Raw genomic sequence first — 459,756 nt, 5'->3', positions numbered from 1 at the left:
GAATCCACCCTGGTGCTGCTCAAGGCTCACATCGCCCGCCAACTGGCGTCCGACGAAGAGTTCGAGCTGCCATGCGACCTCGACCTGGGCGATGACCCGGACGATTCCGACCTGCGCGGCTGGTGCATCGGTTTCATGGAAGGCGTGTTCCTGCGCGAAGCGGCCTGGTTCGAAACCGCCGAAGACGAAGTCAGCGAAATGCTGCTGCCGATCATGGTCGGTTCGGGTCTGTTCGACGAACAGCCTGAGTTCTCCGACATCGCGGCCGACGCCAACCTGATGGACGACATGATCGTGCAGATCCCGGAAGCCCTGACCGCGCTGTACTTGCTGTGCAACGCGCCAGACGAAAAACCGGCGATCCTCAAGCCACGTCACCACTAAGGCTTTGCCTATGGACAACCCCATAGGCCACCGCCCCCTGATGTTGCGCTACGTGCTGCTGGCCATCGGCTGGCTGAGCGTAGTGCTGGGGGTGATCGGGATTTTCCTGCCGGTGCTGCCCACTACACCGTTCCTGCTGTTGGCGGCAGCCTGCTTTGCCCGCAGCTCGCCGCGTTTCTATCACTGGCTGGTTGAACATCCACGGCTTGGCCCGTGGATTCGCGACTATCTGGACGGCAACGGTATTCCGCTCAAGGGCAAGGTCTACACCATCGGGTTGATGTGGACGAGCATTCTCCTCTCCTGCTACCTGGTGCCCCTGCCGTGGGCGCGCGGGTTCATGCTGACCAGCGCGGTGCTGGTGACGATCTACATCCTCAAACAGAAAACCCTGCATAAACCCTGATCCCCGTAGCAGCTGTCGAGCCCCGGCGAGGCTGCGTTCGGCTGCGAAGCAGTCGCCAATCCGATCAATGCGGTGTGTCAGGAGAAGGTGGGTTGCAGGTTTTGGGGCTGCTTCGCAACCCAACGGGGGCAAGCCCCCTCGCCACAGGAAACAACCCGCCGACATCCTTTCGTCCGACGACCTGCCCTCCCTCGCCGTAAACACCACCTAGACTTCAGGCATCTGCACCCGAGCAGCCAGACATGCCCCGCAGTCCGCGTAGTCCAGGATGGTCAACGCTCCGACTTCGGTTCGGCGGATGGCTGCTGCTGGCGAGTTTTCTGCTGGCCGGGTTGGGCAGTGTCTGGGCCGACTGGGATTTTGCGCAGATTCTGCAAACGGCCGAAAAACGCTACGGTCCCCTTGGTCCGGCCCGGGGGCGGATCGAGGCCTGGAGCCAAATGCTGCAAAGCGAACGCAACCAGCCTGAGCGCGAACAGCTGAACGCGGTCAATCACTTCTTCAATCAGCAACTGAGTTTTCAGGATGACACGCGCATCTGGCATCAGACCGATTACTGGGCCACGCCCGTGGAATCCTTGATCAAAGCCGCGGGCGACTGCGAAGACTACGCCCTGGCGAAATATTTCAGCCTGCGTCACCTCGGGATTCCCAGCGAGAAACTGCGTATCACCTACGTCAAGGCCCTGGCCCGGAATCAGGCACACATGGTGTTGACCTTCTACAGCAGCCCCACGGCCGATCCGCTGGTGCTGGACAACCTGATCGACGAGATCCGCCCCGCCTCCCAACGCAAAGACTTGCTGCCGGTGTACGCCTTCAACGCCGAAGGCCTGTACCTGCCGGGGGCCAATGGCGGTAAACGCAGCAGCGACTCGAAAAAACTGTCGCGCTGGCAAGACGTATTGAAAAAGATGCAAATCGAAGGGTTCGCCGTGGGCGAAGGCTAGCCGCCACAGCAAGGAGCGTTTTATGTCACTGCGCAAACAGTTGTTTCTGGCCATTTGCCTGTTCTTGCTGGTGGCCTTCAGCGGCAGTTTTTTTGTCAGCCTGGAAAGCTCTCGGGAACAGATGCTCAGCCAGTTGCGCTCCCACGCCCAGGATGCCGCCACGGCGCTGGGCCTGTCGTTGACCGCACAGATCGACGACCCGGCAATGATCGAATTGATGGTCAGTTCTATTTTCGACAGCGGCTATTTCAGCAGCATCCGGGTCATCAACATCGAGACCGAACAAGTGCTGGTGGAGCGCAGCGTACCAGCGCAAATCGAGGGTGTTCCCGGCTGGTTCGTCAGCCTGGTGAACCTGCGCCCACAAGGCGGCGATGCGCTGGTCACCCGTGGCTGGGACCAGACGGCACGGGTCGAAGTGCTGAGCAACCCGCAGTTCGCCCTGGCCAAACTCTGGGACAGCTCCCTCGGCAGCCTGATCTGGCTGCTGATTTGCGGATTGCTCAGCGCCGTGTTCGGTGGCTGGCTGTTGCGCCGGCAGCTGCGGCCGCTCGACAACATGGTCAAACAGGCGGAAGCCATCAGCAAACGCGAGTTCCGCAGTTTACCGAAACTGCCGCGCACGCCGGAGCTCAAACGCGTGGTGCTGGCCATGAACCAGATGGTCGAAAAACTCAAAGCGCTGTTCGCCGAAGAGGCCGCGCGCAGCGAAAAACTGCGCTCCGAATCCTATCAGGACACCCTCACGGGCCTGGCCAACCGGCGCTTGCTGGATGAACAACTGGCCGACCAATTACTGGATTCCGAGCAAAGCCGCGACGGTCATTTGCTGATGCTGCGGATCAACGACCTGATCGGTCTCAATCAACGCCTGGGTGGCCAGCGCACCGATGCCCTGATCAGCGCCGTCGGCGAGTTGCTCAAGCGCCTGACGCAACTGCCGGAGCGGCGTACCTGGCTGGCGGCACGCAATCGTGGCGGCGAATTCAGCCTGCTGACACCGGGCCTGGACAGTACCGGCGCGGCCCGCCTCGCCTCGGAAATCAGCGCCACCCTGGAAAACCTGCGCCTGACCGGCGCCAGCGACTGCATGCCCGTGGCGCATCTGGGCGTGGTCGCCTATCACCCGGGCGAACCGGCCAGCGAAGTCCTGCTGCGCCTCGATCAAGCGCTGGCCCAGGCGCAGCAACACCCCGAGCGGCCGTGGACATATCTGGCCCACACCGATACTGCGCCGAACCACTCCCAACATGACTGGCGCAACTGGATCGACAACGCGCTGAGCGAAGGCAAGATGCAGTTGTATTTCCAACCGGTGGTGCAATGCGCCGACACCAGCCAGGTGCTGCACCACAAAGTCCTCGCGCGCCTGCTCGATCCGCAAGGCGAGGCCATTGCCGCCGGGCATTTCCTGCCGTGGATCGAACGCCTCGGCTGGTCGGCGCGGTTCGATCTGGCGATGCTCGAAGCCTCCCTCGAATACCTCGCCGCCAACCGCTGGCCGCTCGCGCTGAGCCTGTCCGGCAGCACCCTGCGCGATCAGACCCAGCTGAAACTGATCTGCGACATACTCGAATCACTGCCGGAACTGGCGCCGCTGCTGACCCTGGAAATCGACGAACGCCAACTGCCGCCCCCCGAAGAACTGCAACGCCTGAGCCATAGCCTGCTCAACACCGGTTACCGCATCGGTTTACAGCATTTCGGCGGCAGCTTCAGCCAGATCGGCAACCTGACGCAGCTGGGGTTGGCGTACTTGAAAATCGATGGGGCGTACATTCGGGGTATCGATGAGCAGAGTGACAAGCGGTTGTTTATCGATGCGATATACCGGGCGACCAACAGCATTGATCTGCCGTTGATTGCGGAAATGGTCGAGACCAAAGGGGAACTGGAGGTGATTCGGGAGTTGGGGTTGTTTGGGGTGATGGGGCGGTTGATCGGGCCGCCGGAGCCTATGTGAGGGGTATGACCACTCGTCTAAAATCCGTGTACACCTGTCAGATCTGACAGTAGGCAAACACTCACGCCGATTATCTAATCCTTCCGTATCGGTGCCGCCCAATCGGGAAGCCGGGCGCCTCTAAGGAAGGTACGTATTCATGAACAGCCCCCTGACAAACGCTGACCTCGCCTCCAATGGACAAGTCGTTGTATTCCCGCCCGATCGCGGCATCGGCTTGCTGGCCGTAGAGCCGCCCTTCCCGCCAGGCTACAAGCCACAGAAAGACGGTGCCCTGGGGATCAACATCAACATGGTGCACGGCGACCGAGACGGTTTGCTGGTTTACATCCTGGCCTATCTGAACATGGCCATCGGCGACTACATCACGGTTTACATCGAAACAAAAAACGCTCCCGTCGCTGAATTTTCCGTCACCGAAGCCCACTTCGATGCCGAAGGCAACGCGAAAAACATTCCTTTCTATATTTCCGCCAAAGACATGGAAGCCAGGTTTGCGCCGCTGCTATCGGAGAACAAGCAATTCTGGTTCGACGTTAAGCGCGTGAGTGGAAACGGCACCGAACAATCGACACCTGTGCCGCTGTTTTATAAACACCCGGCACCGGGTGAACCGGACACAGACGGCGGTAAACCCTTCAACCAGGGCCTCAAGCTGCCCGTTGCTTCGGAATCCGTCATTGATAAAACCGTGGTCGATGAAGGCATGTTCGTGACCGTGCTGGCGTATTACAACCAGAGAATCGGTGATGTGGTCGTACTTGCCTTTGGATCGCTGCTCCTTGAGTCCACCGTCACTGCGTTGGGTGACGTGATCTTTGAATTGACACCTGAAATGCTCGCCAAGCTGCCGCTCACCTCTACGGTGATCGTACGCTGGGAGGTGTTCGATGTCGTGGAGAATTCGAGCGGCTGGTCGGATTCGCTGATCCTGGTTTTCAAGCCCGGGATAGTGCTGCTGACCGCACCGATTTTCGAACAGGCCGATCCCGACAATGTGGTAGATCACGATCTGCTCATGGGCGATCCCATGGTGATACTGGTCACCGGTGTATTTGCACAAGATGATGAGATCGCACTGACCCTGGAAGCGCTCACCAGTGGTGGCGATCCCGCCAGCCACACGTTCCGTGTGACGCTGACTGCCGCGACCAGATCTGTGAAAATCCCTGTTCTAAACGAGTGGGTACGTAATCTCATCAGGGGATCGGCACGGGCGTCCTACACATTGACCAAAGGGGGCAACACCCAGCTTTCGAAACCCGCCGACGCCACTTTCAGGGGCAAGTCCTTGCCTCTGGGTCTGGCTATAGTTGAGCCGCTGGTAGACGACAAACTACCGGTCGACACTGGCAGGGCCAGGGTAAAAGTTGCTGACTATTGGCCGTTGAAAAAGGGCGCCAACGTTACCCTTCACTGGCAAACTACCGATAAAGACGGGATCAAGGCCCTGTTCATTTTCAAACTCATTATCGAGGATCCGACACAGCCAATCATATTTGAGGTGTCAGACAAGTACATCGCCCCTTATGCCGATACGCCTTTGACGGTGCAATGCACAATAAAAAATCCGGGGGAGATGGAGGTCTTTTCGGAACTACTTCAGTTAATGTTTGGAGAGGAAGCGATTGAAGAATTGCGGCCGCCATTCCCCGTACCGCCGGCTACCATGGTCATCGATTTACTGGAAGTACCGAACGGAATTACCGTTCGAATCGAATATCCGACTGCCAAGACAAATGATAAAGCGCAATTTATAGACGCGAGTCCCCTGCCGGGTGACGAACCCTTTTCTGAGCAGCGAATCAATGACAACAAACGGGCCAATTTAAAACTCAGCTCCGAATTTCTTTTGGCCCGCATGAATAGCGAAATAAAATTGTATTGGACGTTGATTCGCGACGGAAAATCAGTTGGGGAATCGTTACCCCTGGCGCTGAAAATTAAGCCGATTGTCGACGGTGATGTTCGATTGGGAGCTCCCATCATCGATCAGGCTGATAGTGCGCGGACCTTGGATATCAATGAATTCGACGGTGATACCACCATCACTAAAACTTCATGGCCGCTTCGGGGTGGAAATTATCTTATCGACATAAAGGTCATAGGAACCGGAAACAATGGAAGCCCCCTTGTTATTCCCGTAGTGACAGAAGGTTCCTTGACACTTGAGGAAGAGATAAATGGATTCACCAGAACACTGTCACGTGCGCAACTGTTACTGCTGCAGGATGGTTCAACCCTCCATGTAGAAGTCAAAGCCAACGTCAAGGGGCAAAAGCCCATAACGATCACATTCCCAACGTCCATAAAATATGTCATCAGGAATAAACAGCCGATATTGTCGGAAAACTTCGATCACCGCCCTACACAAGTCATAGCACCCGGCGGAAGTATCTCACTAGACAGCATGACCATTACTTTTCCGGCGGGGAACGGGTATTTGGGAATAACACCGTTAGCAAATGTCGTGACTGGCCCTTACCCTCAATTGCCGGGTCAATGTTATGGGCAGATTCTGGAGATGCATTGGCAGGCTAGCGGCACGGCGCAACATATGCGTATCAGATTCAACTGGGGCTATTCCTATGTCAGTTTCTGGTGCCGATTCGCCCAACACAACAACATCTCGGTTTACTTCCTAGATAAAGCAGGCAACACGCTCAATCACATGTATCTTTCCAACAACTTCAACGCGCAGTTCGTTACATACTCCACCCCCTACAACAATTACATCTGGGGCATAGAAATCACGACACCCATAATGGATTTAATAGCTTTCGATTACTTCAACATGCGTCGTAAATAAATTTTAACTGGCGGTGAATCTTGCGCTAAGAAGCAAGGGGTTCCCGCCCCCCGCCTTTCCAAACCTGAGTGAGAAATAAACAGTGATGTTTAAAAGACATCTCCAGACACTCACTCAGGCTACACATCCTTGCGCCGTTGCCTACGACTGCGCCAGAATCCGCCGGCTTGTGTGCTTTTGGGGGCGGGCTCTATTGTTTCCGGGTCGCTGACGAATCAGCGATCGGGTTTCGCAGCCCGGGTCAATCAAGGCGCATTGCGCCACCGTTCCCTTTCAGTTGGCGCTTTTTTCGTCTACTGGATGGCGTTATGGCGGCTGTGCGCGGGAGATCTTAGGGTCTGCCGGGTTCCTTGATTCCCGGTCTGCGAACCTGCGTACAGCTGCCACCTCCCTTCGTTTCGCAGCGAACCGTGGCGGCTCCACTAATCAAGGAGCATCACAATGTTCAAAGCCACACCCAATCCCCCTGAAACCGACGACGTTTCCCCCTACGAAACCCCGGACTCCAAAAAACTCAACGAAGCCGCCGAGCGCGCCCTCGATTACTACCTCAAACCGTCCGACCCCAAGCCCCCGCGCAAACCGAGCACGATTTACACCGTCGCCCCGGACATCAACATCGAAGAACTGCTGGCCAACGCCTGCGAATCCTTTGCCTCGGCCAAGGTGATCGCCAGTGACTGCGCCGGGTTTCTGGAGGGGCCGCAGCGCAATACGATACTGGGCGTCGCGCAGCTCATCATGTTCGGGGAGCTGGCGGTGAGTCGGGCGCTGGATAGCCTGGAGCTGAAGGCCGACCCGGCCCTATGACCTGATCCCCTGTGGCGAGGGGGCTTGCCCCCGTTCGGCTGCGCAGCAGTCGTAGAACCTGTGCATGCGGTTTGCCAGACAGACGGTGACTGCAGGTTTTGGGTCTGCTTCGCAGCCCAACAGGGGCAAGCCCCCTCGCCACATGAGGTGTATCCGGGCACAGGACCGGTAGATAAATCCTCAAACAACAAAAAAACCCGCCATCCCTTTTCACCGGGAATGGCGGGTTTTGTCGTTTCAGATCACACCGTATCCACCTTCAACGAATGGTCATTCAACATGCCATTGATGATGGTCGCAGTGTCCGCTCCGCCGGCAATCACCCCACCCGCCCCCGGCGTGACGCCGTAGTGACTGGCCAAATTCACCCCCGCCAGGTCGATGGTCTGGTTCGGCGTGGCGCCGGCCATGGCGCTGACGTCGATGCTGGTGACCAGGGTCGCGCCGCTGCCGGTGACTTTGAAGTGCAGGTAGTCATCCAGCGATGCCGCGGTGCCGTTCTCGCCTTGCAGCAGTTGCGACAGGTCGAGTTTGTCGGTGCCCGGGGTGAAGTCGGTGATGACGTCGTGGCCGCTGTTGCCTTTGAGCCACTGGAAGGTGTCGGCACCGCTGCCGCCAGTGAGGGTGTTGTCGCCCAGGCCGCCGATCAGGAAGTCGTCGCCGCCCCCGCCGTTGAGCACATCGTTACCCAGACCGCCGTTGATGATGTTGCCGTTGTTGTCGCCCGTGAGGCTGTCGTTGAAGTTCGAGCCCGTGAGGTTTTCGATGCCGGTCAGGGTGTCGGTGCCTGCGCCAACAGTGTTTTGCGCGGTGAGCAGGCTGAGGTCGACAGTGACGCCGGCGGTGGCATGGGCGTAGCTGGTGGTGTCGTTGCCGGTGCCGCCGTCGAGCCAATCGTTGCCCGGCCCGCTGAACAGCAGATCGTTGCCGGCGCCGCCATGCATCTCGTTATTGCCTGAGCCTGCGGTGAGCACGTCGTTGCCGTCGCCAGCGTTGATGACGTTGTTGCCGGTGCCTGCGATCAACACGTCATCGCCCGAGGTGCCGGTCAGGGTGTGGCCGTCCTGGTAGGTGATGTTGACTGCCGCGCTGTCGCTGCCGCCGTGGTTGTCGCTGGCGGTGTAGGTGCCGTGGAAGTCCGGCGTGGAGTCTTGGGCTCCGGCGTAGTTGACGGTCATGGTCAGTTGATAGTTTTCCGCCCCCTTCCCGCTGTTGCCAGGTCCCCCGTCGTCTATGTTGGTGATGTGGATCTGGTACGTGCCGTCCGCCGTGGCGGTGATGGTCTGGCCATCGGCGAGAGCCATGTAAGCGCCGCCATTGACCGAGTACTCCATGGTGATGTGGCCGGCCGCCAGGTTGTGGTCCAGGTTGAGGGTTTCGCCCTGTTTGAGGTTGACGGTGATGCGGTCCTCATCGTTGGTATTGTTGGTGCTGACCGACCCCAATGCCCCGCTGACCACCAGCATGGCGGTCATGGCGGCAGCGTTGGCGACGAATGCACTGCGGGCGATGGTCACGGCCTGGACGTTATTGCCGGTAAAACTGAAGCTCGTATTGGTGCCGGTAAAGTCCGCCCCCTTGGCCGTCCAACCCGTGTTGAAGGTAGTCGGCGATGCCGTGAGCGCATCACCGTTGGGATCGGTGTCGTTGGCCAATAGCAGCTCGCCCGGCACCACAATGCTGCCCGACAGCACGTTGGTGATGATGTGATCATCGACCGCCACCGGTGGCGAATTCGGAATCACGTTGACTGTCAGGGTCGAACTGGTGAGATCGCCGTCGTTGTCGCTGGCGGTGAAGCCGATGTTTTCGGTGATCTGCACGGCCGTGGTTTTCTGCGAGGTGTAGGTGTACTCGCCGGTGTCGAGGTTCACCAGCAGCGTGCCGCTGTTGTTGGTGGCGATGCTCAGGGTGTTGTCGACGGTGTTGAAGGTGCCGTGGTTGGCGCCACCGCTGAAGTTCAGCGAACCCTGATTGCTGTTGGCTTTCGGGTCGTAGGTATAGGTGGTGCCGTCGACCGTGAGGGTTTTGATGAACCCGCCATCAGCGCCGAACGTACCGCCCTCGCCCAGCAGCGAACCGGTGACCGGCGCACCTTGCACGGTGCCCGAAAGTACTGAGTTGAGTTGGTTGAGGTCGGTCACCACCACGGCGTTGGTGTCGGTGTGCGTGCTGCCGTCATAGGCCACCGGATCGAGGCTGGCGTTATTGACGCCGCTGCCCAGGCCGATGGCGTAGTTCTTGATGCCATTGGCGTCGAGGAAGGCTTTGAGCGCGATCTCGTCCGCGGTGCCGATGTCGCCTTCATTGGGTTTGCCATCGGAGAAGAAGTAGCCGACGTTCTGCGCCCCGGTGAGTTTGCCCGAGGTATCGAACGCGCTCTCCATGGTCGCCACGGCCGCGTCGTAGTTGGTGCCGCCACCTGCCGTCAGCGTAGCGATGATCGACTTGGCGGTCGCCACATCGACCCAGATCGACGTCTGGTCGGTGGCGCTGCTGCTGAAGGTGACGATCTGCACCTTCACATCACCCAGATTGTCGTACTTGTCGAGCAGCGCGCTGATCGCCTGCTTGGCCAGGTCCAGCCGCGACAGGCCCGATACGCCGGAGGGGTCGTCCATGCTGCCGGATACATCGATCACCAGCATCAGGTTGGAGTCGATCTGCACGGCCGGCACCGAACGGTCCGAGGCGACGGCGTGAGGCACGTCATCGACGATGCTGACCACAAGGGTGCCGGTGGTGCTGTTGCCCAGCGCATCGGTGGCTTTGTAGGTGAAGCTTTCATTCAAGGTGTTCGCGCCATCGTTGGCGTTCGGCGAAGTTTTCGGCGCCGAGGTCAGGGTGTACGTGTAGGAACCATCGGCATTGAGCAGGATCTGCCCGTAGGTGCCGGTGGCGCTGCCGACCAGGGTGTAGGTGATCGCGCCAGTGGCGCCAGTGACCGAGCCTGCCAACGTGCCGGAGCCGGTTTCACCGGTGTTGCCGGGCTCGCTGCCGGTGACGCTGCCCGCCGCCAGGTCCTGCCCATCCTGGGTCAGATCCAACGCCTTTTCATAGACGGTTACATCGGTATCGGTGGCCGCTACGAGGCAGTTGTTGGACACGTCAACGGTGATCGTGGTGGTGCTTTCATCGCCGTCGGCATCGCGCACGGTGTAGGTGAACACATCCGTGGCGCCCGCTTCGCCGACTGAATTCGGGTTGCTGTGGTACACGGCGTTGCCATTGGCATCCAGGGTCAGGTAGCCGTAGGTGCCATTGATTTGCGTATTCAAGCCACCGATGGCCGAGGTCGAGGTGTCGCTGCCAGCACGCACGCCGACCACTGCCCCACCCAAGGCAGGGCCGTCAGCGCCGAGCACATCGTTGTGCAGCACATTGCCGCTGACCGTGGCGCCCTCCACCACCGAAACCGAATCGCAATGGGCCGTCGGCACATCATCGACAATGTTGATCACGATGGTGCTGGTGACGCTGTTGCCCACAGAGTCGGTGGCCTGGTAGGTGAAACTCTCGCTCAGGGTGTTCGGTCCGTCGTTGGCGTGCGGCGTGGTGGTGGGTGCCGAGGTCAGGGTGTAGGTGTAGGAACCGTCCGGGTTGAGCAGGATTTGCCCGTAAGTGCCGGTGGCGCTGCCGACCAGAGCGTAAGTGATTGCACCGGTGGCGCCAGTGATTGAACCGACCAACGTGCCCGAGGCAGTTTCACCGGTGTTATCAGGCTCGCTGCCGATGACAGTCCCCGCCGCCAGGTCCTGTCCGTCCTTGGTCAGATCCAACGCTTTTTCGTAAACGGTCACGTCGTTATCGGGGGCCACCACGAGCGAACAGTTGGAGATGTCGATGGTGATGGTCGTGGTGCTTTCATCGCCGTCGCCATCGCGCACGGTGTAAGTGAACACATCCGTGGCCCCCGGTTCGCTGACCGAATTCGGGTTGCTGTGGTACAAGGCGTTGCCGTTGGCATCCAGGGTGAGATAGCCGTAAGCACCGTTGATTTGCGTGTTCAAGCCGCCAATGGCCGAAGTCGAGGTGTCGCTGCCGGCGCGCACGCCAACCACCGCGCCACCCAAGGCCGGGCCGTCAGCACCGAGCACATCATTGCCCAAGACATTCCCGCTGACCGTGCCGCCCTCCGCCACCGAGACGGCATCGGCGTGGGCGGTTGGCACGTCGTCGACGATGTTGATCACAATGGTGCTGGTGACGCTGTTGCCCAGGGAGTCGGTGGCCTGATAGGTGAAACTTTCGCTGAGGGTGTTCGCGCCATCGTTGGCGTGAGGTGTAGTCGTCGGAGGCGAGGTCAGGGTGTAGGTGTAGCTGCCGTCGGGGTTGAGCAGGATTTGCCCATAAGTCCCGGTGGCGCTGCCGACCAGGCTGTACGTGATGGTGTCGCTGGTACCGGTGACCGCCCCCACCAGCGTGCCGGAGGCGGTTTCACCGGTGTTGCCAGGCTCGCTGCCGATGACGGTACCTGCCGCCAGATCCTGCCCGTCCTTGGTCAGATCCAGCGCTTTTTCATTAACCGTCACATCCGTATCGATGGTCGCTACGAGGGTGCAGTTGGCTACGTCGATGGTAATGGTGGTGGTGCTTTCATCGCCGTCGGCATCACGCACGGTGTAGGTGAACACGTCGGTCGCGCCAGGGCCGTTCACGGCATTTGGATTGCTGTGATAGACCGCATCGCCGTTGGCATCCAGGGTCAGGTAGCCATAGGTGCCGTTGATTTGCGTGTTCAAGCCACCGATGGCCGAAGTCGAGGTGTCGCTGCCGGCGCGCACGCCGACCACCGCGCCGCCGAGGGCTGGTCCGTCGGCGCCGCCGATGTCGTTGCCCAGCACGTTGCCCGAGACCGTCGCGCCCTCGGCCACTGAGGCGTGGTCCGGGTTGGCGGTGGGCAAGTCATCGACGATGTTGACGTTGATCTGGCCCAACGCCGTGCTGCCGTCGACGTCAGTGGCGATGACGTTGAGGTTCTCAGTGATGCTGTTGGTGCCGTTGGCGTTCGGGTGGGTTTCGTTATCCACCAGGGTGTAGCTGTAGCTGACCACGCCGGTCGCGCTGTCGTAGCCGGTGATGGTCAGCGTACTGCCCAGCGGTGTGACGATCGATTGCGGGAAGCCTGCGGCCACGCCATCGGTGACCACCGCAATGCCACCCACGGTCAGGGTTTGCAAACCATCGAGCGCGGTGACGGTGAAGGTGCCGCTCTGGGTCAGGGCCGCGGTGTTGGGGCTGGTGCCGTCGCTGAGGTTTTTTTCATAAACGGTGAGTTCGCCGCCGTTGACGTTCAGGCCATCGAGGGTCACCGGGTCATCGTTGTTATGGATGTTCAGCACCAGCGTTGCGGTACTGGTATCGCCATCGGCATCGGTGAGGGTGTAGACGAAGTTCTCGGTGCCGTTGCCACCACCGTGCAAGGCGTTGAAATCGGCATCGCTGGTGTTCAGGGTGTAGGTGTAGGTGCCGTTGGCGTTCAACACCAAAGTGCCGTAAGTCCCGGTGAAAGTACCGCCGATGATCGGCCCGCTGTCGGGGCCGGTGGCAATGCGGTCGGCGCCCTGGATATCGTTAGGCAGCACGCTGCCGGTCAGGGTCAGCAAAGTTTCCGATGCGGTATGGGCGTTGCTGTCATCTACGGCCTGAGGCAAGTCATCGACGATGTTCACATCGAGGCTGCCATTGGCGGTGGTGCCGTTGTCGTCCACCACGGTGACCGCAAACTGTTCGGAGAGACTGTTGGCGCCGTTGGCATTCGGATGGGTTTCGTTATCCACCAGGGTGTAGCTGTAGCTGACCACGCCGGTCGTGCTGTCGTAGCCGGTAATGGTCAGCGTACTGCCCAGCGGCGTGACGATTGATTGCGGGAAACCCGCCGATACACCGCCAACCACCACATTGATTCCGCCGACGCTGAGGGTTTGCACGCCATCCAGCGCAGTAATGGTGAACGTGCCGCTTTGGGTCAGGGCCGATGCATCAGGGTTGCTGCCGTCGCTAAGGTTTTTCTCGTTGACGGTCAGCTCGCCGCCCTCGGTGTTCAGGCCATCGAGAGTCACCGTGTCGTCGTTGTTATGGATGTTCAGCACCAGCGTCGCGGTGCTGGTATCGCCATCGGCATCGGTGAGGGTGTAGACGAAATTTTCGGTGCCGTTGCCGCCACCGTGCAAGGCTTTGAAATCGGCGTCGCTGGTATTCAGGGTGTAGGTGTAGGTGCCGTTGGCGTTCAACACCAAGGTGCCGAACGTCCCGGTGAAGGTGCCGCCGATGATCGGCCCGCTGTCGGGGCCGGTGGCAATGCGGTCGGCGCCCTGGATGTCGTTGGGCAGCACGCTGCCGGTCAGGGTTGGCAGGGTTTCCGATGCGGTATGGGCGTTGCTGTCGTCGATGGCCCTGGGCACATCGTCGGTGATATTGACGTCCAGCGAACCGGTGGCGGTATCGCCGTTGCGGTCGCTTGCGACTACGGTGAACTGTTCGCTGAGGTTGTTGGTGCCGTCACCGGCGGAGTGGGTTTCATTGCCGACCAGGGTGTAGCTGTAACTGACCACGCCAGTGGCCGGGTTGTAGCCGGTGATCGTCAGGGTGTTGCCCAGTTGAGTGGTGATCGACTGCGGAAAACCGATGGGCACCCCGCCACTGATCACGCTGATCCCGCCGATGCTCAGGCTGGTCAACCCGTCGGGCGCAGACACTGTGAACGTGCTGTGCTGAGTCAGCGCCCCCGGGTTGCTGGCCGACCCGTCCGCCAGGTTGGCTTCATTGAGGGTCAGTTCACCTCCCGCCACCGACAGGCCGGTGAGGGTAACCGGGTTGTTCGGCACGTTCGCGGCAAACGGCGTAACGATGCCGTTATTGCCGTTGTCCGGCGCAGCATCCCGGCGCTCCAGGGGGAATTCGGGAATGCCGTTGAAGCCCGCGGTGGGGAAACCAATTGTGGGGTCGACCCGCCCGCCCACTTCCTCCAACAGCACAAAACTGTGGCCACCCCCCAAGGCGCCACCGGGCGCGCCCGTTGTGCCCGGCCCGGCGGCGGTGGCCTCAGCGGTCTGGGTCGGGTCGGCACCGGCGGCAATGGCTTTTTGCAGTTGTTCGACATCGGTCAGTTGCGCCTGACTCGGCGTCACCGCATCGGTGGTTTCCACATGCGGCACTTGATGCGCCAGTAATTGGGCGGTCATTTGCAGGCTGCTGTCACGCCCCAGGGTCAGCTCCTGACCGCTTTGCAAATGAACCGCCACCGCGCCTTCGGCCCCGGTAACCAGTTGCTCACCGGCAAACAGCCGATCGCCCTCGACCAGATTGCGGCGGGTGCCATCACCCGCCACTGCGTACACCTGACCGATGACCTTACTGACGATACCGATGAGCGTTGCCATGTGCATTCCTCCGCTGCCAACTGCTGTCGGCATCCTGTTTGCGCGAAGAATGTGCTCATGGTTCAGGCAGGTTGCCTGGCGGCCCGCCTGCCGGAAAGCGTTTACCTGAGGTAAACCGCTGCTTCCCGACACCCTTGCCAAGCGTGTCGTTTGCGAGGGGCTGTTCGGGGATCGGGATAAAACCCTCTGCAATCAATGGCATCGGGATCCACTTCCAAAACAGCCCGCCTGCAAACGATGCGTAACGGTTCTGAATCACTGGAGTGACAAAAAAATGTCGCCTCTAAACCGTCTCGCCTTCCTCCCCTCCAGCACTTCTTCGCCCTGTGTCGAAAAGTGAATGGAACTTTCCTAAACCCTGTTAATGCTTCCGAAAGCTCATAAAACAAAGGCTTTCGCATTGAACAATGTGCTGGATTTTGCAGGGCGCATAAGTTTTTTTTGGCATAACCCTTATGAAAAATTTTTCTTAGCTACGCTTCAGGATGTTCTTAGCTCTGTTGTTACAAGCATGAAACGGTTTTACCTAAAAATAACGTCAAATATTTGGCGACCGCTACACACCATCAGGAATCAGGGAGATGCACCCATGCGCGTTTTAACCCCCCTCTGCAGCGCGATTCTGCTGGCCATGGCCTGCACATCTCAGGCGCAGGCGATGTCATTGACCGAGGCGATCCAGAGCACCATTGCGACCCACCCGGAACTGGCGTCGCGGGTTGATGCCCGGCTCTCGGCCGACGAGCAGGTTAAAGTCGCCAAAGGGGGCTTTTATCCATCGGTGGATTTGAACGCCGCCTACGGGCGCGGCTACAGCGATAACACCACCACCCGCTCGCGCGGCAATCACAATACCGAAATCCTCACCTACACCCAGTCAGAGCTGCGTCTGCGGCAAATGCTGTTCGACGGTTTCAACACCTCCAACGAGGTGGCGCGCACCAAAGGCGTGGTCAACTCCCGGGCGTATTACGCACAGGGCACCGCCCAGGACCTGGCCCTGCGTACCATCGAGGTGTACCTCGAAGTGCTCAAGCGCCGCGAGCTGGTGACCCTGGCCAGGAACAACCTGCAAGCGCACATGCGGGTCAATGATCAGATCAGCCTGCGGACCCAGCGTGGGGTCGGCAGCAACGCCGACTCAGACCAGTCCACCGCTCGCCGGGCACTGGCGCAAAACAACCTCGACACTGCTGAAGTCGATCTGGCGGATGCCGAGGCGAATTTCTACAGCGTCGTGGGGCGCATGCCCGATGAACTTGAAGTGCCGCCGTCAACCCGCGGCGAATTGCCCGCCACCCTGCCGGAAGCCCAGCAGAGCATGATGGAAAACAACCCGTACCTGAAATCCGCCCAGGCCGACGTGCAATCGGCCGAGAGCCAGTACGAAGTCGCCAAGTCGCCGTTCTACCCACGCTTCGACGCCGAAGCGGCAGTGGGCGCCAACAACAATGTGCAGGGCGATCAAGGCCACGACAACGAATGGCGAGTGGGCGTGGTGATGAACTACAACCTGTTCCGTGGCGGCAGCGACAAGGCCCGGCTGGCCTCCGATGCGCACCAGATCAACCAGGCGATGGACATCCGCAACAACGCTCTGCGCCAGCTCAACGAGAACATCCACCTGGCCTGGAACGCCATGCAAAACGCCAAGAAGCAAACCCCGACCGCCCGCGAGTACGCCGAAACCACCACCCGTGTGCGGGCGGCGTATCAGGATCAGTTCGGTCTCGGCCAACGGACTCTGCTCGACTTGCTCGACAGTGAAAACGAGCTCTACAACGCCAACCGCCGCTATACCGAAGTGCGCTACACCGAGGAGTTCTCGATGTACCGCGTACTGGCGAACATGGGCCAGTTGCTGAGCAAACAACGGGTGGTGCTGCCCGCCGATGCGATTGCCGCCACCGAAGTGAAAAACGAAGCGCGCTTGCCTGAACTTAAATGAAGTAACGCCGTGTAGGAGCGATCAATGTGACCAGCATGGAAACCGGCAACACGGGTGTCGATCCGCGTCTGAGCTTCGATGATCCGCTTCTGGACGGCCTGTTGATTCTCTGCAAGCTCCACGGCGCGACGGTCAGTCGCGCCAGCCTGAGTGCCGGGCTGCCAATGGCACACCAACGCTTGAGCCTGGACCTGCTGCCGCGCGCAGCGGCCCGGGCCAGTTTGCAGGCGCGGGTACTGCGCCGTGAGCTGGCGGATATTTCCGCGCTCAACCTGCCAGTGATGCTGATCCTCAACCATGGCCGCTGCGCGGTCTTGCGCCGTTGGGGCGACGATGGTCAGGCGCTGATTCTGCCCAGCGAAGCCGACGGCGGAGAACAATGGGTGAGCACGGACGAGCTGGCCGCCAACTACAGCGGCCAGGCCTTGTTCGCCCGGCCACGGCATGAACTTGAAGACTTGCGCGCACCGCTGGTGCCGCGGGTCGAGGCGTGGTTTCGCGACACGCTGAAGCTGTCGAAATGGCTGTACAGCGATGCGATTCTGGCGAGTTTCCTGATCAACCTGCTGGGCCTGATGGTGCCGTTGTTCGTGATGCAGACCTACGACCGGGTGGTGCCGAACCAGGCCACTTCAACCTTGTGGGTGCTGTCGATCGGCTTGCTGATCGGCACCGGTTTCGAACTGGTGCTGCGGGTGGTTCGTGCGCACTTGCTGGACACCGCCGGGAAGAAAACCGACGTGATTCTTTCGGCGACCCTGTTCGAACGCATCACCGGCATGGCGATGAAAGCGCGACCCGCAACCATCGGTGGTTTCGCCCAGAGCATTCATGATTTCCAGGGCCTGCGGGAGTTTCTCACCGCCGTCACGCTGACCAGCCTGATCGACATGCCCTTCGCCGTGCTGATGCTGGTAGTCATCGGCCTGCTCGGCGGCTGGCTGGTGGTGATTCCGCTGCTGGCCTTCCCCATCACGATCCTTTTCGCCATGGTGATCCAGGCACGCCTGCGCGACACCGTGCAGAAAAGTCTGAGCCTCGGCGCCGAACGCCAGGCCCTGCTGATCGAAACCCTCGGTGGTCTGGAAACCCTCAAGGCGTGCAGCGCTGAAAGCGAGCGCCAGCACAAATGGGAAAGCACCCACGGCGCCCTCACCCGCCTCGACAGCCACGCGCGCAACCTCTCGGCGCTGGCCACCAACGGCACGCTGTTCATTCAGCAATTCTCCGGCATGGCGACCATCGTCGCCGGGGTCTACAGCATCATCGCCGGCAATCTCAGCGTCGGTGCGCTGGTGGCGAGCTACATGCTCGGCAGTCGCGTGCTCGCGCCGCTGGGGCAGATCGCCGGGCTGATCACCCGCTACCAGCAAGCGCAACTGACCATGAAAAGCACCGATTCGCTGATGTCGCTGCCGCAAGAGCGCGATGCCAAGCAGCGGCCGCTGGAGCGCACGCAACTGCAAGGCGCCCTGGACGTCAGCGGCGTGACGTTCCACTACAACGGCCAGAACGCGCCGGCCCTGGCCAACGTCAGCTTCAGCATGAAGCCCGGCGAGCGGATCGGCATCATCGGTCGCAGCGGTTCGGGCAAAAGCACGCTGGCGCGGCTGGTGATGGGTTTCTACGCACCGGAAGAAGGCCAGTTGCTGCTCGATGGCCTGGACCTGCGGCAACTGGACGTCGCCGACCTGCGTCAACAGATCGGCTACGTGGCCCACGACCTGCCGTTGCTGGCCGGCAGCCTGCGCGACAACCTGACCCTCGGCGCACGCTACATCAGCGACGCCCGGATGCTTGAAGTCGCTGAGCTGACCGGTGTCACCGAACTCGCGCGCCAGCATCCACAAGGTTTTGATCGGCCAGTGGGCGAGCGCGGACAGTTGCTGTCGGGCGGTCAGCGCCAGGCGGTGTTGCTGGCGCGTGCGTTGCTGCTCGATCCGCCGATCATGTTGCTCGACGAACCCACCAGCGCCATGGACAACAGCAGCGAAGACATCCTGCGGCAGAAACTCCACGGCTGGGTCCAGGGCAAAACCGTGCTGCTGGTTACCCACCGCACCTCGATGCTCAGCCTGGTGGATCGGCTGGTGGTGCTGGACAACGGGCGGATCGTCGCCGACGGCCCGAAAGAAGCGGTCATCGATGCATTGCGCAAGGGCCGTGTCGGCTCTGCGACGGTTTAGGAGCGACCCATGGCCCGTTCATCATCCGACACACCGCAAGACCGAAGCTACTTCGGCAGTTTCAGCAAAAGTGCCGAAAGCGAATTCATGCCGGAAACCGCCGGCGCCTCGTTGCAGGATTCGCCGCGCTGGTCGCGGATCACCGTGTGGCTGGCGGCGGCGCTGCTGATCACCGCGCTGGTCTGGGCCAAATTCGCCGTGTTGCAGGAAGTCACCATGGGCGAAGGCAAGGCGATTCCATCGAGCAAGATACAGGTGATCCAGAACCTGGAAGGCGGCATCGTCACCGAGATTTTCGTGCGCGAAGGGCAAATGGTGAACAAGGGCGACACCTTGCTGCGCCTGGATGACACGCGATTCCTGTCGAACAAGGGCGAAAGCGAAGCGGATCGCTATGCCTTGATCGCGCAGGTCGAACGATTGTCCGCCGAAGCGGAAGGCCGACCGTTCAAGCTGTCCCCGGAAGTCATCGCCAAGGCGCCGCAAGTGGCCGAGGACGAACGCTCGCTGTATGAACAACGCCAGCGCCGACTGGCCAGCGAACAACGCACGCTGACTGAACAACTTCGGCAAAAAACCCAGGAGCTGGCGGAATTCCGTTCCAAACAGGGGCAGTTCAGTTCCAGCCTGGCGCTGCTGCAACAAGAGATGAACATGTCGGCGCCGCTGGTGGGCACCGGGGCGGTGTCACCGGTGGAGATCCTGCGGCTCAAACGCAGCGCGGTGGAAATCCGCGGCTCGCTGAATGCCACGACCCTGGCGATTCCCCGGGCGGAATCGGCGATCAATGAGATCAAAAGCAAGATCGACGAGTCCGAACAATCCTTCCGCTCGGACGCGGCGAAAGAGCTGAACGAGAAACGCACCGACCTGTCGAAAATCACCGCCACGAGCATTGCCATCGACGACCGGGTGACGCGCACCACCGTGGTGTCACCGGTTCACGGCATCATCAAAGTGCTGAAGGTCAATACCATCGGTGGCGTGGTCCAGCCGGGCAGCGACATGGTGGAAATCGTTCCCCTGGAAGACAACCTGCTGATCGAAGCCAAGGTGCGGCCTCAAGACGTGGCGTTCCTGCATCCGGGCCAGAAAGCCATGGTCAAGTTCAGCGCTTATGACTACACGATTTATGGCGGGTTGAGTGCCAGGCTTGAGTTGATCGGGGCGGACACCATTACCGATGACAAGGGCAACAGCTTCTATCTGATTCAGGTCAGGACCGACAAGAATCACTTGGGTGGGGATGTGAAACCGCTGCTGATCATTCCGGGGATGGTGGCGACGGTGGACATTATTACCGGGGAGAAAAGTGTGCTGGATTATCTGCTTAAACCGGTGTTGAAGGCACGGACCGAGGCGATGCGCGAGCGGTAGTCTTTGTTGGGATTATCTGTGATTGATCTACCGCTTTCGCGAGCAAGCCCGCTCCCACATTTGATCGCTTTTCTCCTGAGGAAACTCGGTCTAATGTGGGAGCGGGCTTGCTCGCGAAGAGGCCGGCACAAACAACGACTATTTCGGCCCATGATTACGCTGAAAAACCTCCTCCCCCATCGCTGCAATCTGCCCCTCGATCAACGCCTCGAACGGTTTCAATAACGGTTCGAAAGTGGTCGGCGCTTCAAGAGTCTGCAACGCCTGCACAATCGCCTCCACCGTCGACAACGCCCCCGGCCCCGGCGCTTTGCGCAAGCGATAACGCGACACCCCGCCCTCGGCCAGGGTCACTCTGGGCAACGCCGCCAGCAATGGATTGAGGTGCAACATCTTGCGCGCCTTGCGCCAGGTACCGTCCGGAACCACCAGCAGCAGCGGCTTATCACTCGCGGTGTAGGCCTGCAACGGTTGCGCCTCCTCGCCGGGAAACAACAGCCGCGCCTGATAGCCCGGCCGATTCAACAACGCCGGCAAATCCTCGAACACCTCGCCCACGATCAACTCGGCATTCTTGAGCCCCAACGCCGCCAGCCGCGCGGTGTTCAGTGCATGGTTCACTTCACTCGGATGCTGCAACAGCAACACCCGCGTGCGGCTGTCGAGGCTCGGGATCAGCGGGCATAGGCAATGAGTTTGCGGACGCATGCAGCGCGGGCACTGGATTCTGGACATTTTCTTAAGCCTGATTGAGCTGTGCTTTGAGCAAATCGCGGAAGGTCTGGATCAGCGGTTCGCGGCTGCGGCCACGGCGCACGATCATCGAAAACGGCGCCTGATAACCGAACGTCGCCGGCAGCAGCACGCGCAAATCCCCCTTGTCGACCCAGGCCTGGGCGTAGTGCTCCGGCAGGTACCCGATATAGGCACCGGACAGCACCAGAATCAGTTGGGCCTCCATACTTTCCACGGTCGCCGCGCTGTGCTTGAAACCGTGACGCGCCAGTTCGGCCTGGCTCCAGTAGCCGCGACCGACCATGCGTTGCTGGGTGATGACTTGCTCGGGGATGCGCCGCTCGGTGAACAGCGGATGACGGCTGCTGCAATACAGCCAGTGCTGTTCGCGGTAGAGCGGCATGTAGACCAGACCGCTCATACGCGTGGAAAAGGCACCGATGGCCAGGTCGAGGCGGTTGTCCTGCACGCCGAGTTGCAGTTCGTAGGGGCTCATGACCGACAGGTGCAAATGCACCGCCGGGTGTTCCTGGCTGTAGGCACCGATGGCTTCGGCGAACGGCAAGGCCTTGTCGCTGACGGTGGAGTCGATCACCCCCAGGTTCAAAGTACCGCGCAATTCGCCTTTGAGGGCGGCGGCGTATTGTTCGAAACCTTCGAGTTCGGCCAACAGACGCAGGGTTTCCTGATGGAACAGCTCACCCTTGCTGGTCAGGCTGAAACCACCGCGACCGCGATGGCACAGCACCAGGCCGAGGGCCGCTTCGAGCTGGCTCATATAAGTGCTGATGGCCGACGTCGAGAGATTGAGCTCGTGCTGGGCGTTGGCGAACCCCTGATGGCGGACCACGCTGACGAAGATGCGCAATAGTTTCAGGTCGGGTAAAGCGTTGGCCATGGGGCACTCCTGTTACAAGGATACGCACGGTGCTTCTGTTGAAACACAATCCTTGTGGGAGCGGGCTTGCTCGCGAAAGCTGTGTGTCAGGCAACATTGATTCCGACTGACACGACGCCTTCGCGAGCAAGCCCGCTCCCACATGGGTTGTGGTGTTCAGCCTCTGAATGACAGGCATCAGCGATTCTGTACATGGCGGAAGTCTATCGCCGTCATCGCCATTAGTTTAGAAAAATCTGAACTAAGTATTTGCCCGTAGCGATTCTTCCTGGCCACTGCATTTCGCAGAATCGGCCCACAGCGGTGCCCGTCTCTCCCCGAGCGGCTTACCGGCATAAATAAAACAACGACGATGAGGCCTTACCCGTGGACAAGATTCTTCACCAACCACTGGGCGGCAATGAAATGCCGCGCTTCGGCGGCATCGCCACCATGCTGCGACTCCCCCATTTGCCCTCCGCTGCCGGCCTCGACGCTGCCTTTATCGGCATCCCGCTGGACATCGGCACGTCCCTGCGCCCCGGCACCCGTTTCGGGCCGCGTGAAATCCGCGCTGAATCCGTGATGATCCGCCCGTACAACATGGCCACCGGCGCCGCGCCGTTCGACTCGCTGTCGGTTGCCGACATCGGTGACGTGGCGATCAACACCTTCAACCTGCTGGACGCCGTGCGGATCATCGAAGAGGCCTACGACAACATCCTCGAACACGATGTGATCCCCCTGACGCTGGGCGGCGACCACACCATCACCCTGCCGATCCTGCGTGCCATCCATAAAAAGCACGGCAAGGTCGGCCTGGTGCACATCGACGCTCACGCGGATGTGAACGATCACATGTTCGGCGAGAAAATCGCCCACGGCACCACCTTCCGTCGCGCTGTGGAAGAAGGTCTTCTGGATTGCGACCGCGTAGTGCAAATTGGCCTGCGGGCTCAGGGTTACACCGCTGATGACTTCAACTGGAGCCGCAATCAGGGCTTCCGCGTGGTTCAGGCCGAAGAATGCTGGCACAAATCCCTGGCGCCACTGATGGCCGAAGTGCGCGAGAAAGTCGGCGACGGTCCGGTGTACTTGAGTTTCGATATCGACGGTATCGACCCGGCCTGGGCACCTGGCACCGGTACCCCGGAAATCGGCGGTCTGACGACCATTCAGGCGATTGAAATCGTGCGCGGCTGCCAAGGCCTCGACCTGGTCGGCTGCGATTTGGTAGAAGTCTCGCCAGCGTACGACACCACCGGCAACACCTCGCTGTTGGGCGCCAACCTGCTGTACGAAATGCTCTGCGTACTGCCAGGCGTGGTCCATCGCTGAGGATCGGTCATGAACGAACGTGATCAGGTACTCAACGCCGCCGCCGAGCTGGTGTCGGCCTTTGCCCGTAACGATCGCGAAGCTTACTTCGGCGCATTCAGTGCCGATGCCAGCTTCGTGTTCTACACCCTCGAGCAACCCCTGCTGTCGCGCGATGCCTACCAGGCGTTGTGGGACAACTGGCGTGCCGAGGACGGCTTCGAGGTGCTGTCGTGCACCTCGAGCAACGCCTTCGTCAGCCTGCAGGGTGACGTGGCGATTTTCATCCATGACGTGGCCACCGAGCTGCGCATGCAAGGGGAGCAACACTTCAGCCAGGAGCGCGAGACGATTGTTTTCAAGAAACAGGCGTCTGGCCAAGAACAACAAGGCCTATGGCTGGCCTGCCACGAACATTTGTCCGCTATGCCGGAAGGGCTGCCACCCCCTTAGCCAAACAGGTGACGCTCACGCACGATGAGCGCGCCTTTATGATCGGAGCAGATCATGAATAACAACAACAAAGACCAAAGCCTTACGCAAATTGAAACCTACGGGGTCGAGCAGATCCCGGACAACGAACGCACCGCAGGCCCGACGGACTTGTTCCGGATGATCTTCGGCGGTTCCAACACCTTCGCCACCGCCGTGCTCGGCAGTTTCCCGGTACTGTTCGGCCTGTCTTTTCAGGCGGGCGTCTGGGCGATTGTGCTGGGCGTGTTGCTGGGCTCGCTGATCCTCGCGCCGATGGGCCTGTTCGGGCCGCTCAATGGCACCAACAACGCCGTGTCGTCCGGTGCGCACTTCGGCGTGCACGGGCGGATCGTCGGTTCGTTTTTGTCGCTGCTGACCGCCATCGCCTTCTTCTCGCTCTCGGTATGGAGCTCGGGTGATGCGTTGATCGGTGGCGCCAAACGCCTGATCGGCCTGCCGGAAACCGACCTGACCCTGGGCCTGGCCTACGGCCTGTTCGCGATCCTGGTGCTGACGGTGTGCATCTACGGCTTCCGCTTCCTGCTGTGGGTCAACAAGATCGCCGTGTGGAGCGCCAGCCTGTTGTTCCTGCTGGGCGTCTTCGCCTTCGCCGGTCCTTTCGATGTGAACTACGCCGGCAGTGTCAGCCTCGGTCAACCGGGTTTCTGGGCGGCCTTCATCGGCGCTGCGCTGGTGGCGATGAGTAACCCGATTTCCTTTGGGGCGTTCCTCGGCGACTGGTCGCGCTACATCCCGCGTGACACCTCCAAGCGCCGGATCATGGCTGCCGTGGTGATCTCGCAGATCGCCACCTTCATCCCGTTCCTGTTCGGCCTGGCCACCGCCACCATCGTGGCGATCAAGGCACCGGACTACATCGCGGCCAACAACTACGTCGGCGGCCTGCTGGCGGTGTCGCCGAGCTGGTTCTTCCTGCCGGTGTGCCTGATTGCGGTGATCGGCGGCATGTCCACCGGCACCACCTCGCTGTACGGCACCGGGCTGGACATGTCCAGCGTGTTCCCACGAGTGCTGTCGCGGGTCAAGGCCACGCTGCTGATCGGTGTGATGTCGATCGCCTTCATCTTCATCGGGCGCTTTGCGGCGAACCTGGTGCAGAGCGTGTCGACCTTTGCCGTGCTGATCATCACCTGCACCACGCCATGGATGGTGATCATGATCATCGGCCTGCTGGTGCGTCGCGGCTTCTACTGCCCGGATGACCTGCAAGTGTTCACCCGTGGCGAAAAAGGTGGCCGCTACTGGTTCACCCACGGCTGGAACTGGCGCGGCCTGGGGGCCTGGATCCCGAGTGCGGCGGTGGGTTTGTGCTTCGTGAACCTGCCGGGGCAGTTTGTCGGGCCGCTGGGCAATCTGGCCGGCGGGATCGACATCAGCCTGCCGGTGACCCTCGGCCTGGCGTCGCTGGTGTATCTGTCGCTGCTGAGCCTGTTCCCGGAGCCGGCCACGGTGTTCGGCCCCAACGATGCACGCAGCAAGGGCACGGATGCGCTCGGTAAACCGGCGATGCGACAAGCCGCCTGATTCAACCTGTGGTCAACGCATTACCTGTGGGAGCGTGGCTTGCCCGCGAAGAACGATGACGCGGTCTGCCTGACAGACCGTGGCACCCCCCATCGCGGGCAAGCCACGCTCCCACAGGAATTGATGCTCTCACAGGGATTGATTTTCGCCTCACCATAAAAAAGACAATCGGAGACGCCATCATGGCTTTGGATTTATTCGTCGTTCTCATATACGCCGCCGCGATGCTGGTGCTCGGCTACTTCGGCATGCGCAAGGCCAAGACCAACGAAGACTACCTGGTCGCCGGTCGTAACCTCGGCCCGACCCTGTACATGGGCACCATGGCCGCGACCGTGCTGGGCGGCGCGTCCACCGTCGGCACCGTACGCCTGGGCTACGTCCACGGCATTTCCGGTTTCTGGCTGTGCGCCGCACTGGGTTGCGGGATCGTCGCGCTGAACCTGTTCCTGGCCAAACCGCTGCTGAAGCTGAAAATCTTCACCGTCACCCAGGTGCTGGAAAAACGCTACAACCCGATGGCCCGCTCCGCGAGCGCGGCGATCATGCTGGCGTACGCGCTGATGATCGGCGTGACCTCGATCCTGGCGATCGGCACCGTGCTGCAAGTGCTGTTCGGCCTGCCGTTCTGGATTTCGGTACTGCTCGGCGGTGGCGTGGTGGTGGTCTACTCGGCCATCGGCGGCATGTGGTCGCTGACCCTGACCGACATCGTCCAGTTCGTGATCAAGACCGTCGGCCTGATGTTCATCCTGCTGCCGATCTGCCTGTACCGCGTCGGCGGCTGGGATGAGTTGGTGATGAAACTGCCGGCAGCCGCCTTCAGCTTCACCACCATCGGTTGGGACACCATCATCACCTACTTCATGATCTACTTCTTCGGCATCCTGATCGGTCAGGACATCTGGCAACGGGTGTTCACCGTCAAGACCGCCAAAGTCGCGCAATACGCCGGGACCTTCGCGGGTATCTACTGCATCCTCTACGGCCTGGCCTGCGCCCTGATCGGCATGGCGGCTCACGTGCTGATCCCGAATCTGGACAACGTCAACAACGCCTTCGCCGCCATCGTCAAACTGTCGCTGCCGGACGGTATTCGTGGTCTGGTGATCGCTGCGGCCCTGGCCGCCATGATGTCCACCGCCAGCGCCGGCCTGCTCGCCGCGTCCACCACCCTGACCGAAGACCTGCTGCCGAAACTGCGCGGCGGTAAGCAGTCGAGCCTGGGGATCAACCGTCTGTTCACCTTGCTGACTGGTTTCTTGGTGCTGGGTATCGCGCTGGTGGTCAACGACGTGATCAGCGCCCTGACCCTGGCTTACAACCTGTTGGTAGGCGGCATGCTGATTCCGCTGATCGGTGCAATCTTCTGGAAACGCGCAACCACCGCCGGCGCCATCGCCAGCATGGGCCTGGGCTTTGCCACCGCGCTGTTGTTCATGATCAAGGACGGTATGGACGCCAACACCCCGATCTACTACAGCCTCGGCGTGGGCCTGGTGAGTTTCGTGGTGGTCAGCCTGCTGTCCCGTCGTCCGGCGGTGGTGGCGAGCGCTGTCTAAGATATCTATAAAGACTTGATGCTTTCTTCGACGGGTGTGGCGTCGGTTGCCACACCCGTTTTTTTCGCCTTCAGGAATCTGCCCATGAAGATTGTCACCCGCGATCAGTGGTTCGAGGTCAAACAGCTCAGCGACGGCATCCGCCTGATTCACGAGCCATACATTCGGCCCTTTTACCGCTGCAACCTCTGGCATATCCAGGGCCGCGACAAGGACTTGCTGCTGGACAGCGGTTCCGGGCTGGTCAGCCTGCGCGAACAATTGCCGTGGCTCACCGAACGACCGCTGGTGGCGGTGGCCAGTCATTGTCATTTCGACCACATCGCCGGCCATCACGAATTCCCGGAACGGCTGGTGCATCCGGCCGAAGCACAGATCCTCGCCGAGCCCGACGGCGACAACACCCTGAGCAAGGCTTTCGTCGGTGACGACATGTTCGAGGCGCACCCTGACTGCCCGTTGTGCTATGCCGAATACCGGGTCAAAGCCGCACCGGCCACCGGTTTTGTCGAAGACGGCGACGTGCTCGACCTCGGCAACAGGGTCCTGCAGGTGCTGCACACGCCGGGTCATTCACCCGGTGGCATCAGCCTGTACGAAGCAGCGACCGAAACCCTGTTCAGCGGTGACATCATCTACGACGGGCCGCTGATCGAAGATGCCTACCACTCCAACCTCGACGACTACGCACGCAGCCTGCAACGCTTGCGCGCGATGCCGATCCGCACGGTACACGGCGGGCATTTCGGGAGTTTTTCCGGGGAATATCTGCGCACGATGATTGACGAGTGGCAGCGCCGACACGCCTGAAGCCTGCTGTACTCAGCCTCAAGGACATAACACTGTCGAAGAAGGATCTCATGAAAAGAGCTGCCGTTCGTGCCGCCGTGCATCGCCTCATCAGCCGTTTGCTGGAAAATCAGAATGATTTCGACGACAACACCAGCCTGACGCAATTGGGATTGGATAAAGAGGATATCGAAGAGCTGATCTTCCGTCTGGAGGATCAACTGGGATTAACGGCGTTTACCGCCGAAGAAGACCGGATGCTCAAGACCGCCAGGACGGCGAATGACTTGATCCGGTTTTTGATTGAAATCGGGCGGTATTGAGTTCACACGAACCCCTGTAGCAGCTGCCGCGGGCTGCTGCTACAAAGGCTGCGTTGCGTTTACCGGCGGCGCTGCTGGCGGCGACGTTGTTCGTCGTCAGTGCGAATAGGCACGGGTTGCAGAGGCGGTTCAATCAAACCGAGTGCGACACCCAGGTCATGCAGCCAGTTTTGGATTTTCTCTTTCATGATGCCCCCCTTCAGGGTCGTGCCGAGCGGCCGAAGTTCTGTAGCCCCTTCGCACTGATAATAGTCCGAAGTCCTACGTAATGCTCGTCCAAGATCGCAATGATCTGTTACTGAATTGATCCAAATCCTTGGACGATGGTTCAAGCAATTGCCTGGGCCTGGACCGCTGTCGACGGATACACCGCCTGCTGTTGCTCGATCCACGCATTCAGATTGGCGCCGACCATGCCTTTGCGCCACATCAGCCAGGTGGTTGCGCTGGCGAACGGCTCGGCCAACGGATGCACCGCCACGCTTTCGCGTCCCGGGAGGCTGGCGAGCATCGACTCCGACATCAGCGCCACGCCGGAGCCGGCAATCACGCAAGCGAGCATCCCGGGATAAGACTCGATCTCCATGGCCCGGCCCATGGCCGCGTGATCATGGGCGAACCAGGCTTCCAGGCGCATCCGGTAGGAACAACCCTGGCGGAACGTGAACACCGCACGCCCTTCGACATCCAGCGCGCTGTGTACCGGCGGATGATCGGCCTCGCTGATCAGCACCAGTCGTTCGTCGCACAACGGCACGCCGTCGAGCCCGGCCAGTTCCAGCGGACCGTCCACCAGCGCCGCATCGAGGCGCCCGGTGAGCAGGCCTTCGAGCAATTCGCCGCTGGGCCCCGACTGCACTTGCAGGTTCACCGCCGGGTAGCGGCGGTGATAACGCGCCAACAGCTCTGGCAGGTGAATCGCAGCGGTGCTGTACATCGTGCCCAGTACGAAATCCCCGGCCGGTTGCCCGCCCTGCACTGCCGCGTGGGCTTCGTCGTGCAAGGCGAACAGCTTGGCCGTGTAGTCCAACAGGACTTTTCCCGCAGGCGACAACTGCAAACGCTGACGCTCACGCACGAACAGTTCGACACCGAGTTGCTCTTCGAGCTGTTTGAGCCGGGTCGACAGGTTGGAGGGCACGCGATGCAGGCGTTCAGCGGCTCGGGTGATGGAGCCCTCCTCCGCCACTGCCTGGAAAATCCGCAATTGGCTGAATTCCACGCCATTCTCCAAATCAGAACAAGTTTCTCACTATTATTCATTTTTAAAGAAAGTCAATCAGTCTTAGCCTGACGGTCATTGATCCTCGCAACGGAACTCAGACCATGTCCCCGCTGATTCGCTTAACCGCCAGCTTTGTCGCCCTGATGATGGCCATGGGCATCGGGCGTTTCGCCCTCACCCCACAACTGCCGCACTTGCTCAGCGAGGGTCAGATCGACCTGACCGCCGCCGGTCTGATTGCCGCCGCCAACTACCTTGGTTACTTCGTCGGCGCGGTGGATGCGATGTTCGCCCGTCGCCCCGATCAGGTTCGCGGGCGGTTGCTCGGCGGTTTGTGGTTGTGTGTGCTGCTGACCCTGGCCTCGTTCTGGGCCACCGGGTTCTGGTCGCATCTGGCGCTGCGCTTCGGCACGGGCGTGGCCAGCGCCTGGGTGCTGGTGATGATTACCGCATTGAGCCAACCACTGGCAGCGGCGGCCGGTCGTCCACGGCTCGGCGCGCTGGTATTTGCCGGACCGGGTCTGGGGATTTTTCTGACAGGGTTGTTGGCCTTAGGCTCGAACCTGCTGGGGCAGACGTCCGCAACCTTGTGGCTGGTGTATGCCGCTGTCGGGCTGGTGATGCTGCTGGGGATTCTGCCGTTCCTGCCGCAGCCGGCCGCCCCTTCAACGCTGACATCGCCTGTCGCCACGCCGGGTACCCAAGGCGTCGGACGTTTACCGGTGATCTACGGTTTGTACGGTTTGGGCTACATCATCCCGGCCACTTTCCTCTCGCAAATGGCCAGCGCGCAGTTCCACGGGCAATGGCAAGCCGATCTGTTCTGGCCGTGCTTTGGCCTGGCGGCGGCAACCGGGGTTGTGTTGGTAAGCCTGCGTCGGCACAACCCGAACGCAACTCGTCATTGGCTGATGGCGACGCTATGGCTACAGGCCGCCGGCGTATTTGCTTGCCTATTGGGCAGCGGTGCCGGGCTGGCGCTGGGGGTGATTTTGTGCGGTGGGCCGTTCCTGGCCTGCATGCAACTGGTGATGCAGCGCTCCCGGGAACTGGCGCCCCACGCCACCCAGCGTAACGCCGGGCTGCTGACCGCGTGCTTCGCCGTGGGTCAGCTCAGCGGGCCATTGCTAGCCGCGTTGAGCAGCCATTTCAGCGGTGGCTTGCAACCCGCGCTGGTGATCGCCGGCGGCGGTTTTATCATTGCCGCAGGTTTGCTGCTGCGCCCGGTCAGGGTTGCCCAAGTGCTTTGCGCAAACGACGGCGCACCCACTGCTCTGCGCTCACAAAAGTGATCCCGAGCAAAACCAGTACCGCGCCGATCACAAAGTTCAGGCTCAGCTCTTCCCCCAGCAGCACCACGCCGAACGTGACGCCGAACAACGGCGTCATGAACGAAAACACCGCCAGGTTCGCCGCCAGATAACGGCGCAGCAGCCAGAACCAGGTCAGGTAACTGAAGAATGACACCACCAGCCCCTGAAACAGCACGCTGGCCACCGCCACCGTGGTCAGGCTGACATGGGTGACCTGACCGCTGAGGATCGCGATCAGCAGCAGACCGACGAAGCCGACGATCAGTTGATAAAACAGCGTCAGGGTCACCGGCGCTTCCGACAGACGCGAGGCGCGTACCACCACAGTGGTCGCGCCCCACGACGCGCCGGCCAGCACGCCCAAGGCATCGCCCAGCAACATGCGGTGGTCAAGGTTGTCCCAGGACACACCACCGGCAAACGCAATGGCGATGCCAATGAACGCCAGAAAAATCCCCAGCCACTGCACCGGTCTTAAACGCTCACTCGGCAGCAGCCAGTGCACACCCAACGCGGTAAAGATCGGCGCGGTGTAGAGAAACACCGACATGTGCGCCGCCGTGGTCAGTTGCAGGCCTTCGGCAATGAAGAAGAACTCCAGGCCAAACAACGCGCCGGCCAGCAAGCCACCGCGCCAGGTAGCGCCGACCTGATCCCAACCGCCCTTCCAGCAAATCAACAATCCTACGAGCAACGCGGAAATACCTGAGCGCCCCGCCGCCTGCATGACCGGTGCGATGTCGGGCGCGGCCCATTTGATCATCACCTGCTGCACACCCCAGATCAGGCACAGCCCGACCATCACTTGCAGGGCAAACCCATCGGCACTACGCCGGGTGGCGCTCACCGGAACACCTCGATAACACAATTCATGGCAGTGACTCGACAGTAAAAGCAAAGCCCCGGCCCTCCTGCTGAACAGAGGGCGCCGGGGCGAAAAATTATGCTGTCGATTATTAACCGGATGGACAGAAAAAGGTGCCTGCAAAAGACCTTTAAATCGCCGCTTGCGTCATCCCGCGATAACCAGCGCCGCCGATTGCTGTGCCTGCTCGCGCCTGGCCAGTGCGAAGTACAGGACACCGCCGAGGAAGCAACCGGTGAACCAGGCGAAGTTGGCCATCGGCTGTAACACTGGGATGAAAGTGATCGCAACGCCCATCAGGGTGGCAGGAATCAACGCCTTGACCGCCGTCCAGTTGATCCCGCCGCTGTAGTAATAACGCCCGCTCGGGTTGTCGTTGAACAGCGCAGCGACATCGATCTGCTGCTTTTTGATCAGGTAGTAATCCACCAGCAGAATCCCGAACAGCGGGCCAATGAACGCCGCCAGCACGTCGAGGGTGTAGTGAATCACTTCGGGGTTGTTGAAGAGGTTCCACGGGGTGATGAAGATCGACGCCATGGCGGCGATCATGCCACCCGCACGCCAACTGATTTTGCTTGGGGCGACGTTGGCGAAGTCGAATGCCGGGGAAACGAAATTGGCGACGATGTTGATGCCGACGGTCGCGGTAACGAAGGCAAAGGCGCCGAGCAGTACCGCCACACTGTTGTCGATGCGCGCCACGGTGGCGATCGGGTCGTGAAGCATTTCACCAAACACCGGCAAGGTGCCGGAAACGATCACCACGGTCACCAGCGAGAACGCCAGAAAGTTTACCGGCAGCCCCCAGAAATTGCCGCGACGCACGTCGTTCATGCTGCGGCAGTAGCGACTGAAATCGCCGAAGTTCAGGGTCGGACCGGAAAAGTACGACACCACCAACGCCGTTGCCACGATCACCTGGCCGAAGGCTTCCCAGCCAGACAGTGACTTTTCCGCGAGAGTGAAGCTGATGTTGCTCCAGCCGGCCTGCCAGACGATCCAGCCGGCGAGCAGGAACATCACGCCATACACCACGGGGCCGGCCCAGTCGATGAAGCGGCGGATCGATTCCATGCCAGTCCAGAACACCAGCGCCTGGACGAACCACAGGCTGAGGAAACCGAACCAACCGAGGTAGGACAAACCGGCAAAGTGCGGTTCGGCGTAGGCCGCCATCGCAGGAAAAAACCGCAGCACCACGATGATGAGTGCACTGGACGCCAGGTACGTCTGAATCCCGTACCAGGCCACCGCGATCAAACCGCGGATAACCGCAGGAATATTCGCCCCGAACACCCCGAACGCCAGTCGGCAGATCACCGGGTAAGGCACCGCGGCTTGCTGACTCGGCTTGGCCACCAGGTTGGCGATCAACTGCACGATGCAAATCCCGCCGAGCAAGGCAATCAACACCTGCCAACTCGCCAACCCCAGCGCAAACAGGCTGGCGGCGAACACATAGCCGCCAACGCTGTGCACGTCGCTCATCCAGAAGGCGAAGATGTTGTACCAATTCCATTTCTGCGGCAGTGGCCCCAGGTCCTGGTTATACAGGCGCGGGCTGTAGCCATTGGGCAATTGTTCGGGCATCGCGGGGCTCCTCGAAAGTACAGGCGCGGCCCCCGGGATTGATGCGGCGACCACACTGCGTACGGGAGCCTGCATGGTTTGTATACGAGTTGCCACGCAGAATGCGTGCCATACGATCAAAAGGTGTGACAAACCTGGCTTTAAGCCCTGTTCAGAGCAAAGCTTCCAAGACGTGTAGGGGGTGATAACGCCCACGAACAGGGCGTCCGCGCCTACAAACGGTGCAGAGTGTTATGTATACAAAGAGATGGGTGAATGCTGCGCAGAAGGCTACCGTAGGCTGGATCCTTTTTTGATCACAACCTGCGGTAGCGCCTACCGGGGCCGGTGCAGGTCAGCTGAGTTCGATACGATCAGCGTGAATGACGATCTGGCCGTTCTTGTACAAGGCGCCGATGGCCTTTTTGAAGTTGCCCTTGCTGACGCCGAACATACTGCTGATCAGCGTCGGATCGCTCTTGTCGCTGACCGGCAGGGTGCCGTTGTTGTCGCGCAACTTGGCGAGAATCTTCGAGTTCAAACTGGTGGCGGCTTCTTCGCCTACCGGTTGCAGGCTCAGGCTGATCTTGCCGTCGGCGCGGACTTCTTTGATAAAGCCCTTCTCTTCTTTACCGGCGCGCATGAACTTGAAGATTTCGTTCTTGTGGATCAGACCCCAGTGCTTGTTGTTGATGATTGCCTTGAAGCCCATATCGGTCGCTTCGGCCACCAGCAAATCAACTTCCTGGCCAGGGGTGTAGTTGGCCGGGGTCTTGTCCAGGTAACGGTCCAGACGCGCCGTCGCGGTGATGCGCCGGGTGTGTTTGTCGAGGTAGACGTGCACCACGACATACTCGCCGGCCGTCATCTGGCGTTTCTCTTCGGAATACGGCAGTAGCAGGTCCTTCGGCAAACCCCAATCCAGGAACACGCCGATGCTGTTGACTTCAACGACTTTCAAACTGGCGAATTCACCGACCTGAACTTTCGGCTTTTCGGTTGTAGCGATAAGTTTGTCATCGCTGTCCAGATAAATAAAAACGTTGAGCCAGTCTTCATCTTCGCTGGGAATATCTTTGGGAATATAACGATTAGGCAGAAGGATTTCGCCGTCCGCGCCACCGTCCAGATATAAACCGAAGTTAGTATGTTTAACCACTTGCAAACTGTTGTAGCGCCCGACTAAAGCCATGTCCAATACCCTCATTGCGTGGGCGGCATTCTACCCGGTTTTGCGGGCGGCGTTCGGCGGTCGGCCCGGTGGCGCGAGAAAATCCGTGGGAGACCTTAATTTTCCTGGGGTTTGCCGGATGCGGCTGGCCGCTCGTCAGACCGTTCGAGTGGTTCACACCTTGGTCAGCCCATCCCAAAAACGCTATTTCTTGAGTGAGGTTTTTAGTTAAAACAGCAGCTTAGGGGACTATTCCAAATAATAACTTGCGATTATTCGCATGCCTGCCGTGTGTATTTCGGGAGGATATTTACCAAGCAATTGTCAAGTATTTCCTGTACGATGCCTGGCCAAGTTAATTTCTACAGGTTAATGGCCGCCATGCGTGTAAAAGCATCCAACAGCAAAGCAAAGCCAGCTCCAGCCGTTGAAACCAGCGAATCGATCAACAATCAGATCGCTGCGTTCCTCAAGTCCGGCGGCGAGATCCAGCAAATTGCCAAAGGCGTCAGCGGCCAGACGTTCGGCCCGTCCAAGCAAATCACGCTCGGCAAAAAGTAATACCCCGCGTTAACTGGTCCCTAAGCGCTTTGAGCTTCGAAGCGCTTGGACTGGAACCCTTCAGCAATACCCCATCAAACAAATCAATATTTCAAAAATCGACGAACGGCCCTCGATGCCGAACATTCGCCGGTATGCTTGCACGTGTCTGGATCAAGCGTTTCAGCAGGTTTTCAGGACCTGCTCCTCGCTGTTCATGGAGTGACGCATGCTCAAGCCCTCTCTTTTCCTGCTCGCCAGCCTGTTGTGGTGCTCGGGTACCGATGCGCAAGTCTTCCAGCGCGAATTAGGCGATTTCGATCTCAAACTCGCCACCACCCCCAGCCGGAGCATGGCCCAAGGGTTGGTCAAACCCTCGACGACCGGCTCGTTCCACGGTGGCCTCGACCTGAGCCACGACAGCGGCTTCTATGTGGGCCAATGGTCCCCCAGCATGGGACTGAGCCCTTCGAGCAACCTTGAGATCGATTCCTACATGGGCTTTAAACAGCCCTTCGATCAATCCCTCGGCTACGAAGTGGGCATGATCCATTACAGCTACCCCAAAGTGGATACCCTCGACAGCCAGGAGCTTTTCGGTGGCCTGACCCTGCTGGATAGCCGTTTCGGCGCAGCCTTCAGCAACGACCCGGACAAACAGAACAGCACCCTGTTCGCCGACCTCAGTGGCAATCAGCCGTTCGGCATCGGGATCAGCCTGAAATACACCACCCATCAACTCAATACGCCGGTGTCCGTCGACGGTGGATATGTAGGCAGTTTTACCGACTGGTCGGTGAAATTGTCCCGGCCGTTCATGGGTATCGACCTGGACTTGATCTACAGTGACTCAAGCCTGAGCGGCAGCGATTGCTCCGCCTATTCCGGCCACAATAGCGAGTGTGACGGCCTGGTCACCCTCAAGGCCGCACGCGCCTTCTATTAATCGGCTGAACTGCCGGGCTCGTCCTGCGTTCACATTAAAGAACCCAATAAAAAACCAGGTCTTCGCAAGGGCTTGCCATGTCGCATTGGTTGAAACAGATCACCGTCATCCTCACGCTCAGCCTCACCGTCGCCGCATGCACCCGCGTGGGCCTGGCTTACCGCAACCTCGATGTGATCATTCCCTGGACGCTCAGCGACTACCTGGACATGAACCACCAGCAAAAAGACTGGTTGAACGAGCGGCTCAAAGAACACCTGCGCTGGCACTGCACCACGCAACTACCCGGCTACCTCGACTGGCTGAATCGTTTACAGACCATGATCGAGACCAACCAGATCACCGACGCCGCGCTGCAAGCCCGCACCCAGGAAGCCAAACAAGCCATCGCCGAAACCGCCCGGGAAATCACCCCATCGGCCATCGAACTGTTGCAAGGGCTGGATGACAAGCAAGTCGCGGAAATGAACGACGCTTTCGCCAAGGACCAACGCAAACGCCAGGAGGACTACCTCAAGCCACCGCTCGAGCAACAGATCAAAGAGCGAAGCAAGCGCATGGAAAAACGCCTGAATGCCTGGCTCGGACCGCTCAGCCCAACCCAACAGCAACGGGTGATGGCCTGGTCGAACGCCCTGGGGGATCAGAACACACAATGGATTGCCAACCGCGTTCATTGGCAACAGCAATTCAGCGCAGCGGTTGCACAACGTCAGAGTCCGCAATTCCCACAGCAAATCGAAACGCTTCTGGTTGATCGCGAGAGTTTATGGACCCCCGCTTACCGTGAAGCCTACGCCAACACCGAAGCCCAGGCTCGGGCGTTGCTGGTGGACTTGATGGCCGAGAGCACGCCGTTTCAGCGTCAACGGTTGCTGCAAAAGATTGAAGACATGCGCAAGGATTTCACTGATTTGAAATGCCTGAAAGCGGCGCGGCAGGATTAAACAGACCACCACCATCCAATGTGGGAGCGGGCTTGCTCGCGAATGCGGTGTGACCGTCGACATAGATTTTGAATGTTAAACCGCATTCGCGAGCAAGCTCGCTCCCACAGGGGGTAAACGCGATCTTCAGGCAATCTGCGCCTTCGACGCCACCTCATCAAACGTCAGCTCCTCCAGCGCATCTTCCTGCTCATCCAGCACCTGCCGTGGATGTTCATTCCCCGGAATGCAGCTATCGATCAAGCTCAACAAACTCGAGCCCCGAGGCGTCAAAATGTAGTTCGCGCCATTGCCGCTCTGGTCCTCCGGGCGGGGCTCGATATAACCCCGTAGCAACAGCAACTTTTCATACTCACCCGCGACCGTTTTCAGGTGATCCAGGTTCTCAATCGCCTCACCGGCAGCGGCTTTCTCGGCCGCATACTGCTCGGCATAGGGCCGTGGGGTGAAACTGTGGCCAGCGCCGTTCTGCGCTTCATGCAGCAAGCGTTCGATCAAATCCCAGTTATAAGTCGTCATCCTGATACAACCTCCAAGCCCGAGAGTGAAATGGCCTTCATAGGTTGTGACCGACAGGGAGTGCAGCCGTTCAGCCGAGGTCTTTCCCCCAACCGACCGGCGGCCTGTCGATTTGAACCCAGGCCAAACGACTAGGCTGTGTAAGACGGTTTACCCCTCTGCGCGGATCGACTTTCGCCACAGCAAGCAGGAGAAATCACCATGAACATTCAGACTCATCCGGTCGTGTCCCGAGAAGAATGGCTGGCCGCCCGCAAACAACACCTGGCCCACGAAAAAGCCTTCACCCGGGAGCGAGACAAACTCAGCGCCGAACGCCGCGCCCTGCCCTGGGTGAAAATCGACAAACCCTACCGCTTCCAGGGCCCCAACGGCGAACTGAGCCTGGCCGACCTGTTCGGCGGCCGCAGCCAGTTGATCGTCTACCACTTCATGTTCGCCGCCGGCTGGGACGAAGGCTGCCCAGGCTGCTCGTTCCTCTCCGACCACATTGACGGCGCCAACCAACACCTGGCCCACCACGACGTCGCCGTGGTCGCGGTCTCCCACGCACCGTTCGCCGAATTCCAACCGTTCAAACAGCGCATGGGCTGGAAATTCGATTGGGTCTCGTCCGAAGGCTGCGACTTCAACTACGACTTTGGTGTCTGCGCCCGGGCCGAAGACGTCGCCGCCGGGAAAGCGACTTACAACTACGAAAAAACTGACGGTGTTGAGGAAGAACTCCCAGGGCTCAGCGTGTTTTATCGCAACGAAGCGGGGGAGATTTTTCATACCTATTCAACGTATGCCCGCGGCCTGGATTTGCTGGTCGGCGCCTACAACTACCTCGACCTCACGCCCAAGGGCCGTAATGAAGAGGAGATCATGGATTGGGTAAGGCATCACGATCGGTATGAGGACAAGGCAGCGGCCAGTTGCTGCCATGGGGGGTAGACCGCAGCCATCGCGGGCATTGGCTCGGGTTGAACACAACATCCGTGAACACAACAAATCCCCTGTGGGAGCGAGCCTGCTCGCGATGACTGACTAACATTCAACATTGATGACGACTGATACACCGCTTTCGCGAGCAGGCTCGCTCCCACAAGGTTGCGTGGTGTTCTGTAGGCCGCGTCCGGTTGCCCAACTGCCGCCAGGCAAACGCCCTACAACAACCTCGGAATCAGGCACCTTGCACCGCTGGAACGATGAAGCTTATAGTCCGCCGGTCTCCCAAAAGGCGACCGGATTTGGCAACCCGACCACAGAGAGTCCTCATCAATGACAAGAGGCTCCACCCATGGACAGATACATGCCCCTCACCGGAATCGACCTGATCCCGGCCACCCTGCTCATCGACACCCAAGCCCCACTCGACGTCCTGCAAGCCATGGCCGACTACCGCATCCGCACCGTCACTCAGGTGCTGGAAAACATCGCCTTTCGCGCCGAGATCGGTTGCGACACGGTGGTGCTTTCCGACTTTTCAAAACTGCTGGCCATACCGTTGCGTGATGGTTGTGATTTGATGGATGTGATTGGTAGACGGTTGCGGGCGCAGGCTGCGGAGTGAATGAAAAACGGGCGACCTATGGGTTGCCCGATTTACATAGTGAATACAAATAAATGAGCCTTACGCTGAAGGCATGCTCGTCACGAGAATGCCTTCCTGAGGCTGAGTTATATCGTAGATATGCTGCTCACAGCGGCTACCAACAAACTGGAACTCCACCAAATAGACCTTGCTTCTTTCCGGTGTGAAAGTGGTTTTGAGCGGACCGCAGCTATAAGTATTCCCGACTCCCCCACCCTTTGAGTATCCCGACACGTGGAACGGCTGATCGGCATCGGCCTGTACTTCCAGCTGTGGGAAACGTTTAACAGTCGCGCTGTTAGCCACTTCGTTAAGTTTGGCGATCCAGCCGAATACCTTCCCCTGACCTGAATCCACCACGGTTCCAAGCACCTCCATACGCTGGTCAGGATCCGCTGCGCGTCTGACCGCGAACTCTACCGGAGAAGTGTTACCTGATGCTTTCATGATGACTTTGGCGTGTTGCGCATCGACTGTCACCGTGTTCTGACGCAACTGGACACCGTCCTTCAGCAGGCTGGGTGAAGAGTCTCTGACGTTGGAATGGCAGCCTGGTAATGCCAGAATCAGGGTCAGTGTTAGCAAAGTGGTTCTCTTCACGTATGAATGTCTTTTTTAGCGCATGTACGAACTGACAAAAATATGGACGAAAAGCGGTGAATCATAGCTACTTAATTAATCTTCAAAAAAATGGATACTCTCAGGGCCAGACTTATTATATGATTTAATATACCGACCATAATTATGCCCCTTCCCTTCACCAAGTTTCTCGCTTTGACTCATAATCCTTAACCACATCAAAAATTATCTCAGAGGCCTCTTTTTTATCAATTATCACTTCAGAGACCTTAACCAATTCCAAACCAGTTACTGCATCCCCCTCACTAGAGAGACAGTTAAGATTAGCCCCCAGTATTCTTATCTTATTTTTGAACCCTACTGCAAAAACAAAGCACCCGAACTCTTCTAGATTATTTGAGGATGCGTGGAACCTATAATCCTCAACAAAACCTTCATGAGCCTCAACGCCCAGCTTCGCAGGCAACATACCCTCAAGCATGTACAGAAATGCGCTCTTGGCATCCATATGAAATAATTTCGAGTCATCAACTGGATTGACTAGAGCATTATCTGACTTAACGCAGTGAACATCACCTCCTAACGTGGCAACACCTGCCACATCAGGAAAGATTGCAGAGTCAATAATAAAATGGAACATCCCATTCTTATAACTACCTTCTTGACTCCACTGCGGGATGTACTTCATCAGGATGGCAAACTTTATTGGATCACCAAAAATCACTTCATTATCTCCACTTACCTTTTATCCCTAATACATCCTTCACACTTTGCGGAATATCGGCCTTATTAAGAGGCGCTCTTTCGTCACCAGTGCTTCCTGCCCAATGCCAAGTACCATCATTCGGAAAACGGGGACAGACCCTGAGGGATCCCCACAAATCTACCCCAGCGCCTGCGCCTGCGCCTGTTGATGTACCTCGGCTCGCAATGCGTGCTCAAGTCTCTCCAAGGTTTTTCGAGAGTTCGAGCCGCGTCCGCTACGCCAGTATTCCAAACCCAGCCGCCACAGCGACAACACCCGTCGGCGTTTAAGGCTATTGCTTTGAAAGCGATGTTCATGACCCGCTTCACGGGCCTGCAACCCCGTTAAACAAATGATGTAGTTAGCCAAAGCTGAGATCAGTAAAGCACTTCGATTCGGTGCGGGCAGTGACTCCGATGGCGAGCCACGCCAACTCCAAAGTGCTCGTTTTTTACATCCCTGAAGCCTTCTTCTATCTGCATACGCTGCTTGTAAATGGCCACGATTCTCGATGGATTCCATTGATCCTCCGGCAGGTTGCTGGCCAATAACCAAGGCTCTCGTTCACGATTAGCCGATTGTCTGCTGAGTTTTTTTTAGCGATTGAACCGGTGACACGCTGGTGTTTACGACCCTTTGCCGAATGCCTGACGCAGTACAAATGGATGAAGTGCGGAGCGCTTTGGGTCATCTCGATCTGACCCAGTGATTTCGGTGAGGACGACGCCAGAGCGTAGAGGTTTTTAACCGGCAGCCAAGTGTGTGCGTCGTTGCGGTAAAGGTCCCGGTTACGCACTCGCCCCACGTAATACCAACCTTTCGCCTCGACGGCTTTGATCCATGGCCGGCGAAAACCCGCATCAGCGACAAGGATCGGAACGCAGTCTTTGGGGAGCATTTCGGCCAAGGTTTGCAACAACCGTTTTTGATATTTCGGACAACCCTCGCGTTCATGAACACTCTCGTAAATGGGGAACGAACGTCCTGCCAAAGGAATGACAGCGCGCAACAAAAAGAACTCTCCAGCCGCATCGATCGGCGACCAATCGACCAGGATCAACGGATGTCTCAGCGACCCCAGCAAGGCTCGCAACATGACCCAGTAAAACAGCGAGCGCTCGGTTTGCAGATGCCGATTACCCAGCAACCGATCTACTCGTTTGATGGCGTGTTTGGGGTAAGCCTTGCCTGACATGAATCGACCAAGCCCCGTCAGAGTGAGCCGACGTCCTTGGAGTAATGCGCTGACACAACACATCAATGTTTTCAGACGACGAGAATGGACAGTGGGAAGTGCTTGAGCGAGCGCGCTGTGTAAGAATCGGATGGCCTGCATGGGTTCGGGATCTTGTTTTTGTGTGGTGCAATACAAGCTGCCGCCCCATGCAGGTCTCTACAATTCCCAACTTCTTGATTTCTCGTAGGAAAAAGCGGGGATTTCTCAGGGGCAGACCACATTTGAATCGAAAGAACACCGCCTCTACTCTCAAGAAAACGTGATATGTACTTATTTATCTATACCAGCAACAAATAAATCCGCCGCCTATTTCCTCCGATTTTCGCTCTAGCTAGCTTCCATGCTAGACTTTCCGCTTCCTTTTAACCTCTTCAATTTTTGAAAAAATCCAAACACCCGCGCCCCCCCATACACCGTAAACAAGAGCAAACCTCAACGAAACCAGAAAATCATTCCCACCAAAGATCCAAACACCATGCTTTAAATAATTAATCGTCGCCCCTATAAGCCCTCCACACAACCCCACCACATAAAATAACGCTACAGCATATATAACCAGTATAAAAAACAGATACACCCCAACCTTCTTCGGCTTCATTTTTTATCACCCAACGACTTAACCTTATCCCCTATTACTTCTGACATGCCTGACCCTGCCATATTTCCAAAAACATCAGCAGCAGTTTTACCCACAAGCGGCTTTAGCTGTTCAGATATAATCGGCCCGCCTTTAAACCCTACAGTAGTTCCCACAGCAGTCCCCAGTAATGAATAAGTAGGATCCTCTCCTTTTACCACACTTCCTGCATATGAGCCGCTCAAGCCTACACCTTGTGTCACAACAAACCCTTTACCCTGTGTCAACCCACCTACAACCGCAGCAATGAAAGCATCGGTGTAGCTGAAAGGTTCCCCTGTTGTCAGTTGGTAGCTAGCGTTCGCCCCTCCCGAAATAGCCGCGCCCAAAGCCATTGCTGCAACGCCCGCCGAAAGTTCTGTTGCGCTCAGGGGGCCTGCAATCATTACTACCCAAGCCTGAATAAGTGCGTTGGCTGGTCTTGGTCCCTCAAATCCTACCCCTTCCCTTTGAGCCTTCAGCGCATCGGCAATCTCTTGCTCTGAATACCCATGAGTAACCCCATATTCAGCAAGTGACGTTGCGGCTTGGCTAAAGGCCACTGTTCCAGGAGGAAAGGAAAACATGTCATTGTTTTCGGCGGCATTTTTCCCGACCTGAGCAGCAGCTATAGCGGACGCGCTATTGCCACCAATGACGCCCCCGGTAATACCGCTGGCCAATGTCACTAACGCGGAAATGGTCTGCTTTTGACTTTCACTCAGTTCCTTCACATCTGTAGTGCCGTACAACGCCAGCATAATGGCTTCGGTACTGCCCGCAGCAAGAGCTGCACCCGCTGCACCAGCCGCCGCATTGCCTCCCTGCACACTCGCGGTTAGCGCGCCCAATACAGCGTGAGCCATAATTCGCGCTTCCTCGTTGCCCTTGGTCATTTGTTTGATGGTTTCAGCCAGATAGGGCGCGGAAGCCCCGACCAATGCCTGGGCGATATTGCCGCCCGCCAACCCTTGAACGGCGGCAGTTACGGCTTGCGCCGCCTGCTGCAAACTACCACCCGTCCCATAGATGGTCATCGTCGTTTGGTAAGCTTTGGTAGCCTGCAACACTGCTATGTATTTCTGGCGATCTTCGTACGAAGCATTGGGGTCGGCACCTGGCATATTTCTCTGATCAGGCGTCAGCTCTGCCACAGCAGCTTTGCTCGCCTCAATCATCCCTTGAGTCCGGACGATATCCATCGTCTGGTTGCCAATCTCACCGATCAGTTGGGCTTGTTGCAGGCGTTGCTGCTCTTTCTCCTTATTGAAAATTGGGCTCAATGCGTTATTGGCATTTTCAACATCCCGACTGAGTGTCGAAACATCTTGCTGCTGATTATTCTTATCGCGAATAACCAGCGCTCCCCCAGAAATTGCCGAATGGGTAGTGCTGCTATCGTGACCGCTGTTGTTCGCCCCTACGAGCAACATGCTACCCATGTTGCCTATGAACTGTTCGCCCATACTGCCGTTGCTACTGGCACTGACACTTTGATGCTGGCTACTGAAGTCAGCCTTGTTACCGATATCGGTCCATCCCAGAGTCCCAGTGCTCAATGTGTTCTTGTCGGTGGTGGCGGTACTGGCGATCACACTGCCATTGAGTTGAGTGTGCTCGCCGACGTTAATTTGATAGCCCCCCTTCCCGGCGAATAAGCCGCTCTGTTCCTGAACGCTGTCAAAGTTTGATTTTATTTTGTCCTGGCTAACGCTTAAGGAACCGCTTGCGGTCATGGAGCCGAACGTAAAGCTAGCTCCACCGCTGACATTGGTTTGCTTGGAGTCATAGCGGTCCGTATCCTGCAAACTGGTCACGGTCAGATTGCGGCCCACATCGGCTACCACCTGCAGGGCATTGGCCTGCGCCCCGATCAGGTTTGTATCGCGTCCGCTGCCGATCTTGAGGTTGTTGCCCGCATCAAGGGTGGTTTCAGTCCAGGTCGTACCGTTACCGGTTTCCTTGCCTGCACCTTTGTTACCGCTGGCGAAAATACTCAAACCTGCACCGCTTGACCCCACTCCGAGACTAATACCTACTGCACCTCCGCCACTCTTGTTTGACCCATCGACTTTTTGCGTATTAGCGGCAGCAAGCAAATTGATGTCTCGGTTGGCCGCAATCACCATGTCATTGCCTGCCTGCAATTTGCTGCCTTGAATGGTGATATCACCATCCTCGAAACCGGCTTTACCGCTACCCGTTGCCACGATGCGAAGATTGTTGCCTGCTGTAAGCCCACTGCCTTGGCTGACGCTTTGTTCCTGAGTCTGTGTTGAACTGGACTTTTGAGTGCCGAGAGACAGGCTAATTCCCACAAAGCTGCCTGCCTCTGCCCCTGAGTTAAGCGCTTGTGCGGCCTGATAGGCTTGATACCCCGAGAGCCCAGCTTTGACCCCCTGAAGCGCTGCCAAGCGTGTGTCATCTTCATGTCTGGCCGTTTGTGCAGTTTGGTACGCTGTATTGACGGCTTCGCCCACAACGCCCGACAACGCCAGTGTCAAACCACTTTTCTTGCTCTCTTGAGTCTGCTGGGTGGAACTCTGATTCTGTGCGGCAAGGATGCTGACGTTTTGTCCCGCCAGGTTGATGTCGCCACCGGCAATGGCGTCGGATGCCTGTATCGTCAGGTTTTTACCCGCGATGATATTTACATCCCCCAGCACACTCCCCACCGTACTGCCTTTCTGAGTCTCGCTATGTGTGGATTGCGTGAACGCATTCTTGGAGGAACCGAGGGTGACACCGATGCCGCCCGAACTCATCAGGCCAGATTTTTTGGTCGATTGGCTATGGTCTGCGTTGAAGCTTTCCGTGTCACTTTCAATACGTACGTCGTTGCGAGCCTGCAGGGTGGTTTGATTGGTCGATACCACGTTGCTGGCGGAGATGAGCAGGTCATGTCCAGCCTGAATTAATGTGGTATCACCACCGAGCGTCGAACCTGTCAGCCATGTGCTGCTCGACGAGTCACTGCTCGCTTTGCTGGTGCTGGAGAAACCGAAACCACCGGTTTTCGATTTAGCCGAGGAGCTGAACTCACTGTTCTGGGCCGCAGTAAGATTAACGTCATTACCTGCCATAACCCTCAATTCGGCGTCATCGCTGTTAACCTTCGATCCTTCGATATTGATGTCATGCAACGCCACTAATGTCGCTTTGCCTTTGGACTGTATGGCCGAGGAAACCGCTTCTTCACCTCCGTTCGCGGTCATCGTCGAACTCTTCTTGCCCATAGAACCTTTCTTGGTCTTGGAGTAATAGGAGTAATCCGTGTTTGCAGCCGTCTCCAGGTTCAAGTCATTACCAGCGTAGACATAGGCCTCATCCCCCGCACTCACCCGGCTGGCAATCAGGTCCAGATCCTTGCCCGCACTGAGGGTAATGTTGCCCCCCGCATTGACTGTGGTAGACACCTGCCTGACATGGTCTTCCCGGCTGGTGATTTTTTTGTTTTGACTAAAGGAATGCTGTTCATCCGCAGCCGAGGCCAGTGTCAGATCTCCGACGGCGCTCATGTTTATGTCGCGTTTGGCGTCGATTTGGCTGGCGATAGCGGTGATGTCACGACCTGCATTGATCTTCAGGCTCTGCCCCACATCAACGCTTGAGCCATATTGGGTGATGGTCTGCTCGCGGTTCACGCCACGTTCATGGCTGACGACCTGCTCGGCGGAGGTAATGTTGACGTCACGACCGGCGTTGATCGTGGTGTCATTAGCACTTTTCAGGACCCCGCCGACGTTATTGAAATCGCGCCCGGCGTTGATCGTCAGCGTGTTGGCTGCCTCGATCCGGGCGGCGCTGTCGACGACATCGGTGTGGGATCGGCTGTTACCGTTACGGCTGTCGCCGCCGGTGACGGTACGTTCGTTGATCACGTCGCCCCGAGTGGCGGTGAGCGTAACGTCACGACCAGCGATGATGCCGCCGGCCTTGTTAACTATGTTGTTGCCGGCTTTCAGGTCGAGGCGATTGCCAGCCTCCACCAGACCACTGTTAACCAGATCGTTGCCGGCATTGGCGGACAGGTTATTGCTCGCACGCAATGTGCCGGAGTTATTCAGGTCCTTGCCGGCGATCAGTGTGACGTCCGAGCCCTGAATTAACGCGCCGTTGGGTGCCAGACGGTTGTTGGCATTGGCCAGATACAGCACCGGTACCAGTACTTGCTCACCGTTCACCACGACATTTTCCATCCAGACGATGTCATGGGTCAGGGCGGCGACTTGTTCGGAGGTCAGGCTGACGCCCAACGACAGGTTGAGCTCTGTTTTGCTGGCGACGGCATTGTTCATCAGGTATTTGAACAAGCCTTCGTCGCTGGTCTGACCATCGATAAATCGCTGACCGGTACGCGCCACTACCGCTTGCTGGATCAGGCGTTGTTCATAAAGGCCATCGCCCAGACGCTTGGCACTTTGGTCGGGGTCGTAACCCAGGTTCGACAACAGGTAATCCGAGCTCATGAATTGCTTGAGGTCGGTGAGTACCGGGTTGGTTTCGATCAGGTATTTCTGCGGTTTGGACTGGCCGCTGCTGGCCGGCAACCCTTGGACACGATTGACGGTAAAGGCTGTGGAACGACCGGGCAGTGTCGAGCCGGTTGAATTGGCAGCCGGCGTGCTGACGTTGATCGCGCTGGCGCCGACGCCCACGTTCGACGCCACATAATCAACGGGCTTCAGGTCAACGCTGCTGGCGGAGGCCTGAGTGTTGCTGACCGGTAGAATGTTCCGTGGCTGGACGTTGGACACCGCTTGCTCACGCTGGGTGGTGCTGACGCTGCCGCCGCCCATGGTCCAGCTCTGCGGACCGCTGGCCACTGGCGTGCTGCTGTCTTGGCCGCTAAGGCGGAACAGGCCGTTCTGGTCGGTCGGCAGGCTGAAGCCTGGCAGCGACACCGGGTTCACTTGCTGCTGCGCAAGGTCGGGGGGCAGTTGCTGATTGATGTTAATGACAGTCGGTGTATTGCCATTGGTCTGAGTCGAACCCAGACGCGAACCATTGGGGTTCAGCGCCACGCCTTCACGCACCACGCTGTTAGTCAGGTCCTGCGTAGCATTGATGGTCACTTGTCCGCCGGCCTGAACCACGGCATTCGCGTACGTTGACGGGCTCTGGTAGGTAATCACCTCATCGAAAAATTGAGCGTTTTTGACCGCGTCTGGAGCGGCGGTGCGAACCCCATCGCTGTAGTGTGCTGGGGCAAGATTGTTAGGAGCTTCATCAACATGAACTATGCCAAAGGAGGTGTAGGGATTATCCCCGCGACCTCCGGACTTCGACAGTATCGTGAACATGGACTCGACATTGGAAGCGCTCCAAGCATGCAAGCTGGGACGCTGGTATTGATTGTAGTAAGCGGGATCATTGGCGGCGTCGTAGTTCATCACCGCCTCCCAGAAAGCCATATTCTGATTCGCGTTGTGGGGTAAGTTGAATGAACGCCGCACGCTGTAATCGCCTACAGACGCGCCTCGGTTGGTGAACGACTGCAGGTTCAGGGTCAAGTCGCCACCGGCGCTAACCGTCGACGCCTGATTGAGAAACTCTCCTCCGTTGGCCAGAAAGTTTCTCCCGGCCGTCATACTGGCCGATGCAGAATCCTGAACGATCTGAGACGAATAGTTTTCCACCCAGACCATGTAACCGTCTTCCCGATAACCAATGTATGGAGCGAACGCTGCACAGCTGTAACACTGCACCCCGATGTAACCCGAAACCAATCCCCCAGTAGCCTGGAACACATCCTTGCGGTTCTCGATATGGTCAACGTTCAGGGTTATGTCCTGAGCACTTTCCAGTGTTGCCGAGATGTTGGAAAACGACTGGCTGCGACCGCCATTGTCATCCCTGGCGAGATTGATGCTGCCCAGGCTGTACACATCGGCATAGCGGTTGGTGAACGTGTTGGCCCTCAGCGCCATGTCTTTGCCACTGAAGATCAGGCCATTCTGGTTCAACAGAGTGGCAGCCTTAAGTCGCACATTTTCGCTGCCACCGAGAGTCCCGAAGTTGTTCAGGTTTGTTGCCGTAACGTCCAGATCGCCCACGGAGCTCACACGTCCGTAGTTGTTCAGGGTGCCCGCGGACAGGGTGGTTTTGGCCCCCCCGGTGATTTTACTGTTGGTCACCAGGTCGATCTGGCTGGCGCTCAGATTCATGTTTCCCTGGCTGCTCAGTCGGCCATTGCCACCGTAGTTGCCGCCCAAGGTCAGCTTCATGCTGCCATCACTGGCAATCAGGCCATCGTTGTACCAATTGCCACCGGTACCGACGAGGCTGTCCGAGGCCAGCAGTTGGCCGCTCGCCGTCTGGCTGAAATTGTTTACGTTGACGTTCAGGCGCCCGGCCTGGATGACGTTGCTGTTGGTCCAGCTGTCGGCGTTGAGGGTCAGGCCGCCGCGGGTGACGATGCTGCCGCCGGCACCGGTGACGTTGGCGGTGGAAATGTCGAAAGTACCGTTGCCCACGTGCAGCAGACTGCCACCACCGTTGAGGAAGCCGCCCACCGCCATGGTCAGGTCGGTGTTGGCGCTTTCCAGGGTGCCGTTGCGGTTGTCGAACAAGCCACCGATCTGGAAGTTGGTTTTGCCTTTGTCGCCGAGGGCGCGCAGTTGGCCGGTCTGGTTGTCGAGGCTGGCGGCCTTGATCGACAGGGTGCTGTCGCTCTCGATGATGCCCAGTCGGTTGTTCAGGGCGCCGCTGAGATTGAGATCAATCTGTTCACCGGCGATCTGGCCGTCATTGTCGCCGCTGTTGTCAAAGTTGTTGCCGGTGACGCTGACCTTACCTTTGGCATAGAGGCCGCCATTGCGGTTGTCGAAGTTGCCGGTGACGACAGTCGCGTCGCCGCCTTGCGCAGCGATACGCCCGCCGTAGTTATCGATGCCGGCCAGGGCCGTCAGGTTCAGGCGTTGGGCCTGGGTGACGCCGCTGCGGCGGTTGTTGTTCAGGTCATAGCCGTTTTTCAGCACACCGGTCAGGTTGGCCGTGAACGCGGCTTGCAGACTGGCGAGCACGCCGCCGCGGTTATCGAGGTTGCCGGCCTTGATCGACAGGTCGCCGTCCTTGGCCACAATGCGGCCGCTCTGGTTGTCGATATCGCCGCCGATGGTGAGGTTCAAAGCCCCTTGGCTTTGCAGAGTGCCCTTGGCGTTGACGAGGCTGGCGGCCTGGACTTGCAGGTCGCCATTCTGGCTGTAGATCTGGCCATCGGCGCTGTTCTGCAGCGTACCGCCCGTGGTGATGGTCAGTTGATCATTGGCCGCGATGGTGCCGAGATTGCGGTTGTCCAGGCCACCAGTGAGCAGCGTCATCAAGTCTTGACTGGCGATTTGACCGCCCTGGTTATTGATTTGCGTGGCGCGTTGCACCAGCAGTGGGCCGGCGCTGGCCAGTTTGCCGTTGGTGTTGGTCAGGGCGCCGAGCAGGTCGAGGGTCACGGCACCGTTGCCGATCAGATTGCCGCCGGTGTTATCCAGTGCGGTGCCGGTGAAACTGAGGTCCTGTTTTGCGTTAACGGTGCCGCCGGCATTCCCTAGGGTCATCGCCTGCATGGTCAGGGTCGCGCCGCTGTCGATCAAGCCGCCCTGGGCGTTGTTCAGCAGACCGCTGAGGGTCAGGGTCTGATTGCCGCCGCTGGACAGAATGCCACCGTTGCTGTTGTCCAGGCTCGACGCGTTGACGCTCAGGGTTTTCTGGCTGACCAGCGCACCTTCGCCGCTGTTGAGAATGGCACCGCTGACGGTGACGGCCACATCACTGTCATGGCTCGACAGCGTGCCTTTGTTGCGGTTGTCCAGGCTGTTGCTGGTGAGGCTCAGGCCCTGCCAGCCGGAGATCAGACCGCCCTGGTTGAGTACCGTGTCGGCGTTGACCGTCAGCAGGTTATTGCTGATCAATTTGCCGTTGTTGTTATTATCCAGTGCGCGGGCCGTCAGATCGAGGCTCTGGCTGCTGGAGATTTCGCCGCTCCGATTGTTCAGGTCACGCAGGTGCTTGAGGCTCAGCAAACCCGTGGTGGTGATCAGGCCGGCACCGTTGTTCAGGTCGCCGGTGGCCGCCCCGAAGTCGATCGCGATGGCGCTGCCCAGCAAAGAACCGTTCTGATTGTTGAGGCCGCTGCTGTTGACTGTCAGACCGGTGGTGGCGTTGATCAGCCCCTGGTTCTGGTTCGTCAGCAGCCCGTCGAGGTTCAGGTCGAGGTTGGCGCGGCTGGTCAGCGTGCCGCCGCTGTTGTCCAGGCTGGCGGCTTTGACGTCGAGTGCTGCGGCGGCGATCAGGCCTTTGAGGTTGGTCAGCGCCTGATCGATGCGCAGGGTCAGGGGCTGATTGCTCAGCAGTTTGCCGTTGCTGTTGTCCAGGCTGCGAGCAGCGATGGTGAAAGCCTCGGCGCTGGAGATTTCGCCGCCGTTGTTATGAACGTCGGTGAGGTTTTTGAGCATCAACAACGGCGCGCTGATCAGGCCATTCTGGTTGTTCAGCTGACCCTGATTCAGATCCAGCGTCAGGGATGTGTTGCTGAACAGTTGCCCGCCTTGCTGATCCAGGCCGGTGACGCTGGCCGTCAGGGCACCGACACTGGCGATGCGGCCGCCATCCTGGTTGGTCAGTTGAGCGGTGGTCAGGTCCAAGCCGGCACCGCTGTTCAAGCGACCGGTGTGGCTGTTATCCAGCGCACCGGTATTGACGATCACCGCGTCTTTGCCACTGATGCTGCCGTTATTGCGGTTGTCGAGGCTGGCACTTTTGAGTGTGATGCCAGCATCCGTGACGATCTCGCCACCCTGGTTGAGCACAGCGCCGGTGGTGGTCAACGTCAGCGGCCCTGCCGCGGAAACGCTGCCCAAGGTGTTGGTCAAGCTCGCGGCCGTGACCCCGAGTGTGCCTTCAGCGCTGAGCAAGCCTTGGCTGTTATTGAGATCACCCTTGAGATCGAGCTTCAGGTTTTTCTGACTCAACAGCGAGCCGCCACTGTTGTCGAGATTGCGTCCGGTCAATGTCAGGTCGGCCTTGCCCGAGAGCAGACCTTTGGCGCGGTTGATGATGTTTTCGACTGTCAGGGACAGTGCGCCTTCAGCGAATACCTGGCCGCCATCGCTGTTGTCCAGACGGTTGCCGATCAGGGTGACATCTGACTTGCTCGACAACTCACCACCGCGGTTATCGACCGATTCGACGTTCAGTTGCAGCCCGTTGGTTGCGCCGATAAGGCCGCCAAACCGGTTATCGAGGTTGATCCCCGTCAGGGTGAGCCCACCGGTTGCGATCAACTGACCGCCCTGATTGTTCAGGGTCGCAACGTTGGCCGTGACATCGGTTTTACCGGCGATCTGGCCACGGGTGTTGTCCAGGCTGTCGGCGCTAAGGTGCACATCACCGTCAGCGATGAACGTGCCATCCTGATTGACGATCTGACCGTCCACCGTCACGCCGAGGGTGCCATGACTGCTGATCAAGCCGCCGGTGTTGTCCAGGCGCGCGCTGTGCACCTCCAGGGTCTGTGCGGAAATCAGGCCCTTGATGCTGGCAAGCAGTTGATCGATGTGCAGCGTCAAACCCTGATTACTGATCAGCTTGCCGTTACTGTTATCCAGATTCTGGGCGGCCAGTGTGAAGGCCTGGGCGCTGGAGATTTCACCGTTCCGGTTGTTGACGTCCTTGAGATTTTTCAACATCAGCAACGGTGCATTGATCAGCCCGTTCTGGTTGTTCAGTTGGCCGTGATTCAAGTCCAGGCTCAGGACGGTTTTGCTGAACAGCTGACCGCCCTGCTGATCGAAACCGGTGACACTGGCGGTCAGGGCCTTATCGCTGGCGATTCGGCTGGCAACGCCATTACTGACCTGGGTCGCGGTCAGGTCGAGCGTATCGCCGCTGATCAATTGACCGCCCTGAGTGTTGTCGAACGTACCCGTGGTGACGGCGGTCGCGCTCTTGCCACTGATCAGGCCGTTCTGGCTGTTATTCAGGCTTTGGCTGTTGAGGGTCAAGCCGCTGTCGGTGGTGATCGACCCGCCCTGATTGTTCAGCACTCCTGTCGTCGTCAGCGCCAACGCGCCGGCGCTCGACACGCTGCCACGGGTGCTGTCGAGGCTCGCCGCATTGACCGTCAGGGTGCCTTCACTGCTGATCAGGCCTTCGATGTTGCTTAGCGCGTTGTCGAGGCGGATATCCAGCCCAAGCTGAGTGACCAGGCTGCCACCGCTGTTGTCCAGGCTCTGCCCCGTCACCGTCGTGGCGCCCTTGCCGAACAACAGCCCCTTGGTCTGGTTGATGATCTGCGCCACTTTCAGGCCCAGCTCGGTGCCAGCCAGAATCTTGCCGTTGTCACTGTTGTTCAGGCTTTGGCCTTCAATGGCCACATCAACGGTGCTAGAGATTTCGCCGCCGCGGTTGTCCACCTCATCGACATTGAGTTTCAGCGCTTTTGTCGCGCCTACCAGTCCGCCGTTGCGGTTATCGAGTCCGTTGCCATTGAGGCTCAACGTTCCTTGAGCGACAAGCTCGCCGCCCTGGTTGGTGAATTGCGCAACCTTGGCCGTCAGATCGGTTGTGCCGGAGATACGACCGCCGCTGTTGTCGACGCTGGCCGCCTCCAGTTGCACCGCCCCCGCCGCGCTGAGCAAGCCGCCGCGGTTATCCAGATGAGTGCCATTGAAGTTGATGGCGGCCTGGCTGTTGAGCAGACCTTGCTGGCGGTTATCGAGTTGTCCGACGGTCAGTTGCAGGTCTTTGCCAGCGCGTACTTTGCCGGTGCGGTTATCCAGCGAATCGCTGCGCAGGGTCAGGCGATCCTTGCCGGTCAGGCTGCCATTGCGGTTGTCGAAGCTGCCGGTTTGCAGGTCGACCACGCCTTTGGCACTCAGGTCGCCGTTCTGGTTGTCGAACAGGCCATTGATGCGTGCGGTGAAACTGCCATCGCTCACCAAGCTGCCGTCATGACTGTTATCCAGGCTGGCGGCGCTGATGCTCACACTCTGGCCGGAACCCAACACGCCGTTCTGGTTATTCAGGGCTCCGATCAAGCCGATGTTCAGGGCAACGTCACCCGTTACCTGGCCGTCACTGTTGTCCAGCGTTGTGGCGGTGAGGGTGGTGTTGCCAGCGCTGGAAACTTCACCATCGTGGTTGTTCAGGTGGCCGAGAGTGGCCGTGAGGTTGCCATTGCTGGTAATGACACCCTGGGTGTTGAGGACCTGCGTGGCTTTCAGCTCCAGAGCGCCGCTGCCCAATACTCGGCCCTTGTTCTGGTTATCCAGCGTAGTAGCAGTGATGCTGGTTTTTTTCTGCCCGCTTAAAGTGCCGCCCTGGTTATTCAACGTCTGCGCGGTATTGACCGTCAGGTTACGGCTGGCCACCACGCTCTTGCCGGTGTTGGTGAAGTTCTGCGCATTCAGGTTCACATCGCCATTGGCATTACGACTGGTATCGGCGTTGACCCCGGCTTCGATGATGCCGTTGTTGGTCAATACACCACTGGCCGTCAGCGCGATGCTGTCCCGGGCGGCGAGGGTTTGCTGGTTGGTCAGGTTGCCTTGGGTTTGCACGTTGACGGCGGTGCCGGCGTAGACCGGGCCACGCGCATCGAGGCTGGCGGCTTTGACATTGACGGCGCCTGCGGCCGAGGTTTGCGCCAGGCTGAGATGGCCGTTGGCGTCGAGCTGGATATCACCACCGCTGGCGGCCAGGTTGCCATCGAGTTTCACCCCGACCCCGGCCTCGGTGCCCACCAGTTTGATCGCTCCGGCGTACATGCCGCCCAAGGCCGAGGAGTCGATCGCCAGTTGCGGTTTGGCACTGCCGTCATCGGCACGGGCAGTGGCGTTGAGGCTGTCGGCGTTGACGTCGTTGCGACCGGCAACGATGGTCAGGTTCTTCGCCTGAATCTCGGCGTTGATCTTCGCGCTGCGGGTGATGATTTCGAAGCGGTCGACGTTGTTGGCGTTCAGCCCGGCGCCGTCGATGGTGACGCTGCCCTGATCGACCTGGAAGCGATCGAGGCGTCCGTTGTCCAGCACCGGTTTGCCGGTGGTCAACGTCACGCGCGGGGTGTTGATGAAGCCGCAGCCGTTGCAGCTGATGCCGTAGGGGTTGGCCACGATGACCCGCGCCGACTGCCCCGCCACTTCGGTGTAGCCGCGCAACTGGCTGGGGCTGCCGCCGACCACTTCGTTGAGGATGGTTTGCGCCGCGACCCCGCTGGTCAGGTTCGGGTTGCCGACAATGATCCCGCCCAACTGCGTGGCGCCGGTCTGATTGGCGACGTTGTTGAGGATGACGCCCTGGGTGCCGACGTTGTAATCGTGGAACTGGTTATGCGACAGACCCGTGCCGTTGGGGGTGGCGATCTGGATGATCGGCACGCCATTGCCGGCCTGCCCGAGACTGGTGCCGGGCGTGGCCACCACAATCCCGTCCGCCTGGGCCCACATCGGCTGCCAGAACATGACGTTGGCCAGCAGGAACGCCAGCCCGCGCTTGGGCATGCCCCAGAAGTGCTCGCGGTTTTTTACCGCAGCAGAGGGCTGGCCAGCGAGGAAGGCGTAGTGGCGAACGTCCATGTCAAAAGATCTCGTTGCGAACGGTAAGAATGGAATGTGCAAATCACAGACAAAGCCGTCCCGACTCGGCAGACATGGGGCGCTTGCAGAGCGAATACGTCATAAAGGGGGAGGTGCGCGCCTGGGTCAGAAGGTCCAGAGCGTGGCGTAAACGACCATTGCATCAGCGTGCGGATGGTCTGTTCGATCCCTCGAAACGGCAAAGTGATATCAAAGTAATGGCGCGATGTTAAGTTGCCATCATTCTGGCGTCAATAAGCCGTTCAGGATGTTTTTTGCGAAGGCTCTGGCTCGCGGGTTTTGATTCATTGCCTGAACTTTCTGGAGCGAGGAACCCTCAACTCAATAACGCCGTGACATCGATAAAAGAGGCCCTGCTCATGAAAACCATCCTGCTGAAACTGACCCTCGCCGCCACCCTCGCCTGCGCCCTCCCCGTTTGGGCCTGCCCTCCCGAGGAAGCCACCGCCAAGCGTGAACAACTGGCCAAGGAAGTCGCCAAAATCACTGAGCAGAATCCGGCCAAGGCCAAGGAGATCAATGACGAGTTGCAGAAGATGGACCTGGAGACGGCCAGCAAGGATTTGCCGGACAAGTGCCAGTTGATCGATCAGCGTTTGAAGGAGTTGGAATCGGCGAAGAACAAAGCCGGGGGTTAGACGGCAAGATCTTTTGACGAAAAAAAACCCGGACACTGTCCGGGTTTTTATTGGATCGCTACGGCGCTTTATTCAGCCGCCGGCGCTTCCGGCTTGCGGCGTTTCAAAGGCGCCATGCCGTCCTTGCTGACCAGCGACAGGGCGTCGGTCTTCGGGCGGTTGGCGATCTTGCGCTTGGTTGGGGCCTTGGCGCCGGTTTTCTTCTTGTCGCCCTTGGCGTCGACCTTTTTCTTCTTCACGCCAACGGCTTTGCCCGAGGCCTTGACCTTTTTCGGTCCGCCGTAGGTGCCTTTGACTTCCTTGATGGTGCGGCGCTCGAAGCTCTGCTTGAGGTAGCGTTCGATGCTCGACATCAGGTTCCAGTCGCCGTGGCAGATCAGCGAGATGGCCAGGCCATCGTTGCCGGCGCGGCCGGTGCGACCGATGCGGTGAACGTATTCGTCGCCGCTGCGCGGCATGTCGAAGTTGATCACCAGGTCCAGGCCGTCCACGTCCAGGCCACGGGCAGCGACGTCGGTGGCGACGAGGATTTTCACCCCGCCCTGCTTCAGGCGGTCGATGGCCAGTTTGCGGTCTTTCTGGTCCTTCTCGCCGTGCAGCACGAACGCTTTGTATTCCTGCGCCACCAGGCGGCCGTAGATACGGTCGGCCATGGCCCGGGTGTTGGTGAACACGATGGCCTTCTGGTAGGTCTCGTTGGCCAGCAGCCAGTTCACGATCTGTTCTTTGTGCTGGTTGTGGTCAGCGGTGATGATCTGCTGACGGGTGGTTTCGTTCAACTGGCTGACCGCGTTGAGCTGCAAGTGCTCGGGGTTGTTCAGGACCTTGGCGATCATCTCGCGCAGGCCCGAACCGCCGGTGGTGGCGGAGAACAGCATGGTCTGCTGACGGTTGGTGCACTCGTCCACCAGACGCTGCACATCTTCGGCAAAGCCCATGTCGAGCATGCGGTCGGCTTCGTCGAGCACCAGCACTTCGACTTCCTTGAGGTCGAGGTTGCCGGCGTTCAGTTGCTCGATCATCCGGCCCGGCGTACCGATCAGGATGTCCGGCACCTTGCGCAGCATGGCGGCCTGGACCTTGAAGTCTTCACCACCGGTGATCAAACCGGACTTGATGAAGGTGAACTGCGCGAAGCGCTCGACTTCCTTGATGGTCTGCTGGGCCAGCTCGCGGGTCGGCAGCAGGATCAGGGTCTTGATGCTGACGCGGACTTTGGCCGGGCCGATCAGGCGGTTGAGGATCGGCAAAACGAAGGCCGCGGTTTTACCGCTGCCGGTTTGCGCTGTCACCCGCAGGTCACGCCCCTGGAGCGCCAGCGGAATAGCCGCTGCTTGCACAGGCGTTGGCTCGACAAATTTAAGCTCGGCCACGGCTTTGAGCAGACGTTCGTGCAGGGCGAATTGGGAAAACACGGGTGCTACCTCGAAGAAATACAAAAAAACAGCTGCATAGGGTAACGGTTTCGAGCGCGAAGGCCGAGTTTCTTTATACAAACGGCTGCAAACAGTGGCTTTTTTGTTGCCTGATTTGTCTCAAAACGTCATCCGCAACCTCTTAAATGCTCTAATCGCCCTGTCGCGTCCAACAGAAGAACCGTTTTCACCCATGGATATCAAACAGCTCTGGCTCAACGCCCAAGACCTCTGGGGTGCCCTCGATCAGCACCCGCTCCTGCATTCCACGCTCGCGCTGATGCTGCTGCTGGTGGTGGCGCTGGTGCTCGGACGAGTGGCGCGCTACCTCATTCTTCACGCGACCAAAATACTCGGCCGCCAGCCGGCGCTGCACTGGATCAACGATTTTCGCCACAACAAGGTGTTTCATCGCCTGGCGCAAATGACGCCATCGTTGGTGATCCAGTTCGGCCTGCACCTGGTGCCGGAGTTGAGCAAGACCAGCCTGAACTTCCTCGGCAACGTGGCGCTGGCGTTCACCATTCTGTTTCTGGTGCTGGCCATCAGCGCGCTGCTCAATGCCCTGCTCGACATCTACGCCCGTACCGAACACGCCCGCACCCGCTCGATCAAGGGTTATGTGCAACTGGCGAAAATGGTGTTGTTCGTGTTTGGCGCGATCATCATCGTCGCCACGTTGATCGACCGTTCGCCGCTGTTGCTGCTGTCGGGTCTGGGCGCCATGTCGGCGGTGATTCTGTTGGTCTACAAGGACACCCTGCTGTCGTTCGTCGCCAGCGTGCAACTGACCAGCAACGACATGCTGCGGGTCGGCGACTGGATCGAGATGCCGCAAGTCGGTGCCGACGGTGACGTGGTGGACATCACCTTGCACACGGTCAAGGTGCAGAATTTCGACAAGACCATTGTGTCGATCCCGACCTGGCGCCTGATGTCCGAGTCGTTCAAGAACTGGCGTGGCATGCAACAGTCCGGCGGGCGACGGATCAAGCGCAGCCTGTTCATCGATGCCAGCGGCGTGCGGTTTATTCGCGATGATGAAGAGCAGAAACTGTCCCAGGTGCATTTGCTGACCGACTACATGAGCCGCAAGACAGCCGAGCTCAAGGCCTGGAACGAAGCCCAGGGCAACGTCGCGGCGATGGCGGCCAACCGTCGGCGGATGACCAACATCGGCACCTTCCGCGCCTATGCGCTGGCGTATCTGAAGAGTCACCCGGAGGTTCAGCAGAACATGACCTGCATGGTTCGTCAGATGCAGACGACGGCGCAGGGGATTCCGCTGGAAATCTATTGTTTCACCCGCACCACGGCGTGGGCGGATTACGAGCGGATTCAGGGGGATATTTTCGATTATCTGCTGGCGGTACTGCCAGAGTTCGGATTGAGTCTTTATCAGCAGCCGAGTGGCGGGGATTTAAGGGCCGGATTGCTTCCGGCCATGTTAGGCGCGAGCCACATTCCGGAGCCGGAAAAACACATCATGTAAACACCGCCCCCAAGGAGCGAGGCTTGCCCGCGAAGGCGGAGTGTCAGTCAACATAGTTATCGACTGATACTCCGCCTTCGCGGGCAAGCCATGCTCCTACAAGGGTAACGGTGTTATTTGACCTGACGCTGCGGCGCCTTGTGCACCATGGTGTAGGCGTAATCCACGCCCATGCCATACGCGCCGCTGTGCTCCAGCACCAGTTCCATCACCGCCTCGTAAGTGTCTTTGTGTGCCCAGTCACGCTGGTATTCCAGCAGCACTTGTTGCCAGGTGACCGGCACCGCGCCTGCCTGAATCATCCGCTGCACCGACATGTCGTGAGCTTCTTTGGTGGTGCCGCCAGACGCGTCGGTCACGATGTACACCTCGTAGCCTTCAGCCAGGGCTTCCAGCGCCGGGAAGGTCAGGCAGACTTCAGTCCAGAGCGCGGCAATGATCAGCTTCTTGCGGCCGGTGGCTTTCACCGCGTCAACCAGCGCCTTGTCTTCCCAGGAGTTCATCGAGGTGCGCTCGATCGGCTTCTGCTCTGGGTGAACAGCCAGCAACTCCGGCCAGATGAAGCCGCTGAAGCTTTCGGTTTCAACTGAGGTGTAGATCGTCGGCACGTTGAAAATCTTCGCGGCCTTCGCCAGACCCACGGTGTTGTTCTTCAGGGTCTGACGGTCGATCGACTGCACGCCGAACGCCATTTGCGGCTGGTGGTCGATCAGGATCAGGGCGGAGTTGGTTGGGTTGAGCAATTCACGGTTAGACATGGCGCGTTCCTTTTGATGTCGATTTGTTTAATGAGTATTGGGTGAGTCACTTGCCTCAAGCTGTTTGCTTGCTGGCTTGGAAGTAACTTTACGGGCTAGATAAAAAAGGGACAATTCCCTAAAATAGAGAATAATTGATTCTAAAAAAGGGACAATCGTGGATCGGATCGAATGCATGCGCGCCTTTGTCGTGACGGTTGGCGAGAACGGCTTCGCAGCTGCCGCTCGCGCGATGGACGTGCCGCGATCAAAGGTGAGTAAACAGATTCAGGCGTTGGAGGAAGCAATCGGCGTGCAATTGCTGCAGCGCACCACGCGCAGCCTGCACTTGACCGAGGCTGGCGCCGAGTATTTCGAGGCGGCGCGGGAGGTGTTGTCCGCGCTGGACGAGGCCGAGCAGCGCGCTCGAGACGGCATCGGCGAGCTACGTGGGGTGTTGCGGGTGAATGCGCCGATGTCGTTCGGCCTGCATCGCCTTGGACGGTTGATTCCGCTGTTCCATGAGCAGCATCCGAACATCGAGCTTCAACTGGTGCTCAGCGATCAACAGGTCGATCCAGTGCGTGGCGGCTTCGATGTGACGATTCGCATCGCCAGCATGCCAGACTCGACCATGATCGCCCGGCAACTGGCACCGGCACCGCGGATCATGGTGGCCTCCCCCGCCTATCTGGCGCGTGCAGGCATACCGCGGACCCCGCAAGACTTGCGCGCGCATCAATGCCTGAATTACGGGTATCTGCAAAGCGGCGTGAGCCTGCAGTTGTGCAATGGCAAGGAGACGCAACGGGTCAACGTTTCCGGCCCGTTGCACGCCAACAACGGCGACTTGCTCGCTCAGGCCGCCGAAGCCGGGATGGGCATCGCCCTGCTGCCTGATTTCATTGTGGAAGACGCGTTGGCGGCAGGCCGGCTGGTGCCGGTGCTGTGCGAGTGGCAGGCACCAGCGATTACCATCAACGCGGTTTACCCTTCCTCGCGTCGCGTACCGCAAAAGACCCGAGCGTTTATTGAGTTTCTGGTGGCGCAGTTGGCGCCGAATTAACCCGGTTTAGTGTGCAATGACGGGTTGGCGTACACCCAACCGGCTGATCCACACCGCCGCCAGAATGACCGATCCACCCAGCAACAACCGCCCCAACTCTTCATGCTGATTCCAGATCAGCAAATTGATCAGCAACCCCACCGGCACATGCAGATTATTCATCACCGCCAGCGTCCCGCCATTCACCAGGCACGCGCCCTTGTTCCACCAGTACAACCCCAATGCGGTCGAGACTAGGCCGAGGAAGAACAGCACGCCCCATTGCAGCGGCGCTTCGGGCAGGAAGTTCTGTTTGCCGAACAGCAGAAACGCCGGCAACGCCACCGCCAACGCACCGAGGTAGAAGTAACCGAAACGCCGGTAATGCGGCAGATCGCTCGGATGGCGAGCCACCAGATGTTTGTAGAGCACCTGCCCGGCGGCGTAGGTGAAGTTGGCCAGTTGCAACAACAAAAAGCCCATGAAGAAATCCGGGTTGATCCGGTCATAGCGAATCACTGCCGCGCCCGCCACCGCCACCAATGCCGCGATCAAGGCCCACGGATTGAAACGCCGGTTCAGCGCGTCTTCGATCAGGGTCACGTGCAGCGGCGTGAGAATGGTGAACAGCAACACCTCCGGTACCGTCAGCACGCGGAAGCTCAAATACAAACAGACGTAGGTCACGCCGAACTGCAAGGCGCCGATCAATAACATGCCGCGCATGAAGGCCGGTTCGACCTGACGCCAGCGCGTCAGCGGAATGAACACCAGCCCCGCCAGCAGCACCCGCACCAGCACCGCGAAGTAACTGTCGACATGTCCAGCCAGGTATTCGCCAATCAAGCTGAAGGAAAACGCCTGGATCAGTGTGACAAAAAGTAGATAGCCCATGGTCGCCTCGTTTTGAATGGCGGCGACGATAGCGGTTTTTGCCCGTTATCGCGACAGTCAGCCAACACACAAAACCCTGTGGGAGCGGGCTTGCTCGCGAATGCGGAGTGTCAGTCGACATCGATGCTGAATGTCCAACCGCCTTCGCGAGCAAGCCCGCTCCCACAGTTCCATCAGCGCCCATTAAATCCCGGACAAAAAAAAGCCCGATCTCGCTAAAGCGTTCAATCGGGCTAGAGCACTCAGGAGCAACAAGTGCAAAGGGAGGTTCGATGCGCGTGCAGCCTTGAAGGTTGCGCCAGGTCACTAGACCATCGAGCGATTATCTGGCGATTAACGGATCAGGCGACCTGGGCCAGTTTGGCGTTGGCCTGGTTCAAGCCTTTCTCCTGGAAGTCACCGCCCAGGTTCATGCCTTCGGCGTGAATGAACGTGACGTCGTGGATGCCGATGAAGCCCATGACCTGACGCAGATACGGTTCCTGGTGATCCGCAGTGCTGCCGGCGTAGATCCCGCCGCGAGCGGTCAGCACGTAGGCGCGCTTGCCGCTGAGCAAACCTTGCGGGCCGGTTTCGGTGTACTTGAACGTCACGCCGGCACGCAGCACATGGTCGAGCCAGGCTTTGAGGGTGCTCGGAATGGCGAAGTTGTACATGGGCGCTGCCATCACCAGTACGTCGGCGGCCAGCAGTTCGTCGGTCAACTGGTTGGAGCGCTCCAGGGAGGCCTGTTCGATCTCGTTGCGTTGCTCGGCAGGCTTCATCCAGCCGCCCAACAGGTTGATGTCCAGGTGCGGCACCGGGCTGACGGCCAGGTCACGGACGGTGATCTGGTCAGCCGGGTGTGCGGATTTCCATTGGCTGATGAAGGTCTGGGTCAGCTGGCGGGAAACCGAGTCTTGCTGACGGGCGCTGCTTTCGATGATCAGAACGCGGGACATGGGATGTAGCCTCCATCTGAGAATGCTGTAGGTCGATGGAGTGAAGATTAAGCGGAACTATATCGATGAAAAAGCGCAAATAACTGCTATAAAGCATCGATAAATTCGTTTATAAGCGAAGCATGCCCTGTGGGAGCGGGCTTGCTCGCGAAGAGGGCGTGTCAGTCGACAACGATGTTGCCTGATCCACCGCTTTCGCGAGCAAGCCCGCTCCCACAGGGTTGTAACGTTATTTCGGGGTGCAGGTCAGGTCGATACGCAGCTTGATGATGGTACGGGTGAACTTGGCCGTGGCATTTTTGTGCTTGCCGGCGGGTACGTCAATCTTGCGGGTGCGTGGCGCTTCCGGGCCGTTATTGAAAACCACTTTGCAGGTGACGTCGGTGTCGCCGTAGTTGTTGACCTGAATAGAGCCGATGTCCGCGTCCGTGTCGTAGGCGTTGTAGTCAATCTTCAAACCGTTGAGCTGTTTATTGACATCGATCGGGTAGGCAAACGCAGTCAGCGGCAACATCGCCAACGCTGCACAACCCGCTATCACACAACACAGTTTTTTCATTCGGCAGCCTCCAGTAAGAACTGCCAGCTTAGGACAAGAGGAGCTCAACATGAAAGCGCCCCGCGTGACCCTTGATCAATGGCGAACATTGCAGGCCGTGGTCGATCACGGCGGTTTCGCCCAGGCCGCCGAAGTGCTGCACCGTTCGCAATCGTCGGTCAGCTACACCGTAGCGCGCATGCAGGATCAGCTCGGTGTGCCACTGCTGCGCATCGACGGCCGCAAAGCGGTGCTCACCGAGGCCGGGGGCGTGCTGCTGCGCCGTTCCCGGCAACTGGTGAAACAGGCCAGCCAACTGGAAGACCTGGCCCACCACATGGAGCAAGGCTGGGAAGCGGAAGTGCGGCTGGTGGTCGACGCCGCGTACCCGAGCGCCCGCCTCGTCCGCGCCTTGACCGCGTTCATGCCGCAAAGTCGCGGCTGCCGGGTGCGGCTGCGCGAAGAAGTGTTATCGGGGGTGGAAGAAGTATTGCTCGAAGGCGTGGCCGATCTGGCCATTACCAGTTTCAGTATTCCCGGGTACCTGGGCGCGGAGCTGAGCGATGTCGAATTCATCGCGGTCGCCCACCCCGAACATGCCCTGCATCGTCTGAACCGCGAGCTGAGCTTCCAGGACCTGGAAAGCCAGATGCAAGTGGTGATCCGCGACTCCGGCCGTCAGCAACCGCGAGATGTCGGCTGGCTCGGCGCCGAACAGCGCTGGACCGTCGGCAGCCTGGCTACCGCTGCGACCTTCGTCAGCAGCGGTCTGGGCTTCGCCTGGCTGCCCCGGCACATGATCGAGCGTGAACTCAAGGAAGGCACGCTCAAAGTGCTACCGTTGGATCAGGGCGGAAGCCGCAACCCGAGCTTCTATCTGTATTCGAACAAGGACAAACCCTTGGGCCCGGCTACGCAGATTCTCATCGAACTGCTGCGCACCTTTGATACGGCGCCGCTGGATGCGCCCTTCGCCGCGCCCGAACAAGCCTGACACGGAGTGTACCCATGGCCTATTTCGAACATGAAGGTTGCAACCTGCACTATGAGGAATATGGCCATGGCACCCCGTTGCTGCTGGTTCACGGGTTGGGCTCCAGCACCCTGGACTGGGAAATGCAGATCCCGGCGCTCGCCGCCCACCATCGGGTGATCGTGCCGGATGTGCGCGGCCACGGGCGTTCCGACAAACCCCGTGAGCGTTACACCATCGCCGGGTTCAGCGCCGACCTGATCGCGCTGATCGAACATCTGAACCTGGGCCCAGTCCATCTTGTGGGACTGTCGATGGGCGGTATGATCGCCTTTCAACTGGCAGTGGACCAGCCGCAACTGCTCAAGAGCCTGTGCATCGTCAACAGCGCGCCCGAAGTCAAACGGCGCAGCCGCAACGATGACTGGCAGTGGTTCAAACGCTGGAGCCTGATGCGCGTGCTGAGCATGGGCACCATCGGCAAGGCCCTGGGCGCCAAACTGTTTCCCAAACCCGAACAGGCGTCACTACGACAAAAAATTGCGGCGCGCTGGGCAAAAAACGACAAACATGCTTATCTCGCCAGCTTCGATGCCATTGTTGGCTGGGGGGTTCAGGAACGACTTTCCAGGGTTTCGTGTCCAACCCTCGTCGTCAGCGCCGACCGTGACTACACCCCGGTCGCGCTGAAAGAAACCTATGTAAAACTGCTGCCCGATGCGCGGCTGGTGGTGATCGCCGATTCGCGCCACGCCACCCCGCTGGATCAACCCGAACGCTTCAACCAAACGCTGCTCGAGTTTCTCACCGCAGTCGACACCACCACTCAGGATCACTGACCCATGCTGAAAAAAATCGCCCTCGTCGCCGGCTCCGTTCTGTTTGCCGCCAACCTGATGGCCGCCACCCCGGCCAAGGCACCCCACGTGCTGCTGGAGACCACCAACGGCCAGATCGAAATCGAACTGGACCCGGTCAAGGCGCCGATCAGTACCAAGAACTTCCTTGAGTACGTTGACAGTGGCTTCTACAACAACACGATTTTTCACCGTGTGATTCCCGGGTTCATGGTCCAGGGCGGCGGTTTCACTCAACAAATGCAACAAAAGGAAACCAAGGCGCCGATCAAGAACGAATCGAAAAACGGTTTGCATAACGTGCGTGGCACCCTGTCCATGGCCCGTACTTCCGTGCCGGATTCGGCTACCAGCCAGTTCTTCATCAACGTCAAAGACAACGACTTCCTGGACCAGGGCGACGGCTATGCCGTGTTCGGTAAAGTCGTAAAAGGCATGGACGTCGTCGATGTCATCGTCAACTCGCAGACCACCACCAAAAACGGCATGAAAGACGTGCCGGCCGATCCTGTGTTCATCAAGTCGGCCAAGCGCATCGACTGAGAGTAAGCTGGACAGGGAGTTTTGAGCGGCCGTCGGTTCTTCCGGCGCCGCTCATATTGTTTAAAGGAGAGCCCGTGCGCGGGCGGAGAACTGATGCTTTATCGCCGTTTTGAAAAACTGATCGACATTTTCCGCGATGCACCGACGGCGGCTCCGCCGGATCGGGTTCTCCCCTTCTATACCTATTACCTGAAGCAGGTCTGGCCGAGTTTCGCCGTCCTGCTGATCGTCGGCTTGTTCGGCGCGCTGATCGAAGTGGCGTTGTTCAGCTACCTGAGCCGCATCATCGACCTCGCCCAAGGCACGCCCAACGTCAATTTTTTCAAGGAACACGGCATCGAACTGGCCTGGATGGCGGTGGTTGCGCTGGTCCTGCGCCCGATATTCGTCGGCCTGCATGACTTGCTGGTACACCAGACCTTGAGCCCCAGCCTGACCAGCCTGATTCGCTGGCAAAACCACAGTTACGTGCTCAAACAGAGCCTCAATTTCTTCCAGAACGACTTCGCCGGGCGCATCGCCCAACGCATCATGCAGACCGGCAACTCCCTGCGCGACTCTGCCGTGCAAGCGGTGGACGCGCTATGGCACGTGCTGATCTATGCGATCAGTTCATTGGTGCTGTTCGCCGAAGCCGACTGGCGCCTGATGATCCCGTTGCTGACCTGGATCGCCGCCTTCATTGGCGCCCTCTACTATTTCGTACCACGGGTCAAGGAGCGCTCGGTGGTGTCGTCCGATGCGCGCTCCAAACTCATGGGGCGGATCGTCGATGGCTATACCAACATCACCACCCTGAAGCTGTTCGCTCACACCAACTTCGAGCAGCAATACGCCCGCGAAGCGATCAAGGAACAAACCGAAAAAGCCCAACTGGCCGGCCGCGTGGTCACCAGTATGGACGTGGCCATCACCAGCATGAACGGCCTGCTGATCGTCAGCACCACTGGCCTCGCGCTGTGGCTGTGGACGCAGTCGCTGATCTCAGTGGGCGCCATAGCTCTCGCCACTGGCCTGGTGATTCGCATCGTCAACATGTCTGGCTGGATCATGTGGGTAGTCACTGGCATTTTCGAAAACATCGGCATGGTTCAGGACGGCTTGCAGACCATTTCCCAGCCGGTCAGCATCACCGACCGCGAGCAGGCCAAGCCTTTGAACGTGGCCCGTGGCGAGGTGCGTTTCGAGCACGTCGATTTCCACTATGGCAAGAAAAGCGGAGTCATCGGCGACCTCAACTTGATCATCAAGCCCGGCGAGAAAATCGGCCTGATCGGCCCCTCCGGTGCCGGCAAATCGACGTTGGTCAATCTGCTGCTGCGCCTGTATGACGTGCAGGGCGGGCGGATCCTCATCGACGGCCAGAACATTGCCGAAGTCGGCCAGGAAAGCCTGCGTGAACGCATCGGCATGATCACCCAGGACACCTCGCTGCTGCACCGTTCGATCCGCGACAATTTGCTGTATGGCAAACCCGACGCCACCGACGCCGAACTCTGGGAAGCGGTGCACAAGGCCCGCGCCGACGAGTTCATTCCGCTGCTGTCGGACTCCGAAGGACGCACCGGTTTTGATGCGCATGTCGGTGAGCGCGGGGTGAAACTCTCCGGTGGCCAGCGTCAGCGGATCGCTATCGCCCGGGTGCTGCTCAAGGACGCGCCGATCCTGATCATGGACGAAGCGACCTCGGCACTGGACTCGGAAGTCGAAGCCGCGATCCAGGAAAGCCTCGAAACCCTGATGCAAGGCAAAACCGTGATCGCCATCGCCCACCGTCTCTCGACCATCGCCCGGATGGACCGGTTGGTGGTGCTGGAAAACGGCAAGATCGCCGAAACCGGCAGCCACGCCGAACTGCTGGCCCATGGCGGTTTGTATGCACGGTTGTGGCAACACCAGACCGGCGGGTTTGTCGGGATCGATTGAGCCGCGATCTTGGCGCCATCAGCCATGCAGAAGAACACCAGAAACCGCCAGAACCCGCAAACCATGGGCTCTGGCGGTTTTTATGGTCACTGGAATTCCGTAAAAACCCTGCTGTACTCAGCCAGAGTACTGGAGATGGTTCTGTAGTCCATCTACCGGATGCACAACGACAGTGTTATCTCGATAGGGAAACTCGCTATGTCTTTGTTCAAACGTTCGGCTACAGAATTGGTAGGTACGTTCTGGCTGGTATTGGGGGGTTGCGGCAGTGCGGTTCTGGCGGCAGCGTTTCCAAACGTGGGGATCGGTTTACTGGGGGTGTCCCTGGCATTCGGTTTGACGGTACTGACGATGGCCTTCGCCATCGGCCACATCTCGGGTTGTCATCTCAACCCTGCGGTTTCGGTCGGACTGGTCGTCGGGGGACGCTTCCCTGCCAAAGAACTACCCGCCTACATCATCGCCCAGGTGATTGGCGGGATCATCGCAGCGGCCCTGCTGTACTTCATCGCCAGTGGCAAACCCGGCTTCGAACTGGCCAGCGGCCTGGCGTCCAATGGCTACGGCGAACACTCGCCAGGCGGCTACTCGATGGCGGCGGGGTTTGTCAGTGAACTGGTGATGACCGCCATGTTCATCCTGATCATTCTCGGCGCCACCGATAAACGCGCCCCGGCCGGGCTGGCGCCCATCGCCATCGGCCTGGCGCTGACCCTGATCCATCTGATCTCGATTCCGGTCACCAACACCTCGGTCAACCCGGCCCGCAGTACGGGTCCGGCGCTGATTGTCGGTGGTTGGGCGATTCAACAACTGTGGCTGTTCTGGCTGGCGCCGATTCTGGGGGCGGTCATCGGTGGTGTGATGTATCGCTGGCTGGGCAAAGAAGACAGTTAATCTGCGCGACTGAGCCTGCAATCAACGGCGAAGATCAACCTTGTCGGTAAGGCAAGGCGGTCTTCGCCTCTTCTGCATACCCCAGCACCCCGACGCGTTCGCGCTCGAGGAAGTCTTTCACCGCCGACTTCAAACCCGGATGGCGCAGGTAATGCCAGGAATGGGTGATCACCGGTTCAAAGCCGCGAATCAGTTTGTGCTCGCCCTGAGCACCGGCATCGAAACGCTGAAAGCCGTTGGCAATCGCGTAATCCATACCCTGATAGAAACAGGTCTCGAAGTGCAGGCGATCGAACTCCGTCAGGCAGCCCCAGTAACGACCATAAAAGCTGTCGCCCCCGACCAGGCTGAAGGCCATGGCCACCGGCCGTGAACCTTGTTTGGCCAGCACCACCCGAATCGACTCCGGCATGCGCTCGGCCAACAGACTGAAAAACTCTCGCGTCATATACGGCGTTTGCCGACGCACCGCGTAGGTATTGGCGTAGCAGGCATATACAAAATCCCACTGAGCCTGATCCAGCTGCCGCCCTTCCAGCCATTCGAAGTCGATGCCCTGCCCCGCCACTTGCTCACGCTCCTTGCGCATTTGCTTGCGCTTGCGCGAACTGAGGGCATCGAGGAAATCCTGAAAATCCCGGTAACCACGATTCTGCCAGTGGTACTGACAGCCAATGCGCTGCAACCAGCCTGGCTGTTCGGCCAATGCAGCGTCGGTGAACGGATCGGTGAAATTGATGTGGACGCTGGAAAGTTTTTCTATCTCCAGATAACCCGGCAGGCTCTGCAAGAGCTCGAAACCGTCCTCGATCGTCGCCGCCAGTATTCGCGGCCCGCTGACCGGGCTGAACGGCACCGCCGTCAACAGCTTGGGGTAGTAGTCGATGCCGGCACGCTCACAGGCATCGGCCCAGGCATGGTCGAACACGTATTCGCCGTAGGAATGCCATTTGCGATAACTGGGCAATGCAGCGATCAGGCGATCGCCTTCAACATGCAGCAAATGCTCGGGCTGCCAGCCGGAATGCGGGCCGAGGCTGCCACTGTCTTCCAGTGAAGCGAGGAACGCATGGCGCAGAAACGGCTGATTCTCCGGCACCAGGGCATCCCAGGTACGGGCTGCGATTTGCGACAGTGTATGCAGACGTTGCAGCGGCATTTTCCTCTCCACATCTTGGCGTGACAGCTCCGCGAGTATCGCCGATCGCAGGGCAATCCACACGCGTCAATCCGATGCAAGGCTCTGAATCGGGCATTTCAGAAGCTTTTTATAACGTCATCGACATGCCATCACTTTGCCACCGACTTGTCATAAACCATCGCGATACTGGCGCCTGTTTTTAGAGCGCCGGGTTCTACCCGGCCACTGTTTTCCGACCTTCAACCGTCGGTTGTGTCCAGGATGGTTCAGCCATCCCTCTCATCTTCGGAGATTGCTATGCGTCTTGCTTCCACGAAAACTGCGGCGGCCTTGTGCGGTGGCCTGTTGCTGGCCATGAGTGTTCCGGCCAGTGCCGCAGTCGACGCCAAACTGCTCGATATGCTCAAGGCTAACGGTTCTATTTCCCAGGCGCAGTACGTTGAACTGCAAACAGAATTGGCCAAGGATCAGAAGGCTCAGCAAATCGCGCAGCAGGCGCAGCAAGAGACCAATGAACAAATAGCGGTCGCCGCGAAGAAAGCCAACGAGCTGAGCGCCTTCGACCAGAAACTGGCCTGGGCCGCCAAGACCCAGTTCAAGGGCGACGTTCGCGTGCGCCAGGAAACGGTCAAGATCGACGGCGAACCCAACAACGGTGGCCGCGACAAGGATCGTCAACGCATCCGCGCCCGCCTGGGTGCCTACAGCGAAATCAACCCGCAAGTGGACACCGGCATTCGCATTGCCACCGGCGGCGGTGACGATGCGCGCTCGACCAACCAGGACATGGACAACTACTTCGACAAGAAGCAGATCTGGCTGGATCTGGGCTACATCGACTACCACCCGGACGCCATCAAAAACCTGCATGTGATCGGCGGCAAGATGCTGCAGCCATGGGTCAGCATGGGTGATGTGATCTGGGACAGCGACATCAACCCGGAAGGTCTGGCCGTTACCTACAAATACCCGCTGGGCAGCAGCGCCGAGCTGTTCGGTAGCCTGGGCAACTACAACCTCAAGGACAACGTCGACGGCGAAGGCGTGCAATTTCGTCACGATCTGCGTCTGACCGCCGGCCAGTTGGGCAGCCGTTTCGCCATCACCGACAACCTGAAACTGACCGTCGGCGGCAGCGTCTATGCCTACCAGAACGACCAAGACAGCCGTTGCACCGGCACGTCCACACCGTGCGCCCTGGCCGTCAACGGCAATTCGGCCAACAACGAGTTCCGCCTGTACGAAGGTTTCAGCCAGATCGATATCGGCGGCCTGCCGATGCCACTGTCGTTCTACGGCCAATATGTGAAGAACAACGATGCCGTGACCGATCAGGACACTGCCTGGCTGGTGGGTGCCAAGTCGAAAGTCTTCGGCCTCAACCTCGACTACAACTACCGCGACGTGCAGCGTAACGCCGTGGTCGGCGCCTTCACCGACTCGGACTTCGCCAACGGCACCACCGGTTCTCGCGGCCACAAGTTCAAAGTCGGTTATGACATCGACAAGAACTTCGCCCTCGGCGCCACTTACTTCCTGACCAAAGCCGACTTCTCCAGCCGTACCCAGCGCGATGCCAACACCAACACGCTGCAACTGGACGCGGAAGCGAAGTTCTAAGCAATCATGCAACACACTTCAAACGATGCGGTTTACATCCGGTCGTGTCGTTTGAAGAGGTTCAACAGTCTGGCGCGGGGCGACGATCCCCATCATCCGTTCGTTTCACCCGCGCCGGCCTGTGCTTTCCTTCAGGAACGATCTTTACGCCGCTGCGCCGCCAGCCGCTCGGCCAGCGCCTCCACATCCTCGACCGGCTTCTGCGGCATCACCCGCAAGGTCGCCTGCATCAACCGCATCTGCCGAATGAATCGCCGACAATTGGGGCAAAACATCAAGTGATGCCGCATCATCAGACGCTCGCGAAAACTCAACTGGCCATCGAGATAATCACTGGAGCGCGCCACTTGTTCCTTACAGGTCAACATTCGCCGGTTTCCTCAAAATGCTCCAAGGTCGCAAAAACCTTCAACCGTGCCCGATGCAGCAGCACTCGCACATTGGAGAGCGAGATTTCCAGAAGATTACAGATTTCCTCCAGCTCCAGCCCCTGGCGCTCGCGCAACAGCAGAACGCTGCTTTGCAGTTCCGACAAACTGAGCAATGTGTGCTCCAGGCATTCGCGCAGTTCGTTTTCGGTCAACAACGCCTCTGGCGTGTCCTGATGCCAGGCAAACGGTGCCACCAGCCAATGACCATCGCTCGATGAAAAACGATCGTCATCGATCGTGCCGTGAGGCGATGGCAGGTCATCGAGCAACACTTCCCGGCGGTTTTGTTTGTAGCGACTCTTGGCCGAGTTGGCGGTGATGGTCAGCAGCCAGGTCTTGAGGCTCGAACGGCCCTCGAATCCGCTCAGGTTACGCACAACCGATAGCCAGGCATCCTGAACGATTTCGTCGGCATGCCGGTTGCCCACAATAGCGTAGGCCACCGCACGCATGGCGCTCTGATAGGTGCTGACCAACTCTTTGAAAGCCTTTTGTTCACCTGCCAGCAAGCGCTCAAGCAGTTGCGCGTCGTCAGCCGCCATTAACAAACCCCTTGTTCTGACCTCGAAAATGAAAACAGCAGGACTTCGCCTGTAGGCATCGTCCTGCTGGCATTTCCGAAAATTACAGCCTTCCGACTATTTCCAATGTAGGAAAAGTCATCACAAGCCAGAGGAAAGAACAACAACCCCTTCGATCAACGTTTGCGCAGAATCACGCTGCCAATCGAGTAACCGGCGCCGAACGAGCTGAGCACGGCCAGCGAACCGCTGACCAGATCGTCCTGATTCTTGTGGAACGAAATCACCGAACCGGCGGAGCTGGTATTGGCGTAGGTGTCGAGAATCACCGGGGCTTCCGCTTCGGTGGCATCACGGCCCAGCAGCTTCTTGACGATCAGGTGGTTCATGCTGAGGTTGGCCTGGTGCAGCCAGAAGCGCTTCACGTCGCTGATGTTGAGCTGGTTTTCTTCCAGGTGTTTGGCAATCAGTTCGGCGACCATCGGGCAGACATCGCGGAACACCTTGCGGCCTTCCTGGACGAACAGTTTGTCGGGGGCGCCGATGCCCTCTTCCGCAGCGCGGTTGAGGAAGCCGAAGTTGTTGCGGATGTTGTTGGAGAACTTGGTCAGCAGTTTGGTACTGACCACGTCGAACTGGTACTTGGACGTCGCCAGATCCGCACGTTCGATGATCACCGCCGTGGCGGCATCGCCGAAGATGAAGTGGCTGTCGCGATCGCGGAAATTCAGGTGACCGGTGCAGACTTCCGGGTTGACCATCAGGATCGCCCGGGCCTGGCCCAGTTGCACGCTGTTGGCCGCGGCCTGGATGCCGAAGGTCGCCGAGGAGCACGCCACGTTCATGTCGAAACCGAACCCCTGGATGCCCAGCGCTTCCTGAACTTCGATAGCGATGGCCGGGTAGGCGCGTTGCAGGTTGGAGCAGGCGACGATCACACCATCGATGTCAGCGGCGGTCTTGCCGGCGCGCTGCAAGGCTTGCTCGGCCGCGCCGATGGCCATCTGGCACAGCACCGACCACTCGTCATTGGAGCGCTCGGGCAAGCGTGGCGCCATGCGTTGCGGGTCGAGGATGCCTTCCTTGTCCATGACAAAGCGGCTTTTGATGCCGGAGGCTTTTTCGATGAATGCTGCGCTGGACTCGGTCAATGCCTGAATTTCGCCGCGCGCAATGGCTTCGGCGTTGTCGGCGTTGAACTGCGCGACGTAAGCGTTGAAAGACTGCACCAGCTCTTCGTTGGAGATGCTGTTGGCCGGGGTGTACAGGCCGGTGCCGCTGATGACGACATTATGCATGGTCGTTTCTCTAATCCGTTCAGGCAGAAAGCGCTGGCACCGTCGTACCAACACACAAAGGGTCTATTCCAGGTTCCGGACACAAACCCGGCATCGCTTTATTCCGATCCGCCCGGGCCCGTGGAGGCTCAAAACCGCGGGGCCGGCGTTTATAGGCGCGAAGTTTGCCATAAACGCTGGCTTTTGGCCCCTTTTGCTGGATCGAATACTTGCTGACGCTGTGGGAGCGGGCTTGCCCGCTCCCACAGGGGTTAAGGTTCGACCTGGCTCCATTGCTTGTTCAAGCGCTTGTCGGAGATCGGCACCTTGGTTCCCAATTGCTGCGCGAACAGCGAAACCCGGTATTCCTCCAGCCACCAGCGATAAAGCTCCAGTTGCGGATCGCGCTTGCCTTCCTGGGCATGCTTGTTGGCGCGGGTCTGGTATTGGCTCCAGAGCCCGGACAATTCGCCGCTCCAGACTCGGTCCCTTTGCACCTGAGCGCCGATTTTCTCGAAACGCTGCTCGACGGCCTTGAGGTAACGCGGCAGCTCCTTGAGCCACGGCATCGGCGTTTCCCGCACGAACCCCGGGTACACCAGATGGCTGAGCTGCTGCTTGATGTCGTTCAAGGCCACGGCTTGCGCCAGGTCGATCTTGCCCTTGAAGCGTTTTTGCAGGCCGTGCCAATGCTTGAGAATCTCCAGGGTCAACCTGGCCAGACGCTCGGCGTGCTCGGTCCAGGCGCCGCGCTTACGCTCGGCCAGGGACGCCAGTGCGGCGCCATCGCGCGGCAGCGGGTCTTCGCCATCGAGGATGCAGCTGTCGAGACTGGCCAGCAGGATGTCTTCCACCAGGCTGTCGATGCGCCCCAGCTCGCGGTACATCAGGCCCAACTCGGTCAGCCCCGGCAACTTGCCGCGCAGGAACTTCGCCGGTTCCGCCAATTGCTGCATCAGCAAGCGCTGCAAGGCCCGGCGATGCTGGAACTCGGCTTCGGCCGGGGTCGAGAAGCGCCCCTCCTTCACCGTACCGGCCTCTTCCACCAGCGCCGGATACACCGTCATCGACAGCCCGGCGATCTTCTGTTGGGTTTTCTCGGCGACGGCGGCAAAGACTTTCGCCTCCACCGGCTGCTGGCTTTTCGCGGTTTGCGGCACGGCCAAGGCGGCCTGGCTGGCCTCGGCAAAGCGTGCGGTCAACTCGGCCAGGTCACGCCCTTCGCCGAGGAACTTGCCCTGGCCGTCGACGATTTCCAGGTTCATCCGCAAATGGCTTTCGACCTGCTGCGACGCTTCGGCCCACGCCTCGTCGCTGACCCGTGCTCCGGTCATGCGCAGCAACTCACGGCCCAGGGCCAGAGGCAATGAGCCCTCGGCAAACGTGATGCGCTGCAACGCGGCTTTGACGAAATCCGGCACCGGCACGAAATTCTTGCGCAGGGCCTTGGGCAGGTTGCGCACCAGCGCAATGCACTTGGCCTCGATCACGCCCGGCACCAGCCATTCCAGGCGCTCCGGCGGCAGCATCGGCAACAGCGGTGCGGGCACGCGCAAGGTCACGCCGTCACGCGGATGGTTGGGTTCGAAGTGATAACTCAGCGCCAGTTCCAAGTCGCCGATGTGCAGGGTGTCCGGGTAATGCGCGGCGGTGACTTCACTGGCTTCGCGGGCCAGCACGTCTTCTTCGCGCATGATCAGCAGCTGCGGGTCTTTCTGGCTGTTGATCCGGTACCAACTGTCGAAGGTCGCGGTCTGGTGGATCTCCGCCGGCAGGCGCGCATCGTAGAAGGCGAACAGGGTTTCTTCGTCGGCCAGAATGTCCCGGCGACGGGCCTTGGCTTCCAGTTCGTCGAGCTGTTCCAGCAGTTGCTTGTTGGCCGTCAGGCACTTGGCTTTGGATTGAATCTCACCACGCACCAAGGCTTCGCGGATAAACAACTCGCGGGACACCACCGGGTCGACCGGCCCGTAATGCACCGGCCGGCGTCCGACCACGATCAGCCCGAACAGGGTGATCTGTTCGAAAGCCACGACCTGTCCACGCTTCTTCTCCCAATGGGGTTCGAAGTGGTTTTTCTTGATCAAGTGCCCGGCCAGCGGCTCGATCCAGTCGGCGTCGATCTTGGCGACCATCCGCGCGTACAGCTTGGTGGTTTCCACCAGTTCGGCGGTCATCAGCCATTGCGGGCGTTTCTTGCCCAGGCCCGACGACGGGTGAATCCAGAAGCGTCGCTGACGGGCGCCGAGGTAATCGCCGTCTTCGGTTTTCTGACCGATCTGGCTGAGCAAACCCGACAGCACGGCTTTGTGCAGCTTAGGGTAATCCGCCGGCTCTTTGTTGAGGCTCAGCTGCATGTCGCGGCAGATCAGGCTCAACTGGCGATGGGAATCGCGCCACTCGCGCAGGCGCAGGTAATTGAGGAAATTCTTGCGGCACCAGTTGCGCAGCGGACTGGCCGTCAGGGCCTGGCGCTGTTCTTCGAAGCCTCGCCACAGATTGACCAGCCCGGCGAAGTCCGAGTCCACGTCTTTCCACTGGGCGTGGGCCTGATCGGCGGCTTGCTGACGCTCCGGCGGACGCTCGCGCGGGTCCTGGATCGACATGGCGCTGGCGACAATCAGCACTTCCTGCAAGCTGCCGAGCTTGGCCGCTTCCAGCAGCATGCGACCCATGCGCGGGTCCACCGGCAGCCGCGCCAGTTGCCGGCCGAGCGGGGTCAGCTGACTGTTGCGATCCACCGCCGAGAGCTCTTGCAGCAGGTTGAAACCGTCGCTGATGGCCTTGCCATCCGGCGGCTCGATAAACGGAAAATCAGTGATCTCGCCGAGGCGCAGGTGCAGCATCTGCAGAATCACCGCCGCGAGGTTGGTCCGCAGGATCTCCGGATCGGTGAATTCCGGGCGACCGATGAAATCTTCTTCGCTGTACAAGCGCACGCAAATCCCTGGTTCGACCCGCCCACAGCGACCTTTACGCTGGTTGGCACTGGCCTGGGAAATCGCTTCGATGGGTAGGCGCTGAACCTTGGCGCGGTAGCTGTAGCGGCTGATGCGCGCGGTGCCGCTGTCGATCACGTAACGAATGCCCGGCACCGTCAGCGAGGTTTCCGCAACGTTGGTCGCCAGAACCACTCGACGCCCCGGATGCGACTGGAAAATCCGCTGCTGCTCGGCCGGCGACAGCCGTGCGTACAACGGCAGAATCTCGGTGTGTTTGAGCTGGGCCTTGCGCAGCATGTCCGCCGCGTCACGAATCTCGCGCTCGCCGGGCAGGAACACCAACACGTCGCCGGGGCTCTTGCGCTCGCTGCGTTCGAACGCGGCGATTTCGTCGAGGGTGGCGAGGATCGCCTGATCCACGGTCAGGTCATCCTCGACGCGGTTGCCCTCCTCGTCCTGCTCCAGGGTCAGCGGGCGATACCAGGTTTCCACCGGGAAGGTGCGACCGGAGACCTCGACAATCGGCGCGTCATCGAAGTGTTTGGAGAAACGCTCCAGGTCGATGGTGGCCGAGGTGATGATGACCTTAAGGTCCGGGCGACGGGGCAGCAGGGTTTTCAGGTAACCGAGCAAAAAGTCGATGTTCAGGCTGCGTTCGTGGGCTTCGTCAACGATGATCGTGTCGTAGCGTTCGAGGTAGCGGTCGTTCTGGGTTTCCGCCAGCAGGATGCCGTCGGTCATCAGTTTGATCAGGGTGTTGGCATCGCTCTGGTCCTCGAACCGCACCTGATAGCCGACCAGCGCGCCCAACGGCGTCGCCAACTCCTCGGCAACGCGGCTCGCCACGCTGCGGGCAGCGATTCGACGGGGCTGGGTGTGGCCGATCAGGCCGTGCTGGCCGCGGCCGATTTCCAGGCAGATCTTCGGCAACTGGGTGGTTTTACCCGACCCGGTTTCGCCGGCAATGATCAGCACCTGATGTTTGAGCAACGCCGCTTTGATTTCGTCGCGCTTGGCGGCGATCGGCAGGCTGTCGTCATAACGAATCACCGGCAGGCTGGCGCGCCGGGCCAACACCTGATCACAGGACGCCTGTGTGCGCGTCACCCACTGGGCCAGCTTGGCCTCGTCAGGTTTCTTGCGCAGCTCAAGCAACTGCCGCCGCAGCCGGTGGCGGTCGGCGAGCATGGCGTGATCGAGGTTTTTCAGCAGTTTGTCGATGGAAGGCGATTCGTCAGTCATCAGGTACGCAAAAGTCGTCTAGTGGCGCAGGAGGCGGATTGTCGCAGATTTAAGGGACAAGCGAGATCCCCCGTAGCAGCTGTCGAGCCCCAGCGAGGCTGCGAAGCAGTCGTAAAATCATCCAGTGCGGTGTTTCAGGTGAACCGAGGTGATCGGATTGGCGACTGCTTCGCAGCCTCGCTGGGGCTCGACAGCTGCTACGGGGTCGTGAGAGTCCGACTACTCGTTATCCAGGCCCTTACGCCGATACGGAAACACATCAATCACCTTCCCCGCCCGAATCGCTTCCTGCAGCCCCTTCCAGTAATCGGCGTTGTACAGCTCGCCGTGCAACTGATCGAACAGTTTTCGCTGCCCGGAATCGGCAAACAGGAACGGTGGAAACTCCTCGGGGAACACGTCCAGTGGCCCGATCGAGTACCACGGCTCGGAGGCCATTTCGTCTTCCGGCGTGCGCGGTTGCGGGATGTGGCGGAAGTTGGCTTCGGTCAGGAAACAAATCTCGTCGTAGTCATAAAACACCACGCGACCGTGACGGGTGACGCCAAAGTTTTTCAGCAGCATGTCGCCGGGGAAAATGTTCGCCGCCGCCAGTTGCTTGATCGCCAGGCCATAATCTTCCAGCGCCTCGCGCACCTGCGCTTCGTTGGCGTGTTCCAGATAAAGGTTCAACGGCGTCATCCGGCGTTCGGTCCAGCAGTGACGAATCAGCACCGTATCGCCTTCCACCGACACCGTGGACGGCGCCACTTCAAGCAGTTCTTCCAGGCATGCCGGCTCGAACTTGCTCAACGGGAAACGGAAGTCGGCGAACTCCTGGGTGTCGGCCATGCGCCCGACCCGGTCGACGCTTTTCACCAGGCGATACTTTTCAATCACCGTGGCCCGATCGACGTTTTTCGACGGCGAGAAGCGGTCCTTGATGATTTTGAATACGGTATTGAAGCCCGGCAGCGTAAACACGCTCATGACCATCCCGCGCACGCCGGGTGCCATGATGAACTGGTCGTCGGTGTTGGCCAGATGATTGATCAGCGCCCGGTAGAACTCGGACTTGCCATGCTTGTAGAAGCCGATCGAGGTGTACAGCTCGGCGATGTGTTTGCCTGGCAGGATGCGTTTGAGAAAGCCGATGAACTCCGCCGGTACCGGCACATCGACCATGAAATACGAACGGGTGAAGGAGAAGATGATCGACACCTCCGCCTCGTCGGTGATCAGTGCATCGATCTGGATGCCCCGGCCTTCGCGGTGCAGCAGCGGAATCACCAGTGGCCATTGATCGTCCTGGGTGTAAATGCGCCCCACCAGATAGGCGCCCTTGTTGCGGTAAAGCACCGAGGAAAACAGCTCGACACTCAGTTCCGGGTCCTTGCAGACCCAGTCCGGAAGGTTCTCGCGCAACTGCGCTTCGAGGCGCCGCAGGTCGCCGGACAAATCGGCGTAATCCTCGCTGAAGCGATAGTCGGAAAAAATGCTCGCGAGCATGCCGGACAACTGGCCATGGGGCTTGTAGGTGCGGGTTTGCGCCGCCCGGGCGCGGCGCAGGCTTGGCCGCGTGGTGTGGATGAACATGCAGCCGTCGCTGATCAGGTCGTGGCTGAACAGCCCGCAGAAAATCGAGTTGTACCAGGTCTCGGACAGCTCATCGTCGAAGCGCAGGTCGATCAGGCTGATGTAGGCGCTTTTGACCAGCGGCCAATTGCTGACGTCCATCAGCACATCGGTGGCGAACGACGCATGCAGGCGGGCTACCGTTTCGCCGACCTTTTCTTCATAGAGATTGATCCGCGCCGCCGACGCGACTTGCGTCGCCTGCCACTGGGCCTGCTCGAAACGCGCTCGAGCGCCGTCGGTGATCTGACGGAAATGCTCGCGGTAATCGTCAAAGCCATCGAGGATCATTCGGGCGATGTCGGCGGCTGGCCATTGCTGCGGCATGGTGGAACCTCTGCGGCTGTTCTTATCGTTGGAGCCTGAGCTTAGTGGCCCCGTGTGACGCAACGCAACCATTGCCTTGTACCCCGACTGGCGCGACACTTGCGCGCCAATCAAGGAAGGAAAGTGCTGTGAACCCCGTCGATATCCTGCGTTTGTTGTCACTTGCCGCCATTTGGGGAGCGAGCTTTCTGTTCATGCGCATTATCGCCCCAGTGATTGGCACAATCCCCACTGCCTTTTTCCGTGTATCGATTGCCGCTGTCGGGCTGCTGGTGATCGTCGGGCTGCTGCGTATCAGCTGGGATTTCAAAGGCAAACTCAAGACGGTGATGCTGCTCGGAGTAATCAACTCCGGGGTTCCGGCGACGCTCTATTCCGTGGCCGCGCAAGTGCTGCCGGCCGGCTATTCGGCGATTTTCAACGCCACCACGCCCTTGATGGGCGTGTTGATCGGCGGGTTGTTCTTCAGTGAAAAACTCACCGGGGCGAAGGTCTGCGGGGTGTTTCTCGGACTGTTTGGCGTCGGCATCCTCACCCGTGCAGGTCCGGTGGCGTTCGATATGCAACTGCTGATGGGCGCACTGGCGTGCCTGATGGCTACCACCTGTTATGGCTTTGCCGGCTTCCTCGCCCGCCGCTGGCTCGACCAGGCCGGCGGCCTCGACAGTCGCCTGTCGGCCCTGGGCAGCATGCTCGGCGCCACCTTGTTTTTGCTGCCGCTGTTCGGCTACAGCGTGATCAGCCAGCCACCGGCGAGCTGGGGCGGCTGGAGTGTCTGGTTGTCGTTGCTGGGATTGGGCTTGGGCTGCACCGCGTTTGCCTACATCGTTTACTTCCGTTTGCTCAGCTCGATCGGCCCGGTGAAGTCGATGACCGTGACCTTCATGATCCCGCCGTTCGGGGTATTGTGGGGGGCGCTGTTGCTGGATGAGCCGCTGTCGATGGCGCACCTTTATGGCGGGGTGTTGATTGCGGTGGCGTTGTGGCTGGTGTTGAAGCCGGCGGTGGTGAAGCCGGTTGAGGTGGTTGCCCGATAAAACCGCCTTCGCAAGCAAGTCGGATCACCTGCAAAGGCCCGGAGCTCATGCCCCGGGCCTTGTTTATTTCAAGCAGTCTTACGGAACACAAACACCAGGCCGACAATGATCAGCGCCATGCCCAACAGGCTCAACGCCGCCAGCCGGTTACCGAAAATCAGGTAATCCATCACCGCCGTCACCGCTGGCACCAGGTAAAACAGACTGGTGACATTCACCAGATTGCCCCGGGCGATCAGCCGATAGAGCAACAGCGTTGCCAGTACCGATACCACCAACCCCATCCATAACACCGGTACGATGAAGCCTGTGCTGTATTCGACGTGAAACGGCTGGAACGGCACAAACACCCCGCACAACAACAGCCCGGCCAGGTACTGCACCGGCAGTGTGCCGAGGGGATTGTCGGTGATGCGTTTCTGCATGATCGAACCGAACGTCATGCTCGCCAGCGCCAACAGACCGCAGAGCATTCCGGCCATCGACATCCCGGCCAGCCCAATGCCCTGATAAACCACCATGATCAATCCGGCCAAGCCCAACGCCAGACCGAACATCCGGCTTATTGATCGGTGCCGCTCCATGATCACTACGGTGAGAATCGGTTGAACGCCCATGATGGTTGCCATCACGCCCGGTGTAACTTTGAGGTCGAGGGCCAGCAGATAGAAAATCTGATAAGCCCCCAGCAACACCACGCCCGTGGCCATCGCATACAACATCGGCTTGCCGCCCTTGGGCAGTTTCAGCTTGAGCAGCGGCACCAGCAGCACCAACCCGCACAGAGCGATGGCGAAGCGAATCAGCAGAAAGGCAAAGGGCGAGGCGTGGGCCAGCCCCCATTTGGAGAAAATCGCCCCGCTGCTCCACAGCAGAACGAACAGGCACGTGGACGTCGCCGCAAGCGCGGACTTTTTCGAAAGGACAAACATGAATACCACCTGTAGTCAGGCAAAAAGCCAACTCAGCCGAAGCTGAAATTCAGTAGTTTTTTCAGACGGGCACAGGAGAGCAGCGGAAAAAGCTGATCAGCCCGAAAAGCCAACGCCCGGCGGTGATACGACTGCGCACACCGGCGTGCTACTGACAGGTGGAGGGTAATGACTGATCTGCGCAGGCTGCTGATCCCCGCACGGCACGACGCCAGCGTTGACCGCTGAATCGACTACCGCGTTGATGAGGAAAGCTGGCATGGGCTGATCTTTTTTGATGGGTGGAACGGTGGCTCAGGAAACCACCGAGCGCCGACTATAACCAGCGCGTGACATGGATTGCAATGACTTGACCAAATGGCCAGTAACGACAGCCGGGGAAGCGCTGCTTACTCTGGGCGAAACGGAATCGCCCGCTATGGGGGACATGGAATGCAAGAGATCAAATGCCAAGGGAACGGACTCATCTTCGGTATCAGTTGTATCGATCAAGAGCTAGAAAGCTGGCCGGTATTAATACTGCCCACCTGCAACATGAACTGGAGAGGGCCGGCCCCACAGTCCTCGATCTATCCAGAGTACGCTTTGAAGCAATCAGCGCGCAGGCATTGAATGCTTTTGAACGCTGGGACGATCCACACTTTTCATGGGGTGAGGTCGTTGGGTGGAAAGCGAGGGAGCCCTTGGCTCTGGACCTCGCCATTTGGTTCGATGAAGAACTGTGCGGGCTATGCTTCGCAAATCCAAACAACAGTCGGCAACGAATCCGCATCGTGCGATTGGAGGGATGTCCGAGTGAAGTCCATCCTTTGAAAAATCGTATTGCTCCTTTGGCCCTATTGGTCATCGAACAGTATGCCCAAATCATCGGCAGCAGGTTCATTGAAGTTCAGGAGCCGCTGGAGGGTGCAATTTCCATTTACCAACAACTCGGTTTTTACTTTGATGCTGAAGGCCGACTTGTCAAAGCACTGGAGAGCCTAGTATCGTGAAAACTGTTCAATTAATAACCAACGGCGGAGGGAAGATGCGCAAAGTAATTAAAAAGTCCCCCACAAAGAAAAGCTCGCCCACAACAGAAAACAAGCCCATTGCTGTAGAGCTGACAGCCAGTCAACGGCACATTCTGCAGGTTATTGCGACGGGTACCGAAACCGAAGAGCCTAGCCTGCTCGCCGGGCGCCCCTAAAACTCACAGGCAAAAAAAACCGCTCCCAAAGAGCGGTTTTTTCATTCAATGATTGGCCTCAACCAAACAACCAATACCCCAACAACGTCAATACCACCACCGCCAGCACCGGTCGCAGCACGCGATAGGCTTTAGGGTTGCGGCGCTTCCACTGCTTGACCGCGCCGCTGAATTTGTCGCTGAAGCTCTTGCTCCAGGCATAGGCCTGGTTGATCCCGCCAACGCGTTCATCGTCAAGGTTCTGCGGCGCAGTAGCACGCCCCAGCCAGCCGCTGATCCAGCGGTTGATGCGGGTCATCAGGCGGTTGCTCAAGGGGCGTTCGATGTCGCAGAACAGGATGACGCGGGTTTGCTCGGTTTCGTTCTTGACCCAGTGCACGTAGGTTTCATCGAACATCACGTCTTCGCCATCACGCCAGGCGTAGACCTGACCGTCGACGAAGATGCGGCAATCATCGGAGTTCGGCGTCGATAGCCCCAGGTGATAACGCAGGGAGCCGGCGAACGGGTCGCGGTGCGGGTTGAGGTGACTGCCACCGGGCAATAGCGCAAACATGGCGCCTTTGACATTCGGGATGCCGCTGACCAAGGCCACGGTTTTCGGGCACAAGGTTTCGGCCGACGGCAGCGGTTTGTCGTACCACTTGAGGTAAAAACGCTTCCAGCCCTTCTTGAAAAACGAACCGAAACCGGCGTCGTTGTTCTTTTCGGCGGCGCGAATGTAGCCCTCGTCGAACAGGTGCATGGCTTCGTCGCGGATAACTTCCCAGTTGTCCCTGAGCACGTCGAGTTCCGGGAACTTGCTGCGGTCCAGATAGGGCTTGGATGGCACACCGGAGAACAGGTACATCAAGGCGTTATAGGGCGCGAACAGGGCCGAGTGATTGACGAACTGACGCAGGACCGGCAAACGCGCCTTGCCACGCAAATGCACATAGAGCGTGCTGCCGAGGAACAGCAGCAACACCGACGCCTTCGCGACAAAGGAAAAGCTCATCTACGACTCCTTGAGAATAGGAAACTCCGCACAACGCCATTTACCCGACGTGGCAGTCGGCCATGATAAACACTACCGGCCTCGGGAAAAACCCGTATTACTCAACATTCAGTGTTAAGGATTGTGCAATAAAGCACTTCTTAACATAGGGTTCCTGAACGGGGGCTGACCTGAATCAACCCCGATTCGGTTTCAAAACAGCCATAAAATGCTATTGCTGGTTTTCCTGTTCGGTAAACAAATCGCTGAACAGCATGCTCGACAAATAGCGTTCACCGGAGTCGGGCAGGATGACCACAATGGTCTTGCCCTGCATTTCCGGGGTTTCGGCCAGGCGTACGGCCACGGCCATGGCGGCACCGCAAGAAATGCCGCTCAAAATCCCTTCTTCATGCATCAGGCGCAGGGCCATCGCCTTGGATTCGTCATCGCTGACCAGTTCCACCCGATCGACCATCGACAAATCCAGGTTCTTCGGCACAAAACCAGCGCCGATGCCCTGAATCTTGTGCGGGCTCGGCTTGATCTCTTCCCCGGCGATCGCCTGGGTAATCACCGGAGACACCATTGGCTCCACCGCCACCGAGAGAATCGGTTTGCCTTGGGTATTCTTGATATACCGCGAAACCCCGGTAATGGTTCCACCCGTTCCGACGCCCGCCACCAGCACGTCGACCGCACCGTCGGTGTCGTTCCAGATTTCCGGGCCGGTGGTTTTTTCGTGGATGGCCGGGTTTGCCGGGTTTTCGAACTGCCCCGGCATGAAGTAAGTGGACGGATCACTGGCGAGGATTTCGGCGGCTTTCTCGATCGCGCCTTTCATGCCCTTGGCCGGCTCCGTCAACACCAGTTCGGCGCCAAGGGCCTTGAGCACCTTGCGTCGTTCGATGCTCATGGACGCGGGCATGGTCAACATCAACCGATAACCACGGGCGGCGGCAACGAATGCCAGGCCGATGCCGGTATTGCCTGAGGTCGGTTCGATGATGGTCATGCCGGGCTTGAGTTTACCGCTGCTTTCAGCATCCCAGATCATGTTCGCGCCGATGCGGCACTTGACCGAATAACCGGGGTTGCGCCCTTCGATCTTGGCCAGAATGGTGACACCGCGCGGGGCGATACGATTGATCTGCACCAGCGGCGTATTGCCGATGGAGTGGGCGTTGTCAGCATAGATACGGCTCATGGCTGGGTCCTTATACCGCGTTGAATTAGCCCTCCAAGGTATGCCTGTTACTCGAGGTCGTCCAGTCAATCGAACGTCCGCTTAGCACAGCAGTCAATCGCTTTATACCGCCTGAGATTTGCTGCCATGAAGCGTCGATACAGTTGGCCTCTGTGGACCCTCGCCGGCCTCTTTATATTGCTGGTTGCCCTGCACATCGCCCTGCCCTATCTGGTGCGTGACTACCTGAATGAGCGATTGGCCAACATGGGCGACTACCGCGGGCAGATTGCCGACGTGGATTTGGCCCTGTGGCGTGGCGCGTACAAAATCAACGGACTGAAAATCGTCAAGGTCGAGGGCAAGGTCCCGGTGCCGTTCGTCAACGCGCCATTGATCGATCTCTCCGTCAGTTGGCACTCGCTCTGGTACGACCACGCCGTGGTGGCCAAGGCGCAGTTCGACAAACCCGAGGTGAACTTCGTCGATGGCGGCGCCAACAAGAAAAACTCCCAGACCGGTCAGGGCACCGACTGGCGGGCACAGTTGGAAAAATTGCTGCCGATTACCCTGAACGAAGTGCGGATCAACGATGGCCGGGTCACCTTTCACAACTTCAATTCAAAACCACCCGTGAACCTGAGCGCTACTCAGGTCAATGCCAGCATTTACAACCTGACCAACGTAGTCGACACCAAAGGCAAACGCGATGCCCGTTTCGATGGCAAGGCGCTGTTACCGGGGAATGCACCGCTGGAAACAACGGCAACCTTCGATCCGCTGAGCAATTTCGAAGACTTCGAGTTCCGCCTGCGCGCCAGGGACCTTGAACTCAAACGCCTGAACGACTTCGCTTCGGCCTACGGCAAATTCGACTTCAATGCCGGCCATGGCGACGTGGTCATCGAGGCCAAAGCCAACAAGAGTCAACTCACCGGCTATATCAAGCCACTGTTGCGGGACGTCGAAGTGTTCAGCTGGCAACAGGACGTGGAGAACAAGGACAAAGGGATTTTCCGCTCCATCTGGGAAGCGCTTGTCGGCGGCACCGAGAACGTGCTGAAGAACCAGGCGAAAAACCAGTTCGCCACTCGCGTCGAACTCAGGGGCAACGTGCATCAGCGAAATATCAGCGCGTTCGAGGCGTTTTTACAGATTTTACGCAACGGTTTCATCCAGGCGTTCAATGCCCAGTACGAACGACCCAAACCGGATGCGGGATGAGTCACGAAGTGACGCCCCATTCAGAGACTGAATAACCCGTCTGCGTTCACAGTCGACCGGGCAGCGCGTTATAGTCGGGCACTACAACTATTGCGCCCCGCCCTGTTCCGTTCAGGTCGGCGTTACCGTTCGAGGATTAGCAGATGAAGTTCGAAGGCACCCAGGCCTACGTCGCCACCGATGACCTGAAGCTGGCGGTCAACGCCGCCATCACCCTGGAGCGGCCACTGCTGGTCAAGGGCGAGCCAGGCACCGGCAAGACCATGCTCGCCGAGCAACTGGCCGAGTCCTTCGGCGCCAAGTTGATTACCTGGCACATCAAGTCCACCACCAAGGCACATCAAGGCCTGTACGAGTACGACGCGGTCAGCCGCCTGCGGGATTCGCAACTGGGCGTGGACAAGGTTCACGACGTCCGTAACTACTTGAAAAAGGGCAAGCTCTGGGAGGCTTTCGAGTCCGAAGAGCGGGTGATTCTGCTGATCGACGAAATCGACAAGGCCGACATCGAGTTCCCCAACGACTTGCTGCAAGAACTCGACAGGATGGAGTTCTACGTTTACGAGATCGACGAGACCATCAAGGCCAAGAAGCGCCCGATCATCATCATTACCTCCAACAACGAGAAAGAGCTGCCGGACGCCTTCCTGCGCCGCTGCTTCTTCCACTACATCGCTTTCCCTGATCGCGTCACGCTGCAGAAGATCGTCGACGTGCACTACCCGGACATCAAGAAAGACCTGGTCAGCGAAGCGCTGGACGTGTTCTTCGACGTGCGCAAGGTGCCGGGCCTGAAGAAGAAACCCTCGACCTCCGAACTGGTGGACTGGCTGAAACTGTTGATGGCCGACAACATCGGTGAAGCGGTGCTGCGCGAGCGCGATCCGACCAAGGCTATTCCGCCGCTGGCCGGCGCCCTGGTGAAGAACGAACAGGACGTGCAATTGCTTGAGCGTCTGGCGTTCATGAGCCGTCGCGGCTCTCGCTAAGTATCGATAAGGGCGATCGCCATGCTGCTCAACCTGTTCAATGAAATGCGCGCGGCCAAGGTGCCGGTCTCGGTGCGCGAGCTGCTGGACCTGATCAACGCGCTGAAACAGCGCGTGACCTTCGCCGACATGGACGAGTTTTATTACCTGTCCCGGGCGATTCTGGTGAAGGACGAACGGCATTTCGACAAGTTCGACCGAGCCTTCAGTGCCTACTTCAATGGCCTGGAAAAACTCGACGATCACCTTCAGGCGTTGATCCCCGAAGACTGGCTGCGCAAGGAATTCGAGCGTTCCCTGACCGATGAAGAGCGGGCCGCGATCCAATCTCTCGGCGGCCTGGACAAGCTGATCGAAGAGTTCAAGAAGCGCCTGGAAGAACAGAAGGAACGCCATGCCGGCGGCAACAAATGGATCGGCACCGGCGGCACCAGCCCGTTCGGCTCCGGCGGTTTCAATCCGGAAGGCATTCGGGTCGGCGATGCCGGTAAGCGCCAGGGCAAAGCGGTGAAAGTCTGGGATCAGCGCGAGTACAAGAACCTCGACGACTCGGTGGAACTGGGCACGCGCAACATCAAGGTCGCCCTGCGTCGCTTGCGTAAATTCGCCCGTCAGGGCGCGGCGGAAGAACTGGACATCGACGGCACCATCGACCACACCGCGCGCGATGCCGGGTTGTTGAACATCCAGATGCGTCCGGAGCGGCGCAACACCGTCAAGCTGTTGCTGCTGTTCGACATCGGCGGCTCGATGGACGCCCACGTGAAGATCTGCGAAGAGTTGTTCTCGGCCTGCAAGACCGAGTTCAAGCATCTGGAGTACTTCTACTTCCACAACTTCATTTATGAATCGGTGTGGAAGAACAACCTGCGCCGCACCTCCGAGCGCACCGCCACTCAGGACCTGCTGCACAAGTACGGCGCCGACTACAAAGTGATCTTCATCGGCGACGCCGCCATGGCGCCCTATGAAATTACCCAGGCCGGCGGCAGCGTCGAGCACTGGAACGAAGAAGCCGGTTACGTGTGGATGCAGCGCTTCAAGGAAAAGTACAAGAAGCTCATCTGGATCAACCCGTACCCGAAAGACACCTGGGGCTATACCTCATCGACCAACATCGTGCGGGATTTGATCGATGATCAGATGTATCCGCTGACGTTGCGGGGGTTGGAGGAAGGGATGCGGTTTCTTTCCAAATAAAGATTGTTGTTGTCCGTGATGCCGCCTTCGCGAGCAAGCCCGCTCCCACAGGGGATTTGTGTACGCCGCAGATCCCATGTGGGAGCGGGCTTGCTCGCGAAGCTTTTAGCGGTTCACAAACCGCCGCAAATACTCGACTTGTTCGCGATGCGCCACGTCCTGCACCACCGGCTTCAACCGCACCCTGGCCCCCGGCAAACACTGCGCCAGCCGCGCCAACGCCAACGGTGTCAACGCCCCCAACCGCGGATACCCGCCAATGGTCTGCCGGTCATTGAGCAACACAATCGGCTGCCCATCCGGCGGCACCTGGACCGCGCCCAGCGGGATGCCTTCGGAAATCATCGGCTGGCCCTGATACTGCAACGCCGGTCCCAACAGACGAATGCCCATGCGATCGGCGCGGCTGTCGAGGGTCCAGACACTGTTGAACGCATCAAACAGGCTCTGCCCGCTGAACTCACCGATTTGCGCACCGAGCACCAGGTCCAGAGGCGCATCGAGTTTGAAGTCCGGAACGTGCTCGCGCGGCAGCTCCCGTACCAGCAGTGGCGCCTCGGTGGAGTACTTCAACGAGGCACCTTTGGCCAACGCCCGACCCATACCGTCGAGGCCGCCGAGTTCCTCACGCACCACCGTTGCAGTGCTGCCCAGCACCTTCGGCGCATCAAACCCGCCCGGCGCGGCCAGGTACGCTCGGGCGCCGAGCAGCGGTTGCGTGAACTGCAATCGCTGACCTTTGCTCAGCTTGAAACTGCGCCACGGCGCCAGGCTCTGGCCGTCAATCTGCGCCCCAAGATCGGCGCCGGCCAATGCCAGCAAACAATCGTCCTCGGCCAGCACACTGAACCCGCCGAGGGTGATTTCGATCACCGACGCATCCAGCCCGTTGCCCAGCAGCCAATTGGCCCACGACATCGATCGCCAATCCAGCCCGCCGCCCTGGGTCACGCCCAGATGCCGCACGCCAAATCGCCCGGCGTCCTGCAACAGGCACAGCGGTGTACTTGCTTCAATCGTCAGTCGGCTCATGCCTGCGCCTCCAACGGCGTGTCATCACCGCCCAGGTTGATGAATTCAGCATGGCTGACCGCTTCGAAGCGCACCGTGTCGCCCGGTTGCATCAGGCTGTAGCCGTCACGTTCGCGGTCAAACAATTTGGCCGGGGTGCGACCGATCAAGTTCCAGCCGCCGGGGGACACCACCGGATAAGCCGCCGTCTGGCGCTCGGCGATGCCGACACTGCCGGCAGCGACTTTTTTACGCGGAGTACTCAGACGCGGTGCGGCCAACACTTCTTCCACCAACCCCATGAACGCGAACCCCGGCGCGAAGCCCAGCGCGAACACCTGATACTCGTGTTCGCTATGGCGGCGGATCACTTCATTCACCGCCAACCCGCTGCGTTGCGACAACAGGTTCAATTCCGGACCAACGCTCAAGTCATACCAGACCGGCAGCACATGACATTTGCCACGGGTGCGGGCGTTGGGCGACAAATCAATCAAGGCTTGGGCGATCAACTCCCGGGCTTGAGCAGGATTCAACGCCGTCAGATCGTAATGCACCATCAACGTTGTGTAGGACGGCACCAGATCGATCAAATACTCGCCGAACGCAGCTCGCAGGCTTTCGCTGGCAGCCAGCATCCACGGCATGTTGGCCTCGGCAATTTCATCGAACAGACGCACCATCAGGCAATCGAGCGCCACCACTTCTACCCGTGGCTTCATGATGCGCTCTGCTGATTCAAGGCCTCGCGAATACGCCGCACGGCGGCCACCGAACTGGCGTTGTCGCCGTGTACGCACAAGGTATTGGCCCGCAAGTGCAAGGCGCTGCCATCGTTGGCCGTGAGGTTGTCACCGCGGGCAATGATCAGCGCCTGTTCAATGATTTTTTCGGGATCGTGATGCACCGCTCCCGGCAATTGCCGCGACACCAGCCTGCCGGCGCTGTCGTAGGCGCGATCGGCGAACGCTTCAAACCACAGGGTCACGCCGTATTCGTCGCCCAATTGCTGGGCGGCGCTGTTGTCGCGAGTGGCCATCAGCATCAGCGGCAGTGTCCGGTCATAAGCCGCCACGGCCTGGATCACCGTACGCAATTGCGCCGGGTTGGCCATCATGTCGTTGTACATCGCGCCATGGGGTTTGACGTAACTCACCCGCCCACCCTGGGCCCGGCAAATGCCGTCAAGGGCACCGATCTGGTAGTGCAACAGGTCTTGCAGTTCCTGGGCGGTATACGCCATGGAACGGCGGCCGAAACCGACCAGGTCCTGATAGGCCGGATGCGCGCCGATCTGCACGCCGTTGCTCAGGGCCAGGCTGACGGTCTTGCGCATGATGCTCGGGTCGCCGGCGTGGAAGCCGCAAGCGATGTTGGCGCAATCGATGAAGGGCATGACCTCGGCGTCCAGACCCATGGTCCAGTTGCCGAAACTCTCGCCGATGTCGCAATTCAATAGCAGGCGGCTCACGGTGAACACTCCTGTAGGCTTTTGTCTTTTTAGCTGAAGGGCATATGCCCCTCAGATTATCAGTTACCGGACATTCGGTTATTCGGCGTCGAGTTGTTTGCCACGGGTTTCCGGCAAGCTGAGTGCCGCCAGGATCACCACCCCGTAGGACACTGCCGCGAAAGCCCCGATTCCCACGCTCAATGGCACCTTCTGGCTGAGCAAACCGATCAGCAGCGGGAACAATGCCGCCAGCGCCCGACCGATGTTGTAGCAAAAGCCCTGCCCCGAGCCGCGAATTCGCGTGGGAAACAACTCGGTCAGAAACGACCCCATGCCGCTGAAGATCCCTGAAGCGAAGAAGCCCAAGGGGAAGCCCAGCCAGAGCATCACGCCATTACTGACGGGCAATTGGGTGTAGAGCAGCACAATGGTGAACGAGCCGACGGCGAACAGAATGAAGTTCTTTTTACGACCAAGGATGTCCGTCAAATACGCGCTGATCACATATCCGATGTAGGACCCGATGATGACCATCGCCAGATAGCCGCCGGTGCCGAGTACGCTCAAACCGCGCTCGTTTTTCAGAAACGTCGGCAGCCAGGAGGTGATCGCGTAGTAGCCGCCGAGTGCGCCGGTGGTCAGGATCGAAGCGCGAATCGTGGTGAAGAGGATGCCGGGGGCGAAAATCTCGTAGAACTTCGCCGGGTTGCTTGGCTCTTGCCTGGCTTTGGCTTCGCGGTAGATTTCCGGGTCCTTGACCAGACGACGAACGAAGATCACGAAAATCGCCGGCACGATGCCCAGGATGAACAGCGCCCGCCAGGCGTCTTCGGGTGGCAACAGCGAGAACAGCAGCGCATACAGAATCGCTGTCAGCCCCCAACCCAACGCCCAACCCGATTGCACCATGCCGACGGCTTTGCCACGGTCCTTGGCGCGAATCACTTCGCCCATCAGCACCGCGCCAGCGGTCCATTCACCACCGAAACCGAAGCCCATCAACGTGCGGCTGATCAACAGTTGCTCGTAGTTCTGGGCGAAACCGCAAAGGAAAGTGAAGAAGGCGAACCACAACACCGTCAGTTGCAGGGTGCGCACCCGACCAATGCGGTCGGAGAGAATCCCCGCCACCCAACCACCGATGGCCGACGCGATCAGCGTGCTGGTGTGAATCAGCCCGGCCTGGCCGGTGGTGATGCCCCACATGGCAATCAGGGGCGGCACCACGAAGCTGAGCATCTGGGTGTCCATGCCGTCCAGGCCATAGCCGATCTTGCAACTCCAGAACGTGCGACGCTCCTGTTTGTTGATGTTGCGGTACCAGTCGAAAGGTCCCGGGCGAGCCGTGGCCTTGGGGATGTCGAGGGTGTCGGGCGCACTCATGGCAAAATCTCCGTGCAAATTTTATTGGTATTGTTCTGAGCCCCGACGACGCCTATCGTGGGAACCGGATGGCCCGATTTTTGGGCGTTTGGCCCTGCTGCGTCCAACTAATAAAAACCCGCCCTAGGCATAAGAAAACCTTATCCCCCAAGCTGAGTCCCACGAGCTGATCCCATGAACCTGAAGTTTCTCGAGACCTTTGTCTGGGTTGCCCGACTCAAGAGTTTTCGCCTGACGGCAGACAAGCTCTTCACCACCCAGGCGTCGATTTCCAGCCGCATTGCCGTGCTCGAAAGTGAGCTTGGGGTGAAGCTGTTTCTGCGCGACTCCCGCGGCGTGAGCCTGACCCCCGAAGGCCTGAAAGTGCTCGAATATGCCGAGCAGATGATGGACACGATGCATGCACTCAAGCAGGCGATCGAGACACGCTCGAGCAAGGCCGGACGGGTGCGGATCGGCGTCATGGACACCGTGATCCACACCTGGCTCAGCCCGTTGGTGGCACAGATGATGGATCACTACCCGCTGGTGGAAATCGAGCTGGTGGCCGATACCGCGCTCAACCTCTGCGATCAGCTGCAAAAAGGCTTTCTCGATCTGATCCTGCAAACCGACCTGCTGCGCCAGGAAAGCGTGCGCAGCCTGGAGCTGGCCAGTCATCCGATGGGCTGGATCGTGGCCAGCAACTCCATCTACAACCGTGAGTATTCAGGTGTCGCCGACCTGGCGCGGGAGCGGATCATCACCTATTCGAAAAACTCCCGTCCGCATCAGGACATCTTGAGCCTGATGCAGGCCAACGGAGTCATGGCGCCACGGCTGAACTGCGTGAATTCGGTGTCGGCGATTACCCGATTGCTGCGGGACGGTTTCGGCATAGGCGCACTGTCGCCGGTGCTGGTGGCCGAGGAACTGGCCCGGGGAGAGTTGACCCTGCTGGCCATCGATCAGCGGCCAGCGAATTTGCCGGTGGTGGTGTCGTGGCGGGTGGGCGTGGAGTGGGTCGAAGAAATCGTGGCGCTGTGTCAGCAAGTCGTGGAGTGCTATGCGCAGAAAGTGGGCGAGCACTACATCGTCTTGAGCAAACCGCAGGCCAGAGTCTGAAAGTCACTTTTCGAAGTGTAAATATGAACCACTATCATTTGCATTAATTTTTCAAAACGGTATTCTTTGCGCGCTTTCAGCTAATCCATTGTCCAGAAGGAGTCGGACCTGATGCGCGATTACACGCAACAACAGCAGCAATTGCTCGCTCACTGGAGCGAAGCTCTCGGCACTCAGGCTTTCCAGTCCCACCGCATCACGCTCGATCATTTGAGCAATGCACTGGAGCCCGCCGCCCAGCGCTGTTTCCAACGCCTGGTCCAGGCACTGTTCCGTGAAGAGCTGATCAACCCCGATACCTGCGAATATGACGACACCAGCCGCTGCTGGCTGCCGCTTGGCGATGGCGCGCATCTTTGCTTCGAGCATTTGTCCAGCAGCAGAATGAACAGCTGGGACGTACGCGGCAGCATCATCCTGCACACTCCCGACAAGCTGCCGCAAAAAATCCAGTTGCCCAGTGAACTGCTCGCTCACCTCAGCACTCAGCTCAACCCGCCAGCCTCCCCGCAGGTGCTGGAACGCCTGGCCCGGGAGCTGGATGACAGCTTCAGCAACGACACCCTGTGCCTGGCGTTCCACCATGGATGGACCGAGCGCCTGAGAGAGCAGATCGACACCGGGTACGACGACAATCTGCTCGCCTGGCTCAAAGCCAGGCCCGGCCACCAGAACCCGACTTCACTGCTCGAGCAGTGGGGCACCCTCGGCCATCCGTGGCACCCGAACTACAAGACCAAACTGGGTTTGAGCGCCGCTCAGGTCATCGCGTTCTCGCCAGAATTCGAAGCGAGTTTTCCGATCGTGCTGTGCGCCCTGCACCGCCAGTACGCGCACGTCGAAGCGCTGGCCGGCACCACCGATTACTGGGACTGGTGGCAAGGTCACTTCCCACAGGCCGCCGAGCAATTGCAACGCCATTTGCAGCAGCTGGGCCTGGATGCAAAGGACTACCTCCCGCTTCCGTCGCACCCATGGCAAGCCCATGAAGAGCTGCCCCATTCGTTCGCCAACGAGATCGCCGACAACCTGCTGATCGTCACTGACATCGTGGCGTTTACCGGCCACCCGACCATGTCCTTCCGCACGGTCCTGCCACAGGCCAGTCGCACGGCACCGATGGTCAAACTGCCGGTGGCCTTGCGCCTGACCAGCGTGCAGCGCACCGTGTCGCCGCGCTCGGCCCGGATGGGGCCGCGCATCAGCCAACTGATATTGGATATCCTCGATCAGGAGCCGCAGATTCAGCGTCTGCTGAACATCGTTCCAGAACGCATCGGCGTGCATTACGCACCACTGCCGGCCGATGACGAGCGCTCCCGGCATGCTGCCGTGCTGTATCGCGACAACCCGCTGACCCTGCTGCAAGAGGGCGAGTTGGCGGTGCCGGTCGGCAGCCTGTTCGCCGTCAACGAATTCGAACAACCGTTGCTGCGGGATTGGGTAAGACTGGCTCGGGGCAGTGACGACAGCGAGGCCATGCTGACGTTCTTCGATGATTACCTGTCGATTGCCGTACCGAGCCTGCTGGGCATTTACCTGCTGTATGGCGTGGCGTTCGAAGCGCATCAGCAAAACAGTTTCATGGTGATGGGCGCTGACGGGCAGTTGAATCGGCTGCTGTTGCGTGATTTCGGTGACGTTCGTATCGATCGCAAAACCCTGCACGCCAAGGGTCTGGATATCCAGTTGCACGATCCGAAAATGACCCTGTATGACGACTCAGGCTTTGTCCGCGACAAACTCCTGCACACCACCTTCATGTGCCACCTCGGCGAGCTGACGTTGCTTTGTGCCCGCCACTGGAATGTGCCGGAAAATATCCTTTGGGAGCGATTGGCCGCGCACGTTGCACAGTGCTTCGAGACCTTGCGCGAGCGCGTTGAACCGGCGCGCTGGGAAAGCGAGCGCCAGGCCTTGCTGGAACAGGATTGGCCCGCCAAATCGTTCATGCGCATGCGTTTGCTCGACAGTCATGCCGACATCGTCGGACGCCTGAGTAACCCGCTGCGACCCAACAGCCATGCTCGCTGACAGTCGCGCCTTGCGACTGCTGATTGTCATCCAGTTTGTCTCCATGGGCGCCATGGAGATGAGCGGCCCGTTCTGGCCCTTGCAGATCCAGCATCTGCTCGGGCCAGAGGGCGCCGGTTACACCGCGCTGTTATCGGCGATGGTCTATGCCGGCCCGATGCTGGCGGCCATGCTCCTGACCCCCCTGTGGGGTCGGTTGGGTGATCGCACCGGACACAAACCGATGATTGTTCGGGCGTTACTGGCCCTCGCGCTGTGCCAAGGGTTGGCGGCCATCACCCTCGACCCGTGGCTGCTGGTGGGTATTCGCGTGATGCAAGGCGCGTTGGCCGGTTTTCTCGCGGCCGCGCAAGCCTATGCCTTGGCCTGCTGCGACGGTGCCAAACGGGGTCACACCCTGGCCCGCCTGCAATCGGCAACCGCCGTCGGCTCGTTGATCGGCCCGGTGCTGGGTGGCTGGCTGATGGACGTCTCGGGGTTTGCCTTGCTGTGTTATGGCGCGACGGCGATTTGCCTGCTGTGCGCACTGGGGAGTTTTTTCCTGCCGGCCGACAAGGCGCGAACCGCGAAGAAAAAACCGGTTGAGCCGGTAGCCCTGCCCAAAGGCTGGCTCAGTGGAATCCTGTTGGTGATCGTGTTGATCCAGGCGGCGAAGATGATGCCGCAGTCGTTCTACGCGCTGTACGTCGCGAACATTCTGCAGGCCCCAAGCTGGCTGATCGGTGCCACCTACGCGGCAAGCGCCGCGACCCTGGCCATTTCCGCCCCGCTGTGGGGACGCCTGTTCGACCGCTGGCAGTCGGCCTACACCTTGCGCGTCATCGAAGGCGTGGCCTGGCTATGTGCCCTGACGCTGGCGGCCACGGCATTGGCCAACGAATGGCTGGGGTTTCTCGTCAGTCGACTCGTCTGGGGCATCTGGCAAGGCGCCCTGCTGCCCGTCGCCTATGCCCTGATCGCCAACACCATTTCCACAACCCAGCAGGGCTTCGCGCTTGGCCTGGGCAACAGCGCGGCAAAGGCTGGAGCCCTGCTCGGTGTCGTCCTTGGCGGGATCGGCATGGGCCTGGTGGGCCTGGCCCACAGTTTCTGGCTGGTGGCGCTGACCTATGCCATAGCCGCCATCGGCATCCGCTGGGTGCGGTCGTTCAACACCACGCCCGGCCGCTCGACCTTATCGCCCCACACTTATCAAAACTAAAAAAAGACCACGTCATGACCCGAACCAAGCTCTCCCTGTTGATCCCGCTACTCGGTACCTTCAGCGCCCAGACCTGGGCCGAGGATACCGAGCAGCAGCCCGGTACATTGAACATGCAAGCCACCGTCGTCTCCGCGACTCGCAGCGAGGCGAGCATCGCCTCGATTCCGGGCTCGGTCCAGGTCATCGACGAACAGCAGGTCCGTGAGCAGAGCGGCGCGGGTCGCCGGGTCTCCGACATCCTCGGGCAATTGGTTCCCGGTATTGCGCCATCCAGCGGCGGGATGAGTAACTTCGGCCAGACCCTGCGCGGGCGCAACATGCTGGTGTTGATCGACGGCGTATCGCAGAACGCCACGCGTGACAACTTCCGCCAGCTCAACAGCATCGCCCCGGCCAGCATCGAACGCATCGAAGTGATCTCCGGCGCCAGCAGCATCTACGGTGCCGGTGCTTCAGGCGGCATCATCAACATCATCACCAAGCGCAACCAGGGCCAGGACATTGCCTACAGCAGCAAACTGGGCCTGACCAGCGGCAACAACCTCAACAGAAAAGGCTTCGCCTACGAAGCTTTCCAGAGTGCCACCGGGCGCAAGGATGCGTTGGACTGGTATGTGTCCGCCGACCTGACCCAGCGCAACGATCAGTTCGACGGCAACGGCAACCGCATCCCCCAGGACACCTCCCAGGGCAGCAACATGGACACCGAAACCTATGACCTGCAAGGTCGTTTCGGTTACGAACTGGATGCCGACAAAAAACTCAGCCTGTCGCTGCAGGACTACAAGGACCAGCAGGACACCGGCTACACCAAAGACCCGAAAAACTCGCAGCAAGCGGTGGCAGTCAAAGGGCTGAAACTCGACGACCAACCCTACACCCATAACCAGGCGGTCAACCTCAACTACACCGACAAAGACTTCTACGGTCAGGGCCTGCAACTGGAAAGCTACTGGCGCCGCGCCGATGCACTGTTCTTTCCGGACCTGTCGCGGGGCAAGGCCGGGATCTCCGACAACAACAGTGTGCAGGATGTCTATGGCCTGCGGGCGGCCATCGACACGCCGCTGCCGGCGATCGGAAGCGCCACGGGCAATCTGGTCTGGGGCGCCGACTATGACAATGAGCGCTCGCGCCAACGAGGTGATCAATACACGCTCAATGGCCTGAACTACACCAAGACCGGCACCACCTACGAGCTGGGCCCGGACATCGAAACCACCACCAAATCGCTGTTCGGGCAGATGTCCTGGGACATCGGTGACTGGACCTTGCGTGGCGGTGTGCGCCGTGAATGGATCGAAAGCGAGGTCTCCGACAGCATCGCCTACGGTCAGATCGTCCAGACCGGCGTACGCGCAACGCTGCCCGGTGACACCCTCAAATACGACGCCACGCTGTACAACCTGGGAGCGGTCTACCACCTGAGTGAAAACCAGGACGTCTTCGCCAATTACAGCCAGGGGTTTTCGCTACCGGATATCCAGCGCTTCATGCGTGACGTCAGCAGCACCTTCGACATCCAGAGTCTTAACGCCCAGGCAATCAAGGTCGACAGTTATGAGCTGGGCTGGCGTGGCAACTGGGACCAGTGGCAGGCCGACGTCACCGTGTACGAAAACACCTCGGACGTGACCCAGTTCTACGATGCCAATGATCGCGTATTGCGCCTGATCAATCAGAAAGAGCGGGTTCGCGGCATCGAAAACAGCCTGACCTACCGCGCGACCGATCGCTGGTCGGTGGGTGGCACTTATGCCTGGGCCAAAGGCGAGACCGAGCAGAACGGCAAATGGATCGATCTGCCGGCCACGCGCATTTCACCCGCCAAGACCACACTGTTCGTCGGCTACACCGAAGACGACTACACGCTTCGCCTGCAAGGCATGCGTTTGGCCAATTACGATGCCGCCGCCAAGGACAACAATGGACGCGACATCGAAGGCTATACGCTGGTGGACCTGCTCGGCTCCGTGCAACTGCCGGTCGGTCGTCTTGAAGGCGGCGTGTACAACCTGACCAACCGCACGTACCAGAACCTGTTCACCCAGGCCAACGCCAGAGCACCGTACGCCAATGCCGAAGGCCGCACGCTGAGCATGAGCTACTCGGTCGATTGGTAAAAACCGGAGCCGGCTTGCCAGCGATGCGATCTCGCGGCAATCGCCGGCAAGTCGGCTCCAGTGTTACAACCCGCGCAAATCCCGCTCTTCGATCGGCCGGCTCTGGCGCAGGCGCTTGCCGCCCAGCACCACCCAGTCGATCAACCGGAACAGGCATTCAATGCCGAACGACAGCAGCAACGCGCCGCTCATGCCCCAGATCATCGCTTCCGGTGTCAGCAGGATCTGGTAGCTGTAGCCGTTCCAGGTTTCCTTGCGAATATCCGGGTCGGCCGCCAGCACCACTTGCAGGAAGCGGATGTACCACGGACCCTGCATGGCCTGGAATTGCTTGTCCAAGGCCAGCTGTCGGGTGAGCAAGGTACTCAGGCTGTCGGCGTCGCTGCGAAAGATCGGGTCTTCGCTGGCACGGTAATGGGCCACCAGCGCCTGCATGTCGCCCTTGAAAAACTGATTGGCAGTGCCCTGAAAACCGCTCAAACCGGTCTGCGCCTCGATCAGATGCGCCTCGACCCGCTTGGCATAGTCACTGATGAACCCAGGCACCTGGACACCGATCAACAGGCCTGCCGCAAACAACACCAGCCGTAGATAACTGAGCAACATGGGAGAAGAGATCCTTATTCGGTCTTGCCCTGGCTGACGCATTCGCCGCGTCGCCAAAGGCTCCATTGGCCCGGTTCGTAGCGGGTCCAGGTTTCGTTTTCGGTCAAGGGTTCGGTGGCGATCACCGTGACCACGTCGTTGGGCGTGGTCTCGGCCTGGAAGTCGACGATCACATCGACATCCTTCAAACGTGCCGGGCCGAACGGGGCACGGCGAGTGATTTGCGCCAGTTTGGTCGAGCAGTAGCAGAACAGCCAGTCGCCGTCGCTGAGCAAGCAGTTGAACACGCCTTTGCTGCGGTACTCGGCGCAGGCGGCCACCAGGTCCGGCAGCAGTTCTTCGATCTCTACCGGCTCAGGGAACGCAGCGCGTACCCGGTTGAGCAAGTCGCAGAACGCCGCTTCGCTGTCGGTATCGCCGACGGGGCGGTAGAAACTGGTGCTCGGGTTGAAGTCGGCCAACTGGCCGTTGTGGGCGAAACACCAGTTGCGCCCCCACAACTCGCGCACGAACGGATGGGTGTTGGACAGGCAGACCTTGCCGACGTTGGCCTGGCGAATGTGGCCGATCACCACTTCACTCTTGATCGGGTAGCGCTGCACCAGGTTCGCCACTTCCGACTCGCTGCTCGCCGCCGGGTCTTGAAACAACCGCAGGCCACGGCCTTCATAGAAAGCGATGCCCCAACCGTCACGGTGCGGCCCGGTACGGCCGCCGCGCTGCATCAGCCCGGTGAAGCTGAACACGATATCGGTCGGGACATTGGCGCTCATGCCCAATAACTCACACATGCTCGGACTCTCGATGAAAGGCAGGGGCACTGTTACAGACGTGGTTCAACCCGCAAACGCTGAGGGTTGCTCGGCACCGGTGGCCGGCCGTAACGATCGTCGCCGGCACCACCGAACGGTTGCTCCCCTTCGGCGTCGTCGGCCCGCGCCGCAGCCTTGGCGGCCTCCGCCCGCTCTTTGCGAGCCTTGGAGGCCCGTTCGATGGGGAAACGGATCGCCACGAAAACCAGATAAATGCCGAAGGCAATCATGCCGTACATGAACAGGTCGGAAATCGCCCGCCAGGCGTTGTTGCCAACCTTGAACAGCAAATCGAGCGCAGTAATGGCAATGGCCGGGGCGACCTTTTCCTTCACCGGGTCGATGATGGTCGGGCTGAACAGCAACACCGCCACCAGTAGCCGCAGCGGCTCACGCAGCCAGCGCCACATCCAGCGGGTGATGCGCATCCACACCAACAGGCAGCCCAAAGCGGCAAAGGCGTAGAGGCCCCAAGCGATCAGATAGTCGTTCTCGGTCATGGTGTCCATGGCAAGGCAGGCAAAGAGACGCTTATAGTAACGACTTTTCGCACGTCAGGCTTGTCCCAATACCAGTGAGTTAAGCGCATTCCATGTGGGAGCGGGCTTGCTCGCGAAGAGGGAGTATCACTCGACATTGATGTTGCCTGACACACCGCCTTCGCGAGCAAGCCCGCTCCCACAGGTAGCAAAACCCTATTCCGTACATTGTCCGAGAGCCCTTCATGCCCCTATCCGCCAACGTTTCCGACGCGCCCATTGCCCACAAGGCCGACGGCGATGACCCGTATGCCTGGCTGCAGGAGCGCGACACCGACGCAGTGCTCGATTACCTGAAAGCTGAAAACCGCTATCAAGAGGCGCAAACCGCCGATCAGGCCGGGCTGCGCGAAACCCTGTTCGAAGAGATCAAGAGCCGGATTCTCGAAACCGATCTGTCGCTGCCCTCGCCCTGGGGCCCGTACCTGTATTACACCCGCACCACCGCCGGCGACGAATACGCCCGCCATTACCGCTGCCCGCGCCCGACCGATGGCAGCCTGCTCATCGACGAAAGCCAGGAACTGCTGCTGCTCGATCCGAATGTGCTGGCCAAGGGCGGCTTCTTTTCCCTGGGCGCGTTCAGCATCAGCCCGGACCACCAGCGCCTGGCCTACAGCATCGATTCCTCGGGCGAAGAGATCTACACGCTGTACGTGAAGGAATTGTCCAGCGGCCGGGTCAGCGAGCTGGAATTCCAGGACTGCGACGGCAGCATGACGTGGGCCAACGATAGCCTGACGCTGTTCTTCGGCGAACTCGACGACACCCATCGCCCGCATAAACTGTTCCGCTATCGGCTGGACGGCACCGCCGCCGAAGAAGTGTTCCATGAGCCGGACGGCCGATTCTTCCTGCATTGCTACCGCTCCAGTTCCGAACGGCAATTGCTGTTGTCGCTGGGCAGCAAAACCACCAGCGAAGTCTGGGTGCTCGACGCATCATTGCCGCATCAGGCCTTTACCTGCCTGGCGCCGCGGGTCGAAGACCATGAATACGATGTCGACCACGGCAAACTCGACGGCGAGTGGACGTGGTTGATCCGCACCAACCGCGACGGCATCAACTTCGCCTTGTACCAGGCGGTCGACACCGGCGTGGCGCCGACCGAAGCCGACTGGCAGATCCTGATTCCCCACAGCGACACGGTGATGATCGATGGCATGAGCCTGAACGCCGAGGCCATGACCCTGAGCCTGCGTGAAGGTGGCCTGCCGATCATCGAAGTCCGCCCACAGGGCCTGGCGCCGTATCGCGTGCAATTGCCGGACGCGGCCTACAGCCTGCATGTGCAGAACAGCCTGGAATTTGTCAGCGACAGAATCCGTCTGCGCTACGAGGCCTTGAATCGTCCGGCGCAAATCCGCCAACTGGTTCTGGCCACCGGCGAGCAGAAAGTCCTCAAGGAAACTCCGGTGCTCGGCCCGTTCGACGCCGACGCATACGTCAGCCAGCGGCTTTGGGCCACAGCCCCGGACGGTACGCAAGTGCCGATCAGCCTGGTGGTCAAACGCGAATTCCTCGGTAAACCGACGCCGCTTTATCTATACGGCTATGGCGCTTACGGCGAAAGCCTCGACCCGTGGTTCTCCCACGCCCGCCTGAGCCTGCTGGATCGCGGCATGGCGTTCGCCATCGCGCATGTACGCGGCGGCGGTGAACTGGGCGAAGCCTGGTATCGCGCCGGCAAGCAGGAACACAAACACAACACCTTCAGCGACTTCATCGCCTGCGCCGAACACCTGATCGCCAACGGTTTCACCACTTCATCGCAGCTGGCAATCAGTGGCGGCAGCGCCGGTGGCCTGTTGATCGGCGCAGTACTCAATCGGCGCCCGGACCTGTTCGGCGCGGCGATCGCCGAAGTGCCGTTCGTCGACGTGCTCAACACCATGCTCGACCCGGAATTACCGCTGACCGTCACCGAATACGACGAATGGGGCAACCCGCAAGAGCCGGACGTCTATGATCGGATCAAGGCCTACGCGCCGTACGAAAATGTCAGCGCGCAAGCCTATCCGGCGACGCTGGTGATCGCCGGCTACAACGACAGTCGCGTGCAGTACTGGGAAGCGGCCAAGTGGGTGGCAAAATTGCGCGCGACCAAAACCGACACCAACCCGCTGCTGCTCAAGACTGAATTGGGCGCCGGGCATGGCGGGATGAGCGGTCGTTACCAGGGATTACGTGACGTAGCCCTCGAATACGCATTTGTTTTGAAGGTTTTGGGCATTGCCTGAGGAACTTGGCCCGGCGTCCCGGTCTTAACACCAGACGCCGGCCCCGATTCAGCGCAAAACCAATGTGGGAGCGGGCTTGCTCGCGAAGGGGCCGTCACATTCAACATCAATGTTGACTGATACTGCGCTTTCGCGAGCAAGCCCGCTCCCACAGGGGACCAAGTGCTACCCATGATCCGGAACAGCAACAAACACAAGAAAAAGACAGTGACGACATGTCAGAACCGACCTTACTGAACAAAGAAATTCGTGACTGGCTGATGGACTGCGGCCTGTTCGATCAATTGCTCCCGGCGGACTTCGTGGCGGCTTCGGGTTACTTCAGCATCAGCACCATCGCCGAAGGCGAAGAGATTTTCCACGAGGGCGATGCCGGCAGTTTCATGTGCATCATCCACACCGGCCAGGTCGCGGTGCAGAAGACCAACAGCGAAGGGCAACGGGTGACCATGGCCACCTTGCGCAGCGGTCGGGCGTTCGGCGAAATGGCCGTGCTCGACGGCGAACGGCGTTCAGCCAGTTGCGTGGCCGCGAGTAACTGCCAGTTGCTCAACCTGGGCAAGGACTCCCTGGAAAAGATGCTCAACGACGCGCCGAAAATCGCCGCCAAGATCATCCGCGCCCTCGCCGTCTCCCTCTCCAAACGCTTGCGCATGGCCGACGGGCAATTGCTCTCGCAGCAGATCTAACCGCCGGGCGTTTTGATTTTGGTCGCGTTCGGCTCAAGGCCTGGCAAGGTCTGATCCTTGGGCGGGTTAGGCATTTCGATCGGCGGCAACAGCGGTGGTCCGCCATTTCCCCCGGCCTTGGGCACACTGGTCGGAGTGATCTGCGGGTACGGTGTCGGCGTGGCGGTGCCGGGCGAACCGGGTATCGGCGCGGGGCTGGTGGGGATGGTTTGCTGCTCCTGGGCCTGCACTGCAGTTATCGAGAGCGCGGCCAGGGCAATGGCCGTTAGAATGGTGCGCTTCATCAATGGCTCCGTTGGCCTTGTGGTCTGTTGCAGGCTACTCCCAACTGCGTTCGTTTGCCTTCCTCCGTGCATCAATTTCTCCTCAAGAGAGCCCCATGAAACGTTTCGTTCTGCTCGACACCACCCCCATTCCTGAAAACGGCGGTGCCTTGTGCCTGTTCGAATACGGCGAGGATTTCGTCATCAAGATCCAGGGCGGCGATGGCGGGCAGTTGATGAACACCCGCATGCACGGCTCCGAAGATGCCCTGGCCGAAATCCCCTGCCGCAAGGTCGCCGGCCGACCGAATTCGCGAGTGTTGATTGGCGGCCTGGGCATGGGCTTCACCCTCGCCTCGGCGCTCAAGCATTTGGGCAAGACCGCTGAAGTGGTGGTGGCCGAACTGGTGCCCGGCGTGGTGGAGTGGAACCGTGGGCCGTTGGGCGAAAAAGCCGGCAACCCGCTGCTCGACCCGCGCACGGTGATCCGCCTGGAAGACGTGGCCAAGGTGCTGCAAGCCGAGCCGCAGGGTTTCGATGCGATCATGCTCGACGTCGACAACGGCCCCGAAGGCCTGACACAGAAAGCCAACAGCTGGCTCTACTCCGCCGGTGGCCTCAGCGCTTGCGCCAAGGCCCTGCGCCCCAAAGGCGTGCTGGCGGTGTGGTCGGCCAGCGCCGACCGGCAGTTTTCCGACAAGCTGAAGAAGGCCGGTTTCAAGGCCGAAGAAGTGCAAGTCTTCGCCCACGGCAACAAAGGCACCCGCCATACCATCTGGATTGCCGAGAAGCTCAAGGGCTGAGCTAAACTCTGTTCATAACCGTCATTAGTCTTTTACAAAGGTGAACCCATGAGTTCGTCAACGCCTCCAACCAACACTTCAAAGTTGGACCGCATCCTTGCCGACAATCAGCGCGACAAGGAAATGGGTTACCGCGACAAGGCCCTGAAGATGTACCCGCACGTGTGCGGCCGCTGCGCCCGCGAGTTTTCCGGCAAACGCCTGAGCGAACTGACCGTGCACCACCGCGACCACAACCACGACAACAACCCGCAGGACGGTTCGAACTGGGAGCTGTTGTGCCTGTATTGCCATGACAACGAGCATTCGCGTTACACCGATCAGCAGTATTTCGACGAAGGCTCGCTGAGCACGCCGAAAATCGCCAAGGCCACGCATAACCCGTTTGCGGCGTTGGCCGGGTTGATGAAGAAGGATGAGTAATATCTTCAGCGTCTGAACTGACCCCTTCGCGAGCGAGCCCGCTCCCACATTGGATTTCGGCTGAACACACCATTTGTGTACGCCGCAGATTAAATGTGGGAGCGGGCTCGCTCGCGAAGGCGATCGAACAAACACCACCAATCTACAACCTGACCACCCTCCCCCAATCCCCGTATAATCGGCGTTTTTTCCCGAAGGCACCCCGCTCGTGGCAGACAAACGGTACAGCTGCATTGGTTTGTATAACCCCAAATCACCGGAGAACGTCGGTTCGGTGATGCGCGCCGCCGGCTGCTATGGCGTGGCGTCGGTGTTCTACACCGGCAAGCGCTATGAACGCGCCGCCGACTTCGTCACCGACACCAAGAAAGTCCACTACGACATTCCGCTGATCGGCATCGACGACCTGAAGAAAATCCTGCCGCTGGGCTGTGTACCGGTCGCCGTGGAACTGGTCGATGGCGCCCGCTCGTTGCCGGAATACACTCACCCGGATCGCGCCCTCTACATCTTCGGCCCCGAAGACGGCTCGCTGGATAAAGAAATCCGCGACTGGTGCGAAGACGTGGTCTACATCCCGACCACCGGCTGCATGAACCTGGCGGCCACGGTCAACGTGGTGTTGTACGACCGCATGGCCAAGGGCAATAACACCCGCTCGGGCCCGAAATTCCGCTGAATCAGCGCACATCCGATGGAACGAGCCACCCGCCTCGGCAGTCAGCTTAATTATCCATTCTTGAAGCCTGGAGACAGATCATGAACGACCTCAAACCCGTAGAGCGTATCGAATCCACCCCGTTCCAGACTCAGCCCGAACAGAACGTGCAGGGTTGGGAGCGCGTCGGTTCTCTGGCCGGTGGCGTGGTGATGGTCGGCAAGGGCCTGCGGCGCGGTGGCGTGTTCGGGTTGATTCAGGTGGCGATCGGCGGCGTAGCCCTGGCCCGCGGCATCACCGGGCACAGTTCGGCGAAAAGCTTTCTGGAAAAAAGCCGTCAGGACATGAATAACGTACGGGCAAAAATCGAGCGGACCGGGGAAGAGTTGAGTCGGTTGAAGGCCAATGCCGAGGCGGCGACCAAAACTGCGACCGTGACCGGCAATGATTCTTTGAAATCGCCTAAGACCGGGGTTTGATCCGGAGTTTGCGGTGAGGCTTAGGGCCTCTTCGCGGGCAAGCCCACACACACAGTTGATCTTGTGTACGGCGCAGATCCAATGTGGGAGCGGGCTTGCTCGCGAATGGCGGTATTACTGAAGCAGCCCGCTGTCGAGCACCTTGGAAGACTCGCCAATAACGCTCTGCGCCAATTGCACGAATTCCTTGGTATCGACACTTTCCAAACGCATCGCCCCACGCAGCACATCATCCAGCGAGCGCTTGTTGCGGGTCTTCAGGCGAATCTCGCGATCCAGTTCCTGTAGCAACACCACCGCTTTGGCCACCTGCGCCGGGTTGATCTGCTCCCCGCGCACGGTCGTGACCTTCTGGCTGTCCTTGGCCAACTTGCTCTGCAGGCTCTCATACCGCTCATCACTCATGCCGCCAGCGCGACGCACCAGTTCGATGGCGTAATACTCGGCAAACCCTTCGCTGATCCAGTCGCTGCGCTGGCTGTCGTTGATTCGGCCGAAGGCCTGAGCCAATTCACGCACCAAGGCACTGGTGCCGCTTTCGCTGACCAGCGGCAGGCGGCTATTGAGATAGATCGATTCCCGCGCGGCCAGGCTGCCACGCCACATCGGGTCATTGGCGCCAACGATCAGCAGTTTGCTGGGGTGACGCGGAAAAACTTCCTGCACTTGCGGCCACACGAACGTCAGCAGCGTCAGCACATCCATGCGGCGCATGCCCTGGCCCCGGGGCGAGGCCACGGTGACTTCGGTTTCTCCCAGCCGCGTACGACGACTGCCGAGTTGGCCGGCGAGCATCCAACCGGTAGGCCGGTCGAACAGGCGCGAGACGTTATCGATGCGGAACTTGTTTTTGCCGATCCGCGGCCAGGTGGTTTCGACGCTTTTCCAACCGCTGGGCAATTCGAATTCCAGGCGTGATACCAGCTCGATGCCGTCCTGCTGATCGAGTCTGGCCGCAGGCACCAGGTCATCGCCACGCATCAGCGCCCAGGTAGGTGTCATGCGCGTATCGAAGCTGCCGCTCTTGCGCCCATGGCTGATGCGCACGCGATAAGTGAGGCTGGCCTTGTCGGCCGCCGGGTGCCAGACACCACGGGCCTGTTTGCCCGGTGTGAGCTGCCATTGGCCATCGGCCTTGAAGTCGCTGTAGTGACTGCCATCGCCCAAGTCAAAATCCAGGCTGCGCACCGCCGAGCCTTGGGCCAAGGTCAGGCGCACTTCGGCCTGATCGCTTTGCGGCAACAGGCGTACGTGATAATCCAGATCGACTTTCTTCGCCGCCCAAACGGGCGAGCTCAGGGCCAGCAGCCCGACAGCCAACGCCCGCAGCACTCCCACCGTCATACACACTCCTATTGTGGCGAGCGAGCTTGCTCGCGCAGGGCTGCGTCGCGCCCCCAAATTCCTGTAACCACTGCCGATCTTGTATGTGCTACGCACTAACCCGCGCGAAAAATCAGGTGATCTTCCCAATCGTCTTCGGCCACGCTGCCTTCGGCGAGCATGCGCCCGGACTGGGAAATACGCTCGTGATGCACCGCCTCGCGATCACCACACACCAGGTGATGCCAGAGCGGCAGGTCCTTGCCTTCGCTGACCAGTCGATAACCGCAGGTCGGTGGCAACCATTTGAACTCATCGGCCTTGCCCGGCGTGAGCTGGATGCAATCGGGTACAAAGTCGCGACGGTTGGGGTAATCGGTGCACTGACAGGTTTTGAGGTCCAGCAGTTTGCAGGCGATACGCGTGTAGTAGACGGCGTTGTCGTCTTCGTCCTCGAGCTTTTGCAGGCAGCACAGGCCACAGCCATCGCACAGCGATTCCCATTCCTCTGGATCGAGTTGATCGAGGGTTTTGCGTATCCAGAACGGTTCGACTTTGGCGGCCATGGCTCAAGCTTCAACATCAGGTGGTGAAAAGGCCGCCAGTCTAGTGCCAAGGCACCGGCGGGCCAAGCATTGGCGACTGCCGGTACGACGGCACTTGTCAGTTTTTGCGCCACCCAGTAGCTTTGCCAGTCGCAAGGAGCCCTCCCCAAGTGCCATTAACGCTCAACCGCGTTGCATTCAGGTGAACTGCCGGCTCAAAAAAACCTGGCGCTCAGTTCAACTGTTCCCGCCGGTTTTTCGACGACCCCCACTTTCAGACGTAAAGGAATCTCTTGATGAGTGCTAATCCACGCGTTGCCGACTACGCCATTCACCCTCAGTTCACCGATCGCTGGTCGCCCCGCGCATTCACTGGTGAAAACATCCCTGAAGAAACCCTGCTGAGCTTCTTCGAAGCCGCGCGCTGGGCGCCATCGGCATACAACTCGCAACCTTGGCGGTTTCTCTATGCGCGTCGCGACACGCCGAACTGGGAGCGTTACCTGGGCCTGTTGAACGAGTTCAACCGCAGCTGGGCGCAACACGCCTCGGCGCTGGTGATCGTGATCTCGAAAACCACCTTTGCGGTTCCTGGCGCCAGCGAAGAAACCCCGGCCCTGTGGCACACCTTCGACACCGGTTCCGCTTGGGGCCACCTGGCGCTGCAAGCGAGCATCAGCGGCTGGCACACCCACGGCATGGCCGGTTTCGATCAGGAATTGACCCGCAAGGAGCTGAACATTCCTGAGGGTTATGCGCTGCACGCCGCCGTGGCGATCGGCAAGCTGGGCGACAAGGCGACGCTGGCCGAGTACCTGCAAGCACGCGAAGAGCCAAGCCCGCGTCGTCCGCTGAGCGAGTTGGCGGCCGAGGGTGATTTCACCCTCTAAGCAACAACATATAACCAATGTGGGAGCGGGCTTGCTCGCGAAAGCGGTTTGTCAGTCACCTTGTGTATTGACTGACACTGCGCCTTCGCGAGCAAGCCCGCTCCCACATTTTGATTAGGGGGTGGACTCAATACCCGCGCGCGAAATCCACTTCCCCGCGCAGCGCTTCGCCCGCCTGATACGCCCTCAGGTTCTCGATAAACAGCTTCGCCATCATCGGCGGCGAAGTCGGTGCCGAGCTGTGACCGGTCAGCAGCAAACCCCATGCGGTCCAGAACGGATGACGTTGCGGCAGCGGCTCCTGACGGCAGACATCGATCACGGCTCCGGCCAGATGCCCTTCCTTCAAGGCTTCCACCAAATCCGCATCGACCACCGCCACGCCGCGTCCGACGTTGATGAACAACCCGCTCGGCTTGAACTGCTTGAACAGCGCTGCGTCGTACAGGTCATGGGTATTGGGGGTGTTCGGCAGCAGATTGATCACGTAATCCACCTCACCAACCAGGCGCGGCAGGTCGCTCAATGCCCCGACTTCGACAAAGGGCGCCTGCTCCCGGGCGGTGCTGGCGATGCCGTATAACTCGACGCCGAACGGCAGCAGAAACTGCGCCACCGTCTGACCGATATCACCGGTGCCGACGATCAACGCCTTGCGTCCAGCCAGGCTTTGACCCTGGCGGTTGTCCCACTTGCGCTCGACCTGGCTGACCAGCCGCGCCAGCACTTCGCGTTCGTGGCCAAGCATGTAAGTCAGTACGTACTCGGCCATGAGCTGACCGAAAATCCCTACCGCGCGAGTCAGGCGATAGTTTCGTGGCAAACCGTCGGCCAGCAATGGCGTGATGCCTGCCCAGGTCGACTGCAGCCATGCCGGTGTGTGCCCCTGACGCAACAGGGTTGCCAGCAGGTCCGGCTGGCCGAGCCAGACCTGACAGTCGGCGGCCTTACGGGCCAGCTCGGCAGAATCGCCGCTGGTCAGTACTTCCAGATCAGGCGCAGCCTGACGCAACAGCTGGGCATATACAGGGTGGTCGTGTTCAGCAATCAGAACGCGCATGTTTCAAACCTTTCAAAAACAGTGCAGACGACCGCCGACGGAGTGTTGCTCCATCGTCACGGCCATCGCCAAAATCATTCCAGTGGTTCATAAAGGCTCTGAACAGAGCCTGTCTGCCGATCACATCGGATCGTTGCGGCGCAGTAACTCTTCCGGCAAGTGTTCGATGTATTCGTCTTCGGCCGGGGGCATTTGCAGGTGGTAGCCCTGCTTGTCGAGGTTCTCCAGTACGACGTTGATATCTTCGCGCGACAGCTTGCGCTCGGGGCTCAGCACCAGATCGAAAGCGTGTATGGCTTTGCCGAAAGCCGCCATCAGGGATTCCGGCACGCGCTCCAGTGCATCGCTCTTGAGCACATAGAGGTACATCTCGTTTTTCTTCGAGCTTCGATAAATGGAGCAAATACGTTTCAAGGCTGTTCTCCGGCGGTGGCCAGGCTGTCGAGCAGCGCCTGGCCCATCAATTCGCGGCGCCAGCCACGCAGCGAATCAGGCAATTGGTAAGGACCATTGGGGAAACCGCTCTTGAGCAGCGCTTCCAGGGTTTTCTTGCGCAGCATCAGCTCCGGCGCGATGTTCAGACGCTCGGCTTCGGCCTGGCCGATGGCGCGCAGCCGTTTGACCAGCGCGGCGGCTTCCACCGGCAACGGCTCCGGCACCGCTGGCGGCCATTGATCAGGCGACACACTGCCAGAGCGCTTGATCAGATCAAGCAGAAACTCACCGTCCTGACGCACGGTCCGCGGGTGCATGTCTTCGATTTTCGCCAGTGCGCCGAGGTTGTCCGGTTGGGTGCGCGCCAGCGGCCACAGTGAATGTTCACGGATGATGCGGTTGCGCGGCAGATCGCGGGCGCGGGCTTCACGCTCACGCCAGGCGCAGAGTTCACGCAGCACGGCGAGTTGGGCCCGGGACAGTTTCCAGGCCAGTTTGGCGTCGCGATAGACCTCGTACGGGTCGATCTCGCGACGCAGGTTGGCCACCAGCTCGGCGCCGTCTTCCAGGACCCAGGCGTATTTTTCGTCAGAAAGCTTCGGACGCAACCGTACGAAAACTTCCGCCAGATGCAGGGCATCTTCGGCGGCGTAGCTGATCTGAGTGTCGGACAGCGGACGTTGCAGCCAGTCGGAACGGGTCTCGCCCTTGGGCAGGTCGATGCCGAGCACGTCCTGCACCAGCCGCGAATAGCCCATGGAAAAACCCAGGTTCAGATAAGCGGCGGCCAGTTGGGTGTCAAACAGCGGTGCCGGCAGGCTGCCGGTCAGGCGCAACAGGACTTCGAGGTCTTCGCTGCACGCATGCACGACTTTGACCACCGCCGGGTTTTCCAGCAATGCGGCCAGAGGCTGCCAGTTGTCGATGGTCAGTGGGTCAATCAGGTAAGCGCGTACGCCATCGCCGATCTGCAGCAGGCCCGCGATCGGGTAAAAGGTGTCGACCCGCATGAATTCGGTGTCGAGGGCAACGAATGGCAGCTGCTGCCACTCGGAGCAAAACTGACCGAGGCTATCGTTGTCGCGAATCCAGTGAATATCGATGGCCACACGGCTCTCCCTTGAAGAATGGCACGCAGTATATATCGCCCCCGGCGATTTCCGCGCCTCCACTGAACAAGAGCATTAGCGAAAATGCCTGCCTGACAGCAAGAATTGTCTGACAGGTGGAGACCAGGGGCGTTCTCAATGAGTTTCCCCGGCGCGGCGGGGAAACTCATTGAGAACGCCCCCTAGCTGTCCTTACGCAACACGTAGACCCGCATCCGCGCGCAACCCGGCACCAGGTCCTGATGGCTGAGCAAGCAGAAACCCGCTTGCCTGAACTCGGCCTCAAGCTCGGCCTTGCCGGCCTGTGGCTGGACCTGCGCGCCCTCTTCGTCCGCACGCCCGAGCTTGAAATAACCATCAACCCGCACTGCCACAATCACCGTATCGCGACTGACCCGGTGGAACTCGCCCAGCATGGCCAATCGATGCTCGGGACAGGCGACGCGTTGAAACAGTTGCAGGCAAAAAATGCAGTCAACCGCATTCGCCGACAAGCCGATGGTGAAGGCTGAACTCTGAAAGGTCTTGATCCGTTGCAGCAGGTTTTGCGGATGGTGGGTGCGAGCGTGATCGAGCATGTCCTGAGACGGGTCGGCCGCGAGGATCACCCGGTTCGCATGCTCGGCCAGAACCGGCCAGAAACGCCCGGCACCGCAGGCCACATCAAGGATCAACCCCGGTTCACCAGCGACCTGAAGCGCATTACGCACCAATTGCTCTTCGCGCCAGAACGTCAAACGCCCCGCCAGGCCACGCGGCTGCGGCTGTTTACAGACGCGGGCGTGTTCCTGATCGTAGCGCCGGGCGAACTCAAGTTCGAAGGCGGATGGGGGCTGCGCGGACATGTTTAATGGCTCTTGTTGGATGTTCCAGGCGCCGCAGGTTAGCGGTCACTGCGTGAAAAAAAGATCGACCCACTCATTTCCTGGCCAGCACGCCATCAATCACAGAGCCACGGCAACCGGCGAACATATCCAGTTCGGGGTTGTAGACCTTGCTGTTGACTTCCAGCAGACCGAGCATCGAATGGAACAGGTTGTCCTGACTCAAGGGCTTTTCGCGACTCAATTGCAGGCAATGGGTGTCCACCGAAAACGACTTTTGATAGCTGTCGGAGAACCATGCCAGCATCGCAACATGCTTCTGTTGCTCCGGAGCCAGCATGTAAGGCGTGCCATGCAGGAACAGGTTGTATTCGCCCAGCGATTCGCCGTGGTCCGACAGATAAAGCATCGCGGTATCGACTTTGCCCTGATTGCTGCGCAACAGATCGATCAGGGTCGACAGCACATGGTCGGTATACACCAGCGTGTTGTCGTAGCCATTGACGATGCTTTCGCGGCTGCAATTGTTCAGCGCATTGCTTTCACACACGGGCGTGAAGTGCTCGTACTCTTTCGGGTAGCGTTTGAAGTATTCCGGACCGTGACTGCCCATTTGGTGCAGTACCAGCACCGTGTCTTTATCCAGCGTGTCGATGAAGTGCTGCAAACCTTGCAGGAGAATTTCATCGCGGCATTCACTGTCGGCACACAGCACCGGGTCTTTCAGATTACTCACATCATCAACAGTGACCCGATCGCAGGTACCTTTGCAGCCCGACTGGTTATCGCGCCAGATCACCTGGAGACCGGCGTGCTTGAGCACGTCCAGCAATCCTTCCTGATTCTTCGCCTTACTGGCGTTGTAATCCTTGCGGCCCATATCGGAGAACATGCAGGGCACCGACACCGCTGTTTCCGTGCCGCACGAATGCACATCAGTGAAGGCAATCAGGCCGGCTTCCTTATCCAGTTTCGGCGTGGTGTCGCGGTTATAACCCAGGATGCCAAAGTTCTCGGCCCGGGCGCTTTCGCCCACCACCAGAACTGTCAGGGATTTACGCTCGTGGGCCTGCCAGGCTGGAGTTTTGCGGGCATCTTCACCCAGCTTGGCGAAAGGTTGCCGTGCCGACACCACTTGCTCACGCAAATAACCGAACGAGGCACCGATGTAGTTGCTCGGTACCACCATCAGGCGCAATTCATGGTGATTGCGAAACAACGACGACAGGCCTTGATAATTGACCAGGGCGACACCGCCGATCACTGCAGCCGAGGCGACACTCACCAGCACTTTACTTAATAACTCACGGTGCCAACGACGATAATTAACCGGGATTTTCCACAACAACCACGACGGCAAGACGCCAAGCAGTGCGATATAGACAAACAGCTTCAGCGACAGTAAGTCGCGTACTTCCGTGGCATTGGTTTCTGCGAAGTTACGCAACATTCCGGCGTCGATCAGCACACCGTATTGGCTCATGAAATACGCCACACCGGCACTGATCAAAAAAATCAGCGTCAACACGGGTTTCATCACAGGGCGGAAGGCCAGCAAGGTCAGCACAATATTGAAGGCCGCCAGGATCATCACGCCGAATGCGACACGCATGACGATGCCTTGACCGTCTGCAGCGGTGATATCGAAGAGGTGTTGCCAGAGAACTAAATTGAACCCTGCCAATAGAAAAGCACTGGAAACCAACGTCACCCATTCGGGGCGCACGGCTTTGAACTTCAACATGTGATCGGCTGTTCCTGAAAAGAAGTGCCCGTGGCAAATGTGAAAATTTCATTTACCACGAGGGCACGAAGCTTAAGGAGTTAACCATCAATTTTTCGTGAAAAAGAAGCCAACGAATAGTTGGGGCTCATGGCGTTTGGCCAAAACCTTCAACACTGGAGGCCTGTTTCAGGCCTGATGCAGATACCAGCGCCAATCCTGCTCACCGACCTCGCCCATGAACTGCCGGTATTCGGCACGTTTCACCGCCAAATACACGCCAAGAAACTCACTGCCGAATGCTTCCCGTGCCCAACTCGACCCTTCCAGCGCTCGCAATGTGGTCAACCAGTCGGTCGGCAACAACTGCGTGGCCTGGGCGTAACCGTTGCCTTCCACCGGCGCTCCGGGGTCAAGCTGCTCGCGTATACCGCGATGAATACCGGCCAGAATCGCCGCAGCCGCCAGATACGGGTTGGCATCGGCACCACATATGCGGTGTTCGATATGCCGCGAGAACGCCGGCCCACCGGGTATTCGTAAACTCACGGTACGATTGTCCACGCCCCAGGTGGCCGCCAGTGGTGCGTAGCTGTTGGTCTGGAAACGGCGGTACGAGTTAGCGTTCGGACAAAACAGCAGCAATGAATCGAGCAATGTCGCGAGCATCCCGCCGACCGCGTGCTTGAGCAGCGGCGTGCCGTCCGGGGCTTCGCTGGCGAACAGGTTGTTGCCGTCCTTGTCCGCCAGGCTGACATGCATATGCATGCCGGTGCCGGCCAGGTCATCGAAAGGTTTGGCCATGAAACAAGCTGTCATCCCGTGTTTGTGGGCCACGCCCTTGACCAGCCGTTTGTAGCGCACGGCTTCGTCCATCGCCAGCAAAGCGTCGGAGCGGTGTTCGAGGGTGATCTCCACTTGCCCCGGCGCGTATTCGGAAATCGCCGTGCGCGCCGGAATGCCCTGGAGCTTGCAGGCGCTGTAGAGATCAGCCAGAAACGGCTCGATCTGTTCCAGTTCACGCAAGCCATACACCTGAGTCCCACGGGGCCGTCCGCCATCGATATCCCGCGCCGGCTGCGGCCGACCGTTGCCGTCGCGCTGCTGATCCAGCAGATAGAACTCCAGCTCCGCTGCCATCACCGGGTAATAACCGTCGGCCTGCAAGCCTTCGATAACCTTGGCCAGCAGGTGCCGTGGGTCGGCGATGGTCGCGGGCATGCCCTCTCGCGGATGCATGCTGACCTGCACCGCCGCCGTGGGAATCAATCGCCACGGCATGCGCTGCAAACTGCCGCTGACAGGGTAAGCACGGCAATCGATATCACCGACGTCCCACACCAGCCCGGAGTTTTCCACATCATCGCCGTTGATGGTCAGCCCCAGGATGGTACTCGGCAGTGGCCGACCGCTTTCATACACCGCCAGCAGCTCATCGCGATGCAGCAATTTGCCCCGTGGTACACCGTTGTTGTCGAGGATGAACAGCTCGAACATCTCGATGTCCGGATTGTGTTCAAGGAAAGTCAGGGCTTGTTCTTTCGTAGCGAAGGATGTCGTGGCACAGCTCATGGGAGTTCTCGTCTATCCGCGTCAGGCAAACGCGCAGGCGCTGCCGATTTGATCCCGGCGCATGGCGCGGGACCTGTCAGAACAATCAACGGGAGATGCAAGAATCCGGCGGGCGCGCGTGACGGCAGTGCCACAAGGCCCAGAAGGCGAGTTCGGAAGGGAGTGCGACTGGACAACCGTCCATAGAGAAGACCGCGGTAAACAGATGCGCAGCAGCGTCACACGGGCGGTTAAGTCGTTAAATCGGGATTTGAAGAACCTTGGGTGTGGATTGGCTAAACATTCACCGAAACCCTCAAGCGAACAAAATCGACCAAACACTACATCCCCCTGTGGGAGCGGGCTTGCTCGCGAAAGCGGCGCGTCAGTCGACATCAATGTTGCCTGTCAGACCGCTTTCGCGAGCAAGCCCGCTCCCACAATGGATTTGCGTTGCACCATCGTTATTTAATTTCTAAATACTGCTCCAGATTTTCTGATTTGCCGCCCTTGGATCTCGCGCGCCTAATCGGCTCCTTGTTTCTGAAGGTCCGATTATGGAAAACATTCGCGCAACCTCCCGCCCTGCCCTCTGGCTGATGTTCAGCATCATTCTTGTCGCCCTGAATCTGCGTCCATCCATGGCCGCCGTCGGCCCTTTGCTGTCAGCGATTCGCGGTGACATCCCTCTGAATTTCAGCCTGGCCTCGCTGTTGACCATGCTGCCCGTCATGGCCATGGGGCTGGCGATGTTCTTCGGCATCGGGGTCAGTCAGCGCCTGGGCGAACAGCGCACCGTGGTGCTGTCGCTGCTGATCATCGGCCTGGCCACGGTGGCGCGGCTGTTTCTCGATTCGGCGGCGGAACTGATCCTGAGCGCGGTGATGGCCGGCGTCGGCATTGCGCTGATTCAGGCGTTGATGCCCGCCCTGATCAAGTCCCGTTTCAGCAACAACGTTGCCGTGTGCATGGGCCTCTACGTGACGTCAATCATGGGCGGCGCGGCGATAGCGGCGTCATTCGCGCCGTTGGTGATGACCCGTACCGGCAGTTGGCGAGTGGGATTGGCAATCTGGGCGGCACTGGCGCTGGCGGCATTGCTGTTCTGGTGCGCGCAACGCTCGGGAATGCCAGCACTGAGTACGAAATCGTCACGCAAAGAATCCTTTTTCAGCACCCCCCGCGCCTGGTTACTCGCCATCTTCTTTGGCCTGGGCACGGCGTCCTACACCTGTGTGCTGGCGTGGTTGGCGCCGTATTACGTGGAAAAAGGCTGGAGCGAACAACAGGCTGGTTTGTTGCTAGGCTTTTTGACCGCCATGGAAGTGTTGTCGGGGCTACTGACACCCGCCATCGCCAATCGCAGCCGCGACCGGCGCCTGGTGTTGGTGGTGTTGCTGATGCTGATCATGGCCGGTTTCGGTGGGCTGATTCTGAGCCCGCAACACCCGAGCCTGCTGTGGCCGTGCCTGCTGGGGCTGGGCATCGGCGGACTGTTCCCGATGAGCCTGATCGTGTCGCTGGATCATCTGGACAATCCTCAACGCGCGGGCGGGCTGACCGCCTTCGTGCAAGGCATCGGTTACCTGATCGCCGGCCTCTCGCCGCTGATGGCCGGGATGATTCGCGATCATCTGGGCAGTTTCGAATGGGCCTGGTGGTCACTGACGGGCGTCATGGCGCTGATGATCCTGATGGTTCTGCATTTCGATCCGCGGCATTACGCCAAACACATCCACTAAGCCGGAAACTCCTTCATGAAATCTACAGGTTTTGCTGGCGCTCACTTCGGCATGCTGTTCTGGGCTCTGTTGATTGCTGCCTCGTTTTCCGCGGCAGCCCAAGTCAACCCGACCATCGACCCGATTCTGCTGACAGGGCTGCGCCTGCTGTTTTGCGCCTTGGTGTTTTTACCCCTGGTGCTGTTCAAGGGCGACACCGTCATGACCGTCCAAGGCCTGTTCGGTCATGCCGCACTGGGCATGCTGCTGGCACTGTACTTCGGCTCGTTGTTCGAAGCGCTGCGCTACACCTCGGCGGTGAATACCGGCACGATGTTCACCCTGGTGCCATTACTGACGCTGCTGTTCGAAGCCTTCCTGATACCCGACAGCAGCCTGAAACAACGCGTTTTGCCCATGCTGGTTGCCGCCGCCGGTGCCGTGATGCTGGTGTTGAAAGGCACAGGCCCCGGCGAACTGCCGTCGCTGTATGCGATATCGGTGTATGGGGTCGGTTGCCTGGCAATGGCGCTCTACTCGCCCTTGAGTCAAAGGCTCAAGGCCAGCAGCCTGAAGGGGCGCGGCACGGTGGGCATGACCTTCTGGAACATGCTGTTCGGTGCGCTGTTTCTGTTGGCGTTCTGCGGGTTCAGCGGCGGCTGGCGTTCTGCGTCATTACTGAGTGCGAGCGATCTCTGGTGGTTGATCTACCTGGCACTGTTCGCCACCCTGGCGACCTTCTGGCTGCTGCATCGAGCCATTGGCGTCATCGCCCCTTCCTCGGTCATTTCCTACATTTACCTGAGTACCCTGTTCATCACACTGTTCCACTGGTTCTGGCTACGCCAGTCGCCACGAGCGCTGGAAATCATCGGTGCGTTACTGGTGGGCGTCGGCATGTTGGCGCTGTTAATATCCAGCCGCTCTGCGATGCCTGCGCAGCAATCAGCGCTGAAGGCCTCTGGCCATGTTTCGGGGGATTGAATTCATAAGTCGTGTTCACAACATTTTTTGTCCCACAACCGACCACGAAACTTCCTACAAGGCATTCTCTTGGCACTATCGTTCCGTTAGGATCGTTCGCACACGTTTGCGCACAACCAGCGCAAGGAGCACAGCGAGACAGAACGGATGCTGAACAGTAACTTGCTTAGAAAGCTCGATATGCAGGACCTCATGGTGTTTGTCGCCGTGTATGAGCAAAGCAGCGTCACCGGTGTGTCGGAGGCGCTCTGCGTCAGCCAGTCCACCGTGAGTTACTGCCTGAAGAAACTGCGCACCAGTTTCGAAGACGAGTTATTCCTCAATACCCGCACGGGCATGCGCCCCACCTACAAAGCCAGCACCATGTATACCCATGTGCTGAAGATTCTCGAAAGCATCAACCTGTGTCATGCCGGGACACCGACGTTCGATCCGACCTTGCAGCCGGTGACCTTCAACATCTGTGCGCCGGAATACTTCGAACAGTTGATCCTGCCACGCCTGTTGAAGAGCTTCGACTTCGCTGACCTGCCGGTAATGGTCAACATGCACAAGTTCGAAACCGACATCCCGGCCGAAGAACTGCGCGACGGCAGCCTCGACCTGGTGATCTGTTTCGGCCCGAACTTCCATCGAACCCACACCGACTTCAACTCCAGACGACTACTGGAGGACGATCTGGTCTGCGTCTTCGACAAACGCGCCACGCCGCTGGAGCCGCGCTTGAGCCTGCAAGCGTTCACTGAACGTCGGCATGTGTTCCCGACGCCCTGGACGTCCACCACCAACATGGTTGACGGCTGGCTGGCTCAACAGGCCCACAAACGCCAGATTGTCGCACGCTCCAACAGCTACAGCGCGGCGCTGAAGATGATCACCGGCACCGACTTCATCCTGACCCTGCCCCGGCGCATCCAGCAATTGCTGGCCAACGAGGCGATCTTCAATCACTGCGAAGCGCCCAATGGCTTGCCGGGCTTCACCCTGGACATGCAGTGGAGTCAAAGCGTCGATCAGGACAGCGCCAACACCTGGCTGCGCGAGCAAGTAATCAAGGCCTGCGCCGAGCAGGAAATGGCCTGAAACTCAGAGGCCGATGGCAGTCTTGGTGTAGGACTCTCGGTCGATGTCGAGAATTTCAACACACAGTTGAACCTCAACCCCGACCGGCCATTCACAGACATCCTGCACCACCGCCAGCAGGCTATCGGATAGCTGTTTCTTGATCTGCGGCGAGCGACCGCTCAACAGTGCCAGCTTTACATGCACGAACGCCCGCTCGCCCGGTGCGGTGCCTACCCTGAAAGTCTCAACCTTCACCGCACGGGCCTTGATATCGAACTCGGCGCCAAACTGCCCGGAAGCGACCAGCGCGTTGTTGAGTCGCATCAACGCCACATCGGCATTCAGTTCGGGCAGGTTGGCGGTGTATTCCATGTGCAGGTGGGGCATGAAGGGGCTCCTGAAAATCGGTAGAAAGGTCGTACATATAACACAGCGCTGTCCCACTCACTGGGACAGTGGAAGAGTCGGACGCTCACTCATGAACGCTTCCAGACGCGAGCGCAGCCAGCGCTCGGCTGGATCGCTGTCGACGTGGCTGAGCCAGACCATGGACAGGTCCAGGGTCGGTGTCTTGAACGGAAATGGCTCCTTGAACAGTTGGCCTGAAGCAGCCATCGCCTCCGCCGTGTAGTCCGGCAGGCTGGCGATCAGATCGGTGCCGGCGAGCAACGCCGGCAATGAGCTGTATTGCGGGACGGAGAGCACTACGTGGCGCGTACGGCCGATCTCCGCCAGCCATTCATCGGCGTAGCCACTGACGTTGGCGGTGTGGGACACCAATACGTGCGGCCTCGCGCAATATTCATCGAGGGTCAACGGCGTGTCCGATGCGTCTGCACGCAAAATGCTGGGCTGGATGTGTCGCAACAACTTGCGCTTGGCATTGGCCGGCAAGCCCCGGGTCTGGCTGATCCCCACCGTGATATCGCCGGACGCCAGCAGGTCGGGAATGCGCCAGTAGTCGACATGCTGGACCACGAACACCACCTTCGGCGCTTCCTGGCGCAAAGCCCGCAGCAGCGGCGGCAACAGGCCGAACTCGACATCGTCCGACAGACCGATGCGAAACGTCATGGTACTGCTGAGCGGATCGAAATCGTGGGTCAGGCTCAAGGCCACCGACAGCGAATCCAGCGCCGGCGACAGATGCTGAATGATCTCCTCGGCCCGCGCCGTCGGCTCCATGCGATGGCCGACCCGAATGAACAGCGGATCGTTGAACATCGTCCGCAAACGGTTCAGCGCCGCACTGATAGTCGGCTGACCGAGGAACAGCTTCTCCGCCACCCGCGTGACGTTGCGCTCGAGCATCAATGTCTCGAACACCACCATCAGGTTGATGTCGGCCTTGCGTAGTTCATTGCGATTCATCCGTTGCACCCCGGTCCCCAAGACTGGCTGACAGTTTAGGGAGGTGTCGCGATCGGCGTCTATGCAGGTTGGCAAACGACCCGCCCCATAAAAACCAGGGGCACTCACAACTCAAGACCACCCGGTCAAAACGAAGCTGCTCCCATTGAGCAGCTTCACCGCCTGAAACCTATATTTCCTTGACCGGAGTCTGATCATGAGTCCCCTTGATCAAACTGATGGCATGCACGCAATCAGACTTATTGACGTAAGCCTCCCCACTGGCAATCGTTTCATGATTCCCCGCCCGCAAACGCCAGCGCCATTGACCCTTGCCAGTCTGTGCGGTGCCACGGGTTTGCCTGTAAATCTCAAAGTACATTGATCGCTCCTTGCGATGACTGATTACGACAGGTCATTGACCTGCGAAACCAGAGTAGATGAGGAATTTTTGAGGCAAAGTCTTTCAATGTCAGAGGATATTTCGAAGGAAAAACCTTGATTGACGAAACGCTCAATGAATACGGGGGGCGGTAATTAGAACGACTTGGGTGGAGTTACTTTTCTCGTGAATAGACATATCTTTCTTACGTTGTTGTGCTGATTTTTCCGACACCAAAAACTCGGGGGAAAAGCAGGACGAATGCGAAAGTGGCTCGATGAGAAAAGCTGCGCAAACGAAAAAGCCCCGTAGATTTTCATCTACGGGGCTTTTCTATGTATGGCGGAGAGATAGGGAAGCGATCCCAAGCAAGCAAAACCCCTATAAACCCCGCACCTAATAGACGAAACTCTTCAAAAGTAGTACAAGAAAGTAGTACAAATATCATACGGTGCGGTAGGCGATGGCTGACCACTTGATCAAGAAGAAGAACGAAGAGAATTGGTATGTAAGACTGAAGGTACCGAGCGATGTGGTATCGAAAATCGGACGCAGCGTTTTCATCAAGTCATTGAAAACCACATCCCACCGTGAAGCTCTGCACGCTAGCCATGCGTACTTGGCTACGTGGAGGGCTCAGATCGCGGCCGCACGTGGACAAAGGATGCTCCCCTACGATTGGCAAGAAAAAGCTATACGGGTCACTTCGACCCTAGAAGAAATGATGAAACAGAGAAAGCGTGCCGCCATCGGTGAACCGTATACGGGGCCGAAGCAGGACGTAGAAAGGCTGGAGGCTTTCATGTCGGCCAATCCAGATTTTGTGAAGGGTATACAGGGGATCCTTCCGCCTCCCTCAGGCAATGAACTGCAAGACAAGTTGAATGCTTACGAGGTGGTGACGGAGTTCTTGAAGGATGTGCTCCATGATGTCTACACCGAGGGCTATAAGGTCAATGATGAACAATCCCGCGAACTGGCCGAGATCATTGCAAGCCCGACCACACATCGACACGAACCTGCAATCACTGACGCTCGCCTTGAGGCCTTTCAGACGCATCGAAAAGCCCAACATATTGATCAAAAAACGATTGATCAGCAGGAGTCCAAGCTACGAAAGTTGGCTGCCTTCCTGAAACAATCTCAGAACCATCTCACGTCGGAAAGCGTTGGGGTATGGTTGAATGGCCTAGGGCTTGCGTCGAAGACCCTGACGCAGTATCTGCTAGCAGGAAGCATGTTTTGGAAGTGGGCAATACGATTCGACGGCCCATGGCGCTCGGAATTCAAAGATCGGGCGAACCCATTCGAGAACCATGACCTTCCCAAGGTTCGAGGCAAAGCAAGAGCGGATGCGCGTAGGAAAGACTACACCGTTGCCGAGCTGGCAAAATTGCTAGACGCAGCGAAGTATCGCAACCTTAACCCGCTAGCCGATCTTATTATTCTGGCCTCGCTGACAGGGGCGCGTATAGAGGAACTGTGCGAGCTTCGTGTCGAAAACCTGCTGACGGCTGAAGACGTAGAGTTTTTCGACATCACTGACAGTAAAACTGCCGCAGGAATTCGACGGGTACCTATCCACCCGAGCCTCAAAGCGACAGTCAAACGACTGGCTACGGATTCCAAGGATGGTTATCTGATCCCATCTTCGAGCCAGAATAAATACGGGATTCGTTCTGCCGCCCTATCGAAGGCGTTTGGCCGCCTGAAGACCCGCCTTGGTTTTGGGGCAAGTCACGTATTCCACAGCATTCGGATAACTGTCATCACCCAGTTGCTAAGGCAAGATGTGCCAGGACCGATCATTGCACAATTGGTAGGGCACGAAACAGGCCTTGTAACCTTTGACGTATACAGCAAAGGAGCAAGCCCTGTTCAGATGCTTGAAGCCATATCAAAGCTCCCTTCAATCCTGACGACCAAACAATGATCGACCAAACATAAGAGTACAGGTACCTGCTAGCAGGTACATGGTACTTGGTACCTGGATGGGACCCACAACATCTACCTCCCCCTGCCCCACCCTTCTTGACATGGTGGGGGTCGTTGGTTCGAGTCCAATCGCGCCTACCAAACAAAATCCGCTCTGCTGGGCGGTCTGGAAGGGCTCACCGAAAGGTGGGCCCTTTTTTGTCGTCTTGAATTCACGCAGAACGTTCACAAAATATCGGGTTCGTTCACACAGGGCAATGTGAACGCCGATTGCGGTCTGTTCTGAGCTGGGATTCTTCTCCGGCGGAGCAGGGCGAGAAACCCTGAGCCAAGGGGGGTGTGTGACGTGATGGCAGCAGGCTACGGTAGTCGGTAAGCTCACCCCCTTACGGTTGAATGCAAGGACAGCCACCTATGAAAATACCCTCAGACCGCAAGATACTGAACACCATCTACAAACTGTACTACAAAGAATTCGAGACCTTCACCACCGGTGCGGAGAACGGGAGAGCCACCAAAGTCTACCTGCCAATCGACTGCAAGAAGATCGCCAAGAAGCTGAACGTAGATGATGACATTGTATTCGGCAGACTTTACTACCATCTGGAGGAGAAATACGGCTACAGAAGAGACGACGGCAGCAGGGTGGCCTTCTTCTCGCTGAAGGTGGGGCCTGACGATAAGTGCGTCAACTTTCCCCTGCTTGTGTCTGTACTGGCGGGACTTCAAGAAGAAAGCAGCAAATCCCAGCGGGCAACGCTGCTATCAACTTTGGCCATCGCGATATCAATCGTCGTACCGGTGGTCAAGTGGCTCTCCAAATAACCACAACCAAGAGAATCAACATGAAGGCATGGACGGTAGCGGCAGGGATTGCACTGATCGGCACACTGGCAAGTGGTAGTGCCATGGCCTTGGATGGAAACGGCTTACTCAGTGCCTGTCAAATGACAATCAGGTTTTCCGACGGTGACAAGAACGTGTCTGCTGCCGATGTAGGCCAATGCAGCGGGATCGTTGAGGGCGTAGAAGGGGCAATATTCGTGTTGAATGATTCGGTAGGCCCCAATATGAAAACCTGCTACCCACCCAACGGAACTACCAACATCCAGAAGGTACGGATCGTTGTGAAATACATGCTGGAGCATCCGGACCAGCTCCATTTACCGGCAGCAGCCCTAACCCTGATTTCCTACATGGGTGCATTCCCCTGCAAGAAGTGACCACGATCGTTCTCCACAGGTCTTTGGGGCGTTTCCAAGCAAGCTACACTAGCCAAGATGGGAATCATTCTTAATATTTAAATAAGGTCAGCACCCTTTCGCAGACGCTCTACAATGTCGTCTACAGGCGATCAATCAGGCATATCACCAAAACCTTCAAAGACGACAAAGCCCGCTCTGTGGTGGGCCTATAGGGCGTTCCAGAAGGCGAATCAGCTAGCCTTCGTCTCACGCTTGATCCTGTAGACAGTGGCAACGCCACACTCAGCGAGCTTAGCCACGTCATCGGCTGACATGGCTGGATGCTTGGCAATGAGAGCTTGTACCTTGCCCCACAACTCTTTGTCCTTGGCCTTCCCTGTTGGCTTCCACTCAGGGTCAACCAGCTTCTTGTTCTTCAAGCCTTCTTGAATACGCTCAACGCGCTTTTCTTGGTCCAGCCTCGCCATCGTCGCCATCAGGTCGAGCAGCATGTTGTTGATCACCTCCATGATTTGCCCGGTGATGCCCTTGTCCTCAATCAGCATGTGACTGGTGGGCAGGTCAGCAATCACCAGACGCAAGCCCTTGTCCTTGATCGTGGCCTTGAGGGTTTCCCAGTCAGCCTGTGACAGACGACTCAGGCGGTCTACAGATTCGACCAGCAACACTTCACCCTTCTCGGCAGTGTTCAGCAGACGAATCAACTCAGGGCGGTTGAGCTTGGTGCCGCTAATGTTCTCGCTATAGATGCCAGCTAGGGCCAGGTTCTTGTCAGCCGCGAATGCCTCAAGCGACGCCTTGGCACGTAGCGCGTCTTGATCCTTGGTGCTGGCTCGCAAGTAGAGGTGGGTGTTCATGGCTGACTATCCTTTAATCTATGCCTTGATAGATCAATGGTAATGCAATCAATAAGCTATCTGCAATAGGTATCTGATAGCTGATTGTTAGCCGGTATCGAACTACCAGACAAGTAGACTTCTTTGATAGCGGTTATTGCCTCAACTTGAGAATACCAGCGGTGATGGCCGAGGCATTTATGTCGAGGGCATTCAGCGCCGTGATGTCGTTGTCATGTGCTTCGGGCGAGCCAGTTGACCTTGCCCACAAGGCGACTTCTTCAATTGCTGCGGCTAGTGCGTGCTGGTTGTGCAGTAACAAGGTCAGTACGTCCGCTGTGGCGATGTTGGCCTCTGCATTGTTCGGCATATTGGTCATCCTTCAGTAGGTGGTGATGGAATGTTGTCTGCCGGAATTATCGAACAAGCAGAGTTTTGATAGTCCAAGCCCCTGCGGAAAGACGCTGGGGCTCGTCAGTGGTTATTTGGCTATTGGTGACTCCCACCATCAAGGAAGACGCATGGGCGACCAATCGTCGACGCACCCTACGCGCATGCCGGGTGCCATTGATCACAAGGTTAGATCTTCAGGTGTGAATGTCAGTTTGAATGAACGGTATGGTTGGAAATCACTCGGCTTGAGTTCCTGCATTTCCGATAAGCGACCGATACTTTTGACTGCCGCTACCACAGAGTTATCGTAAGGAACATCTCCACTGGACTTGGCGACATTGACTGACCTCATCGTGCCATCCTGCACCATCTCAACTTGTAGCACGACCACCATGCCATTTCGCGCCGACGGTGGGCGAGCCCAGCTTTCAACTACTCGCCCTATGATCAAATCATCAATGCTATTCACTATCTCAGCGTAATTTGAAGTTACAGGACTAGCTAGACTTCGCTGTTGTGTTGGTTTCTCCTGCGTGTTTGGACGTGATTTTTGCGAGGGTTTATCGTTTGTGGTTAATCTGCTGACCACAATATTTCCGAGTCGGTCCGTGCCAATAACACGAACAAATTGCCCCTGCAGTTGTCGACCGTTGAAGTCTTGGTTTTCTTGGGTTATCCCAAGGGGCGAGAGTCCATTAAATGCAAAAATGTAGCATATGCCTGGATCACATGCGGTGATAGCAGAGGCCTTGTCCAGCTTGAAAATTTTGTTTTTGAACCAGTCCAACCCCTTATCTTTGTTATTTTGGAGCGCTTCTGATAACCCACCCGAATACTTCGCATCGTTGGCAATTTCTATTGCCTTTGACTGCGCCTTAGCCGCAGCGGCGCTTTCGGCCGCCTTGGCCTTGGCATCTTTTACCATCTTAGCCTTAGCGTCTTCTGCGGCCTTTACCTTGGCGTTATGTTCGGCCAACAGCCTCGCTTCAGCTTCTGATGTATCTAGCTGCGCTTGGGCGAGGTAGAGTCGGCTAGGGGGTTGATCGAATTCGGCAGACTTATTGGCAATGTCAGCAAATGAATTTGTCGCCAGAGTCATTCCAATGATGCACCCAGAAAATATCTTTTTAGCTTTCATGTCGCTACCGCAGCATTGATGGGTTGATGATGCGGCTAGCATATGATGATGGCATAATGCCCGTAAAGATAGTTTTTCAGTGCTGACGATGAATGTCTTGTCAATCCACCCAAATACATTCCAGTGATATTTGTTACCGGTCAGTGGTTATCGCCGCATGACATCTTAGAAGTAGCACAGATATAAGTTGTGTTAATTCAAGATGCACCTGGAAGAACCTATAAGAGCCTTTGGGAGGCCGCAGCACAACACCAGTACAATCCCACAGGGCAACCGCTCAAATCACCCCATAAAGCGCACTAGAGGTCGCACGTGGCACCATAACTATGGGTGACACATCAACCAATTGCATGAGGTCAAAAATATCAACAGTAGCGATACTATCTTTCGGGCGCTGGTCGAATAGTTGTTTTCGTAAATCAGATTTACCAGCGAGTTTCCATTCCTTCAACGCGCAACTGACAGCGCGGCACGAACTCCAAACCTGGCCAATCTCAGCCTTGGTTGCGACCTTCGCAAGATATGTCATCCATTCAAAGTAACTGTCTTTTTCTTCTAGGGTCCGAAGGTGGTGCCCATAAGCGTCAATATCAGGGCAGACAACTTTGTAGTCCGCTAGAAAACCGCCAGCCAAGAGCTGTGCCATAAAGCGTTGTAAGCTTGATCTCCGATCTAGCCTATCGTTCAATATTATAGCGAAGTGATGATGTAAGCCTTCTTCGTCTTCATCGCATTCCACAACCGTTAAGCGCAGTGGTATGTAGTCGGATTTTCTCTTGTAAAACGTAGTAAGGCGGGCGCTGAATTTGCGGCTATCCATTTTATCTGTAAACCTAAGCCTAACGTGATAACCGCGCTGCCGAGTGTAGGCTTTAGTGCATCCATATACCATCACATACAGTGCTTCTATGATCTTGATTAATGAGGGGTATGCAAGATCGCACTTGACTGAGACTCCCATGAAGCGATTCAGGAAGTGGTGATTTTCTTTTTTTGACATGACTATTTTCGATTAAACCTGTTTCCTAGTTGGACGAATGAAAGAACACCTTTAACATTAGTAACCGCCAAGCCGAGCAGCATCGAATTCAACTGCATCGTACTAGATACCATAGAGAAATAAATATCCCGCCACAGAATATAGCCAACGCCCGATAATACGCGGGTTTGGAGAATATCTTAGTGTTTGCAAGTCAAGCTTGTTTAGGCCGAAGACCAGCCACGGAAAATAGCACTTTTAAATTTTATACAATTATTTTCCGGGGGCGCGACCACCTCCAGCGAAAAGCTACACATTATGCATTTTGGCTTGGTACGTAGTTGAGTATAACGCCTACGTGATCAATTCTAAACAAAACACAAAAATATTTTAAAAAGGACGGTGATGCATATACCAATACGTCGGCCACCTATGGTGGCAAAGCATCCTGAGAGCTAATTCGGTACGTCCCCCCACTGATGCCAGCCCAGACACACGGCAGCGGAATGAAGGGCTGCTGCGGCAAATGGCATTTTTCGATTCGAGCCTACAAGACAAACTGGGGCGAGCTAGCGTATCCGGCGTCGGTGAATACGGCTAGCTAATCAGTCGACAACAGTTACCGTTGTCAACCAACCTACCCCTACAAGGTGGCAATCTATGCCGAATGCTACCCGGCAAACTCACTGTGACCGTGCAGGTATAAAATTTTTACAGGTTTTCTTCAGCAACTGACAAGTTTGTGCTAGACCAAAGCCATTACAACTGACACCAACAGAAGGATCACCGACATGCTTTCAGAGAAAGCTATCCAACAGGAAGTTGAAAGACTTATTGCGAATGATGCCTTTGTAGACCGCATCAACCCCGCCCACATCAAAGACATAGAAAATTTTACCAGCATTGACGAACTGATTTTACCCACATTTTCCATTGACGAATACATTCGACTTAAATGCATAACATCCGCACACAACACATTACAGTCATTAACCAAACTAACGCTATTATCTAACGACCTAAACATTTCTACGACAACAGCAGAAACATTAAGACCCGACATAGTAGGCTTTAACCATCACGACAAAACGATAACAATATTCGAGCTAAAAAAATCCAAACAGACGGGAAGGCAGGCTCTTACTGAACTACTTGCATACGAACACGAAATAAAAAACACACTACCTTTTCTATCGAACTACGAAGTTACTTTCGTTCTTATATCAACAGAGTGGTCCGTACTTCTACAGCACGCAGCGGGAAGTGCAATCGCCTGGTCAAACAAGAAGCTACTGTGCTTAGAACTAGAAGTTATCGAGAATAAGTATCACTTCAACATTATTCGACCCGAAGCCTGGCAGCTAACAGGCACAACATCTTTCCCGCTCGACGGACTTACTAGCGTAACAATATCGCTCACCGACTGCATTGACAACATAAGCAATGAACAGATTACAAAACGATTAATGCTCGCCTTGACCACACTCACAAGAGAAGCTGACCGTGCCGGACTTCATGGCTTCGCAGTCTTGTGGAAGGACGAAGATGAGTACAACGCCCCTCCTTATTCAATAACATTTTGCAGTACTAGCCCCTTGGCTTTTTTCAAATACATGCTTGAAAACAAACTTATCACAAAGAACGACGGCCATTTGGCTGCAAAAATTTCTGATGTAATTGATTTCTCCGGAACAGAATCAGGAATTGCTTCGCTAATTAAAGTCATCACAAAAAGCTTCAACCCTATAATACGGACATTTTGCACTCCCTCATTTGAAGATCACATCGACTGGGAATCAGCAAAACACTCGCTACAGAATCGGGCAACACCCCAGGCAACTGAATTCTGGGGACTAATCGGAGATTATGCACGAAATTACATTTCCCACCCCGCTGTATTAAATGGAAGAAGTACTTTATTCAAACCTGGTACTAGCGATTGGCGCGACCCATATACCGGCATATGGCTGATCCAAAATCTGTTTCAACGACAGTTTTTAAAAGAGGGATTTATACAACTTTCCGACGCATTCAAATTCGGATTAGCTGTGGGACTTGATGCATATCTCCGATACGTAGCCCGAAATAGTAGCAAACGACCAAAAAACTTAGATGCCGCGATGTTCTGGAACTTCACATCCCTTGAATCATATCTAGATGAATTGATGATGCTGGCGGATTCCGCGACTGAAATTGAACGACCCGACATAAACATAACAATATCCGCATCAGTAGACAAAGATACGGACTTCCAGCCTATTATAGATTGGTTTGAAAATGACATATTGAAGAAAAATAAATTCTACGTAAGTACTTTTAGGCTTGGAAGGTCCCTGTACCCAGTAATAACCGCAAACTCATTTCAGAAATCCAACCTTATATCTCTATTCAACAACCCCACAGCTAAGTCAGCCCTTTCGCAGCTAATATTCACAGTGATATCACACGCAAAAGAACACACTTCACCCAATGAACCACTGAAAAAAGAATTGATCATGCATTGCTTGTCCCAAATACAAGCTGGCAACACAATTCAAAACTTGGCAGAACAATTGGATAACGCACACATATCCGTGCTGTCTGAAATTATTCGACCATGTATGGATTTAGCGAATCTGACAATTGACGGGATCTATCATAGACTTATGCCAATCTCAGTGAAAACAGTTGACTGGTCGGCTTTAAGAAAGGGAATAGCCGCACTGTATCAGAGAGGTTTCAAATTTCCGGCAATTTCTATTAGTGCAGACGGGACTTTCGGAACGGCGATTTATGACAAATCACCGGAAGCTTGCACGTTACGTCCCATCGACAACATCGAAGTTGAAGTGTATGTGGCAGACGCCTCACGTGGGTTTCTAATGATCAGAATTGAAAAGTGGGACAATCTGACGCTGTAGCCAAAGGATGGTGGATTCACGCTAGGCCAGAGCCCTTCATAAGCCACTGGCAAGCCGTTTACGGGCCAGGCCTAGGGCAACCCCTACATTCGCGAGATAACACCCCTCAGAGCCTTCCGACGGCCTTGTACAGTAGTACAAACCAGTAGTACAACCAAAAACAAAAAAGCCCCGTAACTCATTGAATTACGGGGCTTTCATTTGTATGGCGGAGAGATAGGGATTCGAACCCTAGGTACCGGTGAAGGTACAACGGATTTCGAATCCGTCCCATTCGGCCACTCTGGCATCTCTCCAACGGCGCGCATCATAACAGCACAATCGCCGGAAGCGAACCCCCTTTAGCGATTTTTTTCCGTGCTATCAGATGCTTGCGTCGGTTACAGCGGTACGCCCAGACGGTTGGCGACTTCTTCATAAGCTTCGATGACGTCACCGAGGCCCTGACGGAAGCGGTCCTTGTCCATTTTCTTGCCGGTGGCCTTGTCCCACAGACGGCAGCCGTCCGGGCTGAATTCGTCGCCCAGAACGATGGAGCCGTCGGAGAACACGCCGAATTCGAGTTTGAAGTCGACCAGCAGCAGGCCGGCGTCGTCGAACAGTTTGCTCAGCACTTCGTTGACCTTGAGCGACAGTTCTTTCATGCGAACCAGTTGCTCGGCGGTGCCCCAGCCGAATGCCACGACGTGGGATTCGTTGATGAACGGGTCGCCTTTGGCGTCGTCTTTCAGGAACAGTTCGAAGGTGTAAGGGTTGAGCTTCATGCCCTCTTCCACGCCCAAACGCTTGACCAGGCTGCCGGCGGCGTAGTTACGCACGACGCACTCGACCGGGATCATGTCGAGCTTTTTCACCAGGCATTCGTTGTCGCCCAGCAGTTTGTCGAATTGAGTCGGCACGCCGGCTGCTTCGAGTTTCTGCATGATGAAGGCGTTGAACTTGTTGTTCACCATGCCTTTGCGGTCGAGCTGCTCGATGCGCTTGCCGTCGAACGCCGAGGTGTCGTTGCGAAACAGCAGGATCAAGCGGTCAGCGTCGTCGGTCTTGTAAACCGATTTGGCTTTGCCGCGGTAGAGTTCTTCACGTTTTTCCATGATGGGCTCCGCTTGCTAAGTAGGTGGGCTAGGCGATGTATCGCCAGTCGAGCCCTGAATCTTGATCGGCCAGTTGCAGCCAGTCCGGGTCGCACCCGAGGGTGTCGACAAAACATTGCCGGGCCAGCTGCGGCAGGTTGTTCTTGCTGCTCAGATGGGCCAGGACCAGGTGTTGCAGGCCTTGCCAGCCCAACTCGGCCACCAGGAATGCCGCCTGATGGTTGTTCAAATGCCCCAATTCACCGCCCACCCGTTGCTTGAGAAAGTACGGGTAGTGACCGCGAGCCAGCATGTCACGGCAATGGTTGGCCTCGATCATCAATGCATCGAGGTCCCGATAGCCGTCCAGCACCTTGTTGCAGTACGACCCCAGGTCGGTCAACAGGCCGAAACGCCGCTGACCGTCGCTGAAGACATACTGCGTCGGCTCCTGCGCATCATGGGCCACGGCAATGACGCCGATGCTCAGAGGGCCGATTTGCAGTTGCTCGCCGCCAGCCAGAAGGCCTGCGGGTTCAATCGGTTTGCGCATCCCGCGCAGGGTCCCGCGACTGAGGTAGACAGGCAGATTGTAACGCCGAGACAGCAAACCCACGCCATGCACGTGATCGGCATGTTCGTGGGTTACAAGTATCGCGCTCAACTGCGCAGGGCTCACCCCAAGGCGCAGCAGGCGTTTTTCGGTTTCCCGCAGGGAGAAACCACAATCCACCAGTACATACGTGTCATCGCTGGCTACCAGCGTGCCGTTCCCTTGGCTACCGCTGCCGAGAACGGCAAAACGCATGTGATCAGCCCAAATTGTCCTGAATAACGGTCAACACTTTACGCGCCACGTCTGCTGGCGCCACGGTGTTGATGTTCTTCTCGACGGTGACTTGTACGTTCTCGCCGACCTTGCTCAGGCGAACCTGATAACGCTCGGCGCGGGCCTCAACTTCTTCCTTGTTCGGCTTGCTGCCGAACAGGCTGCCGAAGAAACCTGGCTGCTCGTCCTTCTTCTCGGCTTTTTCAGCGAGGTTGATGTAGTACAGGCCCAGGCTGCGGTTGATGTCTTCAACACGCCATTCGCCCTGTTCCAGCGCACGACCGACGCTCGACCAGGCACGATCCAGGTCGGTACCGACGTTGAGTACCGGGTTGCCGCTGCCGTCTTCGGTCAGGCTGACACGGCTTGGCGTGTCGAAATCACGAGAGGCCAGCATGGAAACCGAACCGCCCTTCTCCGAAGTGCGGCTCATGCTCGCGAGCATGTCGTCGACCAATGCTGCGTCCAGGCCAGTGTTGACCGAACGATTGGTGAAATCGACGTTGGCGGTGCTGCCGGCAGGACGCTCGGCGCTGACCACATAGACTTCACTGGTGTTGCGCTGCACGCCCGGTTCGATACGCACCCGCACGCGGGTTTCGCTGTCGGCACCGACACCGGCCGCGCTCAGGCGCTTGGCCATGGCTGCGGACAGCTCATCGGAATGCTGCCAGGTGGTAGTGAATTCACCGGTTTGCGGACGCTGTTCGTCCAGGCGGAAACCGTTGTCCTGGAAGAACTGCACGGCCACAGGCCAGACTTCGGCCGGTGAGTTCTGGGCCATGATCCAACGCGAATCGCCGCTCTTCTGCAGTGAGTAGGCGCTGACATCAGCCGCTGCCGACAATGGCTGCGGACGAGGCACGATGTACTCGCCCTTGACGGTGTCGTCGGCCACGTTACGCGGAATCGGCAACAGCGGATCCAGACGCTTGGAGGTGCTGACGTTCGGTGGCAGTTGCATCGGTGCAGTCTGTTGCGCTTCCAGGTAATCGCTACCACGGTCGCGGAAGTAACCTTCCGGGCCCCAGATCCATCCGCAGCCACTGGTGCTGGAGATAATCAAGGCAAGTGCGGAAAGTCCGGCCATTCGCTTCATGCGTAGTACTTCCTCAATTAAACCAGGACGCCGGACTGGCGCATGGCCTGCCGCAGCGGTTCGTGACAGGCAGCGCTGAGCCAGGTGAGCGGCAGACGGATACCGTCCGGCATCAAGCCCATTTCATGCAGCGCCCATTTCACGGGGATAGGGTTGGATTCGATAAACAGGGTCTTATTGAGCGGCATCAGTTTTTCGTGAATCGCCCGGGCCTTGACGGCATCGCCAGCCATCGCAGCGGCGCACAGCTCGCTCATGGCGCGGGGTGCAACGTTGGCGGTCACCGAAATGTTGCCCTTGCCACCGAGCAGCATCAGCTCGACTGCAGTCGCATCGTCACCGGAATAGACCAGGAAGTCGCTGCTCACGCCGGCCAGGATATCCTTGGCGCGCTGCAGGTCGCCCGTGGCTTCCTTGATACCGATGATGTTCTTCACGGTCGACAGGCGGATCACCGTCTCGGCCTGCATGTCGCACGCGGTACGGCCCGGCACATTGTAAAGAATCTGCGGGATATCGACCGCTTCGGCGATGGCGCGGAAGTGCAGGTACAGGCCTTCCTGCGTCGGCTTGTTGTAATAAGGGGTTACCAGCAGGCACGCGTCGGCGCCAGCGTTCTTCGCGTTGGTCGTCAGTTCGATCGCTTCGCGCGTCGAATTGGCGCCCGTACCGGCGATCACCGGAATACGCCCTGCAACCTGGGCAACCACGCGACGAATCACTTCGATGTGCTCGTTCACGTCAAGCGTGGCCGACTCACCCGTAGTGCCGACCGCCACGATGGCGTTGGTGCCCTCTTGCAGGTGGAAGTCCACCAGTTTGCTCAGGCTGTCCCAGTCGAGACGACCCTGTGCATCCATGGGTGTGACCAGTGCCACCATACTGCCCGCAATCATGCAACCGCTCCTGCCGGAAAAAGAGAGCGGTAATGGTACTGGCGCCAAGATGCTTGTACAAGCGAAGTACTGCGCTGCCGCCATTCCCCTTGGCGCTGCTTTTCGCTACCCTTCAGACTTTGATCGGTACTGATAAGCTCGTACGCCGGGTTCCAGCCTCAATTTTCGGCATCACAAGCCCCGATCCAGCGTTGCCACCCCTCGCTCTCGCCATACTGGAGCACGTTGCAACCTTCGGCTGGGGTTTGTGAATTCTGATCTGCAGGCTCGTTCCCGATAAAAAAGCCCATAACAGTATCGACCGCTCATCGCTTTAGGAATGCTGCATGTCCACCCCCACAGTTCGCGAACAATTCCTTGTCATCAGTGCCCTCGGCGCCAACCCCATGGAGCTGACTAACGTCCTGTGCCGCGCCAGCCATGAAAACCGCTGTGCCGTGGTCACCTCTCGCCTGACGCGTCATGGCGAATGCAGTGCGCTGATCCTCGAAGTCTCCGGCAGCTGGGATGCTCTGGCGCGCCTCGAAGGCAGCCTGCCAGTGCTGGCCAAACGACACGTCTTCACGGTCAACGTGGTGCGCAGTGCAGCCCTGGAGAACCGCCCCCAGGCACTGCCGTACGTCGCCTACGTCAGCTCGGCCTACCGCCCGGATATCATCAATGAGCTGTGCCAGTTCTTCATGGATCACAATGTCGAACTGGAGAACCTGACCTGCGACACCTATCAGGCCCCGCAGACCGGCGGCACCATGCTCAACGCCACGTTCACCGTGACTTTGCCGGCCGGTACCCAGATCAGCTGGCTGCGTGACCAGTTCCTGGATTTCGCCGATGCCATGAACCTGGACGCACTGATTGAACCGTGGCGCCCCCAAAACCCAATGTAAGGAAGCTTTCATGGCCGTAGCCATCGACCAACCGGTTGCCGACTTCGAAGCACCCGCCACCAGCGGGCAGACCGTCAGCCTCGCGGGTCTCAAAGGCAAGCAAGTGGTGATTTACTTCTACCCGAAGGACAGCACACCGGGCTGCACCACCGAAGGCCAGGGTTTTCGCGACCAGTACGCGGCGTTCAAAGCGGCCAACACCGAGGTGTTCGGTCTATCTCGCGACAGCCTGAAGTCTCACGAGAACTTCAAGTGCAAGCAGGAATTCCCCTTCGAGCTGATCAGCGACAAGGACGAAGCCATCTGTCAGTTGTTCGACGTGATCAAGCTGAAAAAGCTCTACGGCAAGGAATATATGGGTGTTGATCGCAGCACGTTCCTGATCGACAAGGATGGCGTGCTGCGTCAGGAATGGCGCGGCGTGAAGGTGCCGGGGCATGTGGATGCGGTTTTGTCGGCTGCTCAAGCCCTGAACAAGGCCTGATTTTTTGGGCGTCTATTCGGACGCCTTCGCGGGCAAGCCCGCTCCCACATTAGACCGTGCTTGCCTGGACAGCTCGGTCAACTGTGGGAGCGGGCTTGCTCGCGAAGAGGCCATCAGCCTCACCGCACAACCAACGCTGACCGTTAAAGCAGCGGCGACACCTCAGGTTCCTTGCGCGGCCAGGCATCCAGCACGGCTTTGAACAGCGTCGCCAAGGGAATCGCAAAGAACACGCCCCAGAAGCCCCACAACCCGCCAAACAGCAGCACCGCGCAGATGATTGCCACCGGGTGCAGGTTGACCGCTTCCGAGAACAGCAGTGGTACCAGCACGTTACCGTCCAGCGTCTGAATGATTCCGTAGACTGCCATCAAATAGATGAACTGATCGCTCCAGCCCCATTGGAACAGCGCAATCAGCAGTACCGGCACAGTCACTACCACCGCCCCCACGTAGGGCACCACCACCGACACCCCCACCAGCAACGCCAGCAGCGCCGCGTAGTTGAGTCCCAGCGCCACGAAAGCGATGTAAGTCACGCCACCGCAAATGAAAATCTCGATGACCTTGCCGCGAATGTAATTGGCGATCTGCCGGTTCATTTCCTGCGCGACCCGGGTGATCAGCGCCCGCTCTCGCGGCAGGTAACCGCGAACCCACTGGCCGATCATCTCCCGATCCTTGAGAAAGAAAAACACCAGGATCGGCACCAGCACCAGGTAGATCATGATGTTCACCAACAGCGGCAGGCTCGACAATGAGAATGTCAGGGCCCACTGGCCGAACTTGCCGATCTCGCCCCGCGCCACTTCGATCGCCTGCAGCACTTGCTCGTCCGACACCAGATGCGGGTAACGCTCGGGCAGCAGCAACAGCAGCGACTGCCATTTGGCGAGCATGCCGGGCAATTCGTTGAACAGCGTAATCAGTTGATGCCAGAGCAGGGGCACCACGACGAGGATGAATACCAGCAGCCCGCCCATGAACAACGCGAATACCAGCCCCACCGCCACGGCGCCCGGCAGGCGCAGACGCTCGAGGATTACCACCAACCCCTGCATCAGATACGCCAGCACCATCCCGGCCAGCACCGGCGCAAGCATTCCGCCCAGGGTGAGTACGGCGGTAAATGCCAGAAACAGCAGCACCGCCAGCACCACGGCCTCTTCATCCGAGAAGTAACGCTGAATCCAGTCGCGTAACACTTTGAACATCAATAATCCTTAGGAACGAACGCAGCAGGTTTCAGGCTTTTTTCAACCAATAGCGGTAAACGCCCGCCTCATCTTCTTCACGAAGCAGCGTATGACCGGCCAATCGGGCAAAGGTGCGAAAGTCGCGCTGAGAGCCTGCATCGGTGGCAATCACCTTGAGCACCGCACCGCTGGCCAGTCGGTTGAGTTCCATCTTGGCCTTGAGCAACGGCAGCGGACAATTCAGACCACTGGCGTCCAGCTCTGCGTCGTGGGTTACAGCGTCAGTCATCGAATCACTCCGGGGCTGGGGGGTTGAGCCGCTTAGAATATCTGGTCCCAAGCGTAGTGTCCGGCTACAGTAACGTCTTTGTCGACTAAGGCTTTGTGCATGACTTTTTTGCGCCCTACCCTGCTGACGCTCGCTTGCCTGCTCGCCTCACCAGGCTTCGCCGACGACTTGCCGTCACTCGGTGACGCCAGCTCTGCCATTGTCTCGCCGCAACAGGAATACCAACTGGGCCGTGCGTGGCTGGCGATGCTGCGCAGCCAGGTGTCGCAACTCAACGACCCGCAACTCAAGGATTACGTCGAGTCCAGCGTCTATCGACTGGTGGAAACCAGCCAGGTCAATGACCGGCGCCTGGAGTTCATCCTGATCAACAGCCCGCAGCTCAACGCTTTTGCCGCGCCGGGCGGGATCGTCGGCGTCAACGGCGGCTTGTTCCTCAACGCCCAGACCGAAGGCGAATATGCCTCGGTTCTGGCCCACGAACTGGCCCACTTGTCGCAGCGTCACTTCGCCCGTGGTGTCGAAGCGTCGCAACGCATGCAAGTGCCGATGATGGCTGCGTTGCTGGCCGGGATCGTGATTGCCGCCGCCGGTGCAGGCGATGCAGGGATCGCGACCATTGCCGGCACTCAGGCGGCGGCGATGCAGGAACAACGACGCTTCTCGCGCCAGAATGAGCAGGAAGCCGACCGTATCGGCATCATGAATCTGGAAAAGGCCGGTTACGACCCGCGCTCGATGCCGACCATGTTTGAACGGCTGATGCGCCAGTACCGCTACGATGCCAAGCCGCCGGAATTCCTGCTGACTCACCCGGTGACCGAATCGCGTATCGCCGACACCCGCAACCGTGCCGAACAGGCCAAACCAGGCGGTATCGAAGACAGCATGCGTTATCAGTTAATTCGCGCGCGCGTGCAGCTGATTTATGAAGAAACCCCAGGCCTGGGCGCCAAGCGTTTCCGGGCTCAACTCGATGAAAACCCGAAAAACGATGTCGCGCGCTATGGCCTGGCTATCGCCCAGATCAAGGGTGGCCAGCTGAATGAAGCGCGCGAGAACCTCAAGCTGCTGCTGGCCAAATCGCCGAACGAGATCATTTACAACCTGGCGCAGATCGACCTGGACATCACCAATAACCGTCTGCCCGACGCTCAATCACGGGTCGATCAGATGCTCACCCAGTATCCGGGCAACTACCCACTGAATCAGGTGCGGGTCGACCTGCTGCTCAAGCAGAATCGAGCGGCCGATGCGGAAAAAGCGTTGGAGAGCCTGCTCAAGACCCGTCCCGACGATCCGGACGTCTGGTACCTGGTGGCCGAGACTCGCGGCCTGTCGGGCAACATCATCGGCCTGCATCAGGCTCGCGCGGAGTATTTTGCACTGGTCGGCGATTATCGCCAAGCGATCCAGCAACTGGACTTCGCCAAGCGCAAGGCGGGCAGCAACTTCCCATTGTCATCGCGGATCGACGCACGGCAACGTGAGTTGATGGAGCAGGAGCGCATGGTAAAGGACATGATGGGCTGACGTCTTCAGGAACAAAAAAACCGGACACAAAAAAACCGCCTCTTTCGAGGCGGTTTTTTATTCAGCCGACAACCGGATTATTCAGCCAGTTTGAAGGTGATGAAGCTGGCGCGCCCCTGGCGCAGAACCCGCATCGACACCGAGCGGTTCTTCGGCAGCGCCTTGGCAATCTCGGTGAACTCCTTGGTGGAGCCGATAGCCTGGTTGTTCAGGTGAGTGATCACATCACCCGGCTGCAAGCCGATCAGGGCTGCAGGACCGTCCTGAACTTCCTTGATAACCACACCACCTTTGAGGTCGTAGGTTTTCTTCTGCTCATCGGTCAACTCGGCCACGGAAACGCCCAGGCGATTGCTGCTGCGCTCAACGCCGGACTTAGGCAACGCTTCCAGCTCTTTGCCTTCTTCCGGGATAGCCCCGACAGTCAGCTCGACGTTCTTGCGTTTGCCTTCGCGGATCACTTCGAGATCAGCTTTCGAGCCAGCCTTCAACGCGCCCACCAAATGCGGCAGATCTGCGGACATGATGATCGGTTGACCGTTCATGCTCAGGATCACGTCACCCACTTGCAGGCCCCCCTTGGCCGCAGGACCGTCATCCTGGATCTGAGCCACCAGCGCACCGGCCGGTTTCTCAAGACCGAACGACTCGGCCAGATCCTTGTTCACTTCCTGGATCACTACGCCCAACCAGCCACGGCTGACTTTGCCACCGCTTTTCAGCTGATTGGATACGTCCATCGCCACATCGATCGGGATGGCGAATGAAACCCCCATGAAGCCGCCGGAACGGGTGTAGATCTGCGAGTTGATACCGACAACTTCACCGGCCAGGTTGAACAGCGGACCACCGGAGTTGCCCGGGTTGATCGGCACGTCGGTCTGGATGAAGGGCACATAGTTTTCGTTTGGCAGGCTGCGACCGATGGCACTGACGATGCCTTGAGTCACGGTGTGATCAAAGCCGAACGGCGAACCGATGGCCACGACCCACTGACCGGCTTTCAGGTCCTGCGATTTGCCAAGTTTCAGAACTGGCAGGTTTTTGCCTTCGATTTTCAGCAAGGCAACATCGGAGCGCGGATCGGTGCCGATCAGCTTGGCCTTCAACTCACTGCGATCGGCGAGGCGCACGAGAATCTCGTCGGCATCGGCAATGACATGGTTGTTGGTCAGGATGTAGCCATCAGACGAAATGATGAAACCCGAACCTAGGGACTGCGCTTCACGCTGGCGATCCTCACGAGGCGAGCGTTGCTGCGGCATGCCACGCTCGAAGAATTCACGCAGCATTGGCGGCAAACCTTCAAGGTCAGGCATTTGCTCGGTGGAGACCTTGCGGTCCGGCAACTTCTGGGTGGTACTGATGTTCACTACCGCGGGCGAGGCCTGCTCGACCAGTTGTGTGAAGTCAGGCAACTCGACCGCTTGCGCAGCGACCGCCTGACCGAGCACCAGCACGGTGGCAAAAATGGAGAGATAAGACTTCAAGCGTGGTATCGACATACGGCTCCCGTTACGACGAGCATGGTTAAGCGATATGGAGCAAGGAACACCGGAAACGATACGCCGGTATTTTTGTTCCGGGAACAACAAACAAGGCCAGAGCCGAGAGGCTCTGACCTATAAAAAAATTTCGGGATATTTGCAAATGAAAATGCTCGGCAAAACATTTCCAGACATCAACGCCGGGACAGCCATTGCCAACCTCCCGAACCATCCAGACCCGATTGAGCAGCATGGCTGATCAGCTCATTGCTTGCTGGTAGCTGCTGCTTCGTTGCGCATGGACAGCGCGATCCGTTCGGCGGTGCCAATCGGTATTTCACCGACCACGGTCACCATTATTTCACCTTGCGGAGTGGTCAAGCGACGGGACACAGCCACTGTCGGCCCCAGTTGGGTACGTGTGTCGGTGACTGTTGCCCCATTCAATGGCTCAAGAAACACCGAGAATCGGGCCAGACCGTCGTCAAACATCAGACTGTTGACCTGGACTTTGGTATCCGGATCCTTGTGAGAGGTACTGCTGGTCAGCTCAAAACCTGGGGGTAACCAGTCCGAATGCCAGACCTGCGCAGTTTTGACGGCGGAAGCCTTGTCACTGTCGAGGTTGATGGGCTTGCAATCAGAACCTGCCTGCAAATCGCTGTCGGAAGGCACCTCGGCAGTATCCAGCCGGGTGAACTGGAACCGCTCCAGCAGTTGCCCTTTGTCATTGAGCAACAATGACTTCAACGGCAAGCCGGTTTCCTTGTCCAGATGCAGCTCAAAACCGTAGCGGTGCTGATCGCGGGGCGTCAACGAGACGATCACCGCGGCACGCCCGGCCACACGCGACTTGCCGATGACGGCAAGGTCATACCAATTCTTCAGCTTTTGTGGATCGAGTGCGCGAGCGGCGGAGTTGGGTGAGTCCCCCAGCCCTGCTATCAGGGTGCCGCTGACGCATTGAGTATGCCCATCAATGCGCACGACTTCCTGTGCCGAGCCGTCGAGCTGGAGTAAACGCTCGCGGACCTTGCCATCCTGGACGCGATGCCAGATGTTATGGGTAGAAAAACTACCGTTACGCTCGTAGACGAAAGTACCGCGAAAGCTCTGCGTTTGCTCGGCCTGTCCCAGACGCTTCAGCCAGTCCTGGGCTTCATCGGCGTGGGCTGGAACAATAAACCAGCCACTGAGCAGAAGCGTAAGTAGAGGTATGGCGCGCATGATCCTCCTTAACGGTTTTCCAGGCTTGCTGCACGAGCGTAAGGCAGAGCGCTCTCAGTACCTTTCAGTGCAGCCTGTTGAGCATGTTGGCGCAAGTAACCTGGCAGACGCTGATCGTGCCAGCCTGGCTGCCCTTGCAATACGCCGTTGGCCATAGGGCCAGTGGCGTCCGAACTCTCATTGTAGCCTGCCAATACAGCGGGACCCTTGATCTGAGGAGTGGTCAGACCCGGCTGATTCGAATGCTGAGCCAGTTCGACACCAGCGATCTCGTCCTGGTTGTACAGACGTACACCTGCCAGCACGGCAATGGTCACCGAAGCAGCGACTGCCAGACGACCCAGGCTGCGCCATGGACCGCGAGAGGCTTTTGCCGGTACGGCTTCGTCAGCCAGCGCAGCAGAAACTGCCGCAGCGATGTCCAGACGAGGGAGCAGCAGGTCCTTGTGCATGACTGCCCGAGCGATCTGGTAACGAGCCCAGGTTTCGCGGGTTTCAACATCGTCGAAGGCATTCAACACCCGACGCAATTCCAGTTCGTCCGCTTCGTTATCCATCACTGCGGACAGCGATTCCTGCAGGGCTTCACGACTCATGGCGTTCCTCTCTTGGCTGTCGCCGCTGTCTCAGTTTTCCTGCAACAACGGCTGCAGGGCTTTATCGATGGCCTCCCGGGCGCGGAAAATCCGGGAGCGCACGGTACCCACCGGACACTGCATGACGCTGGCAATGTCCTCGTAACTCAGACCATCGAATTCACGTAAAGTTAAAGCCGTACGCAAATCTTCTGGCAGTTGCTGAATGGTTCGATGGACGGTGCCTTCGATCTCATCCCGCAGCAATGCACGTTCTGGCGACTCGAGATCCTTGAGGCCATGATCGCCATCGTAGAACTCTGCATCCTCGGAACTGACATCGCTATCCGGCGGCCGACGGCCGCGTGAAACCAGATAGTTTTTCGCCGTGTTGATGGCGATACGGTAAAGCCACGTATAAAACGCGCTGTCTCCGCGAAAATTACCAAGTGCACGGTACGCCTTGATAAAGGCTTCCTGTGCGACATCCTGGGCTTCATGGGTGTCGTGCACGAAACGCACGATCAACCCGAGAATTTTGTGCTGGTATTTCAGCACTAGCAGATCGAAAGCTCGCTTGTCGCCGCGTTGAACGCGTTCGACCAGCTGCTGATCCTCTTCCTGGGTTAGCATGAACACTCCTCGATAAGCTCGAAGGAGGCTTGCATTACTGAACGACCAGACTTGCAAACATAGACTCGGGCTTTTCGCAAAAGTTCTCCCCTCCAAGCAAGTTTCCTGCGGGCTCTGATTTGGCACGCACGAAAAGCGCAGCGCGGGAAACCCCGGCTGCGCGAATAATCTTGTCATCGGATTCGGTAGCAAGGACCTAACCGCAAGTCCCGCACCGAAGCCGACACTGTCCCTTGTTTCAGGCAACCGTCTATTGATCTTGAGCCTTTGGCAAAAGTTCCATATTTATAGCCACCCGAAACCGACATTGTGCAACCGTGAAGAGAAAAAGACTGTTAAATCCACGATACAGTCGTCTTGTCGTCGAAGCGCTGAAAAAAACTTCCGACGAAGCGTCCAGTCTTTTCCGTCACTGTAGTTTCACAATGCCATGTGGGCCCGGCTATTGTGCCGCTCCCCCCCTCTATATACTAGTGGGCTGTGTGGTTGTCTTGACTTGCCGATCCAGATGTCCAGCGCCACCCCCGACCCGGGTCGCTTTGAGCGGAATCCTGAAATGAGCCAACAGTTTCAACACGATGTTCTGGTAATTGGCAGCGGTGCTGCCGGCTTGAGCCTTGCACTGACCTTGCCCGATCATTTGCGCATCGCCGTATTGAGCAAAGGCGACCTCGCCAATGGCTCGACCTTCTGGGCCCAGGGCGGTGTCGCCGCCGTTCTGGATGACACCGATACCGTCGAATCCCACGTCGATGACACCCTCAACGCCGGCGGTGGCCTGTGCCATGAAGACGCCGTGCGCTTTACTGTCGAGCACAGCAGAGAAGCCATTCAATGGCTGATCGACCAAGGCGTACCCTTTACCCGCGATGAACAGTCCGGCACCGAAGACGGTGGTTTCGAATTTCACCTGACCCGCGAAGGCGGTCACAGCCATCGGCGCATCATCCACGCCGCCGACGCCACGGGCGCGGCGATCTTCAGAACCCTGCTCGACCAGGCCAAACAGCGCCCCAACATCGAACTGCTGGAACAGCGGGTCGCGATCGATCTGATCACCGAAAAGCGCCTGGGTCTTGAAGGCGACCGCTGCCTCGGCGCCTATGTGCTCAACCGTGGCACCGGCGAAGTCGATACCTACGGCGCGCGCTTTGTCATCCTTGCATCGGGCGGAGCGGCGAAAGTCTACCTCTATACCAGCAACCCCGACGGCGCCTGCGGAGACGGCATCGCCATGGCCTGGCGTTCGGGCTGCCGGGTGGCGAACCTGGAGTTCAACCAATTCCACCCGACCTGCCTCTATCACCCGCAAGCCAAGAGTTTCCTGATCACCGAAGCCCTGCGCGGTGAAGGCGGGCACCTGAAGCTGCCCAACGGCGAACGCTTCATGCAGCGCTTCGATCCACGGGCCGAGCTGGCACCACGGGACATCGTCGCCCGCGCCATCGACCATGAGATGAAGCGCCTGGGTATCGACTGCGTTTACCTGGACATCAGCCACAAACCCGAAGCCTTCATCAAGACGCACTTCCCGACGGTCTATGAACGCTGCCTGGAATTCTCCATCGACATCACCAAACAACCGATTCCGGTGGTGCCGGCGGCGCACTACACCTGCGGCGGCGTGATGGTCGATCAGCGGGGCCGCACCGATGTGCCGGGCCTGTATGCGATAGGTGAAACCAGCTTCACCGGCCTGCATGGCGCCAACCGCATGGCCAGCAACTCGCTGCTGGAATGCTTCGTTTATGCCCGTTCGGCGGCGGCGGACATTCTCGAGCAATTGCCGGAGGTGCCGATTCCGACCGCCCTGCCCGTCTGGGATGCCAGCCAGGTCACCGATTCGGACGAAGATGTGATCATCGCGCACAACTGGGACGAACTGCGGCGCTTCATGTGGGACTACGTGGGCATCGTGCGCACCAACAAGCGCCTGCAACGAGCCCAGCACCGAGTGCAGTTGTTGCTGGACGAAATCGACGAGTTCTATAGCAACTATAAAGTGAGCCGAGACCTGATCGAGCTGAGGAACCTGGCTCAGGTAGCCGACCTGATGATCCGGTCAGCCATGGAGCGCAAGGAAAGTCGCGGCCTGCATTACACCCTCGACTACCCGAACCTGCTGCCGGTCGCGCTGGACACTATTCTGGTGCCGCCCACCTACGCCGACTGAACTTGAGCCGGACCCGCAGGCGTCGGTGCACATCCGCCGCCTGCGAATCCCGTGGCACGCATATCGCCCTGACCCGCCGCTCGCCCTGCAGACGAAAGCGCAGCACCACGATCAGCGGCAGCGCCAGGCTATCCGGCCGTAGCTGCACGGGTTGCCAGCCCTGCGCCTGATTCCACAACTGCCAGCCATCGGCATCGCGACGCAAGCCGCGAAAGGCCTGTGGGTGCGTGAGCAGAATCTGTCGCGGCAATGCCCAGATGCTGTGAGCCACGCACAATGCAACGCCGAGCAGATTGGCCCAGAGCGGCATCGAGAGAAGAAACAGCGAACCCAGCGCGAACAGCTGGGCAAGAACATAGACCGCCAGCAACTGCCGTGAGGCATGCCAGCGGCATTCGAACGCGTTACTTGGGCTGGACACGATCCAGGATCATGCGAACCATGCGCTGAAGCTCCGGATCTTCCGATTCGGCGCGTTCCATGAACCAGCCGAACATGTCCTGATCTTCGCATTCGAGCAGCCTGACATAGCAAGCGCGATCAACCTCGTTGAGGTGCGGGTAAACCTCTTTCACAAAGGGCACCAACAACACGTCAAGCTCGAGCATGCCGCGGCGGCTGTGCCAGTAGAGGCGATTGAGTTCAACATCTTCGACCATGGAGCGCTCCTCAAATAGGCCGCAAGTATACAGCCCCGAGGCGAGCCGAACAGTCGGCTTTGGTCGGGCATCGACGATCCTTTGTGAACTACCCATTTCAAGGGCGCCCCCTTATGATGTCCCTCGGACTCTTTACCCTGCGATGACCCATGGCCGATTCTGCTTTTTTCTGCACCCTGTCTCACGAAGGCGTTCTCGCGGTACGCGGCGCGGATGCCAGCAAATTCCTGCAAGGCCAATTGACTTGCAACCTTAATTACCTGAGCGACACCCAGGCCAGCCTGGGCGCACGCTGCACGCAGAAAGGCCGGATGCAGTCGAGTTTCCGCATTCTGCTGGAAGGCGACGGTGTGCTCATGGCGATGGCCAGCGAACTGCTGGAGCCGCAACTGGCGGACCTGAAAAAGTACGCGGTGTTCTCCAAGTCGAAACTCACCGATGAAAGTGCCGGCTGGGTTCGTTTTGGCCTTGAGCATGGCGATGCGGCACTGGCCAGCCTGGGCCTGGCGCTACCGCCAGACACCGACAGCGTGGTGCGCAATGACGGTTTGATCGCGATTCGCGTATCGCCTGAGCGCGCTGAACTCTGGGTGAGCACCGAGCAGGCCGCCACCATCAAGGGCAAGCTGTCCGCCCTGCTGGCCGAAGGCGATCTGAATCAATGGCTGCTGGGCCAGATCCGCGCCGGCATCGGTCAAGTCATGCCAGGCACCCGCGAGCTGTTCATCCCGCAGATGCTCAACCTGCAAGCCGTCGGCGGCGTGAGCTTCAAGAAAGGTTGCTACACCGGCCAGGAAATCGTCGCGCGCATGCAATACCTGGGCAAACTCAAGCGCCGTCTATACCGCTTGCAACTGGAAGGCAGTGAACTGCCCGAACCCGGCACCCAACTGTTCTCCCCCACTCACGGCAGTTCGATCGGTGAAGTGGTGATCGCTGCTCGCGCCGAACAAAACATTGAACTCCTGGCCGTGCTGCAAGCCGAAGCTGCAGAGGATGGCAACCTGCACCTTGGCGCACTCGAAGGCCCGGGCCTGCATATGCTCGACCTGCCTTACCAACTGGATCGTGATCGCGAAATCCAGCGTTAACAGCAGCATTTGTCGCAATACCCTAGAGAAAAGAAATGAGCGAGCTGGCGGATAAGGTCCAACAGGATTTGGTTGAGGCCATCGATAATGATGACCTGGTTCTGCCAACACTACCGGAAGTGGCCCTGCAGATTCGCAAGGCCGCCGAAGACCCGGAAATCAGTGTCAGCACCCTGAGCAAAGTGATTGGCCGCGATACCGCGCTGTCGGCGCGGCTGATCAAAGTGGTCAATAGCCCGCTGCTGCGCGCGACCCAGGAAGTAACTGACCTGCACACGGCCATCACCCGGCTGGGGGTCAATTACAGCAGCAACCTGGCCATCGGCCTGGTGATGGAACAGATCTTCAACGCCCGTTCCGAAGTGGTGGAGCAGAAAATGCGTGAAGTCTGGCGCAAAAGCCTGGAAATCGCCGGCGTCAGCTATGCGCTGTGCCGCAGTTACACTCAACTCAAGCCTGATCAGGCAGCGCTCGGCGGGCTGGTACACCAGATTGGCGTGCTGCCGATCCTGACCTACGCCGAGGATCACTATGAATTGCTCTCGGACCCGGTCAGCCTCAACCATGTGATCGACCGCATTCATCCGCTGCTCGGCGATAAATTGCTCAGGGTCTGGGAGTTCCCGGAAATGCTGGTGCAACTGCCGGGGCGGTATCTGGATTTCAAGCGGCAATCGGAGCGGGTCGACTATGTCGATCTGGTGCAAGTGGCCAGCCTGTACTGCCACAAGGACAGCGATCATCCACTGGCCCGTATCGACCCATTCAGCGTCCCGGCCTTCAAGAAGCTGGGGATCGATCCGGACAACGAGGCGATGTACAAGGATCTGGAAGAGTCGCGGTCGATGTTTTACTGATTTCTGTGGCGAGGGGGCTTGCTCCCGTTGGGCTGCGAAGCGTCCCCAAGAAGGGACTGCTGCGCAGTCCAACGGGGGCAAGCCCCCTCGCCACAACAAGCCTCTCTCCACAGGTGTGAGTGTGCTCACTCCCCCGCAATAAAACTCACCCGCACCTTCAGCCCCGCCAACTCGCCATCGTGCAGGCTGATCTGCGCCAGGTGGGCGCGGCAGATCTCGCCGACAATCGCCAGCCCCAATCCCGATCCAGCCACCTGCTGATTGCGCCGGTAAAACCGTTCGAACACCAACTCCCGCTCTTCGAGAGGAATTCCCGGCCCATCGTCCTCGACCTCCAGCACCGCCGGCGCCGTGACCCGCAGGATCACATTGCCCCCCGGCGGCGTATGCGCCAGCGCGTTGTCCACCAGATTGCTCAACAGCTCGTTCAGCAGCGTCGGCTCACCACGCATCCACACCGGTTCGTCGGCCTCCAGCGCCAGTGCCACGCCACGTGCATGGGCCAGTGGTGCCATGGCCATGCCCAGTTCACGGGCCAACTGACTGAGGTCGAGCAGCTGCGCACCGCCCTCGGCGATGGCCCGGGCGCCATTCTCGACCCGTGCCAGCGAGAGCAATTGATTGGCCAGATGGGTCAGGCGATCCGTGCCCTGGGCGACGGTTTCCAGGGTGCTACGCCAGACTTGCGGTTCGTTCGAGCGCAAGCCCAGCTCGAGTCGTGCCTTGAGCGCCGCCAACGGCGTGCGCAGTTCATGGGCGGCATCGGCGATGAACTGCGCCTGACGCTCGAACTGCCCGCGCAAGCGCTCGGTAAAGTGATTGAGCGCACGCACCAGCGGCCCCAACTCGTGCTGCACTTCCACCAGCGGCAAGGGCCGCAAGTCATCGGGCTGCCGCTCTTCCACTGCCGTGCGCAAGCGTTCCAGCGGACGCAGCGCGGCACTGACCGCAAACCACACCAGCAGCAGCGCACCGATCGCCAGCATGCCCAGACGCAATAAGGTGTCGGCCATCAGGCTGCGCGCCATGCGGACCCGCGCCTCATCGGTTTCCGCCACGCGGATTTCCGCCATGCCGTTCATGTTCGGCTCACTGACCGCTTTGAGCAGGCTGACCACCCGCACGTTCTGTCCTTGATATGTGGCGTTATAGAAACGCGCCAGCGCCGGATAATCATCGGTACGTGGCGTTCCCGGCGGCGGTGCCGGCAGGTTTTCGTAGCCCGAGATCAGCTTCTGATTGATGTCGTTGACCAGGTAAAAAATCCGCCCGGCGCTGTCGTAGGCGAACGTATCGAGGGCCACATAAGGCACGTTGGCGCTGAGGCTGCCGTCGCGCTGGGACAGGCCTGCGGCGATGGTCCGGGCCGAGGCCAGCAAGGTCCGGTCATAAGCGGTGTCGGCGGCTTCGCGACCATTCCAGTACGCGCTCAAACCACTGGCGAGCATCAACACCACCAGCAATAGCGCGAGGTTCCACAGCAACCGCCAACGCAGGCTGCTGAGCTTATGCATCGCGGCTTTCCAGCAAATAGCCAAGGCCACGGAAAGTCACGATCGCCACCGGTTGACCGTCGAGTTTCTTGCGCAAGCGGTGGATGTAGATTTCGATGGCATCGGGACTGGCTTCCTCGTCCAGGCCGAAGACCTGAGCGGCCAGTTGCTCCTTGCTCATCACCCGACCGGGACGGGCGATCAGGGCTTCGAGCACGGCTTGCTCGCGGGAAGTCAGGGTCAGCAGTTCTTCGCCAAGGGTAAAACGCCGGGTGTCCAGATCGTAAGCCAGTACGCCACAGGTCTGCTGACGTTCGCCGCCGAGCACACTACGGCGCAGCAAGGCTTTGACCCGGGCTTCGAGTTCGGTCAGTTCGAAAGGTTTGGCCAGGTAATCGTCGGCGCCGAGGTTCAGGCCATGGACCCGGTCCTTGACGTCACTGCGGGCGGTCAACATCAGTACCGGCAGGTTCTTGCCCCGGGCCCGCAAGCGCGCCAGCACTTCGAAACCATCCATGCGCGGCAGGCCCACATCGAGGATCGCCACGGCGTATTCCTCGCTGCTCAAGGCCAGGTCGGCCGCCACGCCGTCGTGCAGCACATCCACGGTCAGGCCAGTGCTCTTGAGCGCCTGGGCGACACTTTCGGCAAGCTGCAGATGGTCTTCGACGAGCAGAACACGCATGGATCTTTACCTCATTCAGGGATGGTCGACGCCATTCTTTGGCGCGGAGTTTACAGCCGCATCCGCCGCTGTGAAGCCCGAAAACCGTGAAAGTCAGCTGAAAGGTTAGCGAAAGGTTGGCCGGTTAGAGTCCAGCCACGGACAGTTTCGACTGCCGTCGCTGCCGCACACAGCGATACGAAAAACGCCTTGAAGCGTTTTCGCCAATAAGAACAATAAACGGAGTATGTCACCATGCTGTCCATGCAGCTTCAGGCTTGCCCGCCTGCTCGTTTTTCCCGCCTCAGCCACACCGCCCTTGTCAGCGCCGCCGCCCTCGCCGGTTTTTCGCCGTTGAGCCAGGCTGCCTTCTTCGAAGACAGTAAGGCAACCTTCGAAACCCGCAATATGTATTTCAACCGCGACTTTCGCGACGGCACCAGCGCCCAGCAATCCAAGCGGGACGAATGGGCCCAGGGGTTCATGCTCAATCTGCAATCGGGTTACACCGACGGCACCGTGGGGTTCGGTGTCGATGCACTGGGCATGCTGGGGGTAAAACTCGATTCGAGTCCGGATCGCACCGGCACCGGTCTGCTGCCGACCCATGACGACGGGCGCGCGGCGAACGAGTATTCCAAGCTCGGCCTGACCGGCAAAGTGAAGATCTCCGCCACGGAACTGAAAATCGGCAGCCTGATTCCGGAACTGCCGATCCTCAAGCCCAACGACGGCCGCATTCTGCCGCAGACCTTTGAAGGCGGCATGCTGACCTCCAAAGAGATCAAGAACCTGACCTTCACCGGCGGGCGTCTGGAGAAAGCCAAGGACCGCGACAGCACCGACTTCGAGGACATCGCCCTCAACAACAAAAACAGCCGCTTCGCCGGCACCGTGGCCGGCAAGCATTTTGATTTTGGCGGCGTGGACTACAAGTTCACCGACAAGATCACCGGCAGCTACCACTTCGCTCAACTCGATGAAGTCTACAACCAGCACTTCCTCGGTGTTGTCGCTTCGCAACCGTTCGGCCCCGGCACTTTCGGTACCGACCTGCGATTTGCCATCAGTGACGACGAAGGCGCGGCCCGTGGCGGCAAGATCGACAACAAATCCCTGAACGGGATGGTGAGCTACGCCTTGAGCGGGCATAAACTCAGCGCCGGCTATCAGCGCATGTCCGGTGACAGCGCCTTCCCCTACGTCGATGGCAGCGATCCGTACCTGGTCAACTTCGTGCAGATCAATGACTTTGCCGGCGCCGAAGAACACTCCTGGCAGGCACGTTACGACTATGATTTTGCCAAACTCGGCATTCCCGGCCTGAGCTTCATGAGCCGTTACGTGAGCGGCGACAACATCAAGCTCAAGAACGGTGACGAAGGCAAAGAGTGGGAACGCAACACCGAGATCAAATACGTCGTACAAAGCGGTGCCCTCAAGGACGTTGCCGTACGCCTGCGTAATGCCACCTACCGCTCCAACTACTCCGCTCGCGATGCCGATGAAGTGCGTCTGCTGGTGAGCTATAGCGTTGCCCTTTGGTAATTCAGTACGTCCATAACAAAAACTCTTAAGGAGACTTGAATGAACCTATCACTGCGTAAAGTTGCTCTGGCCACCGGCATCATGCTGTTCGCCGGCCAATTGCTGGCCGAACCCAAACGCCCGGAATGCATCGCCCCGGCCTCGCCGGGCGGTGGTTTCGACCTCACCTGCAAACTGGCGCAAAGCGCGCTGGTCAACGAAAAGCTGCTGACCAAACCAATGCGCGTGACCTACATGCCCGGCGGTGTCGGCGCGGTGGCGTACAACGCGGTGGTCGCTCAGCGCCCGGCCGATGCCGGTACGCTGGTGGCCTGGTCCAGCGGTTCGCTGTTGAACCTGGCCCAAGGCAAATTCGGGCGTTTCGATGAAAGCGCGGTACGCTGGCTGGCCGCCGTTGGCACCAGTTATGGCGCCATCGCGGTGAAAAGCGACTCGCCCTACAAGACCCTGGACGATCTGGTCAAAGCCCTGAAGAAAGACCCAAGCTCAGTGGTGATCGGCTCCGGCGGTACCGTCGGCAGCCAGGACTGGATGCAAACCGCCCTGATCGCCAAGGCCGCAGGGATCAACCCGCGCGACCTGCGTTACGTCGCCCTCGAAGGCGGCGGTGAAATCGCCACCGCCCTGCTCGGCGGCCACATCCAGGTTGGCAGCACCGACATCTCCGACTCCATGCCACACATCCTGAGCGGGGATATGCGTCTGCTGGCGGTGTTCTCCGAAAAACGCCTGGACGAGCCGGAAATGAAAGACATTCCGACGGCTAAAGAGCAAGGCTACAACATCGTCTGGCCGGTGGTTCGCGGTTTCTACCTCGGGCCAAAAGTCAGCGACGAAGACTACGCCTGGTGGAAAAACGCCTTCGACAAGCTGCTGGCCTCCGAGGATTTCGCCAAGCTGCGCGATCAGCGTGAACTGTTCCCGTTCGCCATGACCGGCCCGGAGCTGGACACCTACGTGAAGAAGCAAGTTGCGGATTACAAAGTGCTGGCCAAAGAGTTCGGCCTGATCCAGTGATCGCCTCTGTCTAGCGGCTGCGGCCCCGGTTCTCGGGGTCGTGGCCCAGGAGTTCCCCATGCTTATACAACGCATTTTCGCTTCGGTGCTGTTGCTGGCCTGTGTCGGCCTGGCGCTGATGGCGTGGCCGTATCAAGCGGCTTTTTCCTACGAACCGGTCGGGCCTCGCGCCTTCCCCCTGCTGATGCTCGGCCTGATGGGCCTGGCCTTGCTGTACATGGTGTTTCGGCCGGCGCCGATCGTGCACAGCGATGACGACCCGAAACTGGACCGCGAAACCCTGATCAAGATCGGCATCTGCGTGGCGCTGTTGCTGGTGTTCGCCGGGGCCTTCGAACCCCTTGGTTTCATCGTCGCCAGCATTCTGATCGGGGTCCCGATGGCACGCCTGTATGGCGGCCGCTGGCTGCCCAGCGCGGTGATCATCAGCCTGATGGCCATCGGTCTTTATCTGCTGTTCGACAAGGTGATGGACGTGCCACTGCCACTGGGCGTGCTCGACGTTCTGGAGAACTGATATGGATACTCTTGGCTATTTGGGTCAGGGCTTCGGCGTCGCGCTGAGCCCGTACAACCTGGTGACCGCACTGTGCGGCACCCTCATCGGCACGGTGGTTGGCCTGCTGCCGGGCCTGGGCCCGATCAACGGCGTGGCGTTGCTGATTCCCATCGCGTTCGCCCTCGGCCTGCCGCCGGAGTCGGCATTGATCCTGCTGGCGGCGGTGTACCTGGGTTGCGAATACGGCGGCCGGATCAGCTCGATCCTGTTGAACATTCCGGGTGAAGCCTCCACCGTCATGACCACCCTCGATGGTTACCCGATGGCTCGCAAGGGCCTGGCCGGTGTAGCGCTGTCGCTGTCGGCGTGGAGTTCGTTCATCGGTGCCTTCATCGCGACTTGCGGCATGGTGCTGTTCGCCCCGCTGCTGGCGAAATGGGCGATTGCCTTCGGGCCGGCGGAGTATTTCGTGCTGATGGTGTTTGCGATTGTCTGTCTCGGCGGCATGGCTGGCGACCGACCGCTCAAGACCTTCATTGCAGCGCTGATCGGTCTGTTTCTGTCGAGCGTCGGCATCGATGCCAACAGCGGCGTATACCGTTTCACCGGGGATAACATTCATCTGACGGACGGCATTCAGTTCGTCGTGCTGGTATTGGGCCTGTTCTCCATCAGCGAAATCCTCTTGCTGCTGGAAAAAACCCACCGTGGCCAGGAAGCGGTGAAAGCCACCGGGCGCATGATGTTCAACTTCAAAGAGGCTTCGGCGGTGTTCGTGGTGAACATCCGTTGCGGTTTGCTGGGCTTCATCATGGGCGTGTTGCCGGGTGCCGGCGCGACGCTGGCCAGCGCGGTGGCCTACATGACCGAGAAACGTATCGCCGGCGCCAAGGGCACGTTCGGCCAAGGCGATATGCGTGGCCTCGCGGCTCCGGAAACCGCCATCGGCGGCGCAGCCTGTGGTGCTTTGGTGCCGATGCTGACCCTTGGTGTTCCGGGCTCGGGTACCACGGCAGTGATGATCGGCGCACTGTCGCTGTACAACATCACCCCGGGCCCGCTGCTGTTCCAGCAACAACCGGACATCGTCTGGGGCCTGATCGCGTCGTTGTTCGTCGCCAACGTGATGCTGGTGATCCTCAACATCCCGATGATCCGCATCTTCACCCGCATCCTCGCCGTGCCGAACTGGGCACTGGTGCCGGTGATCGCGATCATCACCGGGATCGGCGTCTACGCCGTACACGCCACCACCTTCGACCTGTTCCTGATGATCGGCATCGGCATCTTCGGCTACATCCTGCGCAAGCTGGACTTCCCGTTGTCGCCAGTGCTGCTGGGCTTCATTCTCGGTGGTTTGATGGAACAGAACCTGCGTCGCGCCCTGTCGATTTCCAACGGTGCACTGGAAATCCTCTGGTCGAGCCCGATCACGTTCGGTTGCTGGGTGTTGACGGCAATCATGTTGCTGATGCCACTGCTGCGCATCTGGCGCAAACGTTCGGTCGCCCGGCGCGCTATCGCCGATGTCTGATCGTCCCCCCTTCAAAAGCTGGTGGGGAACACCGCTGGTCGGTCTGCTGGGCGGTTACCTCGCCAGCCAGATCGGCTGGCCTCTGCCATGGATGGTCGGCTCGTTACTGGCGATCATCCTGGTGCGTTGCCTGACTCCCTGGCAATTGGCGGAAATCCCTGGCGGGCGCAAGTGCGGCCAGTGGATCGTCGGTATCGGCATTGGTCTGCACTTCACCCCGGTGGTGATGGAGCAGGTGCTGAGCCACTTCGGTCTGATCTTCTTCGGTGCGTTGGTTACCAGCCTGTCCGCGGTGGTCGGGGTCTGGTTGATGCGGCGTACCGGCGAAGATCGTGCCACGGCGTTCTTTTCCAGCATGCCCGGTGGCTCCGGGGAGATGGTCAACCTCGGTGCCCGTAACGGTGCGGTGCTCAGCCGTGTCGCGGCGGGGCAAAGTTTGCGGGTGCTGGTGGTGGTGCTGTGTGTGCCGGCGGCGTTCAAATATCTGTTGGGCGACGGAGCGCCGGTCTTGCATCCAACGACCGTCAACTGGTGGTGGCTGGCCCTTCTGTTCCCGGCCGGCGCCCTTGCCGCCTGGATCTGGCAGCGCCTGCGGCAACCCAACCCCTGGCTGTTCGGGCCGTTGCTGGTGAGTGCGACGGTGAGCATTGCCTGGGACCTGCACATCGGTCTGCCCAACGGCGGCAGTCAGATTGGCCAGTGGTTGATTGGCAGCGGGTTGGGGTGTCACTTCAATCGGCAGTTCTTCCGGCGGGCACCGTCGTTCATGGGCCGAACCCTGCTCGGCACGGTCTTGACCATGTTGATCGCAACTTTGGCGGCGTTGGGTTTGAGTGCGCTGACCCATCTGGATCTGCGCTCGCTGACCTTGGGCATGATGCCCGGAGGGATCGCCGAGATGAGCCTGACGGCAGAGACTTTGCAACTGTCGGTGCCATTGGTGACGGCGATGCAGGTGATGCGGTTGCTGTTTGTACTGTTTCTGGCGGAACCGTTGTTTCGGTATTGGAACCGGGAGCCGGATTCAGTCTGATAGACCGAGTCGCCCTCTTCGCGAGCAAGCCCGCTCCCACATTAGACCGAGCTGTCCAGGCATACACGGTCTAATGTGGGAGCGGGCTTGCTCGCGAAAGGACCCTCCCGGTCAACACATCAGACCGGCGGCAATCTCCACTCGATCGGCGTCTCGCCATTCTGCTCAAGAAACTTGTTCGCCCGGCTGAAATGCCCGCAGCCAAGGAACCCCCGATAGGCAGACAGCGGCGACGGGTGAACCGAAGTCAGCACCAGATGCTTGGTAGCGTCGATGAGTTTCTGCTTGCTCTGGGCATGCGCGCCCCACAGCAGGAACACCAGATGTGGCCGGTGTTCGCTGACCACTTCGATAATCCGATCGGTAAAGTGCTGCCAGCCCTTGCCCGCATGGGCGTTGGCATTCGCCCGCTCCACGGTCATGGTGGTATTGAGCATCAACACGCCCTGCTCCGCCCAACTCTGCAGGTAGCCATGATTGGGGATGTCGATGTTCAGGTCGCGTTTCAACTCTTTATAGATGTTCACCAGCGACGGCGGCGCCGGTACGCCCGGTTGCACCGAAAAGCACAGCCCATGGGCCTGGCCGGGGCCGTGGTAAGGGTCCTGCCCGAGGATGACCACCTTGACCTTGTCCAGCGGCGTGGAATTGAGCGCGTTGAAAATCAATGGTCCTGGCGGATAGATCTCCTTGCCCGCCGCGCGTTCCTGTTGCAGGAAAGTGCGCAACTCTGCCATGTAGGGCTTGTCGAATTCGGCACGAAGCGCCTCCTTCCAGCCCGGTTCGAGTTTGATACGGTCGTCAGCAGTCATGGTTACATCCGGCAAAAACAATGGGGCGAACCCTAGGAAAGCCCATCACGCTTGTCAATTGATCTGACGCAGATCCGGCACTTTCCTATAGAGCGATCATACTGAACGCTCAAATTCCCGATCGAGGTCACGATGAATCTGCACTTCGAAGAACTCACCGGCACCGACGGCGCACGCATCGGCATCGCCAGCCTGGATGCCGAAAAGTCTCTCAACGCCCTCTCCTTGCCGATGATCAACGCCTTGCGCGATCAACTGGACGCCTGGGCCAAGGAACCACAGATCGTTTGCGTGCTGCTGCGCGGCAATGGCGACAAGGCCTTTTGCGCCGGCGGTGAAGTTCGCAGCCTGGTGGAAGCGTGTCGCGCCCATCCCGGGGAAGTACCCCCCCTGGCTGCGCACTTCTTTGCGGCAGAATATCGCCTCGACTTCAAACTGCACACCTACCCGAAACCGTTGATCTGCTGGGGTCATGGTTATGTTCTGGGCGGCGGCATGGGGCTGCTGCAAGGGGCAAGCACTCGGATCGTCACGCCGAGCAGCCGGTTGGCGATGCCGGAGATCAGTATCGGTTTGTACCCGGACGTCGGCGCCAGTTGGTTTCTGTCGCGGTTGCCCGGCAAGCTCGGATTGTTTCTCGGCCTGACCGGCGCCCGGATGAACGGTCGTGATGCAATCGATCTGGACCTGGCCGATCGCTTTTTGCTCGATAAGCAACAGCAAGAGCTGATCGAAGGTTTGCTGCAATTGAACTGGCAGGAACAGACCGCCATGCAGCTCAACAGCCTGCTCAAGGCCTTGCAACAGGAGGCAGTGGGGCAAATGCCCGAAGCCCAATGGCTGCCGCGACGCCAGCAGATCGACGAACTGCTGGATGTCAGCGACGTCCGTTGTGCCTGGAAGGCCATCAGTGCGCTGCGCGTTCATAAAGACCCGCTGCTCAGTCGTGCCGCCTGCACCATGACGGAAGGCTCGCCCCTGACCGCTCATCTGGTGTGGGAACAGATCGCCCGCGCCCGGCACCTGTCGCTGGCTCAAGTCTTCCAGATGGAATACACCATGAGCCTCAATTGCTGCCGTCATCCTGAGTTCAGCGAGGGCGTTCGCGCGCGGTTGATCGACAAGGACCAGAAACCTCACTGGCACTGGCCGGATATCAACACGGTGCCGGAGGCGGCGGTGGAAGCGCATTTTCACAAGGTCTGGGAAGGTCGGCATCCGTTGGCGGATCTGTCGGAATACTGAAATCCGGGCACAAAAAAAGCGGCGCTTCATGCGCCGCTTTTTATTGAGGAATTAGCGACGACCGCCTCGGCCATCGTTGTCGCCATGATCGCCTCTTCCGCCACGGTGATCCCGCCCACTGTGACCCCGAGAGTCATCGTTCCAGTTGCCGCGACTATGACCATCCCAACCGTCGCGACGACCATCCCAACCACCGCGGTCATGACGGTCCCATCCGCGATTCTGGTTGGCGCGGTAGTCGTAATAGCGCGGCGCCGGTTGATAAACCCGCGGCTGGTAGTAATACCGTGGCGATGGCTGGTAATACCGTGCAGGTGGCGAGTAATACCTGCGCGGCGCTGTGTAGTAACCACCATCGGAGTAATACGGCGCTGGGGACGTGTAGACATCCGAGCGGTAGTAGCTGTCGCCATCGGAATAGGGTACGCATGCACCAAGAGACAATCCCGATAGAACGATCAGCAGAATTTGTTGGATCTGTTTTCGACAGAGCATGGCGGCCTCCTGGACCGCGAGTGAGCCGTACCAGCGACGCTGGCAGGCGACAGTCAATTGTTCGGCGACTGTCGAAAGATCAGACAGTGAAATCGGGATCTGGTGCGTTTCTGTAACACGCCGAAACAAGTAGCCGATGAAAGGTTTTTCATCCTGCCCAAAAGAAAACGGCGCCTCCGTCAGCCGGACGCGCCGTTGTACTCATGAGCCGGTTAACGATGCCCGCGACCGTGATCGCCGTGGTAATGGCGAGGCCCACTGAAATAATAGTAGCGATACCCCCCGTAAAAGCGTGGGCCGCCGTAGTAGTAAGGTGAGTAGTAATAGCCGGGGTAGTAATAAGGTGCCGGATAAACATCGGCGCCACCTACGTAGTAGTAACAGCCGGACAGACCCAAACCAAAAAACACACTGAGCAGTATTTGGCGGAGCTTCTTCTGACAGAACATGGAGGCCTCCTGAAAGACCTGCAACAGCACTCGAGTCACACCTGTTTTGACTTTAAAACCGGAACCGAGTGCCAGTGCGCGGCGACCGTCAGATCAGCGGCTAGCCGTCCTTCTACGGTGCATATCCATACGCAGCGCACCATGACAAGGCAAAGCACCCTGTCCCGTTGATCTCTCCTTCCCCTCCATGCCCCAGCCAGAGCGCTCCAGCCAACTTGGCACGGCTCTCGCTTAAGCAAAAGCGTGCAGGAGTCATCACAGGTTCGCGGCACCAAAATTTGCAATGGCTGACTAGGGTTCCGGCTCGCTTAGGCGAGTGACTGGTCCGAGAGTTGGCGACCTCCAGTTGAGGTTACACGGCGGGACAAAAGCCCGGGAGACAAGCCACCGTTCGCGGTGCTGCTGCCTTCCTGTCCGCCCTTGATCAACTGGAGAACCATCCCATGTCCCGACTTCGTTTACCCGTCCTGTTCGCCGCTGCTTTTGCAGCCCTCGTGAGCGTCTCGTCCCAGGCCGCACAGAAAGACCATTTCAGCGTTTGCTGGACGATCTATGCCGGCTGGATGCCCTGGGAATATGCCGGCAGCCAGGGCATCGTCGACAAATGGGCGAAAAAGTACGGCATCAAAATCGATGTGGTGCAGCTCAACGACTACGTCGAATCGATCAACCAATACACCGCCGGCCAGTTCGACGGCTGCACCATGACCAACATGGATGCGCTGACCATTCCGGCGGCCGGTGGCGTCGACAGCACGGCGCTGATCGTCAGCGATTTCTCCAACGGCAACGACGGCATCGTGCTCAAAGGCGAAGGCAAGCAAGTCGCTGACCTCAAGGGCATGGACGTCAATCTGGTGGAACTCTCGGTGTCCCACTACCTGTTGGCCCGTGCTCTGGATTCGGTGGATCTCACCGAGAAAGACCTGAAAGTGGTCAACACCTCCGACGCCGACATCTCGGCCGCGTTCAACACCGAACAAGTCAATGCCGTCACCACCTGGAACCCGATGCTGTCGGACATCAAGGCCAGGCCCGGCGTGACCGAAGTGTTCAACTCCAGCCAGATCCCCGGCGAAATCATGGACATGATGGTGGTCAACAGCGCCACCCTCAAAGACAACCCGGCCCTGGGTAAAGCCCTGACCGGCGCCTGGTTCGAAGTGGTCGAGTTGATGAATGCGAAAAACGCCGCCAGCCAAGCCGCGCTCGAACACATGGCCAAAGCCTCGGGCACCAACCTGGCCGGTTTCCAGGCGCAACTGGACACCACCAAACTGTTCGCCACGCCCAAAGAAGCCCTGGCGTTCTCCACCAGCAAGCAGCTACCGGAAACGATGCGCAAGGTGGCCGAGTTTTCCTTCCAGCACGGCTTGCTGGGTGAAGGCGCCAAAGACACCAGCGCGGTCGGCATGGCGTTCGCCAATGGTGTGACCAGCGGCGACAAGGCCAACCTCAAGCTGCGCTTCGATCCGAGCTTCGTACAGATGGCAGCCGACTCCACGTTGTAACAACGGAGGACTAGGCCATGCGCCTGATCAATCGCCACCCGGATCGCCCCAGTCGCCTGCTGTTGGTGATCCTGCCATTCGCCCTGGTGCTGTTCGCCTACTTCATGGGCTCGGCCGAACGGCTGATGGATAACCCCAACGACAAACTGCTGCCCAGTGCCGTGCAGATGACCGACGCGGTGAAACGCCTGGCATTCACCGCCGACACCCGCACCGGTGATTACCTGCTCTGGCAAGACAGTGCCGCCAGCCTGCGACGGTTGGCCATCGGCCTCGGCATCAGTGCCTTGGCCGGGTTGTGCCTGGGCATCGCCGCCGGGATCCTGCCGCTGTTCGGCACACCGTTGTCGCCGGTGCTCACGGTGCTGTCGATGGTGCCGCCGCTGGCGATCCTGCCGATTCTGTTCATCGTGTTCGGGTTGGGGGAGTTGTCGAAAGTGATGCTGATCGTGATCGGCATCACCCCGTGCCTGGCCCGTGATCTGGAACAGCGCGCCCGGGAAATTCCGGTCGAACTGCTGATCAAGGCGCAGACGCTTGGCGCCTCGACCTGGACCTTGATGCTGCGTGTGGTGCTGCCGCAATTGCTGCCACGCCTGCTGATCTCGTTACGGTTGATGCTCGGCTCGGCGTGGTTGTTTTTGATCGCCGCCGAAGCCATCGCCTCCACCGACGGTTTGGGTTACCGGATCTTCCTGGTGCGCCGCTACCTGGCGATGGACGTGATTCTGCCCTACGTGGTGTGGATCACCCTGCTCGCCTGGCTGATGGACTGGGGCCTCAAGCGCCTGACCCAACGGGCCTTTCCCTGGCACCAAGGTGCCTCCAAATGAGTTATGAAGGGGCGCGGGCATGAGCTTCATCACAGTGAAAAACGTCTGGCAGCAATACGCCGACCAAGTGGTGCTCGAAGGGCTGAACCTGAACGTCAACGAGGGCGAATTCTGCACTCTGGTCGGCGCCTCGGGTTGCGGCAAATCGACCTTCCTACGGCTATTGCTCGGCCAGGAACGCGCCAGTCGCGGCGAGATTCTGTTGGACGGTCAGGCACTGGCTGGCGAACCGGATTCGAGCCGTGGCGTGGTGTTCCAGCGCTACTCGGTGTTCCCGCACCTGAGCGTGCTGGACAACGTCGCCCTCGGCCTCGAACTGCCGCGTTCGCCCCTGCTCGGGCGGTTGTTTGGCCATGCAAAAAAAGACGCTCGGGAACAGGCGTCGGTGTTGCTGCACAAAGTCGGTCTCGGCCATTCGCTGGACAAGTACCCGGCGCAGCTCTCAGGTGGCATGCAGCAACGATTGGCAATTGCCCAGGCGCTGATCATGAAACCCCGGGTGTTGCTGCTCGACGAACCCTTCGGCGCCCTCGATCCGGGCATCCGCAAGGACATGCACGGCCTGCTGCTGGAGCTGTGGCGCGAGACGCAACTGACAGTGTTCATGGTCACCCATGATTTGTCCGAAGGTTTCAGCCTCGGCACCCGATTGCTGGTGTTCGACAAGGTCCGCGTCGATCCGCACGCCCCCGGCGCCTATGGCGCACGCATCACCTACGACATCCCTTTGAACAGCGACCGCCGCGCCAACCGTGCCGCCGTCGACACCCTGCCGACTCAGTTGGCAGGGTCGCTACGTATCGCTTAGAGGCATTTACACATGATTGATTCGACCCAACTGTTTCCGCCCTTCGCCGAAGAACTGCTCCCCGGCGGCGGCCATCGTTCATTCGTCCTGAAACGCAGCCAACTGCTGCGCCTGACCGACCTGCGCGGCGGGGCCAACGTCAGCCTGACGCTGCTCAACGCCGATGAAAAAACCGAGCGCCTGAACCTGCCCGACAGCCTCAAATGCCAACACACCGCCAAGCTCACCAGCGGCCATTGCCTGTACTCGGACATGGGCCGGGTGCTGGCGGCGATTACTGCCGATACCTGCGGCTGGAGCGACAGCCTCGGTGGCGTGCTGTGCGCTGAAGAAGTCGCACAAAAATATGGCCAGGGCCGCTATCAGGAACTGCGCAACGGCTTCTTCCGCAACGGCACCGACAATTTGCTGGTGGAACTGGGCAAGTGGGGGCTGGGCCTGTCCGATCTGCTGATGACGCTCAATCTGTTCAGCCGTGTGAACGTCGATGAGGCTGGTCGTTTCCACTTCGTCGAAGGCAACTCCAAGGCCGGTGACTACATCGAGTTGTACGCACCAATGAACACTCTGGTGGTGCTCACCGCGCTGCAACACCCGATGGATCCGTCGCCGGAATACGCACCGAAACCGCTGAAGCTCAGCTGGATGAACGCCAACGCCGGTGTCACCAAACACTGCCGCACCTCGCGCCCGGAAAACGAGCGCGGCTTCATCAACACCGACCGTCTGTTCGCCTGAGGATCGCTGCCATGTCACTCGCTATCGCTACTGTTCACAAGCAACCAGAAGCCGCGGTCTACCGCGCCACCATCCCCGCCGGTGAACCCTGGCTGATGGAGGTCAAGGCCGGCCAGACCTTGCGCATCCTCGACCTGGAAGGCAATCAGGCGGTCGACACGCTGTTCTACAGCCTGGCCAATCCCAAGGAGCGCTATGACGTGCAGCGCACGTTGCGTCGGCAGAACAGCGTCTACCTGAGCACCGGCAGCGTGCTCTATTCCAACCTTGGCAAGCCAATGCTGACCATCGTCGAAGACACCTGCGGGCGTCACGACACCCTCGGCGGTGCCTGCGCGCAAGAGAGCAACACCGTGCGTTACGCGCTGGAGAAACGCTACATGCACAGCTGTCGCGACAACTACCTGCGCGCTTGTGCCCACGACGGTCGACTGGGCAAGGGTGACATCGGGCCGAACATCAATTTCTTCATGAATGTGCCGGTGACGGCCGACGGCGGGCTGACGTTCGAAGACGGGATTTCAGCACCGGGCAAATACGTCGACCTGCGGGCCGAGATGGACGTGATCGTGCTGATCTCCAACTGCCCGCAACTGAACAATCCGTGCAACGCCTACAACCCCACGCCAGCGGAGCTTTTGGTATGGAACTGAAACTTGCGCGGTTGCGACGGTGGTTGTTTGCCTTGTGCCAGGCCCGCTCCGGCCAGTGCCTCAAAAAGTAAAAACACCACAAATACCCATGTGAGAGCGGGCTTGCTCGCGAAGGGGCCGTCACATCCAGCATTGATGTCGACTGACACTCCGCTTTCGCGAGCAAGCCCGCTCCCACAGGGGGTCTGTGGTGTTTTGAAGTGAACTGATTCTGCCGTCGGGGACGACCCCGGCGCTCATCGAAAAACTGCGGGACGGCCCGCATCCCAGGTCGAGGCTGATGCGCTATCGCCTCCAGGGGTTATGCCATGTTCGAAAAAGTCCTCATCGCCAACCGTGGCGCCATTGCCTGCCGCATCCTGCGTACCCTGCGAGAGTTGCAGGTCAAGGGCGTCGCGGTTTACTCCGAAGCCGACGCCGCCAGCCTGCATATCCTCCACGCCGATGAAGCCCACAGCCTGGGCGAAGGCGCGGCAGCCGGTACTTACCTGGCCGTGGACAAAATCCTCGCCATCGCCAAAGCCACCGGTGCCACGGCGATCCATCCCGGCTACGGATTCCTCTCGGAAAACGCCGCGTTCGCCGAAGCCTGCGAAGCGGCCGACATCGCCTTCATCGGCCCGACACCCGAGCAACTGCGCGTGTTTGGCCTCAAACACACCGCCCGCGCCCTGGCCAAACAACACGGTGTGCCTATGCTCGAAGGCACCGAGCTGCTCGACAGCCTCGACGCAGCATTGACCGCCGGCGAACAGGTCGGCTACCCGGTGATGCTCAAAAGCACCGCCGGCGGTGGAGGCATCGGCATGCGCGTATGCCGCAGCGCCGCCGAATTGAGCGAATCCTTTGAAGCGGTGAAGCGCCTCGGCCAGAACAATTTCAGCGACGCCGGTGTGTTCATCGAGAAATACATCCAGCGCGCCCGGCACCTGGAAGTCCAGGTGTTCGGCGACGGCCAGGGCGAGGTGATTGCCCTTGGCGTGCGCGACTGCTCGGTGCAGCGGCGCAACCAGAAAGTCCTCGAAGAAACTCCGGCCCCCAACCTGCCCGACGGCATGGCCGAAGCGCTCTGCCTTGCTGCGATCAAACTCGCCAAGGCAGTGAATTACCGCAGTGCCGGCACCGTGGAATTCGTCTTCGACAGTGACGCCCAGCGTTTCTATTTTCTGGAAGTGAACACCCGCTTGCAGGTAGAACACGGCGTCACCGAGCAAGTGTGGGGCGTGGACCTGGTGCGCTGGATGGTGGAACTGGCGGCCGGAGATTTACCGCCATTGAACGCATTGAGCCAAGGCTTGAAAGCCGACGGCCATGCAATTCAGGCAAGGCTCTATGCCGAAGATCCGGGGCGGGATTTTCAACCGAGTCCCGGTCTGCTGACGGCGGTAAATTTCCCCGTCGCCGATGGCAAACACCTGCGTATCGACACTTGGGTCGAGGCCGGTTGCGAGATCCCTCCGTACTTCGACCCGATGATCGCCAAGCTCATTCGCTGGGCGCCGACTCGCGAAGAAGCCCGCGTCGATCTGCATCAGGCTCTAGGCGACAGCCTGCTGTACGGGGTGGAAACCAACCGCGATTACCTGCGGCAGATTCTGCTCGATACGCCCTTTGCCAGCGGCCAGCCGTGGACCCGTTGCCTGGAAGGCCTGGTCTATCAAGCCAACACCTTTGAAGTGCTCAGCGCCGGTACCCAGACCAGCGTTCAGGATTATCCGGGGCGTCTCGGGTACTGGGCGGTCGGCGTGCCGCCGTCGGGGCCGATGGACAGTCGCGCATTGCGCTTGGGTAATCTTTTACTGAGTAACGACGAAGGTGCAGCGGCGCTGGAAATCACCATGACCGGGCCGATGTTGCGCTTCAATTGTGATGCGGTGGTGGCGGTGACCGGTGCGCAGATTCCATTGACGCTGAACGGTGAAGCGGCGCCGATGAACACCGCGTTGTTGGTTCCGGCCGGTGCCACATTGCATCTCGGCACGATCGCCGGTGCAGGCGCTCGCAGCTATCTGTGCCTGCGCGGCGGCCTGCAAGTGCCGGATTATCTGGACAGCAAAAGTACCTTCACACTGGGGCAGTTCGGTGGGCACGGCGGCCGTGCATTGCGTGCCGGTGACGTGTTGCATGTGCCAGCCTTGATCGACCGTAGCGCGGGTGTTCAATTGCCTGAAGAACAGGTCACCGAATTACCGGCCGTGCGGCAAATCCGGGTGATCTACGGCCCCCACGGCGCACCGGAATACTTCACCGAACACTACATCGGCACGTTCTTCGCGACCCAGTGGGAAGTGCATTTCAACTCCAGCCGCACCGGTGTGCGGCTGATCGGGCCGAAGCCGGAATGGGTACGGGCCGACGGTGGCGAAGCCGGGTTGCATCCGTCGAATATTCACGACAATCCGTACGCCATTGGCGCGGTGGATTTCACCGGTGATATGCCGGTAATCCTCGGCCCCGATGGCCCGAGCCTCGGTGGGTTTGTCTGCCCGGTGACGGTGATCGAAGCGGATCTTTGGCAGCTCGGGCAACTGAAGGCTGGCGACAAGGTGCAGTTTTTGCCGGTCGATCTGAAAACCGCTCGCTCTCTGGCAATGCAGAACCATTGTGGCGAGGGGGCTTGTCGGAACGCCGCATCGCCCCGTTCGACTGCGAAGCAGTCGCCAATCAGTCAACTCGATACATCTGATGCTGCGCGATTGCAGGTATTGGGGGCGCTTCGCGACCCAACGGGGGCAAGCCCCCTCGCCACAGGTAATGTGTTCCCACAGGGGGTTGTGTCGCCTGTGGTGCTGGATATCGGGCAGGACGATACGCGGCTGGTTGCGCGCCTTTCGGGCGACACACATTTGCTGCTGGAAATCGGCGCACCGGAACTGGACCTGGTCCTGCGCTTCCGCGCCCACGCGCTGATGCAGGCATTGGAAAGCAAACACCTGCAAGGTGTGATCGACCTGACGCCGGGCATCCGCTCGCTGCAAGTGCATTACCAACCGGAACAACTGCCGCTCGCCGATCTGCTGGGCATCGTCGCCGGTGAGTGGGACGCCGTGTGCGCCGCCCAAGACTTGCAGGTCCCCTCGCGTATCGTCCACCTGCCGCTGTCCTGGGATGACCCGGCCTGCCAGTTGGCCATCGAGAAATACATGACCACCGTGCGCAAGGACGCCCCATGGTGCCCGAGCAATCTGGAGTTCATCCGCCGCATCAACGACCTGCCGAACCTCGACGAAGTGCAGCGCACGGTGTTCGACGCCAGCTATCTGGTGATGGGGCTGGGCGATGTCTACCTCGGCGCTCCGGTCGCCACCCCGCTCGACCCACGGCATCGCCTGGTGACGACCAAGTACAACCCGGCCCGCACCTGGACCGCCGAAAACTCGGTGGGCATCGGTGGCGCCTATATGTGCGTATACGGCATGGAAGGCCCCGGTGGTTATCAATTCGTTGGCCGGACCTTGCAGATGTGGAATCGCTACCGCGAGGTCGCCGCGTTCGATGGCAAACCGTGGCTGCTGCGGTTCTTCGATCAAATCCGCTTCTACCCGGTAAGCGCCGATGAACTGCTGCGCATTCGACGGGACTTCCCGCTCGGGCGCTTCGCCCTGAACATCGAGCACAGTCAGTTGAACCTGGCGGATTACCAGGCGTTTCTGGCGAAGGAAGCCAACAGCATTGCGGCGTTTCGCGATCAGCAAAAAGGCGCGTTCAACGCCGAACGTGAACGCTGGATCGCCAGCGGCCAGGCGCATTTCGACAGTGAAGAACCGGCGCCGCAAGTGGCCGAAGAGGCGCTGCTGGCCGACGGTCAGCAGAGCATCGACAGCCACATCGCCGGCAACCTCTGGCAGGTTCAGGTGGAGGTCGGCAGCCAAGTGGTCGCGGGTGATGTGCTGGTGATTCTGGAGTCGATGAAGATGGAAATCCCCCTGCTCGCGCCCATGGCCGGTGTGGTACGGGAGATTCGCGTGCAACCGGGCTCGGCAGTGCGCGCCGGACAGCGCGTCGTGGTGCTGGAGCTCGACTGAAGCCATTTCAACAAGGATCTGAACCATGAACATCAATCTGCAACTCGACGCCCTGCGCAACGCTTACCGTGATGGCCACATCACGCCTCGGCAACTGCTGCCGAGCCTGCGGGAAAAAGCCGCGGCGCTGAACCCGGACTATCACCTGTTCATTCATTTGCTCAGCGTCGAGGAACTGGAACCGTACCTCGCCGCCCTCGATGGTCGTGACCCAGGCAGCCTGCCGCTGTACGGCGTGCCGTTCGCGATCAAGGACAATATCGATCTGGCGGGCATTCCGACCACTGCGGCGTGCCCGGCGTTTACCTACGTGCCGGAGCGTTCGGCGACCATCGTCGAGCAACTGCTGGCGCTGGGCGCGATCCCGCTGGGCAAGACCAATCTCGACCAGTTCGCCACCGGCCTCAACGGCAGCCGCTCGCCGTATGGCGCTTGCCCGAACAGCGTGTTGCCGGAGTATCCGTCAGGCGGTTCCAGTGCCGGGTCTTCACTGGCGGTGGCGCTCGGCGTGGCGAGTTTTGCCCTGGGCACGGACACCGCAGGCTCCGGGCGCGTACCGGCGGCGCTGAACAATCTGGTCGGTTTGAAAGCCACCAAAGGGCTGATCTCCACGGCCGGGGTGGTTCCGGCCTGTCGCACGCTCGATTGCGTCACGACCTTTACGGCCACGGCCCGGGAAGCCAGTCAGTTGTTGGCACTGACCGCTCATCTCGACCCACGGGACGAATACAGCCGCAGCAATCCGCTGTGGAATGACGGCTCGGCCTTCGGCACGCCGCGCGCGTTTCGCTTCGGTGTACCCCGTGCACAGGACCTGGCGTTCTTCGGCTGCCCGGAAGGCCCGTTGTTGTTCGGTGACGCCATCGACCAGCTCAAAGCCCTGGGCGGTGAAGCGGTGGACCTGGATTTGTCGCCCTTCCTTGAAGCGGCGCGGTTGCTCTACGAAGGGCCGTGGGTGGCCGAGCGTTACAGCGTGGCCGGCGAGTTGATGGAGCAACATCCTCAAGCGGTGCTGCCGGTGATTCGTGCCGTGTTGGCCAAGGCCCCGGCGGTGACTGGCGTGCAAACTTTCCGCGCCCACTACCGGCTGCAAGCCTTGAAGGCGCTGTGCGACAGAGCATTGGTGGGCCTCGACTGCGTGCTGACGCCAACCATTGGCCGTCCGGTGACGTTGGCGGAACTTGCCGCCGAACCGGTACTGCGCAACTCGGAACTGGGCTACTACACCAACTTCATGAACCTGCTCGATTACGCTGCCGTCGCCGTGCCCAGCGGATTGATGGGCAATGGTTTGCCATGGGGCGTGACCTTGTTTGGTCGCGCGTTTACCGATCAGTATCTGTTGAGCGTGGCGGATGCCCTGCAACGTCAGCAGGGCCTGGCTTCCCCTGTACCGGCGACCATCGCGCGCAATGACCGGGCACGACTGGTGGTCTGCGGCGCGCACCTGGAGGGGCTGGCGCTGAACTGGCAACTCAAACAGCGTGGAGCGCGGCTGGTAGAAACAACTCAGAGTTCTCCCGACTATCAGCTGTATGCCTTGGCCGGCGGCCCACCGTATCGCCCCGGCATGGTTCGCGTTAAAGAGGGCGGCGTGGCCATCGCGCTGGAAGTATGGGAGTTGCCGAGCAGTGAATTGGGTTCATTCCTGACCGGGATTCCTGCGCCGCTGGGGTTGGGCAAGGTGCAACTGGCGGATGGGCGTTGGGAGAGCGGGTTTATCTGCGAACCGTATGGGTTGGAAGGCGCGCTGGATATCAGTCATTTGGGTGGCTGGCGGGCGTATCTGAAAAGCCTGGGTTGATCGCCTGATCGCCAGCAAGACACCTCTCAGGAATGTGCGGGCGTTAGCTTGCACATGGCGGCCTGCGGGACGATCATGCGCAGCTCGGGCCAAGCAAACCGGCCATTACCGAATGACCCTTCATGAATAAACCTGACCTCTGCCCCGCCTGCGGCGCTTCCAACAACTGCAGCCTGGCCGACCCACGAACCGTCGATCGTGCCTGCTGGTGCTACGGCGTCAGCATCGACCCGGCGGTGTTCGAAACGCTGCCGGCCGAGCTGCGCGACAAGTCCTGCCTGTGCCCGGCCTGCGCCCGGGTCGAGGCGCAGTTGCAGGCAGCCGCCTGGCCGATCACGTAACATACGCAGCCCTTTTCCCACCGATCCCTGGCCATGCGCGTTGACCGTTTCCTCAGCAACCTGCCCCGCTTCAACCGTAAGCAGGTACGCCTGTTGCTGGTGGAAAAGCGCGTCAGGGTCGACGGAACTATCGTCAGCGACCCTCACACCGAGGTGCTTGAGTTCAGCCGCGTGGAGGTCGACGACGAAGTGCTGCAAGCCGGCAAGCCGGCCCGCTACTTCATGCTGCACAAACCGCCCGGCTGCGTCAGCGCCACCCGTGACCCGCAACACCCGACGGTGCTCGACCTGATCCATGAACCGGAGAAGGATGACCTGCACATTGCCGGTCGCCTGGACTTCAACACCACCGGCCTGATGCTGATCACCAACGATGGCAGCTGGTCGCGACGGCTGACCCAGCCACAGACCAAGCTGCCGAAGGTCTACTACGTCGAAACGGAGCAGCAGATCACTGCCGAGTACGCGATCACATTCGCCAAAGGCCTGTACTTCGCCTTCGAAGACCTCACAACCCAACCTGCCGAACTGGTGGTGCTCGGGGCAAAATCGGCGCGCCTGAGCATCGTCGAGGGCCGCTATCATCAGGTAAAACGGATGTTCGGCCATTTCGACAACAAGGTGTTGCGCCTGCACCGCGAACGCATGGGGCCGCTGCTGCTGGACGACGCGTTGAAGCCTGGCGAATACCGGCCGTTGAGCGACGAAGAGATCCGATTGATCTAAGCCGACGACCGCTCAGCAGAAGTTGTCGAACATTTTTCGAAAGATACTTGCGCGATGACGTGACCCCTGCTTGAATCAGGACGTCGGCGCGAAATGTGACCGGCGAGTCACCAAAACTACTCTAAGAAACTTTTTGCCGGCAGAGAACCCTCAGGTTCCGCCTTCCCCCGGCAAACTGCCCGCTTATAACAATACCCGTCGACCGGCCTGCAATGGATCGACATGGGCCTTCAAAAATTCCAGGCGTATGCCTACCTGTCACAAAGCTCGTGCAATCTGATTTGCGCGCATACCCGCTTGCCAGGAGTCTTATGTCATGAGGCCAGAAATCGCTGTGCTGGATATACAGGGTCAGTATCGGGTTTACACGGAGTTCTATCGCGCAGACGCCGCAGAAAAGACCATCATTCTGGTCAACGGCTCGATGTCCACGACTGCGTCGTTTGCACAGACCGTGAAAAACCTTTACCCGCAGTTCAATGTGGTCTGCTACGACCAGCCCTACGCGGGCAAGTCAAAAGCCCATAACCTGCATGAGAAAATGCTGACCAAGGAAATCGAAGGGCAGATCCTCCTGGAGCTGATCGACCACTTCGCCGCCGAACACGTGCTGTCGTTTTCCTTTGGTGGCGCCGCCACGCTCGTCGCCCTCGCCCAACGGCCACGGCGCATCGAAAAGGCTGTGATCAGCTCGTTCTCGCCGGTGGTCAACGAGCACATGCTCGACTACCTTCAGCGCGGTGTCGATTACCTCGGCAACCGGGACGGTGACCGCGTCGGCCATCTGGTGAACAGCACCATCGGCAAACACCTGCCTTCGCTGTTCAAGCGCTTCAACCACCGTCACGTCAGCTCGCTGGCCGAACACGAATACGGGCAGATGCACTTCCACATCAACGACGTGCTCAACAGCGACCGCAACTGCTACCTGAACGCGGCAAAGAAAATCAATGTGCCAGTGCTGTTCATGAACGGCGAGTGGGACGAGTACACCGCCCCCGACGATGCCAGGCTGTTCGCCGGCCATGTGCAACACAGCACCTTCAGCACCCTTCAGGCCACCGGCCACTTTCTCGACATGGAACATAAAACTGCCTGCCAAGACAGCCGTAACGCACTGCTGGGCTTCCTGAAACCGGCGCAACACGAAAGCCGACCGCGTTACCACTACGTCCAGGACCACCATGCGTTGGCATTCTGAAACAGAGTCATCGCGAGCAAGCCCCCCCGCCCTACTGTGCCGAACGCACTCCCGTAGGCGCGAGGCTTGCCCGCGAATGACCGCCAAGCGGTCCCTGTTCGTGTTTCACCCGGCGCTAAAGCCATCGCGCATAAAGAAAAACTTCAAATCCGCGCTCACATCTGGTACAAAGTCAGCCGCTCTGAGCGGGTGTCGTATAATGGCATTACTCCAGCTTCCCAAGCTGATAACGAGGGTTCGATTCCCTTCACCCGCTCCAATCAGATTTCAGTCTCACGTCGTTTCTTGACGGGGGATGCAGGTAAAGAAAAAACCGGCCTTGATGACCGGTTTTTTTGTGCCTGGGGTTTGGTGGAATCGGGCTCTGAGGCATCTCCCCATTAGCGACTACCCTGAAGTCCGTTAGCGTTTTTTTCGAAAAACACGGATTTATTATCGAATTTCATCAAACGTTAATATTTTCATAGCGTTTGGATTCCTCTACGAATGATTGACTGGGGAGCGTCTGGATGTGGCGCTGCAATGCAGAATTCGTCAGCCCCTCAACCGCCCCAGTCCTTGACGCCTCCGACCCCGCATACCAGCGAATGCTATACTTCCAACGGATTGCATGAAGTGTGCAACGTTCCCCACGGGCGTAGATACCGACTGCAAATCTCAGTTTACGGCTGCGGGACAGAGGAGGCCTACGGCCAACACGAGATGGGAGGTGTGGCATGAACCGACACTATTACATCAGTGACAATCTCGACGATCTCGAAGCCCTTGAAACCGAACTGGAAGCCAACGGCATCAATACCGAACAAATTCATGTGCTCAGCGAACAAGTGGCTGATGTTGAAGAACATCATCTCCACGAGGTCAACTCGTTGATGAAACAGGATGTTGTTCACTCTGGCGAGATTGGTGCAGTGGTCGGTGTGCCACTCGCAGCGCTGATCCTTGGCGGTGCCTATTGGCTGGGCTGGACCGAAACCGCCGCAGGCTGGGTGCCTTTTATCTTCCTTGCCATTGTTATATTTGGCTTCTGCATCTGGGAAGGCGGCTTTTTTGGTATTCAGGTACCTAACGCGCACTTCCGCAACTTTAAACAGATGGTGGAAGACGGCAAACATATCTTCTTTGTGGATGTTGAACCGAATCAGGAGCCGGTATTGGATCGGGTCATTGAACATCATCCAAAACTGAAGATCGCCGGCACGGGTACGGCATCCCCTCACTGGACAGTCGCCTGGCTGCACAAATGGCATCAGTTCAAGCGAACGATATAACGCCATTTATTGCGGGTTGACCCCGGAGGCTCAAAGCCGTCCGTTGGCTGCTTATTGACCGAAGAAAACGACCCGGCTGAGGAAAACATAATCCGCCTCGGTGGCCATCAGCCCGACGAGCACCAGCAAACACAACGGTGGCACCAATATGGCGTAGACCATGGCCAACCGCTCCCAGGCCATGTGCATGAAGATGGAGACAATTAAACCTGCCTTCAACAACATGAAAGTGATAATCAGGGCCCACCGAAGGTAGCCATGGAAGTGAAAGTAATCGACCAGATACGACATCGTACTGAGGACGAATAACAGCCCCCAGATTTTCAGGTACAAACTGATTGGATGTTGCTGACCCTGAGCATGCGCCATCACCCGTGCTCCTCTACCATAAATAGAAGAAAGCAAAAATAAACACCCACACCAAATCCACGAAGTGCCAGTAAAGCCCGGCTATTTCGACGTTCTGATAGTTTCCGGAGCGCTCATAATCTCCTCGCATGACTTTCATCGCCACAATGCTGAGATAGATGGCGCCGATTGACACATGCAGCCCGTGGAAACCGGTAATCATGAAGAAGCTGGCCCCAAATTGCGCCGCGCCCATGGGGTTCCCCCAAGGACGCACGCCTTCGGCGATGAGCTTGCTCCATTCAAATGCCTGCATGCTGACAAAGGTCACGCCCAAGGCAGCAGTCGCCAGCATCAGGGCTGTGGTTTTCGCCCGATCACGGCGATAGGCGAAGTTAACGGCCATGGCCATGGTGCCACTGCTGCTGATCAGCACAAAGGTCATGATGGCGATCAGGATAAGCGGGATTTCTCTGCCGCCGATCGTCAATGCGAACACTTCACTGGGGTTCGGCCAAGGGGTGGTGATGGTCATGCGGACCGACATGTAGCCGGTTAAAAAACAGGTGAATATAAACGTGTCGCTGAGCAGGAATATCCACATCATCGCCTTGCCCCAGGGGACCTGCCTGAAAGCCTCCCTGTCCGAGGCCCAGTCGCTGGCGATGCCCTGCCATCCGGGTGCAGGTGGCGAGCCTGGTGGATTGGATGAACTTGACTCAGCTGGGGTTAGTGGTTGCGATGCCATGGCTTTTCACCTCAGGCCGCAGAATCTGGCGATGGCTTCATAGGTTTGCGGCGTGCTGGTCAGCAGCGCGAAGAGCACGAACCAAAGACCCAATAAGTAGTGCCAATAGGTGGTACAGAGCTCTACGCTGACGCGCAGTTGCGGCAACGGCACGTGACGCAGGAATTTAGCGACGGTTATGCCCCAGGCAATCAACCCGCCCAGCAGGTGAAGGCCATGCACACCGGTCAACAGGTAGAAGAAACTGTTGGCCGGATTGCTGGCGACAAAGTAGCCCCAGGCGACAAACTGCTGCCAGACCCAGACTTGTCCCGTCAGAAAGGCAATTGCAAATACCCCCCCCACTACAAAACCCATGACCGTTGCGTCCAGTCGAGCCTGTCGGGCGGCCATGCGCGACCACTGCAGTGCGATGCAACTCAGTACCAGAAAAGCCGAATTCACCCACAACGGCCATGGATTGGCTAACGGCGCCAAGGGGTCTGTCAGGGGTAGCCAGTCAGCCATTTGTGAGCGGGCAATGAAGGCGAGCAGGAAGAGAAAGAATAACGAACTCACCACAGCCAGAAACAAGCGCAGGCCTACCTTTGCGGTTTGGCTTCTATCGGCGTCGGCCTGAACACCTTCAGGATCGCGATTCCAACTGCCGCCGGGGTCAGCGTCGTCGGCGTTTCTCAACAGCAGCCTGTTCATGTTTTAACGTCCGCTATCTTGGTTCCGGCACTGAGTTGCCGCATTTGCTCCAGCTCCTCGGCAGAGACCGTTTGCGGCACGAAATCCTGCTCTATCCCCGGCACGCTGTAGTCATAGGCCCAGCGATGCACCACCGGCAGCTTCGCGCCCCAGTTACCGTGTACCGGTGGGGTGTTCGGCGTTTGCCATTCCAGACTGGCCGCGCCCCAAGGGTTACTGCCCGCGGGTTTACCTTTGAATACACTCCAGGCCAGGTTAAACACGAACAGCAACTGGGAAACGCCGACGGTCAATGCGACCACCGTAATGAAGGCATTCAACTCTTGCGCCGACTGCGGAATGAACGCGTAGTTTTCATAGGCGTAGTAACGGCGCGGCATGCCCTGGAATCCCAGGTAGTGCATGGGGAAGAAGATGGCGTAGGTGCCCAGAAAGGTAATCCAGAAATGCAGCTTGCCCAGGGTGTCGTTAAACATGCGCCCGGTGACTTTCGGGAACCAATGATAGATGCCGCCGAACACCACCAGTACCGGTGCGACCCCCATGACCATATGGAAATGGGCGACGACGAAATAGGTGTCCGAGAGCGGGATGTCCACGATCACATTGCCGAGAAACAACCCGGTCAGACCGCCCACCAGGAAGGTGACGATGAAGGCCAGGGCAAATAGCATCGGCACGGTCAGATGAATGTCGCCCCGCCACAGGGTCAGCACCCAGTTATAGACTTTCAGTGCAGTCGGCACCGCGATGATCAAGGTGGTGACGGCGAAGAAAAAACCGAAGTACGGGTTCATTCCGCTGACATACATATGGTGCGCCCAGACCACAAAGCTGAGCACGCCAATCGCAATAATGGCCCACACCATCATTCGGTAGCCGAAGATATTTTTACGCGCATGGGTGCTGATCAAGTCGGAGACCAGGCCAAACGCAGGGAGAGCCACGATGTAGACTTCCGGATGGCCGAAGAACCAGAACAGGTGCTGGAATAATATCGGGCTGCCGCCCTGGTGATTGAGCTGCTGCCCCAGCGAGATGATCGCCGGCATAAAGAAGCTGGTGCCCAACAGCTTGTCGAACAGCATCATGACCGCGCTGACAAACAACGCCGGAAAGGCCAGCAAGGCCATGATCGAGGCCATGAAGATGCCCCATACGGAGAGCGGCATGCGAAACAATGTCATGCCGTGCGTGCGCGCTTGCAACACCGTGGTGACGTAGTTCAACCCACCCATGGTGGCGGCGACAATAAAAATCGCCAGTGAGACGAGCATCAGAACGATGCCCCACTCAACCCCGGGTGTCCCCTTGGTGATGGACTGCGGCGGATAGAGCGTCCAGCCCGAACCGGTGGGACCGCCCGGCACAAAGAAACCGGCGAGCAATACCAGTACCGCCACCAGGTAGAACCAGTAGCTCAGCATGTTGACGTAAGGGAAGACCATGTCGCGGGCGCCCACCATCAGTGGGATCAGATAGTTACCGAAGCCCCCCAGAAACAGGGCCGTCAGCAAATAAATGACCATGATCATGCCGTGCATGGTCATCGCCTGATAGTAAGCATTGGCATCCATGAACGCCAAACTGCCGGGGAAGCCTATCTGTATGCGCATCAAGCCGGACAACACCACGGCGATAAGCCCCACGAACAGAGCCGTCAAGGAATATTGAATGGCGATGACCTTGTGGTCCTGACTCCAGATGTATTTGGTCAGGAAACTTTTAGGCTCGTGCAGTGCTTCTGTTTCGGCTTGGTCCGCATAGGCCATCACGTCATCCTCTTGTCGAAGTTTCGGTGCATTGCTGGCTGCTTACGGCTATTTCCCTGGCTGCGCCTTGCTCGTATCAGCGTCGGCATTCGCTTTGGATTTGATAAAAGCGATCAGTGCATTCAACTCCTTATCGCTGGGAGTAAAGACCGGCATCACAGCTGCGTAACCCTTGACGATTTTGGCTGCGGGATTAAGAACCGAGTCTTTTATATAGCCCTCATCGACCTTTATGCTCGTACCATCGGCAAGGGTCTCTGTCTTGCCGTACAGGCCCTGCCAGCTGGGCCCGATGCCCTTGCTGCCATCGACACTGTGGCAGGCCAGGCAGCCGAGCGATTCGGCCAGTTGCTGGCCCTGCGCCGCCAGGTCTTCACCTGGGCCCGGCGCTTGGCCGGCAGAAGACTCATCGCCTTGTCGCGCAGCACCCAGTGATTTGATCAGGGCGACGAGTGCACCCAGTTCATCGTCATTGAGAGTATAGGTCACCATGACCGGCGGGTAGCCTTGTACCAGGCGGGCCTTCGGATTGAGGATCGACTCTTTCACGTAAGCCTCATCGACCTGCACACTGCTGCCATCGGCAAGCTGTTCAGTGCGGCCGTACAAACCCTTCCATCCCGGGCCGAGACTGGCACTGCCATCCTGGCTATGGCAGGCCCCGCAACCGTATTTTTCGACCAGCTGGCGGCCTTTTTCCAGCACGCTGTCCTGACTGGGCTTGGCAGCTGTCGCTAATGTCTGTGCAAACGTCGGTTGGCTGTTCAGCCATTGATCGAAGACGTCCTGTTCTTCCACGATCATATGGCCGCGCATATTGTAATGACCTACGCCACAATATTCAGCGCACAGGATTTCATAGTTCCCGGATTTAGTCGGCGTAAACCAAAAGTACGACACCATCCCCGGCACCATGTCCATCTTGCTGCGAATTTGCGGTACATAGAAATCGTGCAGTACATCTTTGGATCGCAGTAAAACTTTCACTGGCTTATCGAGCGGAAGACGAACTTCATTGCTTTTTATCAGTACATCGTCCTGCCCGTCAGGATCATTGGGGTCAAGGCCGAGGGGGTTAGTGGAATCAACAAACCTGATATCCGACTTACCCAACTTCCCGTCTTTACCAGGGAAGCGAAAGGCCCACTGCCACTGCTGGGCGATCACTTCAAGCTCATAGGCATTTTTCGGTACCCGGATAAAATCATTGTAAACAACCAGGCCTGGCGCCAGCATGGCGATAATACCTACCGAGGTAACGATGATTAACCACAACTCCAGCTTTTTACTTTCTGGCTGGTAATGCGCCCTGGCCCCCTCCTTGTGACGATAACGCATCACCGCTACCGCCATGAATACGGTGATGGCGATGAAGAATATTCCGCTAATGATCAGGGTGATGAACAGGGTGGTGTCTATGGATCCCCAGTTGGAAGCTGCCGGTGTTGCATGCCAAGGCGCGAGTATATGGAAGAGTACCGATGCAATAACGATTAGTATCAAGATAATTGCTATTGCCATGTTCTCTTCATCCTGTTCCTGTTGCTCATTGGTTATGCCAAAGCATCGCCGCTGACGTCCAAGCAGGGCAGACAACTACCACCCATCCCGGTGGCAAAGTCAGTAAGAAGTATAGAGCCATCGGGCTGGACCGTGAGGTGGGCAAGCGAGGTCCGGTTGCCAGCTATACTCAATTTCAGATTACGGACGGCAGGGATCGGCCAGCAGCGGCCGAAAAGACGAACCCTGCCTGTGCGTAGCGGTCAGATAAGTGATGGCATTGAGAAGGGACAAGAGCCACCGAGTCCAGTAGCCCAGTAGTCCACGACGGAGGTTTCGTCATGAGTGCCTTGACGATCGAAGGCTGGTGCAAGCCCAGCCCCGACCAGAAGTCCATCCCGGTCGGTGAGATCCATTTTTACGTCGACGGCCCCCTCCACCTGCGTCTGGAGGAAGCTGAAGAACGCCTGCAGAAGACCCATGAGTCCGAAGCCATGGTTGATGTCGACATGAGTACCATGGAGTTGGTCTTGCCTGAGGGATATGCCCCCTTGTCCGATTGCCAGATGCGCGTCTACTTGCAGCACGGGCGCGGTCAGTTCCATTTGGTCGGGCATCGAGCGAGCGATGGAAGCATGATCTACACCAACGCGGTTTTGATTGATCAGTTGCTTTAGCAGCTACTGCGTGATTCTCGAGAACATAAGAACCGGTCCGAAATGGCCGGTTTTTTTGTACGTGAAATTTTAGCGCCCCTCCCCCTTCAGCCTCGCGGTAAAACCCTGCAATACAGAAAACGGGTTCTCCCCAAACCACCGCGACATGCCCTCCTAGACTCGTTTCATGCTGCTCATCCATCCATATCCAGGGTGCGTTGGTGGTTATAGTGTTGATTAGTGACTTTCAGTAGGTATAGTAACCACAAGCACACCACAGGGAGGTGATGTGAATAGCCGGTTTTTGATAAGCCAAATCGTTGCGGACGGCTGGTATCTGGTACGAATCAGGGGGAGTCATCACCACTTCAAGCATCCGACCAAGCCTGGACTGGTGACGGTTCCTCACCCGAAAAAGGACCTGCTCAAGAAAACGGCCATTAGTATTTTGCAACAGGCGCTGCTCTGACGAACCGATGGACTGCGCCCTCGGAGGATAACGAACATGCTTTACCCCATCGCGATTTCCATGGGTGATGACGAACACGCCTGGGGCGTAGAAGTTCCGGATATTCCGGGTTGCTTCTCTGCCGGGGAAGATCTGGATGACGCCATGGCCATGGCTCGCGAAGCCATCGAAGGTCATTTCGAGATTCTGGCCGAAGACGGATCACCGATTCCGCCCGCCAACAAAGTGACCCTGCATGCGGCCAATCCGCAGTACGCAGGGTGTACGTGGGCCGTGGTGGATATCGATGTCACCAAATACCTGGGCAAGGCCCAGAAACTCAACATCACCCTGCCCGGCTATCTGCTCAACCGCATCGATGAGTACGTCTTGCACCATCCGGAAGAGAAAAGTCGCTCCGGGTTTCTGGCCTCGGCGGCGCTCAAGGTCTTGCAGCAAGGTTGACGGTCTGAAAATCGGGTAAATCAAGGGGACAAATGTGTCCCCTTTGATTCGTCAACGTGTCGCCACCATGAACAACCGCGGGAACGGCAGCAGCACCGCCCCATCGCTCAGCGGCGGATAGGCTTGCTCGATTGCCGCCTGATACAGCTTGAGATAGTGCGCCCGCTCCCCGTCATCCAGTGGTTCGAGAAAAGGCCGCAAACCGCTGCCCTTGAACCATTCGACGACGCCCGACGCACCTTCCGCGAGCGGATGAAAGTAAGTGGTGCGCCATACATCGACACGGGTGCAGTGGCCACGCAGCATTGAGTAGTAACCGCTTGCACCCTCCATTTCCGTTCGCTGGCCGGCAGCCCTTGCCAGCTTGTCAGCCCAAGGGCCGTTCGCTGCGACCTCGCGCATCAACCGGTGCGACGGTTCGTTGAGGTTATCGGGCATCTGGATCGCCAGGCTGCCGCCGGGCGTGAGCCTGTTCACCAGCGACGGCAGCAACCTGGCGTGATCCGGCACCCACTGCAGCACCGCATTGGCGAAAATCACATCGAACGGGCCGGCCTCGTTCCAGGTATCAATGTCAGCGGTGTCGAAACGTACCTGAGGCAAACGCTTTCGGGCGGCCTCGATCATATCGGTCGAACTGTCCAACCCACGCACCGCGGCATCGGGAAAGCGCTGCATCAGCAACTCGGTCGAATTACCGGGCCCACAACCGATGTCGATGGCCGAACGGACATCCACTGCGGGGATGGCGGCCAGCAAGTCACGCGCCGGGCGCGTGCGCTCATCTTCAAAAGCCACGTATTGTTTGGCGGACCAACTCATATCGCTCTCCTGTCGGGTGCGTTATTGCTGCCAGAGGCAGGCAACCGGATCGCTACGATACATCCTCCGCGTCAGTTAACCCACGCCCCCACCCGCCAATGCCAGCCATCGCTACGTTGCTCCCAGTGCGGATGCACATAACGATAACCCGGTCGTTCCGGGACCCAATGACCATGAACCGCGACATAACGTCCGCCTTCCCATCGCCAGTACCCCCGGGACCAGAGGTAACCCGGCCGCCCCGCAGGCTCTACCTCGATAACACGTTCCGGTGGCGGCTGCGGTGCGATGACCTCAACATATTCGCGCTGTACCGGACGCCGGTCATGAACGACCCGTTCCTGTACACACCCCGCAGCGGCGACCACCGCTGCCAGCAACACCATGTAACGTAACAACATGCCGCCTCCTCTGGCTCGAAAGCCAAATCGAGTGAATCAGCAAAAAAACAGCCCCCTTTTCCAACCAGGCTCCTGCCAGGTTCACTGCTTTTTTAACAGCTCTTATCTGTCTATTGCCTGAACCCGGATCATTTGACGATTGAAAAACGCAGAGGATCTGAATGAGTCTTTTTTTATCGCCAAAACATTGGAAACCATAACCAACAAGACCGTTCGTCGAACATCGAGTAAAGCGATTTTGACAGTATAAAAATGACATCTATAGTCCTATCGCGGCCCGTTGGAAGGAACCCAACCCGTCATTTCAAGGCAAGGAGCAAGGCCAGCTCGTACCCCGTGATCGAGTGGGTTCCAAAGTCGTGTGTTCGCAACGGCCGCAAGGCAAGCAAGCGTTGTCGTGCCTGGTGAGTAGCCAGACAATCACTATGATCAAAGGAGCTTTACTATGTCTCGAGTCACGGATGTACTTGTTTCCATCGACACTGAAACCATTCTGAAAAACTACCCGAACATCAGCAAAAATCCTGCTTCCCCGACGCTGATCGACTGGAAGCACGTCTACATGGTCACCAATCAGGATAACGTGGTCACCGGCCAGGCCGGTGGCGAGCTGGACCTCAAGGCGCAGGTTGGCGATCTGATTCGCTGGCGTGAAACCAGCTTGTCCCAGAGTTTCGAAACCGCGGTGATCTTCTACAAATTCATTGGCAACTCAGGTAACGAGCTGATCTCCCCACCCTCGCCGCGCCGCGCTACCGCGTGCGTTGCGGTACCCAACACCAGCAATCCGTCAGTGCCTAGCTGCCAGAAAGTCGACAACCATTACTGGTCCTCGGAAACCCTAGCGTGTGGTCGCGTGACCTACCACTTCAACTTCCTGATCGTCGACCGCAACTGCCAGATCATCGGCTGCTGCTCGTGGGACCCGTTCATTTCCATCCATAACTGATGATGGAATCGACCCCTTGGCAACGAGGGGTCACCCCAGTTCGTTGCCGCCTCGGCTGGAACAGGATGTCTTGCTTGAAACCGAAGCGGCTACCGTTTTGCGTCAACATCATGAAAGGAATCCATGATGACTTCCGAACCGATTACCCCCTCTTCGGCGAGTACCGTGACAGCCAATAGCGTGCTGCTGATCGTCGATGCCGAATCGCTGCTATCCCGCTATCCGCAACCCAGCCTTGACCCGCAAAAGCCGACGGTAATTGAAGATGGTTTCATCTTCGCCATCAGTGCTACAACGCCAGCAAAAAGTGTTAAATATGACAATAAAATCACGCTAACCACCAATAACGGAAAAGTCTTTCATATTCGTGGCAGGACCGTCAGTTTGCTGGCCGAACACACCGTGGTATTCCACAACATGACGGTGGACGATGCCGGAATCCTTTCACCTCCCAAACTGATCGTCCACGGCGACCAGACCGTCCCCGCGCCCGACCCCGCCAACCCGAACCAGCCGGGCAGCCACAAGGCCGATGATCATTATTGGGAGTGCTCACAACTGAGCACGGGCGTTGCAACCTGTGAACTGAGCTTCATGCTGATCAACCAGCGCTGTGAAGCATCGGGGTACTTCAGCTGGAAGACTGAGGTAACGCTGACGGCTTGAAGGGATTTGCACAAAAAACCGGCCTCAAGGGCCGGTTTTTTTCATGGTTCGTGTTCAACAGGGCTAGTCGTAATATCCAACAGTCTTCTTCAAGTGATCCGAATAATCGTAAATCTCATCAACCGATCCAATCGGATGCCGCGTCTCATTTTTTTCTTCGTCAAAAATCCCAATGTACTTTTGTGAACGATTGAAATGAAGGCGACAAATCGGTTTTCGATTGTTGTCGTCTAGCAAAATGCCAAAGTAGCTTTGCGTGTCACGTTGCACTATCCGTTTAGCGTCCACAACCGATCGAACCACTGCACGGACAATGTGATACCCCTCCAACTCTTCCAGAGTCGTCAGCACTTTATCCTCTGACTCATCACGCTGACCTGCCAATCCACTACCACTGGTAGGAACCGGTGTCGATGCCAGCACAGGAATGGCGCCACTCATAGCCGATTTGAGTCTGTCATTGATCTGATCATTGAGAAACTGGACGACTGCTTTTCTCGTCAGCTCATGGAACTGCTCACGGACTTTCTGGGTTATAACCCCGTCGTACACTCTAGAAGCAAAGACTTTTACAAAGTCGTCATCAGGTTTGATGACCTGCGAAGCAATGACCTTTTTGATCTGACTGACGTATTTCAACTCACCTGCGGCGTTGATGATCGAATCTACGTCGAATGCAGACTTGGTGAGCTTGATCAATTCAGGGACGGAGTACTCGTCGATATCTAAAAGGTCGAGCTCAAGAAACGGCTTCTCATCCATCTTGTTGGGCGCATCTAGGTCGGTGAAAAATTTATAGACCTGGCCATTGGTGAGGATGGAGATTCGAGCACTGGTGACATGGAAATAGCGAAACAGTTGGGAGGCATGATTGATGTGCAGCGACTCGCCTATTTTTTTGCACTCAATGAGGATCTGTACCTCTCCTTCCTTCATGATCGCGTAGTCAATTTTTTCTCCTTTTTTCGTTCCTATATCGCAAACGAATTCCGGAGTCACCTCACTCGGATCAAAGACATCATAGCCCAGCACCGTGCTGATAAAGGGCATGACGAAAGCATTCTTGGTGGCCTCCTCTGTTTGAATTGCAGCGCTTTGCAAACGAACCTTGGCGGCTAGACTTGCTAACTTCTCAAAGAATTCCATGAGTGACCTCTTACTTGGTGTCGATCCGTGTGTTTGCGTGCTGGCAAATTGACTCCCATTGATACTAGACACAAACCGGCACAAAGAAAGATTCCAATCAAAGATTCCAAACGCAATAAGCCATAGGTTCAGACTTCTACGAAGAGCGCGAGCACGTAGCAGGAAAGACAAAGTGTGCGGGCGAGGTTCATGCTCTCCTCCAGTTTCAGGAGCGTGAAGCAGTGACCTACCCAGGCGGGAAATGGTTGCGATTTTTTCAGCCCACAGCGATGAGCGTTAATGGAAGGGTCAGGACACTGAGCGTTTTATTCAGCAGGCATTATTCAGCAGAATTTTCGCCATGCCCGCGGTGTCTGAAAATCAGGCGCATCCCTATAAGGAACACGGCAATGAAATTCGCGAAAGTCGCACAGAAACTCGCCCTGTGGGCCGGCAATCCCCGGACTTTTCTGGGGGCAATCATCCTGATATTCCTTTGGGCGCTGAGCGGGCCTCTGTTTCATTTCAACGATACCTGGCAACTGGTCATCAACACCTCGACCACCATCATCACCTTCTTGATGGTGTTTCTGATCCAGAACACCCAGAACCGCGACACGGACATCCTGCACTTGAAAATCGATGAGCTATTGCGGGTGACCACGCAAGCGCAGAACGCGATGCTGGGGCTCGAATCGCTGGACCTCAATCAACTGGAAGCGTTGAGAAAGAAATATCGCAACCTCGGTGAGGGCGAGACGATTTCCCTGGACGGCACCGTCGTTGAAGAAACAAAGAAGCAGGATTTGAATCAATGCTGACCCATTCCCCGCGAGTGACCGACGTCACCCGCGGGGCAGGCAGTTAGCGACTGGCTTGCAGTGCCCTGGCCATTTGCAGATGGTTTTGCAGCTTGGGCAGGGTTTCTTCGGCGAAGGCTTTGATTTGCGGCACATCCGTGGTCTGCGCTACTTGTTGAAGCTGTGCGATGGCTTCCTGGGTGGTTTTCACTTGGCTGGCGACATAGGCCTGATCAAAAGAGGCGTCGTCCTTCATTTGCGGTAGCAAGGCTTTGGCCTTGTCGACCACCTCCTCGCGTGGCGCGACCGGTAAATCGAGTTGTTTGGCAATTTTCGCCAGATGCTGGTTGGCGGTGGTGCGATCGTTGATCACCACGATGGTGTAATCCTTGACCTCTTTGGATTCGGTTTTCTGGTGCGCCAGTCGGCTGGCTTCGATATCGGCGATGCCTTTGGCCGACGCGTCGTTGACGAATTCGGCAGGAGACTGGGCAAAGGCGCTGCTGGCGCACAGGCCCAGCAACGTGGCAAAACTGGCATTGCGTATACGGGTGGCCATCCGGCTCATGGTCGCGCCCTCCTTCTTGAAATTAAAACGGGAGCTCGCGCCCCCGTCTATTAAACAAAAAACACCTTCACCTATTACCGGGACTTCTGACCGCCTTTACGGCCCATGCCGCCTTTGGCAGGGTCTTTATCAACAGTCGTGGTGGTAGTTTTCCCACCTTTGCGACCGGCTTCAGACGTCTTCGTTCGATCGATGGCGCTACCCGGGCTCGGATTTTTTGAAGTAGGCATGGTTCTCATCCTCTTGGTGATGATCACAGCGAGCAGACGCCCGCATAGGATATGAATTTCCATGCCTGAAAAGGTTTAGAAAACCTGGCAGCGTCGCGACGAACGGTGATGGAATGTTCAGACCCCGAGACGCGAATGGTGCTGGCGCTTGGCGGTGTACATCGCCTCATCGGCATGCCTGAACAGCTGCTTTTCTTCGATGCCATGTTCGGGGTATCGCGCGACACCGATGCTCGGCTGGATCGTCAGGTTGTGTCCGTCCAGGCGCAGGGGTTGAGCCAGCACCTGGCGGATTTTTCCCGCCACATTCTCGGCGTCTTCCGCGGCATGAATGCTATGCAACAGCACGACAAATTCATCACCGCCAATGCGCGCCACCGTGTCGGTTTCACGCACGCAGCCCTTGAGCCGATTGGCGACCGCTTGCAGCAGCATGTCGCCAACCGCATGACCGAGGGTGTCGTTGACTTGCTTGAAGCGATCGAGGTCGACGTAAAGCAACGCCATTCGCCCGGAGTCTGCCCGGGCCAGTGCCAGCGAGGCTTTCAGGCGTTCGCGCAACAACTCGCGATTGGGCAACTGAGTCAGTTGATCGTACTGGGCCATGCGCTGGAGCCGGGCATGCAATTGCTTGCGCTCGATCGCGGTTGCGACCTGGGCGCAAACATACTGCAGCAACTCCTTGTCTTGCTCGGTATAGCGCTCGCCGCCCGGTACGCTTTTGACGATCAGAGCGCCAATGGTGCCGTTCTGCGAATTCAACGGCACGCCCAGCCAGCAGGGTGAGTCCTGGCCCTTGACCAATGCCGCAAACCCTTCCGGCAGATTGTCCTGATCCGGGGTCAGCAGGATCGGCAAGCCACTGCGAATCACTTCGGCGCACAAGCGCCCGGTAACAGTCCCGGGATCCTCGGGCTGCAGCTCATGGTCGTCGACGTGATAGGGGAAATTCAGCTGCGCGCAGTGTTCATCATACAGTGCCACGGAGAAATTCAACGCCGGCAGCCATTCGCCGATGATCGAATGGATGCGTTTGAACAGCGCCAGTAAGTCTTCCGCCGCGTGGGCCGCTTCGGAGATCGCATACAGCGCCGCTTGTCGGGACTCGGCCTGTTTGCGCTCGGTGATGTCGCGAGCCACGGCGATACGCAACTGATCGACCTCCGACCAGCGTGCCGACCAGAGAATGTGCACCACCCGGCCGTCCTTGCGCACGTAACGATTTTCAAAGTTGAGCTTGGGCTCGCCGCCCATGATCTCCCGCGCGGCGTCGAGGGTGCGCTGTCGGTCGGAGGGATGAACCAGGTCGATCATCGACTGGCCGATCAGCTCGTCGGGGGTGTAGCCGAAAATGCGCTCGCAGGCCGCGCTGACGAATACGAAGCGACCTTGTTTGTCCACCGCACAGACGGCGTCCAGCAAGAGGTCGATGTAGCTCGCCAGTGGCGCGGAATTTCTGGTTTCCATGATGCCGAGAGCGTGTCCGGACAATGCAACATTGAACAACCCTCCCTGACCGGTCATACGCCCAAGCGATGACTGTGCAGCCGACGCGTCCCTGCGTTCAGCCTCAAGCCTTGTTCGTCACCAGCCCCGGCAGCGCATGCACCAGGGCATTGATGGCGAAACCGATGAACATGATCCCGCATAAGCGGGTGATCGCCAGTTCATGACGCTGATACAACGTGCGCACCTGACGCGCACCGACGATGCCAATGAGAATAGCGTAGGCCAAAAGGCCACCAATGAAGCTCAAGATGATCAACCAGGGCAACATGGACCAATGCAGCAACTCCGCACGGCTGGACAACAGCGCAGTAAAGGTCGCCACCGCCACCGGGTATGCCTTGGGGTTGGTCAGGCCGAACAGGATGCCATGCCAGAACGGCTGCCGCGCAGGGCCCTGAGGCGCCTCGGCACTGGCGCGACGAGCGCGAACCGCGCGCAGGCCCAGCCAGAACAAATACAGCCCGCTGAGCACACCCAGCACATCGAACGCAGTGCTGCCGATTTCCCGCGCACCGACAATCGCGATCAGCGCCGTACTGCACCAGACCACGTCGCCCAGCAAATGCCCGCACAGAAACCCCGCCCCGGCCCGCCGTCCGCGTGCCGCGCCGATGCCGAACACCGCCAACACACCGGGCCCCGGCGTAATGCCATAAATGAAGCCCGAGGCGAGAACGGCCATTAGCAGCGATGGAGTCATGGGAATTCCTCTGGACGCCGGGTGAAGGGGCGCAATTCTATCTCAGGACCCCGGATCTCGACTCACTGATCGTCGAAGAACTTCATCCCCGCATAGGGCCGCTGCCGACAAGCCGCCAGCCGCGACGCCAAAGACCCGACATGCGCCTCGAGCTTGTGCCCGTCCGGGTCGAGAAAATAGAACGACGCCCCTTCGCTGCGGTTGTCCCGCCATTCCCGCACCTTGGCGGATCGCAGGCGTTCGACGAACAACGGGAAATCCGCAGCATCGAGGCTGAAGGCGTAATGGGTATAGTCGGCGGCGGGCGCGGATTCGCGCAATGGATCGAGAGAAAGGCACAGCCACAGACCGGGAAGCGAGAGATAGGCGCCGGTATCCCAAGTGGCTTCAAGCTGAAGTTGCAGCAGATCGCGATAGAACGCCACGCTGCGATTCAGGTTGGTAACGGCTAGGGTCAGGTGGTTGAGGCCGGTCAGCATGAGTTTAGTAACCTTGGGGCTGGTTCCGAGCGGAGCGTACAACTTAAACTCCTTGAGCGTATAGCCGCTGGGGTTGTGTTGACTGTGAGTCAGTCTTCGCGAGCAAGCCCGCTCCCACATTTAACCGTGTCCAACTTTGGAATTCGGTCAAGTGTGGGAGCGGGCTTGCTCGCGAAAGCGGTTTTCCTGACGCAGAAAATTTCAGAACTTATCGAGCGTGCGCAACTTCTGCGGTAACCCCCACAGCAACAATGCAGCGGCGATCAACGCAGCGACGCCAATGACGTACAGCGCTGGAGTGGTGCTGCCGGTCAGGTCCTTGATCCGCCCGACCATGACCGGGCTGACGATGCCACCGAACTGGCCAAGGGTGTTGATCACCGCGATCCCGCCGGCAGCACCCGCTCCGGCGCCGGCCAGCAGTTTCGGCGGCAGGGTCCAGAAGCTCGGGATGGACGCGATGATCCCGGCACCGAGCAAGCCCAGGGCAACAATCAGGAAAGTCGTGTGGTTGGCGAAAATTCCTGCACAGAAGAATCCCACCGCGCCTGCCGCCACCAGACCCGCGACGAACTTGCGCCGCTCGCCGGTGGCATCGGACAGCCGCCCGATCACCACCATGCTGATGGCGCCGCAAATGTAGGGAATGGCGGTCAGCAAGCCGATTATCACCGGGCTCTCGGTGCCGGCACTGCGGATCAGTTGCGGCGCCCAGAAATTCAAGCCGTAGGACGCCACCTGAATCAGAAAGTAGATCAGCCCCAGCATCAGGAAACCCGGAATCCGCAGTGCGGCCAGCAAGGAGCCGCCGCCCTTGTGGGGTTCGTGGTGCGCGATACGACTGGCGAGCAGTGTCTTCTCCGACGGGCTCAACCAATGGGCGTCTTCGATGCGGTCCTTGAGCACGGTCAGCACCAGCAAACCGAGGCCGATGCAAGGCACGCCACCGAGCAGAAACAGCCAATGCCAGCCGCGCATATCGAGGAAGCCATCAAGGTGTTGCAACACCAGCCCGGAGAACGGTGCGCCAACCAGCCCGGCAAACGCCGACGCGAGAAACAGCATCGAGGTGATGCGCCCGCGATAGTGCTGCGGGAACCACAGCGTCAGGTAATACAGCACGCCCGGTGCAAAACCCGCCTCCATCGCGCCGATCACGAAGCGCAGGACGTAGAACTGCCATTCGCTGTTGACGAAGACCATGGCCGCCGTCGCGATCCCCCAGGACATCATGATCCGGGCGATCCAGCGTCGGGCACCGACCTTGTAGAGCATCATGTTGCTGGGTACTTCGAAGATCACGTAACCGACTACAAACAGCCCGGCACCGAGACCGTAAGCGGTGTCGCTCAGGCTCAGGTCGGTCTGTAGCTGGAACTTGGCGAAGCTGATGTTGATGCGGTCGAAAAACGCAAACAGGTAGCAGACCATGATCAGCGGCATCAGTCGCCAGGCGACTTTGCGGACCAGGGCTTTTTCGGCATCGAGGCTAACGGACGGGCTCACGCCCGCCTCCATTACATTAAGGCTCATCGTGGTTTCTCCAGGCGGACTACCCGTGGGCGTCCGATTGTTTTTGTTGTCTGGTTCAAGTGATCTGTGTGGGTGCTTTGATGTGGGAGCGGGCTTGCTCGCGAAAGCAGTCTGACATTCAGCATTGATGGCGACTGACACTCCGCCTTCGCGAGCAAGCCCGCTCCCACAGGGTTCGTGGTGGGTCAGGAAGGCGTCGGGTGCAGGTCGCAATTGCGCCCGGCCTTGGCGAGCTGCCCCGGCACTTCATGGCCCAGCAACGCGGGCAAGCCTCGGGACAATGTCAGCAACAACGGCAGATCGATGCCGGTGTGAATACCGATTTCATCGCACAGGTTGACCAGGTCTTCGGTGCAGATATTGCCCGAGGCACCCGGTGCAAACGGGCAACCGCCAAGGCCGCCGAGGGCTGCGTCGAAACGCCGGGCACCGGCCTCGTAGGCAGCCAGCACGTTGCACAGACCGAGGCCGCGGGTGTTGTGGAAATGCAGGGTCAGATCCGCCGGCGAAACCCGCTGCAACACCCGCCGCACCAGGCGATCGACCTGACGAGGATTGGCCATGCCGGTGGTGTCGGCCAGGGTAATGCCCTGGATGCCGAGCTCCTGATAAGCCTCGACGATCTGCAGCGCGCGATCCTCATCGATCTTGCCTTCGAACGGGCAACCGAAGGTGGTGGCGATGCTGCCATTGAGCCGTACCGGCGTGCCGCGAACGAACTCGACGATCTCGCCGAACGCCGCCAATGACGCCTCGCAGTGCATCCGCATGTTCGCCAGGTTATGGGTCTGGCTGGCGGACATCACCAGGTTCAGCTCATCGGCACCCGAGTCCAGTGCTCGTTGCGCGCCTTTGAGGTTGGGGATCAACGCGACATAGATCACGCCCGGCTGTCGGACGATGCCCTTGAACACCTGCTCACCATCGCGCAGCGCCGGAATCGCCTTGGGCGACACGAACGAACCCGCTTCGATACGGCTGAACCCCGCCAGCGACAACTGATCGATCAGCGCAATCTTGTCGTCGGTTTCGACCCAGGTCGGCTCGATCTGCAAGCCGTCACGCGGGGAGACTTCCTGAACGATCAGGGTCTGGGAATAATCAGTGATCATTGCACCACCCCTTCAGTTTTCAGCCGCTCAATGTCCAGTGCAGTCAGGCCCAAACCCGCAAGGATGCCGTCGGTGTGTTGCCCCAGACTCGGCCCCGACCAGTTCACGCCGCCAGGGGTCTCGGACATTTTCGGTACGATGCCCGGCATCTTCACCGTGGCGCCACCGGGCAGTTCGGCGTTGAGCAGCATGCCCCGCGCCTGATAGTGAGGATCGGCGACGATATCGGCCACCGAATAGATTCGCCCGGCCGGGACTTCGGCGGCTTCCAGGGCCGACAGCACTTCGTCGATCGGCAAGCTGCTGGTCCAGTGGGTGATCGCTGCGTCGAGCACATTACTTTTGGCGGCGCGGCCATCGTTGTGCGCAAATTCCGGCGCCTCGGCCAAGTCGATGCGGCCGATCACCGCCATCAAGCGCTTGTAGATCGGGTCGCTGTTGCCGGCGATCACCACGTAGGCACCGTCGGCCGTCAGGTAGGTGTTGGACGGCGCGATGCCCGGCAACGCTCCGCCGCTGCGCTCACGCACATGACCCTGCATGTCATATTCCGGCACCAGGCTTTCCATCACGTTGAACACGCTTTCGGCCAACGACACATCGACCACCTGCCCGCCGCCCTGCCCGGTCTTGACCCGCAGCAGCGACATCAAGGCGCCGATGACAGCGTGCAGCGAAGCCAGGGAATCACCGAGGCTCACCCCTACTCGGGCCGGCGGTGAACCGGGGGTGCCGGTGGTGTAGCGAATCCCGCCCATGGCCTCGCCGATCGCACCGAACCCCGGGCGATCACGGTACGGGCCGGTCTGGCCGTAACCGGAAATGCGCACCAATGTCAGGTTGGGATTGAGGGCATGCAACACGTCCCAGCCCAGGCCGAGTTTCTCCAGGGCGCCGGGGCGCAGGTTTTCGATCAGCACATCGGCGTCGCTCGCCAGTTGCTTGACCAGTTCGATGCCTTCAGGGGATTTCAGATTCAGCGCCAGGGACTTCTTGTTTCGCGATTGCAGGTACCACCACAGCGAAGTGCCTTCGTGCAGCTTGCGCCATTTGCGTAGAGGATCGCCCTGGCCCATGGCTTCGATCTTGATCACTTCGGCGCCGAACTCGGCCAGCATGCGCGCGGCAAACGGCGCGGCGATCAGTGTGCCGATCTCGATCACTTTGATTGCACTCAAGGGGGCAGTCATTGCGGGGTACCTCTTGTTCTTGGAATATGCGCCAAGGCTAGAGGACCGGATGGCCAGGAATCCAACCTTCAGTTGGCAACGAGCGTTCGCGAAACGCGAATGCCTGGTTGGCTGGTTGGGGGATTACCGCGGCTTCAAGTCAGTCTTCGCGAGCAAGCCCGCTCCCACATTTGATTTGTGGGGAGTCGAATATCGCGTCCGACACAAATCCCTTGTGGGGGCGGGCTTGCTCGCGAAGAGGCCCGCCAATCCGACAAATAACTATCAGACCACCCCGCCCAACTGCTCGAACAACATCCGGCTCACCGGCGACAGCGCCGCTTGATCGCGCACCACCAGAATCAACGCACGATCCGACCAGTCATCCGTCAGCGGCACCGCGTGTAACCCCAGCGCCCGGCCAAACAGTTCGTAGGCCTTTAGCGGCAGGATGCCGATGCCCATGTTGGCCTGGACCATCCGGCACATGGCGTCGAACCCCGGCACATGAATCCGCAGCCTCAGCACTTTGCCGGCCTTGCGCGCCGCCGCATGGGTGCGCATGTTGATGGAACTGGCCGAATGCAGACCGACGTAATCGCTGTCCAGCGTGTCGGCAAAGGCCAGGGCCGAACGGCTCGCCAACGGATGATCGGCCGGCATCAGCACCACCAGTTTGTCCTGGCGATAAACAACGCTGTGCAGCCCCTTGACGTCGCTGTCGCTGGAACAGATCCCGAGGTCCGCCACGCCATCGAGCACGCCTTGAATCACCCCACTGCTGGGGCGTTCTTCGAGGTCGGTCTTGACTTGCGGATGACGCGCGGAAAAGTCCCGCAGGTCTTCGGGCAGGAATTGAATGATCGCCGACAGGTTGGCGAGCATCCGCACATATCCCCGCACACCGTGGCTGTGTTCGCCCAGTTCCAGGCCCATTTTCTCGACATTGAACAGCATCTGCCGGGCATGGTGCAGCAGGGTTTCACCGGCCGGCGTCAGCGTCATGCCCTTGGCCTGGCGCACGAACAGGCTGATGCCAAACGCCTCCTCCAACTCCATCAAACGCTTGCTGGCCGCCGACACTGCGATCGCTTCGCGGGCGGCGGCACGGGTCAGCGTGCCCTCTTCGTGGACGGCCACAAACAGCTGGAGAGTGATCAGGTCGAGGCGGCGGATCAGGCTTTTTTGCAGCATGGCAGGGCTCGATGATTTCGGTTCGACTGAGTCGGCAGGATAGCCCGGATTCGATTCGTGCCCGCCATCCAATTACCCACAGCCCCCCGGGGCATCGCCCTACAACTAATTCTCTTACAACTCTCAGTACTACCGGAAACAGCCGATTCAAAGCCCATCGGGACTCTCTGTAAAGTCTGGCAACACACACAAACTGCAACAAACCCACGGATAGATTCACTCAAGGAATGTCACTCACACATGAACCAGATACCGTACAGGGCGCACACCTTCACCAACTACCGCAAACTCGTTTCCTTGGCCGATCATGATTGGGAGACCGCCGAAACCGGAAAAATCGCGGGGCTCAACGTTGAGATAAAAAGTGCCAACCGCATGCTCGATCAGTACGGGCGAGCGTTTCATCATTTCTGTACGACGTCATACCTGGGTCTGGATCACCATCCCGATATTCTCGACGGTGCCATGACCACGCTGTGGGAAACCGGCACACTTCGCATCGCCAATTCAAAGAACCGCTGCAAGCTGGCAATTCTGGACCAATACGAAACCGAACTGTCCGAGTTGTTCGGTGCCAGTTGCCTGAGCACTCTGTCGTGCAGTGCAGCGAGTGCCGGGATCCTGCCGCTGCTGGCCAGCGGCGTATTCACGGAAAATCGCCCTCCAGTGATGGCTTTCGACCGGTTGGCGCATTACTCGATGAATCACCTCAAAGCTGCCTGTGCCGATGAAACCAAGGTCGTGACGTGCCCGCATAACGACATGGACTTCCTCGAATCGCTGTGTCAACAGCACACCAGGGTCGCGTATGTCGCCGACGGCGCCTACAGCATGGGCGGGGTTGCGGACATGGACAGCCTTTTATATCTGAAGGACCGCTACGGGCTGTTTCTGTATCTGGACGATTCCCACGCGCTTTCCGCTGTAGGAACATTCGGCGCCGGTCTTGTGCGTCCCAGGCTGCATACCCTGGATGATGACTGCCTCATTGTCGCCTCGCTGGCCAAGTCGTTCGGCGCCAGTGGCGGTCTGGTGATGCTGGGCAGTGAACGGCAAAAGAAACTCATTGCGCGTTACGGCGGCCCCAGCAACTGGTCGCAAAGCCTGAACAGTGCAGCCATTGGCGCGGGCCGGGCATCCATCCAGTTACACCACACCCTGGAATTCGCTGCGCTGCAGGAAAAGCTTCAGGTTAATATCCGCCTCTTTGACAGCCTCATACGAACCGAACAACACAACAGCAACATGGCGATTCGACTGGTCAATTGCGGTGAGGCATCGCTGGCCAACAACATCGCCATTGAACTGGCCGATCACGGATTCTTCACCTCGGCAGTCTTTTTCCCGGTGGTTGCCCAAGGCAAGGCAGCCATCAGAATCACCCTGCGCGCCGACATGGAGACGACGCTGATCCGCCATTTCTGTGAACTCATCACCGAGCTTTTACGCACGCACGGCCGGGACATCGGCGGCTGAAAAAAACAGGGAAGATCAAATGAAGAGCAGCACCACCCTCCTCATCACCTGCTGCACGGTATTTCTCGCTCAATTGGGCATGAGCATTTACCTGTCGGCGCTGCCGGAAATTGCCGGTGATCTGTCCGCCGATGCCTCGCAGATTTCATGGGGATTGGCGGTGTATCTGATCGGCATGGCGCTGCCGATGCTGTTCTGGGGCAGCCTGGGCCAGCGCATTGGCCGCAAACCGGTGTTGCTCGCGGCGCTCGGCCTCTATGGGCTGGGCAACCTGGCCCTGCCCCTGGGCCAGACGCTTGAGTCGTTCCTGGTTTTTCGCCTGATTCAGGGGATTGGCGCCAGCGGGATTTCAGTCATGGCCCGGGTGCTGATCCGCGACAGTTTTCGCGGCGATCTGCTGGCCAAGGCGTTGTCCTGGATATCGATTTCCTTTGTGGTGGCGCTGGGCATCGGCCAATACCTGGGGTCGATCATCCAGGTGACACTAGGCTGGTCAGCGATTTTCTACTTATTGGGTGGTGTGAGCCTGTTGATGGCGCTGGTGGTGGCGCGGGTCACGTTCCCGATGCTGGCAGAAGAGAACACACCATCATCCGCCTGGACGAGCTACGGGCACATTCTGCAGCATAGGGCCTTCCTGTTACCGGCCCTCGCCGGTGGCTTGGGGTATGGGGTGATTGTCGCGTTCAACACCGCTGCTCCGCTGATTCTGCAAGGCGCCTTCAAGTGGTCGGCAGTGGAATACGGCTTGTTGGGCTGGCCCATCAGCGCGGCGTACTTTCTCGGGGCCGTGGCGGTCAATCGCTTCGTACTGCATACCGGTCAGCAATGGCTGATGACGGTGGGCGTCGGGCTGATACTGGCCGGCAGCGCAGTCATGTTGCTGGGTAGCCTCGCAGGCACGTCTATCGCGCTGCTGTTCTGGTTGCCCTATTGTTTTGCAGTATTCGGCCAATCGCTGATTTACCCGATCAGCTTGTCCCTGGCCAACCACGGTTCGCCGGTCGGCGGTGCTTATGCGATGGCGTTGAGCGGTTTCACTCATCAACTGATGGCCGCCGTTATCGGCGGTATCGCCAGCCTGGCAGCCAGCCAGCAGGCATGGCCTTTGTCGCTGTTATGCACCTTGCTGGCCTTGGGCGCGCTACTTTGCGTAGTGCTCGCGCCCGGCCGTCGAAACGCTTAGAACGCGCTGCGGAAAATCTCCTCGATCTGCCGCTGATCCGCCGCCCGTGGGTTGGTCAGCCCGCAGGCGTCTTTCAGGGCATTGCTGGCCAGGACCGGGATGTCATTGAGCCTGGCACCGAGCTCACGCAAACCGGCGGGGATGTCGACGTCCCTGGCCAGGCTGCGGATCGCCGTGATCGCCGCCTGCGCGCCCTCTTCCGGGCTGAGCCCGCGGATGTCGGCCCCCATCGCGTGGGCAACGTCGGTCAGGCGAGGGGCGCAAACCAGCGCGTTGAAGCTTTGCACGTGAGGCAGCAACACCGCGTTGCACACGCCATGGGGCAAGTCGTAGAACCCGCCTAACTGGTGGGCCATTGCGTGAACGTAACCAAGGGACGCATTGTTGAACGCCATGCCCGCCAGGAATTGCGCGTAAGCCATGTTTTCCCGCGCGGTCATGTCGCTGCCGTTCTGTACCGCCAGGCGCAGGTTGTTGCTGATCAACGTGACGGCTTTCAGCGCACAGGCATCGGTAATCGGGTTGGCCGCCGTGGAGACGTAGGCTTCGATGGCATGGGTCAATGCGTCCATGCCGGTGGCGGCGGTCAGGCCCTTGGGCATGGCGACCATCAGCGCCGGGTCGTTGACTGACAGCAGCGGCGTAACGTTGCGGTCGACGATGGCCATTTTTACGTGGCGCGATTCATCGGTGATGATGCAGAAACGGGTCATCTCGCTGGCAGTGCCGGCGGTGGTGTTGATCGCGATCAGCGGCAGTTGGGGTTTGGCCGACCGATCGACCCCTTCGTAGTCACGAATCGTCCCCCCGTTGGTGGCGCACAAGGCGATGCCCTTGGCGCAGTCGTGGGGCGAACCGCCCCCCAGAGACACTACGAAATCACAGCGACTTTCCTTGAGCAGGCCCAGGCCAAGTTCGACGTTGGCAATGCTCGGATTCGGCTTGGCGCCATCGAAGATCACCGAGTCGATGTCCTGGATCGCCAGTTTCTCGGCAATCATCGTCGCCACGCCAGCCTTGGCCAGCCCGGTGTCGGTGACGATCAGTGCCTTGCGAAAACCATACTTGCCGATGGCGTCCATGGCTTCGTCGAGGCAACCGTTACCCATGATGTTCACGGCGGGGATGAAAAACGTACTGCTCATGCGCAAGTCTCCTGGCTGAAACCGAATCGGCAATGTCGATTCGGCGGGTGCGCACAGGGTCGACCGATCAGTCACGTCGTTCCTTGATCTGGCTCAACGTCGGGGCGTGATAAAGTCGCCGTCCATCAGACCTTTTGCTTCGAGACGACTAACGCAATGACCGATTTCCAGGATGTCGATGCCCACCTTGAAGACTGGAACGCCTTGCGCGCCACCGCCTCGTTCGGCGGCCTGCTGGTGGGTAACGGCGCCAGCCGCGCCGTGTGGGACGACTTCGGCTACGATTCGCTGTTCGAAAACGCCCGCACCGTCGAAGAAAAACCGCTGAGCCAGTCCGAGCTGAGCGTGTTCGACGCGATGCAGACGCGCAGTTTCGAGCAGGTTCTCAGTGCGCTGAAAACCACCAGCCGGGTCAACAAGGCCCTGGCCGTCAGCTCTGCGGCACCACGCAATCGCTACTACGCAATCAAGGAAGCGCTGATCAACACCGTGCACGCGGTACACATCCCGTGGCGGCTGGTGAAGCCTTCGACGCTGGCGACCATCAATCAGGAACTGGGCAGCTATCGGACGGTGTTTACCACCAACTACGACTTGCTCAGCTATTGGGCGATCCAGCATCGGCCGGACGTCGTTACCGATCTGTTCCAGGGTGCCGAGCCGAGCTTCGATTTGAGCGCCAGCGCCACTGACAAGCCACGTTTGTTGTACCTGCACGGCGGCCTGCATCTGGTGCGCAATCAGGACGGCACGGCGCGCAAACTGATGTCGACCGAAGGGACGTTGCTGGGCAATTTCGCCATCAACAATACGATCAAGACCCTCGACGACGTGCCGCTGTTCGTCAACGAAGGCCCGGCGCAGGACAAGCTCAAGACGATTCGCAGTTCGGATTACCTGTCGTTCTGCTACGACCAGTTACTGGGCCATGGCGACGGGTTGTGCATCTTCGGGCAGGCCCTTGGCGAGCAGGACAGTCACATCGTTCATGCGTTGCGCCAGGCGAAGCCGAAAGTCGTAGCGATCTCGATTTACCCGCGCAGCAAGGCGTTCATCCAGCATCAGAAACGGCATTACACGAAGGTGTTCGAAGGGACGGGTGTGGAGTTGCGGTTTTTTGATTCGAAGACCCATGCGCTGGGTAGTCCAAAGTTATCGGTTCCGGTCGAAGCTTAGAGGCGACCGGGCTGATGCCTTCGCGAGCAAGCCCGCTCCCACATTGGGTCTGCGGTGTACACAAATCCCCTGTGGGAGCGGGCTTGCTCGCGAAGCTTTTGAAGCCAACTCATTCCTCGGCGCTGTGCACCACCACCAGCAACTGCGCCTGCACCTCGCCCACTGACCTGATGCGATGGGGTTTCTGCGCATTGAAGTGCAGTGCATCCCCACGATTGAGCAGCACCCGCTCGTTCATGAAGTCCACTTCCACCTGCCCTTCGTGGACGAACAGAAACTCTTCCCCCAAGTGTTCCTTAAAGGTTTTGTCGGTGAACTCGGTCGGCGGGTAAATGATGAACGGCAGCAGGCTGCGCTCACTGACCTGACGGGCCAGCACTGCATAACCCGGGCTCTGGTCGTTGGCGGCCAGGGACTGGCGTTCGTCGCTGCGTACCAGGCTGTAGCTGTCGAGGCTGACGCTGTCTTCGGAAAACAACTCCTCGACTTTCACATTCAACGCCCTGGCCAGTTTCAGCGCGGCCGCGATCGACGGGGTATTCAGCCCACGCTCGACTTTCGACAGATAGCTCTTGGTCATGCCGGATTTTTCGGCCAGGGCCTCCAGCGTCACGCCAAGTTTTTTTCTCAATAATTTCAAACGGATAGACATGCGGAGCGATTAATCCATCAAGGAGGCAACGATTTGTCCTTGCCAATGACACAATGTGTCATATAGCATTTTTTGTGTCATTTGCATGATCCACCGAAGGACACCGATATGGCCAAGACATTAGCACTGCCCAAAGAGCAACTGGTCAAGCAAGCGCTGAACCAGATGCAAAACACCCTGGCGGATAATACGTGGACCGACCGGCAAAAGCTGGCCCTGACCTGCCGCATTCTGTTCGAAAACGGTCACGACTCCGGCCTTGCCGGGCAAATCACCGCCCGCGGCCCGCAACCAGGCACCTATTACACCCAGCAACTGGGGCTGGGTTTCGACGAGATCACGGCAGGCAATCTGTTGCTGGTCAACGAAGACCTGGAAGTGCTTGAAGGCCACGGCATGCCCAACCCGGCCAACCGCTTCCATAGCTGGGTGTACCGCGCCCGGCCGGACGTGAACTGCATCATTCACACGCACCCGACTCACGTCGCGGCGCTGTCGATGCTGGAAGTACCGCTGCAGATTTCCCACATGGACTTCTGCCCACTCTACGACGACTGCGCATTTCTCGAAGGCTGGCCGGGAGTGCCCGTGGGCAATGAAGAAGGCGAACTGATTGCCGGGGCCTTGGGCGACAAGCGGGCGATCCTGCTTTCCCACCATGGGCAGTTGTCCACCGGCGCGACCATTGAAGAAGCCTGCGTCATTGCGCAATTGATCGAACGCGCAGCGAAGTTGCAATTGCTGGCCATGGCCGCGGGTTCGATCAAACCGATTCTTCCCGAGCTGGGCCGTGAAGCCCATGACTGGATATCCAAGCCCAAGCGCCACGCCGCCGCGTTCAACTATTACGCCCGGCAGAACCTGCGCCAACACGCCGATTGCCTGAACTGACCCCACTCATTCTTGAAAGGAGAGACGCCATGTCGACCGCAAACATTCACGGCATCATCGGCTACACCATCACCCCGTTCACCGCCCAGGGCGAAGGCGTCGATCTCGACGCGCTCGGGCGTTCCATCGACCGCCTGATCGACAGCGGCGTCCACGCCATCGCCCCATTGGGCAGCACCGGCGAAGGCGCTTATTTGAGCGATGGGGAATGGGATCAGGTCAGCGAATTCAGCATCCGGCACGTCGCCAAACGTGTCCCGACCATCGTCAGCGTGTCCGACCTGACCACGGCCAAAGCCGTGCGCCGCGCGCGTTTCGCCGAGGCCCACGGCGCCGACGTGGTGATGGTGCTGCCGGCGTCGTACTGGAAACTCAGCGAAGCGGAAATCCTCGCCCACTACCGCGCCATCGGCGAGAGCATCGGCGTGCCAATCATGCTCTACAACAATCCGGCCACCAGCGGTACCGATATGTCGGTGGAGCTGATCCTGCGGATTTTCAACGCCGTCGACAACGTCACCATGGTCAAGGAAAGCACCGGCGACATTCAGCGCATGCACAAACTGCAACTGTTGGGCGAAGGCCGGGTGCCGTTCTATAACGGCTGCAATCCATTGGCACTGGAAGCGTTCGCGGCCGGCGCCAAAGGCTGGTGCACAGCGGCGCCGAACCTGATCCCGCAGCTCAATCTCGACTTGTACGAAGCGGTATTGGCCAATGATCTGAGCAAGGCTCGCGAACTGTTCTATCGCCAGTTGCCGTTGTTGGACTTCATCCTCAAGGGCGGCCTGCCGGCGACCATCAAGGCCGGTTTGCGCCTGACCGGGCTGGAAGCGGGTGACCCGCGGCTGCCGGTGTTTGCGTTGGGTGAGGCAGGCAGCGGTCAGTTGCAGGGTTTGTTAAACGCATTGCGCTGATCTTCAGCCACACACAAAACCACTGTGGGAGCGGGCTTGCTCGCGAAAGCGGTCTGACATTCAACATCTTCGTTGATTGTTAAGCCCCCTTCGCGAGCAAGCCCGCTCCCACAGTTGATCAGCGGTGTGTTTAGAACACCGGCAAGGTCTTGTCCTTGATCACCGTGGTCGGGCCGTTGGCCTTGACGCTGGCGATGCCTTTATCCCGCGCGGCATCGGACGAGTAGGACTCGCTGCTGCCAATGATCTCGTGGTTACCGGCCTTCAGATTGAAGTAAGGATGGCCGTCCTTGGTGTTTTTTTTCTCGTAGCGTTCGTCCAGCGGGCTATTGGCCTGGACCGAGGCGATACCGCTGTCGGCCGCTTTGCGCGTGGTGTAGAGCTCGCTGGTCAGAATAGTTTCGGCGTTGGCCGCTTTCAACACAAACTTGAACTGACCATTGCTGGTTTTGCTCACTTCGTACCATCCAGACATGTTCTTGCTCCTTGGCGATTGAGAGGTTTCGCGCTTCAGAGTAAAGACCAAGCCAGGATTTCTGTCGCCTGTACCGGCTCCTTCACGGGCAAGCCCGCTCCCCCATCAGACCGCATCCTGCTGAACAACCCGGTCAACTGTGGGAGCGGGCTTGCCCGCGAAGAGGCCGGTAAGGCCTGAACAAAACCGCCCTACTTCACCACCGCCCGCACCACCGACAACTCAGGCGCCTGCACTCGGCGCTGACTCAAATAGCGCATGCAACTGACCCGCAAGAACGAGGCGAAATTCACCACTTCGCCGCGGTAGTCCATCACCTCTTCATACAATTTGGCGATCAACTGATTGGTGGTCATGCCATCGACCTCGGCGATTTCGCTGAGGATGTCCCAGAACTGGTTCTCCAGCCGCAGGGTGGTGACCACCCCGCAGATGCGCAGCGAGCGGGAGCGCGATTCGTAGAGAATCGGGTCGGCCTTGACGTAGAGCTCGCACATGGACAGGTCCCTCGTTACAGCGTGATTTTGGTGCCCAGCAACCCGAGGAAACCGGCCAGCCAGCTCGGATGCGCCGGCCAGGCCGGAGCAGTGGCCAGATTGCCTTGAACATGACCTTCCGTCACCGGGATATCGATGTACGTGCCGCCGGCCAGGCGCACTTCCGGGGCACAGGCCGGGTAGGCGCTGCATTCGCGACCTTCAAGAATCCCGGCGGCGGCCAGCAATTGCGCGCCATGACACACGGCGGCGATTGGTTTGCCGGCCTTGTCGAACGCTTGCACCAGCGCCAGGACTTTTTCGTTCAGCCGCAGGTACTCCGGCGCACGACCGCCCGGGATCAGCAGCGCGTCGTAGTCCGCCGCATCGACCTTGGCGAAATCGAAATTCAGGGCAAACAGGTGACCGGGTTTTTCGCTGTAGGTCTGGTCGCCTTCGAAGTCATGGATCGCGGTGCGCACGGTCTGGCCGGCGGATTTGTCCGGGCAAACGGCATGCACCGTGTGACCGACCATCAGCAGCGCCTGGAACGGCACCATCACTTCATAGTCTTCGACGTAATCACCGACCAGCATCAGGATTTTTTTAGCAGCCATGGGGAGGACTCCTCTGGGAAATGCGTGGGCCTGCAGGAGTATTCAAGGTAGTCCTTATCCGGCGGGTCGGGTAATAACCAGTTACTACGGCGTCATCGTTCTTCGCGAGCAAGCCCGCTTCCACATTAGGTCTTCAGTGTCAGTGAATGATGTGTTCGCCGCAGATTAAATGTGGGAGCGGGCTTGCTCGCGAAGGTGTCCTCAAACTGTACGGATTACTCAGCACCTAGCTGTAATAGTGCGAAACCAATGGTTTATGGCTAGATAAAGGCTGTTCCCGCCACCTTCGATTCTGGTTGCCATCATGTCTTCACGCGAAAACACCGGCATGGCCCTCGGCCTGCTCGGCGTCGTTATCTTCAGCCTGACCCTGCCCTTCACACGAATCGTCGTGCAAGAACTCCATCCGCTGCTCAACGGCCTCGGTCGTGCGCTGTTCGCGGCGATTCCGGCAGCGCTGCTGTTGCTGTGGCACCGGGAAAAATGGCCCACGTGGAAACAGATCAAAGGCCTGACGCTGGTGATCGCCGGTGTCATTCTCGGTTTCCCGGTGCTGTCGGCCTGGGCCATGCAGACGTTGCCCGCCTCCCACGGCGCACTGGTCAACGGCTTGCAACCGCTGTGCGTGGCGCTATATGCCGCGTGGCTGTCCCATGAGCGTCCGTCGAAAGCCTTCTGGGCCTGCGCCGCGCTGGGCAGTGCACTGGTGCTCGGTTATGCGCTGATCAGCGGCGCCGGCAGCATTCAGGCCGGTGATTTGCTGATGCTCGGGGCGATTGCCGTGGGTGGGCTGGGTTATGCCGAAGGCGGCCGGTTAGCCAGGGAGATGGGCGGTTGGCAGGTGATCTGCTGGGCGCTGGTGCTGTCGACGCCGTTGCTGATCGGGCCGGTGTTGTACCTGGCGCTGCAACATCAGGGCGAGATTTCGGCCAAGACCTGGTGGGCCTTCGGTTATGTCTCGCTGTTTTCGCAGTTCATCGGGTTCTTTGCCTGGTACGCCGGGCTGGCCATGGGCGGCATTGCCCGGGTCAGTCAGATCCAGTTGCTGCAGATCTTCTTCACCATCGCGTTTTCGGCGTTGTTCTTTGGTGAGCAGGTCGAACCGATTACCTGGCTGTTTGCAGCCGGGGTGATCGTGACGGTGATGCTCGGGCGCAAGACCGCAGTCAAACCCCATGTGGGAGCGGGCTTGCTCGCGAAAGCGGAGTGCCAGTCGACATCAATGTTGAATGATAATCCGTCTTCGCGAGCAAGCCCGCTCCCACAGGATCAGAGGTAGCCTCAGAGGTAGCCATCAGCCCGCAGCAATGTTTCCAGGCAATGCTCGCTGATGTGGTAGAAATCCTTCAGTTCCTGGATCTTCACCAACAACTGAGCCGGGTCCACCGGCTCGGCGCGTTTGACCGCCAGAATCATCTTGTTCTTGTTGGTGTGGTCCAGTGAGATGAACTCGAACACCTTGGTCTCGTAGCCGCAGGCTTCCAGAAACAACGCACGCAAACTGTCGGTGACCATTTCCGCCTGCTGGCCCAGGTGCAGGCCGTATTGCAGCATCGGCTTGAGTAATGCCGGGCTCTGGATCTGCAGGCGGATCTGTTTGTGGCAGCACGGCGAGCACATGATGATCGAAGCGCCGGAACGAATGCCGGTATGAATCGCATAGTCGGTGGCGATGTCGCAGGCATGCAACGCGATCATCACATCCAGCTCGCTCGGCGCCACGCTGCGCACATCACCGCATTTGAACACCAGCCCCGGATGCTCCAGCTTCGCCGCCGCGCTGTTGCACAGCTTGACCATGTCTTCGCGCAGTTCGACGCCAGTCACTTCGCCCTCGGCTTTCAGGGTGTTGCGCAGGTAGTCATGGATCGCGAACGTCAGGTAACCCTTGCCCGAGCCGAAATCCGCCACCCGTACCGGCTTGTCCAGCGCCAGCGGCGAAGAGGTCAGCGCGTGACTGAAGACTTCGATGAACTTGTTGATCTGCTTCCACTTGCGCGACATCGCCGGGATCAGTTCGTGCTGCGCGTTGGTCACGCCGAGGTCCTTGAGGAACGGCCGGCTCAGGTCGAGGAAACGGTTCTTCTCACGGTTGTGCTCGGCGGACGGTACCTCGCGCAATTGCTGGGGTTTGCTCTTGAACAGCGAAGACTTGCCCTTTTTGCTGTATTCGAGCTGGGCTTCGTCGGTCAATGACAGTAAATGCGCATTCTTGAACGACGCCGGTAACAGCGCGGCAATGCTCGCCACGCCTTCGGCAATCGGCAGGTTCTTGGTGATGTCGCGGGTCTTGTAGCGGTAGACGAAGGACAGGCACGGCTGATCCTTGACCGTCAGCTGCTTGATGATCAACCGCTGTAAATCCGCTTCGCCGCCGACGTATTTGGCCAGCACCAGTTTGATGAAGGCGTTCTGATCGAGACTGGTTTGCAGCAGGTCGATGAACTGGGCGTGGTGATCCGGCGCGAGGCTGGCGGGGGTGGCGGTGACAGACATGAAAAAACGGCCTCGGGCGGTGCGAATCGGAGAATGGCGGGTATTTTAGGGGGGATGGCCGTTCGGGACACGCAGTTATTTACCAAACGGTGCGATCCGTAGCAGCTGGCGCAGCCTGCGTTCGGCTGCGCAGCAGTCGTAAAGTCAAAATACGCGGTGTATCAGATAGACCGTATCCAGGCGAATTAGCGACTGCTTCGCAGCCGAACGCAGGCTGCGCCAGCTGCTACAAGAACGCGTCATTGCCGGGATCTGGTTTTTAGCTCAACACCACCAACCGATTCGGCAATTCATTGCGCACTTGGGTCACCGGCACATGCACCTTGAGCAACTCGCCGCACGCCTCGATGCACGTCACAAAGCCCTGCAACGTCTGCCCCTGTTTCACCTGTTGCGTAAACGCCGCCACGATCGCGTCCCAGTTCTTGTTATCCAGCCGTTTGGAAATCCCTTCATCCACCAGGATCTCCACATAGCGCTCGGCCTCGGAGACAAAAATCAGCATGCCGGTGCCGCCCACGGTGTGGTGCAGGTTCTGCTCCAGGAACTGCCGGCGCGCCAGGTTCGAGGCACGCCAGTGACGGACCGAGCGCGGGATCAGGCGAGTGGTGACTTTCGGAATCCGGAACACCAGGCACAACACGATGAAACTGACCCATTGCACCAGCAACAGGCTGTGCATGGTCAGCCAGCCAGTCAGGTAATGCACGATACCCGGCACCACCAGCGCCAGCAGACTGGCCCACAGCAACGGGATGTACGCGTAATCGTCGGCGCGGGCCGCGAGCACCGTCACCAGTTCGGCGTCGGTATCGCGCTCGACCCGGGCAATCGCCTCGGCGACTTTGCGTTGTTCGTGTTCAGTCAGTAATGCCATGTCTATGAGTGCCTGCTCGCTATTGTTGTTATGTTTCCTGCCGTGTCATCACCAGCCGCCCGACGAACCGCCGCCACCGAAACTGCCCCCACCGCCACTGAAGCCACCACCACCGCCCCCAAAACCTCCGCCACCGAAACCGCCCCGGCCTCTACCCCCTCCACTTGGCAGAATACCGAACATCTGGCCGACGAAGACCGTCAGGATAAACAGCAACACCAGGAACACGAATATCCCCGGATGCCGCGCAACGAAATCGCTCTCCTGATTGCCACGCGACTCATACACCGTCGACGGCTCGTTCAACGGGTTGCCCCCCAGCACCACCAGCATTGCCGAGACGCCATCGCTGATGCCCTTGCTGAAGTTGCCAGCCTTGAACGCAGGCGTGATCACCTGATTGATGATCACCGAACTCTGCGCATCGGTCAGGCGATCTTCCAGGCCATAACCGACTTCGATCCGCAATTTTCGCTCGGCACGCGCAACGATCAGCAGTGCGCCGTTGTTCTTGTCCTTCTGACCAATGCCCCAGTAGCGCCCCAGCTGATAACCGAAATCCGCGATATCGGCGCCCTGCAGGTCCGGCAATGTGACCACCACCAACTGCTCGCCGGTAGTTTTCTCGTGGGCATTAAGCTGCTGAACAAGCTGCTCGCGCACCGCTGGCTCGATCATTTGGGCGTTATCCACCACCCGCCCGGTCAATTCCGGGAACTTCAACTCGGCCCGGGCCGTCAGGGCAAACACCCAGAGCAACAGCACCAGGCCCACTTTCAACACACGCATTGGCAACCTCATCCTTGGTGGCACTTCAAACCCGGCCCAGCGCCTACTGGAACTTCACTTCAGGCGCTTTCTCGGCACCGGGGCTGGTGGCCTCGAAGGTTTCGCGGATCGGCAAATCGCTGTACATCACGGTGTGCCACAGGCGACCGGGAAAAGTACGAAGTTCGGTGTTGTATTTCTGCACCGCGAGGATGAAATCGCGACGCGCCACGGCGATACGGTTCTCGGTGCCTTCAAGTTGCGATTGCAGCGCCAGGAAGTTCTGGTTGGCCTTGAGGTCCGGATAACGCTCGGACACCACCATCAACCGACTCAGCGCGCCGGTCAGCTGATCCTGCGCCTGCTGGAACTGTTTGAGCTTTTCCGGATTATCCAGCGTGCTGGCATCCACCTGAATCGACGTCGCCTTGGCCCGGGCTTCGACCACCGCGGTCAGGGTTTCTTCCTCGTGTTTGGCATAGCCCTTGACGGTTTCCACCAGATTGGGGATCAGGTCGGCGCGGCGCTGGTACTGGTTCTGCACCTGGCCCCAGGCGGCCTTGGCCTGTTCATCGAGGGTCGGGATCGTGTTGATACCGCAACCCGCCAGCACAGTGGTCAGCAACATCAAGGCTGCAACCTGCAGGCCCGAGCGATAGTGGTGTCGTACATTCATCTGGTTGATGCTCCCTTGCACATTCCGTTGATGAAACAACCGGCGAACTTCGAACCCGGCTCTTGGGGCATAATCTGCGCCGCTACTGGATTGCATCGAGCCAATGGGCTAAAAGATGCCCAGCAAAAAAACAGTTTAGAAGTGTGCTGCATTTTTCAGAACAATGCTCAAACAACAATAGTCGCTCCCGAAATTTTGGCTGACCGGCGCGTATTCACGGCCGCTTGGGCCTTTTGAGAAAAACATTCATGAAGAAGCTGTGTTTGCTGGGCCTGTTCGTCAGCCTGGCCAGTCATACCGTATTGGCCGCCACGACGCCCGCACCGATAGAAAACAAGGATGCCTTCATCAGCCACCTGATGAAGCAAATGACCCTCGATGAAAAGATCGGCCAGTTACGCCTGATCAGCATCGGCCCGGAAATGCCTCGGGAGCTGATCCGCAAGGAAATCGCCGCCGGCAATATCGGCGGCACCTTCAACTCGATCACCCGCGCGGAAAACCGTCCAATGCAGGACGCGGCCATGCGCAGCCGGTTGAAGATCCCGATGTTCTTCGCCTATGACGTGATCCATGGCCACCGCACGATTTTCCCTATTCCCCTGGCCCTGGCCTCGAGCTGGGACATGGATGCCATCGGCCTGTCGGGACGCATCGCCGCCAAGGAAGCCGCGGCGGACAGCCTCGACATCACCTTCGCGCCAATGGTCGATATCTCCCGCGACCCACGCTGGGGCCGCACGTCCGAAGGTTTCGGCGAAGACACCTATCTGGTTTCGCGGATTGCCGGGGTGATGGTCAAGGCCTTCCAGGGCAGTGGTGCGAACGCGGCCGACAGCATCATGGCCAGCGTCAAGCACTTTGCCTTGTACGGCGCGGTCGAGGGCGGTCGCGACTACAACGTCGTCGACATGAGCCCGGTCAAGATGTACCAGGATTACCTGCCACCGTACCGCGCCGCGATCGACGCCGGTGCCGGCGGGGTGATGGTTGCACTGAACTCGATCAACGGCGTGCCGGCCACCGCCAACACTTGGTTGATGAATGACCTGCTGCGCAAGGAATGGGGCTTCAAGGGCCTGGCGGTCAGTGACCACGGGGCGATTTTCGAGCTGATCAAGCACGGCGTCGCCGCGGACGGTCGCGAAGCGGCGAAGCTGGCGATCAAGGCCGGCATCGACATGAGCATGAACGACACCCTCTATGGCAAGGAATTGCCAGGACTGTTGAAAGCCGGTGAGATCGAACAGAAAGACATCGACAACGCCGTGCGTGAAGTGCTCGCAGCCAAGTACGACATGGGCCTGTTCAAAGACCCGTACCTGCGCATCGGCAAGGCCGAGGATGACCCGGCCGACACCTACGCCGAAAGCCGCCTGCACCGCGCCGAGGCCCGTGATGTCGCGCGCCGCAGCCAGGTATTGCTGAAGAACCAGGGTGACACCCTGCCATTGAAGAAAACCGCGAAAATCGCGCTGGTCGGCCCATTGGCCAAAGCACCGATCGACATGATGGGCAGTTGGGCCGCCGCCGGCAGACCGGCGCAATCGGTCACGCTGTTCGACGGCATGACCAATGCCCTCGGCGCGCAGTCGACGCTGATCTACGCCCGTGGCGCGAACATCACCGACGACAAGAAGATCCTCGACTACCTCAATTTCCTCAACTTCGATGCGTCAGAAGTGGTGGACGATCCGCGCCCGGCCAACGTGTTGATCGACGAAGCGGTAAAAGCCGCCAAGGATGCTGATGTGGTAGTGGCTGCGGTGGGCGAATCCCGTGGCATGTCCCACGAATCGTCGAGCCGCACCGACCTGAACATCCCGAGCAACCAGCGCGAGCTGATCCGGGCGTTGAAAGCCACCGGCAAACCGCTGGTGCTGGTGTTGATGAACGGCCGTCCGCTGTCGATTCTCGAAGAGAAAGAGCAGGCAGATGCGATTCTGGAAACCTGGTTCAGCGGCACCGAAGGCGGCAACGCTATCGCTGACGTGCTGTTCGGCGACTACAACCCGTCGGGCAAATTGCCAATCACCATTCCCCGCTCGGTGGGTCAGATTCCAACCTACTACAACCACCTGAGCATTGGCCGGCCGTTCACGCCGGGCAAACCGGGCAACTACACCTCGCAGTATTTCGAAGACACTACGGGGCCACTGTTCCCGTTCGGCTTCGGCCTGAGCTACACCAACTTCAGCCTGACCGACATGGCGCTGTCGTCGACCACACTGAATAAGACCGGCAAGCTCGACGCCAGCGTGGTGGTGAAAAACACCGGCAAGCGTGACGGCGAAACCGTGGTGCAGTTGTACATCCAGGACGTGACCGGTTCGATGATCCGCCCGGTCAAGGAACTGAAGAACTTCCAGAAAGTAATGCTCAAGGCCGGCGAACAGAAAGTCGTGCACTTCACCATCACCGAGGATGACCTGAAGTTCTACAACGCCCAACTCAAGTACGCCGCGGAACCGGGCAAGTTCAACGTGCAGATCGGCCTGGACTCTCAGGACGTGACGCAGCAGAGCTTTGAGTTGCTGTAATCCCTGACACACTGCAATAAAACTGTGGGAGCGGGCTTGCTCGCGAAGGCGGCTTAACATTCAACAGAGATGTTGATTGTCAGACCGCCTTCGCGAGCAAGCCCGCTCCCACATTGGTTTTTGGGTGTTTTGAAGATTGGGTTCAGCCCCGCCGATCCAGCAGATTCACCACCAGCCGATCCACCCATCCCCACACCCGCTGCTTGACCCGCCGCCACAACGGTCGGCGCTTCCAGGCTTCGAGGCTGACTTCCTGGCTCAAGGCAAAGTCATTCTCGAAACTCGCCGCCACCGCCCGGGTCAGTCCGGGGTCCAGGGCTTCGAGGTTAGCCTCCAGGTTGAAGCGCAGATTCCAGTGATCGAAGTTGCACGAGCCGATGCTCACCCAGTCATCGATCAACACCATTTTCAGGTGCAGGAAACACGGTTGGTACTCGAAGATCTTCACCCCGGCCCTGAGCAGTCTCGGGTAATAGCGATGCCCGGCGTAGCGCACCGATGGGTGATCGGTTCGCGGGCCGGTCAGCAACAGACGCACGTCGATGCCACGATTCGCCGCCCGGCGCAGCGAGCGGCGGACTTTCCAGGTCGGCAGGAAATACGGCGTGGCCAGCCAGATTCGCTGCTTGCCGCTGTTCAGCGCGCGAACCAGCGATTGCAGAATGTCCCGATGCTGGCGGGCGTCGGCATAGGCCACCCGGCCCATGCCCTCGCCCATGACCGGCACCCGCGGCAGGCGCGGTAAACCGAAATGCGAAACGGGTCTCCAGGCACGCCGATAGCGGTTGGCGATCCATTGGCGATCGAACAGCAATTGCCAGTCGATGACCAGGGGACCGGTGATTTCCACCATCACTTCGTGCCATTCGCAGGTGTCTTCGCCCGGTGACCAGAACTCATCGGTGACCCCGGTGCCACCAACGACCGCCAGGGATTGATCCACCAGCAGCAACTTGCGGTGATCGCGATAGAAGTTGCCCACCCAGCGTCGCCAGCTCAGGCGATTGTAGAAGCGCAACTCGACACCGGCGGCCATCAGGCGCTGACGCAAAGTCAGGGTGAAGGCCAGGCTGCCATAGTCATCGAACAGACAGCGTACCCGCACGCCGCGTTCGGCCGCCTGGACCAGCGCCTGAACCATGGCCTCGGCGCACGCACCCGCCTCTACCAGGTACAGTTCCAGTTCAACTTGTTCTTCGGCGCGAGCAATCGCCACCAGCATGCGCGGGAAAAACTGCGGGCCGTCGATCAGCAATTCAAAGCTATTGCCTTCGCGCCACGGAAAAATTGCACCACGCATGTCAGCGCGCCGTGAAAATCAGCACCGCACTCACCGGCACCGACAGACTGATGGCCGACAAACCGGCGACCTTGCGCAAGCTTTCCAGGCCCGGGGCCAGGTCGAAATCTTCGGCGCTGATCACCAACGGTTCGAGGGTCACCACTTGAAAGCGCCGGTCATCGAGACGGGTCGCCAGCAGTTCGGCGTTGTATTGGTGTTGCTTGCCATGCAGGTTGACGGTTACCGGCAAGCGCAATTCCAGTTGCGCACCCGGCGCCAGGTCGTTGATTGGCCGCAGGTCGATCTGCGTGGTAATCAGCGCTTCGGGAAACGTCTGGATCTCGAACAGCGCCTTGCGCATGCGCTCGTCACGCAGCGGAATGCCGCTGTTGACCGACTCCAGCTCGACTTCTACCTCGGCCAGCCCCTTGGGGTCGACCTTGCCATGCAGCACCAGAAAGCGCTGCACTTCGGAGATGTTGGCGTTTTTGGTGCTGACAAACGACAGCCGCGAGGACTCGCCGTCCAGATACCAATTGGCCTGGGCCGACACGGTGACACCGGCCAGCAGCAGGAAAGCGAGGGTTTTGCAGACAAAGCGGTTGAACATAGAGACTCATGGGCAGATAAACCTGAGCGAACCTTAACTGTCCGCGAGTCAGTTGCAAACCTGCGGCACAGGAAAGTTCAGGGTTGCAGACGGCAACCCTGGCGCTCGCCGATCCACTGTGCGCTGTTGCTGCGCCCCATGCCGCCGACCGTCACCCGCTTGCTCGCGGCATCATCGACGAAACCGCTGGCGGGCAAATACTGCTTCACATAGCCCAGGCAATACGCCGCCGGATTGTTCATCACGTAGCGGCACGAGCAATATTCCTTGGCGGTGTAAGCGCTGATGATGTCCGGGAACGCCCACAGCGCGACACGCTCCTGCCAGACCCAGCCGAGCATGGCGATCAGCAGCACCAGCAACAGCGTGCTGAACGGTCGACGGCGGACAAAACTGCGGCTCATGGCTGCACCTGCATGGCAAACGCCTTGAGCGCGAGTTTGAGCAATTCGTTGTGCCGATAACTTCCGTCGCGATCATCACCGTAGCGCACGATCACCAGTTTTTCGCTGGGAATCACGTACATGGCCTGGCCCCAATGGCCCAACGCGGCGAAGGTGTCGACGGGCGCATCGGGCCAGGGTTGTGCCGCGCCGTCCACTGCCCGATTGAGCCACCAATGACCGCCAGGCACCGCTTCATCCTGGTTGGCTCGGTAGTGGACGAACGGCTCACGACTGAAGTCGACCCACTCCTTGGGCAGCAGCTGCCGCTCGCGCCAACGACCGTCGCGCGCCATCAACAGGCCGACGCGGGCCAGGTCCCGGGCGGTGAGGTAGGCATAGGATGACGCGACAAATGTCCCCGTGGCGTCCGCTTCCCAAACCGCGCCGCGAATCCCCAAGGGTTCGAACAACGCGGTCCACGGATAATCCGGATAGCGGGCTGGGCCGACGATGTTTTTCAACGCGGCGGAAAGCAGGTTGCTGTCGCCGCTGGAGTAACGGAATGCCTGGCCGGGCCGGGCGTACGTTTCGTGGTCGGCGGTAAACGCGGCCATGTCGCGGTGACCACGGGTGTAGAGCATGGCCACCACCGAGGACTTCAACGGTGCGTATTCATAGTCTTCCTGCCAATCCAGGCCCGAGGCCCAGTGCAGCAGATCGGCCATGGTCACGGCGGGGTGTTTTTCCAGCGCTGGATAAAACTGCACCGCCGGGTCCTGCAGTTTGAACAGGCCTTCGCCATAAGCCACACCGAGCACCACGGCCATCAGGCTTTTGCTGATCGACCAGGTCAGGTGCGGGGTGTCGGCGCGGGTCGGGCCAGCGTAGCGTTCATAGACGAGCTGGCCGTCGCGGATCACCAGCAGGGCGTCGGTGCGGATGCCTTGGTGAGTGGCCTCGTCGCGGGGTGGAAAGGCGTAGTTTTCCAGGGCCTGAACGTCTGGGCCTGTGACTGTCGGGCCGGGAATCCATTGCTCGGCCGGCCAGTTTTCGGCCTGGGCCGTGAGGCTGAGCAGCAGAGTGATAGTCAGGGACAGGCCTTTGAACATGGTGGGAGGCTCGGAGAATGAACCTGCAGAGCCTAGTCGAGCTGGATGACAGTTTTGGAATTTGCGTCATCCAAGAGATCGCCTTCGCGAGCAAGCCCGCTCCCACAAGGGATTGTGGTGAGCACAAAATGTGTGAACACCGCAGATCAACTGCGGGAGCGGGCTTGCTCGCGAAGAGGCCCGTCAACCCAACGAAGATTCCGCCAACGCCTTGGCCAACCGCTTGCCCCGCGCCCCTGCCGCCAGATCCATCACGGCCTGATCGCGCTGCCACATCGCCGCCCACTGCGGCGGGCCGTCGGTCATGGCCTGATTCACTTCAGCCTTGAGCCCGTCGAATTGCGCAAACAACCCCCCCAGCAACACATGCCCGGCCGGATTGCTCGGCGCCTGGCGGCTGACTTCCGCGCACCCGGCCAGCAGCGCCAGTAAACGCAGTTGCAAGGTGGGCGGCCAGTCATTGTCCTGGCCAATGCCGAACAGCCACGCGGTCATGGCGCTCAGCACATAAATGTCTTCCAGGGTGCGGAACGGTTTGACGTAAGCATCCCAGCCATCCCCCGCCAGCAATTCGCACAGCGCGTTGTCGAGAAACAGCCGACCGTGGCTGATCTCGGGCATCAACGGCATCGGTGCGAGTTTTTCCAGTCGCACGCCTGGCTCGCCGGGGTAAACCACCGCCAGACTCAAGCGGGGAGCTTCACCGGGCTCTTCGCTGCGAGCGGCCACCAGCAGCCAGTCGGCGGCATCGCCGGCGGTGACGAAATCCTTGCGCCCGCTCAAGCGCAGATCGCGCAGCCGGGTCTGCATGTCCGCCACCCGCAAGCTGCGCTGCTCGGTCGCACACAACGCACCGAGGCTCAGCGGCGCGCTCGGCCAGAGCATGCGCAGCGCCGCCTGATACCCCACCAGAAACGCCAGCCCCGGTGTCGCCATCAGCCGACCGCCGTTCACCGCCAGTTCGAACGGCGTGACCGTACCCAACCGGTGCAGCAAGGTCGCGAAGCCTTCACCAAGGTCTGGGTCGGCGGGCAGGCGATCGCTGCGGTTCAACAGGGTTTGCCAGGGCATAAGAGGCTCCTTGTGGGCTGTCATATAAGCATCACCAAAGCTTCATGGCGATGACACCGGGGCTACATAGCCTGACTTTGCACAACACGGCTGCATAAAGAAAGTCGATCGGCTGCAACCCAAGAAGGGTGGACAGCCCGTACGGAGACTCACAATGACTCAGATCGCCCGCATCAGCGACACCGGCAATGAACGCCGCCTGCAAGCCGAACGCCTGGTGGGCGCCGAGGCGCTGCAGGAAGCCCAGGCCTTGCGCTTCAACGTGTTCAGTGGCGAATTCAACGCCAGACTGAAAGGCGCGGAGCTGGGTCTGGACATGGATGACTATGATGTTCACTGCGCCCACATCGGCGTACGTGACTTGAATACCGGGCGTCTGGTGGCAACCACTCGTTTGCTCGACCACACCGCCGCCAGCAGCCTGGGCAAGTTCTACAGCGAAGAAGAATTCAGCTTGCATGGCCTGGTCCATCTCAAAGGCCCGATCCTGGAAATCGGTCGCACCTGCGTCGACCCGGCCTACCGCAACGGCGGCACCATCGCCGTGCTCTGGGGTGAACTGGCCGAAGTGCTGAACCAGGGCGGCTACAGCTATCTGATGGGATGCGCGAGCATTCCGATGCAGGACGGCGGCATCCAGGCCCATGCGATCATGCAGCGCCTGCGCGAACGCTACCTGTGCACCGAACACCTGCGGGCCGAGCCGAAGAAGCCGTTGCCGACGCTGGATATTCCGTCCAACGTCATCGCCGAAATGCCGCCGCTGCTCAAGGCCTACATGCGCCTGGGCGCAAAAATCTGCGGCGAGCCGTGCTGGGACGAAGACTTCCAGGTGGCCGACGTGTTCATCCTGCTCAAGCGCGACGAGCTCTGCCCGCGTTACGCCAAGCACTTCAAGGCGGCCGTGTAATGAGCCGTTTACGGGTGTACGCGCGAATTGCGCGAGTGCTGATGGTGGTGACGCTGGGCTTGAGCATGGCCAGTGTGTTCGGCGTGTTCGAGCGACTGGGGATTGCCCATTCGATGGTCCGTCGCCAGCGCTGGTCGCGGTTTTTCATGGCGCGGCTGAGCAATGCCCTGCCCTTTCGCGTGACCGTCCATGGTCAATTGCCGACGACGCCGATGCTTTGGGTGAGCAATCACGTGTCCTGGACCGACATTCCGCTGCTGGGCATGCTCACGCCGCTGTCGTTTCTGTCCAAGGCCGAAGTGCGCACCTGGCCGGTGGCGGGCTGGTTGGCGGCCAAGGCAGGCAGCCTGTTCATTCGCCGTGGTTCGGGCGACAGCCAGTTGATCCGCAAACAGATGACTCGCCATCTGGAACAGGAACATCCGCTGCTGATGTTCCCGGAAGGCACCACCACCGATGGCCGCTCGCTGCGCACCTTCCACGGTCGTTTGCTGTCCGCGGCGATCGATTCCGAAGTGGCGCTGCAACCAGTGGCGATTCGTTATCTGCGCAATGGCGAGCTCGATACCCTGGCACCGTTCATTGGCGATGATGATTTGCTGTCGCACCTGATGCGCTTGTTCGCCAATGACCGGGGTGAAGTGGAGATTCATCTGCTCAAGCCGATCGAGTGCCAGGGCCGGGAGCGTGCTGCGCTGGCGTTCGAGGCGCAGCAGGCGGTGCAGAAGGCGTTGTTCGGGGCGATTCCACAGGCGCAACCGGAGCCGCTACGTCCTGCCATCGCGGCCTGACACAAATCCCCTGAAGGAACGCCAATCCCTGTGGGAGCGGGCTTGCTCGCGAAAGCGGTTTTTCATTCAACATTGATGTCGACTGACACACCGCTTCCGCGAGCAAGCCCGCTCCCACAGGTTTTTTATGCCGCTGGCTGACGCTGCACAAAATCCTGAAGCTGCGGGTAGAACAACCTGAAGTCTTCGCTCAACGGCTCATACAAAACCCGCAACTCCTGCATCGCCGCGGCCAGTTCCTCGGGCCGGGTCAACCTGCGCGAAATCCCCCGCAGCACCTGCTCAAGCACATCGAACTCCTGGTAAGCCCCCAACCAGTCATTGGCCACCATGTGCGGCGCAATCTTCGCCAGGCGCTCCGGCAACTGTGGCTCGGCCAACAGCACTCGGTAAACGTCGGAGGTGAACTGCGCCAGCGGCTGTTCCGCGTAATGCGTCCAGTCCCGGGCCAGGCAATGGTCGAAAAACACATCGAGCACGATCCCCGCATAACGTCGGCGCGTCATGGAAAACCGTGACAACGAGACATCCACCAGCGGATGACGGTCGGTGAAGACATCGATGCTGCGGTGCAGCTGGATGGCCGCCTCGATCTCCGGATCGAACTGCCCTTGCAGCTGCCCTTTGACGAAATCGCCATACAGACTGCCGAGCATTTGACCGGGGCGCTGACCACCAAGGTGTAGATGTGCGAGATAGTTCATGGGCGCAGCTTAGCACTGCGCCATCCATATCGTTATAACTCGATATACCGATTTATGCAGTTATCAGATCAAAACCATATTGGTATATCGCGAAATACCGATTTAAAGTTCGCCCCATCGCGATATAGCGTTTTACTCATCACGAGCCCCAAATCATGAACCTCGACCTCGACGAAATAATAAAAGCCCTGGCACACCCGGTACGGCGAGAAATCCTGCACTGGCTCAAAGACCCGACCGTCGAATTCCCCGACCAGACCCATAGCAACGAGCACGGCGTCTGCGCCGGGCAAATCGATCAACGTTGCGGTTTGTCGCAGTCCACGGTGTCCGCACACCTGGCGACCCTGCAACGCGCCGGCCTGATCAGCAGCCGCAAAGTCGGCCAGTGGCATTTTTTCAAACGCAACGAGGAAACCATCCAGGAATTCCTCCGCACCTTCAGCAAAGAGCTCTGACCCTTTACGTCAGTACGCCGATAAGGAATCAACCATGCCTCTCTCGCTACTCATTCTGGCCTTGAGCGCCTTCGCCATCGGCACCACCGAGTTCGTCATCATGGGCTTGCTGCCCGATGTGGCGGCGGACCTCGGCGTATCGATTCCCGGCGCCGGCTGGCTGGTGACCGGTTACGCCCTGGGCGTGGCCATCGGCGCGCCGTTCATGGCACTGGCCACCGCCAGGCTGCCGCGCAAGGCCGCGCTGGTAGCGTTGATGGGGATTTTCATCATCGGCAATCTGCTCTGCGCCCTGGCCAGTGACTACAACGTCCTGATGTTTGCCCGTGTGGTCACCGCCTTGTGCCATGGCGCGTTCTTCGGCATCGGTTCGGTGGTGGCGGCAGGCCTGGTGCCGGCCAATAAACGCGCGTCGGCCGTGGCTCTGATGTTTACCGGCCTGACCCTGGCCAACGTCCTCGGCGTACCGCTGGGCACCGCGCTCGGCCAGGAAGCCGGTTGGCGCTCGACCTTCTGGGCGGTGACCGTGATCGGTGTGATTGCGTTGATCGGCCTGATCCGCTTCCTGCCGGCCAAGCGTGATGAAGAGAAACTCGACATGCGCGCCGAACTGCGCGCCCTCAAGGGGGCCGGCATCTGGTTGTCGCTGAGCATGACCGCCTTGTTCGCCGCGTCGGTCTTCACCTTATTCACCTATGTAGCCCCCCTGTTGGGCGAGGTCACCGGTGTCTCGCCACGCGGCGTGACCTGGACCCTGGTGCTCATCGGCCTGGGCCTGACGGTCGGCAACATCATCGGCGGCAAGCTGGCTGACAAAGGCATGGCGGCGACGCTGATCGGCGTGTTCATCACCATGGCGGTGGTCTCCACCGTGCTGACCTGGACCAGCGTGGCCCTGATCCCGACCGAAATCACCCTGTTCCTCTGGGCCACCGCGTGCTTTGCCGCCGTGCCGGCACTGCAAGTCAATGTGGTGACCTTCGGCAAGGCTGCACCGAACCTGGTGTCGACCCTGAACATCGGCGCCTTCAACGTCGGCAACGCACTCGGTGCCTGGGTCGGCGGCAGCGTCATCGCCCATGGCTTCGGCCTGACCCGCGTGCCACTGGCCGCCGCCGCACTGGCAGTGCTCGCCCTGCTGGTAACCCTGATTACTTTCCGTCAGAGCGGCGATGCCGAACTGGCCCCTGCTACTAACTGATCGCTAAAAGAGAGCTTTTTCATGACGACTATTTTCGATCCGATCAAACTGGGCGACCTCGAGTTGGCCAACCGCATCATCATGGCTCCGCTGACCCGCTGCCGCGCCGACGAAGGCCGTGTGCCGAACGCGCTGATGGCCGAGTACTACGTGCAGCGCGCCTCTGCCGGCCTGATCCTCAGCGAGGCCACGTCGGTCACGCCGATGGGCGTCGGTTACCCGGACACGCCCGGTATCTGGTCCAACGACCAGGTGCGCGGCTGGAGCAACGTGACCAAAGCGATCCACGGCGCGGGCGGCAAAATCTTCCTGCAACTGTGGCACGTGGGTCGGATTTCCCACCCTTCGTACCTGAACGGCGAAGCGCCGGTCGCACCGAGTGCCATCCAGCCTAAAGGCCATGTCAGCCTGGTTCGTCCATTGGCCGACTACCCAACCCCGCGCGCCCTGGAAACCGCTGAAATCGCCGACATCGTCGACGCTTACCGCGTGGGTGCCGAGAATGCCAAGGCCGCCGGTTTCGACGGTGTGGAAATCCACGGCGCCAACGGTTACCTGCTCGACCAGTTCCTGCAAAGCAGCACCAACCAGCGCACCGACAACTATGGCGGCTCCCTGGAAAACCGCGCGCGCCTGATGCTGGAAGTGACTGACGCCGTGATCGAAGTCTGGGGCGCTGGCCGCGTCGGCATGCACCTGGCACCGCGCGCCGATTCCCATGACATGGGCGACGACAACCTGTCCGAGACCTTCACCTACGTCGCTCGCGAACTGGGCAAACGCGGTATCGCGTTCATCTGCTCGCGCGAAAAAGAAGGCGCCGACAGCCTCGGCCCACAACTGAAAGAAGCCTTCGGCGGCCCATATATCGCCAACGAACGCTTCACCAAGGACAGCGCCAACGAGTGGCTGGCCAGCGGCAAGGCTGACGCGGTGGCGTTCGGCGTACCCTTTATCGCCAACCCCGATCTGCCGGCACGCTTGAAAGCCGATGCGCCGTTGAACGAGCCTCGTCCGGAACTGTTCTACGGCAAGGGCCCGGTTGGCTATATCGACTACCCGGCGCTATAAGCATCAGCCGTTGAAACGCAAAAGCCCCGACTCGAAAGAGCCGGGGCTTTTGCGTATGGAAGATCAAAGGCCACTGAGGTAAATGCGATGCCTTTGGTCGGCTACTCGGCGCCCTTGTAGCCGGGGCGTTCACACTCATTCACATACTCGACACAAAATCCCTACAAAATACGTAGCTCGCTACCTATCAACCTGGCGAACGTACGTATATAAAAGCACCCCAATGCAAAAAGGCGCGCGAAGCAGGGATATTCCCCGCGTCATGCCTTGACACAAACGGATCCAATTACGCATTTTGTTTCATTTGCGCAGGCTGGGACTCAAGCGCAGCATATCCAACCCTGCATCGACCCAACGCTCGGCGTCGGCGTGCAGTTGAAAACTCTCGGGCGCCAACAGCCACTGATACAGGATGCCATCGACATAGGCATGCAGGCTGATGGCCGCGCGGGCAGCGTCGAGGTTTTCCGGCAACTGCCCCCGATTCACTGCATTACTCAAGGCCAGCGCGATTCGCACATTGCAATCGAGATTGACCGTTCGGCGCTGCTGGCGCAGGTCGCACATTTCATCGGTGAATTCGCACTTATGAAACAGAATCTCGTTGATGCGTCGGGTTTTCGGGTCCATGGCAACTTGTTGAAACAAATGAATCAGCAGCTTGCGCATGCAGCCCAGCGGATCGAGTTCATCTTCGCTTTCACTGGCCTTGGCCATTTCATCCAGTGGTTCATGCAGGGTATCGAGCATCGCCTGCAGCAGATCTGCCTTGTTACTGAAATGCCAGTAGATAGCCCCACGAGTCACCCCGGCCAGAGTAGCGATATCCGCCAGCGTCGTGCGCGCCACACCCCGCTCGAAAAAGGCTTTCTCTGCCGCTTCGAGTATCTGGCTTCGGGTTTCTTGAGCTTCCTCTTTGGTACGACGAACCATGGCAGTACAACCTCAATCAGGGTGCCTCAGCGATGTCTGAATATCCGCTGAATAAAAGTGGGACGAGCGCTCTCGGGCTTCGTCTCAGGCCTACAATTCAAACCTTTGAACGGATTTTGTAACCGTGTGGATACGCCGCCAAGGCCTTTACAAACAACCATGAACGTAAGTATATTCCTTAGCAAGCTACTTATCCACCCGGTAAAATTTTTTAACCTTCCACCTTTCTTGTGCGCAACATGCGCGCCTGACCCGAGGATCTTCATGCAATTCAAGCCAGCTGTTACCGCTCTGGTTACTGCCCTCGCCCTGGCATCGCTGCTCAGCGGATGTAAAAAGGAAGAGGCGGCACCTGCCGCACCCACCCCTCAGGTCGGCGTCGTAACCCTGCAACCACAAGCCTTCACCCTGACGTCCGAACTTCCGGGGCGCACCAGTGCGTTCCGCATCGCCGAAGTTCGCCCACAGGTCAACGGCATCATTCTTAAACGACTGTTCAAGGAAGGCGGCGACGTCAAGGCCGGTCAGCAGCTGTATCAGATCGACCCGTCGGTCTATGACGCGACCCTGAAAAGCGCTGAAGCCAACCTGCGTTCGACCAAGTCGATCTCGGATCGCTACAAGCAACTGGTCGACGAGCAGGCCGTCAGCCGTCAGGAATACGACACGGCACTGGCCAACCGCCTGCAATCGGAAGCGTCTCTGCAGAGCGCCCAGATCAACGTGCGCTACACCAAGGTCTACGCACCGATCTCCGGTCGCATCGGCCGTTCGTCGGTGACGGAAGGCGCGCTGGTCAGCAGCGGCCAGAGCGACGCCATGGCGGTCATCCAGCAACTGGACCCGATCTACGTCGACGTGACCCAGTCCTCGGTGGAGCTGCTTGAGCTGCGCCGTGAACTGGAAAGCGGTCGTCTGCAAAAAGCGGGCGACAACGCCGCCGCGGTCAAGCTGACCCTAGAAGACGGCAGCCAGTACAAACTGGACGGCAAGCTCGAGTTCTCTGAAGTCTCGGTAGACCAGACCACCGGCTCCGTGACCCTGCGCGCCGTGTTCCCGAACCCTGATCACACCCTGCTACCGGGCATGTTCGTTCACGCGCAGTTGCAATCCGGCGTGAACAGCGCGGCGATTCTGGCTCCGCAACAAGGCGTGACCCGCGACCTCAAAGGCACCCCGACCGCACTGGTCGTGGGTCCGGACAACAAGGTCGAACTGCGTCAGCTCAAAGCCAGCCGTACTGTCGGCAACCAATGGTTGATTGAAGATGGCCTGAAGGCTGGCGATCGCCTGATCACCGAAGGGCTGCAATTCGTCAGACCTGGCGTTGAAGTCAAGGCCACTGAAGCCACCAACGTTGGCGCCAAGAGCCCGGCCCCCGCACAGACAGCCAAAATCGCTGTCGGCGGCAAAGGGGAGTAAACCATGTCGAAATTTTTTATCGACCGTCCGATTTTCGCCTGGGTAATTGCCCTGGTGATCATGCTGGTCGGGGCTTTATCGATTCTCAAGCTGCCGATCAACCAATACCCGAGCATTGCGCCTCCGGCCATTGCGATCTCCGTGACTTACCCTGGCGCGTCTGCACAAACCGTGCAGGACACCGTGGTGCAGGTGATCGAGCAACAGCTCAACGGTATCGACAACCTGCGTTATGTGTCGTCGGAAAGTAACTCCGACGGCAGCATGACCATTACCGCGACCTTCGAGCAGGGCACCAGCTCCGATACCGCGCAGGTTCAGGTCCAGAACAAACTGAACCTGGCCACCCCGCTGCTGCCGCAAGAAGTGCAGCAGCAGGGTATCCGCGTGACCAAGTCGGTGAAAAACTTCCTGATGGTCATCGGCGTGGTATCGCGCGACGGCAGCATGACCAAGGACGACCTGTCCAACTACATCGTGTCGAACATGCAGGACCCGATCTCGCGGACCGCCGGTGTCGGTGACTTCCAGGTCTTCGGTGCCCAGTACGCGATGCGAATCTGGCTCGACCCGGCCAAGTTGAACAACTTCAACCTGACCCCGGTGGACGTGAAAACCGCCATCGCGGCGCAGAACGTCCAGATCTCGTCCGGTCAACTCGGCGGCCTGCCTGCCCTGCCCGGCCAGCAACTGAACGCTACGATTATCGGCAAGACCCGTCTGCAGACCGCCGAGCAGTTCAAGGAAATCCTGCTCAAGGTCAACAAGGACGGCTCGCAGGTTCGTCTCAAAGACGTCGCCGAAGTCGGCCTGGGCGGCGAGAACTACAGCGTCAGCGCCCAGTTCAACGGCAGCCCGGCCTCCGGTCTGGCGGTGAAACTGGCCAACGGTGCCAACGCCCTCGATACCGCCAAGGCCCTGCGTAAAACCATCGATGACCTGAAGCCGTTCTTCCCGCAAGGGATGGAAGTGGTGTTCCCGTACGACACCACCCCGGTGGTGACCGAATCGATCAAGGGTGTGGTTGAAACCCTGGTCGAAGCGATCGTGCTGGTGTTCCTGGTGATGTTCCTGTTCCTGCAGAACTTCCGCGCCACCGTCATCACCACGATGACCGTGCCGGTGGTATTGCTGGGTACATTCGGGATCCTCGCGGCATTCGGCTTCAGCATCAACACCCTGACCATGTTCGGCATGGTGCTGGCCATCGGTTTGCTGGTGGACGATGCCATCGTCGTGGTGGAAAACGTCGAACGGGTCATGAGCGAAGAAGGCCTGTCACCCAAGGAGGCCACCAAGAAATCCATGGGGCAGATCCAGGGTGCCCTGGTCGGCATCGCCCTGGTGTTGTCGGCGGTACTGTTGCCGATGGCGTTCTTCAGTGGCTCCACCGGTGTGATCTACAAGCAGTTCTCGATCACCATCGTTTCGGCCATGGCCTTGTCGGTGATGGTTGCATTGATCTTCACCCCGGCGCTCTGCGCCACCATGCTCAAGGCGATTCCGAAAGGCGAGCACGGCACGCCGAAACGCGGCTTCTTCGGCTGGTTCAACCGCAACTTCGACCGTGGCGTCAAAAGCTACGAGCGTGGCGTGGGCAACATGCTCGCCCACAAGGCGCCGTACCTGCTGGCGTACCTGATCATCGTGGTCGGCATGATCTGGCTGTTCACCCGCATTCCAACGGCGTTCCTGCCCGAAGAAGACCAGGGCGTACTGTTCGCTCAGGTGCAAACCCCGGCCGGTTCCAGCTCCCAGCGCACACAAGTGGTCGTGGACGAGATGCGCGAGTTCCTGCTGCGTCCGAGCAAGGATGGCGGCGAAGGCGATGCGGTGGCCTCGGTGTTTACCGTGACCGGCTTCAACTTCGCCGGCCGTGGTCAGAGTTCGGGCATGGCGTTCATCATGCTCAAACCGTGGGATGAACGTAACGCCGACAACAGCGTGTTCAAACTGGCGGCCCGTGCCCAACAGCACTTCTTTACCTTCCGCGATGCCATGGTGTTTGCCTTCGCGCCACCGGCGGTACTGGAACTGGGTAACGCCACCGGTTTCGACGTGTTCCTTCAGGACCGCGCCGGGCTCGGTCACAACAAACTGATGGAAGCCCGTAACCAGTTCCTCGGCATGGCGGCGCAAAGCAAGGTCTTGTCGCAAGTCCGTCCGAACGGCCTGAATGACGAACCGCAGTACCAACTGGAAATCGATGATGAGAAGGCCAGCGCCCTGGGTGTGACCCTCACCGACATCAACAACACTCTGTCGATTGCCCTGGGCAGTAGCTATGTGAACGACTTCATCGACCGCGGTCGAGTGAAGAAGGTTTACGTGCAAGGCCTGCCCGGCGCTCGGATGAGCCCTGAAGACCTGAAGAAGTGGTACGTGCGCAACAGCGCCGGCACCATGGTTCCGTTCTCGGCGTTCGCCAGGGGTGAATGGATCTACGGTTCGCCGAAACTGGCCCGTTACAACGGCGTCGAAGCGATGGAAGTCCTCGGTGCCCCGGCGCCCGGCTATTCCACCGGTGAAGCCATGGCCGAAGTCGAAGCACTGGCCAAGAAACTGCCGGCCGGTGTCGGTATTTCCTGGACCGGTCTGTCGTATGAGGAGCGTCTGTCCGGCTCGCAAGCACCCGCGTTGTACGCCTTGTCACTGCTGATGGTGTTCCTGTGCCTGGCGGCGTTGTATGAAAGCTGGTCGATTCCGATCGCGGTCATGCTGGTCGTGCCGCTGGGGATTATCGGTGCGCTGATGGCGACCAGCCTGCGCGGCCTGTCCAACGACGTGTATTTCCAGGTGGGGCTGTTGACCACCATCGGTCTGGCGGCGAAAAACGCCATTCTGATCGTCGAGTTCGCCAAGGAACTGCATGAGCAAGGACGTAGCCTGCGCGATGCAGCGATCGAAGCCTGCCGGATGCGTCTGCGACCGATCATCATGACCTCGCTCGCGTTCGTGCTCGGCGTGGTACCGCTGGCCATTTCCACGGGTGCAGGTTCGGGTAGCCAACATGCGATCGGTACCGGGGTGATTGGCGGTATGCTCACGGCCACGATCCTGGCGATCTTCTGGGTCCCGTTGTTCTTCGTTACCGTGTCGTCCATGGGCCAGCGCAAAGTCGCCGACCAGGATGACGCCATTAAAACTCCTCAAGAGGCTGGCTAATGAGCAAGTCGCTACTCTCCCTGGCAGTCACCGCCTTCGTGCTAAGTGGCTGCTCGCTGATACCCGATTATCAGCGGCCTGAAGCACCGGTGGCGGGCCAATACCCGCAAGGCCCGGCGTACTCGTCGGCCCAGGCGCCCAACCAGGCCGCCGCCGAACAGGGCTGGAAGCAGTTTTTCCACGACCCGGCGCTGCAACAGGTGATTCAGACCGCGCTGGAAAACAACCGTGACCTGCGTGTCGCGGCGCTGAACATCGACGCTTATGCGGCTCAATACCGCATCCAGCGCGCTGATCTGTTCCCGGCGGTTTCGGCCACCGGCAGCGGCAGCCGTCAGCGGGTTCCGGCACGGGCCTCGCAAACCGGTGAAGCGGCCATCAGCAGCTCCTACTCGGCTACCGTCGGCATCAGCGCCTATGAACTCGACCTGTTCGGTCGGGTGCGCAGCCTGAGCGAAGAAGCCCTGCAGAAGTACTTCGCCACTGAAGAAGCACGGCGCAGCACGCAGATCAGTCTGGTGGCCAGCGTGGCCAATGCCTACCTGACCTGGCAGGCCGACAAGGAACTGCTGAAACTGACCCAGGAAACCCTCGGAGCCTACGAGGAGAGCTTCAAGCTCACCTCGCGCAGCAACGAAGTGGGTGTAGCCTCGGCGCTGGATCTGGCCCAGTCGCGTACCTCGGTGGAAAACGCCCGTGCGCAACAGGCCAAGTACACCCGTCAGGTCGCCCAGGATGAAAACAGTCTGGTGTTGCTGCTCGGCACCGGTATCCCGGCCAATCTGCAAGCGGCCAAGCCACTGTCGGATGACCTGCTGAGCGACGTGCCGGCAGGCCTGCCCTCGGACTTGCTGCAACGTCGCCCGGACATCCTCCAGGCCGAATACAACCTCAAGGCCGCCAACGCCAACATCGGCGCGGCGCGGGCTGCGTTCTTCCCGAGCATCAGCCTGACCGCCAATGCCGGTTCCCTGAGCCCGGACCTGTCCGGTCTGTTCAAGGGTGGTTCGGGCACCTGGTTGTTCCAGCCGCAAATCAACCTGCCGATCTTCAACGCCGGCAGCCTGCGCGCCAGCCTGGATTACTCCAAGATCCAGAAAGACATCAGCGTGGCGAACTACGAGAAGTCCATTCAAACGGCCTTCCAGGAAGTCGCCGATGGCCTGGCTGCCCGCCAGACCTACACCGAGCAGTTGCAGGCTCAGCGTGATTTCGTCAGCGCCAACCAGGACTACTACCGTCTGGCCGAGCGTCGTTATCGCATCGGGGTCGACAGCAACCTGACCTTCCTCGATGCCCAGCGCCAGCTGTTCAGTGCCCAACAGGCACTGATCACCGACCGTCTGGCGCAGCTGACCAGCGCGGTCAACCTGTACAAGGCGTTGGGCGGTGGCTGGAATGAACAGACGGCGAAGAACGAGCCGTTGAAAGAAGAAGCGCCGAAGATGAGGTTGTTCTGATAGCGCCGTAAACACGAAGCCCACCGTTTGGTGGGCTTTTTGTTGGCCGTGAATAAACCAGCCTGTTCACTTCACCCCCCGACTCCGTTGACCAGAAACACCGGCTCCTCCAGATAATCGAGCCCCAAGCGATTTTCGAACATCTCGTCGCGTAACGCCGCAGTGGTGAAGCTGCCCAGGCCCAGGGCGGTGGCCAGCAGTGAAAAGGTCTGACTCAGATGCCCCGCATCCATCAGCGCCACCCGCAGTGCGCGGCTGAACTCGTATTTCCAGGCCATTCGCTCGACCCGCGCCGTGGAAACGAACACCGCTGCCGCATCCTTGATCCACGCCTGTCCACCACAGGCCTCGCTGATCCAGGTTCGCGGATCTTCCAGGGAAATCAGCTCAAGCCCATGACGGCGTACTGAATAGTGGTAAAGCCCCCGCTCGAAACCCTGCACGTTCATCAGCACCGCATACACCTCGGTGCCCTGCAGCGATCCGCCGGCCGGCGAGGTCTTCTTCAGGAAGTAGTCGCCCATGCGGTTCTGCTCCATGACGGTCGCGCCCCAGGTGTAATAGAGCAACAAAGACAGTTGCGCCGAACTCAACGGCTGGTCGCTGAAGGTTCGTGACGTGCGGCGATTGCACAGCGAGTCCAGCAGCGTCGGCTGAGTGATCGCACAGGGCGTCAGCAGCGGATTTTCCAGGGCGATGAACGGATGGGACCAATAGTCCTTGAACGCCGAGGGCTGGCGTTGCGTCGAGGCCTTTTGCTCCAGCTCCGTATCCAGCTCGGCAACGCTGATGTAGGGCGTGTGCGAGCCGGTCCGGGTACTCAGGTAAAACTCCAGCGCGGCGTCCCAGCGGGTCCAAAGGTTGAGCGGATGCTTACCTTCGTTACAGGTGACCGAATCCGATTGATTCGCCACGGGCAGCAAAACACCCTGGCTGACCAGTGTCCTCAGAAACGCCAGGTTGTCGTCCTGTGCAGGACTTTGCAAAACACCCGGCAGCAACAAGGCACTTTCCAGCGTTTGCGGGCTCAGGAAATGGCGCAGTAACGGCAGCAACGTCGCGCCAAACTCCAGGCTCAGGTCTCGTTGCCGATCCCGAATAAAAAACGACTCCGTCCCGATGCTGAGCCAGGTGCTCTCCCTGAGTCGCAAAGGAGTCTGCGCATCCTCCGCCAGGGCCTCTTGCGCGCCCTGTTGATTACGGCCCCGCCAGAACAGGGCCTTGGGCTTCAAGGACTTGATGGCCTTGATCAACGTCAGCAGTTCCGCGTCATCGGTTCTGCGGGAAATATCCCACTCCAGGGTGATCGCTTTCACCGGGGATGAGGCGAACAGTTGGCGCAAGATCTCCCAATCCCGCTGCGGATGGCCGGTGTGAACCTCAATCAATCGGTCCAGCGGCAACGAACGCAAATAGTCGTTCAGGTCATACCCCTGGGTTCTGGCGGTCGCCATCGCGCTGTCCAGATCCAGGAGGAAACCCGCCCCGCTGCGCTCCACCACACTGGAGATGAATTCACCTTCGGGCAGTTCTTCTCCACCCGAGAATGAAAACAAGCGCGGCGCGTTTTCCAGCACCAGCAGTGTGGCCGTGAGCTCGCGCAATTCGATGGCATTGGCCACCACCGTGTCAGCCACCTCTTGGGCCAGGGTCGGCAAAATGAAATGCTGCGTGTCGCCACCGTGGAAACGCGACCAGGAAATATGCTCGGCCAGCCACGGCGAGCGGGTTTTGTCGCACAGTCGCCGCGTCATGTTCAGAAATTCGCGATCCATCGCGATCCCCACGCTGCCCAGGGACAAACTGGACGAATGCAGCAGGCTCGGTGTCTGCACGCCGACCTCGAGCAAGCGCGGCTCGAGGATGCAATGGGTCGGCTGAAATTCGACATAGTCAAAGTGCGGCAGGCCCTCGGCGAGAATCCGTTCGACGGTTGGATCAAGCCCTTCCTGCGAACTGTCATGCCGAGGACCGCGTCGCGGCAAGTGGTATTCCAGCCCTACCCCTGCCTCGGGAAATTGCGCAGCATCAAACATCGCCATGATCGCCTCCCGGGCTCAAGCGGTCGCACCCAGCGCACGCTCAGGCACTGTCGCCGGCGCCGTCTTGGCCATTAACCCGGCGTGCTTGCTCTCCAGTGCCCTGACTTCTTTGGCCAGGTTTTCCAGAAGCTGGCGTCCCTGGGGCGTGAAATCGCCACTGGCTTGCAGATCCGGCAAGGCCCGGATCAATCCTCGCATGATGAACGCCAGTCGGTTTTGCGCTCGCTGCAACTCATCGGACGAGCGCGAGCGGACCCGCTCCAGGTATTTGACCAATGCGATATACACGTAAAACGCATGAAAATAGCCGTACAAATCACGCTTCTGCCCTGACCACGGCAGGGTGAACGACGCCTCCCGCGAGGCGACTTCTTCGATCACCGGGCACATTTCGACAATGTAATAGAGCAGTTGATGAGTGGCCTCATGCACCAGTGACTCTTCCAGATCGAGTATCGAATTGTCCCGGCTCGACAACAGGATGACCCCGGTGTAACGGGACGCCGAACAACTTCGAAATGAGCCATCGGGCAAATAACAAATGGCCTTGACCAGCTTCTTGAACCGCTCATGGCAGGCGGGCCAGGTGTGCTCTATTCGCAACAAGGCAATACTCACGATATCGCTAAAGAAACGCACTGGGTGACCATCACGTTCCAATTGCTTGCGGGTCGCTTCATCTTCCGGAAACTTATAACTGGGTGGTGCCGCCATCGCGATGAGCGGATCGACATCGAATCGATACACCGGCGGGCAATCATGAATCAAACGGGATGTATCTTTTGCCTTTACCCGCGCCAGCATATCGGGAAATCCGATCAGCAGTTTTTCCAACTCGCCTGTCTCTTCAGATTTTTCGGTCAACACCAGATTGGTATGACGAAACGTCAGCCCCTGCCATATCTGAAATACCGGATCATTAATAATCGGATGCTGCTCCTGAGACTCAAGCAATATAAGATTCACCGCTTGTTCAAAAAAGACGGCCAAGCGTGGTGAATCGGGAAACAGTCTGAAAAGTTCGGCATACAGCACAGTAAAAGTCGTATAACGATTTCGGCTGACACGCTCCAGTAATACGTCAAATCGAGAGGACTCCGTATCAGGGAGAAATGTCGTGCCTTGAAATAAATCGTCGACGGATAACTCACGTTGTCCACTGTTCCCGATATCCATTTTTCAAACCTTCCCTTAGGCAGACGGCAACGGCTTCGCCATCGTCAGACTGGCGATGCCATAACCCAGTTGTTCATAAAGACCACGAGCCGCCTCGTTGCGGCCAAATACATGCAAGCGTATTTCCTCACACCCCGCCTGGCGCGCCCACGACTCGGCGGCCAACATTGATTGCCTGGCATAACCCCGACGGCGTTCGCCGGGCTCAATGTAGATATCCAGAATAAAAGCGCTCAGCCGGGTACCGGCATGTCGCAGGGCGATCCACAGTTCACCGATGCGCCGGTCTTCGTCCTTGATTACCCAGAGTTGATTGTTTTCAGTCAGTCGCCCTTGCGGCAACAATTGCTCGAAGACGTTCCTGGACTTTTGCGATGCCTCTTCCCGCCCCCACTCACCTGAGGCGACCATGCCCTGGCCATACTCGGCAACGGCTCTTTCGGCGAACGTCACGAAATCCGCGTTATCCATTGGAGCCAGGGTGACAGACATGGGGCATTCACTCCCTGTTCGACCACGTTGTTGTACTGGTATTGAATCGAGCCATTTGGCGTACCGCACAAATCGACCGGCTTTACGTGGCACGCCAAACGGCATCACCGATCGTTAATCCATTTGTGCCTGTACATTCTGTTGTTGGTCGAATATCGCGGCATTACCCAACTTGTCGCGAATACCCGCGCCGGCACTTCCCAGCTTTGCAGTATCAATGTTCTTTACGGCTGCGAGTTCAGTAGCAGTTAAGTGCACACCTATTCCTTTTACAGCGGCCTCGGTGTCTTTATGCAGTTGCTCAGCAAACTCCTTATCGAGAAGGGCGCGACCTAAAACCGTAGCAAGACGCTCCTGATTAACAGCTCTTGTGGGCATGGTGTTTCTCCTTGTTATTTCAGCCTGATAAAAAAGTACTCCTGACGAGGCATAAATTTCCTTTGCCTGCCCTGAGGATTTTGAATATAGCAAGACCTCCTTTGTTTTCCAGCAATGTCAGCAACTGTCTTTAAATCTTTTCACGATAACCGATAATGCCAATCCTTAAGTTTAACTGGCGATTACCCATATATCTTTAATTACAGAAATAACTGTAAGAAGCTTCTTACAACCAAAGCATTAAGCACTTCCATCTAACATAAAAAGCGCCATTCATAAAACACGCACCCGGATACCTGTTATCAACCCGAATAACGATAGGATTTGATTAAGAATGCCTCATACCGTCCGTGTCCCGGCTGGCGTCGATTAGCGTTCGATAATCGCCCAAAACCCCATCCACCCAATTGAATCCCCCTGTCCATCCCTCGCACCATTGCCCGCACCTGCAAAATCAATAACAACAAGGTCCGACACCATGACTACGCGCCCTCCCCGCTCCGGCTGACCCGATCCTTTATCCGAATTCGATTCTTGTGTCTGCGACCTCTTGGTTGCGGCTGTGTACTGCTTTATCCCTGACAATTAGAGAGACCCGAGCCCATGACTTCCTCCACCCCGCAGTATTTGTTTCCCAGCCTGATCGCCATCGCACTGGCCGGTGCGGCCCTGCCCGCCATGGCCGAGGAAGCGGGCTTTGTCGAAGGCGCCAAGGTCAACCTGAACCTGCGCAACTTCTACATCAACCGTAACTTCACCAATCCGACCAAGGCTCAGGGCAAGGCTGAAGAGTGGACACAAAGCTTCATCCTCGACGCAAAATCCGGGTTCACCCAGGGCACCGTCGGGTTCGGCATGGACGTGCTGGGGTTGTATTCGGTCAAGCTCGACGGCGGTAAAGGCACTGGCGGTACGCAGTTGCTGCCGCTGGATCACGATGGTCGCCCGGCGGACAACTTTGGCCGCACCAATGTGGCGTTCAAGGCGAAGCTGTCCCAGACCGAAGTGAAAGTCGGCGAATGGATGCCGGTGCTGCCGATCCTGCGTTCGGACGACGGTCGCTCGCTCCCTCAAACTTTCCGTGGTGGCCAGATCACCTCGAAGGAAATCAATGGCCTGACGCTCTACGGCGGCCAGTTCCGCGCCAACAGCCCGCGCGACGACAGCAGCATGAATGACATGTCGATGACCGGCAAAGCGGCGTTCACCTCAGACCGCTTCAACTTCCAGGGCGGCGAATACGTCTTCAACGACAAGCGCACTCAGATCGGCCTGTGGAATGCTGAACTCAAGGACATCTACAGCCAGCAATATATCAACCTGATCCACACCCAGCCGCTGGGCGACTGGACCCTGGGCGCCAATCTCGGGTTCTTCTACGGCAAGGATGACGGCAGCGCCCGGGCGGGCGAGCTGGACAACAAGACCTGGTCGGGCCTGTTCTCGGCCAAATACGGTGGCAACACCTTTTACGTCGGCCTGCAAAAACTCACCGGCGACAACGCCTGGATGCGGGTCAACGGCACCAGCGGCGGCACCCTGGCCAACGACAGCTACAACTCCAGCTATGACAACGCCAGGGAACGCTCCTGGCAAGTGCGCCACGACTACAACTTCGCCGCTCTGGGCGTGCCGGGCCTGACCCTGATGAACCGCTACATCAGCGGCGACAACGTACACACCGCCACCACCAGCGACGGCAAGGAATGGGGCCGTGAAAGCGAACTGGGCTACACCGTGCAGAGCGGCGCACTCAAGGACCTCAACGTCAAATGGCGTAACTCCACCATCCGCCGCGACTTCAGCAACAACGAATTCGACGAGAACCGGTTGATCGTCAGCTACCCGATCAGCCTGCTGTAAACCCCCAAACCAAATGTGGGAGCGGGCTTGCTCGCGAAGGCGGTGTGACATTCAACAATGATGTCGACTGATCCACCGCTTTCGCGAGCAAGCCCGCTCCCACAGGAATTGTGGAGGACAGTTACTCCCGCGATTCAACCCCCAACTCATCCCACACCGACTCGGCCAGGTGGAACGTCGCGTTGGCCGCCGGAATTCCGCAATAGATCGCGCTCTGCATGATCACTTCCTTGATCTCGCCACGGGTTACGCCATTGTTGGCGGCGGCGCGCAGGTGCAGTTTGAGTTCTTCGTTGCGGTTCATGCCGATCAGCATGGCGATGGTGATCAGGCTGCGGGTATGGCGCGGCAGGCCCGGGCGGGTCCAGATGTCGCCCCAGGCGTGGCGGGTGATCATTTCCTGGAACTCCGAGTTGAACTCGGTCAGCGCATTCAGGCTGCGGTCGACGTGAGCGTCGCCCAGTACTGCGCGGCGGACTTTCATGCCCTCGTCGTAACGTTGTTTCTCGTCCACAAAAAATCCCTCAATGACCTGAAAGAAACGCCAGCACCCGGTCGCTGAACGCAGCACCGGCCTGGACGTTGGACAGGTGCGCGGCGTAGAACTCGGCGTACTCGGCGCCCTGCACGTGTTGCTGAATGAAATGCCCGCCAGACGGCGGCGTTACTGCGTCTTCAGTGCCGGCGATCACCAGCAGCGGAGCCTTGATCGAGGACAGTTGGTCGCGGAAATCGGCATCGCGCACCGCCGCGCAGTTGGCCGCGTAGCCTTCAGGGGAAGTGGCCGCGAGCATGTCGGTAATCTGTTTGGCTACACCTGGATGCGCCGCAGAAAAGTCCGGAGTGAACCAGCGCGCAATCGACGCATCGCGCAATGCGACCATCGCCGCCGCGCCATCGCGCAGCACGGTTTCGATCCGTGGATTCCACACCGATGGATCGCCGATTTTCGCCGCGGTGTTGCACACGATCAGTTTGTTCAATCGCTGACCGGCATTGATCCCCAGCCACTGGCCGATCAACCCGCCCATGGACAGGCCACAGAAATGCGCGCGCTCGATGTGCAAGGCATCCAGCAGCGCCAGCACGTCGCGGCCCAGTTGCTCGATGCTGTAGGGCCCCGGCGTCACCAATGATTTGCCGTGACCACGGGTGTCGAAACGCAGTACGCGAAAATGCTCGGTGAAGGCCGGCATCTGCGCGTCCCACATGTGCAGATTGGTGCCCAGTGAGTTGGACAGCACCAGCACCGGTGCGCCTTCAGGTCCATCGAGTTGGTAATGCAATTCGCCTTCGGCGAGTTGTACGAATGCCACAGCAGTCTCCTTCAGGCAGTCAATGCAAAATGTTCGGCCACCGCGCGCTCGACCCAGGTATGGGCCTGACCGAGGTAATGGGCAGGGTCCAGCAGATGATCGAGTTCAGCGTCCGACAGTTCGGCGGTCACTTGCGGCTCGTCGCCGAGTACCGCGCGCAGATGACGTTGCTCGGCCACGGCGCGCTTGCAGCATTGCTCCAGCAGATGATGCGCGGTGTCGCGACCGACCCGTTGCGCCAGGACGATGCTCACCGCCTCGGCCAGCACCAGGCCCTGGGTCAGGTCGAGGTTGCGCGTCATCCGGTCGGCATCCACTTCCAGCCCGTCAGCCACCAACAGCGCTTGCTGCAGGCTGCCCGACACCAAACAGCAGATCTCCGGCAGGGTTTCCCATTCGGCATGCCACAGGCCCAGGCTGCGCTCGTGTTCCTGGGGCATGGCGCTAAACAAGGTCGAGAGCAAACCCGGCACCCGCGTTGCGGCCCCGATCAGCACCGCCGCGCCCACCGGGTTGCGTTTGTGCGGCATGGTCGAGGAACCGCCCTTGCCCGGCGCCGACGGTTCGAACACTTCGCCGGCTTCGGTCTGCATCAACAGGCTGACGTCGCGGCCGAGTTTGCCCAGGCTGCCGGCGATCAAGCCAAGCACCGCACCGAACTCCACCAGACGATCGCGCTGGGTGTGCCAGGGTTGTTCCGGCAAGGTCAGTTGCAGTTCCGCGGCCAAGGCTTCGGCAATCGGCATCGCCTGATCGCCAAGGGCTGCGAGGGTGCCGGAGGCGCCACCGAATTGCAGCACCAGCAGGCGCGGCTTGAGTTCCAGCAGACGCTGGCGGCTACGCGTCACGGCGCCCAGCCAACCGGCGATCTTCATGCCGAGGGTGACCGGCGTCGCGTGTTGCAACCAGGTGCGTCCGGCCAGCGGTGTGGCGACGTAACGCCAGGCCTGGGTCGCGAGGGTTTCCCCCAGTTGCGCCAGATCAGCGTCGATCAGTTGCAGCGCGCGGCGCAATTGCAACACCAGGCCGGTGTCCATCACGTCCTGGCTGGTCGCGCCCAGATGCACGTAGCGCTCGGCTTCGGCATCGCTTTGGGCGATCTGCTTGCCCAGTGCCTTGACCAAAGGGATCGCCGAATTGCCCGCCGTGGCAATCGCCTCGCCGAGGGCGGCGAAATCGTAATGCTCGGCTTTACAGGCCGCTTCAATAGACGCGACAGCCGCTTGCGGAATCAGGCCAACCCGCGCTTCGGCCCGGGCCAATGCGGCTTCGAAATCCAGCATGGCCTGGACCCGGCCTTGATCGCAGAACACCTGGCGCATGTCGCGCGCCGTGAAATAGGCATCGAACAATTGATTGCCCGGTCGCTGATTCATAAACAGTCCTTGCAGGCGAGGGCCAGTACGACCCCCGCGGAAAGATCAAAGGTCGTTTTCCAGGTACTTCGGCTGTTTCGGCAAGCGCAGGCTGAACAGGAACGCCACCGCCATCATCACCGTCACGTACCAGTAGAAGGAGTTTTCCATGCCCCCGGCTTTAAGGCTCAGCGCTACATATTCCGCCGAACCGCCGAAGATCGCATTGGCCACCGCATACGCCAGGCCGACGCCCAAGGCGCGCACCTCGGGCGGGAACATTTCGGCTTTCACCAGACCGCTGATCGAGGTGTAGAAACTGACGATCGCCAACGCCACGGTAATCAGCACAAACGCCAGCAACGGACTGCTGACACTTTTCAGGCTCAACAGGATCGGCACGGTGAACAACGTCCCGAGGGCGCCGAACCAGAGCATCGAATTGCGCCGGCCGATCTTGTCCGCGAGCATGCCGAACAGCGGTTGCATGCACATATAAAGGAACAGCGCGCCGGTCATGATGTAGCTGGCGGTCTTGGCGTGCATGCCGGCGGTGTTCACCAGGTACTTTTGCATGTACGTGGTGAAGGTGTAGAAAATCAGCGAACCGCCGGCGGTGTAACCCAGCACGGTGATGAAGGCTGCCTTGTGATCGCGGAACAGCGCACCAATGCTGCCGGCATCCTTGCTTTCGCGCATTTCCTTACTGCTGGTTTCCTTGAGCGCACGACGCAGGAACAATGAAATCAACGCAGCCACCGCACCGACCACGAACGGAATCCGCCAGCCGTAGGCACGCAACTCATCCTCGTTGAGGAACTGCTGCAGGATCACCACCAGTGACACCGCCAGCAACTGTCCGCCAATCAGTGTCACGTACTGGAACGACGCGAAGAACCCGCGCTGGCCCTTGAGGGCGACTTCGCTCATGTAGGTCGCGGTGGTGCCGTATTCGCCGCCCACCGACAAACCCTGCAGCAAGCGCGCGAACAGCAGCAGTATCGGCGCCCAGACACCGATACTGTTGTAGGTCGGCAGGCAGGCAATGAGCAACGAACCGAAGCACATCATCAGAATCGAGATCAGCATCGAATTCTTGCGCCCGTGTTTGTCCGCCAACCGACCGAAAATCCAGCCGCCGATGGGGCGCATCAGAAACCCGGCGGCAAACACGCCCGCGGTATTGACCAACTGCACCGTGGGGTTATCGGACGGAAAAAAGGCAGGCGCGAAATAGATCGCGCAGAAGGCATAGACGTAAAAATCGAACCACTCGACCAAGTTGCCGGACGAGGCGCCGACAATCGCGAAGATCCTTTTGTTGCGTTCTTCACGGGTGTAGAGAGCAGTGAGAGTAGTCATTGTTTTTTACTCTTTTGGGGACCGTGAGAGTCTAGACACATTTAGCAATAGCCCCGTTCCGCAAATGCATTAACGACACGATTCCCTGTGGGAGCGGGCTTGCTCGCGAAGACGGCGGCACAGTCAACATTGATGTCGCCTGACACACCGCTTTCGCGAGCAAGCCCGCTCCCACAGGTTTTGTGGTGTTCTCTCAATAATCGAAGAACACCGTCTCCGCATCCGTCCCCTGCAGAATCACATTCCACTGATAAACACCCGTAGCATCCTGCTTCGCCAACAAGGTGCCACGACGTTCGGCAGGCACGCATTCGAGCAGCGGATCCGCCACGTTGGCCGGTTCGCCATCAAAGTAAATCCGCGTCAGCAGGTGCTTCACCAACCCGCGAGCAAACACCAGCACCACCAGGTGCGGCGCCTGGGTCGTGCCCTTCAGCCCTTCCACGGTGCCCGGCTTGATCGTGGTAAAGCGGAAGCGCCCTTGCGCATCCACCGGCACTCGGCCAAACCCTTCGAAGTTCGGGTCCAGGGGTTTGTCCTGATCATCTTCGGGGTGGTCGTATTTGCCGGCGGCGTTGGCCTGCCAGACTTCGAGCATGGCGTCGTTGACGAAGTCGCCGTTGCCATCGACGACTTGCCCGGTGATCGCCACACGCTCGCCGAGGGTCTGTGCAACGGTCAGGTCTTCACGGTTCAGCCAGGTCAGGCCGATGTGGTAGTACGGTCCGACGGTGTGGGACGTGGTCGCGTTCAGCGTCATCTTATTTCTCCATCGGCGTGGCGTCGCGGCCGCGCAAAACGATGTCCCAACGATAAGCGAGGGCATAGGAAGGGATGGTTTTTTCCAGGTCGAAACTGGCGATCAAACGCTCTTTGGCGCTGGTATCGGGCACGCAGTTGTAGATCGGGTCGTAGGCCAGCAACGGGTCACCCGGGAAATACATCTGGGTCACCAGGCGCGTCAGAATACTCGGCCCGAACAGGGAGAAATGGATATGCGCCGGGCGCCAGGCGTTATGGTGGTTACCCCACGGATAAGCACCGGGCTTGATGGTCTGGAACTGATACCAACCTTCGGCGTCGGTCACGGTACGACCGGTGCCGGTGAAGTTCGGGTCCAGCGGCGCGTCGTGCAGGTCGCGGGCATGGTTGTAACGACCGGCGGCATTGGCCTGCCAGATCTCCACCAGAATGCCCGGCACCGGCAGGCCGTCCTCATCCAGCACACGGCCGTGGATGATGATCCGTTCACCCAATGGCTCGCCCGAGTGCTGGGCGGTCAGGTCGTTGTCCCGCTCCTGAATACGCTCGGCGCCGATGGTCGGGCCGGTGATTTCCGACAGCGAATGAGGCAAAAACACCAACGGCTTGGACGGCGAGCGAAGGTTGGTGGATTGATAAGGAGGGTGCAGGTATTCCGGCTGAGTGCCCGCTTGCGGGCGACGGTAACCAGGTTTGTCAGTCATTGCGCTTTCCTCAGTTCTTATTAGTCGACGCTTCTTATTCACAGCCAAGCGTGTCAGACCCGTTCGATCGCCAAGGCCAGACCCTGGCCGACACCCACGCACATGGTCGCCAGGCCTTTCGTGCCGCCGGTCTTTTCCAGTTGATGCAGTGCGGTCAGTACCAAACGTGCACCGCTCATGCCCAGCGGATGGCCCAAGGCAATGGCGCCACCGTTGGGGTTGACCTGGGCCGCGTCATCCGCCAGCCCCAGTTCACGCAGCACCGCCAGACCCTGGCTGGCGAAGGCTTCATTGAGTTCGATCACGTCGAAATCGCTCACCGCCAGGCCCAGGCGCTCGGTCAATTTGCGCACCGCCGGCACCGGACCGATCCCCATCACCCGTGGCGCGACGCCGGCACTGGCCATGCCGAGCACTTTGGCGCGGGCGGTCAGGCCGTGTTTTTTCACCGCTTCGGCCGAGGCCAGAATCAGCGCCGCCGCGCCATCGTTCACACCCGAGGCATTGCCGGCGGTGACGGTTTTGTCCGGGCCGTTGACCGGTTTGAGTTTGGCCAGGGTTTCGAGCGTGGTGTCGGCGCGAGGATGTTCGTCCTGGCTGACCACTGTTTCACCCTTCTTGTGGGCAATGCGCACTTCAACGATTTCTTCGGCGAAAAATCCTGCGGCTTGCGCGGCGGCTGTCCGTTGCTGACTGCGCAGGGCGAAAGCGTCCTGATCCTCGCGGGAAACTTCGTAATCGTCGGCCACGTTATCGGCAGTTTGCGGCATCGCATCGACACCGTATTGGGCTTTCATCAACGGGTTGATGAAACGCCAGCCAATGGTGGTGTCTTCCAGCTTCATGTTGCGTGAAAACGCCGCATCGGCCTTGCCCATCACGAACGGCGCGCGGGACATCGATTCGACGCCACCGGCAATCGCCAACTCCATCTCACCGCTGGCGATGGCCCGAAACGCAGTGCCGATAGCGTCCATACCCGAAGCGCAGAGGCGATTGAGGGTGACACCCGGAATGGTTTCCGGCAGCCCCGCCAGCAGCAACGCCATGCGAGCCACGTTGCGGTTGTCTTCGCCGGCCTGGTTGGCGCAGCCGAGGAACACCTCGTCCACCGCGTTCCAGTCCACCGACGGGTTGCGCGCCATCAGCGCCTTGATCGGCACGGCGGCCAGGTCATCGGCGCGAACCGCCGACAGGCCACCGCCGAAACGGCCGATGGGGGTGCGAATCGCGTCGCAGATATAAACGTCACGCATCAGGCTTCTCCGGGTGCTTGGCCGTGGGCCGCCGCGGTACGGGCTTCCAGATCACGCAGCGCGGTCAACTCGACTTCAGTTGGCTCGGCAGTGTTTTCAACGGTGTCGGCAAAACGAATCGGCCAACCGGTGGCCGCGATCACTTGCTCGCGGGTCACCCCTGGGTGCAGCGCGGTGACCACGAATTCATGGGTGCCGGCTTCCGGTTCCATGATGCACAGGTCGGTAATAATGCCGACAGGACCGGCGCCCGGCAGGCCGAGACGCTTGCGCGAATCACCGCCCTCGCCATGACCAACCGAGGTAATGAAGTCGAGCTTGTCGACGAACGAACGCGCCGACTGCTTGAGGATGATCAGCACGCTCTTGGCGGAACCGGCGATCTCCGGCGCGCCACCTGCACCCGGCAGGCGAACTTTCGGCTGATGGTAGTCGCCGACCACCGTGGTGTTGATGTTGCCGAAGCGGTCGACTTGCGCGGCGCCGAGGAAGCCGACGTCGATGCGCCCGCCCTGCAACCAATAGCGAAAAATCTCACCGGTCGGGACGACGGTGTCGGCGGTTTCCGCCAGCTCGCCGTCACCGATCGACAACGGCAGTACGCTGGGCTTGGCACCAATCGGACCCGATTCGTAGATCAGGACTACATCTGGCGAGGACGTCAGTCGCGCCAGGTTGGCGGCTTTCGACGGCAGGCCGATACCAACGAAGCACACCGAACCGTTTTTCAGGCGGCGGGCGGCGGCGACGGTCATCATTTCATTGGTGGTGTAAGTCATTACTTGGCCTCCGAAGCAGCGGCCAGCTTGGCCTGGAACTCGCTGAAGTCAGCGCAGCCATGGATGTACTCGTTGATCCAGGCGGTGAAGGTTTCACGGTCGCGGGCAATCGGGTCCCAGGCCTGATAGAAGCGGTTGTCACGCTCGGTGTAACCGTGGGCGTAGGACGGATGCGCGCCGCCCGGTACGTGGCAGACCGCGCTCAAGGCCCAGGTCGGCAGCACGCAAGCGTTCATCGGTGCATTGAGATCATCGACGATTTCTTCGACAGTGACGATGCAGCGCTTGGCCGCCAGCGCCGCTTCTTTCTGCACGCCGAGAATGCCCCAGAGCAGCACGTTGCCTTGACGGTCAGCCTTCTGCGCGTGAATCACGGTGATGTCCGGGCGCACCGACGGCACCGCCGCCAGCACTTCGCCGGTGAACGGGCAGGTGACGGTCTTGATCAGCGGGTTGACCTTCGGCAGATCGGAACCGGCGTAGGCACGCAGCACCGCGAACGGTAAGCCCGAAGCCCCCGCGACGTAGGCATTGGCCAGGTCGGCGTGGCTGTGTTCTTCGATTTCCAGCGCATGCGGCCACTGCCGCTCGACTGCGTCACGCAGACGGTGCAGCGAACCGACGCCGGGGTTGCCCCCCCAGGAGAAAATCAGTTTGCGAGCACAACCGGCACCGATCAACTGGTCGTAGATCAAGTCAGGCGTCATCCGCACCAGGGTCAGGTCTTTCTTGCCCTGGCGAATGATTTCGTGACCCGCCGCCGTAGGAATCAGGTGAGTGAAGCCTTCGAGCGCGACGGTATCACCGTCGTTGACGAACTGCTTCACCGCGTCATGCAGCGAAAGGATTTCAGCCATGGGGCAGGCTCCCGTTTTGTTATGAACCGACAGTGGTAGAAAAGGGCGCGAGGTTCAGCGCCGGAATGACTGAAGGTTAAGCCCCTGGAAAAACTCAAACAATCCGATAATCGACTGAGTGTTCGTTTATCGAACAGATTGTTACCTCGCTATCGTTCTCTCTCAGATCGTTCCCACGCTCAGCGTGGAAACGATCACATCTTGAAAGTCGCCCTCAGGTCGCATCCGCATGGCTGACCATGCCCTTGATCACCACCGCCGTGGTCGCCAACGCAGCCGGAATCACCAGCGCTGTCAGCACCTGCTCGAAGTTCCAGCCCAGGCCCAGCAACGTTGCGCCCATCCACGCCCCGAGGATCGCGCCGAAGCGGCCAATCCCAAGCATCCACGACACACCGGTCGCCCGGCCTTGCGTCGGATAAAACCGCGCCGCCAGCGACGGCATCGCTGATTGCGCGCCGTTGACACACATCCCGGCCACCAGCACCAGGGTCGCCAGCACCGCGATGTTGCCCAGGCTCTGTCCTACCGCGTAGGCAAACACCCCGGCCAATAGGTAGAACGTGCCGATGACCTTGTGCGGATTGAATCGGTCCATCGCCCAACCCACGCCCACCGCGCTCAACACCCCACCGAACTGGAACAGCGCACCAATGAATGCGGCCTGCTCCATGCTCGCGCCGCTGTCACGCATCAGGGTCGGCAACCAACTGGTCAGCAGATAAACAATCACCAGGCCCATGAAGTACGTCAGCCACAGCAACAACGTGCCGGTGCTGTAAGTGCCGGAGAAGATCACCGCGAACACATTGCGTGCCTTCACGGTTTTCTGTTCCGGCACGCTGAAGCTCGAAGCCTGGGCCACCGCCGCCGGGTCGATCGGCGCCAGGGCCTTGCGCACTTTGTCGGTACCGCGATTGCGTACCACCAGATAGCGCGCCGACTCGGGCAACCACAACAGCAATACGACGGCGAGTATCAGTGGCAGAATCCCGCCGATCATCAACAGGCTGTGCCAGCCAAAGGCCGGGATCAGTTTGGCCGAGATGAACCCGCCACCGGCCATGCCGAGGTTGAAGCCGCAGAACATGCTGGTCACCAGCAGGGACTTTTTGCGCTCCGGGGTGTATTCGGACAGCAATGTTGTGGCGTTCGGCATGCCGGCGCCCAGGCCCAGGCCGGTGAGGAACCGCAGTACCAGCAATTGATCGACATTGGTGCTGTAAGCCGACGCCAGACTGAAGGCGCCGAACAACAGCACCGCGCTCACCAGTACGACTTTTCGCCCGAAGCGGTCAGCCAACGGCCCGGAACCCAAGGCGCCGAAGACCATGCCGATCAATGCCGCGCTCATCACCGGGCCGAGGCTGGCGCGATCGATGCCCCAGTCCTGGGACAGTGCCGGCGCGATAAACCCCATGGCCGCGGTGTCGAGGCCATCGAGGAAGACAATCAGGAAACACAGGATCACCACTCGCCATTGGTAGCGCGAAATGGGTTGAGCATTGATGAAGGACTGCACATCGAGGCAGCTTCCTACAGCAGACTGAGGCTGGTTCATTATTTTTATTCCACGCAAAGAACGCAGTCGAACAAGTGCCAGCCGCGGCTGACGCTGTCGCAAGAAAAGGAGGTCGGGAATCAGGCGATCCGGTTTCGGCAGTTGAACCGGTGGGAACAGCGACAGTGGGGAAACGTGCGCATGACGATGCCTCTTCTCATTATTATTGGGTCGTCGCCCGGCAACTGCTGAGGGCCAGCAGCGCCGGATGACGCTGCCGCGACATTAATGATCCGAGGGAAAGAGCGTCAATTCGATAAACGCGACTCTGTGCGTTTATCGAACAGCTTAGGCGAACAGCTGCGCGCTAAGGTCGCGGCTGGCACTCAACAAACCGGGCAGGAAACGTTGCTCCAACTCGCTGCGGCTGACCCGGCCGGCATGGGTGCTGACGTTCAGCGCCGCCACCACTTGGCCGGAAGCGTCGTACACCGGAACGGCAATCGAGCGCAGGCCCTGCTCCAGTTCCTGATCGACGATGCACCAGCCTTGCCGCCGTACTTCTTGCAGGCATTCGAGCAACGCCTCGGGGGTATGCAGGGTGCGACTGGTCTTGGCTTGCAGCTCTGCATGGTCGAGGTATTCGCGCAGCGACGTATCGTCCAGCGCAGCGAGCAGAATCCTGCCCATGGAGGTGCAATAGGCGGGTAACCGTCCACCCACCGAGAGGTCGACGGAAATCAATCGCTGGGTGGTCGCCGAGCGCGCAATGTACAAAATGTCATCGCCCTCCAGCGTGGCCATGTTGCAGGCTTCGTGCAGTTGCTCGCTCATACGGTCCAGGTAGGGCTGGGCAGACACCGCCAGTGGGGTCGACGACAGGTAGGCATGGCCCAGGGTCAAGACTTTGGGCAGCAGCGAATAGGTGCGCCCGTCGGTGGTGGCGTAGCCGAGCTTGATCAGGGTGTGCAGGCAACGTCGCACAGCGGCGCGGGGAATTTCCGTGCGGTGGCTGATTTGCGCAATGGTCAGGTGCCGCTTGCGCTCCTGGAACGCTTGCACCACCGCCAGGCCACGGGCCAGGGAGGTCATGAAATCCGGGTCACCGGTCAGGGCCTGGATTCGCTTGGCGGGCGAGGCGACGATTGGCGGCGCCGCTGAAGCGAAGGAATTACGCATTTGATCGTTCATATCAGGTTGTTCCTACACGGATCAGCGACTATTACAAGCGGCTCGCGGTCTGACATACAAGCCACCGGCGGCCAGGATTGGGCGATTATCGAACCATTGAGCGATAATCGCAATTCTTTGTGCCTGCACCGAGCCATGCCGCTTTCGCTCGCCGCACAATACGGTTGTTATTTTCGGTCACTGGCTTATAGGTGGACGATGTAATAATTTGTCCGGCTTAATGGCGCCAGAAAGTCACCACTGCAACTGGCGTCGCTCCAACGTAGTTACCGCCAAAGTTGCGAGTACAAAACAATCACACATGAGGAACTACTTTTAACTGCCAAGAGATAGTGTTCTTCGGATCGACCGCTATAATGCATTTCAGTGGCGACCGGTTTTTTCGTACCGAGTCCGCCCACCGGCAGCGCGATATCCATCGCCGCTGTCCGCAGCAAGCCGCTTGACGCTCATTTCATATGTTCCGCCAACGCGCTCGCTGAAACAGGAGACTGATGCTGCGTCAGCTGTTTTTCTCTGGTGCCGTGGCCGCCTGCAACATCGACGTATTGATTGCGCCGCTGGAACGATGCCGTACAGGCATTGTCCTTCCAACGAGCATGGTCAATAGATCGATGCAGCGCGTTTCACCAGAATTAATCTCAACTCAATCAGGTAGCACTGTGACGAAAGACGAACTGCGCGCGGAACTTGAGCGCCAGGAACAACGTTACAAGGAAGTTTACGGCGGGGAAGTCACCACCTACGCCGCTCAGCCAGAACCCGAACGCAAACCCTGGCGTAAACGCGCCACTGTTCAGGATCAGGCCTTCACCCAGGAATTGCAGAAGATGGAAAAGGAACTCAAAGCCGAAGAGCCATGACTGCCTCGGTTTGAATCCTTTCAAGAGCCTGTATCTGCACCCGTTAAAAGCGGGTTGTATCGATGATGCTTTTCGCGCCCGCTACAAGCGGGCGGCGGTCCCCCTTATCCGCCAGATGAGGAAAATGGCTCCTGTCCGACCTTCTTCTCAGATATTTCACACAAGCATTCAAGCCTCTTGTCTCGACGAGAGAAACCCTTGTGGCAGTGCCTTTCCAAGCAAATTCAATGGCTTGTAGAACCCTGAAAAAACCCGGGATTCAGGGGATTGCTACAAATAAATTCGTTGAAGAATGTTACCGATGAGCAGCAAGTGCATCGATTAGCAGTCTTTTCTGGCATAATCGCGCCCCCTTACGACCGGGTCAGAAAACCTTCATGATCGATTTATTCAGCGGACTGGATGCTTGGGTGCTTGTGAGCCTCTTGCTCGCCCTGGCCTTTGTCCTCGCCTTCGAGTTCATCAACGGCTTTCATGACACCGCTAACGCGGTGGCCACTGTTATCTACACCAAAGCCATGCCGCCGCACCTGGCGGTGTTCTTTTCCGGTGTGTTCAACTTCCTCGGCGTTCTGCTGGGTGGTGTGGGTGTGGCGTACGCCATCGTCCATCTGCTGCCGGTAGAACTGCTGATCAATGTGAACACCGGTCACGGACTGGCGATGGTGTTCTCGTTGCTCGCTGCTGCCATCACCTGGAACCTGGGCACCTGGTACTTCGGTATCCCGGCCTCCAGCTCCCACACGCTGATCGGTTCGATCCTCGGTGTCGGCCTGGCCAATGCCCTGATCAACGATATTCCGTTGGCCGATGGCGTGAACTGGCAGAAGGCGATCGATATCGGTGCGTCCCTGGTGTTCTCGCCAATGGCCGGCTTCCTTGTGGCAGCCCTGGTGCTGATCGGCCTTAAATGGTGGCGTCCGCTGTCCAAGATGCACAAGACGCCGGAACAGCGCCGCAAGATCGACGACAAGAAACACCCACCGTTCTGGAACCGTCTGGTACTGGTGATTTCGGCCATGGCGGTCAGCTTCGTGCACGGCTCGAACGATGGCCAGAAAGGTATCGGCCTGATCATGCTGGTGCTGATCGGTATCGTCCCGGCGCAGTTCGTACTCGACCTGGGCAGCACCACCTACCAGATCGAACGGACGCGCGATGCAACCCTGCACCTGAGCCAGTTCTACAAGCGCAATGCCGATACGCTGGGTGAATTCCTGGCCCTGGGCAAAAGCGTGGAAGGTGATCTGCCGGAGAAGTTCCGTTGCAACCCGCAACAGACCGAACCGACCATCGCTGCCCTGCTCGACACCCTCAAGGGGGTAGCCGACTACCACTCGCTGCCGGCGGAAAGCCGCATCGAAGTGCGTCGTTACCTGCTCTGCCTGGACGACACGGCGAAGAAAGTCAGCAAGCTGCCTGGCCTCGCTGCCCGTGAAAAGGCTGACCTGGACAAACTGCGCAAGGACTTGACCACCACCACCGAATACGCCCCGTTCTGGGTGATTCTGGCGGTCGCACTGGCCCTCGGCCTGGGTACCATGGTCGGCTGGAAACGCGTGGTTCTGACCATCGGCGAGAAAATCGGCAAGCAAGGCATGACCTATGCCCAGGGCATGTCGGCGCAGATCACCACCGCGTGCATGATCGGCATGGCCAACATCTTCAGCCTGCCGGTTTCCACCACCCACGTCCTGTCCTCGGGCGTGGCCGGCACCATGGTCGCGAACAAAAGCGGCCTGCAAGGCGGCACCGTCAGAAACATCCTGCTGGCCTGGGTCCTGACCCTGCCAGCCACCGTGGCCCTGTCGGCCGGCCTGTTCTGGCTGGCATCCAAGGCACTGGGTAGCTGATACACCGCTACTGAAAAAGGCGCGTTCCGTGAGGTTCGCGCCTTTTTTATTGCTGCATTCTTCCAACACCACACATCAAATGTGGGAGCGGGCTTGCTCGCGAAAGCGGTGTATCAGTTGGCATTGATGTCGCCTGACACTCCGCTTTCGCGAGCAAGCCCGCTCCCACAGTAGTTCGATGTGCATCCGATAGAAATTCGCACAAAAAAAAAGGGCGACCGAAGTCGCCCAAAATGCCTTGCGTGCTCATTGCTCCAGAAAAACCTACGGTTTTCTCCGCTTATGTGAATCTTTCCAGATAAAAAAACCAAACCCTGCAAAAAACAGAACCATGAGGCCGACTGTCAGCACTCCGGCGATCACCACGTTATCGAAAAACATGACTGGCCTCCTGGACTTGCCTTGTTGCGATGGGGCTAAGTTAACCAATCGGGCAGGAGAGAAAATTGACCGGGATCAATGCCGCCCGCGACGGGGCGTAAAGGAGGGGAAATAACTGACCTGCATCAACCAATGCAGGGTGTTTTCAACGCTTTTTCGGTTTGTTCTTCGGCTTTTTCTTTGCTTTACCCAATGGCATGGCCTGTTCAAATGCCTGGCGCACTTCGTTCAGGCGCTTTTCATTAAGGTCATGAACCCGTTTGGCACGTTCAGAGTTGAGGTCGATCAGCTTGTCATCTTGGCTCATGGCGTTCAGTGCATCACTTGGAAATGAATTCAGCTGCCGGCTAAAGGCGACAGGATTGCGCCAATAATGCGGTCTGGCGCGGGCGCTGACCAGTGATCCGACACGTCAAATCTCGATATCGACCCACAATCCCTGACGTGGCTGATTCTCCATCAACGGCGCCACCGGCACGGTGTTGTCGGCATTGAGTTCGTTACCCGGGATTGCCAGGTGCTCTTCAGGATCTTCATCGGCCTCACGACGACGCCGCTCCCGTTCCTGCTGCCGGCGCTGTTCCTCGCGCAGCTGCAGTCCGGCCTCTTCCGGGTCGCGCTTTTGCAGATCGATGGTACTTTCGTTGGAGCTTTCCTGCACTGGCACCACGGGCGGAATATCCGGGCGCTGGCGGATCGGATCCTGCTGTGAAGTGATCGGCACGGCGCTCAAGGGGAGCATCGGTGGCAGCATATTATTGGTCTCCTGTCAGAAGGCTGTCGGCTGCGGGGGTGGCGACTTGAGCCATTGGTCGCAAACTTGTGATCCGCTTGGCACCGCAGGAGCTGGAGCAGCCTGCGATCCTTTGATCTTCAAGTCCTGAAAAGTTCGCAACCTTCGGCAGCTCCTGCGCACGTAAACCTTTGGTCTGGGGGCTGATTCCGTTAAGATAGCCCGCTTTTTCAAGGTGGGAGTCAGGCAGCATGGCGCAGCAGTATCAACCGGGGCAACGCTGGATCAGTGACAGCGAAGCCGAGCTGGGTTTAGGCACCGTTCTGGCACAGGACGGCCGCTTGTTGACCGTGCTCTACCCGGCCACTGGCGAGACTCGCCAGTACGCGCTACGGAATGCGCCCCTCACCCGCGTGCGGTTCTCGCCGGGTGACTCGATCACTCACTTCGAAGGCTGGAAACTGACCGTCCAGGAAGTCGACGACGTCGACGGCTTGCTGGTTTACCACGGTCTCAACGCGCAGAACGAAGTGGTTACCCTGCCGGAAACCCAACTGTCGAACTTCATTCAGTTCCGACTGGCCAGCGATCGTTTGTTCGCCGGGCAAATCGACCCATTAGCCTGGTTCTCCCTGCGCTACAACACCCTGGAACACACCAGCCGCCAGTTGCAGTCATCGCTCTGGGGCCTGGGCGGCGTGCGGGCGCAACCAATCGCGCACCAGTTGCACATCGCCCGTGAAGTCGCCGACCGCATTGCACCGCGGGTTCTGCTGGCCGACGAAGTGGGTCTGGGCAAGACCATCGAAGCCGGTCTGGTGATCCATCGCCAACTGCTCTCGGGTCGCGCCAATCGCGTGTTGATCCTGGTACCGGAAAACCTCCAGCACCAATGGCTGGTGGAGATGCGCCGCCGCTTCAACCTGCAAGTCGCGCTGTTCGATGAAGAACGCTTCATCGAAAGCGATGCCGCCAACCCGTTCGAAGACACCCAGCTCGCCCTGGTGGCGCTCGAATGGCTGGTGGAAGACGAGAAAGCCCAGGACGCGCTGTTCGCCGCCGGCTGGGATTTGCTGGTGGTCGACGAAGCACACCACCTGGTATGGCACGAAGACCAGATCAGCCCTGAATACTCCCTGGTGGAGCAACTGGCCGAAGTCATTCCTGGCGTATTGCTGCTGACCGCAACCCCGGAACAACTGGGGCAGGATAGCCACTTCGCCCGTCTGCGCCTGCTCGACCCGAACCGTTTCCATGACCTGCACGCCTTCCGCGCCGAGAGCGAAAACTATCGCCCGGTGGCCGAAGCCGTTCAGGAGCTGCTGGACAAAGGGCGCCTGTCGCCTGAAGCGCACAAGACCATTCACGGTTTCCTCGGTAACGAAGGCGAAGCGCTGCTGGCCGCCGTCAACGATGGCGATACCGAAGCCAGCGCCCGTCTGGTGCGCGAACTGCTGGACCGCCATGGCACCGGTCGCGTGCTGTTCCGTAATACCCGCGCCGCCGTGCAGGGTTTCCCGGAGCGCAAACTGCACCCCTACCCGCTGCCATGCCCGGCCGAATACCTCGAACTGCCGCTGGGCGATCACGCCGAGCTGTACCCGGAAGTCAGCTTCCAGGCCCAGCCGGACGCCAACGAAGAAGAGCGCTGGTGGAAATTCGACCCGCGTGTCGAGTGGCTGATCGACACCCTGAAAATGCTCAAGCGCACCAAAGTGCTGGTGATCTGCGCCCACGCCGAAACCGCCATGGATCTGGAAGACGCCCTGCGCGTGCGTTCCGGTATTCCGGCCACGGTATTCCACGAAGGCATGAACATCCTTGAGCGTGACCGCGCCGCCGCCTACTTCGCCGACGAAGAGTTCGGTGCTCAGGTGCTGATCTGCTCGGAAATCGGCAGTGAAGGCCGCAACTTCCAGTTCTCGCACCATCTGGTGCTGTTCGACCTGCCATCGCACCCGGATCTGCTGGAGCAGCGTATCGGCCGTCTCGACCGGATCGGCCAGAAGCACGTCATCGAACTGCACGTGCCGTACCTGGAAACCAGCCCGCAAGAGCGGCTGTTCCAGTGGTACCACGAAGCGCTGAACGCATTCCTCAACACCTGCCCGACCGGCAACGCCTTGCAGCATCAGTTCGGCCCGCGCCTGCTGCCGCTGCTGGAAAACGCCGACGATGGCGAGTGGCAAGCGCTGATCGACGAGGCCCGCGCCGAGCGTGAGCGTCTGGAAGCCGAACTGCACACCGGTCGCGATCGCTTGCTGGAGCTCAACTCCGGCGGCGCGGGCGAAGGGGATGCGCTGGTCGAGGCGATTCTCGAGCAGGACGATCAATTCGCCCTGCCGATCTACATGGAAACCCTGTTCGACGCTTTCGGCATCGACAGCGAAGACCATTCGGAAAACGCGCTGATCCTCAAGCCCAGCGAAAAAATGCTCGACGCCAGCTTCCCCCTGGGCGACGACGAAGGCGTGACCATCACCTACGACCGCAACCAGGCGCTGTCTCGCGAAGACATGCAGTTCATCACCTGGGAGCACCCGATGGTTCAGGGCGGTATGGACCTGGTCCTGTCCGGCTCGATGGGCAACACCGCCGTGGCGCTGATCAAGAACAAGGCGCTGAAACCAGGCACCGTGTTGCTGGAACTGCTCTATGTCAGCGAGGTGGTTGCCCCGCGTTCGCTGCAACTGGGCCGTTACCTGCCGCCGGCCGCTCTGCGCTGCCTGCTCGATGCCAATGGCAATGACCTGGCGGCCCGGGTGTCATTCGAAACCCTGAACGATCAACTCGAAAGCGTGCCGCGTGCCAGCGCCAACAAGTTCATCCAGGCTCAGCGCGACCAGCTGACGCCACGGATCAACGCCGGCGAAGAGAAAATCACCCCGCGTCACGCCGAGCGCGTGGCCGAGGCAAAACGTCGCCTCGCGGCCGATACCGATGAAGAACTGGCGCGCCTGACCGCCCTGCAAGCGGTCAACCCGACTGTACGCGACAGCGAACTGGTTGCCCTGCGCAAGCAACGCGAGCAAGGCCTGGCCATGCTCGACAAGGCGGCGCTGCGACTGGAAGCGATCCGGGTGTTGGTGGCGGGTTAATCCCCTCTGCTCCACCGCTAAAAAGAAGGCCCGCAGCGATGCGGGCCTTTTTTTGTCTGCTCGATTGTTGTGGTGTTCTTGAGGGCCTCATCGCGGGCAAGCCCGCTCCCACAGGTTATGTGAACGACAGACCTCCCTGTGGGAGCGGGCTTGCTCGCGAAGGCGATCAGGCAGTCACCGCAGAACCCGCAGGCTCAACCACCGCCACCAACCCTTCCTTCATCCGCTTGGCATCCCTGACAAAACACCGCGACGCCAAAAACAGAAACACCATGGTCAGAAACAGCGCCACCGGAATCAGGTACATGGCGTCATGCAGGCCGACAGCCTTGAACGCCTCGGTCATCTGTTCGGCGCCCGCCGAGAGCATCGCGCCATGGGCGAAATGATCGGACAGACCGCCCACCACCACCGGCCCCAAACCACCGCCCAACAGGTACAACCCGGCAAAGAACAAGGCCATCGCCGTCGCCCGCAGACGAGGTTCGACCACGTCCTGAATCGCCGTGTACACGCAGGTATAGAAGTTGTAGGCAAACAACCAACCCAGGCTGAACACCGCGACAAACACCCCGATTTCGATCCGCCCGGCATGCAATGCCCAAGCGGTGCACAGGGTCGAAATAACCAGGCTGAACGCGGCAAACAATAACCGCCCATTGGCCACCCGCTGGTGAATCTTGTCGGCAATCCAGCCACCGAGCGTCAGGCCGAACAACCCGGTCACCCCCACGATCATCCCCGTGGCCACCGCCGCGTCCTGCAACGGCATCAGGAAATAGCGCTGCAGCATCGGCACCAGAAACGAATTGCAGGCATACGTGGCGAAGTTGAAGCACAACCCCGCCATCACCAGCCACAGGAACGTCGGCACCGCCAGCACTCGACGGATCGGCCGGTCCACGCGTTCCTGCGAAACCTGCACGCTTTCCGCCGCGCCGCGTTTCGGCTCTTTGATGAAGAACATGAACACCGCCAGGATCAACCCAGGCACCGCCGCAATGAAGAACGGCGCACGCCAACTGTCGAACGCCTTGACCATCGCGCCAATCGTGAAAAAGGCCAGCAGCAGGCCCAATGGCAAACCGAGCATGAAAATGCCCATGGCCCGCGCCCGACGATGCGCGGGGAACAAGTCGCCGATCAGCGAGTTGGCGGCCGGCGCGTAGCTGGCTTCACCGATGCCGATACCCATGCGCACGATCAGGAAGCTCCAGAAACTGCCCACCAACCCGTTGATCGCGGTCAGCCCGCTCCACGCCGCCAGGCCCCAGCCCATCAGTTTGCTGCGCGAACCGGTATCGGCCAAACGCCCCAGGGGCAGGCCGGCAATGGCGTAAACGATGGTGAATGCGGTCCCGATGATCCCTAGCTGAAAGTCGCTGAGGTGCCACTCCATGCGGATCGGCTCGATGATGATCGCCGGAATGGTGCGATCGAAGAAGTTGAACAGATTGGCCAGAAACAACAGGAACAGAATGCGCCAGGCATTCGCCGCTTGGGTCGAGTTCTGCATGGGTCCGTCTCTTTTTATTGTTGTTGGGGCCGTCACTGTCCCCGGAACCTCCAATCTAGTCAGGCCCGTCAGGGCTGTCTGTCATTATTCGCAAGGTTGATATCAGCCCATGGCGCCACGCATAACTTGTGGGATCAATGCTGTCAGGGAGTCAGGTTTTTCACCATCAGTCGCAGGCTGGAAAAATACCTCCGCCCCCCCTTCCCAACGGCATGGCGAAGCCTAGAATAGCGGCCTTGTCTGCCCCAACCTACCCTCTATCCCTCCTTGATCATTGCCCATGTCCGAAGCCAGTCCGTGTCTGAATTGCGGTGCCTGCTGTTCTCATTTTCGCGTGTCTTTTTTCTGGGGTGAATGCACCTCGGCCGGGGGGACGGTGCCTGACGAACTCGTCGCGCCTATCAGCCCCAGCCGGGTGGCCATGCTGGGCACAGACTGCAAACCCGTTCGCTGTGTCGGTCTGGTGGGTGAAGTTGGCAGCACCGTGCAATGCTCGATTTACGATCAGCGCTCCAGCACCTGTCGGGAGTTCGACGCTTCGTGGGCCAATGGCGAGGCGAACGTGGATTGCGATGCGGCACGGGCAGCGTTCGGGCTCCCCGCCCTGCAACCCGAATTCGAAACGCCTTTGGAGCAGATCGCCTAGGGTTTGGCACCGGCCGTAATCAAGCCAATTCCAAAAATAATACACATCAATGTGCCATCACCCCTTGCGCTCTGTGTAACGCCTCTATACTGCAAGCATTCGCCAGCGCGCATGACGCAGGCCAGGATGACTCACAGACGGGACATGCTATGGAGTGGCTTGGTTTGCATTTCATGACCGGGCTACCGGAAAGCGGGCAGGTCATACTCAATTGCACCCATAACCCGTTTCTGGTGCTGCTGGCCTATCTGGTCGCCTGCACGGCCGGTTTCGCCACGCTGGACATGACCGAACGGGTGGGGCATGTGGCAAAATCCGCCTCACAACGACTCTGGCGCTGGATCGGCGCCGGGTGTCTGGCGGGCGGTATCTGGTCCATGCATTTCATCAGCATGCTGGCGTTCCTGGCGCCGATCGAAATCCATTACCACCTGCCCACCACCCTGGTCTCGCTATTGTTCGCCCTGACCGCCTCGTGGCTGGCCATGTACACCCTCAGCCATCCTCAACTGAATTTCCGGCAATACCTGCGCGCCGCAGTGTGGATCGGCCTGGGCATCGCGACCATGCACTATGTGGGCATGGCCGCTCTGCGATCGAATGCGCAAGCCTATTACCAACCTGTCCTGTTCGTGCTCTCCATCGCGATCGCCATCGGTGCCAGCCTGGCCGCCCTGTTGATTTCCAGTCACCTGCGCGATGGCACCGGCGTGAACCATCAACTGCTCAAATACACCGCCAGCCTGGTGCTCGGGGCCGGCATTGTCAGTATGCATTTCACCGGCATGGCAGCGCTCAGCCTGGTAGTGCCCGATGACAGCCTTCAGCCGCTGCCCGACGACAACAATCACCTGCAACTGGGGCTGACAGTGGCGGTGATGGCACTGCTGATCATCGGCAGCAGCATCAGTGCCGCACTGGCGGACAAGAAGCTGCAACACAAGGAGTCCGACCTGCAGCGGGTCAATGCCCTGCTCAGTCAACTGGATCAGGCACGCATGTCGCTGCAACAGGTGGCGCACTACGACCCCTTGACCAACCTGATCAACCGCCGGGGTTTCAACCAGATCTTCGCCGAAAAACTCATCGAGAAAACCAACGAAGGCGGCATGCTCGCGGTGATGTTCCTCGATATCGATCATTTCAAGCGGATCAACGACAGCCTCGGCCATGACGCTGGCGACGAATTGCTCAAAGTCCTGGCCAGCCACATCAAAGCCTCAGTCCGCAGCCATGAAGACGTGGTAGCGCGTTTTGGTGGCGACGAATTCTGCATCCTCATCAGCCTGTACGACCGCGAAGAAGCGCGGCAAATGGCCCAGCGCGTCATGCTGAAAATGAAGGAACCCATCGAGTTGTCCGGACGGCGCATGGTCATGACCACCAGCATCGGCATCAGTCTGTTTCCAGAAGACGGCAAGACCTGCGAAGAACTGCTGAAAAATGCCGACCTGGCGCTGTATCAGTCCAAGGACTGCGGTCGTAACGCCCTGCATTTTTTCAGTACAAACCTGAAAACCCGCGCCACCCTGGAGTTGCAGCTCGAAGAAGAACTGCGTCACGCCCTGCGCGAAAACACCGGGTTGATGCTGTATTACCAACCGATCTATGACCTGAGAACCGGCCAGGTCACCAAACTTGAAGCGCTGGTTCGCTGGCAACACCCGGTTCACGGATTGCTGACACCGGATCGTTTCATCGCCATCGCCGAGGCCAACGGCCTGATCGCCGACCTGGACAACTGGGTGCTGCGCAAGGCCTGCGAAGACTTGGGCGAGCTGTCCCGCCACGATTGCGAAAACCTCAAAATCGCGGTGAATTGCTCGCCCCTGAACCTGGCGCGGGAAGAACTGGCCAATGAAATCGAACAGGCCCTGCACCTCTTCGGGGTAGCGCCACAACGGCTGGAACTGGAAGTGACCGAGAATGCGCTGATGGGCAATATTTCCAATACCCTGGTGTTGCTGCGGCAGATTCGCGCCCTCGGTGTTTCGTTGTCGATCGACGACTTCGGCACCGGCTATTCATCCCTGGCCTACCTCAGACGCCTGCCATTGAACACGCTGAAAATCGACCGCTCGTTCATTCAGGACATCCCCAAGGCCACCCAGGACATGGAGATCGTCCAGGCCATTATCGTCATGGCCCACACCCTGCATTTGCAGGTCGTCACCGAAGGCGTCGAAACCTTCGAGCAATACGACTTTCTCCAACGCCACGGCTGCGATTTCGTTCAGGGCTACCTGCTGAGTCGTCCGGTGCCGCTGGCTGAGTTGCGCCCGGTGCTGGCCGAAATCAACCAGCGCAAGCACATGCATACCGTCAATCCGCTGAGTCTGGCTCACGGTATAGCTGCACTAACGTCGACGGATCCTTTTCCAGAAACCCCTGCCCTCCATGGAGGCGCATCAGTTGTGCGGCCAATCCACTGATCGGCGTGGCCGAACCCTGTTCGCGGGAAAACTTCACGGCGGTATCAAGATCCTTGAGCAGCGTGCGTACGTGCCACTTCACCGGCTCGAAACGGCTTTCGGCCATTTGCGGCGCGAGAATCTGCAACGGTTTTGAATCGGCGAAACCACCGGCCAGCGCCTCGGCGATCAGGCCGGCGTCGACCCCGGAACGCTCGGCCAGGGCCACCACTTCGGCAATGACCAAGGCATTACAGGCGACAATCATCTGATTGCAGGCCTTGGTCACCTGCCCTGCGCCGACCGCGCCCATGTGGGTCACGCGCTGACCGAGGGTCAACAAGACCGGGTGCACGCGCGCAAGGTCTGTCGCCTCACCACCGACCATGATCGCCAGGCTGCCGGCCTCGGCGCCGATCACCCCGCCGGACACCGGCGCATCGAGCCAACTCATACCGGTTTTACGGACCAGAGCGGTCGCCATTTCCCGCGTGGCCGTGGGTTCCAGGCTGGAAAAATCCACCAGCAACTGGCCGCTTTTCGCGCCCTCGGCAACGCCGGCAGTACCGAACACGACCTCTTGTACGACGGCGGTATCGGCCAGGCACAGCATCACCAGGTCCGCGTGCTGACACAGTTCGGCCGGCGTCGCCACTTGCCGTGCTCCGGCCTCGACCAGCGCCGCACACTTGGCCGGGTTGCGGTTCCACACCGTCAGCGGATAACCCGCCGCCATCAGGCGACGGCACATAGGCAACCCCATCAGGCCGATTCCGGCAAACCCCAGCGCAGGTAACGCTGCCATCATTTAGCCTCCTTTTGATTAAAGATCATCGAATATTGGCCGATTCATCATGATTAAGGAAAGGATTCCCCCGAGCGATGTTCAGGCCAATCCCCTGACGCTTGGGCCACATACGCGCTGCAAAAAGACGCGAGATCCCATTCCGTGATGACTCGATGACACTTGTCGCCGAGCCGACCAGTCCAGGTATATGGCGCACAATGACTTCTAAAAATAATCCGGCCCCCGCGGTATCCGACCTGACCCTGAGCCCCGCGGCGAACAGCCCCTCATCGTTGAAGCCATTGCCCCCGTCGCGTCCGCTGGCGACTCAGCAATACCTGTATTTCACCGAAACCAATACCGACCGCATCCTCGACAACCTCGATGGCCTGCGCGACCTGGTGTTCCCGCGCCCGCCCCATCTGGAAGGCGACAGCGAACAGCACAACGACCAGGAATTCCCCTCGGTGTGCCTGATCGGCCTGGGCCGCTGTGGGTCGAATATCGCGCTGGACGTGGCGGAACTGGTGTACAACGCCCGCAAGTTCTACCTCAACGAATTCAATAACGAAGACCGTCTGTCGCCGGACAAGCGCTACGCCGAAAAGGGCTACAGCCCGGCGCAGTGGATTCGCAACAACCTGCGCCTGGGGCCGAACAAGGCCAGCAAACCGGTGTTCCTGGTGGAACCGCTGGTGATGCTCGGCGACCTGGACAAGGACATCGCCGGCCGCATCCGCTTCTCGCGCAAGGGCGAAAAAAGCGGCTTTTTGCGTGACTACAGCAAAATGAAAATCATGGACTTGTCGGAAGTCCACGCCGGCGGCGCCGGTAACGCGCCGATCCTCGGCCAGTATCTGGCCAAGATCATCCTGAACAAGGACACCCAGCGCTTCTCCAGCCCCGACTGGAAGATGATTCACTCGTACCTGATCGACAGCTGCGGGATCAAGGCCAACCAGTCGCGCCTGTATTTCTCGATCTTCAGTGCCGGCGGCGGTACCGGTTCGGGCATGGCCTCGGAATTCGGCCTGGCCCAGCAGCACTCGTACATGAACAAGACGTTCGACACCAAGCCGATGGACGAACACGACGGCAAGAGCGGTCATTCCTTCGTCTTCGAGCCGATCTTCACCAGCGGTATTTGTGTCCTGCCGAACATTTCCGATCACCGCAGTGAAATGTCCGAGGCGCTGCACATCAACGCCGGTCGCCTGCTGTGCAAATACCTGTCGGAAGAGTGGGACTTCTCCTACAACTTCGCCAACGAAGACAGCAGCGAAGCCAGCGTCATGGGCCGTATCCGTCCATGGAACGCCATGATGCTGATCTCCAACGACATCATGCGCTATGCCGAAGAAAGCGATGACGGCAACATCCAGAACATCGACGTCAACGCGATGGAAAAGCACGCCAACCAGTACATCTCGCAGCAGATCTTCAACATTCTGACAGCACAGGCGGTCACCACCGACTACGACCAGAACTACTTCCGTCGTGCCGGCATCGACATCGGCGAAACCATTCGCCTGGACGCCAACGACCTGTTCATGAGCCTCGCCGGCCCGGTGGCGATTGCCTACGCCGAGTCCGTGGTGCCGGAAACCCCGCCGCCGAGCAATGACAAGTTCAAGGTGTTCGAGAAGGAGCCGCAGCGCCTGAACATCGATGACCTGTTTTTCCGCTCCATCGACCTGCCGCACTTCAACAAAGTCACCCAGGCAATCGAAGGCATCAGCCTGTTGCCGATCGAGTCCAAGCGCTATCGCGCCTCGCTCGAGCAGTACAAGAATTCGGGCTATGACGCGGCTGCACTGCACGACCTGCACTTCTTCAAGAATTGCTCGTCGGTGGTGTCGATTGTGTCCTTGCCCAAGGACTACAAGCTGTCCTATATGGACCTTAACCGCTTGAAGACCCACCTCAACAGCCTGTTCCCCAACACCACGCTCAAGCGCTATGCATTGGTGATCGGCGCCTCGGCCAACCTGTCGCTGACCACTTTGATCGCCAAGAGCCCGTGCCTGTCGGACGACTTCCTGACGCTGATCGTGGCGTTCATCAAGCGTTGCTTTGCGAAAAACCCGTACCGTTTTGATGACACTCTGGACAACTCGATCCTGGACTTCATCATCAATGAAGACTTCGACGAAGACCGCATCGACGAACTGCTCAACGAATTCGAAAACCCGGCGAAGATCCTCGATACCAACTGGTACGCGATCAAACCGATGTATGAGAAGAAGTACCGCGAGCTGATCAACGACAAAGAGAAGTTCGTCTCGATCAACGACATTCGTTTGTCGCGCGACTGCGTGAAGAAGGCGATCAAGTACCTGCGCGAGATCTACCGCCACCGGATTGGCAAGACCAAGGTTATTTCGCTGAATAACCATACGGGCAAGACCGCTTATTGAAGCTGGGCGTGAGCATTCCCACGCCCCGCGTGGGAACGATCACATCCAGAAACAATTGAGCAGCCCATCGGCTGCTCAATAAACTGTTCCCGTTACGTTTACGTCACCGTTATAGCGGCCTTTCTGTGGCCTTTCTCTACGGCAACCTGCCATCACGCTACTCGGCTACACACTTTTGTCCGACAAAACCAGGCACCAAATCGGTGCGCACCATCAAGACTTCGCCCTTTCCTGGATCATGATCCATGGCGAAACAACAACCGCCCACAGCTCGGGATCGCGCTCGAAAAGATCCAGCGCCCGCGTTTCAGACAGCTTGGCGACCTTGTCGGCAGCCAGCCAGGCAGCGACTTTCTCGCCTTCATCGGTCGCCACCGCTTCGGCTGCGGCGATCAAATCCAGACCAGGATCGACCCACAATAGGGCACCCTTGGCAAAGAACGGCTCCAACTCTTTCCAGGTAATAGATGCGGTTTCACCAAGCAGCTTGGCATAGAGGGTGCTAGGTTCTTGAGTCATGGGTTCCTGTCCGCAAAAAAAATCGATGTGAATGATAACGTCGGTGTTGGGCCAGAAAAACCCGGATGTAATTGCGTTACCGATTGAAAAACCCGGGAAAGCCAGGGAATGCTGCTGCTTCAAGTATTAGCCAGCTAACATCTCGCCGCGATTCTGTCTTTTTCTTTCAATAAAGCGACACCCTCAGGTTTTGCCCCCTGGCGCCAGCTTCCCAGGCCAACAATCGGCGCTCTACACTGTACCGGTACAGTTGCCGGGGGCATTTTCCGGAGGATATCGACGATATCTGACCCGGTTCTGCTGCTACGGCGCCAGGACTATAAAAACTACAACAGTAAGAGTGGAGCACTATGACTAAGGCTACTAAGCAGATTTCAAAACTGTTTGCCGCTATGGTTCTGGCCGGAGTTGCCAGCCATTCGTTCGCCGCCGACACCATCAAGATCGGCATCGCCGGCCCTAAAACCGGCCCTGTAGCCCAATACGGCGACATGCAGTTCAGTGGCGCCAAAATGGCCATCGAACAAATCAACGCCAAGGGCGGCGTCGACGGCAAGAAGCTCGTAGCCGTTGAATACGACGATGCCTGCGATCCAAAACAAGCGGTTGCCGTCGCGAACAAAGTCGTCAACGACGGCGTCAAGTTCGTGGTCGGTCACCTGTGCTCCAGCTCCACTCAACCGGCTTCGGACATTTACGAAGACGAAGGCGTGATCATGATCACCCCGGCTGCCACCAGCCCGGACATCACCTCCCGTGGTTACAAAATGGTGTTCCGCACCATCGGTCTGGACAGCGCCCAGGGCCCTGCCGCCGGTAACTACATCGCCGATTACGTAAAACCGAAAATCGTTGCCGTACTGCACGACAAACAGCAATACGGTGAAGGCATCGCCAGCGCCGTGAAGAAAACCCTCGAAGGCAAAGGCGTCAAGGTTGCCGTGTTCGAAGGTATCAACGCCGGCGACAAAGACTTCTCCTCGATGATCGCCAAGCTCAAGCAAGCCAACGTCGACTTCGTCTACTACGGCGGCTACCACCCGGAACTGGGCCTGATCCTGCGTCAATCCGAAGAAAAAGGCCTGAAAGCCAAGTTCATGGGTCCGGAAGGCGTGGGTAACGACTCCATTTCGCAGATCGCCAAGGAGGCTTCCGAAGGCCTGCTGGTGACCCTGCCGAAATCCTTCGACCAGGATCCGGCCAACATCGCCCTGGCTGACGCGTTCAAGGCCAAGAAAGAAGACCCGAGCGGTCCGTTCGTGTTCCCGGCCTACTCGGCTGTGGAAGTCATCGCCGAAGGCATCAAGGCTGCCAAGAGCGAAGACACTGCCAAAGTGGCTGCTGCCATTCACGCAGGCACCTTCAAGACCCCGACTGGCGACCTGAGCTTCGACGCCAAGGGTGACCTGAAAGACTTCAAGTTCGTGGTTTACCAGTGGCACTTCGGCAAACCGAAAACCGAAGTTTCGCCTCAGTAAGGCTTGCCTGACTGACTGCCAATAAAGCCCACGGCGTGCCGTGGGCTTTGTTTTACGAACGTATTGGGCCGCGCTGGCGTGATCCGCCAGCCTCCCCACCTGAAAATCTCAAAACCGTCATCAGCGGTTCGCTGGCAAACCTCGAATTCGAAGTGGATGCAGATCCATGGGGCTCGAGCGGGAAAATGACTCCACCAGTGAAATGCGTATCAGGTTTTTAGGAGCGCTGTAATGCCTGACATCTATCACTTTTTCCAACAGCTGGTTAATGGTCTGACCATTGGCAGCACGTATGCCCTGATCGCCATCGGCTATACGATGGTTTACGGCATCATTGGAATGATCAACTTCGCCCACGGCGAGGTGTACATGATCGGCTCCTACGTGGCGTTCATCGCCATCGCCGGGCTGGCCATGCTGGGACTCGACAGTGTCCCGCTGTTGATGACCGCCGCTTTCATCGCGACCATCGTCGTGACCAGTGCCTACGGTTACAGCATCGAACGGATCGCCTACCGCCCCCTGCGCGGCAGCAACCGTCTGATTCCGCTGATCTCCGCCATCGGCATGTCGATCTTCCTGCAGAACACCGTTCTGCTTTCGCAAGACTCCAAGGACAAATCCATCTCCAACCTGATCCCCGGCAACTTCGCCATCGGGCCAGGTGGCGCACATGAAGTGCTGATTTCCTACATGCAAATCGTGGTGTTCGTGGTGACCCTGGTCGCCATGCTCGGCCTGACGCTGTTCATCTCCCGCTCTCGCCTGGGTCGCGCCTGCCGTGCCTGTGCCGAAGACATCAAGATGGCCAACCTGCTGGGCATCAACACCAACAACATCATCGCCCTGACCTTCGTCATCGGTGCGGCACTGGCGGCTATCGCAGCCGTGCTGCTGAGCATGCAATACGGCGTAATCAACCCGAACGCCGGTTTCCTGGTCGGCCTCAAGGCCTTCACCGCCGCGGTACTGGGCGGTATCGGCAGCATCCCCGGCGCGATGCTCGGCGGGTTGGTGCTTGGGGTGGCGGAAGCCTTTGGTGCCGATATCTTCGGCGACCAGTACAAGGACGTCGTGGCGTTCGGTCTATTGGTCCTGGTGTTGTTGTTCCGGCCAACCGGCCTGTTGGGCCGTCCGGAGGTTGAGAAAGTATGACTAGGAATCTTAAACAGGCGTTGTTCAGCGCCTTGCTGGTGTGGGCCGTTGCCTACCCGGTACTCGGCTTGAAACTGACCATCGTCGGCATCAACCTCGAAGTCCAGGGCGCCAGTACCGCCACACTGATCACCATCGCCGCGTGCTCGGTGCTGATGTTCCTGCGGGTGCTGTTCGACCAGCAGATCAGCGCGGCCTGGAAATCCTCGCCAAGCCTGCCGGGGATGCCGGCCAAGGCCAGTAACTTCCTGACCCTGCCGACCACCCAGCGCTGGATCATCATTGCGCTGATCGTCGGCTCGCTGATCTGGCCGTTCTTCGGCTCCCGCGGGGCGGTGGATATCGCCACCCTGGTGCTGATCTACGTGATGCTCGGCCTGGGCCTGAACATCGTGGTCGGTCTGGCCGGCCTGCTCGACCTCGGTTATGTCGGCTTCTATGCCGTGGGCGCCTACAGCTATGCGCTGCTGTCGCACTACTACGGCCTGAGCTTCTGGATCTGCCTGCCGATTGCCGGGATGATGGCGGCCACGTTCGGCTTCCTGCTCGGTTTCCCGGTGCTGCGCTTGCGCGGTGACTACCTGGCGATCGTGACCCTGGGCTTCGGTGAAATCATCCGTCTGTTCCTGCGTAACCTGACCGGCCTCACGGGTGGTCCGAACGGCATCAGCAACATTCCCAAGCCAACACTCTTCGGGCTGACCTTCGATAAAACCGCCGCAGAGGGTCTGCAGACTTTCCACGAGTACTTCGGTCTGACCTACAACCCGGTGAACAAGGTGATATTCCTTTACCTGATCGCGGTGTTGTTGTCTCTGTTCGCCCTGTTCGTCATCAACCGCTTGCTGCGCATGCCCCTGGGTCGTGCCTGGGAAGCGCTGCGTGAAGACGAAATCGCCTGCCGTGCACTGGGTCTCAACCCTACGGTCATCAAGCTGTCGGCGTTCACCCTGGGTGCCTGCTTCGCCGGTTTCGCCGGTAGCTTCTTCGCCGCGCGCCAGGGCCTGGTGACACCGGAATCCTTCACCTTCATCGAATCGGCGACCATCCTCGCCATCGTGGTGCTGGGCGGCATGGGCTCGCAACTGGGCGTCGTACTCGCCGCCACGGTGATGATCCTGTTGCCGGAAATGATGCGTGAATTCAGTGAATACCGCATGTTGATGTTCGGCGCCTTGATGGTGCTGATGATGATTTGGCGTCCTCAAGGTCTGCTGCCTATGCAACGCCCCCACATGGAGCTGCGCAAATGAGCCGTGAGATCCTGAAAGTCACTGACCTGAGCATGCGCTTCGGCGGCCTGCTGGCGGTCAACAGCGTGGCCCTGAGCGTCAAAGAGAAACAAGTGGTATCGATGATCGGCCCCAACGGTGCCGGCAAGACCACCGTGTTCAACTGCCTGACCGGTTTCTACCAGCCGACCGCCGGCAGCATCGTGCTGGACGGCGAGCAGATCCAGGGCCTGCCGGGCCACAAGATTGCCCTCAAAGGCGTGGTGCGGACCTTCCAGAACGTGCGGCTGTTCAAGGAAATGACGGCGGTCGAGAACCTCTTGATCGCGCAACACCGTCACCTGAACACCAACTTCCTGGCCGGCCTGTTCAAGACCCCGGCGTTCCGCAGAAGCGAACGCGAGGCCATGGAATACGCCGAGTACTGGCTGGAAAAGGTCAACCTCAAGGAGTTCGCCAACCGCCCGGCCGGCACACTGGCCTATGGTCAGCAACGTCGCCTGGAAATCGCTCGCTGCATGATGACCCGCCCGCGGATCCTCATGCTCGACGAACCGGCCGCCGGCCTCAACCCGCGGGAAACCGAAGACCTCAAGGCGCTGATCGGCACCCTGCGTGAAGAGCATAATGTGACTGTGCTGTTGATCGAACACGACATGAAACTGGTCATGAGCATTTCCGACCACATCTTCGTGATCAACCAGGGCACACCACTGGCCAACGGCACGCCGGAGCAGATCCGCGACAATCCTGAAGTGATCAAAGCCTACCTGGGGGAAGCGTAAATGCTGCAGTTCGAAAACGTTTCCACCTTCTACGGCAAGATCCAGGCGCTGCACAGCGTCAACGTCGAAGTCCGCCAGGGCGAGATCGTGACCCTGATCGGCGCCAACGGTGCCGGCAAGTCGACCCTGCTGATGACCCTCTGCGGTTCGCCGCAAGCCCACAGCGGCAGCATCCGCTACATGGGCGAGGAACTCGTCGGCCAGGACTCGTCGCAGATCATGCGTAAAAGCATCGCCGTGGTTCCGGAAGGTCGTCGGGTGTTTGCCCGTCTGACCGTGGAAGAAAACCTCGCCATGGGCGGATTCTTCACCGACAAGGGCGATTATCAGGAGCAGATGGACAAGGTTCTGGGACTTTTCCCACGCCTGAAAGAACGCTTCGCCCAACGTGGCGGCACCATGTCCGGCGGCGAACAGCAAATGCTCGCCATCGGCCGCGCGCTGATGAGCAAGCCCAAGCTGTTGCTGCTCGACGAGCCATCGCTGGGCCTGGCACCGATCATCATCCAGCAGATCTTCGACATCATCGAACAACTGCGCAAGGACGGTGTGACGGTGTTCCTGGTGGAGCAGAACGCCAACCAGGCGCTGAAAATCGCTGACCGTGCCTACGTGCTGGAAAACGGCCGGGTGGTGATGACCGGAACGGGTGAAGCGCTGCTGACCGATCCGAAAGTGCGCGAAGCGTACCTCGGCGGTTAAGCCCTTGCGGTAAACAAAAAACGGCCTTCGGGCCGTTTTTTTGTGCCTGGCACAAACCTCACAACAATGAAGATCCCCTGTGGGAGCGGGCTTGCTCGCGAATGCAATCTGATATTCAACATAGGTGGTGACTGACCCACTGCTTTCGCGAGCAAGCCCGCTCCCACAGGGGATTCGTGGTGCCTTGAGGATTTTTTTAAAAAAAACTGCAGTCAGCTGTAACACCCCGCGTTGTCGTTTCTCTAGAGCGGTAAGCAAGCACAAACGCTTGCCAAACCAAGCTCAATTTCGGAGAAACATCATGACTGCTACCACCCGCACCCTGTCCGCCACCGCCCTGGTTCTGGCCCTTGGTTCTGCCCTGAGCATCGCCGCTGTCTCCACGGCCCATGCCGCTGACGCCAACATGGAAAAATGCTTCGGCGTGGCCATGAAAGGTCATAACGATTGCGCCGCAGGCGCCGGCACCACTTGCGCCGGCACCGCCAAAATGGATCACCAGGCCAATGCCTGGAAACTCGTCCCGAAAGGCACCTGCATGACCACCGAGAGCAAGACTTCGCCAACCGGTTTCGGCCAGCTGGAAGCCTACAAAGCCAAGTCGTAATCAGCCCCCAGCCTGAGTGTCGACCATGAACCATTCATTCTCCGGGCTCCCGCCCCGCTCCGGGCTGGGGCTCAAGACCGAGCACTTTCGTGAAGTGCTCGGTGCACAACCGGACATCGGTTTCTTCGAAGTCCACGCCGAAAACTACATGGTGGCCGGCGGCCCGTTCCATCACTTTCTGGGGTTGATCCGCGAGCAGTATCCGCTGTCACTGCACGGCGTTGGCCTGTCCATCGGTGCCGAAGGTCCGCTGGATGGTCAGCACCTGCAAAGGCTCGCCGCGCTGATCGAACGCTATCAACCCCACTCCTTTTCCGAACACCTGGCCTGGTCCAGCCATGGTCCGGTGTTTCTCAATGACCTGTTGCCCCTGGCCTACGATGCGCCGACGCTGAACCGCGTCTGCGAGCACATCGATCAGGTGCAGAACACCCTCAAACGCCCGATGCTGCTGGAAAACCCGGCGACATACCTGGCGTTCCAGAACTCGACAATCGATGAAGCCGACTTCATCGGTGAAGTCATTCACCGCACCGGCTGCGGCCTGCTGCTGGACGTCAACAACGTCTACGTTTCCTGCATCAATCACCAAAAAGATCCGCTGGCCTACATCGACGCCCTGCCGCTACACGCGGTGGGAGAGATTCATCTGGCCGGTTTTGCCGAAGACACCGACAGCCTCGGTGACCGTCTGCTGATCGACGATCACGGCGCCCCCATCGATAACGCTGTGTGGACGCTGTACTCGCGGGTGCTGGAGCGGGTCGGCCCGATCGCCACGTTGATCGAGCGCGACAACCGGTTACCGGCCTTCAGCGTGTTGCACGCCGAAGCCCGGCATGCCGATGAGTTGCTGCACCGCGCGGGGAGCCGGCCATGAGCGCTCAAGCCACTTTTGCCGCCGCCCTGCTCGATCCGCAACAGCCCTGCCCCGAGGGTTTGTGCAGCACCAACGGTGCCGATCCGGCCAGCCGTTTCGCGGTGTATCGCAACAATGTGCAGAGTTCGCTGATCAACGCCCTGGCCGACAGTTATCCGGTGGTTGTGCAGTTGGTGGGCGAGGAGTTCTTTCGGGCGATGGCGGGCTCGTATGTGCAGAGTTGCCCACCTCAAGGCCCGCTCATCAAGGATTACGGCAAGGACTTCGCCGGGTTCATCGACCACTTTGAACCGGCAGCCTGCGTGCCTTATCTGGCCGATGTGGCGCGGCTGGAGCGCTTGCGCGTTCAGGCCTATCACGCTGCCGACGCGCAGCCCTTGAGCCATGCACAAATCGCCACCGCGCTGGCGGACCCACAAGCGCTGAGCGAACTGACCGTCGGGCTTCACCCCTCCTTGAATCTGCTGACTTCAGCTTTCGCCGTGGTCAGGATCTGGGCGGCTCACCAACAGGACGCCTCGCTGGCCGGGGTCGATCTCGACCACGGACAAAACGCATTGGTTCTGCGCAACGGCCTGGAGGTTGAGGTCTTCACCATCGACCAGGGCGCCAGCACCTTCATTCAGAGCCTGCGACTCGGACAGCCCCTGAGCCAAGCGTTGGAAACTGCCCCCGCCTTCGACCTCAGCCAAACCCTGGCGCTGCTGATCAGCCACAACGCCATCACCCATTTACACCACAACCAGGTATCGCCATGAACACAAACACCATTACCCGCGCCATCGCGCTGCTGGAAAAAATCCCCCACAGCCTGATCGCCTTTATCGCGCGCTTTTCCATTGCCGCGGTGTTCTGGAAATCCGGGCAGACCAAGGTGGAAGGCTTGGCCATCGACTTGATCGACGGCACCTTTGAACTCGGCGTACCAAGGCTGGCGGACTCGACCATTCCGTTGTTCCAGAGCGAATATCACCTGCCGTTGCTCTCCCCGGAACTGGCGGCGCACCTGGCGGCCTTCGCCGAGCATTTCTTTCCGGTGCTGATCCTGATCGGCTTCGCCACGCGCTTTTCAGCCCTGGCGCTGCTGGGTATGACCCTGACCATTCAACTGTTCGTGTACCCCGATGCGTATCCGACCCACGGCACCTGGGCGGCGGTGTTGCTGTACTTGATGGCGACTGGACCTGGCAAGTTGTCGATCGATCACCTGATTGCCAAGCGATACCCGCGCTGAAACCAACCCCAGAACTCCCGGCAATGGAGATCCAACTGTGGGAGCGGGCTTGCTCGCGAATGCGGTATCACATTCGACAGATATGTTGGCTGACACATCGCCTTCGCGAGCAAGCCCGCTCCCACAAGGGTTGTGTGGTGAGAGGTTATCGTTGAAGCCGATCCAGCGCCTCGCCACTGCGCTTGAACCAACCGATCAAATAATCCGCCAGCACTTGGGTACGCTTCGGCAGCCCCCCCTGATACGGATGCACCAGATACATCGGCATGCTGCGGGTCTGATAATCGCGCAGGAGCCAGCGCAAACGTCCGTCGGCCAATTCCTCCTGCAACAGATACGACGGCAAACGCGCAATGCCGGCATCGGTCAGTGCCGCTTTCTTCAAGAGGTTGTAATGGTTGCTGGCAAACGGCCCCGACACTCGCACCCGCGTTAATTCGTGCTGTTGGTGATAGAGCCATTCTTCGCGACCGCTGTAATGACTGTTGAGCAGGCAGCGGTGTTCGGCCAAGGCCTGGGGCGTCAGCGGTTCACCGAATCGCTCGAGATACGCCGGGCTGGCGCAGGTCATCTCGTGCCAGGCCAGCAACGGTCGGGCCACCAGACGTTCGTCGTTGGCCACTTCCGAGCGGATCGCCAGGTCGAACCCGTCCCTGGACAAATCACGGTAGTGGTTGTTGAGCTCCAGTTCGATCTGCACCTCGGGGTACTGCCGGGAAAACTCCAGCAATGCGCCATCAAAGAACGTTTCCCCCAATGAAACCGGCACGGTCATCCGCACCGGGCCGGCCATGTCGTCTTTGAGCCGCGCCAACGCCTGACGCGCTCGCTCGACTTGCACCACCAGCGCCTGGGCCTGCGGCAACAGCGCCGCGCCCGCCGCCGTCAAGCTCAAGCGGCGCGTGGTGCGCTGCAGCAACACCACGCCAAAGCGCGTTTCCAGCAGGCTGATGCGCTTGGAGAGTTGCCCTTTGCTGCAACCCAATTGCTGGGCGGCCAGGGTGAAACTGCCCGCCTCGATCAACACCGCGAACGCTGCCAGGTCGTCCATTTCGCTCATGGATTGTTTCCATTTGAAAACCAAAGGTTGCCCATTAGCACGCTTATTTATAAAAAAAACCACACTAGACTTAACTTTAAATCCAACCCACTTGAGGAACTGCACGATGAAAATTCTGTTGATTGGCGCCTCCGGCACCGTCGGTTCGGCCATTGACCATGAACTGTCCCAACGCCACAAAATCATCCGTATCGGCCGCAAGAGCGGTGATTTCCAGGTCGACATCAGTGACAGCGCCTCGATCCGCAAACTGTTCGAACAGACCGGCAACTTCGATGCGCTGATCTGCGCCGCCGGCAGTGTCAACTTCGTGCCGCTGGCCACCATGACCGCACAAGATTTCGAACTCGGCTTGCGCGACAAACTGATGGGCCAGGTCAACCTGCTGCTGATCGGCCGGGAATTCGCCAATGACGGTGCGTCTTTCACCTTCACCACCGGCATCCTCAGCCACGATCCAATTCGTACCGGCAGCTCCGCGTCCCTGGTCAACGGCGCCCTGGACGCCTTCGTCCGTGCGGCGGCGATCGAACTGCCACGCGGTCTGCGCATCAACTCGGTCAGCCCGAACGTGCTGGTCGAAGCCATGGGCAGCTATGCGCCGTACTTCCGTGGTTTCAAACCGGTTCCCGCCGCCGACGTGGCGCTGGCCTACGCCAAAAGCGTGGAAGGCCTGCAGACCGGCCAGACCTATCGCGTCGGCTAAACCAGACTCGCCCACAGGAAAGCGAGAACATTGCAGGGTTGTGATGAACGGTCAGGCTGAGTAACGTGGCGGCACTTGTCAGGAGACTCAAAGATGCGTGTTGCCCGTTCCTTAGTGCTTGTTGCCCTGCTTCCGTTGTTCGCCGCTTGCCAGTTGCTCGATGGCCCACGGCAAAGTGCTTCCCATGTGGGCCAGACCCGCATGCAGGGCCAATTGACGGCGGCCGACGGCAAGCTGCTGTTCCAGCCGTGTAATGAGCAACGCAGTTTCGTGGTCAATGACATCGGTGGCACCAGCATCCTGCAAGAGGCCGCGACCCTGGCCGATGATCAGGGCAAGCTGTTCGCCGATGTGCGCGGCCGGATCGTTGCCAGTGGTGCTGACAGCCAACTCGACCTTACGCAGTTGTACCGCGTCGAACGCTCGGGCAGCGCATGCGACGACCCCAACTTTAAACAGCTGATCCTGCGCGCCGCCGGCCACGGCCCCGAGTGGAACGTCAAAGTCAGCGGCAAGGGCATGGTCATCGACCGCGTCGGTCAGCCCCCTCTGGCCGTGCCGTATGTTGAAGAACAGCTGGGCGATGGCCGCTTCAACCTCAGCACCGAAGCCAATAATCAGCGCATCGAGCTCTGGGTCGCGCCGCAACGTTGCGTCGACAGCAGCACCGGCAGCGTGCAGCACATGAGCGCCGAACTGCGTATCGATGGCCAGGTGCAACGCGGCTGCGGGTATTTTGGCGGATCGCGTAACGACTGATCGTTTTAGCCTCACGGGAATCATCCTTTGAGGCTTATAATCGCGGGCTTCAAACGCCTTGGCGCAGTTGTGCGCCCCGCGAACCGGATCCCGCCATGTTACGAATCACCGAACTCAAGTTGCCGATCGACCATCCCGATGAAGACCTGCGCCCTGCCATCGTGCAGCGCCTGGGCATCGCCAGTGATGACCTGCTCGACTTCACCTTGTTCAAGCGCAGCTACGATGCGCGCAAAAAGTCCTCCGAACTGTGTTTCATCTACACCATCGACCTCAACGTTCGCGATGAGGCGGCGGTGCTGCGCACGTTCGCCGATGACCGTAACGTCAACGTGGCGCCGGATGTCAGCTACAAAATGGTCGGCCAGGCGCCGGCCGACCTGAGCCAACGCCCGATCGTGGTCGGCTTCGGCCCGTGCGGGATCTTCGCCGGCCTGCTGCTGGCGCAGATGGGCTTCAAGCCGATCATCCTCGAACGCGGCACCGAAGTGCGTCAGCGCACCAAGGACACCTGGGGCCTGTGGCGTAAAAGCGTGCTCAACCCCGAATCCAACGTGCAATTCGGCGAAGGCGGCGCGGGGACGTTCTCCGACGGCAAGCTCTACAGCCAGATCAAGGACCCGAAATTCCTCGGTCGCAAGGTGCTGCACGAGTTCGTCAAGGCCGGTGCGCCGGAAGAAATCCTGTACGTCAGCAAGCCGCACATCGGGACGTTCCGTCTGACCGGTGTGGTGGAAAACATGCGTGAGCAGATTCGCGCCCTGGGCGGCGAAGTGCGCTTCCAGCAGCGGGTGACCGATGTGCTGATCGACGACGGCCAACTGGTGGGCGTCGAGCTCAACGGCGGCGAGCAGATCCATTCGAAACACGTGATTCTGGCCCTCGGCCACAGCGCCCGGGACACCTTCCGCATGCTTCACGGCCGTGGCGTGTACATGGAAGCCAAGCCGTTTTCGGTAGGTTTCCGTATCGAGCATCCGCAGTCGTTGATCGACCGCGCGCGCCTGGGCAAGTACGCCGGCCACCCGAAGCTCGGCGCTGCCGACTACAAACTGGTGCACCACGCCAAGAATGGCCGCTCGGTCTACAGCTTCTGCATGTGCCCGGGCGGCACCGTAGTGGCGGCAACCTCCGAGCCGAACCGCGTGGTTACCAACGGCATGAGCCAGTACTCGCGTAACGAACGTAACGCCAACTCCGGGATCGTCGTCGGCATCACCCCGGAAGTCGATTATCCGGGCGGCCCACTGGCCGGCATCGAATTGCAGGAACGCCTGGAATCCCACGCTTTTGTGCTGGGTGGCAGCAACTACGAAGCACCGGCGCAACTGGTCGGCGACTTTATCGCCGGCAAGCCGTCCACCGAGTTGGGCAGCGTCGAGCCGTCCTACAAACCGGGCGTTGCCTTGGGTGATTTGGCCCTGGCTTTGCCAGCGTTCGCCATCGAAGCGATTCGCGAAGCCTTGCCGGCGTTCGAGAAGCAGATTCGTGGCTACTCGCTGCACGACGCGGTGTTGACCGGGATCGAGACGCGCACTTCATCGCCGCTGCGGATTACCCGTAACGAGTCGATGCAGAGCCTGAACGTGAAGGGCTTGTTCCCGGCCGGTGAAGGCGCGGGTTATGCGGGCGGGATTCTATCGGCGGGTGTCGACGGGATTCGGATTGCCGAAGCGGTTGCCCGGGATATCCTCGGCCTCGAGGCCTGACACAAATTAAATGTGGGAGCGGGCTTGCTCGCGAATGCGGCTGATCAGTCAACATCTCTATTGAATGTGACACCGTATTCGCGAGCAAGCCCGCTCCCACATTGGTTTTCGGTGTGTCAGATATTGGCGCGCAACACGCTGACCGGCAACGGCTCGCCGCGTTCGACGCTGGCCGCCACGGCATCCATCAAGCCACTCAACTCATACCCTTGGGCCTTGAGCCAGGCCTGATCGTAATAGGTGTCGGCATAGCGCTCGCCGCCATCGCACAGAATCGCCACGATCGACCCCGACTCCCCCGCCGCCACCATCTGCTGGGCCGCCATCAAGGCACCGATCAGGTTGGTCCCGCTCGATCCGCCCACCCGTCGCCCCAAACGTTGCGCCAGATAATGCATGGCCGCCAGCGACAACGCGTCCGGCACCTTGACCATTGCATCGATGACTTTGGGCAAGAACGACGCTTCGACACGCGGCCGGCCAATACCTTCAATCCGTGAACCGTGATCCAGACGCAGACTGGCGTCGCCGGTCTTGTAGTAATCGAAGAACACCGAACGCTCGGCATCGGCACACAGCACGCGGGTGCAATGCTGGCGATAGCGCACGTAACGGCCCAGTGTCGCGGTGGTGCCGCCGGTGCCGGGGCTGGAAATCAGCCAGCTCGGTTCCGGGTGCTGCTCGAAGCGCATTTGCTGGAAGATCGATTCGGCGATGTTGTTGTTCGCCCGCCAATCGGTGGCGCGTTCGGCGTAGGTGAACTGGTCGATGAAATGCCCGTCGTGTTCGCGAGCCAGGCGTTCGGACTCAGCGTAAATCTGCGTCGGATCGTCCACCAGATGGCTCTTGCCACCGTAGAAAGCGATTTGCGCGATCTTTTCCCTGGATGTGCTCGCAGGCATCACCGCAATGAACGGCAACCCCAGCAAACGGGCAAAGTACGCCTCGGAAATCGCCGTCGAACCGCTGGAGGCTTCGATCACCGGCGCGCCGGGTTTGAGCCAGCCGTTACACAATGCATAGAGGAACAATGAGCGGGCCAACCGATGTTTCAGGCTGCCGGTGGGATGGCTCGACTCATCCTTGAAGTACAACTCGATGCCCGGCAACCCCGGCAGCGGCAAGGGGATCAGGTGGGTGTCGGCGCTACGCTGGAAGTCGGCTTCGATGATCCGGATGGCTTCGCGGGCCCACTGTCGGTTGTCGTTCATGGTGGTTTTCTCGTTGAATCAGGCAAGAGTCGGCCTTGTCGCAAGGCTCAGTCCACAAGCTTAGGAAAAAACCTACATCAAGCACAGATACAGCTGGGGCCCAATACGTCCGGCAACTGCTAGGCTCAGGCCTTTGCTGACCGACCACGTTGTAACGACATATAACAAAAAAGAATATAACTTTTGTTTTAACAACTAACGGTACGGGTTAGGGTGTGCCACCTTTTGAATTTATCGATGGAGAGCGACATTGCCTCTGCGTAGCACGTTCACGCGTTTCTTTCAGTTGGAAGCTGCCAGCGGTCTGTTATTGATCGCCGCGGCTGTCCTCGCCCTGATCATCAACAATTCATCGCTGTCATGGCTCTATAGCGGCCTGCTGGACACTCCTGTGGTGGCTCAGATCGGCGCCCTGAAAATCGCCAAGCCACTGCTGCTGTGGATCAACGACGGCCTGATGGCCTTGTTCTTCCTGTTGATCGGCCTGGAAGTGAAGCGCGAAGTCCTCGACGGCCAACTGTCGAAGCCCTCGCAAATCGTCCTGCCCGGCGCGGCGGCGATTGGCGGCATGGTGGTGCCGGCGCTGATCTACTGGTTTTTGAACCGTGACAACCCGACCGCGCTGAGTGGCTGGGCCATCCCGACCGCCACCGACATCGCCTTCGCCCTCGGCGTACTGGCCCTGTTGGGGAAACGCGTGCCGGTGTCGCTGAAACTGTTCCTGATGACCCTGGCGATCATCGACGACCTGGGCGCGATCATCATCATCGCGATCTTTTATTCCGGCGCACTGTCGACCCTGTCCCTGGCATTGGCCGCGGCCTGCATCGCGGCCTTGATCGGGATGAACCGACTGGGTGTGGTGAAACTCGGGCCGTACATGATCATCGGGCTGATCCTCTGGGTGTGTGTACTCAAGAGCGGCGTGCACGCCACACTGGCCGGTGTGACCCTGGCCTTCTGCATTCCACTGCGCACGAAAAACGCCGAGCCGTCGCCGCTGCTGACCCTGGAACATGCCCTGCATCCGTGGGTGGCCTACGGCATCCTGCCACTGTTCGCCTTCGCCAACGCCGGCCTGTCCCTGAGCGGCGTGACCGTCGAAAGCTTCACCCACCATGTGCCGATGGGCATCGCCGTCGGCCTGCTGCTGGGCAAGACGGTCGGTGTTTTCGGCCTGACCTGGCTGGCGGTAAAAATCGGCATCGCCGCCCTGCCCCAAGGCGCCAACTGGGGCCAGATCATGGGGGTGGCGATCCTCTGCGGCATCGGTTTCACCATGAGTTTGTTCGTCGGCTCCCTGGCCTTCGTGCCCGGCGCCAGTGAATACGCCGGGATGGACCGCATGGGGATTTTGACCGGTTCGATCCTGGCGGCATTGATCGGTTATGCGGTGACGGCGGCGGCAAGTCGCAAGAGCGCGGCACTGCAATCCTGAGTGATAGAGAACACTCTTAGCGACATTGAGGACTCGTCCTACAGCCATGATTAGCCACGTTCGATAACGTCGCGCAGCCCCCTCTTTGGGGGTTGCCGATGGACGCGCGAAAGGACAATCAATGGCTGGCAACAAGGACATCCCACGGGTGCAAAACCCACCGTCGGGCGACGGGCATCACGTCACCCACCGATTCATGACGGCCACCGAATTGGCCGAGCGTGATGCCAGACAAGACGCCTACGACGCCATGCTCGCGAGACAAGACGCCTTCGAGCGCAGTCGTGAGACCGTTGCGAAAAAGGAAGAATCGGTTCGTGCAGGTTGCGTATTCGCCAAGTCCTGCAAGCTGCCGGACGCCATCATCGATTACTCCAATCCCTCAGGTATGGTGCCCACCGACAGCCTGAAGGATTACGGCGAACTGATCCTGCTCGGTGCCCGCGAGGCTGATGAAACCGGTGTCGTGCCGCTGAAGAAAATCAGTGGCACCGCCATCCCTGCGGGTTTCGGCAGCTTCGCCCTGGGTGGCTCAGCGTTCGCCGCATTACCCGCCGTCGCCGTCAGCACCGCTGCGGCCACCTTGGCAGGCCTGATGGCCCTGGTCATACCGTCAAGCCTTGGTGACAGCTCGCTCTATACCGAAGATCAACTGCGATCTCTCAAACAGGCGCGCACCCGCGTTCGTCTGCGGGTAGAGCAACAGGCTGACGGCAGTCTCAAGGGATACGGTTTCTATACCGGTAAAAACCGTGACTGGGAGATGGTCGACGTCGTGCAATTCAGCTTGCGCGGCAGTCAGCAAGTGGCTGATCTCGGGGACGGCGTTGAGCTGATCTGGACGCCGGCCGAGGACGGCTCAAGCACCCTCGGCATCCCCGCTTTGGAAGCTGCGCCACAAGCGCCGCACGTCTGGGTTTACCCGCCGACTAAGGCGGCTGACAGCATCATTGTGAATCCGGTTTATCCACCTGAGTACAAGGATTTCATTCTTGTGTTTCCGGCGGACTCGGGGTTAAAGCCGTTATACGTAGTGGTGGCAAGGCCTATCAGTGGTGACCACAGTTATCATCCTCCACCAAAGGTTCTGCCGGCATTCCCCGATGCTATTCGTGTTCAGACTAAGGGAAATCGAAAACGCTGGGAAAGCAAGAAGCGCATTTATGAGTGGGATTATCAGCATGGCGCCGTCGAAGTGTACAACTGGGCAGGGGATCACTTAGGAGAGTTTGATGCAAAAACGGGCGAACAGACTGGCAAAGCAAAACCTGAGAGACGGACATCAACAAAATAACGATGAGGACCAAGAATGATATTTATTGAAATCTCCGGTTTCTTCGACGAGCCGAACCCGGACGATTCATTGCAATATGAAAAGGATGTACCGCAGGCCTTAGAGGGAGCGGTGCTTAATGTCATGGGCTGGTCAACCTTGTGGGATATACCCATGGGCGAGCACAAATTATCCCCCACTCAAGCCAACACGATTATGGAACTGGTTGGTGACTCTTTCAGAGACGACTTGGTGTACTACATGGGACTTTGCCAAGACTAACGATATTGAATCTGGCATAACCGAAAACAGCAGACACAAAAAAACCCGACCAGTCACCTGATCGGGGTTTTCTTTTTCCTTTCGTTTCCGCTTAGTGCGAAACGCGGCTGGTCCCACCCACAGTGGAAATCCGCACACGCTCACCCACACGGAACACTTCGTTTGGCTGAACTTCCTGCACGTAGGCGCGCATGCTGCCATCGTCTTCGCGCACGGTGATTTCAACGCCTTGAGTGCGGGTCAGGCCTTCTTCGGCAGCCGAGCCCACCAGGCCACCCGCTACAGCGCCGATGACCGCTGCAACGATGCTGCCGCGACCGCCGCCCACGGCGCTACCACCGACACCACCCACGACAGCGCCCGCAGCACTGCCGATCGGGGTCTTGGTGCCTTCGATTTTCACCGGACGCAGGGATTCGATAGTGCCCATGCGAATCGTCTGCACACGACGCGCTTCGTCACGGGAGTAGGAGTCACCGGTCAGGCTCGATTGGCAACCGGAGAGCAACATCGCCATCGTGGAAAAAGAAGCAACCAGCAGAACAGACTTACGCATAGCATCAAACTCCATAGGACAGGTATCCATTAAAACCCGCAGCTTGACGCCTGTCACGGCATCGCCCGGATAAAATTGGTTTCATTCAGGCCTGGTACAGGCACTTCTCGAACTCACCACAGTAGCGTCAAATTACAAAATCTGCGCCGCTGACCCAAGGATTATCATGGATTACTTCATCATTGTCGTCACGACCGTCGCCGGTTTGTATTTCCACTGGTGGCTGTACGTGCGAATCAGACGCTGGGTGGACCGCGATCTGGCGTTGTCACTGGCGGGTAAAGACCAACAGAAAAGAGCCTTCATGCTCCAGCAACTGGCGAACGCTCAAGCGCAGAAGATCAAGCGCCGGGATCTGCCGCAGTGGCTTGAGTCCGCTGCGGCAGGGTATTCCGATCGATAGACCGTTTACGGGGCCAGGCGTTCGCGCACCCAATCGGCGCCCTGCAAGCGGTAGTTGAGGCGATCGTGCAGACGGCTCGGACGGCCCTGCCAGAATTCGATGCGCTCGGGTAGCAAGCGATAACCGCCCCAGTGCTCGGGACAGTGCGGCTGGGTGTCGCTGAAACGTTGCTCGGTGTCTTTGAGCAGCGTTTCCAGTTCGCCGCGATCGGCGATCACCCGGCTCTGGGGAGATGCCCAGGCACCGAGGCGACTGCCCAGGGGGCGAACCTGATAGTAGGCGTCGGACTCTTCAGGCGTAACCTTCACCACCCGACCCTCGATGCGCACCTGGCGCTCCAGGGCCGGCCAGAAGAACGTCATGGCTGCAAATGGATTGGCTGCCAATTGCTGGCCTTTATCGCTTTCGTAGTTGGTGAAGAAGGTGAAGCCCTGCTCGTCCAGGCCCTTGAGCAGCAGAATGCGGCAATGTGGCCGACCGTCCTGATCGACGGTGGCCAACGTCATGGCATTCGCCTCCACCGGCGCTTGCTCGGTTTTCACCGCATCGGCAAACCACTGATGGAACAGCGCGAACGGCTCGGCCGGGGCTTGCGCCTCGGTCAGGCCATCTCGGGTGTAGTCGCGACGCATATCTGCCAAGGGCCGGGTCATGGCGCATTCCTTTTGGTTAACGAATCACTGCTTTGGGGCATCGGTGGCGGTGGCGCTCTTCGAATCGGCAGCGGCTTTGGCCGGTGCGGTCTTTTTCGCAGGAGCCTTTTTGGCTGGAGCCTTGGTGGCCGCTTTCTTGGCCGGTGCCTTTTTCTTCGCCGGGGCAGCCGCTTTTTTCGCAGCAGGTGCCGGGGTCACAGGCGTGGCCGCTGGCTTGACGTCTTGCGCGACGACCTTGGTCAGCGGCGCCGGCGCCGGCATGTTGTACTTGCTCAACAACGCGACCATGGTGTTTGCCGGCGTCACCAGCAACTCGACACGACGGTTCAAGGCACGACCTTCGGCACTGTCGTTGGCCGCACGCGGTGCCTCACCGCCCATGCCGCGCAGCATCAGGCGATCACGCTGCAGACCGCTGAGACGGAAGATCGCCGCCACTGCCTGGGCGCGTTCCTGGCTCAGTTTCACGTTGGCCGGTGCGGAACCCGACGTATCGCTGTGACCGAGTACCAGCACGGCAGTCTTTGGGTCGGCTTCGAGGATTTTCGCGACATGGGTGAATGGGCCAAGGGTCACCGGCAGCAGCATGGCCGGGCGGTCAGGGTTGAACGAGCCGTCTACCGGCGCCGTGACGACCAGCACGTTTTCACGGCGTTCGAGTTGCAGGTTGCTGCCCTTGATCGCTTCGCGCAGGCGCGGTTCGTAGTCGTCGAGCCAGGCCTGGGTGACTTTCGGGTCAGGCATCGGCACGACTTTGGCGGTGCTCTGCTCCTTGCCGCCGAACGGCCACCACCATTTGCCACCGGCATCGGCTTCAGCTTTGGTGACGGGGGCCGTGGCAGCAGGTTTCAGGGGCGCCGGGGCCGGGGCGGGTTCTTTAGTCGCAACCTTGTCGGAAGAACCGAATGGCCACCAACTGCTGCCACCTGCGGCATCATTTTGTGGGGTTTGTGCACAACCGGTGATAGCAAAGCACAGGGCCAGGGCGAGGGTTTTATTGGACGACATTGGGTATCCACAAAATGAGGTGATGAAAAGTCAGACCGGAGTTGCCCCCCGGTCAAACAGACGCTTTGAAACCACAAAAGCCTTCGGGTTCCGGCCCTGGCCCCCTTAAGCGCGATTTACAGACAAGTGGCCAGTACTCGCACAAGCTTTTGGGCTCGTGGATCCATCAAGACGTACGGTCCCAGGGTATTTGTCACAAAGCCGAAGGCCACATCATGCTCCGGATCAGCAAAACCGATGGAGCCGCCAGCCCCCGGGTGACCGAACGCCCGAGGGCCGAGGCCGTAGGTGGCGTTGGGTACATCCGGTTGATCGAGCATGCAACCCAGGCCGAAGCGGGTCCGGGTCAATAAGGTCTTGTCTTCGCCGATGCTGTGCTCGCGGGTCAGTTCGTCGAGCATTTCGCTTTCCAGCAGACTGCCATCGAGCAGACCGGCGTAGAAACCGGCCAGGCTGCGGGCATTGCCGTGGCCATTGGCCGCCGGCTGCTGCATGCGCCGCCATTCCGGTTTGTTGGTGCTGGTCATGATCGACGGCGGGTTGGTGAAGGCCCGAGTGGTCATGGCCGTCGGTTCACGCATGGTTACTTGCAGCAAGCGCTGGGCCGCGGCATCGCCGAGGTTGCCCTTGCTACGGGCGATGTGCGCCACGCGATGGAACTCTGAATCGGCCAGGCCGACGTGAAAATCCAGCCCCAAGGGCTTGGCAACCCGCGCCACAATGGACTCGCCCGGCCCACGACCGTCGGCGCGACGCAGCAATTCGCCGACCAGCCAGCCATAGGTGATTGCCGCATAACCATGACCTTGGCCCGGCGTCCACCATGGCGCTTCGGCGGCCAGGGCATTGACCATGGTCTGCCAGTCGTAAAGCGCCTCAGGGGGTAGCAACTCGCGCAGGGCCGGCAAACCGGCCTGATGGCAGAGCAAGTGACGCAAGGTCACGGATTCTTTGCCGGCAGCGGCAAATTCGGGCCAGTAACGGGCGACCGGGGCGTCGAGTTGCAGTTTGCCTTCGGCCACCAATTGCAGGGCCGCCACGGCGGTGAAGGTCTTGGTGCAGGAGAACAGGTTGGCGATGGTGTCGCTGTGCCAGGCCTCATGGCCGTCCTTGTCGGCGGTGCCGGCCCAAAGGTCAAGGACGGTTTCACCACCGATCCGGATGCACAACGCCGCGCCACGCTCTTGAGGATCGTCGAACAGCGCCGCAAACGCTTCACGCACCGCTTCGAATTTAAGCTCGTAATGACCCTGAATCTGCACCCGCAACGCTCCCGGATAGACGCTCAACAAAAGTGGCCGCATTGTTCCAGCCCTTGAAGGATTTGGGAACAGGATCGGGCCGGGCGGTCGCCCGCTCATGGAAATGCCACAGACATCAACGATGCAATCCCCGTGGCGAGGGGGCTTGCCCCCGTTCGACTGCGAAGCGGTCGCAAAAACCTGTATTCGCGGTGCATCTGTAAGCATGGGGGCCGCTTCGCGGCCCAACGGGGGCAAGCCCCCTCGCCACAGGTCTATCAGGAATCAGTGGCCATTGCCCGAATGCCCACCCGCATGGCCAGCGCCCTTGCCCGGGCCTTTGCCTGCCTCGCCTTTCCTGCCGCCCTCGACATCATGACTGGCTTTATCCGCTTCAGCGCGGGCCTTCTCGGCCTCTTTGCCGAGTTGATCGATAATCTGCCCGTTGCTTTTACGCACACTGTCGACAAAGCCCTGGAACGGCAGATCAGTAATGCCTACCAGACCGAAGTGCCCGTTCTCGCCATCCAGCAGGCGACCGGTCACCGGCTGATCGAGGTACTGGAACCAGTGCACCCCGACAATCGACGGCTCGCTCATCGCCTGTTTGAGGAAGTGGGCGTAAGCCGTGCCGCGGTCTTCCTCCTTCGCCAATTGCGTCACGCCACCCCAGAACGGGCCGCGATCTGCCGAGCCGAAGTTGAATTCGGTGATCAGCACCGGTTTGTCCAGACTGCGCAGTTTGGCGAAGTCGTAACCGTCCTGGGGTTGCAGGGTGTACATGTTGAAGCTCAACACGTCGCAGTATTGCGCACAGGACTCGACTGCCTCGGGGGAACTGACGGCAAAGCGGCCGCCCAGTAACAACTGGTTCGGCGCGTGCCATTTGAGCGAATCGGAAACGGTCTTGAAGTAGGTGTCGGCGAACACCTTCTGGAAGTATTTGAAGTCGGCTTCGATTTCCGGGTGTTCGGCGCTCGGCTCCGGTGGCACGAAGCCTGGGTCTTCCATCAATTCCCAAGCCGGCAGATCAATGCCCCAGGCTTTCGACAACCCCGCCTGGTTGCGGTACTTATCGCGCAGTTGCTTGAGGAAGGCGCGTTTGGCCGGAACGTCAGTGGTCATTTTCAAGGTGCCGTAGGCCAGCGCATAGCGGGACTTCGGGTCGTCGCCGGGACCGGCCCAGGCCAGTTCGTTGTCGGCGAAATAACCGATCAGCCATGGATCGTCGCGATGGTCGCGGGCGGCGATGGCCACGGCGCGTTCGGTAGCCATGGCGAAACGCGGATCGAACGGATCGGGCATGCCACCCCACCAATCGGTGCCGGTGCTGATGCTGGCGTAATCGCCGACGATCGACAGCGGCAAGGTGTACGGCACACGGTCAGCGTTGCCCAACACCGGTGCGCTCCAATTGCCGATCGTGTTGAAACCCCAGGCTTGCAGACGGTCGAGGGTGTGACTGGCCCAGCGTTGTTCGTCGACAGTTGCTTTGCAGGGTTCGGCGGCCGCCTTTTCGACCGACGCTTCAACCGCCCCGGTCTTGTCCGCTTCGGCAACACCGGTTCCGGACTCGGTAGGCGCAGGCGCGGCTGATTGCTCGGCGGCCTTGTCAGCCGTCGCCTCCACCGCATCGGCCTTGGCCGCTTCGGCGACACCCGCCTCGGTTTCGCTGCCCGGTGCGCAAGGGTCGCCATACAGACGCTGCAGGTTGGCGCCATAGAAATCGTACCAACGACCGGCGTTGTAGGCTCGGCCCTGATCGACACCGTTGCCGCCACGGTTGTCGCCTTCGCCATAGTGGCTGGCCAGGGGTTCGTCGGGTTTGGGCAGGAACTCGAACATCCACTCGCGACCGGCAACGTAGGTCTGATTGATGCTCGGGGTCACGGTGTTGACGCCAAGGGAATAGAACGGATGGCCTTCCGGGGTCACCAGATACCAGCGACCGTCACGCTTTTCGGTGCGGAAAAAGCCGCTGGCCTTGAACACCGGGCCTTTGCTCAAGCCGCCGAACTTGTCCAGGGGCGCCTTCTCGCGCTCGGCCAGCCAGGTTTTCAGCTGTTGCTGTTCTTTGGCGGCGGCGGATTTCAGTTGCTCGTCGCTGCTGATCTTCTCTGGCCATTTGGCCCGGGTCGATTGACCGTAAGCGTCCACCAGACCGCCATAAGCAGCTTTGGTGGCAGCCTCGCCGTCCTGCACGCCGAAGCGCTCGAGCAGGATGCTTTGGGCGACTTTCGGCTGATCCATCGACAAAGTCACCGACACCACCTGGCTGCGATCCAGCTCACCGGTGCTGCTGGCCAGCAATACACGCTGCCCCTCGACGTTGATCGGCATCGGCGGGCCGGCTTTCATGCCCTGGCTCAGCGGCGAACTCGGCTGCAGTGGTATCAACAAGGTTTGCGCCGGGCCGGCCGGCAAGTCGACACGGCTGACCAGAGTCTTGCCGTCGTTGCTCTGGATTTTCACGTACAGGGTCACGGCCCAGTTCATCGCGCTCTGGATTCGCAGGCTCATGGCGCCCGACTGCGACCAGTCCCAGGCACCGGTCTGCGGCGTCAGGCGCAAGGTCGGCTGGGCAGCCGGGTTGAAGGTCACGCGACGCAACACTTCGCCTTCGGCCGTTTGCTCCGCGTTGGATTGCGGCAGGCTGGCGTCCTGGGTCGCCACTTGAACCACATCGGCGGGACGCACAAAGTTGAACAGCGTCTGCTGGCCTTCAGGGGCCGCCAGCAAAGGGGCTGCAAACATCAAGGCAAAAACAGCGGGCAACGAACGGCGAATCATAGGAACGTGGTTCTCCCTTACGACCATTAATGAGCCAATGGAAAAGCGGTGGCAGTGAGGTAGACAACGCAGTGGGCAAATTTGCCCACTGGCGCATCAGGAAATTTCACGACGAAATGGCGGTAACGCATTGAGAATAGCTTTACCGTAGCGCTGCGTGACCAAACGACGGTCAAGCAAGGTGATGGTGCCGCGATCTTCTTCGGTTCGCAGCAGGCGACCACAGGCCTGGACCAGTTTCAGCGAGGCGTCCGGCACGGAGATTTCCATGAACGGATTGCCGCCACGGGCTTCGATCCACTCAGCCAGCGCGGCTTCGACCGGATCGTCGGGCACCGAGAACGGAATCTTGGCGATCACCACGTGTTCGCAGTAGGCACCGGGCAAATCCACACCCTCGGCAAAACTCGCCAGGCCGAACAGCACGCTGGAATCCCCGCCATCGACCCGCGCCTTGTGCTTGTTCAGGGTTTCCTGCTTCGACAGGTTGCCTTGAATGAACACTTGCTTGCGCCAGTCGCGATCCAGACCGTCGAACACGTCCTGCATCTGTTTGCGCGAGGAGAACAGCACCAGGGTGCCACGGGAACCCTCGACCAGTTCCGGCAAGTCGCGAATGATCGCCGCGGTATGAGCCGGCGCATCACGCGGGTCGGCTTTCAGGTCCGGCACCCGCAACACGCCCGCGTCGGCATGATGGAACGGGCTCGGGACCACGGCGGTCACGGCAGTTTTAGGCAGGCCGGCGCGCATGCGGAAACGGTCGAAGGTGCCAAGGGCTGTCAGGGTCGCCGAGGTCACCAGCGCCCCGTAAGCCACATTCCACAGGTTGCGCCGCAGCATGTCCGCCGCGAGGATCGGGCTGGCATTGACCTCGATATCGAACAGCGAACCGCTTTCGGCCAGGGTCAGCCAACGGGCCATGGGCGGGTTGTCTTCCGGGTCTTCGACGGTGAAGGCGGTCCACAACTCCCAGTTGCCCGAAGAACGCGACAGCAAGCTGCCGAACAGCGGATACCACTCTTCGGCCTGGTTGCTGGCGATGCCGATGTTGACCTCGCCGTCCATGCCTTCTTTGAGCAGTTCGGTGAGCCGGGTGAACAGGTCGGTCAGCCGGGCAAAGCCCTTTTTCAGCTCGATGCCCATTTCACGCATATGTTCGGGAATCACCCCGCCGACGAAACGGTGACGCGGCCGCTCGCGACCTTCGACGTCTTCGCCGGGTTTGAAGTCGGCAACCTGCTCACAGGCACTGAACATGAACTGCTGCTGGGTCTTGATCTCCCGCGCCAGCTCCGGCACCTGCTCGATCAACTTGCCCAGATCGCCCGGCAAAGGGTGTTGGGCCAGCAATTTGGTGAGGTTCTTGGCGGTGGCTTCCAGCCAGTCGGCGGTGGAGCGCAGGCGTGTGTAATGGGCGAAGTGGCCGATGGCCTTGTCCGGCAGGTGATGGCCTTCGTCGAACACGTAGATGGTATCGCGCGGGTCCGGCAGAACCGCGCCGCCGCCCAGGGCCAGATCGGCCAGGACCATGTCGTGGTTGGTGACGATCACGTCGACCTTGCCCATGCCTTCGCGGGCCTTGTAGAAGGCGCACTGGCCGAAGTTGGGGCAATGACGGTTGGTGCACTGGCTGTGATCGGTGGTCAGGCGCGCCCAGTCGGCGTCTTCGAGCGCGGTGGACCAACTGTCGCGATCACCGTCCCATTTATTGCCGGCAAGTTTCTCGATCATGCTGGTGAACAGCTTCTGACTGGCCTCATCGACCTCGATCTTGAAGCCTTCTTCTTCGAACAGCTGCGCGGTAGCGGTTTGCGCGTGACCTTCCTGGAGCAACATGTCGAGCTTGGACAGGCACATGTAGCGCCCCCGCCCCTTGGCCAGGGCGAAGCTGAAATTCAGCCCACTATTGCGCATCAGGTCGGGCAAGTCCTTGTAGACGATTTGCTCTTGCAGGGCCACGGTGGCCGTGGCGATCACCAGACGCTTGCCGGCGGCCTTGGCGGCGGGGATGGCCGCCAGGCTATAAGCGACGGTTTTGCCGGTACCGGTGCCGGCTTCCACCGCGACGATCGCGGGGTCGCCACTGCGCCGGCCTTCGTCGTCGGTGTCGATGTCACCGAGGACCTTGGCGATTTCGGCGATCATCAGGCGTTGGCCGTAGCGCGGCTTGAGGCTCTTGGCTTCGAGAAAACGCGTGTAGGCGCCCTGGATCGTGGTTTTGAGTTCAGTGCTGATCATGGATTGTCGGGCGCAAAAAGGCTGGATAAATTTTCAGTAGTTCGGTTCGGCCGCTATCATACCCCGCTAATTAATCCCGCGCAGAACGGAGTACCTCAATGACACCTTTTGGCATCGTTTATACCCTGCATGTCCTGGCCGCTCTGGTCTGGATCGGCGGCATGTTTTTCGCCTGGATGGTCCTGCGCCCCGCGGCGATGAAGGCGCTGGAAGGCCCTGCCCGGTTGAAGCTGTGGGTGGAAGTGTTTCAAGGTTTTTTCCGCTGGGTCTGGGTTGCGGTGGTGCTTTTGCCGATCAGCGGTGTGGGCATGATTCATTTGCAGTTCGCCGGGTTCGAAGCGGCGCCGCGGTATGTGCAGGTGATGATGGGACTGTATGTGGTGATGAGCGCGCTGTTTATCCGGATTCAAGCGTTGCTGCTGCCGGAACTGCGCACGGCGGTAGCGGCTCAGGATTGGCCGACGGGGGCGGCGACGCTGGGCAAAATTCGCCGGTTGGTGGGGATTAACCTGGTGGTGGGGTTGGTGCTGGTGGCGATTGCGGCGGCCAGGCCGTGATCGTTCCCACGCTCTGCGTGGGAATGCCTCAAGGGACGCTCCGCGTCCAGTGACGCGGAGCGTCACGGGCTGCGTTCCCACGCAGAGCGTGGGAACAATCGTTTCAGAAACTGCTTACAACCGCTGAATGCTCACCGAACCCGCCGCCCCGGCAGGCCCTGGCTGGCCGTCGGCACCAGGGCGACCGCTCTTGCCGCCATCGGCTTTATAGATAATGCAGCCCTTGGCCTTGCCGCCCGCTCCCGGTTTGCCACCCGGGCCGGCCGCGCCACCGACCCCGCCCGCCACCTCGACCTTGATCTGCTGCGCCGGATAGTCACGCGGCACCTCCAGCCGAACCAGCGCCCCCGGCGCACCCGGCTGGCCATCGCTGCCATCACTGCCGTCGGCGCCGCGACCGGCCTGGCCCCAGGTGCAACCCGGTGCTTGGCCGTTGGCCCCGTCAAGGCCGACAAACCCCGGAGCGCCCGCGCCACCGCGAGCGTCTACCGACAATTGCGGTGCGTTCAGCGCTTTGATCTGCACATTCAGATTGCGCCCTGAGCGGGCAGCCTTGAGATACGTTCCGGGAGCGCCCCGTGCGGTGATCTGGCTGCCTTCGGCCAACTCGGCACGGTTGACCTTCAATTCCAGAGCCTGTTCGCTCGGCACAATGGCGATCCGCGCGTCGCGTCCCAGGTGCAGCTCACCGACCGTTACTTCGGTCACATTCGAGGGGATCAGCAAAGTGCCGTAATCGGCGACTTCCAGCCGTTCCAGTTGCAAGGAACTGGTCGTATTGGGCAAGCGCATCAGCGAATTGGTTTCGACACTCACCACTTGGGCGCAGGCCAATGGGCTGATGAGTGCGGCGAGCAGACAGAGTTTACGCATGGGAAGCCTTCGCAGTGGCCGGGGCCGGAATGGTTTGCAGGTGGAAAACGCCGAAAAAGATAATCTTCAGGCGATCACGCCAGGGGTGGGCTCGACCTTTGAGGCTGCGATTGCAGAACACCAGCTCCAGAAGATGAGTCAGTGCCAACAGACTGCCGGCCAGGTTGACCAACAGGTGCAGTGGATGAATAAACGGAATGAGCAGATTGACCAGCACCACCAACCAGAACAGCAGGGTCAACAACTTCCCCAGCCCCCAAAACACCTTCATACGCTCCCCCGTCGAGAATTTTTATTTGCACGCACAGTAACGGCTTACACGCGGGATAAGCCAGAGGGCAGCAGAAAATTCTTCCGAAAGGCATCGAATGGCCGTCGGCTCCACCTTGATGGTCCTCCGACGGCTCTATCACGGGCCTCTTGATCGCCGAGCCTAGCGATTGATGTGCAACTCCACGCGACGGTTCTGCGCCCGCCCTTCTTCCGTGTCGTTGTCGGCCACCGGCTGGCTTTCACCCTTGCCTTCGCTGGTGAGTTTGTTCGGCGCCAGGCCACGACTCAACAGGTAGGCCGCCACGCTGCTGGCACGCCGTTCCGACAGTTTCTGGTTATAGGCGTCCGAACCCTGGCTGTCGGTATGGCCGACGACTTTGACGCTCACCACATCGGCGCTCTGCAATTTGGGCATCAGCGAATCCAGCTCACTGCGCGCGGCGGGCGTCAGCTCGGACTTGTTGTACGCGAACAACACGCTACTGCTCAGGGTGATGACTTCGGATTTCGCGGCTTCGGGTTCGGCAGGTTTCACGCTGGCCGGGTACTGCGGCAGCGGACAACCGTGATGATCGACAGGTGTATTGGCGGGCGTATCGGGGCAGCGATCCCGTCGATCGAAGACACCGTCACCGTCTTCATCGCCATCCTGGGCGTAACAGATCAAGCCACCGGTCAAGATCCCGAGCGCCGCGCCTCCCGCCGCCCAACCGCCACTTTCGATCGCGCCCAAACCTCCACCCACCAGTCCGCCAATGACACTGCAGATCGGCCAGGTACGTTGATTGAGGGGGGCAGTGCCATCGCTGTGAGTCGCGCAACCGGTCAGAAGGCTGCCAAGCAGCAGAACCGGCAAAACGGTCCTTGTGAGAACGCTCATTGTGTATGCTCCTGTGTCACCGGCCCATACCGGTCACACAGGAGTAAAGACCCGCATCCGCGACTGTACAAGCCGCGGAGCGCGAGGGGCTTAGCGGTCGATTTTGATTTCCGTACGCCGGTTCAACGCACGGCCGTCAGCGGTTTTGTTATCGGCCACCGGCTGGCTTTCACCGGCACCGGTCACAGACACGAAACTGCTGCGTGGCACGCCTTGGGAAATCAGGTATTCCACCACCGAATGGGCGCGTCTGTCCGACAGTTTCTGGTTGTATTTATCGCTGCCGACGCTGTCGGTATGCCCGGTGACGGTCAGCCTGGCGCTGGCGGATTCCTGTTTCAGGCGCGTGGCAACGGTGTTGAGTACCTCTTTATCGGAAGGAGTGAGCGTGGCTGAGTCGAACTTGAAGTGAACATCACGGATAACGATGACCTCTTCCTTGACCACCGCCTTCTCTTCGACCACTGGTGCAGGCGCGGGTGGAGGGCAGCCGTCGGCATCGACTCGCACGCCTCTAGGTGTGTGCGGGCACTTGTCGCGACTGTCCGGCACGCCATCGCCGTCTTCGTCGCCATCGCCATGCACCCAGCAATATGCCGCTGCCGTGCCGCCGACCAGCAGCGCGCCATACCCCGCCCATGAAGAGCTCTCGGTCGCGCCGAGCCCCGCACCGACGACACCACCGACCGCCGCACAGGTCGGCCAGTCGGTTTTCTGCAAACCTGCGCAACCAGTCAACACACTGGTTAGCAGAACCAAAGGTAATGCTGTCCGGACTATGCTCATCTAGTTTCTCCTGAGGGATCGGCTAATAACCGATTTCAAGGAGTAAAGACCGGACTTTTAATCTCCGCCAGCAATAGGCCATTGCTGTTTTGCCCTATGTTCACGGAAGATCGCTGCTTTTTGCTTAAACCGCTCAACAAGACAAGCTAGTCTTGGCGCTCTGATTGAGGATCTTCGATGATTGCAGGTATTTCTTCGCGCACGCCCCAGCAGGCGTTGGCCGCTTTGCTTGATCGTTACGCCCCGGCGCGTCTGCTGCTGATTGGCGCCAGTGAGTTCCCCGCGCTCGAGGCGTTCAAACTCGCGCACCCGGAGAGCATCGTCGCTTTTGCCGCGCCCGGAGCATTGCCGGCCGAACTGGCGGCGCAGCGGTTTGATCTGGCGCTGGTGGTCGACTGCCTCGAACACTTGCCCAAGCGCGACGGCCTGAATCTGCTCGGCGGGATCCGCAACCTCAATGCCAGTCGCATTGCGGTGCTTGCCGACTTGCCCGCCAGCGGCTGGCAGGAGACGGATTTTTTTTCCCTGGCCTTGCAAGCCAGCGAACGCTTCCAGCGCGACGAACAAGTGCTGACGCTGTTTACCTACGATCTGCTTGACTACAAACAGGTGCCCGACTGGCTCAACTCACGCTTCTGGGCCAATCCGGAAAACTTCGGGAAATACTGGTGGTAACGCAATGAGTACATCCATTTGCCCCTGCGGCAGCGGCACGCTGCTCGATGCCTGCTGCGGTCATTACCATGCCGGCCATCCGGCCCCTAGCGCCGAAGTCCTGATGCGTTCGCGCTACAGCGCCTATGTGCTGGGGCTGATCGATTATCTGGTAGCGACCACTCTGCCCGCGCAACAGGCCGGCCTGGATCGCCAATCGATCAGCGACTGGAGCGCCCAAAGCACCTGGCTGGGCCTGGAAGTGGAAAGTGCCGAGGTCTTCGGCGGTCAGCCGGAGCATGCCTTCGTCACCTTCACCGCTCGCTGGCACGACAGTGCCGGCGAACACAGCCACCGCGAACGTTCGTCATTCGTGCAGAACGCCGGCCGCTGGTACTTCATCGACCCTACCGTGCCACTCAAGGCCGGGCGTAACGATGCGTGCCCATGCGCCAGCGGGCAGAAATTCAAGAAGTGCTGCGCGAGTTATTTCGGCGCTTGAGGTGATGCCTGTAGCAGCTGCCGAGCCTGCGAGGCTGCTACAAAGGGAAAAATACGACCATGACCATCCGCCGGTGCGTATTACAGCTACTCACCTTGCTTCTGTGCCTGGGACTCGGCGGCTGCGCGTCATGGTTCAGCGACGACTTGCCGGACCCGCAGGTACATCTGGTCAAAGTCGAGGTGGTCCGGGCCAAGTTGCTGGAGCAGAAATTCCTGCTGCATTTTCGCGTCGACAATCCCAATGACGAAGACCTGACGGTACGCGCCCTGGAATATCGCATTCACCTGGGCGACATACTGCTGACCGAAGGCGAGCACGAACACTGGTTCACTGTCGGCCCCAAACGCAGCGCCTATTTCAAGGTGCCGATCCGCACCAACCTGTGGCCCAAAGTCCGGGACCTGGTGAAATTACTGAAAAAACCCGACCAACCCATCCCCTATCGCCTGGAAGGAACGCTGGAAACCGGTTTATTCATCGCGCACTACGTGCACCTGGCGCGCAATGGCGTGATAATCGCCGCCGATTTAATTCCGGAGCGACCCCGATGACCCAGCAACCCCACGTCCATGGCCCTGACTGCAACCATGATCATGACCATCACGACCATCACGACCACCATGATCACGACCATGGCCATGTCCACGGCCCGAACTGCGGCCACGCCCACCAGGAACCGGTGCGCAATGCCTTGAAAGACGTCGGCCGTAACGACCCTTGCCCGTGCGGCAACGGCAAGAAATTCAAGAAGTGCCACGGGGCTTGAGGCTTCGGGCGGATAATTTCTTCGCCTGTTGAATCGCCTTCGCGAGCAAGCCCGCTCCCACATTGAACTGCGTCAGCCACAAATTGTGCGTATACAGCAGATCCAATGTGGAGCGGGCTTGCTCGCGAAGACGGACTGACAGTCACCTCATTTCAAGATCTGTACAGTGCTGACGACCGTCGCATATTCCCCATGCAGATTCCCCAGCGACATCGCGTGCACTTCTTCAGCTGAATGGGCATTGCCGAAATAATCCGCTTTGTCGAAGGTAAAGCACGCATCCTCTACAACCCACGCCTCAAACCCCAGGTTGCCGGCCGTTCGCGCCGTGGACTCCACCGAATTGTTGGTCGCCACGCCAACGATGATCACCTGATCGATCCCCGCCTCGCGCAGACTCGCTTCCAGCCCGGCCGAACAGAATGCATCCGGCACCTGCTTCTGAACCACTTGTTCGCCGCTCAAGGGTTGAAAACGTTCCTGAAACTCCACCCCCGACTGCTGTGGCCAGAACACTGAATCCGCTGAGCGGGACAGGTGCTGCACATGAATCACCGGCCGCCCGGTGCGACGCCAATGCCCCAGCAATTCCAGGATGCGTTCTTCGGCCTGAGGGTTGTTTCGACGGCCCAACTTGGGATGCAGGATGCCTTTTTGTTGATCGATGATGATCAGCGCCGCGTTTGTCTTAAGCTCCATGCCGACTTTCCCCATGCAAGGTCATTGAATTTGCCGCACTTCAGCATCGCCTCTTGCTACTGGCAAGCCATCAAACGCAAACAGGACGACCTGATGCCGGCGATCACCGAGAAGAAATAACCCAGCCGCCGCTTGCGCGGCCACCTCCTGCTCACTAACGTAGCGCCTTTGTCGCGCCACTACCCCCGCAGGAGCTTTGCCATGGCCTCGCCAGCCCTTACACATTTTCTTCCCCGGTTCGGCGTTGCCGCAGCAGTGGCCGGTGTTTTGAGCCTGACCGGTTGTCAGACCTGGAACGCCCAGGACACCCTCCCGCCCACCTCCGGCGTGCAACCGCTCAAGGGCCTGGCGCAGAACGTTTCGGTTCGCCGCAATGCCATGGGCATGCCACTGATCGAGAGCAACAGTTTCCACGATGCCCTGTTCACCCTCGGCTACGTGCACGCCAGCGACCGCATCAGCCAAATGGTCACTCTGCGCCTGTTGGCCCAGGGCCGTCTGGCGGAAATGTCCGGCGCGGACCTGCTCGATGCCGACCGTTACATGCGTGCGGTCAATCTGAAGAAAAGCGCGGGTGAGCTGTATAAGGCCTCGTCGCCACGCCTCAAGCGGTTCTTCGAGGTCTATGCCCGCGGGGTCAACGCTTACCTGTTCCGTTACCGCGACAAACTGCCAGCGGACCTCGCGGCCACCGGCTACAAGCCTGAATACTGGAAGCCGGAAGATTCGGCGCTGATTTTCTGCCTGCTGAACTTCAGCCAATCGGCGAACCTGCCGGAAGAGATTTCCTCGCTGCTGCTGGCCCAGACCGTCAGCACCGACAAGCTGGCGTGGCTGACACCTTCCGCCCCCGACGAAAAACTGCCGATGACTGAAGCCGAAAAACTTCAGGGCATCAAACTCACCGGGCAAATCCCGGGGCTGAGCGAGATCAGCAAGGCCACCGGCCAACTGTCGGACCTGAATCTGCTGGGCGCCACCTCTTCGAACAACTGGGCGATCGCCCCGCAACGCAGCCGCAGTGGCAAAAGCCTGTTGGCCAGCGACAGCCATGGGCCGCTGGGGGTGCCGTCGTTATTCAGCTACGTGCAGATTCACGCGCCAAAATACCAGGCCGCCGGCGTGACCATCGCCGGGTTACCCATGGTGCTCGGTGGCTTCAACGGCAAAGTGGCGTGGAGCATGACCACGGTCATGGGCGACAACCAGGACCTGTTCCTGGAAAAAATCAAACGCCAGGGCAATGACCTTTCCTACGAAGTGGGCGGCAAATGGCAGCCGGCGATCGTGCGCAACGAAACCTACTTCGTCAAAGGCCAGCGGCCGATTCGCGAAGCCGTGTACGAAACCCGCCACGGACCGCTGCTCAACAGCGCCCAAGGCACCGCACTGGCGAATGGTTTAGGCCTGGCCTTGCAGACGCCGGACTTCACCGACGATAAAACCCTGGACGCCTTTTTCGATCTGTCCCGGGCGCAGAGTGTCGAGAAAGCCTCGGACGCCAGCCGTGAAATCCGCGCCATCGCCCTGAATATGGTATTTGCCGATGCCAGCAACATCGGCTGGCAAGTCACCGGTCGCTACCCGAACCGTCGCGAAGGCGAAGGCTTGCTGCCGTCGCCGGGCTGGGAAGGTCGCTACGACTGGGACGGTTACGCCGACCCGATGCTCCATCCGTATGATCAGGACCCGGCTCAGGGCTGGCTCGGCACCGCCAACCAGCGGGTCATTCCCCATGGCTACGGCATGCAGCTGTCCAACTCCTGGGCGGCGCCGGAGCGTGGCGAACGTATGGCCGAACTGGCGGGCGCGGGCAAACACGACACCCGCAGCCTGATCGCCATGCAATACGACCAGACCACCACCTTCGCCGCCAAACTGAAAAAGATGTTTGAAGCGCCGGGCATGTCCCAGCCGCTCAAACAAGCCATCGAAGCGTTGCCGGTGGCCGATCGCGGCAAGGCTCGCGAGGCGTATACCCGCTTGATGGCCTTCGACGGCAAACTCAGCCCGACTTCCGCCGACGCGGCAATTTATGAGTTGTTCCTGCAGGAAAGCACCAAACAGATTTTCCTCGACGAACTGGGCCCGGAAAGCAGCCCGGCGTGGAAAGCCTTTATCGCCAACGGCAAGTTGTCCTACGCGGCGCAAGCCGATCACCTGCTTGGGCGTGAGGACAGTCCGTTCTGGGATGACGTACGCACTGCGCAGAAAGAAGACAAACCAGCGATCCTCGCCCGTAGCCTGGCGGCTGCGATCAGCGCGGGTGACAGCCAATTGGGCGGCGATCACAAAGCCTGGCAGTGGGGCAAACTGCATCGCTACGAGTGGAAAAACGCCAACGGTCAGACCGTACGTGGTCCGCTGGCAGCCGGCGGCGACCACACCACACTCAACACCGCTGCGTTCGCCTGGGGTCAGGACTTCAACGCCACACAGGCACCGGCCATGCGCTTTATCGTCGATTTCGGCCAGGCCGAACCGCTGACGGGCCAGAACGCTACCGGTCAGTCCGGCAACCCGGCCAGCCCGCACTATCTCGATAGCATCGAGCCATGGCTCAAGGGGCAATACATGAGCCTGCCGATGCAACCGCAGAACTTTGACAAGGTATATGGCAAGACGCGGCTGACGTTGACACCTGGCAAATAACGCCCTCCTCGCGATCGCGGCCTCTCGTTCGTTTTTTGCAACGAGCCGGACACCGTCATCGCGAGCAGGCTCGCTCCCACCATTGACCGTTCCAGGCGCAAATTTTGCGCATGACATCGATTAAATGCGGGAGCGAGCCTGCTCGCGAAAGCGGCCGGATTAACGCCTTCATTTCTCCCTGAAAATAAATAGAACTTCTGGCTCCGCGCGAACCTCCTAGCTAACAGGCCTCTTCTCTCTGGTAACAATATGGACCTTGTTATCGCGCGTCCTGAAGGTTTGTACTGCCCGCCCGGGGATTTTTATATCGACCCGTGGCGTCCTGTCGACCGTTCAGTCATCACTCACGCCCATAGCGACCATGCTCGCCGTGGCAATCAACATTATCTGGCGACGGCACCGAGTGCGGGCATTCTGCGGGCGCGTCTGGGCCAGGACATCAACCTGCAAACACTGCCCTATGACGAGCCATTGCTGCATCACGGCGTAAAACTGAGTTTCCACCCCGCGGGCCATGTGCTGGGTTCGGCCCAGGTGCGGCTGGAATATGGGGGCGAAGTCTGGGTGGTCTCCGGTGATTACAAAATCGAGCCCGACGGCACCTGCGCGCCGTTCGAACCGGTGCGCTGCCACACGTTCATCACGGAATCGACGTTCGGCCTGCCGATTTACCGCTGGCAACCCCAGGCGCAGATTTTTGCCGAGATCAACCAGTGGTGGCAGGCCAACGCCGCCCTCGACAAAACCAGCGTGCTGCTTTGCTACTCCTTCGGCAAGGCTCAGCGGATTCTTCATGGCATCGATGCCGGTCTGGGTCCGATTCTGGTGCATGGCGCGGTTGAACCCATCAATCGGCTTTATCGCGAGAACGGTATTTACTTACCGCCAACGATCTACTCCGGCGAAGTAAAGAAGCATGACCCCAGAATACGCAAAGCCCTGGTCCTCGCCCCGCCTTCGGCTGGTTCCAGCCCTTGGGTACGGCGTTTCGGCGACTACAGCGATGGCTTTGCCAGCGGCTGGATGCGTTTACGCGGCCCCCGTCGGCGGCGCGGCGTGGATCGAGGCTTCGTGCTGTCCGATCACGCCGATTGGCCCGGCCTGCTCTGGGCCATCGAACAGACCGGGGCCGAACGAGTGATGGTTACCCATGGCTCGATCGGGGTGCTGGTGCGTCATCTGCGCGAACAGGGTCTGGATGCCATGGGCTTCAGCACCGAATACGGCGACGACGAGGATAACGCAGCCCTCGAACCCGAAAGCGCCGAGGTGTTGGCATGAAAGCCTTTGCCGACTTGTATGTCGAACTCGATGGCACTACCTCAAGTAACGCCAAACTGACCGCGATGCAGAACTATTTTGCCCAGGCCGCGCCCGAAGATGCCGCTTGGGCGGTGTATTTTCTGGCTGGCGGACGGCCTCGGCAATGGGTGCCGGTACGGCTGCTGCAAGAACTGGCGATCGAGCTTTCGGGGCTCTCACCGTGGCTGTTCGAAGAGAGTTACCAGGCGGTCGGTGATCTGGCGGAAACCATCTCGCTGGTGCTGCCCGAAACACGCCATACCTCTACCGACGGACTGGCCGTGTGGATTGAAAACAAATTGCTGCCGCTGCGCGGTGTCCCCCCGCGGACTCTCGCCAAACGCCTGTCTGCCCTGTGGGCGCAACTGGATCGCCACAGCCTGATGCTGTGTATCAAACTGATCACCGGCAGCTTGCGGGTCGGTGTCTCCAAGTTGCTGGTCACCCGCGCCCTGGCGGCCATGGCCGGGCTGGACAGCAAGCGCGTGGCCCAGCGACTGGTGGGTTACACCGATCTGTCGAATCGTCCGAGCGCCGTCAGTTACCTGAAATTGATCGCCCCCGAAGCACCCGACGAGCATGCCCAGCGAGGCGGCCAACCGTACCCGTTTTTCCTTGCTCATGCGTTGTCGCAACCGGTCGAGCAGTTCGAAGCCCTGCTCGGCCCGGCCAGTGACTGGCAAGTGGAATGGAAATGGGATGGCATCCGCGCCCAAGTGGTCAAGCGCGATGGGGGCTTGTGGATCTGGTCTCGAGGTGAGGACCTGGTGACCGAACATTTCCCGGAGCTTGACAGCCTGGTTCATGAGCTGCCCGATGGCACGGTGATCGACGGGGAAATCGTCGCCTGGAAAACCGCACAACCGGACACCAGGGATGCCTTCGATCCGCAGTTGTCGGCATTCCCTGCCGTGCAACCCTTCGCCCTGCTGCAACAGCGGATCGGCCGTAAAATCCTGGACAGGAAGATCCTCGACAAGGTACCCGTGGTCATCCTCGCCTATGACCTGCTGGAGTGGCAGGGTGAAGATTGGCGCAATCAGCCTCAGGTCATACGCCGTACCCAACTGGACCAACTCATCACCGCCTGCGCAAACCCGGTAGTACTGGCCTCGCCCGTGCTGACCGGCGAAGACTGGTTCGACCTCGCCCGACAACGGGAAGCCTCCCGCAGGCTGGGGGTCGAAGGCATGATGCTCAAGGCCCGAAATGCCCTGTATGGCGTCGGGCGGACCAAAGACATGGGCGTGTGGTGGAAATGGAAAGTCGACCCGTTCAGTGTCGATGCGGTGCTGATCTATGCCCAACAGGGCCATGGTCGCCGGGCCAGTCTCTACACGGATTACACCTTCGCCGTGTGGGACGGCCCGCCGGATGCCAGCGAGCGAGCACTGGTGCCCTTCGCCAAGGCTTATTCCGGCTTGACCGACGAAGAAATCCGTCAGGTCGACAGCATCGTTCGCAAGACCACGGTGGAAAAGTTCGGGCCGGTGAGCAGCGTCAAGCCGACCTTGGTGTTTGAGCTGGGTTTCGAAGGCATTGCCTTGTCGAGACGGCACAAGAGCGGGATTGCTGTGCGGTTTCCGCGGATGTTGCGCTGGCGGCAGGATAAGTCGGTGGAAGAAGCCGACAGTCTGGCGACATTGCAGGATTTGTTGACCTGATCCGGTGGCGAAGGGCCAAGCCCTGATGCCGGTAAGTCAGGCACAGAACCTGTGGAAGCATGACTTGTCCGCGAAGAACGATGACGCGTAATACCTGAAAAACCGCGGTGCATTCTTCGCGGGCAAGCCACGCTCCCACAGGATCTTCGTCGCTCAAACGTCTTCACTTCCCGGCATTGGGACCTGCCCCCATGACACTCAGGCAAGCCATTTCAGTCACGACGCACCATCCAGGCGCAGGAATCCGGCAATGCCCGTTTTCGTGCACAAACCCCGCTTTGCCATTTCCTGAATCATCTTTTAAAACGCTTGTTCGGGACTCTGGTTCGGAAATTGCTACTTTTAATAGGTCTTACGTTTTTCAGTAACAGGTACTTCTGCGCCACAAGCGCTCATATTGGTTCTTAGGGATTGAATAATGAAAAAAGCATTGCTGACCCTTTCTGCACTGGCGTTGTGCATGGCTGCCGGCTCCGCGCTGGCAAAGGAATACAAGGAATTGCGTTTTGGCGTTGACCCTTCTTACGCGCCGTTCGAGTCCAAAGCAGCCGATGGCAGCCTGGTGGGCTTCGACATCGACCTGGGCAATGCGATCTGCGCCGAGTTGAAGGTCAAGTGCAAATGGGTCGAAAGCGACTTCGACGGCATGATTCCGGGCCTCAAGGCCAATAAATTCGACGGTGTGATCTCTTCGATGACCGTCACTCCAGCCCGCGAAAAAGTCATCGACTTCTCCAGCGAACTGTTCTCCGGCCCTACTGCCTACGTGTTCAAGAAAGGCTCCGGCCTGAGCACAGACGTCGCTTCGTTGAAGGGTAAAACCGTCGGTTACGAGCAAGGCACCATTCAGGAAGCCTATGCCAAAGCCGTGCTGGACAAGGCCGGCGTGAAAACCCAGGCCTATCAGAACCAGGATCAGGTGTATTCCGACCTGACCTCCGGCCGTCTCGATGCCGCGATCCAGGACATGCTGCAAGCCGAACTGGGCTTCCTGAAGTCGCCAAAAGGCGCCGATTACGAAGTCAGCAAGCCTGTCGACAGCGAATTGCTGCCAGCCAAAACTGCTGTCGGTATCTCGAAAGGTAACAAAGAGCTGAAAGCACTTCTGGATAAAGGTATCAAAGCGTTACACGACGATGGCACCTACGCCACCATTCAGAAGAAACACTTTGGCGATCTGAATCTGTACAGCGGCAAATAATGCCCGGCGCCCATCTCGCGATGGGCGCTTTTTTTATCCGATCAGGTTGCTGATTTATGTTCGAAAACCTCTTACAAAACCTGGGGCTCTCAGCCTTCAGCCTTCAGGGCTTCGGCCCGTTGCTGTTGGAAGGCACCTGGATGACCATCAAATTATCGGTGTTGTCGCTGTTGGTGTCCGTGTTGCTCGGATTGCTGGGCGCCAGTGCCAAACTGTCGAAAGTGAAACTGGTGCGCGTGCCGGCGCAGGTCTACACCACGCTGATTCGCGGCGTACCGGACCTGGTGCTGATGCTGCTGATCTTCTACAGCCTGCAAACCTGGCTGACGTCGTTCACCGAATACATGGAATGGGAATACATCGAGATCAACCCATTCAGCGCCGGGGTCATCACCCTGGGCTTCATTTATGGTGCGTACTTCACCGAAACGTTCCGCGGGGCGATCCTCGCCGTGCCACGGGGCCAGGTCGAAGCCGCCACCGCCTACGGCCTCAAACGCGGCCAACGTTTTCGCTTCGTGGTGTTCCCGCAAATGATGCGTTTCGCCCTGCCGGGTATCGGCAACAACTGGATGGTGATGCTCAAGGCCACCGCACTGGTCTCGATCATCGGCCTCGCCGACCTGGTCAAGGCCGCGCAGGACGCCGGTAAAAGCACCTATCAACTGTTCTACTTCCTGGTGCTCGCCGCACTGATTTACCTGCTGATCACCAGCGCCTCCAATGTCGTCCTGCGCTGGCTCGAACGTCGCTACGCCGCCGGTTCCCGGGAGGCCGTACGATGATCGAGCTCTTGCAGGAATACTGGAAACCCTTCCTTTATACCGACGGCTACAACATCACCGGCCTGGCCATGACCATGTGGCTGCTCAGTGCGTCGATCTTCATCGGTTTTCTGGTATCGATCCCGCTGTCCATTGCTCGGGTTTCCCCCAAGTTCTACCTGCGCTGGCCGGTGCAGTTCTACACCTATCTGTTTCGGGGTACGCCGCTCTATATCCAGCTGCTGATCTGTTACACCGGCATCTACAGCCTGGCGGCCGTGCGCGCCCAGCCCATCCTCGATGCGTTCTTTCGCGATGCGATGAACTGCACGATCCTGGCCTTTGCCCTGAACACTTGCGCCTACACCACGGAAATCTTCGCCGGGGCGATTCGCAGCATGGCGCACGGCGAAGTCGAAGCGGCCAAGGCCTACGGCCTGTCAGGCTGGAAGCTCTATGCCTACGTGATCATGCCGTCAGCCCTGCGCCGCTCGTTGCCTTATTACAGCAATGAAGTGATCCTGATGCTCCATTCGACCACCGTGGCGTTCACCGCAACCATCCCGGATGTCCTGAAAGTCGCTCGTGACGCGAACTCCGCGACCTTTCTGACGTTCCAGTCGTTCGGCATCGCCGCGCTGATCTACCTGACCGTTACCTTTGCGCTGGTCGGCCTGTTCCGCCTCGCCGAACGCCGATGGCTGGCCTTCCTCGGGCCGACTCACTAGGACACCTCGTACATGCGCCACCAGATTCATGACCTGCTGGCCCCGCTGCCGGGGACCGTGCGACAAATTCACAGCTTCCACTTCGGCCCCCAGGCGGCCAAAGGCAAGATCTACATCCAGTCCTCCCTGCATGCCGACGAACTGCCCGGCATGCTGGTGGCCTGGCACCTCAAGCAGCGTCTGGCGGAACTGGAAGCCGCCGGCCGCCTGCGCAGCGAAATCGTGCTGGTGCCCGTGGCCAATCCGGTTGGCCTGGAACAAGTATTGATGGACGTTCCGCTGGGCCGCTACGAACTGGAAAGCGGGCAGAACTTCAATCGCTGGTTCGTCGACTTGAGTGAAGAAGTCGGCAACGAGATCGAAGGCCTGCTCGGCGACGATCCGCAACATAACCTGGAAGTGATTCGCGGCAGCCTGCGTGACGCCTTGGCGCGGCAGACCGCCAGCACGCAACTGCAATCCCAGCGCCTGACCCTGCAACGGCTGGCCTGCGATGCGGACATGGTGCTGGACCTGCATTGCGATTTCGAAGCCGTGGCGCACCTTTACACCACACCCGAGGCCTGGCCGCAGGTCGAACCACTGGCGCGCTACATCGGTGCCGAAGCCAGCCTGCTGGCCACCGACTCTGGCGGCCAATCGTTCGATGAATGCTTCACCCTGCTCTGGTGGCAGTTGAAAGAGCGCTTCGGCGAGCATTTCGACATTCCGCCGGGCAGTTTTTCGGTCACCGTCGAATTGCGTGGCCAGGGGGACGTCAATCATCCGTTGGCCAGCCTCGATTGCCAGGCGCTGATCGATTATCTGATTCACTTCGGCGCGATTGCCGGTGAGCCGGCGCCCTTACCGGAACTGCCCTACCCGGCCACGCCGCTGGCCGGGGTCGAGCCGGTGGCAACCCCCGTGGGCGGGCTGCTGGTGTTCACCGCCCTGCCCGGGGAATACCTGGAGGCCGGGCAACTGATCGCCGAAATCATCGACCCGATCAATGATCGCGTCACTCCTGTCCATTGCACCGCCGCCGGGCTGATGTACGCCCGTTCGTTGCGCCGCATGGCCACTGCGGGCATGGTGATCGCCCATGTCGCGGGCACCGAAGCCTATCGCAGCGGCTACCTACTTTCGCCTTGAGGATGCACGCCCCATGTACAAACTGACCATCGAAGGCCTGCATAAGAGCTATGGCGATCATCAAGTGCTCAAAGGCGTTTCGCTCAAGGCCAAAACCGGCGACGTCATCAGCCTGATCGGCGCCAGCGGTTCGGGCAAAAGCACCTTTTTGCGCTGCATCAACTTTCTCGAACAACCCAACGACGGCACCATGAGCCTGGATGACCAGAACATCCGCATGGTCAAGGACCGTCACGGCATCCATGTAGCCGACCCCGATGAGCTGCAACGGATCCGCACCCGCCTGGCCATGGTGTTCCAGCACTTCAACCTGTGGAGCCACATGACGGTGCTGGAAAACATCACCATGGCCCCGCGCCGGGTGCTCGGTTGCAGCAAGGCAGAGGCGGATGACCGCGCCCGACGTTACCTCGACAAGGTTGGCCTGGCCCCGCGTGTGGCGGATCAGTACCCGGCGTTCCTGTCAGGCGGTCAGCAACAACGGGTAGCCATTGCCCGGGCACTGGCCATGGAACCGGAAGTGATGCTGTTCGACGAACCGACCTCGGCACTCGACCCGGAACTGGTCGGCGAAGTGCTCAAGGTGATTCAGGGCCTGGCCGAAGAAGGCCGGACCATGATCATGGTCACCCACGAAATGAGCTTCGCCCGCAAGGTGTCGAGCCAGGTGCTGTTCCTGCATAAGGGGCTGGTGGAAGAAGAAGGCGCGCCGGAAGACGTGCTGGGCAATCCGAAGAGTGAGCGGTTGAAGCAGTTTTTGAGCGGTAACCTCAAGTAAAACGCCACCGTCCTGTAGGCGCGAGACTTGCCCGAGACGAAAGCGACACGGCCCATTGAGACCGCGTTATCGTTCATCGCGAGCAAGCTTCGCTCTTACGGGAGCGCATTTCAGCGACAGAGATCAGGCCACAGGCGCGGGCGGTGGCTTGTCCGGCACAGTGGGCTCTCCGGGTTCTTGTGGCTCTTCGTTGGGCGTGTCGGGATCCGGCTGAGTAGGGATGCCCCCTGCCATGACTGGCGGATGTGCCAACAAGGACCAGGCCAGCAAGCCAACCTGATTGGGCTCAAGCCTTGCCAGTTCGGCACTTATTTGCGGATCGATCTTCATGAAGCACTCCTGAGCGATGGCCCGATCCGCCTTGCGCGAATCGGAGCAGTACATTCCATAGAGTGTACGCCCGCTCAGGAATTCCAACGGTTTGTCAGACGGTTGACTCAGGTGCGCGGCAGGGTCACGCCGCGCTGGCCCTGGTACTTGCCGCCACGGTCCTTGTAGGACACTTCACATTCCTCGTCGGACTCGAGGAACAGCATCTGCGCCACGCCTTCGTTGGCGTAGATCTTCGCCGGCAGGTTGGTGGTGTTCGAGAACTCCAGGGTCACATGGCCTTCCCACTCGGGCTCGAGCGGGGTCACGTTGACGATGATGCCGCAGCGGGCGTAGGTGCTCTTGCCCAGACAGATGGTCAATACATTGCGCGGAATGCGGAAGTATTCGACGGTACTGGCCAAGGCGAAGGAGTTTGGCGGGATGATGCACACGTCGCTGTGGATGTCGACGAAGCTGCCAGCGTCGAAGTTTTTCGGATCGACGATGGCCGAATTAATGTTGGTGAACACCTTGAAATGATTGGTGCAACGCACATCGTACCCGTAGCTCGACACACCATAGGAGATCACACGACTGTCGTCACTGCCGCGCATCTGACGTTCCACGAAGGGCTCGATCATGCCGTGCTCTTGCGCCATGCGGCGAATCCACTTGTCCGATTTGATGCTCATGGCGGGTGTCCTGAATAGCGAGGTGGAAAAATTCTGTCCGGCATCTTACCGGGCAGGCGCTCCGGGTTCAAAGTCCGGGCGATAATTCTCGCCGATCCCCCGTGAATTCCGGGCCCTCACTGCTATTCGACACACCGTCAGTCATTAAAAAAGAGAAACCTTCGCAAGAACCATTGGCACGTTCCGGAAAAAGGGTTAAGGTGGCGCCACTGTGCTGCTTGTGTCACTGAGAATCTCTACACGATATGTTGAATTTCGATCCAACCATCTACAAGAATTTTTCCTGCTCTTTGCACTCAGTCTCGGCCAGGGTTCTTCCTGAGTCGCAGTTATCTTTGTTCAAGGAGTTACACCATGTCTAATCGCCAAACCGGTACCGTTAAGTGGTTCAACGATGAAAAAGGCTTCGGCTTCATCACTCCACAATCCGGTGACGACCTGTTCGTTCACTTCAAAGCTATCCAATCCGACGGCTTCAAAAGCCTGAAAGAAGGCCAACAGGTTTCTTTCATCGCTACCCGCGGTCAGAAAGGCATGCAAGCTGAAGAAGTTCAAGTTATCTAACTTGTAACTGCTTTAGTAAAAAGCCCCGCCCTTAAAAGCGGGGCTTTTTTGTGCCTGTGTGTTTTGTGTGGCAAAAAAAATCGCAGCTTTCGGCAGCACCCACAGGTGTGGAGCTGCCGAAAGCTGCGATCTTCTTTGGCGTGTTACCAGGCCACGCCAAACCCTGCGGTGTACCGGGTCTTGCTCAGGTCAGCCTTCTCGCTGCCGCTGATGATGTCTCTTTCGGCCTTCAGGTTCAGCGACGCCCAATCGGTGACCTTGTAACGCAGGCCAACCTCGGCGTCGACGGCGTAATCCGCCACGTCCGACAAAGGCTTGCCTACTTCACCGTTGGTGAAGAACTCAACCTTCTTGCCGACCAGATAACGGTTGTAGTCCCACTTCATTGCCAGGGAATAGAAGTTTTCCTTGCTGCCATTGGAATACTCATAATCGGTGTTATTCAGGAGCGAACCCAGGGAGAAAGCACCCAGTTCGTCATCCCAGAATTGATAACCGGGGCCGGTACCGACGGTGCGTTGTCGGGACAGCTCTTCGACCTTGTCGCGCTTGTAATTCAAACGGCCTTGCCAGAACCACTTATCGGTAAGGAATCGGTCCAGAGAATACTCGGCACGCCAGTTATCAGTGGTAACGACGTCATCCTGGAACTCGCGGTTGTACTCACCTTCGGCCGTATGACGCCAACGACCATGACGCGCGCTGGTTTTGAAGCCGACGTCATAATCATCGGTATCTTTTTCGGCCCGCCGATAATCCAGGGCCATGTCGACATTACCTTTCCACACCAAATCCTCGACCACCGGCTTGGGCTTGAGCATCTGCTGGATACTGGCCAACTCTACGGTCTTGGGACCATCGCCGTTGGCCAGGGTGACCTTGCCGTCCTCCGCCGCGTGCAATGACTTGGCCTTCTCGCCAGTGTAGGCATCCTGCTTGACCAGCATTTGCTGATCGCTTTCCAGGGTTTTGACCTCTTTCCAGTCAATCGGAACCGCCCCGGCATACGGGGTCTGGATCAACAGCTTGCCGCCATCGAAGAGCGTGATCTTGCCACTCAGTTTGTCACCGTTCTTCAACCAGACCGTATCGGCGAACAAGGGAGTGGAGGCACTGACGACAGCGAGGCACAGCAGGGTTCTGGACAACATAAGCGAATCGAAGGCTCAACTTTGCGAAAAAAAGTCGGCATTATTCTTGGGAATAAGGCCCTGGCAAGGACTGACCCGACGATTTCTATTGAGTTCATTTCTCAATTGTCGATCCAGCATTTACTCTACAGACGGTCAATGCGTATTTTTTTCAGGAACCCCGGACGTGACCGACTCAACCGCTGAAACCGAAAGCGCGGCGCAAATCCGACGCACGGCGCTCTACCTGACACTGGCCCAAGTGCCTGAGGGTAAAGTCGTGAGTTACGGTCAGCTCGCCGAGCTGGCGGGACTGGGTCGCGCCGCCCGCTGGGTCGGGCGAACGTTGAGCCAACTGCCCGGTGACACCAAATTGCCCTGGCACCGCGTGCTGGGTGCCGGCGGTCGGATCAGCCTGCCCGCAGGCAGCCCCTCGGGGGATGAACAACGGGCCCGATTGCGCATGGAAGGCATCAGCGTTCTGAACAATCGTGTTGATATTCAGCGCCATGGCTGGCGCCCGGTAGAGCACAGCGGTTAGAGTGCGCGCTTTGTTTCCGTAATTCTTGAGGCAGACTTCAGCCCATGCCCCGTAAAACCTGGCGCGCCGCGCTCGCCGCCTATGCCAGCCCCTCAACGCTCGTGCTGTTGCTGCTTGGTTTCGCCGCCGGCTTGCCCTACATGCTGGTGTTTTCGACGCTTTCAGTCTGGCTGCGCGAGGCCGGTGTTGCCCGCGAAACCATCGGCTATGCAAGCCTGATCGGCCTGGCCTACGCCTTTAAATGGGTCTGGTCCCCGCTGCTCGACCAATGGCGCCTGCCATTGCTCGGCAAGCTCGGTCGACGACGCTCCTGGCTGGTGCTGGCCCAGGCACTGGTGATCCTCGGCCTGATCGGCATGGGCTTCTGCGACCCGCAAAAGCACTTGTCCTGGCTGATCGCCATTGCCGTGGTGGTCGCCTTCGCTTCGGCAACGCAAGACATTGCCATCGACGCCTATCGCCTGGAAATCGCCGACGACACTCGCCAGGCCGCACTGGCCGCCAGCTACATGGCCGGTTATCGGGTCGCGGCGCTGCTGGCGACGGCTGGCGCACTGTTCTTCGCCGAAGGCTTCGGCTCCACCGGTTTCAACTACAAGCATGGGGCGTGGACCGGCACCTACGTGCTGTTCGGCGTACTGATGATCCCGGCGCTGCTGACTTCCCTGTTCATGCGCGAACCGCCGGTGCCACTGCGCACTCAGCTTCAGGCCGGGCGCTACAGCTTTGTGCATCAATTGGCGTCAGTGTTCGTGCTGATCGTGCTGCTAGTGTCCGTACCGGCCATGTTCACCCAGCTCTACAACACTGACTTTGCCAGCGTACTGTTCAACGGCGTCAGCCTGCTCGACCTACTGCTCGAAGACCGCGCGTTCCTGCGGGCGATTCTCTACACCACGCTCACCGCGCTGTGCCTGTCAGCCATGGGCCGTCGTGGCCTGGCGCCAGTGCTGACGCCGGTCAACGACTTCATTCTGCGTTACCGCTGGCAAGCCCTGCTGCTGCTCGGGTTGATCGCCACCTATCGGATGTCGGATACGGTCATGGGCGTGATGGCCAACGTGTTTTACATCGACCAGGGGTTCACCAAGGATCAGATCGCCAGCGTCAGCAAGATTTTCGGCCTGATCATGACCTTGGTCGGCGCCGGCATGGGCGGCCTGCTGATCGTGCGCTTCGGCATTCTGCCGATTCTGTTCATCGGCGGCGCTGCATCGGCCGCCACCAACCTGCTGTTCCTGATGCTCACGGACATGGGCGCCAATCTGCACATGCTGATCGTCACCATTTCCCTGGATAACTTCAGCTCGGGCCTGGCGACTTCGGCGTTCGTCGCCTACCTGTCGAGCCTGACCAACCTCAAATTCTCCGCCACCCAGTACGCCCTGCTCAGCTCGATCATGCTCTTGTTGCCACGCCTGATCGGCGGCTATTCAGGGGTCATGGTGGAGAAATTCGGCTATCACAACTTCTTCCTGATCACTGCCCTGCTGGGCGTTCCGACCTTGCTGCTGATCGCCTTGCACTGGTTCCAGGAAAACCGTCGCGCAGGTCCGACCCCGACGCCAGAACCGGCCCAGACCCCAGTCACCGAAGAGTCGAAGGTGCTGTAGGAAACGTCGCAGAGGGTGAGCAGATTCTCGCCCTCCTGCCACACGGCCGCCCACACTCCTGTACGTCGGCAGATCTCGCCCGTACAATGTTCCGTCATTTCTCGTCATCAGCAACCGACAACGGCCAACCATGCGCACCAGTCAATTTTTGCTCGCCACACAGAAAGAAACGCCTTCCGATGCGGTCGTCATCAGCCATCAGCTGATGCTGCGCGCCGGCATGATCCGCAAACTCGCCTCGGGCCTGTACACCTGGCTGCCGATGGGCTTGCGAGTAATGCGCAAGGTCGAAGCCATCGTGCGTGAAGAAATGAACGCCGCCGGCTCTCTGGAAGTGTTGATGCCGAGCACGCAACCGGCTGAGCTGTGGCAGGAATCCGGTCGCTGGGAAGAATACGGCCCTGAATTGCTGCGCTTCAAGGATCGCCACGGGCGAGATTTCTGCGCCGGCCCGACTCACGAAGAAGTCATCACCGACCTGATGCGTAACGAGTTGAGCAGCTATAAGCAGCTGCCGATCAACCTGTATCAGATCCAGACCAAATTCCGTGATGAAATCCGCCCACGCTTCGGTTTGATGCGCGGCCGCGAATTCATCATGAAGGACGCCTACTCGTTCCACGCCGACCAGGCATCGCTGCAGGTCACCTACGACCGCATGCACCAGGCGTACTGCAACGTGTTCACCCGCCTGGGCCTGAAATTCCGTCCGGTTGAAGCCGATAACGGCTCCATCGGTGGTGCCGGTTCCCACGAGTTCCACGTGCTGGCCGAGTCCGGCGAAGACGACATCGTCTTCAGCAACGGTTCCGACTACGCCGCGAACATCGAGAAAGCCGAAGCCGTACCACGGGAAACCACTCGTGCCGCGCCGACTGAAGAGCTGCGCCTGGTCGACACGCCGAACGCCAAGACCATCGCGCAACTGGTGGAAGGCTTCAACCTGCCGATCGAAAAAACCATCAAGACCCTGGTGGTGCACGCTGAAGAAAAAGGCAAGCTGATTGCCCTGATCATCCGTGGCGACCACGAGCTGAACGAAATCAAGGCCGCCAACCAGCCTGGCGTTGCCAGCCCGCTGGTCATGGCTTCCGAAGCCGAACTGCGCGACGCCATTGGCGCCGGCGCCGGCTCCCTCGGCCCGCTGAACCTGCCGCTGCCGATCATCATCGACCGTTCCGTCGAGTTGATGAGCGACTTCGGCATTGGTGCCAACATCGACGACAAGCACTACTTCGGCGTGAACTGGGAGCGTGATCTGCCGGTTCCGACCGTCGCCGACCTGCGCAACGTTGTCTCCGGCGACCCAAGCCCTGACGGCAAAGGCACCCTGGAAATCAAACGCGGCATCGAAGTCGGGCACATCTTCCAGCTGGGCAACAAGTACAGCAAAGCGATGAAGTGCGAAGTGCTGGGCGAGAACGGCAAACCGGTGACCCTGGAAATGGGCTGCTACGGCATTGGCGTATCCCGCGTGGTGGCCGCCGCCATCGAACAGAACAATGACGAGAACGGGATCATCTGGAGCGACGCTCTGGCCCCGTTCCAGGTTGCTCTGGTACCGCTGCGCTATGAAACCGAGCAGGTTCGCGAAGCCACCGACAAGCTCTACGCAGAGCTGACTGCCGCCGGCTTCGACGTATTGCTGGACGACCGCGACAAGAAAACCAGCCCGGGCATCAAGTTCGCGGACATGGAGCTGATCGGCATTCCACACCGGATCGTGGTCAGTGACCGCGGCCTCGCCGACGGCAATCTGGAATACAAGAGCCGCACCGAGGCCGAGGCGCAAGCGCTGCCGGTCGCTGATGTGCTGTCTTTCCTCCAGGCCCGTATCCGCCGCTGACACCAGATAGAGACGTCATGTTCAAGCGAAACACCTTAGGCCTCGGTGGTGCCGCCCTGTGCGGCGCCCTGCTGGTCAGCGGCTGTGCCAATCAGATGTCACAACGCAGCGAGCACGAAGAGCGGGTCGAGCGTAAATTGCTCGATCACAGCCTGCAGATCGATGTCGGCGAGCCCAAAGTGCTGGAACTGCCGCAACGTCGGGTGAAAATCCACGAGCAGAAGACCTTCGAAGTCACCGAGTTCGAGGTCACGCGCCACTATGATCGCTATACGCCGTACCAACCCTGGCGGGAGGTCTACGAGATCCCGCTGGGCGCGGTGGCCGTGGTGGCCGGTGTCGGTGCGAACGTGGTCAACGTGTTCGCCCTCGGCAATCTGCCGGACAGCGTGACGAAGGACTGGCTCAGCTATGGTTTCGCCGGGCTCAACCCGTTCATGAACGTGCAGTCTCACGGTCGCGCGCAACAGAACCTGGCAGGCATCGACGAAGTCCAGCGTGACAAGCGCACGGAATACTCGAGCCTGCCCTGGAGCGAGCGTCCGGTACAGGTCAAGGCCGGCAAGAACACGTTCGAGTTGAGCACCGACCGCAATGGCGTGTTGCGCCTGAACCTGCTCGACAGCCCGTTCGCCGAACATGACCTCAATCATCTGGGCAAGCTGCAAATCAGCGTCGAGGACAACAAGGACGACGTGCACACCGACTCGTCCCTGGCCATCAGCAGCAACTTGCGCGGCAAGCTGCTTGAAGCCCACGGGCTGATTTACGACGACCTCGAAGACGACGAAGTGAGCCAGTGGGTGCACCGGGTCAAACGTCTGTCGGAACTGGGTCTGGAAGAAGAAGCCAGCGAACTGGAACAGAGCCTGATCGAACTGACCCGCAACGATCCCGAGTTGCAGGCCGAATTCCTCAAGTCACTGACCAGGGATGCCGGGCGACTGGTGGCGGATCCGGGGCCGAATTAGGGCCTAAAAGCTTCTCGAGCAAGCCCGCTCCCACATTGGTTTTGTGAATACCATAAATCCACTGTGGGAGCGGGCTTGCTCACGAAGGCGTCATTACATTCACCACCACACCAAAACCCCGCCGCTACCGCTCAAACAACTCCAACTGCTCAAACCCGCCGCGCAAATCCTCCAGCCTCACCCCAATCCCCAACAACCGCACCGGTTTCCCGCCGCGATTGAAGGCCTGGGCCAGCAACAACTGATAACTCCCCAGATCCCGCCCTGCCCCGGCTTGCTCCAACGTGGTCTGGGTAAAATCATGGAACTTCACTTTGACGAATGGCTTGCCCGGACGATAGCTGCTGTCGATCCGCGCCATGCGGCCATTCAGGGACTCCAGCAGCTCGGGCAATTTATCCAGGCAACTCACCAGATCCGGCAGGTCCACGTCGTAGGTATTTTCGACGCTGATCGACTGCCGACGACTGTCGTTGTGCACCAACCGCTCATCGATCCCACGGGCCAGGCTCCAGAGGCGCTCGCCAAAACTGCCGAATTCGCGCACCAACGCCAACTTGCTCCACTCGCGTAATTGCGAGCAGTCGGCGATGCCGAGCTTGCCCAGCTTGTCGGAGGTCACTTTGCCAACGCCGTGCAGCTTGCTCACCGGTAAACCGCTGACAAAGTCTTCTACCTGATCCGGCGTGATCACGAACAAGCCATTGGGCTTCTTCCAGTCACTGGCGATCTTGGCGAGGAACTTGTTCGGCGCCACGCCGGCCGATACGGTGATGTGCAACTGATTGGACACGCGGCGGCGAATATCCTGGGCAATTCGCGTGGCGCTGCCGCCGAAATGCGCACTGTCCGAGACATCAAGGTAAGCCTCGTCCAGGGACAGCGGCTCGATCAGGTCGGTGTAATCGCGAAAGATCGTATGAATTTCCTTCGACGCTTCTCTGTAGGCCTCCATGCGCGGCTTGACGATGGTCAGGTCCGGGCACAGTTTCAAGGCATGCCCGGAAGACATGGCCGAGCGCACGCCATACGCCCGCGCCTCATAGTTACAGGTGGCAATCACCCCACGCCGATCCGCCGAGCCGCCCACCGCCAAAGGCTTACCGGCCAGGCGCGGGTCGTCACGCATCTCGATGGCGGCGTAGAAACAGTCACAATCGACGTGGATGATTTTTCGCTGCGTCATATAAAAGCGGTGTTCATGGCGAAGAAATGAAGGATTGATGGGTCGTACCGGCAGTATCTCACTGACACCTGTATATAGCACCAGTAGTCTGAATCTTCTTTTCAAGCGGTAGGAAAAGCACCGGGGAATTTATTTTCTCAATCGAAAGAGTTCTCTCGATAGAGCCAGAAGCCTTGCCCTGCCTGCGTTCCAGCCCGATCACCGGCCCCGATTTTCACCTAAGCGATTGAACAGGAACAGGTTTTACCGAGATTGAAGGTTGACAGCCCGGCGATCCTCTGTAGAATGCCGACACACAGACGCGGGATGGAGCAGTCTGGTAGCTCGTCGGGCTCATAACCCGAAGGTCGTCGGTTCAAATCCGGCTCCCGCAACCAAACATCGAAAAAGGCTACTCGAAAGAGTGGCCTTTTTTGTGTGCGCCTGTTTTATAAAAAATAGGCGCTCCATGCCTTGCCGCATGGAAACGAGAAATCGTTCTGATTCCGAAACTTAGCGCGCCTCTGCGACCGTTCGCCGCTGATTCTGGTTTATTTGATCCATACTTGGATTAACGGTTGACACTCCGGCGTTCGCCTGTAGAATGCCGCCACACAGACGCGGGATGGAGCAGTCTGGTAGCTCGTCGGGCTCATAACCCGAAGGTCGTCGGTTCAAATCCGGCTCCCGCAACCAAACACCAAAAAAGGCTACTCGAAAGAGTGGCCTTTTTTGTATCTGTTGAAAAAGTCCTTTCGCAACAATGATCTGTCACTGTGCAGTGAGCCGTTCAGGGTCGCCAGACTGTGAGTTCAGACCTAGGCTGAACCGCAAGGGAAACCCTCGATAGCTGGTGATGCGCCATCGCCGATACCCGGTGAGACGCGTTAATATTTGTGATTATTTTTTTCTACAGGGATTGGTAACTTGGCTGGATACCCCCATCCTGTCGCGCACAATCCAAGAGGTGATTGATGCGCGCCAACTCGTCTGATCCACAAGACACCGTCACAGCGACACAACCGATCAAAGCCGAGCGCTTGCGCTTGCTGGATCGAATCAGCAAATACCGTCAACCCATCGGTCTGGCGGTCACGTTGCTGTTGTTCGCCATCGCGCTGATTGCCTGTCGTCACTTGCTGAGCGAACTCGATCTGTATGCGCTGCATGACTCGATCCTGGATGTGCCGAGACCGGCCTTGCTGGGTGCGTTAGGCGCGACCGTCGTCGGCTTCATCATTCTGCTGGGTTACGAATGGTCGGCCAGCCGTTATGCCGGCGTGGCGCTGGCGCCACGAGTCGTGGCACTGGGCGGCTTCACCGCCTTCGCCATCGGCAATGCCATCGGCCTGTCGCTCTTGTCGGGGGGCTCGGTTCGCTACCGTTTATATGCACGTCATGGTGTGGGGGCTTCCGAAGTCGCACACATGACGCTGTTTGCCAGCCTTTCGCTCGGTTGTGCCCTGCCCCCCCTGGCCGCCCTCGCTACCCTCAGCAACCTGCCAGCCGCCTCGCTGGCCCTGGGGTTCTCCCAGACGTTGCTGGGTGCTATTGCAGTGGCTGTGCTGCTGCTCACCTCGGTACTGGCCATCGGTATCTACCGCCGTCGCTTGCCGGAACAGCCTTACCCGGACAACCTGCTGGTCAAGGTCGGCCGTCGCACCTTGCGCCTGCCGGGCCGCCGCCTGACGTTCCTGCAACTGGTCATCACCGCGCTGGACGTGGCTGCCGCCGCGACGGTGCTCTATCTGTTGCTGCCGGAAGCGCCGCCCTTCGGGGCATTCCTGCTGGTCTATCTCCTGGCCCTGGCTGCCGGCGTGCTCAGCCACGTACCCGGCGGCGTCGGGGTGTTCGAAGCGATTTTGCTGGCGGCCTTCGCCGATAAGCTCGGTGCCGCGCCACTGGCTGCTGCCCTGCTGCTCTACCGCCTGATCTACGTGATCTTGCCGCTGCTGGTGGCTTGCATACTGCTGCTGATCAACGAAGGCCAGCGCCTGTTTCAAACCCGCCAGTCGCTACGTGCCGCATCAGGCCTGGCCGCACCGATTCTGGCGGTGCTGGTGTTCCTGTCCGGCGTGGTACTGCTGTTCTCCGGCGTGACACCGGAGATCGATACCCGTCTTGAACACATCGGTTTTCTGATCCCCCATCGACTGGTCGACGCCTCACACTTCGGCGCCAGCCTGGTGGGCGTGCTCTGCCTGCTGCTGGCTCAGGGCTTGCGTCGCCGCCTGTCGGCCGCGTGGATGCTGACCACCATTCTGTTGTTGGTCGGCGCCGTGCTCTCTCTGCTCAAAGGCTTCGACTGGGAAGAAGCCAGCCTGATGACCCTGACGGCAAGTTTGCTGGGGGTTTTCCGGCGTTCGTTCTACCGTCCCAGCCGCCTGACCGAGCTGCCGTTTTCGCCGCTGTATCTGGTGTCGAGCCTTTGCGTACTCGGCGCATCGATCTGGTTGCTGCTGTTTGCCTATCAGGACGTTCCGTACAGCCATCAACTCTGGTGGCAGTTCACCCTCGACGCCGACGCCCCACGAGGCTTGCGCTCATTGCTAGGTGCCGCGGTCCTGCTTGTAGTGGTATCGCTGACGTGGCTGCTGCGCACCGCGCGTCCGATAATCCACCTGCCAACCTCCGATGAACTGGAGCGCGCGGCAAAGATCCTCATGGCTTCAAACCAACCGGATGGCGGCCTGGCCCTGACCGGTGACAAGGCGCTGCTGTTTCACCCCAACGACGAGGCGTTCCTGATGTACGCCCGCCGTGGCCGCAGCCTGGTAGCCTTGTATGACCCGATTGGCCCGACCCAGCAGCGGGCGGAGATGATCTGGCAGTTCCGTGACCTGTGCGATATCCATCACGCTCGCCCTGTGTTTTATCAAGTGCGTGCCGAGAACCTGCCGTACTACATGGACATCGGCCTGACCGCGATCAAGCTCGGCGAAGAAGCCCGGGTCGATCTCAAGCGTTTCGATCTCGAGGCCAAAGGCAAAGAGATGAAGGACCTGCGCTACACCTGGAACCGTGGCACCCGTGACGGGCTGTCGCTGGAGATCCATGAGCCAGGGCAAGCGCCGATGGACGAGCTCAAGGTGATTTCCGATGCCTGGCTGACCGGCAAGAATGTGCGCGAGAAAGGCTTCTCGCTCGGGCGTTTCAGTGATGACTACCTCAAGCACTTCCGCGTTGCGGTGATTCGTTTCGAAGGGCGCCCGGTGGCGTTCGCCAACCTGCTCGAGACCTACGGCCATGAACTGGCCAGCCTCGACCTGATGCGCGCGCACCCGGACGCCCCGAAGCTGACCATGGAGTTCATGATGGTCGGCCTGATTCAACATTATAAAAATCATGGATACGCGCGTTTCAGCCTGGGCATGGTGCCATTGTCGGGGTTGCAACCCCGGCGTGGCGCACCACTGACCCAGCGCCTGGGCTCGATGGTGTTCCGCCGTGGTGAGCAGCTGTACAACTTCCAAGGTTTGCGCCGCTTCAAAGACAAGTTCCAGCCTGACTGGGAACCCCGTTATATGGCCGTGCCCGCCGGACTCGATCCGCTGGTGGCCCTGGCCGACACTGCCGCCCTGATTGCGGGCGGCTTGACTGGATTGGTGAAACGCTGATGATTCAACGCTCCCTGCGGTACGTACTGGCCACACTGGTAGTGCTGGCCCTGATTGTCGGTGGCGGTTACTGGTACCTCAAACGTCCGGCCCCCGAACCGACCCTCGAACTGCTGACGCCGGCCGATGGCGCCGCGATGACCCGCGTCATCCCCGGCACCACGCCGCGCGCGCAGGTGCTGGTGGCGGTCAATGAAGAACAGAAACTCAGCGACAAACAATTGATGACCCTGAGCCGCAGCGGCTCGGCGCAGATCGTCCAGGTGATCCTGCCCAAGGACTGCATCCTGCAAAGTCGCGCCCTGCAAGCAGGTCTCAGAGAACTCAAAGGCCCGGCAACCCTGGTCAGCGGCATCGGCCCTGGCGCCGTGCTGGCGTGGCGCTGGCTGGCCGAGCAGAAGAACGACAAGGCCCAGGCCATTTCGGTTGACCTGGCCCTGGAAAAACCCGGTTGCACGCACCTGCTGCCAAAAAGCGCCGCCCACGGTCACTGGCTGGTGGCCTGGAACGACAACCCGGACGACACCAGCGCCGGCTTCGTGCGTGACCAGCCCAACGCCGAAACCAGCATCAGCGACTACGACATCAACCTGCCGCAAGTGCTGAACAACGAACTGCGTAAAACCCTCGTCGGTGGCGATAAAGCCGCCGGCGGCCTGCAGATCCCGGTGGTCGAAGTGCCGGCCGGCCAGGCCAAGGACACCGTCACCCTGTTCCTCTCCGGCGACGGCGGCTGGCGCGACCTGGACCGCGACGTGGCCGGCGAGATGGCCAAGATCGGCTATCCGGTGGTCGGCATCGACACCCTGCGCTACTACTGGCAGCACAAGAGCCCGGAGCAAAGCGCCCTGGACCTGACCGAACTGATGCAGCACTACCGCCAGAAATGGGGCACCAAGCGCTTCATCCTGACCGGCTACTCATTCGGCGCCGACGTCCTGCCAGCCATCTACAACCGCCTGCCGGAATCAGAACAGCAGCGCATCGACGCAATCATCCTGCTGGCCTTCGCCCGCACCGGCAGCTTCGAGATCGAAGTCGAAGGCTGGCTCGGCAACGCCGGCAAAGAAGCCGCCACCGGCCCGGAAATGGCCAAGCTGCCGCCGGCGAAAGTGGTGTGCATCTACGGTGAGGAAGAAGTCGACGAGAGCGGCTGCACCGACAAGACCGCCGTGGGCGAAGCGATGAAACTGCCTGGCGGCCATCACTTCGACGAGAACTACCCGGCGTTGGCGCAGCGGTTGGTGGATGCCATCGTGAAGCGTCAAGCGAAGGAGACGGCGGCTCAGGAGTGATCTGAGTCCCCGGACACAAAAAAGCCCCCGACACCTTATGGTTGCGGGGGCTTTTTTACATGTACAAACATGAAGCGCCAACAGCTAGCCGGTATGTCGATGCACTGTGCATTCCAAGGCTAAAGCTGAACATCTATCCACGTTACGTCATCTTCAACAGCAATAAAGTCGCTATCCGGTGCTGCCAGCAAGCTTCTCTGCTGAGATTCCGTTAACTCCGCCCAGAAACCATCGGTTACGAACACCAGTCGCTCACCGACGACCAACTCATGAAAAACAAAGTCCGGGTCCGGGACACGATTCACCTTCAGGCATCGGGTCACCCAGTTTCGAGCCGGATCTTGCGCCAGCTCACGGTGCGAACGGTCGCGCCTCCAATTGGCCATGCAGTGAGGAGGTGTAATCCACTCGATCCTGCCTGCCGGTGTCACTACACCGCACGAACAGTCACCCTCATACGCAAGCGTGAGTTTCCCATGAGCAGCGAAACCGATCAGGTAACACGTGGTCCCTGTCTGGTCCGCGAACAAAGTGGGGTGAAGCTCGGCCAGCACTGAACGAAGTACCTGCTCAACTGCTCCATGTTCAGTGAGATCGCCCCCCTGATCTATATGTTTCGGGCAGGCAGCTAAAACACCTCTTACGAAGCATTCAGCCAGTTGGCCACTGCCGGGACTCGACGTACCGTCCGTGATGACGAACAGCCCTCTGTCGCCGTCGCAAAGAACTCCAGCACAGTCATGATTGGCTTTCCTGGTCCGTCCAATTACTGATCTGGTGTCGTATCTCATGCGTTGCCCAGGTCCTTCATGCGCATGTGTATGATTCGCCCTCTACCCGGATTAGCCTGGACCGAGCCCGAGCTTTCAATCACGTAGTCGATACCACTGAGCATTGTGAGTTCTCGAATTCCAGTCGTGATGTATTCCTTGAGTTCAGACTCGGCTTGGCGAACCTCCTCCAAAAGCTCTGGACGACCATCAATCAAGATGATGATGTCTTCAACGTCTTTGTGGTAAGGGTCGCCCTCACCGCGACCGCTAAAGGCCTCTAGTTTCGTAGCAAGAAAGTAAGTCGGTTTAAATATCTGGATTACGGTGCCGCTGGGCAACGTAAATTTATCAGCCCTCGCCAGCCCCTCCACGAACCAACGGTTGGCATATCCGAGAACAGCGGGGTCAGAAGGCATCACGTCAACGACGACGTCGTTGAAGCGGAAACGACAGTTGACTTCATCCTCACCGGTGATCTTGAAGTTCTTGGCCGCCAGCCGTTCCGTGAGGTGTTGCCAGGCGCTAATGCCTGCCAGCTCGATCACCAAGTCGACATCATCGGTGAAACGAATGTCGTCCAGCACAGCAGCATCAGTGACCAGCATGGCTGTGGTGCAACCGCCGACAAAGGCAACCTCGGCGAGAAACGCCTCCCCCAAGCCGTCTGCAACAAATTCTATGAGCTCGTAATTGTGATCAGCATTTGATGACATGTTATTTCAGCCCCATCCCTGCTTTTAGAATGCTAACCGCCACACCACACTCTCGTGGGCCACCAAGACGGATCGCATCAGCAAGCGCAAGATAGTGATAAAGGATTCTGTCCCTCTTCACCGCTTCCGGCACCGTCTTGTAGAGCGGCTCTATCGCCTGACCACGCTCAGTTCCGAGTGCATCAGGCCAAACCGGAATCAACCCGCCAGCGCTCTTGATGCTTTTGGACAGCGCCGGCGCTGCGAAGCCTGTTGGAATACCGCGAACCATCGCGCCCGGCTTCACGGGGAAAAAGTATTTCAATGCATGCTCGGTGATTTTCAGCAGCTCTCGCCGATTAACTTTCGGCAGCCCGGTGTCGTAGTCATTGGTGAGCAATCCAGACTCACGACACCTGGCTATAGAGTTTGATACCTCGCTTTTGCTTAGCCCAAGGGACGCAGACAACGCACGCAACGAGTAACCTTCACTCCAACTCGCCAGCGGCGGAGTAGACACAGGCTCCGACCACCCTTCCCACCCATCCTCGTCACCCAAGGGTGAATCGAACTCCTGGCGGTGGAATACAGTTTCCTCATCATCAGCGGGGTGGGTGACTAGCGGCTGCTGGGACTTCAACAACTCCTCAACCATGTTCGAATTCGACTCAGATTCCATCTTCCCAAAAAGATTTTCTTCCTGGGCGTGCAGGCTGGCCATCTTGAACAGAAGCAAAATGTCTTGACTCTTCATGAAGCTAGAAACTCCAAGTGTCCACATTCCATAAAACGTGGACACTTGTCTCATTGGAAATATCGAGTAGTCAAGTTCTTTCGGACTTCACTGGGAAACCCTGCAAAAAATCCAGCGACTTGTATAATCGCCGCCGCGTTTAGTTTCGTTTATTACAAGGTGTCGCAATATCGGATGACGCCCGCAGACCTTGTAGGCAAACTCCGAAACTCGCTTTTTGGGCACTTTGCCGCCTTGTTGCGTTTTTCTTCGAAGGGATACTCTCCGGACGTCGCTGACCATTCAGCGATCGGGCTTGGAAACCCGTCGAGCGAATAGCAACAACGTGCCCAACATGACCGCAGACCCTTACGGCTGCAATCTTGCGTCATGGCGGTTGTGCGCGGGACGTCTTCGGACGTGCCGGTTTCCTAGGCTCCCGGTTTTCCAACCTGCGCACAGCTGCCACCCATTCGCTTGGAAACGAACGTGGCAGCTCCTCAAGCTTAGGAAAGAGACATGACTAAAACAGATTCAAGCGCGATTTCAGAACTAAAAACCCTCGGCTTCACCCCGCTCATCTACTGCTCGGATCAGGCGCTATTCAACGTCCGCGCCGGCGTCCCCATCGTTGATGCATTGTCACAAGCCTCCGATCTGCTGTTCCTCGCCAAATCATTTACCGAGGACGCCGCCTACGTAAAAGACACCGACCGCCACGCCTGGGCCGCGCATTATTTGACGGCGATGAGTAAGGCGGTGATTGATGATGTGGTGAAGGTGCTGACACCGCGACCCGCCCGAACAAAGACCGAATCTGAAGAAGAATTGCCTGAAAGCAAGTAAAGGCACAGACACAAAAAAGCCCCCGCTACCTTCATGGCAACGGGGGCTTTTTCATGGGGGCTTACATCTCGACCTGGGTACCTAGTTCAATCACCCGGTTCAGCGGCAGATTGAAGAAGCGCAGGTTGCCATTGGCGTTCTTCAGCATGAAGGCGAACAACGCCTCGCGCCAGCGGGCCATGCCTTCGAGCTTGGAGGCGATGACCGTCTCGCGGCTGAGGAAGTACGTGGTGCGCATCGGGCTGAAGTCCAGGTCATCGAGATGACACAGCTTCAGCGCTTGCGGCACGTCCGGCTCGTCGGTGAAACCGAAGTGCAGGATGACCCGGAAGAAGCCTTCGCCATAGGAATCAACCTCGAAACGTCGTTGCGGCGGGACGCGCGGGATGTCTTCGTACACCACTGTCAGCAACACCACTTGCTCGTGCAGCACCTGGTTATGCAGCAGGTTGTGCAACAGCGCGTGGGGCACGGCATCCGGGCGAGCGGTAAGGAACACAGCGGTGCCCTGGACCCGATGTGGCGGCTGCACGCGGATACTGCTGATGAAGATCGGCAGCGGCAACCCGCCTTCGTCCAGGCGATCGACCAGCAGTTGCTTGCCGCGTTTCCAGGTGGTCATCAGGACGAACAGCGCGATACCGGCGATCACCGGGAACGCACCGCCCTGGACGATTTTCGGCACGTTGGCGGCGAAGTACAAACCGTCTACCAACAGGAAGCCGAGCAACACCGGGACCGCAAGAACCGGAGGCCATTTCCATAGCAGCAACATCACCGCCGACACCAGAATCGTGGTCATCAGCATGGTCCCGGTCACCGCCACGCCGTAGGCCGAGGCCAACGCGCCGGAGGACTCGAAGCCCAGTACCAGCAGGATTACGCCGACCATCAGCGCCCAGTTCACCGCGCCGATATAGATCTGCCCTTGCTCGGCACTGGAGGTGTGCCGAATACGCATGCGGGGAATGTAGCCGAGCTGGATCGCCTGACGGGTCAGGGAGAACGCACCGGAGATGACCGCTTGCGAGGCAATCACCGTGGCCATGGTCGACAACGCTACCAACGGGATCAGCGCCCAGTTTGGCGCCAACAGATAGAACGGGTTGCGGGCGGCTTCCGGATCACCGAGCAGCAAGGCGCCCTGACCGAAGTAGTTCAGTACCAGTGCGGGCAGCACCAGGATAAACCAGGCCCGAGCGATCGGCTTGCGACCGAAGTGGCCCATGTCGGCGTACAGCGCCTCGGCACCGGTCAACGCCAGCACCACGGCGCCAAGAATCGTGATCCCCATGCCTGGGTGGTCCAAGAAGAAGCGTACGCCCCATACCGGGTTTATCGCTTGCAACACTTCCGGGTGCTGGCTGATGCCATACACGCCCAACGCGCCGAGCACCAGAAACCAGGTGACCATGATCGGCCCGAACAGAATGCCGATCCGCGCCGTGCCGTGACGTTGAATCAGAAACAGCGCCACCAGCACCACCAGCGACAATGGCACCACCCAATGGTCGATGCCTTCGAACGCCAGCTCCAGCCCTTCAATCGCCGACAGTACGGAAATCGCCGGAGTGATCATGCTGTCGCCGTAGAACAGCGCCGCGCCGATCAGCCCGCAAACCACCAGCAGCGTGCGTAATTTTGCATGCCCCCCCGCCGCCCGTCGTGCCAGCGCGGTCAAGGCCATGATTCCGCCTTCGCCCTGGTTGTCGGCGCGCAGTACGAACAGCATGTATTTGATCGACACGACCCAGATCAGCGACCAGAAGATCAGCGCCAGAATGCCCAGCACGCCGTCATGGTTGACGGGCACGCCATAGCCACCGGAAAAAACTTCTTTGAGGGTGTACAACGGGCTCGTGCCGATGTCGCCATAAACCACTCCGACCGCCGCAACCAGCATGCTGATCGGCTTCGCCGCCGAATGTCCGCCGGCTATCGCCTGACTACTTGCCTGCCCCATCCATCACTCCTACTACTCAGATCCGGGCTTCTTCGAAGAAGCACTATGATTTGTGGTGCAGCATGCACTGTTTTACTTGTTGTTACAGACGATTTATTGACTGTAAAAAATCGGTAAAGCGTAACGGCGCGAAGCATAACGCAGCACTCGTCGTATTTCCCTGCATAAAGCTGGTCAAGTGCGCCGCCCATCGTTAGAATTGCGCACTTTTTGACCAGAGGGTGCAACATAGCGCCCGTCTGTCGCCTTGCCGTCTTCGGCTGGAGGCGTCACAAACACCGAGGTTAGACATGTCCACCACTCCTGCGCCGGCCAATCCAAAGGTTGGCTTCGTATCCCTGGGTTGCCCGAAAGCACTGGTCGACTCCGAGCGCATCCTTACCCAGCTGCGCATGGAAGGCTATGACGTTGTGTCCACTTATCAGGACGCCGACGTCGTGGTGGTCAATACCTGCGGCTTTATCGACTCGGCCAAGGCTGAGTCCCTGGAAGTGATCGGCGAAGCCATCAAGGAAAACGGCAAGGTCATCGTGACCGGCTGCATGGGCGTGGAAGAAGGCAATATCCGCAACGTGCACCCGAGTGTGCTGGCCGTGACCGGTCCGCAGCAGTACGAGCAAGTGGTCAACGCCGTGCACGACGTCGTGCCGCCGCGTCAGGATCACAACCCGCTGATCGACCTGGTGCCGCCGCAAGGGATCAAACTGACCCCGCGCCACTACGCCTACCTGAAGATTTCCGAAGGCTGCAACCACAGCTGCAGCTTCTGCATCATCCCGTCGATGCGCGGCAAACTGGTCAGCCGCCCGGTCGGTGACGTGCTCGACGAGGCCCAGCGCCTGGTCAAGTCCGGTGTCAAAGAGCTGTTGGTGATTTCCCAGGACACCAGCGCCTACGGCGTCGACGTGAAATACCGCACCGGTTTCTGGAACGGCGCGCCGGTGAAAACCCGCATGACCGAACTCTGCGAAGCCCTGAGCACCCTCGGTGTCTGGGTGCGTCTGCACTATGTTTACCCGTACCCGCACGTCGACGAACTGATCCCGCTGATGGCCGCCGGCAAGATCCTGCCGTACCTGGACATCCCGTTCCAGCACGCCAGCCCGAAAGTCCTTAAAGCGATGAAACGCCCGGCCTTCGAAGACAAGACCCTGGCCCGGATCAAGAACTGGCGCGAAATCTGCCCGGACCTGATCATCCGTTCGACCTTCATCGTCGGCTTCCCCGGCGAAACCGAAGAAGACTTCCAGTACCTGCTGAACTGGCTGACCGAAGCCCAACTGGACCGCGTCGGCTGCTTCCAGTACTCGCCGGTCGAAGGCGCACCGGCCAACGATCTGGACCTGGAGATCGTTCCGGACGACGTCAAGCAAGACCGCTGGGATCGCTTCATGGCGCACCAGCAGGCCATCAGCTCGGCACGCCTGCAAATGCGCATTGGCCGTGAGATCGAAGTGCTGGTGGACGAAGTCGACGAGCAAGGCGCGGTCGGCCGCTGCTTCTTCGATGCCCCGGAAATCGACGGCAACGTGTTCATCGACAACGGCAGCAACCTGAAGCCGGGCGACAAGGTCTGGTGCAAAGTGACTGACGCCGACGAATACGATCTGTGGGCTGAACAGATCTAAATGCAAAAAATACGAAAAGCCCTGCTCTCTTGACGAGATGCGGGGCTTTTTTACGTCTATCGTTTTGTGGGAGAAAGAACTCGCGTCATCCATGGAAGAGAGGCCAGCGGGCATGCGCCAACACTCGGTCATTCATACGCCGAAACAGAGCGACTACGAAGAACTCACCCAAGTGTGGGAGGCCTCGGTGCGCGCCACCCATGACTTTTTGCCCGACAGCTATATCGAACTGCTGAAGAATCTGGTGCTGACCCGCTACCTCGACGCCGTCATGCTGATCTGCACCAAAGACTCGCGCCAGCGCATCACCGGGTTCGCTGGTGTCGCGGCGGGCAAGATCGAAATGCTGTTCATCGACCCGGATCACCGTGGCCAGGGACTGGGCAAGCAATTGTTGCGCTACGCCCTGGAGCACCTGAACGCCGATGAGCTGGACGTCAACGAGCAGAACCCGCAGGCCCTGGGGTTTTACTTCAAGCAGGGCTTCGAGGTGATCGGTCGTTCGGAGCATGACGGCATGGGGCAGCCTTATCCGTTGCTGCATATGCGTTTGCGCCAAGGCCAGCAACGTTCACAGCATGGCTGACACAACGCGGGACAAATGTGGGAGCGGGCTTGCTCGCGAATGCGGTGTGTCATTCAACAGATAAATTGACTGATCTACTGCCTTCGCGAGCAAGCCCGCTCCCACATAAAAACACCTGAGGCAAATGGACTCGCGATTAACCCGCGCCCAGCAGGTACAATGCCCACCCCTTTTTTGTTACGGCCCTGTCATGACTGACCCGATTCGTCTCTCCAAACGCCTCATCGAACTCGTCGGCTGCTCCCGTCGGGAGGCTGAGCTGTTCATCGAGGGCGGCTGGGTCACCGTGGACGGTGAAGTCATCGACGAGCCGCAGTTCAAGGTCGACACCCAGAAAGTCGAGCTCGATCCAGAGGCCAAGGCCACCGCGCCGGAGCCGGTGACCATCCTGATGAACGTTCCGGCGGGCATGGACGCGGACACCGCCATGGCGACCCTCAGCGCCGCGACCCTGAGCGAAGAACACCGCTACGGCAAACGTCCGCTCAAGGGCCACTTCCTGCGCCTGACCGCCAGCGCCGACCTGCAGGCCAACGCCAGCGGTCTGCTGGTGTTCACCCAGGACTGGAAGATTTTGCGCAAGCTCACCGCCGATGCCAGCAAGATCGAGCAGGAATATGTGGTCGAGGTCGAAGGCGACATGGTGGCTCACGGCCTCAACCGCCTGAACCACGGCCTGACGTACAAGGGCAAGGAACTGCCGCCGGTCAAGGCCAGCTGGCAGAACGAAAACCGTCTGCGCTTTGCCATGAAGAACCCGCAACCGGGTGTGATTGCCCTGTTCTGCCAGGCCGTAGGCCTGAAGGTCGTCGCCATCCGCCGCATCCGCATCGGCGGTGTGTCCATCGGCAAAGTGCCGCTGGGGCAATGGCGCTACCTGTCCGGCAAAGAGAAGTTCTAAGGCTTTTCCCGCCGCCATACATTTCGGCGCCGCAGCTTCATGCGGAGCCCACAGCGAAATATCAGGACTGCACACATGATTCATAACGACGTACTGCGCAGCGTGCGCTACATGCTCGACATCAGCGACAAGAAAGTCATCGAGATCATCAAGCTCGGCGGCATGGACGTCACGCTGGAAGACCTGGTGACGTACCTCGACAAGAAAGAAGAAGACGAGGAAGGTTTCGTACGTTGCCCGGACGAAGTCATGGCGCATTTCCTCGACGGCCTAGTGATCTTCAAGCGTGGCAAGGACGAAAGCCGTCCACCGCAGCCGATCGAAGTGCCGGTCACCAACAACATCATCCTGAAGAAATTGCGCGTCGCCTTCGAACTGAAGGAAGACGACATGCACGCCATCCTCAAGGCCGCCGAGTTCCCGGTGTCCAAACCTGAGCTGAGCGCGCTGTTCCGCAAATTCGGCCACACCAACTACCGCCCGTGCGGCGACCAGTTGCTGCGCAACTTCCTCAAGGGCCTGACCCTGCGCGTGCGTCCGCAGTAAATCGCGCCGCGCGCCCTGTAGGAGCCGGCTTGCTGGCGATGGCGATCTTGAGAACGCCATCGCCAGCAAGCCGGCTCCTGCAAGAGCGGTCGCAGCCCAATCTGTATAGATGTTCATTCCGCGCAAAAATAGTGGCTCCGCTTCCGGCGGCTGAAGACTAGGGTGTATTGACCCTCAGCTCTCAGGACTCGCCATGCATCCCTACTTCTCCCTGCAAGGCCGCACCGCTCTGGTGACCGGCGGCACCCGCGGTATCGGCAAAATGATCGCCAAGGCCTACGTGGAGGCCGGCGCCACCGTGTACGTATGCGCCCGGGACGCCGAAGCCTGCCAGCAAACAGCCGATGAACTGAGTGCTTTCGGGGTTTGCCATGCCGTGGCCGCCAACCTGGCGCATGAAGAAGGCGTTCAGCAGCTGGCTGCGCACTTGAGCGAACAGATCGACCAGCTGGATATTCTGGTAAACAACGCCGGCACCACCTGGGGTGCGCCGCTGGAGAGTTACCCGGTCAAGGGCTGGGAAAAAGTCATGCAACTCAACGTGACCTCGGTGTTCAACTGCATCCAGCAATGTCTGCCGCTGCTGCGCAAGGCCGGTTCGCCGGCGAATCCGGCACGGATCATCAACATCGGTTCGGTGGCCGGGATTTCGTCCTTCGGCGAACAGGCGTATGCCTATGGCCCGAGCAAAGCCGCCCTGCACCAACTGTCGCGGATTCTGGCGCGGGAACTGGTGAGCCAGCACATCAACGTCAACGTGATTGCCCCGGGGCGCTTCCCGAGCAAGATGACTCAGCACATTGGCAACGATGAACAGGCGCTGGCCGAAGACACGGCGTTGATTCCGATGAAGCGCTGGGGCCGGGAGGAAGAAATGGCGGCGCTGGCGATCAGCCTGGCGAGTACGGCCGGGGCGTATATGACCGGGAATGTCATTCCTTTGGATGGTGGGTTCAGCCTCTGATCCGCGGTGCGGCCTTCGCGAGCAAGCCCGCTCCCACAGGTTTTATGCCATCCACAACATTTGTGTTCACTCGAGAACCCTGTGGGAGCGGGCTTGCTCGCGAAGGCGATCTGTCAGTCACCACCGACCCAAGGGCCGATCGGGTTATCATGCCCGCCCACATCCCCGCCTCGACCCAGACCATGACCTACAGCGTTTCCCCCATCGGCTTCGTGCGCTCCTGCTTCAAGGAGAAGTTCGCCATCCCGCGCCAGCCACAACTGGCCCCGGCCGCTCGGGGCGTGCTGGAACTGGTGGCGCCGTTCGATCAGGGTGATGCGGTGCAAGGGCTGGAGCAGGTCAGCCATGTGTGGCTGCTATTCCTGTTCCACCAGGCCCTTGAAGAAAAGCCACGCCTCAAAGTCCGCCCGCCGCGCCTGGGCGGCAACAAATCCATGGGCGTGTTCGCCACCCGCGCGACACATCGTCCCAATGGCATCGGTCAATCAGTGGTCAAGCTGGACAAGGTCGAAGCCAATCGGCTGTGGATTTCCGGTATCGACCTGCTGGACGGCACCCCGGTTCTCGACATCAAACCCTACGTACCCTACGCCGACATCATCGACACGGCGTCCAACAGCATCGCCAGCGCCCCGCCGCTGCTGATTCCCGTGCAGTGGATGGACTCAGCCCTGCAACAGGCCCATGGCCACGCTCAGCGGCTTGGCGAGCCCCTGGTCGAGTTGATCGAGCAATGCCTGGCACAAGACCCACGCCCGGCGTACCAGATTCCTACGCCTGAGCGCGAATACGGCGCGCAGTTCTGGGATCTGGATGTGCGCTGGCATTACCCGGAAGCCGGGCTTATCCGCGTTCTCGAAGTCATCCCCGTGTCCAACGCGTAGGCGATTGCGTCGGGCATAAAAAAGCCCCCATTGCCTGCACAGGCAATGGGGGCTTTTCAGTGATGCGGTGTGCTTACTTCTCGACGAACGCCCGCTCGATCAGGTAATCACCCGGCTCGCGCATCCGCGGCGAAACGGTCAGGCCGAAGCTGTTCAACACTTCGCTGGTCTCGTCGAGCATGCTCGGGCTGCCGCACAACATGGCGCGGTCGTCCTGCGGGTTGATCGGCGGCAGGCCGATATCGCTGAACAGCTTGCCACTGCGCATCAGGTCGGTCAGGCGGCCTTCGTTCTCGAACGGCTCGCGGGTCACGGTCGGGTAGTAGATCAACTTGTCACGCAGGGCCTCACCGAAGAACTCGTTCTGCGGCAGGTGCTCGGTGATGAATTCGCGGTAAGCGACTTCGTTGACGTAACGCACGCCGTGGCACAGGATCACCTTTTCGAAACGCTCGTAGGTTTCCGGGTCCTGGATGACGCTCATGAACGGCGCCAGACCGGTGCCGGTGCTGAGCAGGTACAAATGCTTGCCAGGCTTCAAGTCATCCAGCACCAGGGTGCCGGTAGGCTTCTTGCTGATGATGATCTCGTCGCCTTCCTTCAGATGCTGCAACTGGGAAGTCAGCGGGCCATCAGGCACTTTGATGCTGAAAAACTCGAGATGCTCTTCCCAGTTCGGGCTGGCAATCGAGTAAGCGCGCATGAGCGGCCGGCCGTTGGGCTGTTGCAGGCCGATCATCACGAACTGACCGTTCTCGAAGCGCAGGCCCGGATCGCGGGTGCACTTGAAGCTGAACAGAGTGTCGTTCCAGTGATGAACACTGAGGACACGCTCGTGGTTCATGTTGCTCATGTACGTGGGACTCCTGGAGATTTTGCCTGCGCCAATGATATGCACAATTGCATCGCATTCTAATGGCAGCGACAATATCTGTTAAATGGATTATTAAGATAAGGGTTATCGGTTATATCGATATGCGATTTACTCTCCGTCAACTTCAAGTATTCGTCGCCGTCGCCCAGCAGGAAAGCGTATCCCGTGCTGCATTGACGCTCAACCTCTCACAATCGGCGGCGAGCACCTCGATCACCGAGCTGGAGCGTCAGTGCAGCTGTCAACTGTTCGATCGCGCCGGCAAACGGCTGAGCCTCAACGCCCTCGGCAAACAGCTGTTGCCGCAAGCGGTGGCCCTGCTCGATCAGGCCAAGGAAATCGAAGACTTGCTCAATGGCAAATCCGGTTTCGGCTCCCTGGCGGTCGGCGCGACCCTGACCATCGGCAATTACCTGGCAACGCTGCTGATCGGCAGCTTCATGCAGCGCCATCCGGAAAGCCAGGTGAAGCTGCACGTCCAGAACACCGCCAACATCGTGCAACAAGTGGCTCACTATGAAATTGATCTGGGTCTAATCGAAGGCGACTGCAGCCATCCGGACATCGAAGTGCAGAGTTGGGTCGAAGATGAACTGGTGGTGTTCTGCGCGCCCCAGCATCCGCTGGCTCAACGCGGTATTGCCACCATGGAGGAGCTGAGTCATGAGGCGTGGATTCTCCGAGAACAAGGCTCGGGCACGCGGCTGACCTTTGACCAGGCCATGCGTCACCACCGCTGCGCGCTGAACATTCGCCTGGAACTGGAACACACCGAAGCGATCAAGCGCGCGGTGGAATCAGGTTTGGGGATTGGCTGCATTTCGCGCCTGGCGCTGCGCGATGCGTTCCGCCGCGGCAGCCTGGTGCCGGTGGAAACACCGGACCTGGATCTGGCGCGGCAGTTCTATTTCATCTGGCACAAACAGAAATATCAGACCTCGGCGATGCGCGAGTTCCTCGAACTGTGCCGCGCCTTCACCGCCGGGGTTCAGCGCAGCGACGAGATCGTTCTGCCCAACATCGCTTAAAGCAGGATCACCGCCCACACCAGTGCGATCATGCTCAACGCTACGAGTTGAGCGGCGCTGCCCATGTCCTTGGCGTTCTTGGACAGTGGGTGCAATTCCAGGGAAATGCGGTCGATGGCCGCTTCCACCGCCGAGTTGAGCAATTCGACGATCAGCGCCAACAGGCAGACTGCAATCAACAGCGCCTGCTCGACACGACTGACGTTCAGGAAGAACGACAGCGGAATCAGGACGGCATTGAGCAACACCAGTTGCCGAAAGGCCGCCTCACCGGTGAAGGCCGCGCGCAGACCGTCCAGGGAGTAGCCGGAGGCGTTGAGGATGCGTTTTAGGCCGGTCTGGCCTTTGAAAGGTGACATAGAGTAAGCAACTGACCAAAAAGGAGTGGGAAAGCTAGATCAAGCAAGGTCAAAAAAGCGTGAACATGTAACGCCTTAGTGGCTCGAAATTGACTCAAGTTGTTGCAAGAGCAGCGCCGCCTGAGTGCGGGTGCGTACATTCAGCTTACGGAAAATCGCCGTGACGTGGGCCTTGATCGTCGCTTCGGAAACGCTCAATTCATAAGCGATCTGCTTGTTCAGCAAACCTTCACAGACCATGGTCAACACCCGGAACTGCTGGGGCGTCAGGCTGGCCAGGCCTTCGCTGGCCGCCTTGGCTTCGTCGGAAACGCTGACGGCTTCGAAGGCCTGGGGCGGCCAGAAGACATCACCATCGAGCACTGCGCGCACGGCTTTCTGAATAACGCTCAAGTCACTGGACTTGGGAATGAAACCGCTGGCGCCGAACTCACGGGACTTCACCATGATCGACGCTTCTTCCTGCGCCGACACCATCACCACTGGAATCTGCGGGTACTGACCGCGCAACAGCACCAGCCCGGAAAAACCGTAAGCCCCCGGCATGTTCAGGTCCAGCAACACCAGGTCCCAATCGGCCTTTTCGGTCAGACGGCTTTCCAGCTCGGCAATGCTCGCCACTTCCACCAGACGGACATCCGGGCCCAGGCCCAGGGTCAACGCTTGATGCAGGGCACTACGAAAAAGAGGGTGGTCATCGGCAATCAGGATTTCGTATGTGGCCATTTTTCAAATGATCCTGTTTTTTGTGGGATGCCCGATGCATTCAGGCCTCGCCAAAACAACTCGAGGTGCAGCCACGCAGCAGCACCAACAGGGCACGTTCAACGCCAATCACGTGGCTTTCACGTAAGAAATACGGCGTATCAAACCTTGGCCGCGCCCTAATCGGCGCCAAGCATGCCCAGCGAAGCCGGGGTGGTCAAGCTGCCAGCACCTCTCCTCCCTTGCAGTATGGGCGACGTTCAGCAGATGGCGGGCACCGCGTGCTGTACAAAGGGCATCAGCTCGGCGTGGGCCGGTGTCTCGACATTCATATCCAGCTGATGTTTAGCATCCAGGTAATGCTGGCTGAACACATCGAAATAAGCGTCCAGGGCCGAGGCGGCGTCTGTATCACCGGCAAGATCGAGGCACAGCGCCGCCACTTCGGCCGTGCACAAGTGCTCGCTACGGGTGGATCTGCGCAATCGGTACCGCGAAAGCTTCTCGGGGAGCAGGCTCAGAATCGGTAATGCATCAAAATATGGGCTCTTACGGAAAATCTTCCGGGCTTCGGTCCAGGTGGCGTCCAGCAGAATGAACAGCGGGCGCTTGGTGCTATCGACCTCGACGCTGTGGGTAACTCGCTCGGGTTCGACATATTCGCCCGGAAACACCAGGTACGGTTGCCATTGCGGGTCGGCCAACAGCGCCAGCAGTTGTTCATCGACCTCAGTGCGCGACCAGATGAACGCATGGTTGTCGCGCACCACATCGGCAATCAGCCAACCGGTGTTGCTTGGTTTGAACACTTCTTTGTTGGTCATGATCAGGCACACGCCGCTGCGGGTTTCGACCTGCGGGCGCCAGGCGCACAGACAGTGGCTCTCGATCACGCGACAGGCCCGACAACGCGGCGCACGCCAGCCACGGGCCTGAATAGGCTTGATGCCCGCCTCTTCGCGCTCATCGCGCAAACGGGCTACGGCATTCTTCGCAAAGTGTGCGGGGGTTTGACTCATCGCAGGCAACGCCGACGGCTAAGGAAAATCGACACAAAAAACACTCGGCAAGGCAAAAAGTGCCGGCAGTTTACCAGAGCGGTCGGCGCAAGCCTGTACCGTCCAGGCCACTGCCCTTATAATTCGCCGCCACTGAACGCACCGTCACGTGGTTGGTCGAACCACCAGTCACTGAACCAGGAGAGTTTCATGCTGCGCCTTATCGTTCCCACCGCTGCCGTTTTGCTGGCGTCGTCCTTCAGTGCTCAGGCTGCGTCCTTGAGTGAGCAGAATCTGAACAGAGAGCTGCGAAACGTCGCCGTGCAAAGCAGCGTTGGCACTCCACGAGCGATCAACGAAGACATTCTCGATCAGGGTTATACGGTCGAAGGCAAAGAGCTGATCAACCATCTGAGCGTTCAAAGCAGCCATGCCCAACAGATGCGCGCCGATCCGAAAGCCGTGTACTTCCAGCTTGGCGCCTCCGTATGCAGAAACCCAGGGTTCCGCAAGCTGATGGCCAAGGGCGCGATCATGCGTTATGACTTCACCGAAGTGAAAACCAACCGCCCGATCGGCTCCGCAAGCTTCCAGGAATCGGACTGCCCGAAAGAGACCCCAGCGAAGAAGAAGTAATTATCGGGAAGTAGCGCGCCGCTGTTCATCCTCGGCGCGCAGCTCCGCCAGCAGCGCCTGCAAGTAGCGCGAACGCCGCTCCCCGCCCTCCAGGCGTCGGCAGCACTCCTCTTCGAGACTCAAATGATGGGTCTCGGCCGAAGCTTTCAACAATCGATACAGTTGCGCATCGATTTCCAGAGTGACTCTGGGCATGCTTTCCCGCCTCCCTGCACGGCATTGATCGCCGTTGATCACGCGATAAATCCCTGAATGACTTGAACGCTGCGTCCTGTCATCGACGCAAAGTTGTCGTATCACGCCTGTAACTTAGTAAATCAGAGCATAGAACAGGCGGCTTGCGTTCAGACGAGCGGTGAAAGCACCTTGCAAATCGTCAATAAGCGGTTGCCAGGAAAGACTTTGCGGCGCAATGATCAAACCAGCGCAAATCGTTGCGAGGGTCTAAATTCAAAGTGTTCATGTTGTTTTTTGAGGGCAGAAAAGGGGCTGCCCATTGCGTGTCTTATTGTGCGAACGTTTCTTTCATTCAAGGGATAAACAGAGCCCGTATGGATGGCTCGATTGCAACCGAGTCAGGTGGAGCGCCCAGGCAAGGGCTTGGGCAGACAGCGACACAAGGGGTGTCGCGGCGCCGACGATTGTTTTGTCGGGCCGAGGGTTCTGTGCAGAAGGAGAAGTTGAATGCCTTACCAACCGAATGACCTCCTGAGCCGTCATTTTCAAGAAAGCGGCTACGACCTCACCAGCAAGGTCGAAGAACAACTCAACCTGGTTTCACCCAACAGCCCCAACATCCCGATTTACCGCGACATGATCCTGACTGTGCTGCGCATGGCTCAGGAAGATCACAACCGCTGGAATGCCAAGATCACCCTGCAAACCCTGCGTGAACTCGAGCACGCTTTCCGTGTGCTGGAGCAGTTCAAGGGACGGCGCAAAGTTACCGTTTTTGGCTCGGCCCGCACGCCGATAGAACACCCGTTATATGGTTTGGCCCGAGAACTGGGCGCCGCCCTGGCGCGCTCGGACCTGATGGTCATCACCGGTGCCGGTGGCGGCATCATGGCGGCGGCCCATGAAGGCGCCGGCCTGGAACACAGCCTGGGATTCAATATCACCCTGCCCTTCGAGCAACATGCCAATCCCACCGTCAACGGCACCACCAACCTGCTGTCCTTCCACTTCTTCTTTACCCGCAAGCTGTTCTTCGTCAAGGAAGCCGATGCGCTGGTCCTGTGCCCAGGCGGTTTCGGTACGCTGGATGAAGCACTGGAGGTGCTGACCCTGATCCAGACCGGCAAAAGCCCGCTGGTGCCCGTGGTGCTACTGGATGCACCAGGCGGCACGTTCTGGCAAGGCGCGCTGGACTTCATTCACCATCAACTGGAGGAAAATCGCTACATCCTGCCGACCGACATGAAGCTGTTGAGCCTGGTCTACAGCGCCGAAGAGGCCGTGGAGCAGATCAACCAGTTCTATAGCAACTTCCACTCCAGCCGCTGGCTCAAACATCAGTTCGTGATTCGCATGAACCACAAGCTCAGCGACCGAGCGCTTGAACACATGCAGGAGGCATTCGCCGACCTGTGCCTGAGCGATCATTTCCATCAGCATGCCTACAGTGGCGAGGAGCACGACGAAGCGCAGTTCAGCCATCTGGTGCGATTGTCCTTCACCTTCAACGCTCGTGATCATGGCCGTTTGCGGGAATTGGTGGATTACATCAACCTGCCGGAAAACTGGGCCCAATCCAAACCCCAGGCGCAACAACGCACACGGGAACCGTCCAAGGTAACGTGATGCAAAAAAACGGCCCGCTATCGAAATAGCGAGCCGTTTCAGTCAATCGTCCATCCCTCGGCCGCTGAACAAGCGGCTGATCATTTCCATGGAATATCCCCGATAACTCAGGAACCTGCCCTGTTTGGCACGTTCCCGGGCATCTATCGGTAAATGCCCGGAAAATTTGCGCCGCCAGGTATCTTCCAGTTGCTCCTGCCAGTCGATACCACTCTCGCGCAAGGCAAGTTCGATGTCAGTACGCTGCAGACCGCGCTGGCTGAGCTCTTCACGAATTCGCAAAGGGCCATAACCGGAGCGGGCACGGTAGGAAACAAAGCTTTCGAGGTAACGGGATTCGGACAACAGGCCCTCTTCCGTCAAGCGGTCGAGTGCTGTGTCGATCATTTCAGGGGGGGCGCCGCGCTGACGCAGTTTACGCGTCAGCTCGACTCGACCGTGCTCGCGTCGCGCGAGCAGGTCCATTGCGGTTCGCCGCACCGCGACGAGTGTATCGAGTACGGCGGTCATCGGATCAATCAGATATCAGCGTCAGCCAGGTCGTCTTCAGTCTCTCTGACTGCCGAAGCCTTGACGTCCGGCGCCGGGGTCAGCAGCTTGTCGCGCAGCTGCTTCTCAAGGGTCGCGGCGATTTCCGGGTTATCTGCCAGGAACTTGGCCGAGTTGGCCTTGCCCTGACCGATCTTGGTGCCGTTGTAGGCATACCAGGCACCGGACTTCTCGACGAAACCGTGCAGAACACCCAGGTCGATCATCTCACCGTTGAGGTAGATGCCCTTGCCGTAAAGAATCTGGAACTCAGCCTGACGGAACGGCGAAGCCACCTTGTTCTTCACGACTTTGACGCGGGTTTCACTACCGACGACTTCATCACCTTCTTTCACCGCGCCAGTACGACGGATGTCCAGACGAACCGAGGCGTAGAACTTCAGCGCGTTACCACCGGTGGTGGTTTCCGGGCTGCCGAACATCACGCCGATTTTCATGCGGATCTGGTTGATGAAGATCACCAGGCAGTTGGCATTCTTGATGTTGCCGGTGATTTTACGCAGCGCCTGGGACATCAGGCGGGCTTGCAGGCCCACGTGCATGTCGCCCATTTCGCCTTCGATTTCAGCCTTCGGCACCAGAGCGGCCACGGAGTCGACGATGATCACGTCTACCGCGTTGGAACGCACCAGCATGTCGGTGATTTCCAGGGCCTGCTCGCCGGTGTCCGGCTGGGAAACCAGCAGGTCGTCGACGTTGACGCCCAGTTTGCCGGCGTACTCAGGGTCGAGGGCGTGTTCGGCATCGACGAATGCGCAGGTCGCGCCGGCTTTTTGAGCCTGGGCGATGACCGACAATGTCAGGGTGGTTTTACCGGAGGATTCAGGACCGTAGATTTCAACGATACGGCCTTTTGGCAGGCCGCCAATGCCGAGCGCGATGTCCAGACCCAGAGAGCCAGTGGAAATGGCCGGGATCGCCTGACGGTCCTGATCGCCCATACGCATTACGGCACCCTTGCCGAATTGACGTTCGATCTGACCCAGGGCCGCAGCCAAGGCTTTCTTCTTGTTGTCGTCCATTAAAGTCCTCACGTAATCAATAAGGCCTGACGGCCAACACCTGTATAAGTAGCCAGTATTATTCCACAGCGTTTCAGGATCGCCTACCCCTGATTTGAGATTTCTCCAGCGGCATGCCGCAGCAGCCCCTCTAGCGCGGCCTTCACCGTTTGTCGGCGGACCTCGTCGCGGTTACCGGCAAAGTGCTGGACCTCGCTGAACACCTGCTCACCGACACCCCAGGCCAGCCACACCGTGCCCACGGGCTTGCTCGGCGAACCGCCGTCCGGCCCGGCCACACCACTGACCGCCACGGCAAACCGCGCCCGGCTTTTTTCCTGTGCACCGCGGACCATGGCCTCGACCACTTCGCGACTGACCGCCCCTACCGTCTCGAACAACTCGGCCGGGACATTCAATTGCTGGGTTTTCTGGCGGTTGGAGTACGTGACATAACCGGCCTCGAACCACGCCGAACTCCCCGGAATACGGGTGATCGCCTCGGCAATCCCGCCCCCGGTGCAGGACTCGGCAGTGGTGACGTGGGCATTGAGAACCTGCAAGCGCCTGCCAAGCTCGGCGGCCAGCTGAGTAATATCTTTCACGGCTCTCTCCTGATCGAGCGGAATGAGCACTACCGTACACGAGCGGATCACGCTTGCAAGGCTCAGGATCGATCAAAATGTTAGCGAGCGAGGGCTCTGACGTAGGCCTGACAGGCCTGCAAGGCAATCAGTCCATTATCGCCTGCGTCGGTGATGGCGATAATTCGTTGAGCATGCGCCGGGTCAAGTCGGGCTCGCGGGGCGCCATGATCCACGCCGCCGGCGCCGGAGGCGGCTGGCACTGCACAGGTTGAGGCAGCGTCATGGGCATCGAGGAGGACTGACAGGCGCACATCAGCAGTGGCAAGACGATCGCGCAGGCGACCTTGATCACGTTCGGCATCGCTAAGCGCTCGATAATGGGTTTGTTCACTGGCCGACAGTCGCTGCTCCAGGGCCAGACGCCTGTTTTGTTCGGCCTGTTGCTCGGTGGCGGTCGCCAAAGTCAGTTGATTAAGGGTCTCGGCGTGCAGCCTGGCCTGTTCCGCCAGTTGCTGGCCATAGCGCCAATCCTGAAACTGCCAGGCCAGCGCCGCCGAACAACCAGCCAGCACCAGCAGACCGATCAATCGCCAACCGTTCAGACCGAGGACTGGCATAGCACCGCCCTCGCCCGCGCCCAGATTTCCAGGCGATCCTGCAACCCGTTCAAACCGCCGTTTATCCGGCGGGTGATGCTGTTGAACTGGTCGCGGTCGGCCAGTTCATTCAGGCCGTTTTGCTCCCAAAACCACGCCGCTGATTCGGCTGCCCACTGAGGTTGCTCCAGCAGTTCAGGCAGAGCCAGCAGACGCTCATCGCCGAACAGGCCGAGACTGCATTGGCGGTAGTTGTTATGCCCGGTGATCTGGATCAGGCCTCGGCCACGGTACTTTTGACCGTCGCCGTCGGGTTCTGGAGTGTTGCCCAAACGGGCGGCCAGGGTGCCGGTGTCGTATTTGCTCAGGTATTGCGTGCTGCCCAGTTCACGTACGTACTGCAATTGCCCCGATTCGTGGCCGACTTGCGCGAGGAAGGCGGCGATGCGCTTCGGGGTGTTGATGTTGCGGTGAGACATGGCGGTGTTGAGGGCGGAAATGAAAACGCCCGCTTGGGAGCGGGCGTTGGGCATAACTTTAAGCAGCAGCCATTTTGTTAGCGGCATAAATTGACCTCTACTTACTTTTGTTTGGTGCGAAAAAGTGAGAGCAACGACTTCGTCGGTTCCTTGGGTTCATAAATCGCCAATATCGGCCACACCACCTCAAAGGGAAAACCGACTTGCTGTTCGATGCGACTCAACATAACGCAATAGCGTTTCCAGTCCAGTAGTGTCGATTGCTCTTGTTGCGTAGCATCGCCTAGGTCGACGGCATATTGTAGTGGAGCAATACGCAACACGGCATCGCGTAAATAATTATCTCGATCCGCCAAAACTATTGCCGCTTCACTGTTACGCTTAGCCGATTCATCAAGCTGCCAACCACCGTCGCCCCATACATGAAATGCACCAGGCCAGACTTGCTCTGTCAGTCCCTCCGGCAGTTCACCCAACTCCACCCACCGTTCACTGGCGCCTGTGTCGACTCGATAAACAGTACCTCTCTTGTCAGGAACCTGAACTACTCCTCCCTCAACCAAAGCCCATACGAAACCAACAGCAGGTGTTTCCAAAACATCAGCAAATGCAATGGAGTTGCTGGGTTGCAATGCACCTAATCCCGGTATGACTGGAAACACTACAGGTCCAATTAACGCCTGAACATCATCAACTAAATAATTAACCATAGCACTCTCAAACAACCTTTATCCGGCCTGGATAGGCGATGTTCAGTGGGCGGGTCTCACTGGAAGAGCGACCACCGATCATTCCCTCAACAACTACCCATCGATTAGTCGAAGCCCCTGCATTCACCCCAATCTCAGCAATGTTTGCATTCATCTGATTACCTGAGTTAAGAGTTACACTGGTTGAGCCTTTGCTTTGATTGAGCAGAGCATGACCGTGCTCCTGCAATGTATCGGTCTCTCTGGAACCTGCGACACGACCAGGATTCACTCCACGACTCTCATCAAGTACACGCAAAAACTCTCCACGCCCTTCTGGCCCTCTAAAGGTGGAAACACCGTCTCCACTGGTCCAGCCGCCTTCATATCCAACGCGCGCAGTCTCCGTTCTTAACATGCCGGACTGTTGAGCATGATCCCATAGCCAGGGCCATTCATTGCGGTAAAGCACGGCCCCGTTCAATGCCCCATATCCTCCAGGGCTGAACAATGTTGTTGTTTCAAAGACCGGTCGTCCAAGCGCCGTGTTATCAAAACGTCCTACAGGCCACCAACTGCCGGAAGCATCACTGCGCAGGTGCCACCAATCACCCGCGCCCATCAGTACCAAAAACGGATAACCCGTAGCACGCAGATGGGTATGAAACTTAATGGTGTCAGTGCCTGAACACTGAACGAGCAAACGGTTACCACTGTTATCCATCCGTCGAATGATGACATCACGAATGCCCAAACTCGTATTGACAGCAGGCAGTGTAAGCGTGGTGGTCCCCGACGCTCCACTCACAAGAACAAGACCCAAGTCTTCAGAGGTTAGTTCTTTTGTCGCCGTAACATTTGTTACCAGCGACAACATTGGACTTGCCTTGGTCATCATTAACTTAATAGCTTTGAGCAACTGAGCATTATCAGCTTCAGAGGGGACTAACCCAACTGAACTGATAACACTCAATATTTCTTGAGTAACACTGTTGCCCCAGACTGAAGGGACCAACGATCCCGGCGTGCCGGCGATGGGATCCTCATCCACAAACCTGCCATTGACCAACCCTATGTTGGGTACGCTTTTTGGATAGTCCACACGTTCATCCTCCCTCGAAATAAAAAATGCCCCTACCAGCGCGGCAGTTGATATGGCGAGGTTCAAAATTGTTTTGAATAAAAAAAGGCCCACTGAGGAGAGGGCCGAGGGAATTGCGCATTGCCACGAGCTTTAATCAGCAACGCTCGCAACGGTTTGACGAATCGCTGCAATCGCTTCTTCGCAGGTATTTCGGGCCAGGTCTATATTGCCTTTGGCCGCCTGCACCTTGATCTGCTCTTTGGTCTTGAGGCGCAGGACGCGCAGCGCCAGCAACGCTTCATGGAATTGTGTTGCCTTAGCCAGGATCTGGTCCGCAGCCTGCTTGGCCGTCCGACCTTTAACGACCCACGCGGACACAGCCAGCGGCACGTCCTTTTTCGGATAGCCCGCGTCCTGAAAGGCTTGGGCGTCAGCGGCCGCCTGAGCGTATTCCATGGCTTTGAATGGATCACCGGCCAGAGCAGTGCGTGCAATGTCTGCGGCGGCATCGACTTTGGCGCACAGGCGTTCGGCTTCCTGCTGTTCCAGCTGAGCAACTTTCGCGGCGTCCAGCAGCCATTTTTCACCGTCCCAGTCATGGGCGGCAGAAGGTTGCGCAGGACGCAGACCGTCTTCGAACTGATGAAGCTCTTGAATAACGTTCATCGGATCAACTCCCAAGACACAAGTACGTTAACCGCCGCCGCAAAGTTGATCGCAATACCGTTTGCATAGTCAGCTTGAGAAAAGGCCTTGAGACCCATACCAAAAAGCAACTCATCACTGCTCGCATTACTGGCGCCGTACGTATGCTCGGCTTGATAAACCTGCCAAAGCGAGCGCAGCTCCGAGTGATCGAAGCTTGCGGTCAGTGAAGAAACCGTCGTGTCGTTAACGACGTTGCTGGTAAAGATGCCAACAGAAGCCCCTGCCGTTCCCCAGCCATCCCAGTTATTGGAATAGTTAACGGTTGGATTCAGATAGCAATAGTTGCCGCCTTGCCATCCGCCCGGCGCAAAGGACACACTGGTAATAGCTGTGGGATGGGGAGTCGGGTTACCCACCACCAGACGTGCTGCACGCGCATGTGGGTCCAGCGGCAGATAAACCACGCCGCTACCATTCACCGTCTGAGTCCATGACAACCGGTTGCGGTTATACATCTGTCGTATTGTTGGCGTCGTACCAGGGGCTCCGGTCGCGATCCAGGCGATGCAAATATCCAGCGGCGTAGACTGAAAGCCTCCACCAGCCCCACCATTGACAGTACCTTTCAATCCTTCGGGAGCAGCGTCATAGATTGTTCCTCGCTGCGTATAGAACGTCAGCGCTCCCCCTATCACTTGCGCTCTCAGGAAGTAGCCCGCGTTAGCCAACAAATCCAGGCTGCTCCAGCCCGTGGTCACAAATGTACGGGAGCGCCCCAACTGCCCGGCCACGACTTCCTGACCGAGACTGATGTACACACCAGCCGGAATCGAAACCTTGCCACCGCCGGTAGAAACAGCGGCCGGGGTCACTGGCAAACGGGCATCGACGGTCGCTACTGTCGGCAATGGCAAGGCCGTTAGGGGCAATGCCAGGTCCTGGTTCCAGCCTTTGGCGGCGACTGTCTGAATCGCTTGCAGCAACTGGTCGCTTTTCGCCTCATCCGGAGTCAATTCCCCAGCCTTGATGACGTTCACAATCTCCTGCGTCACCCCATTCCCCCATTCCGCCGGAATCAACGACCCTGGCGTCCCGGTCAGCGGGTTCTCATCCACAAACTTCCCATTCACCAACCCGGCGCTGGGCACACTTTTCGGATAATCCATCTCTCTATTCCCTAGTCATAATTGATGTGCACCTTGGTATGTGCCGGTGCGCTGCGATGGATCAGGCACTCCAGCGCCGAGCCTGGATTCACGCCGAAACGCTCGCCCCAGTAACTCGCCCCAAAACGCCGGCCCAACAGCAATCGCCCACCGGTATTCAGCGTCCACATGAACTGCGCCTCCCAAGTGCCCCAGTGGGCCGCACCGAAACGCGAGCGGCCCATGCGCGGGGCTTCCAGTTCGGTGATGGTGGCGTTCGGGTAACCCTGGCTTTTGGCGATTTCGAGGTAGTAGCCGACGGCCTGGCTGCCGACCGCGAGCAGGCGGCGGCGTACCGCGAGACGGCGGTCGTCGAATAGCGGCGTGGCGCCCAGGCATGGGTCGGGAAGGTTCATTACCCGCTCCCAATCGGGCACCAGTTCGCTGACCCCAGCCGGGTCCATTTCGTTGAGCAGGTCGGCGGCGCGGGCGTCGAGGCGGGCCAGTTCCTGGGCGACGCCTTCGAGCACTTCTTCGAGCTCAGGAACTTGTTCAGGGTCCCAGGCCGGCCCACTGGGCAGCAGGCTGCGCAGTTGGGCGTGGTATTGCGCGGCGGTTCTTATGCCCCCCATACGCAACCTCCGAATGTCAGCAATTCGCTTTGATTGGCGGGGACATCGGCGACAGGCGAGGTGAGTGAATGGTCGTATTCACCACTGGCGCTGCTGATGGCTTCACGGATGTGACTGATCAACAGTTTCTGGCCGAGGTCGGCTTCACGGTTATGCAGGTCACGTAATTGCGCCTCGACTGCCGCACGGACTGCCGTGGTGTCGGGATTCACGCTGAGGTGATAGACGACCGGTACCTGAACCGGCCGTTGCACATGCACCTCGGCGGTGACCGGGCGCAGCGGCTCGATGTAGGCCTGGACTTCGGCCAGTTGTTCGTCGTTCGGCACCGGTTGCGGGTCGTCGTCACGCATGATGAACAGGCTGACCGTGCCCGGCCCCAACAAACCGCCACGGCACCAGGCGCGGGTCACGCCAGGGCATTCCAGCGCCCAGGTTTCATAGTCCTGAGCCGAACCGCCGTGGGGGATGATGCGGTAGGAGCGAATCACCCGTGCACGCAATGACTCCAGGCTTTCCCGCGCCACACCGCCGTTGAGCCCCGGCGCCAGCACGGTAAAGCTATTGCCGACGATTCCCGCAATCGGTTGCACCGGAATCAACGTCATGCCCGCCTCGGCGTTACCCAGGCTACCGGCCTCGAGCGCGGCGATGGTGGTGGTGTTGAGGCCATTGCTGGTGGTGCGCGCGGCGGTCACTTTGTAGGTGCGACCATCGCTCGATTGCAGCAGGGTGTCGACGTCCAGCACGGCACCGGCGCTGGCGGTAAAGCTGACGCTGCCGCTGGCCGCTTGCGCGGGTTTACGCGGCTGGTTCAGGCGCAGTGCGGCGATCCGTTCCAGGGTCGATTCATCGGCCTTGTCCGGGAGGATCTGCTCGGCGATCCAGTCCAGGTAGCCATACAGGCCATAGGCGGCGCCACCGAGGGTGCGGGCCAGCACTTGTGCATCGGACTGGCGCAGCGAATCGCTGGCCAGGTCGCTTTGGGTGCGCTTGATCAGCACCGGCAGCGAAGGGGTTTCAAACGGCATAGATCACCTGCCAACTGTTATCAGGGTTGATGTCCAGGCGTTCGCCATCAGCCAGGGTCAGGACCGTGCGCAGGTTCAGGCGCTGGGCGTCGAGGCGTTCGCTGATGATGTCGATGGCGCTGCAGTGGCCGTCGTCGATCAGCCATTGCAGGGCTTCACGGGCATAGAACTCGGCGTCCATCTGGGTCTGGCGGGTCAGCTTGACCCGGCGCAACAGCCACAGCCGCGAGCCGATGCGGTCGTCGGCCACCGTAGGAAAGCTGTCGCCCCACCAGCCGAAACGCTCTTCATCGTCGAGGGCATCGTCATCGGCGGCGCGGCGCCAGGTGAACAGGCTGATCAGCACCGAGCGGGTCAGTGCGGCGTGGAGGTTTTGGCTGATCAACATCACTGCCCTCCCGCCGGTACGCCGGTCTGGCCGTTGCCCGCTTGCACTCCGCCATGCACGTGTTTGATCTGGCTGATGCCGCCGGCAACCTGATCGCCGGTGGAGACGATTTTTCCGGTCTGATTGATCACGGGTGTATCGAAGTTCACCGCGCTGCTGGCGCGGATGTTCAGGGTGGCGGTTTCGATGTCGATGATCCGCCCGCGCTTGAAGTGGATCTTGTCGCCTTCGTCGGTATAGATCGCCACTTCGCCAGCAGCCAGGGACTGCAGGCGGTAGCGACGATCGGCGACCACCAGCACGATGGCGTGGGAGCGATCACCGCCCAGAAACGTGGCGACACCTTCGGCGCCGGCCAGTGGGTTGCTGGTGAAACCGTAGGGTTCGAAGTGCTCCATGTCGTCGTTCACTTCGCCGGCGGTGAGGCGCATTTGCAGCGATTGAAGCTTGGTGGCCGAGTTGGCGAGCACGACAGTGCCGCGCGCCAGGAGGCGTGTCAGTAGGCTCATTGGGTTTTCCTTCAGAGAATTGGCCCGGACACGATCAACTGTGGGAGCGGGCTTGCTCGCGAAAGCGGTGGGCCAGTCGACTTCAGTGATGAATGATCAACCGCATTCGCGAGCAAGCCCGCTCCCACAGGGTTCGGTGCAAGGCTCAGGTTTTCTTGGCAGGCTCGGGATTGGCGTCGAAGGTATGCGGCGGTGCGACTTGCAGGGTGGTGATCGAACCTTGCGCCGACAGCGAGTAGGTCACTTTGGAAATCAGCATGTCGTCATCGAACCCCAGCACCGGATCCTTGACCCGCACCAGCGTGTTATGCCGCCACAGATCGCCGTTGGATTGCCGCCAGCCCTGCACTTGATAGGTGGTGGTTCTGGCCTTGCCCACGCGGGTGGCGCTTTCCCAGTTGGCCCGTTGCAAGGCGAGATCGGGATTGATCTGCATGCCTTCGTTGATCACCGTGACCCGCCGACGCTTGTAGCTCAGGTCGGCGGACACCGATTCAACTTCGCTGACTGCCGCCCCGCTCTTCTTGTCCGTGCCCTTGTGCTGGCCGATGACCCGGTATTCGGAGAACACCTGGCTGTAATCCATCGGCGCGTTGGCCGACAGAATATTCTTGCCCAACTCCAGCGCATCGCTGGCCCGGCCCCCACTGCCAGGTCGGGCCAGCACCAGCCGGCCCTGGGCATCATCGGTAGAAAATACCCGGAACAGCGTCAGCAAGCGGTCGATGGATTGAAACACCGTTTCCCCCGGCACGATGGTGTGACTGCTGAGCCGGGCGGTCTCGGGAATTTCGCTGACCACAAAGACCTTGTAGGTGATCGCCAGCGCTTCGACGATGCTCAACAGCGACTGCTCATGCCATTGATTCGGGCGGTTGGTCGCGGCGCAATCCACCAGGTCCTGGGTACAGGAACTGCCTTCGATGTTCAGGCTGATCTGCCGTCCGTCATAACTGATCGGGGCCTTGAACACATACCCGGTCAGCACCAGATCCTGGCCGATGCGCACTTCACAGGCGTCGCCGGGCTGGATCCGTTTGTCCACGGTCTGTCCCGGCCATTGCCAGGTGATGTTGAGTTTGAAGGTGCGGAACTGGCGCTCCAGATCAGCGGTGATCTCCACGCTTTTCCAGCCACCGTATTCCAGGCCGCCGACGGTCAGGGTGACCCGGTTATCCATGTCGCTCATGGCTCACTCCCTGGAGACTTTCACATCGTTCGGCGGCAGGAACAGTGGATGGGCAATACCGTTGCGCTGAGTCACTTCCGTGACCCGCGTGGCATCGGCAAATTGCCGATAGGCCACAACGACGGCAGGCAAGCTCTCTTGAAAAGATTTGCTGACCAGCCGCACGCCGGACGACGCCACGGCTTTTAGGTGCGCATTCAACGCCTGCTTAACATCGTTGATGGCCTGATAGTGCGCGGGGTTGGCCTTGTTCAATGCCAATTGGATCGCTTCGTTCAATTCCCTTTGCAACAGCTGCAAATCGTCGGTGACCGGCACTTCCTGACGAGTGACCGGTTGCACGGTCTGATGATCCAGCGACGGCTGCGACGTCAGTTTCACGGGTGTCGACGCCACCGGCATCGAGGCGACCCATTGCGCCACTTTGACCAGCAATGTGTCCTGCACCAGATCGGCCATGGCTTGAGCCGCGGCCGTGGTGTCCTTGCCGGTGGTGAGCTTCGGCGCATCGGCCTTGCGGATGGCTTCGAGCTGTTGGGACACGTCGGCAATCACGCCACGATAACCCTCCTTCGCGAAGTCCTTGAGCGATTTGATGTCGCCAAGCAATCCCTTGAATTCCGCCGCCACTTCCTTGGGCAGCTCCTTGACCGCTTTGACCAGCTCGGTGATCTGCCGGTACTCCTCGATCAACGGTTTGAGCTGTTCCTTGATCACGTCATACACCCCGGTCAGGCTGTTGCGCAGATTGTTGATACCGATCCGCGCTGCCTGGATCCGGGTCATGACCTCTTCGAATCGCGCCACCGCCGAACCCAGCAAGGTGTCGGCTTTGACCAGCAACACCTTCTGCGTGCTGACCGTAGCCGTCGGAAACGGCAGCGGTTCATCGGGGTAAAACTTCAGCGTGAACGTCACCAGCCCGCCGTCCTGGCGGGTTTGGGTCATGTCGCATTCGCCGACCTTGACTTGTAGCCGCCCCAGCCATGGGTGGACCAGTTCACCACTGCCCAGCTCCAGCGCCTTGAGCAGCTTGTCGCGCTGCTCCAGGCAATCGGGGCCGACGATGAACGCCGTCAGATCATGGATCTTCGCCTGTTGGCCAAGGCTCTCGAAAAACGGCAGGTCCCGCTGCGGATACTCGTGCAACTGGCCCTTTTTACCGACCGGGGTTTTCGCCTGATCGACCCAGAAACCGACACCGCGAAAGGACGCCGGCAACAAACGGTCACGCCAACTCATTGGAGCCTCCCAGGGAAAGTGAGCGGTAGCCGATGCGCGAGTTGAGCGACAGCCCCGGTTGATTGGTTTGCGGTTGATCGGTGCGCAGCCCGGCCGGCGCGTTTTCGAAGCGCACCGTCAGGCCGCCTTCGAGCTGCGTGCGGTTGTTGGCCGCGCTTTGCTGGATCAGGGTGTTGGAGTTTTGGGTCAGAGAACCGGGCTGCATCGACGACTTGAGCGGCAAACTGCCGGGAGTCGCCAGCGCGTTTGAGGTTGGCTCGGAAGCGGCATTGATGAACGCCGCCGCCGGCGCAAACTCACCCTTGCCTTCAGCATTGGTTTTCTTTTGCACCTCGGTGAAGCTTTCGACCTTGCCGGTAATTTTGGCGATAAAGCCGCCAAAGCTACCGCCCAGCATTTCCTGGATCGGCGCCAGAATGGCCCGGAGCTTTTCCGCTTTTTCACTGAAAAACTGAACCACAGATGCCCATGTTTCGCTCAGTGCATCCAAGGGCGACCAAGTGAATAGCCCGCTGAGGTAGGAAAAGAACGCCTGCGCTCCAAGCTTGATCGACTCCCAGTAGCCCGAGAAAATGACAGGCACCTGATCCCAAGCCGCGGCAATGGCGTCCAGCGGCACCCAGTCGAACAGGCTGCGCAGTTTCTCCTTTACCGGCACGGTCAGTGCCACGAGCAGATCCCAGATCGCCGCAAACAAACCGACAACGGCCCCCCAGTTGTTCAGGATCATTCCGTAGGGCGTCCAGGCAAACCACGCTTTAAGGAAATCGAATCCCGCACTCACGACTGCTTTTACTTGATCAAAAATTGCCGAGAAAACGCCGCTGATCGGCGCCCAATAACCGACAACCTTTTGCCAGAGCCCGGCGAAAAACGTCGAAATCGGTTCCCAGTTGGCAATGATCAAACCAGCCGCCAGGGCGATACCCATGGCCATCAGCATGATCGGATTGGTCTTGAGCACCATGCTCATCAGATCGAACACTTGCGTCGCGCCAGTCACGGCCGTTTGCATTGCCGAAAATGCGATGGCACCTGCCGCCAGCCCTTCGACCAATTTCGGGTTGTCATCGAGCAGGCTGCCAAATCCAGCCAACAACGGTTGAAGACCTGCCGTTACGGTCGCGACAGCAGGCTGCAAGGCCGTGTTGGCCGCGATCGATACCTGCTCCATCGAGCGACTGAACACATTCATGTTTTGCGTAGCGCTTGCCGGCGCCTTCGGTAAATCAACGCCTTCGGCCGATTCGCTGACCTCGGTCAATTTGCCCTTGAACGCGTCGGACGCCTTGATCGCATCCATGAACGGCGTGATCACGCTACCGCCCTTGAACAAGCCGCTGATGTCCAGTTTGCCGAGGCCAGTCTGCTCCAGATTTTTCTTGAAGCCCTCGACTTTTGCCCGAAGGGCACCGAGCTTGGGCGACAGTTCATCGATGCCCGTGAGCAGCACCGAGGTTTTCTCTTTCGTTTCTGTGTCTGCCATCACTGCACCTGCTGCATCGCATTGATCCGTTGCGCGTGCTCCAGTGATTCGCGGAGCACATCCAGTGGCCTGGCCATCATCTGTTCGGGGTCAACCTTCCAGAACCAGGCCAGGTCATAGGCGACTGCGATCAGGTCGGTGATGGCGCCGACGCCGCACTCATGAAAAAACTCGCGACGGCCCAACTCAACGTGTTGAGGTCAGCCAGGTCCAGCTGGTTGACCGACGACGGCGGAATGCCGGCGCACACGGCGATGTATTTAGCCGCGACGTCCATGTCGAGGCTGACCTCTTCGCTCTTGTCGATCTTGTACGGCAGCGCCTTGATCGCCCGCACTTCCTGCACCGTCGGGCGGCGCAGGTTGAGCTCGGTCAAGGGCTCGCCGTGGGCTTCGATCGCAACTTGAAGCTTCACGGCGTTGCTCATTGCCAGGTCCCCTTGATGCCTTCGAATTTCAGTTCGATGGTGGCGTCATCGCCTTTGGATACCGGCTCTTCCACCAGGTACGCGCCGGCCAGTACATAGACTTTGCCGTTGCTGAATTCGCAGGTGACGGTCATGTCGGAACCGGCAATCAGTTGCTTGAGCGGGAAGTCCGCTGTGTGCAGCGCCGTCACTTTGAACGACGGCGCGATGTCGGTTTCCTTGTAGAAGCCCGGCACGACGGTTTCCCGTTTAACGGCCATCAATGGTGCTTCGCAGCCGCCGTTGATGGTCAGTTGAGCGCCGTCCACTTTGACGTAGCAGGTGCCCGCAATCAGTTGACCCATGGTGTTTCTCCCTTCAAATAAAAAGCCCACACGCGGTGGGCCGAATTCATACAGTCAAAGGCAGCGATCAGGCTGCGTCGTCGTACTGCAGACGGAACTGGTTGAGCAGCGCGAATACGCGCAGGCCGTTGATGTAGTCCGGCGGGAACAGCACGTTGACCCGGCTCGGGTCCTGGGTGTCGCGCTCGACGATCAGGTGTTCGGCGAACAGCTCGGCGTTTTCCACATGGCCTTCCAGTTCGAGCTTGGCGTACTGGGCGATCAGCTCACCGCGAATGGTGCTCGGGGTAACGATGGGCTGGCCGGCGCCGAAACGGGTGCCGTCGGAGGCCAGTTTGTGGCGACCGTATTTGCTGGTGATCACGCTTTGCAGACGACGTACGATGAACGCCGACTGGTGCATGGTTTCGCTGTCCAGGTAGGAGTTGTCTGCCTGACCATAGGCGTTCTTCTGATAGGTGGTGATCGAACGCTGAATGCGCACGTAGCCGCCTTCGTAATACGCGGTGGCGATGCCGTAGTTGAGCAGCGACTGACGCTCGGTCAGGGTGAACCGCTCGCTCGCCGGAGCCGGGTCGAGACCTGGCAGGCTGCCGCTTTGGGTCGGACGGCTGGCGTCGGCCGAGATAAACACCGAGGTACGTGCAGCCAGTGCAGCGGCCTGCACCCAGAACGGTTGCGGTACACCCGGTTCCAGCGCCTGGATAGTCATGTGCTGGTCGTTACGCGCTTGCCCTGCCGCCACCAGCGTGCCGACGGTGCCACGTTTGGCACTGTAGACGTGACCGAACAATTGCTTGGCCCAGGACCAACGACCGGTGCTGTCATCCATGACCGCTTGCCAGGTGTTGAGGGTCGACAGATCCGACCACGGCATGCAGATGAACTCGAACGGTTCATCGCCCAGCGCCGCCACGGCGGCCACTTGATCCGGCACACCGGCGCCGCCGGTCATGGCGGTGATGGCCGAGGTCAGGCCCGCCGGGGTTACTTCGCCGTTGCTCTTGCCCAGGCGATTGAATTGCAGGCTGATGTCGTTACCGCTGTCGCCAGTCCATTTGGCGCTCAGGGTGACCACGCCTTCGACCGCCGCCGCAGTGACTGGCAGATCGGCGCTGGCATTGATTTTCAGGGCCAGGGCCGTGGCCGCTTGCGCCGCGGTGGCACCGTTGACGATGGCCGCCTGAACACGAACGCCGCCGACGTACAGGTTGAGCACGCCGCTTTGGGTCGCCGCACCGGTCAGGGTCAGCACGCCTTTGGCAATGCTGCCTTCGGTGTTGTGCAGCGGCAGGCACCAGATCTCGCCGATCGGGTCAGTCTTGCGCCAGGTTTCATACATCGAGGCGAGCATCGAGCCCTGGCCGCCAATGCTTTTGGCCAGCGCCACGCTGGACACCAACACCAGTTTGCCGACATCGGCCGGCGCGATGTTGTCGTTGACCTGAGCGACGATCAGGCGGCGCATCGCCGACGACGCGCTATTGGCGGCCGAGTTGTCCATTTCGGCATAGAACAGCGGAACACGAATGTCCGCGGGGATGTTGCTGAATCCGATCGCCATTATTTGGCTCCCTGTGGTTTCGCCGCTTTCACGGCTTTGGTAGTGATATCGCCATCGGCCAGACGTCGACGCCACCAGGCGTTGTCCGGCACTTCACGGCCCTCGAGGGGCAACAGATCGCCCGCTTCCGGGTCCGGCACGACACGGCCCGGGGCCGGCAGCACGGTGATGCGTTTGCTCATGGGGTTACGTCTCCAGAGAAAGTCAGTTCCAGGCGTCCGTCGGGGCCTGGGCGTTGCAGATTGGGGTCGGCCGGGTCGATCGCATCGACCCGCACGGTGACCCCGGTAAAGGACGACAAGCCGTCCAGTTCACGCTCGTGCCAGCTCTGCGCCGGTTGCCCCGGCAAATTGCGGCCGAGCTGGAATTCGGTGAAAAAGCGCAGGCGATAGAGCACACGGCTGCTGTTGATGGAAACCAGTTCGCCGCCGTCGTAGGCAGTGGCGCTGTAGTCGCTGCCGGGCTTGAACCCCACCAGCGCGCGCCACAGTTCGGCGCGCAGGTCGTGCAGTTGATCCAGCGCTGCAGCGGCGTCCGTGGTGTCGAGCACCAGGGTGACTTCGAAGCGGTCGCGGATCGGCTGCAACATCAGGTTTTGCGCCACGCTTTTGCTCGCCACATCGGCAATGGGGACGATGTAGGCGCAAGGCGTGGCGAGCGGGTTGCTGGCTTGCAGGGTGGCGAGGTCGATGCCCGCGGCCACACGATTGGCCAGGGTTGGGCATTGCGCACGCAACTGCGTGAGGATCGGCGTGATCTTCATGAGGGCGCTCCAATATTTTTTGAGGGTGCGATTGAACCTGTGGGAGCGGGCTTGCCCGCGATAGCGGTGGGTCAGGCAACATTGATGTTGAATGTGCTGCCGTCTTCGCGGGCAAGCCCGCTCCCACAAGGGATGTGCGTCAGGCCTTGGCGTCCAGGCAGGTCGCGTCAATCTTGCAGCGATAGCTTTTTTCCCGGTCGCCGCTGGCGGTGACCTTGTCGATCGACCACCGACCGCGCATGAAGTCCGGCCAGGTGGGGTCCAGTAGAACAATCCCTTCAGCGGACAATCCCGGATTGCCGGGGCATTCGATCGTCACCTTGAGTGCTTCGCGCATCATCCGGCGGGTCTCGCCTTCGGCGGCGGCACGGGCATCGTCTGCGCTCTGAAACCGCTGGCGAAGGGTCTTGAACGGCGCGATGCCGCTTTCCTCGACACGCACTTTGCCGGCCGCCGCGTCCCACCAACTGGTCTTGCAGCCCTGGTATTTCGCCCGGGCGGTTTCATCCAGAACGGCGGAGATGAAGGCGTGATCCCCTGGGCGATTGTTGGTGGTCACCGACAGCTTTATGGTTGGCAGAACTTTGCCCGATAACGATTTCGCCTGACCGCGCCGTGCCAGCACATACAACTCGTTGACCGGTTTGGCGACGGCGTCATGCAAGTAGGCCAGTCGCGTCAGAAAACCCATGTCGGTTTCGTTGGACTGGTCGATGTGCGCGATTTTTATCAGCGACAGGTCCGGGGCCACACGAGGGGAAAACCCGTGCCTGGATGTCAACTGGCGAAACAATGCACCCAAGGTCGTCGGGCCATGGCTGACCGATCGGCGCTGTTTGAATCCGGTCTGATCCGCCGCACTGAACGGCGCCGCCGTGGCCACCAGTGTCAGACGCAGGGGAAACAGAGTCGGCGTGCGCCGGGTAATGACGAACTCGCCTTTATCCACCAGCCCCGACTCCAGATAACCGACCCGCAGTCCGATTTTCCCGCCCAGGCTGGGCAACCCTTCAAGCCCATCCAGACTGATGAGGAGCGTCAGTTGATCAGACTCGATCCCCGCCGCGTCGATGTGCGTCCAACTGAGCAATCGTTCGTTGAGCAGCGCAGCATTTGCGCCGTAAATTTCTACCGCAGGCGTGAAACCCAGTGACATGCTGCCTCCTTAATCCCAGGCCGAAACCGGTGTGGGTGCGACGGGTTTCGAATCCACTTCCGGCAGCACAACCCATACCCCCGCCGGCAATATCGGCCCCCATTCGGCAAGTTCCGGATTAAGACGCCAAAGCGCTTCCTCGGTAGCATCGTCACAACGCTCAAGCTCGCGGTACAGCAACAGATTCACCGAATCACCGGCGATACTTCGAACCCTACGCATTGGCGAACTCCGTCAACTCGATAATCCAATCGACCACCATCGCGGTGCCGTCATCAAGGATGTTGTTTTGGGTTTCCGACACCTTGTTGATCTGCCACAGACCCCAGTTGCGGCCGATGCCGTCAACCAAGGGCAAAGGGATGCGCAGCGCCTGCAAGGCACGCAGTTCATCGAGCCGATCCATGGCGGTCGCGTACATCGACTTGCCTGTTATCGTCAGCCCTTGCAGGCCTTGGCCGACCTGACTGGATTTGGGTTTGCTGGTGAGGATGTCGATGCTCTTCCAGCCGCCGTCCGAGGTGTGCAGCAGGGTGTGGTAAGCGAAGTTTCTCGACAGGCCGAAAATGAAACTGCCGAGTGCCATTTGCTGACGCATCACGTACCTCCGTCAGTCAGGGCCGCGTCACTTCGCATGGCGAGTGAGTTGGGCATGGTCATGAGTCCGAATTGGCCGGAAATCTGTTGCACCACCAGGTTCGCCAACTGGCTGGCGTTGGCCTGGTCCTGGCCATTGATGTAGATGTTCGCGTTAACCGTGTTCTGCTGATTACTCGTCTGGGCGTTGGTCAGGTCTTTGCTGACCTGATCTGGAGCGGCGAGCTTGTCGGTGGGTGCAGCGAGTTTCTCACCCAGCCATTCCCCTCCCCAACCGCCCGCCATCCCCCCCAACAAACCACCGATCACGCCACCGACCGCCGTGCCCAGAACAGGCACCACGCTGCCGATCAGGGCGCCGGCAGCAGCGCCAGCATAAGTACCGGCGAGCCCGCCACCGGCCGAGCCCAGCGCCCCGCCGACCGCTTTGGTATCACCCGCCTGCAAGCCTTTGACGGCATCGTAACCAGCACTGAGCAGCATCAGCGGCGCGACCCGTCTGGTGACTGCCGAACCCATTCTGGCGGCACCCAGCAAGCGACTCCCGGTAGACATGCGTGGCAGCCTCGTAGCGCTTTTGGGGATGGCGCTTTTTCCGGTCCTTGCGCCTCGGGGTTGCTTTTTACCTTTACGGCCACGCTCCTTGGCATCAGCTGTCAGATCCCCCGCCTCGGGAATCTGTCGCGCGCCGGCCAGAGCCAGAAGTTTTGTCGCAGCAGCAGTGATCGCGGACGCCATCGCAACCTTGATTTCAGCGCCGCGCGCCAACGCAACGGCTCCCGCGAGCACCAGCAATCCTGCAGTAGCTTTCGGTTGTGCTTCAGCGACCCCGCTCAAGCCATCGGCCAATGCGCCGAGCGACACCATCAAACCATCAGTCAACGGTGCCAGAGCATTGCCGCCCGCCGCGAACATCCGGTTTTTACTCGCATCCAGCGCATTCCACCGCCCTTGCGAGGTTTCCCCTAGCGCCTCGGCGGTTTTCGCTACAGAGCCGTTGTATTTCGGCAACGTCCCGTCGGAGGTTCGCTCGGACACCAGCAAAAACGCCTTTTGCACGTCTTCCGGTTTTTTCAGCAGTTCAAGAATCGCTGCGTTATCACCGAACAATGTCTTGGTCAGTGACTGCTGTTCTTCCGCAGTTTTTTTCTTCAGTGCTTCAAGCACCAAGTTGATCGTTCCCGGTGCGTCCTTGCGCAGGCCATCAGCCAACATCCCGGGATTGAATTTACCGTCCAGGTCAGCCCAGGCCTTGCGCTGTTCCGGTGAAGCCGCGTCCCCCTTGGCCAAACCCGTGGTGAAACCTTTCAAAGCCTCACCGGCACCGACCTTGTCCGCGCCGCTGTTCAAGAACGCCGCCGCGAGGGCCGCCATCTGTTCCGGCGTCATTCCCGCCGCGATGCCCGCCTCGCCACTGCGTTGCACCACAGAACCGATGTCTGCCGCTTTGACATTCAGGCCGCTGTTGCCGAGATGGTTGGTTGCATCCGCCAGATTCAGGCTTTGTCCGCGATCCAGCTTCATTGAGGTGCGCCAGCCCAACAGCATCTCGCTGGCGGCCTTGACGTCGAGATTGAACGCCGACGCGGTCACCGCGCTATCGCGGGTGAAGTTCAGCAGCTCATCCTGTTTTTTGGCCGGGTCAAGCCCGTTCCCGATACCCGCCTTCGCCGCCGCCAACTCGACCTGAGCCAGTTGAACCGCCGTTGCCCCGCTCGGAGCAACCTGCTTGTCAGTGGCCATTTTCAGATTGGCCTGCGACAGTTTCTGCAACTGGACGTTGTCCAGTTTCAGTACCTGGTTGAGCTCAACCATCGCCAACTCGGTCGCCATCGCCGACTTGAGCAGATCCGGCGGCGTGCGCTGATCGATCTCAGCCTTTAACTTGGACTTTGGCTCACTGCTTGCCGCAGGCACCGAAGCATTCGCCTTGAGCAGCGACTGCTGCGACGACAAAGCAATGTTCAACAACGCCAGCGCTTCGCGAAGTTTTACCTGTTCCGACACCAGCAGACGGATGTCGAGGCTGGCCGTGGTCAGTGCCAGGTTCAGCCCCGACGTTTCAGACGTGCTGCCCAGTGGCGGCAACTCGATGCTCGCCGCACCGGACAGCGAATACTTACTGTCTGCCATCCCGCTCTACTCCTGTTTCACGCCAAGGCGAGTGATCGCGATGTCGTAGCGGCGCAAGGCCTTGCCGGCGTCCCACTCCAGAATTTCCGCCTCACTTACCGAGTAAATGAGCGGCACCACATCGAGGATTACTTCGATGTCGCGCTCCGAAAGAAGTCCGCCGGTTTGTTTAAAAAATCGTCGATGCGTACCTGAAGCTGTGTCCAGTCGGGCACGGTCAACAAGTCCAGATCGGGCAGCATCAGCCCGGTGCAATGGGCGGTGATGAACTCGGCGCGTTCTTTGGCCGTCTTCAGTTTTTTCATCGCCTTGGTGGCGCGCAGCACCGGCATTTCCAGGGTCAGCGAGGTCATGCTGCGGCCCGCCACGTTGAGCGGTTGCAGCAGTGGCACTTGATCGGGGTCTACCGATTGTTCGTCCTGCCGTTCAAGAAAGTACGAAGCAGGGCGAGTCGACATCTCGTGCACGTACTGCGCGATGCTCACGTAGTCCGGGCGTTTGAGCTGGTCCAGTTCCTTGACCGACAACCCCGTGGCCAATCTGGCCAGCTCGAAGAACTGATCGTCCTCATCATCGCCGGCACGGGCCAGGGCCTCTTTCTGCGCGGCGTAGTACAACGGTTTGAGTTGGATCTGCTCGATCTCGGATCCGTTATCACCGGTAATCGGCGACAGCAAGACGTGAACAGGTGGCGTCCAGGACATGAAATGAATTCCTTGGTGGATCATGGGGAGGTGTTGCGCAATGCCGGTCAGACAACGCAGATCTCAAGGCTGGCGAGCCTCCCCTGTGGGAGCGGGCTTGCTCGCGAAAGCGGTGGGTCAGGCAACGCTGACGGTGAAGCGGATGGCCTCTTCGCGAGCAAGCCCGCTCCCACATGGACTGCGTTTAACTGACTGGCATTGAGGGTATTGAGGTGTTACGGCAGCAACACGGCGCGGCGGGCATCACCGAGAATGTCGACGCCGTTGAGCACGAACTTCTGGGTGCGCACGTCGACATCGATCACTGGAACGCCGTTTTCCAGGCGGTTGTAGGTGCGGCAGGAGAGCTCCAGGGTGGTCTTGGGCTTTTCACCCATTTTCACGATGGCTTCCTCGAGGACCTTCAGCTTGCCGCCGACGGTGTGGTAGGTGAACCAGGTGTTACCGTCCTGATCCTGACCGGCTTCACGCACGTTCAGCAGGATGTCGTCGCCCAGCTTCACGCCCAGCGCCAGCATCACTTCGGGACCGGCGCCCTGCAGGATCAACTTGGCGCCCAGGGCCTTGGCGCTCTTGGCCATCTCCTCGACGATGAAGCGGCCGCCGACCATGTTTTCCATGTCGAACTCGATCTTCGGCGGTGTGAACTCTTCCACGGTCGCCGACAACGGCAAGCCTTGCAGGGTGGCCGCGATGGCCTGTCTTACGCGGTTGGTAAACATTAGAGAACGTCCTCCAGGAACTGCTCGATGATTTCATCGCGGGCGTTGAGTTGATAAATCATGTGTTCGTTCGGTGCGTAGCGGCCGTAGTCGATGACCACGTACCAGGTACCGTTTTTGTACTTCTCGACGCTGTTCAATTCCGGGTGCAGGTACACGCTGCCGCCAGGGATGGTTTCGTCGGCGACCAGGGTTTGCAGCCAGTCGTTGATGCGCTTGACCTCCTGATCCATGAACGACTTGGTCAGGTTCTTGGCCATGGCCTTCTGACCGGCCTTCACCAGCTTGCGGCTGATTGCATCTTCAAGGCCGACGTAGCTGATGAACTTGCCGGTGACGGAGCGGTTACCCAGCAGCGAGAAGCCGCCGAGGATGGTCCGGGCGTAGTAGCTGATGCCGTAGCGGTTGAGCAGATCGCCTTCGGTGGAAGTGTCGAGGATGTTGTATTCCACGACGCGCGAAACGTCTTCGGCGTAGGTCACCTGGTTGCCCGGGCTCTCCCATTGCTTGACCTTGGCGAGCGCGGCAATGGCCAGGCTCGATGGCGCCAGGAACACGTTTTTCTTCGCTGCCTTGGAGTACACCGCCGGCATGTTGTGCACCAGCAGGCAACGGTCGAAACCAAGGTCCGCGCCACCCAGTTCCTGGCTGTAAGTCACTTGATCGGCGACCGCGGCATCCTTGCCGTCGAGTACCACCCGAGCCTTGATGCGTTTGCCGAACGAGGCGAACTCACTGGCCACTGCTTTGGTGCCGGTGAAACCCGGTGCACCGATGATCGTCAGGTCTTCCGGCACACCGCCAAGCGCGGCCAGCCCCAGTTTGCGACCGGTCGCCGGCTCGATACCGCCGATCACGTTGTTCACGGTGTCGGCCGGGGTAGCCCCCTCTTCGACGATGACCACGTAGACCGGCACCTTGACCACTTTGAGGATCTGGAACACCGCGTGAAACAGCGTGCCCGATTCAGTGCCGGTCGGATCCAGCAGTGCCTGGGTGGTGAAGCTGTTGATGCGCAACGGGGCGTTACGCGGGATCAACAGATCCGCTTTCGGCGCAGTACCGACCAGACCGATGACGTTGTCACCCAGGCCACCCATGGCCTCGGGAGATTCAGTGGCATTGACGGTAATGCCGTTGTGCTCGAAGTTCAAAACCTCAGCCATGGTTATTCAGCCTTCTTGGCAGCGGCCTTTTTGGCCGGGTTGGATGTAGAGGCCGATTCGCCGGCCTCGGTTTTTTTCAGCTCCAGACGACCAGCGCTGCGCAACGCACTGGCCTCTACGTCGAGCAGGTCGAGTTCTTGGCCGACGCTCGACCAGTGACCACCTCCGGTGGGGAATGGGACGAGCACGGTGTAGGTTTGGCGTAGTGCCATTTGGGTTTCTCCAGATACGAAAAAGCCCCTTTTTGAGGAAGAGGCTTTCGGGTGTTGTTGGCTGTTTGGGGGAAAAGAAAACGCCCCGACGGTGCGGGGCGTTACTCGGAAAGGCTGAAGGTCTCCAGAGGTGGGTCGTCGAAACCCTGAGCTACCAGCCAGGCAGCCGCCAAGGCATCGTTCGGGCTGGTCGGCCATTCACTGTCCTGGGGTGCCCCTCCAACGATATCGACACGATTGAGTTCAACGCCGTAGATTTTCCAGGACCGGAGACCCGCGATCTCGGTTTCAGTGGCAATATCCAAATCCACTGCGTTTTGCAATGTGGCAATCATGTTTGCGCTGAACTGCGTCAGCAGCGCTTTCTTCCTGGCGGCTTTCTTTTTCAGGGCGTCTGTAGTTGCGACCTCATCGACGACCCATTGATCGTCCTGCCATTTATCGAACTTGGTCGCTGGAGCTTCACGTGTATAACCTTCGGGCAAGTCACCCAACGTCTCCCAGACTTGCGCCTCACCGGTCTCGGTGCTGTAGACCGTCGTTCCACGGTAGTCCGCAACAATTTTCCACCCGTCGCCTGAAACCTTGACCGCTGTGTGACCAGGCTCCAGTGTTGGCGGCTCACACTGATAAGCATGCGCGGGGATCAACCAGGTAAAAGGTTCCAGAGGACTGGGGTCCGCGACTCCAGCGCCAATGAACTCACCGGTAACGGGGTGCACATTACAGATGGTCGGTGGTGTGACCTCATCAGCGAGCCACCAGGACACCTCGCCTTTAACGGCCATGCGTTCGTCTGACATTCTCAAAAACTCCAATGTGGTTCTGATTAATATTTGATACAGGCGAGAAAAGCCGTGTTGAGTGGCCTGGCTTCAGTGCCACCGGAACTGGCAATGGTAATCGCGTGAGTGTGATCACCGGCGGCACTGGTCGGCGCCCCCGCAGACCCGTAGTAGGGCTCGTCACCCCACACCGCATTGCCGTCAGTGCCCGGCCCACGATCCAGGTTTATCCAGATCGAGTGCGTATGGCTCCCGGCTACGGCCGCGCTGCCTGTATGCACGTGAGCGGCGTTCTGACTCGTCTGGGCGCTGCCGAGAACACGGCCCGAATCGACGTTTCGCCCGTCATCGAACCCACGATCGAAATGAGCACGAGAGTCCGGCAGGTTGAACGTCGTAGAACCATCCCCCGCCCCGTACAGTGTGCCGATCCTGGCGAATAGCGCGGCATAGGTCGTTCGTGATACGGCTGCTCCATTGCGTTTCAAAAAGCCAGCCGGCGGCGTTGCCATGGCGAAGTGCGTGACCTCCCCTACACGATCACCCGCCACGCCAAGCGCAAATGCCTCGACCTGCGCCTTGGTGTAAACATCTGTCAGTCCGTAACCCGCCACCGTGGTCGGGTTGTCCCCCGCAATGGCCCGACCGTACTTATCAACGGTCAACCCCCGATAGCTACCAGGCTGAATGCCTGTCCTGCCCGCGAGCATTTCGAAGGTCAGTGCGGTAGTACCCAGCGTGATGGGGCCGTTGGTTGTCAGGTGCCACAGAGAGTCGCCATTCGCGACCCCTTCTTCGACCATGACCGTCAGGCCGGGCGATACCTTGGCGCTGGTATTGGCATCGAAGGCCCGCGACCAACCGTTATTGGACACAACCCAGATGCCACTATCTTTGGCCAACGTCTGATAAGGCAATAGCACACGATCACCCGCGACCAATGCGACACCGTCAATCTGCTGAGCCCCGCTCAACACTACGTTAGCGGTGGCGGCAACCCGCACCGATTGCTTGCCATCGAGTTTACCGAGCTCTTCGGCGAGGTAACTCATAACCCACGCACGAGTGGCTTTCACCACCGTGTCGTCAATCAACAACGTCACCAACGCCGCATTACTGGTCTCGAAAATCGAACGAATGTAGAACTCTTTCCCCGACCCCGAAGTCGCCAGCACCGGCTTGAACGACTCCGGATACTTGACGATCGCATACAGAATCCCGGTATCAGTCCAGATCCCGGCCTCACGCACATACCAACCGCCCACTTCAGGCGGGATAGTCACTTCGGCCAGCAACCAACTCGGATTATTCTCATCCTGGAACAGTGCATTGAGTGGCCCGCGCCACACTTCGCGTTTCAGTGCCGTGGCAGTGGCAGCCGGGTTGTAAACCGCGCCGCCGCCGTCACCGACGGAAATCTGCGACAGTTTGATCGGTGTGCCCGCTGCCTTGCAGGCGGTTTCGTAGGCGATCCCCGCATTGGTGAGCAGGGTGTAATAGTCGGCCATTTAGGACCCCTGAGGATAAATAGTGGAGGTTTCGACGGTGTAGAGCCCGGCGGCCATGAAGGCCTGACCCCAGGCTTCAAGCCCTTCGATGACGATCGGATACACCGTGGTCAGCTCGCCGCAGACGGTGGCGGCGCCGATGACGTGACTGCCGAATGCGCTCAAGCCGACAGAAACCTTCAAGGTGTCGCGTTCGCTTTTGGCATCGGCCAGGCGTCGGTCGAGACGGGTGTCGATTTCTTCGCTGTAGGGCTGTTCGGTGAAGGCCCTGACGGAAAAGCTGTAAGGCGGGCCGGGTGGTGTTTGCTCGTACCAGGCGCGCACCTCAGGCATCAATTGCAAACCCTTGGCCGCGTTTTCCAGTGCTTTTCGCGTCCCGGCCTGCCGTGCGGTGGGCCAGGCGAGTTCCACCGTCAGGCGTTTTTCCGCCTCGGTCGCCTCGGTGCTCCATTCGCTGACCCCGCGATCCGCGCCCAGGTACGGCAGGAATGCCAACGGTGTTTTGGCGGGGTTCATCAGTTCGGGGAACGGCGGGTCAATGCGCTCAAGCAACCGAGCGAAACCGAGATCAAGCGCCCTTTCCAGTGGTGAGCTGTTGGCCGGCAACAGGCTCGGGCGAGGTGTGTCGTCACTCATAACGTATCCACCTCGACCTCGACGCCCGTGCAATACGGCGCTTGAAACGCATTCGTCACGATCGGCGCTACCGGCTCAAGGATTTGCAGCTGAACCGCGCCGGCGCTGTGCAGCGTGTAGTCGATCCAGCTCGGGTCCACCCGCCCTTCCAGGCGATGACAGGCATCGGCATACGCCTGCAGCTGCTGTTGCGCGGCAACCTTGGTCAGCCCGGAATCGGGGCCCGGGTTGATCTTCGCGATCACCCGGATTTTGTAGTTCTTGATTTGCGCGCCCTGCACGGTAACCAGGTCCGTTTCGGGCCGGACATCAGGCCGGGCGAAATGCTGGCGAACACCGTCGAGCAGCGCTTGGGATGGCGTGCCATCGCCCTCCCGGGAAAGCACCGTGACCGTGACTTCGCCAGGCGCGGTCCGGCGTCCATTACCGTCCTTGATCTGCGCGACATAGCCGTCCGGGTCGAAGGTGTAAGTGACCGTCACCACACCCGCCGCGGTGGTTTCCACCTTCACGGCAGGCCGTTCGCCAAGGGTGAAGATCTCGCGCCGATACTGCATGCGTGAGCCGGCCGCCGGTGCATGGGGCGCCAGGTAATAACGCAACCGGGCGTCGTCGTCGCTCTCGTAGACCGGATTGATCGGCGGGAATGCCGCCGGGTCGCCCGGGTCCAGCAACTGGCGCTCAAGCCCCATGTCCGCGAGGCGGGCATCGAGGTTGGTGCCGGTGGCCCACCACGCCAGCATCTGCTTGATACGGGCGTTGTATTTGCGTTCATGGGTTTGCAACCGTACACAAAACGCCTCAAGCGCCAGGGTCAGCAACTCGCTTTCGTTTTCCAGGCTGACCGCAAGCTTGGCCGCGCTCTCGGTGGAACGGGCACCGACGTACTCGACGACGAAGGTCTTGAACTCTGCGAGCAGATCCTCGAACGCTTCGACCGTGACGATGGCCGGTTCGGCCAATTGGTTCTGGCCAGGTATCAACATACTCATGCCACCACCTCGAAGGTCTGTTGGCGGTTTTTCCAGGTGCCGGCAAAGCGCAACAACAACCCGGCACCGTAGCGGCTGGCCACAATGACCTGCGGCTCGAAATCGTCGATGCCGTTGTACTTGTTGTAAAACGCTTGGGCGGCATGGCTCTGGGCGAGAATCAGCAGGTCGTCGCCGAGGTTCTGCCCCAGCAACTCGGTGAGTGCGCAACCATACAAAGGGCGCTTCTGACGCGTGCCCAACGGCGTGGTCAGCGCCCGGGTGGCGCGCTGCACAAACTGCAGCCAGTCGTCGACCGTTGCGCCGGTGTTTCTATCGATTCCGATCATGGGAAGCTCTTTATGCGGTACTGATGACGCGACCCTGGTGATCCACCAACGGGCCGCTCAGATGCACACCGGAGGCGTCGAGCCGCAGGCCGACGGCGCCCAGTTGCAATTCGATGGCCTCAGGCGTCATCGCCAGCCTTGCCGGGCCGATGCTCAATTCGAGGGATTCACGGGAGCCGGTGAACGCCGTCGGGCCGTTCTTCCAGTGCAGGACATGACTGGCGTGGTCGTAACCGTTTTCCGTGCCGTCCTGATAAAGGCGACGCGTCAGCGATGCCTGTGTCGAGACGGGCGGGAACTGACCGCCGTTGAGACCGAACAACGCCACCGACTGCCCACCGCCCTCGCCGCCGCCGTGGTTCAACAACAAACATTGCTCACCCACGGAAGGGATCCGCGACTCGCTCTGTGCTCCGGCGCTCGGGTTGAAAAACCGGATCGCCGGGGTGAGCAGTTCCCCATGCCTGACCTTGCAGGTATTGCTGGCCGCATCGACCTCCTGACACACGCCGATGCGACAGAAACTGTCGGCACGCCGATGCAGGTCTTCGAGCTCGGTTTCCATCTCGGCCAGACGCTCAATGATCGGCCCCAGTTGCAGACGTAAAAGCGCATCAAACATCGGTCAGCCCTCCAGTGCGGTGTATTGATCCGGGTCGTCGATGTTCGACACTTCCCAGGTACGGGCAAATTTCGGGATGCCCAGCGGGTCTTCGAGCAGCGTCGGGCCGAGGTACAGGGTTTGAGTAAATGAAACGGTCCAGGCGGTGTACGCCCGTGTCTCGCTGACAAACGTGGACGGGATGCCCTCAATACTCATCGGCAGGTCGCATTGTTCGCCTGGCAGTGTCCAGCGGTTATCGGCGACCAGGTTTTTCAACTCACTGGCCAGATCGCAGGCCGCCAACCCCGCGCCGGGCAACACGGCTTGCAAGGAAATCGTCAGGACATGAGCAATACGTCCATCGTTGGCACGGTTGCCCGGCGCGTCACGCTCGATGGCGATCAGCACCCAGGGCTGATCGCCGGTGCCATCGAAGTCTTGATGAGTCCCGACGTTCAAACCGGGAATGGCGGAGCGCAACGTCTCGGCAATGGCGGAAAACAGCTGCGACGGTTTTTCGATGACAGCGGGCATCAATGGCCTCCTATTCCTATGGCAATACGAAGATCAGCGACGCCGGTTCACTGTTGATCGGGACGAGAATCGCGCGGTGGTACTTCACAAACGCCAATCCGCTTGGCGGCCCAGCGTTCGTATAGCCCGATGGCCACGTCCGCCCCAGCCATCGCCGTCAGGCAACCAAAGGCACCGGCCGCCCAGATCGACAAGCCGGCGGCGTACAGCAGCATGATGGCCGAGACCCCGCAGATCATGCAGGCCCCGGAGCGCAAGGCCAGGCGCCGCAGCAGTGACCAGCCACGGGCGCCCTCCTTGTCGGCGCGCCACATTTCGCCGGACACCCCTCCTGCCACGGCGAGGAGGATGACGAGCCAGATCGGCATGTCCAGCAACGCTTGTTGCTCGTTTGTCATGTCACGCCTCCTGGGGTGATTGATGAGTGATGTGTGTTGGATTCAATCGATGTCTCTTGAGGTAGGCATTCCAAAAAGCCCGGCAATGAGCCGGGCTTTTCAGTAATGCGGTCCTGCTGACTTTTCGGTGCTACTGGCACGGTACGAGTCCATTCAAATTGTTTTTCCGACCGCGGTCCCTGCCCGCCGGATAACTGCTTCTGGTGCTTTACGCTGCACACCCGGGTCAGTTGCCAACCCTCTGAACCGTTGAGGCCGGTTCATCGCTGCCTTTGTAGTGGAACTAAAGAGCTTTGTTTCCAGCCGCCTTGTTGGGCGGCTTGAGACAAAGAATATGCATGGATGCATATACAGTCAATGCATAAATGCATTTATTTATGCATCAGAAATGCACAGACGCATGAAAGCCTTGTAGACAAAGGCGTTTTGCAGTTTTTGGCAGGCGAAAAAAAACCCGCCGGAGGCGGGTTTTATCTGACAGCGGTGAGGTTAACGGGCGTACATGCCCCACCAGAAGACGTGACCAAGGATGACGATTTGCTCTTCCTGGATTTCCTGGAAGCTGTAGTCCTCGTCCGGATGCTCATCGCGATTGAAGCTGCGCAGGCGAATCCCGGTCGGCAGGCGATAAAGCTGTTTCACCCGCAACTGACCGTTGTGGTTGATGGCATACAGGTCGCCGTCGACGATGTCGCCAATCCCGCATTTGCCGGCATTCACCCCAACCGTGGCACCGTCACGCAGCACCGGCAACATGCTGTTGCCGCGCACGGTCACGCATTTGGCCTGGTCGAACTGCACACCGTTATGGCGCAAACTGCGTTTGCCGAAGCGCAGGCTAGAGCGCTCGCTCTCTTCGATGACGAATCTTCCTGATCCAGCAGCCAATTCAACCTCGCGAAGAAAGGGGACCGACACCTCGTCGTCATCGACAGGCGTATCGTCGTCCCACAGGCTTATGTCCTTGAGTTCCGAATGCAACTCATCGCGCCCGGCGCTGGCGGCCGGCGCGACATCCGCGCGCCCCCGCAACTGATCGGTGCTCACGGCGAAATACTCGGCGATCTTCGAGATGTGTTTATCCGAAGGATCGACGATCTTCCCGCTGAGGATGCGCGAGAGAGTGGATTGAGGCACGCCGGTGCGACGGTGAAGCTCCGTGGGGGAGATCCCGTGCTGATCGAGCAGCGCTCTTAAGACGGTAGAAACATTGCGTTTTTGCATAACGCGCATAGTGCTTGATCTTTTTTTGGAAGACAAATGCAAAATTGCATAATTTGTGCATAGACCCACGAAAAATTGCCCTGGGGCTTTCATGCCTGCGTCGGGCGGACCGCCCATGGTAACCTTGCGCCCATCGCGAAAAAGCCGGGCCGATGCCCCTCCTTTGCCCCACACCTTTTAACGAATTTGCCGATATCCGATGAATAAAGCCGTCTCCGATCTGTCCTCCCACACGCCAATGATGCAGCAGTACTGGCGCCTGAAGAATCAGCACCCCGACCAGCTGATGTTCTATCGCATGGGCGACTTCTACGAGATCTTCTATGAAGACGCGAAGAAGGCCGCCAAGTTGCTGGACATCACCCTGACGGCTCGTGGGCAATCGGCGGGTCAGGCGATTCCGATGTGTGGGATTCCTTACCACGCCGCGGAAGGTTACCTGGCGAAACTGGTGAAGCTCGGCGAGTCGGTGGTGATCTGTGAGCAGGTCGGCGACCCGGCCACCAGCAAAGGCCCGGTAGATCGTCAGGTGGTGCGGATCATCACGCCCGGCACGGTCAGCGATGAAGCGTTGCTGGATGAACGTCGGGACAACCTGATCGCGGCGGTGCTGGGTGACGAGCGTCTGTTCGGTCTGGCGGTGCTGGACATCACCAGCGGCAACTTCACGGTGCTGGAGATCAAGGGTTGGGAAAATCTGCTGGCGGAACTGGAGCGGGTCAACCCGGTTGAGCTGATGATCCCGGATGACTGGCCGAAGGACCTGCCGGCAGAGAAACGTCGTGGGGTTCGTCGTCGCGCACCGTGGGATTTCGAGCGCGACTCGGCGCTGAAAAGTCTTTGCCAGCAGTTTTCCACCCAGGACCTGAAAGGTTTCGGTTGCGAGAACCTGACCCTGGCCATCGGCGCCGCCGGTTGCCTGCTCAGCTACGCCAAGGAAACCCAGCGCACCGCCCTGCCGCATTTGCGCAGCCTGCGTCATGAACGCCTGGACGACACCGTGGTGCTGGACGGCGCCAGCCGGCGCAACCTGGAGCTGGACACCAACCTGGCCGGTGGTCGCGACAACACGTTGCAATCGGTGGTCGACCGCTGCCAGACCGCCATGGGCAGCCGTTTGCTGACCCGCTGGCTGAACCGTCCGCTGCGGGATCTGACCGTATTGCTGGCCCGTCAGACGTCGATTACCTGCCTGCTGGACCGTTATCGTTTCGAGAAATTGCAGCCGCAGCTCAAGGAAATCGGCGACATCGAGCGGATTCTGGCGCGGATCGGCCTGCGCAATGCCCGTCCTCGTGACCTGGCGCGTCTGCGCGATGCCCTCGGCGCACTGCCAGAGTTGCAGGTGGCAATGGCCGAGCTTGAAGCCCCGCACATCATTCAACTGGCGACGACTACCAGCACCTATCCGGAGCTCGCAGCGCTGCTGGAAAAAGCCATCATCGATAACCCGCCCGCAGTCATTCGTGACGGCGGTGTGCTGAAAACCGGTTACGACAGCGAACTCGACGAGTTGCAATCGCTGAGCGAGAACGCCGGGCAGTTCCTCATCGATCTGGAAGCCCGCGAAAAGGCCCGCACCGGCCTGGCCAACCTGAAAGTCGGTTACAACCGCATTCACGGTTACTTCATTGAGTTGCCGAGCAAGCAGGCCGAGTCGGCACCGGCGGACTATATCCGTCGCCAGACCCTCAAGGGTGCCGAGCGCTTCATCACCCCGGAACTGAAAGCGTTCGAAGACAAGGCGCTGTCAGCCAAGAGCCGCGCCCTTGCGCGCGAGAAGATGCTCTACGAAGCACTGCTCGAAGACCTGATCGCCCAGTTGCCGCCCTTGCAAGACACCGCCGCCGCACTGGCCGAACTGGACGTACTGAGCAACCTCGCCGAGCGGGCGCTGAACCTGGACCTGAACTGCCCGCGTTTCGTCAGCGAGCCGTGCATGCGTATCAGCCAGGGTCGCCACCCAGTGGTCGAACAAGTACTCACCACGCCGTTCGTGGCCAACGACCTGAGCCTCGACGACAGCACCCGTATGCTGGTGATCACCGGTCCGAACATGGGCGGTAAATCCACCTACATGCGCCAGACCGCGTTGATCGTGCTGCTGGCGCACATCGGTAGCTTCGTGCCGGCGGCCAGTTGCGAATTGTCCCTGGTCGACCGGATCTTCACCCGGATCGGTTCCAGCGATGACTTGGCGGGCGGACGCTCGACGTTCATGGTCGAAATGAGCGAAACCGCGAACATCCTGCACAACGCCACAGAGCGCAGTCTGGTACTGATGGACGAAGTCGGGCGCGGCACCAGCACCTTCGACGGCTTGTCCCTGGCGTGGGCCGCGGCCGAGCGTCTGGCGCAGCTGCGGGCCTACACACTGTTCGCCACGCACTATTTCGAGCTGACGGTGCTGCCGGAGGCCCAACCGCTGGTGGCCAACGTGCACCTCAATGCCACCGAGCACAACGAACGCATCGTGTTCCTGCACCATGTGCTGCCTGGGCCTGCCAGCCAGAGCTATGGCCTGGCGGTTGCGCAGCTGGCCGGGGTGCCGAGCGAAGTGATCGTGCGTGCCCGTGAGCATCTGAGCCGACTGGAATCCACGGCGCTGCCCCATGAAGCTCCGACTCCGATCAAAGGCAAACCTGCCGCGCCGCAGCAAAGCGACATGTTCGCCAGCCTGCCGCACCCGGTGCTGGATGAACTGGCCAAACTTGATCTGGATGACCTGACACCGCGCAGGGCTTTGGAAATGCTCTATACATTAAAGACACGGATCTAACGCACTTGCCTGCAAGCTGTTAGAATCTCGCGCGGTTTGGGATGCTGCAGGCCCATAGCCTGGCCTGCAGACTATCGCTCCCGAACCTGGCGACCCCGTCCTGAAGGGGCTCCGCTGCCGCCGCCTGAGGAGAAAATTAGAAATGACCTTCGTCGTCACCGACAACTGCATCAAGTGCAAGTACACCGACTGCGTAGAAGTCTGTCCGGTGGACTGCTTTTACGAAGGCCCGAACTTCCTGGTGATTCACCCGGATGAGTGCATCGACTGCGCCCTGTGCGAACCCGAATGCCCTGCCGTGGCCATCTTCTCTGAAGATGAAGTTCCGGAAGATATGCAGGAATTCATTCAGCTGAACGTTGAGCTGGCAGAAATCTGGCCCAACATCACCGAGAAGAAAGAATCGTTGCCCGACGCCGAAGAGTGGGATGGCGTCAAAGGCAAGATCAAAGACCTCGAACGCTGATTACTCCCGCGTTCCCGAAAAGGCCCCTTGTGGGCCTTTTTGCTTTTCTGCGGACAAAAAAAGGGGCGGTTTGACCCGCCCACATTTTTTCCCTATTCCCTGTGTTCCTTTTCATCGTCCTGATGAATCGCTTCCTGCGATATCCATTCCCCTCCTCCTTGAAGGGCGTGTCTATCCCTCGACACAGTTCAAATACTAGAGAATTCCCCACCAAGAGCAATCGGCCTCTATGGCTGATAGCAGCTGTAACATGCTATTAATATTAAAAAATAATCATATAAATCAATTAGATACACAACTAACACGCGCCATATAGACAACTGCCGGGGTGTAAAAATAGTGAACACTTACGAAAGAGTAAGCAAAAACTTACACCACGAGACTACAAACCCGAGGTGGTATTAAAAAGAACAGTTATCCCATAGTCCCGGCAACAAAAAACCCCGAACCAGTCGGGGCTTTTTGCAACCAGTGAACGAGTTGCTTATTGGAACAGCGACTCACTCGACAGGCCGTTTTTCTCGAGAATCTCTCGAAGACGCTTGAGGCCTTCAACCTGGATTTGCCTGACCCGCTCCCGGGTCAGGCCGATTTCCAGGCCGACATCTTCAAGCGTGCTGCTCTCATGACCTCGCAAGCCGAAGCGGCGTATGACCACCTCGCGTTGTTTGTCGGTCAGTTCCGAGAGCCATTGATCAATGCTCTGCGACAGGTCGTCATCCTGCAACAGCTCACATGGATCGGTCGGACGGTCATCGGTCAGGGTGTCCAGCAGGGTTTTATCCGAATCCGGACCCAGCGAGACGTCGACCGAAGAAACCCGCTCATTCAGGCCGAGCATGCGCTTGACCTCGCCTACCGGTTTCTCCAGCAGGTTGGCGATTTCTTCGGGTGAGGGTTCATGGTCGAGCTTTTGAGTCAGCTCCCGAGCAGCCCGCAAGTACACGTTGAGCTCTTTGACCACATGGATCGGCAACCGGATGGTCCGGGTCTGATTCATGATCGCGCGTTCGATGGTCTGACGAATCCACCAGGTGGCGTAGGTCGAAAAGCGGAAACCGCGTTCAGGATCGAACTTTTCCACTGCCCGGATCAGGCCGAGGTTACCCTCTTCGATCAGGTCCAGCAGCGACAGCCCACGATTGACATAACGTCGGGCGATTTTCACCACCAGCCGCAGGTTGCTTTCAATCATGCGCTTGCGTCCGGCCGGATCGCCACTTTGCGACAAGCGTGCAAAATGAACTTCTTCTTCCGGGGAGAGCAATGGGGAAAAACCGATTTCGTTGAGGTACAGCTGCGTGGCATCGAGTGCCCGTGTGTAGTCGATGTACTTGTGTTGCTTTAGCGAAGCGGAGTGTCTGGATTTGGCACGAACGGAAGGTGGTGCGTCCCCTTCATCATTCGACATCGAATCCGTAGCGATGCCGGTCTCCATCAGGAGAACCTCATCGTCGATGTCAAACTCCGGCACTTCTTTACTGAGAGCCATTGTTATAGTCCTTTGGTGAGTTCGACCTCAAGCTCAAGCGGCGCCTTGATCCCTGGCAACGCTGGAGCCTGTTCCCTCTACGCGACGGAACAGGCTGGTGAACAAATCAACGACGCGGCAGGAATTGCAGCGGATCTACAGGTTTACCTTGTCGGCGAATCTCAAAATGCAATTTCACCCGGTCTGTACCCGTTGACCCCATTTCGGCAATTGTCTGTCCGACCTTGACCTGCTGCCCCTCCCGAACCAACAGCCTGCGGTTGTGACCGTAGGCACTGACGTAGGTATCGCTGTGTTTGATGATGACTAATTCGCCGTAGCCCCTTAAGCCACTCCCGGCGTATACCACCGTCCCATCAGACGCAGCTAAAACAGGCTGTCCCAAATCTCCGGCGATATCAATTCCTTTATTCAAACTACCGTTTGAAGAGAATTTTCCAATCAGAATGCCATTAGAAGGCCACCCCCAGCCCGTCGGGGCCGGACCGGCAGGAGGCAGTGGCGCGGGTGTCGGCTTGCTGGCGACGGACGGTGCAAGCACCGCTGTAGTGGTCGTCGTGCCGTTTGCCTGGCGCCGAATTACCGTTGTTTTGCTCGACGAGGAAGGCGAGGAACTGGACGAACTCACGACCGCCGTCGGTGTTGAATCGTTGCGACCGTCGAAGCGAATCGTCTGACCCGGATGGATCGTGTAAGGCGTAGGAATGTTGTTCCTTGCCGCGAGGGCTTTGTAGTCCCAGCCATAGCGAAAGGCGATGGAGAACAATGTGTCCTTGGGTCGAACAATGTACTGGCCGGTGGTTACGGCCGGACGCTGGGCGACCGCATTGTTGCGATCGACAACTCCCACGCTACTCGATTTGGTGCTGGAGCAACCGACCAGCAAGGTACTCAAGACAAGACCAGTCACCAGACGCTGAAAGCTCGTTATACCCATTCGCTGCGCAATGACTGTGAGACTCACCCGCCGCTCCCTTTGTGGTGGCTGAAAATATGAATTGCCGTGTTTCGGCACGAAATGTCGCAAGTATAACGGGCCGAACAGGCTTTACCTTTAATGAAGCGGATTGGCTTCACGCACACGTTTGCTGTCTGACGATGAATTGCGTTTAACCCATCGATGCCGCTGTAAGACCCGGGCAATCGAAGAGAATTCAGCGCGCCAAAACAAATGCTCAGGCCAGCGGCCCGTTGAGCAATGGCACAAAGCGCACCGCCCCCAGAACACGCCTGGAAAAGCCCTGTTCTTCGCGAATGATCAACATCAATTGTTGCACCTCGCCGGAGCCGACCGGAATCACCAGCCGCCCGCCCGGCGCCAATTGATCGAGCAGTGCCTGAGGCACGTCGGTGGCCACCGCGGTGACAATGATGCCGTTGTACGGCGCCAGCGCCGGCCAGCCTTCCCAGCCATCGCCCCAGCGAAATACCACGTTGCGCAGGTTCAGTTCCACCAGGCGCTCCTTGGCCCGGTCTTGCAGAACCTTGATCCGCTCCACGGAAAAAACCCGCTCGACCAATTGCGACAGCACCGCCGTCTGGTAACCCGAACCGGTGCCGATCTCCATTACCTTGTCCAACGGCCCGGCTTCCAGCAGCAGCTCGCTCATGCGCGCCACCATATAAGGCTGGGAGATGGTCTGGTTATGGCCAATCGGTAGCGCCGTATCTTCATAAGCGCGGTGGGCCAGCGCCTCGTCGACGAACAGGTGACGCGGCGTGCGGCGGATGACCTCCAGCACCTTGGCGTTGGACACCCCTTCTTCATAGAGACGCTGAATCAGCCGCTCACGGGTCCGCTGGGAGGTCATCCCGATGCCGCGGTGCAGAATATCGTCTTGTTCACGAGCCATTAGCGCAGCCCCTCCAGCCAGCCATCGAGACTTCTGAAGGCATCATTAAAGGTGCGATCCAGTTGCAGTGGCGTGATTGAAACATAGCCTTGCATCACCGCATGGAAATCGGTGCCCGGGCCGCCATCTTCGGCGTCCCCCGCCGCAGCGATCCAATAACCGGATTTACCGCGCGGATCGACTACTTTTATCGGCGCAGCGGCCCGGGCGCGATGGCCCAGGCGGGTCAACTGGATACCGCGGATATGTTCCAGCGGCAAGTTGGGAATGTTCACGTTCAGTACCGTGCGCGGTGGCAGATCGAGGTCCGCGTGAGCCTCAACCAGTTTGCGCGCAAAATAGGCCGCCGTGGGAAGGTTCTCCACTTGCCGTGAGACGAACGAAAAGGCAAACGAAGGACGCTCCAGGAAACGTCCTTCAAGGGCCGCCGCCACAGTACCGGAATACAGCACGTCATCCCCCAGGTTCGCACCCAGGTTAATTCCGGAAACTACCATGTCCGGCTCGAACTCCAGCAAGCCGTTAAGGCCCAGGTGCACGCAATCGGTAGGCGTTCCGTTGAGGCTGATAAAGCCATTGGCCAGGGTATGCGGGTGCAACGGACGGTCGAGCGTCAGCGAGCTGCTGGCGCCGCTTTTGTCCTGGTCCGGGGCGATAACCACGCATTCGGTGTAATCCGCCAGCGCAGCATAAAGCGCGGCGAGACCGGGTGCGGTTACCCCATCGTCGTTAGAAATCAGAATACGCATGGGCTGTCCGTCTGCCCCACCGGCACCAGATCGACGAGTTCACGCACCAATACGGTGGCGAAGCATCCGGCCGGGAGGACGAATTCCAGTTGCAGAATGTCAGGCTCGGGATAATGCCACGTCAACCCGCCAATGGGCAGCCGCAGGATGCGACGTTCGTGACTCATTCCGGCGTTAATCAACCAATCGCGCAGATCCGCTTCGCGCGCGGCGATTGCCTGCTCCAGTTCATGGACAGCGCCCGACGCTGGTGAGTCACCTTCGCCCCACTGCGGGCCGGTCGGGTGCAGGTCGAGAATCGCCAGACGAGGGTCGCTGCACTCGGCTTCACCCGCCGGGAAAAAACTGCGGCTGTCGGTGAACGCCAGCAGATCGCCCACCTGAGCACGCTGCCAGGTGCCATCGGCGACACGTGCCGCCAGCACCTGGTTAAACAGAAAACTACGCGCGGTGGAGAGCAGGCGCGAACGCACATTGCGCTGTTCCGGCAGGGCCTTGCGCGCTGCCCAGGCACGGGCGTCGACGACGTTGCCGCCGTCATGCCCGAAACGCTGGGCGCCGAAATAATTGGGAATACCTTGCCTGGCGATCAGTTGCAGACGCTCTTCGATCGCCGCCTTGTCACCGGCGAACTGAGTCAGACGCAAGGTGAAGCCGTTGGCCGAGTGGGCACCGCGTTGCAGTTTGCGTTTATGCCGACCGGTCTTGAGGATTTTCAGCGTGTCGTTTTCCGCAGCCGACAGATCAGGATCGGCCTTGCCCGGCAGTTGCACGCTGAACCACTGACGAGTCAGCGCCTGCCGGTCCTTGAGGCCCGCGTAGCTGACGGTACGCAACGACACACCCGCTGCCTTGGCAATCCGCCGTGCCGCTTCCTCGGTATTCAAGCCGCGTTTTTCCACCCAGATCCACAGGTGTTCGCCATCGCCGCTCAGGGGAATATCGAGGACTTCATCGACCTGGAAATCTTCCGCCGTGGCTTTCAGCACAGCGGTGCCGAGGGCTTGACCATAGGCCCGTGGGCCGAGCAATTGCGCCTCGTTCATGCGCGCAGCAACAAGGCAACGGAGTGCACGGCAATACCTTCTTCGCGACCGACAAAGCCAAGCTTTTCGGTGGTGGTAGCTTTCACGTTCACTTGATCCAACTCAATTTGAAGATCCGCGGCAATCAGCGCGCGCATCGATTCGATATGCGGGGCCATTTTCGGGGCCTGGGCGACGATGGTGTTATCGACGTTGCCGACTTTCCAGCCCTTGGCGTGGATCAGTGCGACGACATGACGCAACAGCGCACGGCTGTCGGCGCCCTTGAATTGCGGGTCGGTGTCCGGAAAATGCTTGCCGATATCACCCAGCGCGGCAGCACCGAGCAACGCATCGCTCAAGGCGTGCAGCAGGACATCACCGTCGGAATGGGCAAGCAGCCCGAAGCTGTGTGCAATCCGCACCCCGCCCAGCGTGATGAAATCGCCCTCACCGAAACGGTGCACATCATAGCCGTGGCCAATACGCATAAAAAAACGCCCCGATTTTTGTCAGGGCGTGATTCTACCTGCATTAGGCGCTTAGAGCGCGCGCGTGATGCTGCAAGTGTTCATCGATAAAACTGGCGATGAAGAAATAACTGTGGTCGTAGCCAGGTTGCAGCCGCAACGTCAGCGGATGACCAGCCAGTTTGGCCGCCTGTTGCAGGGTTTCAGGCTTGAGCTGGGTGGCGAGGAAATCGTCGCGGTCGCCCTGATCCACCAGCAGCGGCAATTTCTCGTCGGCCTCGGCGATCAATGCACAGGCATCCCACTCGCGCCATTTCGACCGGTCTTCACCCAGGTAGCGGGAAAAGGCCTTCTGCCCCCACGGGCAATCCATCGGGTTGTTGATCGGCGAGAACGCTGACACCGATTGATAACGTCCCGGATTGCGCAAGGCGCAGACCAACGCACCGTGGCCACCCATGGAATGGCCGCTGATGCCGCGCTTTTCCGATGCCGGGAAATGAGCCTCAACCAATGACGGCAATTCCTGCACGACATAGTCATGCATCCGATAGTGCCGCGACCAGGGTTCCTGTGTGGCATTGAGATAAAACCCGGCTCCGAGACCGAAGTCCCAGGCACCGTCCGGATCGCCCGGCACTTCAGGGCCGCGCGGGCTGGTGTCCGGTGCGACGATGATCAGCCCCAGCTCGGCGGCCATGCGCATGGCACCGGCCTTCTGCATGAAGTTCTCATCGGTACAGGTCAGGCCAGACAACCAGTACAACACTGGCAGCTTGCCGCCCTGCTCCGCTTGCGGCGGCAGGTACACGGCAAACACCATGTCGCAACCGAGCACATCGGAGCGATGGCGATAGCGCTTATGCCAGCCGCCGAAGCTTTTCTGGCAGGAGATATTTTCCAGGCTCATGAGCGACCTCAGAAATGAATGACGCTACGGATGCTTTTGCCTTCATGCATCAGGTCAAACGCCTTGTTGATATCTTCCAGGCCCATGGTATGGGTGATGAAGGTGTCCAGCGGGATCTCGCCGGTCTGGGCCATTTCAACATAGCTTGGCAACTCGGTACGGCCGCGCACCCCACCGAACGCCGAACCGCGCCAGACGCGACCGGTGACCAACTGGAACGGACGAGTGGAGATTTCCTGGCCGGCGCCGGCCACACCAATGATTACCGACTCGCCCCAACCTTTGTGGCAGCACTCAAGTGCGGCACGCATCAACTGCACGTTGCCGATGCATTCGAACGAGAAGTCGACGCCGCCATCGGTCATGTCGACGATCACTTCCTGAATCGGACGATCGAAGTCTTTCGGGTTCACGCAGTCGGTGGCGCCCAATTGCCTGGCGATTTCGAACTTGGCCGGATTAATGTCGATGGCGATGATCCGGCCAGCCTTGGCTTTGACCGCGCCGATCACGGCAGACAATCCGATGCCGCCCAGACCGAAGATAGCGACGGTGTCACCCGGCTTGACCTTGGCAGTGTTGATCACCGCGCCGATGCCGGTGGTGACGCCACAGCCCAGCAGGCAGACTTTTTCCAGCGGTGCTTCTTTAGGAATTTTGGCGACGGAGATTTCCGGCAGCACGGTGTACTCGGAAAACGTCGAGGTGCCCATGTAGTGGAAAATCGTTTCGCCCTTGTAGGAAAAGCGCGAAGTGCCATCCGGCATCAGGCCTTTACCCTGGGTTGCACGAATCGCTTGGCAGAGGTTGGTTTTGCCCGACAGACAGAATTTGCACTTGCCACATTCCGGGGTGTACAGCGGGATCACATGGTCACCGACGGCCACCGAAGTCACGCCCTCGCCGATCGCTTCGACCACCGCGCCACCTTCGTGACCCAGGATCGACGGGAAAATACCTTCCGGGTCCGCGCCCGAGAGGGTGTAGGCATCGGTATGGCAGACACCGGAAGCGACAACGCGCAGCAGGACTTCACCGGCCTTGGGCATGGCGACATCGACTTCAACGATCTCGAGGGGCTTCTTGGCCTCGAAGGCAACGGCGGCGCGCGACTTGATCATGCTGACTCTCCAGTGAATAAAAACGAGACAGGGAGTGTAATACAGCGGCCTACGATGAATAATCAGGACAAAAGCAAAACATTATTGCCATACAGGGATAATCCTGATGTCCGAAAACCGCTGGGAAGGCATCGACGAGTTCGTCGCCGTGGCCGAGTGCAGCCAATTCACCGCCGCGGCTGAACGCCTTGGGGTGTCTTCCTCCCACATCAGTCGCCAAATCGTACGACTGGAAGAGCGCCTGCAGACCCGCTTGCTCTATCGCAGCACCCGCCGGGTCACGCTGACCGAGGCCGGGCAAACCTTTCTGCAACATTGCCAGCGTTTGCAGGATGGCCGCGAAGAAGCATTGCGCGCGGTAGGCGACCTGACCAGCGAACCCAAGGGCATGCTGCGCATGACCTGCGCCGTGGCCTACGGCGAACGATTCATCGTGCCGCTGGTGACTCGCTTCATGGGCATGTATCCGCAACTGCGTGTCGATATCGAACTGAGCAATCGCCCGCTCGATCTGGTGCATGAAGGGCTGGACCTGGCCATCCGACTCGGCCGCCTACAGGATTCAAGATTGGTCGCGACTCGTTTGGCACCACGGCGCATGTACCTGTGCGCCTCACCGTCCTACCTGGAACGGTATGGTCGCCCACACAGTTTGTCGGAGCTGAGTCGTCATAACTGCCTCATCGGCAGCTCGGACATCTGGCAACTGGAGCAGAACGGGCGGGAATTTTCCCAGCGAGTACAGGGAAACTGGCGCTGCAACAGTGGGCAGGCGGTGCTGGATGCCGCGTTACAAGGGGTTGGACTGTGTCAGCTGCCGGACTACTACGTGCTGGAACACCTGAAAAACGGCGATTTGATTTCGCTGCTGGAAGCCCACCAACCGCCGAACACAGCGGTGTGGGCGCTTTATCCGCAGCAACGGCATCTGTCGCCGAAGGTGCGCAAGTTGGTGGATTATTTGAAGGAAGGGTTGGCCGAACGACCGGAGTACCGGAGTTAGCTCTATCAGTGAGTGTCAATGACAGGTTCATTGCCTCAGCTACCGCTTTCGCGAGCAAGCCCGCTCCCACACTGGTTCTGCGTCAGCCCCCAAACATGCAACCGACCGAGATCAAGTGTGGGAGCGGGCTTGCTCGCGAAAGGCGCGACGCGGGGCCCCGCCTGAACACGAAAAGACTTAGCAGCGGTTAGCCCAACGCTGGCGTAACCACTCCAGGTCTTCGGGGCGAGTGACTTTGATGTTATCGGATCGACCTTCTATCAGGCGTGGCGCCATGCCTGCCCATTCCATCGCCGAAGCTTCGTCGGTAATCACCGCATCGGCCACCAGACTGTCCGCCAACGCCCGATGCAACGCGCCAAGGCGGAACATCTGCGGCGTATACGCCTGCCAGATCACACTGCGATCCACGGTTTCCAGCACTCGCCCATGCTTGTCGACCCGTTTGAGGGTGTCGCGCGCAGGCACCGCCAACAGGCCGCCTACCGGATCGTCAGCCAGCTCACTGAGCAATTTATCGAGATCATCGCGCGCCAGATTCGGTCGCGCGGCATCGTGAACCAACACCCAATCCTCATCGTCAGCACCTTGGGCATGCAGATGCAGCAAGGCATTGAGCACCGACCCGGAACGCTCGGCACCACCTTCAACCCGCTGAATACGCGGATCGGCAGCACAGGCCAGGTTCGGCCAGTAAGGATCGTCGATGGCAAGACTGACCACCAACCCCTTCAGGGCAGGATGATCGAGGAAACAGCCGAGGCTGTGTTCGAGAATAGTGCGCCCGCCCAGCTGCAAGTATTGCTTGGGACGGTCCGCGGCCATACGGGCACCGACGCCCGCGGCAGGAATCACGGCCCAGAAGGCCGGTAACAACTCATTCATTGGGCCAACTGGTAAAGGGTTTCACCATCCTTGACCATGCCCAACTCATGGCGAGCCCGCTCTTCAACGGTCTCCATGCCCTTTTTCAATTCGCTGACTTCAGCGTCCATCACCCGATTACGCTCCAGCAACGTCTCGTTCTCGGCGTGCTGATCCGCAATCTGCTGCTTCAGTTCGGCCACTTGCGCCAGGCTGCCATTACCCACCCACAGGCGGTACTGCAGGCCGGCCAGCAGCAAGAGCAAAACGAGGAACAACCAATTGGGACTGCGCATCGAATATCAGGTATCCAGTGAAAAAAGACAGCCATGCCAAAACTTTGAAGCTTCTGATAGCACGAAGCCTGGAAGAACCAGGCTTGTGCTCTTAAGGCATCAGATTAGTGGCAAATCCGTCGCTGTCGCGATTTTTCCGACACAATCCGGTGTCTTTTTATCGTTTACCACTCAGCCGCGGAATTCGCTACGGCCGTTGTACTTGGCTTTGCCATTCAACTGCTCTTCGATACGCAGCAGTTGGTTGTACTTGGAAACGCGGTCGGAACGGCACAGCGAACCGGTTTTGATCTGGCCAGCCGAGGTGCCCACGGCCAGGTCGGCAATGGTCGAATCTTCGGTTTCGCCGGAGCGGTGCGAGATCACGGCAGTGTAACCAGCGGCCTTGGCCATCTGGATGGCTTCCAGGGTTTCGGTCAGGGTGCCGATCTGGTTGAACTTGATCAGGATCGAGTTGGCGATCTTTTTGTCGATGCCTTCTTTCAGGATCTTGGTGTTGGTCACGAACAGGTCGTCGCCTACCAGCTGAGTCTTCTCGCCGATCTTGTCGGTGAGGATTTTCCAGCCAGCCCAGTCGGACTCGTCCAGACCGTCTTCGATGGAGATGATCGGGTAACGCTCGGTCAGACCTTTCAGGTAGTCGGCGAAACCTTCAGCGGTGAACACCTGGCCTTCGCCGGACAGGTTGTACTTGCCGTCTTCGTAGAATTCGCTCGCCGCGCAGTCCAGGGCCAGGGTCACGTCGGTGCCCAGCTTGTAACCGGCGTTGGCCACGGCTTCGGAGATCACTTTCAAAGCGTCTTCGTTGGAAGCCAGGTTCGGTGCGAAACCACCTTCGTCACCGACCGCGGTGCTCAGGCCACGGGCCTTCAGGACGGCTTTGAGGTGATGGAAAATCTCGGTGCCCATGCGCAGACCTTCCGAGAAAGACTTGGCGCCAACCGGCTGAACCATGAATTCCTGGATGTCGACGTTGTTATCGGCATGCTCGCCACCGTTGATGATGTTCATCATCGGAACCGGCATCGAGTAAACACCCGGGGTGCCGTTCAGGTTGGCGATGTGAGCGTACAGCGGCAGGTCCTGGTCCTGTGCTGCGGCCTTGGCCGCGGCCAGGGAAACGGCGAGGATCGCGTTGGCGCCCAGGGTCGCTTTGTTTTCAGTGCCATCGAGCTTGATCATCGCGTGATCCAGCGCTTTCTGGTCGCTTGGGTCTGTGCCCAGCAACAGGTCACGGATCGGACCGTTGATGTTGGCTACGGCCTTGAGCACGCCTTTACCCAGGTAACGGCTCTTGTCGCCATCACGCAGCTCGAGTGCTTCACGCGAGCCAGTGGAAGCACCGGATGGCGCGCAAGCGCTGCCGATGATGCCGTTATCGAGAAGCACGTCTGCTTCCACAGTGGGATTGCCACGGGAGTCGAGAACTTCACGACCTTTGATGTCGACGATTTTTGCCATTGTTGTAAACACTCCAAAGTTGACGAAAACGACGCAGCTGAAGGAAATCTTTATCGTCGGCAAGGGACAGACAGCGGGCAGTCTTGCAGACGATAAGGCTCAAGCCCGAGGGCCTGAGCATTTAAACCGTGCGGTACTTTACCGGAGAAATGAGGTTTACGCGGTTTCTACCGTCGGAAAACTCTTCACCAGTTCGTCCAGTGCTTTGAGCTGGGCCAGGAAGGGCTCCAGTCTGTCCAGACGCAGGGCGCAAGGGCCGTCGCATTTGGCGTTGTCCGGGTCCGGGTGGGCTTCGAGGAACAGCCCGGCCAGCGACTGGCTCATGCCGGCCTTGGCCAGGTCAGTGACCTGGGCACGACGACCGCCAGCGGAATCGGAACGACCGCCAGGCATTTGCAGCGCGTGGGTCACGTCGAAGAACACCGGGTATTCGAACTGCTTCATGATGCCGAAGCCGAGCATGTCGACCACCAGGTTGTTGTAGCCGAAGCTCGAACCACGTTCGCAGAGAATCAACTGATCGTTACCGGCTTCCACGCATTTGTTCAGGATGTGTTTCATTTCCTGAGGCGCGAGGAACTGGGCTTTCTTGATGTTGATCACCGCGCCGGTCTTGGCCATCGCGACCACAAGGTCGGTCTGGCGCGACAGGAAGGCCGGCAACTGGATGATGTCGCAGACTTCAGCGACGACCGCGGCCTGGTCAGGCTCGTGGACATCGGTAATGATCGGCACGCCGAAGGCTTGCTTGATGTCCTGGAAAATCCGCATGCCCTCTTCCAGGCCAGGGCCACGGTAAGAGGTCACAGAAGAACGGTTCGCCTTGTCGAAACTGGCCTTGAACACGTAAGGAATACCGAGTTTCTCGGTGACCTTTACGTACTCTTCGCAGACCTGCATCGCCATGTCGCGGCTTTCCAGCACGTTCATGCCACCGAACAGCACCATTGGCTTGTCGTTGGCAATCTCGATATCGCCTACGCGGATGATCTTCTGCGTCATAAGGTTTACGCCTTCTTCTGGTGTTGAGCCAAAGCGGCTTTAACGAAACCGCTGAACAACGGGTGACCGTCGCGTGGCGTCGAGGTGAACTCTGGGTGGAACTGGCAAGCGACGAACCATGGGTGATCCGGTGCTTCAACCACTTCAACCAGCGCGCCATCACCGGAGCGACCGGAGATTTTCAGGCCGGCCTCGATGATTTGCGGCAGCAGGTTGTTGTTCACTTCGTAGCGATGACGGTGACGCTCGACGATCACATCCTTGGCGTAGCAATCGTGCACCAGGGAACCTGGCTCAAGCAGACAGTCCTGAGCGCCAAGACGCATGGTGCCGCCCAGATCGGACGCTTCGGTACGGGTTTCGACGGCGCCGGTGGCATCTTCCCACTCGGTGATCAGACCGACCACCGGGTGACCGCTGGTGCGATCGAACTCAGTGGAGTTGGCATCTTTCCAGCCCATGACGTTACGAGCGAACTCGATAACGGCCACTTGCATGCCCAGGCAGATACCCAGGTATGGAACCTTGTTTTCGCGAGCGTATTGAACGGCAGTGATCTTGCCTTCCACGCCACGCAGACCGAAGCCGCCCGGCACCAGAATCGCGTCGACGCCTTCCAGCAGCGCGGTGCCCTGGTTTTCGATGTCTTCGGAATCGATGTAGCGCAGGTTGACCTTGGTACGGTTGCTGATGCCGGCGTGACTCATGGCTTCGATCAGCGACTTGTAGGCGTCCAGCAGTTCCATGTACTTGCCGACCATGGCGATGGTGACTTCGTGTTCCGGGTTCAGCTTGGCGTCGACCACGGCTTCCCACTCGGACAGATCGGCGCTGTCGCATTGCAGGCCGAAACGCTCGACGACGAAATCATCCAGGCCCTGGGAGTGCAGAATGCCCGGGATCTTGTAGATGGTATCGGCGTCTTCCAGCGCAATCACCGCACGTTCTTCAACGTTGGTGAACTGCGCGATCTTGCGACGCGAAGAGATATCGATCGGGTGATCGGAGCGGCAAACCAGCACGTCTGGCTGCAGGCCGATGGAACGCAGTTCCTTGACCGAGTGCTGGGTTGGCTTGGTTTTGGTTTCGCCGGCAGTGGCGATGTACGGCACCAGTGTCAGGTGCATCAGCATCGCGCGCTTGGCGCCGACTTCGAAACGCAGTTGACGGATCGCTTCGAGGAACGGTTGCGACTCGATGTCACCCACGGTGCCGCCGATTTCGACCATGGCCACGTCGGCATCGCCGGCGCCCTTGATGATCCGGCGCTTGATTTCGTCGGTGATGTGCGGGATCACCTGGATGGTTGCGCCCAGGTAATCACCACGGCGCTCTTTGCGCAGGACGTGTTCGTAGACACGGCCGGTGGTGAAGTTGTTGTTCTGGGTCATGGTCGTGCGGATGAACCGCTCGTAGTGGCCCAGGTCCAGGTCGGTCTCGGCGCCGTCGTGGGTGACGAACACTTCACCGTGCTGGAACGGGCTCATGGTGCCCGGGTCAACGTTGATGTACGGGTCCAGCTTCAGCATGGTGACCTTAAGTCCCCGCGCCTCCAGGATGGCCGCCAATGAAGCCGAGGCAATGCCTTTCCCCAATGAAGAAACAACACCGCCCGTGACGAATATGTAGCGCGTCATGAAAAACCCTAGAAGTCTGCGTTAAAGCGGTCCGAGCCGCCGGGGAAAGCGAAGGAAGGCCGAAGCCCCCGATCACCTGCATTAATCACAGTGCACCTTTCAAAAAAACCGCCGCGTTGGGACAGACCGGAAGATGAAACACCGGTAGGTTGCTCGCTACACATTTTTTGGAATCGCCCAGCAAAGACTGCTTGGTAATCGGCAACTGCTGCGATTCAGGCGAATCCACAGAAGTTGTATCAAGAAGGGAGCGTAGTCTACCGGAAAGCCCCTTTCAGCTCAAACCTTGATCTTCGATCGGCGGCTGCCAATGCAAATACCAGCCGCCGTGCGTACTGCCATTTAGCCCCCGCAGGTTCGCCACCGCCAGCAATTGCTCGTCCCTGTAGACCAGCGGCAATCTGCCACGGGCGAAGTTCGGCAGACCGCTTTCGTTAAGCAAACGCTTCAAGTCACGGTGACCACGACCAGACAGATTCATGACCTCGCCGCCCTCACGATAGCGGATCTGCAACGGGCCATCGGGGATCTGACCGGTGAGCGAAAGCACACCATTACCCGGCAACGCCTGTGATACCGAGGGATCAGCCCAGGACACCGGGGGTGGCGAACCGCGCAACCAGCCACCCGACAACCACCACAGACGCCCACCGGCCCGATGCATTTCGCCCGCCGCCAGCCGCCAGACCGGACGCGCATCGCCGGTCGCATCGCGCAAATTCTCCCAACCCGACCAGTGGTCACTGTCTGGCAAAGATGTCAGCGGTTTGAGCCAATGACTTAACGCGTTGCGTTGACGAGCGTCGGACAGGGATTGCAGCGGCGCCAGCTCCAGCGACCGCAGACCCAGCCAATCGAAATCACTGGGCGTGCTGGCCCGGGCCAGATCAATTTGCGCCAGGTCGTCGAGCAACCCCTGCGCTTCACTCAGATGCGCAGCACTGCGAGCCATGGTCGCCACCGCTTGCGGCCAGCGCGCGGTCAATACCGGAAACACCCGATGACGCAGGTAATTGCGCGAGAACTGCCGGTCCTGATTCGACGGATCCTCGATCCAGCTCAACTGATATTCAGTGGCGTAGGCCTCAAGCTCGGCGCGAGTGACATCAAGCAACGGTCGCAGCAGATGCCCCCGCCCCAAAGGACGCTCGCTCGGCATCCCCGACAAGCCCCTCACCCCCGCCCCACGCAGCAGCCGAAACAACAGGGTCTCGGCCTGATCGTCACGGTGCTGGGCAGTGAGCAGCACTTCACCGGCCTGAGTCGCCGCGATGAAGGCGCTATAACGCGCATCCCGCGCCGCACGCTCAAGGCTGGCGCCGGGTTCAACCTGAACGCGCACAACCTCCAGCGGCACTCCCAGCGCATCACAGACCGACTGACAATGTTCCGGCCACGCATCAGCCACAGCCTGGAGGCCGTGGTGGACATGGATGGCGGTCAGCGCCGGCAGGGATTGTTTTTTTGCGAGGTGCGCGAGAAGGTGCAGCAGGACGGTGGAATCGAGACCACCGGAGAAGGCGATGCGCCAGGTTGTGGCGGTGCGCCAAGGCGTGAGGGTGCGCAGGAGTCTGGCAGACAGATCAATCGCAGGCTGACTCATATCGATCACTTCGCACAAATCAAATGTGGGAGCGGGCTTGCTCGCGAAGGCGGCGGAACAGCCAACAAATACGTTGAATGTTACATCGCTTTCGCGGGCAAGCCCGCTCCCACAGTTTTTTCTATTGTCAGCCGAATCTGCGTCAGATCAGAGACCGTAGCTCATCAGACGCTCGTAACGGCGGGCCAGCAGCGCGTCGTTGTCGAACTTCTTCAGCATCGCCAGTTGCGAGCTCAGCTCGGCGCGGATCAAGGCTGCGGCAGCGGCCGGATCACGATGAGCGCCGCCCAACGGCTCGCCGATCACTTTATCGACAATACCCAGGCCTTTCAGACGCTCGGCCGTGATGCCCATGGCTTCAGCGGCATCCGGAGCTTTCTCGGAAGTTTTCCACAGAATCGAGGCACAACCTTCCGGCGAAATTACCGCGTAAGTCGAGTATTGCAGCATGTTCAGCTGATCGCAGACGCCGATCGCCAGTGCACCACCGGAACCACCCTCACCGATCACGGTGGCGATGATTGGGGTTTTCAGACGAGCCATGACGCGCAGGTTCCAGGCAATCGCTTCGCTCTGGTTGCGCTCTTCGGCGTCGATGCCCGGGTAAGCGCCCGGGGTGTCGATGAAGGTCAGGATCGGCATTTTGAAACGCTCGGCCATTTCCATCAGGCGGCACGCCTTGCGGTAGCCCTCAGGGCGCGGCATGCCGAAGTTGCGACGAACCTTCTCGCGCACTTCACGGCCTTTCTGGTGGCCGATGATCATCACCGGCTGGTCGTCCAGACGGGCAACGCCGCCAACGATGGCAGCGTCGTCGGAGAAGTGGCGGTCGCCGTGCAACTCATCGAACTCGGTGAAGATATGTTCGATGTAGTCCAGGGTGTACGGGCGACGTGGGTGACGTGCCAGACGAGCGATCTGCCAGCTGGTCAGTTTGCCGAAGATATCTTCGGTCAGCGTGCTGCTTTTGTCCTGCAGGCGGGAGATCTCATCGCCGATATTCAGCGAATTGTCATTACCGACCAAGCGCAACTCTTCGATCTTGGCTTGCAGGTCGGCGATCGGCTGTTCGAAATCTAGAAAATTCGGGTTCATAGGCGTCCGTCTTGGGTCGACGTCCAAGATAGCTTGGGCCGGCCGGTTGTCTATTCGCGCCCTACCTTAAGGGACAGGCGCGTTCAGGTCGAGATTAAAAGTTTTGATCGAGATCGGGTGCGTTCCAATGGTAAGGAATGGCACCTGACCGTCAACGGTATTGGAGGAAGACGTTGTCTCGCCCGAACTGGTCACGCAGGGCTTGAATCAAGGCATCCGCCGGGTCGATCCGCCAGGTCTCGCCGAACTGCAACAAGGCCTTCGCATCGGGACTGGTGTACTCCATGGTAATCGGGCACGCGCCGCGGTGGCGCTTGAACAGCTCACCCAGCCAGCGTAGCTGATCGCCTTTCAAATCCTTGGTATGCAACTTCAGGCGCAGGCTTTCGGCCAGGTTGGTGCGCGCATCTTCCATGCTCATCACCCGCTTGACCCGCAACCGCAGGCCGCCGGAGAAGTCGTCGTTGCTGACCTCGCCTTCGACCACCACCATCGCGTCGGTCTGCAACAGCGACTGCGCGGAATGGAACGCATCGGCGAACAACGAGGCTTCGATCCGCCCGGAGCGGTCGTCGAGGGTGATGAACCCCATTTTGTCGCCCTTTTTGTTCTTCATCACTCGCAGGGCGATGATCATGCCTGCGACCGTCTGGGTATCGCGAGCCGGCTTCAGGTCGATGATGCGCTGCCGGGCGAAGCGACGGATCTCGCCTTCGTATTCGTCGATCGGGTGCCCGGTGAGGTACAGGCCCAAGGTGTCTTTCTCGCCTTTCAGGCGCTCCTTGAGGGTCAGCTCCTTGGCCTTGCGGTGATTGGCGTAGACATCGGCGTCTTCTTCAACGAACAGACCGCCAAACAGATCGGCATGCCCGCTATCGTGAGTGCGAGCGGTTTGTTCGGCCGCCTTGATCGCCTCTTCCATCGCGGTCAACAACACCGCGCGGTTGCGGTCGATGTTGGCCTGATAGGCTTTCTGCTCATCGTGGAAATACGGGCCGAGGCGATCCAGGGCACCACTGCGGATCAAACCGTCGAGGGTGCGTTTATTGATGCGCTTGAGGTCGACCCGGGCGCAAAAATCGAACAGATCCTTGAACGGCCCGTCTTGCCGCGCCTCGGTAATCGCTTCGACCGGGCCTTCGCCCACCCCCTTGATCGCACCCAGACCGTAGATGATGCGGCCTTCGTCGTTCACCGTGAACTTGAACTCCGAGGTGTTCACGTCCGGCGCGTCGAGGCGCAGCTTCATGGTCCGCACTTCTTCGATCAAGGTCACGACCTTGTCGGTGTTGTGCATATCCGCCGACAGTACCGCAGCCATGAACGGCGCCGGGTAGTGAGCTTTCAGCCACGCGGTCTGGTACGACACCAGGCCGTAGGCAGCGGAGTGGGATTTGTTGAAGCCGTAACCGGCGAATTTCTCTACCAGGTCGAAAATGTTACCGGCAAGGTCAGCGTCGATATTGTTGGTGGCGCAACCTTCAATGAAGCCGCCGCGCTGCTTGGCCATTTCTTCGGGTTTTTTCTTACCCATGGCTCGACGCAGCATGTCCGCGCCGCCGAGGGTGTAACCGGCCATGACCTGGGCAATCTGCATCACCTGTTCCTGATACAGGATGATGCCGTAAGTCGGCGCCAGGACGGGCTTGAGGCCGTCGTACTGGTAGTCCGAGTGCGGATACGCGAGTTCCGCGCGACCGTGCTTACGGTTGATGAAGTCGTCCACCATGCCCGATTGCAGCGGGCCCGGACGGAACAGGGCCACCAGTGCGATCAAGTCTTCCAGGCAGTCGGGCTTGAGCTTTTTGATCAGCTCTTTCATGCCGCGCGACTCGAGCTGGAACACCGCCGTGGTTTCGGCCTTTTGCAGCAGTGTGTAAGTCGGCTTGTCGTCCAGCGGGATGAACGCGATGTCCAGCGGCGGCTCGTTGACCTTGGCGCGGTCGCGGTTGATGGTTTTCAGCGCCCAGTCGATGATCGTCAGGGTTCGCAGGCCGAGGAAGTCGAACTTCACCAGACCGGCAGCCTCGACATCGTCCTTGTCGAACTGGGTTACCAGACCGTCGCCCGCTTCGTCGCAATAGATCGGCGAGAAATCGGTGAGCTTGGTCGGCGCGATCACCACACCACCGGCGTGCTTGCCGACGTTACGCACAACGCCTTCGAGCTTGCGCGCCATTTCCCAGATTTCCGCGGCCTCTTCATCGACCTTGATGAAGTCGCGCAGGATTTCTTCCTGCTCGTAGGCTTTTTCCAGGGTCATGCCGACTTCGAACGGAATCATCTTCGACAGACGATCCGCCAGGCCGTAGGACTTGCCCTGCACCCGCGCCACGTCTCGGACCACAGCCTTGGCCGCCATGGAACCGAAGGTGATGATCTGGCTCACCGCGTTACGGCCGTATTTCTCGGCCACGTAATCGATCACACGGTCACGACCGTCCATGCAGAAGTCGACGTCGAAGTCGGGCATGGAAACCCGTTCCGGGTTCAGGAAACGTTCGAACAGCAGGTCATATTCCAGTGGGTCGAGGTCGGTGATCTTCTGTACATAAGCCACCAGCGACCCGGCACCCGACCCACGGCCAGGACCGACGGGTACGCCGTTGTTCTTGGCCCACTGGATAAAGTCCATCACGATCAGGAAGTAACCGGGGAAGCCCATCTGGATGATGATATCCAGCTCGAAATTCAGCCGGTCGACATAGACTTGGCGCTTGGCTTCGTAGTCTTCGGTGGTGTCCTTGGGCAGCAGAACGCTGAGGCGTTCTTCCAGGCCGTCGAAGGAAACCTTGCGGAAATATTCGTCGATGGTCATGCCATCGGGAATCGGGAAGTTGGGCAGGAAGTGCTTGCCCAGTTTCACTTCGATGTTGCAGCGCTTGGCGATCTCGACCGTGTTTTCCAGCGCCTCAGGCAGATCGCTGAACAGCTCGGCCATCTCCTCGGCGCTTTTGAGGTATTGCTGATCACTGTAATTCTTCGAACGCCGCGGATCGTCAAGGGCACGGCCCTCACCGATGCAAACGCGGGTTTCGTGAGCTTCGAAGTCTTCCTGCTTGATGAAGCGCACGTCGTTGGTCGCCACCAGCGGCGCGCCGATTTTCTCGGCCAGGGCCACGGCGCCGTGCAGTTGTTCTTCGTCGTTGGGGCGGTTGGTGCGCTGGACTTCCAGATAGAAACGATCCGGGAACACTGCCATCCACTCGCGAGCCAGGGTTTCAGCTTCGTCCGGATTGCCGCCGAGCATCGCCAGACCGATCTCGCCCTCTTTCGCCGCCGACAGCATGATCAAACCTTCACTGGCTTCGGCTACCCACTCGCGCTCGATGATGATCGAGCCGTTGCGCTGGCCGTCGATGAAGCCACGGGAGATCAGTTCGGTGAGGTTGCGATAACCCGTGGCGTTCATCGCCAGCAGGCTGATCCGGCTCAAGGGGTTGTCCGGATCCTTGTTCGACAGCCACAGGTCGGCGCCGCAGATCGGCTTGATCCCGGCCCCCATGGCAGCTTTATAGAATTTGACCAGAGAACACATGTTGTTCTGGTCGGTGACCGCCACGGCAGGCATGTTCATGCCGACCAGGGTCTTGACCAGCGGTTTGATCCGCACCAGACCGTCGACCAGGGAATATTCAGTGTGCAGGCGTAGATGAACGAATGAAGCCGGCATAGTGATCCTGTCTAGAAACTAGAAACGTGAAGACAACAAGGCCCGGATTGTACCGGGCCTTGGCGAAAACATCAGCCTGCGACTAACTCTCGATCAGGTTTTCCCGCGCCTCGTAAGCCAGGCGTACCGGCGCGAACGAGCGCCGATGAATCGGTGTCGGCCCCAGCCGTACCAGCGCCTCCAGATGAACGGGTGTCGGGTAGCCTTTGTGACCGCCGATGCCGTAACCCGGATAAATCAGTTCGAACGCCGCCATTTCACGATCACGGCTGACCTTGGCCAGAATCGACGCCGCCGCGATGGCCGGGACCTTGCCATCGCCCTGCACCACCGCTTCGGCGCGCATCGAGAGTTTCGGGCAACGGTTGCCGTCGATCATCGCCAGTTTCGGCTGAATGTGCAGCCCCTCGACCGCACGCTGCATGGCCAGCATCGTGGCATGGAGAATGTTCAACTCGTCGATCTCTTCGACTTCGGCGCGAGCGATGCACCAGCTCAGGGCTTTTTCGCAAATCTCGTCATAGAGCTTTTCGCGGCGGGCCTCGGTGAGCTTCTTCGAATCGTTGAGGCCGAGGATCGGCCGGCTTGGGTCGAGAATCACCGCAGCGGTCACTACGGCACCGCACAGCGGGCCGCGACCGACTTCATCAACCCCCGCCACCAGATCTTCAACTTCATCGACCAGCATAAAATCCAGGCCCAGCTGCTTGCTTGCTTTGCTCATTATGCTCTGCCAATCAGGTTCAGTACCGCGTCCGCGGCCTGATTGGAGGCGTCCAATCGCAGGGTTCGGTGGATTTGGTCAAAACCCCGGGTCTGCTCCTCGCCACCGTCGATCAGCGGCGACAGAGTCTGGGCCAGGGCTTCGACAGTCGCATCGTCCTGCAACAACTCTGGCACCAGCAGGCGCTGGGCCAGCAAATTCGGCAACGAGACGTAGGGACTCTTCACCATCCGCTTGAGAATCCAGAACGTCAGCGGTGCCAGGCGATAAGCGACCACCATCGGCCGCTTGTACAGCAATGCTTCCAGGGTGGCGGTGCCCGAAGCGATCAACACCGCGTCGCACGCCGCCAGCGCCAGATGGGATTTGCCGTCGAGCAAAGTCAGCGGCAGATCGCGCCCCGTCAGCAGCTCTTCCAGCTGGGCCCGACGCTCCGGGCTGGCGCACGGCATGACGAATCGCACGCCCGGACGCATGGCCCGCAGGCGCTGGGCAGTGTCGAGGAACAATGCGCCGAGGCGCCCGACTTCACCACCACGACTGCCCGGCATCAGAGCAACCAGCGGCCCGTCCGGCAAACCGAGTTCGGCCCGCGCAGCGGCGCGATCGGCCTCAAGCGGGATCGCATCGGCCAGGGAATGCCCGACAAACCGTACCGGCACGCCCTTCTCTTCATAAAATTTAGCTTCGAACGGGAACAGCGTCAGCATCAGGTCGCAACCTTCGCGAATCTTCAGCACCCGCTTCTGTCGCCAGGCCCAGACCGACGGGCTGACGTAATGCACGGTCTTGATCCCGGCCTGACGCAGCTTGAGTTCGATATTGAGGTTGAAGTCCGGGGCATCGATACCGATGAACACGTCCGGCTTCGCGGCGATCAGGTCCGCAACCAGTTTCTTGCGACGGGCCAACAGCTCGCGCAAACGGCCCAGTACTTCCACCAACCCCATGACAGAAAGGCGTTCCATCGGGAAATACGAGGTCAGGCCTTCGGCCTGCATCAGCGGACCACCGACACCGATGAACTCCACCGCCGGATGCTGAGCCTTGAGTGCACGCATGAGACCCGCACCCAGAATGTCACCGGAAGCTTCACCCGCCACCAGCGCAATAAGCAGATTGGCCATGATTAGCGGGTGATGCCGCGGGTCGAAGACTGGATGGAATCACGGAATACCGCGACTTCCGGGAACTGCAGCGACGCCTCGGCCAGTTCGGCCAGCGCTTGCTCAACTGTCAGGCCCTGACGGTAAACCACCTTGTAGGCACGACGCAGTGCGTGGATCGCCTCTTCGCTGAAACCGCGACGGCGCATGCCTTCGAAGTTCATGCTACGGGCTTCGGCCGGGTTGCCGAATACCGTGACGTAGGCCGGAACGTCCTTGCCAATGGCTGTGCCCATGCCGGAAAAGCTGTGGGCGCCAATGTGGCAATACTGGTGAACCAGGGTGAAGCCGGACAGGATTGCCCAGTCTTCGACGTGCACATGGCCCGCCAACGCGGTGTTGTTGACCAGGATGCAGTGATTGCCGATGACGCTGTCGTGACCGATGTGGGCATAGGCCATGATCAGGTTGTGATCGCCCAGGGTGGTTTCCGAACGGTCCTGAATGGTCCCACGGTGAATCGTCACACCTTCGCGGATGACGTTGTGGTCACCGATGACCAGACGGGTTTCTTCGCCCTTGTACTTCAGATCGGGTGTGTCTTCGCCTACCGAGGAAAACTGGTAGATGCGGTTGTGCTTACCGATTCGGGTCGGGCCCTTGAGAATCACATGCGGCCCGATCACTGTTCCCTCGCCGATTTCCACACCTGCGCCGACGATCGACCAAGGGCCGACTTCGACGTCGTCGGCCAGAACGGCCGTCGGATCGATGATTGCGCGAGGGTCAATCAAACTCATAGTTTGCGTTCCGCGCAGATGATTTCAGCGGAGCAGACTGGTTTGCCATCGACCGAAGCCTGGCACTCGAACTTCCAGATCTGACGCTTGCAGCTGATGAACTTGGCTTCAAGAATCAATTGATCGCCCGGCAGCACAGGCTGACGGAAGCGCAGCTTGTCGGAGCCGACGAAGTAGTAAAGCGTGCCATCGGCCGGTTTCACGTCGAGCATTTTGAAACCAAGGATCCCGGCAGCCTGAGCCATTGCTTCGATGATCAGTACGCCCGGCATGATTGGATGCGCAGGGAAGTGACCATTGAAGAACGGTTCGTTGATGCTGACATTCTTGTAGGCGCGAATGCGCTTGCCTTCCACATCCAGATCCACGACCCGGTCCACTAGCAGGAACGGGTAACGGTGAGGCAGGTATTCGCGAATCTCGTTGATGTCCATCATTTCGGGGGGAAGCCTATGTAAAGATTGGGAGCGCGCGACTGACGCGCACTCCGCTAGCAAATCAAGGAGGCAGTCTAGTGGCTGTGCACACTTGATATGGAAATGGTATCAGCCATCTGATGAAGCATTACCGTCAGGGGTCACGTCCCCTACACGCTTTTCCAGCTGTCGCAGACGTCGCGCGATGTCATCGAGCTGACGGATACGTGCCGCGCTTTTGCGCCATTCGGCTGCCGGTTGCATCGCCGTACCGGAAGAATAGGAACCCGGCTCGGTAATCGAGTGGGTCACCATGGTCATCCCGGTCAGGAAAACGTTGTCGCAAATATCGATATGCCCCACCAGCCCCACGCCACCCGCGAGCATGCAATGCTTGCCGATTTTGGTGCTGCCGGAAATGCCCACGCACGCGGCCATGGCAGTGTGGTCACCGACCTGGACGTTGTGGGCAATCTGAATCTGGTTATCGAGCTTCACACCATTACCAATGACGGTATCGGCTAGCGCGCCGCGATCGATAGCCGTATTTACGCCTATTTCCACGTCGTCTCCAATCGAGACACCGCCGATCTGGGCGATTTTCTGCCAGACACCCTTCTCGTTGGCAAAACCGAAGCCTTCACCACCGAGCACGGCCCCGGATTGAATCACCACCCGTTTGCCGACGCGCACATCGTGATACAGCGTGACGCGCGGGGCCAACCAGCCACCCTCGCCGATTTCGCTGCGCGCACCGATGAAGCAATGAGCCCCGACGGTCACGCCGGCGCCAATACGCGCGGCACTTTCGATGACCGCGAAGGCACCGATGCTCGCCGCCGGATCCACCACCGCATCCGCCGCCACTACCGCTGTCGGATGAATACCGGCAGGCGCCTTGGGCTTGGGATCGAATAGATGGGAAATGCGCGCATAGGCCACATACGGATCAGGCACCACCAGTGCATCACCGGCAAAACCTTCAGCGTCAGCGGCCTTCAGCAATATGGCTGCAGCCTGACTGTCAGCCAGGTATTTACGGTATTGAGGGTTTGCCAGAAAGCTCAACTGAGCTGGGCCAGCCTCTCGCAAAGTGGCTAGCCCAGTAATTTCTTTCTTCGGGTCGCCACGCAGGGTGGCGCCGAGGAACTCGGCCAACTGGCCGAGCTTTATAGTCGCTGTCATGGGTTACTTCAGCTGATTCATGCGCTCGATAACCTGGCGAGTGATGTCGTACTGAGGCTTGACATCAATCACTGCGCCACGCTCGAAGACCAGGTCATAAGCACCTTTCTTGATGACTTCTTCCACAGCGCTGTCCAGTTTCGGCTTGAGCTGCTTCAGCATTTCACGGTCGGCAACAGCTTTGGCTTCGTTCAGTTCCTTGGACTGGAACTGGAAATCACGGGCCTTTTGCTTGAATTCGAGCTCCAGACGCTCACGCTCGCCTTGCTGCATCTTGTCACCACCGGCCATCAGACGGTCCTGGATACCCTTGGCGCTGCTTTCCAGGCTCTTGAGCTTGGTCAGTTGCGGGCCGAACTTCTTCTCGGCATCCACGGCGTACTTCTTCGCCGCGTCGGATTCCAGCAGCGCCATCTGATAGTTCAGAACGGCGATTTTCATGTCGGCAAAAGCCGGACCTGCAACCAGTACGGTCGCCAGGAGAACCAATTGAGTCAACTTACGCACGATGCACTCCTACAAAATCCATTGTCGTTATCTTGGGTCAGACGCTTAGAACGTCTGGCCGAGGGAGAATTGGAACACTTGAGTCTCAGCGTTATCCGGTTTCTTGACCGGCATGGCCAACGCGAAGCTCAAAGGACCCAGCGCGGTGACCCAGGTCACGCCGACACCGACGGAACTGGCCATGTTGCTCAGGCTGATGTCGTTGCACTGCGTCGCAGAACTCGAACCGGTGCTGGCATTCGTCGTCTTGTCGCATTTAGAGTCGAATACGTTACCAACATCCCAGAATACCGAAGTACGCAGGGAACGCTGATCCTTGACGAATGGCAGCGGGAACAGAACTTCGACGCCGCCCTGAATCAGCACGTTACCACCGAACGGTAGTGGATCCTGATCCGGGTCAGCAAGTGTGCCGGTGTTACCCGTCACGGCCGCACCGCGGCTAGGGGTACTGCGAGGCCCCAAAGTACTGTCCTTGAAGCCACGAACCGAGTTGAAACCACCTGCGTAATAGTTTTCATAGAACGGCAAGCCATCGGTCGAACCATAACCATCACCATAGCCCAGCTCGGTGTGCAGGCGCATGGTGTAGTTTTCGGTCAATGGCTGGAACAGCTGGCCACGATAATCGAGTTTGAAGAACGACAGGTCACTGCCAGGCGTCGTGGTTTCCAGGGTCAGGCTCTGGGAGTGACCACGGGTCGCCAGCACGCCCTTGTTCAGGGTGGACTCGGACCAACCGGCCGAGGCCTTGAAGTTCAGGTAGCTGTCGCCTTCCTTGTTAACGAAGTCGAAAATCTCGTCAACGGTGTACTGGCCAGTCTTGATCTTGTCCTGCTGTGCAGACAGGCCGAAGGTCAGGCGCGAAGTCTCGCTGATCGGGTAACCGACGCTCACGCCCGCACCCAGGCTGTCTACGGCATAGCTGGCCACGTCGACGTCGAGGTCTTTGTAGTCAGTGGTGCGATAGAAAGCATTGTAACCCAGGCTCACACCGTCAGCAGTCCAGTACGGGTCGACATAACCGAAGTTATAGCGGCTCTGGTATTGACTGCGAGTCAAGCCGATGCTGACCTTGTTACCGGTACCCAGGAAGTTGTTCTGAGTGATCGACCCCCCGAGGATCAGACCGGCGCTCTGGGCAAAACCGACGCTGGCGGTAATCGAACCGGACGCTTGCTCTTCAACGCTGTAGTTCACATCAACCTGGTCGTCGACACCCGGGACGGCAGGTGTTTCAACGTTGACTTCCTTGAAGAAGCCCAGACGTTCAAGACGGGTCTTGGACTGGTCGATCAGGTAGGTCGACGCCCAGCCACCTTCCATCTGGCGCATTTCACGACGCAGCACTTCGTCTTCGGACTTGGTGTTGCCACGGAAGTTGATGCGGTTCACGTAAGCACGCTTGCCCGGATCGACAGCGAAAGTGATATCGACGGTGTGGTCGTCATCGTGAGGCTGAGGCACGCCGTTGACGTTGGCGAAGGTGTAACCCTCGTTACCCAGGCGACGGGTGATCAGTTCGGAGGTGGTGGTCATCAGCTTGCGCGAGAACACCTGGCCTTTCTGAACCAGCAGCAGGGACTTGACCTGGTCTTCAGGCACTTTCAGGTCGCCGCTGAGCTTGACGTCACGAACGGTGTACTTCTCGCCTTCGTTGACGTTGACAGTGATATAGACGTGTTTCTTGTCCGGGGTGATCGATACCTGGGTCGAGGCGATATCCATGTTGATATAGCCGCGATCCAGATAGTAGGAACGCAGACGCTCCAGGTCGCCGGAGAGTTTTTCGCGGGCATACTTGTCATCGTTCTTGAAGAACGACAGCCAGTTGCTGGTCTTGAGTTCGAACAGGTCGATCAGGTCTTCATCAGGAAAGACCGTGTTGCCCACCACGTTGATGTGCTGGATGGCCGCAACGGTACCTTCATTGATGTTGACCTTCAGGGCAACGCGGTTACGCGGCTGCGGCACCACTTCGGTGTCGACGGTAGCCGAGTAGCGGCCCTGAGCGACGTATTGACGCTGCAGTTCGTTACGCACACCTTCGAGGGTGGCGCGCTGGAAGATCTCGCCTTCGGCCAGACCGGATTGTTTGAGGCCCTTCATCAGGTCTTCAGTGGAGATCGCCTTGTTGCCTTCGATCTCGATACTGGCGACCGACGGACGCTCGACTACCGTGATGACCAGGACGTTGCCATCGCGACCCAGCTGGATATCTTGAAAGAACCCGGTTTTGAACAGCGCACGAGTGGATTCCACCAGGCGACGATCATCCGCCTGCTCGCCGACGTTCAACGGCAAGGCACCAAAGACACTACCCGCGGAGACCCGCTGGAGGCCATTGACGCGAATATCAGAGATAGTGAAGGACTCGGCGTGAACTTCGGCGATCATCAATACGGTGAGAACCGCAGTTAGCAGCAGACGTTTCATGAAGTCCTTTCTTATTCCAACTGGCAATAAAAACTGCCGCAAAATGCGGCAGATTCGCAATTCAGCGAAGCGTTACAGTCGACTCAAATCATTGACCAGAGCAAGCAACATCACCCCGACCACCAAACTGATACCGATCTGTATCCCCCAACTTTGCACCCGATCCGACAAGGGACGACCACGCGCCCACTCGATCAGATAAAACAACAAATGCCCCCCATCCAGTACCGGAATGGGCAGCAAATTCAGAACACCCAGGCTAATACTCAGATAAGCAAGGAAATTCAGGAAATCAGCAACGCCCGACTGGGCAGAAGCGCCCGCCACTTTAGCAATGGTTATCGGTCCACTCAAGTTTTTTACCGAGAGCTCACCGAACAACATTTTCTTGAGCGAGTCGAGGGTCAGTACGCTCATGGTCCAGGTGCGTCGGGCACCCTCCCCAATCGCAGCCACCGGACCGTAACTGACTTCGCGAATCATCTCTGGTGGCCAATCGACCGCTTTGACCCCAGCCCCCAGATAACCACTGGGTGCCTTGCTCTCGCCGCGGGCAGCCAGCGTCACAGGGACGTCGATTTGAGCACCATCGCGCTCAACGCGCAGCATGATTTTGGTATCAGGATGCATGCGGACGATATCGACCACTTGCTGCCAGTCATCCAGCGCCTTGCCATCAAGGGCCAACAGGCGGTCACCGGTTTTCAGTCCCGCAGCCTTCGCCGGTCCTTTCGGATCAAACTCGGCCAGGACCGGCGGCAATGCCGGACGCCAGGGGCGAATACCCAGCGAGCGAATCGGATCCGGCTCATCAGCCCCCTTGAGCCACTTATCCAGCACCAGCTCACGAGGGGAATCCACCGTGGAACCCTGTTCGCGGACCAGCAATTGAAGGGAACCACTCTCGCCCAGACGACGGACCAGTTGCAGGTTTACCGCGGCCCAGCCAGAAGTTGGCTCGCCATCGATGGCAATAATTTCCTGACCCGGACTCAAACCTGCCTTAGAAGCAATACTGCCGGACTCGACCGCACCGATAACCGGCCGCACTTGCTCGCTGCCCAGCATGGCCAACGCCCAGAAAAACACCATCGCCAACAGAAAGTTGGCGATTGGACCCGCCGCCACGATAGCAATGCGCTGACGGACGGACTTGCGGTTGAAGGCGTGATCGAGCTGATCGGCCGGAACTTCGCCCTCACGCTCATCGAGCATCTTTACGTAGCCACCCAGCGGGATGGCGGCGATCACGAACTCAGTGCCCTTACTATCGTGCCAGCGCAGCAGCGGCATACCGAAGCCCACGGAGAAACGCAGCACTTTGACCCCACAGCGACGTGCGACCCAGAAATGGCCGAATTCGTGGAAGGTGACCAGCACGCCCAGCGCTACCAGGGTGCCGACAATCATATAGAGCGCGCTCATCTACTTTCTCCGCAATCCTATCAGTGCTGCATGGACCAACGTATTGCAGCACTTATCGCCCGTGACGACTCAACCATTGTCCGGCCAGTACCCGTGCTTTCGCATCGGCCGTAAACACTGCCTCGAGATCATCTACCGCAACCACAGGCTCGAGGTTCAATACTTCCTCGATAATACTCGCGATTTCCAGATAGCGAACCCGTCCGTCGAGAAAGGCCGCCACAGCCACTTCATTCGCGGCATTGAGCATGGCCGGCGCGCTGTTACCAGCCTCGGCGGCTTGACGCGCAAGGCGCAGGCAAGGGAAACGCTCTTCGTCGGGCGCCTGGAAATCCAGGCGAGCGATGGCGAACAGGTCTAACGGCGCAACACCTGAGTCGATCCGCTCCGGCCAGGCCAGGGCGTTGGCGATCGGCGTGCGCATATCCGGATTGCCCAACTGCGCCAGCACCGAACCATCGACATAGTCGACCAGCGAATGAATCACGCTTTGCGGGTGAATCACCACTTCGACCTGAGAGGGCGTAGCGTCGAACAGCCAACAGGCCTCGATCAGCTCGAGCCCCTTGTTCATCATGCTGGCCGAATCCACCGAGATCTTGCGCCCCATGGACCAATTTGGGTGAGCACACGCTTGTTCAGGGGTAACATGCGCCAGTTCGGCCATAGGTGTCTGCCGGAACGGGCCGCCAGAGGCTGTCAGTAAAATCCGACGAACACCGACCGCCCCCAACCCACGGGCAAAATCCTGTGGCATGCACTGGAAAATCGCGTTGTGCTCGCTGTCGATCGGCAGCAGCACCGAACCGCTTTTACGCACAGCCTGCATGAACAGCGCACCGGACATCACCAGCGCTTCTTTATTGGCCAGAAGGATCTTCTTGCCGGCTTCGACCGCCGCCAGGGTCGGACGCAGGCCTGCCGCACCGACGATGGCGGCCATCACGGCATCGACTTCCGGATCGGAGGCGACCTGACACAAGCCCTCCTCCCCCACCAGAACGCGAGTCGACAGACCGGCCGCGCGCAAATCGTCCTGCAAGCCCCGGGCAGCGCCTGCCTCCGGCACAACCGCGAAACGTGGTGCGTGACGCTCACACAGCGCCAGCAACTCACTCAAACGGGTGAAACCGCTCAAGGCGAAAACCTGATAGCGCTCGGGATGACGGGCAATGACATCGAGAGTGCTCAGACCAATCGAACCGGTCGCCCCCAGCACGGTAATCTGTTGCGGGCGGCTCACGGCGCTGCCATCCACAGCAGCACGGCGAACACCGGAATCGCTGCCGTCAGGCTGTCGATGCGGTCCAGTACGCCGCCGTGACCCGGCAACAGATTGCTGCTGTCCTTGATCCCCGACTGACGCTTGAACATGCTTTCGGTGAGGTCGCCCACCACTGAAATGAACACGATGACCGCAGCACCGAACAGGCCCATCAGAACCTGGGCGAAACTCCAGTCCCGCACCAAACCGACGATTGCCGTGATCACCAGGCTCACCAGCAAGCCACCATAAACACCTTCCCAGCTTTTGCCAGGACTGACCTGCGGTGCCAGCTTGCGCTTGCCGAAAGCCCGTCCGGAAAAGTACGCCCCGATATCGGCCCCCCAGACCAGCACCATCACCGCCATGATCAGCCAGTTACCCAAGGGCTCCTGCTTGATCAGGATCAGACCTTGCCAGGCCGGCAGCAGAATCAACAAACCGATCGCCAGTTTGCAGGCGGCACTGGCCCAGTGTTCGCTGGACCGTGGATAGGTCAGCACCAGGTACGTGGCCACCCCCCACCAGAGCACCGAGGCGCCCAACACCCAAGGCGCGAGCCCCGGCAGAATGTGCATGACAAACAGCATCAACGCGACCACGGCTGCAAAGGCAACGCGGATCGCCTGGCCAGCGAAACCTGCCAGGCGCGCCCATTCCCATGCACCCAGTGTCACCACCAGCCCGATGAACAGCGCAAAACCGGACCCTTCGAGCAGGAAAAACCCGCACAGGGCGATCGGCAGCAGAATCAGTGCCGTGATGATTCGTTGTTTAAGCATTAAACCCGGGCTCCAGCCTCGACCTGCTCACTCGTTTTACCGAAGCGACGCTGGCGAGAAGCGAAATCGGCCAGCGCTTTACGCATGGCGTCGTGTTTGAAGTCCGGCCAGAACAGGTCGGAGAAGTACAACTCGGCATAAGCCAGTTGCCACAGCAGGAAGTTGCTGATGCGATGCTCGCCACCGGTACGGATGCACAAGTCCGGCAACGGCAGATCACCGGTTGCCAGACAGGTTTGCAACAGCTCGGGAGTGATGTCTTCCGGACGCAGATGCCCGGCCTGAACTTCGCGCGCCAGACGCTGTGCGGCTTGCGCGATGTCCCACTGACCGCCGTAGTTGGCGGCAATTTGCAGGATAAAGCGGTTGGCGCCGACAGTCATCGCCTCGGCTTCGCGCATGGCAGCCTGAAGCTCAGGATGAAAACGCGAGCGATCACCGATGATGCGTAAACTGATGTTGTTGTCATTGAGGCGCTTGGCCTCGCGACGCAACGCCTTGAAGAACAGATCCATCAAGGCGCTGACCTCATCGGCCGGACGCTGCCAGTTCTCGCTGGAAAAGGCGAACAGGGTTAGCACTTCGACCTTGGCCTCGGCACACACCTCGATCACCGCACGCACCGCATCTACGCCCGCTTTATGCCCGGCGACACCCGGCATAAAGCGTTTTTTCGCCCAGCGATTATTACCATCCATGATGATCGCGACATGGCGCGGCACCGCGGACGGCGCAGTCTGCTTGGTCTTATCCATGAAAAAGCGACCCTTATACGGCCATCAGGTCTTTTTCTTTCTGCGCCAAATCCGCATCGATTTTAGCCACGTACTTTTTGGTCAGATCGTCGATCTCGCCAGTGGCGCGACGCTCTTCGTCTTCGCTGATTTCTTTTTCCTTGACCAGGTCCTTCAGCGAGCTGTTGGCATCACGACGGATGTTGCGCACGGCAACACGAGCATCTTCAGCCACATCACGAGCCTGCTTGGTGAAGCCCTTGCGGGTTTCTTCGGTCAGGGCCGGCATGGAGATCAGCAGCAACTCGCCCAGGTTGGTCGGGTTGAGGTTCAGGCCAGCACTACCGATAGCCTTGTCGACAGCACCCAGCATGTTGCGCTCAAAGGCAACGACTTGCAGGGTACGGGCGTCTTTAACGGTAATGTTCGCGACCTGCTTGATCGGGGTGTCAGCACCGTAGTACGGCACCATCACGCCTTCCAGAATGCTTGGGTGCGCCTGACCGGTACGGATACGACCGAAGTTGTGCGCCAGCGATTCCAGGGACTTCTGCATGCGCTGTTCAGCGTCTTTCTTGATTTCGTTGATCATTGTTGGCCTTCCTCGATCAGGGTTCCTTCCGCGCCGCCATGCACGATGTTCAGCAAGGCGCCGGGCTTGTTCATGTTAAATACGCGCAGCGGCATCTTGTGGTCGCGACACAGGCAAATGGCCGTCAGATCCATCACGCCCAGCTTGCGATCCAGCACTTCATCGTAAGTCAGATGATCGAACTTCTCAGCATGCGGGTCCTTGAACGGATCGGCGGTGTAGACGCCATCAACCTTGGTCGCCTTGAGCACGACATCGGCATCGATCTCGATCGCTCGCAGGCAGGCTGCCGAATCCGTAGTAAAGAACGGATTACCGGTACCAGCCGCGAAAATCACGACTTCCTTGGAGTTCAGGTGGCGCATGGCTTTGCGGCGATCATAGTGATCGGTCACACCAACCATGGAAATGGCCGACATCACGATGGCCGAGATATTGGCACGTTCCAGCGCATCGCGCATCGCCAGGGCGTTCATCACAGTGGCCAGCATGCCCATGTGGTCGCCAGTAACCCGATCCATGCCGGCCGCGCTGAGCGCTGCGCCGCGGAACAGGTTGCCGCCGCCGATCACCAGACCGACCTGGACACCGATGCCGACCAATTGGCCAACTTCCAGTGCCATGCGATCCAGAACTTTCGGATCGATCCCGAACTCTTCCGAGCCCATCAGGGCCTCGCCGCTAAGCTTGAGTAGAATGCGTTTATAGCGAGCCTGATAACCACTGCCCTGCTGAGCCATTGCGAATCTCTCCTGCGGCGTATTTTAAAAATTCTTTGCGAGCTGTTTACAGCTGGCGTTCACTCTAGCTTGGCGCTGCTTCAGCGCCATCGGAACATGGCTTTGTAAGCCAGTTCCAAAGGAAACCAATTAAAATTGGTAACCCCATCTGAAAAGAGGCTGCGCGCGTAAGCGGGCAGCCTCTTCAGGGCGACAGTTAAAAAACCGTCTTATTGCTTGGAAGCAGCCGCTACCTGAGCAGCAACTTCGTCAGCGAAGTTGTCTACCGGCTTCTCGATGCCTTCACCTACTGCAAAGCGAGTGAAGGAAACGATTTCAGCGCCGCCCTTCTTGGCCAGGGCACCTACGGTGATTTCCGGGTCCTTGACGAAAGCTTGCTCAACCAGGCTGGCTTCGGCCAGGAACTTGCTGATACGGCCGCCGATCATTTTTTCAACGATTTCAGCTGGCTTGCCTTTCATCTTGTCTTCGTTGAGGCTCATGAACACGGCTTTTTCGCGTTCGATGGCTTCAGCGGAAACTTGCGACGGCAGCAGGAACTCAGGGTTGCTGGCTGCTACGTGCATGGCGATGTCTTTGGCCAGGTCGACGTTGCCGCCTTTCAGGACAACAGCTACACCGATCTTGTTACCGTGCAGGTAAGTACCGACCACGTCACCTTCAACGCGAGCCAGACGACGGATGTTGACGTTCTCGCCAGTCTTGCCAACCAGAACCAGACGGTCAGCTTCACGAGCTTCGATCAGCGGAGCGACGTCGGTCAGCTTGTCGGCAAAAGCTTTTTCAACGCTGGCAGCGACGAACGCTTTGAAGTCGTCTTGCAGGGCCAGGAAGTCGGTCTGCGAGTTGACTTCAAGCAGAACGGCAACTTTACCGTCGTCCTTGATAGCGATCGCGCCTTCAGCAGCAACGTTGCCCGCTTTTTTGGCTGCCTTGATGGCGCCCGAAGCACGCATGTCATCAATGGCTTTTTCGATGTCGCCGCCAGCCTTGGTCAAGGCTTTTTTGCAGTCCATCATGCCTTCGCCAGTACGCTCGCGCAGTTCTTTGACCAACGCTGCAGTAATCTCTGCCATTTTCAAATTCCTCTTGGATAGGTTTTCAACCATTCCACCCGATCGAACGGGCGTTCAATTCTTCCCGAGCCACCCTTGTTAGCCGCTGCACGTTACAGATGCTGTAGCTGCGCTGCTCACAAATGGTTTTCGAGGTGGCAAAAAGGGGGCCAAGCCCCCTTTTTGCTTACTGAGTCAACGCCAGGGCGTCAATTACTCAGCTGCAGCTGCCGGAGCTTCTTCAACGAACTGCTCGGTACCGCCAGCAACGTGGTTGCGACCACGGATAACAGCGTCAGCCATCGAACCCATGTACAGCTGGATAGCGCGGATTGCGTCATCGTTGCCTGGGATGATGTAGTCAACGCCTTCCGGGCTGCTGTTGGTATCGACTACGCCGATAACCGGGATGCCCAGCTTGTTGGCTTCGGTGATCGCGATGCGCTCGTGATCAACGTCGATAACGAACAGAGCGTCTGGCAGACCGCCCATGTCCTTGATACCACCCAGGGAACGATCCAGCTTCTCAAGATCGCGAGTGCGCATCAGCGCTTCTTTCTTGGTCAGCTTGGCGAAAGTACCGTCTTCGGCTTGCACTTCAAGGTCACGCAGACGCTTGATGGAAGCACGGATGGTTTTGAAGTTGGTCAGCATGCCGCCCAACCAGCGGTGATCGACGTACGGCGAACCGCAACGTGCTGCTTCTTCAGCAACGATCTTGCCAGCGGAACGCTTGGTGCCGACGAACAGAATCTTGTTTTTGCCCTGGGCCAGGCGCTCTACGAAAGTCAGAGCTTCGTTGAACATTGGCAGGGTTTTTTCAAGGTTGATGATGTGGATCTTGTTACGCGCGCCGAAAATGTACTTACCCATTTTCGGGTTCCAGTAACGGGTCTGGTGACCGAAGTGCACACCGGCCTTCAGCATATCGCGCATGTTGACTTGGGACATGATAGTTCCTTAATAAGTCGGGTTTGGCCTCCACGTATCCCAATGACCAACCAGCAGCATCAGCTGAAGGCACCCAGGTCATCGTGTCGACACGTGTGTGGATTTAAGCTTTTCAGGGTATCCCCGGAAAGCGGCGCATTTTATACCACAGGGCAGGAAAAAACGGAACCCGGATTCTGAAAACCTGGCGAATGCTTTTGCCCCCGCCCTTGGAATCCCCGCAGAATGCGCCATCCTATAGATAGAAGCGATGCACAGAGGCTCAGATTTGCCCTGATCGTCTGGTAGAATCGCATTTTTCAGGGCCGCGACGATCGCTCGCGCAATGCCCATTTCGTTTTAGAAGGCGCCATTGAGCGCAGAGAGAGCCTGTATGACCGTCACCCTCAAAACCCCAGAGGACATCGCAAAAATGCGGATCGCCGGCAAATTGGCCGCCGATGTGCTGGAAATGATTGCCGATTATGTCAAACCGGGCGTCACCACCGAAGAGCTGGACCGCATCTGCCACGACTACATCGTCAACGAGCAGAAAGCCATCCCTGCCCCGCTCAACTACAAGGGCTTCCCGAAGTCGATCTGCACCTCGATCAACCACGTGGTCTGCCACGGCATCCCGAACGAGAAACCGTTGAAGGATGGCGACACGCTGAACATTGACGTCACCGTGATCAAGGACGGCTACCACGGCGACACCAGCCGCATGTTCCACGTCGGCACCGTACCGGTCTGGGCCGAGCGCCTGTCCCAGGTGACTCAGGAATGCATGTACAAGGCCATCGAGCTAGTCAAACCCGGCTGCCGCCTGGGCGATATCGGTGAAGTGATCCAGAAGCACGCGGAAAAGAACGGTTTCTCGGTGGTTCGCGAGTTCTGCGGCCACGGCATCGGCAAAGTGTTCCACGAAGAACCGCAGATCCTGCACTACGGCCGCGCCGGCACCGGCATGGAACTGAAAGCCGGCATGACCTTCACCATCGAGCCGATGATCAACCAGGGCAAGGCCGACACCAAGGTGTTGGGCGATGGCTGGACCGCGATCACCAAGGACCGCAAGCTGTCGGCGCAATGGGAACACACCCTGCTGGTGACCGACACCGGTTACGAGATTTTCACCCTGCGCAGCGACGATACCATCCCGCGCGTTTCGGCCTGATCCCGACCGCTCCGCTCCCAGCCTTATAGAAAGGAAAGCCAATCGATGCCGCAGGTGGATCCCGAACTCTTCGACCGCGGCCAGTTCCAGGCTGAATTGGCCCTGAAGGCAAGCCCTATCGCTGCTTTCAAGAAGGCGATACGTCAGGCTCGCGAGGTGCTCGACGAGCGGTTTCGCCGCGGCCGGGACATTCGCCGGCTGATCGAGGATCGCGCCTGGTTCGTCGACAACATCCTGCAACAGGCCTGGGAGCAGTTCAACTGGAGCGAAGACGCCGATATCGCCCTGGTAGCGGTCGGCGGCTACGGTCGTGGCGAGTTGCATCCCTACTCCGACATCGACCTGCTGATCCTGCTGGACAGCGCCGATCACGAAATTTTCCGTGACTCCATCGAGCGCTTTCTGACGTTGTTGTGGGACATCGGCCTGGAAGTCGGCCAGAGCGTTCGCTCGGTGGACGAATGCGCCGAGGAAGCCCGCGCCGACCTGACGGTGATCACCAACCTGATGGAAAGCCGCACCATTGCCGGCCCCGAACGCCTGCGCCAGCGCATGCTGGACGTCACCAGCACAGAACACATGTGGCCCAGCAAGGAGTTCTTCCTGGCCAAGCGCGCCGAGCAGAAAGCCCGCCACCACAAGTACAACGACACCGAGTACAACCTGGAGCCCAACGTCAAAGGTTCGCCCGGTGGCCTGCGGGATATTCAGACGATCCTGTGGGTCGCCCGCCGCCAGTACGGCACCCTGAACCTGCGAGCCCTGGCAGGCGAAGGTTTCCTGGTAGAGAGTGAAAACGCCCTGCTGGCCTCGTCCCAGGAATTTCTGTGGAAAGTGCGCTACGCGCTGCACATGCTCGCCGGCCGCTCCGAAGACCGCCTGCTGTTCGATCACCAGCGCACAATTGCCGGGCTGCTGGGGTTCGAAGGCGATGACGCCAAGCACGCCATCGAAAACTTCATGCAACAGTACTATCGGGTGGTCATGAGCATTGCCCAGCTCAGCGACCTGATCATCCAGCACTTCGAAGAAGTGATCCTGGCCCCGGAAGACGAAGCACCGCCGCAGCCGATCAACTCGCGCTTCCAGCTGCACGACGGCTACATCGAGGCGCGTAGCGACAACGTGTTCCGCCGTACGCCGTTCGCCATGCTCGAAATCTTCGTGCTGATGGCCCAGCAACCGGAAATCAAAGGCGTGCGCGCCGATACCATCCGCCTGCTGCGCGAGAACCGTCATTTGATCGATGACGACTTCCGCAACGATATTCGCAACACCAGCCTGTTCATCGAACTGTTCAAGTGCAAGATCGGCATCCACCGCAACCTGCGGCGGATGAACCGTTATGGCATCCTCGGGCGCTATCTGCCGGAGTTCGGCTTTATTGTCGGGCAGATGCAGCACGATCTGTTTCACATCTATACCGTCGACGCACACACCCTGAACCTGATCAAGCACCTGCGTAAGCTGCAATACACCCAGGTGTCGGAAAAATTCCCGTTGGCCAGCAAGCTCATGGCCAAACTGCCCAAGCCGGAACTGATTTACCTGGCGGGTCTGTATCACGACATCGGCAAGGGCCGGCATGGCGACCACTCGGAAATCGGTGCAGTGGATGCAGAAGCCTTTTGCCAACGCCATCAGTTGCCGATCTGGGACAGCCGCCTGATTGTCTGGCTGGTGCAGAACCACTTGGTGATGTCGACCACCGCCCAGCGCAAGGACTTGTCCGACCCGCATGTGATCCACGATTTCGCGCAGATTGTCGGCGATGAAACCCGCCTCGATTATCTGTACGTGCTGACCGTTGCCGACATCAACGCGACCAACCCGACGCTGTGGAACTCCTGGCGCGCAAGTCTGTTGCGCCAGCTCTACACCGAGACCAAGCGCGCCTTGCGGCGCGGCCTGGAAAACCCGGTGGATCGCGAAGAGCAGATCCGCCAGACCCAGAGCGCGGCGCTGGACATTCTGGTACGCGGCGGCACCGACCCGGACGACGTCGAGCAGCTATGGGCGCAACTGGGCGATGACTACTTCCTGCGCCACACCGCCGGCGACGTGGCCTGGCACACTGATGCAATCCTGCAGCAGCCGGCCGACGGCGGCCCGCTGGTGCTGATCAAGGAAACCACCCAGCGCGAGTTCGAGGGCGGTACGCAGATCTTCATTTATGCGCCGGACCAGCACGACTTCTTCGCCGTGACCGTGGCGGCGATGGACCAGCTCAACCTGAACATTCACGACGCCCGGGTCATCACCTCCAGCAGCCAGTTCACCCTCGACACCTATATCGTGCTCGACACCGATGGCGACTCGATCGGCGACAACCCGGCGCGGGTCAAGCAGATCCGCGAAGGCCTCACCGAGGCCCTGCGCAACCCGGACAACTACCCGACGATCATTCAGCGTCGGGTACCACGCCAGCTCAAGCACTTTGCCTTTGCGCCACAGGTGACGATCCACAACGACGCCCAGCGTCCGGTGACCGTGCTGGAACTCAGCGCGCCCGACCGCCCGGGGTTGCTGGCGCGGATCGGCACGATCTTCCTCGAGTTCGACCTGTCGCTGCAGAACGCCAAGATTGCGACGCTGGGCGAGCGCGTGGAGGACGTGTTCTTCATCACCGACGCAAACAACCAGCCGCTGTCCGATCCATTGCTGTGCAGCCGTTTGCAGGACGCAATCGTCAAACAGTTGAGTGTCAGCCAGGAACCCGACATCAAACTTTCGCGAATCAGCATCTGAATCAACAAATTCCCCCCTGTGGGAGCTAGCCCATGTGGAACTGGCTTGCCTGCGATAGCATCTCCTCGGTGCATCCGACACACCGAGGCGCCTGAATCGCGGGCAAGCCCGGCTCCCACATAAAGCCTGCTCCCACATTAAAAGAGGCCCCCATGAACAACGCTCTGAACCAGTTGCAGCCCTACCCGTTCGAAAAGCTCCGCGCCCTGCTCGGCAGCGTCACGCCAAACCCGGACAAGCGCGCCATCGCATTGTCCATCGGCGAACCGAAGCACCGCTCGCCAAGCTTTGTCGCCGAAGCCCTGGCAAGCAATCTGGATCAGATGGCCGTGTACCCGACCACCCTCGGCATCCCGGCCCTGCGTGAAGCCATCGCCGCGTGGTGCGAACGCCGTTTCAGCGTCCCGCACGGCTGGCTCGACCCGGCGCGCAACGTGCTGCCGGTCAACGGCACCCGCGAAGCGCTGTTCGCCTTCACCCAGACCGTGGTCAATCGAGGCGATGACGCCTTGGTGGTCAGCCCGAACCCGTTCTATCAGATCTACGAAGGCGCGGCGTTCCTGGCCGGAGCCAAGCCGCATTACCTGCCATGCCTGGATGAAAACGGCTTCAACCCGGATTTCGATGCCGTTTCTCCGGACATCTGGAAACGCTGCCAGATCCTGTTCCTGTGCTCGCCGGGCAACCCGACCGGCGCGCTGATTCCGGTCGACACCCTGAAAAAACTGATCGCCCTGGCCGACGAATACGACTTCGTGATTGCCGCGGACGAATGCTACAGCGAGTTGTACTTCGACGAACAAACCCCACCACCGGGCCTGCTCAGCGCCTGCGTCGAACTGGGTCGCAAGGATTTCAAACGCTGCGTGGTGTTCCACAGCTTGTCGAAGCGCTCCAACCTCCCGGGCCTGCGCTCCGGGTTTGTCGCCGGTGATGCCGACATTCTCAAGGGCTTCCTGCTGTACCGCACCTACCACGGCTGTGCGATGCCGGTACAGACGCAACTGGCCAGCGTTGCCGCGTGGAATGACGAAGTGCATGTACGGGCCAACCGCGCGCTGTACCGTGAAAAGTACGATGCCGTGCTGGAAATCCTCAGCCCGGTGATGGACGTGCAGCGTCCGGACGGCGGCTTCTACCTGTGGCCCAACGTAAATGGCGACGACGCGGCGTTCTGCCGGGATCTGTTTGCCGAAGAACACGTGACCGTGGTGCCGGGTTCGTACCTTTCCCGTGATGTGGACGGCGTCAATCCGGGCGCTGGTCGTGTGCGAATGGCACTGGTAGCCCCGCTGGCGGAGTGCGTGGAAGCGGCTGAACGGATTCGCGCGTTCATTACCCGCCATAAGTAACCCGTGCATGCCCGTACCAGGCAATCTGGCGCGGGCATTTTTCATATCAAGTTACAAGTTCATATAACTTTATACCTCACACGCCTGCCGACCGGACATTAGTCTGGTGGCAGCGCATCTCGTTGCGCCTGAATACATCCTTATCATTAACTTCAAGGAAGAAGTAACGATGAACGATCTTCTACACTGCAGGCTGATGCAGTGGCCAGACGACCAAGCAGCATATGAAGCAGCAGTCACTGAAAACCCTGCTAATGCAGGCATCACCACCGGTACCCGCCGCAAACGCTCGGTGTTCAACTACTCAAAACTGTGGGCCAACGGTCGCACCTTGAAAATCGCCTTCATGGACAGTCCCGAGGCGGAGCATAAGCAGAAGATCATCGACGCAGCCAGCCAGTGGTTGCCGTATATCAACCTGAGCTTTGATTTTGTCGATGACTTGCAAGGCGACATTCGGATCGCCACCAGGAACAACGACAACAGCTCAATGCTGGGCACCGACGCGTTGTTGATTCACCCCGACTGGCCCACCATGAACCTGGGCGTCAAACCCGAACATGAGGACTTCGAGGTGATTGTGATTCACGAGTTCGGGCATGCTCTGGGGGCGATGCATGAGCACCAGCATCCACAGGCAAACATCCCCTGGGACAAGCCGAAAGTGTATGAGTTTTACCAGAACCGCGAGATGAACCCGCTCACTCGGGAGGAAGTGGACAGAAACCTGTTCGCGCCATTCAATACAGTGGATGCGATTTATACCTCCTACGATAGAAAATCCATCATGCACCACCCGGTGGCGAATACATTGACGGTGGGCGACTGGCAAGTCTCGATCAACCGCAAGATCAGTAAAAAAGACAAGCGACTGATGAAACTGCTTTATCCAAAATAACAATAAACGCCCAAACACAGAAAGTTCGCAGAGTGCAATGCCTGCGAGCTTTCAATATCAAGCAACACAACCAACAAACACTTTACTTCTCCCACCCCACAACACTCATTAATATACAACCAACAAACATATAACCCGACACACTCGACAACAGAACGCCCTGCAAAACAAACATCAATTAATTTCAGAAAACACAAGTACGGATACTTAATCATGAACTCTGCAACAACTTGCCTCACCGGAAAACCGGAAGATAATCAGGCTTCGTATGAAGCCGCCATCGCCGAGAACCCTGCGAACTGCCCAACCTCCGCCTCCGGTCGCCAGAAACGGGCAGTCGCCATTCATACAAAATTCTGGGCCCCCGGCCGCACGTTGCGGATTGCATTTTTAAATGGCAGTCAAGCTTTCAAGGACGGTGTGAAGGCCGCTGCAAGTAACTGGTTGCCACATATCAATCTGAAATTCGACTTCGTCGAAGGCGAAGTCGGCGATATCCGAATTCGCACCGAGCCAGGGACCTACTGGTCAAAAATCGGTACCGACGCTCTACTTGTAGAAGAAGGCCCAACCATGGTCATTGCGGACTGGATGCTTGTGCCCAAACTCTTCGCCCACTATGTGATGCACGAGTTTGGTCATGCATTGGGAGCCGAGCATGAGCACCTGCACCCTGAGGCGAATATTCCCTGGAACAAGCCAGCGGTTTACCTGGCTCATGGGGTACCTGAGGACGCTGATGAAAGTGACTTCAGGCGAAAAACCGTTGACGACCGCTATTTCAATCTTCTCGACACCAGCGAAGTCAACTACTCGCCTTATGACCCAAAGTCGATCATGCACTATGAAATCCGCCAAGCCTGGACGCACGGTGACTTCCAGATTTTCCTCAACCTTGTCCTCAGCGAAAAGGACAAGGCATTCATGACCAAGGCCTATCCTTATCCTGAGCAAACAACCGAATGACGCAATTGATTCGTTCAGGCTATTTGACCTGAACCCGGCTCGCCTCACTCATATCCAGCGCTCCCAACACTTCCCGGAGCTGTCATCCCCCATCTGGTGATGACGGCTCCGACTGTACACCTCCAAGCGTTGCGCCCCAGCGCCCGCCGCTCCGGCAAATCCCATCCGAAACACCAGCGCCTGGTCTTCGGCCGAATCGTTGAATACTTCAAACAGACAAACCCGACCACAGCCGACGCGAAACCGTCCGGTCATGGCATAATCCGTCACCTTTTATTTTCAGCACCTGCAAAGGGGGCAATTCCTTGACCGTTTCAAGCAAAACGTTGCACCTTTTCGGCATCAAAGCCTGCGACACCATGAAAAAGGCGCGCACCTGGCTCGATGAACACGCTGTGAGCTATGACTTTCATGATTACAAAGCGGTCGGAATCGACCGTGAACACCTGACCCAATGGTGCGACGAGCACGGCTGGCAAGTGGTGTTGAACCGCGCAGGCACGACCTTTCGCAAGCTCGACGACGAACGCAAAGCCGATCTCGATCAGCCGAAAGCCATCGAACTGATGCTCGCACAACCCTCGATGATCAAGCGCCCGGTGCTCGATCTCGGTGACAGAACCCTGATTGGCTTCAAGCCAGATATCTACGCGGCAGCACTCAAGTAAGGCAGCCCGTTCCATTTTGTTAGAGGTATCAACATGTCCACTACCCTGTTCAGCCTGGCCTTTGGTGTCGGCACTCAAAACCGTCAAGGCGCATGGCTGGAAGTGTTTTACGCGCAGCCACTGCTCAACCCGTCGGCCGAACTGGTCGCTGCCATTGCGCCGGTTCTGGGCTACACCGAAGGCAATCAGGCCATCGCCTTCAGCACTGCTCAGGCGTCGCAACTGGCTGAAGCGCTGAAAAGCGTCGACGCTGCACAAGCTGCGCTGCTGACCCGTCTGGCCGAGAGCCACAAGCCGCTGGTCGCCACGCTGTTGGCCGAAGACGCGCAACTGAGCTCCACGCCTGAGGCTTACCTCAAGCTGCACCTGCTGTCCCACCGTCTGGTCAAGCCCCATGGCCTGAACCTGGCCGGAATCTTCCCGTTGCTGCCAAACGTCGCCTGGACCAGCCAGGGCGCCATCGATCTGGCCGAACTGGCCGAGCACCAACTGGAAGCCCGTCTGCGCGGCGAGCTGCTGGAAGTGTTCTCGGTGGACAAATTCCCGAAAATGACCGACTACGTGGTTCCGGCCGGCGTGCGTATCGCTGACGCGGCACGTATTCGTCTGGGCGCCTACGTCGGCGAAGGCACCACCGTGATGCACGAAGGTTTCGTCAACTTCAACGCCGGTACCGAAGGCCCGGGCATGATCGAAGGCCGTGTGTCGGCTGGCGTGTTCGTCGGCAAGGGTTCGGACCTGGGCGGCGGTTGCTCGACCATGGGCACCCTGTCGGGCGGCGGCAACATCGTGATCAAGGTCGGCGAAGGCTGCCTGATCGGCGCCAACGCCGGTATCGGTATCCCGTTGGGCGATCGCAATACCGTTGAGTCGGGCCTGTATGTGACCGCCGGCACCAAAGTGGCGCTGCTCGACGAAAAAAATCAGCTGGTCAAAGTCGTCAAGGCCCGTGAACTGGCCGGTCAGCCTGACCTGCTGTTCCGTCGCAATTCGGAAACCGGTGCCGTGGAGTGCAAAACCCACAAGTCGGCCATCGAACTGAACGAAGCGCTGCACGCTCACAACTAAGCGTCGCATGATCACCTGTGGGAGCGGGCTTGCTCGCGAAGAGGCGCTTGAGGCTGCTAAAAGCTTCGCGGGCAAGCCCGGCTCCCACAGGGTTCGGCGTAACCCCACCAGGGCCCGATAGCATGATGATTCCTTCTCCCTGGCGCGCCGATTTTCCGGCCATCGCCGCATTGCAACGGCAAGACCAGACCTATCTGGACAACGCCGCCACCACACAAAAACCTCAAGCCCTGCTGGATGCCCTGGCGCATTACTACGCCAACGGCGCGGCCAACGTGCATCGGGCGCAACACTTGCCCGGCGCCCATGCCACCCAGGCGTTCGAGGACAGCCGCAGCAAAGTAGCGCAATGGCTGAACGCCGGCGATTGCGGACAAATCATCTTTACCCACGGCGCGACCTCCGCGCTGAACCTCCTGGCCTACGGCCTGGAACACCTTTTCAACCCGGGCGATGAGATTGTCATCAGTGCCCTGGAGCATCACGCCAACCTGTTGCCGTGGCAGCAACTGGCCCACCGTCGCGACTTGAAGCTGGTGATCCTGCCGCTGGATGCCGACGGTTTGATTGATCTTCAGGCTGCCGCTCACCTGATCGGTCCGCGTACTCGTCTTTTGGCCGTCAGTCAGCTGTCCAACGTACTCGGTGCCTGGCAGCCGTTACCTGCGCTGTTGGCGATGGCCAAGGCACACAACGCCCTGACCGTGGTCGACGGTGCTCAAGGCGTCGTGCATGGTCGGCACGACGTACAGGCATTGGGTTGCGACTTCTATGTATTTTCCAGCCACAAGCTCTATGGCCCCGATGGCCTGGGCGTGTTGTTCGGGCGCAACGAAGCGCTGCAGCACCTGCGCCCCTGGCAGTTCGGTGGCGAAATGGTGCTGGATGCCAATTACCACGACGCACGCTTTCGTCCCGCACCGCTGGGGTTCGAAGCCGGTACGCCGCCGATCGCCAGTGTGATCGGTCTGGGCGCGACGCTGGACTATCTCGCCGGGCTGGATCAGGACGCCGTGTCCGCCCACGAGGCGGCGTTGCATGACTATTTGCTCAAAGGCCTCGAAGCGCGCAACGGCATTCGCCTGCTGGGCAAACCGCAACTGGCGCTGGCCAGCTTTGTTGTCGAGGGTGTGCATAACTCGGACCTGGCGCATTTGCTGACCGAACAGGGTATCGCCGTGCGCGCCGGTCATCATTGCGCCATGCCGTTGCTCAAGCGCTTCGAACTGGCTGGCGCGATTCGGGTGTCATTGGCGTTGTATAACAATAGCGAAGACCTTGAGCGCTTTTTCGAAGCGCTGGACCAGGCCCTGGAGTTGTTGCGATGACCCTGCCCGCCGATGCCGTCACGGCGCTGGACACTTTTCAGAAAGCAGCGAGCTGGGAACAGCGGGCACGGCTGTTGATGCAGTGGGGCGACCGTCTGCCTGAGCTGAGCGATGTGGATAAAGTCGACGCCAACCGTGTGCATGGCTGTGAAAGCCAGGTCTGGCTGGTCGGTGCGCTGCAGGATGGGCATTGGCAGTTCAGCGCCAGCAGCGATGCGCGGTTGATTCGCGGGTTGGTGGCGTTGCTGTTGGCGCGGGTCAATGGGTTGTCGGCGGCTGAGTTGCGGCAGGTGGATTTAGCGGACTGGTTCAGTCAGCTTGGACTGAGCCGCCAGCTCTCGTCATCGCGCAGCAATGGCCTCAATACGGTGCTCCAGCGGATGAATGAGTTGGCTGGTTAATCGCCTTCGCGAGCAAGCCCGCTCCCACATTGGATTTATGGTGTATTCGGATTTTGTATCCAACCGATCCAATGTGGGAGCGGGCTTGCTCGCGAAGAGGCCATCAGCCACTCCCGATCAAGCCTCAGGTTTTACCCGATCCGCCGGGCGCCGCACCCCAGCCACAATCTTATCCACAGCCTTGGTCGCCGCGACCATGCCGAATGTCGCCGTCACCATCATCACCGCGCCAAAGCCCCCGGCGCAGTCGAGCTTCACGCCATCACCGACAAAACTCTTCTGCAAGCAAATGCTGCCATCCGGTTTCGGGTAGCGCAGTTGCTCGGTGGAAAACACGCACGGGACGCTGTAGTGACGGGTCACGGTGCGGGAGAAGCCATAGTCGCGGCGCAATGTGGAGCGTACTTTCGATGCCAGTGGATCATTGAACGTGCGGTTCAGGTCGCAGACCTGGATCAGCGTCGGGTCAATCTGCCCGCCCGCACCGCCGGTGGTAATGATCTGGATTTTGCGCCGCTTGCACCAGGCGATCAGCGCCGCCTTGGCGTTGACGCTGTCGATGCAGTCGATCACGCAATCGATGTTCGGCGTGATGTATTCGGCCATGGTTTCGCGGGTAACGAAATCCGCCACCGCATGCACCGTGCAGTCCGGGTTGATCCCGCGCAGGCGCTCGGCCATTACTTCGACCTTGGGTTTGCCAACGGTGCTGTCCAGCGCATGCAGCTGACGGTTGGCGTTGCTGACGCAGACGTCGTCCAGGTCGAACAGCGATATCTCGCCCACGCCACACCGGGCAACCGCTTCCGCCGCCCAGGAACCGACACCACCGACGCCGACGATCGCCACATGGGCCGCGCGCAAGCGCTCCATGCCTTCAATGCCATACAAGCGGGCGATACCAGCAAACCGCGGATCTTCTGTACTCATGACCATAACCCCAAAAACCGGCGCGCATTATAGGGCTGTCGGCGGTCAAGAGCACCTTTGGTGCTATGGACGGCAGTCTTGACTGCTTCAATTGACTACAAATTTATTGGAATTGGGCTACATCGTCCCGGTCAAAGAACTTAAGTCGACCTGGATTGCCCAATGTCGGGCGTTTCCCTGTTCGCTGTACGGTCAGAGAACCTCCAGTGTAGGATGCGCGCCCCTGCCACCTGGCAGCCGGCCGCCAACCGTTCCTTCGTTCCACAGCCTTTGGAACCCGAAAAAGCTATGTCATCGCGTAAATTTGGACTCAACCTGGTCGTGGTGCTCGCCATCGCAGCCTTGTTTACCGGCTTCTGGGCGCTGATCAATCGCCCGGTCTCCGCCCCCAACTGGCCTGAACAGATCTCTGGCTTCTCGTACTCGCCGTTTCAACAAGGCCAGTACCCGCAGAAAGACCAGTATCCGACCGACGATGAAATGCGTCGCGACCTGGAGATCATGAGCAAGCTGACGGACAACATCCGGACCTACTCGGTCGACGGCACGCTGGAGGATATCCCCAAACTGGCGGAAGAATTCGGCCTGCGGGTGACCCTGGGGATCTGGATCAGCCCGGACCAGGAACGCAACGAGCGCGAGATCCTGCGCGCCATCGAACTGGCCAACACCTCCCGCAGCGTGGTTCGTGTCGTGGTCGGTAACGAGGCGATCTTCCGCAAGGAAATCACCGCTGCCGAGCTGAGCGTGATCCTGGATCGCGTGCGCGCGGCCGTTAAGGTGCCAGTCACAACCTCTGAACAGTGGCACGTCTGGGAAGAACACCCGGAACTGGCCAAGCACGTCGACCTGATCGCGGCTCACGTTCTGCCCTACTGGGAGTTCATTCCGGTGGACAAGGCGGGTCAGTTCGTTCTCGACCGCGCCCGTGACCTGAAAAAGATGTTCCCGAAAAAACCGTTGCTGCTCTCCGAAGTCGGCTGGCCGAGCAACGGCCGCATGCGCGGTGGCGCCGATGCGTCGCCGGCGGATCAAGCGATCTACCTGCGCACCTTGGTCAACAAGCTCAACCGCCAAGGCTTCAACTACTTCGTGATCGAAGCGTTTGACCAGCCGTGGAAGGCCACTGACGAAGGCTCGGTAGGCGCGTACTGGGGCGTGTTCAACGCCGCGCGCCAGCAGAAATTCAACTTCGAAGGCCCGGTGGTCGCGATCCCGCAATGGCGTGTGCTGGCGATCGGCTCGGCCGTGTTGGCCCTGCTGTCCCTGACCTTGCTGATGATCGACGGCTCGGCCCTGCGCCAACGTGGCCGTACCTTCCTGACCTTTATCGCGTTCCTGTGCGGTTCGGTGCTGGTGTGGATCGGTTACGACTACAGCCAGCAATACAGCACCTGGTTCAGCCTGACGGTGGGTTTCCTGCTCGCCCTCGGTGCACTCGGGGTATTCATCGTTCTGCTGACGGAAGCCCATGAACTGGCCGAAGCGGTCTGGACCCACAAACGCCGGCGTGAATTCCTGCCGGTCGTGGGCGAATCGGACTACCGGCCGAAGGTGTCAATTCACGTTCCTTGCTACAACGAGCCGCCGGAGATGGTCAAACAGACCCTCAATGCCTTGGCCAATCTCGACTATCCGGACTTCGAAGTCCTGATCATCGACAACAACACCAAGGACCCGGCGGTGTGGGAACCGGTGCGTGATTATTGCGAAACCCTCGGCCCGCGTTTCAAGTTCTTCCACGTCGCGCCATTGGCCGGCTTCAAGGGTGGTGCGCTGAACTATCTGATTCCGCATACCGCCAAAGATGCCGAAGTGATTGCGGTGATCGACTCGGACTACTGCGTCGACCCGAACTGGCTCAAGCACATGGTGCCCCACTTCGCCGACCCGAAAATCGCCGTGGTGCAGTCGCCACAGGATTATCGCGACCAGAACGAAAGCACCTTCAAGAAGCTCTGCTATGCGGAATACAAAGGCTTCTTCCACATCGGCATGGTCACCCGCAACGACCGTGACGCGATCATCCAGCACGGCACCATGACCATGACCCGGCGCTCGGTGCTCGAGGAACTGGGCTGGGCCGACTGGTGTATCTGTGAAGACGCCGAGTTGGGTCTGCGCGTGTTCGAAAAAGGTCTGTCGGCGGCGTACTACCACACCAGCTACGGCAAAGGCCTGATGCCCGATACCTTTATCGACTTCAAGAAACAGCGTTTCCGCTGGGCCTATGGCGCGATTCAGATCATCAAGCGTCACACCGCCAGCCTGCTGCGTGGCAAGGACACCGAGCTGACCCGTGGCCAGCGTTACCACTTCCTCGCGGGCTGGCTGCCATGGGTGGCGGATGGCATGAACATCTTTTTCACCGTCGGCGCACTGTTGTGGTCGGCGGCGATGATCATCGTGCCGCAACGGGTCGATCCACCGCTGCTGATTTTCGCGATCCCGCCATTGGCGCTGTTCGTGTTCAAGGTGGGCAAGATCATCTTCCTGTACCGTCGTGCGGTCGGGGTCAACCTCAAGGACGCCTTCTGCGCCGCACTGGCCGGGCTGGCGTTGTCGCACACCATCGCCAAAGCGGTGCTGTACGGCTTCTTCACCAGCAGCATTCCGTTCTTCCGCACCCCGAAAAACGCCGATAACCACGGCTTCTGGGTAGCCATTTCGGAAGCGCGCGAAGAGGTGTTCATCATGCTGCTGTTGTGGGGCGCGGCGCTGGGGATCTTCCTGGTGCAGGGCCTGCCGAGCAACGACATGCGCTTCTGGGTGACCATGTTGCTGGTGCAGTCGCTGCCGTACCTGGCGGCGCTGATCATGGCGTTCCTGTCGTCGCTGCCCAAACCGGCGGTCGAAACAGAGACGGCGCCGGCAGTCTAAATCTTTGCAGATGCACTAAACGGCGGCCAATGGCCGCCGTTTTGCTTTAAGATAACCGCCATTTTGCAGGCCTTGGCCGGGCACGTTCCGACGGTCGAACGCCATACCTGTGGGAGCGGGCTTGCTCGCGAATGCGGTGTGCCAGTCAACATCAATGCTGAATGACACACCGCATTCGCGAGCAAGCCCGCTCCCACATTTAGCCCCGTGCCCAAATTTCAAGTTTCCGGAGTCTTACATGACGGCCCACGCCGACCTTTCGCCGACCCTTCAACTCGCCATCGACCTGATCCGCCGTCCGTCCGTGACGCCGGTCGACGCCGATTGCCAGAAGCAGATGATGCAGCGCCTGGGCGATGCCGGTTTTACGCTGGAACCGATGCGCATCGAAGATGTGGATAACTTCTGGGCGACCCACGGCAAACACGACGGCCCGGTGCTGTGCTTCGCCGGTCACACCGATGTGGTGCCGACCGGTCCGGTGGCGGCCTGGCAGATCGATCCGTTCAACGCGGTGATCGACGAACACGGCATGCTCTGCGGCCGTGGCGCGGCAGACATGAAAGGCAGCCTCGCGTCCATGACCGTGGCGGCCGAGCGCTTCGTCGCCGACTATCCGGATCACAAGGGCAAGGTTGCGTTCCTGATCACCAGCGACGAAGAAGGTCCGGCGCACCATGGCACCAAGGCAGTGGTCGAACGCCTAGCCGCCCGCAAGGAGCGTCTGGACTGGTGCATCGTCGGCGAACCGTCGAGCACCAGCCTGGTGGGTGACGTGGTCAAGAACGGCCGGCGCGGCTCCCTCGGCGCAAAATTGACCGTGCGCGGTGTGCAGGGCCACGTGGCGTATCCGCACCTGGCGAAGAACCCGATCCACCTCGCCGCCCCGGCGCTGGCCGAACTTGCCGCCGAGCACTGGGACCACGGCAACGATTTCTTCCCGCCGACCAGTTTCCAGATCTCCAACGTCAATTCCGGCACCGGCGCGACCAATGTGATCCCGGGTGATCTGGTGGCGGTGTTCAACTTCCGCTTCTCCACCGAGTCCACCGTCGAAGGCCTGCAAAAGCGCGTCGCCGACATCCTCGACAAGCATGGCCTGGACTGGCACATCGACTGGGCGCTGTCCGGCCTGCCATTCCTCACCGAGCCGGGCGCGCTGCTCGACGCGGTGTCGTCAAGCATCAAGGACATCACCGGTCGTGACACCAAGGCCTCCACCAGCGGCGGCACTTCCGATGGGCGCTTCATCGCGACCATGGGCACCCAAGTGGTTGAACTGGGCCCGGTCAACGCGACGATCCACCAGGTCAACGAACGCGTACTGGCGGCCGACCTCGACGTGCTGACCGAAATCTACTACCAGACCCTGATCAAGTTGCTCGCCTGATGCTGGCCTGCCCGATCTGCAGCGAACCGCTGAACGCGGTGGACAACGGCGTGGCCTGCCCCGCCGGGCATCGTTTCGACCGTGCGCGGCAGGGTTATCTGAACCTGTTGCCGGTGCAGCACAAGAACAGCCGTGACCCTGGGGATAACCTGGCGATGGTCGAAGCCCGTCGCGACTTCTTGAATGCCGGGCACTATGCGCCGGTGGCCAAGCGTCTGGCGGAATTGGCGGCGCACTACGCGCCCCAGCGTTGGCTGGACATCGGTTGTGGCGAGGGTTACTACACCGCGCAAATCGCCGAAGCCTTGCCCAACGCCGATGGCTATGCCCTGGACATTTCCCGGGAAGCGGTCAAACGCGCCTGCAAACGCAACCCCGCGCTGACCTGGTTGATCGCCAGCATGGCACGGGTGCCGTTGGCCTCGGGCAGCTGCCAGTTCCTGGCCAGCGTGTTCAGCCCTTTGGACTGGGAAGAAGCCAAACGCCTGCTCAGCCCCGGTGGCGGCCTGATGAAAGTCGGGCCGACCAGCGGCCATCTGATGGAGTTGCGCGAGCGGCTGTACGACGAAGTGCGTGAGTACACCGACGACAAGCATCTGGCGCTGGTGCCGGAAGGCATGGCGCTGCAACACAGCGAAACCCTGGAATTCAAACTGACGCTGGTCAATGGCCAGGATCGCGCGAACCTGTTAGCGATGACACCTCACGGCTGGCGCGCCAGTGCCGAACGCCGGGCAGCGGTCATCGAACAGGCTGAGCCGTTCGAGGTCACGGTGTCGATGCGCTACGATTATTTCGTTCTTCAATAACCCGACAACTTTGGTCTTGAGCAAAGCTTGAGACCGGCTAAATCCGCGAATGGATTTTTCAGACCCGCAGTGAGGACATCCATGCGCCAACCGGACATCGAGATTTACCTGAAAGACGCCGACGTCGACTACAAGGCCATCGCGGCCTGGCTCGGCGCGGCTTTAGGCCCCTGCACCGACTGGGTCCAGAAAGGTCAGACCTACAAGTGCAAGGCCGGCAACGTGCCGGTGACCTGGCTGCCCAAAGCCGTCGGCAAATGGAACAGCCTGTACCTGGAAAGCGACCAGACCCCGTGGGAAGACGACATCGCCTGCGCCCGCGCCGCATTTGCCGCGCTCAACGTCGAAGTGCGTTGCGCGCCGGGTAGCTGGGTCGAGGAAGAGGGTGAAGAGTCAGCGGATCGCTGGATTCGCATCAGCGTCGATGGTGAAGAAGAGATCACCTGGAAAACCGCTTAAATCCCGTTCAACGCGGATTAAATGTGGGAGCGGGCTTGCTCGCGAATGCGGTGTGTCAGTCGACATTAACATTGACTGACACACCGCATTCGCGAGCGAGCCCGCTCCCACATTGGTTTTGTGTGATCCGAAGATCGGGTTTACAGCCCCACCACATCCTCAGCCTGCAAACCCTTCTCACCAGTCACCACCGCATACTCGACCTGCTGACCTTCAGTCAGCGAGCGATGCCCTTCGCCGCGGATGGCGCGGTAGTGCACGAACACGTCCACCCCGTCCTCGCGCTGAATGAAGCCATAGCCCTTGGCGTCGTTGAACCACTTCACATTGCCGGTTTCGCGCGTTGCCATGTCTCGGTACCCCTTCTTTTTATTTTGAATGGCCGAGTATATGACAGACGCAAAAACTCTCAACTCAAGTTTACTTAGCCGCTTTTTTGCCGATTTTCGATGAATCCGGCACACTATCGGCCGCCCGAGCAAACGCTCGGTTTTATTCACTCACGCAGAAGCCGTATGACCCGTTCCCCGTTTCGCCGTCTTGTGTTTGGCACCCTGCGCCGACTGCTATACCTCTGGGTTCGCTCGGAGACGATCAACCAGTCGTCGTTCACCCTTAACCTCGACCGCAGCCGGCCAGTGTTCTACGTCCTGCAAAACCCTTCGCTGACCGACCTTGCCGTGGTCGATACCGAATGCAGCAAGGCCGGCCTGCCACGCCCGGTGTTGCCGGTATCGGTGGGTGCGCTGTTGGAGCCCGCCGCGTTCTTTTACCTGACGCCCGAGCCCGACTGGCTCGGCCGTCAGGACAAACGCGGTGCGCCGCCGACCCTGACCCGTCTGGTCAGCGCCCTGAGCCAGAACGCCGCCGAAGACGCGCAGATCATTCCGGTCAGCGTGTTCTGGGGTCAGTCGCCGGACAGCGAGTCGAGCCCGTGGAAATTGCTGTTCGCCGACAGCTGGGCGGTCACCGGGCGTTTGCGCCGGTTGCTGAGCATCATTGTGCTGGGGCGCAAGACCCGGGTGCAGTTCTCGGCGCCGATTCATCTGCGTGAACTGATCGATCACAACAAAGGCCACGAACGCACCGTGCGCATGGCCCAGCGGATTCTGCGGGTGCACTTCCGCAATCTGAAAGCTGCGGTAATCGGCCCGGACATTTCCCACCGTCGCAACCTGGTCAAAGGCCTGCTCAATCAGCCGCTGGTCAAACAAGCGATCCTCGACGAAGCCGAGCGCGAGAATATTTCCGCGGAAAAAGCCAAGGCCCAGGCCTTGCGCTATGGCAACGAGATCGCCTCCGACTACACCTACACCGCGATCCGCTTCATGGAAGTGGTGCTGAGCTGGTTCTGGAACAAGATCTACGACGGGATCAAGGTCAACAACATCGAAGGCGTGCAAAAGGTCGCCCCGGGTTACGAAGTGATCTACGTCCCCTGCCACCGTAGCCACATCGACTACCTGCTGCTGTCCTATCTGCTGTTCCGCAACGGCCTGACCCCGCCGCACATCGCCGCCGGGATCAACCTCAACATGCCGGGTATCGGCGGTCTGTTGCGTCGCGGCGGGGCGTTCTTCATGCGCCGCACCTTCAAGGGCAACCCGCTGTACACCTCGGTGTTCAACGAATACCTGCACACCCTGTTCACCAAGGGCTTCCCGGTCGAGTACTTCGTCGAAGGCGGCCGTTCGCGCACCGGGCGCATGCTGCAACCGAAAACCGGGATGTTGGCGATTACCCTGCGCAGCTTCCTGCGGTCGTCGCGGATGCCGATCGTGTTCATTCCGGTGTACATCGGCTATGAGCGCGTTCTGGAAGGCCGGACGTACCTCGGCGAACTGCGTGGCGCGAGCAAGAAGAAAGAATCGATTTTCGACATCTTCAAAGTCATCGGCGCGCTCAAACAGCGCTTCGGCCAGGTCGCGGTCAACTTCGGTGAGCCGATCAAACTGGCGGAGTTCCTCGACAGCGAACAGCCGGACTGGCGCCAACAGGCGCTCGGCCCGCAATTCAAACCGGCCTGGCTCAACGAAACCACCAACCGCCTCGGCGAGAAAGTCGCGCAGCACTTGAACGAAGCGGCGGCGATCAACCCGGTGAACCTGGTGGCCCTGGCGTTGCTGTCCACCGGCCGCCTGGCCCTGGATGATCGCGCCATGGCGCGTGTGCTGGATTTGTATCTGGCGCTGTTGCGCAAGGTCCCTTACTCGCCGCACACCACCCTGCCGGACGGTGACGGGCGAGCCCTGATCGAGCATGTGAAGGACATGAACCTGCTGTCTGAGCAGAACGATGCACTGGGCAAGATTCTGTACCTGGACGAACAAAACGCCGTCCTGATGACCTACTACCGCAACAACGTGCTGCACATTTTCGCGTTGCCGTCATTGCTGGCGAGTTTCTTCCAGAGTGCGTCGCGCATGAGTCGCGAGCAGATCCTGCGCTACACCCGCGCGCTGTATCCGTACCTGCAATCGGAACTGTTCATTCGCTGGTCGCTGGACGAACTCGATGACGTGATCGATCAATGGCTCGAAGCCTTCGTCGAGCAAGGCCTGCTGCGTTTCGAGAAAAACGTGTACCTGCGCCCGGCGCCGAGCTCGCGGCATTTCGTGCTGCTGACGCTGCTGTCCAAAAGCATCGCCCAGACCTTGCAGCGCTTCTACATGACCGTTTCTTTGTTGCTCAACAGCGGCCAGAACAGCATCAGCGCCGAAGAACTGGAAGACCTGTGCACGGTCATGGCCCAGCGCCTATCGATCCTCCACGGCCTGAACGCCCCGGAGTTCTTCGACAAGAGCCTGTTCCGTCACTTCATCCAGACAATGCTGGACCTCGACGTGCTGCGCCGTGACGAAGCGGGCAAGCTGAGTTATCACGAACTGCTCGGCGAACTGGCCGAAGGCGCGGCCAAACGGGTACTGCCGGCGGAGATTCGTTTGTCGATCCGTCAGGTGGCGCTGCATCGTAGTGAAGACGCGGCGGACCAGGTCGCGGGGCCCGCGCAAACCGACTAAATTTCAACATCCGTTAACGCTCTTTTCCGAACCTTTTATTCCGAACAAGGAAGCCGCCATGCTCCGCCCAACCCTTCGCTTCGCCGGCCTGTGCGCAGGCTTGATGATCTGCGCTAATGCCCTGGCACTGTCACTCAGTGACCTGTCGCAACAAGACGCGACCGGCGGTCTCAAGGACGCCCTGACCCAAGGCGCGCAACTGGCCGTTAAACAACTCGGCACACCCGGCGGCTTCAGCAACAACCCGGACGTGAAGATCGAACTGCCAGGCAAGCTGGGCAAGGTCGCCAAGAAAATGAAACAGTTCGGCATGGGTGACCAGGTCGATCAACTGGAAACCAGCATGAACAAGGCAGCTGAAGCGGCGGTAACGCAGGCTCAGCCGATTCTGGTGGATGCGGTGAAGAAGATGACCGTGGAAGATGCCAAGGGGATTCTCAGCGGCGGTCAGGACTCGGCCACTCAGTACCTGAGCAAAACCAGCCGCGAACAGATCCGCACCAAGTTCTTGCCGATCGTCAAGCAAGCCACCGACCAGGTGGGTTTGGCTCAACAATACAACGCGTTCGCCGGGCAAGCCGCGACGCTGGGTGTGCTGGATGCAAAAAATGCCAACATCGAAAGCTACGTGACCGAGCAGGCGTTGAATGGTCTGTTCGAGATGATTGGCAAGCAGGAAGAGACCATTCGCAAGAACCCTGCGGCGGCAGCGACCAGCCTGGCGAAGAAGGTGTTCGGCACGCTCTAGACCCTGTGGGAGCGGGCTTGCTCGCGAAAGCGGTGTATCAGTCGAGATCAACGTTGACTGGCACACCGTTTTCGCGAGCAAGCCCGCTCCCACATGGATTGCGCTGGACTGACGGGCATTACCCGCCTCCCGCCCTCAATTACCCCTAATGGGTGGCCGTCACAATTTGTCTCATCTTCAGTTATGCTCGCCGTTCGTCGTAAACGCCGGAGTCGTTGATCCTATGTCCCCCACTCGCCTGTTAGTCCCCCTCGCCCTTGCTCTGCTGAGCGCTTGCGCCTCGCAACCGAAACAGAACCTGACCGTGGAAAAACAAAGCGAATGCCCGGCGAAACTGCACAACGGGCAAACCCTGATCCTGACCCTGCCAAGCAACCCCACCACAGGTTACCGCTGGGCGATCCAGGATTCGGCCGGGGGCGTGTTGCGCGCGCTCAGCCCCGAGGTCTACAGCAACCCCGAAGACGCCGGAATAGTCGGCAGCGCCGGCATTTCAACCTGGCGTTTCCAGGCCTTCGCCACCGGCACCGGCCGCTTGCGACTGACTTACTCACAACCGTGGGCACCGGAAGTACCCGCCGTGCAAACCTTCGACTGCGCCATCGCGGTTAACTGATCGTGGGCTGGCTGATTCTGGCGCTGATGGGCGCGGTGACCTTTGTGTATGGTTTGAGCGTGCATGCCGCGCTGCTGTGCCTGTTGGTCAAACCGCTGCCGGTGCTGGCGCTGCTCGGCTGGTTACACGATGCACCGCCCAGTGACTATCGGCGCTGGATCAGCCTGGGTTTGATTTTCTCCCTGGTCGGCGACGTGTTGCTGGCATGGCCGCAAGATTTATTCGTGTTTGGCCTTGGGGCGTTTTTGGTCGCGCATTTGGCGTATCTAAAGGCTTATTTGAGCGATTGTCGGCGTCTGGCGCTATTGCCGTTGATCCTTGCGTCGAGCGCCGGCGCGGTGCTGCTGGGGATTTTGATTTCCCACGGACTGGGTCCGTTGTTGATTCCGGTGATTGTTTATGGTTTGGCCATCAGCGCGATGCTTTGGCGTGCATTGGCCCGACTCGGCACTGACGTGTCCAAGCGCTCGGCGCTGCTGGCAGCGGCTGGTGCCCTGGCGTTCGTGTTCTCCGACAGCGTGATCGGCATCAACCGTTTCGTCTCGCCGTTCAATGCTGCGCCTTACATCATCATCCTCAGCTACTGGCTGGGACAGTGGGGTATCGCAGCCTCAGCGTTTACTAGTAAAACAAATAACAACTAAACGAAAAACCATTACAGTAGAATCGCTTATTTATTTCAAAAAGTGATAAAAACCTGTCAAATCTGACAGTAGCCGAGTTCTTCCCACCTACTTAATATTTCAGTGGCTTCACCCCACCACGAATGTTATCCAAGGAAGAACATCATGAGTTTTTTTAAAAGCAAAAATGCTATTGCTGGTTTAGAGCCCATTATTACCGTCAGCGCAAAAACTGTGGCCACGGTTTCCAATCGTGTAGATTTCGAGACCCAAATTGTTGAATTTGAGGCCGATGTGAACAGCAACTTGATCGCTTTGGTCAGTCGGGCTAATACCCAAGACTACTCGCACAGAAACAAAAAAGGGCTAGTGCTTATATTTGATAAAAACATCAAGTCCGGCACATATTCGGTTACCGATCCAGACTTTCCCTTCGAAAGCGCTTACTATTTTGAATTCGGAACAATTCCTGGCTTCACTACATCTTTTCAGTATAAACCCCAAAATGGATCCTTCACCGTGGAGGCAATCGAAAATACCGGAGAAAAGTTGCATTATCAGATCGGGTTTGATTTTAAAGGCGTAAACGAGCGAAATAAAGAACTCAAGATTTCCGGAAAATCTACTTATATCGTGTTGATGGAGTCACGCTAAACCATCAATGGCCAAACCTCGTTTTCGGGGTTTGGCCATTCACTCACCAGTCAGCGCCTCATCTCTGTGCTCTGCTCCTTGATTTGTAAAACAGAACTCCCGCCACACCTCCCTCACGCTTTATCAGACAACCCGCGCATCCCCCCGTCAATTTGGCTAAAATGCCGGCCTTTTCCACCTACGCCGTTGGAACCGCCGTGAGCAAAGAATCCGATCGCCTTTTCGCCCAGCCTTTGGCCCAGGTGCCTGACTTCGCCTTTAACGAGGACGTGGTGCGGGTGTTCCCGGACATGATCAAGCGCTCGGTGCCGGGTTATCCGACCATCGTTGAAAACCTCGGCGTGCTCGCCGCGCAGTTCGCCCAGCCCAACAGTGTGCTCTACGATTTGGGCTCGTCTTTGGGCGCCGTGACCCAGGCCTTGCGCCGCCACGTGCGCACCGACGGTTGCCGGGTCATTGCTGTGGATAACTCCGCGGCCATGGTCGAGCGTTGCCGCGAATACCTCAACGGCCAGGACTCGATGTTCCAGGAGTTGCTGCCGGTGGAAGTGATCGAAGGCGACATCCTTGCCCTGGAATTTCAGCCAGCCTCGGTGGTGGCACTGAACTTCACCCTGCAATTCATCGCCCCGGACCAGCGCACCTCGCTGCTCGCACGCATCCACCAATCGTTGTTGCCCGGTGGCGCGCTGATTCTTTCGGAGAAGCTGCGCTTCAACGATCCCGAAGAACATGCGCTGCTCACCGACCTGCACGTGGCCTTCAAACGCGCCAACGGCTACAGCGAACTGGAAATCGCCCAGAAGCGCAGCGCCATCGAAAACGTCATGAAGCCCGACAGCCTCGAAGAACACCGCGAGCGCCTGTTGGCCGCCGGGTTCTCGAAAGTCGTGCCGTGGTTCCAGTGTCTTAACTTTGCCTCGTTGATTGCCTTGCCATGATTGATCTGTCCCCCCTCGCCCGCCGTCTGGCCGGCACTCCGCTGGCCGAATGGGCCAACACCCTGCAAGTGCAACTCGACAAGAAAATGGAAAAAGGTCACGGCGACCTGGAGCGCTGGCAGAGCGCACTGGATGCGTTGCCGAAGATCCAGCCGAGCGAAGTCGACTTGTTGAACGGCCTTAAGCTGGAAACCGATTGCGACGATGAAACCCGCGCGCAAATGCGCACCGCGCTGATGGGTTTGTCACCTTGGCGTAAAGGGCCGTTTGACCTGTTCGGCGTGCATGTCGACACCGAATGGCGCTCGGACTGGAAGTGGTCCCGGGTGGCTCCACATCTGGACCTGAAGGGCAAACGCATCCTCGATGTCGGCTGCGGCAACGGCTATTACATGTGGCGTATGCTCGGCGCCGGTGCAGACAGCGTAATTGGTGTCGATCCGAACTGGCTGTTCTTCTGCCAGTTCCAGGCCGTACAGCGTTACCTGTCCGAGCCCAATGCCTGGCACTTGCCATTCCCTTTCGAAGACCTGCCGCCGAATCTGGAAGGGTTCGACACCGTGTTTTCCATGGGCGTGTTTTACCACCGCCGCTCGCCGATCGAGCATTTGCTGGCGCTGAAGGATTGCCTGGTCAAGGGCGGTGAACTGGTGCTGGAGACGCTGGTGATCGAGGGCGATCAGCAGCAGGTGTTGGTGCCGGAAGACCGATATGCGCAGATGCGTAACGTGTGGTTCCTGCCGTCGGTGCCAGCGCTGGAACTGTGGCTGCGCCGTGCCGGGTTCAGCGACGTGCGTTGCGTGGATGTCAGTGTGACCACGGTCGAGGAACAACGCGGGACGGAGTGGATGAAGTATCAATCGTTGAGCGACTTCCTGGATCCGGATGATCACAGCAAAACGGTTGAAGGGCTGCCGGCGCCGATGCGTGCCGTAATTGTCGCTCGCAAGTAAACCACCGATAGCCCTACCAATGGAGATCCCCATGTGGGAGCGGGCTTGCTCGCGAATACGGTTTAACATTCAACAGAAATGTTGATTGATCCACCGCATTCGCGAGCAAGCCCGCTCCCACATGGGTTTCGGTGTTCAGTCTGCGGATTTTGCTCTACGGGCCTTGAAAAACTCGCTCAACACCGCGCCGCATTCCTCCGCCAACACCCCCCCCTCATACACCACCCGATGATTGAGAAAGCCCTGGGTAAAAAACTGCCCCTGGCTCTGCACAATCCCGGCCTTGGGCTCCAGCGCGCCATACACCACCCGTGCAATTCGCGAATGCACGATCAGCCCGGCGCACATGCTGCACGGCTCCAGAGTCACGTAGAGCGTACTGCCCGGCAGGCGGTAGTTGCTGGCGGCCTGGGCGGCGGCGCGGATCGCGACCATTTCGGCGTGGGCGCTGGGGTCGTTGCCGCTGATCGGGCAATTGAAACCGCGCCCGATGATTTCACCGTCCTGCACCAGCACCGCGCCCACCGGCACTTCACCCAGCGCCGCGCCTTGGGCGGCAAGGGCCAGGGCTTCGCGCATGAAATCACGATCACGGCTGCGGTCGATAATCGCTGCGGGGCGTATCTGGCGCATCACGCCACCTCGATGGCGGCCATCAGGCCGGTTTCCATATGGTCGATCACATGGCAGTGGAACATCCAGACGCCGGGGTTATCCGCCACCAGCGCCACTTGCGCGCGCTCGTTCTTGCCCAACAGGTAAGTGTCGGTAAAGTACGGGATAACCTTGTGCCGGTTCGAGGCAATGACTTTGAAACTCATGCCATGCAAGTGGATCGGGTGCTGATATTGAGTCATGTTTTTCAATTCGAAAATATAGCTTTTGCCCTTTTCGAGCCTGGCGATCGGTCGATCGGCGCAGGTCTTGTCGGTGATATCCCAAGCCTTGCCGTTGATCTGCCACAGGCTGGGCGGCTTGCCGTTATCTACGTTGACCGACACCGAACCCACCCATTCGAAATTGAAGTTGAGTTTCTCGGCATTGGCCAGGTCCGGCTCGGCCACCGGGTTGGCAGGCAGCGCCGGCGGCCACTCGGTCGGCGCGTCGGTATTGGCCACCGAGCGCAAGGTGCCCAGGCGTACCGGGCCGTTGCGCAGGGACAATTCTTCGCCGGCCGGCGGCGCCTTGATCGCCAGGCAAATGCGCATGCCGGGGCCGAGCCAGTATTCCTTGCCCAATGGGCGCGGTTCAATCGGGTTGCCGTCCAGCGCGTAGATCTGCGCTTCGACACCGGGAATATTAAGGCGATAAGTCAGCGTGTTGTCGAGGTTGAGCAGGCGTACGCGGGTGATCTGCCCGGCGGGCAACTCAATCACCGCCTGCGACACACCATTGATGGTCGACAGCCCCCCCGCCGTACCGCCACGGGCCGCTTCACGAGGAATGCTGAACGGCACGAAAGCACCGACTTCATCGACATGCCAGCTCTTGAGGCTCAAGGTCTTTTCGTACTTGAAACCGGTGGGCTCACGCTCTTCGATGATCAGCGGGCCGACCAGCCCGCGACCGAGCTCCTCGCTGCTGTTCACGTGCGGGTGATACCAATAGCTGCCGGCGTCGGGCACGCGGAATTTGTAGTCGAAGTACTCGCCCGGCAGCACCGGCAATTGCGAGACATACGGCACGCCGTCCATTTCCAGCGGCAGGCGGATACCGTGCCAGTGAATGGTGGTCGCCACCGGCAGATGGTTGATGAAGCGCACCCGCAGCCATTCGCCCTGACGCACACGCAATTCAGTGCCCGGAGCCGATGGGCCGAACGCCCAAGCCTCGGTCTTGTGCCCGGCCACCAGTTCGACGTCCAGCGGGGCGGCGATCAGCTCATAGTCGTGACCGGCCTCAGCGTCGGCCATCTTGCCCAGCCAGTAACGCGACGCGCCACCGGCTCCGACACCAACGACAACAAGACCGGCCAGGCCACCGAGGATTTGGCGACGGGTAAAGGACATGAACTCAACTACCTCACGTATCAACCACAGGCGCGGAGCCTGCAAAAGGCGAATACGATACACCTGCGGATGAGAAACAGTAAGGGCAACCCGTGGGAACGATCACTGAAGACCGGTGAGCAAATGCACCACTCCACCGTCCAGCGTCATGACCCCAGGCACCCCCGCTGCCATCAACGCCTGCCGATCCATCCGCGCCACATCCCGTAACTCCACCCGCATTCGCGTCAGCGCCACCGGCTGATGGGATTTGAGGTTATCCACACCGCCCAACGCGGCCACGACTTTCGGTGCCAGGCCAGAAACGGCTTGAGCCACCACCTTCGGCTCATCCACCACCAGATCCGGGGTCAACGCTTTCCAGAACGCCCGCTGCATTTTCTCGAACATGCTCAGTTCTCCAGAACCAGTGAAGTATCTACCGTGGCCTCGTGGTGCAGGCGCAATGCCTCGCGTACCTGCCCGGCACTTTCCAGCCCCAGCACTTGCTGGGCGATGGCCTGACAGTCCAGCAGGTCCACTTCGCGAACCGCCGCCTTGATCGCCGGAATCAGCGGCACGCTCACCGACAACTCATCCACGCCAAGCCCCAGTAACAGCGGCACCGCCAGGTTTTCCGAAGCCAGAGCGCCGCATACACCGACCCATTTGCCATGGGCATGGGCGGCTTTCACCGTGCTGGCGATCAAGCGCAGCACCGAGGGATGAAAACTGTCGGCCTGACTGGCCAGCCGTGGGTGATCGCGGTCCATGGCCAGGGTGTATTGGGTGAGATCGTTGGTGCCGATGGAGAAGAAATCCACCTCGGGCGCAAACAGATCCGCCATCAGCGCCGCTGCCGGAACTTCGATCATGATCCCCAGTTTCGGCAGTTCCATGAGCCCTGCTGCCAGCGCTTCCTCTTCAAGCAGCTGACGGGCCAGCCGCAACTCCGACAACTGCGTGACCATCGGCAGCATGATGTGCAGGCGAGCCAGCCCGGCGCTGCTCAAAATCGCCTTGAACTGATCGCGCAACAACTGCGGACGCTCCAGGCACAAACGAATGCCGCGCATGCCCAGGAACGGGTTGGTTTCGCGCTCCATCGGCACGTAGGCCAACGGTTTGTCACCGCCGACATCCAGGGTGCGCACCACCAGACTGCGCGCCGGGCCCAGGGCGCGGGCGATGGCGCTGTAGGTGCAGGCCTGCTCGTCATGGCTCGGCGCGTGATTGCGATCCAGATAAAGAAACTCCGAACGCAACAGACCGACGCCCTCGCCACCCAGCGCCATGGCCTGTTCGGCTTCGGCCAGCGAAGCGATATTGGCAGTGATTTCAACGTGATGCCCATCGCGGGTACGGGCGGCCAGCCCTGCGTTTGCCAACTCGTGTTGCTGGCGTTTCTTTTGCCGCTGACGATGAACTTGCAACTGCTCAATGGCGGCCAGTTCCGGATCGAGCTGCAACTCGCCCTTGTCGGCATCGAGCAAAACCCGGGTGCCATTGGCCAATGCCACTACCTGAACCGGCAAACCGCAGATCGCCGGCAAGCCAAAGGCCCGGGCCAGAATCGCCACGTGGCTGGTGGCACCACCGCCGACCGTCGCGAACCCCAGCACCTTGCACGGGTCCAGGCCAGCCGTCTGGGAAGGCGTCAGCTGCTCGGCAATCAGAATCGCCCCTTCCGGCAACTCCATCGCACGATCTTCTACACCGAGAATCGACTTGAGTACCCGTTGACCAACGTCGGCCAAATCCGCCGCTCGTTCGGCCAGCAAGGCATTGCCCAGGCTTTTGAACAAGGCCGCCGTCGACTCGGTGGCCGCCCGCCAGGCGTAAGCGGCGCTTTTGCCAGCGTCGATCAATGCCAGGGCCTGATCCAGCAGGCTGGGGTCTTCGAGCAGCTCCTGATGCGCCTTGAAGATGTCGGCCTGGGCGTCCCCCGTGGCAGTGTCCCGCAACTGCTGCAGGGCCAGAACCGCCGTCGCCAACGCTCGGGACAGGTGCTCACGCTCAACCTGAGGACCAACGCCTGATTCATTCACCTCGAGGGTCTGCTCGGCAATCTGCACCACTTGGCCAAATGCCGACCCCGGCGATGCACAAACGCCGCGCAGCACCGTTAGCGATGAGGCCTCAGCGGCGACTGTCTCAACCTCTGCCATCACCGTCACGACTTCCCCGCAACCACTAGCCAGCAACTCCACCAGCGTCTTGATCGCCATTTCGGCATCCGCGCCCGCCGCGCTGACCTGCAGGACGTCACCATGGGCAGTCTGCAAAGCCATGATCGCCACCAGGGATTTGGCGTTCGCGCTGTCCTGCTGTTTATGCAGACAAATGCTCGCTGAAAAGCCTTTCGCCGCTTGGGCAAACACTGCCGCGGGGCGCGCGTGCAAGCCGTTGGAATTGGGCAGTTTCACCGGTTTGGAGAACAGCGCGTCGCCTTCCTCCAAGCCTGGTTCATCGACCGTCACTTCCGATGGATTCAAACTCAGCAACGGCTGACCGCTTTGCACCACCCCCGTTTCAGGGGCCAGCCAGGTAAACGGCTCGCCGCTGACCACCAGCATCAAGGTCAACAAACTGCGGGCGTTCAAGGCAATGTAATCGGCATCGAACTCGATCAGCGCCTGCCCCACCTCAACCCGCTGACCTTCCTCCACCGACCGGGTGAAACCCTTGCCGGCCAGGTTCACGGTGTCGAGGCCGATATGCATCAATACCTGCACACCATTGTCGTCGGTGATGCTGACGGCGTGCCCGCTGGCCTGCACATTGCTGATCACCCCGGCCAGCGGTGCGCACAAGGTGGACGAGGTCGGGTCGATGCACAGACCGTCGCCGATCACGCGACTGGAAAACACCTGATCGGGCACCTGGTCCAGCGGCATAAGCACACCGGACAAAGGTGCCAGCAGTTGCAATTGTTGGGGTATGGCCATGACGTCACCTGCTGTTTTTGTTCTTTGAAGTGCCGATGGAGCGCGAGGCTCCGACAGCATCGCTTATTTCCACCAATACTCGACCTGCAATCCGACGTTCGAGCCGTGTCGCGCGGTGCCGAAGGCGCCGGTGTCGGATAACGCCGAACCTGCAGCCAGTTCATTGGCCGCCCGTTTGGCTGCCTCGTTCCAGCTGGCATAGGTGTAATACAGACGCACCTCGGGACGCGCCCAGAATTCCGGGCCCTTGGGTGACCAGGTCGGAGCGACGGTGAACTTGCTCAGTTTGCGCGTGCCGCCTGTGGCCTCGACCTGATCGTGGCCCAGCTCGGTCACCAGTTTGATTTGCTCGGTAATCGCATAGGCTGGGCGAATCCCGAGGGAAATCCAGTTCTGGTCTGCGCCGTCGGGGCGAATGTCCTTCTGATAGACCGCCTCGACCTGCCCGCCGAAACGCGGTGTCACTTGCCAGTCGAAGAACTCCACCAACCGGTAGCTTTTGCTGCTGTCGTCCAGCTTCACGTTACCGGTATAGCCCAGCCCGGTGCCGGGGCCTTCGCCGTACTGAAAGGCCAGTTTGTTCTTGCCGCCCAGAAAGCCCTTCTGCACATGCTGGGTGGTGATCGCCCAACCACGATGAGCGTCACGGCTATCGGGTTTGTCGATGTAGCTCAGTCCGAATTCCAGTTCACCGCCCAGGTTGGTATTGAAGCCGGCGACGTTGAAATCGTGACGGTTGATGTAGTCCTTCTGGTACAGGTTGTCCTTGCGCGAGAAGGCGTAGCTGTACTTCAGATCACCGATCAGCACATCTTCGATACCGCCACCGGTGGCGCTCTGGTTCCAGTAGTAGAAGTCGGAAATGTGGATATCGTTGCGTTTGTAGTAACGCCGACCGGCCCACAACGAGCCGCCATTGAGGCTGGGCATGTTCGACCATTGCGCGTACATCTGCGGCATGCGCACCGAGCCGTTGTCACCGTTGAACGTCAGGTCCTTGTCGTACTGGTTATACAGCGATGCCATGCCGTCGACGCTGAGCACCGAACCATCGTCCAGGGTGTACAGATCCTGGCGCAATTCAAGTTCGGCGTACTGCTCACATTCGTTACCCAAGCGGTATTTGGTCTGCGCTCCCGGCAGCTGGAAACACTGCTGTTTACCGTTGTTGACCGAGGTCCCGACGCCGCTGCGCAAGTAACCGGCGAATTCCAGCGCCTGGGCTGACAGTGGTAATGCCAGGCACACGCCCGCCGCTACAAGGCTGCGATTTATTGTTATTTTCAAGAGCCACCCCATTATTTTTATTGTGTGATGCAGCAAAACCGGCGCGCAAAAATCCCCCGCGCAGTGTTCTGCGTGCTGTTTGAAACAGTGTTTTTAAATGTTGCTCAGGTGCAGGACGAACGACTCATAGGGCCGTAGAAACACCTGTCGATTTCGTGGCGGACAGTCCGGGTAATTGCTGATCACCACACGTTGCGCCATCGCTTTGCTGATCACCTCTGGTGGCAGTTCGACTTCGCATGGCGTGCCATAGAAATTGTTCAGCACCAGCAAACGCTCGCCATCGCCTTCACGCACATACGCCCAGATTTGCGGGTGTTCAGGCAACAATTGCCGGTACACGCCGTCGGACATCAACGTTTCCCTGCGGCGCAGGGCAATCAGTTGACGATAGTGATGCAGTACCGAATCCGGATCGTCGAGTTGGTTGGCGACATTGATTTGCGCCGCGTTGGCGGGCACGCCGATCCAGGGTTCGCCAACGCTGAAACCGGCGTTCGGCTCGGCGTTCCAGTGCATGGGCGTGCGACCGTTGTCCCGGGACTTCTGCATGATCGCCGCCATGTTGTCGGCGTCGCTTGCACCAGCCTCACGCTTGAGCCGGAAGATGTTCAGGGTTTCGACATCACGGTACTGATCGATGTGATCGAACCCCGGATTGGTCATGCCCAGTTCTTCGCCCTGATATACGAACGGCGTGCCCTGCAAGAAATGCAGTGCAGTGCCGAGCATCTTCGCCGACACCACCCGATGCTCGCCCTCATGACCAAAGCGCGAGACCACCCGTGGCTGGTCGTGGTTACACCAGAACAGCGCGTTCCAGCCACCGCCGGCCTGCATGCCGGTCTGCCAGTCGGAGAGGATGCGCTTGAGCTCGAGGAAATCGAAATCAGCGCGGATCCACTTCTGCAGGTTCGGGTAATCAACCTTCAAGTGATGAAAGTTGAAGGTCATCGACAGCTCTTTCGACTCCGGCCGCGAGTAACGAATGCAGTGTTCCAGACTGGTGGACGACATCTCGCCGACGTTGATCAGGTCATGACCTTCGAACACTTCGCGGTGCATCTGCTGCAAGTACTCGTGGACGTTCGGGCCATCGGTGTAAAAGCGTCGACCGTCAGTGTTGTCCTCAGGGAAATCCGCCGGTTTGGAAATCAGGTTGATCACATCCAGACGGAAACCGCCCACGCCTTTGTCGCGCCAGAACCGCATCATCTTGAAGACTTCAGCGCGCACCTTGGGGTTGTCCCAGTTCAGGTCGGCCTGCGTGTGGTCGAACAAGTGCAGGTAGTACTGACCGGTCTGGGCTTCGTACTCCCAGGCTGAACCGCCGAACTTGGACTCCCAATTGTTCGGCTGGTCGCGCCAGATGTAGAAATCGCGATAAGGGTTATCGAGGCTGCTGCGGGCCTGCTGGAACCAGGTGTGTTCGATCGAGGTGTGGTTGACCACGATATCGAGCATCAACTTGATCCCGCGTTTGCCGGCCTCGGCGATCAACAACTCGCAGTCGGCCATGGTTCCGTAGCTCGGGTCGATGGCGTAGTAATCGCTGATGTCGTAGCCGTTGTCGCGTTGGGGCGAACGCAGGAATGGTGTGATCCACAGGCAATCGACACCCAGCCAGTGCAGGTAATCGAGCTTGGCCACGACGCCGAGCAAATCCCCCGTGGGGTTGCCGGCGTGGCTGTGAAAACTCTTCGGGTAGATCTGGTAGATCACCGAACGTTGCCAGTCTTGCATGGCGGGGTTCCTTCAGTAAGTTTTGTACTGGCCATTTTTTGTGGCGAGGGGGCTTGTCGGAACGCCGCATCGCCCCGTTCGGTCGCGCGGCGGCCCTGAAAATCTGCAACGTCATTGCATCAGGGCACACCGCATTTGCAGGTTCTACGACTGCTGCGCAGCCGAACGGGGGCAAGCCCCCTCGCCACAGCGATCTATCAGGCGACCCGATACCCGGGCCGGACAATCTTCATGCTCAACCCGCAGGTCAAAACAAACGGCACGACCATGGCAATCACCATCCCGACCACGAACATCGGGATGAACTGCGGGATGATCGAGATGAAACCGGGCAAGCCACCGACGCCGATTGCCGAAGCCTGGACCTTGTTCAGCGACAGGAAGATGCAGCCCAGGGCCGAACCGATCAGGGCGGCATAGAACGGAAACTTGTAGCGCAGGTTGACCCCGAACATCGCCGGTTCGGTGATGCCGAAGTAGGCAGAAATTGCCGAGGTCGAGGCCATGCTTTTGTCCCGCACACTGCGGGTCATGTAGAACACCGCCAGTGCCGCGCTGCCTTGGGCGAGGTTGGACATGACGATCATCGGCCAGATGAAGGTACCGCCCTGGGTGGAGATCAGTTGCAAGTCGACCGCGAGAAACATGTGGTGCATGCCGGTGATCACCAGTGGTGCGTAGAGCAGACCGAAAATCGCGCCACCGACCATGGGCGCCAGGTCGAACAGAGTGACGACGCCTTCGGTGATGAGAATCCCCAGATGCCGGGTCACCGGGCCGATCACGGCCAGTGCCAGCACGCCGGTGACCACGATGGTGGTGATCGGCACCACCAGCAATTGCACCGCGTTCGGCACCCGCGCCCGCAACCATTTTTCGATGACGCTCATCACGTAGGCCGCCAGCAGGATCGGCAGGATCTGCCCCTGATAGCCGACCTTTTCGATCTGGAACAAACCTAGGATGTCGAAGTACGGCAGGCTCTGGCCGTCGAGACCTGCGACTGCCTTGCCGTAGTTCCAGGCGTTGAGCAGGTCCGGATGCACCAGCATCAGGCCGAGCACGATGCCAAGGATTTCGCTGCCACCAAACCGCTTGGCCGCCGACCAGCCCACCAGCGCCGGCAGGAATACAAACGAGGTGTTGGCCATCAGGTTGATCAGGCTCCAGAGCCCGTCAAGTTTCGGGTAGGCGTCCAGCAGGGTCCGGCCTTCGATGAACATGCCCTTGGCGCCAATCAGGTTGTTGATGCCCATCAACAGCCCCGCAATGATCAACGCCGGCAGGATCGGCATGAACACGTCGGAGAACACCCGCACCAGACGCTGCATGGCGTTTATCTTGTCGGCGCTTTTTTGTTTAACGTCGGCGATGGTTGCAGCCGCCAGACCGGTTTGACGGCGCAGTTCGGCGTACACCTTTTCAACTTCGCCGGGGCCGATGACCACCTGGAACAGCCCACCGGTGAAGAACGAACCTTTCACAAGATCAATCTGATTCAGCGTTGCGCTGTCGACCAGGCTCGGGTCCTTGAGGGCCAGGCGCAGGCGTGTGACGCAGTGCGCGGCCTGCTCGAGGTTGTCGCTGCCACCGAGGCTTTGCAGCAGCTCGCTGGCGATGTTCGGATAATCGTGGCTCATGCTTTTCTTCCGCTGTAGTTTTTTGTTTTTGGCAGCACGCCGAAGCGAAAAGTACTCGTCTGTACGAGTTAAAGCAACAACTCGTACAGACGAGTTTGATTTTGTTTATCCTGAACCCGACAAACGGCGATTTTTCCTACCTCCGAAGTCAAAGAAACCTAAACCCGCATGGACAAACCCCTACCCTGCCCTTAAGGTTCAAAACCTTGAGCACAGCGCGGCACAGAGCCATCCCCATGAGTAAATACAACCAGATCTACAGCGATCTGCTTGCCAGCATCACCACCGAACGTCTGGAACGCGGCGCCCGGTTGCCTTCCGAAACCGAATTGATGGACAGCTACCAGGCCAGTCGCGGCACCGTGCGCAAGGCCATCGAGCAATTGCAGGAGCGCGGTTTCGCCCAGAAAGTCCACGGCAAAGGCACCTTCGTGCTGTCGACCAACCCGATCGAATTCCAGCTGGGCGGCATCGTCAGCTTCCAGGAGACTTACCCGCGTCTGGGCAACGACGTCAGCACCGAGGTAGTCGAGTTCACACAAATCCCCCTCGAAGGCCCGCTGCTCGACCACATCAAGGCAGAAGAAGGCAGCCTGATCACGCGGATCAAGCGTGTACGGCGGATTGACGGCAAACGGGTGATCCTCGACATCAACCATTTCGTCAGCGACGTGATTCCCGGCCTGACCCGCGACATTGCCGAGCAATCGATCTACGCCTTCATCGAACAGACCCTGCAACTGCAAATCGCTTACGCCCAACGCACCATCGAAGCGGTGCCCCGGAGCAAGGATGACCAACAACACCTGGACCTCGACGGCCAGAGCCATGTGATCGTGGTCAGTAACCAGACCTTCCTGCAGGACGGCCGCCAGTTCGAGTACACCGAATCGCGGCATACCCTCGACAAGTTCTACTTTTCGGATGTGGCACGGCGCTGACCCTACACGTTGCGGAATCGTGTTTGTACATAACTATGTAGTGCACTTCCCTTGAGCAAATGGGCAATCCTCTCAGCCCATTTCTCAAGGAGCGAGAACATGCCTACCGATCAAACAACTGAAACGCTGCCCGATACCGCAGACAAACAACACCTTCTGACCATCGCGCCCGTCATCGTGACTGCCTGTCCCGATTTGCACGAAGAAGCCCATGTGATGGCCACCGAAATCCTGAAAAAACACGGCATTACCGGCCTGGACCCGGATCAGGTCTGGTGGCATCGCTTTGGCAATGTCACGGCCAGCAGCACCCAGACCTTCCTGGGCTGGGAGCATTACCCTAAACCCAGTCAGTCAATGACTCTGACGCAGCTGGTGATTCATCGGTACTACGTCACGGATCAGGACTATTTCGATCAGCTGGACTGTTACGGCGGGTTTTACACCGCCGACGCAACCGCCAGCATCTACAACGAAACCAACGAAGTCCGGATGTACCCCAGCGCGGTGCTCAAGGATTTCTGGCACGAGACCTTCAGCGACCGTTATCGGGACAAGCTGAACGCCTACTGGAGCGCGCATTTCGATGACTACCGGACCCTGGCGAAATGCAATTATCTGAGTAAAGCCGTCGAGGCACGGGAAAACGGTACGCTGCAGGAGGAAGAATTTCAGACCGTCATCCGGGCCGTCGCCGCTGACAAATGCTGGCCGATCTCCCTGGAGACCTTGCGTGCGCAAACCTCTGCACCAACCGATCTGCGGGTGTGCGCCCTGGACGTCGCCGGGCATGTCGCCACGGATATTCTGCGTATCGATGACGGTAGCGGACGGCAAATCACCTATGTCCCGGGGGCCACAGAAGCGTTCCACGTGCACCCGACGTTGACGGACATGCATTGGTGGATCCTGCTGCAAATGAATGATGACGCGCGTTATACCGAATTCATGACCCACTTCCCGCTGTCGGTGCGTCAGGAGATCCACGACAACATTACGCCCCTGATGAACCAGTTGGTGGGCACGTGGGGCAAATACGATCACCATCTGATCAATCAAAAAAACATCACCATCAGCGGTGACGCGTTTTCCTGGTTGAGCCGTAATGTGCAGAGCGCAATGTCGCAAGAGGCCGATCTGTCTCTGGTGACCAACGGACAACTGCGTAAAGGCATGTGGCTGAGTTACCTGAGCGCCGGCCTGCACGTCTTCGGGCCGCTGGCGCTGCTCGGCTGGCCGATTGCACTGCCGGTGATTGGCGCCAGCATCGCTTCAATGGGCTTGAACATCGACAAGGCCGTGAACGGCAAAACGGTGGCGGAGCGCAAGGCCGGCGTAAAAGGCGCCGTACTGGCTGGCATTAACCTTCTGTTCAACCTTCCGCTGCTCAAGGAGGTCGATGTTCTGGAGGAAGTCGGCGCTTCGGCCGAGGCCGCCGAAGCCGCCGAAATGGCCAGGCTGCGGGAGACCAACAATCCTGCCGAACCGATCGGTACGCAAGAACAGGAGTTGTCCGACGGTTCAGAGCGCGCAACCACTCAACTTCCAGAGTTCATCCCCCTGAAACCGGCACCGGCACAGAACCTTGAAGTACCGGAGCACTGGCAAAGCAACGAGATTCTGGAAAGCGAGGCACCACTTGCCACCAGCGGCAAGTTCCAGGGCATCTACTCGCTCAACTCCACCCCCTCGACTGCCATCATGATGAACGACGCAGCCTATTACGTGCGTTACGAAACCGACATCAATGGCGGTGGCACCTGGGCCATCATCGACCCGGCAAACCCTCACGCGTCCTCAGGATCGATACCCGTGCGTTTGAACGCCGATGGCGAGTGGGAGTTGACGCCCAAATCCGGTTTGAAGGGTGGTGGCAAAGACGACCTCGCCGCTGTTCCGGGTCCTTCTCGCTTTCCCGACCATGTCCGACCACCGGAAGCACTTCGCGTGCCCTCGACGAAGTACGACACCTCCAATGGGCGGTCGCTCAACTTCCTGGGGCTAGGTAAGAAAGAAACGCACATAAAAATAATCAACCTTCCCAACGGACGCATACAAGGGGTGACACCCTATGAAGAGTTCGTCGCGGGACATCGCACAGCTCTATTGAGAGATGCTCGTGCTTTCTTCTCCAAAGAAAACTTTTTTGCCTCATTACCGGCACGTCCGGTACAGCCCGTCATCACGCCGTCGATGACTGTCCCGGAACTCATTCAGGAAATATTCGATGCTTCGCCGGGGTTGGTGATTGGAGAAAGCCAAGATCGTATTGCCAGCATGCGGTTCCTTATCGAGAACATGCAGACGTTGGCCAGGCAAGGCGTCAAGACGATCTATATGCATCGCTTGCTCAATGACTTCAATCAAATGGACCTGAATATTTTCGGCAGAAGCGCAACGATGGACGGCATGCTCGAAAAGTATTTGAAACAGTTACAAAGCGATCCCGCCGGGCAGTTCACCCCTCTTGAAGTCGTCAAGGCGGCCCGCGAGAACGGTATCCGGATCCAGGCGACCGACTGTCTGGCAAGTTACCGATATCCAGAATCGTCCTTGATTGATGTTCAGGAACAATCCATTAAAAACTACCTCACCACCACGATCATGCGTGCCAATGAAGCGCTTGGCAGATCAGGTAAATGGGTCGTGCTGACGGGACAGGAAAACACCAATACCTTTAGAAGCATTGCCGGCCTCAGTGAAATGAATGGCGGTATCGGTTTGCGTATTGAGGAAGTGCTTCCCGAGCGTAGCCTGCATATAGAGATAGACCACGGCATAGAGGTGGGCCGCAATGCCAGCCCGCCCCCCGTTAACTATCATGGAGACTTCGACACCTTGTATGCCGATATCAGCCTGCAAGTACCGATGCCCATGCTGCAACGAACCCCGGACGAAATCGCTCAACTGCTGTTCCGCCAGGGAATGTTCACTTTCAAGGAATCTGACGGAACCTGGACATTGATCCATCGCAGCAGAACCGGCCTGATCACAGAGACTCTGGTTGAACGAACGGCCGATGGGCAATACCTGGTCAATCGCCCCGCCTGGACTGACATCCATCAAAAACCTTACCCCAACCTGATCAGCCTTTCCCACGCGCTCACCGGCATGGGCATGAAACTCGAAGGACGCTTGCCAGTGTAGAAAAACACCGCACCGTGAAACGCGAAAGGCCCCGTGAACTCACATTCACGGGGCCTTTCGGTTGTTACCGACGATCAGTCAGACCGGGATCACTCCCACTCGATCGTCGCTGGCGGCTTGCTCGACACGTCATAGGTGACGCGGGAGATGCCTTCGATTTCGTTGATGATCCGGCCGCTGACAGTTTCCAGCAGTTCATAAGGCAGGTGTGCCCAACGCGCGGTCATGAAGTCGATGGTTTCCACGGCACGCAGGGCAACGACCCAGGCGTAACGACGGCCATCGCCGACCACGCCAACCGATTTCACCGGCTGGAACACCACGAAGGCCTGGCTGACTTTGTGGTACCAGTCGGCCTTGCGCAGTTCTTCGATGAAGATGTGGTCGGCGCGACGCAGCAGGTCGGCGTATTCCTTCTTCACTTCACCGAGGATCCGCACGCCCAGGCCCGGGCCCGGGAACGGGTGACGGTAGACCATGTCGTACGGCAGGCCGAGTTCCAGGCCCAGACGACGCACTTCGTCCTTGAACAGCTCGCGCAGCGGTTCAACCAGCTTGAGGTTCATTTCTTCCGGCAGGCCGCCCACGTTGTGGTGCGACTTGATCACGTGCGCCTTGCCGCTTTTCGCGCCAGCCGACTCGATCACGTCCGGGTAGATGGTGCCTTGGGCCAGGTACTTGATGTTGTCCAGTTTGCAGGATTCGGCATCGAACACGTCGATGAAGGTACGACCGATGATCTTGCGCTTCTTCTCCGGATCCGACTCACCCGCCAGGTTACCGAGGAACTGATCTTCGGCGTTGGCGCGGATCACTTTGACACCCATGTTCTCGGCGAACATGGCCATCACTTGCTCGCCTTCGTGCAGACGCAGCAGGCCGTTGTCGACGAACACGCAGGTCAGCTGATCGCCAATGGCCTTGTGCAGCAGCGCGGCAACTACCGAGGAGTCCACGCCGCCGGACAGGCCAAGCAGTACGTTGTCGGTGCCGACCTGGGCACGGACCTGGGCGATGGCGTCTTCGGCAATCTTCGATGGCGTCCACAGGGCTTCACAGCCGCAGATGTCGAGGATGAAGCGCGACAGGATGCGACCGCCCTGCTTGGTGTGGGTCACTTCCGGGTGGAACTGCACGCCGTAGTAGGCACGGTCATCGTTGAACATGCCGGCGATCGGGCAGCTCGGGGTGCTGGCCAGGATGTGGAAGTCTTCCGGCATCTTGGTGACCTTGTCACCGTGGCTCATCCATACGTCGAGGCCGAACAGGCCATCGGCGTCGATATGGTCTTCGATGCCGTCGAGCAGGCGGCTCTTGCCGACCACATCGACACGGGCGTAACCGAACTCACGCAGGTCGGAACCTTCAACCTTGCCGCCCAGTTGCTCGGCCATGGTCTGCATGCCGTAGCAGATACCGAAGACTGGCACGCCCAGGTCAAACACCGCTTGTGGGCAGCGAGGGCTGTCGGCTTCGTGCACGGACTCGGGGCCGCCGGCGAGGATCACGCCTTTTGGAGCGAATTCGCGAATGGCGTCCTCGTCCATGTCGAACGGATGCAGTTCGCAGTAAACGCCGATTTCACGCACGCGGCGGGCGATCAGTTGGGTGTACTGGGAACCGAAATCGAGGATCAGGATGCGGTGAGCGTGAATGTCGAGGGCCATGATTCAGTCTCGTCTAAGTAATTCAGAAACAGTCGTGATTCAGAAACAACTCGGGGCTGAATAGAACAGCCCCGGTTGCTTAACGATTTACTTGAAGCCTCAACCTACGCGGTAGTTTGGCGCTTCTTTGGTGATCTGTACGTCGTGGACGTGGGACTCGGCCATACCGGCGCCGGTGATCCGCACGAACTCAGGCTTGGTGCGCATTTCTTCGATGTTGGCGCTGCCGGTGTAGCCCATCGAGGAACGCAGGCCGCCCATCAGTTGATGGATGATGGCGCTCAGGGTGCCCTTGTACGGAACACGCCCTTCGATGCCTTCCGGAACCAGCTTCTCGGCACCCGCGGAGGAGTCCTGGAAGTAACGGTCGGAGGAACCTTGAGCCTGGGACATGGCGCCCAGCGAACCCATGCCGCGATAAGCCTTGTACGAACGGCCCTGGAACAGTTCGATCTCGCCCGGCGCTTCTTCAGTACCGGCGAACATCGAGCCCATCATCACGCAGGAGGCACCGGCCACGATGGCCTTGGACAGGTCACCGGAGAAACGGATGCCGCCGTCGGCGATCAACGGAACGCCGGTGCCTTCAAGGGCGGCGGCAACGTTGGCGATGGCACTGATTTGCGGGACGCCGACACCGGCGACGATACGGGTGGTGCAGATCGAGCCAGGGCCGATACCGACCTTGACTGCGTCAGCGCCAGCTTCGGCCAGGGCCTTGGCGGCAGCGCCGGTGGCGATGTTGCCGCCGATGACCTGCACTTCAGGGAAGTTCTGTTTGACCCAGCGAACGCGGTCGATCACGCCTTTGGAGTGGCCGTGGGCAGTGTCGACCACCACCACGTCAACGCCGGCATGGACCAGGGCAGCTACGCGGTCACCAGTGTCTTTACCGGTGCCGACCGCGGCGCCAACGCGCAGACGACCTTGATCGTCCTTGCTGGCCAGCGGGTAAGCCTTGGCTTTTTCGATATCGTTGACGGTCATCATGCCTTTGAGGGCGAACTTGTCGTCGACGATCAGCACGCGTTCGATGCGGTGTTTGTGCAGCAATTCACGCACATCGTTCTTGTCGGCGCCTTCCTTGACCGTGACCAGACGCTCTTTAGGCGTCATCACTTCACGGACGGAGACGTCCATGCGGTTTTCGAAGCGCACGTCACGGGAAGTGACGATGCCGACCAGGTCGCCATCGTGCAGTACCGGAACACCGGAAATATTGTGCAGACGAGTCAGTTCGAACAGTTCACGCACCGTGGCGTCGGCCTCGATGGTGATCGGGTCCTTGACCACGCCGGCTTCATAACGCTTGACCTTGCGCACTTCGGCAGCTTGCTGCTCGATGGTCATGTTCTTGTGGATGATGCCGATGCCACCTTCCTGAGCCATGGCGATTGCCAGACGGGCTTCAGTAACGGTGTCCATAGCGGCGGAAACCAGTGGAATATTCAGCTCGATGCCACGGGTAAGGCGGGTCTTGAGACTGACTTCGTTAGGAAGCACCTCGGAATAACCGGGCACTAGGAGAATGTCGTCGAATGTCAGAGCTTCTTGGCTGATACGCAGCATCGCGGGGGCTCCCGAGCGGGAAAATGGAAGCGCGCCATTATAGTCAGACACCCCCTCGGGTTCAACGTAAAACTCTGTCTATTATTGGCATTACTGACATACGGAGAAACAACGTCCCCTGAAGGGGACCGACGCAGGCATTTACAGTTCGACCTTGACCCAACTCACGGGCTGATCGAGCCAATCGGCAAACTCATCGATAAAGCTCTGCTTGAACCCGGCTTCGAGCCAGTTATTGAAGATGAACCCCAGGTTGGAAAAGCCGCATTCCTGCAAAAACAGAAAGCCGTTGATGTCGTCTTCATGCCCGCATTCAGGGCAGGTGAAGTTATCGGTGCGTCCCGGCATCCAGTCTTCCAGGCTTTCGAACAGCGCTTCGCCGATTTCCTTGCGGCACTCGGCGCAGCCGGCTTCCTCGAGGAAACCCTTGGCCGGTGTATAGATGCAGCGCTTGGTGATGATTTCCAGGCCATTGATCGGCTCGCCAAACGGCAGCGCTTCAGGGTGCAGGACCACGGCGCGGGCGCCGTCGGCGATGGCGTGGGCCATGCGATTGCCGGTGCGACCACAGGTGGTCAGTTCTTCTTTAATGATGTTCTTGCGCACCAGCCAACGCACGACCGCCCGGGCCCGGGGTTCGTGTACCGGCAGCGTGGAGATTTTCGGGACGATGATGCTTTGCGAGTTCATGGTGCAAGCCTATTGCGTCAAATGGATGCTCTGAGGTGTTCGTCCTGACGCTATCGCGGGCAAGCCCGCTCCCACAAGATCTCGATCGTAAACACATTTGTGCTCACCTGAGGTCTCTGTGGGAGCGGGCTTGCCCGCGATAGCGTCAGAGCGGCCGGCAGCTTAATCCCTGACGAAATCCGGTCAAGTACTCAAATAACGCCCGATCAAGGCAATCCCGCTGGCCAGCACCAGCCAGGTCACCAGCCGCACGAAGGCCTCGCGAGACAATTTCATGGTCAAGTGTCGACCGATCCACAACCCCAGCGCCATCGCCGGCAACAGACACAGCGCCAATACCATCAAGGGTAGCTCGGCATACACACCGGCGATGGCAAACAGGCTCAAACGCACCACGGTGCTGCAACTGATCAGCGCACTCTGGGTGGCCCGGGCCTCGTCCTTCGGCAACCGACTGTTCAAATAGATTGCATATAAAAAGCCGCCACTGCCAAACAGCGCCCCGAACATTCCACCCACCGTGCCCATCGGCACCGCCCACCCGGCGGACAATTGCGCCGGACGGGTTTTAATCCACAGGCTGTAAATCGCATAGGTACTGATAAACAACCCCATCAACAGCAGCAATACATCGGATTTCAGGTTCAGCAGAAAAATCACTCCCAACGTGCAGCCTACCGCCATGCACGGCAGCAGTCGCAGCAGCTCGGACCGCTCAACATTGCGCCGTGAAGGCAGCAAATTGCCGAACGCGGCGACGAAATCCAGCAACACCAGCAACGGCACGATTTTCGACAGCGGCATGAACAGAATCAGAACCGGCCCCGCCACCAGTGCGGTGCCGAAACCGGCGATGCCGAACACGATGTAGGCCAGGGCAACGCCCACCCCGATCACCAGCCAGTCCACTGCCCCCCACGGCCATTGACTCAACAACTCCAGCACATTCATCGACACGGCTTCCTTTTATTCCTGTGATGACTTTAGCCAGCGCCGGGTGTTGCGACTAATATCTTCAAAGTCGCCAACCCATCTCAAAAAGGCATAGCTTGTGCTTTCAATTCGCCAATTGCGTTACTTCGTGGAAATCGCCGAGAGCGGTAGCTTCAGCGCGGCGGCCGAGCGACTGTTCATTGCTCAATCCGCCTTGAGCCGGCAGATCAAGGACATGGAAACCCGCCTGCAAACGCCCTTGTTCGAACGCACGGCACGTCAGCCGCGACTGACAACGGCCGGGGAAGCCTTCCTGCCGCGAGCCAGAAACTTGCTGACCGAACTGACCAAGGCCAGCGAGATGGCCACCCAAGTCGGCCATGGAGAACTGGGTACCTTGCGCCTCAGCCATTCCAGCACCGTACCCATGAGTGGTCGCCTGCTGCGCGGCATCAGCGACTACCTGGATCAGCATGCCGGCGTGTCCATGGACATCGTCAAGCTATCTTCCGAAGCGCAACTTGAAGCACTGGCCGACAATCGACTGGATGTCGGATTGCTGCGCCTGCCGGTGTTGCGCCAACGTGAAGGCGTGCAGATTGCTCCTTTGTACCGCGAACGATTGTTGCTGGCCGTTCCCCCCAACCATCGGCTGGCTGTGGATAAGTCCGCTGCAGGCATCGACTTGGCGCAACTGAAGGATGAGGCGTTTATCTCCATTCCTCATCCGCAGCGTGGCGGGTTGAGTTATCTGTCCGCCGAGCTGTGCATGCGTCAGGGATTCTTCCCGAAAGCGGCACGGGTGGTGTCGCGCAAAACCACACAACTGCAATTGATCCAGGCCGGGTTCGGCATCGCCCTGCTGCCGGAGTCGATGCAGGACATTGCGCCACCCGACATCCACTTCCTGCCCTTGGCCGACCCCGATTGCCACAGCACAGTCGCCCTCGCCTTCCGGCAAGATCCCACCGCGCTGGTCCAGCAATTCGTCGAACACTTCACCCGATTGCCGTAGCAACACCTGTGGGAGCGGGCTTGCTCGCGAAGAGGGCATAACATTCAACATCTTCATTGACTGTTACGCCGCTTTCGCGAGCTAGTCGAATCGCCCACAAGGGATTTACGCTGACTCATGGAGATTGATCGCCGAATGCCTTTAAACTGCGCCCCATGATTAAAGATCCCTTTGCAAGACTCGGCCTGGACCGGGAAGTCCTGACTGTCAGCCAACTCAACGGCCGCGCGCGGGTGTTGCTCGAAGACGTGTTCAGTAATATCTGGGTCGAGGGCGAGATCTCCAACCTCGCCCGCCCGGCGTCCGGCCATGTGTATTTCACCCTCAAGGACAGCGGCGCCCAGGTGCGTTGCGCACTGTTCCGGCAGAACGCCGCGCGGGTTCGCCAGGCGCTGAAGGACGGCCTGGCGGTCAAGGTTCGCGGCAAGGTTTCACTGTTCGAGGGCCGTGGTGACTACCAACTGATTCTCGACACCGTGGAGCCGGCCGGTGACGGCGCGCTGCGTCTGGCCTTCGATGCATTGAAGGAAAAACTCAGCGCCGAAGGCCTGTTCAGTGCCGAGCGAAAAGTGCCGCTGCCAGCGCATCCACAACGCATCGGCATTATCAGCTCGCCCACCGGCGCGGTGATCCGCGACATCATCAGCGTGTTCCGCCGCCGTGCACCGCAGATCCAACTGACGCTGATCCCCACTGCCGTACAAGGCCGCGAAGCCACCGCGCAGATCGTCCGTGCGCTGAAACTGGCGGACGCCCGTGGTTTCGATGCGTTGATCCTGGCCCGTGGCGGCGGCTCGCTGGAAGACCTCTGGTGTTTCAACGAAGAAGCCGTGGCCCGCGCCGTGGACGCCTGCGTGACCCCGATCGTCAGCGCCGTCGGACATGAAACCGACGTGTCGATCAGTGACTTCGTGGCCGACGTTCGCGCGCCCACGCCGTCCGCCGCCGCCGAGCTGCTGGCGCCGGACTCCAGCGATCTGGTGCGTCGGGTCGAAAGCCTGCACCGACGACTGGTGATGCGCATGCGTGACCGCTTGATGCGCGATCGGCTGCGTCTGGAAGGTATCTCTCGCCGCTTGCGCCATCCCGGCGAACGCCTGCGTCAGCAAGCGCAACGCCTGGATGATCTGGACATGCGCCTGCGCCGCGCCTTCGAACGTGGCCTCAATACCCGTCGCGAGCGCTTGATCCGTCTGGAAACCCGCCTCGCCGGGCAACATCCCGGGCGGCAATTGGCGATGCTTCGCCAGCGCCTCGACAGCCTCGCCGAGCGCCTGCCCCGGGCCATGCGCGAAGGGCTTAAATCCCGTCGCCTGCAACTGCAAAGTCAGATGCAGACGCTGCATGTGGTCAGCCCGTTGGCGACCCTCGCCCGGGGCTACAGCATTCTGCTGGACGAGCGCGGCAACGCGATCCGCAGTGCCGCGCAAACCCACACCGGCCAGCGCCTGAAAGCCAAACTCGGCGACGGCGAACTGCAAGTGCGGGTCGAAGACAATCACCTGACGCCCGTCACCCTTTCTTTACTGGATTGATCCATGCCGCGTTTTCTAGCTCCACTGCTGTTGCTGTGCCTGACCTTCAACGCCCACGCCGACAGCTACATCACCCGCCTGTTGAACAAACCAGTGCCGGGCGGCGTGGCAGTGGTGGATCTGGGCAACTCCGCCCAGGCGCCGAAAGCCAGTTATCAAGGCAAGCCCGTATTGGTGGTCAAGGAACAGAACAACTGGCTGGCCATTGTCGGCGTGCCGCTGACCGTCAAACCGGGCAGTCAGTCGATTAGCAGCGGCGGTCGTAACCTGAACTTCACCGTCGGCAACAAGAAATACCCGGAACAGCACATCACCCTGAAGAATACGCAGCAGGTCAATCCGAACCCGGAAAATCTCAAGCGCATCGAAGGTGAGTTAGCCGAGCAGATCCAGGCCTACCGCAGCTTCAGCCCGAATACCCCGAGCAACCTGCTGCTGGACAAACCGGTCAATGGGCCGCTGTCGAGCAAGTTCGGCGTGCGCCGTTTCTTCAATGGCGAAGAACGCAACCCCCACGCCGGCCTCGACTTCGCCGTGCCCGCCGGCACCCCAATCAAGACCCCGGCCGCCGGCAAGGTGATCCTGATCGGGAATTACTTCTTCAACGGCAATACGGTGTTCGTCGACCACGGCCAGGGCTTTATCAGTATGTTCTGCCACATGTCGAAGATCGACGTGAAAGTCGGCCAGCAACTGGCGCGTGGTGAGGTGGTCGGGAAAGTCGGCTCAACTGGCCGTGCGACCGGGCCACATATGCATTGGAACGTCAGCCTGAACGATGCGCGGGTGGATCCGGCGATTTTTATTGGGGCGTTTCAGCCATAAATAGTTGTCGAGGCTGATGGCCTCTTCGCGGGCAAGCCCGCTCCCACGGTTTGCGGGCTGAACTCCAGGTTTTGCTACGACAAAAAACCCTGTGGGAGCGGGCTTGCCCGCGAAGGCGGCCTGAGCATCACCGAAACCCGCAGACAACCTTCCTCCCCTCTCCTATCGATTGCGCACGGCCGAGACACTGCGCAAACAACAAAACGATCCAGCTCAATACGAGCAATAAAATCTCGCAAATGCCTGCTTTTCGAGTATTCCTCTCAAAGTTTTTCGACCGCTTGCCATCCTTTCCCCCCGCGGTTAGGGTTGAAGGCATGAAAACCTCTCACACCCTCATTCAGCTCCGCCAGCACCGCAGCCTGTGCCTTGTCAGCGCACGACTGCCAGGCTGAATCGCGGTGCCTCGTCCTACGCTTTACCCCCAGAACATTTGATCCACGGCAGGCCGCCTTTTTTCGGCCCACACAATAAGGATTTCCCGATGAGCATGCTCAAAGACCCGTCTTCGAAATACCGTGCGTTCCCGACCATCAACCTGCCGGACCGCACCTGGCCATCGAAGACCATCACCGCAGCGCCGATCTGGTGCAGCTCGGACCTTCGTGACGGCAACCAGTCGCTGATCGAGCCCATGGACGCGGTCAAGAAGCTGCGTTTCTGGAAAACCCTGGTGCAGGTCGGCGTGAAAGAAATCGAAGCCTCGTTCCCGGCGGCTTCGCAAACCGACTTCGACTTCGTGCGTACCCTGATCGAAGGCGGCCACATCCCGGACGACACCACCATTCAGGTGCTGACCCAGGGCCGTGAAGACTTGATCGCGCGCACGTTCGAATCCCTGCGCGGTGCCAAGAAGGCCATCGTTCACCTGTACAACGCGACCTCCCCTTCCTTCCGCCGCATTGTCTTCAACCAGGACAAGGACGGGATCAAGGCCATTGCCGTGAACGCCGCCAAGCTGTTCGTCAAATATGCCGCCCAGCAGCCGGAAACCGAGTGGACCTTCGAATACTCGCCAGAAACCTTCAGCGCCACCGAACTGGAATTCGCCAAGGAAGTCTGCGACGCGGTGATCGAGGTGTGGAACCCGACGCCTGCGCACAAGGTGATCCTCAACCTGCCTGCCACCGTCGAATGCGCCACCCCGAACATCTATGCCGACCAGATCGAATGGTTCGGCCGTCACATCAACCGTCGTGACAGCGTGATCATCAGCCTGCACACCCACAACGACCGCGGTACCGGCGTGGCCGCTACCGAGCTGGGCCTGATGGCCGGCGCCGACCGTGTCGAAGGCTGCCTGTTCGGCAACGGCGAGCGTACCGGTAACGTCGATCTCGTCACCGTGGCATTGAACCTCTACACCCAGGGCGTAGACCCTGAGCTGGACTTCTCCGACATCGACGGCGTGCGCAAAGTCGTCGAAGAGTGCAACCAGATTCCGGTGCACCCACGTCATCCGTACGTCGGCGACCTGGTTCACACCGCATTCTCCGGCTCGCACCAGGACGCCATCCGCAAGGGCTTCGCCCAGCAGAAACCGGACGCCCTGTGGGAAGTGCCATACCTGCCGATCGACCCGGCCGATATCGGTCGCAGCTACGAGGCGGTCATTCGCGTCAACAGCCAGTCGGGCAAGGGCGGTATCGCTTACCTGCTGGAACAGGAATACGGCATCAGCTTGCCACGCCGCATGCAGATCGAGTTCAGCCAGGTCGTGCAGCGTGAAACCGATCGCCTGGGCCTGGAGATGTCCGCCCAGCAGATCCACGCGCTGCTGCACAGCGAGTACTTGCAGGCCAACACCCCGTACGCGCTGGTCAGCCATCGCCTGCAGGAAGAAAACGGTCACAGCGCCGTGGAAGTCGAAGTCTCCAGCAAAGGCCAGGGCGAAACCAACCTGCACTGGCGCGGCAAGGGCAACGGTGCCCTGGAAGCCCTGGTGGCCGGTCTGCCGATCCCGGTTGAGATCATGGACTACAACGAACACGCCATTGGCGCGGGCACCAATGCCAAGGCTGCGGCCTACATTGAACTGCGGGTGAACGGTGAGCGTGCGGTGCACGGCGTCGGCATCGATGAAAACATCACCACCGCCAGCTTCAAGGCCCTGTTCAGCGCGCTGAACCGCTCCCTGAGCCAGCCGGAAGCGAAAGCGGCGTAAGCTTCACTGCAACGCAAAAGGCCCCGGGGTGAGCACCTCGGGGCCTTTTTTTGCCTGCTTTTTTGTATTGCCTGTACCGGCCCCTTCGCGAGCAAGCCCGCTCCCACAGTAAATTTTGGTGAACACAAAATCTGTGTTCACACCGATCAAGTGTGGGAGATTCTATGTTGCAGGACAACCCTGCAACGGTCGATTCGGTTGGTATTCGCTCTGGTTTTTCATCAGAGCGAACGCCACCCGGGCGAGTTTTCGGGCAAGGATTACCAGGGCCTGAGTCCTCTTGAAACCTCTGGCCAGGTACCCTTCATAAAATGGTTTCCAGGTCGCTGAACGACAGGCGGCCATGGCCGAGTTGTGGGCCAGACGTCGTATTTCCGGATCCCCTTTCTTGGTCAGACTGCGACTCCCCGTCTTTTTTCCCGAGTCATCGACCCTCAAGTCCATGCCCAAAAAAGCGATGAAGGCATTGCTGTCCTTAAACTCGCCACGCAAAAAAGCCGTCGCAAATCCAGTTGCCGTCAGTACACCAACGCCTTCAATGGCCTTGCAACGCTCAATATTTTCGGCGGCTCCGGCCTCTTTGCTCAGGTCACGCAGCTGTTTTTGAATGGCCAAATCCGAGCGCTTAAACGTCTCCATCAGACATTTCAGCTCTTCTTCCAGGCGCGGCTCATTGGCCCAGCTCTGAGCCAGGCTGACACGCGCCTTGATCAGTGCTGCCCGTCGATGAAGCAGGCTTTGCAGGGCCTTGTAAGCCTTGGGCGGCGGGCTCCAAGCGCGTAACCCACCCTGTTCATGCGCCAGATACCGAGCCAGAAGACGAGCATCACACGGATCATTTTTAGCTCGTTGGCCGACACTGCGGCGGTAATGACTCAAGCGATAACCGTCCACGACGTAGACCTGATGACCCAACTCATAGGCCAACTCAACCGTGTCCAAGTGGTAAATGTTGGTGGCCTCAACGGCAATGCCACTTTTGGCGGGCAGCGTCTTGAGCCAACGTTTGAGTGCTGCTCGATTATTGGAGATGGCTTGTGTGGTTTGCAGATCGGCGCGATAGACGAGCACCTCAGCCTTGGCCACATCAACACCCACGACCGCTTGCGAAGTAAGGATTGTCATGACGAATCCTCGGAGCTAGGGTTTAAGAGCTTGTTGGGGTCTACCGTTGCGCTGGCTTGTCTCTATCGTCGGCCTAGCCGATGAATTCCTTATTGGCGCTTTTAGGTAGAAGGGGTGGGACGAAGTCTCCCACGGTCTGTACTGGCTAGAGTCAGAATCGGGCTTTTAGTCCCACCCACCCCTTCAAGTCTAAACATACAAGCGGGCTTGCTCGCGAAGACGGACGGTCAGACAACGAGACTATCAAGTGAACTCGAAGGTATCCGCATCCAGATTCGCCGGGAACCGTGTGCGATACGCCGCCAGTTCCGCCGCGTCCAGCACGACCTTGAACACGCCATCGGCATCGCCTGCGCTGAGCAATGTCTCGCCCTGAAAATCCAGGACCTGACTGTCACCGGTATACGCAAAACCTTTGCCATCGGTACCGATGCGGTTCACCGCCGCCACATAGCAGAGATTTTCGATCGCCCGTGCCGGCAGCAAACGGTTCCAGTGCTGACGCCGTGCTCCCGGCCAGTTGGCGGTGTACAGCAATAAGTCAGTGTCTTGCGGGTCGCGACTCCAGACCGGGAAGCGCAGGTCGTAGCAAATCAGCGGCCGCACTCGCCAGCCCTTCAATTCGAACTGCACCTGACGCTCGCCCGGGGTGTAGTGGTTGTTCTCCCCTGCCATGCGGAACAAGTGACGCTTGTCGTAGTGCCACACCTCCCCGTCCGGCCGTGCCCACAACAGACGGTTGCGATGGCTGCCGTCAGCCGCCTGGACGATGATGCTGCCGGTCACCACCGCGCCCAGCTTCGCTGCCTGAGCCCGCATCCATTTACTGGTGGGGCCATTTTCCGGCTCGGCGAGGGCTTCCGATTCCATGGAGAAACCGGTGGTGAACATCTCCGGCAGGATGATCAGGTCCGCGCCACGAGCCTGTTCCAGCAGCGGCTCGAAATGCTCCAGATTGGCCTGACGATCGTGCCAGGCCAGGGTGGTCTGGATCAGCGCAAGATTCAGATTGGGCAGAGTATTCAGATCACGCATAGTTTTGCCGCTGCTTCACGCAGGGTCTCCTCACGCTTGGCAAAGCACAGACGCACCAGGCGCTGGCCTTCAGGTGGAGTCTGGTAGAACACCGAGATCGGAATGCTCGCGACGCCATGCTCGCGGGTCATCCACAGCGCCATCTCGACGTCATTGAGGTCCGGGCGAATCTGCGAGTAATCGACCAACTGGAAATAAGTACCGGCCACGCGGGTAAAACTGAAGCGCGACGGCGTCAGCAGATCGCAGAACAGATCGCGCTTGGCCTGATAGAAGCCCGGCAGCTCTTCGACGTGTTCCGGGTGTTCGGCCATGTAATCGGCCAAGGCGTATTGCAGCGGCGTCACGCCGCAGAAACTGACGTACTGGTGCACCTTGCGCAGTTCCGCGCTAAGGGCCGGCGGCGCCACGACATAACCGGTTTTCCAACCGGTAACGTGGTACGTCTTGCCGAACGAACTGACCACGAAAGCGCGCTGATACAGCTCCTCATGGGCCAGTACGCTGGCGTGAGGCACGCCGTCGAACACCAGGTGTTCGTAGACTTCATCGCTGATCACATAGATGTCGCGGTCGCGGATCAACGCCGCCAACTGATCCAGTTCGGCACGGCTGATCAGCGCACCGCTTGGGTTGTGCGGGGTATTGAGGATGATCATCCGCGTGCGCGGCGTAATGGCTTGGGCAAGCTTCTGGAAATCGATGGAAAAGTCTTTCAGACCCAGTTGCACATGCACGCAACGACCACCGGCCAGCTCCACCGAAGGTTCATAACTGTCGTAGGCCGGATCAAACACGATGACTTCGTCACCGCTGTGGATCACCGCCTGAATCGCGCAGAAAATCGCCTGAGTCGCGCCGGGAGTGACCGTCACTTCATTGTCAGCATCCACGTGGGCGCCATAGCTGCGAGCGATCTTCGCCGCGATCTGCTGACGCAACGCCAGCAAGCCGGTCATCGGCGAATACTGGTTGTGGCCACTGGCGATATGCCGACCGACCGCATCACGCAGGGCCTGCGGGCCGTCGAAATCGGGAAAACCCTGGGACAGATTGATCGCCCCGGTTTGCGCCGCGAGCTGAGACATCTGCGTGAAGATAGTGATGCCGACATTCGGCAGCTTACTGGTGATCATCGGTGATTCCCTGCGCTACACCCGGCTCTAACGGCGGCACGGGAGAGCCCGAGGATAGCCCAAACGGCGCCCATAAAAAAAGGCGCATAAAGCGCCCTTTCTGTAACCCGATCCTGTGGGAGCGTGGCTTGCCCGCGATGGTCACACCGTGGTGTGTCAGGTAGAACGCATTATCGTTCTTCGCGGGCAAGCCCGCTCCCACAGGAGCCGGGCAGTCGTGAATCAGCGCTTGTCGCGGCGCTTCTTGTCGGCTTTCTTGTGGTGACTCATCAAACGACGCTTCTTGTTGACCTGACGGTCGGTGAGCGAGTTCTTGTTGCCTTCGTACGGGTTCTCGCCGCCCTTGAACTCGATACGGATCGGCGTACCGACCAGCTTGAGTACACGACGGTAGGTGTTTTCCAGATAGCGCACGTACGACTTCGGCACTTTCTCGATCTGGTTACCGTGGATCACGATGATCGGCGGGTTCGCACCACCCAAGTGGGCATAACGCAGCTTGATCCGGCGGTTGTTGACCATCGGTGGCGCGTGCTCGCCGACCGCATCTTCCAGAATCTGGGTCAGGCGGTTGGTCGGCCAGCGGGTGACCGCGGACTTGAACGAGTTCTGTACCGACGCATAGAGATTACCTACGCCAGTGCCGTGCAGGGCCGAGATGAAGTGGATGTCGGCGAAGTCGACAAAGAACAGTCGACGTTGCAGCTCGACCTTCACGAAATCGCGCTCGCTCGGCGTCATGCCGTCCCACTTGTTGATCGCGATCACCAGCGCACGACCGGCTTCAAGGGCAAAGCCCAGCAGGTTGAGGTCGTGGTCCACCACGCCTTCGCGGGCGTCCATCACGAAGATCACCACGTTGGCGTCTTTGATCGCCTGCAGGGTTTTGACCACGGAGAACTTTTCGACTTCTTCGTGAATCTTGCCGCGCTTTCGCACACCAGCGGTGTCGATCAGCGTGTACTTCTCGTCGTTACGCTCGAACGGGATGTAGATACTGTCGCGGGTGGTACCAGGCTGGTCATACACGATCACCCGGTCTTCACCGAGCATGCGGTTGACCAGGGTCGACTTGCCGACGTTCGGACGGCCAATGATGGCGATCTTGATACCGTCTTTTTCGCTTGGGCCAGGAATGCGCTTGGCTTCCTCACCTTCGGCAACGATCTCTTCCTCTTCGCCTTCTTGCGGTTCTTCTTCGTCTTTCGGGAAGTCGCTCAGGGCGATTTCCAGCATCTGGGTGATGCCACGACCGTGGGCACCAGCGATCGGGATCGCGTGGCCCATGCCCAACGGGGCGAATTCGGCGCGGGCCATTTCAGGGTCGATGTTGTCGACCTTGTTGGCGACCACGTAGGAACGCTTGTTACGCTTGCGCAAGTGCTCGGCGATCATCTGGTCGGCGGCGGTAAAACCGGCCTTGGCATCTACCAGGAACAGAACGACATCCGCTTCTTCAATGGCCAGCAGCGACTGCTCGGCCATTTTTTCGTCCATACCGTGCTCGTCACCGGAGATACCGCCAGTGTCGACCAGAATGTAGGAACGCCCTTGCCACTTGGCCTCACCGTATTGGCGATCACGGGTCAGACCGGACAAGTCGCCGACGATGGCGTCGCGAGTCCTGGTCAGGCGGTTGAACAAGGTGGACTTGCCGACGTTCGGTCGGCCCACCAGGGCGATTACGGGAACCATGCGGCTCTCCACTTCGTTATTTCAGAAAATACAAAAGCCGCTGCGAGGCAGCGGCTGGTGCTCGGGGCAGCACTGTGAGAGCGGGCTTGCTCGCGAAAAAACGTAATAGCACCGCATTTACTCAGGTTGTACGTGTCATCGTTGACGCCCTTCGCGAGCAAGCCCGCTCCCACAGGTGAAGCCGCTTGGGGATCAACCCCAAGCATAGTTGTTACTTGATGGTCAGGGCTTCCAGTTTGCCGCTGTTGCCATACACATAAATCGTGTCACCCACCACCAGCGGACGGGCACGCAGGCCGTCGCTGTCGATGCGCTCGCGGCCGACGAAACGACCGTCCACCTGACTCAGCAGGTGCAGGTAACCTTCCAGGTCACCGACTGCAACGTAGCTGGAGAACACTTCCGGAGCCGACAGTTGACGGCGGGCCAGCGAATCGTTGCTCCACAATGCAGTGGTGGAACGCTCGTCGACGCCTTCAACAGTGCCCGAAGACAGGCTCACGTAGACGCTGCCAAAACCCTGGGCGACACCGGCATAACTGGAAGCATCACGCTGCCAGAGCTGACGACCGCTTTCCAGGTCCAGTGCCGCGACGCGACCCTGGTAGCTGGCGACATACAGTGTACCGCCGGACAGCAGCAAGCCACCGTCGATATCGACCACACGCTCCAGCTCCGAACGACCTTGTGGAATCGCTACACGCTGTTCCCACACCGGCACGCCGTTGGAAATATCCAGAGCGACCACTTTACCGGTCGACAGGCCAGCCACCGCAAGGCGGTTGGTGACGATCGGTGCGCTGGTGCCGCGCAGGGTCAGGACTGCCGGCGTGCTGTCATACAACCAGCGCTGGTTGCCGGTGGCGGCGTCCAGACCGATCAGACGGTCATCCTGGGTCTGCACCACAACAACGTCACCGTTGGTGGCCGGCGGCGCGAGAACTTCGCTGGTCACGCGAGCGCGCCATTTCTCTTCACCGCTGCTGGCATCCAGGGCAACGATTTCACCCTTGAGCGTGCCGATCATGACCAGACCGTAACCCACGCCAACGGCGCCGGAGACAGGCAGTTCGAGATCTTTCTTCCATTTGATGTCGCCATTGCTGCGATCCATCGCCATCACCACACCGGTGACGTCGGCGGCATAGATGGTATCGCCATCGATCGCCGGAACCAGCATGTTGTAGGTTTCGCCCTGACCGTTACCGATCGAACGACTCCACTGCTTGTGCAGAACCACTTCTTCTTTGAAGTCGGTCAGCTCGGCCGGTGGCAATTCTTTTTTGCTGTTGCTGCTGCAACCCGCGGCCAGAATGGCCAGAGCCAGCAATGCTGCATGTTTCCAACGGATCACGTCACGCATCCCCTTTGGCCAGGTCGTCCAGCTTGATTTGTAGGCCACCGACCGCCGCTTCATCCGACAGTGCCGCCTTGGCTTTTTGATACGCCGCGTTCGCTTCGTCGGTACGGCCCAGCTGCACCAGCAGGTCGCCCTTGAGTTCTTCACGAGTGGCCAGGAAGGCCTTGTCGGCATCGCCTTCGAGCAGTTTCAGGGCTTCATCGACCTTGTTCTGCGCGGCCAGTACCTGCGCCAGGCGCTGACGGGCGACTTCACCCAGTGCCGGGTTGGCCGGTTTGTCGACAATGGCTTTCAGCTCGCTGGCTGCGTCGTCGAGCTTGCCGCTGTCGACCGCGACTTTCGCCACGAACAGGCTGCCGTATTGCGCGTAAGCGGTGCCGCCGAACTCGCTGTTGAGCTTGCCGGCCAGATCCGAAACACGTGCAGCATCAGGCTTGCCGTCAGGCGTCAGCGTGGTTTCCAGCAATTGCTGGTAGAGAATCGAGGCGCCTTGCGACTGATTGCTCTGATACTTCTGAAAGGCCTGCCAGCCGAATACGATGACCAGCGCCAACAGGCCGCCAGTGACCAGGGGCTTGCCGTTGCGTGTCCACCAGTCCTTCAACTCCGCCAGATGTTCGTCTTCGGTACTCGACACCCCAATACTCCTTAATCGCTAAATCGGCTGTTTGACAGCTTCAACCCTGCACGACGCAGGTGGCCAGGTGTGCAGCAAGCGCATCCCAGGCAATGCTTTGTTGTTCGCCCTGGCCACGCAGGGGTTTGAAACCTACCACTTGCTGGGCCATTTCGTCGTCACCGAGGATCAATGCGTACAACGCACCGCTCTTGTCGGCTTTCTTGAACTGGCTTTTGAAGCTGCCGGCACCGGCATTGACTTGCAGGCGCAGGTTGGGCAATTGATCACGCACCTTTTCGCTCAACGTCAGGGCAGCCAGTTCGGCGGCCTCGCCGAAGGCACACAGGTAGACATCGACCTGACGGGAGATTTCTTCCGGGATCTGTTCAAGGGTTTCAAGCAGCAGTACCAGGCGTTCGATACCCATGGCGAAACCTACGCCCGGGGTCGGCTTGCCGCCCATCTGCTCCACCAGGCCGTCGTAACGACCACCGGCACACACGGTGCCCTGGGCGCCCAACTGGTCGGTGACCCATTCGAAAACGGTCTTGCTGTAGTAATCCAGCCCGCGAACCAGCTTCGGGTTGATCACATAAGGAATGCCGGCGGCGTCCAGGCGAGCCTTGAGGCCCTCGAAGTGCACGCGGGATTCTTCGTCGAGGTAGTCGGCCATTTTCGGCGCGTCGGCCAGCACCGCTTGAGTGTCGGTGTTCTTGGTATCCAGGACCCGCAGCGGGTTGGTCTTCAGACGGCGCTGGCTGTCTTCGTCCAGTTGATCCAGGCGAGCGGTCAGGTACTCGACCAGTGCTTCGCGATAACGAGCGCGGGATTCGGCAGTGCCCAGGCTATTGAGCTCGAGCTTGACCGCATCGCGGATACCCAGTTCGCCCCACAGGCGCCAGGTCAGCACGATCAACTCGGCGTCGATGTCCGGACCGTCGAGGTTGAAGACTTCGCAACCGATCTGGTGGAACTGGCGATAACGACCTTTCTGTGGACGTTCGTGACGGAACATCGGGCCGATGTACCAGAGTTTCTGCACCTGGCCACCGCCGGTGATGCCGTGCTCGAGCACCGCACGCACGCAGGCCGCTGTGCCTTCAGGGCGCAGGGTCAGGGAATCGCCGTTGCGGTCTTCGAAGGTGTACATCTCTTTTTCGACGATGTCGGTCACTTCACCGATCGAGCGCTTGAACAGCTCGGTGAACTCGACGATCGGCATGCGGATCTGCTTGTAACCGTAGTTATCCAGCAGACGCGAAACAGTGCCCTCGAAATGACGCCACAGGGGAGTCTGTTCGGGCAGGATGTCGTTCATGCCACGAATGGCTTGCAGAGACTTGCTCACTTTAAATCCTTAAATTCGTTCGGCTCTTTAGTCAGAGTCAGCCGCGAGCGATTACAGCTGCGTCAGCTTCGACCTTTTCGGCCGCTTTCTGCCGGATCAAGCGTTCAAGCTCATCCACCAGATTGTCATTCGTCAGTTTCTGCGACGGCTTGCCGTCGATGTAAATCAGGTTTGGCGTGCCGCCGGTCAAGCCGATATGGGCTTCCTTGGCTTCGCCCGGCCCGTTGACCACGCAACCGATTACCGCGACATCCAGCGGCACCAGCAGGTCTTCGAGGCGCCCTTCCAGCTCGTTCATGGTTTTGACCACATCGAAGTTCTGCCGCGAGCAGCTCGGGCAGGCGATGAAGTTGATGCCACGGGAACGCAAGTGCAGGGATTTGAGAATGTCGTAGCCGACTTTCACTTCCTCGACCGGGTCGGCCGCCAACGAGATGCGAATAGTATCGCCAATCCCTTCGGCGAGCAGCATACCGAGGCCCACCGCGGATTTCACTGTGCCTGAACGCAAACCACCGGCTTCGGTAATCCCCAAGTGCAACGGCTGGACGATTTCCTTGGCCAGCAAGCGGTAGGCTTCAACGGCCATGAACACGTCGGAGGCTTTTACGCTGACCTTGAAGTCCTGGAAATTCAGGCGTTCGAGGTGTTCGACGTGACGCAGGGCGGACTCGACCAGCGCAGCGGGAGTCGGCTCGCCGTATTTCTTTTGCAGGTCTTTTTCCAGGGAACCGGCGTTGACGCCGATGCGGATCGGAATCCCGCGATCACGGGCGGCATCGACCACCGCACGCACGCGGTCTTCACGACCGATGTTGCCCGGGTTGATACGCAGGCAATCGACGCCCAGTTCGGCTACGCGCAGAGCAATCCGGTAGTCGAAATGGATGTCGGCCACCAACGGCACTTTGACCAGCTGCTTGATCTTGCCGAAGGCTTCGGCGGCGTCCATGTCCGGCACCGAGACCCGTACGATATCGACGCCAGCGGCTTCCAGACGATTGATCTGGGCCACGGTGGCGGCCACGTCATTGGTATCGCTGTTGGTCATGCTCTGCACGGCGATGGGCGCATCGCCGCCAACAGGTACGTTACCGACCCAGATCTTGCGGGATTCGCGACGCTTGATTGGAGATTCGCCGTGCATGACTTATTGACCCAACTTCAGGCGAGCAGTCTCGCCACTGGTGAACGGAGCGACATCAACCACTTGCCCGTTGTAGCTGACCTGCGCGCCACGGGCGAAGCCCAGACGCACGGCAAAGGGCGGTTTGCCGCTGACGGAAACACTTTCGCCTTTACGCTTGAGACCACTCAACAGCACCTTGCCGGTGCCGTCGGTCACTTGCGTCCAGCAATCGGCGGTGAATTGCAGTTGAACCTGGCCTTGCCCGGCTACCGGAGCAGCTGCGGGTGCGGTCGGAGCAACCGGAGCCGCGACAACCGGTGCCGGCACAGCGGGAACCGCCGGGGCCGGCGCTGCCGCGACAACCGGGGCAGTGCTGTGGGCCGGAGCCGCAGGCGTGGCCACCGGGGTTGCTGGAGCTGGAGTCGGTGCGCTCGCTTCGGCGCTGGCTGGTTCCTCGGCCGATGTCTCGGCCTGAGGCAACGCGAGAGGTGTTTCACCTTCAGCCTGACCTTGTGCGACGGCCTGGTCTTCCGGCTCGTCCAGCGGATGAATCTGGGTGGTGCCGTCGGCGCCTTCGACTTCAACGTGTTCCGGGGTCAGGCTGACCAGGTCCTTGGTGCGCAGAGAGGTTTGATCCTGCCACCAGACAAAACCACCGCCAATCACCGCGATCAGCAACAGCAGGCTGACAATTCGCAAAATTGTGTGCGAAACCCGAACCGGCTCTTCGATACGCCCCAGGCTGTGGACGTTGCTGCCCTGGGAGTCGGTACCGGTGGATTGATCGAACTGCTGAACCAGAACGGCCTGGTCCATGCCCAGCAATTTGGCATACGCGCGAATATAACCACGAGCAAAGGTATGGCCAGGCAGCTTGTCGAAAGCGCCGGCTTCCAGATTACTCAGGGAATTGACGGTGAGGTTGAGCTTGAGGGCCACTTCGGCCAGCGACCAGCCATTGCTTTCGCGGGCCTGGCGCAAAGTCTCACCGGGGTTTACGCGATTCGCTGCTACAACTTCGGGATGCGCCGCTTTCATCATTGCTCCGACAGGTATTGCTGATATTCCGGCGTACCGGGATAGAGTCGTTTTAGTTGCAGGCCTGCACTAGCGGCCTTGTCGCGATCTTCGAACACTTTTGCCAGCCGAACGCCGAGCAATAGACTACGTGCATTTTGCTCGCTGAGCAGGCTAAAACGATCGTAATAGTCACGCGCGGGCACATAATGCCTGTCTTCGAAGGACAACTCAGCCATTTCCAGCAAGGCACGTGGCTGTTGACGGTTCAAACGCAATGCTTTTTCCAGTTGCTGACGGGCGAGATCGCGCTGACCAAGCTTTGAAGCGGTCATGCCTAGGTTCTCGAACACCCGCGAACGCTCAGGATACAGGGTATCGGCGGCGGCCTGTTCAAAGCGCTCGTACGCCTCTTTGTAACGTTTTTCTTCGAACAGAAAACTGCCGTAGTTGTTCAGGATTCGCGCGTCGGCGGGACGAGAAGACAGCGCCTTGAGAAAATGCTGATCGGCCAGTTCCGGCTCCATTTCCGCCTGGAACACCAGCCCCAGAGCCGCGTTGGCGTCAGGATCCGAGTCATCCAGCTCCAACGCCTTCTTCAAAGGGACCTTGGCGCGCTCTGTCATGCCCTGCTGCAAGTACCCCAAGCCCAGCTGCACGTAGGCGGCGCGCGCTTCGTCACGGCCCTTGCTGGTCTTCATCGGGTTGAAATCGCCCGACAGGACACATCCAGCACAGAGGCTGGCCAACAGCACAAGCAGCGCGAAGCGCAGGGACATAGAGATCCTCTCTTAATTATTGTTCGCAGCGTTTTGCGCCATATCGTTGTCGGCGCTCAACTCACGCACGGCGATATAACGTTCACTGCGACGGGTGCGATCCAGCACCTGTCCTACCAATTGGCCACACGCGGCATCGATGTCTTCACCGCGGGTTGTGCGCACGGTGACGTTGAAGCCGGCATGGTGAAGCTGATCCTGGAAACGGCGAATCGCGTTGTTGCTCGGGCGCTCGTAACCGGAATGCGGGAACGGGTTGAACGGAATCAGGTTGATCTTGCACGGGATGTTCTTGAGCAACTCGATCATCTCAACGGCATGTTCGACCTTGTCGTTGATGTCCTTGAGCAAGGTGTACTCGATGGTCAGCACACGCTTTTCGCCCAGGGACGACATGTAGCGCTGGCACGACTCCAGCAGCATCTTAAGCGGATATTTCTTGTTGATCGGCACCAATTGGTTACGCAATGCGTCATTCGGTGCGTGCAACGACAACGCCAGGGAGACGTCGATGTGCTTGGACAGCTCATCGATCATCGGCACCACGCCCGAAGTGGACAGGGTCACGCGGCGCTTGGAGATCCCGTAGCCCAGGTCATCCATCATCAGATGCATGGCGGCCACGACGTTGTCGAAGTTCAGCAGCGGCTCACCCATGCCCATCATCACCACGTTGGTGATGGCACGGTCGACGGTTGCCGGGACGCTGCCAAAGGATTTGTTGGCAATCCACACCTGGCCGATGACTTCGGCGGCGGTGAGGTTGCTATTGAAACCTTGCTTGCCGGTGGAGCAGAAACTGCAATCCAGGGCACAGCCTGCCTGGGACGAAACGCACAATGTGCCGCGTTTGCCCTGGGGAATGTAAACGGTCTCGACGCAGCTGCCGGACGCCACGCGCACCACCCACTTACGGGTGCCGTCGCTGGAGATGTCCTCGCTGACCACTTCCGGACCACGAATTTCAGCAACGGCCTTGAGCTTTTCGCGCAAGGCCTTGCTGACATTCGTCATGGCGTCGAAATCATCGACGCCAAAGTGGTGAATCCATTTCATTACCTGACCGGCACGGAAACGCTTCTCCCCGATCGAGTCGAAGAATTTCTCCATTTCCTGCTGAGTCAGACCCAGCAGGTTGGTTTTTACAGTCGATGTAGTCATGGATTCACCTTCACTCTTAAGCCAATGCTTAGCGAGCGGTTACTTCAGTAGCTGCGAAGAAGTACGAGATTTCGCGAGCAGCAGCGGCTTCGGAGTCCGAACCGTGTACAGCGTTGGCGTCGATCGAATCAGCGAAGTCAGCGCGGATGGTGCCTGGAGCAGCTTCTTTAGGGTTGGTAGCGCCCATCAGCTCACGGTTCAGAGCGATAGCGTTTTCGCCTTCCAGAACCTGAACGACAACCGGACCGGAAATCATGAAAGCAACCAGGTCGTTGAAGAAACCACGAGCGCTGTGCTCAGCGTAGAAGCCTTCAGCTTCGGCTTTGGACAGTTGCTTCATTTTCGAAGCTACAACGCGCAGGCCAGCGTCTTCGAAACGGGAAACGATCTTGCCGATCACGTTTTTAGCAACGGCGTCAGGCTTGATGATGGAGAAAGTACGTTGAACAGCCATGGTGTAACTCCAGAAACGGTAATTTGCGAAAAATTAAACCCGCGAATTATACGCGGGTTCTTTGGTATTGCCTAACTGCGTACGGTGCAGACTCAGTCCGCTTCTTCGATCCAGGCGGCCTGAATGGCTTCAAGCACCTTCTCGCCACCGCGGGCCGGATCATCACTGAACTCCGGCAATGCCAGCACCCACTGGTGCAGATCGACGAAGTTCACATAACGCGGGTCCACATCCGGCTTTGATTCAGCCAGCTGGATCGCGATTTCCAGCACATCAACCCATTTCAGGCTCATGAAAGCTCCTTGAATCAGTGCGGCGCTTCGGCTGCATGGTTGAGCGAGTATTTCGGAATTTCGACGGTCAGGTCTTCAGTCCCGACCTTTGCCTGACAGGCCAGACGCGACTGGGCTTCCAGCCCCCAGGCCTTATCAAGATAGTCCTCCTCCAGCTCATCAGCCTCTTCCAGCGAGTCGAAACCCTCACGAATGATGCAGTGACAAGTGGTGCACGCGCAGACGCCGCCGCAGGCACTTTCCATCTCGATATGGTGTTCATGGGCCAGCTCGAGAATGGATATGCCAGGCTCAGCCTCCACAACCATGCCTTCCGGGCAGAACTTCTCGTGTGGCAGAAAAATGACCTGCGGCATCAGTTATCCTCGATTTCATTCAAATTGCGCCCCGCCAGAGCGGCTTTCACCGTCGAGTCCAGGCGGCGGGCAGCAAACGCATCGGTCACTTGCGACAGACGCTTGGTCTGCTGCTCGATGGCGTAACCATCGGTGCCTTTCATCAATTCGGTCAGTTCCTGCATCTGCATTTCGATGACCATGCGCTCCTCGGCGTCGAGCAGGCGCTCGCCGTCGACATCCAGAGCGCCCTGCACGGCCTCGATCAGGCGCTGGGCATCGACCTGCTGCTCACGCAATACCCGGGCGACCTTGTCGTCGTTGGCGTGCTGGAACGAATCCTTGAGCATCTTGGCGATTTCGCCGTCGGTCAGGCCGTAGGACGGCTTGACCTGAATACTGGCTTCGACACCCGAACCCAGTTCGCGGGCCGAGACACTGAGCAGACCATCGGCATCGACCTGGAAGGTCACGCGAATCTTCGCCGCACCAGCAACCATCGCTGGAATGCCACGCAATTCGAAGCGCGCCAGGGAGCGGCAGTCGCTGATCAGCTCGCGCTCACCCTGCAATACGTGGATCGCCATGGCCGACTGGCCGTCTTTATAAGTGGTGAAGTCCTGGGCCCGGGCGACAGGGATGGTGGTGTTGCGCGGAATCACCTTCTCCATCAGGCCACCCATGGTTTCCAGCCCCAGGGACAACGGAATCACGTCGAGCAACAGCAGTTCGCCGCCGTCACGCTTGTTGCCGGCCAGGGTATCGGCCTGGATCGCGGCACCGATGGCCACGACTTGATCCGGGTCGATTTCGGTCAGCGGTTCACGACCGAAGGCTTGCGCAACGGCTTCGCGCACGCGCGGCACGCGAGTCGAGCCGCCGACCATGACCACCGCATGAACGTCTTCCAGCTCAATGCCGGAATCACGCACCGCGCGACGACAGGCTTTCAGGCTGCGGGCGACCATCGGCTCGATCAGCGCATTGAACGCTTCACGGGTCAGCCCCGCCTTCCAGTCGCCATACGCGACTTCGACGGACGAGGCACTGGT

At 59.2% G+C, this 459,756-nt stretch carries 423 protein-coding genes, 5 tRNA genes, 4 pseudogenes and 1 riboswitch (2 of these 433 running past the window's edge); of the genes and pseudogenes, 185 read left to right on the top strand and 247 right to left on the bottom strand.

What is annotated here, in order from left to right; translation table 11 throughout:
- The 6 genes from PSH64_RS07435 to PSH64_RS07410 form a co-directional block, all read left to right on the top strand.
- Positions 1-384: the 3' portion of a YecA family protein gene (locus tag PSH64_RS07435; protein WP_007938492.1), read on the top strand. Its footprint begins 204 nt before the window's first position; the window shows 384 of its 588 coding nt (coding positions 205-588); its start codon lies off the left edge, out of view; its stop codon occupies positions 382-384.
- 10 nt (positions 385-394) lie between these two features.
- Positions 395-790: a YbaN family protein gene (locus PSH64_RS07430; protein WP_105339904.1), complete on the top strand. Its 396-nt coding sequence runs from the start codon at positions 395-397 to the stop codon at positions 788-790.
- Positions 791-1,032: 242 nt separating this feature from the next.
- Positions 1,033-1,740, top strand: coding sequence for a cysteine protease LapG (gene lapG / locus PSH64_RS07425; RefSeq protein ID WP_305480370.1), 708 nt, complete (start codon positions 1,033-1,035; stop codon positions 1,738-1,740).
- A 22-nt stretch (positions 1,741-1,762) separates the two neighbouring features.
- Entirely contained in the window at positions 1,763-3,703 is a 1,941-nt protein-coding gene (lapD, locus tag PSH64_RS07420) for a cyclic di-GMP receptor LapD (RefSeq protein WP_305480369.1), read from the top strand.
- Positions 3,704-3,842: 139 nt separating this feature from the next.
- Positions 3,843-6,512, top strand: a complete 2,670-nt coding sequence (locus PSH64_RS07415) for a hypothetical protein (protein ID WP_305480368.1) — start codon at positions 3,843-3,845, stop codon at positions 6,510-6,512.
- A 441-nt stretch (positions 6,513-6,953) separates the two neighbouring features.
- Positions 6,954-7,322 carry a DUF6124 family protein gene (locus PSH64_RS07410; protein WP_105339907.1) on the top strand — a complete coding sequence of 123 codons (369 nt, stop codon included), beginning with the start codon at positions 6,954-6,956 and terminating at the stop codon, positions 7,320-7,322.
- A 242-nt stretch (positions 7,323-7,564) separates the two neighbouring features.
- Here the strand turns inward: PSH64_RS07410 and PSH64_RS07405 are convergent, their stop codons facing one another.
- The gene (locus PSH64_RS07405; protein WP_305480367.1) at positions 7,565-14,704 is read right to left on the bottom strand and encodes a retention module-containing protein; all 7,140 of its coding nucleotides are present in this window, start codon (positions 14,702-14,704) and stop codon (positions 7,565-7,567) included.
- 589 nt (positions 14,705-15,293) lie between these two features.
- Between PSH64_RS07405 and PSH64_RS07400 the strand changes: the two genes are divergently transcribed.
- From PSH64_RS07400 to PSH64_RS07390, 3 genes are read left to right on the top strand one after another with little or no spacing between them, the layout of a single operon-like run.
- Positions 15,294-16,652: a TolC family outer membrane protein gene (locus PSH64_RS07400; RefSeq protein ID WP_105339909.1), complete on the top strand. Its 1,359-nt coding sequence runs from the start codon at positions 15,294-15,296 to the stop codon at positions 16,650-16,652.
- A gap of 26 nt (positions 16,653-16,678) precedes the next feature.
- Positions 16,679-18,838 carry a type I secretion system permease/ATPase gene (locus PSH64_RS07395; RefSeq protein WP_105339910.1) on the top strand — a complete coding sequence of 720 codons (2,160 nt, stop codon included), beginning with the start codon at positions 16,679-16,681 and terminating at the stop codon, positions 18,836-18,838.
- 9 nt (positions 18,839-18,847) lie between these two features.
- On the top strand, positions 18,848-20,215 hold the full coding sequence (locus PSH64_RS07390) for an HlyD family type I secretion periplasmic adaptor subunit (RefSeq protein ID WP_105339911.1): 1,368 nt from the start codon (positions 18,848-18,850) through the stop codon (positions 20,213-20,215).
- A 138-nt stretch (positions 20,216-20,353) separates the two neighbouring features.
- Here the strand turns inward: PSH64_RS07390 and PSH64_RS07385 are convergent, their stop codons facing one another.
- Both PSH64_RS07385 and PSH64_RS07380 read right to left on the bottom strand, forming a co-directional pair.
- Positions 20,354-20,950: a tRNA-uridine aminocarboxypropyltransferase gene (locus PSH64_RS07385; RefSeq protein WP_305480366.1), complete on the bottom strand. Its 597-nt coding sequence runs from the start codon at positions 20,948-20,950 to the stop codon at positions 20,354-20,356.
- Positions 20,951-20,954: 4 nt separating this feature from the next.
- A complete protein-coding gene (locus PSH64_RS07380) occupies positions 20,955-21,848 on the bottom strand; it encodes a LysR family transcriptional regulator (RefSeq protein ID WP_105339913.1) in 894 nt (297 codons plus the stop codon).
- 366 nt (positions 21,849-22,214) lie between these two features.
- On the opposite strand from PSH64_RS07380, the gene speB reads away from it, so the two are divergent.
- From speB to PSH64_RS07350, 6 genes are all read left to right on the top strand, one after another.
- On the top strand, positions 22,215-23,165 hold the full coding sequence (gene speB / locus PSH64_RS07375) for an agmatinase (RefSeq protein ID WP_007942156.1): 951 nt from the start codon (positions 22,215-22,217) through the stop codon (positions 23,163-23,165).
- Positions 23,166-23,174: 9 nt separating this feature from the next.
- The gene (locus PSH64_RS07370; protein ID WP_105339914.1) at positions 23,175-23,597 is read left to right on the top strand and encodes a nuclear transport factor 2 family protein; all 423 of its coding nucleotides are present in this window, start codon (positions 23,175-23,177) and stop codon (positions 23,595-23,597) included.
- A gap of 54 nt (positions 23,598-23,651) precedes the next feature.
- The gene (locus PSH64_RS07365; protein ID WP_105339915.1) at positions 23,652-25,163 is read left to right on the top strand and encodes a cytosine permease; all 1,512 of its coding nucleotides are present in this window, start codon (positions 23,652-23,654) and stop codon (positions 25,161-25,163) included.
- A gap of 182 nt (positions 25,164-25,345) precedes the next feature.
- Positions 25,346-26,725, top strand: coding sequence for a sodium:solute symporter (locus PSH64_RS07360; RefSeq protein WP_105339916.1), 1,380 nt, complete (start codon positions 25,346-25,348; stop codon positions 26,723-26,725).
- Positions 26,726-26,809: 84 nt separating this feature from the next.
- Positions 26,810-27,535: an MBL fold metallo-hydrolase gene (locus PSH64_RS07355; protein WP_305480365.1), complete on the top strand. Its 726-nt coding sequence runs from the start codon at positions 26,810-26,812 to the stop codon at positions 27,533-27,535.
- Positions 27,536-27,585: 50 nt separating this feature from the next.
- Positions 27,586-27,837 carry an acyl carrier protein gene (locus tag PSH64_RS07350; RefSeq protein WP_305481119.1) on the top strand — a complete coding sequence of 84 codons (252 nt, stop codon included), beginning with the start codon at positions 27,586-27,588 and terminating at the stop codon, positions 27,835-27,837.
- 59 nt (positions 27,838-27,896) lie between these two features.
- Here the strand turns inward: PSH64_RS07350 and PSH64_RS07345 are convergent, their stop codons facing one another.
- On the bottom strand, positions 27,897-28,025 hold the full coding sequence (locus tag PSH64_RS07345; protein ID WP_007914492.1) for a PA1414 family protein: 129 nt from the start codon (positions 28,023-28,025) through the stop codon (positions 27,897-27,899).
- Between the two features lie 140 nt (positions 28,026-28,165).
- Positions 28,166-29,059, bottom strand: a complete 894-nt coding sequence (locus tag PSH64_RS07340; RefSeq protein WP_105339919.1) for a LysR family transcriptional regulator — start codon at positions 29,057-29,059, stop codon at positions 28,166-28,168.
- Between the two features lie 104 nt (positions 29,060-29,163).
- Between PSH64_RS07340 and PSH64_RS07335 the strand changes: the two genes are divergently transcribed.
- Positions 29,164-30,354, top strand: a complete 1,191-nt coding sequence (locus PSH64_RS07335; protein WP_305480364.1) for an MFS transporter — start codon at positions 29,164-29,166, stop codon at positions 30,352-30,354.
- Here PSH64_RS07335 and PSH64_RS07330 read toward each other — a convergent pair.
- The 3 genes from PSH64_RS07330 to PSH64_RS07320 form a co-directional block, all read right to left on the bottom strand.
- Positions 30,290-31,222 carry a DMT family transporter gene (locus PSH64_RS07330; RefSeq protein ID WP_018929900.1) on the bottom strand — a complete coding sequence of 311 codons (933 nt, stop codon included), beginning with the start codon at positions 31,220-31,222 and terminating at the stop codon, positions 30,290-30,292. The genes PSH64_RS07335 and PSH64_RS07330 overlap by 65 nt on opposite strands.
- Positions 31,223-31,387: 165 nt before the next feature.
- A complete protein-coding gene (locus PSH64_RS07325) occupies positions 31,388-32,833 on the bottom strand; it encodes an NCS1 family nucleobase:cation symporter-1 (RefSeq protein WP_305480363.1) in 1,446 nt (481 codons plus the stop codon).
- Positions 32,834-33,167: 334 nt separating this feature from the next.
- A complete protein-coding gene (locus tag PSH64_RS07320; RefSeq protein WP_030131899.1) occupies positions 33,168-34,004 on the bottom strand; it encodes a S1 RNA-binding domain-containing protein in 837 nt (278 codons plus the stop codon).
- Between the two features lie 351 nt (positions 34,005-34,355).
- On the opposite strand from PSH64_RS07320, the gene PSH64_RS07315 reads away from it, so the two are divergent.
- The 3 genes from PSH64_RS07315 to PSH64_RS07305 all read left to right on the top strand — a co-directional run bounded on the left by PSH64_RS07315 (position 34,356) and on the right by PSH64_RS07305 (position 36,416).
- Positions 34,356-34,544 carry a hypothetical protein gene (locus tag PSH64_RS07315; protein WP_017337097.1) on the top strand — a complete coding sequence of 63 codons (189 nt, stop codon included), beginning with the start codon at positions 34,356-34,358 and terminating at the stop codon, positions 34,542-34,544.
- A 208-nt stretch (positions 34,545-34,752) separates the two neighbouring features.
- A complete protein-coding gene (locus PSH64_RS07310; RefSeq protein ID WP_105339922.1) occupies positions 34,753-35,469 on the top strand; it encodes a TorF family putative porin in 717 nt (238 codons plus the stop codon).
- A 77-nt stretch (positions 35,470-35,546) separates the two neighbouring features.
- Positions 35,547-36,416, top strand: a complete 870-nt coding sequence (locus tag PSH64_RS07305; RefSeq protein WP_105339923.1) for a DUF6279 family lipoprotein — start codon at positions 35,547-35,549, stop codon at positions 36,414-36,416.
- Positions 36,417-36,542: 126 nt separating this feature from the next.
- Here the strand turns inward: PSH64_RS07305 and PSH64_RS07300 are convergent, their stop codons facing one another.
- Positions 36,543-36,935 carry a transcriptional regulator gene (locus PSH64_RS07300; protein ID WP_305480362.1) on the bottom strand — a complete coding sequence of 131 codons (393 nt, stop codon included), beginning with the start codon at positions 36,933-36,935 and terminating at the stop codon, positions 36,543-36,545.
- A 201-nt stretch (positions 36,936-37,136) separates the two neighbouring features.
- Between PSH64_RS07300 and PSH64_RS07295 the strand changes: the two genes are divergently transcribed.
- Complete coding sequence (locus tag PSH64_RS07295; protein ID WP_305480361.1) at positions 37,137-37,871, top strand: thioredoxin family protein; 735 nt, start codon at positions 37,137-37,139, stop codon at positions 37,869-37,871.
- A 346-nt stretch (positions 37,872-38,217) separates the two neighbouring features.
- Positions 38,218-38,490: a hypothetical protein gene (locus PSH64_RS07290; protein WP_305480360.1), complete on the top strand. Its 273-nt coding sequence runs from the start codon at positions 38,218-38,220 to the stop codon at positions 38,488-38,490.
- 60 nt (positions 38,491-38,550) lie between these two features.
- Here PSH64_RS07290 and PSH64_RS07285 read toward each other — a convergent pair whose 3' ends face one another.
- The 5 genes and pseudogenes from PSH64_RS07285 to PSH64_RS07265 all read right to left on the bottom strand — a co-directional run bounded on the left by PSH64_RS07285 (position 38,551) and on the right by PSH64_RS07265 (position 54,257).
- A complete protein-coding gene (locus PSH64_RS07285) occupies positions 38,551-39,111 on the bottom strand; it encodes a hypothetical protein (RefSeq protein WP_305480359.1) in 561 nt (186 codons plus the stop codon).
- A 157-nt stretch (positions 39,112-39,268) separates the two neighbouring features.
- A complete protein-coding gene (locus PSH64_RS07280; protein ID WP_305480358.1) occupies positions 39,269-39,814 on the bottom strand; it encodes an Imm42 family immunity protein in 546 nt (181 codons plus the stop codon).
- 159 nt (positions 39,815-39,973) lie between these two features.
- A pseudogene (locus PSH64_RS07275) lies at positions 39,974-41,171 on the bottom strand (IS4 family transposase).
- Between the two features lie 244 nt (positions 41,172-41,415).
- A complete protein-coding gene (locus tag PSH64_RS07270; RefSeq protein ID WP_305480357.1) occupies positions 41,416-41,670 on the bottom strand; it encodes a hypothetical protein in 255 nt (84 codons plus the stop codon).
- Positions 41,667-54,257, bottom strand: a complete 12,591-nt coding sequence (locus PSH64_RS07265; protein WP_305480356.1) for a hemagglutinin repeat-containing protein — start codon at positions 54,255-54,257, stop codon at positions 41,667-41,669. The genes PSH64_RS07270 and PSH64_RS07265 overlap by 4 nt, the downstream gene beginning before the upstream one ends.
- 380 nt (positions 54,258-54,637) lie before the next feature.
- Here PSH64_RS07265 and PSH64_RS07260 point away from each other — a divergent pair, with 380 nt between their 5' ends.
- Positions 54,638-54,916, top strand: a complete 279-nt coding sequence (locus PSH64_RS07260; protein WP_305480355.1) for a hypothetical protein — start codon at positions 54,638-54,640, stop codon at positions 54,914-54,916.
- A gap of 68 nt (positions 54,917-54,984) precedes the next feature.
- On the opposite strand, the gene PSH64_RS07255 is transcribed toward PSH64_RS07260, so the two are convergent.
- Positions 54,985-56,331 carry a DEAD/DEAH box helicase gene (locus tag PSH64_RS07255; protein WP_019580783.1) on the bottom strand — a complete coding sequence of 449 codons (1,347 nt, stop codon included), beginning with the start codon at positions 56,329-56,331 and terminating at the stop codon, positions 54,985-54,987.
- A 193-nt stretch (positions 56,332-56,524) separates the two neighbouring features.
- Between PSH64_RS07255 and PSH64_RS07250 the strand changes: the two genes are divergently transcribed.
- The gene (locus PSH64_RS07250) at positions 56,525-57,823 is read left to right on the top strand and encodes a mechanosensitive ion channel family protein (protein ID WP_105339930.1); all 1,299 of its coding nucleotides are present in this window, start codon (positions 56,525-56,527) and stop codon (positions 57,821-57,823) included.
- Between the two features lie 113 nt (positions 57,824-57,936).
- On the opposite strand, the gene PSH64_RS07245 is transcribed toward PSH64_RS07250, so the two are convergent.
- The gene (locus tag PSH64_RS07245) at positions 57,937-58,581 is read right to left on the bottom strand and encodes a hydrolase (RefSeq protein ID WP_007934054.1); all 645 of its coding nucleotides are present in this window, start codon (positions 58,579-58,581) and stop codon (positions 57,937-57,939) included.
- A 157-nt stretch (positions 58,582-58,738) separates the two neighbouring features.
- On the opposite strand from PSH64_RS07245, the gene PSH64_RS07240 reads away from it, so the two are divergent.
- Positions 58,739-59,626 carry a LysR family transcriptional regulator gene (locus PSH64_RS07240; RefSeq protein WP_026331831.1) on the top strand — a complete coding sequence of 296 codons (888 nt, stop codon included), beginning with the start codon at positions 58,739-58,741 and terminating at the stop codon, positions 59,624-59,626.
- A gap of 6 nt (positions 59,627-59,632) precedes the next feature.
- Here the strand turns inward: PSH64_RS07240 and PSH64_RS07235 are convergent, their stop codons facing one another.
- From PSH64_RS07235 to PSH64_RS07225, 3 genes are all read right to left on the bottom strand, one after another.
- Positions 59,633-60,499, bottom strand: a complete 867-nt coding sequence (locus PSH64_RS07235) for a carboxylate/amino acid/amine transporter (protein WP_105339931.1) — start codon at positions 60,497-60,499, stop codon at positions 59,633-59,635.
- A gap of 341 nt (positions 60,500-60,840) precedes the next feature.
- Positions 60,841-61,440, bottom strand: coding sequence for an FMN-dependent NADH-azoreductase (locus PSH64_RS07230; RefSeq protein ID WP_105339932.1), 600 nt, complete (start codon positions 61,438-61,440; stop codon positions 60,841-60,843).
- Positions 61,441-61,669: 229 nt separating this feature from the next.
- On the bottom strand, positions 61,670-61,999 hold the full coding sequence (locus PSH64_RS07225) for a 3-phosphoglycerate kinase (RefSeq protein WP_105339933.1): 330 nt from the start codon (positions 61,997-61,999) through the stop codon (positions 61,670-61,672).
- A gap of 49 nt (positions 62,000-62,048) precedes the next feature.
- Here PSH64_RS07225 and PSH64_RS07220 point away from each other — a divergent pair, with 49 nt between their 5' ends.
- The 5 genes from PSH64_RS07220 (at position 62,049) to aqpZ (ending at position 67,174) form a co-directional block, all read left to right on the top strand.
- The gene (locus PSH64_RS07220; protein ID WP_018926731.1) at positions 62,049-62,972 is read left to right on the top strand and encodes a LysR family transcriptional regulator; all 924 of its coding nucleotides are present in this window, start codon (positions 62,049-62,051) and stop codon (positions 62,970-62,972) included.
- A 14-nt stretch (positions 62,973-62,986) separates the two neighbouring features.
- A complete protein-coding gene (locus tag PSH64_RS07215; RefSeq protein WP_305480354.1) occupies positions 62,987-63,790 on the top strand; it encodes an alpha/beta fold hydrolase in 804 nt (267 codons plus the stop codon).
- A gap of 3 nt (positions 63,791-63,793) precedes the next feature.
- Positions 63,794-64,351, top strand: a complete 558-nt coding sequence (locus PSH64_RS07210) for a peptidylprolyl isomerase (protein WP_105339935.1) — start codon at positions 63,794-63,796, stop codon at positions 64,349-64,351.
- 93 nt (positions 64,352-64,444) lie between these two features.
- A complete protein-coding gene (locus PSH64_RS07205; RefSeq protein WP_305480353.1) occupies positions 64,445-66,277 on the top strand; it encodes an ABC transporter ATP-binding protein in 1,833 nt (610 codons plus the stop codon).
- 198 nt (positions 66,278-66,475) lie between these two features.
- A complete protein-coding gene (gene aqpZ / locus PSH64_RS07200) occupies positions 66,476-67,174 on the top strand; it encodes an aquaporin Z (protein WP_018926734.1) in 699 nt (232 codons plus the stop codon).
- 34 nt (positions 67,175-67,208) lie between these two features.
- Here aqpZ and PSH64_RS07195 read toward each other — a convergent pair whose 3' ends face one another.
- Complete coding sequence (locus PSH64_RS07195) at positions 67,209-68,333, bottom strand: GNAT family N-acetyltransferase (RefSeq protein ID WP_305480352.1); 1,125 nt, start codon at positions 68,331-68,333, stop codon at positions 67,209-67,211.
- 279 nt (positions 68,334-68,612) lie between these two features.
- Here PSH64_RS07195 and PSH64_RS07190 point away from each other — a divergent pair, with 279 nt between their 5' ends.
- A complete protein-coding gene (locus tag PSH64_RS07190; RefSeq protein ID WP_105339938.1) occupies positions 68,613-69,935 on the top strand; it encodes a putative porin in 1,323 nt (440 codons plus the stop codon).
- A gap of 131 nt (positions 69,936-70,066) precedes the next feature.
- Here the strand turns inward: PSH64_RS07190 and PSH64_RS07185 are convergent, their stop codons facing one another.
- From PSH64_RS07185 to aceK, 5 genes are all read right to left on the bottom strand, one after another.
- The gene (locus PSH64_RS07185; protein ID WP_007934080.1) at positions 70,067-70,303 is read right to left on the bottom strand and encodes an anti-sigma factor; all 237 of its coding nucleotides are present in this window, start codon (positions 70,301-70,303) and stop codon (positions 70,067-70,069) included.
- A complete protein-coding gene (locus tag PSH64_RS07180) occupies positions 70,297-70,908 on the bottom strand; it encodes an RNA polymerase sigma factor (RefSeq protein ID WP_105339940.1) in 612 nt (203 codons plus the stop codon). Before PSH64_RS07180 ends, PSH64_RS07185 begins: the two co-directional genes overlap by 7 nt.
- A gap of 155 nt (positions 70,909-71,063) precedes the next feature.
- Complete coding sequence (locus PSH64_RS07175; protein ID WP_105339941.1) at positions 71,064-72,185, bottom strand: beta-ketoacyl-ACP synthase III; 1,122 nt, start codon at positions 72,183-72,185, stop codon at positions 71,064-71,066.
- Positions 72,186-72,436: 251 nt separating this feature from the next.
- Positions 72,437-76,348, bottom strand: coding sequence for an ATP-dependent RNA helicase HrpA (hrpA, locus tag PSH64_RS07170; RefSeq protein WP_305480351.1), 3,912 nt, complete (start codon positions 76,346-76,348; stop codon positions 72,437-72,439).
- A 219-nt stretch (positions 76,349-76,567) separates the two neighbouring features.
- Positions 76,568-78,289, bottom strand: a complete 1,722-nt coding sequence (gene aceK / locus PSH64_RS07165) for a bifunctional isocitrate dehydrogenase kinase/phosphatase (RefSeq protein ID WP_105339943.1) — start codon at positions 78,287-78,289, stop codon at positions 76,568-76,570.
- A 128-nt stretch (positions 78,290-78,417) separates the two neighbouring features.
- Here aceK and PSH64_RS07160 point away from each other — a divergent pair, with 128 nt between their 5' ends.
- A complete protein-coding gene (locus tag PSH64_RS07160) occupies positions 78,418-79,326 on the top strand; it encodes a DMT family transporter (protein WP_305480350.1) in 909 nt (302 codons plus the stop codon).
- Positions 79,327-79,394: 68 nt separating this feature from the next.
- Here the strand turns inward: PSH64_RS07160 and PSH64_RS07155 are convergent, their stop codons facing one another.
- The gene (locus PSH64_RS07155; RefSeq protein WP_305480349.1) at positions 79,395-80,258 is read right to left on the bottom strand and encodes a DMT family transporter; all 864 of its coding nucleotides are present in this window, start codon (positions 80,256-80,258) and stop codon (positions 79,395-79,397) included.
- Between the two features lie 446 nt (positions 80,259-80,704).
- Here PSH64_RS07155 and PSH64_RS07150 point away from each other — a divergent pair, with 446 nt between their 5' ends.
- Both PSH64_RS07150 and PSH64_RS07145 read left to right on the top strand, forming a co-directional pair.
- Positions 80,705-81,250, top strand: a complete 546-nt coding sequence (locus PSH64_RS07150) for a hypothetical protein (protein WP_305480348.1) — start codon at positions 80,705-80,707, stop codon at positions 81,248-81,250.
- Positions 81,247-81,447 (top strand): hypothetical protein, encoded by a 201-nt coding sequence (locus tag PSH64_RS07145; protein ID WP_204124987.1) that lies wholly within the window; start codon positions 81,247-81,249, stop codon positions 81,445-81,447. Before PSH64_RS07150 ends, PSH64_RS07145 begins: the two co-directional genes overlap by 4 nt.
- Before the next feature lie 58 nt (positions 81,448-81,505).
- Here the strand turns inward: PSH64_RS07145 and PSH64_RS07140 are convergent, their stop codons facing one another.
- Together PSH64_RS07140 and cysK are read right to left on the bottom strand one after the other, a co-directional pair.
- Positions 81,506-82,444 carry an aspartyl/asparaginyl beta-hydroxylase domain-containing protein gene (locus tag PSH64_RS07140; RefSeq protein WP_105348290.1) on the bottom strand — a complete coding sequence of 313 codons (939 nt, stop codon included), beginning with the start codon at positions 82,442-82,444 and terminating at the stop codon, positions 81,506-81,508.
- A gap of 211 nt (positions 82,445-82,655) precedes the next feature.
- Positions 82,656-83,630, bottom strand: coding sequence for a cysteine synthase A (cysK, locus tag PSH64_RS07135; protein ID WP_305480347.1), 975 nt, complete (start codon positions 83,628-83,630; stop codon positions 82,656-82,658).
- A gap of 126 nt (positions 83,631-83,756) precedes the next feature.
- Between cysK and PSH64_RS07130 the strand changes: the two genes are divergently transcribed.
- The 3 genes from PSH64_RS07130 to PSH64_RS07120 all read left to right on the top strand — a co-directional run bounded on the left by PSH64_RS07130 (position 83,757) and on the right by PSH64_RS07120 (position 87,022).
- Positions 83,757-84,833: a DUF748 domain-containing protein gene (locus tag PSH64_RS07130; protein ID WP_305480346.1), complete on the top strand. Its 1,077-nt coding sequence runs from the start codon at positions 83,757-83,759 to the stop codon at positions 84,831-84,833.
- A 143-nt stretch (positions 84,834-84,976) separates the two neighbouring features.
- Positions 84,977-85,822: a MoxR family ATPase gene (locus tag PSH64_RS07125; protein ID WP_105348285.1), complete on the top strand. Its 846-nt coding sequence runs from the start codon at positions 84,977-84,979 to the stop codon at positions 85,820-85,822.
- Between the two features lie 21 nt (positions 85,823-85,843).
- Entirely contained in the window at positions 85,844-87,022 is a 1,179-nt protein-coding gene (locus tag PSH64_RS07120; RefSeq protein ID WP_105348282.1) for a VWA domain-containing protein, read from the top strand.
- A 105-nt stretch (positions 87,023-87,127) separates the two neighbouring features.
- On the opposite strand, the gene PSH64_RS07115 is transcribed toward PSH64_RS07120, so the two are convergent.
- The 4 genes from PSH64_RS07115 to PSH64_RS07100 all read right to left on the bottom strand — a co-directional run bounded on the left by PSH64_RS07115 (position 87,128) and on the right by PSH64_RS07100 (position 90,869).
- Entirely contained in the window at positions 87,128-88,054 is a 927-nt protein-coding gene (locus tag PSH64_RS07115) for a biotin-dependent carboxyltransferase family protein (protein WP_105348280.1), read from the bottom strand.
- Positions 88,051-88,755 carry a 5-oxoprolinase subunit PxpB gene (gene pxpB / locus PSH64_RS07110; protein ID WP_305480345.1) on the bottom strand — a complete coding sequence of 235 codons (705 nt, stop codon included), beginning with the start codon at positions 88,753-88,755 and terminating at the stop codon, positions 88,051-88,053. Before pxpB ends, PSH64_RS07115 begins: the two co-directional genes overlap by 4 nt.
- Complete coding sequence (locus PSH64_RS07105) at positions 88,752-89,504, bottom strand: 5-oxoprolinase subunit PxpA (RefSeq protein WP_305480344.1); 753 nt, start codon at positions 89,502-89,504, stop codon at positions 88,752-88,754. Before PSH64_RS07105 ends, pxpB begins: the two co-directional genes overlap by 4 nt.
- A gap of 78 nt (positions 89,505-89,582) precedes the next feature.
- Positions 89,583-90,869 carry an MFS transporter gene (locus PSH64_RS07100; protein ID WP_305480343.1) on the bottom strand — a complete coding sequence of 429 codons (1,287 nt, stop codon included), beginning with the start codon at positions 90,867-90,869 and terminating at the stop codon, positions 89,583-89,585.
- Between the two features lie 174 nt (positions 90,870-91,043).
- On the opposite strand from PSH64_RS07100, the gene PSH64_RS07095 reads away from it, so the two are divergent.
- From PSH64_RS07095 to PSH64_RS07080, 4 genes are all read left to right on the top strand, one after another.
- Positions 91,044-91,973 (top strand): LysR family transcriptional regulator, encoded by a 930-nt coding sequence (locus PSH64_RS07095; protein ID WP_105348264.1) that lies wholly within the window; start codon positions 91,044-91,046, stop codon positions 91,971-91,973.
- Between the two features lie 111 nt (positions 91,974-92,084).
- Complete coding sequence (locus tag PSH64_RS07090) at positions 92,085-94,007, top strand: IucA/IucC family siderophore biosynthesis protein (RefSeq protein WP_305480342.1); 1,923 nt, start codon at positions 92,085-92,087, stop codon at positions 94,005-94,007.
- Positions 93,997-95,208, top strand: coding sequence for an MFS transporter (locus PSH64_RS07085; RefSeq protein WP_105348259.1), 1,212 nt, complete (start codon positions 93,997-93,999; stop codon positions 95,206-95,208). Before PSH64_RS07090 ends, PSH64_RS07085 begins: the two co-directional genes overlap by 11 nt.
- A gap of 14 nt (positions 95,209-95,222) precedes the next feature.
- Entirely contained in the window at positions 95,223-97,334 is a 2,112-nt protein-coding gene (locus tag PSH64_RS07080; RefSeq protein ID WP_105348258.1) for a TonB-dependent receptor, read from the top strand.
- 63 nt (positions 97,335-97,397) lie between these two features.
- Here the strand turns inward: PSH64_RS07080 and PSH64_RS07075 are convergent, their stop codons facing one another.
- From PSH64_RS07075 to PSH64_RS07065, 3 genes are read right to left on the bottom strand one after another with little or no spacing between them, the layout of a single operon-like run.
- Positions 97,398-97,940 (bottom strand): DUF2937 family protein, encoded by a 543-nt coding sequence (locus PSH64_RS07075; RefSeq protein ID WP_096479670.1) that lies wholly within the window; start codon positions 97,938-97,940, stop codon positions 97,398-97,400.
- Between the two features lie 14 nt (positions 97,941-97,954).
- Complete coding sequence (locus tag PSH64_RS07070; RefSeq protein ID WP_305480341.1) at positions 97,955-98,731, bottom strand: class II glutamine amidotransferase; 777 nt, start codon at positions 98,729-98,731, stop codon at positions 97,955-97,957.
- Positions 98,732-98,763: 32 nt separating this feature from the next.
- The gene (locus PSH64_RS07065) at positions 98,764-99,261 is read right to left on the bottom strand and encodes an MFS transporter (RefSeq protein ID WP_305480340.1); all 498 of its coding nucleotides are present in this window, start codon (positions 99,259-99,261) and stop codon (positions 98,764-98,766) included.
- A gap of 215 nt (positions 99,262-99,476) precedes the next feature.
- Between PSH64_RS07065 and PSH64_RS07060 the strand changes: the two genes are divergently transcribed.
- Both PSH64_RS07060 and PSH64_RS07055 read left to right on the top strand, forming a co-directional pair.
- Positions 99,477-101,531, top strand: a complete 2,055-nt coding sequence (locus PSH64_RS07060; protein WP_105348251.1) for a S9 family peptidase — start codon at positions 99,477-99,479, stop codon at positions 101,529-101,531.
- A 215-nt stretch (positions 101,532-101,746) separates the two neighbouring features.
- Positions 101,747-102,220 carry a cyclic nucleotide-binding domain-containing protein gene (locus PSH64_RS07055; protein ID WP_105348246.1) on the top strand — a complete coding sequence of 158 codons (474 nt, stop codon included), beginning with the start codon at positions 101,747-101,749 and terminating at the stop codon, positions 102,218-102,220.
- On the opposite strand, the gene PSH64_RS07050 is transcribed toward PSH64_RS07055, so the two are convergent.
- Entirely contained in the window at positions 102,217-102,504 is a 288-nt protein-coding gene (locus PSH64_RS07050) for a hypothetical protein (protein ID WP_305480339.1), read from the bottom strand. The two genes, PSH64_RS07055 and PSH64_RS07050, sit on opposite strands and share 4 nt — an antisense overlap.
- Before the next feature lie 95 nt (positions 102,505-102,599).
- On the opposite strand from PSH64_RS07050, the gene PSH64_RS07045 reads away from it, so the two are divergent.
- The 4 genes from PSH64_RS07045 to PSH64_RS07030 all read left to right on the top strand — a co-directional run bounded on the left by PSH64_RS07045 (position 102,600) and on the right by PSH64_RS07030 (position 104,846).
- Positions 102,600-103,286 (top strand): spermidine synthase, encoded by a 687-nt coding sequence (locus PSH64_RS07045; RefSeq protein WP_028939344.1) that lies wholly within the window; start codon positions 102,600-102,602, stop codon positions 103,284-103,286.
- 48 nt (positions 103,287-103,334) lie between these two features.
- Positions 103,335-103,709 (top strand): YajD family HNH nuclease, encoded by a 375-nt coding sequence (locus PSH64_RS07040; protein ID WP_105348241.1) that lies wholly within the window; start codon positions 103,335-103,337, stop codon positions 103,707-103,709.
- A gap of 208 nt (positions 103,710-103,917) precedes the next feature.
- Entirely contained in the window at positions 103,918-104,388 is a 471-nt protein-coding gene (locus tag PSH64_RS07035; RefSeq protein WP_007942196.1) for an RNA methyltransferase, read from the top strand.
- Between the two features lie 80 nt (positions 104,389-104,468).
- Positions 104,469-104,846, top strand: a complete 378-nt coding sequence (locus PSH64_RS07030; RefSeq protein ID WP_105348239.1) for a DUF2892 domain-containing protein — start codon at positions 104,469-104,471, stop codon at positions 104,844-104,846.
- A 114-nt stretch (positions 104,847-104,960) separates the two neighbouring features.
- Here PSH64_RS07030 and PSH64_RS07025 read toward each other — a convergent pair whose 3' ends face one another.
- On the bottom strand, positions 104,961-106,190 hold the full coding sequence (locus PSH64_RS07025; protein ID WP_305480338.1) for a hypothetical protein: 1,230 nt from the start codon (positions 106,188-106,190) through the stop codon (positions 104,961-104,963).
- Between the two features lie 95 nt (positions 106,191-106,285).
- Positions 106,286-106,735, bottom strand: a complete 450-nt coding sequence (locus PSH64_RS07020) for a YcgN family cysteine cluster protein (RefSeq protein ID WP_105348234.1) — start codon at positions 106,733-106,735, stop codon at positions 106,286-106,288.
- Positions 106,736-107,010: 275 nt separating this feature from the next.
- On the opposite strand from PSH64_RS07020, the gene PSH64_RS07015 reads away from it, so the two are divergent.
- Positions 107,011-107,604, top strand: a complete 594-nt coding sequence (locus PSH64_RS07015; RefSeq protein ID WP_105348232.1) for a nitroreductase family protein — start codon at positions 107,011-107,013, stop codon at positions 107,602-107,604.
- Positions 107,605-107,731: 127 nt separating this feature from the next.
- Here the strand turns inward: PSH64_RS07015 and PSH64_RS07010 are convergent, their stop codons facing one another.
- The 6 genes from PSH64_RS07010 to PSH64_RS06985 form a co-directional block, all read right to left on the bottom strand.
- On the bottom strand, positions 107,732-108,664 hold the full coding sequence (locus PSH64_RS07010) for a D-2-hydroxyacid dehydrogenase (protein WP_105348229.1): 933 nt from the start codon (positions 108,662-108,664) through the stop codon (positions 107,732-107,734).
- Positions 108,665-108,784: 120 nt separating this feature from the next.
- Positions 108,785-109,078, bottom strand: a complete 294-nt coding sequence (locus tag PSH64_RS07005) for a YcgL domain-containing protein (RefSeq protein WP_105348227.1) — start codon at positions 109,076-109,078, stop codon at positions 108,785-108,787.
- Positions 109,075-110,208, bottom strand: coding sequence for a ribonuclease D (rnd, locus tag PSH64_RS07000; RefSeq protein WP_105348224.1), 1,134 nt, complete (start codon positions 110,206-110,208; stop codon positions 109,075-109,077). The genes PSH64_RS07005 and rnd overlap by 4 nt, the downstream gene beginning before the upstream one ends.
- A 182-nt stretch (positions 110,209-110,390) precedes the next feature.
- Positions 110,391-111,053 (bottom strand): class I SAM-dependent methyltransferase, encoded by a 663-nt coding sequence (locus PSH64_RS06995; protein WP_105348222.1) that lies wholly within the window; start codon positions 111,051-111,053, stop codon positions 110,391-110,393.
- A gap of 73 nt (positions 111,054-111,126) precedes the next feature.
- Positions 111,127-112,776, bottom strand: coding sequence for a phosphoethanolamine transferase (locus tag PSH64_RS06990; protein WP_105348220.1), 1,650 nt, complete (start codon positions 112,774-112,776; stop codon positions 111,127-111,129).
- A 168-nt stretch (positions 112,777-112,944) separates the two neighbouring features.
- Complete coding sequence (locus PSH64_RS06985; RefSeq protein ID WP_370694475.1) at positions 112,945-114,252, bottom strand: glutamine synthetase family protein; 1,308 nt, start codon at positions 114,250-114,252, stop codon at positions 112,945-112,947.
- Between the two features lie 611 nt (positions 114,253-114,863).
- On the opposite strand from PSH64_RS06985, the gene PSH64_RS06980 reads away from it, so the two are divergent.
- The 3 genes from PSH64_RS06980 (at position 114,864) to PSH64_RS06970 (ending at position 118,094) form a co-directional block, all read left to right on the top strand.
- Entirely contained in the window at positions 114,864-116,048 is a 1,185-nt protein-coding gene (locus tag PSH64_RS06980) for a cyanate transporter (RefSeq protein ID WP_105348214.1), read from the top strand.
- 15 nt (positions 116,049-116,063) lie between these two features.
- Positions 116,064-117,011, top strand: a complete 948-nt coding sequence (locus PSH64_RS06975; RefSeq protein WP_305480337.1) for a DMT family transporter — start codon at positions 116,064-116,066, stop codon at positions 117,009-117,011.
- Positions 117,012-117,158: 147 nt separating this feature from the next.
- Positions 117,159-118,094, top strand: coding sequence for a LysR family transcriptional regulator (locus PSH64_RS06970; protein ID WP_105348209.1), 936 nt, complete (start codon positions 117,159-117,161; stop codon positions 118,092-118,094).
- Between the two features lie 3 nt (positions 118,095-118,097).
- On the opposite strand, the gene PSH64_RS06965 is transcribed toward PSH64_RS06970, so the two are convergent.
- From PSH64_RS06965 to PSH64_RS06955, 3 genes are all read right to left on the bottom strand, one after another.
- Entirely contained in the window at positions 118,098-118,463 is a 366-nt protein-coding gene (locus tag PSH64_RS06965; protein WP_105348207.1) for a 5-carboxymethyl-2-hydroxymuconate Delta-isomerase, read from the bottom strand.
- A gap of 57 nt (positions 118,464-118,520) precedes the next feature.
- Positions 118,521-119,447 carry a LysR substrate-binding domain-containing protein gene (locus PSH64_RS06960; RefSeq protein WP_105348204.1) on the bottom strand — a complete coding sequence of 309 codons (927 nt, stop codon included), beginning with the start codon at positions 119,445-119,447 and terminating at the stop codon, positions 118,521-118,523.
- Positions 119,448-119,616: 169 nt separating this feature from the next.
- Positions 119,617-119,808 (bottom strand): DUF1508 domain-containing protein, encoded by a 192-nt coding sequence (locus tag PSH64_RS06955; RefSeq protein ID WP_074874292.1) that lies wholly within the window; start codon positions 119,806-119,808, stop codon positions 119,617-119,619.
- Between the two features lie 463 nt (positions 119,809-120,271).
- Between PSH64_RS06955 and PSH64_RS06950 the strand changes: the two genes are divergently transcribed.
- The 4 genes from PSH64_RS06950 (at position 120,272) to PSH64_RS06935 (ending at position 122,966) form a co-directional block, all read left to right on the top strand.
- Complete coding sequence (locus PSH64_RS06950; protein WP_305480336.1) at positions 120,272-121,741, top strand: tyrosine-type recombinase/integrase; 1,470 nt, start codon at positions 120,272-120,274, stop codon at positions 121,739-121,741.
- A 34-nt stretch (positions 121,742-121,775) separates the two neighbouring features.
- Positions 121,776-121,884, top strand: a tRNA-OTHER gene (locus PSH64_RS06945).
- Positions 121,885-122,157: 273 nt separating this feature from the next.
- The gene (locus PSH64_RS06940) at positions 122,158-122,568 is read left to right on the top strand and encodes a hypothetical protein (protein ID WP_305480335.1); all 411 of its coding nucleotides are present in this window, start codon (positions 122,158-122,160) and stop codon (positions 122,566-122,568) included.
- A 20-nt stretch (positions 122,569-122,588) separates the two neighbouring features.
- Entirely contained in the window at positions 122,589-122,966 is a 378-nt protein-coding gene (locus PSH64_RS06935; RefSeq protein WP_305480334.1) for a Rap1a/Tai family immunity protein, read from the top strand.
- 212 nt (positions 122,967-123,178) lie between these two features.
- Here PSH64_RS06935 and PSH64_RS06930 read toward each other — a convergent pair whose 3' ends face one another.
- From PSH64_RS06930 to PSH64_RS06915, 4 genes and pseudogenes are all read right to left on the bottom strand, one after another.
- Positions 123,179-123,805, bottom strand: a complete 627-nt coding sequence (locus PSH64_RS06930; protein ID WP_305480333.1) for a recombinase family protein — start codon at positions 123,803-123,805, stop codon at positions 123,179-123,181.
- A gap of 133 nt (positions 123,806-123,938) precedes the next feature.
- Positions 123,939-124,154, bottom strand: coding sequence for a hypothetical protein (locus tag PSH64_RS06925; RefSeq protein ID WP_305480332.1), 216 nt, complete (start codon positions 124,152-124,154; stop codon positions 123,939-123,941).
- Between the two features lie 201 nt (positions 124,155-124,355).
- Positions 124,356-124,643 (bottom strand): annotated as a pseudogene (locus tag PSH64_RS06920) (cell envelope integrity protein TolA); the annotation flags it as partial.
- Between the two features lie 949 nt (positions 124,644-125,592).
- On the bottom strand, positions 125,593-126,315 hold the full coding sequence (locus PSH64_RS06915) for a hypothetical protein (RefSeq protein ID WP_305480331.1): 723 nt from the start codon (positions 126,313-126,315) through the stop codon (positions 125,593-125,595).
- 770 nt (positions 126,316-127,085) lie between these two features.
- On the opposite strand from PSH64_RS06915, the gene PSH64_RS06910 reads away from it, so the two are divergent.
- The gene (locus PSH64_RS06910; protein ID WP_305480330.1) at positions 127,086-129,194 is read left to right on the top strand and encodes a hypothetical protein; all 2,109 of its coding nucleotides are present in this window, start codon (positions 127,086-127,088) and stop codon (positions 129,192-129,194) included.
- Between the two features lie 206 nt (positions 129,195-129,400).
- On the opposite strand, the gene PSH64_RS06905 is transcribed toward PSH64_RS06910, so the two are convergent.
- The 5 genes from PSH64_RS06905 to dapA all read right to left on the bottom strand — a co-directional run bounded on the left by PSH64_RS06905 (position 129,401) and on the right by dapA (position 133,091).
- A tRNA-Ser gene (locus PSH64_RS06905) sits at positions 129,401-129,490 on the bottom strand.
- 84 nt (positions 129,491-129,574) lie between these two features.
- Positions 129,575-130,288 (bottom strand): phosphoribosylaminoimidazolesuccinocarboxamide synthase, encoded by a 714-nt coding sequence (gene purC, locus PSH64_RS06900; RefSeq protein ID WP_007898671.1) that lies wholly within the window; start codon positions 130,286-130,288, stop codon positions 129,575-129,577.
- 28 nt (positions 130,289-130,316) lie between these two features.
- Positions 130,317-131,075: an MBL fold metallo-hydrolase gene (locus PSH64_RS06895; protein ID WP_105348201.1), complete on the bottom strand. Its 759-nt coding sequence runs from the start codon at positions 131,073-131,075 to the stop codon at positions 130,317-130,319.
- Positions 131,076-131,079: 4 nt separating this feature from the next.
- A complete protein-coding gene (bamC, locus tag PSH64_RS06890; protein WP_105348199.1) occupies positions 131,080-132,195 on the bottom strand; it encodes an outer membrane protein assembly factor BamC in 1,116 nt (371 codons plus the stop codon).
- Positions 132,196-132,212: 17 nt separating this feature from the next.
- Entirely contained in the window at positions 132,213-133,091 is an 879-nt protein-coding gene (gene dapA / locus PSH64_RS06885; RefSeq protein ID WP_007941448.1) for a 4-hydroxy-tetrahydrodipicolinate synthase, read from the bottom strand.
- A 326-nt stretch (positions 133,092-133,417) separates the two neighbouring features.
- Between dapA and PSH64_RS06880 the strand changes: the two genes are divergently transcribed.
- Positions 133,418-133,978, top strand: coding sequence for a glycine cleavage system protein R (locus tag PSH64_RS06880; protein ID WP_105348193.1), 561 nt, complete (start codon positions 133,418-133,420; stop codon positions 133,976-133,978).
- Positions 133,979-133,988: 10 nt separating this feature from the next.
- Complete coding sequence (locus tag PSH64_RS06875; protein ID WP_105348191.1) at positions 133,989-134,462, top strand: peroxiredoxin; 474 nt, start codon at positions 133,989-133,991, stop codon at positions 134,460-134,462.
- A gap of 143 nt (positions 134,463-134,605) precedes the next feature.
- Here the strand turns inward: PSH64_RS06875 and PSH64_RS06870 are convergent, their stop codons facing one another.
- Positions 134,606-135,676, bottom strand: coding sequence for an AI-2E family transporter (locus tag PSH64_RS06870; RefSeq protein ID WP_105348189.1), 1,071 nt, complete (start codon positions 135,674-135,676; stop codon positions 134,606-134,608).
- Positions 135,677-135,707: 31 nt separating this feature from the next.
- Positions 135,708-135,947 carry a sulfurtransferase TusA family protein gene (locus PSH64_RS06865; protein WP_007941445.1) on the bottom strand — a complete coding sequence of 80 codons (240 nt, stop codon included), beginning with the start codon at positions 135,945-135,947 and terminating at the stop codon, positions 135,708-135,710.
- A gap of 99 nt (positions 135,948-136,046) precedes the next feature.
- On the opposite strand from PSH64_RS06865, the gene PSH64_RS06860 reads away from it, so the two are divergent.
- Positions 136,047-137,480: a M48 family metalloprotease gene (locus PSH64_RS06860; protein ID WP_305480329.1), complete on the top strand. Its 1,434-nt coding sequence runs from the start codon at positions 136,047-136,049 to the stop codon at positions 137,478-137,480.
- A gap of 77 nt (positions 137,481-137,557) precedes the next feature.
- On the opposite strand, the gene PSH64_RS06855 is transcribed toward PSH64_RS06860, so the two are convergent.
- A complete protein-coding gene (locus tag PSH64_RS06855; protein ID WP_105348185.1) occupies positions 137,558-138,985 on the bottom strand; it encodes a DegQ family serine endoprotease in 1,428 nt (475 codons plus the stop codon).
- A gap of 34 nt (positions 138,986-139,019) precedes the next feature.
- Between PSH64_RS06855 and PSH64_RS06850 the strand changes: the two genes are divergently transcribed.
- A complete protein-coding gene (locus PSH64_RS06850; RefSeq protein ID WP_105348182.1) occupies positions 139,020-139,226 on the top strand; it encodes a hypothetical protein in 207 nt (68 codons plus the stop codon).
- Positions 139,227-139,231: 5 nt separating this feature from the next.
- On the opposite strand, the gene PSH64_RS06845 is transcribed toward PSH64_RS06850, so the two are convergent.
- The 3 genes from PSH64_RS06845 to rpoE are packed head-to-tail and all read right to left on the bottom strand — an operon-like array spanning position 139,232 to position 141,402.
- Positions 139,232-140,194 (bottom strand): MucB/RseB C-terminal domain-containing protein, encoded by a 963-nt coding sequence (locus PSH64_RS06845; protein ID WP_105348180.1) that lies wholly within the window; start codon positions 140,192-140,194, stop codon positions 139,232-139,234.
- A gap of 8 nt (positions 140,195-140,202) precedes the next feature.
- A complete protein-coding gene (locus tag PSH64_RS06840) occupies positions 140,203-140,790 on the bottom strand; it encodes a sigma-E factor negative regulatory protein (RefSeq protein WP_105348177.1) in 588 nt (195 codons plus the stop codon).
- A gap of 30 nt (positions 140,791-140,820) precedes the next feature.
- Positions 140,821-141,402, bottom strand: a complete 582-nt coding sequence (gene rpoE / locus PSH64_RS06835; protein WP_003172477.1) for an RNA polymerase sigma factor RpoE — start codon at positions 141,400-141,402, stop codon at positions 140,821-140,823.
- A 556-nt stretch (positions 141,403-141,958) separates the two neighbouring features.
- Here rpoE and nadB point away from each other — a divergent pair.
- Positions 141,959-143,575 (top strand): L-aspartate oxidase, encoded by a 1,617-nt coding sequence (nadB, locus tag PSH64_RS06830; protein WP_105348175.1) that lies wholly within the window; start codon positions 141,959-141,961, stop codon positions 143,573-143,575.
- Here nadB and PSH64_RS06825 read toward each other — a convergent pair.
- Positions 143,544-143,996, bottom strand: coding sequence for a protein YgfX (locus PSH64_RS06825; RefSeq protein WP_305480328.1), 453 nt, complete (start codon positions 143,994-143,996; stop codon positions 143,544-143,546). The two genes, nadB and PSH64_RS06825, sit on opposite strands and share 32 nt — an antisense overlap.
- The gene (locus tag PSH64_RS06820) at positions 143,980-144,234 is read right to left on the bottom strand and encodes a succinate dehydrogenase assembly factor 2 (protein ID WP_007898624.1); all 255 of its coding nucleotides are present in this window, start codon (positions 144,232-144,234) and stop codon (positions 143,980-143,982) included. The genes PSH64_RS06825 and PSH64_RS06820 overlap by 17 nt, the downstream gene beginning before the upstream one ends.
- A gap of 149 nt (positions 144,235-144,383) precedes the next feature.
- Here PSH64_RS06820 and PSH64_RS06815 point away from each other — a divergent pair, with 149 nt between their 5' ends.
- A complete protein-coding gene (locus tag PSH64_RS06815) occupies positions 144,384-145,325 on the top strand; it encodes a folate-binding protein YgfZ (protein WP_305480327.1) in 942 nt (313 codons plus the stop codon).
- A gap of 35 nt (positions 145,326-145,360) precedes the next feature.
- Positions 145,361-146,182, top strand: coding sequence for an HDOD domain-containing protein (locus PSH64_RS06810; RefSeq protein WP_105348167.1), 822 nt, complete (start codon positions 145,361-145,363; stop codon positions 146,180-146,182).
- Positions 146,183-146,307: 125 nt separating this feature from the next.
- Here PSH64_RS06810 and PSH64_RS06805 read toward each other — a convergent pair whose 3' ends face one another.
- Positions 146,308-147,696 (bottom strand): sensor histidine kinase, encoded by a 1,389-nt coding sequence (locus tag PSH64_RS06805; protein WP_105348165.1) that lies wholly within the window; start codon positions 147,694-147,696, stop codon positions 146,308-146,310.
- Entirely contained in the window at positions 147,689-148,360 is a 672-nt protein-coding gene (locus PSH64_RS06800; protein ID WP_105348163.1) for a response regulator, read from the bottom strand. Before PSH64_RS06800 ends, PSH64_RS06805 begins: the two co-directional genes overlap by 8 nt.
- A gap of 234 nt (positions 148,361-148,594) precedes the next feature.
- On the opposite strand from PSH64_RS06800, the gene PSH64_RS06795 reads away from it, so the two are divergent.
- Genes PSH64_RS06795 through PSH64_RS06775 form a run of 5 tightly spaced genes read left to right on the top strand, consistent with a single transcriptional unit; the run spans position 148,595 to position 153,970 of the window.
- On the top strand, positions 148,595-149,887 hold the full coding sequence (locus PSH64_RS06795; RefSeq protein WP_105348161.1) for an OprD family porin: 1,293 nt from the start codon (positions 148,595-148,597) through the stop codon (positions 149,885-149,887).
- A gap of 39 nt (positions 149,888-149,926) precedes the next feature.
- Positions 149,927-150,904 (top strand): tripartite tricarboxylate transporter substrate binding protein, encoded by a 978-nt coding sequence (locus PSH64_RS06790; protein WP_018926791.1) that lies wholly within the window; start codon positions 149,927-149,929, stop codon positions 150,902-150,904.
- Positions 150,905-150,962: 58 nt separating this feature from the next.
- The gene (locus PSH64_RS06785; protein ID WP_105348158.1) at positions 150,963-151,421 is read left to right on the top strand and encodes a tripartite tricarboxylate transporter TctB family protein; all 459 of its coding nucleotides are present in this window, start codon (positions 150,963-150,965) and stop codon (positions 151,419-151,421) included.
- Position 151,422: 1 nt separating this feature from the next.
- Positions 151,423-152,937 (top strand): tripartite tricarboxylate transporter permease, encoded by a 1,515-nt coding sequence (locus tag PSH64_RS06780; RefSeq protein WP_095051496.1) that lies wholly within the window; start codon positions 151,423-151,425, stop codon positions 152,935-152,937.
- On the top strand, positions 152,930-153,970 hold the full coding sequence (locus PSH64_RS06775) for an AbrB family transcriptional regulator (RefSeq protein WP_305480326.1): 1,041 nt from the start codon (positions 152,930-152,932) through the stop codon (positions 153,968-153,970). Before PSH64_RS06780 ends, PSH64_RS06775 begins: the two co-directional genes overlap by 8 nt.
- Positions 153,971-154,089: 119 nt before the next feature.
- On the opposite strand, the gene ung is transcribed toward PSH64_RS06775, so the two are convergent.
- Complete coding sequence (gene ung / locus PSH64_RS06770) at positions 154,090-154,782, bottom strand: uracil-DNA glycosylase (protein WP_105348152.1); 693 nt, start codon at positions 154,780-154,782, stop codon at positions 154,090-154,092.
- 132 nt (positions 154,783-154,914) lie between these two features.
- Between ung and PSH64_RS06765 the strand changes: the two genes are divergently transcribed.
- Positions 154,915-156,027, top strand: coding sequence for an enoyl-CoA hydratase/isomerase family protein (locus PSH64_RS06765; protein WP_305480325.1), 1,113 nt, complete (start codon positions 154,915-154,917; stop codon positions 156,025-156,027).
- Positions 156,028-156,078: 51 nt separating this feature from the next.
- On the opposite strand, the gene PSH64_RS06760 is transcribed toward PSH64_RS06765, so the two are convergent.
- A complete protein-coding gene (locus tag PSH64_RS06760; protein WP_105348147.1) occupies positions 156,079-156,522 on the bottom strand; it encodes a hypothetical protein in 444 nt (147 codons plus the stop codon).
- A gap of 212 nt (positions 156,523-156,734) precedes the next feature.
- Positions 156,735-156,971 (bottom strand): hypothetical protein, encoded by a 237-nt coding sequence (locus tag PSH64_RS06755; RefSeq protein WP_105348311.1) that lies wholly within the window; start codon positions 156,969-156,971, stop codon positions 156,735-156,737.
- Between the two features lie 280 nt (positions 156,972-157,251).
- A riboswitch (guanidine-I (ykkC/yxkD leader) is annotated at positions 157,252-157,352 on the top strand.
- Positions 157,353-157,414: 62 nt separating this feature from the next.
- Here PSH64_RS06755 and PSH64_RS06750 point away from each other — a divergent pair.
- The 12 genes from PSH64_RS06750 to PSH64_RS06695 all read left to right on the top strand — a co-directional run bounded on the left by PSH64_RS06750 (position 157,415) and on the right by PSH64_RS06695 (position 170,882).
- Positions 157,415-158,482, top strand: coding sequence for a putative urea ABC transporter substrate-binding protein (locus PSH64_RS06750; protein WP_305480324.1), 1,068 nt, complete (start codon positions 157,415-157,417; stop codon positions 158,480-158,482).
- A gap of 17 nt (positions 158,483-158,499) precedes the next feature.
- Entirely contained in the window at positions 158,500-159,315 is an 816-nt protein-coding gene (locus PSH64_RS06745) for an ABC transporter permease (RefSeq protein WP_105348143.1), read from the top strand.
- Between the two features lie 19 nt (positions 159,316-159,334).
- The gene (locus PSH64_RS06740; protein WP_105348140.1) at positions 159,335-160,123 is read left to right on the top strand and encodes an ABC transporter ATP-binding protein; all 789 of its coding nucleotides are present in this window, start codon (positions 159,335-159,337) and stop codon (positions 160,121-160,123) included.
- A gap of 12 nt (positions 160,124-160,135) precedes the next feature.
- Positions 160,136-160,861 carry an urea amidolyase associated protein UAAP1 gene (locus PSH64_RS06735; protein WP_105348138.1) on the top strand — a complete coding sequence of 242 codons (726 nt, stop codon included), beginning with the start codon at positions 160,136-160,138 and terminating at the stop codon, positions 160,859-160,861.
- 11 nt (positions 160,862-160,872) lie between these two features.
- Complete coding sequence (locus PSH64_RS06730; RefSeq protein WP_105348135.1) at positions 160,873-161,514, top strand: urea amidolyase associated protein UAAP2; 642 nt, start codon at positions 160,873-160,875, stop codon at positions 161,512-161,514.
- Positions 161,515-161,822: 308 nt separating this feature from the next.
- On the top strand, positions 161,823-165,539 hold the full coding sequence (uca, locus tag PSH64_RS06725) for an urea carboxylase (RefSeq protein ID WP_305480323.1): 3,717 nt from the start codon (positions 161,823-161,825) through the stop codon (positions 165,537-165,539).
- 25 nt (positions 165,540-165,564) lie between these two features.
- Positions 165,565-167,343: an allophanate hydrolase gene (gene atzF / locus PSH64_RS06720; protein ID WP_305480322.1), complete on the top strand. Its 1,779-nt coding sequence runs from the start codon at positions 165,565-165,567 to the stop codon at positions 167,341-167,343.
- 122 nt (positions 167,344-167,465) lie between these two features.
- Positions 167,466-167,684 carry a cysteine-rich CWC family protein gene (locus PSH64_RS06715; RefSeq protein WP_305480321.1) on the top strand — a complete coding sequence of 73 codons (219 nt, stop codon included), beginning with the start codon at positions 167,466-167,468 and terminating at the stop codon, positions 167,682-167,684.
- 33 nt (positions 167,685-167,717) lie between these two features.
- A complete protein-coding gene (locus PSH64_RS06710) occupies positions 167,718-168,410 on the top strand; it encodes a pseudouridine synthase (protein ID WP_305480320.1) in 693 nt (230 codons plus the stop codon).
- 316 nt (positions 168,411-168,726) lie between these two features.
- Positions 168,727-169,611, top strand: coding sequence for an alpha/beta fold hydrolase (locus tag PSH64_RS06705; RefSeq protein ID WP_305480319.1), 885 nt, complete (start codon positions 168,727-168,729; stop codon positions 169,609-169,611).
- A 185-nt stretch (positions 169,612-169,796) separates the two neighbouring features.
- Positions 169,797-169,870: transfer RNA gene (locus PSH64_RS06700), tRNA-Gly, on the top strand.
- Between the two features lie 457 nt (positions 169,871-170,327).
- Positions 170,328-170,882, top strand: a complete 555-nt coding sequence (locus tag PSH64_RS06695; protein ID WP_105348122.1) for a hypothetical protein — start codon at positions 170,328-170,330, stop codon at positions 170,880-170,882.
- Between the two features lie 51 nt (positions 170,883-170,933).
- Here the strand turns inward: PSH64_RS06695 and PSH64_RS06690 are convergent, their stop codons facing one another.
- The 5 genes from PSH64_RS06690 to PSH64_RS06670 are packed head-to-tail and all read right to left on the bottom strand — an operon-like array spanning position 170,934 to position 175,964.
- Positions 170,934-171,251: a cytochrome C oxidase subunit IV family protein gene (locus PSH64_RS06690; RefSeq protein WP_028939289.1), complete on the bottom strand. Its 318-nt coding sequence runs from the start codon at positions 171,249-171,251 to the stop codon at positions 170,934-170,936.
- A 13-nt stretch (positions 171,252-171,264) separates the two neighbouring features.
- The gene (locus tag PSH64_RS06685; protein ID WP_105348119.1) at positions 171,265-171,978 is read right to left on the bottom strand and encodes a heme-copper oxidase subunit III family protein; all 714 of its coding nucleotides are present in this window, start codon (positions 171,976-171,978) and stop codon (positions 171,265-171,267) included.
- A gap of 6 nt (positions 171,979-171,984) precedes the next feature.
- Positions 171,985-172,671, bottom strand: a complete 687-nt coding sequence (locus PSH64_RS06680) for a cytochrome c oxidase subunit 3 (protein WP_305480318.1) — start codon at positions 172,669-172,671, stop codon at positions 171,985-171,987.
- Positions 172,668-174,443 (bottom strand): cytochrome c oxidase subunit I, encoded by a 1,776-nt coding sequence (gene ctaD, locus PSH64_RS06675; protein WP_305480317.1) that lies wholly within the window; start codon positions 174,441-174,443, stop codon positions 172,668-172,670. Before ctaD ends, PSH64_RS06680 begins: the two co-directional genes overlap by 4 nt.
- 48 nt (positions 174,444-174,491) lie before the next feature.
- Complete coding sequence (locus PSH64_RS06670; protein WP_305481118.1) at positions 174,492-175,964, bottom strand: cytochrome c oxidase subunit II; 1,473 nt, start codon at positions 175,962-175,964, stop codon at positions 174,492-174,494.
- A gap of 320 nt (positions 175,965-176,284) precedes the next feature.
- On the opposite strand from PSH64_RS06670, the gene PSH64_RS06665 reads away from it, so the two are divergent.
- From PSH64_RS06665 to PSH64_RS06655, 3 genes are all read left to right on the top strand, one after another.
- Positions 176,285-176,620: a hypothetical protein gene (locus PSH64_RS06665; protein WP_105348108.1), complete on the top strand. Its 336-nt coding sequence runs from the start codon at positions 176,285-176,287 to the stop codon at positions 176,618-176,620.
- A 268-nt stretch (positions 176,621-176,888) separates the two neighbouring features.
- Positions 176,889-177,068, top strand: coding sequence for a type II toxin-antitoxin system HicA family toxin (locus PSH64_RS06660; RefSeq protein WP_007984690.1), 180 nt, complete (start codon positions 176,889-176,891; stop codon positions 177,066-177,068).
- Positions 177,069-177,104: 36 nt separating this feature from the next.
- Positions 177,105-177,512: a type II toxin-antitoxin system HicB family antitoxin gene (locus PSH64_RS06655; RefSeq protein ID WP_008074516.1), complete on the top strand. Its 408-nt coding sequence runs from the start codon at positions 177,105-177,107 to the stop codon at positions 177,510-177,512.
- Between the two features lie 51 nt (positions 177,513-177,563).
- Here PSH64_RS06655 and tam read toward each other — a convergent pair whose 3' ends face one another.
- Together tam and PSH64_RS06645 are read right to left on the bottom strand one after the other, a co-directional pair.
- The gene (gene tam, locus PSH64_RS06650) at positions 177,564-178,334 is read right to left on the bottom strand and encodes a trans-aconitate 2-methyltransferase (RefSeq protein WP_305480316.1); all 771 of its coding nucleotides are present in this window, start codon (positions 178,332-178,334) and stop codon (positions 177,564-177,566) included.
- Between the two features lie 71 nt (positions 178,335-178,405).
- The gene (locus tag PSH64_RS06645; RefSeq protein WP_105348102.1) at positions 178,406-178,735 is read right to left on the bottom strand and encodes a YXWGXW repeat-containing protein; all 330 of its coding nucleotides are present in this window, start codon (positions 178,733-178,735) and stop codon (positions 178,406-178,408) included.
- A gap of 445 nt (positions 178,736-179,180) precedes the next feature.
- Here PSH64_RS06645 and PSH64_RS06640 point away from each other — a divergent pair, with 445 nt between their 5' ends.
- Both PSH64_RS06640 and PSH64_RS06635 read left to right on the top strand, forming a co-directional pair.
- Positions 179,181-179,684 (top strand): inclusion body family protein, encoded by a 504-nt coding sequence (locus tag PSH64_RS06640; protein ID WP_105348100.1) that lies wholly within the window; start codon positions 179,181-179,183, stop codon positions 179,682-179,684.
- 126 nt (positions 179,685-179,810) lie between these two features.
- On the top strand, positions 179,811-180,350 hold the full coding sequence (locus tag PSH64_RS06635) for an AidA/PixA family protein (RefSeq protein ID WP_305481117.1): 540 nt from the start codon (positions 179,811-179,813) through the stop codon (positions 180,348-180,350).
- A gap of 63 nt (positions 180,351-180,413) precedes the next feature.
- Here PSH64_RS06635 and PSH64_RS06630 read toward each other — a convergent pair whose 3' ends face one another.
- Entirely contained in the window at positions 180,414-181,496 is a 1,083-nt protein-coding gene (locus PSH64_RS06630) for a type I restriction endonuclease (protein ID WP_305480315.1), read from the bottom strand.
- Between the two features lie 389 nt (positions 181,497-181,885).
- Between PSH64_RS06630 and PSH64_RS06625 the strand changes: the two genes are divergently transcribed.
- Complete coding sequence (locus PSH64_RS06625) at positions 181,886-182,296, top strand: low affinity iron permease family protein (RefSeq protein ID WP_105348095.1); 411 nt, start codon at positions 181,886-181,888, stop codon at positions 182,294-182,296.
- Between the two features lie 43 nt (positions 182,297-182,339).
- Here the strand turns inward: PSH64_RS06625 and PSH64_RS06620 are convergent, their stop codons facing one another.
- The 9 genes from PSH64_RS06620 to PSH64_RS06580 form a co-directional block, all read right to left on the bottom strand.
- Positions 182,340-182,843, bottom strand: coding sequence for a DUF4142 domain-containing protein (locus PSH64_RS06620; RefSeq protein ID WP_305480314.1), 504 nt, complete (start codon positions 182,841-182,843; stop codon positions 182,340-182,342).
- A 74-nt stretch (positions 182,844-182,917) separates the two neighbouring features.
- Positions 182,918-183,073 (bottom strand): stress protein, encoded by a 156-nt coding sequence (locus PSH64_RS06615; RefSeq protein ID WP_105348309.1) that lies wholly within the window; start codon positions 183,071-183,073, stop codon positions 182,918-182,920.
- A 117-nt stretch (positions 183,074-183,190) separates the two neighbouring features.
- Positions 183,191-184,540, bottom strand: a complete 1,350-nt coding sequence (locus tag PSH64_RS06610; protein WP_105348306.1) for a diguanylate cyclase domain-containing protein — start codon at positions 184,538-184,540, stop codon at positions 183,191-183,193.
- 103 nt (positions 184,541-184,643) lie between these two features.
- Entirely contained in the window at positions 184,644-185,282 is a 639-nt protein-coding gene (locus PSH64_RS06605) for a LysE family translocator (protein ID WP_105348090.1), read from the bottom strand.
- Positions 185,283-185,344: 62 nt separating this feature from the next.
- Positions 185,345-185,761 (bottom strand): fosfomycin resistance glutathione transferase, encoded by a 417-nt coding sequence (gene fos, locus PSH64_RS06600; RefSeq protein WP_105348088.1) that lies wholly within the window; start codon positions 185,759-185,761, stop codon positions 185,345-185,347.
- A gap of 201 nt (positions 185,762-185,962) precedes the next feature.
- Positions 185,963-187,294: an MFS transporter gene (locus PSH64_RS06595; RefSeq protein ID WP_305480310.1), complete on the bottom strand. Its 1,332-nt coding sequence runs from the start codon at positions 187,292-187,294 to the stop codon at positions 185,963-185,965.
- Between the two features lie 185 nt (positions 187,295-187,479).
- Positions 187,480-188,406: a hydroxymethylglutaryl-CoA lyase gene (locus PSH64_RS06590; protein ID WP_305480309.1), complete on the bottom strand. Its 927-nt coding sequence runs from the start codon at positions 188,404-188,406 to the stop codon at positions 187,480-187,482.
- Positions 188,403-189,596, bottom strand: a complete 1,194-nt coding sequence (locus PSH64_RS06585) for a CaiB/BaiF CoA-transferase family protein (RefSeq protein WP_105348081.1) — start codon at positions 189,594-189,596, stop codon at positions 188,403-188,405. The genes PSH64_RS06590 and PSH64_RS06585 overlap by 4 nt, the downstream gene beginning before the upstream one ends.
- A 264-nt stretch (positions 189,597-189,860) precedes the next feature.
- Positions 189,861-190,769: a LysR substrate-binding domain-containing protein gene (locus PSH64_RS06580; protein WP_305480308.1), complete on the bottom strand. Its 909-nt coding sequence runs from the start codon at positions 190,767-190,769 to the stop codon at positions 189,861-189,863.
- 240 nt (positions 190,770-191,009) lie between these two features.
- Between PSH64_RS06580 and PSH64_RS06575 the strand changes: the two genes are divergently transcribed.
- Positions 191,010-192,245 carry an aminotransferase class I/II-fold pyridoxal phosphate-dependent enzyme gene (locus tag PSH64_RS06575; protein ID WP_305481116.1) on the top strand — a complete coding sequence of 412 codons (1,236 nt, stop codon included), beginning with the start codon at positions 191,010-191,012 and terminating at the stop codon, positions 192,243-192,245.
- Between the two features lie 19 nt (positions 192,246-192,264).
- Positions 192,265-193,431 (top strand): MFS transporter, encoded by a 1,167-nt coding sequence (locus tag PSH64_RS06570; RefSeq protein ID WP_305480306.1) that lies wholly within the window; start codon positions 192,265-192,267, stop codon positions 193,429-193,431.
- On the opposite strand, the gene yiaY is transcribed toward PSH64_RS06570, so the two are convergent.
- On the bottom strand, positions 193,428-194,576 hold the full coding sequence (gene yiaY / locus PSH64_RS06565) for an L-threonine dehydrogenase (protein WP_105348075.1): 1,149 nt from the start codon (positions 194,574-194,576) through the stop codon (positions 193,428-193,430). The genes PSH64_RS06570 and yiaY overlap by 4 nt on opposite strands.
- A 156-nt stretch (positions 194,577-194,732) precedes the next feature.
- On the opposite strand from yiaY, the gene PSH64_RS06560 reads away from it, so the two are divergent.
- Positions 194,733-195,752, top strand: a complete 1,020-nt coding sequence (locus PSH64_RS06560; protein ID WP_305480305.1) for a DUF4917 family protein — start codon at positions 194,733-194,735, stop codon at positions 195,750-195,752.
- 109 nt (positions 195,753-195,861) lie between these two features.
- On the opposite strand, the gene PSH64_RS06555 is transcribed toward PSH64_RS06560, so the two are convergent.
- A complete protein-coding gene (locus PSH64_RS06555; protein WP_105348317.1) occupies positions 195,862-196,404 on the bottom strand; it encodes a helix-turn-helix domain-containing protein in 543 nt (180 codons plus the stop codon).
- 108 nt (positions 196,405-196,512) lie between these two features.
- Between PSH64_RS06555 and PSH64_RS06550 the strand changes: the two genes are divergently transcribed.
- Together PSH64_RS06550 and PSH64_RS06545 are read left to right on the top strand one after the other, a co-directional pair.
- Positions 196,513-197,295, top strand: coding sequence for an aldolase (locus PSH64_RS06550; protein ID WP_305480303.1), 783 nt, complete (start codon positions 196,513-196,515; stop codon positions 197,293-197,295).
- Positions 197,296-197,324: 29 nt separating this feature from the next.
- Positions 197,325-198,212, top strand: a complete 888-nt coding sequence (locus PSH64_RS06545) for a dihydrodipicolinate synthase family protein (RefSeq protein WP_305480302.1) — start codon at positions 197,325-197,327, stop codon at positions 198,210-198,212.
- A gap of 130 nt (positions 198,213-198,342) precedes the next feature.
- Here PSH64_RS06545 and PSH64_RS06540 read toward each other — a convergent pair whose 3' ends face one another.
- From PSH64_RS06540 to PSH64_RS06530, 3 genes are all read right to left on the bottom strand, one after another.
- Positions 198,343-198,687: a YegP family protein gene (locus tag PSH64_RS06540; RefSeq protein ID WP_105348321.1), complete on the bottom strand. Its 345-nt coding sequence runs from the start codon at positions 198,685-198,687 to the stop codon at positions 198,343-198,345.
- 191 nt (positions 198,688-198,878) lie between these two features.
- Entirely contained in the window at positions 198,879-199,184 is a 306-nt protein-coding gene (locus PSH64_RS06535; RefSeq protein WP_007935755.1) for a ribbon-helix-helix domain-containing protein, read from the bottom strand.
- Positions 199,185-199,198: 14 nt separating this feature from the next.
- Positions 199,199-199,780: a DJ-1/PfpI family protein gene (locus tag PSH64_RS06530; RefSeq protein WP_105348322.1), complete on the bottom strand. Its 582-nt coding sequence runs from the start codon at positions 199,778-199,780 to the stop codon at positions 199,199-199,201.
- A gap of 304 nt (positions 199,781-200,084) precedes the next feature.
- Here PSH64_RS06530 and PSH64_RS06525 point away from each other — a divergent pair, with 304 nt between their 5' ends.
- Positions 200,085-201,059, top strand: a complete 975-nt coding sequence (locus PSH64_RS06525) for a DMT family transporter (protein WP_305480301.1) — start codon at positions 200,085-200,087, stop codon at positions 201,057-201,059.
- Positions 201,060-201,061: 2 nt separating this feature from the next.
- Here the strand turns inward: PSH64_RS06525 and PSH64_RS06520 are convergent, their stop codons facing one another.
- The 4 genes from PSH64_RS06520 to PSH64_RS06505 all read right to left on the bottom strand — a co-directional run bounded on the left by PSH64_RS06520 (position 201,062) and on the right by PSH64_RS06505 (position 204,597).
- Complete coding sequence (locus PSH64_RS06520; RefSeq protein WP_105348324.1) at positions 201,062-202,276, bottom strand: SAM-dependent methyltransferase; 1,215 nt, start codon at positions 202,274-202,276, stop codon at positions 201,062-201,064.
- A 259-nt stretch (positions 202,277-202,535) separates the two neighbouring features.
- On the bottom strand, positions 202,536-203,153 hold the full coding sequence (locus tag PSH64_RS06515; protein ID WP_105348325.1) for a TPM domain-containing protein: 618 nt from the start codon (positions 203,151-203,153) through the stop codon (positions 202,536-202,538).
- Between the two features lie 48 nt (positions 203,154-203,201).
- On the bottom strand, positions 203,202-203,942 hold the full coding sequence (locus tag PSH64_RS06510; protein ID WP_305480300.1) for a YgcG family protein: 741 nt from the start codon (positions 203,940-203,942) through the stop codon (positions 203,202-203,204).
- 43 nt (positions 203,943-203,985) lie between these two features.
- Positions 203,986-204,597, bottom strand: coding sequence for a LemA family protein (locus tag PSH64_RS06505; RefSeq protein ID WP_105348328.1), 612 nt, complete (start codon positions 204,595-204,597; stop codon positions 203,986-203,988).
- 248 nt (positions 204,598-204,845) lie between these two features.
- Here PSH64_RS06505 and bglX point away from each other — a divergent pair, with 248 nt between their 5' ends.
- Positions 204,846-207,137: a beta-glucosidase BglX gene (bglX, locus tag PSH64_RS06500; RefSeq protein ID WP_305480299.1), complete on the top strand. Its 2,292-nt coding sequence runs from the start codon at positions 204,846-204,848 to the stop codon at positions 207,135-207,137.
- A 142-nt stretch (positions 207,138-207,279) separates the two neighbouring features.
- Here bglX and PSH64_RS06495 read toward each other — a convergent pair whose 3' ends face one another.
- The 5 genes from PSH64_RS06495 to PSH64_RS06475 form a co-directional block, all read right to left on the bottom strand.
- Positions 207,280-208,437, bottom strand: coding sequence for a phosphatidylserine/phosphatidylglycerophosphate/cardiolipin synthase family protein (locus PSH64_RS06495; RefSeq protein ID WP_105348334.1), 1,158 nt, complete (start codon positions 208,435-208,437; stop codon positions 207,280-207,282).
- Position 208,438: 1 nt separating this feature from the next.
- Positions 208,439-209,029 carry a YceI family protein gene (locus PSH64_RS06490; RefSeq protein WP_305480298.1) on the bottom strand — a complete coding sequence of 197 codons (591 nt, stop codon included), beginning with the start codon at positions 209,027-209,029 and terminating at the stop codon, positions 208,439-208,441.
- Positions 209,030-209,106: 77 nt separating this feature from the next.
- Positions 209,107-209,433 carry an amidase gene (locus tag PSH64_RS06485; protein WP_105348339.1) on the bottom strand — a complete coding sequence of 109 codons (327 nt, stop codon included), beginning with the start codon at positions 209,431-209,433 and terminating at the stop codon, positions 209,107-209,109.
- Entirely contained in the window at positions 209,430-210,524 is a 1,095-nt protein-coding gene (locus PSH64_RS06480; protein ID WP_305480296.1) for a serine hydrolase, read from the bottom strand. The genes PSH64_RS06485 and PSH64_RS06480 overlap by 4 nt, the downstream gene beginning before the upstream one ends.
- Before the next feature lie 183 nt (positions 210,525-210,707).
- Positions 210,708-211,595 carry an acyl-CoA dehydrogenase family protein gene (locus PSH64_RS06475; RefSeq protein WP_305480295.1) on the bottom strand — a complete coding sequence of 296 codons (888 nt, stop codon included), beginning with the start codon at positions 211,593-211,595 and terminating at the stop codon, positions 210,708-210,710.
- A 154-nt stretch (positions 211,596-211,749) separates the two neighbouring features.
- Here PSH64_RS06475 and olsB point away from each other — a divergent pair, with 154 nt between their 5' ends.
- Both olsB and PSH64_RS06465 read left to right on the top strand, forming a co-directional pair.
- Positions 211,750-212,505 (top strand): L-ornithine N(alpha)-acyltransferase, encoded by a 756-nt coding sequence (olsB, locus tag PSH64_RS06470; RefSeq protein ID WP_019580897.1) that lies wholly within the window; start codon positions 211,750-211,752, stop codon positions 212,503-212,505.
- Entirely contained in the window at positions 212,505-213,296 is a 792-nt protein-coding gene (locus PSH64_RS06465) for a 1-acyl-sn-glycerol-3-phosphate acyltransferase (RefSeq protein ID WP_305480293.1), read from the top strand. Before olsB ends, PSH64_RS06465 begins: the two co-directional genes overlap by 1 nt.
- 125 nt (positions 213,297-213,421) lie before the next feature.
- Here PSH64_RS06465 and PSH64_RS06460 read toward each other — a convergent pair whose 3' ends face one another.
- Positions 213,422-214,000, bottom strand: coding sequence for an ACP phosphodiesterase (locus tag PSH64_RS06460; RefSeq protein ID WP_305480292.1), 579 nt, complete (start codon positions 213,998-214,000; stop codon positions 213,422-213,424).
- Between the two features lie 155 nt (positions 214,001-214,155).
- Here PSH64_RS06460 and PSH64_RS06455 point away from each other — a divergent pair, with 155 nt between their 5' ends.
- Genes PSH64_RS06455 through PSH64_RS06445 form a run of 3 tightly spaced genes read left to right on the top strand, consistent with a single transcriptional unit; the run spans position 214,156 to position 216,730 of the window.
- A complete protein-coding gene (locus tag PSH64_RS06455; protein WP_105348352.1) occupies positions 214,156-214,458 on the top strand; it encodes a helix-turn-helix transcriptional regulator in 303 nt (100 codons plus the stop codon).
- Between the two features lie 34 nt (positions 214,459-214,492).
- Positions 214,493-215,659 (top strand): MFS transporter, encoded by a 1,167-nt coding sequence (locus tag PSH64_RS06450; protein WP_019580900.1) that lies wholly within the window; start codon positions 214,493-214,495, stop codon positions 215,657-215,659.
- Between the two features lie 21 nt (positions 215,660-215,680).
- A complete protein-coding gene (locus PSH64_RS06445; protein WP_105348354.1) occupies positions 215,681-216,730 on the top strand; it encodes an alkene reductase in 1,050 nt (349 codons plus the stop codon).
- Positions 216,731-217,030: 300 nt separating this feature from the next.
- Here the strand turns inward: PSH64_RS06445 and emhR are convergent, their stop codons facing one another.
- Entirely contained in the window at positions 217,031-217,663 is a 633-nt protein-coding gene (gene emhR / locus PSH64_RS06440) for an efflux system transcriptional repressor EmhR (protein WP_105348356.1), read from the bottom strand.
- 264 nt (positions 217,664-217,927) lie between these two features.
- Between emhR and emhA the strand changes: the two genes are divergently transcribed.
- The 3 genes from emhA to emhC are packed head-to-tail and all read left to right on the top strand — an operon-like array spanning position 217,928 to position 223,710.
- Positions 217,928-219,085 carry an efflux RND transporter periplasmic adaptor subunit EmhA gene (gene emhA / locus PSH64_RS06435; protein WP_146114720.1) on the top strand — a complete coding sequence of 386 codons (1,158 nt, stop codon included), beginning with the start codon at positions 217,928-217,930 and terminating at the stop codon, positions 219,083-219,085.
- A gap of 3 nt (positions 219,086-219,088) precedes the next feature.
- On the top strand, positions 219,089-222,250 hold the full coding sequence (gene emhB, locus PSH64_RS06430; RefSeq protein WP_105348360.1) for an efflux RND transporter permease subunit EmhB: 3,162 nt from the start codon (positions 219,089-219,091) through the stop codon (positions 222,248-222,250).
- Entirely contained in the window at positions 222,250-223,710 is a 1,461-nt protein-coding gene (gene emhC / locus PSH64_RS06425) for an efflux RND transporter outer membrane subunit EmhC (protein ID WP_105348362.1), read from the top strand. The genes emhB and emhC overlap by 1 nt, the downstream gene beginning before the upstream one ends.
- Before the next feature lie 71 nt (positions 223,711-223,781).
- Here the strand turns inward: emhC and PSH64_RS06420 are convergent, their stop codons facing one another.
- The 4 genes from PSH64_RS06420 to PSH64_RS06405 all read right to left on the bottom strand — a co-directional run bounded on the left by PSH64_RS06420 (position 223,782) and on the right by PSH64_RS06405 (position 227,798).
- Positions 223,782-225,752, bottom strand: a complete 1,971-nt coding sequence (locus PSH64_RS06420) for a DUF692 family multinuclear iron-containing protein (protein ID WP_305480290.1) — start codon at positions 225,750-225,752, stop codon at positions 223,782-223,784.
- Between the two features lie 15 nt (positions 225,753-225,767).
- Entirely contained in the window at positions 225,768-226,928 is a 1,161-nt protein-coding gene (locus tag PSH64_RS06415) for an HEXXH motif-containing putative peptide modification protein (protein ID WP_305480288.1), read from the bottom strand.
- A 15-nt stretch (positions 226,929-226,943) separates the two neighbouring features.
- Positions 226,944-227,420, bottom strand: a complete 477-nt coding sequence (locus PSH64_RS06410; protein ID WP_305480286.1) for a GNAT family N-acetyltransferase — start codon at positions 227,418-227,420, stop codon at positions 226,944-226,946.
- Positions 227,421-227,534: 114 nt separating this feature from the next.
- Positions 227,535-227,798, bottom strand: a complete 264-nt coding sequence (locus PSH64_RS06405) for an Os1348 family RiPP precursor (RefSeq protein ID WP_305480285.1) — start codon at positions 227,796-227,798, stop codon at positions 227,535-227,537.
- A 603-nt stretch (positions 227,799-228,401) separates the two neighbouring features.
- On the opposite strand from PSH64_RS06405, the gene PSH64_RS06400 reads away from it, so the two are divergent.
- The gene (locus PSH64_RS06400; RefSeq protein WP_305480284.1) at positions 228,402-229,661 is read left to right on the top strand and encodes an OprD family porin; all 1,260 of its coding nucleotides are present in this window, start codon (positions 228,402-228,404) and stop codon (positions 229,659-229,661) included.
- Positions 229,662-229,782: 121 nt separating this feature from the next.
- Here the strand turns inward: PSH64_RS06400 and pcaC are convergent, their stop codons facing one another.
- The 11 genes from pcaC to pcaR form a co-directional block, all read right to left on the bottom strand.
- The gene (pcaC, locus tag PSH64_RS06395; RefSeq protein WP_028939260.1) at positions 229,783-230,175 is read right to left on the bottom strand and encodes a 4-carboxymuconolactone decarboxylase; all 393 of its coding nucleotides are present in this window, start codon (positions 230,173-230,175) and stop codon (positions 229,783-229,785) included.
- A 10-nt stretch (positions 230,176-230,185) separates the two neighbouring features.
- A complete protein-coding gene (gene pcaD / locus PSH64_RS06390) occupies positions 230,186-230,977 on the bottom strand; it encodes a 3-oxoadipate enol-lactonase (protein ID WP_305480283.1) in 792 nt (263 codons plus the stop codon).
- Between the two features lie 11 nt (positions 230,978-230,988).
- A complete protein-coding gene (locus PSH64_RS06385) occupies positions 230,989-232,353 on the bottom strand; it encodes a 3-carboxy-cis,cis-muconate cycloisomerase (protein ID WP_305480282.1) in 1,365 nt (454 codons plus the stop codon).
- 45 nt (positions 232,354-232,398) lie between these two features.
- Complete coding sequence (locus PSH64_RS06380) at positions 232,399-233,694, bottom strand: MFS family transporter (protein WP_105348380.1); 1,296 nt, start codon at positions 233,692-233,694, stop codon at positions 232,399-232,401.
- 193 nt (positions 233,695-233,887) lie between these two features.
- Positions 233,888-234,454 (bottom strand): protocatechuate 3,4-dioxygenase subunit alpha, encoded by a 567-nt coding sequence (pcaG, locus tag PSH64_RS06375; protein ID WP_105348382.1) that lies wholly within the window; start codon positions 234,452-234,454, stop codon positions 233,888-233,890.
- A 1-nt stretch (position 234,455) separates the two neighbouring features.
- On the bottom strand, positions 234,456-235,160 hold the full coding sequence (gene pcaH / locus PSH64_RS06370; protein WP_019580914.1) for a protocatechuate 3,4-dioxygenase subunit beta: 705 nt from the start codon (positions 235,158-235,160) through the stop codon (positions 234,456-234,458).
- 53 nt (positions 235,161-235,213) lie between these two features.
- Positions 235,214-236,419 carry a 3-oxoadipyl-CoA thiolase gene (gene pcaF / locus PSH64_RS06365; RefSeq protein WP_305481115.1) on the bottom strand — a complete coding sequence of 402 codons (1,206 nt, stop codon included), beginning with the start codon at positions 236,417-236,419 and terminating at the stop codon, positions 235,214-235,216.
- The gene (locus PSH64_RS06360) at positions 236,416-237,195 is read right to left on the bottom strand and encodes a CoA-transferase subunit beta (RefSeq protein WP_019580916.1); all 780 of its coding nucleotides are present in this window, start codon (positions 237,193-237,195) and stop codon (positions 236,416-236,418) included. The genes pcaF and PSH64_RS06360 overlap by 4 nt, the downstream gene beginning before the upstream one ends.
- Positions 237,195-238,052 (bottom strand): CoA transferase subunit A, encoded by an 858-nt coding sequence (locus PSH64_RS06355; protein WP_018926877.1) that lies wholly within the window; start codon positions 238,050-238,052, stop codon positions 237,195-237,197. Before PSH64_RS06355 ends, PSH64_RS06360 begins: the two co-directional genes overlap by 1 nt.
- 214 nt (positions 238,053-238,266) lie before the next feature.
- Entirely contained in the window at positions 238,267-239,613 is a 1,347-nt protein-coding gene (locus PSH64_RS06350) for an MFS transporter (protein ID WP_305480279.1), read from the bottom strand.
- 288 nt (positions 239,614-239,901) lie between these two features.
- Positions 239,902-240,744 carry a pca regulon transcriptional regulator PcaR gene (pcaR, locus tag PSH64_RS06345; RefSeq protein ID WP_105348389.1) on the bottom strand — a complete coding sequence of 281 codons (843 nt, stop codon included), beginning with the start codon at positions 240,742-240,744 and terminating at the stop codon, positions 239,902-239,904.
- 662 nt (positions 240,745-241,406) lie between these two features.
- Here pcaR and PSH64_RS06340 point away from each other — a divergent pair.
- Positions 241,407-241,607 carry a hypothetical protein gene (locus PSH64_RS06340; RefSeq protein ID WP_007935837.1) on the top strand — a complete coding sequence of 67 codons (201 nt, stop codon included), beginning with the start codon at positions 241,407-241,409 and terminating at the stop codon, positions 241,605-241,607.
- A 377-nt stretch (positions 241,608-241,984) separates the two neighbouring features.
- The gene (locus PSH64_RS06335) at positions 241,985-243,460 is read left to right on the top strand and encodes an inorganic phosphate transporter (RefSeq protein ID WP_105348392.1); all 1,476 of its coding nucleotides are present in this window, start codon (positions 241,985-241,987) and stop codon (positions 243,458-243,460) included.
- 264 nt (positions 243,461-243,724) lie between these two features.
- Here the strand turns inward: PSH64_RS06335 and ccoM are convergent, their stop codons facing one another.
- The 3 genes from ccoM to PSH64_RS06320 all read right to left on the bottom strand — a co-directional run bounded on the left by ccoM (position 243,725) and on the right by PSH64_RS06320 (position 244,595).
- Positions 243,725-243,841, bottom strand: coding sequence for a cytochrome c oxidase subunit CcoM (gene ccoM / locus PSH64_RS06330; protein ID WP_018926882.1), 117 nt, complete (start codon positions 243,839-243,841; stop codon positions 243,725-243,727).
- Positions 243,842-243,986: 145 nt separating this feature from the next.
- The gene (locus PSH64_RS06325; protein WP_007935839.1) at positions 243,987-244,148 is read right to left on the bottom strand and encodes a hypothetical protein; all 162 of its coding nucleotides are present in this window, start codon (positions 244,146-244,148) and stop codon (positions 243,987-243,989) included.
- A gap of 105 nt (positions 244,149-244,253) precedes the next feature.
- Positions 244,254-244,595: an aspartate-semialdehyde dehydrogenase gene (locus PSH64_RS06320; RefSeq protein WP_105348394.1), complete on the bottom strand. Its 342-nt coding sequence runs from the start codon at positions 244,593-244,595 to the stop codon at positions 244,254-244,256.
- A gap of 230 nt (positions 244,596-244,825) precedes the next feature.
- Between PSH64_RS06320 and rapA the strand changes: the two genes are divergently transcribed.
- Positions 244,826-247,672, top strand: coding sequence for an RNA polymerase-associated protein RapA (rapA, locus tag PSH64_RS06315; protein ID WP_105348396.1), 2,847 nt, complete (start codon positions 244,826-244,828; stop codon positions 247,670-247,672).
- 166 nt (positions 247,673-247,838) lie between these two features.
- Here rapA and PSH64_RS06310 read toward each other — a convergent pair whose 3' ends face one another.
- Positions 247,839-249,188, bottom strand: coding sequence for an MFS transporter (locus tag PSH64_RS06310; RefSeq protein ID WP_105348398.1), 1,350 nt, complete (start codon positions 249,186-249,188; stop codon positions 247,839-247,841).
- Positions 249,189-249,468: 280 nt separating this feature from the next.
- Between PSH64_RS06310 and PSH64_RS06305 the strand changes: the two genes are divergently transcribed.
- Entirely contained in the window at positions 249,469-249,834 is a 366-nt protein-coding gene (locus PSH64_RS06305; RefSeq protein ID WP_305480277.1) for a YkgJ family cysteine cluster protein, read from the top strand.
- 149 nt (positions 249,835-249,983) lie between these two features.
- A complete protein-coding gene (locus PSH64_RS06300; protein WP_305480276.1) occupies positions 249,984-252,266 on the top strand; it encodes a bifunctional diguanylate cyclase/phosphodiesterase in 2,283 nt (760 codons plus the stop codon).
- Here PSH64_RS06300 and PSH64_RS06295 read toward each other — a convergent pair.
- Positions 252,157-253,053: an NAD(P)-dependent oxidoreductase gene (locus PSH64_RS06295; protein ID WP_105348406.1), complete on the bottom strand. Its 897-nt coding sequence runs from the start codon at positions 253,051-253,053 to the stop codon at positions 252,157-252,159. The genes PSH64_RS06300 and PSH64_RS06295 overlap by 110 nt on opposite strands.
- 197 nt (positions 253,054-253,250) lie before the next feature.
- Here PSH64_RS06295 and PSH64_RS06290 point away from each other — a divergent pair, with 197 nt between their 5' ends.
- Positions 253,251-255,449 carry a hypothetical protein gene (locus PSH64_RS06290; RefSeq protein WP_105348407.1) on the top strand — a complete coding sequence of 733 codons (2,199 nt, stop codon included), beginning with the start codon at positions 253,251-253,253 and terminating at the stop codon, positions 255,447-255,449.
- A gap of 213 nt (positions 255,450-255,662) precedes the next feature.
- On the opposite strand, the gene PSH64_RS06285 is transcribed toward PSH64_RS06290, so the two are convergent.
- Positions 255,663-255,968 carry a DUF2288 domain-containing protein gene (locus tag PSH64_RS06285; RefSeq protein ID WP_370694474.1) on the bottom strand — a complete coding sequence of 102 codons (306 nt, stop codon included), beginning with the start codon at positions 255,966-255,968 and terminating at the stop codon, positions 255,663-255,665.
- Positions 255,969-256,318: 350 nt separating this feature from the next.
- Here PSH64_RS06285 and PSH64_RS06280 point away from each other — a divergent pair, with 350 nt between their 5' ends.
- From PSH64_RS06280 to PSH64_RS06240, 9 genes are all read left to right on the top strand, one after another.
- Positions 256,319-257,446, top strand: coding sequence for a branched-chain amino acid ABC transporter substrate-binding protein (locus PSH64_RS06280; protein WP_105348409.1), 1,128 nt, complete (start codon positions 256,319-256,321; stop codon positions 257,444-257,446).
- A 231-nt stretch (positions 257,447-257,677) separates the two neighbouring features.
- On the top strand, positions 257,678-258,601 hold the full coding sequence (livH, locus tag PSH64_RS06275; protein ID WP_105348410.1) for a high-affinity branched-chain amino acid ABC transporter permease LivH: 924 nt from the start codon (positions 257,678-257,680) through the stop codon (positions 258,599-258,601).
- The gene (locus PSH64_RS06270) at positions 258,598-259,854 is read left to right on the top strand and encodes a high-affinity branched-chain amino acid ABC transporter permease LivM (protein WP_105348412.1); all 1,257 of its coding nucleotides are present in this window, start codon (positions 258,598-258,600) and stop codon (positions 259,852-259,854) included. The genes livH and PSH64_RS06270 overlap by 4 nt, the downstream gene beginning before the upstream one ends.
- Positions 259,851-260,618: a high-affinity branched-chain amino acid ABC transporter ATP-binding protein LivG gene (gene livG / locus PSH64_RS06265; RefSeq protein WP_105348414.1), complete on the top strand. Its 768-nt coding sequence runs from the start codon at positions 259,851-259,853 to the stop codon at positions 260,616-260,618. Before PSH64_RS06270 ends, livG begins: the two co-directional genes overlap by 4 nt.
- Positions 260,619-261,320, top strand: a complete 702-nt coding sequence (locus PSH64_RS06260) for an ABC transporter ATP-binding protein (RefSeq protein ID WP_030128348.1) — start codon at positions 260,619-260,621, stop codon at positions 261,318-261,320. It abuts the gene before it with no gap.
- 301 nt (positions 261,321-261,621) lie between these two features.
- Entirely contained in the window at positions 261,622-261,927 is a 306-nt protein-coding gene (locus PSH64_RS06255) for a DUF2282 domain-containing protein (RefSeq protein ID WP_105348420.1), read from the top strand.
- 25 nt (positions 261,928-261,952) lie between these two features.
- Positions 261,953-262,807 (top strand): DUF692 domain-containing protein, encoded by an 855-nt coding sequence (locus PSH64_RS06250; protein WP_105348422.1) that lies wholly within the window; start codon positions 261,953-261,955, stop codon positions 262,805-262,807.
- The gene (locus PSH64_RS06245; protein WP_305480268.1) at positions 262,804-263,565 is read left to right on the top strand and encodes a DUF2063 domain-containing protein; all 762 of its coding nucleotides are present in this window, start codon (positions 262,804-262,806) and stop codon (positions 263,563-263,565) included. Before PSH64_RS06250 ends, PSH64_RS06245 begins: the two co-directional genes overlap by 4 nt.
- Complete coding sequence (locus tag PSH64_RS06240; RefSeq protein WP_305480267.1) at positions 263,562-264,041, top strand: DoxX family protein; 480 nt, start codon at positions 263,562-263,564, stop codon at positions 264,039-264,041. The genes PSH64_RS06245 and PSH64_RS06240 overlap by 4 nt, the downstream gene beginning before the upstream one ends.
- Positions 264,042-264,186: 145 nt before the next feature.
- Here PSH64_RS06240 and PSH64_RS06235 read toward each other — a convergent pair whose 3' ends face one another.
- Positions 264,187-265,101 (bottom strand): LysR family transcriptional regulator, encoded by a 915-nt coding sequence (locus PSH64_RS06235; RefSeq protein WP_105348431.1) that lies wholly within the window; start codon positions 265,099-265,101, stop codon positions 264,187-264,189.
- Positions 265,102-265,207: 106 nt separating this feature from the next.
- Between PSH64_RS06235 and PSH64_RS06230 the strand changes: the two genes are divergently transcribed.
- From PSH64_RS06230 to PSH64_RS06220, 3 genes are all read left to right on the top strand, one after another.
- Entirely contained in the window at positions 265,208-265,807 is a 600-nt protein-coding gene (locus PSH64_RS06230; RefSeq protein ID WP_007935868.1) for a short chain dehydrogenase, read from the top strand.
- 93 nt (positions 265,808-265,900) lie between these two features.
- A complete protein-coding gene (locus PSH64_RS06225) occupies positions 265,901-266,566 on the top strand; it encodes a COG3650 family protein (protein WP_305480266.1) in 666 nt (221 codons plus the stop codon).
- Positions 266,567-266,661: 95 nt separating this feature from the next.
- Entirely contained in the window at positions 266,662-268,275 is a 1,614-nt protein-coding gene (locus tag PSH64_RS06220) for an NAD(P)/FAD-dependent oxidoreductase (protein ID WP_305480265.1), read from the top strand.
- A gap of 116 nt (positions 268,276-268,391) precedes the next feature.
- On the opposite strand, the gene PSH64_RS06215 is transcribed toward PSH64_RS06220, so the two are convergent.
- A complete protein-coding gene (locus PSH64_RS06215; RefSeq protein WP_105348453.1) occupies positions 268,392-269,486 on the bottom strand; it encodes a PLP-dependent cysteine synthase family protein in 1,095 nt (364 codons plus the stop codon).
- A 250-nt stretch (positions 269,487-269,736) separates the two neighbouring features.
- On the opposite strand from PSH64_RS06215, the gene nhaA reads away from it, so the two are divergent.
- The 3 genes from nhaA to PSH64_RS06200 all read left to right on the top strand — a co-directional run bounded on the left by nhaA (position 269,737) and on the right by PSH64_RS06200 (position 272,479).
- The gene (gene nhaA / locus PSH64_RS06210) at positions 269,737-270,924 is read left to right on the top strand and encodes a Na+/H+ antiporter NhaA (protein ID WP_305480264.1); all 1,188 of its coding nucleotides are present in this window, start codon (positions 269,737-269,739) and stop codon (positions 270,922-270,924) included.
- A 121-nt stretch (positions 270,925-271,045) separates the two neighbouring features.
- On the top strand, positions 271,046-272,218 hold the full coding sequence (locus PSH64_RS06205) for an S-type pyocin domain-containing protein (RefSeq protein ID WP_305480263.1): 1,173 nt from the start codon (positions 271,046-271,048) through the stop codon (positions 272,216-272,218).
- A 15-nt stretch (positions 272,219-272,233) separates the two neighbouring features.
- On the top strand, positions 272,234-272,479 hold the full coding sequence (locus PSH64_RS06200; RefSeq protein WP_305411382.1) for a pyocin S6 family toxin immunity protein: 246 nt from the start codon (positions 272,234-272,236) through the stop codon (positions 272,477-272,479).
- A 91-nt stretch (positions 272,480-272,570) separates the two neighbouring features.
- Here PSH64_RS06200 and PSH64_RS06195 read toward each other — a convergent pair whose 3' ends face one another.
- Entirely contained in the window at positions 272,571-273,035 is a 465-nt protein-coding gene (locus tag PSH64_RS06195; protein WP_018926911.1) for a glycine zipper 2TM domain-containing protein, read from the bottom strand.
- 166 nt (positions 273,036-273,201) lie between these two features.
- Here PSH64_RS06195 and PSH64_RS06190 point away from each other — a divergent pair, with 166 nt between their 5' ends.
- Complete coding sequence (locus PSH64_RS06190; RefSeq protein ID WP_305480262.1) at positions 273,202-273,438, top strand: hypothetical protein; 237 nt, start codon at positions 273,202-273,204, stop codon at positions 273,436-273,438.
- 5 nt (positions 273,439-273,443) lie between these two features.
- On the opposite strand, the gene pdxH is transcribed toward PSH64_RS06190, so the two are convergent.
- From pdxH to dinG, 5 genes are all read right to left on the bottom strand, one after another.
- Positions 273,444-274,091, bottom strand: a complete 648-nt coding sequence (gene pdxH, locus PSH64_RS06185; protein WP_305411381.1) for a pyridoxamine 5'-phosphate oxidase — start codon at positions 274,089-274,091, stop codon at positions 273,444-273,446.
- Between the two features lie 24 nt (positions 274,092-274,115).
- The gene (locus PSH64_RS06180; RefSeq protein ID WP_305480261.1) at positions 274,116-275,099 is read right to left on the bottom strand and encodes an OmpA family protein; all 984 of its coding nucleotides are present in this window, start codon (positions 275,097-275,099) and stop codon (positions 274,116-274,118) included.
- Positions 275,100-275,215: 116 nt separating this feature from the next.
- A complete protein-coding gene (locus PSH64_RS06175; protein WP_105348468.1) occupies positions 275,216-276,361 on the bottom strand; it encodes a serine hydrolase domain-containing protein in 1,146 nt (381 codons plus the stop codon).
- Positions 276,362-276,625: 264 nt separating this feature from the next.
- Complete coding sequence (locus PSH64_RS06170) at positions 276,626-279,130, bottom strand: beta-galactosidase (RefSeq protein ID WP_305480260.1); 2,505 nt, start codon at positions 279,128-279,130, stop codon at positions 276,626-276,628.
- 96 nt (positions 279,131-279,226) lie between these two features.
- On the bottom strand, positions 279,227-281,371 hold the full coding sequence (dinG, locus tag PSH64_RS06165) for an ATP-dependent DNA helicase DinG (protein WP_305480258.1): 2,145 nt from the start codon (positions 281,369-281,371) through the stop codon (positions 279,227-279,229).
- 98 nt (positions 281,372-281,469) lie between these two features.
- Between dinG and PSH64_RS06160 the strand changes: the two genes are divergently transcribed.
- Complete coding sequence (locus PSH64_RS06160) at positions 281,470-281,928, top strand: CopD family protein (RefSeq protein WP_305480257.1); 459 nt, start codon at positions 281,470-281,472, stop codon at positions 281,926-281,928.
- A 114-nt stretch (positions 281,929-282,042) separates the two neighbouring features.
- On the opposite strand, the gene PSH64_RS06155 is transcribed toward PSH64_RS06160, so the two are convergent.
- The 4 genes from PSH64_RS06155 to PSH64_RS06140 form a co-directional block, all read right to left on the bottom strand.
- The gene (locus tag PSH64_RS06155) at positions 282,043-282,801 is read right to left on the bottom strand and encodes a collagen-like protein (protein WP_105348481.1); all 759 of its coding nucleotides are present in this window, start codon (positions 282,799-282,801) and stop codon (positions 282,043-282,045) included.
- Positions 282,794-283,072 carry a DUF1145 domain-containing protein gene (locus PSH64_RS06150; protein WP_305480256.1) on the bottom strand — a complete coding sequence of 93 codons (279 nt, stop codon included), beginning with the start codon at positions 283,070-283,072 and terminating at the stop codon, positions 282,794-282,796. Before PSH64_RS06150 ends, PSH64_RS06155 begins: the two co-directional genes overlap by 8 nt.
- 162 nt (positions 283,073-283,234) lie before the next feature.
- Complete coding sequence (locus PSH64_RS06145) at positions 283,235-283,954, bottom strand: OmpA family protein (protein ID WP_105348486.1); 720 nt, start codon at positions 283,952-283,954, stop codon at positions 283,235-283,237.
- A 90-nt stretch (positions 283,955-284,044) separates the two neighbouring features.
- Positions 284,045-284,740, bottom strand: coding sequence for an OmpA family protein (locus tag PSH64_RS06140; RefSeq protein WP_105348489.1), 696 nt, complete (start codon positions 284,738-284,740; stop codon positions 284,045-284,047).
- 177 nt (positions 284,741-284,917) lie between these two features.
- Between PSH64_RS06140 and PSH64_RS06135 the strand changes: the two genes are divergently transcribed.
- Genes PSH64_RS06135 through PSH64_RS06120 form a run of 4 tightly spaced genes read left to right on the top strand, consistent with a single transcriptional unit; the run spans position 284,918 to position 286,665 of the window.
- Positions 284,918-285,415, top strand: a complete 498-nt coding sequence (locus PSH64_RS06135; protein WP_105348491.1) for a DUF6231 family protein — start codon at positions 284,918-284,920, stop codon at positions 285,413-285,415.
- 4 nt (positions 285,416-285,419) lie between these two features.
- Entirely contained in the window at positions 285,420-285,896 is a 477-nt protein-coding gene (locus PSH64_RS06130; RefSeq protein WP_105348494.1) for a YchJ family protein, read from the top strand.
- A gap of 59 nt (positions 285,897-285,955) precedes the next feature.
- The gene (locus PSH64_RS06125) at positions 285,956-286,450 is read left to right on the top strand and encodes an LEA type 2 family protein (protein WP_105348497.1); all 495 of its coding nucleotides are present in this window, start codon (positions 285,956-285,958) and stop codon (positions 286,448-286,450) included.
- Entirely contained in the window at positions 286,447-286,665 is a 219-nt protein-coding gene (locus PSH64_RS06120) for an SEC-C metal-binding domain-containing protein (protein WP_046046248.1), read from the top strand. The genes PSH64_RS06125 and PSH64_RS06120 overlap by 4 nt, the downstream gene beginning before the upstream one ends.
- Before the next feature lie 147 nt (positions 286,666-286,812).
- On the opposite strand, the gene PSH64_RS06115 is transcribed toward PSH64_RS06120, so the two are convergent.
- On the bottom strand, positions 286,813-287,364 hold the full coding sequence (locus PSH64_RS06115; protein ID WP_305480255.1) for a cysteine hydrolase family protein: 552 nt from the start codon (positions 287,362-287,364) through the stop codon (positions 286,813-286,815).
- Between the two features lie 201 nt (positions 287,365-287,565).
- Between PSH64_RS06115 and PSH64_RS06110 the strand changes: the two genes are divergently transcribed.
- From PSH64_RS06110 to PSH64_RS06075, 8 genes are all read left to right on the top strand, one after another.
- Positions 287,566-290,016, top strand: a complete 2,451-nt coding sequence (locus PSH64_RS06110) for a penicillin acylase family protein (RefSeq protein WP_305480254.1) — start codon at positions 287,566-287,568, stop codon at positions 290,014-290,016.
- Between the two features lie 249 nt (positions 290,017-290,265).
- On the top strand, positions 290,266-291,297 hold the full coding sequence (locus PSH64_RS06105) for a ligase-associated DNA damage response exonuclease (RefSeq protein ID WP_105348501.1): 1,032 nt from the start codon (positions 290,266-290,268) through the stop codon (positions 291,295-291,297).
- Positions 291,294-292,982, top strand: a complete 1,689-nt coding sequence (locus tag PSH64_RS06100; protein ID WP_305480252.1) for an ATP-dependent DNA ligase — start codon at positions 291,294-291,296, stop codon at positions 292,980-292,982. Before PSH64_RS06105 ends, PSH64_RS06100 begins: the two co-directional genes overlap by 4 nt.
- A gap of 418 nt (positions 292,983-293,400) precedes the next feature.
- Positions 293,401-294,183 carry a transporter substrate-binding domain-containing protein gene (locus PSH64_RS06095; protein ID WP_105348507.1) on the top strand — a complete coding sequence of 261 codons (783 nt, stop codon included), beginning with the start codon at positions 293,401-293,403 and terminating at the stop codon, positions 294,181-294,183.
- 56 nt (positions 294,184-294,239) lie between these two features.
- Entirely contained in the window at positions 294,240-294,968 is a 729-nt protein-coding gene (locus PSH64_RS06090; protein WP_305480250.1) for an ABC transporter permease, read from the top strand.
- Positions 294,965-295,675 carry an ABC transporter permease gene (locus PSH64_RS06085; protein ID WP_105348512.1) on the top strand — a complete coding sequence of 237 codons (711 nt, stop codon included), beginning with the start codon at positions 294,965-294,967 and terminating at the stop codon, positions 295,673-295,675. The genes PSH64_RS06090 and PSH64_RS06085 overlap by 4 nt, the downstream gene beginning before the upstream one ends.
- 12 nt (positions 295,676-295,687) lie before the next feature.
- Positions 295,688-296,806 carry a succinylglutamate desuccinylase/aspartoacylase family protein gene (locus PSH64_RS06080; protein ID WP_305480248.1) on the top strand — a complete coding sequence of 373 codons (1,119 nt, stop codon included), beginning with the start codon at positions 295,688-295,690 and terminating at the stop codon, positions 296,804-296,806.
- A 13-nt stretch (positions 296,807-296,819) separates the two neighbouring features.
- On the top strand, positions 296,820-297,584 hold the full coding sequence (locus PSH64_RS06075) for an ABC transporter ATP-binding protein (protein WP_105348517.1): 765 nt from the start codon (positions 296,820-296,822) through the stop codon (positions 297,582-297,584).
- Positions 297,585-297,707: 123 nt separating this feature from the next.
- Here the strand turns inward: PSH64_RS06075 and PSH64_RS06070 are convergent, their stop codons facing one another.
- Positions 297,708-297,914, bottom strand: a complete 207-nt coding sequence (locus PSH64_RS06070) for a hypothetical protein (protein ID WP_105348519.1) — start codon at positions 297,912-297,914, stop codon at positions 297,708-297,710.
- A gap of 107 nt (positions 297,915-298,021) precedes the next feature.
- Complete coding sequence (gene dcd / locus PSH64_RS06065; protein WP_007940589.1) at positions 298,022-298,588, bottom strand: dCTP deaminase; 567 nt, start codon at positions 298,586-298,588, stop codon at positions 298,022-298,024.
- Positions 298,589-298,942: 354 nt separating this feature from the next.
- Between dcd and PSH64_RS06060 the strand changes: the two genes are divergently transcribed.
- Positions 298,943-299,152: a cold-shock protein gene (locus PSH64_RS06060; RefSeq protein ID WP_002554837.1), complete on the top strand. Its 210-nt coding sequence runs from the start codon at positions 298,943-298,945 to the stop codon at positions 299,150-299,152.
- A gap of 143 nt (positions 299,153-299,295) precedes the next feature.
- Here PSH64_RS06060 and PSH64_RS06055 read toward each other — a convergent pair whose 3' ends face one another.
- Positions 299,296-300,303, bottom strand: a complete 1,008-nt coding sequence (locus PSH64_RS06055; protein WP_105348524.1) for a DUF481 domain-containing protein — start codon at positions 300,301-300,303, stop codon at positions 299,296-299,298.
- A gap of 166 nt (positions 300,304-300,469) precedes the next feature.
- Between PSH64_RS06055 and PSH64_RS06050 the strand changes: the two genes are divergently transcribed.
- From PSH64_RS06050 to PSH64_RS06035, 4 genes are all read left to right on the top strand, one after another.
- Positions 300,470-300,823, top strand: coding sequence for an MGMT family protein (locus PSH64_RS06050; RefSeq protein ID WP_018926938.1), 354 nt, complete (start codon positions 300,470-300,472; stop codon positions 300,821-300,823).
- A 44-nt stretch (positions 300,824-300,867) separates the two neighbouring features.
- Positions 300,868-302,436 carry an AmpG family muropeptide MFS transporter gene (locus PSH64_RS06045; protein WP_105348526.1) on the top strand — a complete coding sequence of 523 codons (1,569 nt, stop codon included), beginning with the start codon at positions 300,868-300,870 and terminating at the stop codon, positions 302,434-302,436.
- Positions 302,437-302,566: 130 nt separating this feature from the next.
- Positions 302,567-304,282, top strand: coding sequence for a proline--tRNA ligase (locus PSH64_RS06040; protein ID WP_305480244.1), 1,716 nt, complete (start codon positions 302,567-302,569; stop codon positions 304,280-304,282).
- A 17-nt stretch (positions 304,283-304,299) separates the two neighbouring features.
- Positions 304,300-305,253, top strand: coding sequence for a hypothetical protein (locus PSH64_RS06035; RefSeq protein ID WP_305480242.1), 954 nt, complete (start codon positions 304,300-304,302; stop codon positions 305,251-305,253).
- A 124-nt stretch (positions 305,254-305,377) separates the two neighbouring features.
- Here PSH64_RS06035 and dinB read toward each other — a convergent pair whose 3' ends face one another.
- The gene (gene dinB / locus PSH64_RS06030; RefSeq protein ID WP_305480240.1) at positions 305,378-306,439 is read right to left on the bottom strand and encodes a DNA polymerase IV; all 1,062 of its coding nucleotides are present in this window, start codon (positions 306,437-306,439) and stop codon (positions 305,378-305,380) included.
- A 300-nt stretch (positions 306,440-306,739) separates the two neighbouring features.
- Between dinB and PSH64_RS06025 the strand changes: the two genes are divergently transcribed.
- From PSH64_RS06025 to PSH64_RS06010, 4 genes are all read left to right on the top strand, one after another.
- Positions 306,740-306,816, top strand: a tRNA-Met gene (locus tag PSH64_RS06025).
- 221 nt (positions 306,817-307,037) lie between these two features.
- Positions 307,038-307,114, top strand: a tRNA-Met gene (locus tag PSH64_RS06020).
- Between the two features lie 278 nt (positions 307,115-307,392).
- Positions 307,393-310,035, top strand: a complete 2,643-nt coding sequence (gene mprF / locus PSH64_RS06015) for a bifunctional lysylphosphatidylglycerol flippase/synthetase MprF (RefSeq protein WP_105340340.1) — start codon at positions 307,393-307,395, stop codon at positions 310,033-310,035.
- Complete coding sequence (locus PSH64_RS06010) at positions 310,035-311,330, top strand: virulence factor family protein (protein ID WP_105340339.1); 1,296 nt, start codon at positions 310,035-310,037, stop codon at positions 311,328-311,330. Before mprF ends, PSH64_RS06010 begins: the two co-directional genes overlap by 1 nt.
- A gap of 119 nt (positions 311,331-311,449) precedes the next feature.
- Here PSH64_RS06010 and PSH64_RS06005 read toward each other — a convergent pair whose 3' ends face one another.
- From PSH64_RS06005 to PSH64_RS05995, 3 genes are read right to left on the bottom strand one after another with little or no spacing between them, the layout of a single operon-like run.
- Complete coding sequence (locus PSH64_RS06005) at positions 311,450-312,121, bottom strand: PP2C family serine/threonine-protein phosphatase (protein WP_105340338.1); 672 nt, start codon at positions 312,119-312,121, stop codon at positions 311,450-311,452.
- On the bottom strand, positions 312,118-312,816 hold the full coding sequence (locus PSH64_RS06000) for a hypothetical protein (RefSeq protein ID WP_105340337.1): 699 nt from the start codon (positions 312,814-312,816) through the stop codon (positions 312,118-312,120). Before PSH64_RS06000 ends, PSH64_RS06005 begins: the two co-directional genes overlap by 4 nt.
- Position 312,817: 1 nt before the next feature.
- Entirely contained in the window at positions 312,818-313,549 is a 732-nt protein-coding gene (locus PSH64_RS05995) for a MarR family transcriptional regulator (protein ID WP_105340351.1), read from the bottom strand.
- Between the two features lie 498 nt (positions 313,550-314,047).
- Here PSH64_RS05995 and PSH64_RS05990 point away from each other — a divergent pair, with 498 nt between their 5' ends.
- Positions 314,048-314,374: a DUF3077 domain-containing protein gene (locus PSH64_RS05990; protein ID WP_105340336.1), complete on the top strand. Its 327-nt coding sequence runs from the start codon at positions 314,048-314,050 to the stop codon at positions 314,372-314,374.
- Between the two features lie 61 nt (positions 314,375-314,435).
- On the opposite strand, the gene PSH64_RS05985 is transcribed toward PSH64_RS05990, so the two are convergent.
- Complete coding sequence (locus PSH64_RS05985; protein ID WP_305480236.1) at positions 314,436-316,337, bottom strand: potassium transporter Kup; 1,902 nt, start codon at positions 316,335-316,337, stop codon at positions 314,436-314,438.
- 290 nt (positions 316,338-316,627) lie between these two features.
- On the opposite strand from PSH64_RS05985, the gene rimO reads away from it, so the two are divergent.
- The 6 genes from rimO to tsaA all read left to right on the top strand — a co-directional run bounded on the left by rimO (position 316,628) and on the right by tsaA (position 321,846).
- Positions 316,628-317,965 (top strand): 30S ribosomal protein S12 methylthiotransferase RimO, encoded by a 1,338-nt coding sequence (gene rimO / locus PSH64_RS05980; RefSeq protein WP_018926946.1) that lies wholly within the window; start codon positions 316,628-316,630, stop codon positions 317,963-317,965.
- Positions 317,966-318,077: 112 nt separating this feature from the next.
- On the top strand, positions 318,078-318,551 hold the full coding sequence (locus PSH64_RS05975; protein ID WP_105340333.1) for an acetyltransferase: 474 nt from the start codon (positions 318,078-318,080) through the stop codon (positions 318,549-318,551).
- Positions 318,552-318,741: 190 nt separating this feature from the next.
- Positions 318,742-319,452, top strand: coding sequence for an rRNA pseudouridine synthase (locus tag PSH64_RS05970; protein ID WP_105340332.1), 711 nt, complete (start codon positions 318,742-318,744; stop codon positions 319,450-319,452).
- A 75-nt stretch (positions 319,453-319,527) separates the two neighbouring features.
- Positions 319,528-319,998 carry a DUF1456 family protein gene (locus tag PSH64_RS05965; RefSeq protein WP_018926949.1) on the top strand — a complete coding sequence of 157 codons (471 nt, stop codon included), beginning with the start codon at positions 319,528-319,530 and terminating at the stop codon, positions 319,996-319,998.
- Between the two features lie 193 nt (positions 319,999-320,191).
- Complete coding sequence (locus tag PSH64_RS05960; RefSeq protein ID WP_305410010.1) at positions 320,192-320,962, top strand: SDR family oxidoreductase; 771 nt, start codon at positions 320,192-320,194, stop codon at positions 320,960-320,962.
- Positions 320,963-321,144: 182 nt separating this feature from the next.
- On the top strand, positions 321,145-321,846 hold the full coding sequence (tsaA, locus tag PSH64_RS05955) for a tRNA (N6-threonylcarbamoyladenosine(37)-N6)-methyltransferase TrmO (RefSeq protein ID WP_105340330.1): 702 nt from the start codon (positions 321,145-321,147) through the stop codon (positions 321,844-321,846).
- Positions 321,847-321,919: 73 nt separating this feature from the next.
- Here the strand turns inward: tsaA and fpr are convergent, their stop codons facing one another.
- Entirely contained in the window at positions 321,920-322,699 is a 780-nt protein-coding gene (gene fpr / locus PSH64_RS05950; RefSeq protein WP_002554680.1) for a ferredoxin-NADP reductase, read from the bottom strand.
- Positions 322,700-322,821: 122 nt separating this feature from the next.
- On the opposite strand from fpr, the gene PSH64_RS05945 reads away from it, so the two are divergent.
- Positions 322,822-323,748 carry a LysR family transcriptional regulator gene (locus PSH64_RS05945; protein WP_305480233.1) on the top strand — a complete coding sequence of 309 codons (927 nt, stop codon included), beginning with the start codon at positions 322,822-322,824 and terminating at the stop codon, positions 323,746-323,748.
- Here the strand turns inward: PSH64_RS05945 and PSH64_RS05940 are convergent.
- From PSH64_RS05940 to PSH64_RS05930, 3 genes are all read right to left on the bottom strand, one after another.
- The gene (locus tag PSH64_RS05940) at positions 323,745-324,107 is read right to left on the bottom strand and encodes a diacylglycerol kinase (protein WP_105340328.1); all 363 of its coding nucleotides are present in this window, start codon (positions 324,105-324,107) and stop codon (positions 323,745-323,747) included. The two genes, PSH64_RS05945 and PSH64_RS05940, sit on opposite strands and share 4 nt — an antisense overlap.
- A 75-nt stretch (positions 324,108-324,182) precedes the next feature.
- Positions 324,183-324,833: a response regulator transcription factor ErdR gene (erdR, locus tag PSH64_RS05935; protein WP_018926954.1), complete on the bottom strand. Its 651-nt coding sequence runs from the start codon at positions 324,831-324,833 to the stop codon at positions 324,183-324,185.
- A 239-nt stretch (positions 324,834-325,072) separates the two neighbouring features.
- Positions 325,073-325,831, bottom strand: coding sequence for a tRNA-uridine aminocarboxypropyltransferase (locus PSH64_RS05930; RefSeq protein WP_305480230.1), 759 nt, complete (start codon positions 325,829-325,831; stop codon positions 325,073-325,075).
- Between the two features lie 189 nt (positions 325,832-326,020).
- Here PSH64_RS05930 and PSH64_RS05925 point away from each other — a divergent pair, with 189 nt between their 5' ends.
- Positions 326,021-326,446 carry a PA3611 family quorum-sensing-regulated virulence factor gene (locus tag PSH64_RS05925; RefSeq protein ID WP_105340325.1) on the top strand — a complete coding sequence of 142 codons (426 nt, stop codon included), beginning with the start codon at positions 326,021-326,023 and terminating at the stop codon, positions 326,444-326,446.
- Here the strand turns inward: PSH64_RS05925 and PSH64_RS05920 are convergent, their stop codons facing one another.
- Positions 326,447-326,641, bottom strand: a complete 195-nt coding sequence (locus PSH64_RS05920) for a hypothetical protein (protein WP_105340324.1) — start codon at positions 326,639-326,641, stop codon at positions 326,447-326,449.
- 489 nt (positions 326,642-327,130) lie between these two features.
- On the opposite strand from PSH64_RS05920, the gene PSH64_RS05915 reads away from it, so the two are divergent.
- Positions 327,131-328,249, top strand: a complete 1,119-nt coding sequence (locus PSH64_RS05915) for a TIGR00730 family Rossman fold protein (protein WP_105340323.1) — start codon at positions 327,131-327,133, stop codon at positions 328,247-328,249.
- Between the two features lie 42 nt (positions 328,250-328,291).
- On the opposite strand, the gene recX is transcribed toward PSH64_RS05915, so the two are convergent.
- From recX to PSH64_RS05725, 38 genes and pseudogenes are all read right to left on the bottom strand, one after another.
- Entirely contained in the window at positions 328,292-328,759 is a 468-nt protein-coding gene (gene recX / locus PSH64_RS05910) for a recombination regulator RecX (protein ID WP_026286484.1), read from the bottom strand.
- A gap of 8 nt (positions 328,760-328,767) precedes the next feature.
- Positions 328,768-329,820 carry a recombinase RecA gene (gene recA, locus PSH64_RS05905; protein WP_007940559.1) on the bottom strand — a complete coding sequence of 351 codons (1,053 nt, stop codon included), beginning with the start codon at positions 329,818-329,820 and terminating at the stop codon, positions 328,768-328,770.
- An 83-nt stretch (positions 329,821-329,903) separates the two neighbouring features.
- Positions 329,904-330,404: a CinA family protein gene (locus PSH64_RS05900; RefSeq protein WP_105340322.1), complete on the bottom strand. Its 501-nt coding sequence runs from the start codon at positions 330,402-330,404 to the stop codon at positions 329,904-329,906.
- An 80-nt stretch (positions 330,405-330,484) separates the two neighbouring features.
- Positions 330,485-331,003, bottom strand: a complete 519-nt coding sequence (locus PSH64_RS05895) for a lysis system i-spanin subunit Rz (protein ID WP_305480225.1) — start codon at positions 331,001-331,003, stop codon at positions 330,485-330,487.
- Entirely contained in the window at positions 330,985-331,548 is a 564-nt protein-coding gene (locus PSH64_RS05890) for a glycoside hydrolase family 19 protein (RefSeq protein ID WP_305480223.1), read from the bottom strand. Before PSH64_RS05890 ends, PSH64_RS05895 begins: the two co-directional genes overlap by 19 nt.
- A gap of 14 nt (positions 331,549-331,562) precedes the next feature.
- The gene (locus tag PSH64_RS05885) at positions 331,563-332,171 is read right to left on the bottom strand and encodes a tail fiber assembly protein (protein ID WP_305480222.1); all 609 of its coding nucleotides are present in this window, start codon (positions 332,169-332,171) and stop codon (positions 331,563-331,565) included.
- A gap of 7 nt (positions 332,172-332,178) precedes the next feature.
- Complete coding sequence (locus tag PSH64_RS05880; RefSeq protein WP_305480220.1) at positions 332,179-333,252, bottom strand: phage tail protein; 1,074 nt, start codon at positions 333,250-333,252, stop codon at positions 332,179-332,181.
- A 132-nt stretch (positions 333,253-333,384) separates the two neighbouring features.
- The gene (locus PSH64_RS05875) at positions 333,385-333,900 is read right to left on the bottom strand and encodes a phage tail protein (RefSeq protein ID WP_305480219.1); all 516 of its coding nucleotides are present in this window, start codon (positions 333,898-333,900) and stop codon (positions 333,385-333,387) included.
- Entirely contained in the window at positions 333,897-335,048 is a 1,152-nt protein-coding gene (locus PSH64_RS05870; RefSeq protein WP_105340314.1) for a phage tail protein, read from the bottom strand. Before PSH64_RS05870 ends, PSH64_RS05875 begins: the two co-directional genes overlap by 4 nt.
- 11 nt (positions 335,049-335,059) lie before the next feature.
- Positions 335,060-335,659: a YmfQ family protein gene (locus tag PSH64_RS05865; RefSeq protein ID WP_105340313.1), complete on the bottom strand. Its 600-nt coding sequence runs from the start codon at positions 335,657-335,659 to the stop codon at positions 335,060-335,062.
- Positions 335,647-336,690 carry a baseplate J/gp47 family protein gene (locus tag PSH64_RS05860; protein WP_305480217.1) on the bottom strand — a complete coding sequence of 348 codons (1,044 nt, stop codon included), beginning with the start codon at positions 336,688-336,690 and terminating at the stop codon, positions 335,647-335,649. The genes PSH64_RS05865 and PSH64_RS05860 overlap by 13 nt, the downstream gene beginning before the upstream one ends.
- Positions 336,680-337,078: a phage GP46 family protein gene (locus PSH64_RS05855; RefSeq protein WP_018926967.1), complete on the bottom strand. Its 399-nt coding sequence runs from the start codon at positions 337,076-337,078 to the stop codon at positions 336,680-336,682. Before PSH64_RS05855 ends, PSH64_RS05860 begins: the two co-directional genes overlap by 11 nt.
- Positions 337,078-337,587 (bottom strand): phage baseplate assembly protein V, encoded by a 510-nt coding sequence (locus PSH64_RS05850; RefSeq protein ID WP_105340311.1) that lies wholly within the window; start codon positions 337,585-337,587, stop codon positions 337,078-337,080. Before PSH64_RS05850 ends, PSH64_RS05855 begins: the two co-directional genes overlap by 1 nt.
- Positions 337,588-337,732: 145 nt before the next feature.
- Positions 337,733-338,776, bottom strand: coding sequence for a phage baseplate assembly protein (locus PSH64_RS05845; RefSeq protein WP_305480214.1), 1,044 nt, complete (start codon positions 338,774-338,776; stop codon positions 337,733-337,735).
- 3 nt (positions 338,777-338,779) lie between these two features.
- Positions 338,780-340,018 carry a DNA circularization protein gene (locus tag PSH64_RS05840; protein ID WP_305480213.1) on the bottom strand — a complete coding sequence of 413 codons (1,239 nt, stop codon included), beginning with the start codon at positions 340,016-340,018 and terminating at the stop codon, positions 338,780-338,782.
- Positions 340,005-341,504, bottom strand: coding sequence for a phage tail protein (locus PSH64_RS05835; RefSeq protein WP_305480211.1), 1,500 nt, complete (start codon positions 341,502-341,504; stop codon positions 340,005-340,007). The genes PSH64_RS05840 and PSH64_RS05835 overlap by 14 nt, the downstream gene beginning before the upstream one ends.
- Positions 341,505-341,634: 130 nt before the next feature.
- The gene (locus tag PSH64_RS05830) at positions 341,635-341,931 is read right to left on the bottom strand and encodes a phage tail assembly protein (RefSeq protein ID WP_105340306.1); all 297 of its coding nucleotides are present in this window, start codon (positions 341,929-341,931) and stop codon (positions 341,635-341,637) included.
- Complete coding sequence (locus tag PSH64_RS05825; RefSeq protein WP_018926973.1) at positions 341,928-342,275, bottom strand: phage tail tube protein; 348 nt, start codon at positions 342,273-342,275, stop codon at positions 341,928-341,930. The genes PSH64_RS05830 and PSH64_RS05825 overlap by 4 nt, the downstream gene beginning before the upstream one ends.
- Before the next feature lie 67 nt (positions 342,276-342,342).
- Positions 342,343-343,839, bottom strand: coding sequence for a phage tail sheath subtilisin-like domain-containing protein (locus PSH64_RS05820; protein WP_305480209.1), 1,497 nt, complete (start codon positions 343,837-343,839; stop codon positions 342,343-342,345).
- The gene (locus PSH64_RS05815; protein WP_007907211.1) at positions 343,839-344,021 is read right to left on the bottom strand and encodes a DUF2635 domain-containing protein; all 183 of its coding nucleotides are present in this window, start codon (positions 344,019-344,021) and stop codon (positions 343,839-343,841) included. Before PSH64_RS05815 ends, PSH64_RS05820 begins: the two co-directional genes overlap by 1 nt.
- The gene (locus PSH64_RS05810; protein ID WP_305480207.1) at positions 344,018-344,602 is read right to left on the bottom strand and encodes a hypothetical protein; all 585 of its coding nucleotides are present in this window, start codon (positions 344,600-344,602) and stop codon (positions 344,018-344,020) included. The genes PSH64_RS05815 and PSH64_RS05810 overlap by 4 nt, the downstream gene beginning before the upstream one ends.
- Before the next feature lie 139 nt (positions 344,603-344,741).
- On the bottom strand, positions 344,742-345,758 hold the full coding sequence (locus PSH64_RS05805) for a contractile injection system protein, VgrG/Pvc8 family (RefSeq protein ID WP_305480205.1): 1,017 nt from the start codon (positions 345,756-345,758) through the stop codon (positions 344,742-344,744).
- Positions 345,759-345,767: 9 nt separating this feature from the next.
- The gene (locus PSH64_RS05800) at positions 345,768-345,980 is read right to left on the bottom strand and encodes a tail protein X (RefSeq protein WP_105340302.1); all 213 of its coding nucleotides are present in this window, start codon (positions 345,978-345,980) and stop codon (positions 345,768-345,770) included.
- The gene (locus PSH64_RS05795; RefSeq protein WP_086944772.1) at positions 345,973-346,356 is read right to left on the bottom strand and encodes a phage tail protein; all 384 of its coding nucleotides are present in this window, start codon (positions 346,354-346,356) and stop codon (positions 345,973-345,975) included. The genes PSH64_RS05800 and PSH64_RS05795 overlap by 8 nt, the downstream gene beginning before the upstream one ends.
- Positions 346,356-348,488, bottom strand: a complete 2,133-nt coding sequence (locus PSH64_RS05790; RefSeq protein WP_305480201.1) for a phage tail tape measure protein — start codon at positions 348,486-348,488, stop codon at positions 346,356-346,358. The genes PSH64_RS05795 and PSH64_RS05790 overlap by 1 nt, the downstream gene beginning before the upstream one ends.
- Positions 348,489-348,616: 128 nt before the next feature.
- Positions 348,617-349,192 (bottom strand): phage tail assembly protein, encoded by a 576-nt coding sequence (locus PSH64_RS05785; RefSeq protein ID WP_305480199.1) that lies wholly within the window; start codon positions 349,190-349,192, stop codon positions 348,617-348,619.
- Positions 349,193-349,407: 215 nt separating this feature from the next.
- Positions 349,408-349,914 carry a phage major tail tube protein gene (locus PSH64_RS05780; protein WP_018926982.1) on the bottom strand — a complete coding sequence of 169 codons (507 nt, stop codon included), beginning with the start codon at positions 349,912-349,914 and terminating at the stop codon, positions 349,408-349,410.
- A complete protein-coding gene (locus tag PSH64_RS05775) occupies positions 349,914-351,080 on the bottom strand; it encodes a phage tail protein (RefSeq protein ID WP_305480197.1) in 1,167 nt (388 codons plus the stop codon). Before PSH64_RS05775 ends, PSH64_RS05780 begins: the two co-directional genes overlap by 1 nt.
- Positions 351,081-351,082: 2 nt before the next feature.
- On the bottom strand, positions 351,083-351,292 hold the full coding sequence (locus PSH64_RS05770; protein WP_305480195.1) for a hypothetical protein: 210 nt from the start codon (positions 351,290-351,292) through the stop codon (positions 351,083-351,085).
- A 101-nt stretch (positions 351,293-351,393) separates the two neighbouring features.
- Positions 351,394-352,095 (bottom strand): tail fiber assembly protein, encoded by a 702-nt coding sequence (locus PSH64_RS05765; protein WP_305480193.1) that lies wholly within the window; start codon positions 352,093-352,095, stop codon positions 351,394-351,396.
- Positions 352,096-352,373: 278 nt separating this feature from the next.
- A pseudogene (locus PSH64_RS05760) lies at positions 352,374-353,585 on the bottom strand (phage tail protein); the annotation flags it as partial.
- Entirely contained in the window at positions 353,586-354,221 is a 636-nt protein-coding gene (locus PSH64_RS05755) for a phage tail protein I (protein ID WP_305480191.1), read from the bottom strand.
- A complete protein-coding gene (locus PSH64_RS05750) occupies positions 354,218-355,213 on the bottom strand; it encodes a baseplate J/gp47 family protein (protein ID WP_305480190.1) in 996 nt (331 codons plus the stop codon). The genes PSH64_RS05755 and PSH64_RS05750 overlap by 4 nt, the downstream gene beginning before the upstream one ends.
- On the bottom strand, positions 355,210-355,542 hold the full coding sequence (locus PSH64_RS05745; RefSeq protein ID WP_018926989.1) for a phage baseplate protein: 333 nt from the start codon (positions 355,540-355,542) through the stop codon (positions 355,210-355,212). The genes PSH64_RS05750 and PSH64_RS05745 overlap by 4 nt, the downstream gene beginning before the upstream one ends.
- 10 nt (positions 355,543-355,552) lie before the next feature.
- Entirely contained in the window at positions 355,553-356,164 is a 612-nt protein-coding gene (locus tag PSH64_RS05740; RefSeq protein ID WP_305480188.1) for a phage baseplate assembly protein V, read from the bottom strand.
- Positions 356,165-356,167: 3 nt separating this feature from the next.
- Positions 356,168-356,680, bottom strand: a complete 513-nt coding sequence (locus PSH64_RS05735) for a hypothetical protein (protein WP_305480186.1) — start codon at positions 356,678-356,680, stop codon at positions 356,168-356,170.
- 47 nt (positions 356,681-356,727) lie between these two features.
- Positions 356,728-357,078, bottom strand: a complete 351-nt coding sequence (locus PSH64_RS05730; protein WP_018926992.1) for a phage holin family protein — start codon at positions 357,076-357,078, stop codon at positions 356,728-356,730.
- 489 nt (positions 357,079-357,567) lie between these two features.
- Entirely contained in the window at positions 357,568-358,302 is a 735-nt protein-coding gene (locus tag PSH64_RS05725; RefSeq protein WP_305481114.1) for an XRE family transcriptional regulator, read from the bottom strand.
- A 199-nt stretch (positions 358,303-358,501) separates the two neighbouring features.
- On the opposite strand from PSH64_RS05725, the gene mutS reads away from it, so the two are divergent.
- Both mutS and fdxA read left to right on the top strand, forming a co-directional pair.
- Positions 358,502-361,081, top strand: a complete 2,580-nt coding sequence (gene mutS, locus PSH64_RS05720; protein WP_305480185.1) for a DNA mismatch repair protein MutS — start codon at positions 358,502-358,504, stop codon at positions 361,079-361,081.
- A gap of 142 nt (positions 361,082-361,223) precedes the next feature.
- The gene (gene fdxA / locus PSH64_RS05715) at positions 361,224-361,547 is read left to right on the top strand and encodes a ferredoxin FdxA (RefSeq protein ID WP_003222178.1); all 324 of its coding nucleotides are present in this window, start codon (positions 361,224-361,226) and stop codon (positions 361,545-361,547) included.
- Positions 361,548-362,031: 484 nt separating this feature from the next.
- On the opposite strand, the gene rpoS is transcribed toward fdxA, so the two are convergent.
- The 8 genes from rpoS to PSH64_RS05675 all read right to left on the bottom strand — a co-directional run bounded on the left by rpoS (position 362,032) and on the right by PSH64_RS05675 (position 369,167).
- Positions 362,032-363,039: an RNA polymerase sigma factor RpoS gene (gene rpoS, locus PSH64_RS05710; RefSeq protein ID WP_105340288.1), complete on the bottom strand. Its 1,008-nt coding sequence runs from the start codon at positions 363,037-363,039 to the stop codon at positions 362,032-362,034.
- A 106-nt stretch (positions 363,040-363,145) separates the two neighbouring features.
- The gene (locus PSH64_RS05705) at positions 363,146-364,003 is read right to left on the bottom strand and encodes a peptidoglycan DD-metalloendopeptidase family protein (RefSeq protein WP_305480184.1); all 858 of its coding nucleotides are present in this window, start codon (positions 364,001-364,003) and stop codon (positions 363,146-363,148) included.
- A 211-nt stretch (positions 364,004-364,214) separates the two neighbouring features.
- On the bottom strand, positions 364,215-364,850 hold the full coding sequence (locus tag PSH64_RS05700) for a protein-L-isoaspartate(D-aspartate) O-methyltransferase (RefSeq protein ID WP_172901226.1): 636 nt from the start codon (positions 364,848-364,850) through the stop codon (positions 364,215-364,217).
- Positions 364,851-364,891: 41 nt separating this feature from the next.
- Positions 364,892-365,641, bottom strand: coding sequence for a 5'/3'-nucleotidase SurE (gene surE / locus PSH64_RS05695; RefSeq protein WP_018926998.1), 750 nt, complete (start codon positions 365,639-365,641; stop codon positions 364,892-364,894).
- Entirely contained in the window at positions 365,629-366,687 is a 1,059-nt protein-coding gene (gene truD, locus PSH64_RS05690) for a tRNA pseudouridine(13) synthase TruD (protein WP_105340286.1), read from the bottom strand. The genes surE and truD overlap by 13 nt, the downstream gene beginning before the upstream one ends.
- Positions 366,684-367,157: a 2-C-methyl-D-erythritol 2,4-cyclodiphosphate synthase gene (gene ispF / locus PSH64_RS05685; protein ID WP_019581009.1), complete on the bottom strand. Its 474-nt coding sequence runs from the start codon at positions 367,155-367,157 to the stop codon at positions 366,684-366,686. The genes truD and ispF overlap by 4 nt, the downstream gene beginning before the upstream one ends.
- Before the next feature lie 43 nt (positions 367,158-367,200).
- Entirely contained in the window at positions 367,201-368,046 is an 846-nt protein-coding gene (fghA, locus tag PSH64_RS05680) for an S-formylglutathione hydrolase (protein ID WP_105340284.1), read from the bottom strand.
- An 8-nt stretch (positions 368,047-368,054) separates the two neighbouring features.
- Positions 368,055-369,167: an S-(hydroxymethyl)glutathione dehydrogenase/class III alcohol dehydrogenase gene (locus tag PSH64_RS05675; protein WP_018927002.1), complete on the bottom strand. Its 1,113-nt coding sequence runs from the start codon at positions 369,165-369,167 to the stop codon at positions 368,055-368,057.
- Positions 369,168-369,273: 106 nt separating this feature from the next.
- Between PSH64_RS05675 and PSH64_RS05670 the strand changes: the two genes are divergently transcribed.
- Positions 369,274-370,170 (top strand): LysR substrate-binding domain-containing protein, encoded by an 897-nt coding sequence (locus PSH64_RS05670; protein WP_105340283.1) that lies wholly within the window; start codon positions 369,274-369,276, stop codon positions 370,168-370,170.
- A gap of 177 nt (positions 370,171-370,347) precedes the next feature.
- Here the strand turns inward: PSH64_RS05670 and ispD are convergent, their stop codons facing one another.
- The 23 genes from ispD to rpsB form a co-directional block, all read right to left on the bottom strand.
- Positions 370,348-371,055 carry a 2-C-methyl-D-erythritol 4-phosphate cytidylyltransferase gene (gene ispD, locus PSH64_RS05665; RefSeq protein ID WP_105340282.1) on the bottom strand — a complete coding sequence of 236 codons (708 nt, stop codon included), beginning with the start codon at positions 371,053-371,055 and terminating at the stop codon, positions 370,348-370,350.
- Positions 371,052-371,330: a cell division protein FtsB gene (ftsB, locus tag PSH64_RS05660; protein ID WP_105340281.1), complete on the bottom strand. Its 279-nt coding sequence runs from the start codon at positions 371,328-371,330 to the stop codon at positions 371,052-371,054. Before ftsB ends, ispD begins: the two co-directional genes overlap by 4 nt.
- Positions 371,331-371,501: 171 nt before the next feature.
- Positions 371,502-372,791, bottom strand: a complete 1,290-nt coding sequence (gene eno, locus PSH64_RS05655; RefSeq protein ID WP_093436567.1) for a phosphopyruvate hydratase — start codon at positions 372,789-372,791, stop codon at positions 371,502-371,504.
- 156 nt (positions 372,792-372,947) lie between these two features.
- Positions 372,948-373,793: a 3-deoxy-8-phosphooctulonate synthase gene (kdsA, locus tag PSH64_RS05650; RefSeq protein ID WP_305480183.1), complete on the bottom strand. Its 846-nt coding sequence runs from the start codon at positions 373,791-373,793 to the stop codon at positions 372,948-372,950.
- Positions 373,794-373,798: 5 nt separating this feature from the next.
- On the bottom strand, positions 373,799-375,430 hold the full coding sequence (locus PSH64_RS05645; RefSeq protein WP_007940520.1) for a CTP synthase: 1,632 nt from the start codon (positions 375,428-375,430) through the stop codon (positions 373,799-373,801).
- 274 nt (positions 375,431-375,704) lie between these two features.
- Complete coding sequence (gene tilS, locus PSH64_RS05640) at positions 375,705-377,033, bottom strand: tRNA lysidine(34) synthetase TilS (protein ID WP_305480182.1); 1,329 nt, start codon at positions 377,031-377,033, stop codon at positions 375,705-375,707.
- Positions 377,034-377,180: 147 nt separating this feature from the next.
- A complete protein-coding gene (locus tag PSH64_RS05635; protein WP_105340279.1) occupies positions 377,181-378,128 on the bottom strand; it encodes an acetyl-CoA carboxylase carboxyltransferase subunit alpha in 948 nt (315 codons plus the stop codon).
- Positions 378,129-378,279: 151 nt separating this feature from the next.
- Positions 378,280-381,801 carry a DNA polymerase III subunit alpha gene (gene dnaE / locus PSH64_RS05630; RefSeq protein ID WP_105340278.1) on the bottom strand — a complete coding sequence of 1,174 codons (3,522 nt, stop codon included), beginning with the start codon at positions 381,799-381,801 and terminating at the stop codon, positions 378,280-378,282.
- A gap of 82 nt (positions 381,802-381,883) precedes the next feature.
- Positions 381,884-382,525, bottom strand: coding sequence for a ribonuclease HII (gene rnhB, locus PSH64_RS05625; protein ID WP_105340277.1), 642 nt, complete (start codon positions 382,523-382,525; stop codon positions 381,884-381,886).
- Positions 382,525-383,652, bottom strand: coding sequence for a lipid-A-disaccharide synthase (lpxB, locus tag PSH64_RS05620; RefSeq protein ID WP_305480181.1), 1,128 nt, complete (start codon positions 383,650-383,652; stop codon positions 382,525-382,527). Before lpxB ends, rnhB begins: the two co-directional genes overlap by 1 nt.
- A gap of 2 nt (positions 383,653-383,654) precedes the next feature.
- Positions 383,655-384,431, bottom strand: a complete 777-nt coding sequence (gene lpxA / locus PSH64_RS05615; protein ID WP_105340275.1) for an acyl-ACP--UDP-N-acetylglucosamine O-acyltransferase — start codon at positions 384,429-384,431, stop codon at positions 383,655-383,657.
- Complete coding sequence (gene fabZ / locus PSH64_RS05610) at positions 384,428-384,868, bottom strand: 3-hydroxyacyl-ACP dehydratase FabZ (protein WP_007940511.1); 441 nt, start codon at positions 384,866-384,868, stop codon at positions 384,428-384,430. The genes lpxA and fabZ overlap by 4 nt, the downstream gene beginning before the upstream one ends.
- Before the next feature lie 108 nt (positions 384,869-384,976).
- Positions 384,977-386,032 (bottom strand): UDP-3-O-(3-hydroxymyristoyl)glucosamine N-acyltransferase, encoded by a 1,056-nt coding sequence (gene lpxD / locus PSH64_RS05605; protein ID WP_305480180.1) that lies wholly within the window; start codon positions 386,030-386,032, stop codon positions 384,977-384,979.
- 3 nt (positions 386,033-386,035) lie between these two features.
- Complete coding sequence (locus PSH64_RS05600) at positions 386,036-386,539, bottom strand: OmpH family outer membrane protein (RefSeq protein ID WP_007940508.1); 504 nt, start codon at positions 386,537-386,539, stop codon at positions 386,036-386,038.
- Positions 386,540-386,584: 45 nt separating this feature from the next.
- The gene (gene bamA / locus PSH64_RS05595; RefSeq protein WP_105340273.1) at positions 386,585-388,975 is read right to left on the bottom strand and encodes an outer membrane protein assembly factor BamA; all 2,391 of its coding nucleotides are present in this window, start codon (positions 388,973-388,975) and stop codon (positions 386,585-386,587) included.
- Between the two features lie 72 nt (positions 388,976-389,047).
- On the bottom strand, positions 389,048-390,400 hold the full coding sequence (gene rseP, locus PSH64_RS05590; RefSeq protein ID WP_105340272.1) for a sigma E protease regulator RseP: 1,353 nt from the start codon (positions 390,398-390,400) through the stop codon (positions 389,048-389,050).
- 52 nt (positions 390,401-390,452) lie between these two features.
- Positions 390,453-391,643, bottom strand: a complete 1,191-nt coding sequence (ispC, locus tag PSH64_RS05585; RefSeq protein ID WP_105340271.1) for a 1-deoxy-D-xylulose-5-phosphate reductoisomerase — start codon at positions 391,641-391,643, stop codon at positions 390,453-390,455.
- On the bottom strand, positions 391,640-392,446 hold the full coding sequence (locus PSH64_RS05580; protein ID WP_105340270.1) for a phosphatidate cytidylyltransferase: 807 nt from the start codon (positions 392,444-392,446) through the stop codon (positions 391,640-391,642). Before PSH64_RS05580 ends, ispC begins: the two co-directional genes overlap by 4 nt.
- Complete coding sequence (uppS, locus tag PSH64_RS05575) at positions 392,446-393,201, bottom strand: polyprenyl diphosphate synthase (RefSeq protein ID WP_105340269.1); 756 nt, start codon at positions 393,199-393,201, stop codon at positions 392,446-392,448. The genes PSH64_RS05580 and uppS overlap by 1 nt, the downstream gene beginning before the upstream one ends.
- 13 nt (positions 393,202-393,214) lie before the next feature.
- Entirely contained in the window at positions 393,215-393,772 is a 558-nt protein-coding gene (frr, locus tag PSH64_RS05570; RefSeq protein WP_105340268.1) for a ribosome recycling factor, read from the bottom strand.
- The gene (gene pyrH / locus PSH64_RS05565) at positions 393,769-394,512 is read right to left on the bottom strand and encodes a UMP kinase (protein ID WP_003189161.1); all 744 of its coding nucleotides are present in this window, start codon (positions 394,510-394,512) and stop codon (positions 393,769-393,771) included. The genes frr and pyrH overlap by 4 nt, the downstream gene beginning before the upstream one ends.
- Before the next feature lie 209 nt (positions 394,513-394,721).
- Positions 394,722-395,588, bottom strand: a complete 867-nt coding sequence (gene tsf, locus PSH64_RS05560) for a translation elongation factor Ts (RefSeq protein ID WP_105340267.1) — start codon at positions 395,586-395,588, stop codon at positions 394,722-394,724.
- A gap of 192 nt (positions 395,589-395,780) precedes the next feature.
- On the bottom strand, positions 395,781-396,518 hold the full coding sequence (rpsB, locus tag PSH64_RS05555) for a 30S ribosomal protein S2 (RefSeq protein ID WP_007907989.1): 738 nt from the start codon (positions 396,516-396,518) through the stop codon (positions 395,781-395,783).
- Between the two features lie 373 nt (positions 396,519-396,891).
- Between rpsB and map the strand changes: the two genes are divergently transcribed.
- The 5 genes from map (at position 396,892) to PSH64_RS05530 (ending at position 403,638) form a co-directional block, all read left to right on the top strand.
- The gene (map, locus tag PSH64_RS05550) at positions 396,892-397,674 is read left to right on the top strand and encodes a type I methionyl aminopeptidase (RefSeq protein ID WP_018927020.1); all 783 of its coding nucleotides are present in this window, start codon (positions 396,892-396,894) and stop codon (positions 397,672-397,674) included.
- Between the two features lie 45 nt (positions 397,675-397,719).
- On the top strand, positions 397,720-400,422 hold the full coding sequence (locus PSH64_RS05545) for a [protein-PII] uridylyltransferase (protein ID WP_105340266.1): 2,703 nt from the start codon (positions 397,720-397,722) through the stop codon (positions 400,420-400,422).
- Positions 400,423-400,574: 152 nt separating this feature from the next.
- The gene (gene dapC, locus PSH64_RS05540; protein WP_105340265.1) at positions 400,575-401,774 is read left to right on the top strand and encodes a succinyldiaminopimelate transaminase; all 1,200 of its coding nucleotides are present in this window, start codon (positions 400,575-400,577) and stop codon (positions 401,772-401,774) included.
- Positions 401,775-401,943: 169 nt separating this feature from the next.
- On the top strand, positions 401,944-402,672 hold the full coding sequence (locus PSH64_RS05535; protein WP_305480179.1) for a M12 family metallopeptidase: 729 nt from the start codon (positions 401,944-401,946) through the stop codon (positions 402,670-402,672).
- Between the two features lie 213 nt (positions 402,673-402,885).
- A complete protein-coding gene (locus tag PSH64_RS05530) occupies positions 402,886-403,638 on the top strand; it encodes a hypothetical protein (RefSeq protein ID WP_105340263.1) in 753 nt (250 codons plus the stop codon).
- 19 nt (positions 403,639-403,657) lie between these two features.
- Here PSH64_RS05530 and PSH64_RS05525 read toward each other — a convergent pair.
- Positions 403,658-403,848: pseudogene (locus tag PSH64_RS05525) on the bottom strand (Na+/H+ antiporter); the annotation flags it as partial.
- Between the two features lie 149 nt (positions 403,849-403,997).
- Between PSH64_RS05525 and PSH64_RS05520 the strand changes: the two are divergent.
- The 4 genes from PSH64_RS05520 (at position 403,998) to PSH64_RS05505 (ending at position 407,103) form a co-directional block, all read left to right on the top strand.
- The gene (locus PSH64_RS05520) at positions 403,998-404,306 is read left to right on the top strand and encodes an arsenate reductase (protein ID WP_232252269.1); all 309 of its coding nucleotides are present in this window, start codon (positions 403,998-404,000) and stop codon (positions 404,304-404,306) included.
- 33 nt (positions 404,307-404,339) lie between these two features.
- The gene (gene dapD / locus PSH64_RS05515) at positions 404,340-405,374 is read left to right on the top strand and encodes a 2,3,4,5-tetrahydropyridine-2,6-dicarboxylate N-succinyltransferase (protein ID WP_105340261.1); all 1,035 of its coding nucleotides are present in this window, start codon (positions 404,340-404,342) and stop codon (positions 405,372-405,374) included.
- Positions 405,375-405,496: 122 nt separating this feature from the next.
- Positions 405,497-406,702 (top strand): aminotransferase class V-fold PLP-dependent enzyme, encoded by a 1,206-nt coding sequence (locus PSH64_RS05510; protein ID WP_305480178.1) that lies wholly within the window; start codon positions 405,497-405,499, stop codon positions 406,700-406,702.
- Positions 406,699-407,103, top strand: a complete 405-nt coding sequence (locus tag PSH64_RS05505; protein ID WP_105340259.1) for a SufE family protein — start codon at positions 406,699-406,701, stop codon at positions 407,101-407,103. The genes PSH64_RS05510 and PSH64_RS05505 overlap by 4 nt, the downstream gene beginning before the upstream one ends.
- A 117-nt stretch (positions 407,104-407,220) precedes the next feature.
- On the opposite strand, the gene tcdA is transcribed toward PSH64_RS05505, so the two are convergent.
- Entirely contained in the window at positions 407,221-408,039 is an 819-nt protein-coding gene (gene tcdA / locus PSH64_RS05500; RefSeq protein ID WP_105340258.1) for a tRNA cyclic N6-threonylcarbamoyladenosine(37) synthase TcdA, read from the bottom strand.
- 282 nt (positions 408,040-408,321) lie between these two features.
- On the opposite strand from tcdA, the gene PSH64_RS05495 reads away from it, so the two are divergent.
- The 4 genes from PSH64_RS05495 to PSH64_RS05480 all read left to right on the top strand — a co-directional run bounded on the left by PSH64_RS05495 (position 408,322) and on the right by PSH64_RS05480 (position 413,571).
- Positions 408,322-410,913 carry a glycosyltransferase gene (locus PSH64_RS05495; protein WP_105340349.1) on the top strand — a complete coding sequence of 864 codons (2,592 nt, stop codon included), beginning with the start codon at positions 408,322-408,324 and terminating at the stop codon, positions 410,911-410,913.
- A 238-nt stretch (positions 410,914-411,151) separates the two neighbouring features.
- Positions 411,152-412,303, top strand: coding sequence for a succinyl-diaminopimelate desuccinylase (dapE, locus tag PSH64_RS05490; RefSeq protein ID WP_105340256.1), 1,152 nt, complete (start codon positions 411,152-411,154; stop codon positions 412,301-412,303).
- The gene (locus PSH64_RS05485; RefSeq protein ID WP_105340255.1) at positions 412,303-413,112 is read left to right on the top strand and encodes a putative RNA methyltransferase; all 810 of its coding nucleotides are present in this window, start codon (positions 412,303-412,305) and stop codon (positions 413,110-413,112) included. The genes dapE and PSH64_RS05485 overlap by 1 nt, the downstream gene beginning before the upstream one ends.
- Positions 413,113-413,193: 81 nt before the next feature.
- Complete coding sequence (locus PSH64_RS05480; RefSeq protein WP_105340254.1) at positions 413,194-413,571, top strand: hypothetical protein; 378 nt, start codon at positions 413,194-413,196, stop codon at positions 413,569-413,571.
- A gap of 140 nt (positions 413,572-413,711) precedes the next feature.
- On the opposite strand, the gene PSH64_RS05475 is transcribed toward PSH64_RS05480, so the two are convergent.
- Entirely contained in the window at positions 413,712-413,921 is a 210-nt protein-coding gene (locus PSH64_RS05475; protein ID WP_007964248.1) for a cold-shock protein, read from the bottom strand.
- A gap of 165 nt (positions 413,922-414,086) precedes the next feature.
- Here PSH64_RS05475 and plsB point away from each other — a divergent pair, with 165 nt between their 5' ends.
- The 7 genes from plsB (at position 414,087) to cmoB (ending at position 421,126) form a co-directional block, all read left to right on the top strand.
- Positions 414,087-416,591 (top strand): glycerol-3-phosphate 1-O-acyltransferase PlsB, encoded by a 2,505-nt coding sequence (plsB, locus tag PSH64_RS05470; protein ID WP_105340253.1) that lies wholly within the window; start codon positions 414,087-414,089, stop codon positions 416,589-416,591.
- A 58-nt stretch (positions 416,592-416,649) separates the two neighbouring features.
- Complete coding sequence (locus PSH64_RS05465; RefSeq protein ID WP_007940472.1) at positions 416,650-417,339, top strand: DUF4197 domain-containing protein; 690 nt, start codon at positions 416,650-416,652, stop codon at positions 417,337-417,339.
- Between the two features lie 223 nt (positions 417,340-417,562).
- Positions 417,563-417,955: a protease inhibitor I42 family protein gene (locus tag PSH64_RS05460; RefSeq protein WP_105340252.1), complete on the top strand. Its 393-nt coding sequence runs from the start codon at positions 417,563-417,565 to the stop codon at positions 417,953-417,955.
- A 2-nt stretch (positions 417,956-417,957) separates the two neighbouring features.
- Complete coding sequence (locus tag PSH64_RS05455) at positions 417,958-418,599, top strand: lysoplasmalogenase (protein WP_105340251.1); 642 nt, start codon at positions 417,958-417,960, stop codon at positions 418,597-418,599.
- 144 nt (positions 418,600-418,743) lie between these two features.
- Positions 418,744-419,232, top strand: a complete 489-nt coding sequence (locus PSH64_RS05450) for a hypothetical protein (RefSeq protein ID WP_305480176.1) — start codon at positions 418,744-418,746, stop codon at positions 419,230-419,232.
- Between the two features lie 161 nt (positions 419,233-419,393).
- Positions 419,394-420,173 carry a carboxy-S-adenosyl-L-methionine synthase CmoA gene (cmoA, locus tag PSH64_RS05445; protein WP_305480175.1) on the top strand — a complete coding sequence of 260 codons (780 nt, stop codon included), beginning with the start codon at positions 419,394-419,396 and terminating at the stop codon, positions 420,171-420,173.
- On the top strand, positions 420,170-421,126 hold the full coding sequence (gene cmoB, locus PSH64_RS05440; RefSeq protein ID WP_305480174.1) for a tRNA 5-methoxyuridine(34)/uridine 5-oxyacetic acid(34) synthase CmoB: 957 nt from the start codon (positions 420,170-420,172) through the stop codon (positions 421,124-421,126). The genes cmoA and cmoB overlap by 4 nt, the downstream gene beginning before the upstream one ends.
- A 135-nt stretch (positions 421,127-421,261) precedes the next feature.
- Here the strand turns inward: cmoB and tadA are convergent, their stop codons facing one another.
- From tadA to treP, 7 genes are all read right to left on the bottom strand, one after another.
- Entirely contained in the window at positions 421,262-421,759 is a 498-nt protein-coding gene (tadA, locus tag PSH64_RS05435; RefSeq protein WP_105340248.1) for a tRNA adenosine(34) deaminase TadA, read from the bottom strand.
- Complete coding sequence (locus tag PSH64_RS05430; RefSeq protein WP_105340247.1) at positions 421,759-423,135, bottom strand: multicopper oxidase family protein; 1,377 nt, start codon at positions 423,133-423,135, stop codon at positions 421,759-421,761. The genes tadA and PSH64_RS05430 overlap by 1 nt, the downstream gene beginning before the upstream one ends.
- A gap of 102 nt (positions 423,136-423,237) precedes the next feature.
- Positions 423,238-423,525, bottom strand: coding sequence for a PTS transporter subunit EIIB (locus PSH64_RS05425; RefSeq protein WP_305480173.1), 288 nt, complete (start codon positions 423,523-423,525; stop codon positions 423,238-423,240).
- 2 nt (positions 423,526-423,527) lie between these two features.
- The gene (ptsP, locus tag PSH64_RS05420) at positions 423,528-426,062 is read right to left on the bottom strand and encodes a phosphoenolpyruvate--protein phosphotransferase (RefSeq protein WP_305480172.1); all 2,535 of its coding nucleotides are present in this window, start codon (positions 426,060-426,062) and stop codon (positions 423,528-423,530) included.
- A 63-nt stretch (positions 426,063-426,125) separates the two neighbouring features.
- Entirely contained in the window at positions 426,126-427,349 is a 1,224-nt protein-coding gene (locus PSH64_RS05415; protein ID WP_305480171.1) for a carbohydrate porin, read from the bottom strand.
- A 93-nt stretch (positions 427,350-427,442) separates the two neighbouring features.
- Entirely contained in the window at positions 427,443-429,092 is a 1,650-nt protein-coding gene (gene treC / locus PSH64_RS05410; RefSeq protein WP_305480170.1) for an alpha,alpha-phosphotrehalase, read from the bottom strand.
- A 197-nt stretch (positions 429,093-429,289) separates the two neighbouring features.
- Positions 429,290-430,732, bottom strand: coding sequence for a PTS system trehalose-specific EIIBC component (treP, locus tag PSH64_RS05405; RefSeq protein ID WP_105340242.1), 1,443 nt, complete (start codon positions 430,730-430,732; stop codon positions 429,290-429,292).
- Positions 430,733-430,968: 236 nt separating this feature from the next.
- Here treP and treR point away from each other — a divergent pair, with 236 nt between their 5' ends.
- Positions 430,969-431,673, top strand: coding sequence for a trehalose operon repressor (gene treR, locus PSH64_RS05400; RefSeq protein WP_064620099.1), 705 nt, complete (start codon positions 430,969-430,971; stop codon positions 431,671-431,673).
- A gap of 99 nt (positions 431,674-431,772) precedes the next feature.
- The gene (locus PSH64_RS05395) at positions 431,773-434,820 is read left to right on the top strand and encodes a membrane-targeted effector domain-containing toxin (RefSeq protein WP_305480169.1); all 3,048 of its coding nucleotides are present in this window, start codon (positions 431,773-431,775) and stop codon (positions 434,818-434,820) included.
- Positions 434,821-434,909: 89 nt separating this feature from the next.
- Here the strand turns inward: PSH64_RS05395 and guaA are convergent, their stop codons facing one another.
- From guaA to PSH64_RS05375, 4 genes are all read right to left on the bottom strand, one after another.
- Complete coding sequence (guaA, locus tag PSH64_RS05390; RefSeq protein WP_105340240.1) at positions 434,910-436,487, bottom strand: glutamine-hydrolyzing GMP synthase; 1,578 nt, start codon at positions 436,485-436,487, stop codon at positions 434,910-434,912.
- A gap of 99 nt (positions 436,488-436,586) precedes the next feature.
- Positions 436,587-438,056 (bottom strand): IMP dehydrogenase, encoded by a 1,470-nt coding sequence (gene guaB, locus PSH64_RS05385; RefSeq protein ID WP_105340239.1) that lies wholly within the window; start codon positions 438,054-438,056, stop codon positions 436,587-436,589.
- 141 nt (positions 438,057-438,197) lie between these two features.
- Positions 438,198-438,746 (bottom strand): sugar ABC transporter ATPase, encoded by a 549-nt coding sequence (locus PSH64_RS05380; RefSeq protein WP_305480168.1) that lies wholly within the window; start codon positions 438,744-438,746, stop codon positions 438,198-438,200.
- Positions 438,747-438,929: 183 nt separating this feature from the next.
- Positions 438,930-439,697 carry a sulfite exporter TauE/SafE family protein gene (locus tag PSH64_RS05375; protein ID WP_105340237.1) on the bottom strand — a complete coding sequence of 256 codons (768 nt, stop codon included), beginning with the start codon at positions 439,695-439,697 and terminating at the stop codon, positions 438,930-438,932.
- Between the two features lie 100 nt (positions 439,698-439,797).
- Here PSH64_RS05375 and PSH64_RS05370 point away from each other — a divergent pair, with 100 nt between their 5' ends.
- From PSH64_RS05370 to leuA, 4 genes are all read left to right on the top strand, one after another.
- Positions 439,798-440,694, top strand: coding sequence for a LysR family transcriptional regulator (locus tag PSH64_RS05370; protein WP_305480167.1), 897 nt, complete (start codon positions 439,798-439,800; stop codon positions 440,692-440,694).
- A gap of 155 nt (positions 440,695-440,849) precedes the next feature.
- A complete protein-coding gene (gene xseA / locus PSH64_RS05365; RefSeq protein ID WP_305480166.1) occupies positions 440,850-442,229 on the top strand; it encodes an exodeoxyribonuclease VII large subunit in 1,380 nt (459 codons plus the stop codon).
- A 3-nt stretch (positions 442,230-442,232) separates the two neighbouring features.
- A complete protein-coding gene (locus tag PSH64_RS05360) occupies positions 442,233-443,054 on the top strand; it encodes a peptidoglycan DD-metalloendopeptidase family protein (protein ID WP_305480165.1) in 822 nt (273 codons plus the stop codon).
- 484 nt (positions 443,055-443,538) lie between these two features.
- On the top strand, positions 443,539-445,218 hold the full coding sequence (leuA, locus tag PSH64_RS05355; RefSeq protein WP_305480164.1) for a 2-isopropylmalate synthase: 1,680 nt from the start codon (positions 443,539-443,541) through the stop codon (positions 445,216-445,218).
- 162 nt (positions 445,219-445,380) lie between these two features.
- On the opposite strand, the gene PSH64_RS05350 is transcribed toward leuA, so the two are convergent.
- From PSH64_RS05350 to hscA, 15 genes are all read right to left on the bottom strand, one after another.
- Positions 445,381-446,343: a transposase gene (locus PSH64_RS05350; RefSeq protein WP_305478208.1), complete on the bottom strand. Its 963-nt coding sequence runs from the start codon at positions 446,341-446,343 to the stop codon at positions 445,381-445,383.
- 243 nt (positions 446,344-446,586) lie between these two features.
- A complete protein-coding gene (locus PSH64_RS05345) occupies positions 446,587-447,378 on the bottom strand; it encodes an amidohydrolase (RefSeq protein WP_305480163.1) in 792 nt (263 codons plus the stop codon).
- Positions 447,366-448,514 carry a pyridoxal phosphate-dependent aminotransferase gene (locus PSH64_RS05340; protein WP_305480162.1) on the bottom strand — a complete coding sequence of 383 codons (1,149 nt, stop codon included), beginning with the start codon at positions 448,512-448,514 and terminating at the stop codon, positions 447,366-447,368. Before PSH64_RS05340 ends, PSH64_RS05345 begins: the two co-directional genes overlap by 13 nt.
- A gap of 222 nt (positions 448,515-448,736) precedes the next feature.
- Complete coding sequence (gene der / locus PSH64_RS05335; protein WP_018927059.1) at positions 448,737-450,209, bottom strand: ribosome biogenesis GTPase Der; 1,473 nt, start codon at positions 450,207-450,209, stop codon at positions 448,737-448,739.
- A gap of 211 nt (positions 450,210-450,420) precedes the next feature.
- Entirely contained in the window at positions 450,421-451,572 is a 1,152-nt protein-coding gene (gene bamB, locus PSH64_RS05330) for an outer membrane protein assembly factor BamB (RefSeq protein WP_305480161.1), read from the bottom strand.
- Complete coding sequence (locus tag PSH64_RS05325) at positions 451,565-452,206, bottom strand: tetratricopeptide repeat protein (protein WP_305480160.1); 642 nt, start codon at positions 452,204-452,206, stop codon at positions 451,565-451,567. Before PSH64_RS05325 ends, bamB begins: the two co-directional genes overlap by 8 nt.
- Positions 452,207-452,246: 40 nt before the next feature.
- Positions 452,247-453,536 carry a histidine--tRNA ligase gene (gene hisS / locus PSH64_RS05320; RefSeq protein ID WP_305480159.1) on the bottom strand — a complete coding sequence of 430 codons (1,290 nt, stop codon included), beginning with the start codon at positions 453,534-453,536 and terminating at the stop codon, positions 452,247-452,249.
- 37 nt (positions 453,537-453,573) lie between these two features.
- Positions 453,574-454,683, bottom strand: coding sequence for a flavodoxin-dependent (E)-4-hydroxy-3-methylbut-2-enyl-diphosphate synthase (gene ispG / locus PSH64_RS05315; protein WP_003185136.1), 1,110 nt, complete (start codon positions 454,681-454,683; stop codon positions 453,574-453,576).
- A 3-nt stretch (positions 454,684-454,686) separates the two neighbouring features.
- Positions 454,687-455,703: a RodZ family helix-turn-helix domain-containing protein gene (locus PSH64_RS05310; RefSeq protein ID WP_305480158.1), complete on the bottom strand. Its 1,017-nt coding sequence runs from the start codon at positions 455,701-455,703 to the stop codon at positions 454,687-454,689.
- Positions 455,703-456,461: a type IV pilus biogenesis/stability protein PilW gene (gene pilW, locus PSH64_RS05305; RefSeq protein WP_105340224.1), complete on the bottom strand. Its 759-nt coding sequence runs from the start codon at positions 456,459-456,461 to the stop codon at positions 455,703-455,705. The genes PSH64_RS05310 and pilW overlap by 1 nt, the downstream gene beginning before the upstream one ends.
- A gap of 12 nt (positions 456,462-456,473) precedes the next feature.
- Positions 456,474-457,622 (bottom strand): 23S rRNA (adenine(2503)-C(2))-methyltransferase RlmN, encoded by a 1,149-nt coding sequence (gene rlmN, locus PSH64_RS05300; RefSeq protein ID WP_105340223.1) that lies wholly within the window; start codon positions 457,620-457,622, stop codon positions 456,474-456,476.
- A 28-nt stretch (positions 457,623-457,650) separates the two neighbouring features.
- Positions 457,651-458,076, bottom strand: coding sequence for a nucleoside-diphosphate kinase (ndk, locus tag PSH64_RS05295; RefSeq protein ID WP_105340222.1), 426 nt, complete (start codon positions 458,074-458,076; stop codon positions 457,651-457,653).
- A 92-nt stretch (positions 458,077-458,168) separates the two neighbouring features.
- Complete coding sequence (iscX, locus tag PSH64_RS05290; RefSeq protein ID WP_007929528.1) at positions 458,169-458,369, bottom strand: Fe-S cluster assembly protein IscX; 201 nt, start codon at positions 458,367-458,369, stop codon at positions 458,169-458,171.
- 14 nt (positions 458,370-458,383) lie between these two features.
- Positions 458,384-458,725, bottom strand: a complete 342-nt coding sequence (gene fdx, locus PSH64_RS05285) for an ISC system 2Fe-2S type ferredoxin (RefSeq protein ID WP_018927066.1) — start codon at positions 458,723-458,725, stop codon at positions 458,384-458,386.
- Positions 458,725-459,756: the 3' portion of a Fe-S protein assembly chaperone HscA gene (gene hscA / locus PSH64_RS05280; protein WP_105340221.1), read on the bottom strand. 834 nt of this gene lie beyond the right edge of the window; 1,032 of the gene's 1,866 nt are visible here — the last part of the coding sequence; its start codon lies beyond the right edge, outside the window; it ends in the stop codon at positions 458,725-458,727. Before hscA ends, fdx begins: the two co-directional genes overlap by 1 nt.

It is taken from the genome of Pseudomonas sp. FP1742, assembly GCF_030687145.1.
GTDB classification, from domain to species: Bacteria; Pseudomonadota; Gammaproteobacteria; order Pseudomonadales; family Pseudomonadaceae; genus Aquipseudomonas; species Aquipseudomonas frederiksbergensis_D.
Note: the sequence above shows the minus strand (reverse complement) of the source record. Positions and strands in the feature narration are given on the sequence as shown.

Excerpts from the sequence above, each read along its gene's own strand:
- PSH64_RS07430 (WP_105339904.1), top strand. The coding sequence starts at position 395 with ATGGACAACCCCATAGGCCACCGCCCCCTGATGTTGCGCTACGTGCTG.
- lapG (WP_305480370.1), top strand. The coding sequence starts at position 1,033 with ATGCCCCGCAGTCCGCGTAGTCCAGGATGGTCAACGCTCCGACTTCGG.
- lapD (WP_305480369.1), top strand. The coding sequence starts at position 1,763 with ATGTCACTGCGCAAACAGTTGTTTCTGGCCATTTGCCTGTTCTTGCTG.
- PSH64_RS07415 (WP_305480368.1), top strand. The coding sequence starts at position 3,843 with ATGAACAGCCCCCTGACAAACGCTGACCTCGCCTCCAATGGACAAGTC.
- PSH64_RS07410 (WP_105339907.1), top strand. The coding sequence starts at position 6,954 with ATGTTCAAAGCCACACCCAATCCCCCTGAAACCGACGACGTTTCCCCC.
- PSH64_RS07405 (WP_305480367.1), bottom strand. The coding sequence starts at position 14,704 with ATGGCAACGCTCATCGGTATCGTCAGTAAGGTCATCGGTCAGGTGTAC.
- PSH64_RS07400 (WP_105339909.1), top strand. The coding sequence starts at position 15,294 with ATGCGCGTTTTAACCCCCCTCTGCAGCGCGATTCTGCTGGCCATGGCC.
- PSH64_RS07390 (WP_105339911.1), top strand. The coding sequence starts at position 18,848 with ATGGCCCGTTCATCATCCGACACACCGCAAGACCGAAGCTACTTCGGC.
- PSH64_RS07385 (WP_305480366.1), bottom strand. The coding sequence starts at position 20,950 with ATGTCCAGAATCCAGTGCCCGCGCTGCATGCGTCCGCAAACTCATTGC.
- PSH64_RS07380 (WP_105339913.1), bottom strand. The coding sequence starts at position 21,848 with ATGGCCAACGCTTTACCCGACCTGAAACTATTGCGCATCTTCGTCAGC.
- PSH64_RS07370 (WP_105339914.1), top strand. The coding sequence starts at position 23,175 with ATGAACGAACGTGATCAGGTACTCAACGCCGCCGCCGAGCTGGTGTCG.
- PSH64_RS07365 (WP_105339915.1), top strand. The coding sequence starts at position 23,652 with ATGAATAACAACAACAAAGACCAAAGCCTTACGCAAATTGAAACCTAC.
- PSH64_RS07360 (WP_105339916.1), top strand. The coding sequence starts at position 25,346 with ATGGCTTTGGATTTATTCGTCGTTCTCATATACGCCGCCGCGATGCTG.
- PSH64_RS07355 (WP_305480365.1), top strand. The coding sequence starts at position 26,810 with ATGAAGATTGTCACCCGCGATCAGTGGTTCGAGGTCAAACAGCTCAGC.
- PSH64_RS07350 (WP_305481119.1), top strand. The coding sequence starts at position 27,586 with ATGAAAAGAGCTGCCGTTCGTGCCGCCGTGCATCGCCTCATCAGCCGT.
- PSH64_RS07345 (WP_007914492.1), bottom strand. The coding sequence starts at position 28,025 with ATGAAAGAGAAAATCCAAAACTGGCTGCATGACCTGGGTGTCGCACTC.
- PSH64_RS07335 (WP_305480364.1), top strand. The coding sequence starts at position 29,164 with ATGTCCCCGCTGATTCGCTTAACCGCCAGCTTTGTCGCCCTGATGATG.
- PSH64_RS07325 (WP_305480363.1), bottom strand. The coding sequence starts at position 32,833 with ATGCCCGAACAATTGCCCAATGGCTACAGCCCGCGCCTGTATAACCAG.
- PSH64_RS07320 (WP_030131899.1), bottom strand. The coding sequence starts at position 34,004 with ATGGCTTTAGTCGGGCGCTACAACAGTTTGCAAGTGGTTAAACATACT.
- PSH64_RS07315 (WP_017337097.1), top strand. The coding sequence starts at position 34,356 with ATGGCCGCCATGCGTGTAAAAGCATCCAACAGCAAAGCAAAGCCAGCT.
- PSH64_RS07310 (WP_105339922.1), top strand. The coding sequence starts at position 34,753 with ATGCTCAAGCCCTCTCTTTTCCTGCTCGCCAGCCTGTTGTGGTGCTCG.
- PSH64_RS07305 (WP_105339923.1), top strand. The coding sequence starts at position 35,547 with ATGTCGCATTGGTTGAAACAGATCACCGTCATCCTCACGCTCAGCCTC.
- PSH64_RS07300 (WP_305480362.1), bottom strand. The coding sequence starts at position 36,935 with ATGACGACTTATAACTGGGATTTGATCGAACGCTTGCTGCATGAAGCG.
- PSH64_RS07295 (WP_305480361.1), top strand. The coding sequence starts at position 37,137 with ATGAACATTCAGACTCATCCGGTCGTGTCCCGAGAAGAATGGCTGGCC.
- PSH64_RS07290 (WP_305480360.1), top strand. The coding sequence starts at position 38,218 with ATGGACAGATACATGCCCCTCACCGGAATCGACCTGATCCCGGCCACC.
- PSH64_RS07270 (WP_305480357.1), bottom strand. The coding sequence starts at position 41,670 with ATGAAGCCGAAGAAGGTTGGGGTGTATCTGTTTTTTATACTGGTTATA.
- PSH64_RS07265 (WP_305480356.1), bottom strand. The coding sequence starts at position 54,257 with ATGGACGTTCGCCACTACGCCTTCCTCGCTGGCCAGCCCTCTGCTGCG.
- PSH64_RS07260 (WP_305480355.1), top strand. The coding sequence starts at position 54,638 with ATGAAAACCATCCTGCTGAAACTGACCCTCGCCGCCACCCTCGCCTGC.
- PSH64_RS07250 (WP_105339930.1), top strand. The coding sequence starts at position 56,525 with ATGGATATCAAACAGCTCTGGCTCAACGCCCAAGACCTCTGGGGTGCC.
- PSH64_RS07245 (WP_007934054.1), bottom strand. The coding sequence starts at position 58,581 with ATGTCTAACCGTGAATTGCTCAACCCAACCAACTCCGCCCTGATCCTG.
- PSH64_RS07235 (WP_105339931.1), bottom strand. The coding sequence starts at position 60,499 with ATGGGCTATCTACTTTTTGTCACACTGATCCAGGCGTTTTCCTTCAGC.
- PSH64_RS07230 (WP_105339932.1), bottom strand. The coding sequence starts at position 61,440 with ATGTCCCGCGTTCTGATCATCGAAAGCAGCGCCCGTCAGCAAGACTCG.
- PSH64_RS07225 (WP_105339933.1), bottom strand. The coding sequence starts at position 61,999 with ATGAAAAAACTGTGTTGTGTGATAGCGGGTTGTGCAGCGTTGGCGATG.
- PSH64_RS07220 (WP_018926731.1), top strand. The coding sequence starts at position 62,049 with ATGAAAGCGCCCCGCGTGACCCTTGATCAATGGCGAACATTGCAGGCC.
- PSH64_RS07215 (WP_305480354.1), top strand. The coding sequence starts at position 62,987 with ATGGCCTATTTCGAACATGAAGGTTGCAACCTGCACTATGAGGAATAT.
- PSH64_RS07210 (WP_105339935.1), top strand. The coding sequence starts at position 63,794 with ATGCTGAAAAAAATCGCCCTCGTCGCCGGCTCCGTTCTGTTTGCCGCC.
- PSH64_RS07205 (WP_305480353.1), top strand. The coding sequence starts at position 64,445 with ATGCTTTATCGCCGTTTTGAAAAACTGATCGACATTTTCCGCGATGCA.
- aqpZ (WP_018926734.1), top strand. The coding sequence starts at position 66,476 with ATGTCTTTGTTCAAACGTTCGGCTACAGAATTGGTAGGTACGTTCTGG.
- PSH64_RS07195 (WP_305480352.1), bottom strand. The coding sequence starts at position 68,333 with ATGCCGCTGCAACGTCTGCATACACTGTCGCAAATCGCAGCCCGTACC.
- PSH64_RS07190 (WP_105339938.1), top strand. The coding sequence starts at position 68,613 with ATGCGTCTTGCTTCCACGAAAACTGCGGCGGCCTTGTGCGGTGGCCTG.
- PSH64_RS07185 (WP_007934080.1), bottom strand. The coding sequence starts at position 70,303 with ATGTTGACCTGTAAGGAACAAGTGGCGCGCTCCAGTGATTATCTCGAT.
- PSH64_RS07180 (WP_105339940.1), bottom strand. The coding sequence starts at position 70,908 with ATGGCGGCTGACGACGCGCAACTGCTTGAGCGCTTGCTGGCAGGTGAA.
- PSH64_RS07175 (WP_105339941.1), bottom strand. The coding sequence starts at position 72,185 with ATGCATAATGTCGTCATCAGCGGCACCGGCCTGTACACCCCGGCCAAC.
- hrpA (WP_305480351.1), bottom strand. The coding sequence starts at position 76,348 with ATGACTGACGAATCGCCTTCCATCGACAAACTGCTGAAAAACCTCGAT.
- aceK (WP_105339943.1), bottom strand. The coding sequence starts at position 78,289 with ATGCCGCAGCAATGGCCAGCCGCCGACATCGCCCGAATGATCCTCGAT.
- PSH64_RS07155 (WP_305480349.1), bottom strand. The coding sequence starts at position 80,258 with ATGTTTGTCCTTTCGAAAAAGTCCGCGCTTGCGGCGACGTCCACGTGC.
- PSH64_RS07150 (WP_305480348.1), top strand. The coding sequence starts at position 80,705 with ATGCCAAGGGAACGGACTCATCTTCGGTATCAGTTGTATCGATCAAGA.
- PSH64_RS07140 (WP_105348290.1), bottom strand. The coding sequence starts at position 82,444 with ATGAGCTTTTCCTTTGTCGCGAAGGCGTCGGTGTTGCTGCTGTTCCTC.
- cysK (WP_305480347.1), bottom strand. The coding sequence starts at position 83,630 with ATGAGCCGTATCTATGCTGACAACGCCCACTCCATCGGCAATACGCCG.
- PSH64_RS07130 (WP_305480346.1), top strand. The coding sequence starts at position 83,757 with ATGAAGCGTCGATACAGTTGGCCTCTGTGGACCCTCGCCGGCCTCTTT.
- PSH64_RS07125 (WP_105348285.1), top strand. The coding sequence starts at position 84,977 with ATGAAGTTCGAAGGCACCCAGGCCTACGTCGCCACCGATGACCTGAAG.
- PSH64_RS07120 (WP_105348282.1), top strand. The coding sequence starts at position 85,844 with ATGCTGCTCAACCTGTTCAATGAAATGCGCGCGGCCAAGGTGCCGGTC.
- PSH64_RS07115 (WP_105348280.1), bottom strand. The coding sequence starts at position 88,054 with ATGAGCCGACTGACGATTGAAGCAAGTACACCGCTGTGCCTGTTGCAG.
- pxpB (WP_305480345.1), bottom strand. The coding sequence starts at position 88,755 with ATGAAGCCACGGGTAGAAGTGGTGGCGCTCGATTGCCTGATGGTGCGT.
- PSH64_RS07100 (WP_305480343.1), bottom strand. The coding sequence starts at position 90,869 with ATGAGTGCGCCCGACACCCTCGACATCCCCAAGGCCACGGCTCGCCCG.
- PSH64_RS07095 (WP_105348264.1), top strand. The coding sequence starts at position 91,044 with ATGAACCTGAAGTTTCTCGAGACCTTTGTCTGGGTTGCCCGACTCAAG.
- PSH64_RS07090 (WP_305480342.1), top strand. The coding sequence starts at position 92,085 with ATGCGCGATTACACGCAACAACAGCAGCAATTGCTCGCTCACTGGAGC.
- PSH64_RS07085 (WP_105348259.1), top strand. The coding sequence starts at position 93,997 with ATGCTCGCTGACAGTCGCGCCTTGCGACTGCTGATTGTCATCCAGTTT.
- PSH64_RS07080 (WP_105348258.1), top strand. The coding sequence starts at position 95,223 with ATGACCCGAACCAAGCTCTCCCTGTTGATCCCGCTACTCGGTACCTTC.
- PSH64_RS07075 (WP_096479670.1), bottom strand. The coding sequence starts at position 97,940 with ATGTTGCTCAGTTATCTACGGCTGGTGTTGTTTGCGGCAGGCCTGTTG.
- PSH64_RS07070 (WP_305480341.1), bottom strand. The coding sequence starts at position 98,731 with ATGTGTGAGTTATTGGGCATGAGCGCCAATGTCCCGACCGATATCGTG.
- PSH64_RS07065 (WP_305480340.1), bottom strand. The coding sequence starts at position 99,261 with ATGGACACCATGACCGAGAACGACTATCTGATCGCTTGGGGCCTCTAC.
- PSH64_RS07060 (WP_105348251.1), top strand. The coding sequence starts at position 99,477 with ATGCCCCTATCCGCCAACGTTTCCGACGCGCCCATTGCCCACAAGGCC.
- PSH64_RS07055 (WP_105348246.1), top strand. The coding sequence starts at position 101,747 with ATGTCAGAACCGACCTTACTGAACAAAGAAATTCGTGACTGGCTGATG.
- PSH64_RS07050 (WP_305480339.1), bottom strand. The coding sequence starts at position 102,504 with ATGAAGCGCACCATTCTAACGGCCATTGCCCTGGCCGCGCTCTCGATA.
- PSH64_RS07045 (WP_028939344.1), top strand. The coding sequence starts at position 102,600 with ATGAAACGTTTCGTTCTGCTCGACACCACCCCCATTCCTGAAAACGGC.
- PSH64_RS07040 (WP_105348241.1), top strand. The coding sequence starts at position 103,335 with ATGAGTTCGTCAACGCCTCCAACCAACACTTCAAAGTTGGACCGCATC.
- PSH64_RS07030 (WP_105348239.1), top strand. The coding sequence starts at position 104,469 with ATGAACGACCTCAAACCCGTAGAGCGTATCGAATCCACCCCGTTCCAG.
- PSH64_RS07025 (WP_305480338.1), bottom strand. The coding sequence starts at position 106,190 with ATGACGGTGGGAGTGCTGCGGGCGTTGGCTGTCGGGCTGCTGGCCCTG.
- PSH64_RS07020 (WP_105348234.1), bottom strand. The coding sequence starts at position 106,735 with ATGGCCGCCAAAGTCGAACCGTTCTGGATACGCAAAACCCTCGATCAA.
- PSH64_RS07015 (WP_105348232.1), top strand. The coding sequence starts at position 107,011 with ATGAGTGCTAATCCACGCGTTGCCGACTACGCCATTCACCCTCAGTTC.
- PSH64_RS07010 (WP_105348229.1), bottom strand. The coding sequence starts at position 108,664 with ATGCGCGTTCTGATTGCTGAACACGACCACCCTGTATATGCCCAGCTG.
- PSH64_RS06995 (WP_105348222.1), bottom strand. The coding sequence starts at position 111,053 with ATGTCCGCGCAGCCCCCATCCGCCTTCGAACTTGAGTTCGCCCGGCGC.
- PSH64_RS06990 (WP_105348220.1), bottom strand. The coding sequence starts at position 112,776 with ATGTTGAAGTTCAAAGCCGTGCGCCCCGAATGGGTGACGTTGGTTTCC.
- PSH64_RS06985 (WP_370694475.1), bottom strand. The coding sequence starts at position 114,252 with ATGTTCGAGCTGTTCATCCTCGACAACAACGGTGTACCACGGGGCAAA.
- PSH64_RS06980 (WP_105348214.1), top strand. The coding sequence starts at position 114,864 with ATGGAAAACATTCGCGCAACCTCCCGCCCTGCCCTCTGGCTGATGTTC.
- PSH64_RS06975 (WP_305480337.1), top strand. The coding sequence starts at position 116,064 with ATGAAATCTACAGGTTTTGCTGGCGCTCACTTCGGCATGCTGTTCTGG.
- PSH64_RS06970 (WP_105348209.1), top strand. The coding sequence starts at position 117,159 with ATGCTGAACAGTAACTTGCTTAGAAAGCTCGATATGCAGGACCTCATG.
- PSH64_RS06965 (WP_105348207.1), bottom strand. The coding sequence starts at position 118,463 with ATGCCCCACCTGCACATGGAATACACCGCCAACCTGCCCGAACTGAAT.
- PSH64_RS06960 (WP_105348204.1), bottom strand. The coding sequence starts at position 119,447 with ATGAATCGCAATGAACTACGCAAGGCCGACATCAACCTGATGGTGGTG.
- PSH64_RS06955 (WP_074874292.1), bottom strand. The coding sequence starts at position 119,808 with ATGTACTTTGAGATTTACAGGCAAACCCGTGGCACCGCACAGACTGGC.
- PSH64_RS06950 (WP_305480336.1), top strand. The coding sequence starts at position 120,272 with ATGGCTGACCACTTGATCAAGAAGAAGAACGAAGAGAATTGGTATGTA.
- PSH64_RS06940 (WP_305480335.1), top strand. The coding sequence starts at position 122,158 with ATGAAAATACCCTCAGACCGCAAGATACTGAACACCATCTACAAACTG.
- PSH64_RS06935 (WP_305480334.1), top strand. The coding sequence starts at position 122,589 with ATGAAGGCATGGACGGTAGCGGCAGGGATTGCACTGATCGGCACACTG.
- PSH64_RS06930 (WP_305480333.1), bottom strand. The coding sequence starts at position 123,805 with ATGAACACCCACCTCTACTTGCGAGCCAGCACCAAGGATCAAGACGCG.
- PSH64_RS06925 (WP_305480332.1), bottom strand. The coding sequence starts at position 124,154 with ATGCCGAACAATGCAGAGGCCAACATCGCCACAGCGGACGTACTGACC.
- PSH64_RS06915 (WP_305480331.1), bottom strand. The coding sequence starts at position 126,315 with ATGTCAAAAAAAGAAAATCACCACTTCCTGAATCGCTTCATGGGAGTC.
- PSH64_RS06910 (WP_305480330.1), top strand. The coding sequence starts at position 127,086 with ATGCTTTCAGAGAAAGCTATCCAACAGGAAGTTGAAAGACTTATTGCG.
- purC (WP_007898671.1), bottom strand. The coding sequence starts at position 130,288 with ATGGAAAAACGTGAAGAACTCTACCGCGGCAAAGCCAAATCGGTTTAC.
- PSH64_RS06895 (WP_105348201.1), bottom strand. The coding sequence starts at position 131,075 with ATGCGTTTTGCCGTTCTCGGCAGCGGTAGCCAAGGGAACGGCACGCTG.
- bamC (WP_105348199.1), bottom strand. The coding sequence starts at position 132,195 with ATGAAGCGAATGGCCGGACTTTCCGCACTTGCCTTGATTATCTCCAGC.
- dapA (WP_007941448.1), bottom strand. The coding sequence starts at position 133,091 with ATGATTGCGGGCAGTATGGTGGCACTGGTCACACCCATGGATGCACAG.
- PSH64_RS06880 (WP_105348193.1), top strand. The coding sequence starts at position 133,418 with ATGTCCACCCCCACAGTTCGCGAACAATTCCTTGTCATCAGTGCCCTC.
- PSH64_RS06875 (WP_105348191.1), top strand. The coding sequence starts at position 133,989 with ATGGCCGTAGCCATCGACCAACCGGTTGCCGACTTCGAAGCACCCGCC.
- PSH64_RS06870 (WP_105348189.1), bottom strand. The coding sequence starts at position 135,676 with ATGTTCAAAGTGTTACGCGACTGGATTCAGCGTTACTTCTCGGATGAA.
- PSH64_RS06865 (WP_007941445.1), bottom strand. The coding sequence starts at position 135,947 with ATGACTGACGCTGTAACCCACGACGCAGAGCTGGACGCCAGTGGTCTG.
- PSH64_RS06860 (WP_305480329.1), top strand. The coding sequence starts at position 136,047 with ATGACTTTTTTGCGCCCTACCCTGCTGACGCTCGCTTGCCTGCTCGCC.
- PSH64_RS06855 (WP_105348185.1), bottom strand. The coding sequence starts at position 138,985 with ATGTCGATACCACGCTTGAAGTCTTATCTCTCCATTTTTGCCACCGTG.
- PSH64_RS06850 (WP_105348182.1), top strand. The coding sequence starts at position 139,020 with ATGGAGCAAGGAACACCGGAAACGATACGCCGGTATTTTTGTTCCGGG.
- PSH64_RS06845 (WP_105348180.1), bottom strand. The coding sequence starts at position 140,194 with ATGCGCGCCATACCTCTACTTACGCTTCTGCTCAGTGGCTGGTTTATT.
- PSH64_RS06840 (WP_105348177.1), bottom strand. The coding sequence starts at position 140,790 with ATGAGTCGTGAAGCCCTGCAGGAATCGCTGTCCGCAGTGATGGATAAC.
- rpoE (WP_003172477.1), bottom strand. The coding sequence starts at position 141,402 with ATGCTAACCCAGGAAGAGGATCAGCAGCTGGTCGAACGCGTTCAACGC.
- nadB (WP_105348175.1), top strand. The coding sequence starts at position 141,959 with ATGAGCCAACAGTTTCAACACGATGTTCTGGTAATTGGCAGCGGTGCT.
- PSH64_RS06820 (WP_007898624.1), bottom strand. The coding sequence starts at position 144,234 with ATGGTCGAAGATGTTGAACTCAATCGCCTCTACTGGCACAGCCGCCGC.
- PSH64_RS06815 (WP_305480327.1), top strand. The coding sequence starts at position 144,384 with ATGGCCGATTCTGCTTTTTTCTGCACCCTGTCTCACGAAGGCGTTCTC.
- PSH64_RS06810 (WP_105348167.1), top strand. The coding sequence starts at position 145,361 with ATGAGCGAGCTGGCGGATAAGGTCCAACAGGATTTGGTTGAGGCCATC.
- PSH64_RS06805 (WP_105348165.1), bottom strand. The coding sequence starts at position 147,696 with ATGCATAAGCTCAGCAGCCTGCGTTGGCGGTTGCTGTGGAACCTCGCG.
- PSH64_RS06800 (WP_105348163.1), bottom strand. The coding sequence starts at position 148,360 with ATGCGTGTTCTGCTCGTCGAAGACCATCTGCAGCTTGCCGAAAGTGTC.
- PSH64_RS06795 (WP_105348161.1), top strand. The coding sequence starts at position 148,595 with ATGCTGTCCATGCAGCTTCAGGCTTGCCCGCCTGCTCGTTTTTCCCGC.
- PSH64_RS06790 (WP_018926791.1), top strand. The coding sequence starts at position 149,927 with ATGAACCTATCACTGCGTAAAGTTGCTCTGGCCACCGGCATCATGCTG.
- PSH64_RS06785 (WP_105348158.1), top strand. The coding sequence starts at position 150,963 with ATGCTTATACAACGCATTTTCGCTTCGGTGCTGTTGCTGGCCTGTGTC.
- PSH64_RS06780 (WP_095051496.1), top strand. The coding sequence starts at position 151,423 with ATGGATACTCTTGGCTATTTGGGTCAGGGCTTCGGCGTCGCGCTGAGC.
- PSH64_RS06775 (WP_305480326.1), top strand. The coding sequence starts at position 152,930 with ATGTCTGATCGTCCCCCCTTCAAAAGCTGGTGGGGAACACCGCTGGTC.
- ung (WP_105348152.1), bottom strand. The coding sequence starts at position 154,782 with ATGACTGCTGACGACCGTATCAAACTCGAACCGGGCTGGAAGGAGGCG.
- PSH64_RS06765 (WP_305480325.1), top strand. The coding sequence starts at position 154,915 with ATGAATCTGCACTTCGAAGAACTCACCGGCACCGACGGCGCACGCATC.
- PSH64_RS06760 (WP_105348147.1), bottom strand. The coding sequence starts at position 156,522 with ATGCTCTGTCGAAAACAGATCCAACAAATTCTGCTGATCGTTCTATCG.
- PSH64_RS06755 (WP_105348311.1), bottom strand. The coding sequence starts at position 156,971 with ATGTTCTGTCAGAAGAAGCTCCGCCAAATACTGCTCAGTGTGTTTTTT.
- PSH64_RS06750 (WP_305480324.1), top strand. The coding sequence starts at position 157,415 with ATGTCCCGACTTCGTTTACCCGTCCTGTTCGCCGCTGCTTTTGCAGCC.
- PSH64_RS06745 (WP_105348143.1), top strand. The coding sequence starts at position 158,500 with ATGCGCCTGATCAATCGCCACCCGGATCGCCCCAGTCGCCTGCTGTTG.
- PSH64_RS06740 (WP_105348140.1), top strand. The coding sequence starts at position 159,335 with ATGAGCTTCATCACAGTGAAAAACGTCTGGCAGCAATACGCCGACCAA.
- PSH64_RS06735 (WP_105348138.1), top strand. The coding sequence starts at position 160,136 with ATGATTGATTCGACCCAACTGTTTCCGCCCTTCGCCGAAGAACTGCTC.
- PSH64_RS06730 (WP_105348135.1), top strand. The coding sequence starts at position 160,873 with ATGTCACTCGCTATCGCTACTGTTCACAAGCAACCAGAAGCCGCGGTC.
- uca (WP_305480323.1), top strand. The coding sequence starts at position 161,823 with ATGTTCGAAAAAGTCCTCATCGCCAACCGTGGCGCCATTGCCTGCCGC.
- atzF (WP_305480322.1), top strand. The coding sequence starts at position 165,565 with ATGAACATCAATCTGCAACTCGACGCCCTGCGCAACGCTTACCGTGAT.
- PSH64_RS06715 (WP_305480321.1), top strand. The coding sequence starts at position 167,466 with ATGAATAAACCTGACCTCTGCCCCGCCTGCGGCGCTTCCAACAACTGC.
- PSH64_RS06710 (WP_305480320.1), top strand. The coding sequence starts at position 167,718 with ATGCGCGTTGACCGTTTCCTCAGCAACCTGCCCCGCTTCAACCGTAAG.
- PSH64_RS06705 (WP_305480319.1), top strand. The coding sequence starts at position 168,727 with ATGAGGCCAGAAATCGCTGTGCTGGATATACAGGGTCAGTATCGGGTT.
- PSH64_RS06695 (WP_105348122.1), top strand. The coding sequence starts at position 170,328 with ATGAACCGACACTATTACATCAGTGACAATCTCGACGATCTCGAAGCC.
- PSH64_RS06690 (WP_028939289.1), bottom strand. The coding sequence starts at position 171,251 with ATGGCGCATGCTCAGGGTCAGCAACATCCAATCAGTTTGTACCTGAAA.
- PSH64_RS06685 (WP_105348119.1), bottom strand. The coding sequence starts at position 171,978 with ATGGCATCGCAACCACTAACCCCAGCTGAGTCAAGTTCATCCAATCCA.
- PSH64_RS06680 (WP_305480318.1), bottom strand. The coding sequence starts at position 172,671 with ATGAACAGGCTGCTGTTGAGAAACGCCGACGACGCTGACCCCGGCGGC.
- ctaD (WP_305480317.1), bottom strand. The coding sequence starts at position 174,443 with ATGGCCTATGCGGACCAAGCCGAAACAGAAGCACTGCACGAGCCTAAA.
- PSH64_RS06670 (WP_305481118.1), bottom strand. The coding sequence starts at position 175,964 with ATGGCAATAGCAATTATCTTGATACTAATCGTTATTGCATCGGTACTC.
- PSH64_RS06665 (WP_105348108.1), top strand. The coding sequence starts at position 176,285 with ATGAGTGCCTTGACGATCGAAGGCTGGTGCAAGCCCAGCCCCGACCAG.
- PSH64_RS06655 (WP_008074516.1), top strand. The coding sequence starts at position 177,105 with ATGCTTTACCCCATCGCGATTTCCATGGGTGATGACGAACACGCCTGG.
- tam (WP_305480316.1), bottom strand. The coding sequence starts at position 178,334 with ATGAGTTGGTCCGCCAAACAATACGTGGCTTTTGAAGATGAGCGCACG.
- PSH64_RS06645 (WP_105348102.1), bottom strand. The coding sequence starts at position 178,735 with ATGTTGTTACGTTACATGGTGTTGCTGGCAGCGGTGGTCGCCGCTGCG.
- PSH64_RS06640 (WP_105348100.1), top strand. The coding sequence starts at position 179,181 with ATGTCTCGAGTCACGGATGTACTTGTTTCCATCGACACTGAAACCATT.
- PSH64_RS06635 (WP_305481117.1), top strand. The coding sequence starts at position 179,811 with ATGACTTCCGAACCGATTACCCCCTCTTCGGCGAGTACCGTGACAGCC.
- PSH64_RS06630 (WP_305480315.1), bottom strand. The coding sequence starts at position 181,496 with ATGGAATTCTTTGAGAAGTTAGCAAGTCTAGCCGCCAAGGTTCGTTTG.
- PSH64_RS06625 (WP_105348095.1), top strand. The coding sequence starts at position 181,886 with ATGAAATTCGCGAAAGTCGCACAGAAACTCGCCCTGTGGGCCGGCAAT.
- PSH64_RS06620 (WP_305480314.1), bottom strand. The coding sequence starts at position 182,843 with ATGAGCCGGATGGCCACCCGTATACGCAATGCCAGTTTTGCCACGTTG.
- PSH64_RS06615 (WP_105348309.1), bottom strand. The coding sequence starts at position 183,073 with ATGCCTACTTCAAAAAATCCGAGCCCGGGTAGCGCCATCGATCGAACG.
- PSH64_RS06610 (WP_105348306.1), bottom strand. The coding sequence starts at position 184,540 with ATGGAAACCAGAAATTCCGCGCCACTGGCGAGCTACATCGACCTCTTG.
- PSH64_RS06605 (WP_105348090.1), bottom strand. The coding sequence starts at position 185,282 with ATGACTCCATCGCTGCTAATGGCCGTTCTCGCCTCGGGCTTCATTTAT.
- fos (WP_105348088.1), bottom strand. The coding sequence starts at position 185,761 with ATGCTGACCGGCCTCAACCACCTGACCCTAGCCGTTACCAACCTGAAT.
- PSH64_RS06595 (WP_305480310.1), bottom strand. The coding sequence starts at position 187,294 with ATGAGCCTTAATGTAATGGAGGCGGGCGTGAGCCCGTCCGTTAGCCTC.
- PSH64_RS06590 (WP_305480309.1), bottom strand. The coding sequence starts at position 188,406 with ATGATCACTGATTATTCCCAGACCCTGATCGTTCAGGAAGTCTCCCCG.
- PSH64_RS06585 (WP_105348081.1), bottom strand. The coding sequence starts at position 189,596 with ATGACTGCCCCCTTGAGTGCAATCAAAGTGATCGAGATCGGCACACTG.
- PSH64_RS06580 (WP_305480308.1), bottom strand. The coding sequence starts at position 190,769 with ATGCTGCAAAAAAGCCTGATCCGCCGCCTCGACCTGATCACTCTCCAG.
- PSH64_RS06575 (WP_305481116.1), top strand. The coding sequence starts at position 191,010 with ATGAACCAGATACCGTACAGGGCGCACACCTTCACCAACTACCGCAAA.
- PSH64_RS06570 (WP_305480306.1), top strand. The coding sequence starts at position 192,265 with ATGAAGAGCAGCACCACCCTCCTCATCACCTGCTGCACGGTATTTCTC.
- yiaY (WP_105348075.1), bottom strand. The coding sequence starts at position 194,576 with ATGAGCAGTACGTTTTTCATCCCCGCCGTGAACATCATGGGTAACGGT.
- PSH64_RS06560 (WP_305480305.1), top strand. The coding sequence starts at position 194,733 with ATGACCGATTTCCAGGATGTCGATGCCCACCTTGAAGACTGGAACGCC.
- PSH64_RS06555 (WP_105348317.1), bottom strand. The coding sequence starts at position 196,404 with ATGTCTATCCGTTTGAAATTATTGAGAAAAAAACTTGGCGTGACGCTG.
- PSH64_RS06550 (WP_305480303.1), top strand. The coding sequence starts at position 196,513 with ATGGCCAAGACATTAGCACTGCCCAAAGAGCAACTGGTCAAGCAAGCG.
- PSH64_RS06545 (WP_305480302.1), top strand. The coding sequence starts at position 197,325 with ATGTCGACCGCAAACATTCACGGCATCATCGGCTACACCATCACCCCG.
- PSH64_RS06540 (WP_105348321.1), bottom strand. The coding sequence starts at position 198,687 with ATGTCTGGATGGTACGAAGTGAGCAAAACCAGCAATGGTCAGTTCAAG.
- PSH64_RS06535 (WP_007935755.1), bottom strand. The coding sequence starts at position 199,184 with ATGTGCGAGCTCTACGTCAAGGCCGACCCGATTCTCTACGAATCGCGC.
- PSH64_RS06530 (WP_105348322.1), bottom strand. The coding sequence starts at position 199,780 with ATGGCTGCTAAAAAAATCCTGATGCTGGTCGGTGATTACGTCGAAGAC.
- PSH64_RS06525 (WP_305480301.1), top strand. The coding sequence starts at position 200,085 with ATGTCTTCACGCGAAAACACCGGCATGGCCCTCGGCCTGCTCGGCGTC.
- PSH64_RS06520 (WP_105348324.1), bottom strand. The coding sequence starts at position 202,276 with ATGTCTGTCACCGCCACCCCCGCCAGCCTCGCGCCGGATCACCACGCC.
- PSH64_RS06515 (WP_105348325.1), bottom strand. The coding sequence starts at position 203,153 with ATGGCATTACTGACTGAACACGAACAACGCAAAGTCGCCGAGGCGATT.
- PSH64_RS06510 (WP_305480300.1), bottom strand. The coding sequence starts at position 203,942 with ATGCGTGTGTTGAAAGTGGGCCTGGTGCTGTTGCTCTGGGTGTTTGCC.
- PSH64_RS06505 (WP_105348328.1), bottom strand. The coding sequence starts at position 204,597 with ATGAATGTACGACACCACTATCGCTCGGGCCTGCAGGTTGCAGCCTTG.
- bglX (WP_305480299.1), top strand. The coding sequence starts at position 204,846 with ATGAAGAAGCTGTGTTTGCTGGGCCTGTTCGTCAGCCTGGCCAGTCAT.
- PSH64_RS06495 (WP_105348334.1), bottom strand. The coding sequence starts at position 208,437 with ATGCGTGGTGCAATTTTTCCGTGGCGCGAAGGCAATAGCTTTGAATTG.
- PSH64_RS06490 (WP_305480298.1), bottom strand. The coding sequence starts at position 209,029 with ATGTTCAACCGCTTTGTCTGCAAAACCCTCGCTTTCCTGCTGCTGGCC.
- PSH64_RS06485 (WP_105348339.1), bottom strand. The coding sequence starts at position 209,433 with ATGAGCCGCAGTTTTGTCCGCCGTCGACCGTTCAGCACGCTGTTGCTG.
- PSH64_RS06480 (WP_305480296.1), bottom strand. The coding sequence starts at position 210,524 with ATGTTCAAAGGCCTGTCCCTGACTATCACTCTGCTGCTCAGCCTCACG.
- PSH64_RS06475 (WP_305480295.1), bottom strand. The coding sequence starts at position 211,595 with ATGCCCTGGCAAACCCTGTTGAACCGCAGCGATCGCCTGCCCGCCGAC.
- olsB (WP_019580897.1), top strand. The coding sequence starts at position 211,750 with ATGACTCAGATCGCCCGCATCAGCGACACCGGCAATGAACGCCGCCTG.
- PSH64_RS06465 (WP_305480293.1), top strand. The coding sequence starts at position 212,505 with ATGAGCCGTTTACGGGTGTACGCGCGAATTGCGCGAGTGCTGATGGTG.
- PSH64_RS06460 (WP_305480292.1), bottom strand. The coding sequence starts at position 214,000 with ATGAACTATCTCGCACATCTACACCTTGGTGGTCAGCGCCCCGGTCAA.
- PSH64_RS06455 (WP_105348352.1), top strand. The coding sequence starts at position 214,156 with ATGAACCTCGACCTCGACGAAATAATAAAAGCCCTGGCACACCCGGTA.
- PSH64_RS06450 (WP_019580900.1), top strand. The coding sequence starts at position 214,493 with ATGCCTCTCTCGCTACTCATTCTGGCCTTGAGCGCCTTCGCCATCGGC.
- PSH64_RS06445 (WP_105348354.1), top strand. The coding sequence starts at position 215,681 with ATGACGACTATTTTCGATCCGATCAAACTGGGCGACCTCGAGTTGGCC.
- emhR (WP_105348356.1), bottom strand. The coding sequence starts at position 217,663 with ATGGTTCGTCGTACCAAAGAGGAAGCTCAAGAAACCCGAAGCCAGATA.
- emhA (WP_146114720.1), top strand. The coding sequence starts at position 217,928 with ATGCAATTCAAGCCAGCTGTTACCGCTCTGGTTACTGCCCTCGCCCTG.
- emhB (WP_105348360.1), top strand. The coding sequence starts at position 219,089 with ATGTCGAAATTTTTTATCGACCGTCCGATTTTCGCCTGGGTAATTGCC.
- emhC (WP_105348362.1), top strand. The coding sequence starts at position 222,250 with ATGAGCAAGTCGCTACTCTCCCTGGCAGTCACCGCCTTCGTGCTAAGT.
- PSH64_RS06420 (WP_305480290.1), bottom strand. The coding sequence starts at position 225,752 with ATGGCGATGTTTGATGCTGCGCAATTTCCCGAGGCAGGGGTAGGGCTG.
- PSH64_RS06415 (WP_305480288.1), bottom strand. The coding sequence starts at position 226,928 with ATGGATATCGGGAACAGTGGACAACGTGAGTTATCCGTCGACGATTTA.
- PSH64_RS06410 (WP_305480286.1), bottom strand. The coding sequence starts at position 227,420 with ATGTCTGTCACCCTGGCTCCAATGGATAACGCGGATTTCGTGACGTTC.
- PSH64_RS06405 (WP_305480285.1), bottom strand. The coding sequence starts at position 227,798 with ATGCCCACAAGAGCTGTTAATCAGGAGCGTCTTGCTACGGTTTTAGGT.
- PSH64_RS06400 (WP_305480284.1), top strand. The coding sequence starts at position 228,402 with ATGACTTCCTCCACCCCGCAGTATTTGTTTCCCAGCCTGATCGCCATC.
- PSH64_RS06385 (WP_305480282.1), bottom strand. The coding sequence starts at position 232,353 with ATGAATCAGCGACCGGGCAATCAATTGTTCGATGCCTATTTCACGGCG.
- PSH64_RS06380 (WP_105348380.1), bottom strand. The coding sequence starts at position 233,694 with ATGACTACTCTCACTGCTCTCTACACCCGTGAAGAACGCAACAAAAGG.
- pcaG (WP_105348382.1), bottom strand. The coding sequence starts at position 234,454 with ATGACGCTGAACGCGACCACGTCCCACACCGTCGGACCGTACTACCAC.
- pcaH (WP_019580914.1), bottom strand. The coding sequence starts at position 235,160 with ATGACTGACAAACCTGGTTACCGTCGCCCGCAAGCGGGCACTCAGCCG.
- PSH64_RS06360 (WP_019580916.1), bottom strand. The coding sequence starts at position 237,195 with ATGACTTACACCACCAATGAAATGATGACCGTCGCCGCCGCCCGCCGC.
- PSH64_RS06355 (WP_018926877.1), bottom strand. The coding sequence starts at position 238,052 with ATGGCTGAAATCCTTTCGCTGCATGACGCGGTGAAGCAGTTCGTCAAC.
- PSH64_RS06350 (WP_305480279.1), bottom strand. The coding sequence starts at position 239,613 with ATGAACCAGCCTCAGTCTGCTGTAGGAAGCTGCCTCGATGTGCAGTCC.
- pcaR (WP_105348389.1), bottom strand. The coding sequence starts at position 240,744 with ATGAACGATCAAATGCGTAATTCCTTCGCTTCAGCGGCGCCGCCAATC.
- PSH64_RS06335 (WP_105348392.1), top strand. The coding sequence starts at position 241,985 with ATGATCGATTTATTCAGCGGACTGGATGCTTGGGTGCTTGTGAGCCTC.
- ccoM (WP_018926882.1), bottom strand. The coding sequence starts at position 243,841 with ATGTTTTTCGATAACGTGGTGATCGCCGGAGTGCTGACAGTCGGCCTC.
- PSH64_RS06325 (WP_007935839.1), bottom strand. The coding sequence starts at position 244,148 with ATGAGCCAAGATGACAAGCTGATCGACCTCAACTCTGAACGTGCCAAA.
- PSH64_RS06320 (WP_105348394.1), bottom strand. The coding sequence starts at position 244,595 with ATGCTGCCACCGATGCTCCCCTTGAGCGCCGTGCCGATCACTTCACAG.
- rapA (WP_105348396.1), top strand. The coding sequence starts at position 244,826 with ATGGCGCAGCAGTATCAACCGGGGCAACGCTGGATCAGTGACAGCGAA.
- PSH64_RS06310 (WP_105348398.1), bottom strand. The coding sequence starts at position 249,188 with ATGCAGAACTCGACCCAAGCGGCGAATGCCTGGCGCATTCTGTTCCTG.
- PSH64_RS06305 (WP_305480277.1), top strand. The coding sequence starts at position 249,469 with ATGTCCGAAGCCAGTCCGTGTCTGAATTGCGGTGCCTGCTGTTCTCAT.
- PSH64_RS06300 (WP_305480276.1), top strand. The coding sequence starts at position 249,984 with ATGGAGTGGCTTGGTTTGCATTTCATGACCGGGCTACCGGAAAGCGGG.
- PSH64_RS06295 (WP_105348406.1), bottom strand. The coding sequence starts at position 253,053 with ATGATGGCAGCGTTACCTGCGCTGGGGTTTGCCGGAATCGGCCTGATG.
- PSH64_RS06290 (WP_105348407.1), top strand. The coding sequence starts at position 253,251 with ATGACTTCTAAAAATAATCCGGCCCCCGCGGTATCCGACCTGACCCTG.
- PSH64_RS06285 (WP_370694474.1), bottom strand. The coding sequence starts at position 255,968 with ATGACTCAAGAACCTAGCACCCTCTATGCCAAGCTGCTTGGTGAAACC.
- PSH64_RS06280 (WP_105348409.1), top strand. The coding sequence starts at position 256,319 with ATGACTAAGGCTACTAAGCAGATTTCAAAACTGTTTGCCGCTATGGTT.
- livH (WP_105348410.1), top strand. The coding sequence starts at position 257,678 with ATGCCTGACATCTATCACTTTTTCCAACAGCTGGTTAATGGTCTGACC.
- PSH64_RS06270 (WP_105348412.1), top strand. The coding sequence starts at position 258,598 with ATGACTAGGAATCTTAAACAGGCGTTGTTCAGCGCCTTGCTGGTGTGG.
- livG (WP_105348414.1), top strand. The coding sequence starts at position 259,851 with ATGAGCCGTGAGATCCTGAAAGTCACTGACCTGAGCATGCGCTTCGGC.
- PSH64_RS06260 (WP_030128348.1), top strand. The coding sequence starts at position 260,619 with ATGCTGCAGTTCGAAAACGTTTCCACCTTCTACGGCAAGATCCAGGCG.
- PSH64_RS06255 (WP_105348420.1), top strand. The coding sequence starts at position 261,622 with ATGACTGCTACCACCCGCACCCTGTCCGCCACCGCCCTGGTTCTGGCC.
- PSH64_RS06250 (WP_105348422.1), top strand. The coding sequence starts at position 261,953 with ATGAACCATTCATTCTCCGGGCTCCCGCCCCGCTCCGGGCTGGGGCTC.
- PSH64_RS06245 (WP_305480268.1), top strand. The coding sequence starts at position 262,804 with ATGAGCGCTCAAGCCACTTTTGCCGCCGCCCTGCTCGATCCGCAACAG.
- PSH64_RS06240 (WP_305480267.1), top strand. The coding sequence starts at position 263,562 with ATGAACACAAACACCATTACCCGCGCCATCGCGCTGCTGGAAAAAATC.
- PSH64_RS06235 (WP_105348431.1), bottom strand. The coding sequence starts at position 265,101 with ATGAGCGAAATGGACGACCTGGCAGCGTTCGCGGTGTTGATCGAGGCG.
- PSH64_RS06230 (WP_007935868.1), top strand. The coding sequence starts at position 265,208 with ATGAAAATTCTGTTGATTGGCGCCTCCGGCACCGTCGGTTCGGCCATT.
- PSH64_RS06225 (WP_305480266.1), top strand. The coding sequence starts at position 265,901 with ATGCGTGTTGCCCGTTCCTTAGTGCTTGTTGCCCTGCTTCCGTTGTTC.
- PSH64_RS06220 (WP_305480265.1), top strand. The coding sequence starts at position 266,662 with ATGTTACGAATCACCGAACTCAAGTTGCCGATCGACCATCCCGATGAA.
- PSH64_RS06215 (WP_105348453.1), bottom strand. The coding sequence starts at position 269,486 with ATGAACGACAACCGACAGTGGGCCCGCGAAGCCATCCGGATCATCGAA.
- PSH64_RS06205 (WP_305480263.1), top strand. The coding sequence starts at position 271,046 with ATGGCTGGCAACAAGGACATCCCACGGGTGCAAAACCCACCGTCGGGC.
- PSH64_RS06200 (WP_305411382.1), top strand. The coding sequence starts at position 272,234 with ATGATATTTATTGAAATCTCCGGTTTCTTCGACGAGCCGAACCCGGAC.
- PSH64_RS06195 (WP_018926911.1), bottom strand. The coding sequence starts at position 273,035 with ATGCGTAAGTCTGTTCTGCTGGTTGCTTCTTTTTCCACGATGGCGATG.
- PSH64_RS06190 (WP_305480262.1), top strand. The coding sequence starts at position 273,202 with ATGGATTACTTCATCATTGTCGTCACGACCGTCGCCGGTTTGTATTTC.
- pdxH (WP_305411381.1), bottom strand. The coding sequence starts at position 274,091 with ATGACCCGGCCCTTGGCAGATATGCGTCGCGACTACACCCGAGATGGC.
- PSH64_RS06180 (WP_305480261.1), bottom strand. The coding sequence starts at position 275,099 with ATGTCGTCCAATAAAACCCTCGCCCTGGCCCTGTGCTTTGCTATCACC.
- PSH64_RS06170 (WP_305480260.1), bottom strand. The coding sequence starts at position 279,130 with ATGATTCGCCGTTCGTTGCCCGCTGTTTTTGCCTTGATGTTTGCAGCC.
- dinG (WP_305480258.1), bottom strand. The coding sequence starts at position 281,371 with ATGATCAGCACTGAACTCAAAACCACGATCCAGGGCGCCTACACGCGT.
- PSH64_RS06160 (WP_305480257.1), top strand. The coding sequence starts at position 281,470 with ATGACACCTTTTGGCATCGTTTATACCCTGCATGTCCTGGCCGCTCTG.
- PSH64_RS06155 (WP_105348481.1), bottom strand. The coding sequence starts at position 282,801 with ATGCGTAAACTCTGTCTGCTCGCCGCACTCATCAGCCCATTGGCCTGC.
- PSH64_RS06150 (WP_305480256.1), bottom strand. The coding sequence starts at position 283,072 with ATGAAGGTGTTTTGGGGGCTGGGGAAGTTGTTGACCCTGCTGTTCTGG.
- PSH64_RS06145 (WP_105348486.1), bottom strand. The coding sequence starts at position 283,954 with ATGAGCGTTCTCACAAGGACCGTTTTGCCGGTTCTGCTGCTTGGCAGC.
- PSH64_RS06140 (WP_105348489.1), bottom strand. The coding sequence starts at position 284,740 with ATGAGCATAGTCCGGACAGCATTACCTTTGGTTCTGCTAACCAGTGTG.
- PSH64_RS06135 (WP_105348491.1), top strand. The coding sequence starts at position 284,918 with ATGATTGCAGGTATTTCTTCGCGCACGCCCCAGCAGGCGTTGGCCGCT.
- PSH64_RS06130 (WP_105348494.1), top strand. The coding sequence starts at position 285,420 with ATGAGTACATCCATTTGCCCCTGCGGCAGCGGCACGCTGCTCGATGCC.
- PSH64_RS06125 (WP_105348497.1), top strand. The coding sequence starts at position 285,956 with ATGACCATCCGCCGGTGCGTATTACAGCTACTCACCTTGCTTCTGTGC.
- PSH64_RS06120 (WP_046046248.1), top strand. The coding sequence starts at position 286,447 with ATGACCCAGCAACCCCACGTCCATGGCCCTGACTGCAACCATGATCAT.
- PSH64_RS06115 (WP_305480255.1), bottom strand. The coding sequence starts at position 287,364 with ATGGAGCTTAAGACAAACGCGGCGCTGATCATCATCGATCAACAAAAA.
- PSH64_RS06110 (WP_305480254.1), top strand. The coding sequence starts at position 287,566 with ATGGCCTCGCCAGCCCTTACACATTTTCTTCCCCGGTTCGGCGTTGCC.
- PSH64_RS06105 (WP_105348501.1), top strand. The coding sequence starts at position 290,266 with ATGGACCTTGTTATCGCGCGTCCTGAAGGTTTGTACTGCCCGCCCGGG.
- PSH64_RS06100 (WP_305480252.1), top strand. The coding sequence starts at position 291,294 with ATGAAAGCCTTTGCCGACTTGTATGTCGAACTCGATGGCACTACCTCA.
- PSH64_RS06095 (WP_105348507.1), top strand. The coding sequence starts at position 293,401 with ATGAAAAAAGCATTGCTGACCCTTTCTGCACTGGCGTTGTGCATGGCT.
- PSH64_RS06090 (WP_305480250.1), top strand. The coding sequence starts at position 294,240 with ATGTTCGAAAACCTCTTACAAAACCTGGGGCTCTCAGCCTTCAGCCTT.
- PSH64_RS06085 (WP_105348512.1), top strand. The coding sequence starts at position 294,965 with ATGATCGAGCTCTTGCAGGAATACTGGAAACCCTTCCTTTATACCGAC.
- PSH64_RS06080 (WP_305480248.1), top strand. The coding sequence starts at position 295,688 with ATGCGCCACCAGATTCATGACCTGCTGGCCCCGCTGCCGGGGACCGTG.
- PSH64_RS06075 (WP_105348517.1), top strand. The coding sequence starts at position 296,820 with ATGTACAAACTGACCATCGAAGGCCTGCATAAGAGCTATGGCGATCAT.
- PSH64_RS06070 (WP_105348519.1), bottom strand. The coding sequence starts at position 297,914 with ATGAAGATCGATCCGCAAATAAGTGCCGAACTGGCAAGGCTTGAGCCC.
- dcd (WP_007940589.1), bottom strand. The coding sequence starts at position 298,588 with ATGAGCATCAAATCGGACAAGTGGATTCGCCGCATGGCGCAAGAGCAC.
- PSH64_RS06060 (WP_002554837.1), top strand. The coding sequence starts at position 298,943 with ATGTCTAATCGCCAAACCGGTACCGTTAAGTGGTTCAACGATGAAAAA.
- PSH64_RS06055 (WP_105348524.1), bottom strand. The coding sequence starts at position 300,303 with ATGTTGTCCAGAACCCTGCTGTGCCTCGCTGTCGTCAGTGCCTCCACT.
- PSH64_RS06045 (WP_105348526.1), top strand. The coding sequence starts at position 300,868 with ATGCCCCGTAAAACCTGGCGCGCCGCGCTCGCCGCCTATGCCAGCCCC.
- PSH64_RS06040 (WP_305480244.1), top strand. The coding sequence starts at position 302,567 with ATGCGCACCAGTCAATTTTTGCTCGCCACACAGAAAGAAACGCCTTCC.
- PSH64_RS06035 (WP_305480242.1), top strand. The coding sequence starts at position 304,300 with ATGTTCAAGCGAAACACCTTAGGCCTCGGTGGTGCCGCCCTGTGCGGC.
- dinB (WP_305480240.1), bottom strand. The coding sequence starts at position 306,439 with ATGACGCAGCGAAAAATCATCCACGTCGATTGTGACTGTTTCTACGCC.
- mprF (WP_105340340.1), top strand. The coding sequence starts at position 307,393 with ATGCGCGCCAACTCGTCTGATCCACAAGACACCGTCACAGCGACACAA.
- PSH64_RS06010 (WP_105340339.1), top strand. The coding sequence starts at position 310,035 with ATGATTCAACGCTCCCTGCGGTACGTACTGGCCACACTGGTAGTGCTG.
- PSH64_RS06005 (WP_105340338.1), bottom strand. The coding sequence starts at position 312,121 with ATGAGATACGACACCAGATCAGTAATTGGACGGACCAGGAAAGCCAAT.
- PSH64_RS06000 (WP_105340337.1), bottom strand. The coding sequence starts at position 312,816 with ATGTCATCAAATGCTGATCACAATTACGAGCTCATAGAATTTGTTGCA.
- PSH64_RS05995 (WP_105340351.1), bottom strand. The coding sequence starts at position 313,549 with ATGAAGAGTCAAGACATTTTGCTTCTGTTCAAGATGGCCAGCCTGCAC.
- PSH64_RS05990 (WP_105340336.1), top strand. The coding sequence starts at position 314,048 with ATGACTAAAACAGATTCAAGCGCGATTTCAGAACTAAAAACCCTCGGC.
- PSH64_RS05985 (WP_305480236.1), bottom strand. The coding sequence starts at position 316,337 with ATGGGGCAGGCAAGTAGTCAGGCGATAGCCGGCGGACATTCGGCGGCG.
- rimO (WP_018926946.1), top strand. The coding sequence starts at position 316,628 with ATGTCCACCACTCCTGCGCCGGCCAATCCAAAGGTTGGCTTCGTATCC.
- PSH64_RS05975 (WP_105340333.1), top strand. The coding sequence starts at position 318,078 with ATGCGCCAACACTCGGTCATTCATACGCCGAAACAGAGCGACTACGAA.
- PSH64_RS05970 (WP_105340332.1), top strand. The coding sequence starts at position 318,742 with ATGACTGACCCGATTCGTCTCTCCAAACGCCTCATCGAACTCGTCGGC.
- PSH64_RS05965 (WP_018926949.1), top strand. The coding sequence starts at position 319,528 with ATGATTCATAACGACGTACTGCGCAGCGTGCGCTACATGCTCGACATC.
- PSH64_RS05960 (WP_305410010.1), top strand. The coding sequence starts at position 320,192 with ATGCATCCCTACTTCTCCCTGCAAGGCCGCACCGCTCTGGTGACCGGC.
- tsaA (WP_105340330.1), top strand. The coding sequence starts at position 321,145 with ATGACCTACAGCGTTTCCCCCATCGGCTTCGTGCGCTCCTGCTTCAAG.
- fpr (WP_002554680.1), bottom strand. The coding sequence starts at position 322,699 with ATGAGCAACATGAACCACGAGCGTGTCCTCAGTGTTCATCACTGGAAC.
- PSH64_RS05945 (WP_305480233.1), top strand. The coding sequence starts at position 322,822 with ATGCGATTTACTCTCCGTCAACTTCAAGTATTCGTCGCCGTCGCCCAG.
- PSH64_RS05940 (WP_105340328.1), bottom strand. The coding sequence starts at position 324,107 with ATGTCACCTTTCAAAGGCCAGACCGGCCTAAAACGCATCCTCAACGCC.
- erdR (WP_018926954.1), bottom strand. The coding sequence starts at position 324,833 with ATGGCCACATACGAAATCCTGATTGCCGATGACCACCCTCTTTTTCGT.
- PSH64_RS05930 (WP_305480230.1), bottom strand. The coding sequence starts at position 325,831 with ATGAGTCAAACCCCCGCACACTTTGCGAAGAATGCCGTAGCCCGTTTG.
- PSH64_RS05925 (WP_105340325.1), top strand. The coding sequence starts at position 326,021 with ATGCTGCGCCTTATCGTTCCCACCGCTGCCGTTTTGCTGGCGTCGTCC.
- PSH64_RS05920 (WP_105340324.1), bottom strand. The coding sequence starts at position 326,641 with ATGCCCAGAGTCACTCTGGAAATCGATGCGCAACTGTATCGATTGTTG.
- PSH64_RS05915 (WP_105340323.1), top strand. The coding sequence starts at position 327,131 with ATGCCTTACCAACCGAATGACCTCCTGAGCCGTCATTTTCAAGAAAGC.
- recX (WP_026286484.1), bottom strand. The coding sequence starts at position 328,759 with ATGACCGCCGTACTCGATACACTCGTCGCGGTGCGGCGAACCGCAATG.
- recA (WP_007940559.1), bottom strand. The coding sequence starts at position 329,820 with ATGGACGACAACAAGAAGAAAGCCTTGGCTGCGGCCCTGGGTCAGATC.
- PSH64_RS05895 (WP_305480225.1), bottom strand. The coding sequence starts at position 331,003 with ATGCCAGTCCTCGGTCTGAACGGTTGGCGATTGATCGGTCTGCTGGTG.
- PSH64_RS05890 (WP_305480223.1), bottom strand. The coding sequence starts at position 331,548 with ATGCCGCTAACAAAATGGCTGCTGCTTAAAGTTATGCCCAACGCCCGC.
- PSH64_RS05885 (WP_305480222.1), bottom strand. The coding sequence starts at position 332,171 with ATGGTTAATTATTTAGTTGATGATGTTCAGGCGTTAATTGGACCTGTA.
- PSH64_RS05875 (WP_305480219.1), bottom strand. The coding sequence starts at position 333,900 with ATGAACGTTATTCAAGAGCTTCATCAGTTCGAAGACGGTCTGCGTCCT.
- PSH64_RS05870 (WP_105340314.1), bottom strand. The coding sequence starts at position 335,048 with ATGGATTATCCGAAAAGTGTGCCCAGCGCCGGGTTGGTGAATGGGAAG.
- PSH64_RS05865 (WP_105340313.1), bottom strand. The coding sequence starts at position 335,659 with ATGGGGGGCATAAGAACCGCCGCGCAATACCACGCCCAACTGCGCAGC.
- PSH64_RS05860 (WP_305480217.1), bottom strand. The coding sequence starts at position 336,690 with ATGCCGTTTGAAACCCCTTCGCTGCCGGTGCTGATCAAGCGCACCCAA.
- PSH64_RS05855 (WP_018926967.1), bottom strand. The coding sequence starts at position 337,078 with ATGTTGATCAGCCAAAACCTCCACGCCGCACTGACCCGCTCGGTGCTG.
- PSH64_RS05850 (WP_105340311.1), bottom strand. The coding sequence starts at position 337,587 with ATGAGCCTACTGACACGCCTCCTGGCGCGCGGCACTGTCGTGCTCGCC.
- PSH64_RS05845 (WP_305480214.1), bottom strand. The coding sequence starts at position 338,776 with ATGAGCGACATGGATAACCGGGTCACCCTGACCGTCGGCGGCCTGGAA.
- PSH64_RS05840 (WP_305480213.1), bottom strand. The coding sequence starts at position 340,018 with ATGAGTTGGCGTGACCGTTTGTTGCCGGCGTCCTTTCGCGGTGTCGGT.
- PSH64_RS05835 (WP_305480211.1), bottom strand. The coding sequence starts at position 341,504 with ATGGCAGACACAGAAACGAAAGAGAAAACCTCGGTGCTGCTCACGGGC.
- PSH64_RS05830 (WP_105340306.1), bottom strand. The coding sequence starts at position 341,931 with ATGAGCAACGCCGTGAAGCTTCAAGTTGCGATCGAAGCCCACGGCGAG.
- PSH64_RS05825 (WP_018926973.1), bottom strand. The coding sequence starts at position 342,275 with ATGGGTCAACTGATTGCGGGCACCTGCTACGTCAAAGTGGACGGCGCT.
- PSH64_RS05820 (WP_305480209.1), bottom strand. The coding sequence starts at position 343,839 with ATGGCGATCGGATTCAGCAACATCCCCGCGGACATTCGTGTTCCGCTG.
- PSH64_RS05815 (WP_007907211.1), bottom strand. The coding sequence starts at position 344,021 with ATGAGCAAACGCATCACCGTGCTGCCGGCCCCGGGCCGTGTCGTGCCG.
- PSH64_RS05810 (WP_305480207.1), bottom strand. The coding sequence starts at position 344,602 with ATGAAGATCACGCCGATCCTCACGCAGTTGCGTGCGCAATGCCCAACC.
- PSH64_RS05805 (WP_305480205.1), bottom strand. The coding sequence starts at position 345,758 with ATGTCACTGGGTTTCACGCCTGCGGTAGAAATTTACGGCGCAAATGCT.
- PSH64_RS05800 (WP_105340302.1), bottom strand. The coding sequence starts at position 345,980 with ATGCGTAGGGTTCGAAGTATCGCCGGTGATTCGGTGAATCTGTTGCTG.
- PSH64_RS05795 (WP_086944772.1), bottom strand. The coding sequence starts at position 346,356 with ATGCGTCAGCAAATGGCACTCGGCAGTTTCATTTTCGGCCTGTCGAGA.
- PSH64_RS05790 (WP_305480201.1), bottom strand. The coding sequence starts at position 348,488 with ATGGCAGACAGTAAGTATTCGCTGTCCGGTGCGGCGAGCATCGAGTTG.
- PSH64_RS05785 (WP_305480199.1), bottom strand. The coding sequence starts at position 349,192 with ATGTCCTGGACGCCACCTGTTCACGTCTTGCTGTCGCCGATTACCGGT.
- PSH64_RS05780 (WP_018926982.1), bottom strand. The coding sequence starts at position 349,914 with ATGTTTACCAACCGCGTAAGACAGGCCATCGCGGCCACCCTGCAAGGC.
- PSH64_RS05775 (WP_305480197.1), bottom strand. The coding sequence starts at position 351,080 with ATGGCTGAGGTTTTGAACTTCGAGCACAACGGCATTACCGTCAATGCC.
- PSH64_RS05770 (WP_305480195.1), bottom strand. The coding sequence starts at position 351,292 with ATGGCACTACGCCAAACCTACACCGTGCTCGTCCCATTCCCCACCGGA.
- PSH64_RS05765 (WP_305480193.1), bottom strand. The coding sequence starts at position 352,095 with ATGTCAGACGAACGCATGGCCGTTAAAGGCGAGGTGTCCTGGTGGCTC.
- PSH64_RS05755 (WP_305480191.1), bottom strand. The coding sequence starts at position 354,221 with ATGAGTGACGACACACCTCGCCCGAGCCTGTTGCCGGCCAACAGCTCA.
- PSH64_RS05750 (WP_305480190.1), bottom strand. The coding sequence starts at position 355,213 with ATGAGTATGTTGATACCTGGCCAGAACCAATTGGCCGAACCGGCCATC.
- PSH64_RS05745 (WP_018926989.1), bottom strand. The coding sequence starts at position 355,542 with ATGATCGGAATCGATAGAAACACCGGCGCAACGGTCGACGACTGGCTG.
- PSH64_RS05740 (WP_305480188.1), bottom strand. The coding sequence starts at position 356,164 with ATGTTTGATGCGCTTTTACGTCTGCAACTGGGGCCGATCATTGAGCGT.
- PSH64_RS05735 (WP_305480186.1), bottom strand. The coding sequence starts at position 356,680 with ATGCCCGCTGTCATCGAAAAACCGTCGCAGCTGTTTTCCGCCATTGCC.
- PSH64_RS05730 (WP_018926992.1), bottom strand. The coding sequence starts at position 357,078 with ATGACAAACGAGCAACAAGCGTTGCTGGACATGCCGATCTGGCTCGTC.
- PSH64_RS05725 (WP_305481114.1), bottom strand. The coding sequence starts at position 358,302 with ATGCAAAAACGCAATGTTTCTACCGTCTTAAGAGCGCTGCTCGATCAG.
- mutS (WP_305480185.1), top strand. The coding sequence starts at position 358,502 with ATGAATAAAGCCGTCTCCGATCTGTCCTCCCACACGCCAATGATGCAG.
- fdxA (WP_003222178.1), top strand. The coding sequence starts at position 361,224 with ATGACCTTCGTCGTCACCGACAACTGCATCAAGTGCAAGTACACCGAC.
- rpoS (WP_105340288.1), bottom strand. The coding sequence starts at position 363,039 with ATGGCTCTCAGTAAAGAAGTGCCGGAGTTTGACATCGACGATGAGGTT.
- PSH64_RS05700 (WP_172901226.1), bottom strand. The coding sequence starts at position 364,850 with ATGACCTCCCAGCGGACCCGTGAGCGGCTGATTCAGCGTCTCTATGAA.
- surE (WP_018926998.1), bottom strand. The coding sequence starts at position 365,641 with ATGCGTATTCTGATTTCTAACGACGATGGGGTAACCGCACCCGGTCTC.
- truD (WP_105340286.1), bottom strand. The coding sequence starts at position 366,687 with ATGAACGAGGCGCAATTGCTCGGCCCACGGGCCTATGGTCAAGCCCTC.
- ispF (WP_019581009.1), bottom strand. The coding sequence starts at position 367,157 with ATGCGTATTGGCCACGGCTATGATGTGCACCGTTTCGGTGAGGGCGAT.
- fghA (WP_105340284.1), bottom strand. The coding sequence starts at position 368,046 with ATGAGCCTGGAAAATATCTCCTGCCAGAAAAGCTTCGGCGGCTGGCAT.
- PSH64_RS05675 (WP_018927002.1), bottom strand. The coding sequence starts at position 369,167 with ATGATCAAGTCGCGCGCCGCCGTTGCCTTCGAGGCCAAGAAGCCCCTC.
- PSH64_RS05670 (WP_105340283.1), top strand. The coding sequence starts at position 369,274 with ATGTCCGAAAACCGCTGGGAAGGCATCGACGAGTTCGTCGCCGTGGCC.
- ispD (WP_105340282.1), bottom strand. The coding sequence starts at position 371,055 with ATGAATGAGTTGTTACCGGCCTTCTGGGCCGTGATTCCTGCCGCGGGC.
- ftsB (WP_105340281.1), bottom strand. The coding sequence starts at position 371,330 with ATGCGCAGTCCCAATTGGTTGTTCCTCGTTTTGCTCTTGCTGCTGGCC.
- eno (WP_093436567.1), bottom strand. The coding sequence starts at position 372,791 with ATGGCAAAAATCGTCGACATCAAAGGTCGTGAAGTTCTCGACTCCCGT.
- kdsA (WP_305480183.1), bottom strand. The coding sequence starts at position 373,793 with ATGACGCAGAAGATCATCCGCGTAGGCGATATCGAGATTGCCAACGAC.
- PSH64_RS05645 (WP_007940520.1), bottom strand. The coding sequence starts at position 375,430 with ATGACGCGCTACATATTCGTCACGGGCGGTGTTGTTTCTTCATTGGGG.
- tilS (WP_305480182.1), bottom strand. The coding sequence starts at position 377,033 with ATGAGTCAGCCTGCGATTGATCTGTCTGCCAGACTCCTGCGCACCCTC.
- PSH64_RS05635 (WP_105340279.1), bottom strand. The coding sequence starts at position 378,128 with ATGAACCCGAATTTTCTAGATTTCGAACAGCCGATCGCCGACCTGCAA.
- dnaE (WP_105340278.1), bottom strand. The coding sequence starts at position 381,801 with ATGCCGGCTTCATTCGTTCATCTACGCCTGCACACTGAATATTCCCTG.
- rnhB (WP_105340277.1), bottom strand. The coding sequence starts at position 382,525 with ATGAGCAAAGCAAGCAAGCAGCTGGGCCTGGATTTTATGCTGGTCGAT.
- lpxB (WP_305480181.1), bottom strand. The coding sequence starts at position 383,652 with ATGGCCAATCTGCTTATTGCGCTGGTGGCGGGTGAAGCTTCCGGTGAC.
- lpxA (WP_105340275.1), bottom strand. The coding sequence starts at position 384,431 with ATGAGTTTGATTGACCCTCGCGCAATCATCGATCCGACGGCCGTTCTG.
- fabZ (WP_007940511.1), bottom strand. The coding sequence starts at position 384,868 with ATGATGGACATCAACGAGATTCGCGAATACCTGCCTCACCGTTACCCG.
- lpxD (WP_305480180.1), bottom strand. The coding sequence starts at position 386,032 with ATGACAGCGACTATAAAGCTCGGCCAGTTGGCCGAGTTCCTCGGCGCC.
- bamA (WP_105340273.1), bottom strand. The coding sequence starts at position 388,975 with ATGAAACGTCTGCTGCTAACTGCGGTTCTCACCGTATTGATGATCGCC.
- rseP (WP_105340272.1), bottom strand. The coding sequence starts at position 390,400 with ATGAGCGCGCTCTATATGATTGTCGGCACCCTGGTAGCGCTGGGCGTG.
- PSH64_RS05580 (WP_105340270.1), bottom strand. The coding sequence starts at position 392,446 with ATGCTTAAACAACGAATCATCACGGCACTGATTCTGCTGCCGATCGCC.
- uppS (WP_105340269.1), bottom strand. The coding sequence starts at position 393,201 with ATGGATAAGACCAAGCAGACTGCGCCGTCCGCGGTGCCGCGCCATGTC.
- frr (WP_105340268.1), bottom strand. The coding sequence starts at position 393,772 with ATGATCAACGAAATCAAGAAAGACGCTGAACAGCGCATGCAGAAGTCC.
- pyrH (WP_003189161.1), bottom strand. The coding sequence starts at position 394,512 with ATGGCTCAGCAGGGCAGTGGTTATCAGGCTCGCTATAAACGCATTCTA.
- tsf (WP_105340267.1), bottom strand. The coding sequence starts at position 395,588 with ATGGCAGAGATTACTGCAGCGTTGGTCAAAGAACTGCGCGAGCGTACT.
- rpsB (WP_007907989.1), bottom strand. The coding sequence starts at position 396,518 with ATGTCCCAAGTCAACATGCGCGATATGCTGAAGGCCGGTGTGCACTTC.
- map (WP_018927020.1), top strand. The coding sequence starts at position 396,892 with ATGACCGTCACCCTCAAAACCCCAGAGGACATCGCAAAAATGCGGATC.
- PSH64_RS05545 (WP_105340266.1), top strand. The coding sequence starts at position 397,720 with ATGCCGCAGGTGGATCCCGAACTCTTCGACCGCGGCCAGTTCCAGGCT.
- dapC (WP_105340265.1), top strand. The coding sequence starts at position 400,575 with ATGAACAACGCTCTGAACCAGTTGCAGCCCTACCCGTTCGAAAAGCTC.
- PSH64_RS05535 (WP_305480179.1), top strand. The coding sequence starts at position 401,944 with ATGAACGATCTTCTACACTGCAGGCTGATGCAGTGGCCAGACGACCAA.
- PSH64_RS05530 (WP_105340263.1), top strand. The coding sequence starts at position 402,886 with ATGAACTCTGCAACAACTTGCCTCACCGGAAAACCGGAAGATAATCAG.
- PSH64_RS05520 (WP_232252269.1), top strand. The coding sequence starts at position 403,998 with ATGAAAAAGGCGCGCACCTGGCTCGATGAACACGCTGTGAGCTATGAC.
- dapD (WP_105340261.1), top strand. The coding sequence starts at position 404,340 with ATGTCCACTACCCTGTTCAGCCTGGCCTTTGGTGTCGGCACTCAAAAC.
- PSH64_RS05510 (WP_305480178.1), top strand. The coding sequence starts at position 405,497 with ATGATGATTCCTTCTCCCTGGCGCGCCGATTTTCCGGCCATCGCCGCA.
- PSH64_RS05505 (WP_105340259.1), top strand. The coding sequence starts at position 406,699 with ATGACCCTGCCCGCCGATGCCGTCACGGCGCTGGACACTTTTCAGAAA.
- tcdA (WP_105340258.1), bottom strand. The coding sequence starts at position 408,039 with ATGGTCATGAGTACAGAAGATCCGCGGTTTGCTGGTATCGCCCGCTTG.
- PSH64_RS05495 (WP_105340349.1), top strand. The coding sequence starts at position 408,322 with ATGTCATCGCGTAAATTTGGACTCAACCTGGTCGTGGTGCTCGCCATC.
- dapE (WP_105340256.1), top strand. The coding sequence starts at position 411,152 with ATGACGGCCCACGCCGACCTTTCGCCGACCCTTCAACTCGCCATCGAC.
- PSH64_RS05485 (WP_105340255.1), top strand. The coding sequence starts at position 412,303 with ATGCTGGCCTGCCCGATCTGCAGCGAACCGCTGAACGCGGTGGACAAC.
- PSH64_RS05480 (WP_105340254.1), top strand. The coding sequence starts at position 413,194 with ATGCGCCAACCGGACATCGAGATTTACCTGAAAGACGCCGACGTCGAC.
- PSH64_RS05475 (WP_007964248.1), bottom strand. The coding sequence starts at position 413,921 with ATGGCAACGCGCGAAACCGGCAATGTGAAGTGGTTCAACGACGCCAAG.
- plsB (WP_105340253.1), top strand. The coding sequence starts at position 414,087 with ATGACCCGTTCCCCGTTTCGCCGTCTTGTGTTTGGCACCCTGCGCCGA.
- PSH64_RS05465 (WP_007940472.1), top strand. The coding sequence starts at position 416,650 with ATGCTCCGCCCAACCCTTCGCTTCGCCGGCCTGTGCGCAGGCTTGATG.
- PSH64_RS05460 (WP_105340252.1), top strand. The coding sequence starts at position 417,563 with ATGTCCCCCACTCGCCTGTTAGTCCCCCTCGCCCTTGCTCTGCTGAGC.
- PSH64_RS05450 (WP_305480176.1), top strand. The coding sequence starts at position 418,744 with ATGAGTTTTTTTAAAAGCAAAAATGCTATTGCTGGTTTAGAGCCCATT.
- cmoA (WP_305480175.1), top strand. The coding sequence starts at position 419,394 with ATGCCGGCCTTTTCCACCTACGCCGTTGGAACCGCCGTGAGCAAAGAA.
- cmoB (WP_305480174.1), top strand. The coding sequence starts at position 420,170 with ATGATTGATCTGTCCCCCCTCGCCCGCCGTCTGGCCGGCACTCCGCTG.
- tadA (WP_105340248.1), bottom strand. The coding sequence starts at position 421,759 with ATGCGCCAGATACGCCCCGCAGCGATTATCGACCGCAGCCGTGATCGT.
- PSH64_RS05430 (WP_105340247.1), bottom strand. The coding sequence starts at position 423,135 with ATGTCCTTTACCCGTCGCCAAATCCTCGGTGGCCTGGCCGGTCTTGTT.
- PSH64_RS05425 (WP_305480173.1), bottom strand. The coding sequence starts at position 423,525 with ATGTTCGAGAAAATGCAGCGGGCGTTCTGGAAAGCGTTGACCCCGGAT.
- ptsP (WP_305480172.1), bottom strand. The coding sequence starts at position 426,062 with ATGGCCATACCCCAACAATTGCAACTGCTGGCACCTTTGTCCGGTGTG.
- treC (WP_305480170.1), bottom strand. The coding sequence starts at position 429,092 with ATGCAAGACTGGCAACGTTCGGTGATCTACCAGATCTACCCGAAGAGT.
- treP (WP_105340242.1), bottom strand. The coding sequence starts at position 430,732 with ATGAGCCACGATTATCCGAACATCGCCAGCGAGCTGCTGCAAAGCCTC.
- treR (WP_064620099.1), top strand. The coding sequence starts at position 430,969 with ATGAGTAAATACAACCAGATCTACAGCGATCTGCTTGCCAGCATCACC.
- PSH64_RS05395 (WP_305480169.1), top strand. The coding sequence starts at position 431,773 with ATGCCTACCGATCAAACAACTGAAACGCTGCCCGATACCGCAGACAAA.
- guaA (WP_105340240.1), bottom strand. The coding sequence starts at position 436,487 with ATGGCCCTCGACATTCACGCTCACCGCATCCTGATCCTCGATTTCGGT.
- guaB (WP_105340239.1), bottom strand. The coding sequence starts at position 438,056 with ATGCTGCGTATCAGCCAAGAAGCTCTGACATTCGACGACATTCTCCTA.
- PSH64_RS05380 (WP_305480168.1), bottom strand. The coding sequence starts at position 438,746 with ATGAACTCGCAAAGCATCATCGTCCCGAAAATCTCCACGCTGCCGGTA.
- PSH64_RS05375 (WP_105340237.1), bottom strand. The coding sequence starts at position 439,697 with ATGAATGTGCTGGAGTTGTTGAGTCAATGGCCGTGGGGGGCAGTGGAC.
- xseA (WP_305480166.1), top strand. The coding sequence starts at position 440,850 with ATGATTAAAGATCCCTTTGCAAGACTCGGCCTGGACCGGGAAGTCCTG.
- PSH64_RS05360 (WP_305480165.1), top strand. The coding sequence starts at position 442,233 with ATGCCGCGTTTTCTAGCTCCACTGCTGTTGCTGTGCCTGACCTTCAAC.
- leuA (WP_305480164.1), top strand. The coding sequence starts at position 443,539 with ATGAGCATGCTCAAAGACCCGTCTTCGAAATACCGTGCGTTCCCGACC.
- PSH64_RS05350 (WP_305478208.1), bottom strand. The coding sequence starts at position 446,343 with ATGACAATCCTTACTTCGCAAGCGGTCGTGGGTGTTGATGTGGCCAAG.
- PSH64_RS05345 (WP_305480163.1), bottom strand. The coding sequence starts at position 447,378 with ATGCGTGATCTGAATACTCTGCCCAATCTGAATCTTGCGCTGATCCAG.
- PSH64_RS05340 (WP_305480162.1), bottom strand. The coding sequence starts at position 448,514 with ATGATCACCAGTAAGCTGCCGAATGTCGGCATCACTATCTTCACGCAG.
- der (WP_018927059.1), bottom strand. The coding sequence starts at position 450,209 with ATGGTTCCCGTAATCGCCCTGGTGGGCCGACCGAACGTCGGCAAGTCC.
- bamB (WP_305480161.1), bottom strand. The coding sequence starts at position 451,572 with ATGCGTGACGTGATCCGTTGGAAACATGCAGCATTGCTGGCTCTGGCC.
- ispG (WP_003185136.1), bottom strand. The coding sequence starts at position 454,683 with ATGCACGGCGAATCTCCAATCAAGCGTCGCGAATCCCGCAAGATCTGG.
- PSH64_RS05310 (WP_305480158.1), bottom strand. The coding sequence starts at position 455,703 with ATGAAAGCGGCGCATCCCGAAGTTGTAGCAGCGAATCGCGTAAACCCC.
- pilW (WP_105340224.1), bottom strand. The coding sequence starts at position 456,461 with ATGTCCCTGCGCTTCGCGCTGCTTGTGCTGTTGGCCAGCCTCTGTGCT.
- rlmN (WP_105340223.1), bottom strand. The coding sequence starts at position 457,622 with ATGACTACATCGACTGTAAAAACCAACCTGCTGGGTCTGACTCAGCAG.
- ndk (WP_105340222.1), bottom strand. The coding sequence starts at position 458,076 with ATGGCTGTTCAACGTACTTTCTCCATCATCAAGCCTGACGCCGTTGCT.
- iscX (WP_007929528.1), bottom strand. The coding sequence starts at position 458,369 with ATGAGCCTGAAATGGGTTGATGTGCTGGAAATCGCGATCCAGCTGGCT.
- fdx (WP_018927066.1), bottom strand. The coding sequence starts at position 458,725 with ATGCCGCAGGTCATTTTTCTGCCACACGAGAAGTTCTGCCCGGAAGGC.